We start from the raw sequence: 444,875 nt of genomic DNA, 5'->3' as shown, positions 1-444,875 counted from the left end.
GCGCCGCGCGGTCCGCTGCCGGTGCTGCTGTATTTCCACGGCGGCGCCTGGATGAACGGCTACAAGGAATGGATGGGCTACCTGGCGCCGTCGGTGCTGGCGATGCCTGCGGTGTTCGTCTCCGCGTCGTACCGGCTGGCGCCGTCCGTGGGCATGGCGCAGATCGTGGGCGACTGCGTGGCCGCGCTGCGCTGGGTCCATCGCCACGTCGCCGCGCTGGGCGGCGAACCCGGCCGCATCGCCGTGGGCGGACATTCGGCCGGCGGCCACCTGGCCGCGGTGCTGGCCCTGCGCCCGGATCTGTGCCGCGACGCGGGGCTGCCCGGCGACGTGGTCAAGGCCTGCCTGCCCTCCAGCGCGCCGCTGGACCTGGGCTTCCTGCAACGGCCCGCGGCCGAGGCCGACCGCAGGATGCGGGAAGCGCTGGGCGGCGACCTGGATGCCTGGGACCCGGCACGGCATGTGACCGGCAGCGTCGTGCCTTTTCACCTGGCTTGGGGTGAACACGATTTCCCCCGCACGCGCGAACAGAATCCGGCATTCGTTCGCGCCCTGGCCGCGCAGCCTGGCGCCCGCGTGACCTGGCAGGTGTTGCCGGGCGATCACTTCACCTCGCACGAAGCGTGCGCCGACCCCGCGGGCGAGTGGTCGCGCGCGGCCGGCCGCCTGCTTTCGACCCTCACCACAGGAAAACCACAATGAACCAGGGAGCCATCTTCCAACCCCGACGCCTGGGGCACGTGAATCTCGTCGTGGCCGATCTGCAGCGGTCCATCGACTTTTACCGCGACGTCTGTGGCCTGAACCTGGAGTTCACCGAAAGCGGCCTGCGCGCCGCCTTCATGGGTACCGGCCATACGCCCCACGACGTCGGCATGATGGAACGCACGACCCAGGCGCGCCAGGGCCGCGACGGCCACACCCAGATCGCCAGGGGCGCGGCGCGGGCGGTCAACCTGAACCACATCGCCTGGGAGATGGACACCGAGGCCGAGCTGGTGCGTGCCTACGAACGCGCGCGCGCCGCCGGCATCGCGGTGCCGCGCACGCTCGACCACCAGATCGCCCACAGCGTCTACCTGAAGGATCCCGACGGCAACACCAACGAGTTCTACGCCGACACCATCAAGGACTGGCGCGCCGTCCTGCATGGCGACGTGGCATTGATCACCTCGACCTGGAAACCGGGGGGCGAGGCGCCCGCGACCGACCGGCGCTGGAGCGCCGAGGCCGACCGCCGGCCGGTGCCCGGCGCGGTCATGCAGCCCCTGCGGCTGTCGCACGTGGTGCTGACGACGAGGTCGCTGGCGCCCATGGCGGCTTTCTATACCGAGGTGGCGGGGCTGGAGACCGTGGCGCGCACCCCGGGCGGCATCCTGCTGCGCGCCTCGGGGCACCCGACCGCCTATCAGCTGGCGATCGTCCAGGGCGACGCAGCCGGCATGCATCACTACGGCTTCGACGTGGGCGGCGGCGCGGACTTGGACGCGGCCGCGGGGCGGCTCCGGTCGCTGGGATGCCTGGCGGAGGCGCCGGCCGCGCGGCGCCTGACGGCCGTCGATCCCGATGGATTCCTGGTGGAGTTCGCCCAGGCGGGCGACGCCGACCTGGCCATGCTGGAAGACGCGTTGAGCGCGGCCTAGGCGGCCGGCGGCGTTCCGCCTGGGCACGCGGGTCCGGGCGGAGCGCCCAGTTGCCGGATGCCCGGGCCGACCGGCGGCCGGCGGTTGCCGGGGTGGCGCGGGTCGGCGCCCCAGATCGCCTGGTAGGTATCGATGCACCAGCCCCGGCATTGCAACCACGCGAACGCGCCGGCCCATGCCAGGCTCCAGGCGCCGATCAGCACTGGCATCCAGCGCGGCGCATTGACGTGCAGCAGTCCGGTAACGATCGCCACGGCCGCCACGGCCAGCGCCAGATAGCCCGCCAGCTTGTGCGCCGCCTCGAACACGATGCGCCGGCCGGTCATGTCGTAGTGGTCGCCCGATTCGTCCGGGCTTCCCTTCGAGCCGCGCAGCACGCCGCCCAGCACCTGCAAGGCCGCCAGCGCACAGGTGGCCCAGGCCGAGACGCGGTGCAGGCGGGCCAGCCCGGTGTCCGACCCCGACACTTGCCAGACCAGCGCCACCGCGCCCGCGGTCAGCAGCACGCCGCCGATCTGGAGAGCGAGATGGCCGTGCCACCACCACTTGTTATCCAGCGCCGCCGGCCACGCCTGTCGCGGCGTGACCTTGAAGAAGCGCGCGGCCAGGATGCCCAGCGGGATCATGACCGCCCAGGCCAGCACCATCGCGCGCGCATGCCAGGCCTGGACCATGTCGATGCGATGCGGCCGGCCGTCCACCATCGGCTGTTGCAGCCACGCCAGCGCGTCGGCGCCGGCTACCCAGGCCACCAGCGCCAGCGCTACCAGGACCACCGCGCCGGCCCCGGCCAGCACGCCGGGACCGGGCAGCAGCGGGCCGCGTCCGAGCGGGTCATTGTTCATTGAGCAGCTTGACCTCTTCGCCCGGAATGGGGGTGTAGCTGCTGCCGCCCCGCTTGAGGATGCGCTCGGTGCCGCCATGTTGGGCGATCAGCGCGGCCTGGTCCCGCTTGGCCTGCCGGTCCACGGCCTCGGGATCGAGCAGGCCGCGCAGGTGCGACTCGAACCCGGCCAGCAGCGGCGCGCTTTCGGGCTTGCCCGCCAGGTCGTGCAATTCCTCGGGGTCCTGCGCCAGGTCGAACAGCTCGGGCGCGTAGCCGGTGTAGTGGATGTACTTGTGGTGGCCGCGGCGCAGCATGTAGGCGGCGCTGACCGATCCGGCCGCGTGGTATTCGCTCAGGATGGTGCGGTGGGCGTCGTCCGGCTCGGCGGCGATCTCCAGCAGCGACTTGCCGGGCAGTTCCGTGGGGCAGTCCAGGCCGGCGGCCTGCATGACGGTGGGATACATGTCCACGTGCGAGACCGGCGTGCGCACCTTGCGGCCGGCCTCGAAGCCGGGGCCGCTGGCCAGCATGGGGATGCCCGCCGATTCCTCGTACATCGTCGACTTGCCCCACAGCGAGCGCGAGCCGAGGTTGTCGCCGTGGTCGGACAGGAAGATGACGCGGGTGTCGGCGGCCAGTCCGCTGGTCTCCAGCGCGTGCAATATGCGCCCGACGTTGTGGTCCAGGAACGAGCACAGTCCGAAATACGAGGCGATGGCGATGCGCCGCTGCTCGTCGCTTTCGAAGTGCGAGTCGAAGCGGTAGCAGTCGTTCCAGGCCTGTATCCACGGATGCAGCGCGCCCGAGGCGCGCTTGGGTAGCGGAATGGCCTGGGGGTCGTACATCGCGTAGAACTCGGGCGGCGCGATCAGCGGCGAATGGGGCGCGATATAGGACGTGAACAGCGTCCACGGCTGGTCCTGGCGCTGCCGGCCGCGGGCCTGCAGCCACTCGACGGTCTTGTCGGTGATGTCGCGGTCGTATCGGGTGTAGCTGCTTTCGCCGGGGCCGATGCTCTTGGCCAGGTCGGCCGACTGATGGCGGATGGGCAGCGGGTCGCGTATCAGGCCGTACAGGTCGCCGACCCCGGCCTCGATGTGCATGGGGATGATCTGCTCGGTGAAGCCGCCATCGATGTCGTCGCCGGTGTAGTGCAGCTTGCCGATGGACACCGCCAGCCGGCCGGCGTCGCGCAGCGCGTGGGCCCAGCTGGGGACGCGTCCGTCGTAGGCGATGGCGTTGTCCCAGTAGCCTGTTTCGTGCACGTGGCGGCCGGTGGCGAAGGCCGCCCGCGCCGGCACGCAGATGGGGGAGCTGGAATAGGCGGCTTCGAACGAGGTGCTGCGCGCCGCCAGCCGGTCCAGGTTGGGGGTGCGGACCATGGGATGGCCGTTGTAGCCGAGCACTTTCTTGTTGTGCTCGTCGTCCATGATGATCAGCAGGTTGGAGGGTTTCATCTACTGTGCCTTGATGCCGTTGTCGTCGACGATTTTCGTCCAGCGCGCGGTTTCCGCGGTGACTTTCTCGGCCAGCTCCTTGCCGGTGCTGCCGGTGGGCGCGGCGCCCAGCGATTCGAACTGCTTCTTCACCTCGGGAGACTGCAAGGCCTTGTTGACCGCCGCCTCCAGCGCGGCGCGCACCGGCGCGGGCAGGCCGGCCGGCGCGAACAGCGCGTGCCAGTTGTCCACGTCCAGTTCGGGCAGGCCGGCTTCCGGCGCGGATGGCACGTTAGGGAACTGCGGGAAGCGCTGGCCGGCGGTCACGAACAGGGGCGTCACGCGCTTGGCCTGCACCAGCCCGATGGCGGCGGCGATGCCGGCGAAGCCGACCTGGGTCTCGCCGCCCGCCACCGCGGTCAGCGCCGCGCCGCCGCTCTTGTACGGGACGTGCAGCAGTTCCGTGCCCATCTGCTTGCCCAGCAGCACGCCGGCCAGGTGCTGGGGGCCGCCCACACCGGGCGAGGAATAGCTGTACGAGCCCTTGGGCGCCTGCTTGAGCTTGGCGCGCAGCTGCTCGACGCTGGCGATGCCGGTGGCCGGGGACGCCACCAGCACCAGCGGCACCGAGGCGACCATGCTGATGGGGGTGAAGCTTTCGGTGGGCTTGTACTTGATGGGGTAGAAGGACGGGGCCAGCGCGATGTTGGACACCGTGCCCATCAGCAGCGTGTAGCCGTCGGGCGCGGCCGAGGCCACCGCGTTGGCGCCTATGGTGCCGGTGGCGCCGGCGCGGTTCTCGACGATGATGGCCTGCCCCAGCCCCGCGGACAGTTCCTTGCCCAGCACGCGGGCCAGCACGTCCGGCGCGCTGCCGGGCTCCGAGCCGACGATGATCCTGACCGGCTGGCTGGGAAAGTTGCCCTGGGCCTGGACGGCGGGCGCGGCAAACAGTGTGCAGGCGGCGGCCAGGGCCAGCTTGCGTGGGGTGGGGAAGTGCATGTTCGTCTCCTGGATGGTTTTCAGCTTGCGATGTAGGCGGTCTTGACCGTGGTGTAGAACTCGGCCGCGTGGCGGCCCTGCTCGCGCGGGCCGTAGGACGAAGCCTTGGTGCCGCCGAAGGGCACGTGATAGTCGACCCCGGCCGTGGGCAGGTTTACCATCACCATGCCCGCCTGCGCGTGCTGCCGGAAATGCGTGGCGTGCTTGAGCGAGGTCGTGCAGATGCCGGAGGCCAGGCCGAACTCGGTGTCGTTGGCCAGGTGCAGGGCCTCGTCGTAGTCGCGGGCGCGCAGCACGCTGGCGACGGGGCCGAAGACTTCCTCGCGATTGATGCGCATGCCGGGCTCGGTGCCCGTTACCAGCGCGGGCGCCTGGAAATGGCCGACGGTGTCGCGCTCCAGCGTTTCGCCGCCGATGACGGCCTGCGCGCCCTCGCGGCGGGCGATGTCCAGGTAGGACAGGTTCTGCGCCAGCTGGCGCTCGTCCACCACGGGTCCGATGTCCACGCCGGCGCGCAGCGCGTGGCCGACGTTCAGCTTCGCCATGCGCTCCCGCATCGCCTGCACGAAGCGGTCATGGATGCCGGCGGTCACGATCAGCTTGCTCGACGCCGTGCACCGCTGGCCGGTGGAAAAATACGAACCCTGCACCGCGGTTTCCACGGCCTGCTCCAGGTTGGCGTCGTCCAGCACCACCAGCGGGTTCTTGCCGCCCATCTCGCATTGCACCTTGGCGCCGCGCGCGGTGGCGCCGGCGATGATGCGGCGGCCGGTGGCCACCGAGCCGGTGAAGCTGATGGCCTGGACCTCGGGGGAATCGACGAAGGCCTGGCCGACGGCCGAGCCCGCGCCCATGACGAGGTTGAACGCGCCCTTGGGCAGCGCGGTGCGCGACAGGATCTCGGCCAGCAGCCAGGCCGAGCCCGGCACCAGTTCGGCGGGTTTGAAGACCACGGTGTTGCCGTAAGTCAGCGCCGGCGCGATCTTCCACGCGGGGATGGCAATGGGGAAGTTCCACGGCGTGATCAGGCCGACCGTGCCCACGGGCTGGCGGAACACTTCCACGCCGACGTTGGGCCGCACCGACGGCAGCAGGTCGCCCGGCGTGCGCAGCGCCTCGCCGGCGAAGAACTTGAAGATCATGGCGGCGCGCGCGACCTCGCCCATGCCCTCGGGCAGGGTCTTGCCTTCCTCGCGCGACAGCATGCGGCCGATTTCTTCCTTGCGCGCCAGCAGTTCGTTGCCGACCGCGTCCAGCACGTCGAAGCGCTGCTGGGGCGTGGACGCGCCCCAGGCCGGCCGGGCCTGTGCCGCCGCGGCGATGGCGCGGCGCGCCAGCTCGGCGTCGGCCTGCGCGTACAGGCCGATCACGTCGCTGGTGTCCGAGGGGTTGACGTTGGGGCGGGCGGAAACGCCCGGCACCCATTCGCCGGCTATGTAAAGATGGTATTCCGGTGTATTCATGTCGGTTCTACAGGGACGTGACGCCGACCATGGCCGGGGCGGGTTCGAAGCGGACCGCGTTGCGCAGGGGGCGGCCGAAGCCGTCCAGCGAGATCTCGAAGCGGTCGCCGTCCACGGTGCGGATCTGGTCGGAGAAGCTCAGCGTGGCCGTGCCGAAATAGTGCACGTGCAGGTCGCCGGGACGGCGGAACTGCGGGTACTTGAAGTGGTGGTGTTCCAGGTTGGCCAGGGTGTGGCTCATGTTGGCCTCGCCGGTGACGAAGGGCTTCTCCCACAGGACTTCGCCGCCGCGCACGATGCGGCTGGCGCCCCGCAGGTCGGCGGGCAGTTCGCCCAGCAGCAGCTCCGGCCCGAAGGCGCACGGCCGCAGCTTGGAATGCGCCAGCCACAGGTAGTTGAAGCGCTCGGTCAGGTGGTCCGAGAATTCGTTGCCCACGGCGAAGCCGATGCGGCGCGGCGCGCCCTGGTCGTCCACCAGGTAGACGCCCACCAGCTCGGGTTCCTCGCCCGCGTCCAGCGCGAAGCCGGGCACGGGGAAGTCGCATTCCGGTGCCACCAGCAGGCTGCCGTCGCCCTTGTAGAACCATTCGGGCTGCGCCCCCGCCTGGCCCGCCGCCGGCTTGCCGCCCTCGACGCCCAGCTTGAACATCTTCATGGAGTCGGTCAGGTTGGTGTCTTCCTGCAGCTTGGCGTGCATGGCATCGCGCGAGGCCGCGCTGCCCAGGTGGGTCAGGCCGGTGCCCGAGATCAGCATGCGGGCGGCGTCGGGATGAGTGACCGGCGGCAGCAGGCGCCGCTCGTCCACCAGCGACTGGTAGCGGACACGGCGGCTGGAGGCCTGGCGCCGGATCAGCGCTTCCAGCGGCACGCCTTCGCGCGCCGCCTGCAAGGCCAGGCCGTAGACGCCCTCGCGGGCGGAACTGACTTCGATCTCGTCGTCGCCGGCCACGACGCCCACGCAAAGCTGGCCGTCTTCGATGAATTGGATGACGCGCATGGTGTTTACTCGCTGATCTGGAATTGATCGAGATAATCGGTGTTCAGGGTCAGGCCCAGGCCCGGCAGCGTGTCGTCCAGCTGCAGGAAGCCGTCCTTGGCGACGGGTTCGCCCTTGAAGATGTAGTAGAAGAGCTCGTTGCCCACTTCCACGTCGAACTGCGGGAAGTACTCGCTCATGGGCGAGGCCAGCGTGCTCATGGTCAGGTGGTAGTTGTGCATCTGGCCGGCGTGCGGGATCACGGGTATCGAATGCGCCTCGCACAGCGCGTTGATCTTGTGGGCCGCGGTGATGCCGCCGACGCGGTTGGTGTCGTACTGCACGACCGATACCGCCTTCTTGTCCAGCAACTGGCGGAAGCCGTGCAGCGTGAATTCGTGTTCCCCGCCCGAGATGGGAATGGCGCTCAGGCGCGACAGTTCGGCATAGCCGTCGACGTCGTCGGCGATGACGGGCTCTTCCAGCCAGCGCGGCTCGAACTTCTCCAGCCTGGGCAGCATGCGGCGCGCGTAGTCCAGGTCCCAGCCCATGTAGCACTCCAGCATCAGGTCGGACTCGTAGCCGATGACCTCGCGCACGGCCTCCACCGATTTCAGGTTCTCGGCCACGCCGCGCGTGCCATGGTTGGGGCCGTAGCCGAAGCGCATCTTGAACGCGGTGAAGCCCTGGTCCAGGAAGGTCTGCGCCTCTTCCTGCATGGCCTTCAGGTCGCCCCGGTACAGCTTGGAGTAGTAGCAGGGAATGCGTTCCTTGGTGCGGCCGCCCAGCAGCTTGAACACCGGCTTGTTCACCGACTTGCCCAGGATGTCCCAGATCGCCAGGTCCACCGCCGAGATGGCCGCCATGGCCACGCCCTTGCGGCCCCAGGCCAGCGTGGAGCGGTACATGCGCTGCCACAGGTATTCATAGTCCCAGGGGTCCTGGCCGACGACCAGCGGGGCCAGGTACTGATCGATGATGGCCTTGGCGATGTGGGGCGCCAGCGCGACGTTGCCCAGGCCGACGATGCCGTCGTCGGTCTCGATCTCGACCACGGTCCAGCCGTGGAAGCGGAAAGTCTTCATGGAATCGCCGCGGTCGTACAGGGCATCCATGGCGTTGGAGCAGAAGTTGGCCTGGGGCGGAACGGTCTTGCCCTTCCATTCGAAGACGCGGGCGCGGACGGATTTGATTTTCATGATGGTTCGCAAGAAGGAAAGTTATCGGGTGGCGCCCTGGCGCTGGGCGAGGCCCATGCGGCAGGCGATGGCGTAGGCGTTGGCGATGGCGTTGTCGTTGGCCCGGCCCTGGCCGGCAATGTCGTAGGCCGTGCCGTGGGCGGGCGTGGTGATGGGAATGGGCAGGCCGCCCTGGACCGTCACGCCCTTCGAGAATCCCAGCAGCTTGATGGCGATCTGGCCCTGGTCGTGATACATGGTGACGACGGCGTCGACCTGGCCGTCGCGGGCCTTCAGGAAGATGGTGTCGGCCGGGTACGGGCCTTCGATGGGCAGGCCCTCGGCCACCAGTTCGCGCACGGCGGGTTCGATGATCTCGACTTCCTCGCGTCCGCAGGTGCCGCCATCGCCGCCGTGCGGGTTGAGCGCGGCCACCGCGACGCGCGGGGCCGCGATGCCGTTGGCCAGCAGGGAACGGTGGATCAGGCGCGTGGCGTCCTTGATGCGGTCCTTGTCGATGTAGCGCGGCACGTCCTTGATGGGGATGTGCGACGAGATGCGCGAGGTCCACAGCGCATCCATGGTGTTGAATTCGCAGAAATAGGTCGTCACGCCCAGGTACTCGGCGAAGTGATGCAGCTCGTCCTCGTGGCGCAGGCCGCCCAGCTTCATCGCGTGCTTGTTCAGCGGCGCGAAGCAGATGGCGTCGATCTGGCCGTCCATGGCCGCGGTCATGCAGCGGTCCAGCACTTGCAGCACGGACTTGCCGCCCGCCGCCCGCGCCGTGCCAACGATCACATCGACCGGGTCCACGGTGTTCATCGGCAGGAAAGCGGGTACGTCGGCGTCCGGACGCGCGCGGACTTCGGCGAAGTCCTCGACCGCGCGGGTCGCGACCCGTACGCCGGCCACGCGCTGGCCCTCCTCCCACAGCCAGGGGTCGCCGACCAGCACGACATTGGCCTGGCGCGGGACGTCCGGCCGCGACAGCAGCCGCGCGACGAGTTCGGGACCGATGCCCGCCGGATCGCCCAGGGTAAGCGCGACGACGGGACGAAGAGGGGTAGTCATGGAGTGTCAGCCATCAAGAGGGTGAAGGGGTCAGATCCGGACGATCCGGGAGACGTCGGGTTCGCGCTGCGTGGCGATGAAGCGCGTGAAACGCAGCGATTGCAGGTCCAGCACGCCGACGCGGTCGTCGTCCTGCGAGATGTAGGCCAGCGGCCGGGTGGGATCGAGCGACAGCGCGATGGCGCGCGCATCCATCTTCACGTAGCCCGTTTCCCGCAGCGTGGAGGGGTCGACCACCGAAACGCTGCGGTCGCCGTAGTTCGTCACCAGGAGGCGGTTGCCGGCGCGATAGATGCGGGTCGCGTCCTCGCGCGAGGGCACCGTCAGGCGCACCTCCATGGTCTCGGTGTCGATGGCCGACAGCGTGTTGCTCCAGCGGTTGCTGACGAACAGCGTGCGCTCGTCCTCGCTCAGGCAGCAGCCCTCGGGCTTGAGTCCCGGATGGCAGGCCACGGGCTGGGACAGTGGTTCCCAGGGGCGCAGCTTCGTCACCGTGTGGCTGAGCAGGTTCATGCTGAAGGCGGTCTGGCCGTCGCGCGTCAGCACGAACAGATGGCTTTTCACGCCGCCCGAGGGCATCGCGCGCTTGGGCGCCGTGTCGGTGTCGGGCTGGTCCAGCACCAGCAGCATGGCCTTTTCCTCGCTCAGCGCGTAGAGCCGGTCGTGCTGGTCCATCTGCATGCCGTGGATGCGGTTGAACGGGAACAGGTCTATAGACCTTACCAGTTGGGCCGAACGAATATCGATCTGCAGGATCGCGGATCCCCCCGGGCCGACGTGGCCGGAGGTCTCGACGCCGTAGTGCCCCACGTAGACGTAGCGCTGCGCCGAGTCGATCACGAACTCATGCGGGAAATCAGGAAGGGGCAGGCTGCGCAGCCGCTCGCCCGACTCGGGGTCGTACCAGCTGATGCAGTGTGAACATTTTTCTACCAGCAGAAGGGTGTCTTGGCTCATGGCGGGATCTCAGGAATGGCCGTTCGTGTTCAGGCGGATGCGATACAGCGACGTCGACGCGCAGATGTAGAGTTCGTCGCGCGCGGCGCCGCCGAAAGTCAGGTTGCCGACCTTCTCGGGGACGGGGATGCGGGCCAGGCGGGTGCCGTCGGGGTGGTAGACCTGGACGCTGTCCTCGCTGCTGGTGTAGACCCAGCCGCGTTCGTCCACCCGTATGCCGTCGGCCAGCCCGGGCTCGACCACGGCGAACACGCGGGGGCGGGCCAGCGTGCGCCCGCCGGTCACGTCGAAGGCCAGGATGTGGTGGTTGCCGCCGCCGTCCTGGCGCAGCGCGGCCGAGGTGTCGGTCACGTACAGCACGCTTTCGTCGGGCGAGAACGCCAGGCCGTTGGGTTCCTCGGGAAAGTCGCTGGCGACGTCCAGCGCGCCGGTGGCCGGGTCGTAGCGGAACACGTAGTTGGCGCGCAGCTCGGACGGTGCCTGGTGGCCTTCGCGGTCGGACAGGATGCCGTAGGGCGGATCGGTGAACCAGATGCTGCCGTCGCGTTTCTCGACCAGGTCGTTGGGTGAATTCAGGCGGCGGCCCTGGTAGCGGTCGACCAGCACCTCGGCCGTGCCGGGCCGGCCGGCGCTGTCGAAGCGCGTGCGCAGGATGGCGCGCATGCCGTGCGAACACTGCAGCAGCGAGCCGTCCGCCGAGGCGGTGTGGCCGTTGGTGAACTCGACCCGGTCGCGCCAGACCCGTCCGCCCTCGCGTTCGTCCCAGGCCAGGATGCGGTTGTTGGGGATGTCGCTCCACAGCACCATGCGCTGCGCGGCCAGCCACACGGGGCCTTCGCTCCAGGTGGCGCCGGTGTACAGGCGTTCGAGCCGGCTGTCGGGCCCGAACAGGCTCTCGGCCCGCGGGTCCAGGGAAGTGGGGGTGCTCATGAGTGATCGAGTTCCTGTTGCGTGGTGCGATGGACCTGGTCCAGGTGCCGCTGCATGGCGGCCACGGCGGTTTCCGGGTCGCCGCTCTTGAGCGCGGCGACGATGGCGCGGTGGTCGGTCACGCTATGCGCGATGGCGCCCGACCGCTGCAAGGCGCGGCGCCGGTGTTCCAGCGCATAGCCGTAGAAGTCGAACACCACGTCGGCCAGCAGGCCGTTGCCGCAGGCGCGGTACAGCACCTCGTGGAACTCCTGGTCCGAGATCTGGAAGCGGACGGGATCGTCCATCATCGTTTCCTGGTCCGCCACCAGGCGGTCCAGCCGGTTCAACTGCGCGGGCGTGATGCGGCGCGTGGCCAGGCGGATCACCTGGATCTCCACGGCGGCGCGCGCCTCGGCCACTTCCTCCAGCGACCGGTCGCCCAGGTCGCGCAACGTGCTGACCGAATCCTGCACCGCCACCGCGCCCGGTCCCAGCACCCGGGTGCGCGCGCCCTGGCTGACTTCCAGCATGCGCCATGCCTGGAGCACGCCGATGGCGGCGCGGACGGTCTCGCGCGAGACGCCCAGCGTGGTCGCCAGTTCGCGCTCGGACGGCAATTCGTCGCCCGGCCGCAGCAGGCCCGAGTGAATCATGTAGGCGAGCTTGTCGCTGATCTGGTCGCGGATGGTCCGGCGCGTGATGTTCGGGGTATCGCCGGGGATACGGGAGATGAGCTGCATGCGTGTGATCCCTGTCACTTTGGCCACTGGTTCGGTAAGCATACCTGTCTCCTCAGGCCATCCGCGCCGGCAGCGGGCATTCGTCCGCGTGCCGTGCCATGGCGCGCACCAGTTCCAGCGTCAGTTCGGCCCGGACCGTGGCGCAGGCGGGATCGTCCCAGCGGTTCACGGATTCGTCCGGATCCTCGCGCAGATCGTAGAGTTCCCCCCATTCCTCGAAGGCGTGGACCGACAGGCGCCAGTGTCCGGTGACCAGCGTGCGCACCTTGGGCAGGCCGCTGCCGGGCATGGGGCGGTGGCCTTCCTCCTCGACCAGGACCGAGGCGCGGGGCGTGGCCGGCGTGGAGGCTGGCGCGAGATCCCGCCCCTGCGTTCCATGCGGCGCGGCCAGCCCCGCGCGCGCCAGGATGCTGGGACCGATGTCGATCGCGCTGGCCAGATCGGTGCGCCGGCCGCCCGCGCCGGCCTGGGGGTCGGCCCAGATCAGCGGCATGCGAATCACGCTCCGGTAGTGCAGCGGGCCCTTGAACAGCAGGCCGTGGTCGCCCATGAAGTCGCCGTGGTCGCTCAGGAACAGCACCACGGTGTCGCGCGCCAGGTCCAGGGCTTCCAGCTTCGCGAGGATGGCGCCGACCATGTCGTCGATGCAGGTGATGGCGCCGTAGTTCAGCGCGATGGCCGCGCGGGCCTCGTCCTGCGTGACGGCGATGACCCGGCTGCCGGCCGTGGAGCGCCGGCCGGCGGCGAGTTCCTCGTGCAGCGCGCGCTTGAGCGGCGTATCCGCCGGCGTGGCCGGTCCGCAGGTCGGGGGCAGTTCGATGTCCTCGGGCCGGTACATGTCCCAGTAGCGGCCGGGCGGCGTGAAGGGGTGGTGCGGGTCGGGGAAGGAGCAGGCCAGCAGGAAGGGCTGGTCGCCTCGCGCCGCATGGTCTTCCAGCCAGTCGATGGCGCGGTCCCGGACGAAGGCGCTGGGATACAGGTCCTCGGGCAGTGCGGTGCGCCACGCCTGCGGCGCCGCCGTCTCGCCGCCGGGCAGGGCGTGGTCCGGGCCGCGCAGCGTTTCGGCTTCGGGGCAGCGGGCCAGCAGCCAGCGGTCGTAGGCGCCGCCAACCTCGTCGCCGTGCTCCAGGCACAGCTCGGCGTGATCGAAGCCGTAGTAGGGCAGGCGCACGGCATGGTCCGGATCCCGCCAGCGCACCATCGACTCCTGCTCGTAGGCGGGGCTGTCGCGGTCCTCGCGCCGCGCCTGCGGCCGGTCGGCGGCCTCGCCCTTGCGCCAGGACGGCTGGACGTCCGTCATGTTCTGCAGATGGCTCTTGCCGATCAGCGCCGTGCGCCAGCCGGCCTCGCGCAGCGCGTCGGCGAAGGTGCGGCTGTCCAGCGGCAGCGGCACGCCGTTCATGCGCGCCCCCGCCGCGCCGGGCATGCGCCCGGTCATGATCGCGGCGCGGTTGGGCATGCAGGCCGGCGAGGCCACGTAGCACTGCTCGAACACCGTGCCGCGCGCGGCGATGTCGTCGATGTGCGGCGTGCGCACCTGCGTGTTGCCGTAGCAGCCGAGATGGTCCGCGCGCTGCTGGTCGGTCACGAAGATCAGGAAGTTGGGGCGCCGGGTGGACATCTCAGTTTGCTTCTAATTTGATCGCGTCGGCCAGTTGGCGATAGCGGCGGATGTCTTCTTCCGTCATGGCCGCCAGCGTGGCGGGCGAACCGGCCTCGGCCACCATGCCTTGCGCGGCGATGCGGTCCTTCACCGCCGGATCGGCCAGCACGCGGCGCAGTTCCCGATTCAGGCGCTCGACCACGGCCGCCGGCAGTCCGGCCGGACCGTACAGGCCGAACCACGTGCGCGTCGAGAAGCCCGGAATGGACTCGGCCACCGCGGGCGTGCCGGGCAGCATCTTCGAGCGCGCGGCCTGCGGTACCGCCACGGCCACCAGCTTGCCGCCCTGGATGTGCGGCAGCGCGGGCGAAAGCCCGACCAGCATCACGTCGATCTGGCCGCCCAGCAGATCCTGCATCGCGGCCGGCCCGCCCTTGTAGGGCACGTGCGAAAGCGGAATGCCGGCGGCCTGCATCAGTTGCTCCATGAACAGGTGGTTGGGCGAACCCACGCCCGCCGACCCGTACGTGGCCTTGCCCTGCTTGCCGCGCGCATAGGCCACGAATTCGGCGAAGGTCTTGACCTTCAGGGCGGAATTGGCCGCCAACACGAACTCGTTGAAGCCCAGCAGCGAGACCGGCGTGAAATCCTGCAAGGGCCGGTAGGGCAGTTGCTTGTAGACGATGGTGTTGATCGCCATGTTGCCGTCGTGGGCGATCGCCAGCGTGTAGCCGTTCGGCTCCGCCTTGGTCAGCGTTTCCATGGCGATCAGCCCGCCCGCGCCGGGCTTGTTCTCGACCACGACCTTCTGCCCCAGCCCGCTGGACAGGGGTTCCGCCAGGATCCGGGCGAAGGCGTCGGGCGCGCTGCCCGGCACCGACGGCACCAAGAGCTTGATGGGCTGGCGCGGATAGTCCTGGGCGGCGGCGGTGCCGGCCGTGGCCAGCAGCAGGCCGGCGGCCAGCGCGGCCAGCGACTGGCGGCGCGGAAGATGGGGAAGGCGGGGGCTCATGAGCGGGGTGGTCCTTGCGGGTGGGGTCGAGTAACTGGTCTGCTGGTACGGATAGTAGACCAGTTGAAGCAAGCTCACTATTTAGGGTTAACCCGCGATCGATGAGGTCATGCACCAGCTAGCGGCGAAGCTGGCGCTTGTCCAACTGGTCGTACACGGCCGACGCCACCCGCGACAGCTCATCCTTGGACACCCCGGCCGACAAGGCATAGCCGAAGGGCCCGTCTATCCAGTAGAAGACATTGATGCCGCCCTCGCGCGCGAAGCGGAAGGCCGTGTCCGGATTGCCGTCGCGCTCGGTGCTGACGTAAAGGGTCAGGCGCTGCCCGGCGGCGTCCTGGTACATGAACTGGGCCACCGGCCCTTCGCTGCCCGGCAGCAGGCGGCCGCCGACCAGTTCAAAGCCCAGCCCGCCCAGCTTGGGCGCCCGCACGTCCTGGCCCAGCCGCCGCGACAGCCAGGTGACGAGCTGCGTTTCCTGGTCCGCGCCGATCTCGACCGGTCGGCGCACGTCCGGACTGTAGACGGCATGGGCGATGGCGGCCTGCTGGGGCAATGACGGCCGCGCGTCGGCGACGGCCGACGCCTGGTAGCGGCCATGACCCCACCAGCCGGCCAGGCCGCCCAGCAGGGTCAGCATGACGCCGGCGGCGATGCGCAGGGCGGGCCGAGCCGACCCGCGTTGCCGGGCGCCCGGGGGAACCGCCGCGGCTTCCAGCGCGGGCGGGATCGGTTCGTCCAGTACGGGTTCGAACAGCCGTTGCAGCGCGCGCTTCTGTTCCTGCCAGGCGCGTACGCGCACGGCGGCGTCCGGATGGCCGGCAAGATGGGCCTCCACGTCGGCCCGCCGCGCGGGCGACAGCGCGCCATCGACGTAGGCATGCAGATCGGCTTCGGTGATGGGCATCATGGTTTCACTTGATCATCCGCAGTGTTCCGGCGGCGGGCGGCTGTCCGTCCAGGATCAGCCGCAGGCGCTCCCGCCCCCGCGACAGCCGGGACATGACGGTGCCCAGCGGGATGCCCAGGGTGTCCGCCACCTCCGTGTAGCGCATCCCTTCCAGCGCGACCAGCAGCAGGACCGCCCGCTGCTCTTCCGGCAACTGCGCCAGCGCGCTTTCCAGATCCTGGAGTTCGATGCCGTCCGCCTGCGTGGGCCGCGACGGCATATCGTCCAGGGTTTCGTTCCACGGCACCGTATTCAACCGCTGCCCCCGCAACTGGTCCACGCGCAGGTTGTGCATGATGGACAGCAGCCACGCGCCCAGGTCGCGCCCGGTGTGCCACGTGTGCAGGCGCGCCCACGCGCGTTCCAGGGTGTCCTGCACCAGATCGTCGGCCGCCGCGCGATCGCCCGCCAGCGCGCGGGCATAGCGCCGCAGACGCGGAAGCAGGGCGGTCACCGCGCGGCTGTCCATGGGCCGGTCAGGGCTTGGCGGTGTGCCACACGTTGTTGACGCCGTCGCCGGTCTTGTCGCCCGGCTTCTGGTCCTTGACCCAGAAGTACAGCGGCTTGCCCTTGTACGCCCACTGGGCCTTGCCGTCGTCGCGGGTGATGACCGTGTAGTCGCCCTCGGCCTTGTCCGAGGCCGCCGCCATCAGCGGCGGCCAGTTGGTCGCGCACGGGCCGTTGCACACGCTCTTGCCGCTGCCGGCGACGTCCTTGTCGAACACATAGAGCGTCATGCCGTTGCCGCCGGCCAGCACGCCGTCCTTTGCCTGGGCGGGGGCCGCCTGCACGGCCGACGAGCCGAACAGGGCCGCCGATGCCAGCAGCAGAGAGGGCAGAAGCGATGTTTTCCTGGCTACCATGGGATGCTCCTTGGTGGTTGATGAAGGGTGCTTGAACGGTATACGGGGGCGGGCCGTCCGGTATTCCCTTCGGAGGAAAAAATCTGCCCTGATTGTCCTCCTATTGCAGGCTGACGTTCGCCGATTGCACCGTGGCCTGCCACCGCCGCCCTTCGGTGTCCATGAAGGCGGCCATGTCCTCGGGCGTGCCGGGGCTGGGCGCCACGCCCAGTTCCTGCATGCGCCGCTTGGTGGCCGCTTCGCCCAGGACCGCGTTGATCTGCTCGTTCAAGGTGGCGATCACGCTGGCCGGGGTTCCCGCCGGCGCGAGCATACCGTACCAGGCGGGCGCGTCGAAGGCGGGCAGGCCGGCCTCGGCGAAGGTGGGGACGTCGGGCAGGTCGGCCAGGCGCGACTTGCCCGTGACCGCCAGCGCGCGGACCTTGCGGCCCTTGATCTGCGGCAGCGCCGACGGCGCCGTATCGAACATCATCTGCAGGCGCCCGCCTATCAGGTCGGTCATGGCGGGGCTGCTGCCCTTGTACGGAACGTGCTGCATGTCGCCGTGGATCAGGGACTTGAACAGTTCGCCCGACAGGTGCACCGAGGTTCCCGCGCCGCCGGAGCCGAAGTTGACGGTGCCGGGCTTGCCGCGGATCAGGTCAATGGCTTCCTTCAGCGTGCGCGCGGGGAACTGGTCCGCCACGATCAGCACGGTGGGCGACGTGGCGATCATGCCGACCGGCACGAAGTTCTTCTTCACGTCGTAGCCCAGGTCTTTGTACAGGTAGGGGTTGATGGACAGCGTGACCTGGCCGAACAGCAGCGTGTAGCCGTCGGCCGTCGCGCGCGCGGCGAGCTGGTTGCCGATGTTGGTGCCGGCGCCGGGCTTGTTCTCGATCACGAAGGTGCCGCCGGTGCGTTCGGACAGGCGCGAGGCGACATAGCGGGCGATGTTGTCGCTGCCTCCGCCGGGGGCGAAAGGCACGATGATCGTGACGGGCTTGTCGGGATAGGCGGCCTGGGCCGGGATGGTGGCGGTACCCAGGGCCGTGGTCAGGGCCGCGGCGAAAAGCGATGCGATCTTCATGGTGTCTCCTGCGTGTTCTTGGAATCGGGCAAGAGGCGAGGCGGCAGGGACCGCCACGCCGGGGTCAATGTTCGAGCTGCCTTGCGACGGCTTCGCCGAAGGCGCGGCATCCCAGCGTGCCGCCCAGGTCGGCCGTGCGGGTGGAGGGATCGGCCAGCACGGCGTCCACCGCCTGTTCGATGGCGGCGCCCGCCCGGGCGCAGGCCGCCGCGTCGCGATGTTCGCCCAGCCAGTTCAGCAGCATGGCCACGGACAGGATCATCGACGTCGGATTGGCCTTGTCCTGGCCCTGGATGTCGGGCGCCGAACCATGCTGGGCCTGCGCGCAGCAGAGCGTGTCGCCGGCCATCACGGACCCGGCCAGGCCCAGGCTGCCGGACAGCTCGCTGGCCAGGTCGGACAGGATGTCGCCGTAGAAATTGGTGGCGACGATGACGTCGAAGCGCGCGGGGTCGCGCACCAGGTAGGCGGTCGAGGCATCGACCAGCAGGTCGTCCAGCACGACGTCGGGGAAGTCCGCCGCGACCTTGCGCACTTCGCGCAGGAACAGGCCGTCGGTCATATGGAAGCTGTTGGCCTTGTGGATGGCGGTGACGCGCCCGCGCCGCTTGCGCGCCAGCTCGAAGGACCGGCGAGCGATGCGTTCGCTGCAATGGGCGGTGATCTTGCGCACTGAGATCGCCATGTCCGGCGAGGGCATCATCTCGCCCCAGCCCTGGTGCATGTTGCGGTCGGGATAGAAGCCTTCGGTGGCTTCGCGCATGATGACCAGGTCCATGCCGTGCGCGCCGCGGCCCAGGAAGGGCCGCGAGCGCGCGGGGCGCACGTTGGCGTAGAGGTCGAGGTCGCAGCGAAAGGCGGCCGAGATGTTGCGGCCGCCTTGCTCGGGCGCGGGATAGTCGGCATGGGACTGGGTGCCCAGGATGATGCCGTCGTAGCCGCGCGCCTGTTCGAGCACCGATTCGCGCAGCGTGGTGCCGTGTTTCTCCAGGCTGGCGAAGCCGACGTCTTCGTAGTCGAAGGCGAGGTCCAGGCCGTAGGCGCGATCGGCCTGCCGCAGGACGTCGATGGCGGAGGCGACGATCTCGGGGCCGATGCCGTCGCCGGGAAGTACGAGGAAACGCATGATGGTTGGCCTTGTTCGGGAAGATTATTGGTGTTCGGCCGACACGGGGCGGGTCTCGCCCGAGTCGGCCAGCGTGCGGGTGGCATCCAGCGCCGCGTAGATCCACAGGATGCGCATGGGCTGGGTGGCCGAGAGGTTGCGGAAGCGGTGTGGCACGTTGGGCGGGATGAAGGTCGCGTCCAGCGGCTTGAGCCGGTGTTCCTGGCCGTCGATGTCGAGCACGGCCTCGCCTTCGATCAGCACCACGCTTTCCTGGCAGTTGTGGCTGTGGAAGGGAATCTGCGCGCCGGGGCCGAAGCTCGTGTAGCCGGTGATGAAGCTGTCCGAGCCGACGGCGCGGCCGACCAGGGGTGTGGTCGAGGCGCCGCCGCCGCGGTCGTAGGTGGGCAGGGTGTCCAGCGCGAGCAGGGCCGCGCCGGAGGGAGTCTTGATGGTCATGGTTGTCGTCCTGGTGAGATTCAGGTGGCAGGGCCCACCCAGTAGGTCTTGATGTTGGTGAACTCGCGGATGCCGGCCGCGCCCAGTTCGCGGCCATAGCCCGATTGCTTGATGCCGCCGAACGGTAGCCGCGCGTCCGAGGCGACGATGCCGTTGACGAACACCGCGCCCGCGTCGATGCCTCGGGCCAGTTCGCGCGCGCCGTCCACGTTTCCCGTCCACAGTGCCGCGCCCAGGCCGAACTCGGTCGCGTTGGCCAGGGCGATGGCCGCCTCGGTATCGCGCACCCGCATGACGGCGGCCACGGGGCCGAAGGTTTCCTCGCAGCCCGCGGCCATGGCGGGAGTGACGTGGTCTAGGACGGTGGCCGGATAGAAGAACCCGGGGCCGTCGGGCATGCGGCCGCCCAGCTTCAGTTCGGCGCCCTGGGCGAGCGAGCGCTCGACCTGGTCGTGCAGCGCCGTGCGCAGGTTGGCGCGCGCCATGGGGCCCAGCCCGGTGCCGGCTTGCAGCGGATCGCCCATGGCCAGCGCGCCGGCATGCGCGCACAGCCGGGCCGAGAACTCGTCGGCCACGCGGCCGTCGACGATGAAGCGTTTGGCGGAAATGCAGCTCTGGCCCGTGTTCGAGAAGCGCGCCTTGGCCGCCGCGGCGGCGGCGCGCTCGACGTCGGCATCGGCCAGCACGATGAAGGGGTCCGAGCCGCCCAGTTCCAGCACCTGCTTCTTCATGGCGCGTCCGGCCTGCGCGGCCACCAGTTTGCCGACGGCGGTCGAGCCGGTCAGCGTGACGGCGGCGATGCGCGAGTCGTCGATCAGCGCGGCGACGCGTTCCGGTTCGATGAATACATTGCCGACCAGGCCGGGCATGTCGATGGCGTCGCGGAACAGTTCCTCCAGGGCCAGCGCGCACTGCGGCACGTTGCCCGCGTGCTTGAGCACCGCGCCGTTGCCGGCGCACAGCGTGGGCGCGGCGAAGCGCACGAACTGCCAGAACGGATAGTTCCACGGCATGATCGCCAGTACGACGCCCAGCGGATCGTAGGTGACCGCGCTGTAGCTGCCGTTGGCCGGAACGGGTTCGTCGGCCAGGAGGCGCGGTGCGTGGTCCGCGTAATGGTCGCAGGTCCACGCGGATTTCTCGATCTCGGCCAATGCTTCGGACAGGGGCTTGCCCATCTCCAGCGTGATCAGCCGCGCGTAGGCCTTTTTGCGCTGACGCAGCAATTCGCCCGCGCGGCGCATGCCCGCGCAGCGCGCCTCGATGGGCAGGGCGCGCCAGCGCGCCTGGGCCCGGGCCGCGGCATCCAGCACGGTATCGACGTGCGCCGGATCGTGCAGCGGGTACTGGGCGATGGCCTCGCCGGTGGCGGGGTTGATGGAAATCAGCATGTCGGGTCCTGTCTAGGAAGGCGAAGGGGCCGGCGCGCCGGGCACCGGGAATGCGTAAAGCCGGGCGGGGTTATCCACCAGAATGCGTTGCCAGTCGGCCGGATCCGGCAGCCAGCCGCGCAGGCGATCGAGCGCGGCGCCGGCGTTCTCGGACCGGAAGGGTTCGATGCGGTCGAGCCCGCCTTGCCGGACGCCGTGGCCGCCGGTATGGGGCCAGTCCGACGCCCACAGCAACCGGTCGGGGGCGGCGTCGGCCAAGCGGCGGGTGAACGCCGCCAGTTCGTCCAGGTGCGTGCCGTCCGGCGCGGCGCGATAGGGGGCCGACAGCTTTACGTACAGGGGAATGGCGCTCGCCAGGGCCACCACGGTGTCGGCCGGCTGGGCGGTCGCGGCGCCGGGATGCGCGCGCAAGCCGGCGAAATGATCCAGCACCACGGGAATTTCCAGCGCCGCCAGTGTTTCGGCCAGGGCGGCCACCCGGACGATGTCCGCATGCAATTGCAGGTGCCATCCCAGCGGCGCGATCCGGTCCCGGGCGCGCAGCAACTGGCTGGCGGCATCCGGTTCGTCGCCGCCCCGCACCGCCAGGTTCAGGCGCACGCCGCGCACGCCCTGTTCGTGCAAGGCCGTCAGGTCGAGCGGGAGGCCGGCGGGACCATCCAGCACCGCGACACCGCGCGCGCGGTCCGGCCCCAGCGTGCGCAGGCCTTCCAGCAGCGCGGCATGGTCCGAGGCATAGACGCTGGGCTGTACCAGCACCACGCGCGCCATGCCCAGCCGCGCCAGGAAGGCATTCAGGTCGCCGGTCCCCGCCGCGCCGGGGGTGTAGGCGCGATCCGCCGCATAGGGGTGGCGGCCGGGCGCGAACACGTGGACGTGGCAGTCGCAGGCCCCGCGGGGCGGCGGCACCGTGGGTGCCTCGACCGCCGCCAGCGAGACCCGGCCCGTGCCGGTGTCCATGCGCGTTTCGTTCATGCCTGGTCTTCCTGTTGTTTGGTATTTTATCGAATCATAGTACCAAAATAAAAAGGAAAACCAGATTTAAAAAGCTATTAATAGGTTCTTTTTGATTGTCAAATTCCAACTCGGGAAGGCGGTGGGCCGGCGTGTATGATTGCCGGAGCCTTCCCTTTCCCGCCCCTTCGTGACTCGACCCCTTACCGATACGCTCGCGGCTGACATCCACCGCTACATCGCCACCCAGGGCCTGGGAGCCGGGCAGCGCCTGCCCGAGCGCGCGCTGGCCGAACAATTCCGCGTGTCGCGCTCGCCCATACGCCGCGCGCTGGAGCGCCTGGCGGCCGAGCGGGTGGTCGAGGCGCGGCCCGAAGGCGGCTACGTGGTCACCGAGACGGCGCTACGGCTGCCCCGGGAACAGGCCGAAGAGGCCTATGGCGCCGCCGGCGAGGACGACGTCTATTTCCGCATCGCGCGCGAGCGGCTGGCGGGCCTCCTGCCCGACCGCTTCACCGAAAGCGAATTCATGCGCCGCTACGGCGTGACCCGGGGGGAACTGGCGGCCATCCTGCGGCGCATGGCGCAAGAGGGCTGGGCGGAACGGCTACCCGGCCACGGCTGGGCTTTCCTGCCCACGCTGGCCTCGGCCGAGGCCTATGGGCAGGGCTATCGGTTCAGGCTGATGCTGGAATCGGGCGGGATACTGGAACCCAGCTTCAAGCTCGATCGCGAAACGCTGCTGCAATGCCGCGCGGAACAGGAGGCGCTGGTCGCGGGCGCGGTCCACACCGCGTCGCCGGCCTATCTGTTCGATGCCAACAGCCGCCTGCACGAAACCATCGCGGCCTGTTCCGGCAATGCTTTCATCCTGGATTCGCTGAAGCGGCTGGACCGCCTGCGCCGCCTCATGGAATACCAGAAGGCGGTGGACCGCCAGCAGGCCGAGCGCCGCTGCCGGGAGCACCTGGTGTTGATCGACCTGTTGCTGTCGGGGCAGCGCGAGGCCGCCGCCGATTTCATGCGGGTGCACCTGCGGCAGGCGGCCATCGAGAAGCAGGCGGGGCCGGAGGAGATGGGCGGGGCCGGGGATTAGGGCCGGGCGATTCCCTGCAGCGCCTGGGTGGCCAGCTGCCCCGCCACGCGTTCCTTGAAATTCGCCGCTTCCGTCTCGCGCGGCCGGTACCAGACCGTGATCCAGTTGAGCATGCCCAGGATGCCCTTGGCGGCGATGGAGTCGTCGATCTGGGCAAACTGCCCGCTGGCGATGCCCGCGCGCACGGTCTGGCTGAACAGCCGTTCGTAAGCGTCGCGCATGGTGATGACCTCGGCCAGGGCCTCGCGCTCCATGGGGGTGGTGCTGACGGACTGGTGCAGTTCCACGCCCTGCACGGTTACCCGCTGGTAGTACAGCGCATCCATCATCAGGTGGGCGTGCAGGTAGGCCATGCGGTAGAGCTGCTGCGCCGGCTCCAGCGTGTCGTCGAAGGCCACGGGCGCCTGGGCCTTCAGGTTCATGATCATCGCCCGCTTGTGGACGGCGAAGAACAGCTCGGCCTTGCTGCGATAGTAGTAGTAGACGCTGCCCTTGGTGGCGCCGATCTGGTTGGCGATCACGTCGATGGAGGCAGCGGCGAAACCGTAGGCGGTGAATGCCCTGGCCGCGGCGTCGAGCACCTTGAGCTGGATGGGCGGCAGGGCCTCGTAGTCGATACCTACCCAGTTTTCAAGTTCGGGAGGAAGAGTCACTGTAGTCGCGGATTCCGCTGGCTGGACGAAGACCATGAATATAACGGCGTGGAGCGCTGCGTGTCCGGTCAGCCGAAGGCGGCGTCGTTGGCCGCGGGCCAGGGCGTGCTGCCCAATGCCGGCGCGGGCAGGCGGATGCTGGCCGGGGTGTCGGACAGCTTGATGGGAACGCCCGGCCCCGTGTAGCCGGGCGTGCGCACGACCATCTGGCGAAAGCGCGCGTGCTCCGACCGGGCCACGGTCTCGATGTCCAGGATGGGAGCCGCCGGCACGCCATCGGCCAGCAGGGCGGGCCCGAGTTCGTCGCCGTCCGCCTGGGCGAACGCCCGGGCCAGTTCGGTCTCCAGCGCCTCGCGATGCTCCACCCGCGCCCGGTTGGTGGCGAAACGCGGATCGGCCGGCAGGCCGGGAACGCCCAGCTTCGCGCATAGCCGGGCAAACAGCCGGTCGTTGGCCACCGCGATGAACAGCGGCGCGGTGCGTGTCCGGTAGACGTTGTAGGGGACGATGTTGGCGTGCCGGTTCCCCGACGGGCCGGGAACCTTGCCCGAGTGCAGGTAGTTGGTCAGGAAGGGGTGGGCCACCGCGACGGCGCTGTCGTACAGGCTGATGTCCGCCATCTGGCCGCGTCCGGTCCGGTGCCTGGCCTGCAAGGCCAGCAGCGCGGCCATGGCCGCGTTCATGCCGGTCGTCAGGTCCACCACCGGAACGCCGATGCGCACGGGTTCGCCGCCCAGGTCGCCGTTGATGGACAACAGGCCGGCCATGGCCTGGACCGCGGCATCGTAGCCGGGCAGTCCGCCGTAGGGGCCGTCGTCGCCGAAGCCGGTGATGCGGCAATGGACCAGGCGGGGATACCGCTGCGTGAACCACTGGGCATGGGGAATGCCCCAGGCGCGCAGCGTGCTCAACTTGAAGTTCTCGATCAGGACGTCGGCGGTTTCCAGCAGTTCGAACAGCTTTTCACGCTGCTCGGGCTGCCCGAGGTCCAGCACGCAGCTGCGCTTGTTGCGGTTGACGGCGTTGAAGTAGGCCGAGCTGCCGTCGACGAAGGGCGGCCCGAAGCCGCGGCACTCGTCGCCGTCCGGGCTCTCGATCTTGATGACGTCGGCGCCGTGGTCGCCCAGTATCTGCGCGGCATAGGGGCCCGCCAGCACGCGGGCGGCATCGACCACTTTCAGGCCGGCCAGGGCGCCGGAGGGAACTTGCTTCATCGTCTCGTCCGTCATGGGGTCAGCGTATCGTCCACGCCAGCGAATGGCCGCCGCTTTCGTTTCTACCCGAATGGAAATCCAGTTCCAGGCGGCGGTTGTGGGCCTGCATGCATCCTTCCAGCAGCCCGTTCCAGGCCGGCCCCAGCGCCGGATGGCATTCCTCCAGTCCTGCCAGGAAGGTCCAGCCGTCCTGGTGGACGTCGAGCGCGCCGTCGGCACGCCGTTCGACGCGGCTGTCGTCGCCATGGGCGGCCCCCAGGTCGGCGACGAAGCGCGCGAAACCCGCGGCGTCGGGCGTGTAGTCGCCACCCAGGTCGCGGGCGGTTTGATGATGGAACTGCATGCCTATCATGCGTCCCGCCATGCGCAGCCGGTGCGCGGCCTCGTCGGGGCCCCACAATTGCAGCGCGGTGGGAAAGGCCGAACGCACGTATTCCATCGCGTAGTTCCGATGGGCCTTGGCCAGCCGCGCCGCCGGCCATTCGCGGGTGGGCAGGCGCGGAGCCTGTTCGGGATCGAAGTCGGGCGCATCCTCGTGGCGGGCGAACCGCAGCCGTTCATGGGGCAGCAGGTCGTGGTCGTATTCGTAGTAATAGCCTTCCAGCCCGGACTGGCCGTCCGCGGTCTGCTTGGTGCAGACGAAGCCCAGGCGCGGGTTGCGTAGCATGACGCCGTTCTGCGCGTGCCAGCCCATCAGCATGGCGCGGGAGACTTCCGGCGCAATGCCGCACAAGGCCGTGCCCGCCCAGATCCAGCGCGGCGCCGCGTAGCGTATCCACGCCTTGCGATCGGATTCGTACATGTATTCCACCGACACGCCGCCGATGTGATTGGACAGGTAGTGGTACTGCGCCGCCGCGACCGCATGGGGCAGGCCATCCAGTCCGAGTTTCTTCAATCCCGGCAGGAAGCGTTCCCGGCGCTGGCGGCAGAAGACCTCGTAGACGAATTCCGTGGCGCTGGCCGTGCCGTGCCGCGACGACACATACAGGACGATGCCGGTGAAGTAGGCGTGGTACAGCTCGGCCACGGCGCGCCAGGCTGCCGTCCGGGCGCCGCCGGTGGGGTCGTTTGTCATGGTTCTTCCTTCAGGCCTGGAGAAGGACGGTGGCCGGCACGGCTGCGCGCAGCCGGCCCTCGGCTTCGCGCTTGACCGCGCGCGCGATCACCAGCCGCTGGATTTCCGAGGTGCCCTCGTAGATTTCGGTAATGCGCTGGTCGCGGTAGCAGCGTTCGACGACGCTGGGCTTGACGTAGCCGCGCCCGCCCAGGATCTGCATGGCATCGTCGCAGATCGTGTGCGAGGCTTCGCTGGCGAAGAGCTTGGCCATCGCGCCCAGGGTGCTGATGTCCTGTCCCGCGTCGTAGGCCTTGGCCGCCTCGAACGTCATCATGCGCGCGGCCGAGAGCTGCGTGGCGGCATTGGCCAGCATGAAGCCGATACCCTGGTGATCCACGACCGCCCTCCCGAAAGTCCTGCGCGTGACGGCGAAGTCGCTGGCGGCGCGATAGCTGCAAAGCGCGATGCCCAGCGCCTGGGCCGCCACCACGACCCGGCCCACGTTCAGCGTCGACAGGGCGAGCTTCAGGCCCTGCCCCTCGTGGCCGATGATACTCGCGTGGGGAACCCAGCTGTCGACCTTGAAGTTGGTCGTGGTGGTGCCGCGTATGCCCATCTTGTCTTCATGGAAGTCCACCGTGGCGCCTTCGGTGTCGCGCGGGACCCAGAATGCGGTGATGTTGTTCCGGCTGCCCGGTTCGCCGGTCAGCGCGAACACGATGAAGTGCCTGGAGTGGCCGCCGTTGCCCAGCCAGCATTTTTCTCCCCGTATCCGCCAGCCCGCACCGTCGCGCACCGCCGTGGTCTGGATGGCCGCGGCGTCCGACCCGGCTCCCCGTTCGCTCAAGGCGAAGTTGACGGCCTCGCCCCGCCGGGCCAGGCCGCCCAGCAGTTCCTGCTTCTGTTCCTCGGTGCCGCCCAGCAGCACGGGAAAGGCGCCCAACGACAGCGCCGCCATGATGGCCGCGGTCGAGGCGCAACCTTCCGCGATGGCTTCGACCACGGCCACGAGCGCGGTCAGCGTGGCGCCGCCGCCCCCGTACTGCTCGGGAATGAACAGGCCCGACACCCCCGATTCGCGCAAGGGGGGCAGATGTTCCACCGGGTAGCGCTGGTCCCGGTCGATGGCGGCCGCCACGGGTTCGAAATGGCTGGCCGTCAGGTTCCGGGCAATCCGCTGCCAGTCTTGCTCCGTATCGCCCAGGGCGGGGCGCCAGATCGTTGTCATGTTGCTCTCCAGACGTATCATTTTTAACATACTACCAAGTATTATTTTTTCTGGCGAGATGGGTTTAAGCGGATATATCGGCATATGAACGCGATTTTTCGTCTTGCAAAGACCGATCTCCATGTTCATACTACTCAGTATCTAAAAGCTTGAAACGATGGGAAAAATGGTGGCGAGCCCATGAATGGACCGTTGAAGGATGTACGGGTGCTGGACATGACGGGCGCCCTGTCGGGCCCCGTGGCCACCCAGATCCTGGGCGACATGGGCGCCGACATCATCAAGATCGAACCGCCCGAGGGGGACAGCATCCGCGACCTGGGGCCATCCCGCCATGGCGGGATGGCCGCCATGTTCCTGCATACCAACCGCAGCAAGCGCAGCGTGGTGCTGGACCTGAAGGCCGAGGCCGGACGCCAGGCCTTCATGCGCCTGGCCGCGCAGGTCGACGTCGTCGTCTGCAACACCCGACCCAAGGCCATGGCGCGGCTGGGCCTGGCCTACGAGCACGTCGCGGCGGTCAATCCGCGCATCGTCTACGTGAACATCGTCGGCTACGGCCAGGGCGGCCCGTGCTCGGACAAGCCGGCGTACGACGACCTGATCCAGGCGGCGGCGGGGATCGCCTCGCTGCACGCGCCGCAGGATCCGCCGCGCTATGCGCCGGTCGCCTTCGCGGACCGCGTCTCCGGCCTGTTCGCCGCCAACGCGGTGCTGGGCGCGCTCTACCATCGTGCGATCACGGGGGAAGGGCAGCACATCGAAGTCCCCATGTTCGAATCGATCGCCTCGCTGGTGCTGGCCGACCACATGGGCGGCCTGACGTTCGAGCCACCCATCGGCCCGCCGGTGTTCGAGCGCTACGCGTCGATCCGACGGCCCTTTCCCACGCGCGACGGATCGCTGTGCATGATGGTGCTGACCGATCGCCAGTGGCGTGCCTTCTTCGCGGCGGTCGGACGCGGGGAAGTCATGGACGACCCGCGCTTCAGCCGCATGGCCGCGCGCACCGGCAATCTCGATGCCCTGTACGCCATCGTGGGCGAGATCCTGGCCGCGCGCGGCACCGACGAATGGGTCGACCTGCTGGAGGCGGCCGACATCCCCGTCACGCGCATAGAAAGCATCGAGTCGCTGCTCGACCACGCGCACCTGCGGGCGACCGGCTTCTTCGAGACGGCCGACCACCCCACCGAGGGACGGATACGAAGCATGGTCCGGACCAGCACCTGGTCGGCCACCCAGCCGGCGCCGACGCGCCCCGCGCCTCGCCTGGGCGAACACAGCCGCGAGGTCCTGCTGGAAGCCGGCTATGCACAAGAGGAGGTCGATGCCATGTTCGCCGCCGGAGCGGCGCGGGGGTGCGAAGCATGAAGGCAGTCGTTTGCAGACAGTACGGAGGCCCGGGCACGGCGGCGCTCGAAGACGTGGCGCCGCCCGGGATCCGACCGGGCGCGGTTCGCATCCGCGTGGAGGCCTGCGCCGCCAGTTTCGCCAGCCTGCTGGTGATGGAAGGCAAACACCAGAACCGCGCGCCGCTGCCGCTGATCCCGGGAACCGAGGTGGCGGGAGTGGTTACCGAACTCGGTGGCGGCACTTCGCACTTCCGCTTGGGAGACCGCGTGATCGCCGGTGTCCAGTCGGGCGGGTACGCGCAGGAAGTCGTGGTACCCGAGCAGACCGTCTTCCACTTGCCGCCGGCCATGGACTTTACCGTCGGCGCGCAGTTTCCCACGATATACGGCACGGCCTACGGCGCCTTGAAGTGGCGCGCGGCCCTCGCGCCCGGCGAGATCGTGCTGGTGCACGGCGCCGCCGGCGGCAGCGGGCTGGCGGCCGTGGAAGTGGCCAAGGCCCTGGGCGCCACCGTCATCGCGACCGCCGGCTCCCAGGCCAAGCGCGACATGGTCCTGCGACACGGCGCCGACCACGCCATCGACTATCGCGGCACGGACTGGCGCGAGCAGGTGCTGGCGCTGACCGGTGGGCGGGGCGCCGATGTCATCTACGATCCCGTGGGCGGCGAAACATTCGACACCTCGCTGCGCTGCATCGCGCCCGACGGCCGGATCGTCGTCATGGGATTCGCCAGCGGCACCATTCCCAGCATCCCGGCCAACATCGTCCTGGTCAAGAACATCAGCATCCTGGGCGTCTACTGGGGCTACTACTTCGGCTGGGGCCGGCATGCCGTGCCGCCGTCGAACGATACCCGGCTACGGCGGGCCTACGAGCAGCTCTTCGCCTGGACGCTGGAAGGAAAACTCAATCCGCGCGCGCATGCGGTACTGCCGCTGTCGCGCTTCGAAACCGCCCTCGAAATGATTGCCAGCCGGCAGGTCATGGGAAGGGTCATCATGCGGCCGCAGGAATAGCGGGACCTCCCGCCTGCAGCCACCTCCACAGCGCGCATCAGGAGACAACCATGCACAGACGCGTAACCATGATCGTCGCAGCGGCCCTCGCCGCCGCCAGCGTCGGCGCCCAGGCCCAGGACAAGTATCCCAGCCGTTCCATCGTGCTGATCTCGCCCTACCAGGCGGGCGGCACGACCGAGACGTTCGCCCGGCTCATCATGGACGACGTGGCCGCCATCCTGGGGCAGCCCATCGTCATCGAACAGAAGCCGGGCGCCGCCGGCACCATCGGCGCGCGGCTCGTGGCCAACGCCAAGGGCGACGGCTACACCCTGCTGGCCAACACCTCGCAGCACGTCATGTACGAAGGCATGTTCGCGAACCTGCCGTTCCAGCCGATGAAGGACTTCCGCCCGGTGGGCGTGCTCGGTTCGGCTCCCATCATCGTGGTCACGCGCGAAGGGTCGCCGTACAAGACCTTCCGCGACGTGCTGGAAGCGGCCAAGACCAAGGACATCACGTTCGCGTCCGGCGCGCAGGGTTCGCTGCCCCATCTGACCGGAGAGCGCGTCGCGGTCCAGGGCAATTTCCGCATGTCGCACGTGCCCTTCAGCGGGACCGCGCCGGCCTTGACCAACGTGCTGGGTGGCCACGTCGACCTGCTCTACTCGACGGCCGCCAGCGTCATGCCCCAGATCCGCGGGGGCAAGCTGCGCGCGTTGGCCGTTTCCACCAAGGACCGCATGAGCGAGCTGCCCGACGTGCCCACGATCGCCGAGTCCGGCATGCCGGGCTTCGACGTGACCGCCTGGTACGGCGTGTGGGCGCCCAAGGACACCAGCCAGGAGATCGTGGATGCCTTCAACAAGGCGATGCGCGAGGCCTCCACGCGGCCCGACGTGCTCAAGCGCATGGAAGCGGTAAGCGTGACGCCCAGCAGCCTGACCGCGCAGCAGTTCGCGGCATTTGCCGAAAGCGAGCGCAAGACCTGGCTGGAAGTCATGAAACGCGCCAACATGAAGCCGAGCAACTGACATGGCGCAGCCCGACGAAATCATCGTTCGCGTCGAGGACGCCGTGGCGTGGATCACCATCAACCGGCCGGAGCGCTTGAACGCGCTGGCCCGATCCACCTTCGCTCGACTGGTCGAGGTCTCGCTCGAGCTGGACCGGGACGCCGCCGTGCGGGTGGTGGTCTACACCGGCGCCGGCGAGCGTGCCTTCAGCGCCGGCGTAGATCTGAAGGAGCTGGATGGCGCCGGCAGGATGGAGCATCCGATGGGGGGGCCGGGCCGCAACCTGAACGAGGTCCTGCTCGAAATGTCCAAGCCGACGATCGCCGCGATCAACGGCGTGGCGGCGGGAGGCGGATGCGAACTGGCCCTGGCCTGCGACATCCGGCTGGCCGCCGACGGCGCGCGGATGGGATTGCCGGAGGCGCGCGTGGGCCTGGGCGCGAATTTCGGCAGCGTGGTGCTGCCCCGGCTCGTGCCGCGCGGCGCCGCGCTGGAACTGCTGTTCACCGGTGAACTCATCGGCATGGACGAGGCCCTGCGCCTGGGATTGGTCAATCGTGTCTGCGCGGCGGCCGAACTGGCCGAGCGGACTCGCGCGCTGGCGCGCCGGATTGCCGACAACGCGCCGCTGTCGGTTCAGCGCATGAAGGCCATGGCCTCGAAAAGCCAGGGCCTGCCCATTGCCGCCGGCCTGCGGCTGTCCGCCGGTCCCAATCCCTACGACAGCGAGGATCGGCGGGAAGGCGCGCGCGCCTTCGTGGAAAAGCGCAAGCCCGTGTTCCTGGGGCGCTGAACGCCTCCAGGTGCGCCCCGGGTCCGCTACTTCTTGTCGGCCTTCACCGCCGCATGGTCCGCGGCGATGTCCTTCTTCAGTGCCTGGATGTCCTGCCTGTCGTTGGTGACGCGCATCCTGCTGGAGCTGGATCCCTGATCCGCCGGCCGATCTGTGCGAGCATGGTGCCTGGACGACACACGCCAAGGAGGCACCACGGGTGGATGCACTGAGCCCTTCTCTCTGGATCGCCGTGGCGGCGATCATTCTTGCCGTTCCCGGACTCGGCATGGCTTTCGGGTCGCGCGGGCTGCGGCCATTGAGGCGCCTGCTGGGGCTGGCGCTGGTTGCCCTGAGCCTGGTGTCCGGGCTGCTGGCCTTCACGGTGTACCGCTACCTGCAATTGTTCGAAGACCGGCAGGTGGCCATCATCGAACTCAAACAGGAAGGCCCGCAGCGCTTCCGCGCCACCGTCGTGCTGCCGCCCGGACCGGCGGGCGCGCCCCAGGGCGAGCGCCAGTTCGTGCTGTCGGGCGATGCGTGGCAGATCGATGCGCGCGTGCTGCGCTGGCGGTTGCCGGCGGCACTGGCCGGGGTGCCTTCGTTGTATCGCCTGGACCGCATCGGCGGACGCTACGACGACATCGAGCGTGAACGCAGCGTCCTGCGCACCGTGTACGCGCTGGACGACGACCCGCGCCTGCCCGACCTGTGGGTGCTGAAGCGCGAGTTCTCGCGCTGGCTGCCCTACGTCGACGCCCAGTACGGCAGCGCCACCTTCATGCCCATGTTCGACGGCGCGCGCTACGAAGTGTTGTTCAACGACCGCGGCGGCCTGCTGGCCAAGCCGGCGGACGAGGCCACGGCGGCGCGCCTGCGGCAGGGCTGAGCACCGGGGGGAGGGCCGGACATCCGAGCGATCGGATGTGTTCGTCAAATGGTTGACTCATACAACTCGTGTCAATAAACTACTATCAAGCCCGGGATGCCGGGACGAGTCGTCGCCTATCGCCCACGCAGGAGCCACCATGTCCTCCCTATTCCGGTCCAGGCTTTACCTCTGCGGCCGCCGCCGTATGCTCCGCCTAGGAATGGCGGCGCTCCTGCCGTCCTGTCTGCTGCTGACCGCGCCTAGCGCGCGGGCCCAGGATGCCGACCGGTATCCGTCCCATCCGGTCCGCATCGTCGTCGGTTTTCCCGCCGGCGGCTCATCCGACATGGCGGCGCGCATCGTGGCCGAGGGCATGAACGCCGAATGGAACACGCCGGTCTTCGTCGACAACCGGCCGGGCGCCGGCAGCACCATCGGGGCGGCCTACGTCGCGGCGGCGCAGCCCGACGGCTACACGCTGCTGTTGATCGGCCCCGGCACGCACGCCGTGACCTCGGCCATGTATCCCAACCTGTCCTACGACGCCATCAAGAGCTTCGCCAGCGTCATCCAGATCGCCAAGGGACCGTACTTCGTGCTGGTCAACGCCACGTCCGGCATCAAGACGATGGACGAGCTGGTCCAGCGCGCCCGGGCGTCGGCGCGGCCCATCAGCTATGCCTCCACCGGCAAGGGGTCGGGGTCGCATTTCGTGGCCGAGTCGCTGTCCAAGGCCATCGGCGCGCGCCTGCTGCACGTGCCCTACGCCGGCGCCGCGCCCGCCACGCTGGCCCTGCTGGCGGGTCAGGTGGATTTCGCGATCAGCGACATGTCGGCCATGACCCACATGCAGAGCGGCAAGCTGCGCGCGCTGGCCGTCACGACGCCCGAACGGCTGCCCTTGTTCCGCAACATTCCCACGCTGGCCGAAGCCGGCGTGCAAGGCGTCAGCTACACGTTGTCGGTCGGCCTGGTCGCGCCCGCCGGCACGCCCGCCGGCGTCATCCGCAAGATCAACGCCACGGTCGAGCGCGTGCTGCGCAAGGACGAGGCACGCAGGAAGCTCGAGGCGCTGGGATTCGAACCCGCCCCGACCACGCCCGAAGCCTTCGCGGCCAGCATCGCCAGCGACGTGTCGCGCTTCTCGGCGTTCGTCGAACAGGCCGGGCTCAGGCTACAGCAATGACAACGGGCGGCCAGGGCGCCGCCCCGAACAGAGAAAGCGAGGAGAACATGGCCACCGCCAACAACGTGGAACCTTTGCGCGCCAGGAAGGCGAATCGCATCGACTGCGCGCCCACCGGACCGGGTACGCCGGCCGGCAACTATCTGCGCAGCTTCTGGCAGCCGGTCTATCACGGCGCCGACCTGGCGCCGGGCCAGGCGGTGCCGCTGCGCATCATGAGCGTGGACTACACGCTCTACCGCTCGGCCGGCGGACAGGTGCACCTGACCCAGGGCCGCTGCCCGCACCGGGGCACGCAATTGTCCACCGGCTGGGTGGAAGGCGATGAACTGCGCTGCTTCTACCATGGCTGGAAATTCGATGCCGCTGGCAAATGCGTCGAGCAGCCGGCCGAGCAATCCGCGTTCATCGACCGGATCTCGCTCCAGACCTGGCCCACGCGCGAGTACCTGGGACTGGTCTTCGCCTACCTGGGCACGGGCGAGGCGCCCGACTTCCCCCGCTACCCGCAGTTCGAGCAGTTCCGCGGCCTGCTGGAAATCGACTCGTACTCGCGCGACTGCAACTACTTCCAGAACCTGGAGAACGCGCTCGACATGGCCCACGTGGGGTTCGTGCACGGCGACAACCGGGCCTCGTTCGAGGGCATCGGGCTGGGCAAGCAGCTCCAGGCCATCGAATCGGACTGGGGCATCACCTACACCTTCCTGCGCGGCGACGGCGCGCGGCGCGTGCAGCAGTTCGGCATGCCCAACATCTTCTACATGACCGCGCTGCCGAACGAACCCGACGTGGACTGGCAGGAGTCGCTGTTCTGGTGGGTGCCCATCGACGATGCGCGCCACATGCAGTTCAGCCTGCACCGCGTGCCCATCCGCGACGAAGCCATGATCCGCTTCAAGCAGCGCCGCGAACAGCGCCGGTCCGAGATCGACATCGCCCACCAGGACCTGTGCGAGGACATCCTGGATGGCGTCGCCCGCCTGCAGGACGCCGATTCCCGCCGCGTGGACATGGTCCGTCTGCAGGACGACATCGCCCAGATCGGCCAGGGGCGGCTGGCCGACCGCGACGACGAACGGCTGGGCCGTTCCGACATCGGCGTGGCCGTGACGCGGCGGATCTGGGCGCGCGAGATGACGGCCTTCCTGGAAGGGCAGCCGCTCAAGGCCTGGACCCAGACCGCCGACATCGTGCCGCGGGTGTGGGGTCTGTCTCAAGACGGCGAGAAGGCCATGGGCCGCGCCGAACCGGGCCACGAGGCCGAGATCATCGACATCCGGCCCTTCGTCGAGATCCAGGTCCAACTGAAGGCGCTGCACGGCGCCGCCACCCGCCGCTGACGCGCGGACAGGAGCACGCCATGACGCAAGCGGATGCGGCCACGCCGCCGACCCTGACGCTGAAGGAGCGCGACCGCCGCTGGAGCGGGCTGCGCGCGCGGATGCGGGAACGCGGAATCGACGCCATCGTGGTGGGAAGCTTCCAGGGGCGCGAGCGCCTGGAGAGCTATCTGATCGACGATTTCCTCGACTCGGTCGTCGTGCTGACCCACGACGACGATGCCATCGTGATGACCTTCGGCCCGGGCCGCGTGTCGCGCGCCTTCGAAAGCCAGCGGCGCGGCATCCCGCTGTGGACCACCGACTTCCGCATCGGCATGGGCGGCGCCAAGACGGCCGAAGCCCTGCTCGACAAGGGGTTGGGCAAGGGCGTGATCGGCCTGGTGGGCCTGGGGCCCACCGCGCCCGGCGAAGCCGAGGGCCTGATGCCGCTGGGTTTTCACACCAACCTGCTGCGCGCGCTGCCCCAGGCGCAATTCCGCGATTTCACGCGCGACTTCACCGACTTCATGCTGGTCAAGAGCGAGGACGAACTGCGCCTGCTGCGCCACGCCGCCCAGGTCAGCGAAAAGGCCTGCGTCGCGATGGCGCAGGCGTGCCGGCCGGGTGTCAGCGAGGCCGAGGTCTATGCCGAGATCCTGCGCGAAATCCACCGCAACGGCTGCGACGTGCGCTACCCCTTCCTGAGCCTGCAATCGGGCGTCGACAACATCGGCTGGGGCGCGCCGCGCTGGACGCTGCGGGCCGAACCGCCCCGCGTGCTGCGCACCGGCGACGTCGTCCAGGCCGAGATCCACACGACCTACGGCGGCCAGGAGGCCCAGGTCCAGATGTGCGTCGCGCTCGATCCCATCGACGCGGAACTGCAACGCTGCGAATCGGTGGCGCGGCGGGCCTACGAAGCGGGACTGCGCGCGGTCCGGCCCGGCGTCACCTTCGGCGAAGTCGTCGCCGCGATGGAACAGCCGATCGCCGCCAGCGGCTGCTGGAGCAAGACGCCGCTGCTGCACACGCTGACCTTCGGCTCCACCGGCTTCACCCCCGTCAACCGCGCCCAACTGGCCGGCACCTTCGAGGAACGGATAGAAGGGTGGGCGACCCCGGGCGTGCGCCGGGCGGACCTGGTGATGGAAGAAGGCATGAGCCTGGAGCTGGAACCCAACGCCTGCATCGGCCTGCGCCGCGTCAACATCGGCGCTGGCGTCGTGGTGGGCCGCTCCGGTCCGGAGGAACTCAACGACGTGCCGACCCGCGTCTGGCACGTCGCCGCCTGAGGCGCGCGCGGCCGTCAGCCGCGCCGCTTCACCCGGCCGCGCCGAAGCGCCGGCGCAACTGGGCTTCCATGTGCGAGAAGGCGTCGAACATGTCGCGCACCTTCTCCTGCGGCAGGCCGTCCAGCACCGAGGCCTGCAGCCGCTGGATGCTTTCCGCCATGCGCCGGTAGCTGTCGCGCCCCTTGCGCGTGGGCAGGATCTCGGAGAAGCGCGCGTCGCTGTCGCTCAGCCGCCGCTCGATCAGCCCCGCCGTATGCAGCTTGCGCACCGCGCGTGAAATGGCCGACTTGTCCAGGGTTACCCACTGCATGATGCCCGAGGCGGGCATGGGCGCGTAGCTGCAGATCACGCTCAGCACCTTCCACTGGTGCGTGGTCAGGTCCTCGGCGCCATAGACCTCGGCCGTGGCCTTGCCGAGCAGGAAGCTCAGGATGGACAGGTGGTACGACAGGTTGCCCTCGAAGGCGGAGGCCGGTTCGGCCTGGGGCTGCGGGGATGCCGGCTTCGCCGGGGCCGCCTTGGACTTGGGTTGTGCCATGCGATGTGAAAAAAAACAACTGGTTGTCGAATGATACCGTTTCACGCCGGCAGCGGCAGCTTGCTCGAGAACTTCACTTCCCTTAGCGACAGGCTGGTGCGCACCGTGGCCACGTTGGGCAGCGTGCGCAGCACCTTGTCGATGAAGTCGCGCACCGAATCCAGGTCCTCGGCCACCACCATCATCACGAAATCGGCCTCGCCCGTGACGCGGTGGCAGGTCAGCACCTGGTCGTTCGCCGCCACCAGTTGCTCCAGCGCCTCGAAGGCCTTGGCCGTATGCGGCGAGAAATTCAGGCTGATGAAGGCTAGCTCGCCCAGCCCCAGCTTGCGGCGGTCCAGCATGGCCTGGTAGCCCTGGATATAGCCTTCGGACTCCAGCTTGCGTAGCCGGTGCCAGCAGGGGGTTTCGCTTAGCGCCACGCGCTGGGCCAGCTTGGCGTTGGACAGGCGGCCGTCTTCCTGCAGGTGACGCATCAATTGCAGGTCGGTCTGGTCCAGGGATTCGGTCGGAGCATTCTTTTTCATTGATTCATCGTAGAAAAAGAATCTTCTTCTGTAAAGGCGGTCAATGGCGGTAACGCCCCGAATTCGGCCGCTTCGTTCAGGGGGACTTCCTTGCCGATGCGATTGCGGCCCTGGCGCTTGGCGTGCGCCAGCAGCCGGTCGACATGGGCATAGGCGTCTTCGAAAGACACCTCGCGTCCGAAACTGCCTATGCCGAAACTGGCCGTGCAGCGCAGGCCGGGCACGATGGATGAGAAATCGTGCTGCGCCAAGGCCGCCTGCAAGCGCGCTGCGGCCTGCTCGGTTTCCCCCAGTGTCGCCCCCGGCAGGACCAGCATGAATTCCTCGCCGCCTATGCGGCCCAGGGCGTCCATCTTGCGCACGTGCTGCGCCAGGACGCCCGCCATGGCCTGCAGCACCGCGTCGCCCACCGGGTGGCCGTAGCGGTCGTTGATCTGCTTGAAGTGGTCGGCGTCCAGGATGACGAGCCCGTAGTGCTCCGTGGCCCTGCGGCTCCTGGCCAGGAAATCGAGCAGGCTGTTGCGGTTGCGCAGCCCGGTCAGCGCATCGCGTTCGGACACCAGGCTGAAATGGGCGATGGTGCGGAACGCCGTCAACAGCACCAGCAGCACCGCCGCGCCCACGCTGAAAAGATAGAAGCTGAGCTGGGTCAGCACCCAGTACATGCCGCCGTCGTACCCATAGGTCAGGGTCTTGGCGTTCATGGTCAGCAGCACGCGCGGCAGCAGGCTGACGGTGCCCAGCAGCAGGAAACCGAACAGCAGCCGCTCCAGCGCCGTACCCCGCGCAAGATGCCGGATCCGCCACAAGGCCAGCAGGAACAGCAGGGTCACCGCCATGTACAGCGTGCCTATCCGCAGGCCGGACCAGGCCGGATCGCGGACGCTCCACAGGCGCACGGCCAGCATGGCGACCACGATCAACGCCGATGGCCAGGGCGGCAGGCGCTTGCGTTCCAGCTGCGCGATGCCGCTGGCGAACAGGAAGGCGCCAACGCCGTACAGCACGCCCGTCGCGGCGATGTTGGCCATCAGGTTGGCGGGCCAGAGCGTGATCTGCAGGATCAGCCCCGTGCCGTAGCCTGTGAAGGCACCGATGAAATACCGCAGGTGCGGAGGGCGCCCCATGAAACGCCATGCGCCGCCCAGCAGCGCGGCGATCAGCAGCGCCACGAGAGGGTGGGAAAGCGCGAGTAGCGTGTCGGTATGGGACATGGGAGGGGTCTGTCCCCGCCAGTGTAGCCCTGATGGGGTTTTTGGGGCCTTTTCGGGTGTCCGGGTAGTCGTATAGGGATTTCTTTCTTCTTAAACCTTAAAAAAGGGAGAATCTTCTTTCCGAGGCGGTGGAATGCCCAAAAAAAGCAAGGCTATTTCCGCCCGCCTGGAAGATACTATCGGTCGTATCCGTATCAGCATCACCACACTCAGGAGCGGCTCATGGGGCGGCAAGACGACAACAAATCCAAAGTGGCGATCATCGGCTCGGGCAACATCGGCACCGACCTGATGATCAAGATCATGCGCCATGGCAAGGCCCTGCAAATGGGCGCCATGGTCGGCATCGACCCGAAATCGGACGGCCTGGCCCGCGCCGAGCGCCTGGGCGTGCCCATTACCGCGGGCGGCATCGACGGCCTGCTGGCCATGCCCAACTTCGACGAGATCCGCATCGCCTTCGACGCGACCTCGGCCGGCGCCCACAAGCGCCACAATGAACTGCTGCAGGCCAAGGGCGTGCAGGTCATCGACCTGACTCCCGCCGCCATCGGCCCGTATGTGATCCCCGCGATCAACATCGACGAGCACCTCGACTCGCCCAACATCAACATGGTCACCTGCGGCGGCCAGGCCACGATCCCGATGGTCAACGCCGTGTCGCGCGTGGCCAAGGTGCACTACGGCGAAATCATCGCCTCGATCTCCAGCAAGTCGGCCGGCCCCGGCACGCGCGCCAACATCGACGAGTTCACCGAGACCACCTCCAAGGCCATTGAAGTGATCGGCGGCGCCGCCCGCGGCAAGGCCATCATCATCCTGAACCCGGCCGAGCCCCCGCTCATCATGCGCGACACCGTGTTCACGCTGTCCGAAATGGCCGACACCAAGGCCATCGAGGAAAGCATCGCCGAGATGGTCGCCAAGGTGCAGAGCTACGTGCCGGGCTACCGCCTGAAGCAGCGCGTGCAGTTCGACGAAATCCCCGCCAGCGCGCCGCTGAACGTCCCCGGCCTGGGCAAGCTGTCCGGCCTGAAGACCTCGGTGTTCCTGGAAGTGGAAGGCGCCGCGCACTACCTGCCCGCCTACGCCGGCAACCTGGACATCATGACCTCGGCCGCCCTGGCGTGCGCCGAGCGCTTCGCGCAGACCCACCTGGTCGAAGCCGCCTGAGGATCGAACTATGAGCAACAAGAAACTCTACATCTCCGACGTCACGCTGCGCGACGGCAGCCACGCCATCCGCCACCAGTACAGCATCAAGAACGTCCGCGACATCGCCAAGGCGCTGGATGAAGCCAAGGTCGACAGCCTGGAAGTCGCCCACGGCGACGGCCTGTCGGGCTCCAGCTTCAACTACGGCTTCGGCGCGCACACCGACCTGGAATGGATCGAGGCCGTGGCCGACACGGTCAAGCACGCCAAGGTCGCCACCCTGCTGATCCCCGGCGTGGGCACCGTGCACGACCTGCGCAACGCCTACGACGCCGGCGCGCGCGTGGTGCGCGTGGCCACCCACTGCACCGAGGCCGACGTCTCCAAGCAGCACATCGAATACGCCCGCAACCTGGGCATGGACTCGGTGGGCTTCCTGATGATGAGCCACATGACCACGCCCCAGGCGCTGGCGCAGCAGGCCAAGCTGATGGAAAGCTACGGCGCCTCGTGCGTGTACGTGGTCGATTCGGGCGGCGCCCTGAACATGAACGACGTGCGCGACCGCTTCCGCGCCTTCAAGGACGTGCTCAAGCCTGAAACGCAAACCGGCATGCACGCCCACCACAACCTGAGCCTGGGCGTGGCCAACTCCATCGTCGCGGTGGAAGAAGGCTGCGACCGCATCGACGCCAGCCTGGCCGGCATGGGCGCCGGCGCCGGCAACGCGCCGCTGGAAGTGTTCATCGCCGCCGCCGAGCGCATGGGCTGGAACCACGGCTGCGACCTGTACACCCTGATGGACGCCGCCGACGACATCGTCCGGCCGCTGCAAGACCGCCCGGTGCGCGTCGACCGCGAAACCCTGGCCCTGGGCTACGCCGGCGTGTACTCCAGCTTCCTGCGCCACGCGGAAACCGCCGCCGCCAAGTACGACCTGAAGACCGTGGACATCCTGGTCGAGCTGGGCCGCCGGAAAATGGTGGGCGGCCAGGAAGACATGATCGTCGACGTGGCGCTGGACCTGAAGAAGTAATCGGCAGGCCGTTGCGACGGCCGCCGCGGTGTTTGAGTAGTAGTTAGCACGTGGCGCCGAAGGGCGCTTTGGTAGCCCGGAATGGTTTTCCATTCCGGGCTTTTTTACGTAGTATCGGCAATATCGATATTTCGGGATTATCGGTATTATCGATTTCTTGGCATTACAAACCAAGATTTGTTATTGCGCTGTATCGAGAAGAGCGATAAATTGGTTTTATCGATATAGCCGATGAAAAGCCATGTTCCGAATTTCCATGCCTTCTCAAATTGGAACCATATTGGTCAGTCGCCGCAAGTCCATGGGCCTTTCCCAGGCCGTGGTTGCCTCACGTCTCGGTATCAGCCAGAACCGTCTGTCGGAACTCGAAAAGAACCCTGCTCATCTGACGCTGGATCGCTTGTTGGCGTTGACGGCGATATTGGGTTTGGACCTGGTGCTGCAGGAGAAGGGGAAACCGTCGACGGCCGGCGGCGAGTGGTGACCATGGGCCGTCCTTCCCAAACCCGGGCTCTGGACGTATGGGCCAATGGCATTCGAGTTGGGCAATGGCGCCTTCCCGCCCGGGGCGCGGACGAATTCCTCTACGACGACGCTTGGGCGGTTTCGCCGGTCGGACGCCCGCTTTCCCTGTCCTTGCCTGTGCCATTGGATCCGATTCCGCTGCGCGGTGCGGCGGTCCGCAGTTTTTTCGACAATCTGCTGCCTGACAGCGATCGGATACGCCAACGTATTCAGACTCGTTTCCGGACCGCGGGAACCGGCGCTTTCGACCTGCTGGCGGCGATAGGCAGAGACTGCGTCGGGGCGGTGCAGTTGCTACCCGAGGGAGAAGACTGCCCCGACATACGGCGCATCCTGGCCGAACCGCTGGGCGACGCCGATGTCGAGCGCATTCTGCGAGGAGCCGCTGGTTCGCCGCGAGGAGTCGGCCAACTCGATGACGATGACGAAGAACTCAGGATCTCGATCGCCGGCGCCCAGGAGAAGACCGCGTTGCTGTGGCATGAGGGTCGGTGGTGTCGGCCGCTAGGTGCGACGCCCACGACGCATATCTTCAAGCTGCCGCTCGGGTTGGTTGGGAACCGGCAAGCCGACATGCGCACCTCCGTAGAAAACGAATGGCTGTGCGCGCAAATACTGTCAGCGTTCGGCGTGCCTGCGGCATCGTGCCGGATCGGGGAGTTTGGCGAGCAGAAAGTATTGATCGTCGAGCGCTTTGATCGACGGCTTGCCGACGGTGGCTATTGGTTGCGCCTGCCTCAGGAGGACTTCTGCCAAGCCTGCGGCGTATGGGCGGACGTCAAATACGAAGCGGATGGAGGCCCGGGTTTGAAAGAGATTGCCGCCATCCTGGCCAACTCCGACCGCCGCGACACGGACTTGCGCACACTGTTGCAGGCCCAATTGCTGTTCTGGCTGCTGGCGGCCACGGACGGGCATGCCAAGAATTTCTCCATTCATCTGTTGCCTCAGGCGCATTACCAACTGACGCCGCTCTACGATGTGCTATCGGCATGGCCCGTGATCGGCAAGGGTGCCAATCGGCTCGATTACAAGAAGTTGAAACTGGCGATGGCGCTGCCCGGCAAGAACAAGCACTACAAGCTGGCCGAGGTGCAACGCCGGCATTTCAACAACACCGCGCGCTTGTGCGGCTATGGGCCGGATATGGAGCAGATCATCGGGGAAACGCTGGCGAACGTCGATGGTGCGCTGGAAGATGTGGGTAACAAGCTTCCAGCGGGCTTTCCTGCCGATGTCTTCGAGTCGATTGCCTCGGGAATGCGCCAGTCCGCCGCCAGATTGGCGGCCATGCCGAGTTAGCTGCCAGCAAACCGGGCCATGGGGCGCAGGGGGGCGCACCCACGCGCCCCAGGCTCGGAGTGCGAGACCGCTACTGCCGCGCGATCGCCGCGGCGGCATCGGCCTTCATCTTGTCCAGCGCCGCGCTGGAAAGATACCGGCCCTTCAGCACCACGGCCCGGATCCTGCCCAGGTTCGCCACGTCGGCCACCGGGTTGGCGTCCAGCACCACCAGGTCGGCGTCCTTGCCTTCCTCCACCGAGCCCAGGCTGGACTGGCGCCCCAGGAACTCCGCCGGATCCCGCGTCGCCATCTGCAGGACTTCCAGCGGCGAAAAACCCGCCGACGCCAGCTCGCGGAACTCCTGGTGCAGGCTGACGCCCGGCACCAGCCAGATGCTCATGTCGCCGCTGAAGTCCGAACCGGCCATGATCCTGACACCGTTCTGCTTCATGAGTTTGGACACCCGCTTCTGCAACTCGTAGAACTGCTGCAGCGTAGTAACCGCGCTCGCGGGCAGCTTGGCGAACTGGTCACCCACCTGCTGCCAGATCGCGCGCGTGGACTTGTCGATATAGACCAGGTTGGGGTCATTGCGGTACTGCGCATCGTTGCCGTAATCCTGCGTGCGCAGCCGGATCAGCGTCAGCGTCTGCCAGGTGCCGTTCTTCGCGAACACCTTGCTCAGCTCGACGCACTTGGCTTCATCGTAGGTGTCCAGGATGCGCTGGTAGAACGGCGCGTTCTGGGCGCCATCGTAGGCACGTGGATTGGTGACGAAGGTAGGCGGGAAGGGCGGCTTCAGCGACCCGGCCAGCGCCGCCGGGCGCAGCGTCTGTTCCTCGCTCGAGCAGTCCATCAGCAACCCCCAGCCGGCGCCCAGGTGATCGAAGGACGGCGCGCCCGCGTTGCTCGCGTCCCGCGCGCTGATGGCGGGGTTCAGGTGCGCCTCGCCGCCATGGAAAATGACCTCCGGCGCCAGCACCCGCCCCGCGGCGCTGTCCTGGTTCAGCACCTTGCCGCGTTCCATGTTGGCCGGGGAATCGGATTCCTCGCGGAACCCCGTGATGCCGCTGGCGATCATCAGCGGCCAATAGGGCGGATCGCGGTCGGCACTTTCCACGGCATGCGCGTGCATATCCAGGTAGCCGGGCACGACGTATTTACCCGAGACGTCGATGGCCTGCGCGCCGCTCGTGGCGCGCAGCGGCTGCGAGGTGATGCGCCGGATCTTCCCGCCTTCCACGTGGACGTTCATGCCGGCCGCGAGCGAGCCGTCGCGCGTGTTCACCACGGTCGCGTTCTGCAGGACCGTTCCACCGGCCACGTCGATGCCGCCGTCACCGCCGCCGCCACAGGCGGCAAGGATGGGCAGCAGGGCCGAGAGGGCGCCAAGAATGGCGTGCTTGCGTCGTGTCATTGCCTGTCTCCGTTTGGTGTCGTTATCCGCGTCGGATCTTAGGAGGCCCAGGCTCGGCCGAGGAGATGGCGGCTTTGCCGCGACGATACCCACGAGGTATCGGTAATGGGGCGCACCACCTGTTGCACCCCGTTGCCGCTTGTTCCAGGATAGTTGGGAATACTGGAGGCGAACCCATCCAACCCCCACAGGAGCACAGCATGGTCTCGGATCGCAACGTGGAAAAAGCCAAGGATGCCCTGGAAGACGGCGCGGACGCCGTCGACAAGGCCGCCCACGCCACCGCCGACAAGGTGACCCGCGCCACCCGGCGCGCCAAGGACGCCGCCTCGGACGCCCTGGACCAGGGCAACGACACGCTGGAGGAAGCGCTGCTGTGCGCCAAGGACGTCATCCGCCAGCACCCCATTACGTCGGTGGCGGTGGTGGCGGCGGTGGCGTATCTGTGGGGGCGGATCCGGGGATGACATAGATCAAGGGGCTTCGCGCCCGTCTCCCTTATCCTGCTCGTGAATGCCGGATGCGCGCCCCCGCGCGGGGTGCGAGAATACGGCATAACACCACGGCATAGCCCGGCAGGAGACGATTTTGCAGAGCCCCCTGTCCTCCCTCAAATTCAACACCGCCTCCGGCCACATCTGGCTGGACGAAGAGCGCATGCTGCTCCTGCACGCGCGCGCCCTGGGCGCCTTGCGCAAGGAACTGTTCGATTCGCTGGGCGTGGAACGCACCCGCGGCCTGCTGGTCCGCATGGGCTACGCCTCCGGCATGCGCGACGGCGCCTACGCCGTCAAACGCCGCCGCGCCGGCATGCAGACCAACGAAGCCTTCCTGCTCGGCCCCAAACTGCACGCCGTCGAAGGCGTCGTCCAGGTCGAACCCATAGAACTCAGCATCGACCTCGCCAGGAACCACTTCTACGGCGAATTCCTGTGGCGCAACTCCTGGGAATGCGAAGCCGACGTCCAGGAATACGGCCACGGCGAAGACCCGGCATGCTGGACCCAGATCGGCTACGCGTCCGGCTACTCCAGCGCCTTCATGGGTACGCCCATCGTCTACAAGGAAATCGAGTGCCGCGCTCAGGGCGACACCCACTGCCGCATCGTCGGCCAGCCCGCCGACGCGTGGCAGGACGAGGCCTACCTGAACTACTTCGCGCCCCATCCCTTCGCCGGCCAGTTGATCGAATACTCCATCGGCCTGGAACACCTGCGCTCGTCCTCCACCCGCAAGCCGGCGAACCAGCCCCTGGCCGGTGCCTCGGCTGCTTTCCAAGGTGCTTTTGAACTGCTGCGCAGCGCCGCCGGCAGCCCCATCACCGTCCTGCTGCAAGGCGAGACCGGCGTCGGCAAGGAAGTGTTCGCCCGCTGGCTGCACGACAACGGCGAGCGGGCCAAGGGACCCTTCATCGCCGTCAACTGCGGCGCGATTCCCGCCGACCTGATCGAGGCCGAACTGTTCGGTGTGGAAAAGGGCGCCTACACCGGCGCGCATCTGGCCCGCTCCGGCCGCTTCGAGCGCGCCAACGGCGGCACCCTGTTCCTGGACGAAATCGGTGACCTGCCCCTGGCCATCCAGGTCAAGCTGCTGCGGGCGCTGCAAAGTGGCGAGATCGAACGCCTGGGCAGCGAAAAATCGCAACGTGTCGATGTCCGCATCGTTGCCGCTACCAACGTCGATTTGCAGAAGGCCATGCAGGAAGGGCGCTTCAGGCCAGATCTGTACTACCGGCTGAATACCTTTCCCATCACCATTCCACCGCTGCGCGAGCGGCGGGCAGATATTCCGGTGCTGGCCAGCCGCTTCCTGCAGAAGTACGGCGGGCTATACGGCAAGAAGCCGGGCGGGCTGACGGATCGGGCGATGCAGGAGCTGCTGAACCACCATTGGCCGGGAAACGTACGCGAGCTGGAGAACGTGATCGAACGCGCGGTGTTGCTGAGTCCGGATGGAGAGCCGATCGAGGCGACGCATTTGTTCGGGCAGCGGCTGCCGGGCGGGGATTGCGCGGGGCGTGTGGCGGATGGTGGGGAGGTGGTGGAAGGGGAAGGCGGGGAGATCGATCTGGTTTGTGGGGATCTGATCGAGAGGAATGTGCCGCTGGGGACGCTGGAGCAGGGGATGATGCGGGTGGCGATGCAGCGGGCGGGGGGAAATTTGAGTAAGGCGGCTCGGTTGTTGGGGATTACCAGGGCGCAGTTGGCTTATCGGTTGAAGAGGGAGGGGATACCGGTTTAGGGGGGCCGACGGCCGGGCCCTTTCATAGCCTGGGTCCGATTGCTTGCGGATTGTCGTTCGAGTATTTAAAATGAGATTAATTCTCATTTTGACTTGCTCCCTTTCGCCCTGATGCCCGCTCCGGATTTACCGCTTGCTGATGATTTGACCGGCCTGTATGCCGAGCACAGCACTTGGCTTCAGGGCTGGCTGCGCAGGCGCATCGGCGACACATTTACGGCGGCTGATGTGGCGCAGGATACTTTCCTAAGCCTGCTGGACCGCAAAACTGCGACCGAGGAGATTCGTGAGCCGCGGCCGTTCCTGGCGACGATCGCCAATCGGCTGCTTGCGCACCGGCATCGTCGGCAACTGCTCGAAACCGCCTATTTCGAAGCCATCGCGAGCCTGCCCGAAGAGGTGGCCCCTTCGCCAGAGACGCGACTTATCGCGGTCCAGAGTCTTCAGGAGATTGACCGCGTGCTTGATGGATTGCCTCCCAGGGTGCGCGAAGCTTTTCTGTTGGCACACTTGGCCGAACTGAGCTACGCCGAAATCGCCAAGCGGCTGGCAGTCTCGGCCAGCTCGGTCAAGCAGTATCTCGCCAGGGCCAACCGCGAATGCCTGTTCGCAATGACGTTCTGACGCCATGGCCACCCCTAGCGACACCTTGACCCTGCCCAATGGTCGGGTGATCAGCCGGGCCGCTGCGGATGCTGCCGCGGACTGGCTCACGCTGTTGATGTCCGGTGAGGCGGGTGAGGAGCAGCAAAGACAGTGGCGCCAGTGGCGCCTGGCGCATGCCGACCATGAAGCTGCCTGGCAGCACGTCGAGTCCGTCACGGGCCGAATGAAATCGTTGGGACCCAGTCCGGCATACACGGCTCTGTCATCCTATGGCGCGAGCCGCCGGCCATCCTCCGTTGCTCGTCGACGGACCACGCAGGTACTCGTGTGGGGCGGTCTAGCCGCCGGCGCCGGGCTTCTCGTTTCACGTACCGGTCCCTGGCAGGCCAGTATGGCCGACTGCCGGAGTGCTACAGGCGAGCAGCGCAGCTTTGCACTGGAGGACGGCACGCAGCTCATGCTCAACACGGGCAGCGCAGTGAATCTTCGATTCGATGCCAGTGAGCGTCGCATCCTGCTGGTGGCGGGCGAAATCATGGTTGCGACTCGCCATGGCCCGAGTTTGTCCGCCGATCCCCGGCCGCTGCTGGTGGAGACCGCCGAAGGCACCATCCGCTCGCTGGGCACCCGTTTCACCGTACGCCAGCGCCCCGAACGCACCAGCGTGGCGGTTCTGGAGAGCGCCGTTGAGATCTCTTCCCGGGGAGCGCCACGCAGCACGCGTGTGCTGCACGCTGGCGAGCAGACGCAGTTCAGCCGCGAGACGATCGAGGCATCCGGTCTGGCCGATGAGCACACGGACGCGTGGACTCGGGGCCAACTCCTGGCTGACGAGCAGCGCCTCGACGACTTCCTGGCCGAGTTGGATCGCTACCGGCCGGGCATGCTGCGTGTCGATCCCCAGGTCGCGGGTCTGCGCCTGTCAGGCGTCTTTCCGTTGGCGGACACCGATCGCATCCTGGCCACGCTGCCCAGCGTGCTGCCGGTACGCGTGCAGTGGCGTACCCGTTACTGGGCGACGGTTGTCCCTGCGGATCGGCGCCTCTGAAATATTTTTTCCGCTTTGACTGCCCGATTGGCGTTCTCGCGGCACCTACCTCATGAGGGACCGGAATTTCCGGGGGTCCGATCACGAGGAACGACATGTCGAATTTGCAGCGGGGCCGCCATTCGGGGGGGCCACATCCATCTCCCGTCGCGCTCGCCGTCCTGGCACTGGCCCTGAGCGTTACGGCCGTCGCACCGTCTCTCGCGAGGGCGCAGGGCGCTGCGCACGCGTCCGGTACGTCCGTCACCGACTTCCGCATACCCGCCGGGCCGTTGGCCCCGGCGTTGCGTGCTCTGGCAAGCACCGCCAACATCATGTTGAGCTTCACGGCTGAGCAGAGCGAGGGCAAGCGCACGACCGGCGTGAACGGGCGTTACCCAGTCGCTAGCGCCTTGGGCCTGCTGCTGGACGGAACCGGCCTTCGGGCTGTGCAATTGGACAACGGCGCATTCGTGCTGCGGGCCGACAGCACTCCCGCAGCCTCGCCACCGGCTTCGGCTGCCGAAGCGCCCGCAGCCGGCATGCTGCCATTAGTCACTGTGATCGGCACGGCTGCTGCCGACAGCACCACCGAAGGTACGCACTCGTATACCACGGGCAGCATGAGCACGGCCACCCGGCTCAACCTGTCGATGCGCGATACGCCGCAGGCCGTCACCGTCATCACCCGCGAGCGCATCGAGGACCAAGGCCTGGCGACGGTCAACGACGTGGTGCAGACCGCCCCCGGCCTGACCTTTCGGCGGTTCGGGCCGGAGCGCGCATCCTTCTATTCGCGCGGCATGTACGTAGACAACATCATGTACGACGGCCTGCCGGTGAGCCTGGACAGCTCCAACCTGTCGCAGGACCTGCTGGCCACCGACATGGCCATCTACGACCGCGTGGAGATCGTGCGTGGCGCCACCGGCCTGGCGCAGGGCGCGGGCAACCCGTCAGCCGCCATCAACCTGGTACGCAAGCGACCGACCAAGGTGCCGCAAATGTCCGCCGGCGTGAGCGCTGGAAGCTGGGACCGCTATAGGGCAGAGTTGGACGCCTCCGGTCCGCTGTCGGAGGACGGCAGTCTGCGCGGTCGCACGGTGATCGCCACTCAAGACTACGGAAGCTACAAGCGCGGCGAAAGCAGCAAGGGCCAGACGCTCTATGGGATCCTGGAGAAGGATCTGGATGCCTCCACCACGGTCACGCTCAGCGCGCTGCACCAGGAGAGCCGGCTGCACGGCAACGGCTTTACCGGCCTTCCTGTGGCTAGCGACGGCAGCGACCTGGGACTGCCCCGGTCCACGTCCTACGCCAGTAACTGGGAACATTGGAACAAGACCACCGACTCCGCCTTCGTGGGGCTGGACCACCGATTCGACAACGGCTGGCGTATGCACCTCTCTGCCTACTACGCGCAGGCCGATGTCGACATGCAGGGCCATTACCTCAGCCACAGCGTTACCACCGGCAACTACAGCCAGCTCGGTGCGCGCAACGCCCACCAGGAAAAGCAGAGCAGCGTGAACCTGTATGCCAACGGCCCCTTCGAACTGTTGGGCCGCAAGCACGAGCTCGTACTGGGCGCCAGCTACCGCAACATCGATTTCGACGGCAACAGCCGCCAAGGCCTGGTGCTCAACAGCAGCCTCGACCCGTACAACTTCGATCCCGGCGCCGTGGCCGACCCGAACATCCCTTTGCGCGACTGGATGGACGCGAAGATCACCCAGCAAAGCGTGTACGCCACGACGCGCCTGAATCTGGCCGACCGGCTGAAGCTGATACTGGGCGGGCGGGTGGACTGGTTCGACTACAACGACACCGTCAACACGTATCCGAACTTCACCTCCAACACGCCTTCCGTCAGCGCGCACAACCGCTACAGCGTCAACAACCATCTGACGAAATACGCCGGCCTGGTCTACGACCTGAACGATCAGCATGCGATCTATGCGAGCTATACCGACGTCTTCAAACCCCAGAACTACCGGGATGCCAGCAACAAGCTGCTCGATCCGGTGGTGGGCCGCAATTACGAAATCGGTATCAAGGGAGAATACTTCGATGGCGCACTGAATGCCTCCGCAGCGGTGTTCCGCATGGACCAGAAAAACCGCGCGTTCCGCAGCACCGACCAGACTCAGTGCGCAAACTACCCGACCGTCACGTGCTATTCCGCCGCTGGAGAGGTTCGCAGCCAGGGCGTGGAGTTTGAGGTGCAGGGCGCCATCACGCCCAACTGGCAGGTGGGTGCCGGCTACACGGTGGCCATCGCGCGCTATCGCAAGGATGCGACCGCCAGCAACGTGGGCGCGCTCTTCGACACCGATACGCCACGGCACCTGTTCAAGCTGTCGACCATGTACCGGCTGTCCGGTGACCTGCAGGGCTGGCGCATCGGTGGCTCGGTTTATCGCCAGGGTTTCATCTACAACAAGGGCACCACGAGCGGCATCCCATTCAACATTACTCAAAGCGCCTACGTCGTAGTCGACCTGGTGGTGGGCTGGCAGGCCGCACAAAATCTGGACCTGCGGCTCAACATCAACAATGTATTCGACAAGAAGTACTACAACGCGTTGTCCGGCAGCGCGAGTTTCCCCAGCAACGTCTATGGCGAGCCGCGCAACGTGATGCTGTCCGCGCGCTACCGGTTTTGAAGCGCGGCGGCATGCGCGGCGCGCTGGTAGTGCTGCACCGCTGGTGCGGCCTGTTCATCGCCGGTTTCCTGTTCATCGCCGGCTTGACAGGCGCGGTGATCGCCTGGGACCACGAACTCGACGAGTGGGCCAATCCCCGACTGTTCCGGGCTGACTCCGGTGCGACGGATACCCCGCTTGCACCGCTGGAACTGGCGCGCCGGGCCGAGGCGGCCGATCCGCGCCTGCGGGTCAGCTTCCTGCCGCTGACGCTGGAACCCGGCCACACGGCGATGCTGGGCGTGGCCGCGCGCATCGATCCCGACACCGGCGCACCATACGCCCTCGGCTTCAACCAGTTGGCCCTGGACCCGGCCACCGGCCAGGCCCAGGGCCACAGGCAGTGGGGACGAATATCGCTGTCGCGCGAGAACCTGCTGCCCTTCCTCTATAAGCTGCACTACACCATGCACATTCCCAAAGGCTGGGGCATCGAATTCGGAGTGTGGCTGATGGGGGTTGTGTCGGCGGTGTGGATCGTCGATTGTTTTCTTGCGCTCTGGATTTCCTTTCCCAGCGCGCGCACCTGGCGCAAGTCGTTGAGCTTCCGGCTGCGCCAGGGCGGCGCCAAGCTCAATTTCGATCTCCACCGCTCCGGCGGCGTGTGGGTATGGGGTCTGCTGCTGATGCTGGCCGTGACCTCGGTGTCGCTGAACCTTGGGACTCAGGTGATGCGGCCGCTGGTGTCGATGCTATCGCCTTTGACGCCCTCGCCATTCCAGTCGCGCCAGGGCAGTCGCGAGCGGGAACTGGCCGACCCGCTGCTGAACCGAGAGCGGGCTATCGAAGTGGCCGAGGCCGAGGGTCGCCGCCGCGGCTGGACCGCTCCCCCCGGATCCATCTTCTATGCCCAGCGCTTCGGCATCTACGGCGTGGCGTTTTTCACGCCCGAAAACGACCGGGATGACGGCGGCATGGGCAACGAGGTTCTCTACCTGGACGGGGACTCGGGGGCGGTCGTTGGCGAAACGGTGCCGGGTCAAGGCACCGCGGGCGACGTCTTCATGCAGGCCCAGCTGCCGCTTCACTCCGGCCGGCTGCTGGGCATGCCGGGGCGCGTGCTGATGTCGTTCATGGGGGTGTTTGTCGCCGTGCTGAGCGTGACAGGCCTGGTGATATGGGTGCGCAAGCGCCGAGGCCGGATAGCGAACAAATTGCGCTCGCAATCGTAGGCGGCGTGGCGTTTCGTCCATCGCCGCCTTGTTCCACACATAGAAGAGCACGCCAAGGCGTTTTTCAGACGTCCACCAGGGCGTTGTTGAAACCGGAAAAAACCTCCTTCACACACTCCCCCATCCGCCGCGCCAATGCTCCAACCGGAAAATTCTCCGACGTAACCGCATAACTATAAAGCTCCACCTTCTCAGAAAACCCCACCTCACAAACCCCCGGAATCCGCAGCGCCCTCGCCACGACCGGATTCACAATCGATACCCCCAATCCCTTCGCCACCATGGTGCATATCGTCGTCGCATAAGGCGTCTCTATCGACAGCACCCGCTTGTCTCGAACGAAGTGCCGATCAATCGCCGCCCGATTGAAACTCCCCGCCGGCAGCGAAATGAAATCCTCCCCATCGAAGTCCGAAGGCTTGAGCACCTTCTTCCTGGCAAGCCTGTGCTTCTTCGGCACGACCCCCACGCCGTAGGCGGTGTTGATCCGCTCATACTGCAAGCTGGGCAGATCGGTGTGTATCGAGCAAAACCCGATATCGCAGTATCCCGTCGCCACCCACTTCGCCACGACGTCCGAGCCGCCTGTGTTGACCACCACCGGAATGTCCGAGACCTTCTCCCGGAAGATCCGCAGGGCATCCGGCATCACGCACTGCGTGATCAATCCCACCGCCCCCACGCGCAGTAGTCCCTTGCCGCGCAGCCGGATCGAGTTGGCGCTGTCGTTCAACGACTCCAGTCCGATGAACGCGCGCTCCACGTCCGCATAGAACGCCTCCGCTTCTGGCGTGGGAATCAGGCGCGTCCCCGATCGCTGGAACAGCACGAAGCCCAGCGTCTTCTCCAGCAGCGCGATCCACCGGCTGACGTTCGGTTGCGAGGTATGCAGCAGCCCCGCCGCGGTGGTCATCGACCGCGTCATCATCACCGCGCGAAAGGCTTCGACCTGCTTGAAGTTCATGGGCTGATTCCATTCCGATGCATGCGCGTCGAGCATATCATTTTTGTATTTGAAGCCGTCAATCTGTGATTTGACGTATGGGTTGGCCGAGATGGAGACTGCATTCCTGCATTCATCACCGGCCCCCAACATGGAATCCAAAGTCAGTGCCCGCCTGAAGCAACCCCTCGCGCAGGAGGTGATCGAGTTCATCTTCCTGCCGCGTTTGAACCGGGAGTTCTTCGCCAATTTCGAGTTGCTGCACCAGATCAATCTTGCCCATCTGCTGATGCTGGACGAGCAGGGAATCCTGGACCAAGGCACGTCCATCCAGCTCGCCAAGGCACTGCTGAAAATGCAGGCCGACGGTCCCGAGGTCGTGGAGCTCGACCCGGCGCGGGAAGAAGCCTATTTCAACTACGAGGCCCATCTGATCAAGCTGGTGGGCCAGGACGTGGGCGGCCGGCTGCATACGGCGCGCAGCCGCAACGACATGGGCGCGACCATCGATCGCATCCGGGCGCGGGATTTCGGGATGCGCATCGGCACGGCGTTGATCGGCCTGGCGCAAGCCGCGCTGGACCAGGCCGAGCGGTACGCCGATTGCGTGATGCCCGGCTACACGCACATGCAGGCCGCGCAGCCGATCACCTATGGCTATTACCTGTCGGCACTGGTGGATGCGTGGTCGCGCGACATCGACCGCGTGCTGCATACGCTGGATACGGCGGATGCGTCGCCCTTGGGTTCGTGCGCGCTGGCCGGTACGTCCTTCCCCATCGACCGCACGCTGACCAGCTCCATGCTGGGCTTCAGTCAGCCGCTGGCCAATGCGCTGGACGGCGTGGCCTCGCGGGATTTCGCGCTGGAGCTGAGCGCGGCGCTGTCCATCATGATGATCACGTGCAGCCGTCTGGTGCAGGACTTCTACATCTGGTCCACGCCCGAGTTCGGTTTCCTGTCCTTCCCGGACAGCATCGCCAGCACGTCCAGCATCATGCCTCAGAAGAAGAACCCGGCGGTGCTGGAGAACCTGCGGGGCAAGGCGGGCCACCTGATCGGCCTGACGACGGCGGCCTTCTCCACGGTGAAGTCCACGCACTTCACCCACTCGGGCGACAGCAGCCGCGAAAGCACCCGGACCTGCTGGGAGGCCTGCGAGGAAGCGCTGAAGGCCCTGACCCTGATGAAGCTGCTGGTGGAGCGGGTCGAGCCCAACCGCGAGCGCATGGCCTTGCGCGCGGCGGAGGACTTCTCCACGGTAACCGACTTGGCCGACCTGCTGGTCCGCAAGGCCGACACCTCGTTCCGCGATGCGCACCACATCATCGGCGCCGTCGTGCGCCAGGCGCTGGACCAGGGCTTGTCGGCCAGGCAGATCACCCCCGCGATGATCGCCACGGCAGCCAGCGAACAACTGGGGCGCCGCATCGCGCTGCACGAGGACGACCTGGCCGGCTGCCTGGACCCGCATCGCAACGTGGCCGCCCGTCAGTCGCTGGGCGGCCCGGCGCCGCAACGCGTGCTCGAGCGCCTGGGCGAGCAGCGCGCACGCCTGGACAAGCAAAGAACCGTCATCGACCGGACGGCCGGGCGCATCCACGACGCCCGGGAGTCGTTGCAGGAACGCATCCGCGCGCTGGTCGCCGCCGAAGCGAAGTAAGCACGGATTCCTTCATTCATCTAATAATCATGTGCAGGAGACAAACCATGTTCAAGCCCATCGCCTTATTTGCGATCGCCCTGGGTGTCTGCCCGGGGGCACAGGCCCAGACTTATCCCAACAAGCCCGTTACGCTGGTCGTGCCCTTCGCCCCCGGCGGCACGGTCAACCTGATGGGCCGCATCCTGGCCAACCGCATGTCGGAAGTGCTGGACCAGCCCGTCATCGTCGAGAACAAGGGCGGCGCGGGCGGCAGCATCGGCGCGGGCATCGTCGCCAAGGCGGCGCCCGATGGCTATACGCTGCTGTTGGCCACCATGGGCCAGCAGTCCATCCAGCCGCTGCTGTCCAAGGACCTGCCCTATGACGCGGAGAAGGATTTCGCGCCCATCGCCTTGTTCTCCACCGTGCCGAACGCGCTGGCGGTATCGACCAACGTGCCGGTGAAGACGGTCCAGGAACTGATCGCCTATGCCAACAAGAATCCCGGGAAGCTGAACATGGCTTCCGCCGGCATTGCGTCGGTCAACCATCTGACCGGCGAACTCTTCATGCTGCGCTCGGGCGCGAAGTTCACGCATGTGCCCTACCGGGGCGCGGGTCCCGCCACTGCCGATCTGCTGGCCGGACAGGTACATGTGATGTTCGCCAACCTGCCGAATGTCTTGCCTTACATCAAGCCGGGCAAGCTGCGCGTGCTGGCGATGGCCAGCGAGAAACGCAGCCCCGCCGCGCCCGACGTGCCCACACTGGCTGAAGCCGGCGTGAAGGATGCCGTGGTCGAGTCCTGGTACGGCCTGATGGCGCCCGCCGGCACCGATCCGAAGATCATCAAGAAACTGGAAGCCACGATCATCGGCATCGCCAAGGAAAAGGCCATGGCCGCGCAACTGGCCGAGCAGGGCGCCTTGCCGTTCCCCGGGACCAGCGAGGATCTGGCCAAGCTCTCCAACGAAGAGACGCGGCGGTGGAAAGACATCATCTCGCGCGCCAACATCCAGTTGAACTGAGCGCGCGGCGTACAGGACAGACGGACGTGGTTCCAGTCGGCATCATCGGAGGCATGGGCCCGTTCGCGGGGGCGCACTATGTCGGTTTGTTCCTGGAGGAATGCGCGCGGCTGATCGAAGACGGCGGAGCAAGCGTGACCGACCAGCGCTTCCCGCCTCACTACCTGTTCCAGTTACCGGTGCCCGACAGGACGTCGGCGCTGCTGGGGGCACATGGCGAATATGGGCAGGTCTTGCAGGCGTTGTCCGAGCAGATGGACGGGATGAAGGCGTTGGGGGCGAGGGTGGTCGCCATGTCGTGCAATACGGCGCATGCGTGGCATGCCGAATTGCAGGGCAGGCATCCGGGCATGGCGCTGCTTCATATCGGCGACGCCACGGCCGACTACCTGCTTGGACAGGGCGAGACGGAAGTCGGGTTGTTGTCCACGACCGGGACAGTGAAGTCGGGCATCTATGCCGAGGCGCTGGCTCGGGTGGGTATCGCCTGCCGCGAGCCGAACGAGGAAGAGCTCGATCTGGTCATGCGAGGTATCTACGACGGGGTGAAGGCGGGAGACAGCGAGCTGGGGCGAGCCTGCTTCGCCAGCGCGTTGCTGCGGATGCGCAGGCGCACCGGCGTGACGGGCTTTCTGATGGCGTGCACGGAGATCCCGCTTGCATTGCGCACGGCGGATGTGCCGGCTGAATGCCGGTTGTATGACCCGGGGCGGTTGTCCGCCCGCGAGTTGGCCTGGCGGGCATTGGCATGATGGCTACCGGCCCGGTCCTGTAGTTGAGGCACAATTCCGGCTGGGATTCGTACGATTCAGCCGAGACGTGAACCTTCCAGCCCGCCCTTCGTCACTGCGCCTGAGCGCGCTCGACGCTCATCTGCTGCTCGGCCACGACCGGCCCGGCCTGTCGGGCATTTCCCGTTTCCTGCTGGAATTCCTGTACTTCGGCCTGAAGGAAGCCCGCGCCTGCCTGTTCGTCGGACTCTTCTTCGGCGCGGTCTTCCTGGTGCCGCGTTCAGGCCTGTGGGGCATTCCCCGCTACGACGCCCTGCTGGCCATCGCGCTGGCGATCCAGGCCTGGATGGTCTGGGCCAAGCTCGAAACCCTGGACGAACTCAAGGCGATCACCGTCTTTCACCTGGTCGGCTTTGCGCTGGAGGCATTCAAGACCTCCAGCGGAATCCAGTCCTGGTCTTATCCGGATTTCGCCTATACCAAGGTCCTGGGCGTACCGCTCTTTGCCGGGTTCATGTATGCCGCGGTGGGAAGCTACGTCATCCAGGCCTGGCGGTTGTTCGAATTGCGCGTGGTGCATCACCCTCCGTACTGGATGGCCTGGCTCGTTGCATTGCTGATCTACGCCAACTTCTTCACGCACCATTTCATCGGTGACTATCGCTGGTACATCGCGGCATGCGCGCTGGGCCTTTATGCCCGGACGACCGTGATCTTCCGTCCCCTGGACCGGGACCGACGGATGCCGCTGCTGCTGGCTTTCGTACTAATCGGCTTCTTCATCTGGCTGGCCGAGAACATCAGCACGTTCTTTGGCGTCTGGGCCTATCCCAACCAGCTTGGCGCGTGGTCCACGGTGCATCTGGGCAAATGGAGTTCCTGGTCGCTGCTGGTCATCATGACCTTCACGATCGTGGCGAATCTGAAGCACATCAAGGCGCGCATTCACGTGCCCGATTGAGCCGCACAAGGCCGAATATGGCAGACTCGCCGTCCCAGCCGCAATGTCGAGGATCCAGTGGAAATTCGCAGATTCAGGTCCGGCGATGAAGCCGCGTTATTTCGCGTATTCTTCACCTCCATCCGCGAGGTCGCCTCCAAGGATTATTCACCCGAGCAAGTCGAGGCATGGGCGCCTTCGGACTTCGACATGGTTGCCTGGGCAGATCAGGTGCGGAAAAACCAGCCCTTTATTGCCGAGATCGATGGCGAAGTCGTGGGCTATGCGGACGTTCAATCAGACGGCTACATCGACCAATTCTATGTGTCCGGCTTGCATCCGGGTCAAGGAATAGGGACGCGGCTGATGGCCCGCATTCATGCCGAGGCAAAATCCCTGGGCCTGGCGGCGTTGACTTCCAATGTGAGCAAGACCGCCGAGCCCTTTTTCGCTCTGCACGGTTTTCACGTCGTCGAACGACGTTTTCCGGTCCGCCGAGGGGTGATGCTAGAGAACGCGCTGATGCGCAAAGCGCTGCCTGTTGCAGGCTGAGCCTCTAGAATGGTCCACTGTGGTCGGGCGGCGGCGCCGCGATCGAAGTCAGTGCAGTCATCCATAAGGCCGATCCATGAAACGACTTGCCACCCTGTTGTTCCTGTCTTGCAGTGTTCCGTTGGCTGTCGCGGCAACGACCGATGCGGTGAATGACGCCAACCCCTGCTTGCAGAAACGCGCGGAGATACTCAAGGAGATCGAGCAGGCCAGGCAACATGGCAACGACAGGCGGGTTGCCGGACTGAACCGGGCATTGCGCGAGCAAGAGGCGCACTGCACGCCCGAGTCGATACGCAAGGCGCGCGCACAGGACGTCGCAAAAGCGCGGCAGAAGGTGGCCGAGCGGGAGCGCGAATTGCAGGAAACCCGAAGCGAAGGCAAAGACGCCGACAAGCTTGCCAAGCGCGAGGCCAAACTGAAAGAGGCGCGGGATGATCTGGCGCGAGCGCAGCAGGCGCTGGGCAATTGACTTGCAAGTGCCTCATCGGCTTGGCGGGCAATACGCCGGATCAGTGAGCCCTTCTTGCCAGCACCTGGTCGCGCGGGCCGGCATCGACCACCTTGCCGGCCTCCATCACGACGATGGTGTCGAACCGTTCGAGCAGACTGGGCCGGTGTACCGAGGCCACGATGCACGCCGACGGGAACGCAGCGACCATGCGGTCGAACACCCGGCCTTCGGCTTGCGGGTCGAGTGCGCTGGTTGGCTCATCGAGCAACAGCAACGAACTTCCCTGTGCCGCCAGTGCGCCGCGGGACAGGGCCAGCCGCTGCCGCTGACCACCGGAGAGATTGCCGCCCCGCTCGTTCAGCGGACTGGCCAAGCCCTCGGGCAGGCGTTGTAGTACCTCGTCGAACACCCCTGCATGCACGGCGGACTCCAGCGCCTCCGCGTCGGCAGGTTCGCCGAAGGTCAGGTTCTCTTCCACAGTGGCTTCGAACACCTCGGCCTCTTGCGGGATCAGCGTGGCCAGCGTGCGTAGTTCGGACCAGTCCACCGTTATGCCATCACGCAACAATTCGCCCTGCTGCGGAGGGTAGAGGCCCGCCAGCATGCGCAGCAGCGTACTCTTGCCACCCCCGCTCGGGCCGATCAGCGCCACCCGCGCTCCGCGCTTCAGTTCCAGATCGATCCCATGCAATCCGCCGCGCGCGTCGTCGGCATAGCGCCACCTGGCATTGCGCAGTTCCAGCGTCCGCCACGGCGCATCGGGCACCACGGCCGGAACAGCGGCGTCGGGATCGCTGGGCGCTTCCCAGATCGGTTCGGCGCTGCCGTAGTCCGTGTGCATGCGCGCGAAACTCTGGAAGTTCGAGGCCATCGCGCCGACCACCGTCGCGGCCTGCTGGGCGTACTGGTAGATCATGAAGACCGTACCCAGCATCACCGCCTGCCCGGGCTGCCGCGATTGCAGCACGTAGACCACCACCAGTATCCACGTGAGCCCCATGCCGAGGATGTCCACGGTGAACCACTTGCCTTCCGTGACCATGACCGCGCGGCGCAGCGGCGCCATCACCGCTTCCATGCGGCGGCCGAGCACCTTGCGCGAGGCCGATTGCAAGCGCAAGCCGATCACCGTGCCGGCGTTGCCGACGAAGTCCAGCAGCGCGGCGGCATAGCGGCGTTCCGCGTCGTTCTCGGCGCGGGCAAGTTGCATCAGCGCGCGGTCGAAGCGCATGATGATCAGCGCGATGATGACGTAGCCGGTGATGGCAATGGTGCCGCTGGTGCGCGAGAGCAGAGCCAGGGCGGCCAGCGGGCCGACGAAGTTGAAGGCGCTTTGCAGGTAGCCGAATTGGTTTTGCGCGAAGTCGGACAGGGCGCGACTGGATTGGACGATGCGGTGCTGGAGTTCGCCGGAGTGCCGGCCGTCGCGCCAGGCGAGCGGGGCGGCGGCGATGCGGGCGTAGAGTTGATCGGCCAGGCGTTCGCGGACTCGGACACCGACGTTGCGTTCCAGGATGCGGCCGGGGCCGTGGAGGAGCCAGGAGAGGAGGTAGACGCCGACCAGGTAGGCGATCCAACGGCCGGCTGTTGCCATGTCGCCTTGCTGTAGGGCGTTGATGGCTTGGGCGGCCAGCCAGGGCATGGTCAGGCGGAGTAGCTGGGCTGCTGAGAGCAGGCCGGCGGCGCCGAGCAGGTGGGGGCGGACGCCGGCTGCGTGGCGCCAGAGGGCGCGGTAGAGATCGCGGGCGGCGGTGCCTAGGCTGATGGCGGGTGTGCGAGAGGGCGGCTCGGATGTCGCCATGCAGTGTCATTCCCTATATACCGTGCAGTACACGGATCGTGTACTGCTTTTGAAAGCGTCCTATTGTGCCCTGGTAGCGGAGGCCAACTTCACCATTTCATAAAGCTGCACCGCAGCATTTCCCCTTTTCCGCATCCAGGAAACCCCGCACCCCTGGCCTCGCGTAAAAAAATCCCCCACTAAATCAATCACTTGCCGCCGCTGGCACGCCCGTTGCACTTCTCATGACACCACCGCAGTCCCCGCTGCGCCAAGTCATGAAATCAACGAGGGCATCACGCCCCATGGAGACACGCCCATGGATGCAACCGCCGCCGGCATCCCACCGCATCCCTCCCGCTATGTCCGCGTCCTGGGTCTGCTGGAAAGCCGCTACGTCGAGTTCGAGTTCTCGATAGGCGATCCGGAGCTGGCCGTGGAGCTGGTGCTGGAGTTTCCCCAATTCCAGGAGTTCTGCCGCCGCAACCGCGTGCGGATGGTGGGCGCGGAAGAAGCGGCCCGCCTGGACCTGGAGCGCATGAAGTGGCGCTACGGATCGCCCGGCGTGGCCGAGTAGCCGCCTTCCCTTTTTCCCTTCCGACGAGACCCAGCCATGCAAGTCGATATCAAGACTTCCGACATCCGTCCGATTCGCCAGACGTTTTCCCATATCGCGCGCCGCTTCGGCGCGGATAAGCCGGCGTCGCGCTATCAGGAGGCGACCTATGACCTGCAGCCGGAGGTGAATTTCCACTACCGGCCGTTGTGGGAGCCGGGGTTCGAGCTATACGACACGCGCCGCACGGCGGTGGTGATGCGGGATTGGTACGCGTTCAAGGATCCGCGCCATTACTACTACGGCACGTACACGCAGGCCCGCGCGCGGCAGCAGGAGGCGCAGGAAAGCGCGCTGGAGTTCGTGGACAGGCGCGGCCTGCTGCGCGAGGCGCCGGGCGAGGTGCGGCAGCGTATCGAGGAGCTGGTGCTGCCGCTGCGTCACTACGAGTGGGGCGCGAATATGAACAACTGTTATGTGACGGCCTATGGGTATGGCGCGGCGATCACGCAGGCGGCGCAGTACCAGAGCATGGACCGGCTGGGGCTGGCGCAGTACCTGAGCCGCATCGGGCTGTTGCTGGATGGCAATCAGGGCGCGTCGCTGGCGCGGGCGAAGCAGCATTGGCTGGGCTCACCGGAGTGGCAGGGGCTGCGGCGCGAGATGGAGAACCTGTTCGTGACGAAGGACTGGTTCGAGGTGTTCGTGGCGCAGGACCTGGTGCTGGACGGGCTGGTGTATCCGCTGGTGTTCCAGGCGCTGGAGCGGGAGTTGTCGGCGGCCACGGGCAATGGTTTCGGGATGAGCGTGGAGTTCATGCGCGACTGGCATGGCGAGAACCTGCGCTGGGTGGATGCCTGCATGAAGACGGCGGCCGAGGAATCCCCGGAGAACGCGGCGTTGTTGTCCGGGTGGGTGAAGGACTGGGTGGCGCGGAGCAAGGAGGCGCTGGCGCCGTGGGCGGCCGTTGCCTTCGGCGCGCAAGGTGCCGCGCAGTTGGACGAGGCGGTGTCGGTGCTGCGCCAGCGCGCCGCGAAGTGCCAGGTCGCCGTGTGACCCGAACCTTTATCAAGCAAGGAACCGCCATGTCTCAAAACGTATTCATCGCCTTCCAGGCCAATGACGACACCCGCAGCATCATCGACGCGATCCTGGAGGACAACCCGCGCGCGCAGCGCCAGGACTTCCCGGCCATGGTGAAGATCGACGCGCCGGATTCGCTGGTGATCCGGCGCGCCTCGGTGGAAGAGCGGCTGGGCCGCGACTGGGACCCGCAGGAGCTGCACGTGAACCTGATTTCGCTGTCGGGAAACGTCGACGAGACGGACGACGAGTTCACGCTGGCCTGGCATCGCTAGGCCCCTGGATGCCATTCCCCATCAAGCAAGAAACGGAGACGCACATGACCACATCGACGCCCGCGCGCAAGCTGGGCCTGAAGGAGCGCTACGCGCTGTTGACCCGCGACCTGGGCTGGGAAACCAGCTACCAGCCGATGGACAAGGTGTTCCCCTACGACAGGTTCGAGGGCATCAAGGTGCACGACTGGGACAAGTGGGAGGACCCGTTCCGCCTGACGATGGATGCGTACTGGAAGTTCCAGGGCGAGAAGGAGCGCAAGCTCTACGCCATTATCGATGCCTTCGCGCAGAACAACGGTCAGTTCAACGTGACCGACGCGCGCTACATCAATGCGATCAAGCTGTTCCTGCAAGGGGTGAGCCCGCTGGAGTACGCGGCGCACCGGGGCTATGCGATGGCGGGACGCAATTTCCGCGGGGTGGGGGCGCGCATCGCGTGCCAGATGCAGTCGATCGACGAGCTGCGGCATTCGCAGACGCAGATCCACACGATCAGCCACTACAACAAGTATTTCAACGGGCTGCATGACTTCAAGCACATGCACGACCGGGTCTGGTATCTGTCGGTGCCGAAGTCGTATTTCGACGATGCGATGTCGGCGGGGCCGTTCGAGTTCGTGACGGCGATTTCGTTCTCGTTCGAGTACGTGCTGACGAATCTGCTGTTCATGCCGTTCATGAGCGGCGCGGCGTTCAACGGCGACATGGCCACGGTCACGTTCGGTTTCTCGGCGCAAAGCGACGAGTCGCGTCACATGACGCTGGGGCTGGAGATCGTGAAGTTCCTGCTGGAACAGGATCCGGACAACCTGCCCATCGTGCAGAAGTGGATAGACAAGTGGTTCTGGCGCGGCTATCGGCTGTTGACGCTGGTGGCGATGATGATGGACTACATGCTGCCCAAGCGCGTGATGTCGTGGTCGGAAGCCTGGGAGATCTATTTCGAGAAAAACGGCGGCGCGCTGTTCCAGGACCTGGCGCGCTATGGCATCCGCATGCCCAAGTACCACGAGCAGGCGCGCAAGGAGAAGGACCACATCTCGCACCAGGCCTGGGGCATTTTCTACAACTACACCCACGCGGCGGCGATCCACACCTGGATTCCGCGGCCGGACGAGATGGCCTGGCTGTCGGAGAAGTACCCGGCCAGCTTCGACCGCCTGTACCGCCCGCGCCTGGAGCATTGGGACCGCGAAGCGCAGGACGGCAAGCGCTTCTACAACAACGCGCTGCCCATGCTGTGCCAGATCTGCCAGATCCCCATGGCCTTCACTGAGCCGGACGATCCGACGCGCATCTGCATGCGCGAGACCACCTATCACGGCATGAAGTACCACTTTTGCTCGGACGGCTGCAAGGACGTGTTCGAGGGCGAACCCGAGAAGTACGTGCAGGCCTGGCTGCCGGTGCACCAGATCTTCCAGGGCAACTGCGGCGGCGCCACGGTGCCCGAGGTGCTGGACTGGTACCACCTGAAGGCGGGCGAGGACAACGGCGATTTCGACACCTCGGCCGACCGGCGCAACTGGGACCGCTGGACCGGCGGCGACACGCCGGAAAAGCAGGTCGCGTAAGCAAACTCTAGGAGACGAACATGCCTGTCATCGCGCTCGAACCCGGCTATGCCGGCCCCGTCCAGGATACCGAGGACAAGTTCGGCGGCAACCGGCTGCTGTACATCAACTGGGACGGCCACATGATGTTCTGCTCGCCGGTGTGCCTGCCGGTGCCGCCGGACATGCCTTTCGCGGCGCTGGTCGACGAGGTGCTGCCCGGTATTTATGGCGCCCATCCCGATTTCGCCCGCATCGATTGGTCGGCGGCGCGGTGGGAGCACGGCGGCCAGCCGTGGAAGCCGGATCCGGCCAGGAGCCTGGCCGACAACGGCCTGGTGCACAAGTCCGCCATACGCCTGCGCACGCCAGGCCTGGACGGCATAGGCGGCAGCCATTCGTAGGATACGTAGGAGCAGCATATGAGTTACCAACTCACCATCGAGCCGCTGGGCCAGACCATAGACATCGAGCCCGGCCAGACCGTGCTGGACGCCTGCCTGCGTAACGGCATCTGGCTGCCGCATGCCTGCGGCCACGGTCTGTGCGGCACGTGCAAGGTGCAAGTGCGGGACGGCGAGGTGGACCACGGCGCGGCCAGCAGTTTCGCGCTGATGGATTTCGAGCGCGACGAGGGGCATTGCCTGGCGTGCTGCGCCATGCCCGAGGCCGACCTGATGATCGAGGCCGATGTCGACGAGGAGCCCGACGCGCAGTACCTGCCGCTGGAGGACTACGTGGGCGAGGTGGTGGCGCTGCGCGATCTGACGCCCACCATCAAGGGGGTGTGGCTGCGCACCGACCGGCCGGTGCGCTTCCAGGCCGGGCAGTACGCCAACCTGGCGGTGCCCGGCGTGGAAGGCCGGCGCGCGTTCTCGCTGGCCAACGCGCCGGGCGAGAACGTGGTGGAGTTGCACGTGCGCAAGGTCGAGGGCGGCGCGGCCACGGGCTACATCCACGAGCACCTGCGCGAGGGCGAGTACCTGCCTCTGTCGGCGCCGTTCGGGCGCTTCTACGTGCGCAAGTCGGCGCAGGTGCCGATGATCTTCCTGGCCGGCGGCTCGGGGCTGTCCAGTCCCAAGTCGATGATTGCCGAGCTGCTGGCCGAGGGCTGCGAACAGCCCATCACGCTGATCCACGGCGCGCGCCACGCGGGCGAGCTGTATTGCTCGGACTGGTTCGAGGAATTGGCCGCGAAGCACGCCAATTTCCGCTACGTGCCGGCGCTGTCCGATGCGCACGACGGGGCAGGGCGGTGCGAGACCGGTTTCGTGCACGAGGTGCTGGCGCGGCTGTACGCGGGCCAGGACGGGCGCGCGGATTTCCGTGGCCACAAGGCCTACCTGTGCGGGCCGCCGCCCATGATCGAGGCCTGCATCGCGACGCTGATGCAGGGCCGGCTGTTCGAGCGCGACATCCACGTCGAGAAATTCCTGACCGCGGCGCAAGCGCAGGAAGGCCGCCGCAGTCCGTTGTTCAAGGCGATCTGAATCCCGTGGACGCGGACACCCACGAGGTCCACATCCTGGATACCGGCGAGCGCTACCGCTGCGCGCCGTCGCAGACCCTGCTGGCCGGCATGGAGGCATTGGGCCGCAAGGGCATTCCGGTGGGCTGCCGCGGCGGCGGCTGCGGCGTCTGCAAGAGCCGCATCGTGCGCGGCGCCTACCTGGCCGCCAAGATGAGCCGCGGCTGCGTCAGCGCCGAGGAAGAAGCGGCGGGCGTGGTGCTGGCCTGCCGCGTCATGCCGCGCGGCGACATCGAGATCCAGGCGCTGGACCGCATGCGCCGCTGCATGACCCGGCATCTTTCCCGGGACGTCCTGGAGGAGGGGCGTCCCATTTCAACCTCCGACGAGCAACCATAACGATGAAAACCGCGAGACTCCTGCTTCCCCTGGCACTGACCTGCGCCACCCCGGTCATGGCGCAAAGCACCACCACGCTGTACGGCATCGTCGACGCCGGCGTGAACTACCTGTCCAACCACGGCGGACACAATTCCTGGTCCATGGACACGGGCCTGCTGTCGCCCAACCTGTTCGGCCTGCGCGGCAGCGAGGCGCTGGGCGGCGACATGAAGGCGGTGTTCATGCTGGAAGGCCAGTTCGCCGCCGACAACGGCGCCAGCGTCGGACCGTTGTTCGGCCGCCAGGCCTACGTCGGCCTGAGTTCGCCGTCCTGGGGCACGTTGACCCTGGGCAAGCAGTACGACTTCAGCTTCGACATGCTGGGGCCGGGCCGCTACGGGCCGTCCTTCCCGATGATCGGCCTCTACAACTTGCGGCTGGGACCCTTCGGCGGACTGGGCGTGCCCGGCATGCCGGGCGGGGCGATGGACTTCGACGGCGTGGCCGGCGCCAAGCGGGTCGACAATTCGGTGAAGTTCACCAGCGCCAACTACAGCGGCTTCACTTTCGGCGCGCTGTACGGCTTCGGCGAACAACCGGGCAGCATGGGGCAGGGCCGCACCTACAGCGCCGGCCTGTCCTATGCGCGCGGCCCCTTCGCGTTGACGGCCGCCATTACCGATGCGCGCAATCCGGCCATCAACAACGGCAACGACGGCATCCGCACCTGGGGCCTGGGCGGCCGGTACCAGCTCGGCGCCGCCGTGTTGAACGCGCTGTACACCAACACGCGCAACACCTTCACCGGCGGGTCGGTGCAGGTGGCGCAGGTCGGCACGACCCTGCCGGTGGCGGCCAGCACCACGCTGCTGCTGGATTACCAATACCAGTGGGCCAACGCCACCCTGAACAAGGTGCATGCCCACCAGGCCAGCGCCACGCTGGGCTACGCGCTGTCCAAGCGCACCGATGCCTACGCGGCCCTGGTCTACCAGCGCGCCGGAGGCGCGCCCGGCGCCACTGCCTGGATCGCCGGCATGAACGGCCCGTCCGACGGCAAGACCCAGACCCTGGTGCGCGTGGGCATGCGCCACATGTTCTGACCCCGACCATCTTTTGCACACCCGAAGGAGACTCACATGGCAATAACCGGAGTGCTGCGTCCCGGACATGTCTGCATACGCGTGCTCGAACTCGAGCCGGCTGTGCGGCATTACGTGGACACCATAGGCTTGACGGAAGTCATGCGCGATCAGGCCGCCGACGGCAGCCCGCGCGTGTTCCTGAAAGGCTGGGACGAATCGGATCATCACAGCATCGTGCTGCGCGAGGCCGACGAGTCCGGCATGGACTACATGGGCTGGAAGGTCGATTCGGAAGCGACGCTGGAGAAACTGTCGGCCGATGTGCAGGCCAGCGGACTGGCCACCGACATGAGCTGGATCGAGGCCGGCGACCATCCCAAGACCGGCAAGCGTTTCCGCTTCACCATCCCCACCGGCCACGTGATGGAGCTGTATGCCTATCGCGAAGCCACGGGCTGCGCCACCGGCTACCAGAATCCGGACCCATGGCCGGACGACTTGAAAGGCATGGCGCCGCGTTCATTCGACCATTGCCTGCTGTATGGCGACGACCTGGACGGCACCTACAAGTTGTTCACCGAAGTGCTGGGCTTCGGCCTGTCGGAGCAGGTGGTGGCCGACGGCGGCAAGCTGATGATCGGCGCTTTCCTGAGCTGCGCCAACAAGGCGCACGACGTGGCCTTCATCCGCCAGCCGGTCAAGAACAAGCTGCACCATGTGTCCTTCCTGCTGGACAACTGGGGCGAAGTGCTGAAGGCGGCCGACATCATTTCCAAGCGCCGGGTGTCGCTGGACATCGGCCCGACGCGGCACGGCATCACGCGGGGCGAGACGGTGTATTTCTTCGATCCCAGCGGCAACCGCAACGAGGTATTCTCGGGCGGCTACACCTGGTACCCGGACAAGCCGGTCATTACCTGGACCGACGACCAGCTGGGCACGGGCATCTTCTATCACGATCGCAAGCTGAACGAGAAATTCCTGAGCGTATTTACCTGAGGAACGCATCGCCACATAGGGACTGGACAACTGGGCATGCGGCTGGCGTGCACTTATAATGTATAAGGTATATAAGTGTCTGCCAGGCGTACGGCCCTTTCCGTGGCGGACGCGTGCCGTTTCTCCGTCCTTCCCTTTCCCTAGCCATGTCCAGTGCAACTGACGAATTGTTCTCCTCGCACCTGCCGCGAGACATCCCTTCGGCCGTCCAGCGAGTCCTCAAGGAAGCGATTCTCAAAGGCGAATTGGCTGCTGGTAGCCGGATCAAGATCGACGAGCTTGCGGCGCGGTTCGGGGTCAGCAAGATTCCGGTCCGCGAGGCTTTGCGCATGCTGGAAAGCGATGGCTGGGTGACCTCGCAGCCGCACAAGGGCACCTATGTGCGGTCGCTCACGCAGCAGGAGCTGTCCGAGATTTTCGAGATGCGCAAGCTGATGGAGCCGCGTTCGGCCAAACTGGCCGCGGCGCGCCGCACGCCGGAACAGCTCGCCAAGCTCGAGAGCCTGATCGGCGAAAGCAAGAAGGCGATCGAGAAGGCCGATCTCGATGCGATCACGGACCTGAACAAGCGCCTGCACATGGCCATTGCCGAGGCGGCCGGGAACAGCCTGCTGACGGAATCGCTCGAGAAGCTGGACCTGCTGATGCGGCGCTACTTCATGCCCGTCAGCTGGGACCAGCGGCGCGACTCCATGAAGCAGCACGAGGCGATCGTCCAGGCCATCGTCGACCAGGACGAAGGCCTTGCGGAAAAGCTCACGATGGACCACGTCTGCCATACGGAAGCGCTGGCCAGCACCCCCATGACGAACGCGGTGGCACTGACCGCCTGAATCGAGGCCAGACGATCCTCGCTATGTGTCTATATGGGCGGGAATGGCCAGGTCCAGCATGATCTGGCCATGCCGTTCGGTCACGGCGAAGATCGGCACGGGCGCGGTGGCGGGCCCGCAGGTGGGCCGGCCGGTGCGTACGTCGAAGGCCGCCTGGTGCAGCGGGCATTCCACGCATCCGTCCTCGTACCAACCGTCGGTGAGCAAGGCATAGGCATGCGAGCAGACGTTGCCCATCGCATACACCGCACCTTCGTGCCGCACCAGGAGGACTTCCTGGCCATCGAGGGTAAGCGGACGCGGTTCGCCTTCCGGCAGGTCGCCGCTGGACATGATGGGTCGGTAGGCCATCGTGTGTTCATTCCTTGGGGATCTTGGCCATGGACGCGACCTGGGCCCAGCGGTCGGACTCGTTAGCGAGCCAGGCCTGCACCGATTGCGCATCCATGGGCGGATAGAGTTCCATGGCCGACTTCTTCAGCGTTTCCTGGACCTCGGGCCGCTTCAGCGCGATCTGGACTTCGCCGTTGAGAAAATCGACGATCTGGCGCGGCGTTCCCGCCGGTGCAATCAGCGCGGTGAAGCCCACGGCGCTGATATCCACGCCGCTTTCCTTGAGCGTTGGCACGTCGGGCAGCGCGTAGTAGCGCGCCGGGCCGGACGTCGCCAGCGCGCGGACCTTGCCGGTCTCGACGAAGGTATAGGCGGAGTTGGCTGCTTCGAACATCATGTCGCCGCTGCCGCCGATGATGTCGGTCAGTGCCTGCATGCTGCCCTTGTAGGGCACTTCCACCACGTCCGTCCCGGTTTTCTGCAGCAGCAGCTTGGTGGTGAGGTTGTGGATCGTACCCACGCCCGGATGCGCATAGGTGTATTTGCCGGGGTGGCGCTTTACCTCTTCCACCCACTGCGCCATGGTCTTGGCGGGGAAACGATTGCTGACGAGCAGGATCACCGGTACCGAGTTGATCAGGCTGACCCCTGTGAAATCCTTCTTGACGTCGTAAGGGACGTTTTTCATTACCGAGGCGTTGACGATGAACGAGGTCGACGTCATCAGCAGCGTGTAGCCATCGGCTGGCGCCTGCTGCACGGCGGTGGCGGCGATGATGCCGGAGGCTCCGGGGCGGTTCTCCACGACTACCGGCTGGCCCCAGCGCTTGGACAATTGATCGCCGAGGATGCGAGCCACGATGTCCGAGGCATTCCCGGGAGGAAAGGCACAGACGATGCGTACCGGCTTGCTCGGGTACGAGGGTTGCGCGTGGGCGGGAACGAACCCCGCCGAGGCCGCCAGGGTGGTGGCGGACATCATCAACATGCTGCGGCGGGAAACACGGCTGTTCGGCTTCTTCATGGGAGACTCCGCGCGGGGAAGGGGTAAGGGAAAGCCAGCTAGAGGGCCGCGACGGCTTCGACCTCGAGCATGAACTCGGGCTTGACCAGGCGGCTGATGATCAGCAGCGTGTTGGGCGGATACACGCCGTCGGGAAACAGGGTAGGGAACAATTCCGCACGCAGTCGCATGAACTCGGGGATGGAGTCGGCGCTGGTCAGGAACGTGGTCATCTTGGCGATGGAATGGCAGCCGCCGCCAGCGGCCTCGAGGGTGCTTTTCAGGTTATGGAAGACACGGGCGAACTGCGCGGCGAAGTCATTCACGCCTACGACTTCGCCCGCGTCGCCGACGGCCAGTTGTCCGGCCACCAGGCAGGGCGTGCCCTGGCGGATCAGGCCGAGTTGGGAATAGAGGCCCTGGGCGGGGGCAAGTCCGGGAGGGTTGACGTATTCGACGGTGGTGGTCATGGTTGTTCTCGTGGTGGGATGGCCAGCGGTCAATCCATCCAGTCGGGTTCGGGAATGTTCAGCACCTGGTAGAACGGCTTGGGCGTATCCAACACCTTGAACCAGGCCTGTTCGTCGCGGCGGAAATTGACCACTTTCTGGAACAGCTCTTCTTCCCGTTCCAGCGGGACGACGACCACGCCGTCTTCATCGGCCAGGATGAGGTCGCCCGGATGGACGGGTTGTCCGCCGCACGCGATGGGCACGTCCAGCGCGCCGCCGAAAGCCTTGTGCGGTCCGCGCGGCGTGATGCCGCGGCAGAAGATCGGAAAGCCGATGTCGCGCGATTCGCGCAGATCGCGCACCGAGCCGTCCAGGACCAGGCCGGCCACGCCGCGCCGGTAGGATTCCAGCGTGGTGATGCCGCCCCACAGGGCATGGTCGGTGATGCCGCCCGAATCGCCGACGATGACTTCGCCCGGTTCGGCGGTGGACGAGATGTAGTGCAGGATGCTGTTGTCCGCCATCGTGCACTGCACGGTGCGTGCCTGGCCGACGATGCGGGCGGCGGTGGTCACGGCCTTGATGTCGGGATGCATCGAGCCGTGGCGGTTCATCATGTCCGAGGCGCTGGCTGTCGCCACGTTCTTCCAGGCCGCGATGCGGTCTTCGGGAATGCGGCGGAAACTGACACGCTTGCGAAGAAAGGCCATGGGGGTTTCCTTGGGGATCAGAGGGGAGTCGCCAGACAGTTGGAGACCGTGAAGGTGTCCAGCACGACCAGCCGTTTGCGCAGCCTGGGCTCGGCGCCGACTTCGATTTCGTCTTCGTACGAACCAGAACAGAACAGCGACGAAGTGCCGTTGAGCTGTGTCTGGACGACCATGAAGGCGGTGCTCGTGCTGACGACGCCGTCCTGCGGGGCCGACGTGATGGCCGTGCCGCTCAGGATGTGCCGGTCCCAATGCGGGTTGAATTTGCTGGCGTGGCGCAGCACCGCGACGCGGTCCTGCAGCTGGGCCTTGCTGTCGCAACGCATCAGGCCGATGCCGTAGCCCGCCTCGAGGTTCTCGCGAGGGACCACCATGTAGCTGGAGTTTTCGTGGAAGCAGTCCAGCCAGGTCTCGAGTTCGTCGCCGTCCACCAGCACGGCCGTGCGCAGCACGAAGGCGGAGACTTGGGCCTGTAGTTCCAGGTTCATCGTTGCGCTCCCGCGGGCTCCAGGCCCATCAGTTGGCTGTAGTACGCCCAGAAGCCACGGATGGTGACTTCCTGGGCCCGGGTGTCCAGGCTGCGGATCTCGCCGATGCCGCCCATTTCGACGACGCCCGCCTTGTCGGTATCGGGCTGGGTCGAGCGCTGGACCATCTCCAGCGCTTCGCCGTCCTCCATCGAGATCAGGCCGGCCGGGCCGACCATGTTGGCCTGGTTCAGGCGGTGCTGCGTCAGTTCCGGCGTGTCGTCCTCGTAGCCGAACAGCGTCCACACCAGTTCGAATTCGCCGGGCCCGAGCGTGCGCAGCTGGCGCATCGCCAGCGTGTTGTAGATCTGGTGAAAGAATATGTTGGGGAAGACCGAGATGATGCGCGTGCTGATGCCGAGCTTGTTCTCGACGAAGTGGCGCGTGATGCCGTAGTCGTTGAGCGTCATGTAGTCGCCGCGTTGCACGCCGTTCTCGGCGTAGGCCGCGCGGGCGACTTCGTCGCTGTCCGAGCCGGCGTACTGGAACAGGATGCTGTGGCGGTGCTTGTCGTCCATGTAGCCGCCTGCGACCTGGGTCAGGCGGCTCATGCCGAAGGTGCGGTTGAACTCGTGCAGCAGGCTGCCGTGGTACGCGTCCCGGATGTTTTCGTGATAGAGCTTCCAGTTGGCGGCGACGCGCTGGCGCTGGTAGCCCAGGATCTTGATGGGCTTGCGCATCAGGTCGCCCACGTGTTCGCACATGAGGGGGCCGAGATAGGTTTCCAGGTCCTCGACTTCGCCTTCCGCGGCATAGGTGCCGAACACGATCCCCTTCCAGATCCGGACACGGATCTTGGTGAGGTTGTGGTCCTTCAGGTTGAATTCCTTGGGCATGCCGCCGGCGCCGTTCGCGCCGCGCCGAAACGGGACGCCGACCAGATCGCCGTCCAGCTTGTAGCACCACGCGTGATAGATGCAGGTGAAGTCCTTGGCATTGCCGGAGGGGTAGCGCACCACTTCGGCGCCGCGGTGGGCGCAGCGGTTGACGAACGCACGGACCGTGCCATCTTCATTGCGACTGAAGACCACCGGGGTGTCTCCGATCTGCGTGGCGCGGTAATCGCCGACGTTAGGGACCTCGGCCTCGAAACCGAGGACGAACCAGACCGGCCCCCGAAAGATCTTCTTCTGCTCTTCTTCATAGAGCGCCGCGTCGTGGTACAGCCGGTACGGGACGCGCGAATAGTCCCTGGCCGGCCAGATTTCGGGGCTGATGGGTGATGGCATGGTTTCCTCCATGGATGGTGGGTTCGCCGCAGCGAAAAACCGCGTTGGAAAAAAGTATACGATATAAGATATACAGTATCAATATCAAAAAAGACCTGGAGCGAATCCATGAAAGACATCCCTGGGCAGGCAAGAGCCGGTGCCGAGCCGGTACGCATCCTTGTGATCGGCGCCGGCCACGCGGGCGCGGTGGCGGCGTTCGCCGCACGCCGGGCCGATCGCACGGCCGAGATCGAGTTAGTGGGAGAAGAGGCGCATTTACCGTACGAACGGCCACCCTTATCCAAAGAGGCCTTGTCGGGCTCGGCGGCGATCGCCCCCAAGTTCGCTGCCGCGGCCTATGCCGAAGCGCGGATCGCTGTCGCGACCGGGGTTCGGGCGACCGTGATCGACCGGGCCCGCAAGACGGTCCAGGCGACTGACGGCCAGGTTCGCCCCTACGACCGATTGGTGCTGGCGTCCGGCTCGCGCGTGCGGCGATGGCCGGGCGGGGAGGCGCTTGGACGGCGGCTGTGCTACCTGCGGACCGTCGAAGATGCCGCCGCGCTGAGGGGGCGCCTGCGGCCCGGCATGCGCGTGGCCGTCATCGGCGCGGGCTTCATCGGCCTTGAGGTGGCGGCATCCGCGCGGCTGGTGGGGGCGGAGGTGGCGGTGTTCGACCGGGCGCCCACGGTCCTGGCCCGCGTCCTTCCGCCCGCGGCGGCGGCTGTGGTGGAGGCGCGCCATCGCGCGCAAGGCGTGGCCTTGCATCTCGGCGCCGCTATCGCGGATCTGGGGCCCGATGGTGACGGCATCGTCGTTGCGACGGATCGAGGCACGGTGCAGGCTGACTTCGCCGTCGTCGGAATCGGCGTTGTTCCCAATACGGAACTGGCGGCCGAGGCCGGGCTGGAGGTGGACGACGGGCTGGTCGTGGACGAATGCGGCCACAGCAGCGATCCGCACATCTTCGGCGCGGGCGAGGTCACCCGCCATCCGGTGGGACGCACGGGAGTCCGGCAACGGATCGAGTCCTGGCAAGTGGCGGAAAGCCAGGCTGCCGCGGCGGGCGCCAGCGCGGCGGGCTGCCCGGCGGTGTATGACGCGGTGCCGTGGTTCTGGTCCGATCAGTACGGCATGAACATTCAGTCCGCCGGCGACCTTCGGGGGCCGGGGGAATGGATCGTGCGCGGCGAGCCGGCGGGCTCTCATTCGTGCTATCGGCTCGATGAAGAGGGCCGCATCCTCGGGGCGGCAACCTTCGACGCCGCCAAGGACATGGCGGCGATCCGGCGGCTGATGCAGCGGGAGACCCGGGTGGCGGCGGCGCTGCTTCGCGATCCCGGTGTGCCGATGCGCCAACTCTTGGCGATACCTTGATGGACGCCCACACCAAGTGTGCCGGCCGCGCACCGGCGCCGGCCGCCGATGTGGACGGACCGTTCTGGCGCGACCGGAATTACTGGCAAGGCGTGCGGGACTATCTGCCCATGGCCATAGGCATCGCGGCCTGGGGCACGGTTGCCGGCGTGGCCATGCTGCGCAGCGGCCTGCCGATTCCGGTCGCTGTCCTGATGTCGCTGCTGGTTTTTGCCGGCTCGGCGCAATTGGCGGTCCTGCCGCTCATCGCCATCGGGTCGCCGCTGTGGGTCATCTGGGCTACGGCCTTGTGCGTGAACCTGCGCTTCGTCGTCTTCAGCGTGCAATGGCGTCCCTATTTCGGCCATTTACCGCGAGCCAGGCGGCTGTCGCTCGGCTACTTTTCGGGCGACACGCTCTATGTCATCTTCATGCGCAAGTTTCCCGTGGCGGCGCCGGGTCCCGGGCAGGTGCGCTATTTCTGGGGAGCCGCGTTGACCAACTGGGCAACGTGGCAGGTGTCGTCCATTGCCGGCATTCTGATCGGCGAAGCCGTGCCCGAGTCGTGGGGCGTGGGGTTCGCGGGGACAATGGCGCTGCTCGGACTCGCATGTCCGTTGCTGCGCGGGCCGTCTACCTACGTTGCGGCGGTGGTCGCGGGGGGCGCCGCGGTGGCCGCCTACGGATTGCCGATGAAGTTGAACATACTCGTCGCCATCGGGGCGGCGGTCACGGCCGGCGTGCTCATGGACGCGGCCAGGCCAAGGGGCCGGAAATGAGTTTTCACGAGAGCCTGATCGCCATCCTGGGCCTGGCGGCCGTGACGCTGGTCTGTCGCGGCCTGTTCCTCTGGCCCGCGCGCGACATCCCCATGCCGGGTTGGCTGCGGGAAGGCTTGCGCTATGCACCGCTGGCCGCGCTGATGGCGGTGGTGGTACCCGAGGTGCTGATGACCCATGGCCAACTCGTGGCGTCGGTCCCGGATGCCAAGCTGCTGGGGGCGGCCGTGGGCCTGCTCAGTTATCTGTGGCGCAGGAACATACTGACGACCATCGCCTGCGGGACTGGCGCCATGGTGGCGGCGCGCATGCTGCTGGGCTGGTAGCGCGTCAGGCTGCCCGGCCCTGCGCGCGCAGCGAGGCCAGCAGCCGGTCCCGTGTGTGGTAGCAGTGGGCGGCGCTCAGCGCCCCGACCAGACCGCTGTTCCGGGCTACGAAAGCCGTGGCGATCTGGTTGTGTTCGCGGTCGGCCGCGGCGTCGCTGGTTGACATGGTCGTGTCCAGCCGGATGTAGGGTTCGATGATGTCGCGCAATTGCAGCGCCATGCGGATGACGTGCCGCTGACGGCAGGCCTGGATGATGGCGCCGTGGAAGTCCCGGTTCAATTGGCACCACCGGCTGTGATAGTCGGCGGCGTTTCGATCCAGCGCCATCATGTCGCCGGCCAGCCGGGTTACCCGTCCGGCGTCTTCTTCCTGGTGGTGTTCGGCCGCCAGGCGCGCCGCATGGGTCTCGATCAATGCCCGCAATTCGAAGATCTCGACGATCTCCGCCTGATCCAGCGATGCCACCGCATAGCCGCGGCGCGGGCGCAGGACCAGCATGCCCTCGCTCTCCAGCCTGGAGAAGGCCTCCCGCAGGGGGATCTTGCTCACGCCGAAGCGGGCGGCCAGATCGTCCTGGCGCAGAACGTCGCCGGGCAGGTATTTGCCGCCGAGGATCTCGTGCCGCACAAGTTCATGGATCCGATCGCTGACGGAGCGGGGGGCGAGCGGAAGCTTGGACATGAGCGGCAGGATGGCGTAGAGTGATAGAAAGTATATTATATACTTTATCAAGTATCCTCTCATAAACAGCCTAGGGGGCTTTCATGAACAGCAGCGTGGACACGCGTTATCACAATCCCTTGCGCCAGCTCTGGCGGGAGAACCGCGGCGCCTATGGCCTGTGGGTCACTCTGCCCACGCCCGCGGTGACCGAGATCGCCGCCGAGCTTGGCCTGGACTGGGTTTGCCTTGATCTCGAACACAGCGCCCTGGATTACAAGGATGTGGCCAACCACGCCAGGGCCGCGAAGGGCAGCGGCACCGCGGTGCTGGCGCGGGTGCCCGCCACCACGCCGGACTACCTGAAGCGTTGCCTGGACATGGGGGTGGACGGCGTGCTGCTGCCGCTGGTGAACTCGGCCGAGGAAATGCGCACCGGACTGCGCTATGGCAAATATCCGCCTCAGGGCATACGCGGCATCGGCGGCGAACGTGCGCTGCGCTGGGGTTTGAGGATGGACGAATACCTGGCCACGGCCAACGAAGAAACGATGGTGATCCCGCTGATCGAGACGGTGCATGCCATCGAGGCTGCCGCCGACATCCTCGCGGTGCCCGACCTGCCCGCGATCTTTTTCGGCCCGGCGGATCTGTCGGCCAGCCACGGCTGCCTCGGGCAGTGGGAATCTCCGGGGGTGGCCGAAGAAATCCTGAAAGTCAGGGAAATGGCTCAGGCCAGGGGCATCGTCAGCGGCATCATGGCCATGGACGATGCGGATGCGCTCAAGCGGCGCGATCAGGGGTTCGGCATGATCGGGCTGGGTTCGGACTTCGGCCTGTTGATCCGCTCGGTCAAGCCGGTGCTGAAAGAACTCAAAGGCACGACCTTCATGCGGCGGTGGTTCTGATCCCCGGGTTCCGACGCAGATGCAGGGCACTCAGCGGCGCGTGGCGCCGCTATGTTTTTGCCATCAGGCTTGTGACGAACGATTTTCCAGCGCGATCACCCGCGCCTCCAACCCTTGCACCTGCGCTTCCAGCGCATCCACCTTGGCCCGCGTACGCGCCAGCAATTCGGTCTGGATGTCGAATTCCTCGCGGGTGATCAGATCCAGCTTGGTGAAGGTCTGACCCAGAAATCCCTTGACGTTGCGCTCGATGTCGGCCGCCGGGCTGCGGGCGATCAGGTCGGAGATGTTCTTCTGCAGGTCTTCGAACCAGTCGGTGCGATTGATCATGGTGTCTGTCCTTTAAGTCGGCTGCCGGCCTCCAGTGTAGTCCGGCACGGGAACGAACGCCTGCGCCACGACATGGTGCGGCCGCCGGGGATGCGCACCCCATGTGCACCAACTTGGGTCGCCGGAAGGGGCGAGGGTGGTGCGTTCCATGGGGAAAGCAAGCTGGCACGGGAAATGCTCAGTAACAGTCAACCGGGGTCCGCCTGACCGCGCAGGCCCCGTGACCACGCCAGTTGCGCCACCCACGCACTGGACCGCCTGGCTGACAACCCGCCCTGGAACGACAGATGAAAAAGACCCTGCTTGCGACCGCCCTGGCCCTGTGCGCCACCTCGACCGCCTACGCCGCCGACCCGGAGCCCGACTTCACCTTCACGGGCAATGCCGGCCTGTTCAGCGACTACCGTTTCCGCGGCTTCAGCCAGACCAACCTCAAGCCGGCCATGCAAGGCGGCTTCGATTTCGCCCACAAGTCCGGCTTCTACCTGGGCAACTGGAACTCCAACGTCGCCAGCGAGCTGTTCAGCGGCGGCAACCTGGAGATGGATTTCTACGGCGGCTACAAGTTCAAGTACGAGGACTTCGCCTTCGACGTGGGCGGCCTGTATTACTACTACCCCGGTTCCAAGCTGAACGGCAGCACGATCGACAACTTCGAGCTGTACGGCGCGGTGGGCTGGGGCCCGTTCACGCTGAAGTATTCGCACGGCATGACCGATTTCTTCGGCGCGCCCAACAGCAAGAACAACTACTACCTGGACCTGGGCGCCGCCTTCGACCTGGGCGACGGCTGGGGCGCGAATGCCCACGTCGGCTACCAGAAGCTGAAGAACGACGCGACCGGCCTGGACCACTACGTCGACTACAAGGCGGGCGTGACCAAGGACCTGAACGGCTGGATCCTGGGGCTTTCGCTGGTGACCACCAGCAAGAAGGACTGGGTCATCACCAACAAGGGCAAGAACGCCGGCCGCTTCGGCGCGGTGCTCGGCCTGAGCAAGGCGTTCTGACCCCGCGCGGCCGGGAGGCCGCGCCGGTCAGCCATTTCGATTCATCACCATGTGGGGTTCGTCATGAAACTCATCACTGCAATCATCAAGCCCTTCAAGCTTGACGAGGTACGCGAAGCCCTCTCCGGCATCGGAGTCCAGGGCATCACCGTTACCGAGATCAAGGGTTTCGGCCGCCAGAAGGGCCATACCGAGCTGTATCGCGGCGCCGAATACGTCGTCGATTTCCTGCCCAAGGTCAAGATCGAGATCGCCCTGGCGGACGATCTGGTGGACCGTGCCATCGAGGCCATCGAGACCTCGGCGCGCACCGGCAAGATCGGCGACGGCAAGGTCTTCGTCTTTCCGCTGGAACAGGTCATCCGGATTCGTACCGGGGAAACCGGCAAGGACGCCCTCTGATAGGACGATTCAAAAAATGAAAACAACGCATGCTTCATCGATGAAAGCCCTTGGGGCGGGACTGGCGCTGGCACTGGCGCTGTTCGCCGCGCCCGCGCTGGCGGAGGATGCCGCCCCCACGCTGGTCGGGGCCGATCTGGCCTGGCTCAGCACGTCCACCATCCTGGTGCTGATGATGGTGGTGCCCGGCCTGGCGCTGTTCTACGGCGGCCTGGTGCGCAGCAAGAACATGTTGTCGGTCCTGATGCAGGTCCTGGTCACGTTCTCGCTGATCGTCGTGCTGTGGTTCATCTACGGCTATTCGCTGGCCTTCACCGAAGGCAATGCCTTCTTCGGCGGGCTTGACCGGCTGTTCCTGAAGGGGCTGTTCGATGCCGAGACCGGGACCTTCCCGTTGTCGGGCACCGTGCCCGAGCTCAGCTTCGCGGCCTTCCAGGCGACGTTCGCCGGCATCACCTGCGCGCTGATCGTGGGCGCCTTCGCCGAACGCGCGCGCTTCTCGGCCATCCTGCTGTTCATGGTGCTGTGGTTCACCTTCGCCTACATTCCCATCGCGCACATGGTGTGGTTCGGCGGCGAGGTCAAGGGCTTCCTGTTCGAGCGCGGCGCGCTGGACTTCGCGGGCGGCACCGTGGTGCACATCAACGCCGGCGTGGCGGGCCTGATCGGCGCCTATGTCATCGGCAAGCGCATCGGCTTCGGCAAGGAAGCCTTGTCGCCGCACAACCTGCCCATGACCATGATCGGCGCCTCGCTGCTGTGGGTGGGCTGGTTCGGCTTCAACGCGGGTTCGGCGCTGGCCGCCAACAACGTCGCCTCGCTGGCCTTCATGAACACGCTGATCGCCACGGCCGCCGCGGTGCTGGCGTGGGTCTTCACGGAATGGGCGGTACGCGGCCATCCCTCGATGCTGGGCGGCGCGTCCGGCGCGGTGGCGGGCCTGGTGGGCGTGACGCCGGCGGCCGGCGTGGTCGGCCCGGTGGGCGCGCTGGTGATCGGCCTGGCCGCGGGCGTGATCTGCGTCTGGGGCGTGACCAGCCTGAAGCGCATGCTGAAGGTGGACGATTCGCTGGACGTGTTCGGCGTGCACGGCGTGGGCGGCATCGTCGGCGCGCTGCTGACCGGCATCTTCAACGCCAAGGTGCTGGGCGGCCCGGGCGTGGACGGCATGACCATCCTCAGCCAGCTGTGGGTGCAGGTCGAGGCAGTGGTCATCACCATCGTCTGGACCACCATCGTCGCGCTGATCGCCTACAAGATCGCCGATGCGCTGCTGGGGCTGCGCGTGACCGAAGAGGAAGAACGCGAGGGCCTGGACATCACGACCCACGGGGAAAGCGCCTATCACTCGTAGTTCGTGCGCCCCCCAGGGGGCGATGCGAGCGGACCGGCAAAGCCGGATCCGCCGCATCCTGGCAACTTCGGGAGTGGGTTCACAGAGGCGGCGTCCAGAATCGGGCGCCGCTTTTTTTCGGGGTTGTATACGGGCTTGGCGTTTTCCCTAGGCAGGGTACAAAGTTCTTGTTATTTAACGGGATCTCTGTATACAGTCTGTATCCAGTAAAGCGGTAAAGAGCTGTAACGGAGACATGACTACCCCCCGCCGTATTCCGGGCGCCAACGGCGCCTTGCCTGTCCGGACTTCCTGTCCGCGATCCGCTTTCCCGATGCGAGGCCCGCATGACTGAGCGGGCTTCCGCGCGCGACCGGGCCGAGGGCAAGGCCAAGTCGGGCGGTGCGCAAACGACCGCGGCCGAACTGGGCTTGCGGGAATTGATCCTGTCGGGCGAGCTGACGCCCGGGGCGCGGCTGTCCGAGCCCAGCGTGGCCGAGCGCCTGGGCATCTCGCGCACGCCCATCCGAGCCGCGATGGCCAGGCTGGAAGACGAAGGCCTGCTGGAGGTGATTCCCTCCGGCGGCTATGCGGTCAAGGCCTTCACCGAATCCGAGATACGCGATTCCATCGAGGTGCGCGGCACGCTGGAAGGACTGGCCGCGCGCATGGCCGCCGAGCGCGGCGTGTCGGCCGCCGACCTGGACGCGATGCGCGACTGCCTGACCGAGATCGACCGCATCCTGACGGGCCGTGACAAGGGCGTCGCGGACCTGTCCAGCTACATCGAACTGAATCGCCGCTTCCACCAGATGCTGCACTACCTGCCGGGCAGCTCGGTGCTCGAACGCCAGATCGCGCGCGCGACCAATCTGCCGTTCGCCTCGCCCAATGGTTTCCTGCAGGCCCAGGCCGACGACGAGGAAGCCTGGCTGAGCCTGATCGTGGCGCAGGACCAGCACTGGATGGTGCTGGCCGCCATCGAGAACCGCGAAGGCGCGCGTGCCGAAGCCATCATGCGCGAACACGCGCGCATCGCTTTCCGCAACATGCAGTCGGTGCTGCGCAACCAGGACATGTTCTCGCAGATTCCGGGAGCCCGACTGATACGCAGACGCATACCGCGATAACGTTTTGCGCCTGCGGAATACCCGCAAGCGTCACTTTTGCCGTTTACAAGCTGATACGCTATGCCGCGCTTTTCGGCGGCCCCTGGCCTCTGATTTCCCTCGTCGTCCCATCTGGTGAGTAAGCAAGGAGACACCATGAACAACAAACGCAATCTGCTCAAGATCGCAGCCGCGCTGATGCTGGCGGGCACGGCCGCCGTGCCCGCCTACGCGCAGGACGTGGTCAAGGTCGGCCTCATTCTGCCGATGACGGGCCCGTTCGCGTCCACCGGCCGCCAGATCGAAGCCGCCGTCCGCCTGTACATGGCCGAACACGGCACCACCGTGGCCGGCAAGAAGATCGAGCTGATCATCAAGGACGATGCCAACGTCGCCGATACCACCAAGCGCCTGGCGCAGGAACTGGTGATCAATGACCGCGTCGCCGTGCTGGCCGGCTTCGGCCTGACGCCGCTGGCGCTGTCGACCACGCCCATCGCCACCCAGGCCAAGACGCCGATGGTCGTGATGGCTGCCGCGACCGCGATGATCACCGAACAGTCGCCCTATGTGGTGCGTACCGGCTTCACGCTGCCGCAGGTCACCCTGGGTATCGCCCAGTGGGCGCCCAAGAATGGCATCAAGAAGGTCGTGACCCTGGTCGCCGACTACGGCCCCGGCATCGATGCCCAGAATTCGTTCAAGAAGGTCTTCACCGCCAACGGCGGCCAAGTGCTGCAGGAACTGCGCGTGCCGGTGAACAACCCCGACTTCGCCCCCTTCCTGCAGCGTGTGAGCGATGCCAAGCCGGACGCCGTGTTCGTGTTCGTGCCCTCGGGCATGGGCTCGGTGGTCATGAAGCAGTTCGCCGAGCGCGGCCTGGACAAGGCCGGCATCAAGATGATCGGCACCGGCGACGTGGTCGACGACGACCTGCTGAACGACATGGGCAACGTGGCGCTGGGCGTGGTGACGTCCATGCACTACTCCGCCGCGCTGGACAATCCGGCCAACAAGTCCTACGTGGCCGGCATCGCCAAGGCCAACAAGGGCATGCGCCCGAACTTCCACAGCGTGGGCGGCTATGACGGCATGCACCTGATCTACAAGGCCATCGAAGCCACCAAGGGCGACACCAACGGCGACAAGCTGCTGGCCGCCATGAAGGGCCAGAAGTGGGACAGCCCGCGCGGTCCGGTCATGCTGGATCCGCAAACGCGCGAGATGGTGCAGAACGTCTACATCACCAAGGTGGAACGGGTGAACGGTGGCCTGTACAACGTCCCCTTCGACAAGATCGAAGCGGTAAAAGATCCAGCAAAGATTAAGTAACCCCCCCTACGCGCTTCGCGCGCCCCCCCAGGGGGGCGGCACTGGCGGACCGGCGGAGCCGGATCCGCTGTGCCCTGGGGTACTACCGGGCTGGCCGGGGGTGGCGTTCTGTAGTGACGTCATGCGGGCTTGGGGTGTTGCCGTGTTTTAAGCACGGTTTAGATTGCGGTGTTTCATGCTGACGATACTGTTTGACGGCATTGCCTACGGGATGCTGTTGTTCGTGCTGGCTTGCGGGCTGTCCGTGACGTTGGGGTTGATGAATTTCATCAACCTGGCGCACGGGGCGTTCGCGATGGTGGGCGGTTATGTGACCGTGCTGGCCATGCAGCGCCTGAACGTGCCTTTCCTCTTGTGTCTGCCGCTGGCCTTCATCGTGTCGGCGGTCATGGGGGCGATCCTGGAACGCACGCTGTACAAGCGGGTGTACGGGCAATCGCACCTGAACCAGGTGTTGTTCTCGATCGGCCTGACCTTCATGGCCATGGCCATGGTCGACTACTTCATGGGATCGCAGCAACAGCTGCTGCATCTGCCGGAATGGCTGAGCGGCCGTTCGGTGGTCGGCGGCGTCGGCATCGGACACTACCGGCTGTTCGTGATCGTGATCTGCGTGGCGCTGGTGATCGGGCTGCAATTGATCCTGAGCAAGACGCGGTTCGGCAGCCGCCTGCGCGCGTCGGTGGACGATCCGCGCGCGGCCAGCGGGCTGGGCATCAACATCAACCTGGTGTTCCTGTCGACCTTCGCCTTCGGCTCCGGCCTGGCCGGCCTGGGAGGCGCGCTGGGCGCCGACCTGCTCGGCATGGACCCGACCTTCCCGATCAAGTACATGATCTATTTCCTGATCGTGGTGGCCGTGGGCGGCACGTCTTCCCTGACGGGGCCGCTGGTGGCTTCGCTGCTGCTGGGCGTGGCCGACGTGGCCGGCAAGTACTACATCCCCACTGTCGGGGCATTCATCATCTATTGCGTCATGATCATCATGCTGATGTGGCGCCCGCAAGGCCTGTTCGCCCGGGCGGGGGGTAAGTAATGAAAGCCACGATCGCACCCCAGGCCGCCACCTCGGCGGCCCCTGATTCGCTGCGCGCCGTCGGCGCGCGCTGGTCCCGCATCCGCTGGTTCGAAATCGTTTTCTGGGTGGTCGCCATCGGCGCCGCCTTCGTGCTGCCCAGGGGATTCCTGCTGTTGAACGAGCTGGCCATCCTGGCCTTGTTCGCGGTTTCGCTGGACCTGATCCTGGGCTACGCCGGCATCGTCTCGCTGGGCCACGCGGCCTTCTTCGGGCTGGGCGCCTATTGCGCGGCGCTGCTGGCCAAGCATTTCGGCATCGATCCCATCCTGGGGCTGGCCATCTCGGCGGCCCTGAGCGCGCTGCTGGGGCTGGTGACCAGCGTGCTGGTAATGCGCGGCTCGGACCTGACGCGGCTGATGGTGACGCTGGGCGTCGCGCTGATCCTGTACGAGATCGCCAACAAGATGGGCTGGCTGACGGGCGGCGCGGATGGCCTGACCGGCGTGACCATGGTGCCCTTGTTCGGCACCTTCGAGTTCGACCTGTTCGGCCGCACGGCCTATACCTACTCGGTCATCGTGCTGGCGATACTGTTCTTCATCGCCCGGGCCATCGTGCATTCGCCGTTCGGCATGTCGCTGCAGGTGGTGCGCCAGAATCCGCTGCGCGCCGCCGCCATGGGCGTGGCGGTCAACCGCCGCCGCGCCGCCGTCTACACGCTGGCGGCGGCCTATGCGGGCGTGGCCGGCGCGCTGCTGGCGCAGACCACGGGCTTCGCCTCGCTGGACGTGCTGGCCTTCCACCGCTCGGCCGACGTGATGCTGATGCTGGTGATCGGCGGTGCCGGCTACCTGTACGGCGGCATCATCGGCGCCGTCATCTTCAAGTTCATGCAGGACTGGCTGTCGGGCATCACGCCCCAGTACTGGCAATTCTGGATCGGCCTGCTGCTGGTCGTCATCGTGGTCGTCGGCCACGACAAGCTGGTGCGTCCCTGGACCTGGTTCCGCCGCGGCCATGGAGGCAAGCAATGACCACCGTATTGCAGACCTTCAACCTGACCAAGCGCTTCGGCGGGCTGGTCGCCACCAACGACGTGTCGATCAAGGTCGAGCGGGGCGCCCGCCAGGCGCTGATCGGCCCCAACGGCGCGGGCAAGACCACGCTGATCAACCTGTTGACCGGCGTGCTGGCCTCCACCTCCGGCCGTATCGAACTGGAAGGCGAGGACGTCACGCGCCTGCCGGTGCATGCACGCGCGCGCCGCGGCCTGGTGCGCACTTTCCAGATCAACCAGCTGTTCGCTGAAATGACCCCGGCGGAGTCGCTGGCGGTGGCCATTTCCGAACGCGAAGGCAAGGGCTGGCGCTGCCTGCGCCCGCTGGGCAAGCGCGGCGAGATCATGGACGAATGCGCGGCCCTGATGGAGCAGTGCAACCTGCTCGACGTGAAGGACCGCAAGACGGCGGTGCTGCCCTACGGCAAGCAGCGCCTGCTGGAGATCGCGCTGGCGCTGGCCGCCAAGCCTCGCGTGCTGCTGCTGGACGAACCCGTGGCCGGCGTGCCCGACGGCGAGCGCCGCGAAATCCTCAACACGGTCGGCGCCCTGCCCGAGGACGTGACCATCCTGCTGATCGAACACGACATGGACCTGGTCTTTTCCTTCGCCAACCGTATCTCGGTCCTGGTCAACGGCGGCTTGTTCGTCGAAGGGACCAATGCCGAGATCGCCCGCGACCCGCGCGTCAAGGCGGTGTACCTGGGTGAGGAAGTGGTGGAGGGCTACCATGACTGAGCTGCTCAAGCTGGAAGGCATCGTTGCCGGCTACGGCGAGGCCAAGGTCCTGATGGGCATAGACCTGAGCCTGGGCGAAGGCCAGGCGCTGGCCTTGCTGGGCCGCAACGGTACCGGCAAGACCACGCTGATCAACACCATCGTCGGCCACACGCGGCGCTTCTCCGGCCGCCTGCACCTGGCGGGCCGGGACATCACCGGACTGCGCCCGGACCAGCGCGCGCTGGCGGGCATCGGCTGGGTGCCGCAGGAACGCAACATCTTCAAGTCGCTGACCGTCGAGGAAAACCTGACCGCCGTGGCCGTGCCCGGACCGTGGAACCTCAAGCGCATCTACGAGATGTTCCCGCGCCTGCACGAACGCAAGGCCAACATGGGTAACCAGCTCTCGGGCGGCGAACAGCAGATGCTGGCCATCGGCCGTGCGTTGATGCTGAACCCGCGCGTACTGCTGCTGGACGAGCCGCTGGAAGGGCTCGCGCCCATCATCGTGCAGGAACTGATGAGCGCCTTGCAGCGGATCATCCGCGACGAAGGCATGTCGGTGATCCTGGTCGAGCAGAACGCCCGCAAGGCGCTCAGCATCACCGACACCGCCATCGTGCTGGAACGCGGCAGCGTGGTGCACGCCAGCTCCGCGCAGGATTTGCTGGCCGATGGCGCGACGCTGGACGGCCTGTTGGGCGTGGCCAAGCACTAAGGGTGGACGGCGTCGGCCTGCCCGTGCTGCCTGGGCAGGGCCGGCACCGCGGCGCGGCGATAGTCGCGCGGCGTGAAACCCTGCTGGTCGACGAAGAACTTCGAGAAATGGCTTTGCGCGCCGAAGCCGCAGCGCTGCGACAGCTCGGCGATGGGACCCGGGTCGTCGGCCAGGTATTCCACCGCGGCGTGCAGCCGCAGCATGTTGACGTAGTGCTTGGGCGACAGGCCCGTGCAGGCGGTGAACAGCTCGAAGAAGCGCGAACGGGACAGGCCCACGCGCGCGGCGATCTCCTGGGTGGGCAGCGGTTCTTCCAGGTGTTCCTGCATCAACGCGATGGCCCGCCGGATGCGATAGTCGTTGCTGCGGGCGGGGCGTTCGCGGTTCGGATAGGTGGGGCCGTACTGGTGGCACAGGTGTTCGGCCAGTTCGCCGAACAGGGCCTGGACGTCAGCGGTGTTGATTTCGGCCGCCTCGAGCATGCGCCGGGCCAGATGCTGGGCGAGTTCGACCGTATCGGCCCCCAGTTGCACGCTGCCGTGCCGGAAGAACCTGACGTATGCGGGCAGGCCCGGGAATTGTTCCTCTATCCACAGCGGCGAGAAATACAGCATCAGGATCGTGCTCTTGCCCTGGCCGACCGAAAGGTTGGCGTGCAGCTCGTGGCTGTTGACGAGGACGGCGCGGCGGGGGGCCAGCACGGCCGATGCCTCGCCCACCTGATATTCATGGCAGGGGCCGTCCAGTTCGATCATGGCGTGGTGGACGGGGTGGGCATGCGCGCCGGCGGGACGCACCTTGTCGAGCAGGCAGGCCCGGCCGATGTGGCCCTGGGTAACGGCTAGGACTCTGGACACGTGGCACTTCCTTCGCCCCGCGGGCGATGAGACGGCGATGTTGCGTGTGTGCGCACAGTATATCCAAGGCCCTGGCGAACGCCATCGGGCGTCCAGACAAAATCGGATGAATTCATAAATCGGCAGACGAGGACGTAATGGCCGCCCGGGCCCGCGTTCCTACACTCCTTGGCACCCAGGACACATTGCCAAGAAAAGGAGAGACGGAATGGCCCAGGATCTGATCGTCGGCGGCGCCATGCTGCCGCATGCCCCGCAGTTCTTCACGATGCCCGATACCGAGGACAAGGACACGGTCCAGCGCGTCCGGGACGTGGCCGCGTCGATCGGGGAGCGCCTGCAGGCGCTCGAGCCCGATCTGTGGATCATGATCGCCAACGACCATGCCCAGCAGTTCTTCCACCAGTGCGCGCCGCCGTTCACGCTGCACGTCGGCGGCGTGGCCAGGGGCGAGTTCGCCGGCCGGGGTTTTCGCTACCAGGTGCCCAGCGACATTTCCTTCGCGATCGTCGAGGACCTGTACCGGTCGGGCTTCGATCCCGCCTTCACCAGCAGCGCCGAGATCGACTACGCGCTGGGCATCCCGCTGACGCATCTGGGCGTTTCGGCGCCCGTGCTGCCGGTCTACGTCAACGCCTACTTGCCGCCGCAGCCGACCACCGAGCGATGCTATGCCTTCGGCGTGGCGCTGGCCAACGCGGTGCGCCGCCTGGGGCTGCGCACGGTGGTCGTGGCCAGCGGCGGCATGTCGCATTTTCCCGGCACGGACCGCTACAGCCAGCCCGACCTGGACTTCGACAACCGGGTGCTGGATACGCTGCGGACCGGCAACCTGAAGTCGCTGATCGGGTACGGCGAATCGAAGCTGGACGATACCGGCAACATCGAATTGCGCTGCTGGGCGCTGGCGGCGGGGGCGCTGGGCGAGCGCGTGCCCGACGTGGTGCAGATGGACCCGAGCTGGCACCACAACTATGCCTCGGTGGGGTTCTTCTCTCCCCCCCAACCAGCGCCTCGCCCGCACTATCCGCGCATCGCGCCCGAATTGGCGGAGCTGACGCGCGCCCTGCACGGCCTGGCCTACGACCGGGCCAACCAGCATGCCTTCGTGGCGGATCCCCAGGCCTACGCCGCCCGCTTCGAGCTGAGCGAGGGCCATCGCGGGGCGCTGCTGGCCATGGATCAACTGAAATTCGCCGAGATGGGACTGCATCCGCTGATCGGGTTCCTGGCCAACATGAACATCCGGCACCTGCGCGCCGAGTCGGGAGGCGGGCGATGAAGAACGCGCTGGCTGGAGAGGTGCAGTCCTCGTTCATCGACGGGGTTCTGGTGGCGCCGGGGGCGGCGCGCATGTCGTGGCGCCAGGCCGGCAGCGGCGGCATGCTGGCCATCGCCGAGGCGGACGAGGATGTCGTGGCGCGGGCGGTCGCCAGCGCGCGGCGCGCGTTCCTGGCGCAGCGGCCGTCGCCGGTGACCGTGCGCCTGCGGCACCTGCAATGTCTGCGCGATGCCTTGTCCCGCGAGGCCGCGGCCCTGGCGCGTCTTATCAGCGAGGACGTCGGCAAGCCGATACGCGTGGCCCGGGGCGAGGTGGCGCGCGGCCTGCAGTTCGTCGAGGCCTGCATGTCGGAGCTGTCGCATCTGGGCGGCGAGGTCCTGCCCCTGGATGCCGTGTCGGCCGGCGTGGGGCGCATCGGCTACACCCGCCGCTTTCCCTATGGGGTCGTGGGTGCGATCACGCCGTTCAACGCGCCGGTGAACCTGCTCGTGCAAAAGCTGGCCCCCGCGCTCGCGGCCGGCAACGCGTGCGTGGCCAAGCCCGCGCCGGCGTCGCTGCGCGCGGCCCTGCACCTGGCCGCCGCGGCGGTCGAGGCCGGCCTGCCGCCGGGCATGATGAACGTGCTGGCCGGAGACAAGGCGGCGGCGCTGGCCCTGGCGGGCCATCCCGACGTCGGCGTGGTGTCGTTCACGGGCGGGGTGCAGGCCGGGGAAGCGCTGGCCAGGGCGACCGGCGTGCGCCGCTTCGTGTCGGAACTCGGGTCGAGCGCCGCCAACGTCGTGCTGGCCGACGCGGACCTGGAGTCGGCCGCCGCCAAGATCGCCGCGGCCGCGTTCGAGGCCAGCGGGCAGCAATGCATCTCGGCGCAGCGCGTCATCGTCGAGGCGGGCGTCTACGACGCATTCGCGGCGCGGTTCGCCGCCGCCGCCGAGCGGATGCGCGTCGGGCCCGCGGACGATGAGCGGACCGACATCGGCCCGCTGGTGTCCCAGGCTTCGGCCGACCGCATCATGGGCTTGTGCGAGGACGCGATCGCGCACGGCGCGCGCTACCGGCTGGCGCCCCGGCGCGAGGGCCTGATCCTGTCCCCGGTCATCGTCGAGGCGCTGACGCCTGCCGCGCGGCTGTGGTACGAGGAAGTCTTCGGGCCGGTGGCCGTGCTGATCCGGGCCGACGACGCCGACCATGCGCTGGCGCTGGCCAACGATTCCCCGTTCGGCCTCCAGGGGGCGGTGTTCACCCGCAGCCTGGGCCACGCGTTCCGGTTCGCCGAGTCCTTCGAGGTGGGGGCGCTGTGGGTGAACGAGGCCAGCCGCTTCCGGCTGGACATGTATCCCTTCGGCGGCATGAAGTTGAGCGGCACCGGGCGGGAAGGGGTGCGCTATGCCATCGAGGAACTGTCGCAGCTCAAGTTCACGGGCATGGCCTGGCAGTAGCCGCCAGGCGTGCCGCCCGGCCCGGGCGGCACGCCGGCCCATCAGTTCATCAGGGGCAGGCCCTGGTCGGCCACGACACGCTTCCACTTGGCGACTTCGCCCTGGAAGAATTTGCCGAACTGGGTGGGAGAGCCCGGCATCCCTTCCGCGCCCAGTTGTTCCAGCCGGCCCTTGAATTCGCTGGAAGCCAGGGCCTTGCCCAGCATCTCGTTAAGCTGGGCCACGCGTGCGGCATCCATGCCGGCGGGGCCGAAGATGCCGAACCACGAGACGAAGGAATACTTGGGGTAGCCCGATTCGGCCACCGTGGGCAGATCGGGCAGCGCTTCCGAGCGCGCGGCGCCGGTGACGGCGATACCGCGCAACTTGCCGCTGCGCACGTGTCCGACCACGGCGGGCATCAGTTCGAACACCAGGTCCAGGTTGCCCGCCATCACGTCGGCCATCGCCGGACCGCCGCTCTTGTACGGCACGTGCAGCAGGTCCACGCCGACCTCGCCCTTGAACAGCTCGACCGACAGATGGCTGGACGTGCCGATGCCCGCGGTGCCGAACGTCAGCTTGCCGGGATGCTTCCTGGCCTCGGCGACGAGATCGGCCACGCTGCGCAGCCGCGAGGACGGGTTGACGGCGATGACGTTCTGCAGCGAAGCCACGCCGCCGATGGCGACCAGATCCTTGAGCGGATCGACGGGCATGCTGCGCATCAGGCTGGGATTGCTGGCCAGGCTCGTGGCGCCGAGCAGCAGCGTGTGCCCATCCTTGTCCTGGGCCCGCGCGACCAGCTCGGCGCCGATGTTGCCGCCCGCGCCGGGCTTGTTCTCGACAACCACGGGCTTGCCCGCGATGCCCGCCAGTTCCTTGGCGACCGAGCGTCCGAGTATGTCGCCGGCGCCGCCCGGCGCATAGGGAACGACCAGCGTGATGGGGCGCGTGGGAAAGGTTTCGGCGGCAAGCACGGCCGTATGGGCTCCGATGGCCAGGACGAGCATGGCGGCCTGTTTCAGGGCATGTGGCGGACGACGATGCATGGGGACTCCTGAAGGTTGAAAAGGGCACCGGCGAGTGTAGGAGCGGCCCCGCTCTTCCTTCTTATCCCGCTGTCTTCCCATTTACGTATTGATCGCATTTTTTTGCCCGGCACGCCGCGCTTGGAGGCCGCCCGCAATTAATCGGACACCCGCGTAAATGCGGCGACGAAACAGTAATGGCCGGCCTCGGCCCCATTCCTATAATCCGCCTCAGTTCCCGGGTACGCCCGTGTCACCCGTTCGCAAGGAGGCAGCATGAACCGGCAGTCGAGTCTTTGCGCGGCGATTCTCGTCGCGCTGTTGGGAGCCGGCACGGCAAGCGCCGCCGGCTATCCCGATCGTCCCATCAAGATGGTGGTGCCGTTCGCGGTGGGCGGGTTGAACGACGTGCTTGCCCGCATCATCGCGCCGCGGCTGACGGCCGAGCTGGGGCAGGCCGTGGTGGTGGAGAACAAGGGCGGCGCCGGCAGCGTCGTGGGGACCGAGCAGGCCGCGCGCGCCAGGCCGGATGGCTACACCCTGTTGCTGACCAGCGCCGCGCTGGCCATCAATCCCTCGCTGTACAAGAAGCTTCCCTACGACGTGCAGCGCGACTTCGTGCCCATCATCCAGATCTCCAGCACCCAGATGGTGCTGCTGCGTTCTCCCAAGTTCGAGCCGGATTCCGCGCCCGCGCTGATCGACTACCTACGCAAGCATCCGGGCAAGGTGAACTATGCGTCGTCGGGCGTGGGGTCGCCCAGCCACCTGGCCTCGGAGCTGTTCGTGCGCACGTACAAGCTGGACACGGTGCACGTGCCCTACAAGGGGGCGGGCCCCGCGCTGGCGGCGATCGCGGCGGGCGAGGCGGAGTTCTGCGTGGACGTGCTGCCCACCGCGATGACGATGCACAAGTCGGGCCTGCTGAAGATCCTCGCGCTGGTCGGCGACAAGCGCTCGCCGCTGCTGCCGGACGTGCCGACGCTGGCCGAGGTGGGGTTTCCCGAGTATTCCGCCAGCTCGTGGAACGTCATCATGGCGCCGGCGAACACGCCCGCCGACGTATTGGACAAGCTGCGCACGACGCTCAGGAAGATCATGGAGTCCGATAGCATGCGCGAGCGGATGCAGCAACTGGCGGTGGAGCCCCGGTCGGTAACCGGGGACGCGCTGACCGCGTTCATCTCCAGCGAAACGGGCAAATGGGGCAACTTGATTCAATCGGCGTCGATCACGGCCGATTAGCGCGAACCGACATTTGAGGAGTGTAGAAAAAAATGCGAGACGGATACCATGTCGTGGACCTGCGGGCCCGGCCGCCTACCAAGGAGATCCTGACCTATTTCACGCCGGATCACCTGAAGTTCTTCGGTGGCCATCTGGGCATGAAGACGATCCCGCCGTCCTATCTGAACGCCTCGGTGGAGCTGTTCTTCCAGGAGGCTGACCGCGCCGGCGTGGACCGGATGCTGTGCGTGCACCGGGTGGTGCCGGCCGCGGGAGGATCGCCGCGCAGCGACGTGTCCAACGACCATATCGCCGAGGTGGTCCATGCCCATCCCGATCGGCTGTCGGGCGTCGCGGGCATCGACGTCGGCGGGGATTTCGGCGACCCCCTGGAGGAAACCCGGCGGGCCATCGACGAACTGGGCCTGCGCGGCATCCACATCGCGCCCACGCGCAGCGCGCTCGCCACGCACTGGGACGACCGGCGCCTGTATCCGCTGTACGAGCTGTGCGACGACCGCAAGGTACCGGTGGTACTGATGTCGGGGCCGTTCGCCGGACCCGAGATCGAGGACACCCATCCGCGCTACATCCAGGGCGTGGCGCGGGATTTTCCCAACCTGTCCATCGTCGCCGGACACGCCTGCTGGCCCTTCTTCGCGGAACTGCTGGGCGTGGCCTATCGCCACGAGAACGTGTACGTGTCGGCCGATGCCTATCTCTTCATGCCGGGGGGAGACCTGCTGGTCCAGGCGGCCAACGGCTTCCTGCAGGACCAGATGATGTACGGATCGGGGTATCCGGTGCGGGAGATCGATGCCTGCCTGGATGCGTACATGCAGCTGCCGCTGTCGGACACGAGTTTCCGCAAGACGCTGGGCGAGAACGCGGTGCGGGTGTTCGGCCTGCCCGGCCCCGGCCAGGAGGGGCAAGGTGGCCGCGCCAGCCGGTGACGGCGTGACGGTGATCACCGGGGCCAGCGGCGGGATAGGCGCGGCCCTGGCCCGGCGCGTGCTGGCCGAGGGCGGCAGGGTGGTCAACCTGTCCGACCGGCCGTCCGCGGCGCCGCTGGGCGCCATCGACCGGATCGTCGACCTGACGGACGCCCGGGCCACGCGCGAGGCATTCGAGGCCGTCCTGGGCCAGCACCGCGTGACGGGCTTCGTGCATTGCGCGGGAATCCCGCACATGGCGCCGGTCGAGGACTTCGACGCCCAGGGTTTCGACCGCATCGTGCATCTGCACCTGCGCGCGGCCATGCAATGCATCGGCCTCGTGGTCCCGGTCATGAAGGCACGGCGGCACGGCCACATCGTGCTGCTGGGCAGCCGGGTCAGCCTGGGACGCGCGCGCAGTTCGCTCTACGGCGCGGTGAAGTCCGGCATCCTGGGCATGGCCCGGGCTCTGGCGGTCGAGCTGGCGCCGCACGGCATCAACGTCAATGTCGTCAGCCCGGGGCCGGTGGATACGCCCATGCTGCGGGTCTATCATCCCGCCGGCTCGCCACAGGCCCAGGCGCTGGAGGCCTCGATTCCCATGGGGCGGGTGGCGCGGCCCGAGGACGTGGCCAACGCCGCCATGTTCTTCCTGCGGGACGAGACGTCTTACGTCACCGGGCAGAACCTGTTCGTGTGCGGCGGACGGGACATCGCGGCGGCCGAGGGGAACTGACGGCGGCGTCAGTCCGCATCCATGATGGACCCGCAGGTCAGGTTGACGATGGCGCCCGTCATCGCGCCCGCGCGGTCGGATGCCGCGAAGGCCGCCGCATCCGCCACCTCGGCGATCCGCGGCAGGCGCCCCAGCGCCGTTCCGGCGTCCATGTAGTCCCGGGTCTCGCGATATTCGACCTGGGCTTCGGGTGGCCAGGTCTCGGGCAGCGCGTCCGACCGCAGACAGACGACGCGCACGCCGTGCCGTCCCAGTTCACCGGCGAAGGTCCGGACCATGGCTTCGATGGCCGTGCAGGCAACGGCGAATCCGCCCGTCTTGTGATAGACCCGGTCCCGGCCCGACAGGCCGGCCGACGTCGCCGACAGCGCCAGGATGACGCCCCGCCCCTGCCGGACCATATGCCGGGCCGCGCCGCGCATCGTCAGGAAATGGGCGCGCACGCCCGTTTCCACCGGGGCCATGAAATCGGCCAGGGGCATGTCCAGTAGCGGCGTGCCCTGCAGGTCGCCACGGATGCTGGCGGCGTTCAGGCTGATGTCGATGCGGCCGGCCTTCGCCGCGACCTCGGCGGCGTGGCGATCGACCGCGGCCTCGTCCAGCACGTCCAGCGTCGCCCAGTCCGCGCCGAGTTCGCGTGCCAGTGCCCGCAGCCCGTCGGGCGTGCGGCCGGCAAGAAATAGCCGCGCGCCTTCCCGGGCGAAGGTGCGGGCGACCTGGCTGCCGATGTGGCCGGCGGCGCCGTAGACGATGGCGGTCTTGTCCTGAAGCAGCATGGGGTGTCTCCCTGGAGCGGGCCGTGGGCGGCCGTGCATGGATCTTCCGATCATAATCCGGGGGGAGGCGCGAATTCTTTGGCGCCGAGGCCATGCGCCGTCAGCCCGGGACGAGCTGATCGGCGCTTTCCACCAGGCAACGCGCCAGGCTGTCGCGTATCGCGTCGGCCGGCAGGTCTCGGCCGATGAAGACCAGCCTGCTGCGCCGGGGCATCGTGCCCCACGGCGCGCCCCGATCGACGGCGATCGTCAGCTGGACCGCCTGCACGACGACCTGGCGCGCTTCGCCTTCCACCCACAGCACGCCCTTGCAACGGTAGAGGTCGACGCCCAGCCCCTCCGCGAGGGCGGACAGCAGCTGTTCCAGGCGGTCCGCGTCGAAAGGACGATCGGTGGTGAAGGCGAAGGAGGCGACGTCGGGTGTGTGTTCGCCGTTGCGCACGTGCGCGGCCTCGTGCCCATGATGGTGGCAATCGCCGGGATCATGGCCAGGGTTCTTGCCATGCGCGTCCCGCTCGGCGGTGTGCTCGCGCAATACCGAGGCCGCATCGAACGCGCCCACGTCCAGCAGTTCGTCGAGATTGGCCCGGCCTTGCCGCATCCATAAGATGGGCGCGCGCGGATTGATGCGCGCCAGCGCATCGGCCAGTTCCGGCAGGTCGGCAGCCTGGACCAGGTCCGTCTTGGAGACCAGGAGGCGGTCGGCATAGCCGACCTGCGCGCGCGCTTCGGGATGGGCGGCGAGCGTGGGAAGGCCGTGGCAGGCGTCGATCACGGTCAGTATGGCGTCCAGGCGGTAGGCGGCGGCCACGCCGGGTTCGAGAAAGATGGTCTGCGCCACGGGCCCGGGGTCGGCCATGCCCGTGGTCTCGATGACTACCCGGTCGAAGCGCAGTTCGTCCCGCGCGCGGCGCAGGGCGAGGTCTTCCAGCACGCGCGCGAGGTCGCCGCGCACCGAGCAGCACAGGCAGCCGTTGCTCATCTCGACGATTTCTTCGCTGGCTTCCCGCACGAGCAGGTCGGTGTCTATGCTCTCCGGCCCGAACTCGTTTTCGATGACCGCGATGCGCTGGCCGTGACGCTCGGTCAGGATGCGATTGAGCAGCGTGGTCTTGCCCGATCCGAGGAATCCCGTCAGCACGGTGACGGGAGTGCGCGGGGCGGCGTTCTCCCTATGGAGCGGCGCGGGCGAGTTCATGCCGCTTCCGGGCGCACCGGCGGACCGAGCGGTGACCGGTCCTGCCCGAGTGCCGCGAGTTCGGTGGGGTTGTCGCGCATCATGCGGTAGATGTCGGCCAAGGGCACGTCATAGCCCTGCAGGCGCTGGCCGAACATGCGGAACTGTTCGTCCGGAAACAGGCCCGAGATCATGCCGCCGCCGTCGGTCGACATGACGCAGCGCGCGGCGCCCACGCGCTTGATGGTCTCGGCCATCAGCTCGTAGTCGTAGCGCAGCTCCTTGCGGTGCCGCGAGGGTATGAGCAAGGTCGAGCACAGTTCGATGCAGGCGCCACGGCGGGTGATGTCCTCGGCGTAATCGATGTCGACGCGGGGAAAGTAGTAGATATGGTTGACCAGCACGCGCGCGCCGATCTGCGCGCAACGGTCGACGATGAGCGAGATTTCCTCGGGGCTGAGGTGGGCAGTGCAGAACAGCGCGTCGTACTGCTTGACCAGGTCCAGGATCTCTAGGATTTCCGGCGTGAGCCGGCCGTCGGCATCGAGCACGGTGACACCACCGCGTTCGCTGCCGGGAAGCACCATGCCGGGTACGCCCCATTTGCCGAATTCGCCGGTAATGGTGCCGTGGTAGCAGGCGTGCCCGGTCGGCCCCCAGACGATGCGGCCGCCCAGCATGAAGGCGGCTTCGACGGCCGCGGGGTTGACGCCGCCCACGCATTGGTTGAGCGTGACTCCGCCGATGACCTGCAGGCCGGGCACCACCGTCTGCGCATGATAGGCGCGAGAAACCGTGTTTTCGTGATGACTCTTGAGCGCAATGGCGCGCATGCCGGCGTCGCGCGCCCGCCGCGCCATGTCGAGGTCGTCTCCCAGGCGGGGAAACAGGCAGGGCGCCGAATGCACGTGCAGGTCCACGCAGTCGGTCAGATCGAAAGGGCCTTGCACGTAGCGCTCGTGCAGGGTGGAAGCGTCGGTCATGCTTGTCTCCTGTCGTGGTTGGGGCGAGGCGGCGGGGCCGTTTCCCTTGTGTCGTCAGTTCTGCGCGGGGATGGCGAGCCGTTTGACCAGCGCGCCTTTTTCCTCGTAATCGCGCATCACGCTGGCCGTGAAGGCCTTGCGGTCCTTGTAGACGATCTCGTCGCGCAGCATCTTGACCGCGGCCTGCATGACGTCGGTTTTCACCGCGTTCTTGCACGCGCGTTCGAGTTTCGCCAGCACGGGGGCAGGCGTGGCCCTGGGAGCCATCAGTCCGACCAGCGCCGGCTGCAGCGATGGCAGTCCCAGTTCCTTCAGTGTGGGTACGTCGGGTATCTCGGGATGGCGGCGGTCGCTGATGATGGCCAGCATGCGCACCGGACGGGAGGTCGCCAGCGTGCTGCCCACGGTGACGACCCCGAAGTCCAGCCTCGCGGTCTGCAGGTCGAGGAACATTGGGGTTTCGCCGCGGTAGGGAACGCCGGTGACGGAGAAGCCGCGGCCCTGGATCGCGGTCTCCAGGGACAGGTGCGTGATGCTACCCACGCCCAGATGGCCGTAGCTCAGCTTGCCAGGCGAGGCCTGGATGGCGGCGTACAGATCCTGCAGCGTCTTGTAGGGCGAGTTCTGCGGGACCGCGATCGCGAAGCGGTTCTCGAAGACCTGGCAGACGTATTCGAGCGAATCCACGCCGTAGGCCGGCTTGCTCATCAGGTGCAGGGCATTGGTGATGGGCGTGATCGGGCCGAAGTTCAGTACATAGCCGTCCGGCGGGGCGGATACGGTGGCGGCCGTGCCTCTCATGCCTGACGCGCCGTCGCGGTTCTCGACCACGACGGGTTGGCCAAGCTCCTGGCTCATGGCGCGGGCGAAGCCTCGCGCCATGGTGTCGATGCTGCCGCCGGCCGCCCACGAGACGATGATCTGTACCGGCTTGGCCGGATAGGAGTCCTGGGCGAAGGCCGCGATGGGCAGCAGGAAGGCGGCGAGCAGTCGTGCGGCATGTCGCGGCATGAAAGATCGGTGGGTAGAGGGCATGGTGTCTCCGGTGGATAGTCGAGCGGGGGAATGAAGCGCGGCGGTCAGGCCTCCAGTCGGGCTTCGATCAGGAATGGGCCGCGGCATGTCAGGGCCGATCGCAGCGCGGCCGCGAACGATTCGACCGTTTGCACCGCCACGCCTTCCACCCCCATGCCGCGGGCCAGGTCGACCCAGTCCAGCGCGGGGTCGTCCAGGTCCAGCATGCGGCGGGCGTTTTCGCCCGCCGTGCCGGCGCCGACGTGCCTGAGTTCGGCATGAAGAATGGCGTAGCGGCGGTTGGACAGGATGATGGTGACGACATCCAGGCGCTCGCGCGCCTGGGTCCACAGGGCCTGCAACGTGTACATGCCGCTGCCGTCGGCCTGCAGGCAGACGACGCGGCGGCCGGGGCACGCGATGGCCGCGCCGGTTGCCATGGGCAGCCCGGAACCGATGGCGCCGCCGGTGATCTGGAGGTAGTCGTGGGGCGCGGCGCCGCGGGTCTGTTCGAACAGGTCGCGCCCCGACGACACGGATTCGTCGCACAGGATCGCGTGTTCAGGCAGCAGGCGCCCCAGGGCGGTGATGAGGGCGGCGGGCGTCAGGCCACCCGATGGCATGGGGCCGGCGCCCGGCGCTTCCAGCAGGGGATGCGGCGCGACGCCCAAGCCCAGTTCATCGGCCAGCCAGTCGAGCGTTGCCACGGGGTCCTGTTCGTCGGTCGCCAGTCCGATGACTTCGCAGCCGGCGGGAAGCAGGCTGCTGGGCTTGCCTGGATAGGCGAAGAAGGCCACCGGGGAGCGTGCGCCGATCAGGATGATCTGCTCGGCGTCGGCCAAGATCCGAAGCGCCGAATCGACGCCGAACGGCACTCTGTCCAGCGTTACCCGGCCGGCGCCGCGTTCGACGCGGCCGTTGGACTGCGGTGCGAGCAGGCGGGCGCCGCAGCCCTGGGCAATGCGGCTGGCGGTGGCGAGCGGCGCGGCGCGCAGCGCCCGGCCTCCCAGCATCAGCAGGGTGCGCTTGCCGTTGCGCAACCGCTCGACCGCCTCCCGCATGGTCTCGGGCGCGGGCAGGCACGGCGTGTCGGGGGATGCGGCCACGGTTTGGCTGGCGGCGGCATCGGACCAGGCGATGTCGGCGGGCAGGATCAGTGTCGCGATGCGCCCCGGCGCATGGCGTGCGGCCGCGATGGCCGTGGCGGTATCGGAGTGGACCCGGGCGGGGTCGGAGATGGTGCGGACCCAGGCCGACATGGGGCGCGCCAGCGTCTCGATGTCCGACGTGAGCGGCGCGTCGTAGGGCAGATGGTGGCGTGCGTGGTCGCCGACGATGTTGACGACAGGGGAGCCGGCCCGCCGCGCGTTGTGCAAGTTGGCCAGGCCGTTCGCCAGCCCCGGCCCCAGGTGGAGCAAGGTGGCCGCCGGCTTGTCGGCCATGCGGGCGTATCCGTCGGCGGCGCCGGTGACGACGCCCTCGAACAGGCCCAGCACGCAACGCATGGCCGGCTTGCGGTCGAGCGCGGCGACGAAATGCATTTCGGATGTGCCGGGATTGGCGAAGCAGGTGTCGATGTCGTGGTCGAGCAGGGTGTCGCACAGGACATCGGCGCCGGAAGGGACGGGATGGTTGGTCATGATCGGGCGGTCGGGCTGTCGAGATCGGGACTGTAGATCGCGAGCCGCCGCCGCGGACGGGTTTGATGCCAGGCATCGGACGAAATCACATATGTGATTTCGAGGCCGGCGGGGTGGTTTTTCGTTGTCCTCCCGCCCAGCGGGTTCTTATGATCCGCTCCACGCAGCGGCGGTGCATGGCCGCGACGAAACCAGGCGAAAGGAGACACCGATGCCGATACGAATGCTGGGCGCCATGCTGGCGGGACTCTCGATCACCCTTGGAAGCGCGGCGACGGCGGCCGATACGGCGGCGGATTTCCCGTCGCGGCCGCTGCGCCTGCTGGTCGGCTCGCCGCCTGGGGGGTCGACCGACACCTATGCGCGCATCATTGCCGAGCCCTTGGGCAAGGTGCTTGGCCAGAACGTGGTGGTCGAGAACCGCACCGGGGCCAGCGGCATCGTGGCCACCAGCGCCATGCTCAATTCAGCCGCCGATGGCTACACGCTGCAGTTCGTCTATACGTCGTATACGCTGGCTCCCAGCCTTTACAAGGATCTGCCCTATGATGCCGGGAAGGATGTGGCCGGCGTCTCCATGGTGGTGACCTCGCCGCTGACCCTGGTGGTGGGTGCCTCCTCTTCCCTGGCGAGCCTGGACGACGTGGTCAAGCTTTCCCGCAAGCGTTCGCTGAACTACGGTTCCGCCGGCGTGGGTAGCGGGGGACACCTGACCGCCGAGATGTTGCGCCTGTCGACCGGCATGCCGGCCGTGCACGTGCCCTATCGCGGCGCGGCGCCCGCCGCGGCGGCGGTGGCGGCGGGCGACGTCGATTTCGCCTTCGTGGCCCAGGTCACCGCCAAGGAACTGATGCAGGCCGGCAAGCTGCGTCCGCTCGCCGTGACCAGCACGCGGCGCACACTCATGCTGCCCGAGGTACCCACCATGCTGGAGCTGGGCGTCAAGGACTACGAGTTCTTCAATTGGTTCGGGGTGGTTGCCCCGGCCAGGACTTCGCCCGCCATCGTCGAGAAAATCAGCCGCGGCATCGCCCAGGTGCTCAAGAATCCCGACGTGCGCGCACGGCTGACCTCCGATGGATCCGACGTGGTGGGCAATACGCCGGCCGAATTCAGCCGTTTTCTCCAGGACGACATCCGGAAATCGGGCGAACTGGTACGCCAGATCGGCATCAAGCAGGAATAGGAAATCATGGAAGCAACAAGAGCCGCGGAACAGGGGCCGCTCGCCGGCGTGCGGGTGGTCGACCTGTCGACAGTCGTGGTGGGGCCGGCCTGCACGCTGGCGCTGGCCGATCACGGCGCGGAGGTCATCAAGATCGAGGCGCCGGATGGCGACCTGATGCGCCAGCTCGGCGGCGGCGCGCGCCACCGCGGCATGACCGGCAAGTTCATGAACTTCAACCGCAACAAGCGTTCGGTCTGCATCGACCTGAAGACGGACGGCGGCCGGGCGGTATTGCGGCGCCTGCTGGAAAGCGCGGATGTCTTCGTCACCAACATGAGAACGAGCGCGCTGGACAAGCTGGGGCTGGACTGGGAGTCGCTGCGCGCGGTCAACCCCAGGCTCATCCACTGCCTGGTGCTGGCCTTCGGCCGCAAGGGCCGTTATGCGGGCCGCCCCGCCTACGACACGGTCATCCAGAGCGTCTCCGGCGTGGCCGGCGCATTCGAGGCGTCGAGCGGGGAACCCCGCTTCGTGCCTTTCGTCATGACCGATCACATCACCGGCCAGATCGCCGCGCAGGCCATCGGGTTCGCGCTTTACCGGCGCACCCGGACGGGCGTGGGCGAGTCCATCGAAGTGCCTATGTTCGAGACCATGGCGGCCTTCGTCATGCGCGAGCACATGGGCAACCTGACCTTCGATCCGCCCATCGGGCCGGTTGGCGATGCGCGTATTCTCAACGCCGACAATCGTCCGGTGCCGACCAAGGACGGCTACATCGCCATTTCCCCGAACACCGATGCCCAGGCTTTCGCGTTCTTCGATGCCATCGGACAGCCGGAGTTGAAAACGGACCCGCGCTTTCGCAGCGTGGCGGCGCGCACCGCCAACAGCCTGGACTATTACGCCCTGCGTGCCAGCGCCCTGAAAGGCAGGACGTCGGCCGAGTGGCTGGAGATTCTCGAGCGTGCCGACGTGCCGGCCATGCGCTACAACACGCTGGAAAGCCTGCTCGATGATCCGCATCTGGAGGATGCGGGTTTCGTCCAGCGCGTGGATCACCCCAGCGAAGGGAAAATCCGGCAGATCGGTCTGCCCAATGCCTTTTCCGGAGGCAATCGGGCACAGGCGCGGCCCGCGCCTCGGTTGGGCGAAGATACCGTGGCCGTGCTGGGCGAGTGCGGCTTCGGCCAGGATGAAATCGATGCCGCGCTGCGCGACCGCCTGGTCTACGGCATCAAGTCGGAGGAATGATCATGGACGAGGCCCGCACCGTCGAGGCGGAACTGGTGGTATCGACCGACAATCACGTACGGCTGCTGAGATTGAACCGTCCCGAGCGCCGCAACGCCTTGTCGCGCTCGCTGATGGTGGCGATTGTCGAAGCGATACTGGATGCCGAGGAAGACGACGACGTGCGCGTCATCGTGCTGACCGGCACGGGTGACGCGGCGTTCTGCGCCGGCGGCGATCTCAAGGAGATGCGCGGCAACGACGAGGCCGGCGCGCGCTTTCGCTCACCCATGAACCGCCTGGAGCGCAATGTGTTCGAAGTGGTGCTGGAGGCGAAGAAACCCACCATCGCGGCGCTCAACGCCAGCGCGGTCGCCGGCGGCTTCGAACTGGCGCTGGCCTGCGATCTGCGCGTCTCCCATGCCGAGGCACGCTTCGGCCTGCCCGAGACCAAGATAGGCATGGGGGCGAATTTCGGCTCGGTGCTGTTGCCGCGGCGGGTGGCGCCGGGCATCGCGCTGGAGATGCTGTTCACCGGCGAGTACATCGATGCGGCCGAGGCCTACCGGATCGGATTGCTCAACCGCGTGGTGGGCGCGAACGAGGTTTTGCCGGTGGCGCTGGAGCTGGCGCGCAGGATTGCCGACAACGCCCCCATTTCCGTCCGGCGCGTCAAGGCGGTGGCCTTGCGCGGACTGGAACTGCCGGTGGCGGCGGCGCTGCGCCAGGATCCAGGCGCCAATCCCTACCTGAGCGAGGATCGCAAGGAGGGCATACGCGCGCGCCTGGAGAAACGCAAGCCGGTATGGCGCAACCGATAGGAGCAGGAAGATGAAGACCGCATGGCCCAAGGTATTGATCACCGACGAGACTTTGCGCGACGGATTGCAGATCGAGCGCGAAGGCGTGACCGTGGACGAGAAGCTGGAGATACTGCGGATGCTGGTGGATGCCGGCATACGGCGTCTCGTCGTGGGGGCTTTCGTCAATCCCAAGTGGAGTCCCCAGATGGGCGACACGCTGCGCCTGGTCGAGCGGCTGCGGCCGGTGCCGGGCGTGGAGTTCTTCGCGCTGGCGCTGAACGAACGTGGGCGCGAGGACCGCAAGCGGCATGCCCCGCCGCTGAGCCTGGAACCGCTGCCGGCCACCCATCTGCACATGTGCGAGACGTTCCTGCAGCGCAATACCAACCAGACCATGGAAGGGCAGGAGCGGATATGGCGCACACCGGTCGAGAAGGGCCGCGCGGCCGGCGCGACGCAGGCCGCGGTGGGCTTGAGCGCCGGCTGGGGCTCGAACTGGAGCGGCAAGTTCACGCAAGCCGCGCGCCTGGATGCGCTACAGCGCCAGGTCGATGCCTGGAACGGCGCTGGTATCGAGGTCAAGCGCGTGGACCTGGCCGATCCCATGGCATGGAACACCCCGCTGGAAGTGGCCAGCGATCTGGAGGCGATCAAGCGGCGCTTTCCGTCCATCGACGTTTTCCATCTCCACCTGCACAACGCCCGCGGCATGGCGATGCTGTCCATGTACGAAGCACTCAAGCTGTTGGAGGCCAGCGATACGCTGGTGGCCGACACGGCGCTGGGTGGCATAGGCGGATGCCCATACTGCGGCAACGGCCAGGCTACCGGCATGATCCCTACCGAGGACTTCGTCCAGTTGCTGCAGACGCTTGGCGTGGACCCGGGCGTGAACCTGGACCGCCTGGTCGAGGCCTCGGTGCGCTTGTCCGAGATCCTTGGCCGGCCGCTGCATTCGCAGGTGGCACGCAACGGTCCGTTGCCGGCGGCGGGCCGCCTATACAGTCCGGACGTGCCGGTGGTCTACACTTTCCATGAGGCCCAGCATTTCCGGCTGGGGCCCTCGGTTTACGAAGGCAAGGCGCGGCCCTGGATCAAGCCGGCCGCGCCGGCCGGCAAATAGCGGGACCCGGCCGCCGCGCTGGACGGTACGAGGCGTGGAGATATGGAAGGGACGATCAAGTCGGCGCGGCGGGTACTGGAGATCTTCGAGTTCTTCGCCCAAACCCATGCGGCCACGACGGTCAAGGAACTGTCGCAGTGCCTGGGCTATCCGCAATCCAGTACCTCGCTGCTGCTCAAGAGCCTGCTGGCGCAAGGCTATCTGCGCTACGATCCGCCCACCCGTACCTACTACCCGACCTTGCGCGTGATGCTGCTCGGGTCGTGGGTGCACGACGAGATCTTCGGCAACGGCAGCCTTATTTCATTGCTGGAAGGGTTGCGGCGCGAGTTCGGGCATTCGGTGCTGCTCGGCATGCGGCAGGGCATCCATGTGCGCTACATCGTGACTCTGTGTGCCGAAACCACTGGCTTGCCGCCATACGCCACCGGCATCCTGCGGCCGGTGTGCCGGGCGGCGGTCGGCAAGATACTGCTGGCTGGACTGCGCAACACCGAGATCTCGCTGATCGCCCGGCGCGCGAACGCGCAGGAAACCGATCCCGCCTGCAAGGTCGCGGTGCCCGAGTTGCTGGCGGACATCGAGGCCTGCCGCGAACGAGGCTGGGCCGAAAGCCGGGGGCGGGTGGTGGCGGGGCGCAACGTCATCGCCATGGCGCTTCCGCCCGTGCCGGGCCAGATGGACCTGGCCATCGGCCTGGGCGGCCCCGAAGATGCCATTGCCCGCCAGCGCGACGAGGTGGTGGACCGCCTGCGGCAGATAGGCGTGGCGTTGCAGGGCCAGGCGGCCATGCGGGCCGGGGTGCCTACGCGGGGCCAAGATCCCGGCTGGCCGCAATGGCCAGACTCCTGAACCATCGATGTGCGGGGTCGGTGTGGCTACGTTCGTGCCAGTAGCCCATCATCCTGACCCTGGGCAGGCGCAGCGGCGGTTCGGTGATTTCCAGGTGCGAGGCGTGAGCGACGACATCCCGCGCAAGGCGCTGGGGAATGGTCACTACGAAATCGGTGCCTTCCACCATGCGGGGAACGGATAGATAGTCCTGCACCAGAAGCGCGATCGAAAGCGTCGTTCCATATTGGGCAACGGCGCTGTCGACCGCCTTGCCCGTGGTGGTGCGCTCCGCGCCTTGGGCGCGGATGTGGGATGCGGCCAGATATTCCGCGATGCTCAAGGGGCCTCCCTTGCCGTTGCGCCGCTTGTCCGACACGCAGACGATCCTGTCATGGAAGAGCAGGACTGATCGTAAGGATAAGGGAGGCGGCCCCTGCCCCCAGGCCAGCCGCAGGTCGACTTCTCCGCTTTCGAGCTGTTCGTGCGCATGGCCGTAATGGGGCGGCTTGAGCTCCATCCTGACTCCCGGCGCATGTTCGCGTACCCGGCGGACCAGTCCGGGCAGCAGGACGTGCTCGGTATAGGGAGCCGACGTCACGACGAATCGGCGCCGGGAGGTGGCGGGGTCGAATTTCTCTTCGTGGGCCATCAGTCGATCGAATCTCTCGAGCAAGTCTCGCACCATGGGCTCGATTTCCTTGGCGCGTTGGGTATGGATCATGCCGTTGCGGCTGCGCGTCAGGAGCGGATCGGCGAACAGGCGGCGCAGCCGGTTCAGGACATGGCTCATGGCGGGTTGGCTCATGTCGAGTTTCTGGGCCGAGCGCGACACGCTTCTTTCGGAAAGAAGAACAAGGAGGATGCGCAGCAGGCGCACGTCGACGTTCTCGAGAGCAGGGTTGTCCATGAAATTCCTTGTCCGCAGCACCGAATAACGGTTATTCATCATGGATCATAGTTAGCCATGGGCTGGCTGGCTAGAATGCCTTTTGTCCTGCCTGCCTCAGGCTGGGGTGCCCGGTCAGTCCTGAAAGGAGATTCCAGTGGCCAGCCCGTCCGCATTCGAACTCGCGACCAGCCGGATAGCGAAGCCGCCGGCAGATCACGTATCCCAGGTGATTCCGATATTCGATTTCGCCGGGCCCGGGGACGCAGTCATCGCCGGACGGCACAGTTTTCGGCTTAGCCTGTGCCAGGTCGGACCAGGCGAAGGCCTGGACATCGCGCCGAGCGATGCGGACCAGGCTCTTTTCTGTTTGCAGGGCGAAGCCGCCGTCCAGCAAGATGGCGGCACGGTGAGTGCGAAACGCTGGGACTGCGTGGCGCTGGCTTCCGGCAAACCCACGCAGGTGCGCAACTCAGGTACGGCTCCGGCCCGACTGTTGCTGCTTGCTGCCGATCCCCAGGCCTATCGCGACACTGGACGCACGCCGACGGTGGATGGTCCGTTCGAAGGCCGGCGCATCGCACGCTGGGGCGAGGTGAAAGGCTACGACGATGCCTTCGCCACCAGCAATACGCCCGGTCTGGAGAAACGTGTTTTCAAGCTGGTCAACCGCGGCATCAGCGTCGGGGCGCATCATTTGCCCGCGCTGCCCTTCGAGTTTCCGTTCTCGATGAGCATCATCGAGATGGAGGCAGGCAAGGGCGCCTCGCTGCATGCCCACGCGACCGAGGAGATCTTCGTTCCGCTGGATGGTGACCTGGATTTGTTTTGGGGTGACGAGGCCGAGAGCCGGATAAGGCTGGCGCCGCACGAGATCGTATCGATGCCGATCGGGCTGATGCGAGGATTCACGAACGGGAATGCCCGCCAGTTCCACATGCTGGCGCTGGTCGGAGGCTGGAACCGGCAATCCGTGGACAGCGTGACCTACCGGTCTCCCGATTTCTCTACGGTCGCTTGATCCGGGCGGCGGATCGCAGTTTGCTGGAGAGTCCGATGCGGAACCTTGCTGGATGGAAGATCCTGGTGGCGGCTGGCTTGTGGTGTTGCAGCGCGTCGCTCGCGCTGGCGGACGGCTGGCCGGAGAGGCCGCTGCGCCTGGTGGTGCCGTTCGCGCCCGGAGGACTGACTGACGTGGTGGCTCGGGCGGTTGCCGAGCGCATGTCGGACGAACTGGGGCAGCCCATCGCGGTGGAGAATCGACCCGGGGCGGGCGGCAACATCGGCGCGTCGGCGGCTGCCCGGGCGCCGCGGGACGGCTACACGCTGCTGATGGTGTCGCATCTGCTGGCCTTGAACAAGACAGCCTATCGCCAGATCGACTATGACCTCGAGAAGGATTTCGCCCCGGTGGGCGAAGTCGGTCGAAGCGCGAATTTCCTGGTCGTGCGTCCCGATTTCCCCGCCAAGGATCTCGCGGAAATGGTTGCCTACATGCGGCGGCATCCGGGCAAGGTCAATTTCGCCGTGGCCGGTGCCGGGCCTACCGCCGCATACTTCGCGATGACCAGCCGCACCGATTTCGCGACCATATCGTACAAGGGGAACGCCCCGGCGCTGACGGACCTCGTGGCTGGCAGGATCGACGCCATGATGGTGGCGGCGGAGACGGTGCTTCCGTACGTGGCCGACGGTAGGGTGAGGGTGGTGGCGCTGACCAGTTCCGGTGAGCGGTCGCCATATTTTCCCGAAATTCCGGCCGCGGCCGAGACCGTGCCGGAATTCATCGCCCCCGGATTTCTTGGGCTGGTGACGACGAAAGACACCGATCCCGCTATCGTGCAGCGACTTTCCCAGGCCCTGCGAGCGGCGTTGCGCAGTGACCGGATCCAGGCCCAGTTCAAGAAACTGGGGATCGCGGTGGCGGAGAGTTCGCCGGATCAGTTCGGGATGAAAATCGGCGAGGAAGTCCAGCGGTGGGCCGTCGTGGTCAAGGCCACCAACGGGTTCATCAACTGACCCGGATCGGCAGGCGATCATGCTCGAACGCTATGGTTTCGCTCACGATGGCGCCTCGATTCCGGCTGCGTTATGGACGCCCGAAAAACGGCCCAGTGCCATCGTCCAAGCCTGCCACGGGGGCAGCGGCCACAAGGAAGCCGACGCGGTCCTTGCCATCGTCGACCGGCTCGTGCCTCGGGGGATGGCCGTGCTGGCTATAGACGGCCCGGTGCACGGGGAACGCAGCCCCGACGGAAGCCGGGATCCGGAGGCCGCCCGGCGGTATTTCCGCGCGGCTTGGCGGACTGGGCTGGGCAGGACGAGCATGGCGCGGGAAATGACTGCCGCGCTCGACCATCTGACGGCAACGCGCGGGTGGGAGGGCTTGCCGGTCGGCTATATCGGCGTTTCGATGGGTACGGCCTACGGCATTCCCTACCTGGCGTCGGATCGCCGCGTGCAAGCGGCGGCCATCGGTCTGTGGAGCGCCAATTACGCGGCCAGCGACCATCTTGCCGGGTTCGCCGCGCGGATCGAATGTCCGATCTGGTTCACCCAGCAATGGGACGACGAGTTCTTCGATCGGGAAGGTACGGCGCGGCTGTTCGACGCCCTGGGCTCGCGGGACAAGCGGCTGGTCGCGTACCCGGGACCGCATCGCGCGCTGGAAGGCGAGCGCCTGGGCGATGCCATCGATTTCCTGGCCGGCCGACTGCTGAGCAAGGCAAGGCCGTAGGCACGCGGACGGGCGTGGCGGGCGGCCGGTGCCGCCGGGCCGTGGCGGTTTTCATGGCTGGACGCAGGTATGCTTCGGGTTGGCACGGATTTCGCCCTTGATGCCGCTCCGGGGACCTGCATGTACCTCCTGTGGACCTACCTCAAGCCCCACCGCTCCCTGGCCTTCGTCGCGCTGCTGCTGGCCGGCGCCTCGCAGGTCCTGGCCCTGGTCGATCCCATCATCTTCGGGCGCATCATCGACGAGTACGCGATCAATCGCGCCGGCAAGACCGAACACGAGCTGGTCAGCGGCGTGCTGGGGCTGCTGGCCCTGGCGGTGGGGATCGCCATCCTGTCCCGGCTGGCCCGCGCCCTGCAGGAATACACCACCCGGCTGGTGGTGCAGAAGCTGGGCACGCATCTTTTCAATGACGGCCTGCGGCAGGTGCTGCGCCTGCGCTTCCAGGAGTTCGAGGACCTGCGCAGCGGCGAGATCCTGTCCCTGTTGCAGAAGGTCCGGGCCGACAGCGAGCGTTTCATCAACACCTTCATCAACACGGTGTTCGCGGCGGTGGTGGGGGTGGGGTTCCTGACCTGGTATTCGGTCACGAAGAACTGGCTGCTGGTGCCGGTGTTCCTGGTCGGCGTGCTGCTGCTGGGCGGCCTGACCGGTTTGCTCAGCCGCGAGATCAAGACCCAGCAGCGTTCCATCGTGCGCGAGACGAACCGCAATTCGGGCTTCATCACGGAGTCCCTGCGCAATGTGGAGCTGATCAAGAGTCTGGGGCTGACTTATCCGGAAATCCGCCGCCTGCAGGCGCAGACGGCGGCGATCTTCGCGCTCGAAATGGAGAAGGTCAAGCGGATACGGGTGCTGTCCTTCCTGCAGGGCATGACGCTGAGCCTGTTGCGGCTGTCCATCCTGTTCGCGCTGCTGTGGCTGATCTTCCGCGAAGTGCTGAGCCCTGGCGAGCTGATCGCGATGCAGTTCATTTCGGTGGCGATCTTCGCGCCTTTGCAGGAACTGGGGAACATCATCCTGGCCTATCGCGAGGTGGACGCCTCGCTGCTGAACTTCGGCGCGCTGATGAAAAAGCCCGTGGAGCGGCGGCCGCCCGGCGCGGTGGACGTGGGGCCGGTGCGGGACGTGCGTTTCGAGCAGGTCTGCTTTCGCCACAAGGGAGCGCCGGACTACGCGCTGGAGCACGTGTCGTTCGAGGCGCAACTGGGCGACACGATCGCGTTCGTGGGGCCGTCGGGCTCGGGCAAGTCGACCCTGGTGAAGCTGCTGGTGGGGCTGTATCCGCCGGCCAGCGGGACGGTGTCGTACAACGGCCAGCCCACGACGGCACTGCGCTTCAACCGCGTCCGGAGGCAGATCGGATTCGTGACACAGGAAGCGCACATGTTCGCCGGCACGATCCGCGAGAACCTGCGGCTGGTCAAGCCCGACGCCACCGACGAGGAAATGGTGGCGGCGATGGAACAGGCCTCCTGCGCCTATCTGCTGACCAAGTCGCCGGACGGGCTGGACACGGCCATAGGCGAGATGGGCATGAAGCTGTCGGGTGGCGAGAAGCAGCGCCTGTCGATCGCCCGCGCGTTGATCCGCCAGCCCCGGCTGCTGATCTTCGACGAGGCGACCTCGGCGCTGGATTCGCTGACCGAGGAACAGATCAACGAGACGGTGCGGCGCATCTGCGCGCGCCGCACGCAGATCACGATCCTGATCGCGCACCGGCTGTCGACGGTGATGCAGGCCGACACCATCTTCGTGCTGGAAAAAGGGCGTATCGTGGAGCACGGCAGCCACGCCCGGTTGCTGGAAGGCAAGGGCCTTTACTATGCGATGTGGCGGCAGCAGATAGGCGAACGACCCGCCGCGCCGACATCCGGGGACCTGCCCGCCGACGAACCCGAGGATGCCTATGACCCGCTCCCGCCCGGGCCCTGACGCCCCCGACTCCCGCTTCGGCCCCGGCCGCCACGCCCTGCGCGGTGCCACGCTGAGTTTCCATGCCGACCCTTTCCTGTCGGATCCGCACGCTTCGTACACCCACCTGCCCGATGCGCTGGTGGTGATCGAGGACGGCCGCATCGCGGAAGCCGGCCCCTACGACCGGCTGCGCGCCTCGGTCGAAGGCTCCATGCCGGTGGCGCACTATCCGGACGCGCTGATCCTGCCCGGCTTCGTCGATACCCATATCCATTACCCGCAGACCCAGATGATCGGCGCCTTCGGCGAGCAATTGCTGGAGTGGCTGAACAAGTACACCTTCGTGACCGAGCAGCAGTTCGCCGACCCGGCGCACGCCGCGATGGTCAGCGAGCTGTTCCTGCGCGAGCTGCTGCGAGCGGGCACGACGACGGCGGCGGTGTACTGCACGGTGCATCCCGGGTCGGTGGACGCGTTCTTCCAGGCCTCGCAGCGATTCGACACGCGCATGATCGCCGGCAAGGTGCTGATGGACCGCAACGCGCCGGAGGCGCTGCGGGACACGGTGCAAGGCGGGTACGAGGACTCCCGGGGCCTGATCGGCAGGTGGCACGGCAACGGGCGCCAGCTGTACTGCATTACCCCGCGCTTCGCGGCGACCTCGTCCCAGGCGCAGCTGGAGTCGGCGGCCCGCCTGTGGCGCGAGCACCCCGGCACCTACATGCAGACCCACCTGAGCGAGAACCTGGGCGAGGTGGGCTGGGTCGCCGAGCTGTTCCCGGACTGCTGCGACTACTTCGAGGTTTACCGGCGCGCCGGTCTGGCGGGGCCGCGGGCCATCTTCGCGCACGCGGTGCACGTGTCGGAAGACGAATTGTGCGCCTGCCATCGGTCCGGGTCGGCGCTGGCGCACTGTCCGACCTCCAACCTGTTCCTGGGCAGCGGCCTGTTCCGGGTGTTCGACGCCAAGCGGGCCGACCGGCCGGTGCGGGTGGGGCTGGGCACGGACATAGGCGGGGGCACGGCCTTCTCGCAGTTGCAGACGCTGAACGAGGCCTACAAGGTGGCGGCCCTGAACCAGACGCGGCTGACCGCCGCCCACGCGTTCTACCTGGCGACCCGGGGCGGCGCGCACGCGCTGTACCTGGACGACCGCCTGGGGGCCATCGAGCCGGGCTACGAGGCCGACCTGGCGGTGCTGGATCTGAAATCCACGCCCTTGATGGACTTCCGGATGCGCTATTGCACCGACCTGATGGAGCGCCTGTTCGTGCTGATGACACTGGGCGACGACCGGGCGGTGCGCGCCACCTACGTGGCGGGGCGGCCGGTATATGACCGGTCGCGCCAGCCGGCGCCTTTCCGGTACGCGGACGGTTCGGCGGCGCCCGCGCCGGCTTGCTAGAATCAGTATTCGTTTCCGCGCCCGCGTCCGGCGGGCATTCAAGGCCATCCATGCACGTACTTTTCATTATTGACCCGCTTCCCGCGCTCAAGGCCTACAAGGACACCTCCGTGGCGATGATGCGAGCCCTCGTGGCCCGCGGCCATAGGCTGAGCGTGGCGATGCAGGGCGATCTCTACGTCATCGACGGCGTGGTGCGCACGGCGTCCCGGCCCCTCGAACTGGTGCCGGATGCCGACCTGCACGCACATGACTGGTGGAAGGAAGGCCCCGAGGGCGACCAGCCGCTGACCGCCTTCGACGCGGTGCTGATGCGCAAAGACCCGCCTTTCGACATGGAATACGTGTATTCCACCCACCTGATGGAGCGGGCCGAGGCCCAGGGCGCGCGGGTGTTCAATTCCGGCGCGGCGATCCGTAACCACCCCGAGAAGCTGGCCATCGCCGAATTCCCGCACCTGACGGTGCCGACGCTGGTGACGCGCGACATGGCCCGCCTGCGGGCTTTTCACAACGAATACCACGACGTCATCGTCAAGCCGCTGGACGGCATGGGCGGCACCGGGATCTTCCGGCTGGCGCCCCGGGAAGCCAACCTGAACGCCATCCTCGAGACGCTGACCGACAATGGCCAGCGCAGCATCATGGCGCAGCGCTACATTCCCGAGATCCTGCAGGGCGACAAGCGGGTGCTGCTGATCGGCGGCGAACCCGTGCCGTATTGCCTGGCGCGCATCCCGCAGGCGGGCGAGACCCGCGGCAACCTGGCCGCCGGCGGCCGGGGCGTGGCGCAGCCGCTGTCCGACCGCGACCTGGCCATCGCCCGCGAACTGGGGCCGAAACTGGCCGCGCGGGGCCTGCTGCTGGTGGGCCTGGACGTGATCGGCGACTACGTCACCGAGATCAACGTGACCAGCCCGACCACGTTCTGCGAAATCACCGAGCAGACCGGCTTCGACGTCGGCGCGATGTTCGCGCGCGCGCTCGAGGACGCCGTCGCCGCGAAGCCGGAGGCGAGATCGGCATGACCGGCGTCGTCATCGTCGCGCACGAACCGCTGGCTTCGTCGCTCCTTTCCTGCGCTTCGCACATCTTCGGCGAACTGTCCGGCGTGCTGGCCTACGATGCCGGCAACGACGAGGATCCCGACCAGATGTTCCGCGCGGTGCTCGAGCGCATCGAATCCGCGGCGGCCGGCGAGGGCGTGCTGGTACTGACCGACGTGGTGGGCGCCACGCCCGCCAACCAGACCGACCGGGCGGCGCGCGAGGCGTCGCGGCTGGGGACGCCCACCACCGTGCTGGCCGGCGTCAACATACCGATGTTGCTGCGCACCTTGCCTTACCGCCACCTTTCCCTTGATGATCTGGCGCAGCGCGCCCTGGCTGGCGGCACGCAAGGCGTCTTGCGCGTCGACGGCGAACCTGAAGACCATTGACCATGCTGAGCATCGACATCGCCGTTATCAACAAGCTGGGCCTGCACGCGCGGGCATCCGCCAAGCTGACCCAGCTCGCCAGCCGGTTCCGCAGCGAAATCCATATCGCGCGCGGCTCGCGCCGCGTCAATGCCAAGAGCATCATGGGCGTCATGATGCTGGCGGCGGGCATCGGCACCAAGGTGACCGTCGATGCCGAGGGCGAGGACGCTCAGGAGGCCCTGGACCAGATCCAGGCGCTGTTCGCGCAGAAGTTCGGCGAGGCCGAGTAGCCTATGGAAACCTCGATGCTGGCCTTGCACGGACTGGGGGTGTCGCGCGGCTATGCCATCGGCCGCGCCGTGGTCATCGGCGCGGCCGCCCTAGAGGTATCCCACTATCGTATCGATGAAGAGGAGGTGGAGGCCGAGTGCGCACGCCTGGCCGCCGCCATCCGCGCCGCTTCCGACGAACTGGCCCAGCTGGCCGACCATCTTCCCCCCGACGTACCCCGCGAACTGGGCGCCATCCTCCAGGTGCACAGCATGATCCTGGCCGACGCGATGATCTCGCTCGAGCCGCTGGAGATCATCCGTTCCCGCCACTACAACGCCGAATGGGCGCTGACCGCCCAGGGCCAGGCCCTGGCCGAGCAGTTCGCGCAGATGGAAGACGAGTACATGCGCGAGCGGGGCGGCGACGTGCGCCAGGTGATCGAGCGCATCCTGCATGCGCTGGCCGAGGCCAACGGGCGGCCGCGCGGCTTGAAGGGTTCGGCCATCGACGACCATGGCGATCCGCTCGTCGTCGTGGCCCACGACATCGCGCCCGCCGACATGCTCAAGCTGCGGGGCGCGCGCTTCGCGGCCTTCACCACCGACCTGGGCGGCGCGACCTCGCACACGGCCATCGTCGCCCGCAGCATGGGCGTGCCGGCCGTGGTGGCGCTGGGCGCGGCGCGCACGCTGCTGCGCGACGGCGACATGGTCATCGTCGATGGCGAGGCCGGCGTGCTGCTGGTCAATCCGCCGCCGCGCGTCGTGGCCGAGTACCGCGCCCGCCAGGCCGACTACGCCCGCGAGCGGGCCACGCTGGCGACGCTGCGCGACGTGCCGGCCATCACGCTGGACGGCGTGGTCGTGTCCATGCTGGCCAACATCGAGCTGCCCGAAGAGGCGCAGGCGGCGGTGGATGCCGGCGCCGAGGGCATCGGGCTGTTCCGCAGCGAATTCCTGTTCATGGGGCGTGACGACCTGCCCGGCGAAGACGAACAGTACGAGGCCTATGCCTCGGTGGTACGCACGATGGCGGGACGTCCGGTCACCATCCGGACGCTGGACATCGGCGCCGACAAGACGCTGGACGGCGAGGCCACCGTGGCCACCAATCCGGCGCTGGGCCTGCGGGCGATCCGCTACTGCCTGGCCCACCCCGAACTGTTCGCCACGCAGTTGCGCGCGATCCTGCGCGCCTCGGCCCACGGGCCGGTGCGGATACTGATCCCCATGGTGGCCCACCTGCGCGAGGCGCGCGCGTCCTATGCCGCCATCGCCGCCGCCAGGCACGAACTCGACGCGCGCGGCCAGGCCTACGGCCAGAACATCCTGGTGGGGGCGATGGTCGAGATCCCTGCCGTGGCGATCGCCATCGAGCCCTTCGTCGAGGCCTTCGACTTCCTGTCCATCGGCACCAACGATCTGATCCAGTACACCTTGGCCATCGACCGGGCGGACCCCGACGTGGCGGGGCTGTACGACTCGCTGCACCCGGCGGTGCTGCGGCTGGTGGCCAACACCATCAACGCGGGCTCGCGCGCCGGCAAATCGGTATCGGTGTGCGGCGAGATGGCGGGCGACACCGAGCTGACGCGGCTGCTGCTGGGCCTGGGGCTGACGCAGTTCTCCATGCATCCGCAGCAGTTGCTGGACGTCAAGCGCGAGATCCTGCACGCCCATTCGAATGCGCTGCGGACCAAGGTGGCCGCGGTCCTGAACCGCGCGTCGGAAATGGACCTGTCGCTGCTGAATCAGTAGCGGCACGCCTTTCCAGGCGTTTTGCCGCTGCACGGGCCGATTCACAAGGCCGTCAGTTCATCATAGAATGTTACCAAATGTGACATTCACGATGGAATGACGAGACCCGCATTCGTGACATCGGAAGCGCCGCAGGGTCCCGAGGCCCGGGGCGTGGAAGGCAACGAGACCACGACCCGCGTGTTGCGGTCGCTGCGTCCGCTGATCGGGGCCTCCAGCGAGAGGGACATCGGCAGGGTCGCCCGCGAGTTCGCCAACGGGCTGGGCGCGGCGCATCATGCGTTCGGCATCGTCCAGCGCACGCCCGACGGCAACGTCCTGCGCTGGCTGGCCGAGGATGCCCGGCGGTGGTGGGAAGGGTTCCGCCCCGAGTTTCCGCCCCTGATCCAATCCGCCGGCTGGCCTGCCGGCCAGTTGCGCGCCTGCCGGCGGGCGCTGGACGACGGCCAGGCATCGCCTTCCCACGACGAATTGCGGCGCCTGGAGGCCCACAGCGCGCTGTTCCTGGTGGCCGAAGGGCTGCGCCCCGGCGATACGGTCGCCTGTCTTGCCCTGCTGTTCGGCTCCGCCGACGCGGCCGCCGGGCGCTATACCCGGGCACAGCTGGCGGACCTGGGCAATCATGCCGCGTCGCTGCTGCTGGACGCCTATCTGCGGCTTCCTTGCCAGGACCGGGCGCCGGTGCCCATCCGGCTTTCCGGGCGCGAGCAGGAATGCCTGCGCTGGGCCTCGGTGGGCAAGACCGGCGGCGAGACCGCCCAGATCCTGGGGCTGAGCGAGCGCACCGTGAACTTCCACCTGGGCAACGCCTTCGCCAAGCTCAAGGTCAACAACAAGCAGGCGGCGGTGGCCCAGGCCATCCTGCAAGGCCTGCTGTAGGGCCGTCCGCGGCAGGCCGCGCCGGGTCGGATGCTACAATCCCCCGTAACTTTCATTGGCGCCGATTTGCCTGGTCCGCTTGCGGGCGCCTGATAAATCCAGCTAAAGAGCTCCGTCCATCGTGTCTTCCGATTCGCATCTCGAAGAGGCGTTGACCGCCTTTCTCGACACCCCCGCATCTCCTCCCATCGGTCCCGATTCCGTCGGTGTCGTCCAGGCGCAGGCCATGACGTTCGACGAGCCGCTGCAATTGGCCAGCGGCACGGCCTTCGGTCCGTATTCGCTCACCATCGAGACCTACGGCCGCCTGAACGCCGATCGCTCCAACGCGGTGCTGGTCTGCCATGCGCTGAACGCCTCGCACCACGTGGCCGGCGTGTCGGCCGACGATCCGTCCGACGTCGGCTGGTGGGACAACATGGTGGGGCCGGGCAAGCCGCTGGACACCGATCGCTACTTCGTGATCGGGATCAACAACCTGGGTTCCTGCTTCGGATCCACCGGGCCCGCCAGCATCGATCCCCGCACCGGACGACCCTACGGCGCCTCGTTCCCCGTGGTCACGGTCGAGGACTGGGTCCATGCGCAGGCCCGCGTGGCCGACCGGCTGGGTATTGCCCGCTTCGCCGCGGTCATGGGCGGATCGCTGGGCGGCATGCAGGCGCTGAGCTGGGCCATCACCTATCCCGAGCGCGTGGCGCATTGCGTGGTCATCGCCAGCACGCCCCGGCTGTCGGCGCAGAACATCGCCTTCAACGAAGTGGCGCGGCGCGCCATCATCACCGATCCCGAGTTCCACGGCGGGGATTTCTATGCCCATGGCACGGTGCCGCGCAACGGCCTGTCGGTGGCGCGGATGATCGGCCACATCACCTACCTGTCGGGCGAAGACATGGCCGAGAAGTTCGGGCGCGCGCAGCGTTCGCCCGGCGCCGACGGCGCGTTCCGCTACGGCTACGACGTGGAATTCGAGGTGGAGTCCTACCTGCGCTACCAGGGCGAGAAGTTCTCGAAGTACTTCGATGCCAACACCTATCTGCTGATCACGCGGGCGCTGGACTATTTCGATCCGGCCAAGCAGGCTGGCGGCGACCTGGCGCGGTCGCTCGCGCCGGCGCAGGCCGAGTTCCTGCTGACCTCGTTCACCACCGACTGGCGTTTCCCGCCCTCGTGTTCGCGCGAGATCGTGCAGGCGCTGCTGCGCAACGGCCGTCCGGTCACCTACGCCGAGATCGAGGCGCCGCACGGCCACGATGCCTTCCTGCTGGACGACGCCCGCTACCACTCGGTGGTGCGGGGCTATTTCGACCGCGTGGCCCGCCAACTGGGGCTGGGCGCGGCGGGAGGCGCGCGATGAACCGCAACGCCGCTTCCCTGCGCCCCGACCTGGCCCGCATCGCGGGCTGGATCGCCGACGGCTCGCGCGTGCTGGACCTGGGCTGCGGCGACGGCACGCTGCTCGCCCACCTGCGCGACGCGCAGCGGGCCCGCATCGTCGGGGTCGAGATCAGCGACCAGCACGTGATCGAATGCGCGCGCAAGGGCGTCAACGTCATCCAGCAGAACCTGGAGGACGGCCTCGCGCTGTTCGAGGACGGCCGCTTCGACACGGTGGTGCTGTCGCAGACCTTGCAGGCCGTGCACAACACCGAGCGCATCCTGCTCGAGATGGCGCGCGTGGCAAGCGAGGGCATCGTCTCCTTCCCCAATTTCGGCCATTGGACCCACGGCCTGTCCATCCTGCGCGGGCACATGCCCGTGACCGGCCAGATGCCCTACCAGTGGTACAACACGCCCAACATCCACCTGTGCACGCTGAAGGACTTCGAGGCGCTGGCCGCCAAGCTGGGCCTGCGCATCCTGGCCCGTGCGACCTTCGCCGACGCCCACGAGATCTCGTGGCTGCCGGGCTGGCGCAGCACGCTGGCCGTGTATCGCTTCGCCTCGCCGGCGCGGCGCGGGACGGCGGCGGCGTGACACGCGGGCGCGCCCGCAAGCCCGTGGCATGAGCCAGCGGCGCGCCCTGCACAGGTTTTACTTCTTCGGCCTGATCGGCCTGGTGCACGCCTACGTATGGCTGCGCCTCGTGCCCGACCTGGGCGCGGTGCCGGGCCTGGCGCCGGCGCTGAGCGTCGTGCTGGCATTGTCCGCCGTGCTGATTCCCACCAGCATGCTCGCGCGGCGCCGCTCGGCCGGCCGCCTGCTGCTGGGCGCGATCTGGCTGGGGCTGCTGTGCATGGGCCTGTTCTCGTCGTTGTTCGTGCTGACGCTGCTGCGCGACCTGGTATTGGCCGGCGCGTCCGCGCTGGCGTGGTTCGGCGCCGGAGGCGGGCACGCGGTGCTGGAGGCGCCGTCGGCCCTGTTCGTGGTGGCGGCTTCGCTGCTGATGTCGGTGGCCGGCTTCGTCGGTGCCCGCCGCGTGGCGCGCGTGGTGCGCGTCGACATTCCGCTGCGGGGGCTGCCCGCCGGGCTGGACGGATTCACCATCGCACAGATCAGCGACATCCATGTCGGGCCCACCATCCGCGCGCCCTACGTGCGGCGCATCGTCGACGCGGTCAACCAGCTGCGGCCGGACATGGTGGCGATCACCGGCGACCTGGTCGACGGCAGCGTGGCCGATCTCGCGCCGCACGCGCGGCCCCTGGCGGAGCTGGCGTCGCGCCACGGAACCTTCTTCGTGACCGGCAACCACGAATACTACTCGGGCGCGCACGCCTGGGTGGAGGCGCTGCGCGACATGGGCATGCGGGTGCTGCTGAACGAGCACGCGGTGCTGCGCCATGCGGGCCAGGAACTGGTGGTGGCCGGCATTACCGATTACAGCGCCCACCAGTTCGATCCGGCGCACCGCAGCGATCCGCAACGTGCGATCGACGGCGCGCCGGCCGATGCCGGCGCCCGCGTGGTGCTGGCCCACCAGCCGCGCAGCGCGGCGGCCACCGCCGCGGCGGGATTCGATCTCCAGTTGTCGGGCCATACGCACGGCGGGCAGTTCCTGCCCTGGAATTTCCTCGTGCCGCTGCAGCAGCCGTTCGTGACGGGGCTGCATCGCCAGGACGGCATGTGGGTGTATGTGAACCGCGGCACGGGCTATTGGGGTCCGCCCATGCGCTTCGGCGTGCCGTCCGAGATCACGTTGCTGCGCCTGGTGCGGGCCCGGGACGGCGACGCCTGACCCGGCCGCCTCAGCGCGCCAGCGATGTCCGCACGGCGAACAGCGGCCGCTGCACGGTCTGCGCGATCAGCACGCCGGCCAGGCTGATGCCGCCGCCGATCACGTGGTAGGCGCGCATGGGTTCGTCCAGCAGGGCGATAGCCAGGCCCGCGGTCAGCACCGGCAGCAGGTTGATGAAGATCGCGCAGCGGTTGGGGCCCAGCAGCTTCACGCCCTGTATCCAGAAGAAGGTCAGGATGATGGACGAGAAGATGCCGGCGTAGGCGATCAGCGGCACGGTCCTGGCGTCCAGCATGGCGGTGCCGGCGGGCAGGGCCAGGAACAGCGGGAACATGAACACCAGCGCGAAGGCCGCCTGCATGTAGGTCGATTGCCAGGCGGGGATGGCCATCCGCCAGCGCTTGAGCAGCACGCCGTACAGCGAGTAGGCCAGCGCGGCGAACAGCATCAGCACGTCGCCCAGGTGGGCGCCCTGCGCCAGCACCGCGCCGATGTCGCCATGGCCGACCAGGTACAGGATGCCGCCGAACGACAGCACGCCGCCCACCGCCATGCCCAGGGTGACGGGATCGCCCAGCAGCGCCGCGCTCAGGATCGCCGTCAACAGCGGGATCAGCGCCGTGACGATGGCCATGTTGGTGGCCGTGGTGCTTTCCGCGGCGCGGTAGGACAAGGCCTGGAACAGCGCCATGGACAACAGGCCGCCTATGGCCAGTTGCCACCAGTGGCGCCGGATGGCGTCGCGGTTGCGCCAGATGGGGCGCACGAGAAAGGGGCTGAGCAGCGCGATGGCCAGCACCAGCCGGTAGAACGTGATGGCGGTGGGCGCGATGGCCGAGGCCGCCATCTTGGACACGATCACGTTGCCGGCCCAGAAGACGATGGCCAGGAAGGGGAAGAGATACGCGGCGGGGGACATCGAAAAGGCTCCGGAAAGAGAGGGAGCTTCATGCTCCGCGCTACCCGGTCGGCTGTCTCACGCTAATATGAAGTCAGTTATCTAAAAAGTGACATTCCATGGATGTCGATGCCCATCTGCGTGATTCGGCTCGGGCCGGCGTGCCCGTCACCGCCATTGCCGCGGACTATCCCCACGGGCACGTGATCGCCCCGCACAGCCATGCCCACGGCCAGTTGCTCTATGCGATCGAAGGCGTGATGTGCATCGACGCCCAGGGCGGCCGCTGGGTGGTGCCGCCCACGCGCGGCGTGTGGCTGGAGGCCGGGATCGCGCACCAGGTGCGCATGAGCGGCGACGTGAAGATGCGGACCGTGTTCGTCGCGGCCGATGCGGGAGCGCAGTTGCCGCAGGGCAGCTGCGTGCTGGGCATCCCGCCGCTGCTGCGCGAACTGATCCTGGCCGCCATCGACCTGTCGCCGGGCGACGGGCCGGCGTCGCGGGCCAGTTGCCTGAGGGGGCTGCTGCTGCATGAACTGCGGGCGCTGCCGGTGTTGCCGCTGCACCTGCCGCTGCCCTCGGACCCGCGCCTGCGCGCGGTGTGCCAGCGGCTGACCGAGGCGCCGGACGACGGCCGCACGGTCGATGCCTGGGCCGCCGGCGCCGGCATGTCGGCCCGCACGCTGCACCGCCTGTTCCAGCAGCAGACGGGCATGCGCTTCGGCTACTGGCGCCAGCAGGTGCGCTTGCTGGCCGCGCTGGAGCGCCTGGCGCGGGGTGATAAAGTGGTCGACGTCGCGCTCGATCACGGCTACCAGAGCCAGAGCGCCTTCGCAGCGATGTTCCGCCGGCATTTCGGGATGCCGCCCACGCTGTTCTATCGATGACCCCCCACAAGGAGAACCCATGATCCGGAGCGCCTTTGCCATTGCCACGCTGGCCTTTGCCGCCGGCTGCGCCGCCCCCGCGCCCGCCTCCGACTCCCAGCCCGCGGCGCAGGCGCCGCAGGGACAGTGCCAGGCCGACGCGGCCCAGTCCCTGGTCGGCCAGCAACTCAGCTCGGTACTGATCGAGGAGGCCCGCAAGGCCTCCGGCGCCGGCAGCGCGCGCGTGCTGCGTCCGGGGCAGGCCATCACCATGGAGTTCAATCCGTTCCGGGTGAACGTCGAGGTCAATCGGCGCGAGGCCGTGACGGCGATACGCTGCGGCTGAGGACGGCCTTTTTCAGTCCGGCGTGGGCTTGCCCAGCGGCGCGTGCCCGCGCAGCGCCGAGGCCGCTTCCTCGATATAGGTGGCCAGCGCCCGCGCCTCGGGACTGAGCGGCCGGATGGACGAATAGTAGATCTCGGTCCACAGTTCGATGCGGGGCCGGAACGGCCGGGTGACGACGTCGGGGAAGATGCCGGTGGACAGCAGCATGGGATTGATCAGGCCGATGCCCACGTCCTGCTGCACCAGCGCGCATACGCCCATGGACGTGCTGGCGAAGATGGTCTTGGGCACGCTGACGCCCGCTTCCTGCAAGGTGGCGCGCACCAGGATGGAAGTGGGCGATTCCTCGGGCAGGGCGATGACGGTGGCGCCCACCAGGTCTTCCGGACGAACCACGGACTTGGCCACCAGCGGATGGCGCCGATGCAGGGCGGCCACCAGCAAGTCCTCGGAGATCGTGTGGCGTTCGCACAGGTCGACGCTGCTGGCCGTGTTGGGCGCGGGCGGATTGGTCACGCCCAGGTCCACCTCGTGGTGGGCCACCGACTCCAGCACCTTGGGCGGGCCTTCCACGCGCAGGTGCACGTTGACGTCGGGATGGCTTTCCTTGAAGCGCTGGATGGCGCTGGGCAGGATGGCGATCAGCGGCGGGGCGTGCGCCGCGACGATGACGGTACGCACCGACCCCTGGTCCAGCGCATAGGCCTCGTCCAGCGCCCATTCCAGGTGCTTGGCCGCCTGCTCGGCGCGTGGCAGCAGCCGGCGCGCCGCGGCCGTGGGCTCGAGGCGTCCGTGCGCCAGCGTGAACAGCGCGACGCCGGTTTCCCGCTCCATCAGCCGCAGGGTCTTGCTGACCGCTGCCTTGGATATGCCCAGCCGCAGCGCGGCCTCGCCCATGCCGCGGCTGCGCATGAGGGTGGCGAAGATCTGGAAATGGCGGCTGTTCAGGAGGCGTGACACGGTGTGGAAGCGGTTCGTGGCCCGGCAACGGGCAGGTGGGAAATTGTTAACCTCTGGTTAACAAGAAATGCCATTGTCACACATCGCCGCTGCCTACAATTTCAGCATGGACGAGCCGGAACGCCCAGACTTGGCAGGCCGGCCGTCGCTGTCCAACCCTTTACGAGATCGATGTGATGATGCGCAAGCTGTTTTCCGTGGTGGCCGTGTCGGCCCTGGTTCCCGTGGCCGCGATGGCCGACACCTTCCCGTCCAAGCCCGTGACCATCGTGGTGTCGGTGCCGGCCGGCGGCACCATCGACGCGATCGCGCGCATGGTCGCCAAGGACATGGGCGAGTCGCTGGGCAAGCAATTCGTGGTCGAGAACCGGCCGGGCGCCAACGGCAACATCGCCGCCGACTACGTGCGCCGCGCTCCGGCGGACGGCTACACGCTGCTGATGCTGGCGTCGAGCACGCTGGCCCTGGGCCCGTACGTGATGCAGAACGTGCCGTTCGACCCGATCAAGGATTTCGCCCCGGTGGCGATGACGGCGGGCCTGAACATGGCGCTGCTGGTCAACCCCAAGGTGGGCGTCTCGGACGTCAAGGGCCTGATCGAGAAGATGAAGGCCAACCCGGGCAAGCTGAACTACTCGTCCACCGGCAACGGCTCGTTCCCGCACGTGGCCGGCGCGCTGCTGAACCTAGAAACCCATACCGACGCGACCCACGTGCCCTACAAGGGCCTGGCGCCTTCCATCCAGGACCTGCTGGCGGGCCAGGTGGACTTCACCTTCGATTCGGGCAGCGCCGTGCACGTCAAGTCGGGCAAGCTCAAGGCCCTGGCGGTGATCGGACCCAAGCGCGCCGCCGCCCTGCCCGACGTGCCCACCTTCCGCGAAGCCGGCCTGCCCGAGCTGGAGAAGGTCAGCGGCTGGCACGGCGTGTTCGCCCCGGCCGGCACCCCGGCCGACGTGATCAAGCGCTTGAACGCCGAGATCAACAAGAGCCTGAAGAAGCCCGCTTCGATCGAGCGCATCCAGGCGATGGGCTTCGAAAGCGTGGCGACCACGCCCGAAGAACTCGGCAACGCGCTGCGCACCGAATACAAGAACTTCGGCGACCTGATCGCCAAGACCAAGATCTCGGCGTACTGATCCGCGTCCCGGCCGGCGCGCCGCGCGCCGGCCGTCCCTTCTTCCTGCTTTCCGCATCACCGCGCATGGGGTGAGGGCCGTGCTCACCCCGGCCGCCCCGCGCGGACCGGACGGAGCCGATGTCCATGCCCAGCTTCCATTTCGAAACCACGCCTCGCATCGTCTGCGAGCGCGGGGCCGCCCTCCGGCTGGCCCAGATCCTCCAGGCCGGCGGCCACCGCCGCGCGTTTCTCGTTACCGATCCCGGACTGGTCGCGGCCGGGCTGATCGATGCGCCCGCCGCGGCCCTGCGCGCCGCGGGCCTGCACGTGGCCGTGTACGACCGCGTGCAGGCGGACCCGCCCGAGCACGTGGTGCTGGAGGCGGCGCAGGCCGCCCGCGACGACCGCGCCGACTGCGTGATCGGCCTGGGCGGCGGCAGTTCGCTCGACACCGCCAAGCTGGTGGCCCTGCTGGCGGCCAATCCGCAGCCGCTGGCCGACATCTACGGCCCGCAGCGCGCCCGCGGGCCGCGCCTGCCGCTGATCCAGGTGCCGACCACCGCGGGCACCGGGTCCGAAGTCACGCCCACCTCGGTCGTCTCCACGCCCGACCACCAGAAGCGCGGCGTGATCAGTTCGCTGCTGTTTCCCGACGTGGCGGTGCTGGATGCCGCGCTGACGGCGGCGCTGCCGCCCGGGCCCACGGCGATGACCGGCATCGACGCCATGGTCCACGCCATCGAGGCCTATACGACCCGGCACAAGAAGAACCCCATGTCGGACATGCTGGCGATGCGCGCGCTGCAACTGCTGCACGGCCACCTGGGCGGCGCGGTGCGGCAGGGCGGCGATCTGGAAAGCCGGGAAGCCATGCTGCTGGGATCGCTGCTGGCGGGCATGGCCTTCGCCAACGCCCCGGTGGCCGCGATCCATGCGCTGGCCCATCCGCTGGGCAGCCACTTCCACGTGCCGCACGGACTGGCCAATTCGCTGGTCATGGTCCCCATCCTGCGGTTCAACCTGCCGGTGGCCGAAGCGGCGTATGCCGAACTGGCGCGCGCGCTGGATCCGGGCGTGCGCGACGCGGCCGATGCCGAGGCGGCGCTGGCCTTCATCGCCGCCATGCAGGCCCACGTGACGGCGTCGCCCATTCCGCAGCGGCTGCGCGACGTGGGGGTCGGCGAATCCGATCTGCCGGCGCTGGCCGAGGCGGCGATGACCGTGGACCGCCTGTTGATGAACAACCCCCGCGACCTGACCCGCGACGACGCGCTCGCGATCTATACCCAGGCCTTCTAGCGCCCGGCCTTTCATGGAACCCTGACATGACCGAACACATCCAGACCCTGATCGCCGGCTCCTGGCGCGACGCCTCGGGCCCCCGTTACGTGACCGAATACCCCGCCGACGGCAGCGAGGTCGCCACGCTGCACGCGGCCAACGCCGACGACGTGGACCAGGCCGTGCGCGCCGCCGAGGCCGCGCGCCTGCGCCCCGAGTGGGCCGGCCTGAAGCCGCACGAGCGCGGCGCCATCCTGTCCCGCATCGCCGCCGGCATCCGGGCCCGGGCCGAGGAACTGGCGCAGCTGCAGCGCCTGGACAATGGCAAGCCCATCAACGAGACGCGCGCGCTGGTGGCCAGCGCGGCCGGCACCTTCCAGTTCTTCGCCGCGGCTTGCGAGACGTTGGAAGATACCATCACCCCGTCCCGCGGCGACTACGTCAGCATGAGCGTGCACGAGCCGCTGGGCGTGGTGGGCGCCATCACCCCGTGGAACTCGCCCATCGCCAGCGAGGCGCAGAAGCTGGCGCCCGCCCTGGCGGCCGGCTGCGCGGTCGTGTTCAAGCCCGCCGAGATCACGCCGCGCATGGCCATCGAACTGGCCCGCATCGCGCAGCAGGCGGGCGTGCCCGACGGCATCCTGAGCGTGGTGCCCGGCAAGGGCTCGGTGGTCGGCGACGCGCTGGTGCGCCATCCGCTGATCCGCCGCATCGCCTTCACCGGCGGCACCACCGTCGGCCTGGGTATCGCCCGGCTGGCGGCCGAGCGCCTGATGCCGACGTCGCTGGAACTGGGCGGCAAGTCGCCCACCATCGTCTGCGCCGACGCCGACCTGGACCACGCGGTGGCCGGCGTGCTGTACGGCATCTTCAGTTCGTCGGGCGAATCGTGCATTGCCGGGTCGCGCGCCTTCGTGCACGCCAGCGTGTATGAAGCCTTCAAGGAACGCCTGCTGGCGGGCGTGCGGGCGCTGCGCGTAGGGGACCCGGCCAGCGAGCAGACCCAGATGGGGCCGCTGGTCAGCCGCGCCCATCGCGAATCGGTGGAACGCTATGTGCAACTGGGTGTGGACGAGGGCGGCAGGGTGCTGGCCGGCGGCCAGCGGCCCGCGGGCGCCGGCTACGAGCGCGGCAGCTACTACCTGCCCACCGTGATCGAAGGCCTGCCCAACGAGGCCCGCATGTGCCAGGAGGAAATCTTCGGCCCGGTGCTGGCGCTGCTGCCGTGGACCGACGAGGCCGACCTGATCGCCCAGTGCAACGACAGCGTGTTCGGCCTCGCCTCGGGCATCTGGACGGGAGACTACAAGACGGCCTGGCGCCTGGGCGCCGCGCTGCAGACGGGCACCGTCTGGGTCAACACCTACAAGCTGTTCTCGGTCAGCACGCCCTTCGGCGGCGTGAAAATGAGCGGTACGGGGCGCGAGAAGGGCCGGCTGGGGATCCTGGAATACACCAACCAGAAAAGCTACTACTGGGGCATGAACGCGGCGCCGCTGCCATGGAGCCGGTAACACGTAACCTCGTCTATCTGAGCATTTGCAAGAGATGTATGTATTGTTAACGTAGTGAGTGCATCTCACATTCCCTCTGTAGACTTTCGCCGCTAGTAAACGCTTACAACAAAAATTGGCCTGGCCGACCGTCAGGCCAGCGGATTCTAAACAGGGGGAATCATGAAACACGAATCTACGCTGGGCGAGAGCCCCGCGGGCGGCCGCGCGCGCGTCGGCCAGTCCCGGCTGCCGGCCCTGCTGGCGGCGCTTGGCGCGTCGCTGGTGCTGGCCGCATGCGGCGGCGGCGATGGCTCGTCGAACGCCAATCCGGGGCAGCCGACCAATCCCGAACCGCCCACCAACCCCGAGCCGCCGGCCACGGCCACCGGCAAGGTAACCGGAAAGGTCATCAACAGCCTGACCGGCGAGGCCATCCAGAACGCCCGCGTCACCAATGGCTCGGCCAGCGCCACGTCCAATGCCCAGGGCGAGTTCGAACTGGCCGGTGTCGCGCCCGCCAGCCGGACGGTGATCCGCGTCAACGCCACCGGCTATGGCGAGGGCCTGCCCACCGCCGCCGTGGTCGCCAACCAGACCACCAGCATGGCTTCGGTCGAACTGCAGCCGGTGGACGTGACGGGCGGCGGCGACGCCGCCACGGCCATTACCGTGACCGCGCCCAACACACCGGCATCGGTCTCGCTGCCTGCCAACGGACTGGTCCGTCCCAACGGCACGCCCGCCACGGGCAGGGTCTCGGTCGCGCTGAACGCGGTGAACCCGGCCCTGAACGTCAACGCCATGCCCGGCCAGTACCTGGTCGCGACCGCCGGCGGTGGCACCGGCGTCATGGAAAGCTGGGGCGCGATCAACGTGACCCTGCAGAACGCCGCGGGTGAACGCCTGAACCTGGCGCCCGGCAAGACCGCGACCATCCGCATTCCGGTCGCTACCCGCAGCGCCAGCAACCCCGCCACGATTCCGCTGTTCTACTTCGACGAGGCGACCGGCTTCTGGAAGCAGGAAGGCTCGGCCACGCTGGCAGGTTCGGGCGCCGACCAGTACTACGAGGGCACCGTCAGCCACTTCACGTACTGGAATGCCGACCAGCTGATGAACACGGTCTACGTGAACGGCTGCGTGGCCGACGACGCGGGCGCATCGTCGCTGGCGAACATTCTGGTGACCTCGGACGGCATCGATTACTCCAGCTCGTCGTCCGTGCGTACCGATGCCCAGGGCAAGTTCCGCATCGCGATGAAGAAGGGCGGCAAGGCCACGCTGTTCGCGCAACAGGGCGTCAAACTGTCCAATACCGTGTCGGTGGGGCCGTTCGCCGCGGACACCACGCTGACAGAATGCCTGTCGTTGACGACGCTGACCGACGCCATCAGCATCAAGCTGACCTGGGGCGCCCGGCCCCTGGACGTGGATTCGCACCTGTTCACGCCGGATGGCACCGAGATCTACTTCTCCAACAAGGGCAGCCTGGGCACCGACCCCTTCGTCAATCTGGACGTCGATGACACCACTGGCTTCGGCCCCGAGGTGGTGACCATCCGCAAGCTGATGGTGGGCACTTACACCTACGCGCTCTACAACTACTCGGGCACCTATGATCCCGGCATGACCGGCTCCCCGGTTCGTGTCGAGCTCAACAACAAGGGTTCGCTGTCGGTGTTCGGTCCGACTTCGGGAGAAGTCTCCGGTTCGACCCGGTGGTGGACTGTGTTCAAGCTGAACGTGGATGCAAGCTGCCGGGTAACCGTCAACCGTGTCGGCGCGTGGTCCAGCGCCGAGCCGGAGCCCGCGGTCGTGACTCGCCGCTACTGCGCGGCACCTTGAGGAATGGGATGGGCGGCGGTTTTCCCGTGAGGTCCGCCGCCTGATCCCGTCATTCCTGCCTGGGGGCGGGCGCCGCCTGCGGCGTGCGCGCCATCCAGGCGATCAGCGACGAGCGCATCGCCTCTTCCACCGTCATGTCGATGGGCGTGACCCACGAAAGCGGCACGAACACGGTATAGCCGCCGATCATGTAGCCCATCGGCAGGTAGACGGCCACCCGCTCGCCGGGCAGGAAGCCCTCGGGCAGGCCGGCCGTGCTGCGCCGGGTGACCAGCCCCACCAGTTCGAATTCCTGGCCAGGCATGCGCAGGATGACGACCTGCTGCCCGCCCTGGCTGGTGCTGGGCGTGAAATAGTCGGCGAAGCTCTTGAGCGAGGAATAGATGCTCTTGACCACCGGGATGCTGGTGAACGGCCATTCGACGTAGGACAGCAGGCGGCGCACCCGGTGCTTGGACACCAGCATGCCGACGGCGACGATGCCGAGCACGCCCAGGATCAGGCCCATGCCGGGAAAGTAGAAGCCGCCGACGAAGGGGCGGAGCACCGCCAGCGCGAGCGCCTCCATCCAGGCTACGCACACGTACAGCAGGTACAGCGTCAACGCCAGCGGCAGGATGGTGATCAGGCCACGGAAAAAATACTTGTAGACGTTTTTCATCTCGGACTCCTGCGGCACCAGGGAAGCCGCCCCGCGCGGCGGTGGCCGGGGCGCCAAGCATAGCAGCAGAATGCGCGCGGCCAGGGGCCGCGCGGAGACCAGGGGAAACAGGCCCTAAGCGGGAACGCGGTAGCGGACTATGCCGTCGTCGCCGCTCTCGCGGGCGATCACGCCCTGGTAATACAGCATGTGCAGGTGGGCGATGGCCTCGCCCAGCGCGAAGGTCATCTGGTGCAGGTCCAGCTTGCGCTTGAACAGCACGGGCACGACGTCGTAGGCCGACGCGGCCTGGCCGGTACAGGCTTGCTTGACCCGTGCCAGGTGGTCGGCGTGGTGGGCGTGCTGCTGCGCGATGCGCGTATGGATGCCGACGAAGGGCCGTCCGTGCGAGGGCAGCACCAGCGCGTCGGCCGGCACGTGGGCATAGCCGCTGAGCGAATCCAGGTAGAGCTGGAGCGGATTGCTTTCGGGGTCGATGTCCGTGACGCTGACGTTGGTCGAGATGCGCGGCAGCACCATGTCGCCGGAAATGACGATGTTCAGTTCCTTGCAATACAGCGAGATGTGCTCGGGCGCGTGCCCGTAGCCGGCGATGGCATGCCACTCGTGGCCGCCGATGCGCAATACGTCGCGGTCCATGATGCGGTTGAACTGGGCGGGGACCTGGGGCACCAGCTGCGGGTAGTAGCGGGTACGGGCGCGCACGCCGTCCAGCGAGGCCGGGTCGGTCATGCCGTTGCGGGCGAAGTGGGCGGCCATGCGTTCGCCCCCCGAGATGGCCTTGCCTTCGATGAACAGGTGGGCGGTCAGGAAGTCGGTGGCGCTCATCTGCAGGGGAACGCCCCATTTCTCGGTCAGCCAGTGGGCCAGGCCGATGTGGTCGGGGTGCATGTGGGTGACGATGACCCGCACTACCGGCAGCCCGTCGAGCTGGGAGGCGAAGACCTGTTCCCACAGCGCCTTGACCTCGTCGCGGGCGACGCCGCAGTCGACGATGGTCCAGCCGTCGCGCCCCTCGAAGCGGTCGCGCAGCAGCCACAGGTTGATGTGATCCAGCGCGAAGGGCAGGGGCATGCGGATCCAGCGGATGCCGGGCGCGACCTCGATGGCGGCGCCGGCCTCGGGCAGGGTATCGCCCAGCGGATACTTCAGTTCGTGTTCGAGAGGATTCATGGCGGGTGGGCCTGGCCGGTTCGTGCGGCGCTGCCGGGGCAGGTCTAAAATGGGCAGGCCACTTGTTGGTAAATTACAGCTAGTGTACCTAGGTGCCGGCGGATGCCTTCCCGGAGCGCAGCCGCCGCCCTTGCCCGTGGCGCCCGCCGCTTTTCAGAGTCAGGAGTCGAAGATGTCGGATCCCGTTGTTATCGTATCGGCCGCCCGTACCCCCATGGGCGCCATGTTGGGCGAGCTTTCAGGGCTTTCCGCCAACCAGTTGGGCGCAGTCGCGATCAAGGCGGCCATCGAGCGTTCGGGTCTGAAGCCCGAACAGATCCAGGAAGTGCTGATGGGCAACGTGCTGCAAGCCGGCCAGGGCCAGGCTCCGGCCCGCCAGGCCGCGCTGGGCGCGGGCCTGCCGCTCGGCACCAGTTGTTCCACCATCAACAAGATCTGCGGGTCGGGCATGAAGGCCACGATGCTGGCGCACGACCTGCTGCTGGCCGGCAGCGCCCAGGTCGCGCTGGCGGGCGGCATGGAAAGCATGAGCAACGCCCCCTATCTGCTGCCCAAGGCGCGCCAGGGCTACCGCTACGGCCACGCCACCATGTACGACCACATGGCGATGGACGGCCTGGAAGACGCCTATGACAAGGGCCGCGCCATGGGCGTGTTCGCCGAGGACTGCGCCGCCAAGTACAGCTTCACCCGCGAGCAGCAGGACGCCTATTCGCTCGAGTCGCTGCGCCGCGCCAAGGCCGCCAGCGAGGACGGCAGCTTCGAATGGGAAATCGCGCCGGTCACCGTGGCCGACCGCAAGGGCGAGAAGATCATCGCGCGCGACGAGGCCCCGTACAAGGCCATGCCCGAGAAGGTCCCCACCCTCAAGCCGGCGTTCAAGAAGGATGGCACCGTCACCGCCGCCAACTCCTCGTCGATCTCGGACGGCGCCGCCGCCCTGGTGCTGATGCGTGCCTCCACCGCCGAAAAGCTGGGCGTCGCGCCGCTGGCCCGCGTGGTTGCCCATGCGCAGCATTCGCAGGAGCCGCAATGGTTCACCACCGCACCCGTGGGCGCGCTGGCCACGCTGTTCGCCAAGACCGGCTGGAAGCCGGGCGACGTCGACCTGTACGAGATCAACGAAGCCTTCGCCGTGGTGACCATGGCCGCGATGGCCGAGCACAAGCTGCCGCACGAGAAGGTCAACGTGCACGGCGGCGCCACCGCTCTGGGCCACCCCATCGGCGCCAGCGGCGCGCGGCTGATCGCCACCCTGCTGGGGGCGATGCGCCAGCGCAATGCCAAGCGCGGCGTGGCCTCGCTGTGCATAGGCGGCGGCGAAGCCACGGCCATGGCTTTCGAACTGATCTGATCGCCAGGGCTGCATGACGCAACACCCATCGGCCGGCGGCAAGCCGGCCGGCATCGGCGCGGGCAGCCCTGGGGCCGCCCGCGCGTCCGCGGGCGCCGAGGGCGACGCGGTCAAGCCCAGCGATGCCTACGTGCAGTCCTTCGCGCGCGGATTGGCCGTCATCCGGGCCTTCAACGCCGAACGGCCCGCCATGACCCTGACCGAGGTGGCCGAGGCCGCCGGGCTGACGCGGGCGGGCGCGCGCCGCATCCTGCTGACGCTGGTGCAACTGGGCTACGTGGCCACGGAAGGCCGGCAGTTCCGGCTCACGCCCCGCATCCTGGAACTGGGCTTCGCCTACCTGACCTCCATGCCGTTCTGGGACCTGGCCGAGCCCATCATGGAGCAACTGACCAACGAGGCGCACCAGTCCTGCTCGGCCACCGTGCTGGACGGGACCGACATCGTCTACGTGCTGCGCATCCCGACCGGGCGCATCATGTCCATCAACCTCGGGATAGGCAGCCGCCTGCCCGCCTACTGCTCGGCCATGGGGCGCGTGCTGCTGGCCGGCCTGGCCGACGCCGAGATCGACGCGGCGCTGGCCAGGTCCGACCTGCGGGCCCATACGCCGTTGACGGTGACCGACCCGGCGCAGCTCAAGGCCGCCATCCTGAAGGTGCGCGAGCAGGGCTGGTCGCTGGTGGATCGCGAGCTCGAGACCGGACTGGTCGCCATCGCCGCGCCCATCCGCGATCGCAGCGGCCGCACCGTGGCCGCCCTGAACCTGAGCGGCCAGGCGCACCTCGTGACCGCGCGGCAGATGCAGGACGAACTGTTGCCGCTGCTGTGCCGAGCCGCCGAACGCATCAACGACCTGATGAAGCGCGTGTAATGGAGCACCCATGACCGAACCCTATGCATGCGCGCCGCTGATCCGCGAGATCGGCCGCGGCAAGGACGGTTCGCGCGCACTGGCGCGCGAGCAGGCCGGCGCATTGATGGGCGCCATCCTGGATGGCCGGGTCTCCGAACTGGAGCTGGGCGCGGTGCTGCTGGCCCTGCGCATGAAGGGCGAGTCCGTGTCCGAGGTGGCCGGTTTCCTGGACGCGGCCGAGGCGCGGATGGCGCGCGTCCAGGCGCCGGCCGGCCGGCCCGTGGTGGTCCTGCCCACCTACAACGGCTCGCGCCATGCGCCCAATCTCGTGCCGCTGCTGGCCTGGAGCGTGGCGCAGGCCGGCCTGCCGGTGTTGCTGCACGGGCAGGCCTCCGATCCGGCCCGGCCGGGCGCGGGTTCGAATGCCGCGCGGGTGCCCACCATCGACATCCTGGAGCAACTCGGCATCGGGGCCTCGCCCGATGCCGCGGCCGCCTCGCGGGCGCTGAGCGACCGCGGGCTGGCCTATCTGCCGCTGGCCGTCGCCAGTCCGGGGCTGGCCCGGGTCGTGGGCCTGCGCCGCATCCTGGGCGTGCGCAACGTCGCGCACACGCTGGCCAAGCTGCTGCGCCCGGTGCAAGGCCCCAGCCTGCTGCTGTCCGCCTATACCCATCCCGAATTCGGCGCCATGCTGGCCGAGCTGTTCGCGCTGCGGCGCGAGGCGGCGTTGCTGATGCGCGCCACCGAGGGCGAGGCGGTCGCCAATACCCGCCGCGCGCAGCGCATCGCAAGCTGGCTGGATGGCGCCGAGACCACTGTCGTGGAAGGCGCCGAGCGCGCCGAGGCCGAGCTGCCGGCCCTGCCCGCGCGCGAGGCGGCCCCCACGGCGGCCTGGGTGCGGGCGATCCAGCAGGGACAGGCGCCGCTGCCGGCCGCCATCGCGGCCCAGCGCGACGCCATCGTCGATGCCGCGGCGCGCATGGGGCGGGCCGCATGACGCCGCGCCGGGGCATCGTCCTGTTCGCGCACGGCTCGCGCGATCCGCAATGGGCCCGGCCCATGGACGGGCTGGCCCAGGCGCTGCGCGCGCGCGATCCCGGCACGCCGGTCGAGATCGCCTTCCTGGAATTGATGCCGCCCACCCTGCCCGAGGCCATCGCTGTCCTGGCCGGCCGGGGAGTGGCCGAGATCGCCGTCCTGCCGGTATTCTGGGCGGCGGGCGCGCACGTGACGCGTGACCTGGCGCGCCTGCTGGACGAGGCGCGTGCGGCGCATCCCGCGCTGCGGTTCGCGTCGCTGCCGGTATTGTCCGAACTACCCGGCGTGCTGGATGCCGTGGCCGAGGCGGCTCTGCGCCCGGCCACGGATCCGGGTTCGCCGGCCTAGCGTTCTTTCCTCGTTCGAATCCTTGCACCCGTACACGGAGATTTCCACCATGATGACCATCTGGGGCCGCCTGACTTCCATCAACGTTTCCAAGGCGGTGTGGGCCGCGCGCGAACTGGGCCTGCAGTTCGACCGCATCGACGTGGGCGGTCCCTACGGCGGGCTGGACAAGCCCGAGTACGTGGCCCTGAACCCCAACAGCAAGATCCCCACGCTGGACGACAACGGCTACATCCTGTGGGAATCGAATTCCATCGTGCGCTACCTGGCCGCCCAGTACGGCGCCGGCACGCTGTGGCCCACCGATCCGCGCGAGCGCGGTCTGAGCGACCGCTGGCTGGACTGGCAGGCCACCGAGTTCGGACCCGCCATGGGACCGGCCTTCATCGGCCTGATCCGCACGCCGGAAGACAAGCGCAATCCTCAGGCCATCGCCGAGTCCGTGGCGCGCGGCAACAAGCTGATCCTGCTGCTGGAGAAATTCCTGTCCGACGGCCGCCAGTACCTGGCGGGCGACCGCTTCACCATCGGCGACATCGCCGTCGGCTGCGCCATCGACCGCTGGTTCCTGCTGCCCATCGAGCGCCCGGCCACGCCGCTGCTGGCGCAATGGCACAAGCGCGTCAGCAGCCGGCCGTCGGCGCAGGGCGTGCTCGGGCAGGAATTGAAGTAACGGCACGCCGCGGGCAGGTGCCGCAGTAATACCTGCGGCATTGGATTTGCGCCGCGAATTTGTATTAGACACACCGTCGCCCCGCATCCAGAATTTCCTCTCCCTCGGGGGCATGAAGCTCCGTGTTCCCCGGGGCCTTGCCGAGAGGTGAACGATGCCTGCGTTGCGATTCCGTCTGCTGCCCGTATTCACGTGGGCCATTGCTTCGATGGCCTGTACCGGATTTGCCGCCGCGGCGCAGACCTACCCTGCCCGCATGGTGAAGCTGGTGGTGCCGTTTCCCCCGGCGGGCAGCGGCGACGTTGCCGCCCGCCTGCTGGCCGAGCGGCTCGGTCCCGTCTGGGGCGTACCCATCGTGGTCGAGAACAAGCCCGGCGCCGCGGCGATGATAGGCGCCGATGCCGTGGCCAAGGCCGCGCCTGACGGCTATACCTTGCTGGTCGCGCCGAACAATCTGCAGACCATGAACCCGGCGATGTACAAGTCGATGCCGTTCGACGCCGAGAAAGCGTTCCGGTCGGTGGCGTTGATCGGGACCACGCCCTTCGCCCTGGTGGCCGGCCCCGGCATCGACGCCGGATCGGTTTCCGAACTCGTGGCGTTGGCGAAGTCCCGGCCGGGCGGGCTCTCTTATGCCTCGTCCGGCGTGGGCAGCGTCCAGCACCTGGCCGGCGAACTGTTCCGCTCGATGGCGGGCGTCCCCTTGACCCACATTCCCTACAAGGGCGGCGCGCCGGCCGTGGTCGGCTTGTTGTCCGGCCAGGTCGATCTCTATTTCGGCGCGGCCACGGCTGTCCTGCCCCAGGTCAAGGCCGGCAAGCTCAAGCCCCTGGCGGTCACGGGTTCCGCGCGCACCGCGCTGCTTCCCGGTGTGCCGACCATGGACGAGGCGGGTGTGAAGGGCTATGTCAGCGAGCCCTGGATCGGACTGCTTGCTCCGGCCGGCACGCCCGATGCCGTGGTGGCCCGGATCAACCGCGATCTGCGGACCGTGATGGCCGATCCCGATCTGGTAACCAAGCTGGCCGAACAGGGGATCGACGCCGCGCCCGGCACGCCCGAGGCGCTCGACCGGCGCATCGCGACCGAGCGCCGGCTTTGGTCCCGGGTCATCGCCGAAGCGCGCATCAGCGCCGATTGACCGCATCGCTTCTTTCATGCGGCGCATGGGCGCCGCCGCAAAACCGGAGATTCGCCATGACGGCAGCCGTCCAGCCCGGTGACACGGGCCCCAAGCATCTGCTCAATTCGATCCAGGACTACGTGGATGCGTTCCACGCGCTTTACCAGGAAGGGAAACCCTCGTTCTTCGAGGTCTCGGGACCGCTGCCGGCCACGGGCCGGACGGACACCGCGCTGGCCGCCACGCCCAATCTTACGGTGATCCTGAAGTGCTACGAGGCATGCGGCGAGAACACCCTGCACGCGCATACGACCGAGGACCACGTATTCATCGTATTGAAGGGCGAGGTCAATTTCTACGGGCCCGGCGGCGAGGTGCGGACCTTCGGGCCGCTGCACGGCGTGATGTTGCCGCGCGGCACCTTCTACCGCTTCCGCGCCTCGGAAGGCGAACCGCTGGTCATGCTGCGCATAGGCTGCTCGGCGCAGCAGGGCGGCGACATGTTTGCGCGCATAGGCGCGGATGGCAGACAGATGGACGGCAACTCCGCGCAGAACGGCCACGTCGAACCGGTGCTGTCGGGCATGTACTTCGGGCCCGGGCATGATGGCCATTGAAGCGGCGCGGGCGCTGCCGGCTTCCCGCCGGCCCACGGTCTTCATCGTGCGCGATCATACGATGGAGGAACTGCTGGACAGGCTTGCGGCCCAGTTGCGCGGACGCGGGATCGAGGTGGCCCGCGGGCCGGCCAATACTCCCGGCGTGGTCGTGCCCACGCCGGCCGGCGTGGGCCTGGAGCATGCCGACATCGCGGTATTCAGCTCCCGCTGGCAGTGCAACCGCCAGACCCTGGCGCAGGCCGTTCGCCTGAGGGCGGTGGTCAACGCCACCATAGGCCTGGAAACCGTGGACCTGCAGGCCGCCGCCGACCTGGGCATCATCGTCGGCCATGGCGGCGCGCCCGAACACATCACCAGCATGGCCGAGGCCTCGATCATGCTGATGCTGAACCTGCTGTACGGCCTGCGCCGGTCGGAGTCCTGGATGTCCGGCTGGCGGCCGCGGCCCTACGATGGCAAGGCCCATGCGAGCATGATGTGCGGCGCGACCATAGGCCTGGTCGGCCTGGGGCGTATCGGCCGTGCGGTGATGGAGCGCCTGCAGGCGTTCGGCGCCCGGATAGTGGCCTACAGCCCCCGCGCGGATCGCAGCCAGATTCCCGATGGCGTGCGGCTGACCGACCTGGACACCGTGATGCGCGAATCCGACCTGGTCGGTGTGTTCGTCGCGGTGCGTCCCGACAACCGGGGATTGATCGGCGCCCGCCAGATCGCGCTGATGAAGCCGACGGCCTACCTGGTGAACGTGGCGCGCGGCGATGCGCTGGACGAGGAGGCGCTGGCGCGGGCACTGCGGGCTGGAGAGATCGCGGGCGCGGCGCTGGACACCTTCGCGGTCGAACCCCTGCCGCAGGACAGTCCGTTGCGCGGCCTTCCCAACGTCATCCTGACGCCGCACGTGGTCGGCCATACGCGCCAAAGCATGGACTCCGTGCTGCGGGTCGCCGTCGACAACATCACGAGCGTGCTGCGCGGCGATCTGCCCACGGTGTGCAAAAATCCCGAGATCGAGCCCGCCTGGCGCGGGAGACTTGCCGCGCTTGCCTGAACCGGTACCGGTAGGCGTCCTCTGGAGGAGGGGTTTCCGGGCATGATCGAGCTACGGCATCTGCGGTATTTCGTCGTCGTCGCGGAGGAGCTGCATTTCAGCCGCGCCGCCGCGCGCCTGAACATGTCGCAGCCTCCGCTAAGCCAGCAGATCAAGATGCTGGAGGCCATGATCGGCGCGCGGCTGTTCGTGCGCACCAAGCGATCTGTCGTGCTGACGAACGCGGGCAGGGATTTGTACGAGCAGGTCGTGCCCTGGCTGCGCCGCCTGCCGGAGATTTCCGAGCAGGCCCGCCGCATCGGCGACGGCGAACAGGGCAATCTGGTCGTCGCGTGCAGCTTCACGACCTGCCGGGGAACGTTGCCGAAGATCATCCGGACGTTCACCGCCCGCTATCCCTCTATCTCCGTGCGATTGCAGGAAACGCCCAATGACGCCCAGATCGACGAGTTGATGCGCGGCCTGGTCGACGTGGCGGTGATGCGCCTGCCGGTTTCCCATGCCGAGCTCGAGGCCGCGCCGCTCTACGACGAAGCGCTGGTCGTGGCGCTGCCGCGGGGCCACGCGCTGGCGGGGCGGCACCGCCTCCGGCTGGGGGACCTGGAGGGGCAGACCTTCGTCAACGCGAGCCGGCGGCCGGTCGGGCTTTTCCAGTCGGTGACCGCGCTGTGCCGCAAGGCGGGGTTCGAGGCTCGGGTCCTGAACATATCGGCGAATGCGAATACGGCGGTGGGACTGGTCGGCGTGGGGATGGGGATCGCCCTGGTTCCCGAATCCATGCGCCACGTGGCGGCCCAGGACGTGGTGTTCCGGCCCCTGGCCGATTCGCCCCGGTCCACGGTCGCTGCCGTGCGCCGGCGCGATCATGCGTCGGCGGCGACTCAGCTGTTCATGGATATCGTCGCGGATGAACTGGCGGGCCGGTAAGGCCGGCGTGCCCGCCTAGAACTCCAGCCGGGCGTGGGGCCAGTTCCCCGCGCGCACCTGGTCGGCGATGACCTGCTGCAGGGAGGCGATCAGCACCTCCGTGGCGCGCGAGGGCGGGCGGTCCGCCGCGCGGGCCAGGATGCGGCGCAGCCGCAACCCCTCGACCGGGATCGCGGCAAGCTGGCCCGCATCGATCTCGGACTTCACGACGGCGGCGAAGTGCACGGTCATGCCCAGGCCTTCGCGGACCAGCCGCGAGGCGACCGTGATGGTCTCCACCTCCACCACGCTTTCCAGCTCGACGCCCGCGTGCGCGGCGGCGGCTTCCAGTTCCAGGCGGACTCCCGACTTGGGGACGCCCGTCATCACCAGCGGCACGCCCGCCAGGCGCTGGAGCGGCAGGCTCTTGCCGCGCAGGCGCGCATCGTTGGCCGGTCCGATCAGACAGAGCGCCTCGGTCATCAGCGGCGTGGCATGCAGGTTGGCGAGCTGCATGGGACCGTTCAGGATCGCGACGTCCACCGAGCCCTGGCCCAGCATGTCGTGCAGCGATTGCGAGAACCCTTCGATGATGCGCAGCCGCACGTCCGGATAGCGGGCCCGCATGGCTTGGGTGAGCGGCGCCGCCAGCAGCAGGGCCAGCGCGGGCGACAGGCCGATCGCCACCGGTCCGCGCGGATCGCGCTGGCGCGCGATCAGGTCCTGTTTGACCTGTTCGGCGTAGCGCAGCAGGAAGGAGGCGCGTTCCAGCAGGAACAGCGCCTCGGCGGTGGGCGCCGCCCCGCGCGGATGGCGTTCGAACAATTGCACCCCCAGTTCGTCTTCCAGCAGCTTGATCTGGCGGCTGAGCGCCGGCTGCGCCACGTGCAGGATGCTGGATGCCCGGCCGTAGTGCTGCTGCGTGGCCAGCACCACGAAATACCGGAGTTGTCTCAGGTCCATGCGGGCTCTCCCGGGGTGTCGAGCTTCATATCATTTTGTTATCAGGATGGTCGAAAAATGGTAATGGACGCATGGGAAAGGTGTCCATAGAGTGCTTCCTACAGAACGAAATAGCTCTGTTTTCCTTCCACGAACATCGATCGCATAAAGGAATCGACATGGACATCACTCCGGAAGAAATGGAATCGACGCGGATCGCGCGCTGGGGCAAGGTCAAGCCGTACGGCGAAACCTTCATCGAAAGCCGGCTGCCCGGCATGACCAAGCGCCTCTACAAGCTGATCAACCGCGGCGTGCTCGAGAACAAGGGGGTGCAGCCGGCCATCCACGGCAGCCACCGGTTCGGCGTCACGCTGATCGAGGTGCCGGTGGGGCAAGGCGCCAGCCTGCACTCGCACAAGACCGAAGAGGTGTTCTTCCCCCTGAACGGCCGCATGATCGTGTATTGGGGCGACAAAGGCGAACACTCGGTGGAGCTGAACCAGTGGGACTGCATTTCCATGCCGGTGGGCGTGATGCGCGGTTTCCGCAACCCCAATGACCACGATCTGGTGATCTACTCTGTGGTGGGCGGCAACGACGAAGAGGTCGGCCGCATCGCCTGGCATCCCGACGTGCTGAAGGCGGCCGAGGGAACGGGGCTCGAATACGACACCACGGGCTACCTGAAGACGTCGGCCTGACGCGGATCACGCTTCGAGGGCAAGGAGACAGCCATGCAGACCAGAATGCGCAATGAAGACCCGGGGCTTGCCGATCCCGGCCGACGCCGGGCCGTGGGCCTGATCGCGGCGGGCGGGGCGGCGCTGGGCGTGCCGCTGGCGGCCCGCGCGGCCGAGACGGAATGGGCGCCGCGCAGCGCCGTCCGCATCGTCGTGCCGTTCGCGCCGGGGGGGACCTCGGACATCGTCGCGCGCCTGGTGGCCCAGCATCTGTCGCAATCGCTGGGCAAGCCGGTGGTGGTGGACAACCGCTCGGGTGCCAATGGCAACATCGGCATCGCCGCGGTCGCCAATGCCGCGCCCGACGGGCATACGCTGCTGTTCGTGTCCTCGGCCTTCCTGACCAACCCCGCCGTGGCGCCGGACAAGCCACCCTACGATCCGGTGCGGCAGTTCACGCCGGTCTGTCTGGCCGTGACCTCGCCCGACGTGATCGTGGTCAACGCGTCCAGCAGCCTGCGCACCCTGGCCGACCTGATCGAAGCGGCCCGCCGGCAGCCCGGCGCGCTGAACTACTCCAGCCCGGGCAACGGCAACAGCGTGCACCTGGGCGGCGAGCTGCTCTGGCGGCGCGCGGGCGTCACGCTGACGCACGTGCCCTATCGGGGCGCCGCGCCGGCCGTGCAGGCGGCCCTGAGCGGCGAAGTGCAGTGCGCGCTGACCGCGCTGCCGGCCGCGCGCGGCCACCTGGCGGCGGGTACCCTGCGCGCGCTCGCTGTCGGCGGCGAGGCGCGCTGGCCGGACCTGCCCGCCGTGCCCACGGTGGCCGAGTCCGGTTATCCCGGCTATCGCTCCGAGACCATGCAGGCGCTGTTCGCGCCGGCCGGCACGCCTGCCGCCGCGGTGCGCCGGTTCGGCAGCGAAGTGCGCCGCATCCTGGCCCTGCCGGCCGTCCGCAAGCAGGCCGCCGACCAGGGCTTCGAGGTCGTCGCCAGTACGCCCGAGGCCCTGGCCGCCCGCGTGGCCGACGAGGCACCGCGCTGGGCCGAGGTGGCCGCGGCCGCCCATATCCGCGTCGACTGACAGCTTCCACGACGGTCGCCACCGCCGCGGCATGCCGCGGGCGGCCGCCCCCACTCGTTCACAGGTTTCCGCCATGACATCCGATCAGGCTCAGCTTTCCTCGTCCGCGCCAGCCGGCGAGCCCCGGTCCAAGACCATTCCCGCCACTCCGGCCGCGCTGCTGCAGGCCGTGCTGGAAGCCAACGCCGGCACGCGCGATCCGCGCCTGCGCACCGTGCTGGCGTCGCTGATCACGCACCTGCACGCCTTCGCCGCCGACGTGCAGCTGACCTACGGCGAACTGCAGCAGGGCCTGGACTTCGGCGTGCGTGTCGGCCAGGCCACTCACGACAAGCGCCACGAGGGCATCCTGCTGGCCGACATCCTGGGGCTCGCGACCCTGGTCCTGCTGATGGACGCCAAGGCCGTGCTGGCGGCGGGCGGCACCGAGCCGGCCCTGATCGGTCCGTTCTGGCGCGCCAGCCAGCCCGTGCGGCCCAACGGCAGCCGCATCGCCAGCGCGGATACCAGCGGCGTTCCGCTGCACGTGCGGGGCCGGGTCGTGTCGCTGGACGGACGTCCGCTGGCCGGCGCGCGGATCGAGACCTGGCAGGCGGCTCCCAGCGGGCTGTACGAGAACCAGGACCCCGACCAGGAGGACATGAACCTGCGCGCGGTGTTCGAGACCGACGCCGATGGGCACTTCTGGTTCGACAGCGTGAAGCCCTCGGGCTATGGCGTGCCCATAGACGGTCCGTGCGGCGAACTGCTGGCCCTGCAGGGGCGCGGCCACATGCGGCCGGCCCACCTGCATTTCATCGCGGCGGCGCCGGGCCACAAGGTGCTGACCACGCAGATCTTCGACGCCCTGGACCCCTATGCCTACGAGGACGCCGCTTTCGGCGCGGTGGGGTCGCTGCTGAGAGATTTCATGCCCGACGGCGCCGGCGGCTACCGGCTGGACGTGGAACTCAAGCTCGAACCGGGCGAGACGCACATGCCGGTCCCGCCGCTGCGCTAAGGCCCACATCATGGAGAACGCAATCATGCAGATCGAAACCCGAGCCCTGCGCCTGCTGGCGCGCGGCGATACGCCCGAGTCGCTGTCGCTGGACATCGCCCGCGGCGCCCTGTCGGCGCCGCCTCCCGGCCACGCCATCGTGGAAGTCCGGGCGGCGGCCATCAACCCCAGCGACGTGAAGGCGGCCATGGGCATGATGCCCTACGCCGTCTGGCCCCGCACGCCCGGCCGCGACTACGCGGGCAGGGTGGTGGCCGGGCCGGGCGAGTGGCTGGGCGTGGAGGTCTGGGGCACCGGAGGCGACCTGGGCATCACCCGGGACGGCACCCACGCCAGCCACCTGGTGCTGCCGGTGGCGGCGCTGGTGCGCAAGCCCGACGCCATCCCCATGGCCTCGGCGGCCACCGCCGGCGTGCCCTTCGTCACCGCCCACGAGGGATGGCGGTGGGCGGGGCTGCGCGGACCGGGACAGACGGTGCTGGTGCTGGGCGCCCACGGCAAGGTCGGCCAGGCCGCGATACAGCTGGCCTCGCGCCTGGGCGCATCGGTGATAGGCGTGGAACGCCATGCCGGCCGCTACGAAGGCCACGCGTCCGGCCCCGTCGAGCTGCTGGACGGCACCCGGCCCGACCTGGCCGCGCGCATCCTGGCGCTTACCGACGGGCAGGGGGTGGACATCGCCTACAACACCGTCGGGTCGCCGTACTTCGCCGCGACGCTCGAGGCGCTGCGCACAGGCGGCAGCCAGATCCTGATCTCGTCGCCGGAACGCGTGGTGCCCTTCGACATCATGGCTTTCTACCGGCGCAACCTGCAGATGCTGGGCGTGGACAGCCTGAAGCTCGACGCCAGCCGCAGCGCCGGCGTCCTGCGCGAACTGCTGCCGGATTTCGAGTCGGGGGCGCTGCGCGCCTTCCCGGTCGAAGACGCTTGCGTGCTGCCGCTGGAGCGCGCGGTCGAGGCCTATCGCCGGACGCTGGACGGTTCGCCCCAGCGCCTGGTGCTGGCGGCCTGAACCGACGCATGATTTTCAACAGATACGAGAGGAGACAAGACATGAACCCCCAACGCCGAGACTTGTTCAAATGGGCGGCCCTGGCCGGCGCCGCCACCGTGCTGCCGGGCCGCGTGCTGGCCGAGGCCGCCTATCCGGCCCGGCCGGTGCGGCTGGTCATCCCGTTCACCGCCGGTTCCACCACCGACGTCATCGGGCGCCTGCTGTCCGACCGCTTGCAGCAATCGCTGGGCCAGCCCGTCATCGTCGACAACCGGCCCGGGGCGGGCGGCACCATAGGCGCCACGCAGGTGGCCGCGGCGCAGCCCGACGGCTACACCGCGCTCATCCACTCCGCCGGCCACGTGGCCAACGCCGCGCTGTATCCGGGCCTGAAATACGACACCATCAAGGACTTCATCCCGGTGACCATGCTGGCGTCCATGCCCAACGTCATCGTGGTGGCGCCCGACAAGGGCTTCCGGTCGCTGCGCGACCTGGTCGACAAGGCGCGCGCCGCGCCGGGCAAGTTCATGTACGGGTCCTCGGGCAACGGCAGCGCCTCGCACATCGCCGGCGAGAAATTCCGCATCGCCACCGGCATCACCGTCACCCACGTGCCCTACAAGGGCACGCCGCAGGCCCTGACGGACGTCATGAGCGGGCTGCTCGACTGGTTCGTTGCGCCGCTGGCCGTGGCGGTGCCGTTCATCCGCGACAAGCGCCTGGCCCCGCTGGCCATAGGCGCGCCGCGCCGCTCGCCCGTGCTGCCCGACGTGCCCACGACGACCGAGGCCGGTTTCGCCGATGCCGACCACCGCTTCTGGGTGGGGCTGTTCCTGCCCGCGCGCACGCCCGGGCCCGTGGTCGCGCGGCTGCACGACGATACGGTCAGGTCGCTGGGGGCCGACGACGTACGCGGCCGGATCGAGGCCCTGGGCGCCGAGCCCGCTCCCATGGCGCAGGCGCAGTTCGCGGGTTTCGTCCAGGACGAGGCGGTCGCCACCACGCAATTGATCCGGCAGGCCGGCATCAAGGCCGACGCCTGAGTGCCCGCCCGCCGCCGTGGCAGGCCGGCGGCGGGCGTCGCGGCAGTGCCGATCTGGCACAATCTGGATAGGCGTCACCCGGGCAAGGGGCCCGGCAAGGCCGTTCCAGGGCAGTTCCATGATCCGCGAAATACTCAAGATGGGCGACGAACGCCTGCTGCGTGTCGCCCAGCCGGTTCAGGAGACCGGCACTCCGGCGCTCGACGCGCTGATCCAGGACATGTTCGATACGATGGAGGCCGCCGGCGGCGTGGGGCTGGCGGCGCCGCAGATCGGCGTCGACCTGCAGGTGGTGATCTTCGGCTTCGACAGCAGCGAGCGCTATCCCGATGCGCCCGCCGTGCCGCGCACCATCCTCATCAATCCCGTCATCACCCCCCTGTCCGACGAAAGGGAAGAGGGATGGGAGGGCTGTCTTTCGGTGCCGGGGCTGCGCGGCGCGGTGCCGCGCCACGTCGCCATCCGCTATACCGGCGTCGACCCCGCCGGCGTCCCTATCGATCGCGTGGCCGACGGCTTTCACGCACGCGTGGTCCAGCATGAATGCGACCATCTGATCGGACGCCTGTACCCGTCGCGCATCGAGGATTTCTCGAAGTTCGGCTTCACCGAAGTGTTGTTCCCCGGTCTCGACCCGAACCGCGACGACTGATACCGGGAGGTCGCCAACATGGCGGAAAGTCTGCTGTCGATCGGTCTGGAGGTCGCCACCCTTCACGTGCTGGGCGTCATCGCCGCGTGCCATGCGATCATGAACACCCGCACCTCGCAGGGCGCGGTGGCCTGGGCCGTGGCGCTGGTTTCCGTCCCTTACCTGACGCTGATTCCCTATCTGTTCCTGGGCCGCAGCCGCTTCGCCGGCTACGTGGACGAACACCGCTTCAACAGCGCGCGGGCCCGCGCGCGCACCGAGGCCGACGTCAACCAGTCGCAACTGACCGTGGCCGCGCGCCGCGACGCCGCGACGGAGCCGGCGCTGCGGCGCTTCCTGGCGCTGGACCGATTGATGGGGCGCCGCTTCCTGGTCGGCAACCAGGTCGGCCTGCTGGAGAACGGCCAGCAGACCTTCGATGCGATCTTCGAGGCCATCGACCGGGCGCGGCGCTACGTCCTGGTGCAGTTCTTCATCGTGCGCGACGATCCGCTGGGGCGCGAGCTGCACCGGCGCCTGCTTGAACGCGCCGCCGCCGGCGTCAAGGTCCATTTCCTGTACGACGGCATCGGCAGCCACGCGCTGGCGCGCCGCTACGTCGAGTCGCTGCGTGCGGGCGGGGTGCAGATCCACGCGTTCTCGGTGCGCCGTGTCAGCAACCGCTTCCAGCTGAATTTCCGCAACCACCGCAAGATCGTCGTGGTCGACGGGCAGGTGGCCTTCGTCGGCGGCCACAACGTGGGCGAGGACTACCTGGGCGGCAATGCGCGGCTGTCGCCGTGGCGGGACACCCACATCCGCCTGGCCGGACCCATCGTGGCGCAGATCCAGCGCACGTTCAGCGAAGACTGGTACTGGGTCACGCAGACCCTGCCCGAACTGGCCATGCCCGAGGAAGCGCCCGGCGACATGACCTGCCTGACCATCGCCAGCGGTCCGGCCGACCACCAGGAAACCGGCTCGCTGTTCATGGCCCAGGCCATCCAGGCGGCGCGGCGGCGCATCTGGCTGACCTCGCCTTACTTCGTGCCCGATTCGGCCGTGCAGTCGGCGCTGCGGCTGGCGGTGCTGCGCGGCGTGGACGTGCGGGTACTGCTGCCGTGCCGGCCCGATCACTTCATGGTCTATCAGGCGTCGCTGTTCCACACCTACGAGGCGGTGCGCGCCGGTGTGCGGATCTACCGCTACCAGCCGGGGTTCCTGCACCAGAAGGTCATGCTGATCGACGACGACACGGTGGCGGTGGGCAGCGCCAACCTGGACAACCGCTCATTCCGGCTCAACTTCGAACTGAGCGTGCTGACCGTCAGCCCTGCTTTCGCGGCCCAGGCGCAAGCCATGCTGCTGGCCGATTTCGCGCAGGCCAAGGAGGTGGGGCAGGGCGAATGGGATGCCGTGCCCCTGCTGCCGCGCGTCGTCATGCATGTGGCGCGGCTGTTCGCGCCGGTGCTCTGAGGCCGGGGCGCCGCGACTAGCGCTTGTCGAACAGTTCGGCGCAGCGCGAGAAGCTGAACCCGGCGCCCGACGATTCGCGCGTGGTCTGGATGGCGGTGATGCTGCCATTGGCGCTGGCGTTGATCTGCAGTTCGCAGAACAGCTCTTCGGTACGGGCCGGCGAAACCATCACGCGGTCGGTCTTCTTGGAATCCTTGTCGCGCGGCACGTCGCGGTACTGCGCGGCGTACTGGATGCTTTTCTCGCCGCCCCGCCAGTTGTAGACCGAGCTGCCGTCGTTGAGTTTGTACGAGCGCTGCGGCGGACCGTATTGGGAAAAGAATGCGTCGGTGGACTGGCCTATCCAGCGCGCCCGTATGGCCGAATTGGTTTCCTCGGTGGTGGCGCAGCCGGACACCAGGAGCAGGGCGGCCGCCAGGCCGGGCAACAGGACCTTCATGGGATTCTCCAGGACGGGTGGGTGGGGGAGGGGTCTCGTCAGGGGCGGATCAGGATGTTGGGGCCGATCTCGTCTATGGTGCGCGTGCCGGTCAGGGCCATGCTGACGTCCAGTTCGCGCTGGATGATACCAAGCGCGGCATCGACGCCCGGACGCCCCATGGCGCCCAGTCCGTACAGGAAGGCGCGGCCTATCATCGCCCCGCGCGCGCCCAGGGCCAGGGCCTTGAGCACGTCCTGCCCGCTGCGCACGCCGCCGTCGAACAGGACCTCGGTGCGGTCGCCGACCGCCTCGACGATCGCCGGCAGCGCGGCAATGGACGACAGCGCGCCGTCGAGCTGGCGGCCGCCGTGGTTGCTGACCACGATGGCATCCGCGCCGCACGAGGCGGCGATGCGCGCATCCTCGGGGTCCAGGATGCCTTTCATGATGAGCTTGCCGCCCCATTGCTGCTTGATCCACTCCACGTCCTTCCAGGACAGGGTGGGGTCGAACTGGCGGGCGGTCCAGCGGGCCAGGCTGTTGATGCCGTTGGCGTCCTTGACGTGGCCGGCCAGGTTGCCGAAGGTCTTGCGCCGGGCGCCCAGCATGCGCAGCGCCCAGGCGGGCTTGCTGGCCAGGTCCAGCAGGTTGGCCAGCGTGGGGCGCAGCGGCACCGTCATGCCGTTCTTCAGGTCCTTGTGGCGCTGGCCGAGTATCTGCAGGTCCAGGGTCAGCACCAGGGCCGAGCACCGGGCCGCCTTGGCGCGCTGGATCAGGTCGGCGATGAACTCGCGGTCGCGCATCACGTAGAGCTGGAACCAGAAGGGCTGCGTGGTGGCGGCGGCCACGTCCTCGATCGAGCAGATGCTCATCGTGGACAGCGTGAACGGAATGCCGAACTGTTCGGCGGCCTGCGCGCCCAGGATTTCCCCGTCGGCCCATTGCATGCCCGCGAGCCCGGTCGGGGCGATAGCCACCGGCATGCTGACCTCCTGGCCGAGCAGGGTGCTGCGGGTGGAGCGGTTGTCGACGTTGACCGCGACGCGCTGGCGCAGCTTGATGGCAGCCAGGTCGTCGGCATTGGCTCGGTAGGTGCACTCGGTGTAGGAACCGCTATCGGCATAGTCGTAGAAGGCGCGCGGGACGCGCTTTCGGGCGAGCTGACGCAGGTCTTCGATGCAGGTGATGACGGGCATGGGGAAATCCGGGTGTTCGAGAGGCGCGGCGCGCGGCCGCATGGACGCTATTTTGCTACAGATGAGCAAGGCGGCCCATCATGGCGGGCACGAATGCTGCTGCCCGGACGCCATCCAAGCAGGAGCCGACCATGAAAACCCCTCCCGATCCCAATGCCGGCGCGCCGCGCCCGAAACATGTCTCGTCCGAGGACGCGCAGCGTCCGGACATGGATCATCCGCCTGGTCCCGAAGGGGCGACGACGGAATTCGACCAGGGGACGGCACAAGCCAGCACGGAGGCCAGGACCGGGACGCTGCCCGGGTCCGACGATTTCACCCCGGCACAACGCGGCCAGCAGGGGGCCGACGTGGAGGTGCGCAGCGACGGCGCGGCGGGCAACGAGCGGCGCGGCGGGAAAGACGAGGAAGACTGACGAGGCTTCAGGCCAGGTCGGGATCGCGACCCCGACGCGACGGCGGCTTGCCCGGTGCGGACGGGACCTCCCCCGGCATCTTCCGGCCGACGTCGGCGGGTTCCGAGCCGGTCTGCGGCTCGACCGGCTCGCGCGGGCGTCCTTCTCCTTCGGAACCGACGCCGAGCCAGTTGGGATCGGTCGGCCGTTGGCGTATGACAGTGGAGGGCTTGGCGGGCGTGTGGGACGAGCGGTCTTTCATGGGAGGTCTCCTGAAAGCACGTCCCGCAGCAAGCGGCGTGCCGCGCACCGCCGCCGGATCGGCTAGCGGCGGAACAGCCGCAGCACATCGGGCGATGCCGTCTGGCCCGGCGTGGGCGCGACGTTCCGATCCAGCTGTACCTGCTGCGGCAGGTATGGCGCTTCCAGCCGTTCCAGTTCCTGGGCGTCGAGCGCGATGTCCAGCGCCGCCACGGCATCGTCCAGGTGGCCCGCGCGCGTGGCGCCGACGATGGGCGCGGTCACCGCCGGATTGTGCAGCAGCCAGGCCAGCGCGATCTGCGCCGGCTTGACGCCGCGCTCGGCGGCGACCTGGATGACGCGGTCCACCACCTGTTCGTCCTCGGGCCGCGCGAAGTCGCGCACCACGCGCGACCGTTCGGTGTCGTGCCTGCGGCTGCCCGCCAGCAGGCCGCGCGCCAGCGGACTGTAGGGCAGCACCGCCACGTTCTGGTGCAGGCACAGCGGCAAGGTCTCGCGCTCTTCTTCCCGATACAGCAGGTTGTACTTGTTCTGCATGGTCGAGAACCGCGTCAATCCGTCGCGCCCGGCCAGTTGCTGCAAGGTCGCGAACTGCCAGGCGTGCATGCTGCTGGCGCCGATGTAGAGCGCCTTGCCTGCGCGCACCACGTCGTCCAGCGCCAGCATCACTTCCTCCAGCGGCGTGTGGGGATCGAGCCGGTGGATCTGGTAGAGGTCGACGTAGTCCGTGCCCAGGCGCCGCAGGCTGTCGTCGATGGCGTGGCGGATGCGCTTGCGCGACAGGCCGTGGCTGATGCCTTCGCCCTTGGCCAGGCCCACCTTGGTGGCGATGACGACCTGGTCGCGGCCCGTGCCGTAGCGCTTGATGGCGCGGCCCAGGATTTCCTCGCTCAGGCCGCTGGAATAGGACTCGGCGGTGTCGAACAGGTTGAAGCCGTGCTCGAACGCCGCGCGGTAGTGGGGCTGGGCGTCGTCCTCGGACAGGGCCCAGGGCATCCAGTCCCTGGAGCCGTAGCTGGAGGCGCCGAATGCCAGCCGCGATACGCGCAGGCCGGTGGTTCCCAGATCGATGTAGCGCATGAATGATCCCACGGGCGAAGAGTGCCGAAACCGGCAATCTAGCAACCGGGGTGGCGCGGGGGAAATGCGATTTACGGCATTGCATATGCGGACAAATTCCTTCGGCGCCGGCCGGCGGCGGCATAGAGTGGCCCTCCGATGTCCCGCCGCCGTGCCGCCATGTCCAGCCTTCCAACGCATCTTCATGCCGTACCCGCCCCTTCCCTGGCGGCCCGCGAACCCCGGCCGCGCAAACGCGTGCCCGCCGCGCTGCTGATCGTGGCCGGACAGGTCCTGCTGCTGGCCGCCGTCCTGTTCTCCATCCAGTTCCTGGTGGACAGCGGCGCGGTCAAGCCCATCTACCTGGCATCGCCCACGCAGGTCCTGGAAGCCTTTCCCCGCCTGGTGACGCAGGACGGCCTGCTGCGCCACCTGCTGGTGACCTTGTCCGAGGCGCTGCTGGGCGTGGCCATCGCGTTCGTGGCCGGCGTCTCGACCGGGGTGGTGATGGGCCTGCTGCCGGCGGTCCACCGTTTCCTGAATCCGTTCCTGGTCGCGCTGATGGCCGTCCCCAAGGTCGCGATCATTCCGCTGCTTACGCTGTACCTGGGCATCGGCTATGCGCACAAGGTCTTCATCGTTTTCCTGTTCGGCTATTTCATTTTCGTGTTCAACACGATCGCGGGTATCCGCCAGGTGCAGGAGAACCATCTGAAGGTAGCGCAGGTGCTGGGTGCGACGCCCGCGCAGCGCATCTTCAAGGTGGTCCTGCCGTCGGCCATCCCCTCGATCATGGCGGCGGTGCGTGTCGAGGCGGTGATGTGCGTGGTGGCCGCGCTGCTGGCCGAGATCGTCGCGTCCAAGGCCGGCATCGGCAATCTGCTGAACCGGGCCACCGGCGTCTACGACACCGCCGCCGTCTTCGCGCTGGTGGCCACCATCACCGTGTTCGCGCTGCTCATCATCTTCGCGGTCGAGCAACTGGAGAAACGGGTGTTGCTCCGCTGGAAGCATGCGTGATCGCCGCGCAGTCATTTTCCTGTTTCGATTTCCTGTGGATTCCATCATGAACAAGAACCGACGCGACACGCTGTCGCGCCTTGCCGCCCTGGCGGCTCTTTCCGCCTCCGTTCCCGGCCTGTCGTCCGCGCAGGGCGCCGCGACGAAGAAGCTCAAGCTGGTTGCCACCAACAGCTATACCCAGCAGCCCATCGCCTTCGGCGTCCAGAAGGGCTTCTTCCGCGAAGAAGGCCTGGAGGTGGAGTTCGTGGACGTACAGGATGCCGTGACCGGTGTCGCCACCGGCGAGCTGTCGTTCGCGTTCGGGCCGACCAGCGTCTACCTGCGCGCCGCCGCCCTGGGAGCGCCGATCAAGATCGTGTCGTCGGGCTTTCGCAGCAAGGGACCGTACTTCCTGATCGCGCGTCCGGGCATCCAGGACATTGCCGGCCTGAAGGGCAAGACCGTGGGCAACGCCCACGCGGGTTCGAACCTGGATACGGTGCTGCGCACGATACTGGTTCGCAACGGTCTCGATCCGCGCCGCGACGTGACGCTGTTCGGCAATGGCTCGACCCAGCAGGCCTACGGCACGCTGATTTCCGGCCAGGTCGATGCGACCATCATCCACCAGCCCTTCGCGGCGCTGGGCGAACTGGAGAAGACCAGCCGCACGCTGGCCCGGGGCTGGGACTACCTGCCAACCTATCACACCGGCGTGCTGATCGCGGGCGACCGCTTGATCGCGAACGATCCCGACCTGCTGCGCCGCGGACTGCGGGCCTATTTCAAGTCCTACACCTACGCCAAGGCGAACTACCCGGAGTACCTGCCGTGGCTGCAGGCGCGGCTCAAGCTCAATCCGCGCGCCGTCGAACTGGCGCTACGGCAGGAAGACGACGTCTGGGACAACAACCCCGACGTCGATCCGGTCGCCATCCAGGATACGCAGCGCATCGAGATCGAGCAGCAGAACCAGAAGGCGCCATATGACGCGAAGAAGTACATCGACCTGCGCTTCGTTCCCCGGGAATACATCAAGCCGTTCCAGTATCCCGATAAATCGGCGGCCCTGAAAGGCTGATCGCAAGGAGTCGCCCCGTGTCCATCTTCTCGATCCGCAAGCTGAACCAGGTCTATGGCGGCACCCGGCCCGTGCATGCCCTGGCCGATATCGACCTCGAGATAGACGAGGGGGAGTTCGTCGTGCTGTTGGGTCCCAGCGGGTGCGGCAAGAGCACCCTGCTGGAGATCCTGGCCGGCCTCCAGCGTCCCACCACCGGGCAGGCCCTGTTCGACGGCCGGCCCATTGCCGGGCCGTTTCCCTCGGTGGGCGTGGTGTTCCAGGACGCCTCGCTGATGCCGTGGCGCACGGTGGCGCGCAACGTCCAGCTGGGCCTGGAGATCCGGGGGCGCGACAAGGCGCTGCGGCGCCGGACCGCCGATGCCTACCTGGAGCTGGTGGGCCTGGCCGGCTTCGGCGACAAATATCCGCACCAGCTGTCGGGCGGCATGCGCCAGCGGGCCGGCATCGCCCGCGCGCTGGCCAACGAGCCCAGCGTGCTGCTGATGGACGAGCCCTTCGGCGCGGTGGATCACATCACCCGCATCAGGCTGCAGGAGGACCTGGTGCGCATCTGGCAGGCGCACCGGCGCACCGTGGTGTTCGTCACGCACGACGTGGGCGAGGCCGTGTTCCTGGCCAACCGCATCGTGTTGCTGTCGCCTCGGCCCGGTCGGATCCACGACACCTTCCGCGTGGCCGTCCCGCGACCGCGCCGGCGCGGCGACCTGGCGCTGCTGAAGCTGGAGGCGTCGATCTACGACGCCCTGCATGCGATGGACGCGGGCGCTTCGCCGGCCCGCGTCCCCCTGCGCGCGCTGGCCACGGCGCGCTGACCTTCACCCTCGGTACCCTCATGTCCTCCACATCCGCACCCCTTTCGCGCGCCGGCGGCCTGCTGCTGGCCTACGTGCATCGCGGCGCCGAGCCCTCGAGCGAGACGGCGTTCGCCGGGTCGCTGCTGAGCAGCCTCGCGCGGGAAATCGAGCGCGCCGGCTTCGATCTGCTGGTGCTCGACGACGAGCCCCGGGTGGCAGGCGCCGCACCGCGCGTGCGCATCGATCCGTTCACCGCCGCCTCCTTCGTCGCGACGCGCACCCGTCATCTGGGCCTGGCCGTGACGGCCGACGCCGCCTACTACGAACCGTTCAACCTGGCCCGCCTGACGGCTTCGCTGGACCACATTACCCACGGACGCGCCGCGCTCAACCTGGTGCACGACCCGGCGCGCGCGGCGGCGGTCAATTTCGGCGTGCGCGATCGCGCCGCGCCGGCGGATCCCGCGCGGCATGCCCGGGAGTTCCTGCACGTGGTGCGCGCGCTGTGGGACAGCTGGGAGGACGATGCCTTCCTGCGCGACAAGGCCAGCGGCCGCTTCGTGGACGGCGACAAGGTCCATGCCATCGCGCACCGGGGCGAGCATTTCCAGGTCCAGGGGCCGCTGAACGTCGCGCGGCCGCCGCAGGGCCAGTTGCCGTTGGTCCATGTCGAACGCTCGCCTGCGTCGCGCCCGTGGGCCGCGGCAGAGGCCGATGTCGTGGTGGTGGCCGCCGGGGACGAGGGCGGTGTGCGCGAGGCGGCCCAGTCGCTGCGCGCGCTGGCCGTGCGCGAGGGGCGCGCGGCGAACCCGCCGCTGGCGCTCGCGCCCATCGTGCCCTGGGTGGCCGATACGCCCGACGAAGCGCAACGGCTGCGCGCCCGCGTGTCCGCTCGTCCCGACGCCGTCGCGGTGATCGGCACGCCGGACGAAATCGCCGCCACCTTGCAGGCCTGGGTGGTACACGGCGTGGTGGACGGTTTCGCGGTGCTGCCCGCGCCCGAGGCCGGCCAGGGGCCCCGCTTCGCGGAACAGGTGGTGCCGGCGCTGGTCCGGCGCGGCGCGATCGGGCCTGCGGCCGCGGCCGCCGCGTTCACGCTGCGCGGGCGGCTGGGCCTGGCTCGTCCCGCCAATCGCCATGCTTCCCTTCCGCAACCCGTCAACGGATGACCGCCATGAGCCACCCCACCCGCCGCCTGCACCTGGGCCTGATGTTCTGGGCCACCGGCACCCACGCCGCCGGCTGGCGCCTGCCGGACGCCAGGGAAGACGCGGCGTTCGACATCGAGTTCCTGCAGCACGTGACGCAAGTCGCCGAGCGGGCCCGGTTCGACTTCCTGTTCCTGGGCGACCGGCTGGCCACGGATCCGCGGCTGCAACGCACCAATCCCGCGCAGATGTCGCGGCTGGAGCCGTTCACGACGGCCGCCAGCCTGGCCGCCGCCACGTCGCGGATCGGCATCGTCGTCACCGCCAATCCCACCTACTACGACCCCTATTCGGTGGCGCGCCTGATGGGGTCGCTGGACCACGTCAGCGCGGGCCGCGCGTCCTGGAACATCGTGACCGGCGCCGACGACATCGCCGCCGCCAACTTCAGCCGCACCGAGCATTGGGAAACGGGCAAGCGCTACGACTGGGCCGACGAGTTCGTCGACGTGGTGAAGGCATTGTGGGACGGCGCGCCGTCGGCCGAGGCTCCCGCGGGCGTTCCGCTGGATCACGACGGACGGCACTTCCGCATCGCTGGTCCGCTGGACGTTCCACGCCTGCCGCAGCGCCATGCGGTGATCCTGCACGCCGGTACCTCTGACCGGTCGCGCGAACTGGGCGCGCGCGAGGCGGACGTCATCTTCGCCGGCCAGCCCGACATTCCGTCGGCCCAGGCCTATTATGCCGACATCAAGCAGCGCGCCGCCCGCTACGGACGCGGCGAACACGAGATCGCCATCCTGCCGGGCCTCACGCCCATCGTCGCGCCCACGACCGAGGAAGCCGTGGCGATCTACGACCGGTTGAACGGCTTCCTGCCGCTGGATCCGGAGGAGGAGGCGGGCGAGGTGCGCAAGGGTGGATTGGGGCGCGGCCGCCGGCGCAACCTGAGCGCCTTGTCCGAGACCCTGGGCGTGGACGTGCGCGGCAACGACCCAGGCGCCGCCGTGGCGCCCGCGCTTTACGAGCAGGCGTCCGAAGCGGGGCGCAGGCTGATCGACGAGACCACCCGCCGTACCCGCCGGTCGCTGGCGGGGCCGGCGCGTATTTCCTATCGTGACCTGATCGACACGGCGGGGGCCATGGGGGCCATCGTGGTGGGCAACCCCGAGGAGGTCGCCGATTTCATCCAGGCCTGGTTCGACCAGCGGGCGGCGGACGGTTTCAACATATTTCCCGCCTACGTGCCTGGGGCCGTCGAGGCATTCGCGGAACGGGTCGTGCCGGTGCTGCAGCGGCGCGGCCTGTTCCGCCTGGACTACGAAGGCCCGACCTTCAGGGATCACCTGGGGCTGGGCCTGCCCGGTTCCCGCCGGGACCGGGATCAACTGGTGCGCTTGTAGGTATAGGTGTAGTCGAACCGGGTCGTGGTGGGCGGGATCGTGATGCCGTTGGCGGTGCCCGAGACCGACACCGAGCCCTTGCTCTTGAGCACGATGGTGCTGCCGACGCCGCAGCCGCCGCAGCCCTCGTAGCTGGTGGACAGGTCGCTGTAGCTGTAGCTCAGGCTGACGCCGGGGCCGGACACGCCGCCCGAGATGTCGCCGTACTGCTGCACCACCTGCCGGGCGCCGTCGGCGGAGGCCGGCACGGCGCCGAATTCGATGTTGCCGATGGTCTGCTCGAAAGGCACGCCGTTGGCCGAGCCCCGCACGTTCAGTTCCCACTTCGAGCCGGCCGGGATGGTGCTGCTCGTGCCGCCGCCGCTGAACGAGATGCCGGCCACGCTGATCGAGAAATCATAGGTGATGACGCTTTCGCCGACCTTGATCGTTTCCGAGCAGGACGTGGTGGAGCAACTGAGCGAAATCGATATGCCGTCCAGCACCGCGTCGAAGCCCTTGCCGTCGGCGGCGAAGCCGCGGCTGAAGAAGTCGAAGGTCTTGGGATCCACGCCCTTGGCCGTATAAAGCGCGGCGAAGTTGGCGTTCACACGCTTGGCGGCGGCCGTGATCGCGTCGCCTGCCAGGCGAGTGGTCTTCCAGCCCTCGAACAGCGCGGCCAGCGGCTTCCTGCCGCCGGCGTCATGCAGCGCCAGCGTGGTCAGCGGGGTGATGTTGGCGGTGCCCGCCGCTGCCGCGAACGAGTACAGCAGCGTGCCCGATCCGGTCGAGACCTTGAGCAGGTAGGGCGGCGCCGATTCGATGGTGACGCTGTAGCGGCCGTCGGCGCCGCTCTTGCCGGTGGCGGTGGCGCCCGCCGCGTTCACGACGGTGACGGTGGCGTTGGCCACGGCGGCGCCGGTGGCCGCCGTGCCCGACAGCGTGTCCGTCTTCGGTGTCGGGGGACTCGCGCCGCCGGAGGAAGAGCCGCCGTCGCCGCCGCAGGCGCCCAGGGCAAGTGCGAGGCAGGCGCACGCGGCAAGGCGCGCGGCGCGTGGCGGGAAGAACGGTAGCTTCATCATGGAATACCCTCGTGGCGTGGTTGGGACCCGCCGCGTTCGCGGCCGGCCGGGTGGTGTCCGGCGATTCTTCCCATGTGGGGCGCGGCGGACAATCCCGCGAACACGGGGTTGCCGGCAGGCGACGAATGGCTTGTACTGGCCGGGGTCTTTCTTCATCATCAGCGTGCCGCTCCCGTTCGCGTCCCGATCGCCGCTGGAATCCCGACATGTCCATCCATTCGTTCCTGGCCGTGCCTGCCCGCATCCTGCTGGCGGTGCTGGCGCTGTGCGCGGCCGCCGCCACGGCGGCCACCTGGGGGGCGTTGCAGACGCCCTGGCTGGGCATCGCATTCACCGTGGGCGAAGCCGGCAACGTGCGCGCGCGCGGGCTGCCCGGCGGTCCCGCCCAGGGCATGGAGGAGGGCGCGTCGCGCCTGGCTCTCTCGCGTCCGGGAGAACGCGCCGGCCTGGACGTGGAATCCGACGACCTGATCGAAGAGCCCGATTTCTTCGACGAGTACGCGCGCATGAACCGGTTCTTCGACAGGCAGGGAAAGTTCCGCGCGCTGCTGGACGGACCCGTGCAGGCCGAATGGACGAAGGCCGACGGCTCGCGCGCGACGCAGGTGTGGACGCCCGCGGCCCGCCCCTTGGGATTGCTGCCGGCGACGTTCTGGTTCCAGCTCGCCGTCAGTTTCGCCGGGTGCCTGATCGCATGCTGGGTATGGGCCTTGCGGCCGACGGACCTGGGTGCGGGCATGTTCGCGCTGACCGGCCTGGCCTTCCCCGCGTTCGCGGTGCCGGCGGCGATCTACAGCAGCCGCGAGCTGGCGCTGGGCGGGGAAATGTTCCACGCGCTGTCCGCCGCCAATCATGCGGGCGCCTTCATGTTCGGATGCGCGCTGCTGGCGGTGTTCCTGTGTTATCCGAGGCGGCTGGTGCCGGTGGGCGCGCTGTGGGCGCTGCCCGTGGTGTATGGGGGCTGGTGGCTGGCCGACACGATGCAGTGGCTGCCCAGCCAGAACTGGACCCGCATGGGCATCATGTCCGAGATGCTGGGCGCGATCGCGCTGGCCGGCGTGCAGTGGAGAATGAGCCGCGGCCGTCCGCTGGACCGGGCCGCGTTGCGCTGGCTGGCCCTGTCCATGCTGGTGGGCAGCGGCCTGTTCGTCTTTTCCACGACCGGGTCCAAGGTGCTGGGCTTCTTTCCGCCCATCTCCCAGGGCTACGCCTTCGGCTACTTCCTGATCATCTACGTCGGGCTTGCGTTCGGCCTGCGCCGGTACCGGCTGTTCGACCTGGACCGCTGGGCCTACCGGATCCTGCTGTGGCTGGCCGGAGCGCTGGCGGTGGTGCTGATGGACGCGGCCCTGATCGTCTGGCTGCGCTGGAACCCGATGTTCTCGATGGGCGTGTCGCTGCTGCTGTGCGGCTGGCTGTATTTCCCGTTCCGCCAGTGGCTGTGGCGCCGGCTGACCGGTGCCCGGGGGGCGCGCGTCGACTCCGCCTTCCCCGACCTGATCCGCATCGCGTTCTCGCCCTCGCGCGGGGAACAGGAGCGCAGGTGGGACGCGCTGCTGGGGCAGTTGTTCGATCCGCTGGACATCCGCCGCCTTTCCCATGCCGAGGCCGAGGATCCCCGTTCGGCCACCTTGCTGGAGTCGGGGCAGGCGCTGTGGGTGCCGTCCTGCGGCGGCCTGGAGGCGCGGGTGCTGCGACTGGCCGATCGCGGCCGCCGGCTGTTCGCGCCGCACGACGCCGAGCTGGCGGCATCGCTGTCCAGCCTGGTGCAGAAGGCGGGCGAGGGGCGCGATTCCTACGAGCGGGGCGTGCGCGAAGAACGCCATCGCATCGCGCAGGACATGCACGACGACATCGGCGCGCGGCTGCTGATGCTGATCCACCAGGCGTCGCGCGCGGGCGACGGCGTGGCGGCCGATGTCGCGCGCGCGGCGATGAGCGACCTGCGCACCACGCTGTCGGCCCTGGAGGGCCACAGCCTGCCGCTGGCCGATGCCCTGGCCGACTGGCGCGCGGAGATGGCGACCCGCTGCGACGCGGCGGGCGTGGACTTCGTCTGGAACGAGTTCGTGCCGGCCATGCCGCTGCCCGACATGCAGTCGGCCCTGCCGGCCCGGATGAAGGCCACCCTGGAACGCGCCCTGCGCGAGGGCCTGTCGAACGCGCTCAAGCACGGCGGCCCGACCCGTATCGAAGTGGAGGTGCGGGCGGGCAACGGCCGGCTGGACATCGTCATGGTGGACGACGGCATGCGCGGCGCGGGCCATGGCGCGTCCGTCCTGGGGCCGGCCAGCATAGGCCTGGGCCTGGCCGGCATGCGGCGGCGCCTGGCCGAGTACCAGGGCGTCGTCGGGCTGGAACGCGGCGAGGACGGCTGCATCCTGAGGATCTTCCTGCCGCTGGGGGCCGGGCCCGTGGCCGGAGCGTCCGTGGAGCCGGCGGCGCCGGCGGAGGTGCGGGCATGAACGACATCCTGATCGTCGAGGACCTGCCGGAAGCGGCGGCCATGCTGAACGAGGCCGTGATGCTGGCCTTTCCGGAGGCGCACGTGCGCTGCGGCCAGGACCTGGCGCAGGCGGGCGCGGCCATCGCCGAGCGGGTGCCGGACCTGGCCCTGGTGGACCTGGGCCTGCCCGATGGCGACGGCACCGAGCTGATCGCCACCCTGACGCTGCGCCATCCGCGCTGCACCGTGGTGGTGTCCAGCATCACGGGCGAGGACAGCAAGCTGTTCGCGGCCTTGCAGGCCGGCGCGCAGGGCTATGTGCTGAAGGAGCATCCGCCGGCCCAGCTCGCGGCCATGCTGACCGGCATCGCCCAGGGCCAGCCGCCGCTGTCCCCCGCCATCGCGCGCCGGCTGCTGGATCATTTCCGCCTGCGGCCGGCCACGGTCATCAGCCCGCTGTCGGCCAGGGAGAACGAAGTGCTGGTGCTGCTGGCGCGCGGCCTGCGGCTGGGCGAGATCGCCACCGCGCTGGGCATCTCGCGCCATACCGTGGGCGACCACGTCAAGCACATCTACGAGAAGCTCAACATCGCCTCGCGCGCCGAGGCGGCGCTGCGCGCCAAGTCCTTCGGCCTGGTCTGACGGCGGCGGATCAGCGCCGCAGCCGGTCCAGCGCCTCGTCCATGGCGGGCGGCCGGGGGGCATCCTTGTAGACGTCCAGCCGCCGGAAGATGTCCGCCGCCGCGAGGTGAAAACCCGAAGGCAGTCCGGCGGCATGGAAGGTGGAGGCGATCTCTTCCATCTCGCCCACCCAGCGCCAGGCTTTTTCGGCCTTCTGCGCGACCTCTTCGGACCGCGCCGGCGTCTGCGGGCTGGACCGCTGCCATTCGGCCAGCAGGGCCGGCTCCACGCCTTCGTGGCGGGCCAGCGCGCGTATGCCGGCCAGCAGGGCGGTGGCGCCCTTGCTCCAGGCGGCATAGCAGATCTTCAGCGCCGAGGCGCTGCCGGCCGGGGAGTCCAGCGCGATGGCCTCGAGCGCGCTGCCTGCGAACAGCGCGGCGATGTCCGAAGCGCCGTCGCCGGCCAGGTAGAGGCGGGTGCTGCCCGCCGCGCGCGGCGGCTGGCCGATGATGCCGCCGTCGACGAAGCGCGCGCCGCCGGCGCGCACGGCTTCCTCGATCTGCCCGAGGGTGGCCGGCGAGACCGCGTTGGCATCGACGAACACGCCGCCGTATCCGTGGTGCGCGACGTCGCGGGCCAGATCGAGCGCGTTGTCCGGCGGGCAGACCGAGATGGCGATGTCGGCGGCCCGCAGCGTGTCGGCCAGGGGGCCGGCGTCTTCCAGGCCGGCCTTGCGCGCCCGTTCGGCCGTGGCGGCGCTGCGCCCGGCGGAACTCCAGAGCACGCGGTGGCCGGTGGAGACCAGGCAGGCGCCAAGGGCCGCGCCCATGGCGCCGGGATGCAGGAGGGCGATGGCGGGACGGGGCATGATGGCGTCTCCCGGAGGCGGATGATGGCGGGCGTCCATGTTAACGCCGCCGCGCGGGCCGCGTACGCGCTGGCTACAATGGCGCTGCTCCCTATTCGCGCAGAAGGTTCGCCATGAACGATTCCCAGCACAAGCTTTCCATGACGATCCTGATGACGCCCGACATGGCGAACTTCTCGGGCAACGTCCATGGCGGCACCATCCTCAAGTATCTCGACCAGGTCGCCTACGCCTGTGCCAGCCGCTACGCGGGGCGCTACGTGGTCACGCTGTCGGTCGACCAGGTCGTGTTCCGCCAGCCCATCCACGTGGGCGAACTGGTCACCTTCTACGCCGCGGTCAACTACACCGGGCGCACGTCCATGGAGATCGGCATCAAGGTCGTGACCGAGGACATCCGCAGCAAGACCGTGCGCCATGCCAACAGCTGCTATTTCACGATGGTCGCGGTGGGCGACGACGGCGTGCCGGTACCGGTGCCCCCGCTCGTGCCGCAGGACGAGGAAGAACGCCAGCGCTGCGAGGCGGCGCTGCTGCGGCGCGAGCTGCGGCAGGAAATGGAAAGGCGGCACCAACTGATCAAGGAACGCACCACGCACGCGGGCGGCGCGACCTGAGTACATCGCTCATGCATGGCGGCCATTTGGACGGGCGGCAGGAATCTCCTACTATTTTCGATTCCGTTTCCTTCCGTACGAGGCAGCCATGACCTATCGACCGCTCGGCACCACCGGCCTGCAGGTATTCCCCATCACTTTCGGCGGCAACGTGTTCGGCTGGACCCTGGACGAGGCCGCGTCGTTCGGCATCCTGGATGCGCTGGCCGACCGGGGCATGAACTTCATCGATACCGCCGACGCCTATTCGCGCTGGGTGCCGGGCAACCAGGGCGGCGAATCGGAAACCATCATCGGCAACTGGTTCAAGCGCACCGGCAAGCGCGACCGCGTGATCCTGGCCACCAAGGTGGGCAAGCCCGCGCTGGGCAACCCGGGGGGACTGTCGGCCGCGTACATAGAAAAGGCGGTGGAAGGTTCGCTGCGCCGCCTGCGGACGGACTACATCGATCTGTACCAGGCCCATGACGACGATGCCTCGACGCCGCTCGAGGAAAGCCTGGCGGCCTTCGACCGGCTGGTGAAGGCCGGCAAGGTCCGCGCGATCGGCGCGTCCAACTACACCGCCGCCCGCTTCCAGGAGGCCCTGGACGTGAGCCGGGCCAACGGCCTTGCCGCCTATGCCACGCTGCAGCCCGAGTACAACCTGATCGAGCGCCAGGCGTTCGAGACCGAACTGGAGCCGGTGGCGCTGCGCAACCAGGTGGCCGTCATCAACTACTATGCGCTGGCCAGCGGCTTCCTGAGCGGCAAGTACCGCACCGCTGCCGATCTCGAAGGCAAGGCGCGCGGCAGCCGGGTGGGCACGTACCTGAACGAGCGCGGCCTGCGCATCCTCGACGCCCTGGACCAGGTGGCCCAGCGGCACGGCTCGACCCCGGCGGCCGTGGCCCTGGCCTGGCTGCTGCACCAGCCCGCGGTAACGGCGCCCATCGCCAGCGCCACCTCGGCCGCTCAGCTCGATTCGCTGCAGGCCGCCGCCACGCTGGCGCTGGACGCGGAATCGCTGGACCTGCTTGCCAAGGCTAGCGCCTACTAGCGGCAGATGCCCAGGCCGGCGCGGCTCGCGCCGGTCCATGCGTTGCGCATTGTTTGCAGTGCGATGGAAGGCTCGTCCGTAGACTCGCCCCAGGCTTGTCTTAGTGAGCACTTCCATGACCGAACTTACCGGCGAGCTGTCCGAGCGCCGCGCGGCGGGACCGCTGTGCGACCTGGGCTCCCTGATCCTGTCAGCCGTGGAGGACTACGACCTTTCGCCGGACGGCAACGTCCGCTATGTCGAGGCCGACGTGCCGGGCCACCCGCTGCTGGTGGCCGGCGCCGTTGAACACGTCTGTGCGCTGATCGATTCGGCCATCGCCTGCGTCGCCAGCCGTCCGGGCATCAACCGGCGCATCGTGGTCGGCGCCCGGCTGGACCTGGACCGCGTACAACTGCGCGTCGGCCATGGCAACGGCGCCGGCGGCCACACGTCCGTGCCGGTCTCGCTGGACGAACTCCAGCCCTGGGGGCCGACGCGGGTCCGCGCCACGTTCGCCAAGGAACGGGCGCGCATGCTGCGATTGCTGGAGGTGCTGGACGCGACGCTGGTAATAGGCGTGGACGTCACCCTGGACGCCGTGGTCCTGTCCATCGTTTTTCCCGCCATCGGCGGCGGGCCGCGGCGCCGGCGGCCCTATACCGTGGCCGTCAAGACAGGCCAGGCGAACTCGTAGCCGCGGCGGGCTGCATGCGGGCCCGCGCCGCCCTGGCCGAGGCCATCCGGCCCTTGCGCTTCTTCGCCCAGATCACGACGCCCGTCACGCTCAGGATGGCCACCGACAGTCCCAGCAGGGAAACGAAGATGCGGCCCGGAATGCCCAGGATGCGGCCGGAATGCAGCGGGAACTGGGCCTGCATGAAGACGTCGCCCGCGCTGCCGGTGCCGGGAATGTGCTTGCCCAGCAGTGCGCCGTTCTTTTCGTCGAAATACAGCCAGCTGTTGCCGAGCCCGCCGTCGCCGTGGTCGTTGCCGGGTTCGTAGAAGCCCACGCCATAGATGCCCTGCAACGCGCCGTAGAACACGGCGCCGGCCGGTTCGGCGATGCCCAGGCGCTCGGCCTCGGCCCTGCCCAGTTCGACGATCCGCGTCCGGGTCAGCGTCGGCATGATGGGCTGGTCCAGCGGGCGCAAGGGGCGCGTCTCGAACGGCGTGGGCGTCAGCGGCGAGATCTGGTTGACCACCGGGCGCACGACCTCGTTGCCGAGGTTGAGCGAGATCGAGGTCACCGCCAGCAGGAGCAGCAGCGCCCACAGCCAGACGCCGCCGGAGCGATGCACGTCGAAATTGAGCGCGTAGCCGCCCTTGCCGACCCGGAACGCGAACGACTTGCGCCAGGCGCGCCACGAGGGGAAGGACAGGTAGAGCGCGACGAAGCAGTCCAGGAACCAGGCGATGCTGACCAGCCCCATGAACCACATGCCCAGCTCCACGCCCTTCACGTCGGGCAGGTGCATGGTGTAGTGCAGCTTGTACAGGAAAGGCAGCAGGTTCTCGCGGCTGAGCGAAATAGCGCCCCACTCGCGCCGGCCCTGGACGTCGCCGGTGACCGGATCGAGCGCGACCTGGTTGAAGTCCAGCGGGAAGGCCTTGCCGGTGGCCGGGTCGATGCGGCCGGTGACCGAGACCAGCAGGGCATGGCCGGGTTCGACCTCCAGCGGGCTGAAGGTGACCATCAGGCGCGGGTCCTCGGCTTCCAGCCGGGCGATCAGGGTCTCGACCGGCAGCGGCTCGCCCTGCGTGGCGGGCTCGAACAACTGCGGGTTCAGCCAGGCGTCGAGCTCGTGGTCCCACGAAATGAAGGCGCCGGTCAGGCCGGCGATGAACAGGAAGGCGGCGACGCCCAGGCCCAACCAGCGGTGTAGCAGGACTCCGAATTTGCGCAACATGAGGCTAAGGTCGCGCCTTTGGAGAGGCCGCGATTCCCGGAAGGTTGAAAATTCCGGGAATGATAACGCGAATTAGTATTATTTAATTAATCGGCCGCCGATCGGTTACACCACCGGATTCAGGCAGGTCGCCACGCGCCAGCCGTACAGCCACTGCATCGCGTCGTAATACTGTTCCTGCGTGCGGCCCACCCACAGCGAATTGCGCACCAGGCGCTCGACGCCCTTGGCGTGGTAGAGCGTGCCCATGGCCCGGGTGGACAGCACCACGCGCGCCGTGCGGGTGATGCGCGAGTTCTCGTACAGCCGGAACGCGGCTTCCAGGTCGCCCCGGGCGTGGCGTACCGCCGCGCCCAGCGTGGCGGCGTCTTCCAGCGCCATGCAGGCGCCCTGCGCCAGGTACTGGGTCATCGGGTGGGCGGCGTCGCCCAGCACGGTGGCGCGGCCCTGGCCCCAGCGCGGCTGGGGGTCGCGGTCGGCGGTGGCCCAGCGCTTCCAGGACGTGGGACGGTGCAGCATCTGGTGCGGGCGGGGGTGGATGCCCTCGAAGTAGGACAGCACTTCTTCCTTGCTGCCCTCGCGCACGCCCCAGACCTCGGGTTCGCGGCTGTGGAAGGTGACCACCAGGTTGTACTGGTGCCCGTTGCGCAGCGGATAGTGGACGAGGTGGCAGTTGGGGCCGGCCCAGACCACCGGGGCATTGATCTTGAGGTCGTCGGGCATGTCGGCCTCGTCCACCACGGCGCGGTAGACCACGTGGCCCGTTACCCTGGCCTCGTCGCCGATCAGCGTGTCGCGTATCACCGATTTCACGCCGTCGGCGCCGACCACCGCATCGGCCGTGTGGCGGCCGCCCTGGTCGTCCACCACCGTGGCCTTGCCGTCGCCCAGCTCCAGGGCCTGCACGCGGGTGGAGGTCTTGAAGCGGATCAGCGGATGGACCTGCACCGCTTCCAGGATGGACAGGTGGATGTCGGCGCGGTGAATGACGGCGTAGGGATTGCCGAAGCGCTTGCGGAACGCCTCGCCCACGTCGAAGCCGCCGACCTCGGTGGCATCGACCGCGTCCATCATGATCAGGCGTTCGGTGAAGACGGCGCGGCGCCGCGCGGCCTCGCCCACGCCCAGCGCGTCCAGCGCGGCGAAGGCGTTGGGGCCGAGCTGGATCCCGGCGCCGATCTCGCCGATGGTGGGGCTTTGTTCCAGCAGCTCGACCGCCACGCCTTCCCGGGCCAGCGCCAGCGCGGCCGCCAGGCCGCCGATGCCGCCGCCCACCACGATGGCGGTTGCTTGGGTTCCGGTAGTCATGATGTCTCCTCGGGTGAAATCTGGCGCCATGTTAGTGAGCGGGCGCGCTTGACTCCATGGAGCGGTATCGATAGGCTGAATCGAAATATTCGATACGGTTCGTCAAAAGACTTGGAAAATATCGATACGAAGCTGCTGCGGGTATTCGACGAGATCCGCCGCACCGGCAGCGTCTCGGCCGCGGCCGAACGCATGGGCATGAGCCAGTCCACGATGAGCTTCTTCCTGGCCAAGCTGCGCGAGCTGTTCGACGACCCGCTGTTCGTGCGCACCACCACGGGCATGGAGCCCACCGCCCGGGCGCTGGAACTCGAAGGCCGGGTGGCCGCCGCGCTGGCCGCGGTGCAGGCGCTGCTCGAACCTCCGGTCTTCCTGCCGGCGGCGTCCGACCGCGTCTTCCGGCTGTGCATGACCGACATCAGCCACATCGTGCTGCTGCCGCGCATCGTGAATCGCCTGCGCGACGCGGCGCCCGCGGTGCGCATCGAGATCTTCCGCATCGGACCCGACACGCCGGGCCGCATGGAAAGCGGCGAGGCGGACCTGTCCATCGGTTTCATGCCGCAGCTGGATGCCGGCTTCTATCGCCAGCGGCTGTTCGAGCAGGACTTCGTGTGCGTGGCCGGGCCGCGCCATCCGCGCATACGCCGCACGTTCACGCGCGTCGATTTCGCCCGCGAGGGCCACGTCGACGTCTCGCCCTCGACCACCAGCCAGCTGATCGTGGAGCAGGCCATCCGTCGTGCCGGGCTGGAGCGGCAGGTGGTGCTGCGGCTACCCAGCTACCTGGGCCTGGCGGCGATCATCGCGCAGACCGATTTCGTCGCCACGGTGCCGAGCCTGTTGGGCGAGATCGTGGCGCGGCAGGAAGGCCTGCGGGTGCATGCGCCGCCCATCGCGATCGAGCGCTACGCGGTCAACCAGTACTGGCACGCGCGCTTCCACCGGGATCCCGGCCACGCCTGGCTGCGCCAGACCCTGGCCGAGCTGTTCATGGACACGGGCGTCGCCGTCAGCCCGCCGCGTCGGCGGTCTTCTCGGCGTGCGGATTGACCATGACGATGGGCGCGGTGGCCACGGCCACGCAGGGCAGGATGAAGCCCTCCTGTTTTTCCTGCGCGCTCAGGCCCGGCCACTCGACCACGTAGCGGACGCTGCCGCTTTCCATGCGCGAGAAGCAGGTCCGGCAGGTGCCGTTGCGGCAGATGGTGGGCAGCCGTATGCCGGCGCGCCGCGCGGCCTGGAACAGGTTCTCGTCCTTGCCGGCGGCGAAGGTCCATTGCTGGGGATCGAGAGTGACGGGGTAGGTATCGGCGGAAGCGTTCACGGCGGACAGGTCAGGCGGGGCAGGGCGAGGCCCGATGGGCGGGATGCTAGCATCCCCCGCCCGGCCGCGGGGGTCACAAGGGTCATGCCTTGAAACACATGCTCCCGGAGGTGGCCACGGAGGCGCGGGTACACTTCGCCATCGACGGGCAACCAGCGGAGCGGCGACGCGTATGCAGCCGTGGGATATCGCATCCTACAGGTTCAGGGGCCAGCGACGCCTGGATGATCAGGCCGCCGCCGACGCCTTGCGACGCAGCGAGGACCGCTACCGGCAGTTGTTCGAATCCATCGACCAGGGGTTCTGCGTCCTGCAGATGCTCTTCGAAAGCGGCAAGCCGGTCGATTATCGCTTCCTCGAGATCAATCCCGCCTTCGAGGCCCATACCGGCTTGCGCCACGCGCTGGGCAAGCGCATGCGCGAGCTGTCTCCCGACCACGAGGAACACTGGTACCAGATCTACGGCGACGTCGCGCTGACCGGACAGCCGGCCCGCTTCGAGCACCATGCCGAAACGCTGGGGCGCTGGTTCGACGTCTACGCCTTCCGCCTGGGCGAGCCCGACGAGGCCACCGTTGCCGTGCTGTTCAGCGACATCACCGAACGCTACCTGATGGAGGCGCAGCGCGAGCAACTGCTGGCTGCCGAGCGCGCCGCCCGGCACGACGCCGAGACCGCCACCCGCATGAAGGACGAGTTCCTGGCCACGCTGTCGCACGAGCTGCGCACGCCGTTGTCCGTCATCATCGGCTGGAGCCAGTTGCTGCTCAAGCGTGCGGCGGACAACGAGCAACTGAGCAAGGGGCTCTCGACCATATTGCAGAGCGCCCGCACCCAGGCCACGCTGATCTCCGACATGCTGGACATGAGCGCGATCTTCCTGGGCAAGATCAAGCTCGACCTGGAACCGCTGGACGGTTTCGAGCACGTCGCACGCGTCGTGCAATCGAGCGAGCCGTCCATGCAGAGCAAGGGAATACGGCTGGAGTTCCAGCACAGCTTCGAGGTCTGCCTGGTGCTGGCCGACCCCGCGCGATTGCAACAAATCTTGTGGAACCTGCTGTCCAACGCGATCAAGTTCACGCCGCCCAACGGCCGTATCAGCATCGCCGCGCGCCGCACCGACACGCGTTTCGAAATCGCGGTGGCAGACAGCGGCGTGGGCATCGAGCCCGATTTCCTTCCTCATCTGTTCGACCGCTTCCGCCAGGCGGACGGCTCGACGTCGCGGCGCTACGGCGGCCTGGGGCTGGGCCTGTCCATCGTCAAGCAACTGGTCGAGATGCATGGCGGCGAGGTCTGGGCCGAGAGCGAAGGGATGAACCGAGGCGCCTGTTTCACGGTCAGCCTGCCGGTGTACCGGTCGCCGCTTGTCGCTTCCGAGACCGGCGACGTCCAGGGCGAGAAGGGGGACCTGCTGCATGCCGACAGCCTGGCGGGCCAGCTCATCCTGGCGGTGGAAGACCAGCCCGACATGCTCGAGTACCTGACCCACCTGCTGCGCGAATACGGCGCCGAAGTCACGGGTGTGACCTCGGCCTACGCGGCGTTGGAGGAACTGGCCGGGCGCGGCGCCGGCTTCTATTCCGCGCTGGTGGCCGACATCGGCATGCCGGGCATGGACGGCTACCAGTTGATCGAGACGGTGCGCAAGGGCATGGGCCTGGATGGCACGGCCCTGCGCGCGGTGGCGGTCACCGCCCTGGCGCGCGAGGACGATCGCCGGCGCGCGCTGGAGAGCGGTTTCCAGGCCCACGTGACCAAGCCCTACCGGGCCGCGACGCTGATCGCGGCGATACGCGGCCTGAATGAGGACGCGGGCTAGGGCCTAGACGGCGTCGCAGGCCTGGGCGAAGTCGCCCAGCAGGTCCTCGGGGTCCTCGATGCCGACCGAGACGCGTATCAGCGAATCGGCGATGTCCATCTCGCGCCGCCGCTCGGGGCCCATTTCCCAATAGATGGTCTGCGCCACCGGGATGGCCAGCGTGCGGTTGTCGCCCAGGTGGGTGGCGGAAATGACCACGCGCAGCTGGTTCTGGAAATGCACCGGATCGAGCCCGTCCTGCAATTCGAACGCGAGCAGGGCGCCGCCCCGCTTGAACAGGGCGCGGGCGCGCTCGTGCTGCGGATGGTCGGGCAGGCTGGGGTGATAGACGCGCTTGACCTTGGGATGGGCGGCCAGTTGCGCGGCCAGCGCGGCGGCGGTCGCGCAGGCGCGCTCCATGCGCAGGCTTAGTGTTTCGGCGCCAGCGGCGATGCGGTGCGCAGCCTCGGAACCCAGGGTCGCGCCCATGTCGCGCAGGCCCTTCTTCTTGATCTGCTGCAGGCCCTGCATGGCCGGCTTGGTGCTGCGGTACGACGGGCTGATGTTGGGATAGGCGGTCCAGTCGAACAGGCCGGTGTCGGTGATCGCGCCGCCCAGCGCGTTGCCGTGGCCGCAGATGTACTTGGTGAGCGAGTTGATGCTCAGGTCGGCCTGCACCGTCTTGGGACGGAACAGGTAGGGCGAGGTCATGGTGTTGTCGACCACGTACAGCACGCCGCGGGCCTTGCACAGCGCGCCGATCTCGGCCAGCGCGGCGACCTGCGTGCGGGGATTGGCGATGGTTTCGACGAACACCAGGCGGGTGTCGGGGCGCAGCGCGCGCTCGACGTTGGCCGCGTCGGTGGCGTCGACGAAATCCACCTCCACGCCCAGGCCCTTCATCGTGGCGAACAGACTGTTGGTATTGCCGAACAGGAAGCCGCTGGAGACCACGTGGTCGCCTTCGCGCAGCAGGGTGGTCAGCACCGCGGCGATGGCCGCCATGCCGGTCGAGAACGAGACGGTGCCGATGCCGTCCTCCATCTCGGTGAGCTTGGCTTCGAGCGCCGCGGTGGTGGGGTTGCCCTGGCGGCCGTACGAGTATCCCGGATTGCGGCCCTGGAACACGTCGACCAGGGTTTGCGCGTCGCCGTAGCCGAAGGCGGAGGCGGTGTGCATGGGTTTGTGCAGCGCTCCATGCTCGACCGAGCCGCGGCGGTCGCTGTGCAGGATGCGGGTGGTGAAGCCTTCGGACATGATCTGGACTGGACTATCTAGGGAGGGTGGCCGGTATTTTAATCCTTGCCCGTCCGCGGGGTCCGGGCGCCCAGTTCCCCCAGTTTGTCGTCCACCACGCGCCTGAGCGCCCGGGTCAGCGCGGCCGCGGCATCCGGCCTGGGCACGTTGCGCCGGTAGACGGCCGAGAAATCCAGCGATATGGCCGGCGTGAAGGGTCGGATGGCGACCTTGGGGGTGCGATGGCCGATGATGGCGATGGGGTCGATGACCGCGATTCCTATCCCGCGGCTGACGTAGCCGATGGCCGAGGACGAGTGCATGGTCTCGACGCGGATGTTGGGCCGCACGCCGGCCGTCAGCATCGCGTTGTTGAGCTGCATGCGCTGGCGGCTGGCCTGGCCCAGCGCGACGAAGTCCTGGCCGTCCAGGTCGTTGACCGAGATCCGCTTCTTGCGCGCGAGCGGATGGGCGGCGGGCATGACGCAGACTGCCTGGGTCGAGGGAAAGGGGTCGTGCTCCAGGCCGTCCGGATCCGGCGGCATCGTGCCGAACACGATGTCCAGCTGCGCGTGGAGCAGCATGGAGACGAGGTTGATCGAGCTGTCGGGATGGACGGAGACGATGATGTCGGGATGGTCCCGCAGCAGTAGTCCGATGGCTTCCGGCAGGCAGTGCGAGGCGAGATTGGGCATGGTTCCCACGTGCAGGTAGCCCGCCGTCGACAGCCGGATCGCGCGCGCCGCCTCGCGGATCCGGTCGGCGCCGGTGAAGTGCCGCTCCACTTCGCTGTACAGCCGGACCGCCGCTTCGGTCGCGATGATCTGCACGCCCTGGCGCTGGAACAGCACCAGCTTCAACTCGTGCTCCAGATCGTGGATCAGCCGCGAGACCGCCGGCTGGGAAATGGACATCGCATGGCCGGCGCCCGTCATGCTGCCGGTCAGCATGACGGCGCGGAATGCTTCGAGTTGGCGGAAGTTCAGCGGACGTGCCAAGGTGGCAAGGCGGTTATCGAAGCTCGGACGAGGCCGATCATACTTCGAAGGCGGCGTCGTCGATAGGCGCGAGGCACGTCTCGAGCAGCCTGCCATGGCCCCCGATCGTGTCGTTCAGGCCCAGGCGGCGCAGACATGCCCAGAAGCACGCCTGGTTGCTGGTGATGACCGGCTTGCCCAGATCCCGCTCCAGCGCCGCGACCACGCCCAGCGACGCCAGGTTGGTGCAGGAAATGAACACTGCGTCGGCCTCCGGGCGGTCGGCCTGGCGCGCCAGCCGGTACAGGGCCTCGGGCGGAACCCGGCCGATGGCGCGGCGTTCCTCCTGGGTTTCGCCAAGCTCCAGGCCGTGCAGCGACGTCACGCCGAACCCGTATTCCTCCAGGAATTCCCGCTCGCGCCGGTTGACGAGCTGCACATAGGGCGTGGCCACGGCCACGTTGCGCACGCCCAGCGCTCGCAGCGCCGCGACCACGGCCCCCGAGGCGGCCAGCGCCGGCGCGCCCGCCCGCTTGCCGATGTCCGCCACGATCTCGGACATGGGGCACATGAACGAGCCCGAGGTGCAGCCGTAGGCGACGATGTCGACCTCGGCGGTGGCCAGCTGGTCGGCGGCCGAGCGGGTCGCCTCGGCCATCGCGACGTAGGATTCCCGGGTCATGCTGCCCAGCAGCATGGCGCGGGCTGTGAACACGCCCACGCCCTCGGGAGCCATGCGCCAGAACTCGGGCTCGTTGATGGTGTTGGTGGAGGGAACGATCAGGCCGATCTTCGCCTTCCAGCCATAGGGTGCGTACAGGGAAACGGCCTTCATGGACTTGCTCCTTCCTGGTTCCCGGGTCATTCGAGCCGTATCCCCATGCTGCGGATCAGTTCGCCGTATTTCTTTTCCTCGGCTACCAGGATCTGGCCCAGTTCGGCGGGCGTGCTGCCGACCACTTGCGCGCCGGCGTCCTCGAGGCGCTTGCGGACCTCCGGCAGCTTCAGGGTCGCCACGATCTCGCGATTGAGCTGGTCGATGCGGGCGGCCGGAGTGCCGGCCGGCGCCAGCACCGCACCCCAGGATTCGGCGCGGAATCCCGGATAGCCGGCCTCGGCCACCGTGGGGATGTCCGGATACCGAGGGAGCCGGTCGGCGCCCGCGGCCAGGATCTTGAGGTTGCCCGCGGCCACGTGCGGCTGCACGGCGCCCAGCGTGTCGAACACGATCTGCGTGCGGCCCGCGATGAGGTCCATGTGCGCCGCCGCGCTGCCCTTGTAGGGAACGTGGGTCATCTTGAGTCCGGCCAGGTCGGCGAACCACTGGCCGAAGACGTGGACGTTGCTGCCGTTGCCGGCCGAGGCGAAGGCGAGCTGGTTCGGCCGGGCGCGCACGTAGGCCACCAGTTCAGGCACGTTGTTCACCGGCAGCGAAGGCGAGGCCACCAGCACCATCGCCGTGCGCGTCGCCAGCGTGACGGGCGCGAAGTCCTTGATGGGGTCGAAGGGCAGGTCGGGGACGAGCGCGCGGCCGAAGACGTGCGAGCTGACGACGTACACCAGCGTATTGCCGTCGGGCGCGGCCTTGGCGACCTGCGCCGTGCCGATCGCGCCATTGGCGCCCGGTTTGTTTTCCACCACCACGGGCTGGTGCAGCCGCGCGGTCAGGTGTTCGGACAGCAGCCGCGCCGTGATGTCGGCCAGGCCGCCCGAGGCGTAGGGAACGACGATGCGCAGCGGACGGCCGGAGGCGGGCGTCTGGGCGTGGGCGGTGCCCAGTGCGCCCAGCGTGAGGGACAGGCAGGCGGCGATGCGCCTGAACGAAGCAGACATGTCGGATTCTCCCGAGGTAGAAATCTAGCGGTCGAGCGTGCCGTGGGACAGGCCGCGGTCGGGCGGCGCGATGTTGACGCGCACCATGTCGCGCAGAAGCTGGATGATCGCCATCGAGCTTTCGCCTTCGGTGCCATCGACGATGAAGCGCGAGGTGCAATAGCGCATCTCCCAGCCGCCCGCGTCCAGGCAGGCGCGCAGCACGTCGCGCTCGATGGCGGGCGTGTACAGGACGTCGAGCCGGCGGCACAGGAAGGCCAGCATGGCGCACAGCCCGTAGGCGCCCCAGTTGGAAATCGAGGCCGGCAGGAAGATGTCGGTCGCGACCGTGGTCGGCACACCTACCCCGCCTTCGTACTGGCAGCGCCGGCCGTAGGGGTGGAAGGATTTCATGAAGTCGAAGATCCGGCCGAAGCCGATCTCGTTGCCGTTGTCGCCGATGCCGATGGACAGGATTTCGCGCTCCGCGGCCTGCGCGAAGAGCGGCGAAAGGTCGACGCACGACTGGGGCCGCACCCCCGTGGAATAGTGGATCAGCCCGTGCTCGTTGGGCCCCAGGCGTTCGATCGACACGATGGCCCGGGGCCGGTAGTCGTCCAGCAGGCCGGCGGCCCAGGCCTGCACCTCGTCCTGGCTCTGGGGCGAGGTCGCCAGCGCGGCGCCCATCCGGCGGTCGCGGCATAGCGCAAAGTCGCGCACCATGATGCCGGCGGCCTGGCTGCTGGCCACGACCGGCGGGGCGTGGCAGGGTTCGGTCACGAACACCGGCACCGCCTGCAGGCCCCAGAACAGGGCATGGGCCAGGGCCGCCGCGCCGGGCGGGCCGTCGCTCTCGCCGTTGGGCGCCTCGGGCGCGTAGCCGGCGCCGGTCACGATCAGGACGCGGTCGCCGGGGCGCACGGCATCGAACAGGGCCTGCGCGGCGCGCGCGCTGATCGGCCGGCCGCCGCCTTCGGCGCGCGCCCGGTCGTAGATCGGGCCGATGATGTTGTGGTTCATTGCGCGGTTGCGCATTTCGACCGTGACGAGACGGTCGACGTATTCGCCGATGATGTCCGGCATCGGAGGCTCCCGGATGGCTCTGGATTAGACTGGAGCCATTCTGGGTCGTAGCGCGTCGGACGGCATAATCGAATTCTCGGCGCTATCGATAAGCAAATATTATGCAGCGCCGCCAACGTCCTTCATCATGAACATTCCTTCCGTACCGGTGCTGCGCGCCTTCATCGAGGTCGCCCGCTGCAACAGCTTCACCCGCGCGGCCGATACGCTGTGCCTGACCCAGAGCGCCGTCAGCAAGCAGGTGCAGGCGCTGGAGGAGCAGCTGGGATGCCGGTTGTTCGTGCGTTCCGGCAAGCTGCTGGCGTTGACGCCCGCCGGCCATGCCTACCTCGCGCACGCCAGCGATGCGCTGGCCATGCTGCAGGACGGCATGGCGATCGCGCAGGAGGTGGCCGGCGAGAAAACGCCCGCCGCCGCGGTGGAGATTTCCGCGTCGCCGGCGTTCGCCTCGTACTGGCTGATTCCCCGCCTGCCGGGTTTCCGCGAGCGGGCGCCCGGCACCCGTCTGGTGGTCCGTCCGCGCCTGCCGGATTTCTCGCCGGTAACCGAGCGCTTCGACCTGGAGGTGCGGGTCGGGGCCGGACGATGGCCCGACGCCCGGGCGATCCGGCTGCTGGGACGCGAAATGGCGCTGGTGGCCAGTCCCGATCTGCTGGGGGACACGCGCGCCACGCTGCGGCAGATCCAGGCCCTGCCCGTGCTGCACCGCGCGCAGCGGGGTTATGACTGGAAGGAATGGAGCGCGAGCGTGGCGCCGGCCTGGACGCCGCGCGTCGGCAGCGGCCTCTTGTTCGAAGGGTTCTCGGTGCTGATCCCGGCGGTGGTGGCCGGGCTGGGCGTGGCGATATGCCCGCTGTTCCTGGTGCTGGACCAGCTCGAAAGCGGCCGCCTGGTGCGCCCGTTGGGCGAGTGCGTGCGGACGCGGCATGCCTATCACGCCGTGCTGCCCACGGGCGCCGGCCATGGCGCGGCCAGGGAACGGTTTCTGGACTGGATGCTGCCCGAGGCCGAAGCGACGCAGATGCGCATACAGAAGCATCTGGATTCGGGGTATTCCATGGCGGAATGAGGGTTCCGAAGTTTTCGTTTGACCCTCCATGGAGCGGAACTTAATGTGGCGCCTCTCATTTTTCCAGGCGTCCGTGACATGCGTGCCCTTTCCATTCTCCGTCTTTGCATCGCGAGCGCGGCAGGCGCCTTGGCCGCCGCCCCCGCCGTGGCCGATTCCTATCCGTCCCGGCCCATCGAGTTCGTCGTGCCCTACGCTCCGGGCGGCGCCTCCGACATCGTCGTCAGGGCGCTGGCGCCGCAGTTGCAGAAGGAGCTGGGCGTATCGGTCGTCGTCATCAACCGCGCCGGCGCGAACACGGCGATCGCCGCCACGCAGCTGGCGCGGTCCGCGCCGGACGGCTACACGATCATGCTGGCCGACGTGGCGCTGGTGCTCAACGCCGCGGTGCGTCATACGTCGCCCGGCTACGACGTGGCCAAGGATTTCTCCGCCATCGCCCAGGTGGGGTCCGCGCCGCTGGTGCTGTTCGTACCCGCCTCGGGCGCGGCCGACCTGCCGTCGTTTCTCAAGCAGGCGCACGATCGCCCCGTGAACATCGCCAACGCCGGCCCCGGCTCGCTGGGCCACCTGGCCGCCGAACTGCTCCAGCTGCGCACCAAGACCACGCTGGTCAGCGTGCCGTACCGCGGGTCGGGGCCCGCCATGAACGAGACGATCGCCGGGCAGGTGGACGCCATTTTCACCAGCACCGCTTCCGGCATGCCGCTGGTCAAGAACGGGCGCCTGCGGCCGCTGGCCGTCGCGTCGCCCGAGCCGCTGAAGGATTTTCCCGAGATCCCCACGTTCGACCGGCTGGGGGTGCAGGGCGTGCACGTCCTGAACTGGTGGGGGGTGATCGCGCCGGCGGGGTTGCCCGCCGACATCTCGGCCCGCATCGCGAAGGCGGTGGCGGCGGCCGTGCGCGATCCCGCCATCGTGAAACGCTTCGCGGCGCTGGGCGTCTCGCCGTCGACGCGCGACGGGGCGGCCTTCGCCGGCCTGATGAGCAAGGAATTCGCCGCCTGGCGCGACGTGGCCAGCCAGGCCGGTATCAAAGTGGATTGATGGACGGCACCGACAGGTGTTCGTGCTAACAAGGAGGATAGGCAAGATGAGCGGTGAACGAATACGCCTGACCGCGGCGGACGGTTTCGAATTCGACGGCTACGTGGCCCGGCCGGCGGGCGCGCCCCGCGCGGGCGTGGTCATCCTGCCCGAGATTTTCGGCGTGAACAGCCACATGCGCAGCGTGGCCGACCGGTACGCCGGCTGGGGCTATCTGGCGATCGCGCCCAGCGTCTTCGATCGCGTGGAGCCGGGGCTGGACCTGGGATATGGCGACGACGACGTCCGCAAGGGGCAGGCCCTGATGAAGCTGATCGACTGGGACGACGCGGTCAAGGACATCGAGGCTGCCGGCGCGTTCGCGGCCCAGGCCGGCAAGGTGGGCATCGTCGGCTTCTGCTGGGGCGGCACGGCGGCCTGGGTGACAGCCGCGCGCGGCACGGGATTCGCGTGCGCGGTCTCGTACTACGGCAACGCCATCCCCACCGTGCTCGAGCCGACGCCGCGCATTCCCATGATGCTGCATTGGGGCGAGCGCGACCATCTGGTCTCCAAGGAAAAGATGATGGAGCCGGGCCGCGCCGCGCCCGAGGTGGCCGTGCACTTCTACGCCACCGGACATGGCTTCAATTGCGACCAGCGCGACCTTTACCACGCGGAATCGGCGGCCCTGGCGCAGCAGCGCACGCTGGACTTCCTCGACGAGCACCTGGCATGACGCGGGACGACACCGGCGCATGGGCCGCCCAACAGGCGGCCTTCGGCGAAATGGCCACGCGCCTTCGGCGGGACGACGCGTTGTGGACCGATTTCGAGGCCTTGTGCCGGCACGGCGGGCGCATGGCGGGTACCGCCAGCGAACGCGCCGCGCAGGACTGGTGCGAAGGTCAGCTGGCGGCCTTCGGACCCGTCGCGCGCGAGTCCACGCCTTACGCCGGATGGCGGTGCGACCATGCGGTCCTGACGCACCTGTCCGATGGCCGGCAACTGGAGGCCGTTCCGCTGCTGGGGACGGCCTTTACGCCGGACGCGGGCATCGAGCTGCCCGTGCTGGACCTGGGGCGAGGAACGCCCGAGATGATCGCCGCCGCGGGCGAGGGCGTACGCGGACACGCGGTGATGGTGCGGCACGAGTATCCCTTCTCGACCCAGACCGTCCATCGCCGCGTCAAGCTGGCCGCGGCCCAGCGGGCAGGCGCCGCCGCGCTGCTGGTGGTCCAGCCCGAAGCGGGGATCGGTCCGGTGTCGGGGTCCTCGGGGCGCGCGGGCGGGCCGGGCATCCCGGCCATGGGGATCTCGGCCGAGGCAGGGCGGGCGTTGCGCCAGCCCGGGGCGCGCGTGCGCCTGCGCATCGTCGGCGAAGACCTGCCGCAGTCGCGCACCGATACGCTGGTGCTCGACCTGCCGGCCGGGCAGGCCGCGCGGCCGGACGAGCGCGTCGTGCTGTCCGCCCATATCGACGGGCATCCCCTGGCGGAGAGCGCCCTGGACAATGCGACCGGCGTGGCGGCGGCCATCGCGCTGGCTCGCGCCTTCGCGCCCCGGATGCATGCCATGCGCCGGGGGCTGACCGTGTGCCTGTTCAGCGCTGAGGAATGGGCACTGAACGGTTCGCGCGAATGGCTGGCGGCGCTGCCGGAAGCGCGGCGCGCGGCGATGGCGCTCAATGTCAACCTCGATTCGCTGGCGGGATCGCCGCGCCTGACCGCGCTGACCTCGGGCTTCGAGCGGCTGGGCGAGTTCGCCCGGTCGGGGGCGTTGTTGGCCGGCGGCACGCTGGGGGTGCATCTGCCGCTGATGTCTAATAGCGACCATGCGAATTTCGCGGCCTGCGGCATTCCCGCGCTGCGCCTGATCGCCGGTTTCGACGAACCCGACAGCGCGCTGCGCCTGCTGCTGACGCCGGCCGATACGCGGGCCCTGGTGGACGAGAACCATCTGCGCACCGCCACCGCGTTGGCCGCCGGTGTGCTGTGGCATGCGCTGAGCGCGGACAGCCTGGCCGGCCTGCGCAACGAGGCCAGGTCGGAGGTTCGGGCATGAGCGCGCCCGCCCCCGGGGAGGATGTCGCGCAGCGACAGGAGGGTAGTCCAGTGAGCGGTTCGGTCGTCGTGCTGGGCGCGGGGCTGGTGGGCCTGGCCTGCGCCCATGCCTTGCAGCGGGACGGATACGCCGTGACGGTCATCGACCGTGGCGGCGTGGGCGAAGGGGCGAGCTTCGGCAATGCGGCCCACATCGCTGTCGCTTCCATCTTCCCGCAGGCCACGCCCGGCATACTGGGGCAGACGGTCCGGATGCTGCGCGATCCCCAGGGCCCGCTGATCGTGCGGCCCGGCTATGCCGTCCGGCATCTGCCGTGGTTCGCCCGCTTCGTGGCGCAGGGCACCGCCGAGCGCGCGCGCGTCGGGACCCACGCCATGGCGGCGATGATGGCGCAGGCCTGGGAGGCCTGGCAGCCCGTGCTGGACGACATCGGTGGCAACGATCTGGTGCGCCGGTCCGGCGCCCTGCACGTGTTCGGGTCGCAGGCGGCGCTGCGCGCGGCGCATAGGGCCTATGAGCTGCGGCGCAGCCTGGGGGTGGCGTGCACGCCGCTCGACGTGGACCAGGCGCGGGCGATGGAGCCCGCGCTGACCGATCGCATCGGCGGCGCGATGTCGATACCGGGCATGGGATACGTTACCGATACGCTGATGCTGGCGCGGCGCCTGGCCGCCCGCGTCGAGGAACTCGGCGGCCGCATCCTGCGGGCGGAGGCCACCGGCATCGATGCCGGCGGCGTGCGGACGAAGGACGGGCGCCTGCGCGCCGATCGCGTGGTACTGGCCGCCGGCGCCTGGTCCCACCGGCTGGCCCGGGGGCTGGGGGTGGACATCCCGCTGGTGGCCGAGCGCGGTTATCACGTCATGCTGGCGCCGGGCAGCAGCCCGCTGCGCATGCCGGTGCTGATGGTGGAACGCAAGGTGGCGCTGACGCCCATGGCGGCGGGCATCCGGATGGCCAGCGTCGCGGAGTTCACGCCGGCCGACGCGCCGGCCGACCATGCGCGCGCGGCGCCGGTATTCGGCGGACTGGAGCGGTTCGTCCAGGGCGTGGATGCCGAACCGGTATCGAAATGGGTGGGGCCGCGTCCCTCCGTGCCCGACAGCCGTCCCATCCTGGGGCAGGCCCCGGCCGCGCCCCACGTCCTGCTGGCCTATGGCCACGGCCACCTGGGCGTGACGCTGGCCGCGCTGACGGGAAGTATCATCGCCGACGTGGCGGGCGGCCGCGATCCGCGCGTGGACCTGCGCGCCGTCGCGCCGCTGCGGAGCCAACGGCTCAGGTGATGGGGGACTCATGTCGGACCTGCTTTTGTTGGCGGCCGCCTTTGGCGCCGGCATGCTCAACGCCGCGGCGGGCGGAGGAAGCTTCCTCACGCTGCCCGCCCTGGTCGCCGTGGGCATGCCCGCGGCGGTGGCCAATGCCACCGGTACGCTGGCGCTGCTGCCCGGCTATCTGACCGGCGCCTGGGCGCTGCGGCGCGATATCGCGCAGTCGGAGCCGGGCTCGCTCGCGGGCCTGTCGGGCATCGCGCTGGCGGGCGGGACCGCGGGGGCGCTGCTGCTGCTTTGGACGTCGGGCGCCGTTTTCCGGAACGTGGCGCCCTGGCTGCTGCTGTTCGCCACCGCGCTGTTCCTGTTCGCGCCCCTCATGCTGCGGATGGCGCGCGGGCGGATGCTGTCACCCGGCGCCGCGGCGGCCGGCCTGTTCGCCGTGAGCCTGTACGGCGGCTATTTCAACGGCGGCATGGGCATCATGCTGCTGGCCTTGTTCGGCATGTCCCAGCGCGGCGACTTCAGCGCCATCAACGGACTGAAGAACCTGTTGTCGGGCGTGTTGACCGTCGTGGCCGTCGTGGTCTACGTGGCGGGCGGGCTGGTGGAGTGGCGCGAGGCGGGTGTGATGGCCGTGGGCGCGACGGTGGGCGGGTTTGCCGGCGCACGCCTGGCGCGCTGCGTGCCGGTCGTCGTGATGCGGGCCATCGTGGTGCTGGTGGGCGTCTCGATGAGCGTCTTCATGTTCCTGAAGGTATGAGCCCAGGGCTGCCGAGGCGCGCCTCGGCCTCCCGCAGCCGGGCCTCGCGCTCGCCCACGTAGTCGCGCGTCAGCGGCACGCTTTCCTGGCGCCGCGCCAGCTGCACCTGGAAGATGGCGATGTCCTGATAGCGGAACGCCGTCTCCGACATCGACAGGTAGTACTCCCACATGCGGGCGAAGCGTTCGTCGTACAGCGCGACGGCCTCGGCCCGCCGCGCCAGGAAGCGGTCGCGCCATATGCGCAGCGTGCTGGCGTAGTGCAGGCGCAGCACCTCGATGTCGGTGACGACCAGCCCCGAGCGTTCGATGGCGGGCGTGAATTCCGACAGCGAAGGGATGTGGCCGCCGGGGAAGATGTATTTCTCTATCCACGGATTGTTGAAGTCCGGGACGTCGGAGTTGCCGATGAAATGCAGCAGCATCACGCCGTCGTCGGTCAGCAGTTCATGGCATTTCCGGAAGAAGGCGTCGTGGTAGCCCGTGCCCACGTGCTCGAACATGCCCACCGACACGATCCGGTCGAAGCGGCCGGGGGTCGCGCGGTAGTCTTCCAGGCGGTAGTCGTAGGCCTGGGGATGGGCGGCGCGGGCGGCCAGTTCGCGCGCGCCTTTCAGTTGTTCCTCGGACAGCGTGATGCCCGTGGCGCGGCCGGCCCCGGCGACCTCGACCAGGTAGCGCGTCAGGCCGCCCCAGCCGCAGCCGATGTCGAGCACGCGGTGGCCGGGCTCGACCAGCAGCTTGGCGGCGATGTGGCGCTGCTTGGCCCGCTGGGCCGACTCCAGGTCTTGCCCGGGGTGTTCGAAATAGGCGCAGGAATACTGCCGCTGGTCGTCCAGGAACAGGGCGTACAGGCGGTCGTCCAGGTCGTAGTGGTGCGCGACGTTGGCGCGCGCGCGGCCGGGCCGGTTGTTCTGCAGGAAGCGCCGGATCGACATGCGCACCGCGTCCAGCATCCGTACCGCGGCGCCGGGCTTGACCGCGTCGGCATCGCGCAGCAGCAGCTCCAGCACGTCGTAGATGCTGCCTTCGTCGACCACGAGCCTTTCGTCCATGAACAGTTCGCCCATGCGCAGGTCGGGGTCCATCAGCAGCGCCAGCACGGCGCGGGTGTCGGTGAAGCGGATGGCGGCGCGCGGCGGGGTGCCGTCGCCGAAGGCGCGCCTGCGGCCGCCGGGCAGGGTGACGTCCAGCGTGCCGCGCCGGACCAGGTCTTTCAGGGTGTTGGCAAGCAGGCGTTCCGCGTACGTTTGAAGCATCGTGGTTTCCGCGATGGGTCGACAGGACAGGGGCTGCTACGCGGCCAGTGTAATGAATCCCCCGCGATGCGGCTCGGTTGATTTTTCTCCGGACGGCTAGAAGAATGCGCCATGACCTCGCCCGACACCGCCTTTTCGCTGCTGCTCGAGCGCCTGTCCGATGCGCAGGCGCGGGCCGTGCGCGGCCGCATGACGGCGCGCGAGCTGGCGCGCGGCCAGCCCTTGTTCGCGCAGGGAGAGCCCAGTCCACGCCTGTGGGTGATACGCGCGGGCCGGCTGCGCACCTATCACCTGGCGCCGTCGGGCGAGGAGTTCACCACGGCCGTGTGGACGTCCGGCCAGACCCTGGGGCTGCTGAGCACGCTGCTGGACCAGCCCCGCGCGATATCGTGCGAGGCGCTGGAGCCGGCGTCGCTGCTGGCCATGGAGCGGGCCGACCTGCTGGCGCTGATGGAAACGGTGCCGGCCTTCGCCATCAACGTGGCGCGCGTGGCCGCCATGCTGGCGACCAACAGCATCGCGCGGTCCGGCCCCAGGGTGCTGGATTCGGCCACGGCGAAACTGGCGCGCGTCCTGCACGATCTCGCGCTGGCCGCGCCCGGCTACGACGGGCAGGGTGCCGTGATCGCGGGCGTGACCCGCGCGGACCTGGCCAAGATGGCCGGCATCAGCCGTACCTGGACCAGCCTGAGGCTGGCCGCCCTGGAGCGCGCCGGGCTGGTCCTGCGCACGCGGAACGGGCTGGGCGTGCCCGACGTGGCGCGGCTGACGCAGCTTTATTCGGACGGATACTGAGGCGGCAGCAGCGCCAGGCACTCGACCTCCAGCAGCAGGTCGGGCTTGGCCAGCGCGGCCACGCCCACCAGCGTGCTGGCCGGGGGCTGGCCGGCGTCCAGGTACGGCGCGCGCACGCGCCGGATGGTCGCCACGGCTTCCTCGGTCAGGTCGCGCACGAAGTAGTTGAGCTTGACCGCGTAGGTCAGCGCCGAGCCGGCCGCCTCGAGCGCCGTCGCCAGGTTCTCGAACACCTGCCGGGTCTGGGCGGCCAGGTCGCCCTTGCCGACGATGCTGCCGTCCGGCGCGTAGGCCACCTGCCCCGAGACCATGATCAGCCGGTCCACCGGGGCGACGGCGACGTGGGTGAAGCCGTTGGGGGCGGGCAGGCGGGTGGGATTGATGAAGGAGACGTAGGGGTGCATGGCGGCCGTCAGTTGAGCGTGATCCGGGTACGTTCGATGATACGGGCATACAGCTCGCGCTGCCGGGTGGCGAACTCGGCGAACTGGGCCGGCGTCGAGCCCGAGGGTTCGATGGCGGCCTGCTTCAGGGCGGCCGCGACGCCGGGGTCGGCCAGCGCCGCGCGCACGGCGGCGTTCAGGCGGTCGATGACCGGACCGGGCGTGCCGGCGGGAGCGACGATGCCGAACCACGAGTACAGGTCGACCTCGCCCGCACCCTGTTCCTGCGCGGTGCCGATCTCGGGCGCCAGCGGCGAGCGCCTGGCGCTCAGGATGGCCAGGGCCTTGAGCTTGCCGGCCCGCACCTGCGGCAGCGTGGCGGCCAGCGTGTCCACCACCACGTCGACGTTGCCGCCTATCAGGTCCACCAGCGCGGGCGCGCTGCCCTTGTAGGGGACGTGCAGCAGGGTGGCCGACCGTTGCAGGCCCACCAGTTCCATGCCGATCTGGTTCGACGTGCCGGCGCCCATCGAGCCGTAGGCCAGTCCCTTGGGGCGCTCGCGCGCCTGGTCCAGCGCCTGCACCAGGGTGGTCCACGGGGCGTCGGGCCGGGCGACGACCACGTTGGGCACGCTGCCCAGCAGCGAGACGTAGCCGAAGGAATCGGTGGGCGAATAACCCACGTCCTTCATCAACAGGGGGTTGATGGCCAGGGTGGCGTTGCTGGCGACCAGCAGAGTGTGGCCGTCGGCCGGCGCCTTGGCCACCGACTGCGCGGCCACCACCGTGCCGGCGCCCGGACGGTTGATGACGACTACCGCCTGGCCCAGTTGGCGGCTCATGCCGCCGGCAACCGTGCGGGCCAGCAGGTCGGTCGTACCGCCCGCGGCGAAAGGCACGACGAGATTGATGGGGTGGGTCGGGAAATCGGCCGCCGCAGGGGCGGTTGCGGCGCAGGCCAGTACCGCCGCCAGCGCGAATCGTAGGGATGCCATCGCGGGTCTCCATGGGGAAGCGGCCATTCTGCGCGCATGGCGCGGGACTGTCCGTTAACTGGTTAACGCCGGCCCCGGCCCCCCGGAACGCCCGTGGTAGAGTCCAGGCCCGGGGGCCGGCCTGCATGCGCCGGGACGGAGTTTCAACGCTGAAAATGGGCATTCATCATGCTGGGTCTGGCATTGTTCTTCATCGGGGCCGTTCTGATCGTCAACGGAGTGGGGCTGACCGGCCGTATCGACGGCAGGGATTCCGCCCCCTTCAATCTGCTGGTGGGCCTGTTGGCATTGTTCATCAACGGCCTGGGACTCTACCGGGCCGTCTCGACGGCGGATTTGTTTGCCGTGGCCGGCGGCCTCCTGTTCGCCTTCACCTACCTGTACCTGGCCGTAGTGCAGTGGCGGTCGTTGAAAGGTGTCGGGCTGGGCTGGTACTGCCTGTTCGTGGCGATCAGCGCGCTGGCCTTCGCGCCCGTCGCCGGCGACGGGCGCCTGATCGCCATGTGGCTGCTATGGGCCAGCCTGTGGTTTTTCTTTTTCCTTGCCCTGGGATTGGGCAAGCCCTTGCGCTTCCTGGGGGCGTACACGATATTGATCGGTGTCGCGACGTGCTGGGTACCGGGGTTGCTGATGCTGATGGGGAAATGGTAAGGCCGGGGGCGTCCGGTACCGAAGTCATGGTGAAATAAAAAAGCAGGCAGGCGATACCCGCCGCGCGCGCTTCGAGCGCGCGCATGCATCTTCAACGGGGAGTCCTCATGAAAACAACGATAGATCGCCCAGTGTTCTTCACCGCGGCCGCTTTCATCCTGGCGCTTGTGGTCTGCGCCGTCTCCGCCCCGCGTGCCGTCGGAGACGTCTTCGACGCGATACAAAGCTGGATCCTGGCGAACGCGAGCTGGTTCTACATCCTGGCGGTGGCCGTCATCCTGCTGTCGGTCGTGTACATGGCCATGAGCCGCTACGGCAACATCAAGCTCGGCCCCGATCACAGCGAACCCGACTACCGGAATTTCACCTGGTTCGCGATGCTGTTCTCGGCCGGCATGGGGATCGGCCTGATGTTCTTCGGCGTGGCCGAGCCCGTCATGCATCTGGTGGCGCCGCCGGTGGGCGAGGCGGGCACCGTGGCCGCGGCCCGCGAGGCGATGAAGATCACCTTCTTCCACTGGGGACTGCACGCCTGGTCGCTGTACGCGGTCGTGGCGCTGATCCTGGCCTATTTCAGCTACCGCCACAACCTGCCGCTCACGCTGCGGTCCGCGCTGTACCCCTTCATCGGCGACCGCATCCACGGCCCGCTGGGCAGCGCGGTGGACATCTTCGCCATCATCAGCACCGTGTTCGGCGTCGCCACGTCGCTGGGACTGGGCGTGGCGCAGATCAACAGCGGCCTGCACCACCTGTTCGGCACGCCCGTCGGCACGGCCACCCAGATCATCCTGATCGCCATCGCGTGCGGGCTGGCGACGCTGTCGGTGGCGAGCGGGCTGGACCGCGGCATCCGCATCCTGTCCGAGCTCAACCTGTACTTGGCCGTGATCCTGCTGCTGTTCGTGCTGGCGGTCGGGCCGACCATCTTCCTGCTCCAGAGCTTCCTGCAGAACACCGGCGCCTATCTGTCGGACATCGTCGCCAAGACCTTCAACCTCTACGCCTACCGCCCCACGGACTGGATAGGCGGCTGGACGCTGTTCTACTGGGGCTGGTGGATCGCCTGGTCGCCGTTCGTGGGGCTGTTCATCGCCCGCATCTCGCGCGGCAGGACCATACGCGAATTCGTGCTGGGCGTGCTGCTGGTGCCCACGGGCTTCACCTTCCTGTGGATGACGGTGTTCGGCGGCTCGGCCATTCACCTGGTGTTGTTCGAGCACCTGGACAGCCTGGCCGGCACGGTCAAGGCCGACAGTTCGCTGGCGCTGTTCGCCTTTCTCGAACACTACCCGTGGGGGCACGCGATTTCCATGGTGGCCATCGCGATGGTGGTGGTGTTCTTCGTGACCTCGGCCGATTCGGGCGCGCTGGTGGTGGACCTGCTGGCCTCGGGCGGCGCCGAGTCCACGCCGGTATGGCAGCGCATTTTCTGGTCGGTGCTGACCGGCGTGGTGGCGGTGGCGCTGTTGCTGGCCGACGGGCTGCAGGCCTTGCAGACCGCGACCATCGCCAGCGCGCTGCCGTTCTCCATCGTGCTGCTGGCCTCGGTATGGGGGTTGTTCAAGGCATTGAAGCTGGACGCCACCAAGCGCCGCATCCACTATCAGTCGTTGGCGCTTTCACGGCCGGCCGGAGGCGGGGAGCCCTGGGAATCGCGGCTGCGCAACATGGTCATGATGCCGCGCCGCGCCCACGTGCTGCGCTTCACCGCCGACGTGGTGCGGCCGGCCATGGAGGCCGTGGTGGAAGAGTTGCAGAAGCTGGGCTACGAAGCGCGGGTGCGCGACGGCGAGGAAGGCGAGGTGGCGCTGGAGGTGGTGCACCAGGAGGCCCTGGATTTTTCCTACGCCGTGCGGCCGGAGTCCTTCGTGCGCCCCGGCCTGACCGCCGACGAGGTGCGCAACGAAGAGGGGCGCAAGTACTTCCGGGCCGAGGTCCACCTGCGCGAGGGCGGCCAGGACTATGACATCATGGGTTGGAGCCGCGACGCGGTCATCGGCGACATCCTGGACCAGTACGAGCGCCACCGGCATTTCCTGCACGTGGCGCGATAGGCCGCGTCAGCCGGCCTTGCCCGCCTTCAGGGCCGCGCCCAGTTCGTCGTCGATCCGCTGGGCGCGGGCCGCCGCCGGGCGGCTGGTCAGGCGCTGCACGTAGCGCTGGTAGGCCGGCCGCTTCTCTATCGTGCCGAACATCATGCCCCAGGCCAGCTGCGAGCCCACGTAGACGTCGGCCGCGGTAAAGGCGTCGCCCGCCACGTAGCCTTCGCCGGACACGGCCGTCTCCAGCACGTCCAGCACCTCGGCCAGCGTGCCGTAGCCCACCATGCGCCGCCTGTCTTCCGGCACGCTGATGCCCAGCGCCTGGTTGGTGACCGCCGCTTCCACGGGGCCGGCACAGAAGAACAGCCAGCGGTAGTAGGGACCGCGCAGCGGGCTTTGCGGCGGCGGAGCAAGCTGCGCCTGGGGGAAGGCGTCGGCCAGGTAGGCGCAGATCGCCGCCGATTCGGTCACCACGGTGCCGCCGTGGCGGATGGCGGGGACCTTGCCCATGGGATTGATGGCCAGGTATTCGGGGCCCTTCATGGACGTGGCGAAGTCCAGCACCTCGGTGCGGTAGGGCTGGCCGACCTCTTCGAGCATCCAGCGCGCGATGCGGCCGCGGGACATGGGATGGGTGTAGAAGACAAGTTCATCGTTCATCGTGGGGGCCTGCGTCGTCGGAGTCGTTCCAGGGAGCGTCGAATGGTACGGCAGGCTCGGCCCCGTCGACAATGGGGCCGAGCTGGGAGACGTCCAGCGGCTTGACCAGGTGCAGGTCGAAGCCCGCCTGCGCCGTGCGCTGGCGGTCGTCCTCCTGTCCGTAGCCGGTCATGGCGATGAAGATGGTGCGCGCCATTTGCGGGATGGCCTTGAAGGCCCGCAGGGCCGCGAAGCCATCCATGGTGGGCATGGCCAGGTCGATGAAGACGAGGTGCGGCTGGAAGCTGGGCGCCATGCGCAGGGCCGCTTCCGCGGTGTACAGCGGCCGCGCCTGATGGCCGTTGATCTCGAGCAGCATGGCCAGGCTGTCGGCCGAGTCGCGGTTGTCGTCCAGCACGAGGATGCGTTTGGCGGCCGAGGTCCGGCGCGAGATCGCGGACATGGGACGCACGGGCAGAGCCGGTTCGGCCAGGGGCAGGCGGATCGTGAATGTGCTGCCGTGGCCGGGGCCCGCGCTGGATGCCGAGATGGCGCCGCCGTGCATGCGCACCAGCGAGCGGCACAGCGTCAGCCCTATGCCCAGCCCGCTGTCGGTCGGGTTGGTGTCGCGGTCTTCCTGCACGAACAGCTGGAAGACCGCCTCCAGGGCCTGCTCCGGCATGCCGCGGCCCTGGTCGCGCACCTCGATCAACGCCGACCGGCTTTGCCGCGTGGCGCGGATGGCGATGGCCGTTCCCGGCGGCGAGAACTTCGAGGCGTTGTGCAGCAGGTTGTGGACCACCTGCACCAGCCGCGTCATGTCGCCTTTCACCGTCAGCGGTTCGGCGGGAAGGTCCACGTCTATGCGCTGCTCGCGGGCATCGGTGTGGAAGCGCGAGGATTCGATGCTGCGTTCGATGATGGTGCGCATGTCCACCGGCGCCAGGCGCAGCTCGATCTTGCCGGAGGTGATGCGGCCGATGTCCAGCAGGTCGTCGACCAGCCGCGACAGGTGCGTGATCTGGCGATCGATCATGTCGCGGCAGCGGGCCGCGGTGGGGCCGATGTCCGGGTCCTTCTGCAGGATGCCGATGGCGTTGCGCACCGGCGCCAGCGGGTTGCGCAGTTCGTGGCCCAGCGGGGCCAGGAATTCGCTCATGCGCCGGTTGGCCAGCTCCAGTTCCTCCAGGCGCTTGCGCTCGCTCATGTCGCGCATGATCTTGGCGTAGCCCCGCAACTGCCCGGTCTCGTCGTAGACGGCGGTGGTGGTCACGTTGGCCCAGAACAATGTGGCGTCCTTGCGCTGGCGCCAGCCTTCTTCCTCGTAGCGACCCCCTGCCTGCGCGATGCGCAGTACCCGGTCGGGGCCTTCGGAGGACGCGTCGTCGGCGGGATGGAACATCGAGAAGTGCCGGCCGATGACCTCGTCCCGCCGGTAGCCGGTAATTTGTGTGGCGCCGGTGTTCCAGCTCGTGATCGTGCCTTCGGCGTCGAGCATGTAGATGGCGTAGCCCTCCACGCCCTCGAGCAACAGGCGGAACCGCTCCTCGCTCTGCCGCAGCGCCTCGGTCTGGCGGCGGCGCTCGTTCAGGTTGCGGGTGATCTTGACATAGCCCTTGAGCGTGCCGGACGCATCCCGCAGCGCGGTGATGACGACGTTGGCCCAGAAGGTCGAGCCGTCCTTGCGCACGCGCCAGCCTTCGTCCTCGAAACGGCCGTGCAGCGCGGCCTCTTCCAGTTCGTAGCGGGGCCAGCCGCGCGCCACGGCCTCGGCCGAGTAGAAGACGGAAAAATGCTTGCCCAGGATCTCGTCGGCCGCATAGCCCTTGATCTTGGCGGCACCGGCGTTCCAGGTCCTGACGCGGCCGTCGGGGGACAGCATGAAGATGGCGTAGTCCTCGATGGCGTCCACGAGCATGCGGAAGCCGATGTCCGTATCGCTTCCGGGCCCCGTCGTCGCTACGCCGGGAGTGGGTTCCCTTTCCCCGGCCTGGAGGCGGGCCGAGTCCATGGCTGAGAAGCTCAAGGCGTCACCTCGTCGTGCTCGAACAGCGAGTCTATACATGCTCTTTCAAGGGGCCTGTAACAAGGTGAATCGCCCTCCGATGGAAATAATTGACATGATGTCAAATAAAGCATAATTTAATTGATAGGGTGATATTTAATTCGAGGAGACTCCCTTGGCCACTACCGACAAGCCGGTCGTCACGGCCGGCATGAGAGGCGCGTCGTGGGACCCCCGGCTGATGAGCCGGCCGTACCAGGTGGTGCCCTATGCGCTGGGCACGGCCGACGGCCAGCGCACGCTGGGTTTTCTGTTCACCACGGCCGAGTCGGGCAAGACGGTCGTGTCGCTGATGCATCCGCGGGAAATGGCGGTCACGCACTACATGGTGCCTCATGTGCTGGAGGCCGGCTGCGCCTGCTGGGTGCAGGGGTCGAGATCCATCGGCAATGACCTGCGGCTCGAGCACGAGGTGGCCCTGTTCGACGTGGCGGCCGGCATGGCGCACCTGCGGTCGCTGGGCTACGAGAACATCGTACTGTTGGGCAACTCGGGCGGCGCCGGCCTGTACACGCTCTACAACCAGCAGTCGTCGCTGCCGGCCGCGCAGCGCATCGCCCGCACGCCCGGCGGCCGGCCCACCGCCCTGGCCGAGCTGGAAATGCCGCGCGCCGACGGCATGATCCTCTTGTCTCCGCATCCCGGGCAGGGCCGGCTGCTGATGGCCGGCATCGATCCTTCGGTGGTATCCGAGGACGACCCGCTGGAAACCGATCCCGCGCTGGATCCCTTCTCGAAAGACAACGGCTACGATGCCGAGACGGGCGCCGCGTCCTACGATCCGGCATTCGTCCAGCGCTACCGTGCCGCCCAGGCCGAGCGGGTGGCGCGCATCGACGCCCGCGCGCGCGAACTGCTGCGGCGCAAGGCCGAGGCCCGGGCGAAGGTCAAGGCGGGCGGGGCGTCGATGGCCGAGCAGCGGATCGCGGCGCATGCGCCCATCTTCCAGGTATGGCGCACTGATGCGGATCTGCGTTCATGGGACATCTCCATCGATCCGTCGGACCGCAGGACGGGATCGCTGTGGGGCAGGAACCCGCTGGTCTCGAACTGGGGCAGCGTGGGGTTCGGCCGGGTCGTCACGCCCGAGTCCTGGCTGTCCACCTGGTCGGGGCTGTCGTCCAACGCCGCGCTGAAGAAGACCGCGGGCGCCATCACCCAGCCCACGCTGCTGGTGGAGTACACCGGGGACCAATGCACCTTTCCGGCCGACATCCGGACGATCCACGAGCAGATCGGCGCCGCCGACAAGCGCCACCTGCGCGTGCGCGGCAATCACCATGGCCTGGCGCTGGCGCCGGGCGAGGAGCCCGGCCAGCGCATCGCCGGGCGCGCGGCCGGCGAGTGGCTGCGCGAGAAGATGGCCTAGCGGAAGAATGAAATGGATGGAGACATGATGGACGTGGAACCAAGGGTCCGGCTCGAGGGCGTGCGCTATCCCGACGCCGGCCGCCTGCGCCGCTACGCGGAGCTGGGGCTGCTGGGCGGCGAGACGCTGGCCGGCGCGTTCGCCCGCTCGTTCGCGCTGCACGCCGACCGGCTGGCGCTGGTCGGTCCGCAGCTACGGATGAGCTACCGCGAACTGGATCGCGACAGCGACCGGCTGGGCGCGGCCATGCTGGCGCTGGGACTGGTCCGGCATGATCGCGTGCTGCTGCAGAGCGGCAATTGCGCCGAACTGCTGGTGGCCTTCCTGGCCTGCCTGAAGGCGGGCCTGATCCCGATCTGCGCGCTGCAGGCCTTCCGCAAGCTGGAAGTGGGTTATCTGGCGAAGCTGGCCGATGCCCGCCTGCACCTCGTCCAGGGCGACGACGCCCGGTTCGACGACGTGGCCTTCGCGCGCGAGATGCAGGAGGCCGTGCCCACGCTGCGCCACATCGTGCAGGCACGGGGCGAGCCGCGCGCCGGCGCGCACGGGCTGCGCCAGCTGATCGACGGCATGCCCTGGGAGCGCGCCAGGACCATGCTGGCGGATGTGGAGCACGACCCGTGGCAGGTGGCGGTGTTCCAGTTGTCCGGCGGCACGACCGGAGTGCCCAAGATCATTCCCCGCTTCCAGAGCGAGTACCTGTACAACATGCGCGAGGTCGCCGCCTGCAACGGCTACACCCGCGACGACGTGCTGTTCTTTCCCACGCCGTACATGCACAACCTCAACATGGGATGCTGCTTCGGCCCCTTCCTGCTGTGCGGCGGCGCGATCACGGTGGCGCCCGACCTGGCCGAGGAAACGCTGTGCGCGCTGGTCCGCGAGCACCGCCCCACCTGGTTCGGCGCGCCCGGCCCCATCCTGACGCGCATCGTGCCCGAGCTGGCCCGCGCCGACGCCGGCGAGAAGGCGCGCCGGCGTTTCATCACCTCGAAGAACGCGGGCGGCATGGCGCGGCTCACGGGGTCGCCCGCGCGGCACATCTTCGGCATGACCGAGGGCGTGATCATGTTCACGCGGGAAGACGACCCGCGCCACCTGAACGACGGCTCGGTCGGCCGGCCGGTGTCCGTGCACGACGAAGTGAAGATCGTGCGCCCGGGTACGGAAGAGCCGGTGGCCGACGGCGAGGTCGGCGAGGCGCTGTTCCGCGGCCCGTACACCATCCAGGGCTACTACAAGTCCGCCGCCGAGGACGCGCACCGCTTCACGGCGGACGGCCACTACCGCTCGGGCGACCTGATGTCCAGCCGGGTCGAGGGCGGCCGTCGCTACTACTTCTTCCAGGGCCGCATCAAGGATGTGATCGACCGCGGCGGCGAGAAGATCAACGCCGAGGAGGTCGAGGGCGTGGTCAGCCGCCACCCCGCCATCCTGAACTGCGCGCTGGTCGGCATGCCCGATCCCGTCTATGGCGAAAAGGCCTGCCTGTTCGCCACGCTGCGGCCGTCGGCGCGCGCGCCGGACGTCGAGGAACTGGGCCGCTTCCTGCACGGCGAAGGGCTGGCCAAGTTCAAGTGGCCCGAACGCATCGAGGTCCTGGCGGATTTTCCGCTCTCGGCCTCCGGCAAGCTCAGCAAGCAGATCCTGCGGGAACGGATCGCGGCCATCCTGGCGCGGCCAAACGAGGAACTTCCGACATGAACAACGAAGCGCTTTCCCCCCTGCGATTGCACGGCGTGCACCACACCGCGCGCCCCACCTGGAAACTGTCCGAGACGGTGCGCTTCTATCGCGACCAGCTCGGCCTGCCGCTGGTGCACGCGATTTCCGCGCGCGGCTGGGGCCAGGACGACCATGCCGATTTCCTGCATTTCTTTTTCGACAGCGGCAACGGCAGCACCATCGCGTTCTTCTACTACATCGGCACGCAGCGCCCGGAGAAGCTGCGCGTGAGCGACCATTACCAGGAACGCGCGACCCACACCGCGTGGCTGGTGCCGGACGAGGCCGCGCTGCTGCGATGGCGCGCGCGCGTGGAGGCCGCCGGCATTCCGCTGCGCTACCAGATCCGCCACGAGGTGATCGAGTCGATCTACTTCAACGATCCCAACGGCTACCCCATCGAGATCACGACCCAGTTGCGGCCCTTCAACCAGGCCGACGCGGACGACGCGGCCCGCACGCTGGAAGCCGCGATGGCGCTGGAGGCGGGGCAGGGCGAGCGCCTGGACGGCATCGAGCCGGTATGGCGCCGCAAGGCGGCGGCGCTGGACGATGCCGACCGGCCGGCGGGCGCGGCCTCGGTGTACGTGCTGGACGTGCCCGAGTTCGCCCCGCTGCTGGACGATGCGCGTGCCCGCGGCTATGCGGTGCGCCGCGGCGCGGCCGGCTATGCCCGCATCGACGGCACGCCCGGCCTGCGCTTTCGCCGCAAGGAGCTGGGCTTCAAGCCCGCGCTCTGGTACGGCGCGCTGACGGGCGGCCTGGCGGGAAGCATCGCCACGTTCGACATGGACACCCTTGCCATCGATCCGACGGAGTCGCCATGAAGGTCACCATCGTCGGCGGGGGCCCGTCGGGATTGTTCCTGTCCATCCTGCTCAAGCAGCGCCTGCCACACGTCCAGGTCGACGTGCACGAGCAGAATCCTGCGGGCGCGACCTTCGGCTTCGGCGTGGTGCTGGCCGATACCGGCCTGGCTTCGCTGCGCGAGGCGGCGCCCGAGGTGGTCGAGGACCTGATGGGCGCCATGCGCTTCAACGACCGCCAGACCATCGTCATGCGCGAGCGGCCCATCGTCGTGCGCCGGCCGGGAGCAGGCGGCGGCGCCATCCCGCGCATCGACCTGCTGCGCATCCTGCAGGACCATGCCCGCCGCCTGGACGTGGACGTGCGCCACGAGCACCGGCTGGCCGACGTCCACGCGCTGGACGCCGAGCTGGTGGTGGGCGCGGACGGCGTGAACTCGACGCTGCGCGCGGCCGACGAAGCCGCCTTCGGCACGACGCACGGCCGGCTGACCAACCACTTCGCGTGGTACGGCGTGGACAAGGCCTTCGAGACGCCGGCGCTGGTGTTCCGCGAATGGCGGGGCGGCTGCTTCGTCGCGCACTACTACCCGTATTCGGCGGCCATGAGCACCTTCGTGGCCGAGTGCGACGACCGGACCTGGGTCGAGTTCGGCATGGAGGCGATGGACGCGCGGGCGCGGCAAGCCCTGTTCGAGGAAGTGTTCGCGCCGGAGCTGGGCGGGCATGGGCTGGTGTCCAACCATTCCAGCTGGCGCCAATTCCCGGTGGTCCGCAATCGCGCCTGGCACGCGGGCAACCGCGTGCTGCTGGGCGACGCGCTGGCCAGCGCGCATTTCTCCATCGGCTCGGGCACCCGCATCGCGATGGAGGACGCCATCGCGCTGGCCGAGGCGCTGCGCCAGCGTCCGAGCGACATCGGCGGCGCGCTGGAGCTGTACGTGGCGTCGCGCAAGCCCGCCAAGCAGCGGCTCATCCGCGCCTCGGAAGCGTCCTACAACTGGTACGAGCGCGTGCGCGAGTGGATGCGGATCGAATCGCCGCACGAATTCGTCTACCACTTCATGACCCGCACCGGGCGGGTCGATCGCGACCGCCTGAAGCTCCAGTATCCGGACCTGGTCCGCGAGATGGAGGAGGCCGGGGTGGCGGCGCTGGCCGGATAGGCCGGGCGGCGTGGAACGGCGCGTAAATTGCCCCCCTGGCAATAATTTTCTACGATAGTGCCGTTTTCATCCGCCCCGCCCGCCATGTCCGCCTCCAAGAAGGCCGTTGCCCAGGCCGCCGCGCCCCGCCGCCGCGGCCGGCCTCCCAAGGTCGAATCGCCGATCACCGCCGAGCCGCTGCTGAGCCGGTGGGCCATCCTCCAGCGCGCGATAGACCTGGCCAAGAGCATGCCGCTGGACCAGATATCGATGGTGCAGCTGGCGCGGGACTTCGGCGTGGCGCCCGGCCTCATCCACTACTACATGGGCGGACGCGACAAGCTGGTGTCGGGCGTCCTGAACGACTATTACCGCCAGCGGGTCGAGAAGCTGCCCGCGCTGACCGGCGACTGGCGCTCCGACGTCGAGACCATCGCGCGGCTGAGCTTCGCCGTCGCCATCGCCAACCCCGGCGCCAGCATGTACGTGGCCTCGCACAACCGCTATCGCCTGTTCCAGGACGTCGAGCCGGACGAGACCGACTACGGCATGGTGTTCTTCAACCACATGGCCTCGGCCATCATGCAGGGCGGCTTCACGCATGACCAGGTGGCGCTGGCCTATCACCTGATCGCCCAGTACCTGGTGGGCGCCAGCATGGCCGAAGCCTCGCGGCAGATGCCGGCCTACCACGAGGATTTCATCCGGGCCCGCCTGGAGTCGGCGGACCCGTACCCCGCCGCGCGCGCCATCGGCCGCTCGTTCGCCCGCCTGAGTTCGGCCACCGCCTTCGACGAAGGGCTGCGCATCACGCTGGACGGCATCGCCGCCTGGCGCGCGAGCGCTTCCACGACCCGGCGCCCGCGCAAGCCGGCCTGAGGGTTCCTCCCTTCTCCGTTTTTTCTTCCTGGATGCCGGTTGGCAGGGGTCTTCACGGCCGCATAATTGGTATACCATTCACTAAAAAAATATCCATTTAATGGAATGTGTATCCTTTTAGGAAAACAAGTATTCAAAAGGAGGAAGCATGGAGGAGACGTTTTTTCCAGGCCGCCGGCGGTTCTGGCAGGCTGGCGCGGGACTGGCGGCCTGGGCGGGCAGCGGAGCGGGCGTCATCGCCGCGCCCGCGGCCGGAAGATCGCCGCCGGCGCGCGGCGAATTCGTGATCGACGGCGCGCACGTCCTGACCATGGATGCCCGGCTGGGCGAATTCGTGGGCGGGCAGGTGCACGTGAAGGACGGCGCCATCGTCGCGGTCGGGCCGCGCGTGGATGCGCCGGGGGCGCGGCGGATAGACGCGGCCGGCATGATCTGCCTGCCCGGCCTGGTCGATACCCACTGGCACCTGTGGAACTGCGCGTGCCGCATGTTCCACCAGATCGACGTGCCCAGGAATACCTACTTTCCGCTGACCTCGCGGCTCGGCCCGCACATGACCCCCGCCGACACCTACCACTCCGTATGCCTGGGGCTGGCCGAGGGCCTGGCCTCGGGCATCACGACGGTGCACAACTGGTCGCACAACACGCGCACGCCGGCCCATGCCGACGCGGAGTTGTCGGCCATGCGGGACCTGGGGGTACGGGGCCGTTTCTCGTACGGCGGGCCGCAGGGCGGGCCGACCGACCAGCCCATGGACAGCAAGGACCTCGCCCGGGTCCAGCGCGAATGGATAGGGCCCCACAATCCGCTGCTGTCGCTGGGCATCGTCTCGCGCAACCTGGTGGCCGGCCAGAGCCTGCGAGGCACCATCGACTACGACATGGCCCGGCGCGACTGGGGCGCCGCCCGTGCCCTGGGCCTGCCCATCACCCTGCATGCCTCGCCCAGGGGCCTGGTGCGGCGGCTGGAGGATGAAAAGCTGCTGGGACCCGACGTGCAGCTCGTCCACCCCATGTTCACCACGGCCGAGGAACGCGCCATCCTGAAAGCGCGCGGCACCAGCTTCAGCACCTCGGCCACGGCCGAGGCGGCGCGCCCGCCCGACGGCGGCGAGATCCAGCTGGGCGAGCTGCTGCGCGACGGCGTGCTGGTGGGCTTGTCGCTGGACGAGACCGTCTCGGGCAACGCCGACTACTTCGACATGATGCGCATCGCGTACAAGTACCACAAGCATCGGCTGGGCGAGACCGTGCCGCTGACGGCGCGCAGGATGCTGGAGCTGGCGACCGTGGACGGCGCCCGTGCGCTGGGCCTGGACGGGCAGATCGGCACGCTGGCGCCGGGCAAGCGCGCCGACCTCATCCTGGTCGGCACCGGCGGCCTGAACATCGCGCCTTGCCGCGATCCCTACGATGCGCTCCTGAACCGCGCGTCGCCGGCCAACGTCGATACCGTCATCGTCGACGGCCGCATCCTGCGCCAGCGCGGGCGCTTCACCTTTACCGACGAGACGGCCATCGTCCGCGCCGCGACCGCGTCCATGCAGCGGCTGGCACCGAAAGCCTGAGCGCCGCGTTGTCCCGCCGCGCCCGCCGCCCTTGCCGGCGCCGGGCGCGGCGCTTTCCTGCCTCCGTACAAACCATTATTTGATAGACAGTCAATTATTCGTACATTAATTGAATGCATATCAAATATGGTCGCGGACCGGACATCGCCCAAGCTGTCCGCGCGTACCGGAGGAGACACGAGATGGATCGCAAACTGGCCTGCGCCGCCGCGCTGGCGGGCATCCTGGCCACGGTGCCGGCGCTTGCCGCCGAGACCTATCCGGCCCGCATGGTGAAGATGGTGGTGCCGTCCATCGCCGGCAGCGCCCCGGACATCATCGCGCGGCTGGTGGCCGAACGGCTGACCGCGGCCTGGGGCCAGCAGGTGGTGGTGGAGAACCGCCCCGCCGGCAACGGCATCGCCGCCATGCAGGAACTGGCCCAGGCCGCGCCCGACGGCTATACGCTGGGCCTTTTCCACGCCGCGGCGGCCGTGACCACGCCGGTCATGTACAAGGAAGCCCGCTTCGACGTCGAGCGCGACGCCGAGACCGTGGCCACCATCGCCTATACGCCGATGCTGTTCGTCGCCAATGCCCAGGCGCCCTACCGGAACGTGGCCGAGATCCTGGCCGCCGCGAAGGCCAAACCCGACGACGTGGTCATCGGCAGCCCTCGCCGCGGGTCCGTTCCGCATCTGACGTCCGAGATGATGGGCCAGTACGGCCACGTCCGCTTCCGGCAGATCGGCTTCAGCGGAACGACCCAGGCGATCCAGGCGCTGATCAAGGGCGACATCCCGCTGTACGTCGACGGCACCGCGCCGCTGCTCCCGCTGGTGCGCAGCGGCCGCATCAAGGCCATCGCCGTCACGGCCGACGAAGCGCTGCCCGGCCTGGAGGGCATCGCGCTGGCCAAGGATGCCGTGCCCGGCACCGTCGCCTCCGGATGGTTCGCCATGTTCGCCCCCAAGGGCACCCCCCAGGCCGTGATCGACCGGACCAGCGCCGACGTAAACGCGGCGCTGCGCCAGGGCCCCTTCGTGGCGCGCCTGGCGGAGCTGGGCACCTATCCGATGATCAAGTCCCACGCCCAGGCCCGCGACTTCATCCGCCGCGAAAAGAAACGCTGGGAAGAAGTCATCGCCGAAGCCGGAGTAAAACCCGAGTAGCGAAGAGCAGACCCAGGCAAACCCAGGCAAACCCAGGATGCGGCGGATCCGGCTCCGCCGGTCAGGGAAGCCCACCCCCTACCCGCTTGCGCGGGCCCCCTCAAGGGGGCGAAACCGGCGGACTGGCAAAGCCAGATCCGCGGTTTCCTGGGTCTAGGGAAACTATCTTGGACTGAAGCACGGTTGCTACCGCTGGCAGCCAGCGATAGCACCGGTGCTGCAACCCAAGAAACAGGCACTAGACCCAGGATGCGGTGGATCCGGCTCCGCCGGTCCACCCGCATCGCCCCCTGGGGGGCGCGCGTCAGCGCGCAGGGGGGGATCTCTTCGGAAGCCACCGCCAAAGGACGGCGGCGGCGGCCAGGCCCAAGGTGCCCACCGACGCCACCCCTATCGTCAACGACGCCACGGCCGTAATGGCCGACAGGATGACCGGCCCCAGGCTGTTGCCCACGTCGGCGATCAGGCGCCAGATGCCCAGGAATTCCGTGCGGCCGTGGGCGGGCGAGGAATCGGCCCCCAGCGTCATGACGATGCCCGAACTGATGCCGTTGCCGAAGCCCAGGATCAGCGACACGATCAGGAAGGACACGACGCCGGTCGTCAGCGAGGTGGCCATCAGCGCGCCGCCCATCAGCAGCACGGACGGCAGCGCGACCCACAGGCGGCCGCGCCGGTCCATGATCGTGCCGGCCGGATAGAACACCGACATGTCGATGGCGGCGACCAGGCCGTAGATGATCGAGGCGGCGGTCGGGGCGAGCCCCAGGTGGTCGGCCCACAGCGGGATCACGACCTGGCGCGACGAGCGCAGCGCGCTGACCAGCAGGATGCCCAGGCCCAGGGTCAGGAAGACCTTGGCATGGTCGCGCGCGATGTCCTGGACCCGCGGCTTGGCGCGCGCCGTGCCGACGTGGGCTTCGCCGGCCATCTCGGGCGCCAGCCAGGCGATCAGTCCGGCGCCCGAGATGCCGACGGCCGCCACCCAGTACGCGCCGTCCAGGCCGACGAAGTGGATCATGGCCGCCCCGGCGAAGGGACCGATGAACACGCCGATCCGGTTGGTGCCGCCCAGGGTCGAAAGCGCCCGCGCCCGCATGTAGGGCGGCACGGCATCGATCAGGTAGGTCTGGCGGGCCAGCATGAATACCGACGCGGCCATGCCCACCAGGAAGACGCCCAGGCCCAGCATCCAGGCGTGGGTGGCGAAGATGCACAGCAGCAGCGCCAGCACGCTGAACGCGGCCGCCCCCGCCATGGACCGCCGTTCCCCGTAGCGGGACGTGATCATGGCGGCCGGGATGTTGCTGACCAGCGAACCTATGCCCATCAGCGACACGATCAGTCCCGCCACGGCCACCGAGGCGCCGAGTTCGCGGGCGCTGAGCGCGATGACCGGGAGGATGGCGCCGTTGCCGATGCCGTAGAGGACTGATGGACCGAATGCCGGGACGGCGATTTGCTTGAGGCTGAAGGGGGTGTCGCTGCGCGGCGCTGTCATTGCGGGGGGACGGGGCTGGAGCGGGGCCGGCGGGCGCCGCGTGTGATCGATGCCGCAATTGTCGCGCAAATCGGCGCCGGCGGCCCGCCCCCCGTTCGTGCCGCTAGACGATGTCGTCCCGGCTCCGGCCGCCCACGGTGGCCATCCAGCTCGCCACGAAGGCGCCGATCAGCATGGACGCGAAAGCCCACAGGGCGAAGGCGGCGGCCGCCTTGCGCGCCGTGTCCGCCGCCTGCCGCGCGGTTTGTTCCGCCTGCTGGGCGGCCTGCCGGGCGCGGGTGACGATGTCGTCCACCCGCTTCTCGGCGGTGGCCTGGTCGGCGCCGGTCTGCGCCGCGACGACACGCGCCAGGTAGCCCCGGTCCTCGGCGTTCAATTCCCCGCGGGCCACGCTGGCGGCGACGATGCGGCCGACTTCCGCCCGCGCCGCGCCCGGATCGCCGGCCGGGTTGGGCTGGTCGCCCCGCAGCAACAGATCGGCCACGTAGTCGGTCGGCATGCCGCCCGCATCCGTCCGCGCCGCCTGTCCGGCGGCGGCCGTGGCCGCGGCACCGGTACCCGCCGCGATCGTGGCGCCCGCCTTCGCGGTGCCGGCCGCGGCCGACATCAGCGCCGAGCCGACCACCATGGCGCTGACGACGGCGCTCAGCGCCCATACCAGGAAGCCGTGCGCGGTGTCGCGGAAGTAGGTCTCGTCGGTATGGATGCCGACCCACTTCGTGCGCAGCCGTCCGGCCAGGTAGCCGCCCAGGCCGTACGCGATGATGTGGGTCAGGATCATCCATACGACGGCGCCTATGCCCAGCGTGGTGGCCGAGGCGCCTTCGCCGGACCAGGGCGACATCGAGACGAAGCCCAGTCCCGCGCCGCCGGCCAGCAGCATGAAGGAGACCGCCGAGGCGATGACGGCGCCGGCGATGATGGCGGCCCACGAGACCGCCGAGGCGGGGGACTCGTTCGCGCGCGCCAGGGCGGGGCTGGTGACGTAAGAATTACCTGCGGATGTAGCGTTTTCCATGAGTGGCCTTTTCTTGTGGTTGGAAGGAGGCGTGGACCGCGAAGCGGCGCGGGCGCTAGTGCCAGAACAGGGCGAGCAGGATGATGATGGGAATGGGGACGCCCAGGAGCCAGAGCAGGATGGCGCGCATTGAAGATCTCCGAACAAGAGGGTGGATGGACGGCGGAGGCATGAACGCCCGCCGCGGGCGTTCCGATTGCGCAAGCGCCGTGCCCGGTCGAGCCGGAAAGGCTCGCTCGTGGCCGGATCGCGGCGGGCGCCGCGGCCGCCAGCGTTCTCCGTTGTGCATGGGCGTGCATGACGAGGTCGGCTTCCCGGCGTTTCCACCCGGGCGCCCACCGGGCCGGCAGTGATAAAATCCCACTCCGCATTGTGAAAGCCGCGGTTCCGGGGCCGGGAGGCCCGGGCCGCCACGGCATTCGCGAGGACGCGATTCTTCAGGCAATCGAAACCGGCGCGCGGGTGCCAGGGCGCACGCGCGACGTCCCCCTGCATGGCCGCCCGCGCCATGCCCGGCCCCCTCGGGGGGTTGTCCGAGAATCTCCGCTACTTCCGTAATCGAGTGAGATTCAATAAAGAATGTCTACCACGTCGAAGATCATCTACACCCTCACTGACGAAGCGCCTGCACTGGCGACGTACTCGCTGCTGCCCATCGTCCAGGCTTTCACCCGTTCCGCCGGCGTAGACGTCGAAACGCGGGACATCTCCCTCTCCGGCCGCATCATCGCCGTGTTCCCCGAGTACCTGACCGACGCGCAGAAGATCTCGGACGACCTGGCCTACCTGGGCCAGCTGGCGACCACGCCCGAAGCCAACATCATCAAGCTGCCCAACATCAGCGCCTCGATCCCGCAGCTCAAGGCCGCGATCAAGGAACTGCAGCAGAAGGGCTACAAGCTTCCCGACTATCCGGACGAGGTCAAGAACGACACCGACAAGGACGTCAAGGCCCGTTACGACAAGGTCAAGGGCAGCGCCGTGAACCCGGTCCTGCGCGAAGGCAACTCCGACCGCCGCGCGCCGCTGTCGGTCAAGAACTACGCCCGCAAGCACCCCCACAAGATGGGCGCCTGGAGCGCCGATTCGAAGTCGCACGTGTCCCACATGGACAGCGGCGACTTCTACGGCAGCGAAAAGTCGGCCGTGGTCCAGAATGCCGGTAACGTCCGCATCGAGCTGGTCGGCAAGGACGGCGCCACCAAGGTCCTGAAGGAAAAGACCGCGGTCAAGGCGGGCGAGATCATCGACGCCTCGACCATGAGCAAGAAGGCGCTGGGCAGCTTCATCGAAGCCCAGATCGAAGACGCCAAGAAGCAGGGCGTGCTGTTCTCGGTGCACCTGAAGGCCACCATGATGAAGGTCTCGGACCCCATCCTGTTCGGCCAGGTGGTTTCCGTGTTCTTCAAGGACGTGCTGGCCAAGCACGCCGACGCGCTCAGGCAGGTGGGCTTCGATCCCAACAACGGCCTGGGCGACCTGTACGCCAAGATCAAGGACCTGCCGGCCGACAAGCAGGCCGAGATCGAAGCCGACATCAAGGCCGAATACGCCAGGCGGCCCGAGCTGGCCATGGTGAACTCCGACAAGGGCATCACCAACCTGCACGTGCCCAGCGACGTCATCATCGACGCCTCGATGCCCGCCATGATCCGCGAATCGGGCAAGATGTGGGGCCCGGACGGCCAGTTGCATGACGCCAAGGCCGTCGTGCCCGATCGCTGCTACGCCGACGTCTACCAGGTCGTGATCGAGGACTGCAAGAAGAACGGCCCGTTCGACCCGGTCACGATGGGCACCGTGCCCAACGTCGGCCTGATGGCGCAGGCCGCCGAGGAATACGGTTCGCACGACAAGACCTTCCAGCTCCCGGCCGACGGCACGGTGCGCGTGGTCGACGAAGCGGGCAAGGTGCTGCTGGAGCAGCCGGTCGAAGCCGGCGACATCTTCCGCATGTGCCAGACCAAGGACGCCCCGGTGCAGGACTGGGTCAAGCTGGCCGTCAGCCGCGCCCGCGCCACCGGCGTGCCGGCCGTGTTCTGGCTGGACAAGAACCGCGCCCACGACGCCCAGGTCATCGCCAAGGTCGAGAAGTACCTGAAGGACCACGACACCAGCGGCCTGGACATCCGGATCCTGTCGCCGGTCGAGGCCACCAAGCTGTCGGTCGAGCGCATCCGCAAGGGCCAGGACACCATCTCGGTCACCGGCAACGTGCTGCGCGACTACCTGACCGACCTGTTCCCCATCATGGAACTGGGCACCAGCGCCAAGATGCTGTCCATCGTTCCGCTGATGGCCGGCGGCGGCCTGTTCGAGACCGGTGCCGGCGGTTCGGCGCCCAAGCACGTGCAGCAGTTCCTGGAAGAGGGCTTCCTGCGCTGGGATTCGCTGGGCGAGTTCCTGGCCCTGGCCGCGTCCATCGAACACCTGGCCGACACGTACAAGAACGCCAAGGCCAAGGTGCTGGCCACGACCCTGGACCAGGCCACCGGCAAGTTCCTGGACGAGGACAAGTCGCCCGCCCGCAAGGTCGGCGGCCTGGACAACCGCGGCAGCCACTTCTACCTGGCGCTGTACTGGGCCCAGGCCCTGGCCGCCCAGACCGAGGACAAGGAACTGCAGGCCGCGTTCGCGCCCATCGCCAAGGAACTGGCCGACAACGAAGCCAAGATCGTGGCCGAGTTGGGCGCGGTGCAGGGCAAGCCGAACGACATCGGCGGCTACTACCGCCCCAGCGCCGAGCTGGCCAGCAAGGCCATGCGTCCCAGCGCCACGCTGAACGCGGCTCTGGCCAAGCTGGGCTAGAGGGCCCCCTGCGCGCTGACGCGCGCCCCCCAGGGGGCGGCACTGGCGGACCGGCGGAGCCGGATCCGCTGTGCCCTGGGGTGAACGGATGTTCGCTGCGATCTGAATGAAAAACGCCCTCACGGGCGTTTTTCATTTGCGGATCAAGTGCGGCTGTGGGGGACTAATAGGTGGCGCGCCCGCCGGACAGGTCGAAGACCGCGCCCGTGCTGAAGCTGCACGCCCGCGACGACAGCCAGGCCAGCATGGCGGCCAGCTCTTCCACTTCGCCGAAGCGGCCCATGGGAATCTTTTCCAGCAGCCGCTGCGTGCGTTCCGGCGCGATCTCGACGTTGCGGCGGGTCATGGGCGTGTTCAGCACGGTAGGCGCGACGCAGTTGACCAGCACGCCGCTGGCGGCGAATTCCTTGCCCAGGCTTTTGGTCAGCGCGATGACGCCCGCCTTGGCCGCGGAATAGGAGGGCGTGTAGGGATTGCCTTCCTTGCCGGAGGTCGAGCCGACGTTGACCACGCGTCCGTATCCCGCCTGCGCCATGATGGGCATCACGCTCCGGCAGCAATGGAAGGTGCCGGTCAGGTTGACTGCCAGGACGTCGTCCCAGTCGGCCAGCGACGACGAGGCCAGCGGGCCGGGCGGGCGGATGATGCCCGCATTGTTGATCAATATGTCGATCCGCCCCCAGCGGGCAAGGACGGCCTGGGCCGCATGTTCCACCTGCTCGTGGCGCCGCACATCGACCGTGCGTTGATCGATGCCGTCGGCCGTGGCCAGGGCAGCGGCCGCCGCCCGCAGCGCCTCGGCGCCCACATCCCACATTGACACCCGGGCGCCGGCACCCAGCAGGTCCTGCGCGATGCGCAGCCCTACGCCGCTGGCTGCGCCGGTCACGACGGCTACCTGTCCGGAAAAATCGTATTTGACCACCTGTCTCTCCATGTCCATGCCGGACGCTGCTAGTAATCCGCCTTGATGCCCGCGGACTCGGCGAGTTTGCGATAGAGCCGCGTTTCCTTTTCGAGGAAGGCGCGGAAGTGCGCCGGCGACGTGTCCGCCGGCACGCCGGCGTTCTCGAGCACCCGGTCGCGCACCGCCGGGTCGCGCAGGCTGCGGTCAATGGCCGAGGCCAGTACGTCGATGCGCGCGGCCGGCGTCCGTGCGGGCACCAGATAGCCTTGCCAGGCGGCGATGTCCATGCCGGCGATGCCGGATTCCTTCATCGTCGGTATGTCGGGCGCCAGCGCGGGCCGCGCGTCTCCGGTCACCGCCAGGATCTTCATCTCGCCGCTGCGGTGCCGGGGAAAGACCGAGTTCATGTCCGAGAACACCAGTTGCACCTGGTCGCCCAGCACGCCCACGATGGCGGGCCCCAGGCCCTTGTAAGGAATGTGCAGGAGCCGGGTCCCGGTGGCGGACTGGAACAGCTCGCCAGCGAAATGGGGCTGGCTACCCATGCCGGACGAGGCATAGGTGAGCTCGCCCGGGCGCCGCCGGGCCTGCGTCAGCACGTCCCGGATCGAGTCCAGGCCCGAACCGCGACGCGCGGCGATGCAATAGGGCGCGGTGAACATCAGGCTGACCGGCGCGAGCGCATCCAGCAGGCCCCGGCCCGAACGCTGCAGCGCCGCGCCGCGTTCGCGCAACAAGACGGCGCTCGTGACGTAGCTGCCCGTGGCCACGTACATCGTGTAGCCATCGGGCTCGGCGCGGGCGGTGCCTTCCGCCGCCAGCGTGGTGCCGGCGCCGGGCCGGTTCTCGAGCACGATGGGCTGGTGAAGCTCCGCCTCCATGCTGCGGAAGAGAATGCGGGCCAGCAGGTCCGCGCCGCCGCCGGGGCTCAGGCCCAGCAGGGCCTTGACCGGCCGGGAAGGAAAGGTTTCCCCGAAAGCGGGCCGGACGGTGATGGCGGCGCCGGCGGCGATGCCCAGGAAGGTCCGTCGTGTCAGCATGATGTCTCCTTGTTCGCGCCTGTCGCGCGGGTGTCTTTTTTCATCGATTCAGGAACATGGCCGAGATCTTCTCCGCGGCCATCATGACCGGAAGATTGGTGTTGGCGCGCGGCACCGCGGGCAGCAGGGACGCGTCGGCGATCGTCAGCCCCGCCACGCCGTGGACCTGGCCGTCGGGCGATGCCACCGACAGCCTCGATGCCGCCGGGCCCATCGCGCAGGTGCCGACCTGGTGGTACTGGAGCACGATCGACGCCCGCAGCGCCGCCTGCATGGCCTGCAGGTCGGCGGGGCCCAGCAGCGGATCAGGCAGCGGCTTTACCGCCAGCGCATACAGGGGTGACAGGAGTCCGGGCCAGAGGCCGCTGGCGGCGGTCATGGCGCGGCTCGCCAGGCGCGTCGCGGACGTGCGAAAGCCCATCCACGCGGCGGCCTTGCCCAGCTTGACCAGTCCGGTGCCGCGGCCGATGGCGCGTACGCGCGGGCTTTCCAGGAACTCCATCGCAGCCCGCACGCCCATCGACAGGCGCTCGATGTCCGATCGGTGGTCGAGCATGTTGAAGTCGATGGCGGGCGCGATCCGGCTGTCGCCGGAGCGCAGGGTGACCGATCCGCTCGACGCGGGGCGGTGGAGCACCACGTTCAGTACACCCACGTGGCTTCCCGCGGCATGCCACGCGGCCCGGTCCCAGACCGACAGGTAGACGTCGCCGCTGGAGCGATGCGCGCCCGAGGACAGCCGCAGGGCCGCGTGTGCAGTCGGCAGGCCGGGCGGCAGCCCCTTCCTGCCTTTCAGGATGATGCCCAGGGGCAGGGCGCAATGGTTTTGCAGGTTGCGGCCGACGCCGGGCAGGTCCGCCACCGTCCGGATGCCCAGCGCTTCGAGCGCGGCGGCATCGCCGATGCCGGAACGCAGCAGCAGGGTGGGCGTCTGCAACGCGCCGGCGCACAGAAAGACGCGGGGGGCCAGGAAGACCCGCGGCGTGCCGGCCGACTCGGTTTCGACGCCGCACACGCGTCCTTGTGCTATCCGCAGCCGCAGGCAGCGCGTGTCGGCCAGGATGTCCAGGTTGGCCCGGGCCCGCGTGGCCGTGCCCAGGTAGGCGCGGTTCGCCGAGCATCGGCCGCCCCGGTCGGTCGAGACCGGTTGCACGAAGCAGCCATCGCGAAAGTCGGTGTTGGGATCCGCGATACGCGGATAACCCGCGTCTTCCCACGTATGGAGCAGCGCGTTGCTGAGCCGCCGGTGCGGCGAGGCCGCCTGCCGCGCGATGGCGATGGCGGCGGCATCGTCGCAGTCCCGGTGCGGGTCGGCGGATTCGAGCCGGCGGAAGTAGGGCTCCACGTCGCGCCAGCTCCAGCCCTGCGCGCCGGCTTCGCACCATTCGTCGAAGTCCGCCGCGATCCCGCGCATCGCCACCATGGCGTTGATGGAGGACGAACCGCCCACGAGCCGGCCCTGCGGGACGCGGGCCATGCGGCGGTCGGCGCCGCCCACGATCTGTCCTGTCAGCCCGGGCCATTGCAGCGCCGCGTCGTAGGCCGAGAGCGGATAGGGGTGGCGGATGGCCGGCGTTTCCAGGGGGCCGGGGTCCCGGCCCGCCTCGAGCAGCAGCACCCGGCACTGGCCGTCCTCCGACAGGCGGCGGGCGACGATGCAGCCGGCGGATCCGGCGCCTATCACGATTGCGTCATAGCTTTTTTCCATGCCGTCACGATAGTCCCGGGATGTGGAGATGGATCCCTGTTTTAAAGATTGGATCAATCTTTTTCATGGATATCAGAAAGTGCCATCCTGCTATGCTGGAACGATGAACGCGCCGCTGCTCGACATCGAATCCGCCCGCTACTTCCTGGCCGTGGCGCAAGCCCAGAGCATTTCCGGGGCGGCCGTGTCGCTCGGCACCGTGCAGTCCAACGTCTCCACCCGCCTCGCCCAGTTGGAAGCCAGCGTCGGCGTGGCGCTGCTGCGCCGGCACAACCGGGGCGTCAACCTGACCAGCGCGGGCGAGGCGCTGCTGCCGCATTGCCGCGAACTGCTGCGGCTATCGGCCAGCGCCATCGCGTCGGTGCAGCAGGGTGCCGGCGGGCGCCCCGAACTGCGCATCGGCGCCTTCCACACGGCCACGGCCAGCCTGGTGCCCAGGGTGCTGTCCGGCTTCATCCGCGAAAACCGGGGCGTGCGGCTGACCGTGCGCGCGGGAACCTCCGAGGAAATCCGCGCCTGCCTGGCCGAAGGGGATATCGATTGCGCCTTCCTGCCTGGCGCGGCGGTGGACGGCACCATGACGGTCCAGGCCCGCTTCAACGAGCAACTGGGCTGGGTGGCGAAGGCGGGAACGGTGCGCCCCGGCGGGCGACCGCTGATGCAGGTGCTGGCCGGACTGCCGCTGTATTCCGTGCGTCGCGGCACGTTGTACGAAGCGTCGGTCCGGCTGCTGTTCCAGGACGCGGGAGTCACCCCCGCGATGCCGCTTTTCCAGGAGGCGGGCTCGGCCGAGATACTGCGCGAGATGCTGGCGCTGGGGGGCTGCTTCACCCTGGCTGGCCGCAGCGTCTTCGCGGCGGAGGTGCAGGCGGGCGTGCTGGAGTTCCATGCCGTGCCGGGGCAGTCGCCCAGGCTGCAACCGGTGCTGGTCGGCATGCGGGGCCGGACCCTGCCGGAGATTCCCGCCTTGTTCATCCGCTATGCCAAGGCGCGGGCCGCGCAGGCGTCCTGAACTACAGGCGGGCCGCCGGCGCCGACGGATAGCCCGGATCGCCGTAGGCCTGCCGCAGGTGGTCGATGAACACCCGCACCCGCGACGGCATGTGCCGGCGCTGGGGTACCACCGCGTAGATGCCCACGGTCGCGACCGCGTAGTCGTCCAGCACCGAGCGCAACTGGCCGTGGCGCAGGTCGTCCTCGACCTCCCACAGCGCGCGCCAGGCCAGGCCCATGCCGGCCAGCGCCCATTGGTGCAGCGTCGAGCCGTCCGAGCAGCGTAGCGTGCCGGACACCGGCTGCTGCAGCAGGCGCCCATCCACGCGGAACTGCCAATGCCGGGCCTGCATCTGGCTTTCGCCGTGGAAGCACAGGCAGTTGTGGCGGGCAAGGTCGGCGGGGCGCGCCGGTATGCCCGCGCGCTCCAGGTAGGCGGGACTGCCGACCACCACGCGCCGCGTCCCGCCCAGCGGAATGGCGACCTGGCTGCTGTCGGGCGGATCGCCGATGAAGAACGCGCAATCGAAGTCGCCGGTGGGCAGGCTGGCGTAGTGGTCGTGCAGGTCCAGCGTGATGTCGAGCGAGGGGTGGCGCGCCACCAGCGCCGGGATCAGCGGCGCGATGTGGCGCCGCCCGAAGCCCGCGGGCGCGGTGACGCGCAGGTGGCCGTGCGCACCCGAGGCGCGTGCGGACACGGCCGCCTCGGCCTGTTCCAGGTTGGCGAGCAGGGCGCGCGCGGCGTCCAGGAAGCCGGCGCCGGCTTCGGTCAGCGACAGTCCGCGCGGGCTGCGATGTACCAGCCTGGCGGCCAGGCGCTGCTCCAGCGCGTCGATGCGTTCGCGCATCACGTTGGGCGCCACGCCTTCGCTGCGGGCCGCGGCGGAAAAGCTGCCGTGCAGCGCCACGGAAACGAAGGATTCGAGCTGTTTGTAATGGTCCATGGCGCGATCCCGGAGGCCGGACGGAACGGGTCGAGTGTGCCATGGCTCTATCGCCACACCTAGCGCTGCGCGTTCGATTGCATCGTATTTACCTACAACTGTATTGACCGTGGCCGGCTTCCCCGGCCGCGGGCCGGCCGGGACAATGCGCTGATCCCCACACCGACGAGGCCCGAGATGGCGCAGGATGTCCGCAACGCAACCCGACCCTACGGCGGCTACGATCGCCGGCCCTCCACGACGCCCGACCGCGAGCTGGCCGAGGTCGGCCGCGGCACGCCCGCCGGCGAGTACCTGCGCCGCTTCTGGCAGCCGGTGGCGCTGGCCGCCGACATCAAGGACCTGCCCGTGCCCATTACCATCCTGGGCGAGGAGCTGGTGGTGTTCCGCGACCGCTCCGGCGATCTCGGCCTGCTGGAGCGCCATTGCAGCCACCGCCGCACCTCGCTGGAGTTCGCGCTGATCGTGGACCATGGGCTGCGCTGCGCCTACCATGGCTGGCACTACGGCGTGGATGGCGCGCTGCTGGACGTGCCGGGCGAGAAGGTGCCCGGCTCGCTGGCGTCCCGCATGTACCATGGCGCCTATCCGGTGCGGGAGTTCCGCGGGCTGGTGTTCGCGTACATGGGGCCGCCCGACCAGCGGCCGCCGTTTCCCGACTACGACTTCATGCACAACGACGAGGAAGAATATCTGCCATTCTGTTGGCATAACCCATGCAACTGGGTGCAATTGCGCGAGAACACGCAGGATCCCATCCATCTGACCTTCCTGCATTCGATGTTCGACGTGCAGCAATTCGGCGACTACGCCTACGATCTACCCGTCATCCAGGCCTGCGAGACGCCCATCGGGCAGATCACCACCAGCGTGCGGCGCGTGCACGACCTGTACTACTGCCGCGTCAACGAGCTGATCCTGCCCAACATCGCCCGCGTGCCCGACGGCATCCGCCTGGGGGACGCCATTCCCGAGAACATGGCCGGCGAGCCGGGCAGGCGGCAGGCGATCGAGCTGCGCTACCGGCGCCAGCTGCCTTCCAGCCACGGCCTGGGTCTGTCGACCTGGATCGTGCCCAACGACGATTTCAACGCGATGCACATGGGATGGCTGCATTTGTCGCCCAAATGGAGCGAGAAGGCGCGCGCCGACTACCTGGCCACGATCACCTTCGGCCAGACGGGCGAGCGCAGCTACGAGGAACGGCACCGCAATCCGGGCGACTGGGACGCCTGGGTCGCGCAGGGCAGGATGGCGATCCAGGCCAACGAGAACCTGACCGCCGCCGATGCCGGCATCGCCCTGTTCCGCCGCCAGTTGCGGGCGGGCATCCGCGCCGTGCAGGCCGGCGAGCGGCCCAAGGGCATGCGCGCCGAAGGCGAGGGCGTGTGCCCGACCTATGGCTATGCCCTGACGCGGCCCGCCCCCAGCCTGCCGGACGAAGGCGCGGAGTGGGCGGCCAAGCAGGACTATGCCCACGAGATGCAGCAGGACATCCTGGCCCGCCGCGCGCCCGCGCTGGACCGGATGCTGGAACCCGCCTGAACCCCGAAGCCGGCCGCCTTCGTGCGGCCAGGAGAGCGCCGTGAGAATCCTGATCTGCCTGTTGCTGTCCTGTTGTTCCCTCGCGCAGGCCCAGCCCGCGCCTGACGCCGGCTACCCCGCGCGGCCCGTGACCATCGTGGTCGGCTATCCGCCCGGCGCCGGCACCGACGTGCTGGCCAGGCTGGTGGCCCAGCGCCTGGCCAAGCGGCTGGGGCAGCCCTTCGTGGTCGAGAACCTGCCGGGCGCCAGCGGCATGATCGGCGCCAGCCACGTCGCCAAGGCCGCGCCCGACGGCTACACGCTGCTGGTGGCGCCGAATACCCTGTTTCTGGCGGCCCACCTGCTGCCCAAGGCCTCCACGCCGGACGTGGTGCGCGCCTTCGCGCCGGTCATCCAGCTGTCGCAGGGCATGCTGCTGCTGGCCGCGCGGCCGGGCCTGGGTGTATCGGACGCGGCGGGGCTGGTCGCGCTGGCGAAGAAGCGCCCGGGCCTGAGCTACGGCAGCCCGGGCAGCGGTTCGCCCATGCACATCGCCGGGGAACTGTTCAACCGCGCGGCGGGCGTGTCGATCACCCACGTGCCCTACAAGGGCACGGCGCCCGCCATCACCGACCTGCTGGGCGGCCACATCGACCTGATCTATGGCGTGCCCGGTTCGCTCTGGCCCCATGTCCAGGCCGGCAAGATGGTGGCGCTGGGCGTCGTGCAGCCCACCCGCTCCACGCTGCTGCCCCAGGTGCCGACGCTGGAGGAGCAGGGCGTGAAGGGGCTGGACGTGACGACCTGGTACGGCATGCTGGCGCCCGCCGGCACGCCCGCTCCGGTGGTCGCGCGGCTCAACCGCGAGGTCGCGGCCATCCTGGCCGAACCCGACGTGCAGAAGGAGTTCCGCGCGCAGTGGGAAGTGCCGGTGGGGGGCTCGGCGCAAGACTTCACGCGCCGCACGCGCGAGGACTACACGCGGGCGGGAGCGATCGTCGCCGAGTTCGGCATCCGCCTGGATTGACGCCGGCGGGGCGGCTTTCACGTCAAGAAGACTCGTGATGGCCGAAGTTGTGCATGCTCAGGGTTGTCCCTGATCCATTCCCCGGGGCGCGCGCCGAGATCCTGTTATTCAAAGGAGGTCGGCATGTCGGGAACCGCAAGTCGCTTGGCGCGCGTATTGGAATTCCGTTCGGATCGTTCCACCCAGGTGCTGGAGCAGGCCGTCGACGCGGTGGTCAGCATCGACCAGCACAACAACGTGACCTTCTACAACGCCGCGGCGGAGCGGCTGTGGGGCTACGAGCGGTCCGAGGTGATCGGGCGCAACGTGAAGATGCTGGTGCCGCAGGCCATCCAGGCCGCGCACGACGGCTACGTCGACGCCCACCGCGAGACCGGACAGAACAAGATCGTCGGCACCAGCCGCAAGGTGCAGATCGACCGCAAGGACGGCCGCAAGGTCTGGGTCAGCCTGTCGCTGTCGCGGGTCAACATCGGCCGGCACATCACCTATACCGCCTTCGTGCGCGACATCACCGCGCAGCACGAAGAACGCGAGACCATCAACCAGACGCTGGAGCAGGCGCTGGACGCGGTGGTGTCCATCGACGAGAAGAACAACGTTACCTTCTTCAACGCCGCCGCCGAGCGTTTCTGGGGCTACGACCGCTCGGAAGTGATCGGCCGCAACGTGAAGATGCTGGTGCCCCGCGGCCTCCAGGCCGACCACGACCGGCTGGTCGAGGCCAACCGCGAAACGGGCCAGGACAAGATCGTGGGCACCAGCCGCGAGGTGCAGGTCGAGCGCAAGGACGGCTCCCAGGTCTGGGGCGCGCTGTCCCTGTCCAAGATCCGGGTCGGCGGCCGCATCCTGTACACCGCGTTCGTCAAGGACATCTCGCGCGAACGCGCGGTGCGCGAGGTCATCAACCAGACGCTGGAGCAGGCCATCGATGCCGTGGTCTCCATCGACGGCGAGAACAACGTCACGTTCTTCAACTCGGCCGCCGAACGGCTGTGGGGCTACGAGCGGTCCGAGGTGATCGGGCGCAACGTGAAGATGCTGGTGCCGCAGGCCATCCAGGCCGTGCACGACAGCTACGTGAACGCCAACCGCAGCACCGGCGTGGACAAGATCGTGGGCACCAGCCGCGACGTGCGGCTCGAACGCAAGGACGGGGCCAAGGTGTGGGCCTGTCTGTCGCTGTCGCGCGTGAAGGTGGGCGACCGCATCACCTACACGGCCTTCGTCAAGGACATCACGGGCGAGCACAACGCGCGCGAGATGATGAACCAGACGCTGGAGCAGGCGCTGGACGCGGTGGTCACCATCGACGAGCAGAACAACGTCACCTTCTTCAACGCCGCCGCCGAGCGGCTGTGGGGCTACGGCCGCGACGAGGTCCTGGGCAGGAACGTCAAGATGCTGGTGCCCCACGCCATCCAGGCCGGCCACGACCGGCTGGTCGAGGCCAACCGCGAGACGGGCAAGGACAAGATCGTGGGCACCAGCCGCGAGGTGCCCATCGAGCGCAAGGACGGCACGCGCATATGGGGCCTCTTGTCGCTGTCGAAGATACGGCTCGAAGGCAAGATCGCCTACACCGCCTTCCTGAAGAACGTGCAGGCCGAGCACACGGAACGCGAGACCACGCACAGTGCCATGAATTCCGTGCTGGCCTCCAGTGAGCAGATCGGCCAGATCGTCGCGGTCATCAACGAGATCGCCGCCCAGACCAACCTGCTGTCGCTGAACGCGGCCATCGAGGCGGCCCGCGCGGGCGACGCCGGGCGCGGATTCGCGGTGGTGGCCGACGAAGTGCGCAAGCTCGCCATGCGTTCGTCCACGTCTGCCAGCGAGATCGGCACGCTGGTCGAAGAGACCAAGGAGCGGATCAACGAGCTGGCCCGCTCGCTGCGCCTGGACGAGAACGAGGCGCCGTAGGGGCCGGCCCGGCCGCCGGCGTCAGGCCGGCGCCGCGTCGGCGCGGTCGACCTCGGCGGCCAGCCTGGCCGCCGCTTCCACCAGCATCCCGCCGATCTCCCGCACGCGCGGCTTCGCGCGTTCCAGCGGCGCCCCCACGGTCAGCGCATAGGGCGTGCCGTACAGGACGACCGGGGCGGCCACCGACAAGGTGTCCGCCTGGTGCTCGCCCAGGTTCACGTGATAGCCCCGCCGGTCTCCTTCTTCCAGCATTTTTTCCAGCGCGTCCCGCGTCGTCGGCGTCTGGTCGGTGAAGCGCGGCAGCGGCATGCGCGCGAGCAGCGCCTCGCGCTCGGCCGGCGCCATGGCGGCCAGCAGCGCGCGCCCCGACGCGGCGGCGTGTAGCGGCTTGAGTTCACCGGTGCGGGCGGTGAAGCGGACGATGCGCTCGGGTTCGGCCACGTCCAGGTAGAGCGCCTGGCTGCCCGAGCGCTGGGCCAGGATCAGTGTCTCGCGCAGCTTGTCGCGCAGGTCTTCCAGCACCGGCCGGATGCGGGCGGCCAGCTGGTCGTGCTCGGCGATGGCGCGCGCTTCGTTGAACCACCGGCGCGTCAGGTAGTAGCGGCCGCCCGTCTGGTGGGCGTAGCCTTCCCCTTCCAGGGTATCCAGCAGCGCCAGGCAACTGGACTTGGGAAAGCCCAGCGCCGCCGAGATCTGCGTGAGCGAGGCCGGCGCCCGGGTCTGGGCGAAATATTGCAGGATGGTCAGCACCCGCTTGGCGCTTTTCACGTCGTTCGTATTCATGGGCAAAAGTCTATAGGCATGAACGCGAGGGTGCCACTTTCCGGCGCCTGCGCCCGGCCAGGCTTGAATATTGATGTTCAAGTATATAAACTTTTATTCATAAACAAGAACGACGACCAGGAGACGACGATGGCCGGACTGTATTTCGAGCAGTTCTCCCCCGGGCAGGAGTTCGCCCACGACTGGACCCGCACGGTCACGGAAATGGACAACGTGCTGTTCAGCTCCCTGACCATGAACGTGCAGCCGCTGCACATCGATGCGCACTTCGCGGCCCGGACCGAATTCAAGCGTCCGCTGGTGAACAGCCTCTTCACGCTGGGGCTGATGATAGGGATGACGGTGAACGACACCACGCTGGGCACCACGGTGGCCAACCTGGGCATGAGCGAGGTCGCCTTTCCCAAGCCGGTGTTCGCCGGCGACACGCTGCACGTGCGCACGCGCGTGCTGTCGGTGCGCGAAAGCCGTTCGCGCCCCAACGCCGGCATCGTCGAGTTCGAACACCTCGCGCTGAACCAGGACGACGACATCGTCGCCCGCTGCAAGCGCTCGGCCCTGATGCACAAGGCTCCGGCCTAGAGGAGACCGCCATGGTCCGCTCGATGCTGTTCGTTCCGGGCGATGCGCCGCGCAAGTTCGACAAGGCCGCGGCCAGCGTCGCCGACGCGCTGATCCTCGACCTGGAAGACTCGGTCGCGCCCGACCGCAAGGCGGCGGCGCGCGATGCCGTGCGCGCCATGCTCGGCCAGGCGCCGGCCGGCAAGCAGGTGTGGGTGCGCACCAATGCGCTGGACAGCGGCGAGGCGCTGGCCGACCTGGCCGCCGTCGTGCCCGGGCGGCCGTTCGGCATCGTGCTGCCCAAGTGCGCCCGGCGCGCCGACCTGGAACGGGCGGCCCACTACCTGGATGCCTGCGAGGCCATGGCCGGCCTGCCCGAAGGCGGCATCCGCATCCTGGCCATCGTTACCGAGACCGCGCGTTCGCTGTTCGGTCTGCACGACTACGCCGGCGCCACGCCGCGGCTGTGGGGGCTGTCGTGGGGCGCGGAGGACCTGGCCGCGGACCTGGGCGCGCGGGGCAACCGCGAGGCCGGCCGCTACACCGAGCCGTTCCGGCTGGCGCGTTCCCTGTGCCTGGCGGCCGCGGCCGCCGCCGGCGTGCGCGCGGTGGACACCGTGTGCGTGGACCTGGACGCGCCCGACATCCTGGAGGGAGAAACGCGCGAGGCGGTACGCGACGGCTTCGTCGCCAAGCTGGCCATCCACCCCCGCCACGTGGAGCCGATCAACCGGCTGCTGACGCCCGACGAGGCCCAGTTGCGGTGGGCGCGGGCGGTGGTCCGGGCGTTCGACGCCCATCCCGGCGCCGGCACGCTGAACCTGGACGGCAAGATGGTCGACCGGCCGCACCTGCGGCTGGCGCGCCGGCTGCTGGGAGGGGAATGAACATGGCCGGTCCGCTGGACGGGGTGCGCATCCTGGACATGAGCACGGTCGGCATGGGGCCCATGGCGACGCAGATGCTGGGGGACATGGGCGCCGACGTGATCAAGGTCGAGCCGCCGGCGGGCGACGTGTTCCGCCACGTCACGCCGCAACGCCATGCCGGCATGAGCCATGCCCACCTGAACCTGAACCGCAACAAACGCAGCGTGGTGCTCGACGCCAAGACGCCGCGGGGCCTCGAAGCGCTGCTGGAACTGATCGCCGGCGCCGACGTGTTCGTCTCCAACATGCGCGCGCCGGCGCTGCGGCGCCTGGGGCTGGACCACGAATCGCTGGCGCCGCGCTTTCCCCGGCTCATCCATTGCGTCTGCTATGGCTATTCCGAGCGCGGCCCCTACGCGGGCCGGCCGGCCATCGACGATACGATACAGGCGGCCTCCGGCCTGGCCTGGCTGCAAGGGGCGGCCGGAGCCGAGGCGCCGCGCTACGTGAACTCGGTCGTGGCCGACAAGACCGTCGCGCTGTACGTCTCGAACGCCATCGCCTGCGCCTTGTACGCGCGCGAGCGCACCGGCGCCGGGCAGTCCATAGAAGTGCCCATGTTCGAATGCATGGTGGCCTTCCTGGCGCCGGAACACCTGGCCGGCCGCAGTTTCGTGCCGGCCGAGGGCGAGGCCGGCTATGCCCGGCTGCTGAACGAATACCGCCGGCCCTTCGCCACCCGCGACGGCTACCTGAGCGTGGTGCCCTACACCGACGCCCAATGGCGGCGTTTCTTCGCGCTGGCCGGCGATCCGGGCATGGCGGACGACCCGCGCTATTGCACGGCCCGCGACCGCAGCCGGCATTTCCCCGAACTGTACCGCTACGTCGAGGACACCCTGCGCGCGCGCACCACCGCGCAATGGCTGGAGGCGCTGGAGACCGCCGACATCCCGTTCGCGCCCGTGCACAGCTTCGACGACCTGCTGGCCGACCCGCACCTGGCGGCGCTGGGTTTCTGGCGCGAATGCGAACACCCCACCGAAGGCCGCCTGCGCCAGGCCGGCATTCCCGTGCATTTCGGCGCGACCCCGGGCGACGTGCGCCGGCACGCGCCGAGTCTGGGCGAACACACCGAAGAAGTGCTGGGCGGCCGGACCTGGTCCGTGCCGCGCTGACGACAACCACGACAAGGAAAGAGGAGACTTCTATGCGGAAGGTGATCGTGCTGGGCCTGGCGGCGGCCGCCCTGCAAGCGGGAATGCCGGCGCATGCCCAGGGCTATCCCGAGGCGGGCAGGACCGTGCGCTTCGTGATCGGCTTTCCGGCCGGCAGCTCCATCGACAACGTGTCGCGCATCGTGACCGACGACATACGCGCCCGCACGGGCGCCGTGATCGTCGTCGAGAACCGGGCCGGGGCGCTGGGGGCGCTGGGCGTGGACGCGGTGGCGCGCGCCGCTCCCGACGGCTACACCATGATGCCCAGCTCCAGCGCCACCAGTTCGTCGGGCCCGTTCCTGTCCAAGGCCATCCAGAAGCACGATGCGCTGGCGGACTTCACCCAGGTGGCCCGCATGGTGCGCTTCGACGTGGTGGTCGTGACCCGCGCCGCGGGCGGATACGCCGACGCCAAGAGCCTGATCGCCGCCGGCCGCGCCAAGCCGAAATCGCTGGCCACCGGATACGGATCGGGCACCGGCCAGGTGGCCTCGGCCGCCTTCAGCCGCGCCGCCGGCATGGAGGTGCTGAGCGTGCCCTACAAGGGCCAGCCCGCGGCCGTGACCGACCTGCTGGGCGGGCGCGTCGATTTCGTTTCCTCCGACCTGGGCGCCGTGCTGCCGCAGATCGGCGCGCACAACCTGAATGCCGTCGCGCTGGTGTCCAACAAGCGTTCCACCATCCTGCCCGATGTCCCCACTGCCGCCGAACTCGGCCTGTCCGGACTGGACCTGACCGGCTGGATAGGCGTGGCGGGGCCGGCGCGGCTGCCGGCACCGGTGGTGCAGTGGTGGCAGGAGCAATTGAAACTGTCGCTGAACAAGCCCGAGGTCAAGGAGCGCCTGCGCGGCATGGGCATGGAGACCGATTTCCTGGCCGGCGACGATTTCCAGCGCTTCGTGCGCGCCCAGCACGAGGAATGGGGCGCGCAGATCCGGCACGCGGGGATCCAGGCGGAGTAGCGGCGGCGGCGGTTGCGCCGCCGCACATATCAGCTTTGCCTTCCCCGGTCCTGGGACGGGGAAGGGCGCGCTTCTATAGTGGGTCGCAGCGCCATGGCCGGATACGGCCGGATGGCGGATAACCATAAGCCATGGAGACGACCTTGAAACGCGCACTCGCCATCCTGCTCGGCGGCCTGGCGGCCACGGCCCTGCTGCTGCCCGCCGCCCACGCCCAGTCCGGCTATCCCAGCCGGCCGGTCACCCTGATCAACCCTTACGCGCCCGGCGGCCCCGCCGACACCCTGGCCCGGGAGCTGGCGTCCCGGTTGAAGGACCGCCTGGGCCAGCCCGTGGTGGTCGAGAACAAGGCCGGCAGCGGCGCCATGGTCGGCACCGGCTACGTGGCGCGGGCCAAGCCCGACGGCTACACCCTGCTGATGGGCACCTCGCCCGGCATGGTGGTCGGTCCGCTGATCGAGCGCGCGACCTACGACGGCCTGAAGGATTTCGACCTGATCGGGCTGGTCGCCAACCAGCCCGTGGTCCTGGTGGCCAACGCCAAGCTCGGCATCAACACCCTGCAGGACCTGCTCGACCGCGCGCGCAAGCAGCCCGGCAAGCTCAACTTCGCGTCGGCCGGCACCGGCGGCCCGACCCACCTGGCCGGCGAACTGCTGCGCCGGCGCGCCAACATAGAAATCACCCACGTTCCCTACAAGGGCGCCGCCCCGGCCCTGCAGGACCTGATCGGCGGCCAGGTCGAGCTGGGCATGCTGAGCGCCTCGCCCGTGCTGCCCTTCGTCAAGGACGGCCGCCTCAAGGCCATCGCCTATAGCGGGGCCAAGCGGTCCTCGCTGCTGCCCGAGGTGCCCACCATGGCCGAGGCCGGCGTCAAGAACTGGAACGAAGTCTCCACCTGGTACGCCCTGGCCGCCCCGCGCGGCACGCCCCCGGCTATCATCGAGAAACTCAGCGCGGCGCTGACGGCGATCAACGCCGAGCCGGAACACCAGCGCTTCCTGGCGCAGCAGGACGGCAGCATCGACAACATGACGCCGAGCGAAGTCACCGCCTTCGCCCGGAAGGACAAGACGGCGATGACCGAGCTGCTGGGCGCGCTGGACATGCTGGCGAAATGAATCGGAACCGGAGAACATGAAGGAATTCATACGTGTCGACGGCCAGGGCCTGGACCCGGCCGATGCCTATCGCCTCGTCGTCGGCTGCGTGGTGCCGCGCCCCGTGGCCTGGATCACCACGCAGGACCGCAACGGCCGCGTCAACGCCGCGCCATTCAGCTCCTACAACTACGTCGCCACCCGCCCGCCCATGCTGGCGGTCAACATCTCGACGCTGGACGGCGACCTGAAGGACACCGCGCGCAACATCGTCGAAACGGGCGAATTCGTCGTCAACGTCTCGACCGAGGCCGACCTGGAGACCATGCACGCCAGCGCCGCCGAGTACCCGCCCGAGATCAGCGAACCCGAGGCCCTGGGCATCCCGCTCTTGCCCAGCCACCACGTCCAGCCGCCCCGCATCGCCTCGACCCCCGTGCAGATGGAATGCCGCCTGGACCAGGCCATCACGCTGGGCGAGGGCTACAACACCCTGTACATCGGCCAGGTCGTCGCCTTCCACCTGTCCCCTGACATCTACGACGGCCGTCGCGTCAACAGCGCCGCGATGCGCCCCGTCGCCCGCCTGGGCGGGCCCTTCTATGCCGCGCTGGGCGAGATCTTTCACCGGCCCATGCTTCAGCGCCAGCCTGGCGCGGAACCCGGCCCCAGCTCCAAACCTTAGAACTCAACCCTGCGCGGAACTCCGCCGCTCATCCAGGCGGGCAAGTATCTCGGGCAACCGCTCCCGAGCCGTCTCCGCCAGATCGCCGTAAAGGCTGTTGCCTTGCGCATCGATCCCGACCGTGGCGGGGCCCAGCCCGTCCACCCGCAGCTTCACCAGCCGGTAGTGGTGCACCAGATCGTTCCAGTGCACCGCCACCACCTCCCGTATCGCCTCGGAAAGCAGCGTGCATCCACCCCCCAGGAACGACAGGTAGACGCACCCCTCCTCGCGCATCGCTTCGACGCTGCGGGCGTCCAGTCCACCCTTGCCCCCCGCCACCCGCAGCCCCAGCCCACGTATCAGCCCGGGCATGAACCCGTTGAATCGCGTACTGGTCGTGGGGTTCAGGTACAGCACCTCGAACCGGCCATCGACCTCCCGGCTATAGCTGCCCAGATGCAGCAGCGCGGCACCCTTCAGGTCGATGGGCGGCGCCTCGCCACGGTCGAGCAGGGCGGTCAGCCGTTCATGCGTGGTCATGCCCGCGCACAGCACGACCTCGCCATGCAGCCGGACCTGGTCGCCCACGCGCAGCGACCGGACCGCCTCCTCGCTCAGCGGCAATTCAAGTTCGTGTACGGTGCTCACGATGTCGCGTCCTCGTCATGGCGGCGGGTCATTCGATGATCTCCACCCGGCCCGAATCATGGATGCGGGCGCGGGTGCGCCGGTTGATCCAGCAGTTGAAGCACACCGCCACCGGCGTGAAGCCGTGGCCCGAGGCGTAGTCCACGTGCACGGCCATCGCCGTGCTGTCGCCGCCCGTGCCCATGGGACCGAAACCCGTCGCGTTGGCGGCTTCCTTCAAGCGGCCTTCCATCGCGGCCAGCGTGGGTTCGGGATTGACCGTGCCGATGGGCCGCAGCGTCGCCTGCTTGGCCAGCTTGGCGGCATAGTCGAAGGTGCCGCCTATGCCCACGCCGATCACCACGGGCGGGCAATGCTGCGATCCCGCCTTCAGGATGACCTCCATCACGTAGCGCTCGATGGTCTCCAGGCTGGGGAAGGTGAAGATCTCCAGCGCGGCCCAGCGGCCCGAGCCCAGCGCCTTCGGCGAACAGGTGATGTCCACGTAGTCGGCGCCGTCGATCAGGTCGAAGGTCACGATGGGCATGTCCTTGCCCTTGTAGCCGCGCTCGTTGGTAAGCGGATTGGTCACGTGGGCCAGCAGCGGCGGCTGGATGGTGGCGACCAGGTCGTCGAAGCCGTCGGCGAAGGCGCGCTTGATGTCGCCCTCCAGCCGGGCGCCGGTGCCGATGCCGACGAAATACACCGGCACGCCGGAGTCGGAACAGACGAAGTGCTGGCGGGCCTCGGCGGCGTCGGCGCTTTGCAGCATGATGCGCAGCGTGCCGCGCGCGACCTCGTTGTGTTCGCCGCGCTCGGCCGCGCGCAGCGCTTCCTTGGTGTCCTCGGGTATCTTCTTCAGCGCGCGTTCGTAGAGCTGGGCGCTGACCGACCGCACGAGGTCGTAGCTGATGGCCATCTGTCTCCCCTGTGGCGCGTCCGGGCGCGCGCGTTCCTAGGCATCCATGGACTATAGCGACGCGGCCCGTCCGCTGCTATCACCCGGCCGTCACAGCTGCTTTGCGGACGCTCGCCCACGCCCGGGTGGATATACTGGCCGCCATATGGAATGTTTCGACGGAAAGCGCGCATGAAGCTGCATTGGTCCACCCGCTCGCCCTACGTGCGCAAGGTCATGGCCGCGGCCATCGAGACCGGACTGGACGCGTCCATCCAGACCCGGTTGTCCACCGTTTCGCTGTCGACCGTGAACGCCGACGTGGAGCGGGACAACCCGCTGGGCAAGATCCCCACCCTGGTGACGGACGAGGGCGTGGCCCTGTACGACTCGCTGGTCATCTGCGAATACCTGGACCACCACAGCCGCAAGGGGCGGCTGTTTCCCCAGGGGTTCGACCAGCGCCTGGAAGCGCTGCGCTGGCACGCGCTGGGCAACGGACTGACCGACATCCTGATCCTGTGGAACAACGAGCGCGGCCGCGACCCGGCGCTCCAGTCGCCGGCGCACCTGTCCTCGTACCACGCCAAGACCCTGGCCACGCTGGACGCGCTCGAAGCCACGGTGGACGAGCTGGACCGCCGCGAGTTCGACATCGGCCACCTGGGCGTGGCGGTCGGGGTCGGCCATGCCGATTTCCGCTTCGCCGACCTGCAATGGCGCACCACGCGGCCGCGTCTGTCGGCCTGGGCCGACCGCATGGCCGAGCGCGAATCGCTGCGCCGGACCGTGCAGTTCGATCCGCGCCTGCAAAAACCCGCCTAGGTCCGGGCCGCCGCGAACTCGCCCGCCAGCGCGTTGATCAGTCCGCCGTTTTCCCAGATCCGCACCATCTGCGGCGAGAACGGCGGCGACGGGAGGACGCGGCCATCGGCCAGTTCGATCGCGCCGGTGGCCGGCGTGACGCCGATCACGTCGCCATCGGCCACGGCCCGCGTGATGCCGGGAACGAGCAGTATCGGCAGCCCCTGGCTGAGCGCCCGCCGGATGAAGCCCGATTCGCAGGACTCCACCAGCACCGCCGCGATGCCCGAGGCCTTGATGGCGACGCTGACTTCCACGTGGTTGTGATGCGCGAAGTTCCTGCCACCCACCACGATGTCGCCCGGCTGGACTTCCGACGGGAACTCGGGCCGCACCTGGCGAAAGCACATCTGCCGCAGCGCGTCCAGGTCGAACGGCTTGCCGAAGCCGTCCCGCACCGCGGCGAATTCGATGATGCCGTCGTCGCCGCAGACCTGGTCGCCGAATTTCCAGACCCGGCCCCGCAGGGTGCGCACGGAGGATGCTTCGTTCATGTCGTGCCGCTCCTCAAAGCCTGCCCGCCAGCAGCGGGCGGGGGTCCGCGATCTCGCCGGCCACGGCCGAGGCCGCCACCGTATAGGGCGAGGCGAGGTGGACCGCGGCCTGGGTGCTGCCGTTGCGGCCCTGGTAGTTGAACTGGTGGGTGGTGATGGAGACGTCCTCGCCGCTCAGCACGCCCAGGTAGCCCCAACAGGTATTGCAGCCGGGCGACAGCACGGTGGCGCCGGCTTCGGCGAACACCTCCAGCAAACCTTCGCGCGCCGCCGCGGCGTAGACGTTCTGGCTGCCCGGCGAGATGTACATCGTGACGTGCGGGGCGATCCGGCGGCCGCGCAGCACGGCGGCCGCCGCCCGCATGTCTTCCAGCCGATTGTTGGCGCAGGATCCGACGGCGGCCTGGTCGATGCGCCGGCCCGCCACCCGCGCGACGTCGACCGCGCCGCTTTGCGTGGGCGGCACGGTCACCATGGGCGTCAACCGCGACAGGTCGTAGGTCAGCACCGCCGCGTAGTCGGCGTCCGGATCGCTGCGCACCACCTGGTAGGGCCGGCCGTCCGCGTGTTCGTCCACATACTCGAGCGCGCGCGCATCGACGTCCATGATGGCGGTGTCCGATCCCGTGTGGAAGGTCGAGGCCAGGATGGCCTGCCTGTCGTCCAGGCTCAGCTCCGCCAGCGCCGGCCCGCCGTACTCCACGCAGCATTGCAGGAAGGTGCCCTGTTCCTCGTGGTCGCGGATGATGGCCTGGACCAGGTCGCGTCCGGTCACGCCGAAGGGCAGGCTGCCCACCAGTTCGATGCGCACCGTGCGCGGCACGCACACCCAGTGCCGGTCGTTCAGCAGCGGCGCCAGCACGTCGGTGGACATGGGGATGTTCAGCGCGCCCACCGCGCCGATCGAGGCGATGTTGCCTTCGTCCGAGAACACCAGGGACCCGGGCCGGGCAAAGCCGCGTTCGACCAGCACCAGGTGGCGCAGCCCGGTGTTGGGGCCGTAGAAGTTGTCGATGCCGAAGTCGCGCGTCAGCTGCTTGAGCATGTGGTGCGTCGCGGCGTGCGGCGAACCGGTGGCGGCCGCCGGCGTATGGTCGATGACGATGATGGCCTTCTCGGGCCGGGCGAACGCGGTCGCGCCGATCTTCTCCAGGTTGCGCTTGTGCATGGGCCAGACCATCTCCTGGGTGACGACGTGGTCCGGCACGCAGTTGACGTACTCGCCCGGCGCCACGGTCTCGCGGCCCGCGGTGCGGGCCAGGATTTTCTGGGCGATGGTCTGGCCGCTGGAGGCAGGCATGGCAGGGTTTCCCGTGGTTTGGATCAATTCAGCGAAATGCCGGTTTCCTTGATGAACTGGCCCCAGAATTCATAGCTGCCGAGAACGTTCTTGCGATATTGCTCGGGCGAGCTGGAGACGGCAAGCGAGCCCATCTGCTCGTAGGCCTTGCGCACCTCGGGGGTGGCCAGGATGGTGGCCAGTTCGCGCTGGACGCGGTTGACGATGGCGGCGGGCGTGCCGGCCGGCATGATGACGCCGTACTCGGTCGCCTGTACGACCTTGGGATAGCCCAGCTCGACCAGGGTGGGCGCATCGGGCAGCAGCGGGGTGCGCTTCTCGGTGGTCACCGCCAGGACCCGGACCGTGCCCGCCTGCACATGGGGCAGGATGGGCGTCAGGTCCGAGACCATGGACTCGACCTGTCCGCCCAGGAGGTCGGTGATGGCGGGGGCCGCGCCGGCATAGGGAACGTGGACGATGTCGATGCCGGCTTCGCGCTTGAATCGTTCGCCGGCCAGGTGGACCATGGTGCCGGTGCCCGCGCTGGCGTAGTTCATCTTGCCGGGATGGCTGCGGGCACGCTCCAGGAATTGCGCCATGTTGGTGATGCCGGACTTGGCGTTGACCGCGATGACGGCGGGCACCTGCGCCAGGCTGGAGACGTAGGTCAGGTCCTGCGTGACCGAGTAGGGGACCTTCATCAGGTGAGGCATGACCATCAGCGCGCCGCCGGCGCCCAGGCCCATGGTGTAGCCGTCCGGCGCCGCCTTGGCCACGGCGGCCGTGCCGATCGAGCCGCCCGCGCCCGCGCGGTTCTCGACGACGATGGTCTGCTTGAGCGCCTCGCCCAGGGGGCCGGCGATGGTGCGCACATAGGTGTCGGTCGGGCCGCCGGGCGGGAAGGGCACGATGAAGCGGATCGGCCGCGTGGGCCACGAGGCGCCCTGCGCCATGGCCGGCGCCGTGAAGAGTCCCAGGGTGCAGCTCGCGATCAGGCATGCCGCAAGGCGTCTGGCGTGCATGGCAGTCTCCTCCGTGGCGGACGTGGCCGCCTGTTTTGTCGATGTCCGGGCATGGTATCGGGCCGGCTTCGCCGCCGGATAGGCGCCGCCGTGCAAAGCTGCTATGGCGTGGGCGTTAACGGCGGGGCGTACAGGCCCAGCCGCTCGGCGCGCACCCGCGCCAGCGCGTAGACGGTGTCGAGCAGCGGCGCCGGCACGCCCAGTTCGCCGGCGATCTCGACGGCGGCACCCAGGATGCTGTCCAGTTCCACCGCGCGGCCCGCTTCCACGTCCTGCAGCATGGAGGTCTTGATGTGGCCCAGCTTGCGCGTGACCGCCAGCCGCGCCGGGGGCTCGATGGCCAGCGGCAGGCCCAGCGCGTCGCCCACGGCCAGGAGTTCGCGCATCATGGCCTGGAACAGGCGGTTGACGCGTTCGTCGTCGATCAGGAGGTCGGTGTGCGAGCCCGTCAGCAGGCTGACCGGGTTGAAGCAGGCATTGCCCAGCAGTTTTTCCCAGACAATGCGGCGGATGTCGGGGCTGGCGGAGGCCTCGAAGCCGGCACCGGCCAGGCTGTCGGCCGCGCGCCGCGCGCGCGGGCTGGCGCCGCCTGCCGGTTCGCCCACCACCAGCCGCGACCCCGAGGCGTGGGCGACCACGCCGGGCTCGGGGCTGGAGCTGGACGGGAACACCACGAAACCCAGGACGCGGTCCGCGGGAATGGCGCGTTCGAGCCGGCCGTCGGGATCCACGGCGCGCAGCCGGTGGCCCGCCAGGGGGCCGTCGCCCGATTGGAAGAACCACCACGGCACGCCGTTCAACGCGGGCAGCACCAGGGTGTCCGGCCCGATCATGGGGCCCAGGCGGTCGGCCAGCCCGGGCAGCGACGGCGACTTGACCGCCAGGATCAGCAGGTCCTGCGGGCCCAGCCGTCCGGGATCGTCGCTGGCGCGGACGCGGGCGGCCGAGCGCGTGCCGCCACTGTCCAGCCGGATGCCGTATTCGTCCAGCGCGCGCAGCGTGGCGCCGCGCGCCAGCACGCTGACGTCGTTGCCCGCCAGGGCCAGGCGCGCGGCCAGGAAGCCGCCTATCGCGCCCGCGCCCGCGACGCCTATCCTCATGCGGCCAGGGTCGGACGGGGTCCGGTCGTGCGCGTCGTCCATCGGTGGTGTCTCCGGAATGCGTTGGCGATGCGGTCCATTATTCCGGCCCGCGCCGCCCGCGCGGTGTACCCGCGCGGCATTTCTGCCTGCGCGCCGGGGATATAGCGCCCACGTTATGCGCATGGACGCATTGCAGTCTTGCCGGCGCAGGCAGTAGGCAAGCCCGCGCCGCGCCCCTAGAGTCCGGACAGCGGCGACAGGCGCGGACGGACGAGACGCGTCCGGCCATCGGCGCGCACGCGGAGGAATGTATGCATCGATCGACGGGCCCGTTGTCGCACGTCAAAGTCCTGGACCTGAGCCGCATCCTGGCCGCCCCCTGGGCCAGCCAGACCCTGGCCGACCTGGGGGCCGACGTCATCAAGGTGGAGCGCCCGGGCAGCGGCGACGACACGCGCGCCTGGGGACCGCCCTTCCTGAAGGACGGCCGCGGCGAGGACACCGAGGAGGCCGGCTATTACCTCGCGGTCAACCGCGGCAAGCGGTCGATCACCATCGGGCTGGATACGCCCGAGGGCCAGCGCGTCGTGCGCGAGCTGGCCCTGCGCGCCGACATCCTGCTGGAGAACTACAAGGTCGGCACGCTGGCGCGCTACGGCCTGGACGAGGCGTCGCTGCGGGCGCTGAACCCCCGGCTGATCTATTGCTCGGTCACCGGCTTCGGGCAGACCGGCCCGCGCCGCGACCAGCCCGCGTACGACTTCCTGATACAGGCCATGGGCGGCCTGATGAGCGTGACCGGCGAACGCGACGGCCGTCCCGGCGGCGGTCCGCAGAAGGTGGGCGTGCCCATCGTCGACCTGATGACCGGCATGTACACGGCCGTGGCCGTGCTGGCCGCGCTGGCCCGGCGCAACGAGACGGGGCAGGGCGAATATATCGACATCGGCATGTTCGACGTGCAGGTGGCCACCCTGGCCAACCAGGCCATGAACTATCTCGTGTCCGGCAAGCCGCCGCGTCGCAACGGCAACGCCCATCCCAACATCCAGCCGCAGGACGTCTACCGCTGCGCCGACGGCGACATCATCCTGGTGGTCGGCAACGACGGCCAGTTCCGCAAGCTGTGCGAGGCCCTGGGCCACGCGCAATGGGCGGCGGACGAACGCTATGCCACCAATGCGCAGCGCGTGCGCAACATCGAACAGTTGTCGGCCATGCTGCGCGAGGATCTCGCCCGCCGCGACCGCGCGAGCCTGCTGGCCCTGCTGGATGGCGCGGGTGTGCCCTGCGGGCCGATCAATTCGGTGGCCGAGGTGTTCGAGGAACCGCAGGCGATCGCGCGCGGCCTCCTGCGTCATATCGAGCATCCCAGCGGAGGGCAGGTCCCGCAGGTCGCCAGTCCCATGCGCTTCGCCGATGCCGCGCTGCCGGGCCTGGCGGCGCCGCCCACGCTGGGCCAGCACAGCGCCGAGATCCTGGCCGAACTGGGCTACGACGCCGCCGGCATCGAGGCCCTGCGCGCCGCCGGCGCCATCTGAAGGAGACACGCATGAAGCTGCACTGGTCGCCCAAGTCGCCCTATGTGCGCAAGGTCATGGTGTGCCTGCACGAACTCCGGCTGGAGGACCGCGTGGAGCTGGTGCGGTCGGTGGCGGCCATGCTGCGGCCGAATCCGCAGATCATGCGGGACAATCCGCTCAGCAAGATCCCCACGCTGGTGCTGGACGACGGGTCCGCCCTGTTCGATTCGGCGGTCATCTGCGAATACCTGGACGACCTGGCCGGCGTCCGCCTTTTCCCCGCCCGGGGGCCGGAGAAATGGCGGACGCTGCGCTGGCACGCCTTCGCCGACGGCTTGCTGGACGTGCTGATCCTCTGGCGCAACGAAGCCGACCGGGACGGCGCGCAGCGTTCGGACGCGCTCATCGACGCCTTCCGGATCAAGACCGAGGCGTCGTTGCAAAGGCTGGAAGGCGAGGCGCGCGAACTGGCGGCGGCGCCGTTCGGCATCGGCCACATCGGCATGGGCTGCGCGCTGGGCTACCTGGATTTCCGCTTCGGCGCGTTGCAATGGCGCGAACGGGCGCCCTATCTGGCCGCGTGGTACGACGAGGTCGCGGCGCGGCCGTCCTTCCGGCGCACGGAGCCCGTGCTGGAAGGATGAGCCGCCCTACGCGTAGAGCCGGGTCGGGTTGTCGATCAGGATCCGGCGCGCCAGCGGTTCGCTGCCGGTCCAGGCAAGGAAGGCATCGAACAGCCGGCGCGTGCCGGGCCACGGATCGATGCGGATGTGGGGCCAGTCGCTGCCCCAGACGAGCTGGTCGGGATTGGCCTGGACCAGCGCGCGATGGAAGGGGCGGCCGGGCTCCAGGTCCGGTGCCTTCAGCAGGCTGCGGTAGGCCGACAGCTTGACCCAGGCCTTGCCTTCGCCCAGCAGCCGGACCAGTTGCTGGAAACCCGCGTCGTTCGTGCCCGCGTCCACGTCGAAGCTGCCCATGTGGTCGATCACGACCGGGCAGGGCAGGCTTGCCAGCAGGGGGGCGATGCCGGGCAGCGCCTGGCAGTCGGTCCAGAGCTCGACGTGCAGGCCGGCATCGGCCACCGCGTGCGCCATTTGCCGCAGGTCGTCGATCGAGGCGCTGCCGGCGAAATTCCCGGCCGTGCCGCCGCGGTGGCTGTAGCGCAGCGCGCGCACGCCACGTTCGCGCAACGTGCCCAGATCCAGCGGCGTGCCGGGCCGCGCGACGATGACGCCGCGCAGGTGGTCGTGCGCCGACAGCGCGTGGAACAGCAGCGCATAGTCTTCCCCATACGCGCTGGGATGCACCAGCACCGCATGCGACAGCCCCTGGCTGGCCAGCATGGCCGAGTGGTCCGCGATCAGCGCCTCGGGCGGGGTGTAGCTGCGTTCAGCCGCCAGCGGAAAGCGGTCGTAGGGGCCCAGCAGGTGGTTGTGGCAATCCCAGCCCGTGATCGGGGTAACCTGTCGCGCGGTGTCGCTCATCGGGCCTTGCCCCATACCGCCGGGTCGTCCTGGGGCAGCGGAAAGGCGGCGACGACGCCGGGTTCCAGCGGGATCTGGTGCGCGTTCAGCGTCATCGCCACCAGCGTGTAGTAGCCGACCAGCGCGGTCAGTTCCACCAGGGTGCGCGCGCCGAAGCGGGCCAGCGCGGCGGCATAGGTGGCGTCGGACACCGACCGGTGGGCGTTCAGCTCGCTGGCGTAGCGCACCACCAGCGCGTCGTCCGGCGTCAGTTCAACGGGGATGCGGCGCTCGCGCAGCGCCTCGATGACCCAGGCTTCCACGCCCGCCTTCTCGGCCTCGGTCTTGTGGGCGGCCCACTCGAAAGGCGAACTGCAGGCCCGCGCGGTGACCAGGATGGCCAGTTCCGACAGCCGGGGCGGCAGCGTGGTGTCGTAGCGCAGCAGCTCGCCCATGGCCGACCAGCGGTCGGCCAGCTCGGGGTTGTACAGCGCGGCGCGCAGCGGGCCCCGCAGCCGGCCACGCTTGCCGGCGATGACTTTGTCGTGCACCCGGCGCTGTTCCGGGCTCATGGTTTCGGGCGTGGGCAGGTCGATTCTCGGCATGGACTCCTCTCGTCTTCGCCGCATTATCGGGCGCGGCGCCCGCGCGCGCTATGGCGCGGGGCGCATAGCAGCCTTGACCGCGCCCGCCTTTGCGCGGGTTGCGCGCGCGCCTAGACTCGCTGCGTACCCTGCCCACGACCACGATCTTTTCCATGAACGAATTCAAGCAACTGCAACTGCGGGTGGATGGCCACATCGCGCTGGTGACCCTGGACAGCCCGCCGGTCAACGCCCTGACCCGCGTGCTGAACGACGAACTGACCGCCGCGCTGGACTGGATATCCGAGACGCCCGACATTCGGGTGGTCGTGCTGACGGGGGCGGGCAAGGTGTTCTGCGCCGGCGCCGACCTGAAGGGCCGGGCCGACGTGATCAAGGGGCCGGGCGACCTGCCCGCGCACCTGCGCCGCACCCGCGAGTGCTTCCACGCCATCCGCGAATGCGCCAAGCCCGTGGTGGCGGCGATCAACGGTCCGGCGCTGGGATCGGGGCTGGCCATGGTGGCCTCGGCCGACGTGCTGATCGCCTCCGAGCGCGCCACGCTGGGCCTGCCCGAAGTGGACGTGGGCCTGCTGGGCGGATGCCGCCACGCAATGCGCCTGTTCCCCCATTCGCTGCTGCGGCGCATGATGCTGACCGGCTACCGGGTGCCGGCGGCAGAACTCTACCGGCTTGGCATCGTCGAGGCCTGCACGGCGCCGGAAGACCTGCTGCCCGCCGCCATGGAAATGGCCGGCGTGATCGCCGCCAAGAGCCCCGTCTCCACGCGCATGGGCAAGCACACGCTGAACACCATCGAGGACATGAGCCTGCGCGACGGCTATCGCTACGAACAGGACATGACCGCGATCATCGCCACCACCGAGGATGCCGCCGAGGCGCAGGCCGCGTTCCGCGAGAAGCGGGCGCCGGTGTTCAAGGGGCGGTAGGAGCCTGGCGCGGGGCGCGGCGTCCCGCGATGCGCGGGCGGGTATAAACTCGTCTTCTTTTCCTGGACGAGCGCCGCTTGCGATGCAGCATCCCAAAGCCACCAGCATCCAACTGGACGTCACCGCCAGCCTGCAGAAATGGCGAGCCTTCCTGGCGATCGGTGAACTGGGCAGCCTGACGCGCGCGGCGCTGTTCCTGAACAGCAATCAATCCTTGCTCAGCCGGCAGTTGAACGCGCTCGAACGCGAGTGCGGCACGCGGCTGTTCGTGCGCACCGGCCGGGGCGTGGAGCTGTCGGACGTGGGGCAGCGCATTTTCCCCCAGGTGCGGGCGCTGCTGGCCGACGCCGAGCAACTGGAAAACGAGATCCGCGAGCAGGCGCGCGACGCCAGCGGCCGCGTCACGCTGGGCACGCTGCCGTCCATCGGCCACCATCTGGTCGGTCAGCTCTTCACCGAGGTGCGGGCCCGCTATCCCGGCGTCAACCTGAAGGTGCTGGAAGGGTCGAGCGGCCAGGTCGAGGAATGGCTGGTCGACGCGCGCGTGGACATCGGCATCCTGTACCGCTACGGCGGCACGCTGCCCGAGCACGAGCAGTGCCTGGCCACCGTGGACAGCTACCTGATCGGACCCGCGGGCGATCGCCTGACCGCGCAGGAGGAAGTGCCCTTTCGCAGCCTGCACGAGCTGCCCTTCATCCTGCCCAGCGCGCCCAACGGGCTGCGCACGGCGCTCGATTCCATGGCGCGCCAGGAACACATCACGCTGGCCCCGGTGATCGAGGCCGATTCGTTGCCGCTCCAGGCCTCGCTGGTCGCGCGCGAGCGGCTGTACACGGTGCTGCCGCTGCACGCGGTGTGGACCGAGGTCGGCAAGGGCGAGGTGCAGGCCGCGCGCATCGTCGACCCACCGTTCCAGCGCGCCGTCGCGCTGGTCTTCGCCAAGACCAAGGGGCCGGCCAAGGCCGTCTCGGCCATCGCGGGCCTGATCGGCGAGATCGTGGACAGGATGGCGCGCGACGGCATGTGGCGCACCGATCGCTAGGAGGAACCCGATGCCGTCCCAACCCGGCAAGCTCTATCTCGTCAGCCTGGGCACGGGGGATCCCGACCTCCTGACGCTGCGGGCCGACCGCATCATGCGCGAGGCCGACCTGGTGCTGGGCCAGGCCGATGCGCCCGCCCGTTACCCCGAGCAACTGGCCGGCAAGCGGTTCATGGAAGCCGGCCACGGCCTGTTCACGCCCATGGCGAGGCGCCGCGCCTCGCGGGAAGAGGTCGAGGCCGAAGAGTCGCCGCGCCGGCAGGCCATCCGCGATTGCGTCGCGGCGGGCGGCACCGTGGCGGTCCTCACGCAGGGCGACCCGACGCTGTACGGACCGCAGGTCGGCTACCTGGATGCGTTCCGCGACCTGGCGCCCGAGGTCGTGCCGGGCGTCTCCAGCTTCGCTGCGGGCAACGCGGCGCTGGGCTGTGCCGTGACGGGCGGCGGCACCAGCCAGTCGGTGATCCTGAGCCTGGGCAAGAACGCCAACGAAGGCTATGGCGGCAGCGACCGCCTGTCGGTGCTGGCGCAAAGCCGCAGCGCGCTGGTCCTGTTCACGATGCGGACCGACCTGGCCCGGGTGGTGGAGGAACTGCGCGCCGGTTATCCGGGCGACACGCCCGTGGCCATCGTCTGCCATGCCGGACGCGCGGCGCGGCAGCAGGTGCTGCGCGCCACGCTGGATACGCTGGTGGACGTGGCGGGCCGGCATGAACTGCCGTTCGAGCACCTCGTCTACGTCGGCGATTTCCTGGAGCGCCCCGCGGGCGACTACCAGGACGGCTGATGGGCCAGCGGGACGTCCTGGCCGTCCCGGGACGATTGCAGCATGGCCAGGCAGATCTCCAGCGTGGCCCGGGCCCAGCGGCCGTCGTGCCGGGGCGGCAGCCCCTGCCGCACGGCGGCCACCAGTTCGTCGATCACTTCATGGCGCGGCACGGCCGGGCTGTCCAGCGGCACCCATCGTTTCGCTTCGTCGGCGTGGATCGCGATGCCGTCGGGAAGCGGCCGCAGGTCGGCATGGTCGCAGGACACGATGATGGGGCCGAAGTGCTGGTAGGCGCGGGCCGCGTCGTTGTCGGCCGGCGGCTTGTAGGCCGATCCGCCATAGGTGCCGGCGGCCTTGGCGCGGGCCTCTTCCTCCGGCGAGGCGACGGCGGCCAGCTTGCGCCGCGCGGCGCCGTAATCGTCGGGCGACTTGCGGTTGCCCATCTCGCCTATCCAGCCCGTCCATTCGTCGGAATCGAAATGCGCATAGCCGTTGTAGGACAGCGAGGCGTAGGCGCCCGACTCGAACCACAGCATGGCCGAGTAGGCGCCTTCGGTGACGCGGCGCGGATCCCAGTTGCCGACCGCGGCGCGCAGGCGCGTGGGCGGCGAGCCCGCCAGCAGCCGCACGATGTCCACCTGGTGCGCGGCCTGGCTGAAGATGGCGCCGCCGCCTTCGGCCGTGACCAGTTCCTCCGGCCGGCGCGGACGGTAGAGATAGTCGGTGTAGTTCAGCGCATGGATCATGCGCACCTGGCCGAACTCGCCGCTGGCGATCAGCTCGCGGGTCTTCAGGTAGGGGGTGTCGAAGCTGTGGCAATGGCCCACGATCAGGTGCACGCCGGCGCGCTCGCAGGCCGCGATCATGCGATCGCATTCGTCCATGGCCAGCGCCATGGGTTTTTCCACCAGCACGTGCTTGTCGTGCGCCGCGGCGATCTCGGCATGGCGGGCGTGGAACTGGTGGGGGCTGGCGACGTAGATCGCGTCCAGCGACGGATCGGCCGCCAGCGCGTCGATGTCGCCGTGCACCGGCACGCCGAAGTCGCGCGCGAACTGCGCGCGCGCGGCCTCGCGCGGATCGCAGGCCGCCGCCAGCACGATGCGCGCATCGCCCAGGAAGGTCGGCAGCATCAGCGAAAAGGCGCGTCCCAGGCCGGCTACGCCCAGCCGCAATGGAGCAATTGACATCCGTCTTCCTTCGAAAATCCGTGGCCTGACCCAGGGCACAGCGGATCCGGCTTTGCCGGTCCGCCAGTGCCGCCCCCTGGGGGGCGCGCGTAAGCGCGTAGGGGGGGGCTATACCTCGTAGTTGGAGTCGAGTCGTTGGGCGGCGGGCACGTCGTCCCACACGTGGGACACCTTGTACTCGCGCCAGTCGACCGACTTCGGCACGATGGCCTGGAACGAACAGATTTCCCCGGGAATGGCGTTCTCGCCCAGCGCGATGGGCGCTTCGCCCGCCGCGAACTCGTCCAGCGCGGTCAGCATCCGGCGGCGGAACTCGACGATGGCCAGGTCGCTGGTGCCCAGCCTTTCCTCGGACCGGTCGGCCAGGGCGCCCATGGTTACCCACATAGCGATGTCCTGGTTGGGGAAGCCGGTGATGCCGGTGAAGTTGCCCGCCTTCATCGCCTGGCGGTCCTGCCAGAAGCGGTTGTCGTGGTTGCGGTGCGGCCGGTAGCGGTCGTCCACGTCCGGGCCGATCTGCGCGCGCAGGAACTTGCGCCAGGTCTCGGTATCGGGCGTCTTGGCCGGATGGCCCCAGGCCAGGAAGTAGAACGCCGTGTTCGTGTCGTCCATGGGCACGTTCACGTTGGCGACGTTGTACAGGTTATTGGGCGGCACCAGCACGGTGAAGGGCGCGACGAACACGGTCGAGCGCACGTAGTCCTGCGTGTCGGCCTCGAAGATCGGCCGGCGGATGGCGGCGTAGCGAAAGCCATAGGGCGTGCGCTCGACCTGCAGGCGCGGCGCCTTGTCGGTGGACGGACGCAGCCAGTTCTTGTCGGTGGCTTCGGCGCCGCTGACCTTGGCCGGCACGAAGTCCGACGAGTGCAGGCTGGAGCTGTGGGCCGAATCGATCGCGCCTTCCAGGACCTGCGCCCAGTTGCAGGGCAGGATGACCTTGGCGATGCTGACCTTGGCGTCGCGGGTCGGCGCCCAGGGCGGGGGAACGAACTCGGGCGCGTCTTCCTCCTTGCCCAGGAACACCCAGACCATGCCGCCCCACTCGCGCGTGGGATAGGCCTTGGTGCGTACCTTCGAGGCCATGGGGCTGGTCTCGGGCTCGGAGGCCATGTCCAGCACCTGTCCGGTCACGTCCATCTTCCAGCCGTGGTACAGGCAGCGCAGCCCGCCTTCCTCGTTGCGGCCGTAGACCAGCGAGACCCGGCGGTGCGGGCATTTCTCGTCCAGCGCGCCGATGCGGCCCTGGGTGTCGCGGAACACGACCAGGTCCAGGCCCAGCAGACGGGCGTGCACCGGCGCGCCGTCCGGCTCGGCCACTTCCTCGACCAGGCACAGCGGCAGCCAGTGGCGGCGCATCAGCGCGCCCATCGGGGCATCGCCCTCCACGCGGCACAGCCGCTCGTTTTTTTCATGCGACAACATGCTGTTTCTCCTTCAATTCTCTGGCTTGATGCCCGCGGCCTTGATGGGGCCGGCGTAGCGGCGGGCTTCCTCATCGATGGCTTGCGCGTATTCGGACGGCGTTCCGCCCACGGGTTCGATGCCCAGCCCCTGCAATTGCTTGATGACCTCGGGCTGCTTGACCACCTTGGCGACCTCGGCGCTGAGCTTCTGCACGATGGCCGGGGGAGTGCCGGTGGGCGCCAGCACCCCGACGGTGACGGCGAAATTGAAATCGGGAACGATCTCGGAGATGGCCGGGACGTCGGGCGCCAGGGTCGAGCGCTTGAGCGAGTTCGTGGCCAGGATCTTGGCCTGCCCCTTTTGCGCGAACCCGGACAACGAGGGCAGCGCGGCCACCACCAGGTCCACCTGCTTGCCCACCAGCGCGGGCACGGCCTGGCCCGATCCCCGGAACGGGACATGGTCCAGCCGCAGGTTCAGCGCGCTTTTCAAGGCTTCCATCGTCAGGTGGTGGCTGCTGCCCACGCCCGAGGAACCGTAGGTGATGCCGGTGGGGCTTTTCTTGGCCAGCTCGACGAATTCCTGCAGCGTGCTGGCGGGGAAGTCGGGGCGGGCGGCGATGAACAGCGGCGAGGTCGCCACCAGCGAGACCGGCACGAAATCGCGCTTGGGCTGATAGGCGAGATCCTTGTACAGCGACGGATTGATGGACATCATCGAGCCGTCGGTCACCAGGAAGGTATAGCCGTCGTGCGGGCTGTTCATCAGCGTTTGCGCGGCCACCACGCCGTTGGCGCCGGGCTTGTTCTCGACCACGAAGGACTTGCCCATGTGCTCGGTCAGGCGCTGGCCGATGATGCGGGCCACCGTGTCGGGCAGGCCGCCGGTGGCGTAGGGCACGATGAAGCGGACGGGACGCGAGGGGTAGTCGGCCGCGTCGTCGGCGCTGGCCAGCGCCGGCGCACAGCCCAGCAGCGCGGCCAGGCCCAGGCGGGTGGCCGCCGTGGCGGCATCTCGGACGAAACGGTGTACGGAATGGGTCATGGAGGTCTCCTGGGGGTGGATGTCCCGGTCATCCGGGTACACTGGTTTTATTAGAGCTATAAGAATAATATTAAAGCTCTAAGTATTTTTCAAGCCCCCGTTTCGGCGGTACCGGACGGGTATCATTTGCGCGAGCACAGCCCCCCCGGAAGACCATGAGTTCCGCCGAAGACACCCGCAAGATCCTGGAGCACTGGCAAAGCGCGGCGCCCAACGACCGCCTGGCCCACCTCGTCAAGGACGCCACGCGCGCCTTCGTCCGCGCGTTGCAGATGAGGCTGAACGAGCATCACGTCTCGTTCGGGCACTGGGCCTTCCTGCGCATCCTGTGGGTACAGGACGGCCTGACCCAGCGCGAACTGAGCGACGAGGCGGGAGTGATGGAGCCCACCACCTACAGCGCGCTCAAGGCCATGGAGGCCCTGGGCTACGTCGAGCGCAAGCACCTGCCCGGCAACAAGAAGAATATGTACGTGTACCTGACGGACCGGGGCCGCGAGCTCGAGCGCAAGCTGATCCCGCTGGCCGAGGACGTCAACCGCATCGGCATCCGGGGGCTGACGGCGGACGAGATAGGCGTGGCGCGCAAGGTGCTGCTGGGCATCATCGCCAACCTGGCCGAGGACGAGGAAAAGGCCGAGGAGCGCAGCCTGCGCATCCCGTCCACCCGTGAGTTGTCGCGCCGGGTGTCCGAACGCGTGGAGCGCCAGCGTGCCCGCGCGCCCCGGCGCGAGACCGAGGTCCGGACGCAGGCCGCCGGACCGCGCCAGAAGCGGGCCGTCGCCCATGACGAATGAGGCGCGGGCCGGGGCCGCCCTGGTGTGGTTCCGGCGCGACCTGCGCAGTTTCGATCACGCCGCGCTGTACCAGGCGCTGATGCGTCACCAGAAGGTGTATTGCGCCTTCGTCTTCGATACCAACATCCTCGATGCCCTGCCCGACCGCGCCGACCGTCGCGTGGAATTCATCCACGCCAGCGTGCTGGAGCTGGACCAGGCGCTGGATCGCCTGGCGCGCGAGGCGGGCGCCGCGGGCAGCGGCCTGATCGTCCGGCACGGCGGCGCGCCGACGTGCATCGTCCGCCTGGCGCGGGAGCTGGGCGTGCGGGAGGTCCTGGCCAACCGCGACTACGAGCCCGACGCCATCGCGCGCGACCAGCGGGTGGCGCGGGAGCTGGCGGACTGCGGCATCGTGTTCAGCGACTACAAGGACCAGGTGGTGCTGGACCGGGACGAGGTGCTGACGCAGCAGGGCCGGCCCTGCAGCGTGTTCACGCCGTACAAGCGCGCCTGGCTGCAGCGGGCCGACGGCTTCCAGCTCAAGTCCTATCCGGTCGAGCGCCATGCCGCGCGCCTGGCGCCCAAGCCCGCCGGCGAGCATCCGCCCGCCCTGGAGTCGCTGGGCTTCCTGCCCACCAATCTTTCCGCGCTGGCGCTGCCTACCGGCATGCGGGGCGGCCGCGAGCTGTTGCGGGATTTCGGGCGCCGCCTGGCGCGCTATCACGAGACGCGGGACTATCCCGCGCGCAAGGGCGTCTCGTACCTGTCCACGCATCTGCGCTTCGGCACCGTGTCCATCCGCCAACTGGCCGCGCTGGCGCGCCGCCATGGCGGCGAGGGAGCGCAGGCCTGGCTGTCGGAACTGGTCTGGCGCGAGTTCTACCAGATGATCCTGTGGCACCACCCGCACGTGGTGCAGGGCTGCTTCAAACCGGCCTTCGACCGCCTGTCCTGGGACGACGCGCCCGAGCTGTGGCAGGCCTGGTGCGAGGCCCGCACGGGCTACCCGCTGGTGGATGCCGCGATGCGCCAGCTGCACCAGACCGGCTACATGCACAATCGCCTGCGCATGGTGGCGGCTTCGTTCCTGACCAAGGACCTGGGCATCGACTGGCGCCGGGGCGAGCGGCACTTCGCCCGGCACCTGAACGATTATGACCTGGCGGCCAACAACGGCGGCTGGCAGTGGGCGGCTTCCACGGGCTGCGACGCGCAGCCGTGGTTCCGCATCTTCAATCCGGTCACCCAGTCCGAGAAGTTCGACCCCGACGGGAGTTTCATCCGGCGCTACGTGCCCGAGCTGGCGCGCGTACCCGACCGGCACATCCATTTCCCCGCCGCGATGCGGCCGGTGGATGCCGAGGCGTGCGGCCTGCGGCTGGGGCGGGACTACCCGCTGCCCGTGGTGGACCATGCGCGGGCGCGTACCCGCACGCTGATGCGCTTCGAGGCGGTGAAGGAGACGCCGGGCGGCCCGTGACGCCACGGGCCGCCCGCCGTCCGCTTTACTTCAGCTTCGCCAGCAGGTCGGCGAACTTCGCCTCTACCTTCTGCCGCAGCTCGGGCGTGGCGCAGGCCACCGGCGGAAAGTCCTTCAGCATTTCGAAGGGCCGGCAGGCATCGATCACCGCGCGCGAGTTGGTGGCGGTCCCGCGCGGAATGCGTGGATCCAGGGGCCCGCTCCAGGCCTTGCGGATGAATTCGATGTCCTCCACCGGATCGCAGCGGGTTGACATCGCCCAGACGACGTCGAACAGATTGGTGGGGTCGACGTCCTCGTCGACGACCACGACGAAGCGTCCAAGGTAGGACCCGGACTGACAGTTCGCCGCCAGCATCGCGGCCTGCCGGGCATGCCCCGCGTACGCCTGCTTGATCGAAATGATGTTGAACAGGCGCGCCGCGCCGGCTTCGTGGCACCAGACGCCCTTGACGCCGCTCAGCCCCGCGCGCTCGACCTCGTCCCAGATCATGCCGGCCTTCATGACGCACTTGGAGAACGAGAAGTCCGATGGCGGCCGCAGCGGCGTGGCCATGGTCAGGATGGGATCGTTGCGGTAGTAGACCCGCTGGATGCGCACCACCGGCTGGTTGCTCTTGCCGCCCGCGTAGTAGCCGGTGAACTCGCCGAAGGGCCCCTCGGGCAGCGTGTCGTCCGGATACATCTCGCCTTCCAGCACGATCTCGCTGTGGGCCGGCATGGGCAGCTTGTGCACTTCGCTCAGCACCACGTCGAAGGGCAGGCCGCGATGGCCGCCGGAGTAGTCGTACTCCGACAGGCCGAAGCGCAGTTCGTTGCCACCGGCCAGGAACAGCATGGGATCGTGGCCGCAGGAAATCAGGACCGGGCAGGGCTTGCCCTGCTTGAAATACTTGTCGCGGATCTGCCGCCCCTGTTTGCCGGGCGAGGTCCACAGGCCGACCTGGTTGCGGCTGTGCGCCATCGACCGGTAGGTGCCGATGTTGATCCAGTCCAGTTCGGGATCCCGCATGATGACCAGGTCATCCGTGCCGATGTAGCGGCCGCCGTCCAGCTCGTGCAGGAAGGGGACGGGGAACTTGAAGATGTCGACGTCGTCGTCGCGGTCGATGTTCTCCAGGATAGGACCGGTTTCCACGACGCGCGGCGGAATGGGTTCGTGGCGCTGCATGCGGTCGCGATACGACTGGACCACGTCCATCGGCCCACGGGGAACGGGGAAGCCCAGCGTCAGGGCCAGCCGCGCCGACGAGTTCGATGCGCCCGACAGCAACCGGAAGCCGGCCGGGTAGCCCGGGATGTTGTCGAACAGAATGGCGGGGGCTTCACCGTGCTGGGAGCCGTGGATGATCTCCGCCAGGGTGCCGACTTCCAGGTTCCAGTCGGCGCCCGAGACGCGCAGCAGTTCGCCTGCCTTGTCGACGCGCTCCAGCAGTTCCCGCAGGTCCTGGTGGGGACGGTCGTAGTCGTTCCATGTCTTCTGCATTCTTGTGTTCCTAGTCTGCCGTGATGTTTGCCGCGCGTACGACGGGGGGCCAGCGTTTGAGCTCCAGGCCCAGCGTGTCGGCCATGCGGGCGGGCGTACCGCCGGCCGGTTCGATGCCCACCTTGGCCAGGCTGGCCACCACGTCCTTGTTCTTCAATGCCTCGTTCGCTTCCGCGTTCAGCTTGCGGACCACCGCGTCGGGCGTGCCGGCGGGCGCCAGCAAGCCGTACCAGACGTCGACCTGCACCTGGTCGTAGCCTTCCTCGCGGAAGGTCGGCACCTGGGGCAGCGATGGCGCGCGCTGGGCGCTCATGACGGCCAGGACGCGCAGCTTGCCTCCCTGGACCAGGGGCTGAATGGTGTGCAGCGGAACGATCATGGCCGAGACGTGCCCGCCAGCGAGATCGTTGACCGCGCCGCCCGCCGACTTGAAGGGGACGTGGAACAGGTCGATGTGCGCTTCCTGCTTGAACAGCTCCATGGCCAGGTGCTGCGGGGTGCCGTTGCCGGGCGAGCCATAGTTGATCGTGCCGGGCGCGGCCTTGGCCTTGGCGACGAACTGCTTGAGCGTCTCGGCGGGGAACGAGGGGGGCACGGCCAGTGCCAGCGTGCCGGTTCCCAGCAGCGCGATGGGGGCGAAGTCCTTGACCGGATCGTAGGGCAGCGTGCGGTTGACCGCCGCGTTGGTGGCGAAGGTCGTCGCCGCCACCAGCAGCGTCGAGCCGTCGGGCCGCGAACGGGCGACGTGGTCGGCGCCGATGTTGCCGCTGGCGCCGGGGCGGTTGTCGACCACCGCGGCGGTGCCGGATTTCGCCGCCCATTGCTGGCTGACGGTGCGGGCCAGGATGTCCGGCCCGGTGCCGGGCGAAGAGGCGACCACGATCGTGATCGTGTTCTGCGCGGCGGTGGCCGCGGCCGGCAGCGTCGCCACCGTCCAGGCCGCCAGGGCCGCAAGCGGCGCCGCCCACCGGCGGCGTAACGACCGTATCCCAGTCTCCATGGCGCTTGTCTCCTCTTATCGTGCATTTTTCTGGAGGGAGCATTACAGCGCCAGACGATTTATTATTCCAGAGAGTTATTCTCATTCATTGATGAGGTTGACCAATGAGTTTCCACGCCTCGCTGGGGAATCTGTCCCTGAAGCAGCTGCGGGCCTTCGTCTGCGTGGCCGAATCGCGCAGCTTCACCTCGGCCGCCACCCTGCTCAACCTGTCCCAGTCCGCGGTCAGCCTGCTGGTACGCGAGCTTGAGTCGGAGCTTGGGCTCAAACTGCTCGACCGGACCACGAGGTCGGTGCGCATGACCGAAGCGGGAGCCGAACTGCATCCCGTCGCCGCCCGCGTCCTGCAGGACCTGGGCGCGGCCATCGCCGGTTCGCGCGAACTGGCCGACCGCCGCCGGGGACGCGTGCGCTTCGCCTGCTCGCCGCTGCAATCCTCGCTGCTGGTGCCGCGCCTGATCGGCACGTTCAAGGCGCGGTATCCGCACATCACCATCGTCCTGCGCGATACGCCGGGCGGCGAAATCATCGATCTTGTCGCCAGCGGCGAGGTCGATCTCGCGCTGGGCGTGCTGCCGGCCGATACGCCCTTCGTCGCCGCGGAACCCCTGCTGACCGACGATCTGCTGCTGATCCATCCCCGCAGCTACGGCTGGGGGCCCCGGCGCCGTCCAACGTGGAAGGACATCGCCGCCCATCCCTTCATCGCGCTGGGGGAACACAACTCCACCCGCTACCTGGTCGACTACCATGCCGCGCAGGTCGGCGTGCGGCTTACGCCCGCGTGCGAAGTCGCGTTCGTCTGGACCGCCATCGGCATGGTGGATGCCGGGCTGGGGCTGTCACTGATTCCCGGCCATGCGCGGCCCATCGTCCAGAAGTTCGCCGACGTGGCGATGCAGCCGTTCGAGCCGCAGCGGATCAAGCGTCCGATCGCGCTGATGCGGCATCGGCAGCGGACCTTGTCGCCGGCGGCGGAAGCGTTCGCCGATTTCCTGCGCGAGAACTTCCCGCGCCACGACCGCAGGACGCCGGCCGCGCGGTCCTAGCTCCAGTCCTTGCCCGCGGTGCGGTAGATCCGGTCGCGGCGTTCCTCGATCACTTCGAGCAGGGTGCGGGTGAATGCCTCCAGCACGGCGGGCTGCTCGCGGCCGCGCTTGATGATCAGATGGAAGTCCAGCGTCAGGACGGGATCGGTCAGCAGCGCGGTCGACACCTGGAACTCCGTGCCGATCGGGGCGGCGAACGTCGGGATGATGGTCGGCCCCACGCCGGCCGCCGCCATGCCGATCAGGGATTCGAGCCGGTTCATGCGGATGCCGTCGGTGCGCGCCATGCCGCGGGCGGCGCGGCACTTGTTGATCTGCTGCTGCAGGTCCTGCGCCGGATGGAGTTCGACGAAAGGCACCGCCGGCAGTTCGTCCCAGCGTATCCGCTTGGCGTTCCTGCCTTTCGCCCTGGAGCGGAAGGGCGCCGCGCGGGATTCCAGGTACACGAAATCGAATTCGAACAACGGCCGGCGCGAGACCTCCAGGACCCGCTTGGGGAAGACGCCCAGCCCGCAGTCGAGTTCGCCGTTCTGCACCTGGCGTTCGACCTCGGGTTTGGGCAGGTCCAGGATGTGGAGATCGAGCGTGGGCTGGGTCTTGCGCAGGCGCATGTAGACGTGGGGCATGACGCTGGCCGAGAAGATGGGCGGCACGCCCACGCGCAGCGTGCGGCGGCGCGTCTCGGAAAGCTGGCTCAGGACGGGCGCGATGGTCTCGACCTCGTCCACGACCTGCTGCGCGACTGGCAGCAGCCGTTGCCCCGCCGCCGTCAGGCGGACCGATCGCGTCGTGCGTTCGAACAGGCGGCACGAGAGCTGGCCTTCGACGTCCTGCATCATCAGGCTGAGCCCCGGCTGGCTGATGTGCAGCTGTTCCGCGGCGCGCGTGAAGCTTCGTGTCTGCACGATGCAGAGGAACGCCTTGAAGTGCCGGATACTCAGATTCATAAGGTCAGAAAATCAATAGATATAAGAGATATATTAGACAAATTAACATGCGGTTCCTAGAATCTGCCGCATACACAAAACGCCCGGAACATGCGCCGTTCCAGGCCCTTTCCCATCTCCCCCTCCGCTCCGGCAGGAGCGTCGCGGTTCGGCTTCGAAGCGACAAGCCGAAGGGACCCGGCTTGTCCGGCGCAAGGCTGGGCCATCGATCACGAGCAGAGGAGACGACATGAGCGACGCCTGGAACGACGAGCGGGAAATCCGGCAGTTGGTGGAACGATGGGCGGTGTGGCGCGATGCCGGGGACTGGGAACGGTTCGCCACCGTCTGGCATCCGGAGGGCGTCATGATGGCCACCTGGTTCCAGGGGCCTTACGCCGATTTCATCCGCGTCACGCGCGAAGGGTGGGACAAGGGCGTAAGCATTCTTCACTTCCTGGGCGGCTCGGCGGTCGAGGTCCAGGGCGACCGCGCCATCGCCCAGACCAAGATGACCATCTCGCAGCGCGGCCCCATCGATGGCGTGCCGTGCGACGTGGTGTGCACGGGCCGCTTCTACGACTTCCTGGTCAGGCACGAGGGCCGGTGGCAGTTGCTGCATCGCCAGCCCATTTACGAGAAGGACCGCGTCGATCCGGTGGATCCCGGCGCCAAGCTGACGCTGGGCCAGGACGAGCTGGCGCGGATGCCCGAGGGGTATCGGCACCTGGCCTACATCCAGACCCGCATCGGCTACCGGGTCAAGATGGACATGCCCATGCTCAAGGGCGAGGCAGTGGAGACGCTGTACCGGCGCGGCGCGAGCTGGCTGGCCGGCGGTCCGCTGGAGCGGTGACGCAAGGAGACAGCAAATGACCAACTCAATGTTCCCGCGCCGTACCTTGCTGGCGGTGTCGCTCGCCGCCGCGCTGCTGCCCTGGACGGGCGCGGCACGGGCCGCGTGGCCCGAACGGCCGATCACCATCGTCGTGCCCTACACGCCGGGCACCAGCATGGACACCCTGGCGCGCACGATCAGTCCCAGGCTCGCGCAGCGGCTGGGGCAGCCCGTCATCGTCGAGAACCGCCCCGGCGCCAGCGGCAACATCGGCACGGGATACGTCGCCAATGCCGCCGCGGACGGGCACACGCTGCTGATGACGGTCAGCACCTTCGTGATGAACCCCAGCCTTTTCAAAAGCGTGCCCTACGACCCGCTGACCAGCTTCGTCCCGGTCGGGCAGGTGGCGGTCGGCGCGCTGGTGTTCGCGGTGAATCCGGCCTTCCCGGCCGCCACGTTGGACGAGGCGGTCAAGGCCTTCCGGTCCAGGCCGGGGCAGTACGCCTACGCCTCGCCGGGCAAGGGCACGCCGCAGCACCTGGCGATGGAATTGTTCAAGCTGCATGCCGGCGTGGACATCATGCACGTGCCCTACAGCGGATCGGCCGGCGCCGTCACGGACCTGCTGGGCGGGCAGGTGCAGGCCATGATCCTGCCGGCCAATACCGCGCTGGGACTCAAGCAGTCCGGCAAGCTGCGCGTGCTGGCCGCCACCCAGCCGCGCCGCATCCAGGTGATGCCCGACGTGCCCACGCTGGCCGAACAGGGCGTGCGCGGCGCCGACGTCGACCTGTGGTTCGGCATGCTGGCCCCCGCCAGGACGCCCCAGGCCATCGTGACGGCCCTGAACCGCGAGATCAACCAGGTACTGGCCACGCCGGACATCCAGCAAAGCCTGGACAAGCAGGGGCTGACCGTCGCGTCCGGCACGCCCGAGGCTTTCGGCCAGCTGGTTTCCACCGAACACGCCCGTTGGGCGGATGTGATCAGGAAGGCCCGCATCAGCGCGGATTGAACGACATGAAGAAAGACCAGAAACCCCGAATCATCATCGTCGGCGCCGGCATCGGCGGCCTGACCGCCGCCGCCAGCCTGCTCAAGCGCGGATTTCCCGTGCGCGTGTACGAACAGGCGCCCGCTCTGGGCGAGATCGGCGCCGGCATCCAGTCCAGCGCCAACGCGGTCAAGGTGTTGTACGACCTCGGGCTGCGTGAGGAGCTCGAGAAGACCGTGGTGCGGCCGCTGGCGTTCGAGTTCCGGCGCTTCGACACGGCCGAGATGATGCATCGCATCCCGCTCGGCGCGCAGCATGAACAGGCGAACGGCGCGCCGTACTTCCACATCCATCGCGCCGACCTGCACGAGCTGCTGGCGAAGGCGGTGCTGGCGCTGGACCCGGAATGCATCGCGCTGAACGCGCGGGCGGAAGGCTTCGACGAGACCGCCGACGGCGTCACGCTGCGGCTGGCCGACGGCACGCGCGCCACGGGCGAGGTCCTGGTGGGCGCGGACGGCATCAAGTCGGCCATACGCGCGCAGATCCTGGGGGCCACCCCGGTCAGCTACACCGGCGACATCGCCTGGCGCGCGGTGATTCCGACGGACCGCCTGCCCGCCGGCATCATGGATACCGTGTCCACGGTCTGGTGCGGGCCGAAGAAGCACGCCGTGATGTATTACCTGCGCGCCGGCAAGCTGATGAACTTCGTCGGGCTGGTCGAGCATGCGCAGCCCGAGAACGAATCGTGGACGCAGCGGCGGCCCTGGGCCGATCTAAAGGCGGACTTCGAAGGCTGGCATCCCACCATACAGACGGTGATCGACGCCATCGACCGCGATGGCTGCTACCGCTATGCCTTGAACGACCGCACGCCGGTGGACAACTGGAGCACCGGCAGGGCGACGCTGCTGGGCGATGCCGCGCATCCCACCTTGCCTTACCTGGCCTCGGGGGCGGCCATGGCCATCGAGGACGGCGCGGTGCTGGCGCGCTGCCTGGACGAGCATGGCAGCGTCGCCGGCGCGCTGCGCAGCTACCAGAACAGCCGCATGGACCGCACCGCGGCCGTGGTGCGCGAATCGGCCGAGAACCGCGATCTCTACCGCATCGAGGACGAGAACGAGATGCGGCAGGCCTTCCAGCGCAAGGACATGAACAAGAGCCGCGCGCAGTGGCTGTATTCCTACGATCCGCTGACGGTAGCGCTGGCGGGAGACTGAGGAGCCGACATGCGATACCTGTACCTGACGTTCGCCGCCGCGTGCTGCGCGGCCAGCCTGCCCGCGCAGGCACAATCCGGCCCGCCGACCACCATTGTCGTCGCGACGTCGGCGGGAACGGGCGTGGACGTGATCGCCCGTGTGCTGGGGCGGCAGCTGGCGGCGCAGATGGGGACGCCGGTCATCGTCGAGAACCGGCCGGGCGCCAGCGGCAACATCGGCGCCGACCACGTCGCGCGCGCCGCGCCCGACGGCCGCACGCTGCTCCTGGCCGCCACCACCTTCGCCACCAACGCGGCGGTCAACCGCACGCTGCCCTACGATCCGGTCAAGAGCTTCGCGCCCATCGGCCTGCTCAGCACCGGCGCGATGACCCTGGCGGTGGCGCCGACGCTCAAGGCCGCGTCGGTGCCGGAACTGATCAAGCTCGCCAAGGCGACGCCCGGCGCCATCAACTATGCGTCTCCCGGCAATGGCACGCCGCAGCACCTGGCCATGGAGCTGTTCAAGCTGGAGGCCGGCGTCGATCTGTTCCACGTGCCCTACAAGAGCACCGCAGGCGCCGTGACCGACCTGGCCGGCGGCCACATCTCGGCCATGGTCGTGCCGATAGACACCGTGCTGCCGCTGGCCACGGGCGGCAAGGTCAAGGTGCTGGGGGTGATGAGCGCCGGGCGTTTCCCCGGCCTGCCGGACGTGCCCACCCTGCGCGAGCAGGGCCTGCCCAAGGTGGAGGTCGGTGTCTGGTACGGACTGCTGGCGCCCGCCGGCACCCCCCGGAGCGCCGTGGACCGGCTCAATCGCGAGGTCAACGAGGCGCTGGCCCGTCCCGAGGTCGTGGCCACCCTGCGGCAGCAGGGCATCGATCCGGCCGGGGGTTCGCCCGAGCGGCTGGCCGCGCACCTGCGCGCGGAACTGGCGCGCTGGCAGGCGGTGGTGAAGGCGGCCCGCATCAGCGTGGACTGAGAACAATCCGAGAAAGGAGCGCCGCATGTACGGCATCAGCCAGGAAATCATCGATCGTGTGGTGGCCCGCCGCGGCCGCCTGCATGCCTACGAGAGCATCGCCGCGGCCAACACGGCCCTGGTGGTCATCGATCTGCAGAATTACTTCATGAAGCCGGAGTATCCCAGCTCCGTGCCCGCCGCCCGCGAGATCGTGCCCAAGGTCAACGAGGCCGCGCGCGTGGTGCGCAGCCGCGGCGGCACGGTGGTCTGGGTCTCGACCTCGTCCGACGGGGCGGAAAAGTTCTGGTCCGTCATGCACGACCACCTGCTGACGCCGCAGCAGGAGCGTGGCCGCAGGGCCGGGCTCAAGCCGGGCAGCGACGGCTTCGCCCTGTGGAGCGGCCTGGAGGTGGAGCCGCAGGACCTGCAGGTCACCAAACGCACCTTCAGCGCCCTGGTCCACGGTTCGTCGCCGCTGGAGTCCGACCTGCGCGGACGTGGCATCGATACGGTGCTGATCGCCGGCACGGTCACCAACGTGTGCTGCGAGTCCACCGGACGCGACGCCATGATGCTGAACTTCAAGACCATCATGCTGGCCGATGCGCTGGCGGGAAAACTGGCGTCCGCGCACGTGGCCGCGCTGTCGGGATTCATCGAGAACTTCGGCGACGTGATGCGGGTGGAAGAAATGGCGGCGCGCCTCGCGTAGCGGCCAGGGAGACGGAAAACCATGAGAAAGATCGACATCTACAGCCACATCATGCCGCGGCGCTACCTGGACCTGATGAAGGAGCATGCCAAGGATCCGGGCCTTATCAAGCGCATGAGCAACCTGCGCATGCTGTGGGACATGGACGCCCGGATGGAGATGCTGTCGCAGTGGCCGGAAGTGCAGCAGGTGCTGACCCTGGCGCTGCCGCCGCCCGAGGCCCTGGGCAATGCCGACCAGTCGCCCGGCTTCGCCCGCGTGGCCAACGACGACATGGCGGCCATCGTGGCGCGTTCGCCCCAGGTATTTCCCGCGTTCGTGGCGGCCCTGCCCATGAACAACGTGCCCGCCGCGCTCGAGGAAATGGATCGGGCCGTGACGACGTTGGGCGCGCGCGGCATCCAGGTCACCACCAGCGTCAACGGCCGTCCGCTGGACGATCCGGAGTTCTTCCCCGTGTTCGAGCGGGCGACCAGGGTCCACGGCATTCCGGTCTGGATGCATCCGTTCCGCCCGGCGTCGCAGGCCGACTATCCCGCCGAGGACAAGTCCCGGTTCGAGATCTGGCAGGTCCTGGGCTGGCCGTACGCGACCAGCGTGGCCATGGCGCGCATGGTGTTCTCGCAGATGTTCGACCGCCTGCCGGAGCTGCGCATCATCACGCACCACTGCGGCGCGATGATTCCCTACTTCGGCGGCCGCGCCGAGACGCTGTGGGCCCAGCTGGGAAGCCGCAGCGTCGAGGACGACTACAACGGCCTGCTCGATCGCATGGCGAAGAAGCCCATCGACTACTTCAAGATGTTTTACGCCGACACCGTGCTGGGCGGCTCGGCCTCGGCCCTGCGCTGCGGGCTGGACTTCTTCGGCAGCGACAAGGTGGTGTTCGCCAGCGACTGCCCGTTCGATCCCGAGGAAGGACCGATGTTCATCCGCGAGGGCATACGCTCGATCGAGTCGCTGGATCTTGCCGAAGACGACAAGAAGAAGATCTACCTGCTGAACGCGCTCAAGCTGCTGGGGCTGGAGGAGGACTTGAAGTAGGGAGGGGAGCCGGCGAAAGGGCCGGCTCCCAGCTAGTCGACCGACGCGGCGTAGGCGGCCAGGTCCTTCAACAGGACCGACAGGCTGCGGCTGCCGACTTCCTTGACCATCTCTTCCTGGGCCACCGCCACGGCCCGCCCGAAATCATCCAGCCACGCCAGCCCCGCGGGCGTGAAGCGCACGATGCGGGCCCGCTTGTCCGCCGGATCGGCCACGCGTTCCACCAGGCCCAGTTCCTCGCATTGTCCTATCAATTCGTTCATCGCCGCGTTGGTCATGGCCGAGCGCCGGGCCAGATCGGTGATGCGCGTGCCCTCCAGGTCCAGGTGGCGCGTCAGGTTCACGTGCCAGCGGCGCGTTTCGGCGTGTCCCGCCTCGGTCATCAGGTCCATGACGCGCTGCTCGAAGCGGCGCAAGGCACTGTTGAGCACGCGGCCGGGATTGTGGGTGCGCCAGCGGTAGGCGTTGCTATCAAGGGTTTTCACGGGATCGAATCGGATTGTGCGGGGTTATTTGCTTTGGTAACCTAAATAAATCGAACCGGGCCACCCGAAGAAGGATACATACGATGCTTGACGGCGCACAGTCTACTGTCCGGGGGCCGGCCCGGCTCGAGGTCGATGTGCTGGTCGCCGGGGGCGGCCCGTGCGGACTGATGCTGGCGAACGAATTGGGGCCGCGCGGCGTGCGCTGCCTGGTCGTGGACGCCAAGCCCGGCACGGCCTTCAATCCGCAGGCCAATGCCACCCAGGCCCGCACCATGGAGCACTTCCGCCGGCTGGGTTTCGCGCACGAGATCCGGGCGTTGGGACTGCCGGCCGACCATCCCACGGACATCGCCTACTTCACGCGCTACGCGGGCCACGAGCTCGCGCGCATCAAGCTGCCCACCGCCGCCGAGGCCGCGGTGCGGATCAAGACGATGACGGGCTCCTGGAGCGCCGCCGAACTGCCGCACCGCGTGTCGCAGAAATTCGTCGAATCGGCGCTTCGGCGGCATGCGCAGGCCTGGCCGTCGATCGACCTGCGCTATGGGTGGGCCTTGAAGCAATTCCGTGAAGAGGACGATGGCATCGCCGCGCGGGTGCAGCCCATGGAGGGCGGCGAACCCGTGGAGGTGAAAGCGAAGTTCCTGGTGGGCGCCGACGGCGCGCGCAGCTTCGTCAGGGGGCAACTGGGGGTGGAGTGGGGGGGAGAGACGGGCATCCAGCGCGAGTTCATGGGCGGCAAGATGTTCGCCATCTACCTGCGCTCGCCCGACTTCCTGTCCAGGCTGCCCCATCCCAAGGCCTGGATGTACGTCGCGGTCAACCATCAGCGGCGCGCCTTCATGGCGTCGGTGGACGGCGTGGCCGAGTTCGCCTTCCATGCGGCGGTCCACCCCGGAGAGAACCCGGAAAGCTGGACCGAGGCGGACGCCCGCCGCATCTTCGCCGAAGCGGTGGGGATGGACGTGCCGATGGAGATCCTGTCCATGGGCACCTGGCTGGCCGGCCACGCGCTGGTCGCCCGGCGCTTTCGCCGCGGCCGCGTGTTCATCGCCGGCGACGCGGCGCATCTGTTCACGCCCACCGGCGGCCTGGGCTACAACACGGCGGTCGAGGATGCGGTGAACCTGGCCTGGAAGCTTGCCAGCGTGCTGAAGGGGCAGGCACCGCCAGCGCTGCTGGACAGCTACGAGGCCGAGCGCAGGCCGCTGGCCGAGCGCAATACCGGCTTTGCCCGGCGCTTCGCCGATTCGGTGGGCCTGTTCCAGGCCAGGGCCGTGCTGGAAGCGGACACGCCGCAAGGCGAGGCCGAGCGCGCGGCGGCCGCGCGCCACCTGGACGAGCATGCGCGGCTGGAGTTCAACATTCCCGGCGTCACGTTCGGCGGCCGCTACGACGGCTCGCCCATCATCGTGGGCGACGGCGTGCCGCCGCCGCCGGACGAGCCCAACCAGTACATTCCTACCGCCAGTCCCGGCGGCCGCCCGCCGCACATGTGGCTGGAGGACGGCCGGTCGCTGTTCGACCTGTTCCACCGCGAATGGACGCTGCTGGTGCTGGGCGAGGACGAGGCGCCGCACGCCGGCTTCGAGGCCGCCGCGCATGAACTGGCCATCGACCTGACGCCCGTCCGGCTGGCCTCACCCGCGCTGCGCGCGTTGTACGAAGCGCCGCTGGTGCTCATCCGGCCCGACCAGATCGTCGCCTGGCGGGGGGGCAGCGCCGACGAGGCGCGCGCCGTCCTGGAAAGGGTGACCGGCCGCCGGGCTTAGATCGGCGCGCATCGCGACGATGTGCCCGTGCAGGAGATACGGCAATTTCCCTTGTGCGAGCAGGCGTGCCAAGCGGCGGCCCCCGCCGGGATCAGGCCGCCGCCATCTGCCTAGGCGTAGCGGGGCCGTATCGCCGGCCCCGTGGCATCACTCCACCGTCACGCTCTTGGCCAGGTTGCGCGGCTTGTCCACGTCGGTGCCGCGCGCGCAGGCCGTGTGATAGGCCAGCAACTGCATCGGCACCACGTGCAGGATGGGCGACAGCCAGCCGTAGTGTTCGGGCATGCGGATCACGTGCACGCCGGTTTCCGAACGGATGTTGCTGCCCGCGTCGGCGAACACGTACAGATGGCCGCCGCGCGCGCGCACTTCCTGCATGTTCGATTGCAGCTTCTTGAGCAGGGCGTCCTGCGGCGCCACGGTGATCACGGGCATCTGGTCGGTGACCAGGGCCAGCGGACCGTGCTTGAGTTCGCCGGCCGGATAGGCCTCGGCGTGGATGTAGCTGATTTCCTTGAGCTTGAGCGCGCCTTCGAGCGCGATCGGGTAGTGCATGCCGCGGCCCAGGAACAGCGCGTTTTCCTTGCGCACGAACTCCTCGGCCCACGAGATGATCTGCGGCTCCAGGGCCAGCACCGCCTGGATGGCGACCGGCAGGTGGCGCAGCGAGCGGATGTGGTCCGCTTCCTGTTCCTCGGACAGGCGGCCCTTGCTCTTGGCCAGCGCCAGCGTTAGCAGGAACAGGCCCACGAGCTGGGTGGTGAAGGCCTTGGTGGACGCGACGCCGATCTCCACGCCCGCGCGGGTCAGGAAGTTCAGCGTGCATTCGCGCACCATGGCGCTGGTGGCCACGTTGCAGATGGTCAGGGTGTGCTTCATGCCCTGCTGCTGCGCGTGCTTGAGCGCGGCCAGGGTGTCGGCGGTTTCGCCCGACTGCGAGATGGTGACGACCAGGCTGCGCGGATTGGGCACGCTGGTGCGGTAGCGGTATTCGCTGGCGATCTCGACGGCGACGGGCACCTGGGCGATGGCCTCGATCCAGTACTTGGCGGTCAGGCCGGCGTAATAGCTGGTGCCGCAAGCCAGGATCAGCACCGAGTCGATCTGGTCGAAGACGCTGGCGGCGGTGTCGCCGAACAGCTCGGGCGTGACGGTCTCGATGTCCTGCAGGGTGTCGCCGATGGCGCGCGGCTGCTCGAAGATTTCCTTCTGCATGTAGTGCCGGTAGGGGCCCAGGTCGGCCGCCGCGGTGTGCGCGATCACGGCGCGGGCCGGGCGCTCGACCGGCTGGCCGTTCTCGTCGACGATCCAGACGCGCGCGAGTTGCAGGTCGACGACGTCGCCGTCTTCCAGGTAGATGATGTTGTTGGTGGTGCCGGCCAGGGCCAGCGCGTCGGAGGCCAGGAAGTTCTCGTTCTCGCCCAGGCCGACGATAAGCGGCGAGCCGTGGCGGGCGCCGACCACGCGGTGCGGTTCGTCGCGGCAGAACGCGGCGATGGCGTAGGCGCCCTGCAGGCGCTTGACCGTCTGCTGCATGGCGGCGAACAGGTCGCCGTCGTACAGGTGGTTGAGCAGGTGGGCGATGACCTCGGTGTCGGTCTGGCTTTCGAACTCATAGCCGTAGCCTTGCAGTTCGGTGCGCAGTTCCTCGTAGTTCTCGATGATGCCGTTGTGCACCAGCGCGACGCGGCTGCGGCCGTTGCGGTCGGCCGAGAAGTGCGGATGCGCGTTGTTGGTGGCCGGGGCGCCATGGGTGGCCCAGCGGGTATGGGCGATGCCGGTGAAGCCGGCCACCTTCTCGCCCGCGATCAGCGATTCGAGTTCGGCCACGCGCGAGGTGCTGCGGGTGCGCCGCAGTTCGCCCTCGAGGTGGACGGCCACGCCGCAGGAATCATAGCCGCGGTACTCCAGGCGCTTCAGGCCTTCGATCAGAACGGGAACGATGTCGCGTTGGGCGACGGCGCCGACGATGCCACACATGGTGCTTGTGTCCTTGATGAACGGGTTCGGCGCAATTCTGGTCTTTTCGCGGAGAAATGTAATTACTATTTTTAGGTATTTTTTCGTGAAAATTTCGTCTTTTCAGGTGGAAGAATTTTTATGAAAAAATTAGCATAATAGTTATGGAAAATTTCATCTCTTAGGCTGCCATGAGCGCGACCGTGGATCTCGACGACGTCGACCGGCGCATTCTGTCGGTTTTGCAGAACGATGCGACGCTGACCAACCAGGAGCTGGCCGCGCGCGTGCACGTGTCGGCGCCGACCTGCCTGCGCCGCGTCCGCCGCCTGATCGAGCAGGGGGTGATCGAGAAACAGGTGGCTATCGTCTCGCCCGAGAAGGTGGGCGCGGGCCTGACCGGTATCGTCGAGATCACGCTGGACGTGCAGGCGGCCGAGCGCATGGCCGAATTCGAGGCCGCCATGGCGCAAGAAACCGCCGTGACCCAATGCTACCGGGTCTCGACGGGGCCGGATTTCGTGCTGGTGGTGCAGGTTCCCGACATGGCCGCCTACCATGCGCTGGCGCACCGGGCGTTCACGGCCCAGGGCAACGTGCGCAACGTGCGCACGTTCTTTTCGGTGCACCGGAGCAAGTTCGATACGCGGGTCGCGATCTGAGGCCTTACTTCTTCTTGACCGGCCGCTTCCAGCTTTCCACCGTCGTCTGCGGGGCGCGGGTCAGCGTGAGCTTGTCCGCGGGCGCATCCTTGGTCAGCGTGGTGCCGGCGCCCAGCGTGGCGCCCCGGCCCACCGTGACGGGGGCGACCAGCTGGGTGTCCGAGCCGATGAAGACGTCGTCCTCGATCACGGTGCGCGACTTGTTGACGCCGTCGTAGTTGCAGGTGATGGTGCCGGCGCCGATGTTCACCCGCGCGCCCACGGTCGCGTCGCCGACGTAGCTGAGGTGGTTGGCCTTGGAACCGGCATCGAAGCTGCTGTTCTTGATTTCGACGAAGTTGCCCACGTGCGTCTGGTCGCCCAGTTGCGTGCCGGGGCGCAGCCGCGCGTAGGGGCCGATGCGGGCGTCGGCGCCCACGGCGGCGCCGTCCAGGTGGCTGAAGGCCGCCACGCGGGTGCCCGCGCCGATGCGCACGTCGCGCAGCACGCAGTTCGGCCCGACCGAGACGCCGTCGGCCAGTTCGACGCTGCCCTCGAAAACGCAGCCCACGTCGATGAAGACGTCGCGGCCGCAGTGGAGGCTGCCGCGCACGTCGAAGCGGGCCGGGTCGGCCAGCGTGACGCCCGCTTCCAGCTGGCGCTCGGCCTGGGCGCGCTGGTAGATGCGTTCCAGTTCGGCCTGCTGCACGCGGCTGTTCACGCCCAATGTTTCCCAATCGTGGCCGGGGGCGGCGGACAGCACCGGCACGCCGTCCGCCACGGCCATCGCGATGATGTCGGTCAGGTAGTATTCGCCCTGGGCGTTGTCGTTCTTCAGCGCGGCCAGCCAGCGCTTGAGCGCGGCGGTGGGCGCGGCCAGGATGCCGGTGTTGATCTCGCGTATGGCCCGTTCCTCGGGCGAGGCGTCCTTGTGCTCGACCACCCGGTCGATGGAGCCGGCGCCGTTGCGCACGATGCGGCCGTAGCCGGTGGCATCGTCCAGCTCCACCGTCAGCACGGCCACCGCGCCGGGCTTCGAGGCCTGGGCATCCAGCAGCCGTTTCAGGGTGTCGCTGTTCACCAGCGGCACGTCGCCATACAGCACCAGGGTGACGTCGCCCGGGGCGTCGCTGCCGGCCAGCTCGGGTACCGCTTGTTGCACGGCGTGCCCCGTGCCCAGCTGCGGTTGTTGTAAAACGAATCCGAGGTCCGTGTCCTGTTCGTAGTGGCGCTTGACCGTGTCGGCGCCGTGGCCGACCACCAGGACGATGCGGGAGGGGTCCAGTGCCCGCGCGGCGCCGAGCACGTGGGTCAGCATGGGGCGGCCCGCCAGCCCGTGGAGTACCTTGGGCAGGTCGGACTTCATGCGCTTGCCCATGCCGGCGGCCAGGATCACGATGTTGAGCATTTGCAGCACTACTCCGGTTGGAGATGGGTGAAAGCGTGGCAGTTTAAGGCAGCTTCGAGACGAACATATGATCAGAAGTGTATTGATCGTTGTCTTCCTGGCCCTGGTGGCCGCATGCAGCGGCGTGAAGCTGGGCTACAACAGCGCGGACAAGGTCCTGGCCTGGCGCATGGACGACTGGTTCGACCTGTCGGACGGCCTGCGCCAGCCGGCCCGCGACCGCCTGCACCGGGTGCTGGCCTGGCACCGGCGCGAGGAATTGCCGCGCTATGCCGACATTCTGCGCTCGGCCGAGCGCAGGTTGGCGGATCCGGCGCCGCTGCGCGCGGCTGAACTGCTGGCTTTGCAACAACAGGTGACAGGCCGCCTCCAGATTCTGGGCGGGCGGGTGGCCGACGAGTTCGCCAACGTGCTGGTCCAGTTCGGCCCCGCGCAGCGCCGCCGGCTGCTGGCGCGCCTGGACGAGAACAACGACGAGTTCCGCCAGGACTACGTGGATGCCGACGCGGGCGCGGTGCGCAAGCGCCGCATCGACCAGATGGTGGACCGCTACCAGTTCTGGCTGGGGCGGCTGTCTCCCGAGCAGCGCACCCATCTCGAGCAATGGGTGGATGCGCGTGGCACGGACGCGGCATGGCGCCTGTCGCTGCGGCAGGACAGGCAGCGGGCGTTCGTCGGCATCGTGGACGAGGCGGCCCGCGGCAAGTCGCCGCCGCAGACGGCCTCGCGTCTGCGGGCGTTCTTCTCGGACCTGGAAACGCCGTCCGCGCCACCGGTGCGGGCGCGCCATGACGAGGGCGAACGGGCCCGCGCGCAACTGACCGCCGATCTTTTCAACATGGCCACGCCGGCCCAGCGCGACAAGGCGCGCGAGCGGCTGCTGCGGCTGGCCGAGGACTGCCTGGCGCTGGCCGGGCAGGGCGCGGCGTCGTAGATCAGCCCGCCAGCAGTTTTTCGATTTCGCGGGTCATGCGCGCGTCGGTAGGTTCGACGGCGCTGGGGAAGGCGGCCACGGGCTTGCCGTCGCGGCCCACGAGGTACTTGTGGAAATTCCACTTGGGCTGCTGGCCGGTCGTCCTGGCCAGCGAGGCGAACAACGGGTTGGCATCCTTGCCCGACACCACCGACTTCGAAAAGATCGGGAACTTGACGCCGTAGGTGTTGAAGCACAGGTCGGCGATCTGTTCCTTGGAGCCGGTTTCCTGCGCGAAGTCGTTGGACGGGAAGGCCAGCACCACCAGCCCGCGGTCGCGGTACTTGGCGTAGACGCGCTCCAGGCCTTCGTATTGGTAGGTGTAGCCGCAATAGCTGGCGGTGTTGACCACCAGCAGCACCTTGCCCCGGTACTGGCACAGGTTCTGCGGCGATTCGTCCTGGAGCTTGGGGAAGGTCACGTCCAGCAGGGCGGGGCAGGCTCCGGCGGCCGCGGGCGCGGCCGGCGTATCGGCCCGGGCGGCGCGGGGCATTGCGGCCATCGCCGCTGCCGCCAGCAGTACGGCGGCCAGCACGATGGCGCCACGGCGCAGCGGGTGCGGCGCGGCGGCCGCGCGGGGGAGTGGGGATGGCTTCATGATGCGGCTCCCGGCGGGTGCGCCGTCAGAGGAAGACGGCCAGTACGCCCGCATACCAATATAGCCGGTCTTTGAAGATCTCGCCGTTGGCGTACAGGCCGATCAGCGGCAGGTCGCCCAGTTGCTGCTGGACCAGCTGCATCTCGGCCGAGGGGCCGCCGAACAGGGTGCCGGTGCGGCCCAGGCAGGAGATGTAGAGGGCGCCGCGCACGCGGCCCATGCCGCCGTGCCCGGACTCGATCTGTTCGCGCAGCGAGGTGCAGGCACGGATCAGGTCGGCCTGCGCGGCCGCGCGGTCGCGGCGGCAGAACACGACGTGGTCGGCGGCTTCCAGGTCGGTGCCCAGGGCCAGCGCGCGCTCGTGCGGATCGACGCCGATCAGCGGCCGGACCTGGTAGTCGCCATGCATGAAGGCGTCGCCGCTGCCCATGCCGACGAAGGTGCCCTGCAGCATCTGCACCGCCGCCGGCGTGGGCGATGCGCCGGCCGGCGTGCCGCGCCGTTGCAGGATGTCCGGCGCGCCCATGTCCCGCAGCAGCACGTCCAGCGCGGGCACGCCGTCCAGGCGGTTGAGCCGGTGGCCGGCGGATTCGGTTACCCGGTGGACGGGCCCGATGGGTTGGCAGCTCTGGCTGACCCGGCTGGCGACGGCGATGTTCTCGGACAGCACCACGCCCGACAGGCCGCCGGACAGGACGCGGTCGGCAATGGTGGTCTGCGGATGGCGGCTGCTGGAGACGCCGCCGAAAACGGTCGCCCCGGCCAGCTTGCCGCGCATGTCATGGACCAGATCGGCCAGGTCGGGCGTGGCGGCGTCGGCATGGACCAGAGCGGTCCAGGCGGCGCGGCGGCCGTCGGGCGTGCGCGCCAGCCGCTCGGGCGGCGGGGTGGCGCCCGAGAAGACCTGGAAGTCGTCGGGCGCGAAGTCCGCCAGCATCAGCGCGATGGCGGGTTCGTCGATGTATTCGGCGGTGCCGGCCGCGATGCCCACGCCTATCGCGCCGGTCCAGTGCGTCACGCCCGTGCGCTCGCGCAGGAAGGCCAGGATGTCGGCGGCCTCGGCGGCGTGGTGGTCGGTCAGGTACAGGAAGCCCAGCGTCGCGCCGGCGCCCGCGCCGGTGCGGCTGGCCCGTTCGATCTGCGCCAGGCACAGCGAGGCCGACATGCGCCAGTCGGGGTGCGTGGCGTGGGCCCAGGGGAACTGCGAACTCACGATGCCGCCCCGCTGTCGCCGCGCGGCGCCCCGCCCGTGACGGGGCGGGCGGCTGCCGCGTTCGGCCGGGCGGGCCGGGTCATGGCCGGGCCTTGGGCTTGCGGGCCCGGGAGGCCGTGCTGGTGCGCTTGGCGGCGGGTTGGGCGGTGGGCTTCCTGGGCGCCGCGTTCGCCGTGCCGTTGCCCGCCTTGGCAGCGGTTGCGGGCGGCGTGGGCATGGACGCGGCGGCGGCGGTCGCCATGCGATTGAACTGGTCCTGCAGCATGTTCCACCAGGGGTTCGCGGCGGGCGCCTCGGCCGGCTTGGCCGAGGCCTGCGGCGCCTGTTCCTCGGCCTTTGGAGCCGCGTCCGGCTTGTCCCGGGCGGCGGGCTTCGCGGCGGGCTTGGCCGGCGCGGGCCGCAGTCCCAGCGCGACCTCCAGCGGCGAAGGCGGCGCATCGGCGCTGCCGCCGCCGTAGGCCTGGCCGGCGGTCTGCGCGAACGAACGCAGGGTGGAGATGGTGGCGCGCTGCACCTCCAGGCCCTGGATGGTTCCGCGCAGCATGGTCAGGTTCAGGTTCAGCCAGTTCTCGACGGCGCGCAAGTCGTTGATGCGGCGGTCCAGGTCGTCCAGCCCCATCGCGGGCGAGATCGGCGCTGCCTGCGGCAGGGCGCCCAGGCTGCCCCAGACCTGGCGCAGCATTTCCATGCTTTGCAGTACCGGGTTGGCGATGTTGCCGTCGCTGCCCGGAAGCTGGAGGCCCGGGATGCCGAAAGGGTTGCCGGGACCGGCGGTATGGGAGGCCATGGCGGTTTCCTTGCTGGGAAGGCGCTACTGCTGCTGCTCGGGCGCGGCGACGACCTGGTCGATGGCGCCGAACAGGCTGGCGCCCGCTTCGTCGAACATCTCGATGCGTATAGTGTCGCCGAATTTCATGAACTCGGTGGTGGCTGAGCCGTCGGCGATGACTTCCAGGCAGCGCTTCTCGGCGATGCAGGCGTAGCCGACCGACGCGTCCTTGTTCGAAATGGTGCCCGAGCCCACGATGCTGCCCGCGCGGCAGTTGCGCGTCTTGCAGATGTGGGAGATCAGGCGCGGGAAGCTGAACACCATGTCGGTGCCGGCGTGCGGCCGGCCGACGACCTTGCCGTTCCAGGTCACCGTGAGCGGCAGGTGCACCATGCCGTCGCGCCAGGCGGAGCCTAGTTCATCGGGCGTGATGGCCACGGGCGAGAAGGCGGTGGCGGGCTTGCTCTGGAAGAAGCCGAAGCCCTTGGCCAGCTCGTTGGGGATCAGGTTGCGCAGCGAGACGTCGTTGGCCAGCATGATGAGCCGGATGGCGTCCGCCGACTCGGCGGGCGTGGCGCCCATGGCGATGTCGCCGGTGATGACCGCCACCTCGCCCTCGAAGTCGATGCCGAAGGCTTCCGCGCCGCAGACGATGTCGTCGGTGGGGCCCAGGAAGTCGTCGCTGCCGCCCTGGTACATCAGCGGGTCGGTCCAGAACGTCTCGGGCATTTCGGCGTTGCGGGCCTTGCGCACCAGCTCGACGTGATTGACGTAGGCCGAGCCGTCGGCCCACTGGAAGGCGCGCGGCAGCGGCGCCGTGCACTGTCCGGCCGAGAACTCGAACGGCCGCGTGGCGCGTCCGGCGTTCAGCGCGTCGTACAGGTCCTGCAATTGCGGGGCGATGAAGTTCCAGTCGTCCAGCGCGCGTTGCAGCGTGGGCGCGATCTCGGTGGCGAAATGGGCGGTGCGCAGGTCGCGGGAAACGACGATCAACTGGCCGTCGCGCGAGCCGTCGCGATAGGAAGCGAGTTTCATGGCTGCCTGGAAGGAATGCGATGGGGGGACAAGATGCCGAACAGTAACACGAGGCGGACAGGGGGCCGCCGTGGCACGGTAGCAGTCGCTAACAGCCTGGCTGCGGGTGTCCGGTACGATAGAGGCATCACCGTATCAAGGGCCGCTCGAGCGTGGCCCGGACCCGCCATGCCTTTCGACTTTCGCCCCGCCCGCCGACATTTCGCCCGCGCCTGCGCGGCCCTCGCGCTGGCCGCCGCGGCGCCCGCGCTGCAGGCGGCCGAGCGCTACGCGCCGCCCGCCTCGGCCCTCCTGACCTACAAGCTCAACGCCTCGGCCAAGGGCTTCAAGATCAACGTCGACAGCACGCTGGAATGGCAGCGCAACGGCAGCGACTACCGGCTGGTGAACCGCGGCAGCTTCCTTTTCTTCAGCTTCGTCTGGGAAAGCACCGGCAAGGTCGGCGACGGCGGCCTGCAGCCCGCGCGCTACCAGGAAACGCGCAACAAGCGCGTCAAGACGGCCGAGTTCGACGCCGCCGCGGGCCGCCTGCGCCTGCCCAGCGGCAACGAGGAGCCGCTCAAGCCCGGCACGCAGGACCGCATGTCGGTGCTGCTGCAACTGGCGTCCATCGGCCGTGCCGACAGCGGCGCCTTCGCCGACGGCAAGGTCGTGCCTTTCCGTGTCGCCGGTTCCAGCCAGTCGGACAACTGGCGCTTCCGGGTGGTGGGCCGCGACAAGCTGTCCACGCCCATGGGCAGCATCGACGCGGTGCACCTGAGGCGCGAACGCGACCACGACGACGGCCAGAAGATCGAGGTCTGGCTGTCGCCCGCGCACGACTGGCTGCCGGTACGGGTGCTGTCGAACGAAGCCGACGGCGACTTCCTGGACCAGGTGGTGCAGAAGATCGAACGGCCGTAGCCCCGAGCCCCCCGAGCGCGGCGCATATCAGGCGCCTACAAATTTGAAATTGGACGGGGTTTTCCCCCCTGCCTAGACTGGTTCACACCAGATGACCGGGGGAAACAGCCTTGAAGGGAATCATTGCTTATCTTCTGACGCCTTGCGATAGCGAGGGTCGGGTCGATCATGCCGTGCTGGCCAGCCATGTAGAACGGCTGATCGAAGAGGGCGTGCACGGGTTGGCTCCGCTCGGCAGCACCGGCTGCCTGCCATACCTGACGGACGAGGAGCGCGAGGGAGTCATCCGGACGGTGGTCCGGGCGGCGGCGGGCCGCGTTCCCGTCGTGGCGGGCGTATCGAGCCTGACCACAGCCAGCACGGTACGGCATGCCCGCTACGCCGAGCAGGCCGGCGCCTCGGCCATCCAGGTCCTGCCCAGCACCTACTGGAAGCTGACCGAAGACGAGATCTTCGCCTACTACCGGGCGGTGTGCGAAGCGGTCTCCCTTCCCGTGATGGCGTACAACAATCCGTTCACCACGGGCATGGACATGCCGGTTGGATTCATCCGCCGGCTGGCGGATCTGCCCAATATCACGATGATCAAGGAAGCCAGTCCGGACGAGACGAAGATCGCCCGCATTCATGAGGCATGTGGCGACCGGCTGTCGATCTACGTCGGCCTGAACAGCATGGCGCTGCGCGGCTTCAATGACGGCGCCGTCGGTTGGTGCACCTGCGCGCCGAATTTGTGCGCGCCGTTCATGCTGAATTTTTATCGCTGCGTGGCCGATGGAGACCGGGCCGGCGCCGAAAGCTGGTTCGCCAGACAATCGGAGCTGCTCGATTTCCTGATGGCCCACGGGTTGCCCCGGGTGGTGGTGGCCGGGCTCCAGTTGCTGGGCGTGCCCGGCGGGTATCTGCGTGCTCCGCTGGCGCAGCTCGGCCCGGAGCCGCAGCGCGAACTTCTCTCGATCATGATGAAGATGGGGATCAAGCCATGAAGAAAACATTGTTGCGCCCGATGCTTTGCCTGCTGGCGGCGGGCCTGCCGTTCTCCCTTTCCTGGGCGCAGGGCTACCCGACGCAGCCGATACGGATGGTCGTTCCCTTCGCCGCGGGGGGTATCACCGACATCACGGCGCGGATGTTCGCCGAAGGGCTGGCCAAGGAGCTGGGGCAAACGGTGGTGGTGGAGAACCGCACGGGCGCGGGGGGATCCGTCGCCGCCGGCGCTGTGGCGAACGCCAAGCCCGATGGCTACACCTTGCTGGTGATCACCAACGGCATGTACGCGGTGAACCCGCTCATCTACAAGAAGCTGCCCTACGATCCCAAGCGGGACTTCACGTACGTGGCGTTGCTGGCGAATACCCCGACGATACTGGCGGTCGCGGGGGGAAGCTCTTCGAGTTCGTTGAAGGAGTTGTTGGAGAAAGCGGCGGCTCAACCGGACAAGGTTTCCTTCGCCACGGCGGGGGAGGGCTCCGACAGCTACCAGGTCCTGCAGCTCTTGCAGCAGATCGGCGGGGTGAAGATGCTTCACGTTCCCTACAAGGGAGGCTCCGAGTCCATGACCTCGCTGCTGAGCGGCAACGTGGACATGACGGCTGTGTCGGCCGTGCCCGCCGTCAGTTTCGTGAAGTCGGGCCAGATTCGTCCCCTGGCTGTCACGTCTTCCCGCCGCTTGCCGAATCTGCCCGAGATTCCGACGGTCGGGGAAGTGCTGGGCAAGCCTCTCGAAGGCGGGTCGCTTTCGGGGATCGCCGTGCCCGCCGGCACGCCCGCGGAGATCGTCAAGCGCCTGAACGCGGCCATCGCGGCCGTCGCCAAGGGCGACGCGGTGCGGCAGAACATCTACGCCCGGGGCAGCGAGCCGGTGGATGGGACGCAGGAAGCGTTCGTCGCCCGCGTGGCGGCCGAGCAGAAGAAGTGGGAAGGGATCCTGGGTTCACCCGCCCACTGACCGGCCAGGTTACGCCAGGGTTTCCCGGACGATGTCGATGAGCGGCCGCAACGCGGGGTTGGACGAGTTGGCTTGCACCGCCAGCGATATCGGGTAGGTCAACGGCCGCCTCCTGGCGTCGCAGACGTCCAGGTAGGCGACGTTCTCGATGCTGATTCTCCGGTGGGCCTCGGGAACGATGGCTATGCCCAGGCCGGCGGCCACCAGGGGCAGGCTGATCAGGGCATGGGAGGATTCCTGCAAGGTGCGCGGATGGAACCCTGCCTCCCGGCAGGTGGCGGCGATGTTGCCGGCGAAACCCGGGCTGTCCGAATGGGCCAGCGTCACCAGCGTTTCGTCGCCCAGTTCCGACAGCGAGATGGCGGGCTTGCCGGCCGCCCAGTGGTCCGCCGGAACGGCCAGGATCAGGCGCTGCGGCGCCAGCGCGATCATGTCCGCGCCGGGCACCCGGGAGGCGGGCGGCACCAGGAAGGCGGCATCCAGTTCGTCGCGCTGCAACTCCGCCAGGATGCCCACGGTGCTGCCGCTGGTCAGCCGCAGCCGGATCTGCGGGTAGCGCCGGGCAAAGACGGGCAGTACCTTGGGAAGCAGGTTCAGCGACGCGCTGGGCACGGCGCAGACCCGCAGGGTGCCGATGCGGCCCTGGGCGGCATCGCGCGTGATCGCCAGCGCCGACTCCGCGCCGTCCAGCAGGCGCCGCGCCTCGCCCAGGAAGGCGCCGCCGGCCACGGTCAACCGCACGCCCAGGCGGTCGCGTTCGAACAGCGGGGTGCCGATCTCGGCCTCCAGCTTCTTGATGGCGATGCTCAAGGGGGGCTGCGTCATGTTCAGCCGTTCCGCCGCCTTGCGGTAGTTCAACTCGGTCGCGAGCACCACGAATTGCTTGAGTTGGCGAAGATCCATGACAGCGGGGAAAGCCGGGGGTGGACGCATTCTCGAGTAAAAGCCGGGGCCTCGCAAGCCGGCGCCCGGGCGCGGCCTGCGTTGCTCGCCCAGCAACGCAATGTTCCGCCCACGGTGATTGTCCGCGCCGGTAGCGGCCGCGAGAATGGGCGCCTGGTATTTCCCGGGCGGTTTCGTGTCTTCTTCCTTCGTTTCCTCCGTGCTGCGGGACGGCATCGCCATCCTGTGGATCGATCATCCTCCGGTCAACGCCATCGGGGCGGACGTGCGCGCCGCGCTGGCCGAGGCGCTGGCCGGCATCGAGCATGACCGCGCCCTGCGCGGCGTGGTCGTGGCCGGCACGGGCCGCATGTTCTCGGGCGGCGGCGACCTGCGCGAGGTCGGTCGGCCCGATGCGCCGGGCACGGTCCGCATGGCCGACCTGGCCCGGCGCATCGAGACGTTTCCCAAACCCGTCGTGGCCGCGGTGCGCGGCAAATGCATAGGCGGCGGCACGCTGCTGTCGCTGGCCTGCCATGCGCGGGTCGGCGCCGACGACGCGCTGCTGATGCTGCCCGAGCTGAACCTGGGCCTGGTGCCTGGCGCCGGCGGGACCCAGCGCCTGCCGCGCCTGGTGGGCCTGGAGGCGGCGCTGGACATGGTGGCGCGGGCCCGGGGCGTGGACGCCGCGGCGGCGCTGGCCCAGGGCCTGCTGGACGAGGTGGCGGACGATCCGGTGGCCGCCGCCGTGCGCCGCGCGAACGACATCGCCTCGGGCCGCCTGCCGTGGCGGCGTACCGCCGAGCTGGCCGTTCCTGACGGCGCCAAGGCCGACATGCTGCGGGCGCGCTACCTGGACGTGGCCGAGCAGGCCTTTCCCGGCCGCGAGGCCGGTCCGCAGGCGGTCGAGCTGATCCTGGCCGCCGCAACCGTGCCCTTCGAGCAGGGCTGCGAGGCCGAGCGCGAGCGTTTCGCGCAACTGGCCGCGGGCCCGCAGGCCCGGGCCCTGCTGCATCTGTTCTTCGCCGAGCGCGCGCTGGCCAAGGCCGCCGACGCGCCCGACGCCGCCACGCGCACCCGCATCGCCCGCCGGCTGCGCGCGGCGGGCGAGCCCGTGCCGCCCTACGCCGCGTGGATACAGGCGGCGCGCGCCTGCCTGGCCGAGGGCCTGGCGCCCCGCGCCGAATTCATCGATGTCATCGCCGTCAAGGACTGCGGCTTTCCCGCCCTGTCCGGAGGACCCCTGCACCATGCTGGACCGCATTGAATCTCCCGCCCGCGAGCACGCGGCCGGTTCCCTCGACCCGTTGTTTTCCCCGGCTTCGATCGCCGTGCTGGGGGCCTCGGCCGATCCGCTGAAGATAGGCGGGCGCCCCATCAAGTTTCTGAAGGCGCACGGCTATGGCGGCACCATACTGCCCGTGAACCCGCGCGGCGGCGAGGTGCAGGGGCTACCGGCCCTGCGCGGCGTGGCCGAGCTGCCGTGGGGCGTGGACCACGCGGTCGTGGCGCTGCCGGCCTCGGCGGTGCTGGAGGCGGCGCAGGCCTGCGCCGACCGCGGGGTGAAGGCGATGACGGTGTTCAGCGCCGGCTTCGCGGAAGTCGGCCCCGAAGGCGCCGCCATGCAGGCCCGGCTGTCGGCGCTGGCGCGCGAGAGCGGCATGCGCATCATCGGCCCGAACTGCATGGGCGTGATGAATTTCCGCATCGGCATGATCGCCAGCTTCGCCTTCATGGTGGACCTGGGCCTGCCGCGCCTGGGCCGCACCGCGCTGGTCAGCCAGAGCGGCGCGTTCGGCGGCCAGGCGCTGGTGATGGCTCGCCGCCGCGGCTTGCCGCTGGGCGCGTGGGTGACCACCGGCAACGAATGCGACGTCGAGATGGCCGACTGCCTGGCGCATTTCGCGCGCGACGACGAAACCGACGTCATCATGGGCTACATGGAAGGCTGCCGCAGCCCCGATCGGCTGGTGCACGCGCTGGCGCTGGCGCGCGAGCGCGGCAAGCGCGTGGTCATGGTCAAGGCGGGCAGCTCGGACGTGGGAAGGGCGGCGGCGCAGTCGCACACGGGCGCGCTGGCCGGCAACGACCGCGTGTTCGATAGCCTGTTCCGCCAGTACGGCGTGCATCGCGCCGACTCCATCGAGTCCTTCTTCGACGCCGCCTACGCGGCGGGCAGCGGCAAGCGCATCACTGAAGGCCGGGTGGGCGTGTTCACCGTGTCGGGGGGCGTGGGCGTGCTGATGGCCGACGTCGCCGAGCACGAGAAGCTGGACATGGCCCCGCTGCCGCAGCCGGCGCAGGACGAGCTGCGCGCCATGCTGCCGCTGGCCGCCGTGCGCAATCCGGTGGACGGCACGGCGCAGATCTGGAGCGACATGGAGTTGTTCCGGCGTTTCCTGCGCACGATGCTGCGCGAGGGGCGCTACGAGGCGGTGGTGTTCTTCCTGACGGCGATGCCGTATTCGCCGCCGCTGCAGCAGCCGCTGGCCGAGATCTTCGCGGACCTGCGCCGCGAATTCCCCGAGCCGGCCCTGGTGCTGTCCATGCTGGCGCCGCAGGCGCTGCAGGACGAACTGGCCGACCACGGGTACCTGTTGATCGAGGATGCCTCGCGCGCGATCCGGGCGCTGTCCGCGCTGCGCGCGCTGTCGCGGCCCAGCCCCGGGCCGGCCGACCCGGCCAGCCTGCCGCGCGTGCCGCATTTCGCGGCGCTGGAGGCGGCCAACGAGCATGCGGCCAAGGAAATCCTGGCCCGGGTGGGCATTCCCGTGCTGCCCGAGCGCGCGGTGGCGGATCTCGACGCCGCCTGCGCGGCCGCCCGGGAACTGGGCTATCCCGTGGCGCTGAAGGTGCTGTCGTCCGACATCGTGCACAAGAGCGAGGCGGGAGGCGTGGCGCTGGACATCGCCGACGAGGCGGGGCTGCGCCAGGCCTGGGCCGCCATGCGCGAACGTGTCGCGCGGGCCGCGCCGCGGGCGCGCATCGAGGGCATGCTGGTCGCGCCCATGGCCCCCGCCGGCGTGGAAATGATCCTGGGCGTGCAGCGCGATCCGGTGTTCGGCCCGGTGGTGATGGTGGGCATGGGCGGCATCTACGCCGAACTGCTGGACGACGTATCGCTGCGCATCGCGCCGGTCGATGCCGAGGGCGCGATGCGGATGGTGCGCGAACTCAAGGCCTTCCCGCTGCTGGACGGCGCGCGCGGCCGGCCCCGCGCCGACCTGGACGCGCTGGTCCGCGCCATCGTGCGCCTGTCGGTGTTCGCGCACCAGCACGCGGACCGCATCGCCTCCATCGACATCAATCCTTTCCGGGTGTTCGAGACCGGGCGCGGCGCCGCCGCGCTCGATGCCGTGCTGCTGACCCGCGAGCCGGAAGACGGAGGCCGCGCGTGAAGACCCTGACCTTCTATTTCTCGCTGCTGTCGCCCTGGGTCTACATGGCCGGGCCGAGGCTGCACGAACTGGCCGCCGAAACGGGCACCCGCATCGTCTACCGCCCCATCGACCTCCTGCGCGTGTTCCGCGAAACCGGCGGCGCGCCGCTGGCGGGCCTGCATCCCTCGCGCCGGGCCTATCGCGGTATCGAACGCACGCGCTGGGCCCGGCACCTGGGCATGCCGATCAACGACCAGCCGCGCCATCATCCCGTGGACGAGTCGCTGGCGGCGTGTGTTGTCCTGGCCGCCGAGCGCGCCGGGCTGCCCGTCTGGCCGCTGGCCCAGGCCATCCTGGCCGGGGTGTGGGTGCGCGATCTGGACATCTCCGACCGGGAGACGCTGGTCCGGATCGCCGACGAGGCCGGCTATCCCGGCCGCGAGCTGGTGGCCGAGGGGGATGCTCCGTCCTGCCGCGGCCTGTTCGAGGACCATACCCGCGAGGCGCTGGCCAACGGGATATTCGGCGTACCGAGCTTCGTCATCGACGGTGAACTGTTCTTCGGACAGGATCGCCTGGATTTCGTGCGGCGGGCGCTTGTTTGACCAAGGAACCCATCATGAATCCTGCAAGGAAACTCTCCGCTTTCATCCTGCTCGCGGCCGGCCTGCTAGGCTGGCAGGGCGCCGGCGCCCAGTCCTATCCGGCCAAGCCCATCCAGTGGATATCGCCGTGGACCGCGGGCGGCGGCAACGACATCCTGTCGCGCGCGCTGGCCGAGCAACTGGCCAGCCGCCTGGGGCAACCGGTGGTCGTGGAGAACCGGCCCGGCGCCACCGGCACCATCGGCACTTCCCAGGTCGCGCGGGCCGCGCCCGACGGCTATACGCTGACGCTGGCCAGCGCCGCCACGCACGCGACGGCCCCGGCCATCTACAGCAAGCTGACCTACGATCCGGTCAAGGACTTCACTCCCATCACGCTGGTGGCGACCGTGGCCAACGTGCTGGTCATCCATCCCTCGGTGCCGGCGCACAACCTGAAGGAACTGATCGCCTACGCCAAGGCCAACCCGAACAAGCTGAACTTCTCGTCGGTGGGCGCCGGCTCCATCCAGCACCTGTCGGGCGTGATGTTCAACCAGCTGGCCGGCGTGCAGACGGCCCACGTGCCGTACAAGGGCACGGCGCCCGCGGTGGTGGACCTGCTGGCGGGCCGCGTGCAGATGGCTTTCGAGAGCCTGCCCACCATGCTGCCCCATATCCGCAGCGGTGCGCTGCGCGCCATCGGCGTGACCACGCCCAAGCGCTCCGCGGTGCTGCCCGAACTGCCCACGCTGGCCGAGGCGGGCCTGCAGGGCTTCGATGCCTCGCTGTGGTACGCGGTGATGGGGCCGGCCGGCATCCCCCAGCCGGTGGTCAAGGTCCTGCACGACACCGTGGTCGCCAGCCTGCAATCGCCGGAAATCATGCGCCGCCTGTCCGAGCAGGGCGCGGAACTGGCGACCAGCTCGCCGCAGGAACTGGCCGAGTTCGTCCGCAAGGACACCGAGAAGTGGAGCGGCTTCATCAAGCGCGCCGGCGTGTCGCTGGACTAGCGGCCGCCCTCGACGTGGGCGCGCAGATGGCGCAGGTAGGCGTTGACCGCCGGCGTTAGCCGGCGCCTGCCCAGCACGCAGATCTCGAGCGCGGTGCGGCCCAGCAGCGGGTCGGACAGGGGCACGCCCACCACCTGGCCGCCGGGACCCTGCGGGTGCAGGGACACGCCCAGCAGGATGGCGACGCCGCCCTGGTCGCGCACGAAGGCCTGCATCGCGGCGATGGAACTGGTGACCAGGGCCGGTGCCAGTTCCAGCTTGTCGACCCGGGCCACCGCGTCCAGCAGATGTCGGATGCCGGTGTCCGGCGGCGGCAGCGCCAGCGGATAGGCCAGCAGTTCGGCCATCGACACCGAGGCGCGTCCGGCCAGGGGATGGCCGGGCCAGACCACCGCGCACAGCGGCGCCGGCAGGCGGACGGCGCATTCGATCGCGCTGGCCGCGCGCGGCGACAGCGCGATGCCGATATCCGCCCGCCCCGCCTCGATGGCCGCCATGATCTGGTCGCTGCCGTCCATGGCGAGCTCGAAGGTGATGCCGGGGTACTGCCGCCGGAAGGTCGCGATGGTGGAGGCCGCCAGTTCGGCGGCGTAGCCTTCGATCGTGCGCAGCTTCACATGGCCGGTGCGCAGCCCCTTGAGCGCGTCCAGTTCCTCCAGCACCAGCTTGCGGTTCTGGCGCAGGCTCTCGACGTAGTTCAGGTAGACCTGGCCCGCGGGCGTCAGGGTCATGTTGCGGCTGTTGCGGTCGAACAGCTTGATCTGCAGTTCCGATTCCAGGCGGCCGATCTGCCGGCTCACGACCGAGGGCGCGAGGTCCAACCGCTCCGAGGCCTTGCGTATGCCGCCGCACAAGGCGACCTGGTAGAAACAATCGAGTTCGTCGCTATGCATGGCCGGTCCGCGCCGGAACGCCGCGCGGCTCAGGGCAGCACATGGACCTGGTCGACGATGTCGGTGGTGAACGCCGACCGGTAATCGACCTTGGGACTCAGCAGTTTCTCGCGCACCATGAAGTCGTAGGTCTTCTTCCAGCGCACGTCGGTCATGGTCAGCAGGCCCTGCGTCCGGGCATCGCCGCCGTCGACCAGCCGCGCGTCGCGCAGCGCCTTGACGCCGTAGTCCAGCAGCGCCGGCGTCATCTGCGGATTGTCCTTCAGGATCAGGGCGTTGCCGGGGGCGGGGTTCTTCAGGTAGCTTTTCCAGCCCTCGGCGCTGGCCTCGACGAAGCGGCGGATCGCGTCCTTCTTCGCGTCCAGCCCCGACCTGGTGGCGACGATGGTCTGCGCATACGGGGGATAGCCGTAGGCGCCCAGCAGGAACACCGTGGGCTTGAAGCGGCCCTGGGTCTCGATGGTGTAGGGCTCGGACGCCAGGTAGCCCTGCACGGCGGAGTTCTTGTCCACCAGGAAGGGCTGGACCGAGAAGGTGTACGGCTTTTTCTGCGCCTCGGTGAAACCGTACTTGGTCTTGAGCCAGGGCCAGTAGGTGGTTTCGCTGGCCTGGCCGATGTACAGGGTCTTGCCCTTGAGGTCGCCCAGGGTCTTGGGGCCGGGGTGGGAGACCAGGACGGTGGGCGACTGCTGGAAGGTGGTGGCCACGGTGACCAGCGGCAGGCCCTGTTCCACGGCCTTGTAGGTCTGCAGGTCGTCGCCCATGGCGACGTCGTACTGGCCGGCCAGCAGCAGCTGCAGCACGTTGATCTGCGGGCCGCCCATCTTGATGGCGACGTCCAGCCCGTGCTTCTTGTAGGTGCCTTCGGCCAGGGCCTGGTAGAAGCCGCCGTGCTCGGCCTGGGCGTACCAGTTCGAGCCGAAGACGAGCTTGTCGGCGGGCGCCGGGGCCTGGGCGTGGGCCTGGAAGGCCAGGGCAAGGGGCAGGGCGGCCAGGAGGCTCGCCATGGGGGTATTTTTCATATGCCTCACTCCTTGGATGGTGGCCATTGCCGGGCTGCGTGCAGTACACGCAGTACACGTATTTTCTCGCCGGTCATGTCATAAACCAGCACATAGTGCCTGTGTACGACGAGTTCCCGGGTACCGGCGACACGGCCAGGCCGGCCCATGTCCGGGTGGTCGATCAGGCGGCCGGATTTTTCTTCAAACAGTTCGTCGAGGGCGAGTGCGGCGACAGGGTTGTCGGTCTCGATGTAGTCATAGATCGATTCACGGTCGCCAATGGCCTCGAACGTCCAATACAGTTGGATCATTCTGACTGTTCAAGCCGGCGGCGCGTGGCAGCCCGACGGGCTGCGAATCGGGTTTCGACCTCGGCGGCCGGTGCCAGACGGCCGCCATTCGCGGAGTCCTGCCCGGCTTTCACTTCGCGGCGGAACCAGGTGTCATGTTCGGCCGCTTCATGTTGTTGCTGCACGAATTCGCGCATGAAGTCGCGTAGAAGTTGGGCGCCGGTCCGGTCGCGAGCCTTGGCCGCGGTGGCGAAAGCGGTCTTCAGCGACTCATCGACCCTGAATGTAAAGGTTGCCTCGCTCATGGCGTTGCTCCCCGATGTGTTACATGATAAGTACAGGGTAGCACATGAGGCGTGGTGAAAACAGGACAGGCAGGTCCTGGATGGCTTACCGCATCTCGTGCCAGCCCCGCAGCACGACGCGCGACAACAGCGTCATCGCCGCGAACAGCACCACGCCGGCCACGGTGATGAGCAGCAGCGCGGCGAACAGGCGGGGGATGTTGATCTGGTAGCCGGCCTGCAGGATCTGGTAGGCCAGGCCGGTTTGCGAGCCGCCGGTGCCGGCGACGAACTCGGCCACGACGGCGCCGATCAGGGCCAGGCCGCAGGCGATGCGCAGGCCGCCGAAGAAGGCCGGCAGGGCCGACGGCAGGCGCAGCCGCCACAGGATCTGCCAGCGGCTGGCCCGCTTCAGGCGGAAGAAGTCGAGCAGGCCCGGGTCGATGCTGCGCAGCCCCAGCACGGTGTTGCTGATGATGGGGAAGATCGCGACGATGGTGGCGCACAGGGTCAGCGCCACCAGGGTGTGCTTGACCCAGATGATGATGAGCGGCGCGACCGCCACGATGGGCGTGACCTGGAGCAGCACCGCGTAGGGGAACAGGCTGGCCTCGATGACGCGGCTCTGCACGAACAGGAAGGCCAGCAGCACGCCCAGCACGGTAGCCGCCAGCAGCGCCAGGCCGGTGATCTCCAGCGTGACCCACAGCGAGCCGGACAGGAGCTCCCAGTCCCGCACCAGGGCCTGGGCCACGTCCGTCGGCGCGGGCACCAGGTAGATGGGGACGTCGAACGCGCGCACCAGGGCCTGCCAAAGCCCGATCACGACCAGCGCGACCACCGCGGGCGCGCCCAGGCGCAGCCAGGCGTTCATCGCTGCCCCTCCAGCAGCGCCGCCTGCAGGCGCGCGGCCTGCATGGCGAAGGCGGGCGAGACGCGGAAGGCGGCGTCGCGGACGGGGGCTTCGATGGGAATGTCGGCCACGATGCGGCCGGGCCGGCGCGACAGGACGACGACGCGGCTCGACAGGTAGACGGCCTCGAAGATGCTGTGGGTCACGAACACCACGGTCAGGTCCTGCCGGGCGGCCAGTCCCAGCAGTTCATCGTCCAGGTGCTGGCGGGTGATGTCGTCCAGCGCGCCGAAGGGTTCGTCCATCAGCAGCAGGCTGGGCCTGGTCGCCAGCGCGCGGGCAATGGATACGCGCATGCGCATGCCGCCGGACAGTTCGCTGGGGCGCGCGGTATCGAAGTCGGCCAGCCCCACCCGTTCCAGCGCCTCGCGCACCCTGCCGCGCCGGGCCTCCATGGGCAGCCGGCGCGGGCCGCGCTCCAGGTCCAGCGGCAGCCGCACGTTGGTCGCCACCGAGGCCCAGGGCATCAGGGTGGCGTCCTGGAATACGTAAGACAGGTCGTCGACGTCGCCATGCCGCCGCAGGGTGCCGGCGGTGGGCGTGTCCAGTCCGGCGAAGATGCGCAGCAGGGTCGTCTTGCCGCACCCGGACGGGCCCAGCAGGGTGACGAACTCGCCCGCGCGCACGGTCAGGTCGATCGGCGACAGGGCATCCACGCCGTTGGGAAAGCGGCGGGCGACGCCTCGGGCTTCCAGGACCGGCGTGGCGTTCAATGCGCGGGGCCGTCGCGGAAGAAGCGTACGGTGCGTTCGGCCAGGGGCTCGTCGGCCTCGTCGCCGCACGGGCTGGCCGCGGAGGGCTGCGGATCGACGTGGTCGAAGGCGGTGTCGCCGTCCGGGTCGGGCACGCCCGTGGGCCGCAGGTTGGCGAAGTCGAACAGGCCGCGGTCGAGCAGGTGCGAGGGCGTCACGCGCGACAGGGCGTTGAAGATGTTCTCGATCCGTCCCGGGAAGGCGCGTTCCCATTCGTCGATCAGGCGCCCGGCTTCCTTGCGCTTGAGGTTTTCCTGCGAGCCGCACAGGTTGCAGGGGATGATGGGGAAGCCCTTCCACTGCGCGTAGGCGATCAGGTCGTCTTCCTTGATGTAGGCCAGCGGCCGGATCACCGTGTGGCGGCCGTCGTCGGACACCAGCTTGGGCGGCATGCTTTTCAGCTGCCCGCCATAGAACATGTTCATGAAGAACGTGGCGAGGATGTCGTCGCGGTGGTGGCCCAGCGCGATCTTGGTCGCCTTCAGCTCGTCGGCGACGCGGTACAGGATGCCGCGCCGCAGCCGCGAACAGAGCGAGCACATCGTCTTGCCTTCGGGAATGACGCGGGTGACGATGGAGTAGGTGTCCTGGGTCTCGATGTGGAAGGGCACGCCCAGCTCGGTCAGGTAGCACGGCAGCACGTCGTCGGGGAAGCCGGGCTGTTTCTGGTCGAGGTTGACGGCGATGAGGTCGAAGTCGATGGGAGCCCGCTCGCGCAGCTTGAGCAGGATGTCGAGCATCCCGTAGGAGTCCTTGCCGCCCGACAGGCACACCATCACGCGGTCGCCCGCCTCGATCATGTTGAAGTCGCCGATGGCGCGGCCGGCCTCGCGCATCAGGCGCTTTTCCAGCTTGTTGCGCTCGCGTTCCAGCTTGAGCCGCGCGCGGCCCGCGTCCGCGGCCGGCGTGGCGGGGATGACGATGGCGTCCATGTCAGATCCCCCGGCCCCGGCTGGCCGTGACCTCGATGCCCACGGCGGCGCAGTCGGCGAAGGCCTGGGGCTTGGCCACGCGCAGGCGCACGTCGCGGATCTCGGGGAACTGGGCCAGCAGCCGCGCGGCCAGGCGGTCGCACAGGGTCTCGATCAGGTTGACGTGGGTGCGCGTGCATTCGTCGATGATGCACTCGCGCAGGCGCCGGTAGTCCAGCACTTCCTGGATGCCGTCATGGGCCGGCATGTCCACGCCTTCCAGGTCGATCTCGGCGTCCACGTGCAGGGGCTGGGTGGCGCCGCGTTCGTGGTCCAGTATGCCTATCTGCGCATCGATGGCCAGGCGGTTGAAGAAAATGCGGCGTGTGCCCATGGTTCCACTCAAGTCTGGCCGGCGGCGGCGCCCGCCGGCGGGTTCATCATGCTGAAGTCGCGGTCGAAACTGACCAGGTGCTGTCCGCCGTCCACCAGCAGCGTCGTGCCGGTGATCGAACGGTTCTGCGCCGCGAACAGGACCGCCTGGGCGATGTCCTCGGGATGGCTGGCATGGCCCAGCGGCGACATCGCATGGGTTTGCGCGAACTGCTGGGGCGTTTGCAGATGGCTGATCATGGTCAGCCCGGGCGCCACGCCCACCACCCGCACCGCTGGCGCCAGCGCCTGGGCCAGCATGGTCGTGGCGGCTTCCAGGGCGGCCTTGCTCAGCGTGTAGGAGAAGAAGTCCGGGTTGTAGTTCCAGAGCTTCTGGTCCAGCAGGTTGACCACCGCCCCGCGGGCGTCCGGGCCGCGCCGCGCCACGTCCGCCGCCAGCGCGCGCGCCAGTACCACGGGCGCGACCAGGTTGGGCAGCAGATGGGTCTGCAGCATCCGGGCGTCGAACGAGGCGACGTCGTCGTATTCGAAGGTGGAGGCGTTGTTGACCAGCGCGTCCACGCGGCCGAATCCGGCCTGGACGGCGGGGACCAGCGTTTCGGCGGCGGCCGGGTCGGCCAGGTCGCAGGCATGGGCCTCGGCGCGGGCGCCCAGGGCCCGCAGGGCGTCGCAGGTTTCCAGCGCGGCGTCGCGCGAGGTCGCATAGTGCACGGCCACGTCCCAGCCCGCGCGGGCGAAGGCCAGCGCGATTTCCCGGCCGATGCGGCGGGCGGCGCCGGTGACCAGGACGACGGGACGGGGGGAGGAAGGGCGCGCTTCGCGCATGGCGAGTCGGGTCCGGAAAGGCGGCAAAGCGGGGATTTTAGCAAGGAGCCGCCCGGCTGCGCCCCTCGCCCGGCCAGGGCCGGGGGGAGAAGGCGGGTGGATTACAGGTTCAGATCGTCGGCCGCCTGATAGACGGACCAGGGCAGGTACCTGGCCAGGGTTTCCTGCGGTATGTCGGCCACGGGGAAGAAATAGTATTCACCGCCCAACAGCTGGCCGCCGTCCGGCTGGGCATAGGCCGTCCTTTTGTAGGAGGCCAGCTTGCCCAGGTCGTACAGGCTCAGCCGGAAGCCCCTGCCGCCGTCGATGGGCCGGCGGCCCGCGCCCTCGATGGGGTCGCGCAGCACGACGGCGTCGATGGGTACGGCGGGCTTGGTTACGCGGCAAAAGCCGGTGCTGTCGGACAGGTTGAACTCGTCGGCGAAAGTCTGGAAGTTGAACGCCTTGCCGTAGCGGTCGCGGATGACGGTGGCGAACGAGCTGTTGAGCTCGGCCGCGCTGGGCAGCCGCCACGAGAACTGGGCGATCAGGTCTTCGCCGATGGCCGCGGACCATCCGGGCGGCATGTCGTCGGGCGAGCACGGATCGACGTAGGTATTGCGCATCTCCCTGGGCAGGTCCAGATGGCCGGGCAGCCGGAACGCCTGGCTTTGCGCCGCGGGCATCATGGCATCCACCTGGTCGGTGGCCGTGCAGCGGCCAACCCAGGTAAGGCCGTAGCGCAGGTCGATGAACTGGCGGCGGCTGCCCAGGTAGCGCGGGCGCAGCTTTTCCAGATTGGTGGCGGTGGCTTCCAGCAACTGGTTCAGCCGCAGCACCGTCGCGGCGTTGACCTTCTTGCCGGTAAGCTTCTCGATCGACTCATGGGCATTGATCAGGTAGGCGTAGCACAGGGTGTTCCACTGCTGGAAGTAATCGAGCAGGTCGGTGTATTGCTTCTGCACCAGGGCGGAGTAATAGTGGCCCTTGCCCATGTATTCCATCCAGCGGGTAAGCACGCCGGCACCGAGGAATGAACGCAGGCCGACGAATCGGTTGTAGGCTTCGACCAGTTGCGCGTCCCGGGCCACCAGGTCGTTGCAGTGCCTGAGCATGTCGGCCGAGTAGTCTTCCAGCGAAATCGCGCCGCGCTCGTAGTTGTCGGAGGTGCGGTTTATCGAGACGGCGATCGCGTCGAAGGCGTTGAATACGCTGCGCACTTCGTCGAAGCTGCGGTTGAACTCGGCCTTGTCCAGCCGTTGCAGGAGCTGCTGGATGTTGGCGGACAGGTCGCGCAGCTGCGCCTTGATTTCCGCCAGGGCTTCCTTGACGGGATCGGAAGAAGGGAACAGCATCGCCAGGATCAGGTCGCCCACGGTGCCGATGATGGGCACGCCGATGGCGCTCGCGCCTTTCTTGACGGCGAAGCCGAGGGCCCACTTGGCGGCCTGGGTCCAGTAGCGGTTGACCAGATCCTTCAACTCGTCGGGAATGTTTTCATCGATGAGATCGTCGTACCGGGGCGTGCCGCCGCACTCGTCCGGCGCCTTGGCCGCCGATTGCACGGAACGCCGGGAGCCGGAGCCGGCCAGCGTCTCGTAGTTCGTGGCGAAGCCGTCGGCGATGCCTTGGGCCATGCCATCGACCAGCGCGTCGAGGTAGCCTTGCAGCCCCAGGCCCGAGGCCTGGGCGCGCTGCGCGAGCCGGGCCTGGTCCAGCGCGCTGCCCGTCGGGCCGAGGTCCGACAGCAGGATCCAGGCGTCGACGCCGAAGAACTTCTTCATCACGAAATCGATGCCGGCCGGAGACAGGCGGGTGCGATCGTACAGCCTGGCCAGGACGGTCGGCAGCAGGTTGACGTCGATCACCGGCTGGATCTTCGTCCCGAAGTTGTATTCGAACCCGTACAGCCGACCCTGGGCCGTATCGGCCACGGCCACCAGGAAATTCCGGCCTTCCGCGGTGGAAACGAATGCGCCGGCGGCATCGGTGGTGCCGCTGTCCACCAGGATGTCGTGGATGTCGTAGACCTGTACCTGCACGCCGGCTTGCGGGGTATCGCCGATCATGACCGATACCGAGAAGCTCTGGCCCGGCGTGGGCGCTGACAGCAGGGCGGGGTCGATGGCCGGGGATTCGGGCAGCATGTCGAGGCCGTAGCGGTACTCGATCTCGTCGGACACGATGGCGCCGCTGCCTCCGCAGCCGGACAGCCACGCCAGCATGCCGCTCGCGGCGGCGGTGTTCAGGAAATCACGTCTATCCATGGGATCCGGTTCGCATGAAGGACGGATCAGCCTATCAGCGCCGCCGGCGGGGCGGGATCCCTATAAGTGGGTATTCGCAAGGCCGTCCGCCGGTTGCGGCGCGAGGTCATGGGAAAATGGCGGCATGAACAAGCTTCCCGATCTCGACCCCGCGTCCAGCGCCCATTCCCGTCTGGTTGCCGACCATCTTGCCGCGCAGATACGCGGCGCTGCGGGCTGGCTGCCGTTCGATCGCTGGATGGAGCAGGCCCTTTATGCGCCCGGCCTGGGCTACTACGCCGCCGGCAGCGCCAAGCTGGCCGAAGGGGGACGGCATCCGTCCGGCGATTTCGTGACCGCGCCCGAACTCACGCCGCTGTTTGCGCAGACCATGGCGCGCCAGGTGGCCGAGGTGCTCGAGGCCTGCGGCGGCATCGAGGTATTGGAGTTCGGCGCCGGCACCGGCGCCTTGGCGGCGGGGATGCTGGCGGCGCTGGACGAACTGGGCGTGGCGGCGCGCTACCGCATCGTGGAGGTTTCGGCCGACTTGCGCGATCGCCAGCGCGCCCGGCTGGCGGCTTACGGCGACCGGGTGGAATGGCTCGATGCCCTGCCGGCTGCCTTTACCGGCTGCGTGGTGGCCAACGAGGTGCTCGACGCCATGCCCGTGCGGCTGTTCCGCTGGACCGAAGGCGGCCTGGCGGAGCGCGGCGTGGCCTTGGACGAGAACGCGCGCTTCGTCTGGCGGGAACGCGCCGCTCCGGCCGACCTGGTCGAGGCCGTTTCATCGAGAATGCCGCCGTTGCCGGGTTACCTGTCCGAGATCAACCTGCGGGGCGAGGCTTTCGTGCGCGGCATGGGCGCATGGCTGAAGGCGGGCGCGGCGCTGCTGGTCGACTATGGATTCGCGCGGGCCGAGTACTACCATCCGCAGCGCGCGGAAGGCACGCTGATGTGCCACCTGCGGCACGTGGCGCACGCCGATCCGCTCGTCGCCGTGGGCGTGCAGGACATCACCGCCCACGTCGATTTCACGGCCATGGCCGAGGCGGCGGTCGAGGGCGGGCTGGAGGTGCTGGGTTATGCCTCGCAGGCCAGCTTCCTGATGAACGCCGGGCTGATGGACCTGTTGTCGCGCGTGGATCCGGCCGACGTGGCCGCTTATGCGCAGGCGGTGGCGCCGGTGCAGAAACTGCTGTCGCCGGCCGAGATGGGCGAGCTGTTCAAGGTGCTGGCGGTGGGCCGCGGCCTGGACCGGCCGCTGTCGGGCTTCGGCCGGGGCGACCGCAGCCACACGCTGTAGCCGTTGGGGAACGCGATGGACATACTCCTGGCCATGAGCGGGATCGACCACGGCCGCTGGCTGGCGGCGCTGCGCGCGGCGCTGCCGTCGGCGCGGGTGCGCAGCTGGCAACCCGGCGACGACGGACCCGCCGACTACCTGTTGTACTGGATGGCGCCGGCGCCGTCCCTGGCCGAGCGCCCCGGCCTGAAGGCCGTCTTCAACCTGGGCGCGGGCGTGGACGCCCTGTTGGCCATCATGCGCGCCCACCCCGAAGCCGTGACGCATCGCGTGCCGCTGCTGCGCCTGGAGGATGCCGGCATGGCGCGGCAGATGGTCGAGTACGCGCTGTACTGCGCGCTGCGCTACCAGCGGCGTTTCGACGCCTACGAGGAACAGGCGCGCGAGGGCGTATGGCAACCGCTGGAGCCTCATCGCACCGAGGCGTTCACGGTAGGCGTGCTCGGCGCCGGCCAGCTCGGCCTGCCGGTGGCGCGCGCGCTGGCGGCCCAGGGCTATCCGGTGCGGCTTTATAGCCGCACGCCGCGAACGGTCCCGGGCATCGAGACGCATGCCGGCCCCGACGCCTTGATCCGCTTCGCGTCCGGCGCGCGCATGCTGCTCAACCTCCTGCCCGACACGCCGGCCACCCGGGGCATCCTGTCGGCCCGGGTGTTCGATGTCATGGCCGAGGGCGGCCATGTGGTGAACCTGGGCCGCGGCAGCCACGTCGTCGAGGCGGACCTCCTGCGCGCGTTGGACAGCGGCCGGCTCAGCCGCGCGGCGCTCGACGTGTTCCACCAGGAACCGCTGCCGCCGGACCATCCCTTCTGGCGCCATCCCCGCATCGAGGTCACGCCGCACGTCTCGGCGCTGTCCATGGTCGAGGAAAGCGTGGCGCAGATCGCCGCCCGCATCGCCCGCCACGAGGCCGGTGAACCGCTCCAGGGCCTGGACCCGCGGCGGGGATACTAGGGCCCGTTCCCGGCCTGTGCGAGCCTCCTTTTAGCGTGAGCAGGCCCTAGACCGCCAGCCCCAGGCGGCGCGCCGTTTCCACGATGGCGCGGGCCCGGCGGATGAAGGGCGCGTCCACCATGCGGCCGTCCACGGTGAAGGCGCCCAGGCCGGCGCGCGCCGCTTCCTGCTCGGCTTGCAGCACCCGTGCCGCGTGCCGGATTTCCTCGTCGGTGGGCCGGAAGGCCTCGTTGGCCGCCGCCACCTGGCTGGGGTGGATACAGCTCTTGCCCACGTAGCCCAGCCGCCGGGCCATGTGCGCCTCGGCCACGTAGCCCGCGCGATCGGCGATGTCGGCGTAGGCGCCGTCGCAGGCCCAGACGCCCGCGCGGCCGGCGGCCAGCCGTATGGCCAGCAGGACGTGGTGGACGGCGGCGGCGTCGCGCCGGTCCACGCCCAGGTCTTCGAACAGGTCGCCCAGCCCGACTTGCAGGCCCGCCACGCGCGGATGGGCGCCCGCCAGTTCCGCGGCCCGCGCCAGGGCCTCGGGCGTCTCGATGTTGACCAGGATGCCGATCGGCCGGACGATGCCCCGCGCCCGTTCGATCTCGTCCAGCCGCAGCGCCGTGGCCTGGATGGCGCGCGGGGATTCGGCCTTGGGCAGGTTGACCAGGTCCAGCGCCGGCAGCGCCACCGCGTCCAGGTCGGCGCCGAAATGCGGCGTGTCCCAGGCGTTGATGCGCACGACCATGCGCTTGCCCGCGTCGGCGGTCCGCTGCGCGAGGCAGGCCGCGACGGCCTGGCGCGCCTCGTTCTTGCGGTCGGGCGGTACCGAATCCTCCAGATCGAAGGACAGTGCGTCGGCCTCGCCGGCCAGGGCCTTGGCGAAGAGTTCGGGGCGGGAGCCGGGAACGAAGAGTTTGCTGCGCATGGGAAATCTCTTGGCGGTGGGAACCTTCAGCGGTCCTCGTTTTCCTGGTGTACGGCGCCGTCCCGCAGCAGTTCGCGATAGCGGCCGTCGTCCACGCCCAGCCCCGCCAGCAGCTCGCGGTTGTGCTGGCCGATGGCCGGGGCCGGGGTGCGGATCGCGCCGGGCGTGCCGCTCATGCGCGGCACCACGTGATGCATGGGAAAGGCGCCCATGTCGGGATCGGGGTAGTCGGCCAGGATCTCGCGGTCGAGGAAGTGCGGGTCGTCGACGATCTGCGAGATGTCGTAGATGGGGCCGATGGTGACCTGGGCCTGCTCGAAGAAGCGGACGTTCTCGGCCTGCGTGCGCTGGGCGATGAAGGCGGCGATGATGGCGTCGAGTTCCTCGGCATGGCGCACGCGGTCGGCGTTGGTGCGGTAGCGGGGATCGGCGGCCAGGTCGGGCCGGCCGATGGAAACGAACAGGCGCTCGGCCATCTTCTGGGTCGAGGCCGACAGGCCCACGTACAGGCCGTCCTTGCAGCGATAGGCGTTGCGCGGACCGGAGTTGGTCGAACGGCTGCCGGTGCGCGGCTTGATGCGTCCGGTCAGCCGGTAGTTGGCGGCTTGCGGGCCGAGCACCGCGAACAGCGGGTCGAGCAGGGGCAGGTCGATCACCTGCCCCTGGCCGCCGTTGACCTCGACCTCGCGCAGCGCGATCAGCAGGCCCGCCACGCCGTACAGCCCGGCCACCGTGTCGGCCAGGTACATGGGTGGCAGCACCGGTTCGCGGTCGGCGAAGCCGTTCATGGCGGCGAAGCCCGAGATGCCTTCGACCAGCGTGCCGAAGCCGGGCCGGCCGCGATAGGGCCCGGTCTGGCCCCAGCCCGAGATGCGCACCACGACCAGGCGGGGATTGCGCGCCAGCAGCACGTCGGGCGCGAGGCCCATGGCTTCCAGCACGCCCGGCTTGAAACTCTCGACCAGCACCGCGGCCGATGCCGCCAACTCCAGCAGCAGTTCGCGCGCCGCGGGTTGGCGCAAGTCCAGGCCCAGGCTTTTCTTGTTGCGCGCGTACAGCTTCCAGTTGGTGTCCACGTCCTGGGTGCGCCAGGCGCGCAGGGTGTCGCCGTCCGGGCTTTCCACCTTGACCACGTCGGCGCCGAAGTCCGCCAGCACCTGGGTGAGCGTGTTGCCCGCCACCAGCCGCGACAGGTCCAGGATGCGCACGTCCGACAGCGGGCCGCCCGCGCCGGGTTCGTAACCGCGTTGCTTCAACGATGCCATCACTCCGCCTTGATGTTCGCCTGCTGGGCGATGCGGCGCCATTGCTCGATGTCGCCCCGCAGCTGAGCGCCGAACGCGTCCGCCGTCTTGGGGTCGGGCTCGGCGCCTTCGCGCAGCAGCAGGTCCTTGATCTCGTCCTGGCCCAGGATACGATTGATCTCGGTGTTCAGGCGAGCCACGACCGGGGCCGGCGTGCCCGCGGGTGCCAGGATGCCCCACCACAGTCCCGACTCGTAGCCCGGCGCGCCGGTGGCGGCCAGCGGCGCCAGCCCGGGCGCCACCGCCGAGGGCGTGGCGCTGGTTACGCCCAGCGCGCGCACCTTGCCCGCCTTCACGGTGGGCAGGATGGACGGGCCGCTGGCGATCAGCACCTGGATGTGCCCGCCGATCAGGTCGTTGATGGCCGGCGCCATGCCCTTGTACGGGACGTGCGTCATCTGCACGCCCGCCACCTGGGCATACTGGTGGGTGGCGAAGTGGTTGATGCTGCCCACCCCCGAACTGGCGTAGTTCAGCTTGCCCGGCTGGCTTTTCGCCAGCGCGAGCAGCTCCTGCGGCGTCTTGGCCGGCAGGTCGTTGTTCACCGTCAGGATCATCGGTCCCTTGGCCACCATGGCGACCGGCGTGAACGCGTGCACCGGATCGAACGGCAGGCCGGTCTGGATGGCGGCGTTGGTGGTGTAGGTGGACGACACGAACAGCAGCGTGTAGCCGTCCGGCTGCGCGCGCGCAGCCAGCCCCGCGCCCACACTGCCGCCCGCGCCGGCCTTGTTGTCCACCACCACCGGCTGGCCCAGCGCGTCGCCCAGGCGCTTGCCGATCGCGCGGGCGAACACGTCGTTGGAGCCGCCGGGCGGATTGGGCACGATCAGCGTGACCGGCCGGGCGGGAAAGGCTTCCAGGGCCAGCACCTGCGCCGGTCCGGCGCAGGCAAGCGCCGCGGCCAGGCAGGCCGCGCGGCGGCCGGGACGGAAAAGGGGCAGATCAGGGGTGGGCGGGACGGTCTTCACGGGTGTCTCCTGTCATGATTATCCGGAGGATTCTAGACACTCGATAAACTACGAAAAGCGATTTTTCGTGATACGTCAGTTTAGGAAATCTAATGAAACTGGAATTCCTGCAGACCCTTTGCGCCGTCCTGCGCCGAGGCACTTTCGCGGCCGCTGCCGAAGAGGTGAACCTGACCCCCGGGGCGGTCAGCCAGCACATCAAGTACCTGGAGCAGCATTTCGGTCAGCCCCTGTTCGACCGCGCGGCGCGCCGGGCGCGCCCCACGCCGTTCGCCCACGAACTCGCGGCGCTGGTCCAGGGCACGCTGGAATCGCTGGAGACCCTGCGCGCGCGGCGCCAGACCCGGGTGTCCGGCAAGGTCGCGCTGGGCACCATCGATTCCATCCAGGCCACGCTGCTGCCCATGGCGATGAAGGTGCTGCAATCGGACTATCCCGAACTGGACGTGCACCTGGCCCGGGGCCGCTCGGAGCGGCTGCTGGGCGAGCTGCGCGACGGCGCCATCGACGCCGCGGTGCTGGTGCGGCCGCAATCGGGCGGATCGAGCCGGCTGCACTGGCAGACGCTGATGCACGAAACCATGGTGCTGGTGGCGCCGCCCGACGCGCGGGGCGACACGGTCGAGCAACTGCTGCGCGGCCATGACTGGATACGCTTCGACAAGACCTCCACCGGCGGCCGCATCGCCGCGCAATACGTGCACCGCCTGCATCCGCGCATGAAGAGCCGCATCGATCTCCTGTCCAGCCACGCCATCATCGCGATGGTCTCGGCGGGACTGGGGGTCTCCATCATTCCGCAGCCCTACGACCCGTTGCGCAAGGCCTACCGCTTCCGCGAACTGTCGCTGGGGCGCGGCGGGCCCCGCCGCCAGATCGCCTTCGTCTGCCGCCGCGCGGACGTCGACAAGCCGGCGCTGGCCGTGCTGCGGGCGGCGTTCGAGCGGGTGGCGGCCCAGGCCAGGGACGCGGCCGCCTAAGCGGGCTGCGGCAGCGTTTCGTCCGCCGGCAGGTAGCGCGGTTCGTCCCCCGCCGCGTGCACCGGCCGGTAGCGCAGATGCCGGCCATGCCAGCGCGCGACCGTGCTGCGGTGGGCGATGCTGACGATGGCCGCGCGCGGCAGGCGTTCGACCAGCAGGGCATACATGGCGGCCTCGGTTTCCTCGTCCAGCGCCGAGGTCGCCTCGTCCAGGAACAGGAAGTCGGGCTGCTGCAGGATGGCGCGGGCGAAGGCCAGGCGCTGCTGCTCGCCCGGCGACAGCCGCATCCCCCAGTTGTCGCGCCGCTGCAGCAGGCCGGCCAGCCGCTCCAGCCGGCAGTCGCGCAGCAGGGCGGCCAGGGTAGCGTCGTCGTGGGTGCCCGGCGGCGAGGGGTAGTCGAGCGCGGCGGCAAGCGTGCCGGAGGGGACGTAGCTGCGCTGCGGCAGGAACAGGGTGCGCGCATCGGCGGGGCGTTCGATGGTGCCGCGGCCGTAGGGCCAGATGCCGGCCATGGCGCGGAACAGCACGCTCTTGCCCGCGCCCGATGGACCGGTCACCAGCACCCGTTCGCCCGGCCGCACGGTCATCGAGAACGGATCGGTCAACGGCCGCCGTTCGTTCCGGCCGGGAAGGGCCAGCACCAGTCCGGCGGCGGTGATGGCGCCAAGCGCTGGCGCGCGGTCCCGTTCGACCAGCGCGATGCCGAGCAGGCCGTCGCGCGCCGCCTGCTCGGCCTCGGCCGCGCCCAGCGCCGACTGGAAATCCAGCAGGCGGTTGGCGGCGGCCTGCCAGCCCACCAGCGAGGCATAGCCGTCCACGAACCACGACAGCGCGCCCTGCACCTGGCCGAAGGCCGAGGCGATCTGCATCAGGACGCCCAGCGTGATCGCGCCGGAGAAATAATGCGGCGCGGCCACGATCAGCGGAAAGACGATCGCCACCTGCCCATAGCCGGAGTTCACGAATACCAGCCGGCGCGTGTAGATCATCAACCCGCGCCAGTTTTCGCGGATGTGATCGAAGGATCCGCGCAGCCCCGCGCGTTCGGCGGGTTCGCCGCCGTACAGCGCGACGCCCTCGGCATTCTCGCGCAGCCGCATCAGGGCGTAGCGGAAGTCGGCCTCGGTCTGTTCCTGGCGGAAGCTCAGGCCGATCAGCGGTTTGCCTATCCTGTGGGTCAGCCAGGATCCCGCGACGGCATACAGCACGGCGAACCACACCATGTAGCCGGGAATGGAAACGGTCCTGCCGCCCAGCGCGAACACGAGCGGTCCGGATATGGTCCACAGCAGCGTGACGAAGGACAGCAGCGTCACCACCGAATTGAGCAGCCCCAGCGACAGCGTCAGGCTGGTGCTGGCCACGGTGCGCAGGTCTTCGGCCAGGCGCTGGTCCGGGTTGTCGGCGCCGTGAGCCTGCTCGACCCGGTAGTACGCCTGGCCGGAGGTCCAGCGCTGCAGCCATTCGCCGGTCAGCCAGGTGCGCCAGCGCATCTCCAGCATCATGGTGTAGAACTGCTTCATGATGGCGATGACGATGAACGCCGCCGCGATCACGCAGAAGTGCGCCAGTTGCAGCTTGAAGGCCGCGAAGTCGCGCGCTTCCAGGGCGTTGTAGAAGACGCGGTTCCAGTTGGTCAGCCAGACGTTGGCGGCCACCAGGGCCAGGTTCAGGCCGACGACCAGCGCCAGCATGCCGAGCGCCGCCCTGCGGTCGCCGGACACCCAGTAGGGCTTGAGCAGCCGCCACGTGGCGCCCAGGCGCAACTGCCCGCGGATGTCGCGGGGCGCCGGGCCGGTGTCGGCGGCCGGGGCGTCGGGGCGGGGCATGGCGAGGGACATGGCTTGTACTCGGTCGAAGGGACTCCCGAGCATCCTAGCCAGGCAGGCTTAAGGACGCCTTAAAGGGGGGCGCCCGGCGCCGGAGGCGTGAGCAGGTCGGCGGCCGATTGCCGGACGTAGCGCAGCCAGGTCTGCACGGCGGGCGCCACCGGTCGCTGGGCCACCCGGACGATGCCGACCGGCGGCAGGCGCAGTTCCAGATTGAGCGGAAGCCAGCGAATGAACCCGTCGCGCACGTCGTCGCGCAACGTGACCTCCGGCAGCAGCACCACCATGTTCGTGGTGCGCAGCAGCCCGCGCACTACGCCATAGGCGGTCGTCTCGACGATGTGCGCGGGCGGGCGCACGCGCCGGTACCGGAAGAAGTCGTCGATGGCTACTCGGAAGTGATCGCTCGGCGGGGGAAGAATCCAGGGGTAGGTCAACAGGTCGTCGAGCGTGAGGCCGGCGTGCGCCGCCAACGGATGGTGCGCGCCGGCCGCGATGCGAAACTCCGAATCGAACAGCGGTTCGTTGACGAGACCCGACTGTTCGCCCAGCCAGAAGCGGCCGATCAGCACGTCGAGGTCGCCCTGCATGAGGCGGGGGAACAGCGATTCGGAACTGCCTTCGAACACCCGCAGGGCGATGCCGGGATGATCCTGGTTCAGCCGGGAGACGGCCTGGGGTACGAGCGAGGTCGTTGCGACTGGTAGCGATCCGACGATGACCTGGCCGACGTGGCCCTCGTGGAACAGCTCGATGTCGTGCTCGGCATCGCGCAGTTCGGCCAACACCTGCCGGGCCCGGTGGCACAGCAAGTGTCCCACCGGTGTGAGGGCGCTGCCCGTCGCCGTGCGAGTGACCAGGGTTTCTCCCAGCCCCGCTTCCATCTGCTTGAGGGCCTTGGTGGCCGCCGGCTGGCTCATGTGCAGCAGCTGGGCAGCGGCCAGCAGCGAGCCGGAGTCCGCGATGGCGACGAGCAGGCGCAGGTGGGTCAGGCGGACCCGGTTCAGCAAGGGGTGAAGGCTGCTCATGAGGACGTTCGCGGGAACCGGCACGGCGAGATCATATAACCAAAGGATATACGGTTGCCCAGAAAATTCAATACTAAAGTAATAGCTGTGTTTCTACAGTGACGGTTCCGGTCGATGGGGGCCCCAGACACCGTACCTACTACCCGTACAGGAGACACACCGTGGATGCGTCCACCCGCTTTTTTCCCATGTTGATTGACGGCAAGGCGGTCGAAGCCCGAACCGGCCGCAGCTTCGAGACTCTGGACCCCTATACCTGCAAACCCTGGGCCAGCGTTCCGGACGGTGGGACTGCCGACGTCGACGCCGCGGTGGCCGCGGCGCGGCGGGCGTTGCAGGGGCCGTGGGGCGGCATGACGGGCTTCGACCGCGCCCGGCTCATGCATGCCCTCGCGGACAGGCTGGAGACACAGGCCGAGAGTCTGGCTCGCACGGAAGTCCAGGACTCGGGCAAGCTGTACCGCGAAATGATCTTCCAGCTCCGCTACCTGCCGGTGTGGTTCCGTTACTTCGCCGGTCTGGCCGATAAGCTGGAGGGCCGGTGCATTCCGACGGACAAGCGCAACTTTCTCGTCTACACCACGCGCGAGCCCGCGGGGGTCGTGGCGGCGATCACGCCGTGGAACGCCCCGCTGATGCTGATGGCGTTCAAGCTGGCGCCCGCGCTGGCGGCCGGCTGCACCTTCGTCGTCAAGCCGTCCGAACATGCGCCTGCCTCGACGCTGGCGTTTGGGAGACTGCTGGAGGAAGCGGGTTTTCCGCCCGGAGTATTCAATGCCGTGACGGGAAGTTCGCCGGAGCTGGGTGCCTACCTGGCCGCGCATCCCGGGGTGGACCGGGTACTGTTCACCGGCTCGTCGGCGACCGGGCGCAAGGTGGCCCAGGCTGCGGGCGGCAACCTGAACGGCGTCGTACTGGAACTGGGGGGGAAGTCGCCCCAGGTAGTGTTCGAAGACGCCGACGTCGAAGCGGCCGCCAATGGCGTGATTGCCGGCATCTTCGCTGCGGCGGGCCAGACGTGCATGGCGGGTTCCCGCCTGGTCATCCATCGCGACATCCACGACGCCGTGATCGAGCGCGTGCTGGCGCGGGCCCGGACCATACGCCTGGGCGATCCGCAGGACGAGGCGACGGAGCTGGGGCCGATCTCCAACGCTCCGCAGTACGAGCGCATCCTGTCGCATCTTCGGACTGCCCGCGACGAGGGCGCCACGTGCGTGTACGGCGGCCCCGATGAAGAGCTTGGCGGATGGTTCATCAAACCCACCGTGTTCACCAGGGTGAAGGCCGGCATGCACATCGCGCGCGACGAGGTGTTCGGACCGGTGCTCTGCACGCAGACCTTCGAGACCGAGGAGGAGGCCCTGCGCATCGCGAACGATACGGAGTACGGGCTGGCCGGATCCGTATGGACCAACGACGTGCGCCGCGCGCATCGCGCGGCGGCCCGACTGCGCGCTGGCACAGTGTGGATCAATTCCTACCGGGCGGTGGCGCCTAGCGCTCCGTTCGGCGGCTTCGGGGCGAGCGGCATGGGGCGGGAGAACGGCCTGGATTCCATCAACGACTTTCTGGAGTCCAAGTCGATCTGGGTCGAGCTGGCGGGGGCGACCCGCGATCCTTTCCGCATGGCCTGAACCCGAGGAGAATCCGCATGAGCATCGAACAGTCTTCTACCGTCCGTGGCGTTCTGGCGGGCAAGATCATCGTCGTGACCGGCGCCGGCCAGGGCATAGGCACGGCCTACGCCAGGCGGCTGGCGCGCGATGGCGCCACCGTCGTTCTGACCGATATCAACGAGCAGGGATTGGCCGACGCGGTCCGGAGACTGGCCTCGGAAGGCCTGGCCGTCGGCCAGTTCGCCATGAACGTGGCCGACGCCCGCGACGTGGGCGCCTTCGCCGACTGGATAGGCGAGCAGTACGGTCGCCTGGACGGACTGATCAATAACGCGGCGATTTTCTCCGCCCTGACCCTGAAACCGTTCTGGGAAATCGAGGAGCAGGAATGGGACCGCGTCATGGCCGTCAATGTGAAAGGGCCGTGGCTGCTGGTGAAGGCCTTGCTGCCGCACCTGCGGCGTTCTCCGGGCGCCAGCCTGGTCAACATCGGGTCGGACGCCGCCTGGATGGGCAAGACGGGATACCTGCACTACGTCGCCAGCAAGGGGGGCATCTTTGGCATGACCAATGCGATGTCGCGCGAGCTCGGGGCGTACAACATCCGCGTGAACTCCTTGTCCCCGGGTTTCATCGAGACCGCAGTGCCCCGCGCCACGTTCACCCAGGAGCAATTGGCGGCCATCCTGAAGTCCCAGGCGCTGGCGCGGACCGCTGATACCGGCGACATGGTGGGGGTGGCGAGCTTCCTGATGAGCGACGACAGCCGTTGGATCACGGGCCAGACCCTGCACATCAACGGCGGCATGATGAATCATTGACCGCGAGGCGGCGGGCGCGATCCGCGTCCGCCGACAAGAACCTGCTCGAGAAGTGGGAGGAGACCCCATGTTGACTACATCGCTGATCCGTTCCCTGCGGCGCCTGGCCGTGGCCACGGCCGTTGCGGCATCGCTGGCATCCCCGGCCTGGGCGTCCGATGCCGGCCTTCTGCCGGCGGCTGGCCCGGTCAGGATCATCGTTCCCCTGACGGCCGGCGGCGTGGCCGATACCAGTAGCCGCAACCTGGCGGGCGAACTTGGCAAGATCCTCAACCGTCCAGTCATCGTCGAGAACAAGCCAGGCGGCCTGTTCACCATCGGCATGCGCGCCCTGCATGCTGCCCCGCCCGACGGGTTGACGCTGCTCTATCTCTACAACAGCCTGGCATCCGTGCAGGTCGTGCAGAAGCAGTTCGACCTGACCCGCGACCTGCTGCCCCTTACCCAGACGACCGTGACGCCCATGGTGCTGCTCGTGCCGGGCAATTCGCCCTTCAGGTCGCTCAAGGACCTGGTGGCGTTCGCGCGGCAGCATCCCGGCAAGCTGAACTATTCGTCCCTGGGCGTCGGCAGCACCGAGCACCTGAAAGCGGTGCAGTTCGGCCGGATCGCAGGGTTCGACGCAGCCAACGTTCCCTATAAATCGGGGCCTGACATGATGACGGACCTGATCGCCGGCCGCGTCGATTTCACCATGACCGCGGCGACCTTCGCGTCCATGTATGTGCCCAAGGGACAGGTGCGCGCGCTGGCGGTGGTCGACGACAAACGGATGCCGGACATGCCGGATGTTCCCACCGTGGCGGAAGCCGGCTACCGGGTGCCGCCGCTCGTGCTCTGGGGAGGCTACGGCATCCGGGCCGACACGCCGCCGGCCGTTGCGCAGGCCATGAGGCAGGCCGTCGCGAAGGCCGCCATGGCGCCGCAGGTTCGCGAGAGTCTGGCGACTTTCAGCATTCATCCGGCAATCAGCTCCAGCAGCCGAGACTTCAAGCAACTGATCGAAGCGGACCTGGTCTGGATGGGCGAAGCGGCCAAGGGGTTGAAGCTGGACGCGAACTGAGCGACCGGAAGGACGGTCAGGCGCCCGTGTCGGTGGCGGGGGCGAGGGCCGCCAGCCGGGCGGCCCGCACGGCCTCGCGTATGCCGCCGGGCTGATCGGCATGCCGGGCGGCGATGGCGCCCGCGTCGACCGCCCTGACCGTGTCCCGCCACGCCGTCCACTGCGCCACGTCCACCGGCATCCGCCGCTGCGCGGCGGCCAGCAGTTGTTCGAAACGCTCGGGCTTGCGCAGGGCGTCGGCGCGTTCCAGCAAGGCCAGCACGCGTTCGGGATCCCGGCCCGCGCGCGGCAGTTCGGCCAGGGCCCGTTGCAGCAGGCGCGCCATGTCGTTGCAGTCGTTCGAGGCGCGCAGCCGCTTGCCCAATCCGGCCGGGTCGGCGCTGTCGGAGCACAGCAGCGCGTAGCGCGAGGCCAGCGGCAGTCCCGCATCGGCGGCCAGGTCCAGAATGGCCAGCAACGGGCCGTCCACCGCCAGGCCGGGCGCGACGCGCGGCAGCGCGTCGGTGTCGGCCAGCACCTGCAGCATGCGGGAAGGCCGCTCCTGCATCAGGCCGCGCGACAGTTCGCGCCAGACGCGTTCGGGCACCAGGGCGTCGACCTCGCCGTCGGCCGCCATGCGGCGGCACAGCGCCAGGGTTTCCGGCACCACCTCGAAGTCGTGGAAGCGGGCCGCGAAGCGCGCCAGCCGCAGGATGCGCACCGGGTCTTCGGCGAAGGCCGGGCCGACGTGGCGAAAGCGTCGGGCGCGCAGGTCGTCCTGGCCGCCGTAGGGGTCGATCAGGCGGCCGTCGGGCGCCTGGGCGATGGCGTTGATCGTCAGGTCGCGTCGGCCCAGGTCGTCTTCCAGCGTGACCTCGGGGCCGGTGTGGAAGGTGAAGCCCTTGTAGCCGCGTCCCGATTTGCGTTCGGTGCGGGCCAGCGCGTATTCCTCGCGGGTGGCCGGGTGCAGGAAGACGGGAAAGTCGCCGCCCACGGGCACGAAGCCGCGGGCCGACATCTGTTCCGGCGTGGCGCCCACCACCACCCAGTCGCGGTCGCCCGCGGGCAGGCCCAGCAGGGCGTCGCGCACGGCGCCGCCCACGACGAAGACCTCCAGTCCGTCGGTGGCCGGGTCGGGACCCGGCGCCGGCCGGGCGAGGTCAGCGTCGGCCATGGCGCATGCGGAACATGTCGAAGCGCGTGTGTTCGGCCTGTCCGAGATAGTCGGGCGCCAGCGCTTCCAGCGAGCTGGGATGGATGCCCAGCTCCGGCGCCAGCGGCCCGTCCAGGACTGCATCCCGCGTCAGCGTATCGAGGTTGTCGCGCGTGATCAGCGGCGCGCCGGGCAGCATTGCCATGGCGGCCGCCTGGAGCTTGCCCAAGCCCATGGGCAGCGGCAGCACGCGGCGGGGATGGCCGCTCCAGGCGGCGGCCTTCTCGACCAGTTCCCGCAGCGTATAGGCCTGCGGCCCGGCCACGGCATAGGTCTTGCCGTAGGTGCGGTGGTCGTCCAGCGCGTTGGTCATGGCCTCGGTCAGGTCGCCCACGTAGATGGGCTGCAGGCGCGCCGATCCGCCCGCCACCGGCAGCACCGGGAAGCAGCGCGCCAGCGCGGCGAAGGTATTCAGGAAGCGGTCGTCGGGGCCGAATACCACCGACGGCCGGAAGATGGTCAGCGCGCCCTCGGGCCAGGCATCGAACACGCCGCGCACGGCGGTTTCGCCGTCGCCCTTGGAGCGCTGGTACATGCTGGCGCCGTGGGAATCCGCGCCCAGCGCGCTCATGTGCAGCATGCGGGTCACGCCATGCGCCACGCAGGCCCGGGCCAGGCGCTCGGGCAGCTCGACGTGCAGCTTGCGGAAGGTCTTGCTGTAGGGCGTGCCGCGGTCGCCGTGCAGCGTGCCGATCAGGTTGATGACCGCGTCGCATCCCTGGACCAGGCGGTTCAGGGTGGCGTCGTCGGACAGGTCGGCCTGGGCGATGTCCACCGTGGGCAGCGGCAGCAGGTGGCGGGCGCTCATGTAGCGGCGGGTCGGGACCAGCAGCTTGCGGCCCTGGGCCGCCAGGCGTGCGACCAGGTGGCTGCCGATGAAGCCCGAACCGCCCAGCACGAGTATGCGTGGATAGATCATGGTCATGGCGTGCGCTTCCTCAGGGTATGGCGGTGGTCTCCACCGTTTGCGGGGCGACCGTTCCCAGCCGGGCCTTGAGCGACTGCGGCTGGCCCGTGAACAGGGCCGCGTAGTACGTGGCGTTGGACAGCACCTTCTTGACGTAGTCGCGGGTCTCGGTGAAGGGAATGGTCTCGGCGAAGATCGCCCCTTCCACCGGGCCCGGCAGGGTCGAGCGCCAGGTATGGGGCCGGCGGGGACCGGCGTTGTAGCCCGCCGAGGCCAGCAGGGGCGAACCCCCCAGGTCGTCCAGCACGATGCGCAGATAGCTGGTGCCCAGGGTCAGGTTGGTGTCCATGTCGTTGACGCGGTGCTGCGCGTAGTCGCTCATGCCGATGCGGCGCGCCACCCACTTGGCGGTGGCCGGCATCAGCTGCATCAGGCCGGAGGCGCCGACGCTGGAGCGGGCATCCATGACGAAGCGCGATTCCTGGCGGATCAGGCCATACACCCAGGTCGCGTCCACGCCGATCTCGCGCGACTTGTCCACCAGCTGGTCGCGGAAGGGCGTCAGGAAACGCAGGTTGAAATCGTGCTGGTCGCGCGTGCGCTCGGCGGTGTTCACCGCGCGGTCGTACAGGTTCTCGCGGTGGGCGAGCTGGGCGGCGGCCAGCAGTTGCCGGTCGTTCATGCCGCGCAGCGCGTAGTTCCATTCGCGCACCCCCTCCGTGCGCCAGCCCAGCCGGAACAGCGCGACCGCGCGTTGCAGGCCGGGGTTGTACTGCGCCTTGGCCAGTTCATCCGGAGTGATCGGCGCGGTGGAGGTCGGGATGGTGGTGGCAATGCCCAGTTCCTCGGCGGCCAGCTGGCCGTAGAAGTTGAACTGCCCGGCGATGCTGCGGTAGCCCGCCTGGCCTTCCTGCACGGCGCCCTGCGCGACCAGGCCGCGCGAGTGCCAGTAGACCCAGGTGGGGTCCTCGCGCATGGCCGGCGGCATCTGCTCGATGTAGCGGTTCAGCGTGCGCCAGTCCACGGGCTGCTGGCGCAGCACCATGCGGGCGCGCCAGCCCTGGTTGTATTCGGTCAGCCTGCCGCCTTCGCCCGCGCGGTACCAGGCGACCGCGACCGGATCGAGCTTGAACGAGGCGTGCAGCGCGAACTGGTTGCGCACCCAGCTGGCATCGTCGGCCGGCAACTGCCGTGCCCAGCTGCGTTCGAAATAGTCGTAGCCCACCTGCAGGTCGTTGCGCGCCAGGCGGCTTAGCGCGGTCACCACCAGTTCGCGGCCGGCCCGGTCTCGCGGCAGGGTGTTCTGCCGCACCAGCCAGATCATGGGCTGGTCCAGCAGGCCGTTCAGCGTTTTCTGCTGGGCGGGGTCGAACACGTAGCGCGCCATGCGCCTGGCATGGGCCAGCGAGTTGGTCTCGAACAGGTTGCGCATCTGCGTGGCGAAGTCGTCCCACTGCATGACGCCGTCGGCCTGGAGCCGGTCGTACAGCGACCAGCAACTGTCGCCGGGCTCGAACTTGGACATGGCCAGTTGGGCCGTGACCCGTTCGCCGCGCGCATGCATGGCCAGCAGCACCGCACAGTCCACCTGCGGCGTGTTGACCGTGGTGTCGGCCAGCGTGCGCACCGTGGCGTAGTCGGCCTGCTTGGCGGCGGCCAGCAGCCATTCGCCGCGCAGCCGCTCGGCCAGGTAGGTGCCGCGATGGGCGTTCACGAATTCGTTCAGCTCGGACTCGGGCAGCGGCTTGCGCGGATCGTTCAACTGCTGCCGCAGCACCCAGTACTGCGGATAGGCCGCCAGTACATGGCCTTCCAGCCGCGGGATCAGCGATTGGACGATGTCCCAGTTGCCGGTCTGCACCGCGGTGCGCGCCGCCAGCAGGGCGTCGTCGGACCCGGGCGCCGAGACCTGCGCGCAGGCGGAGCCCACGGCGGCGCTTGCCAGCACGGCGGCAAGTGCTGTAATGCGGATTCTGTTGAAGAGAGCTGAATAGGCCATGGCAGCAAGAATAGCATCGGGTAAACCCAGGGAGGCCACCGCCGCGGCCCTGCGTCCACGCCTGCGCGCCCTGCGCGCGGCCATGAGCGCCACCGAGCGCGCCGCGGCCGACGCCCGCATCGCCGGCCTCCTGCAAGGCAGGATACACGACTACCTGGCCGTGGCCCCTGGGGGCGGCAGGCGCGTGGTGCTGTCGGCTTTCTGGCCCATCGGCGACGAACCCGACCTGCGCCCCGCCTTGCAGGCCTGGGCCCGCGACGACCGGCTGGAACTGACCCTACCCGTGATCTTGACCAAGGCCGCCCCCCTGGAGTTCCGCGCCTGGACTCCCGACACCCCCATGGCCCCCGGCGCCTACGGCATCCCCGAACCCCGGTCCACCGAGCCCCGTACCCCCGACATCGTCCTCGTCCCCACCCTGGGCTACACCGTCGACGGCGACCGCATCGGCTACGGCGGCGGCTACTACGACCGCACCCTGGCCGCCCTGCGCCAGGGCGGCCACGAGACCCTGGCCCTGGGCATCGCCTACGCCTGCGGCCGCCTGGCTCCCGACGTGCACGTACCCGAGCCGCACGACATGCGGCTCGACGCCATCATCACCGAAGAAGGATGCATGCCCGGTCCCCACACCACCGACCAAGGCCGGAAACAACCGTCTAAAGAACCCTAACGTCCAAGAGACGTCACCGCTCCAATTCCTTCCAGACAGCCTGGGTAGCGTCCGCCTGGTTCATCGTATAGAAATGCAGCCCCGGCGCGCCCCCGTCCAGCAAGGTCTGGCAAAGCTCCACCACCACGTCGTGCCCGAACGCCCGGATGGAAGCCCGATCATCCCCGTACGACGCCAGCCGCAACCGTATCCATCGAGGAATCTCCGCCCCGCACATATCCGAGAACCGCGCCAGCTGCGTGTAATTCGTGATCGGCATGATCCCCGGCACGATGGGCGCCAACACGCCCTTCGCCGTCGCCCGGTCCACGAAATCGAAGTACGCATCAGCATTGAAGAAATACTGCGTGATCGCGCTGTCCGCGCCCGCCCGCATCTTCTCCACGAACCGGTCCAGATCCGCCTCCGGCCCCTGGGCCTGCGGATGCATCTCCGGATACGCCGCCACCTCGATATGGAACCAGTCCCCCGTTTCCTGGCGGATGAACTCCACCAGGTCCCGCGCATAGCGCAGCTCGCCCATGTCGCCCATGCCCGACGGCATGTCCCCGCGCAGGGCCACCAGGCGTCGGATCCCGGCCTGACGGTAGGTATAGAGAATGTCGCGCAGGCTTTCGGGGGTCGAACCTATGCACGACAGATGCGGCGCGGCCTCGTAGCCCAGCTTCTGCAGCATCGACACCGCCAGCATCGTGCCGTCGCGGGTCGAACCGCCCGCGCCGAACGTCACGCTGGCGAAATGGGGATGCAGGCCCTGCAACTGCTTGGCCGTGCGTACCAGCCGTTCCTGCGCCGCGATGTCGCGCGGCGGAAAGAACTCCAGGCTGAAGACCGGCGCGGCGTCAGCCGGCGCCGGGTCGGGAGATAAGGATGAACTCACTTGCGGGCAACCTGTAGGTAAAGGGTCAGTTCGGCACGATGGCCGACAACAGGCCCGAGATCAGACTGTAGAGCAGCGCCCCGATCACGGCCCACCAGAAACCGCTGACCTGGAAACCCTTCAGGATCGAACCCGCGAACCAGAACAGCAGCGCGTTCAGCACGATCAGGAACAGGCCCAGCGTGACCACGGTGATCGGCAGCGTCAGCAGCACCAGCACCGGCTTGACCAGCGAATTGAGCAGGCCCAGCACCAGCGCCGCGATCAGCGCCGAACCGAAGCTCGCCACGGTGATGCCGGGCAGCAGATAGGCCACGACCAGCAGTGCCACGGCGTTGAGCAACCAGACGAGTAACAGGGTCATCGCGAACTCCTTGCCAGAGGGAAAAGGGGGGCGTTCCGGGGCGCGGGGCCCCGGAAGGGAACGATCAATAGCGGTAGTGCTCGGGCTTGTAGGGGCCTTCGACCGCCACGTTGATGTAGGCGGCCTGGTCGGCGCGCAGCTGGGTCAGCTGGACGCCCAGCTTCTTCAGGTGCAGGCGCGCGACCTTCTCGTCCAGCTGCTTGGGCAGCACGTAGACCTGGCCCTTGGCGTAGTTCTCGTTGCGGGTCCACAGCTCGATCTGCGCGATGGTCTGGTTGGCGAACGAGGACGACATCACGAACGAGGGGTGGCCGGTGGCGCAGCCCAGGTTCACCAGCCGGCCCTGCGCCAGCAGGATGATGCGCTTGCCCGAGGGCAGGACGATGTGGTCGACCTGCGGCTTGATCTCTTCCCACTTGTACTGCTTGAGCGAGGCGACGTCGATCTCGTTGTCGAAGTGGCCGATGTTGCAGACGATGGCCTCGTCCTTCATCGCCACCAGGTGCTCGTGCGTGATGACGTGGTAGTTGCCGGTGGCGGTGACGAAGATGTCGGCCTTGTCGGCCGCGTAGTCCATGGTCACGACCTTGTAGCCTTCCATCGCGGCCTGCAGCGCGCAGATGGGATCGACTTCAGTCACCCAGACCTGGGCGCGCAGCGCGGCCAGCGCCTGGGCGCAGCCCTTGCCCACGTCGCCGTAGCCGCACACGACCGCGACCTTGCCCGCGACCATGACGTCGGTGGCGCGCTTGATGCCGTCCACCAGCGATTCGCGGCAGCCGTACAGGTTGTCGAACTTGGACTTGGTGACCGAGTCGTTGACGTTGATCGCGGCGAAGGCCAGCTCGCCCTTCTTGGACATCTGGTAGAGGCGGTGCACGCCGGTCGTGGTTTCCTCGGTCACGCCCTTGATCTGGGCGAGGCGGGTGGAGTACCACTTCGGATCGCGCTTGAGGGTGCTGCGGATCGAATCGAACAGCGCCACTTCCTCTTCGCTGCCGGGCTTGGCCAGCACGGTGGCGTCCTGCTCGGCGCGGGTGCCCAGATGCAGCAGCAGGGTGGCGTCGCCGCCGTCGTCCAGGATCATGTTGGCATGGGCGCCGGCCGGCCATTCGAAGATCTGGTGGGTGTATTCCCAATAGTCGGCCAGCGACTCGCCCTTGATCGCGAACACCGGCGTGCCCGAGGCGGCGATGGCCGCCGCGGCGTGGTCCTGGGTCGAGAAGATGTTGCACGAAGCCCAGCGCACGTCGGCGCCCAGGGCCTTGAGCGTCTCGATCAGCACGGCGGTCTGGATGGTCATGTGCAGGCTGCCGGCGATGCGGGCGCCCTTGAGCGGCTGGGTGGCGGCGAATTCCTCGCGGATCGCCATCAGGCCGGGCATCTCGGTCTCGGCGATGCTGATCTCGCGGCGGCCCCAGTTGGCCAGTGCGATGTCGGCGATGCGGTGGTCGGGGGTCTGGGCGTTGGGTACAGCGTTCATGAGGACTCCAAAGTGCTTGCCCTTTGACGCCGCGGCGTGAGCCGGGAAGGCTCGCCGCATGGCCTGCAAGGGGCAGGATGTGGGGCGAGCGCCGTTGCCGTGGACCGGTGCCGCCCAGGCGGGCCGCGGCCGATCCGTTACCTGAGCCTGGCGGCCTGGCGGGGATGCCGGTCGTCGCAACGCTCCTCAGGTGGCTGGCATTGTAGCGGGTTCCCGCGTCGCCGGCATGACAGGAGAGGGCGCGCGGCGCGGGATTCGGGCATCAGAATGTTGCGGGAACCAGGTCCGGATTGCGCTTGAGTTCGGCCAGCAGATAGTCGGCCAGCGCCCGGCAGCGCAAGGGGATGTGGTCGCGCTGGGGCAGGTAGAGATGGACGTCGACCTGGCGCGAGACGTAGCCGATGGACAGCGGGCGCAGCCTGCCCGCGCGAATGTGCGGCGCCGCGTAGTAGCTGGCGATCTGGCCGATGCCCGCGCCGTGCAGCACCGCGCGGTGCTGGCTTTCGGCGTCCTGCACCGACAGCGCGCCTTCGGGATTGAGCGTGACGATGTCGCCGCCCGACTGGAAGGTCCAGGGCCAGAGCCTTCCCGTGCGGGGGTGGCGCAGCAGCACGCAGCGATGGTCGCGCAACGCGTCCACGTGGTCCGGCACGCCCCGTTCGTCCAGGTAGTCCGGCGAGGCGCACAGCACGTGGTTGAAGGCCCCGGCCTTGCGGGCGACCAGCGAGCTGCTGGGAAGCTCGCCGCCGATGATGCCCACGTCCACGCCGTGCTCGACCACGTCCGGCAACTGGTTCAGGGTCAGCATGTCGACCCGGACCTGGGGATAGCGGTCCATGAAGCGCCCCATCAGCGGCGCGACCAGTTCATAGCTGATGGCATAGGGCAGCGCCAGCCTGACCGTGCCCACCATTTGCTCGGTGCGGTCGCGCAGGACGTCGAGCCCGCCCTGGATGGTTTCCATGCCGGCGCGGCAGCGTTCGTGGAAGGCCCGGCCTTCCTCGGTCAGGTTGATGCTGCGGGTGGTGCGGTAGAACAGGCGCACGCCGACCTGTTGTTCGAGCTGCCGGATCTGGGCGCTGACGGCCTGCGGCGTGACGCCCAGCGTGCGGGCCGCCTTGCTGAAGCTGCCCGCTTCCGCCGCCCGGGCGAACGTGACGATGAGCCGCAGGTGGTCCATGGATTTACAAATACAGATTGAAAGTGATTCAAGCGATTATCCACTACACGATAAATATCGACCACCCTAGACTGCGTTTGCATCGAACGCCTTTGGGAGAGCAAGCATGGATGGCAAGCGCAAGGACGGCATGCGGCCCGGCCGGCGAGCGGGGCTGCGCGCGGGCGCCGGGCTGGGGGCCTGCTGGCTCGCGGGCGGGGGGCTGCTGCCGCGGCCCGCGATGGCCCAGGGATTTCCCGCCAGGGCGGTGACGCTGGTCGTGCCGTTCCCGCCAGGGGGCGGGGTGGACCCCATCGCCCGGCTGCTGAGCGAGAAGCTGGGCAAGGCCTGGGGCCAGCCGGTGGTGGTCAGCAACCGTCCCGGCGGGGGCAGCAGCATAGGCACCGGCATCGTGGCGCGTGCAGAACCCGACGGCTACACCCTGCTGGTCACGGCCAACACCTTCGCCATGGCGCCCCACGTCCTGCCCCGGAACCTGGGCTATACCTTCGACGTGCAGCGGGACTTCACGCCCATCGCGATGATTTCCTCCACGCCCATGCTGCTGCTGGCGCATCCCGGCCTGGGCGTGAAGAACGCCCGCGAACTGGCCGGACTTGCCCGGACCGGACCGCCGCTGGCCTATGCGACCTCCGGCAACGGGTCGCCCATGCACATCGCCGGCGAACTGTTCAACCGCGCCGCCGGGCTGTCGCTGCTGCATTCTCCGTACCGTGGCGTGGGGCCGGCGCTGAACGACGCGCTGGGCGGACAGGTCAAGCTCATCTATCTCGGCTACGGCGGCGCCAAGCCCTACATCGAGAGCGGACGGCTGGTGCCGCTCGCCGTGGTGGACGAACGCCGCAGCCCGCTGATCCCCGACCTGCCCACGATGGCGGAGCAGGGCTTCCCCGGTGTGTTCGTGAACATCTGGTTCGGCGTCTACGGTCCGGCGGGGATGGCGCCCGCGCTGGCCGACTCGTTGAACGCGCAGATCAACGCGGCCCTGCGCGAGCCGGATGCCGTGGAGCATTTCAAGCAGCGCGGCGAACTGGTGGTGGGCGGCCCGCGCGAGGTGCTGGCCAAGGCCACCCGCGACGACTACGAGCGTTACGGCGAGATCGTGAAACGCTTCAAGATCCAGGCGGACTGAGCCATGGCCGCGCCTAACATCCTGATCTTCATCACCGACCAGCACCGGGCCGACCATCTGGGCTGCTACGGCAACCCCGTGCTGCGCACGCCCCACATCGACGCGCTGGCGTCGGCGGGCGTCCGCGCCGAGCGTTTCTACGCCGCCAGCACGACCTGCATGTCCAACCGCGCGACGCTGATGACGGGACGCCTGCCATCGGTGCACGGAGTCGTCCACAACGGCATCAACCTGTCGCTGGACCAGACCACCTTCGTGGAACTGCTGCGGGATGCGGGCTATGCCACCGCGCTGATCGGCAAGTCGCACCTGCAATGCTTCGGCTACGACCATCCCGACAAGCGCGCCTGGCGGCCCGTCGAGGGGCGCCGGTCGCCCGCCGAGGGCCTGCGCGACGCCACCAAGCGGCCGCGCATGGGGGACGGCTACGGCAACGAATGGACGCCGGACTGGAAGGCGGGGCGGCGCCAGCGCGTCGACACGCCCTACTACGGCTTCGATCACGTCGAACTGTGCACGCTGCATGGCGACCAGGTGCAGGGCGACTACGCCCGCTGGCTGGCCGAGCGCCATCCGGATCCCGACAGCCTGCGCGGGCGGGACCATGCCTTGTCCGCCGAAGGGTACGGGGCGCCGCAGGCCTGGCGCACGCGCCTGCCGGAGTCGCTCTATCCCTCGTCCTACATCGGCGAGCGGGCCTGCGGCTGGCTGGAGTCCCGGGCCGCCGAAGCGGGACCGGCATCGCCGTTCTTCCTGATGTGCTCCTTTCCCGACCCGCACCACCCCTTCACGCCGCCGGGCCGGTTCTGGGACATGTACGATCCGGCGGACGTGCCGCTGCCGGCATCGTTCCGCGCGCCCGGCAGCTCGCCGCTGGTTCGGGGCGTGCACGACTACGGCCGTGACGGCGGCACGCGCGAGGGCTATACGGCCTTCCCCGTCTCGGAGCGCGAGTGCCGCGAGATCACGGCCCTGACCTACGGCATGATCGGCCTGATCGACGAGCAGGTCGGCCGCGTGATGGCGACGCTGGACCGCCTGGGCATGCGCGAGAACACCATCGTCGTCTTCACCAGCGACCACGGCGACATGATGGGAGACCACGGCGTCATGCTGAAGGGACCCATGCATTACCAGGGCGTGGTCAGGGTGCCGTTCATCTGGAGCGATCCCGCGTTGCCGGCAACCCGGCGCGGAACGGCCTGCGGGGCGCCGGCCGGGACCCTGGACATCGCCGGGACCGTGCTCGACCGGGCGGGCATCGCCGCCTACAACGGCATGCAGGGCCTGAGCCTGCGCCGGATGCTGGAGCACGGCGCCCCGCTGCCGCGGCCGGGCGTGCTGGTGGAGAACGAGCCGGTCATGTTCCAGTTCGGACGTCCGCGGCGCTTCCGCCTGCGTACGCTGTTGACCGGACGGTGGCGGATCACGCAGTCGGACGACCGGGCGCTGTGCGAACTCTATGACCTGGAGCAGGATCCGCTGGAGCAGCGTAATCTCTGGGACGATCCGGCCGCGGCAGGCCGCCGCGCCGAGCTGACCGATCTCCTGCTGGCGTCCATGATCGAGCATGCCGACGCATCGCCGCTGCCCGCCGGGGTTGCCTGAGGCGTCAGCGGTGGCCGTGCGGCGGATGCAGGTCCGGGTAGGCCAGGGATAGTAGCGCCAGGTCGCGCAGGTCTTCCGTGGACAGCGCGGTCGGCTCCAGCGTGTTCAAGGCCCGCATGCCCTTGCGCAGCCAGGCCCGCGATTCGCGGCTGTCGGCGAAATAGCTGCCGGCGAAGATCAGCGCCTTGGCGATGTCCGGGCGCGAACCGTCGCGCCAGTGGCGCGAGAAGAAGTGGCGCAGGTAGCGGACCTGGACGACGAGGCTGCGGCGGGTGGTCTCGCTGGCCAGTCCGCCGCCGCGCAGGTCCCATTTGATCCAGTTGACGATGCGGGGCGCCAGGCTGGGCGCCTCCCATCCGGGGCCGCGGCCCGGGCCGTTGGAGACGGCCCAGTTCAGGACCAGCGCCCGGTGCCAGTCCCGCCGCTGCTCGGCGTCGGCGGCATTCAGGTCGTCGAAGCGGTGCAGTTGGGCGATCCAGTCCTGGCCCCAGGGCTGGTGATGCCAGCCGCGCGAATCCGGCAGGACGCGTTCGATGCCCTGGAAGGAGAAGGCCCGGGGCGCGGTCATGGAGCGGGGGCCGCCGCCGGCCGGCCAGCGCCGAGCGGCGGGCCGCAGCGCCGGGGACCGGCCGTGCACGGGGTCCATGAGATAGCGCTCGTGACGCTTCATGCCGTGGACGTAGTTGCGGACGAGCCTGGACAGGAGGCGGCGCAATCCGGTCGGGGAGCGCCGGTCGCCCCGGACGTGGCCTGCCCCGCCGGTGGCGCCGGCGGCCTGCCGGGTCACAGGAAGTGGCGCAGATCCGTCAGGCATGGGGACTTGAGTAGACGGGCTAGGCATGGCGTCTTGGGCGGAACGGACAAGGTGAAGGGGACGCCGGGCTCGAGCAGCAGGACGATCTGGAAGTCCCGCGGCAAGTGGGTGTACAGCGGCGTCAGTTCTCCCAGGTCGAGGCTGGGCAGGGAGACGTTCAGGAACAGTGTCGTCGGCTGCCATTCGGCCAGGGTCTGGAGGAGGTGCCGCCGGTCGTGCACGGCACGCGCATGGCAGCCCTGCTGGCTGAGGAAGTCGCAGACGTCGGCGCAGAACCGCTTGCCCATGTCGGCCACCAGCACGCGCTTGTTGGTGCGCGCGGGCGGCGAAGAGGGGGTGGCGATGGCCAGGGCGAAATCGTTGCGGGAGATGCGCTTGGCGCTGCGGCGCGGCGTCTTGCGCGCGGGGCGGGCCTTGGCGGCGGGGTCGGCTTGTTCGTTCCGGGCGGGGGCGGTGGTCATGGAGGCGGGTCCGGTCAGTGGCGTTCGCCGGCGCAGGCCGCCAGGCGCCAGGGGCTGTGCCGCAGCCAGGGAGCATGCAGCGCCGGAAGGCCCGCCATGACACCCTGGATCCATACGCCGGCCTCGCGCGGCAGGCGCAGCAGGTCGGCGGGATCGTCCACGCCCTGGATGACGATCGCCGGCGCCAGCCGGCGGCACAGCCGGATCAGGCCGGAGGTGCCGCCGACGCCATGCAGGCGCCGCGCGCGATGCAGGTACGCCGGGGCGATCCTGACGATGTCGGGACGGGCATCCAGCAGGAAGTCCACGGTGCCGCCGGCCGCGCCGAAGTCGTCGATGGCCAGCAGGCAGCCCAGTCGCCGCAGCCGGCCGGCAAGGCCGAGGGCTTGCCGCGTTTCCAGCCGGTCGCCACCTTGTGCCAGTTCGATCACCAGCCGCCGGGCGAGCCGGTTGTCGGCGCGGAGTTCGCCCAGCAGGGGAGCCCAGCCGGCCTCGTCGGCCAGCATGTCGGGCGAGACCGCGCAGCCCAGCGTGATCCAGGGGTGGTCGCGCAGGACCGCCATCACGGCCTGGACGAGCGGGAGGCCGGGCGCGTCCGGCACGTCGTCATCCGGCGCCGCCAGCAGGCGGGCCGTGACGCTCTGGTAGAGATTGCACGTGCCGTCCAGCAGCGACGAGATGGGCTGGAAAGCCAAGGCCCGGACATCGGGGCCGGGCATGGCGGGCGTGACGGCGTAAACGGGGGGAGGGAGGGGGAAGGAGAGAGGGAGGGCCGGCTGCGCTGGCGATGGATGGGTAACCTGCATGGGATGCTGCCTTCGACGTCAGTTCTCTCGACCTGCCGCCCATGCCCATGGACCGATAGTCAAGGATGCAAAGGATAAGGGGGGCATCGCATCCTTATCTGAGCAAATCTGAGCATCGGTCCCGATTCCCCGATTCAGACCGTGGCGGCCATGGTGCGGCTGCAGTCCAGGACCCGTTCCAGCATGGCCTGGGACGCCGGGCTCAGGCTGGCGTCGCGCTGCGTGATCAGGTCCAGGCTGCGGGTCGCGCCATGGTCGGCCAGCGGCAGCAGGCGGACCGTCCGGCTGGCCGTGACGGCCATGGTGGGCAGCAGCGTGACGCCGAACCCCTGGGCCACGAAGGTCAGCAGCGACGTGGTGTTGTGCAGATTCAGCGGCGCCTGTTCCACCAGGCGCGACAGCTCGGGCGAGGAAAAGCGCGAACACAGGCCGTTGGCGATGAACTCCGCCGGATCGATGTCGCGCCAGCGGACCGGCCGTTTCAGTGCGTTCAGGCGGTGGCCGGCGGGGCAGACCAGTACGAAGGGATCCTTCAGCAGCGGTTCGGCATTCAGGTCCGGATGGGCACTGGATGCGGGCGCCGTGGCGATGCCGAAGTCGACGACGCCGGCGGAAACGGCCTGGATGACCGCCGCCGAATCGATGTCCCGCAGGTCGATGCGCACGCCGGGGTGGGTGGCCCGCATGCGCGCGATCGCGGCCGGCAGCAGGCGAGTGGCCGCCGACGGCACGGCCGCGATCCGCGCGATACCCTGGCCGCCGCGGGCGTAGCCGCGCATCTGGGCCAGCGCGGCATCGAAGGCATGCAGGGCCCGCTGCGCCTGGAGATGCACGTGCCGGCCCAGCGGTGTCAGCCGGTTCTTGCGTTCACCCTCGAACAGCGCGCCGCCCAGTTCCGATTCGATCTGCTTCAGGGTCATCGACAGCGCGGCGGGCGTGCGGCCCATCCGGTCGCCCGCCTCGACCAGCGCGCCCGTGTCCACCACCGCGACGAAAGTCCGTAGTTGGTCGATCTTCATTTAAGAAAAATTTGAATTTATTGAATATCTTTTAGTTTGACTGAATTTGCCCCGGATCTCTACAGTTTCGCCATCCATATCGCAGGAGCTGGAACCGGGAATGGGCAACGACAGGACGCAACCCTTTCGCATCGACGGGCTGCAATACAACAACTGGTCCGAGAAGATCTTCCGCCAATGGCGCGAGGGCGGCCTGGACGCCGTGCACGTCACCATCGCGTACCACGAGAACTTCCGGGAGATGGTGCAGGTCATCGAACGCTGGAACCGCTGGTTCGAGACTTTCCCCGAACTCATCGTCCTGGCCCGCGGCGCCGACGACGTGCGCCGGGCGCGCGGCGAAGGGCGCACGGCGGTCGTGTTCGGATGCCAGAATCCCTCGCCCATCGAGGACGACATCGGTCTGGTGGAAGTGCTGCATACGCTGGGCGTGCGCTTCATGCAGCTGACCTACAACAACCAGTCCCTGCTGGCCAGCGGCTGCTATGAAGCGAACGACGGCGGCGTCACCCGCATGGGGCGCGAGGTCATACGCGAGATGAACCGCGTCGGCCTGGTAATCGACATGAGCCACTCGGGCGAGCGTTCGACGCTCGAGGCGATCGAGCTGTCGCAGCGCCCCATCGTCGTCAGCCACGCCAACCCGCATGCCTGGGCGCCCGCGCTGCGCAACAAGTCGGACACGGTCATCAAGGCGCTGGCCGCGTCCGGCGGCATGCTGGGTTTTTCCCTGTATCCCCATCACCTGAAGGACAAGTCGGCCTGCCGCCTGGAAACTTTCTGCGAGATGGTGGCGCGGACCGCCGAGCTGGCGGGGGTCGAGGCATTGGGCATAGGCTCGGATCTGTGCCAGGACCAGCCGGACTCCGTCGTGCAGTGGATGCGGATGGGGCGTTACACCAAGCGCATGGACTATGGTGAAGGATCGGCCGCGCAGCCGGGGTTCCCGCCGCAGCCGGACTGGTTCCGGGACAGCCGCGACATGGCGCGGATCGAGGCCGGGCTGCGCGCCGTGGGCTTCTCCGACCGGGACACCGCGATGGTGCTGGGCGAGAACTGGCTGCGCTTCTTCGAAGCGGGTTTCGGACCCATGCCAGCCGATGCGCGGGAGGCCGCGTGATGAGCATCCAGAGAATCGGACCCGGCAAGCGCATGTCGGAAATCTCGGTCTTCAACGGCGTCCTGTACCTGGCGGGCCAGGTACCCCGGGAGACCCGCGGGCGCGACATCCGCGAACAGACGGCGGAAGTGCTGGCCATGATCGACGGGCTGCTGGAAGGCGTGGGCAGCAACCGGTCCCGGCTGCTGTCCTGCCAGATATTCCTGCGGGACATGGCGCTGTTCGCGTCCATGAACGAAGTCTGGGATGCCTGGGTCGCCGCCGGCCAGGCCCCGGCCCGCGCCACGGTGCAGGCCGCGCTGGCTTCGCCCGGGTGCGACATAGAAATCGTCGCGATCGCCGCGGCCTGAACCATCAAGAAGGAGACCTCTCATGTCCATGCATCGTATCGCCGCCGCCGTCCTGGCGCTGTCGTGTGCCGCGGGCGCCCACGCGGCGTCCTTTCCCAGCAAGATGATCCACCTCGTCGTGCCCTTTCCCCCCGGCGGCGTGGCCGACCTCGTGACGCGCACGGTGGGCCAGAAGGTGGCCCAGGACATCGGCCAGCCCGTGGTGGTCGACAACAAGCCGGGCGCCAGCGGCATCATCGGCGCGGAACACGTGGCGCGAGCCGCGCCCGATGGCTATACGCTGCTGGTGGCGAACCTGCCGGTCCTGTCCATCAACGAGCTGCAATACTCGGACCTGCCTTACTCCGCGAGCCGCGATTTCACGCCCGTCGTCATGCTGGCGGACCAGCCGTACATCATCGCCGCCAAGCCCGGCCTGCCGGTCGCCGACCTGGCCGCGTTCACCCGGCTGGCCAAGCAGAAGCCCGGCGCGCTGACGTTCGGCTCGGCGTCCAGCTCGACCTACCTGGCGGGCGAGCTTTTCAACGCGCGGGCCGGTACGCGGATGACACACGTGCCCTACAAGGGCAGCGCCCCCGCCATCAACGACCTGCTGGGCGGACACATCGACCTGTTGCTCGATCCCGTCATCACGCTGCTGCCGCATGCGCGGGCCGGGAAGATCCAGGCCCTGGCGGTGACCTCGCCCACGCGCATCGACATCGCGCCCGAGATCCCTACCTACAAGGAAGCCGGCCTGGAGGGGCTGGACATCACGTCCTGGCAAGGCATCGTGGCGCCGGCCGCCACCCCGCGCGAGGTGGTCGAGACCTTGAACGCGGCGTTCAACCGCGCGCTCAAATCGCCCGAGGTCGCGGCGCGCCTGAAGGAGCAGGGGGTATCGGTGAAAGGAGGCTCCGCCGCCCAGTTCGCCGCCTTCGTCGAGGGCGAGAACCAGCGGTGGGCCAAGCTGGCCCGGGAAGTGGGCTTCCAGCCCACTAAGCGCTAGGAGGGCCGCCCATGTCGAATGCCGATGAACGCCTGCGCGCACTGGGGCTTGCGCTGCCGCCGCCCACGCCCACGCTGTTCTCCTACGCGCCGGCGATCCGGCACCGAGATACCATCCACGTCGCCGGACAGATCCCCAAGACCGGGGCCGATACGCTCCTGGCGCAGGGAGTCGTGGGCGAATCGGTGGACGCCGGCGTGGGCCGCGAGGCCGTCAGGCTGTGCGTGCTGCATGCCCTGGCGTGGGTGCAGCACCTGGCCGGCGGCACGCTTGCCGGTGTCGACCGCGTGCTGCGCGTGAACTACTTCTTCCAGGTCGGGCGCGAGCGCGGCCGGTGGTCGGAGCTGGCCGACGAAGGGTCCGAGCTGCTGGTGGCGCTGTTCGGCGACCGGGGGCGCCATCCGCGTTCCGTCATCGGCGTGAGCGAGCTGCCGCGCAATGCGCCGGTGCTGGTCGATCTGGACGTCGCGCTCAGGGAAGGTACGCCCGGCGCCTGAGCGCGGGACCGCTACACCGCGCCCTGGGGATACCAGTCCAGGTCGGCCTTCTCGCGTTTCGGATCGGCCGGCACCTGCAACTCCAGCAGGCGCGAGGCGATGGCGGTCCAGCTGTGCTCCAGCGCATGCTGCCGGATGTCGGTGCCCGACAGTTCCAGCGCCCCCATGCAGGCCGCGCGCAGGTCGTCGTGCAGGACGCCGGTGCGCCCTTCGCTCACGACCGCCATCGGCGCCTCGCTGCGATAGGCGGCCACCGGCGTGCCGCAGGCGATCGCCTCCAGCATGACCAGGCCGAACGTATCGGTCTGGCTGGGGAAGACGAACACGTCGGCGCCCGCGTAGTAGCGCGCCAGTTCGCTGTGCGGCTTCATGCCAAGGAAGACCGCGCCGGGGAACTTGCGCCGCAGCCGGGGCTCGTCCGGGCCGCCGCCCACGACCACCTTGGTGCCCGGCAGGTCCAGGGACAGGAAGGCATCGAGGTTCTTTTCCCTGGCCAGGCGGCCCACGCTCAGGAAGATGGGGCCGGGGTAGGGCAGCGCGTTGCCGGCCTCGGGCCGGAAGCGCTCGGTGTCCACGCCGCGCGCCCAGATGTGGAGGTTGCCCAGCCCCTTGGCCGCGAGCGTGTCGCGCACGGTGGGGGTCGGTACCAGCACCCGCTGCGAAGGCCGGTGGAACCAGCGCATGAAGCGCCACGTCCAGTTCGCCGGGATGCCTATCCGGGCCTGGAGATAATCCGGGAACATGGTGTGGAAGGACGTGGTGTAGCGCCAGCCCCGCTGCCGCGCCAGCCGCCGCGCCGCCAGGCCCAGCGGCCCTTCGGTGGCGATGTGCAGGGTGTCGGGTTCGCGGTCCGCCAGCGTGCGCAGCAGGTGCCGGCGTGGCTCCACGCACAGCCGCACGTCGGGCTCGGTAGGGGTGGGGATGGTGCGGCTGCCGACGGGACTGACGATGATGAGTTCGTGGCCCCAGGAGGTCAGCGTTTTCTGCATGTACGTCCAGGTGTGGACGACGCCGTTGATTTGCGGATGCCAGGCATCCGTGACGAGGACGATGCGCATGGGCGGTAGAGGTCGGTGCGATGGCGCCCATTTAGCCTGCGGCATGTGACAGGCCGAAGACTGTCATGAAGCGGGCCGCGGCCCCGCGCGGCCGGTCAGCCCTTGCGCCGGGGGTAGCCCTGGGCCCGGATCCGCTGCCACACGACCTGTTTTTCCTCGGGACTCATCTGCACCCAGTTGGCGACTTCCATCGCGGTACGGCCGCATCCGCGGCAGATTTCGTCGAACAGGGTGGAGCACACCGCCACGCAGGGCGAATCGGGAAGGGAGGCGGAGGGTGGGGGATCGGAAACGGGTAACTTGGCGGTCATATGAAGGCAGTGTAACGCCAACCGCGGCCCCTTCCGGCAGCGCGCGCCAGGCCTGCATATCCTTACTTCCAGGGAATGGTTCCAGGAAGCGCCGGGGTGTTCTAGCATAGGTGGTTCCTTCCATTCCTACCGACGCATCCACCATGACCTTGGCCACCACCCGCCTGGGCCGCACCGGCCTGACCGTCAGCCGCCTCGCGCTCGGCACCATGACCTTCGGCCTGCAGACCGAGGAATCCGTCGCCCGCCAGATCCTGGACAAGGCCGCCCACGGCGGCATCAACTTCCTGGACACCGCCGACGTCTATCCGCTGGGCGGCGGCTTGAAGACGATAGGCGCCACCGAGGAAATCCTGGGCCGCTGGCTGCGCGAGGCGCCGGGCCGGCGCGCCGGTTTCGTCGTGGCGACCAAGGCCTTCGGCCGGACCGGTCCCCACCCCTGGGACCAGGGCTCGTCGCGCAAGCATCTGCTGGATGCGATCGACGCCTCGCTGGCACGGCTGCAGACGGACTACGTCGATCTCTACCAGCTGCATGGCGACGACACGCGCACGCCGCTGGACGAGACCCTGGAGGTCCTGGACACCATCGTGCGGTCCGGTCGCGCCCGCTACGTGGGCGTGTCCAATTTCCTGGCGTACCGCCTGGCCCGCGCGCTGGGCAAGTCCGAGCTGCACGGCCTCGTGCGCTTCGTCTCGGTGCAGCCCCGCTACAGCCTGTTGTTCCGCGAGATCGAGCGTGAACTGCTGCCGCTGGCGCAGGAAGAGGGCCTGGGCGTGATTCCGTACAACCCGCTGGCCGGCGGGCTGCTGACCGGCAAGCATCGCCGCGGCGCGCCCACCGAAGGCACCCGCTTCACGCTGGGCACCGCGGCCGAGCGCTACCAGGAGCGTTACTGGGCCGACCGGTATTTCGACACGGTGGACGCGCTGCAGGCGCTGGCGAAGGAAGCGGGGGTATCGCTGACGACGCTGTCGGTGGCCTGGGTGCTGGCCAATCCGCTCGTTACCGCGCCGCTGCTGGGCGCGAGCCGGCCCGACCAACTCGACGATACGCTGGCGGCGGCCGACTACGTGCTGGACGCGGGACTGAAGCAGCGGCTGGACGAGCTGACGCAGGTCTACCGCTGGGGCGACTCGGCGCGTTGAACCTGCCGGACGCGGTCGATCACGAGAAATAGAAGCGCAGCGCGTTGCCGCCGAAGATGCGGCGCCGGTCGGCCGCGTCCGGAATCGTTTCCTCCAGCCACGTGATGGCGGCCTCGTAGGTCATGGTCGATTCCGCGCCCACGAAGGGGCAGTCGCTGGCCCACATCAGCCTGTCCACGTCCACTTCGCGGTACAGCGCCTGCGCGCATTCGCGGGCATTGGCTCCCAGCCGGTACGCGCCCGACATCTTCACCCAGGTGCGGCCCTTGCGGACCGATCGCAGCATGGCCTGAAAACCTTCGCTGGCCGTTCCCGAGACCGGATCGGGCCGGCCGATGTGATCGATGACGATCTTCACGCCCGATTGCTCGAGCAAGGGCAGCACCGCCGGCAGCCGGGGCCCCTCGATGTGCACGTGCACGTGCCAGTCCAGGTCCACCAGCCGGCGCAGGAACTTGCGATAGTTCCACGAGTCCAGGTCGGGCAGTTCCGGCAGGCCGATGAAGGGCAGCCGCACGCCCCGCATGCCGGCGGCGTGCATGGCGTCCAGCGAGACCTTCTCCACGGCGGGGTCGGCGATGATGGTGCCGCGCAGCCGCGCCGACTTGCCCAGGGATTCGAGCACGTAGTCGTTGTAGTCCCCCCAGGGGCTGGCGGCGGCGATGACGGCGTAGTGCACGCCGTGCCGGTCCATGGTGTCGAGCAGTTGCTCCACCGTGAAACTGTAGTCCGGACTGTGCCGGGGATTGGGCACGAGCGGCATGTCGCGCGTGAAGACGTGGACGTGGGCATCGACCAGCACGGCGTCGGCCATGGAAATCGCGAAGGTCACGGAAAAACTCCTGCTAGTTCTGCTGCATGGGGATGCCCGCCTTGCGGATGACGTCGGCCCACTTGGCGATGTCGCGCTTGAACACGTCGGCGAGTTCCCCGCGCGTGCTGCCCTGGGCCTGCGTGCCGAGTTCCTCCAGGCGCTGGCGGATGGCGGGCTCGCGCAGCACTTCGTTCAACGCGGCGTTCAGGCGGTCCAGCCTGCGGGGCGGCGTGCCGGCCGGCGCGAACAGGGCGTTCCAGCCCGCGACTTCATAGCCGGGCACGCCGCTCTCGGCCACGGTGGGCACCTTGGGCAACCAGCTCGAGCGGTGGCTGCCGGTGGCCGCGATCGGCGTTGCCTGGCCCGACGTGATGGCGCCCCTGAGCGCGGCATACGACTCGAACATCACGTCGACGTCGCCGCGCAGCAAGGCGGTCAGCACTTCGGGCGTGCTCTTGAAAGGCACGATCATGGCGTCGACGCCGGCCATGGACTTGAACAGTTCAGCCGACAGGTTCTGCGTGCTGCCCGGGTTGATGGTGCCCAGCACCAACTGGCGTTTCTTGCCCTCGGCCAGCAGCGCGGGCAGGGATTGCAGCTTGCCCTTGGCGTTGGTCAGCAGCACCAGGTCGAAGTAGGCGACGGTGGAGATGGGCTCGAAATCGGCGACGGGATCGTAGGGCAGCTTGAAAAGCGTCTTGCTGATCGCCGTGCCGTTGGCGAATACCGCCAGCGTGTAGCCGTCGTGCGGCGCGCCCAGCACGGCGTTGGCGGCCACCACGCCGCCCGCGCCGGGCTTGTTCTCGACCACGACCTGCTGGCCCAGGCGTTCGGACAGGCGCTGCGTGACCAGGCGCAGCGAGATGTCGGCCAGCCCGCCGACGCCGAAGGGCACGACCACGCGGATGGGCTGCTCGGGGTAGCGGTCGTCCTGCGCGTGGAGCGGGGCGATGGCGGCGAACATCAGCGCGGCGGCAATGGGCCGCGCGGCGCGGTGGAACATGGCGGTCTCCTCGTGGCGCGGTCCGGGCCCGCGCCGGGAGCATGCGGGAGGACCGTCGATTCGCCGCCAGTCTAGGCAGTCGGGGTGGCGCGGACAAATGAATTGTTTGGCGGATTCATGCGCGCCGTTCATGGACCGCCGCCAGGCGGCCCCGGATCTCGGCCACGAGCAGGTCGCGCATGGCCTGCGCGGCCGGGGCAAGCACGGCGCCGTGGCGCGTCACCACCGCCAGATGTCGCGCCACCGCGGGGCCGGCCAGCGGACGCGTGACCACGCCGGGAGCCTTGGTGGCCGACAGCGCCGGCACCACGGTCAGTCCCAGTCCGTTGGCGACGAAGTCCAGCGCGATCGACGTGTGCTGGGCCTCGTAGGCCCAGCGGAACCGCAGGCGGCGATCGCCCAGCGCGTCGTCGATGGTGGCCGCGTTGCCGGCGGGCAGGCTGATGCGGATCAGGGGTTCGCCGCGCAGGCGTTCCCAATCCACTTCCCTGGCCCGCGCCAGGCGATGGCGGGGCGGGCAGGCCAACACGAACGGTTCTTCGGCGAACACGTCCATGTCCAGGCCGAACCGGTTCGAGCTGGCCAGCGACACGCCGAAGGCCGCGGTGCCGTTGTGCACGTGCTCGGCGATCTCGCCGATGGAGTCGTCCAGCACGCGCACCGAGATGTCCGGATGCCGCGTCGCGAAGCGCAGCAGCGCCGGCGACAACTGGGTGATCGCCAGGGTCGGCAGGCAGCCGAACACCAGCCAGCGCGGCGCGGTGCCGGCGTGCTGGCGCACCGTGTCGTAGGACAGTTCCAGTTCCTGCATGGCCTTGCGCACGCGCGGCAGCAAGGCGCGGCCGGCGTCGGTCAGTGTGATCGCGCGCGTGGTGCGGGTCAGCAGCTTCATGCCCAGGCTGTCCTCCAGCTTGCGCAGGCGGTGGCTGACCGCCGTCTGGGACAGATTCAGGTGGGTGGCGGCCGGCAGGAAGCCGCCTTGCTCGACGATGCAGAGAAAGGCCTGCATGCCGAGGAAATCGATTTGCATGGATGCCTCGTCGGGGGAGAAACGGCACAGCGACATCATCATCACGCGGGGGGCGGCATGCAAGGAATTCATGGAGAGGTGCAAAACAATCATTTGAAGCGGGCCCGGCGGGACCTCTAAGCTCAGCGTCCCGCAAACCAGGAGGCGAGACCCGATGCCGTGCCCATACCCTGTCCGTCGCGCGTGGCTGCATGCCGCCGCCTGCCTTGCCGCGAGTGTGGCGCTGGCCGCTCCGGCGCAGGCTGCCCGCTATCCGTCCCGGCCGGTCACGCTGGTGGTGCCGTTCTCGGCCGGCGGATCGGTGGACGCCGTGGCGCGCATGCTGGCCGCGCAGCTCGGCCGGCGGCTCGACGCGCAGTTCGTGGTCGAGAACGTTCCCGGCGCCGGCGGCGTGATCTCCACCCAGCGCGTCGCGCGCGCGGCGCCCGACGGCTACACGCTGCTGTTCACGACGCCCAACCACACCATCAATCCGGCGATCACGCCGCGCCTGTCCTTCGATACGGAAAAGGACTTCGCGCCCATCGGACTCGTCGCGCAGATTCCCGAGCTGCTGGTGGCCAGCGGCAACCAGCCCTTCGACGATTTCAAGGGCTTCGTCGATTTCGCCCGCAAGAACCCGGGCAAGCTGACCTACGGATCGGCGGGCAACGGCACGCTGCCCCACGTCACGACGGAACTCCTGCTGGAGCGGCTCGGCATCCAGGTCGTGCACGTGCCGTACAAAGGTGCGGCGCCGGCGCTCAACGACCTGCTGGGCGGCCAGATCGCGGTCAAGATGGACACGGTCACCACCTCGCAGCCGCATTTCGCCGGCGGCAGGATCAAGCCGCTGGCCATCGCCAGCGCGAAGCGCTCGGCGTTGCTGCCCGACGTGCCGACCATTGCCGAGTCCGGCGTGCCGGGCTACGAAGGCCTCCTGTGGCTGGGCGTGCTGGCGCCGGCGGGTACGCCGCGCGAGGTGATCGACGTGCTGAACCGGACGATGGCGGATATCGGCAAGGACCCCGTCTGGAACAGCCAGTTGCAGGCGGCGGGCGTGGAGCCCAGGACCAGCACGCCCGAAGATTTCGCCGCGATGATCTCGGCCGAGATCCGGCAATGGAAGGACGTGGTGCGGCGTGCCCGCATCACCGCGAACTGATGGAGAACCCCATGTCCGGCCAGAACGCGCTTCCGCTGACGCCGCCGCCCGATCCGCATCCGCGCAAGCCCCGGCTGGCCGCGCCGGCGGGCGCCATCGATTGCCACGTGCACCTGTTCGGACCCGCCAGCCGCTATCCGTTCCACCCGGGCAGCAAGTACCGCTCGGCGGACGCGCTGCCCGAGACCAACATCGCCTTGCAGGACACCTTGGGATTGTCCGGCGCGGTGGTGGTCAGCGGCGCCGGCTACGGCCAGAATCCGGACCACCTGGCCGAGGTGCTGCGGCGTTTCCCGGATCGTTTTCGCGGCGTGGCGCTGCTGCCCGACGACGTGGACCGCGCCCGCGTGGCCGAGCTCGACGCGCTGGGCGTGCGCGGCGCCCGCTTCGTCAGCCATGGCCACCGCGGCGCCTTGCCCCGGTTGTCGTCGCCGCGCATTCCCGAACTGATCGCGGAGTTCGGCTGGCACGTACAGTTCTATCCCCACGGCACCGATCTGGTCGAGCATGCCGATGCGTTGCTGCGCCTGCCCAACCGCATCGTGCTGGATCACTTCGCCTGCATCCCCGCCGCGGGCGGAGTGGACCAGCCGGCCTTCCGGCGGCTGCTGGAGCTGCTGGATACCGGGCGCGTGTGGGTGAAAATTTCGGGTCCGATGCGCAGCACGGCGCAGGACTACCCCTATTCCGAGGTCACTCCCCTGGCACGCGCCCTGGTGCGTCATGCGCCCGAACGCCTGCTGTGGGGCAGCGACTGGCCGCACACGAACATGCAGGGCAGGGGCATGCCCAACGACGGCGACCTGTTCGACCTGCTGGCCGAGTGGGTGGAGGACCGTTCGGTGCTCGAACGGATCCTGGTCCGCAACCCGCGCGAAGTCTACGGCGAGTTCAGCGGGTAGCGGGGAGTTAACGCGCCGACCGCAGCGCCGCCGCCTTGTCGGTGGCTTCCCAGCTGAACTCCGGCTCCGAGCGGCCGAAGTGGCCGTAGGCGGCCGACTTCTGGTAGATCGGGCGCAGCAGGTCCAGCATGTTGACGATGCCCTTCGGACGCAGGTCGAAGTGCTCGCGTACCAGCTTGGCGATCTGGTCGTCGGGGATGACGCCGGTACCGTAGGTGTCGACCGTGATGTTGATGGGCTCGGCCACACCGATGGCGTAGCTGACCTGGATCTGCGCGCGCGTGGCCAGGCCCGCGGCGACGATGTTCTTGGCCACGTAGCGGGCGGCATAGGCGGCCGAGCGGTCGACCTTGGACGGATCCTTGCCCGAGAACGCGCCGCCGCCGTGCGGGCATGCGCCGCCGTAGGTGTCGACGATGATCTTGCGGCCGGTCAGGCCGCAGTCGCCCTGCGGGCCGCCGATGACGAAGCGGCCGGTCGGGTTGACCAGGTAGCGGGTTTTGTCGGTGATCAGGCCGTCGGTGAAGGTCTTCTTGATGATCTCTTCGATGACGGCTTCGCGGATGGTGTCCTGGCTGACGTCGGGCGAGTGCTGGGTGGACAGCACCACGGTGTCGACCTCGACCGGCTTGCCGTCGACGTAGCGGAAGGTGACCTGGGACTTGGCGTCCGGGCGCAGCCACGGCAGGCGGCCGTCCTTGCGCAGCTCGCTCTGGCGCTGGACCAGGCGGTGCGCGTACCAGATCGGCGCGGGCATCAGGTCGGGCGTTTCGGTGCAGGCGTAGCCGAACATCAGGCCCTGGTCGCCGGCGCCCTGGTTCAGGTAGTCGTCCGAGGCGCGGTCCACGCCCTGGGCGATGTCGGGCGACTGCTTGTCGTAGGCGACCAGCACCGCGCAGCCCTTGTAGTCGATGCCGTAGTCGGTGTTGTCGTAGCCGATGCGCTTGATGGTGTCGCGCGCGACCTGGATGTAGTCGACGTTGGCGCGCGTGGTGATCTCGCCCGCCAGCACGACCAGGCCGGTGTTGCACAGCGTTTCCGCGGCCACGCGCGAGGTCGGGTCCTGCGCGAGGATGGCGTCCAGGATGGCATCCGAGACCTGGTCGGCGACTTTGTCGGGGTGTCCTTCGGAGACGGATTCCGAAGTGAAGAGGTAGGAATTGGCCACTCGATAGTCCTTTGAAAGCTGACCGGCGCGCACGCCGGCTATCGGTTCCGCGGCGTGTTGCACGTTGCTGGGTCTTGGACCTGTGGCGAGCAGCGACGCTTTAGCGGCATTTATGCGCGCACCGGACGGACCGGCGCCGCGATCGCCCCGCAAGTTGTCTGTTAACTCGGCGATCTTTTCCATTTTAGGGGAAAATCCGGATGGAGCCCACCCCCCCTGCCGGCATGGTGGCCGCGGGGCTTGTTCTTCGAGGTTCGGATCGTTCGATGCTGCTGACTTTCTATCGTTTGCTCGCGCGGCTGCCGCTGGGCTGGCTGCACCGCCTGGGGCGCTGCCTGGGATTGCTGGTGTATCGCAGTTCCGCCGACTATGCCGCGCGCCTGCGCGCCAACGCCGCCCTGGGCGGCTATCGGGGCGAGGACTTCGCGCGCCGTTCGGCCGCCGCCGCCGGCGAGGGCGCGCTGGAGATCCCGCGCGTCTGGTTCAGGCCCGACCGGGCGCTGGCCGAGTGCCGCACCGATGACTGGGATGCCGTGCAGGGCGCGCTGGACGAGGGCAAGGGCATCCTGTTCCTGACGCCGCACCTGGGCTGCTTCGAAGTCGCGGCGCGCTACTACGCCCACCGGGGCGGCCCCATCACGGTGCTGTACCGGCCGCCGCGCAAGGCCTGGGTATCGCAACTGGTCGAGGGCGGCCGGCGCGGGCCCAACCTGGATACCGCACCCGCCAATCTGCAGGGCGTGCGCCAGCTGGTGCGGGCCCTGCGCCGCGGCGAGGCGATCGGCATCCTGCCGGACCAGGTCCCCGGCAACGGCGAAGGTGTGTGGGCGCCGTTCTTCGGCAAGCCCGCGTTCAGCATGGTGCTGCCCGGCCGGCTGGCGGCGCAGACCGGCGCCGCCGTGGTGCTGGCGGCGGGCGAACGCCTGCCCGGCGGGCAGGGCTGGAAGGTCCATTTCGTGCGGCTGCCCGGCCCGGTGCCCGAGACGGCGGAGGACCAGGCCGCCTGGGTCAACGCCGGCATGGAGGCCATGATCCGCCGTTGTCCCGAGCAGTACCTGTGGGGCTACAACCGCTACAAGGCGCCACGCGGCGAGACCCCGCCCGCGGCATGACGCGCGCTTCAGTCGGTGAAGAACTTCGCTCCGCCGAAGAAGCGGTTGGGCTTCATGAAGACCGACAGGAAGGTCGCGCCTTCCGGGGCGCGGGCGATGTGGATGTTGCCGCCCGGCCGCCAGACGAATCCCCCCGGTCCTACTTCGCCCTCGTCGTCCACCAGGCGTCCGGACAGGATGTAGGTCTGCTCCAGCGCCGTGTGTTCGTGCAGGGGCACGACCGAGCCGGGCGCCATCCGGAACAGGATGGTCGACATGCCGCTGTCGGCATCGGCGTAAAGGATTTTCATGTCGATGCCGGGAAAGTCGGTCGGATGCCAGGCCATGGCGGCTGCGTCGACGTAGCGCGAGCGAAGGTTCGAAGGCTGGCTCGGCCGGGCGGGCGAGCGCTGTTCATGCGGTTGTGTCATGAGGCATTCCGTCGGAAGGGACAAAGGGTGAAGGGCCGGCCAGCCGCAGGCTGAACGCGCGTTCGTGGGACAGGCCGGGCAGTTCCGCGCGGACCCGGGCCACGGCGGCCAGGTCCAGCGGAACGACCAGGCAGCCGGGTTCGTCGTCCAGTTCGCCCAGCGTGTCGCCCCAGGGTCCCAGCGCCAGGCTGTGGCCGTAGCTGGCCCGGCCGCCGGGGCTGTCGCCGCAGGTGGCGGGGGCCAGCACGAAGGCACCGTTCTCGATCGCGCGGGCGCGCAGCAGCGCATGCCAGTGGGCGGCGCCGGTGGCGCGGGCGAAGGCGGCGGGGACCACGAGGATCTGCGCGCCGGCCAGCGCCAGCGCCCGGTACAGGCCGGGAAAGCGCAGGTCGTAGCAGATGGAAAGTCCCACGCGCCCCCAGGGGGTATCGACCGCGACGGCCTCGTCGCCCGCGGTATAGGCGGACGATTCGCGTATCGTCCGGCCATCGGGCAGCGTGGCGTCGAACAGGTGAAGCTTGTCGTAGCGGGCGGCCAGGCGGCCTTCGGCGTCGAACAGCAGGCTGCGGTTGAACATGCGCTGCGGGCCGTCGGGCACCACCATCGAGCCCAGCAGCACCCACATGCCCAGGTCCCGCGCCAGGCTGCGCACGGCGGCCTCGACGTCGTCGGCGCGGTCGGCCGCGGCCCGCATGGCCTGCCGGCTGCTGTGCAGCATGGCGGCGTACTCGGGCAGCAGCAGCCACTGCGCGCCCTTGCGGCGCGCCTGCAGGGCCATGGCCGCCAGCTCGTCCAGGTTGCGGTCCAGGTCCGGGCCCGGCCGCACCTGCGCCAGCGCGACGCGCAGCGGGTCTTCCGTGGTCATCGCGGCCGCAGTCCGATCATGCGCCGAGCCTGGTCGGGCGTGGCGGGTTCCATGTCGAGCGCATGCAGGATCTCCACCGCGCGGCCGACCAGTTCCGCGTTGCTGCGGGCCTGCACGCCCTGTTTCAGGTACAGGTTGTCCTCCAGCCCCACGCGCACGTGGCCGCCCAGCAGCGCGGCCTGCGCCAGCATGCAGAACTCCTGGCGGCCGATGCCGAATGCCGCCCAGCGGGAGCCCGTCGGCAGCTGGCCGCGCAGGTGCATCATGGTCTCGCTGTTGGCGGGCGCGCCCCACGGCACGCCCAGCACCAACTGCCACAAGGGCTCGGGTTCGATCACGCCGCGGTCGATCAGGTGCCGCGCCAGCGCGATGTGGCCGGTGTCGAAGATTTCCAGTTCGGTCTTGGAGCCGGCCTTCCGGATCACGGCGGCGATGGCCTCGATGTGGTCCGGCACGTTGATGAGCGCCCCCTTGCCGAAGTTGAGCGATCCCATGTCCAGCGTGCAGATCTCCGGCCGCAGTTCCAGGATGTGGGCGCAGCGCTCGGCCGGCGGGCGCAGGTTGGAGCCCGCCGCCGCGGTGTTCGGCGCGGACGCATCGGGCAGGAAGCGCGCGCCGGCGCCGGTGGTCAGGTTCAGGATGACGGGCGAGCCGCTGTCGCGCACGCGTTCCACCACTTCCCGGTACAGCGCGGGGTCCAGCGACGGCTTGCCGGTGGCCGGGTCGCGCACGTGGATATGGGCGATGGCCGCGCCCGCGCGGCAGGCCTCGATGGCCGATTCCGCGATCTGCCGCGGCGTGACCGGAACGGCCGGGAATCGCCCGGCCGTGTCGTCCCCGCCCGTGATGGCGCAGGTCAGGATGGGGGTGGGCACCATCTCCTCCTTAAATACATACGTTTGTTTAAATTATAGGCGAGGCAAAATAAGGCGGTCAACGCTTCCGACGTACAATCGGGACTCGTTCCCGCTACGGCCTTCCATCCATGACCCGTAAATCCGCTTCCGCCGTGTCAGCCCCGCCCGCCACGCGAGTCCGGCCCCGTGGCTCGCAGAACGCGGCGGGAGAGGAAACGCGCACCACCATCCTCGACGTGGCCGAGCGCATCTGCGCGGCGGAAGGGTTCGAAGCCTTGTCGGTGCGTGCCATCAGCGATGCGGCCGGCGTCAACCTGGCCGCCATCACCTACCACTTCGGCGGCAAGTCCCAGTTGTTCGAGGAAATGTTCCGGCGCCGCGTCGTGCCGCTGAACGATGAACGGCTGGCGCTGCTGGATGCGGCGCTGGCCAGCGGCGCCCCCACGCTGGAAGCGGTGGTGCGGGCCTTCGTCGAGCCGCCCATGAAGCTGACCGCGGCGATCAACGCCCGCAGCAACAACTCGGCGCTGGTGGTCATGCAGTTCCTGTCGCGCGCCTTCGCCATGCCGGGCGAGAACGAATTCCTGCAGACCTACTACGAGCCCGTGCGCAGCCGTTTCATCCTGGCGCTCAAGCACTTCCTGCCCAAGCTGCCGCTGGAGGAAGTGATCTGGCGCTACAACCTGATGGTGGGCGGCATCATCTACGCCATGGGCGGCTGGGAGCGCATGGAGCGCCCGCCCGCGGCCTTCGCGTCCGCGCCGTTGCCGCACGTCCACCACCGGCCCGACGACATGGTCGACCGCATGGTGCGCTTCTTCCTGGCCGGCCTGCTGGCCGACTAGCTTTCCGGCGCGGTCCCGCGCCGCAGCTTCCCTTTTCGCGTTTTCCGTACGCCTCCCTGCGCACGCCGCCCGGTGGCGCGTTCGTCGTGCCGGGCGCATGCTTTTCGATCCGTCCATGCCAGGGTTAACCCCGGTGGCGAGGGGTCGATGACGGCCTATAATCGGCATTAATAATTCAAACGTTGGTTTAATAAATGCCGGAGACAAGCATGGCTCGACACTTTTTGGCGGCTTTGGCCGCCTTGGCGCTGGCGGGATCCGCGCACGCGGCCGCCGGATCCTGGCCGACACATCCGGTCACCATCGTCGTGCCCTATGCGCCGGGAGGCGCGACCGACGCGGTCGCGCGGCTGGTGGGGCAGCGCATGGCGGAAAAACTCGGGCAGCCGTTCATCGTCGAGAACAAGCCCGGCGGCAGTTCCAACATCGGGATGCAGGCCGTGGCGCGCGCGGCGGCCGATGGCTACACCCTGCTGTTGGTGGCCAACTCCATCGCCACCAACAACAGCCTGTTCGCCGACCTGCCGTTCGACGGTCAGCGCGACTTCGCGCCGGTGGGCATGATCGCCTCCGCGCCGCTGGTGGTGGCGGTGCCGGCGGGCTCGCCCTTCAAGACGCTGGGCGACCTGCTGGCCCGCGCCCGCGCCAAGCCGGGGGAACTGACCTACGCGTCGCCGGGCATAGGCAGCTCCGCCCACCTGGCGGGCGAGTCGCTGAAGCAGGCGGCGGGCATCGAGGTCCTGCACGTGCCCTACAAGGGCGCCGCGCCCGCGCTGGCGGACATGCTGGGCGGGCGCATCTCGTTCATGCCGCTGAACACGGTCGAATCCATGTCGCACATCAAGGGCGGCAAGTTGCGCGCGCTGGCGATCGCGCGCGCCAGCCGCATGGACCTGCTGCCCGACGTGCCGACTGCGGCCGAGGCGGGCGTGCCCGGTTACGAGGAATCGGTGTGGTACGGGCTGGCCGCGCCCGCGGCCACGCCGCCGGCGGTGCTGGACAGGCTGAACGCGGTGCTGCGCGAAGTCGTGGACGAGGCGGGGGTGAAACAGCGGCTGGTAGACCTGGGCGCGACGCCGTCGCCAGGGACGCGCCAGCAGTTCGCCGACTTCATCGCCCGCGAGCGCGTCCGCGTCGCCAAGGTCGTGAAGACCGCCAACATCCAGGCCGAGTGACGCCATGCCCTCCAACGAGCCGGCACGCGGGGCGCCGACGGTCACGATAGGCGCCGTGGGCGACCTCTACATCGGCAAGCCGCTGCGTGGCGAGACAGACCCGGGCTTCGCCGCGGCGGTCCGGGCCTTGCGCGAATGCGACGTACGCTTCGCCAATCTCGAAGTCCAGTTGCTGAGCCACCCGACGGTGGCCGCGGCCCAGGCGCCGGGCGCCTGGGCCGGCGCACCCGCGGCGCTGGCCGGGGACGTGGCCTGGCTGGGTGTCAACGTGGCGTCCACGGCCAACAACCATGCCGGCGACTATGGCGTCGACGGCCTGCGCCAGACCGAGGCCACGCTTCGTGACCTGGGCATTCCCCATGCCGGCACCGGCGCCGACCTAGAGCAGGCCCTGCGCCCCGCCGTGGTCGATACGCCGGGCGGCCGCGTGGCCGTGCTGGCCGTTTCCTCCAGCCATCTCGACCACGCGCGGGCAGGGCGGTCGCGAGACGACACGCCGGGCCGGCCGGGCGTCGCGCCGCTGCGCTTCGGCACGCGCTACCGCGTCGATGCCGAGGCCTATGCCGCGCTCGAACGCATCCTGGAACGACTGCCCGCGGGCCATCATCGCGAACATCCGCTGACGCGCGCCTATGACGACGAACGCGGACCGGCGCTGTCGCTGCTGGGCGCGCGCTTCGTGCGCGGCAAGGATTTCGGCGTGGAGTCCTGGGCCGCGCCCGATGACGCGGCCGACATCGAGGCGGCGGTGCGCGCGGCGCGCCGCGACGCCGACTGGGTGCTGCTGAGCATGCACACGCACGAGTACGACGCGCGGCCCGACATGCCGCCGGACTTCGCGGTGGAGATGGCCCGCCGCGCCATCGACGCCGGGGCCGATGCCGTCATCGGGCACGGCGCGCACGGCGTACGGGGCGTGGAGCTGCATCGCGGCCGGCCCATCTTCCATGGCATCGGCGCCTTCGTGTTCCAGCCCTATCTGTTTCCCACCCAGCCCGCGGACTTCTTCGATGCCTACGCGATGCGCGACCGGCCTCTGGCCGACGTCTACCAGGCGCGGCGCGACAACGCCGGTTTCTACCGCAGACGTTCGGCCTGGGAAGCCCTGTTCATCCGCCTGACCTGTGGCCGCGACGGTCCGCCCGCGTTCACGCTGCAGCCGCTGACCTTGTGGGCCGAGGGAGAAGGGCCCGACGGCCTGCCCAGGCTGGCGCGCAACGGCCAGGGCCTGAAGCTGCTCGAGAAGGTGCGGGACCTGAGCCGGGAACTGGGTACCGACCTGCGGCTGGACGCCGCGCAACATCTTTTGCATGGGCATGGCGCAGCCGTGCCCGCCCAACCAAGGAGGCTGTAATGCGTATCTGGTATCAGCTCGTCTCGTCCGAGACCGGCATGGCGAATTTCCTGCGTGCCACCCAGGCGCTGTGCGACGGCGCCGCGCTGCCGGGGACCAAGGTGGAAGTGCGCGGCACCCAGCAGGGCGCGCTGGGCGACCAGTTCCGCCTGTTCTGGAACTACGACGTGCGCGAGATCATCGACAACGCGCTGGCCATCCGCCAGCAGGGCGGCTACGACGCGTTCGTGCTGGCCAACTCGCTGGACCCCGCGCTGGTCGAATTGCGCGAGATCCTCGACATCCCCGTGGTGTCTTTCATGGAGGTCTGCTGCTTCCATGCCTGCACCATGGGCGAGCGCTTCGGCCTGGTCGTGCCCAACGAGAAGATGGTGCCGCGCTATCGCGAGATCCCCATCGGCTACGGGTTGCGCGACCGGCTGGCCTCGGTCGAGTACATCGAGTTCTCGAATATCCGCGGCTTCGATGCCGTGTTCACAGATACCCGCGCCGGCGACGATTGCGTGGAGCAGATCCTGGCCGCGTCCCGCAAGTCCATCGAGCGCGGTGCCGAAGTGGTGATCCCCGCCGGGCCGTCGTCCACGCTGCTGGCCCAGCGCGGCATCTTCGAGGTCGACGGCGTGCCGCTGCTGGACTGCTACCGGCTGCTGCTCAAGGCGACGGAAATGGTCGTGGCCATGAAGGAGATGACCGGCGTGCACGTCAGCCGCAAGCTGCTGTACCAGGCCCCGCCCGAGGAATACGTGCGCAAGGTGGCCGAGGTGCGCAACATCGACGCCCTGCGGTCGCGGTAATGGCGCGCCGCACCGGCGGGAGACGCGCATGATGCGGGAGCGTCTGGCCATCAACCAGATCACCACGCCCGCCTGGTCGCTGGAGGAGGCCATTGCCGGCTACGTGCGCCACGGCGTGCGCGGCGTGGGCGTGTGGCGCGACAAGCTGGCCGAATGCGGCGTGGCGCGGGCCCGCCGGCTGCTGCGGGACGCGGACGCCTGGGTGCCGTCGCTGTGCAAGGCGGGTGACCTGGCGCTGCTGCGCGCACGCGGGCCGGGCGCTGCGTTGGCCGATTGCCGGCAGGCCATCGACGAGGCGGCCGAAATCGGCGCGGGGGCCGTCGTGTTCGTCTGTGGAGGCGGCGCGGCGGCGGGCCTGGCGCGGGCGCGCGGGGAAGTGCGGGACCTGTTGTGCGAGGCCGCGCCGCTGGCGGCCCAGGCGGGCGTGACGCTGGGCATCGAACCCTTTCACCCCATGCACGCGGCCGAGCGGGGCTGCGTGAACACGCTGGCGCAGGCCCTGCGCCTGTGCCAGGAAGCCGGGCCGGGCTGCGGCGTCGTGCTCGACGTTTTTCACACCTGGTGGGATCCCGACCTGTACGACAGCCTCGCGCCGCGGCACCTGCCCTACATCGCCACCGTGCAGTTGTGCGACTGGCGCGTGCCCACCCGCCATCCGGTCAACGACCGCGCCATGATGGGAGACGGCGCGGCCGACCTGGCGGGGCTGCTGGCCTGCCTGGCGCGCAACGGCTACGCCGGTCCGTACGAAGTCGAGATCTTCTCCACCGATTGGTGGGCACGCGATCCGGACGAGGTGGTGCGCATCGCCATCGATCGCTGCCGGACCCTTCTTTCAAACCCATGCAACGGAAACACACCATGCAAGCCATATCGCTGATCGTCGAGTTCTCCATCAAGCCCGAACACCGCGAGGAATTCCTCGCGGTCATGCAGACGCACGCCGCCAACTCGCTCAAGGAAGAAGGCTGCCTGCAGTTCAAGATCGTCACGCCGTCGGCGCCGATGGACGACCGCGTCTTCCTGTTCGAGGAATGGAAGGACCAGGCCGCGCTGGACTGGCACCTGGCGCATTCCGCGCTCAACGACACGCGCAAGCGCTACGACACCTGGATCTTCAACCGCCACATCACCCACGGCCGCGTGGTCGCGCCCGCCGCCTAGGCCGGGCGCCGCCCTTTCGACAACGAGGAGACCCCCATGCATGCCTTGCTGCGCTTCATCGTGTTCACGTCGGCCGTCGCGCTTGCCGGACCGGCGCCGGCCCAGAACGGCTATCCCGCCAAACCCGTGCGCATCGTCGTCGGCGCCGCGCCTGGCGGACCCACCGACCTCGTCGCGCGGCTGCTGGGGGACAAGCTGTCGCAAAGCATGGGGGTGCCCTTCATCGTCGAGAACCGCGGCGGGGGCGGCGGCGTCATCGCCGCCGAGACCGTGGCGCGGGCGGATCCCGACGGCTATACGCTGCTGATGGGCACGGTCAGCACGCACGGCATCAATCCGACGCTGTACCGCAAGCTCGGCTACGACGCGGTCAAGGACTTCACGCCGATTTCCCTGGCCGTTACCTATCCGCTGGTACTGGCCATCAATCCCGCCACCGTCCCCGTTGCCAACATGACGGAGTTCCTGGCCTATGTCCGCCAGCATCCGGGCAAGGTGAACCGCGGCTCCGCCGGCAACGGCACCTCGATGCACATCGCGGGCGAGCTGTTCAACAGCCTGGCGGGCACCCGCATGACCCACGTTCCCTATCGCGGCAGCGCCCCGGCCGTGGCGGCCCTGCTGGCCGGCCAGGTCGGCGTGGACTTCGAGAGCATTCCCGTGGTCATGCCGCACGTGGAGTCGGGCAAGCTGCGAGCCCTGGCGGTTACCAGCGCCAAGCGCTTCGAGTCGCTGCCGGACGTTCCCACCGTGGCCGAGACGCTGCCGGGCTACGAGTTCGTCGGCTGGCTGGGGCTGGTCGCGCCGGCGGGAACGCCGCAACCCATCGTCGAGACGCTGTCGCGCAAGATCGCCCTGGCCCTGCGGGACAAGGAGGTCAAGGCCAGGCTGCTGGCCCAGGTCATGCAGCCGGTGGGCGATACGCCCGAGGAGTTCGGGCGCTTCATCCGCAGCGAGATCGCCAAGCTGGGCGCGGTGGTGCGAGAGTCGGGCGCGACGGTGGACTAGCCATCGACAGGCCTCAGGCCGTGCTTTCCAGTATCGCGGCCAGCCCGTGCTCCATCGCGTGCCGCGACACCACCAGTTCCAGCCGCAGCATGGCACGCGTGGCGCCCACGAAGAGCTTGCGCGCCGTCCGCTCGTCCAGGTGGTCGAAGTCGACCTCGGTGAACACGACGGCGGGCGCGGCCTGGCCCTTGAAGCGGTAGACCGATTCCATCAGCACTTCGCCTTCCGAGAATTCGGGCTTGCCGAACAGGTCGTAGCGCCCGGTGAAGGTGCGCATGGCATGCGGGCCGAGCTGGGTCTGGCCCAGCACGGCCGAGCTTTCGCGGCCCCGGAAGCTGACCACCGCGATGTCGGCGCGCTTGAAGCCGGCGGCCAGGCATTGCGAGATGGCCTTCTTGGTGTGCGCCAGCAGGTCCGCCTCATTGTCGTAGACCAGCACGCCCAGCCCGCCGGCGGCGATGGGGCCGCGCGGCTCGATGTGCTGGTCGTCGGGCAACAGGCGGTCCAGCAGCTTCACGATGCTGCGCGGGCTGCGGTAGTTGCTTTGCGCGCGCAGCGTGACCCAGTCCGGCAGGTGCACGGCCGGCTTGCCGTACAGGTTCTGCATCGGGTCTTCCAGCCAGACCATGCGCGCGTGCTCGCGCGCATGGCGCAGGATCTGGTCGCGCCATTCATCGGAGAAGTCCTGGCCTTCGTCGATGATGATGGTGTCGAAGCGCAGGTGGTCGGGCACGGCTTCGCGCGCGGCGCGCGACACCAGGCTGGTGAAGGCGTCGGGGCCCGAGAAGTCCACCGGCTGCCCGGCGGCGTGCAGCACCTTGTCGCACAGGGTGTGGAAGGTGCACGCCAGCCCGCCTTCGGGCGCGATGCCGTTGAAGTGGTCCGCCAGCGGCCGGTTGAAGCAGACGTACAACGGCCGGCGGCCGGCATCGATGGCGGCGCGGAACTCGGCGTGGGCGAGCTGGGTCTTGCCCGACCCGGCGGTGCCGATCACCCGCAGGCGGAACGGGTCGAACTCCAGCCGCCGCGCCCAGTGCGCCAGGCCGCCCGAGATGCGGGTGACCAGCGCCCGCGCCTGCCCCACCAGGGCGTTGGCGTCGGGTTCGAGCTGGATGATGTCGTCCAGGAAGCGGCGCACGGCTGGCGCGGCCTGGGTGGCGGGCGCCTGCGGCAGCGCCAGCTGGATGACCGCGCACAGGCGGTCGCGCTCGGCGGCGTCGACGATGCGCTCGGCCGACAGCCCGGCGGTCTCGGGATGGCGCACCGAGTAGTCCGGGCAATACAGCAGGTACTCGACGCGGATGGCGTCCAGGTGGGGGCGCCGGGCCAGCCGGCCGCGCAGCACCGCCAGCTGGCGCGCGATCTGTATCGGCACGTTGGTGCTGTGGCTGGGGTATTTCTTGCAGAGCCCGTCGGCGGTTTCCTCCAGGAACCCGCTGACCTGCTCGATCAGCAGCAGGTCGCCGGCGGCGTTGACGACGGCGAAGTCGATGTCGCCATAGACCGAGAAGCCATGTTCCACGTTGGTCCAGTGGACGGCATGGTAGACGGTGTAGGAATCGGGCAGGCCGCGTTCGAGCGTGGCCAGGGTTTCGATTTCCCGGCGGGCGGCGCCGGTGGCGTTGATTTCCCGCCAGCCGTCGGGGACGATACGAGCCATTGCAAGTTCCAGTAGACCGGCCAATCGCCAGAATACCAAGCTCCGACCCCGGCGGCGCGCGGTGCTTGGCGCGGACTATAATTCCGGCATGACCTGGCACTTCACCAAAATGCATGGCGCGGGCAATGATTTCGTCGTCTTGGACGGCGTGCGCCAAGATATCCGGCTCACCCCCGAGCGGGCGCGCAAGCTCGCCCATCGGCAGTTCGGGATCGGCGCCGACCAGATCCTGCTGGTCGAGCGGCCCACCCGCTCCGACGCCGACTTCCGCTACCGCATCTTCAACGCCGACGGCGGCGAGGTCGAGCATTGCGGCAACGGCGCCCGCTGCTTCGTGCGCTTCGTCCACGAGCAGGGCCTGACCGACCGCAATCCCGTGCGCGCCGAGATCTGCACCGGCATCATCGTGCTGAACGAACAGGACGACGGCGAGGTCAGCGTCGACATGGGGCGCACCAGCTTCGATCCGGCCGCCGTGCCGTTCGACCCGGCGGGCCTGACGCCCCGGCGCGAAGGCCAGGACGACGTCTGGCCGCTGGACGTGTCGGCGCCAGGCGAGGCCGAGCGCGTCGTCTGGGTGTCGGCCGTCGGCATTTCCAATCCGCACGCGGTGCAGGTGGTCGACGACGTCGACCTCGCGCCGGTGGCGTCGGTCGGCCCGCGGGTCGAGAGCCATCCGCGCTTTCCCCGCCGGGTCAATGCCGGCTTCATGCAGATCGTCGGTCGCCACGACATCCGGCTGCGCGTCTACGAGCGCGGCGCGGGCGAGACGCTGGCCTGCGGCACGGGCGCCTGCGCGGCGGTGGCCGCGGGCATCCGCCGCGGGTTGCTGGAGTCGCCGGTGCGCGTGCAGACGCGAGGCGGGGTGCTGACCATCTCCTGGGACGGCGAGCAACTGCTGATGACCGGCCCGGCCGTGACCGTGTTCGAAGGCACCGTCGACGTCGACCGCCTCCTGGGTTAGAGGGGGAGGGGAATCCACCTCCTACGCGCTTCGCGCGCCCTTGCCTTATATCAACAATGAATTCCGGAACGTACATGGACGCCAACGAAGTCGCGCAATACCTCAAGGACAACACCGATTTCTTCGAACGGCACGCCGAGCTGTTCTCCACCATGAAGGTGCCCCATCCCCACGAGGGCAAGGCCGTCTCGCTGGCCGAGCGCCAGGTGCTGGCGCTGCGCGAGCGCGTGCGCGGCATGGAACTGCGGGTGTCGGAGCTGGTGCGCGCCGCGGCCGAAAACGAACACATTTCCGACCGGCTGCTGCTGTGGAGCCGCGGCCTGCTCAAGGAACGCGACCCGCAGGCGCTGCCCGCCGCCGTGGCCGGCGGCCTGGGCGAGATCTTCAGCGTGCCCGACGTGGCGCTGCGCCTCTGGGCCGACACCGCCCCGGGCGATGCCGAGGCCCCCTGGCGCGGCGAAGTCTCGGCCGATGCCCGCACCTTCGCCAATGGGCTGATGTCGCCGTACTGCGGCCCGAATTCGGGCTTCGAGGCCGCCGCCTGGCTCGACCGCGAAGTGCGTTCGCTGGCCCTGATCCCGCTGCGCGTGGGCATCGCGCCCGAGGCCTTCGGGCTGCTGGTGCTGGCATCGCCCGACGCCGAGCGTTTCACGCCCTCGATGGGCACGACCTTTCTGACGCGTATCGGTGAACTGGCCAGCGCATCGCTGTCGCGCCTCCTGACCGAGGCGCCGCGCGCCTGACACGTACCGTGGCCGACGATCCCCATCCCGGTTCCGAGGCCACGGGGCCGGCGCTGGCCCGGCCCATGCTGGAATGGCTCGAACACCTGGGCTCGGGCCGCCGCTATTCCCCCCACACCCTGGCCGCCTACCGGCGGGACCTCGCCCATCTGGTCGAACTGGCGGATGACGTGCCGCTGGAACGCGTGTCGCAGGGGCACGTGCGCCGCTACCTGGGACAACTGCACGCGCAGGGCCTGAGCCCGCGCAGCCTGGCCCGGCTGCTGGCCAGCTGGCGCGGCTTCTACCAATGGTGGGCGCCGCGCGTGGGCATGCCCGGCAACCCGGCCGCGGGCGTGCGCGGCCCCAAGGCGCCGCGCGGCCTGCCCAAGGCCTTGTCGGTCGACCAGACGCAGGCCCTGCTCGACCACGCCCCGCCCGTCGCGGCCGAAGTCACCGGCCAGAGCGCCGAGCAGCGCCATGCCGTCGAAGTGCGCGACACCGCCATGTTCGAGCTGTTCTATTCCAGCGGCCTGCGCCTGTCCGAACTGGTGGGCCTGGACACGGCCTATGCGCGCGAACCCGGCTACGAATCGTCCAGCTGGCTGGACCTGGCCGAGGCCGAGGTCAGCGTGCTGGGCAAGGGCAGCAAGCGCCGCATCGTGCCGGTCGGCAGCCAGGCCTGCGAGGCGCTGCGCGCCTGGCTGGCGGCGCGCCCCACCCTGGTGGCGGGGGGCGGCGACGTCCATGCGCTGTTCGTCGGACTGCGCGGCCGCCGCATCTCGGCCCGCGTGGTCCAGGCGCAGCTGGCCAGGCGAGGCCAGGCCGCGGGCGTGCCCACCCACGTCCATCCGCACGTGCTGCGGCACAGCTTCGCCAGCCACGTGCTGCAATCGGCCGAGGACCTGCGCGCGGTGCAGGAAATGCTGGGCCACGCCAGCATCTCGACCACCCAGATCTACACCCGGCTGGATTTCCAGCACCTGGCCAAGGTGTACGACAAGGCGCATCCCCGGGCGGGCCGCAAGGAGCCCGGGAAGAAGGAATAGGGCGGGCTATTTCAGGTAGCTTTCGCCCAGTTGCGCCGAGACGTTCTGCACGCAGTCCATGAACAGTTTGTCGCGGGCGTGCAGGGCGCGGTCGCGCAGATGCAGCAGCGAGATGCGGCCGAACACCGGGGGCAGCGTCACCGGCACGATGGACAACTGCCCCGAGGACGCGAACAGCGTGGCGGTGGGCAGGGCCGCCACCGCCAGGGCGCGGCTGTTCTGCATGATGACCATGTTGGCCAGCACCGAGGCGCACTCGACGCCGAAGCGCGGGGGCGCGCCGCCCGCCTCCATGAAGATCAGTTCCAGGCCCCGGCGGGTGATGCCGTCGCCGGGCGGCAGTATCCACGGCCATTGCGCGAGCTGGGCGAGCGTGGCGCGCCGCCGCTTCAGGATGGGATGGCCGTTGGCGCAGACGGCGACCATGCGGATGTTGAAGAGTCCGATGTTCTCGACGTTGTCCAGGTGCTCGGCGGCGTGGAAGCGGCCGAGCAGGAAATCGAGCCGGTTGGCGCGCAGGCCGGCCATCAGGTCTTCGAAGGCGCCATCGTGCACCCGCACGGTCACGCCGGGCAGCAGCGACTTGATCCGCAGGATGATGTGCGGCAGCAGCAGGGCGGTGGCGGAGGTGTTCGCCCCGACGTTGATCACCCCGTCCGCGCCCGCGTCGACTGCATCCAGGTCCTCGCGCATCCGGCCCAGCGAGCCCAGCACTTCCCGGGCGCGTTCGACGATGCCCAGGCAGTGCGCCGTCGGGGCCAGGCCCTTGGGCAGGCGTTCGAACAGGCTCACGCCCAGCATCTTTTCCAGTTCGCCCAGGGCCTTGGACAGCGCGGGCTGCGTGGTGTGCAGCAGCCGGGCCGCCTGGCTCAGGTTGCGCACCGACGCGAGCGTTACCAGGATCTGGAGATGCCGCAGCTTCAGGCGGTCGCGAAGATACCAGTCCTCTCTGAGCATGTGCGTGTCTTCCCTTGCGTGTCCCGGTGCCATATCCGGATGAATATGGCCCGCGGCGAATTCGCGATTGGCCTGCCGCCCGGGAAGCGGCCATCATTCCTGGCAAAGGACTTCAATCAGATCCCCGGGAGGCACGGCGATGAATGCGCCCATGGTATCCAAGTTGGCAGGCGCCTGGTTTCTCTGCCTGGCGTGTTCCGCGCCACAGGCGTCGACCTATCCCTCGCGCTCGATCACGATCGTCGTGTCCTCGGCGCCGGGCGGCGCGCTGGACACGGTGTCGCGCATCGTCGGCAATCAACTGGCCAAGGGGCTCGATACCCCGGTCGTGATCGAGAACCGGCCTGGGGCCAATGCCAGCATAGGCGCGAGCGCGGTCGCGCGGGCCAGGCCGGACGGCTATACCTTGCTGGCGACCAGCGAGAACGCCCTGACCATCGTGCCCGCGCTGATGCCGGACCTGCCCTACGACGTGCGGCGGGACTTCACGCCCATCTCCCTGCTCGCGACCCTGCCGATGGTCGTGGTGGCCAGCCCGGCGTCGGGACTGCGGTCGCTGGAGGGCCTGCTCGATGCCGCCAGGCGCAGCCCGGGCAAGCTGCGCTTCGGATCGGCCGGCGATGCCTCCGTCCACTACGTCGGCATGGCGCTGATGCAGAAGGCGGCCGGCATCAGCATGATGCATGTCCCCTACCGGGCGGGTCCGCAGGCCATGAACGACGTCATGGCCGGCAACATCGACACCATGCTGCTCGCCCCGGGGCCGGCCGACCAGCAGCGCAAGGCCGGCCGGATGCAGGCCCTGGGCGTGACCTCGGCCCGGCGGCTGGACTTCATGCCCGACGTGCCGGCCGTGGCCGAGACCTTGCCCGGCTATACGTTCGAGGCCTGGTTCGGCCTGCTGGCCCCGGCCGGCCTGCCGGCGGATGTCCTGGTCAAACTCCATGCCGAGGTCGCGCGGGTGCTGGCGCTGCCCGAGGTATCGCGGCAACTGGCCGAGGCGGGGATCGTCGCGACGTCGTGCTCGCCGGCCGAGTTCGCGCGGCGCATCGCGTCCGAACGGGACCAGGTCCTGAATACCCTGAGGAAATGAGCGGATACCAGCGCATGAACATCATCTTCATCACGTCGGACCAGCACCGTGGAGACTGCTACGGCTTCGAGGGCCGGCACGTCAGCACGCCCCACCTGGACGACATGGCGCGGCACGGGACCCGCTTCGCCCACTGCGTGACGCCCAGCGTGGTCTGCCAGCCGGCGCGCGCCTCGATCCTGACGGGCCTGCTGCCGATGACGCATGGCGTGAGCGACAACGGCATCGACCTGCCGGCGGCAATGGGGGAACGCGGATTCGCCGCGGCGCTGTCGAACGCCGGCTATCGCACCGGATTCATCGGCAAGGCCCACTTCGCCTCGCACCTCACCTTCGAGCCCACGGGCAGCCCGGAGTGCCGCCACAGCCAGGCGAACTTCGGCGCCGACTGGAACGGTCCCTACATGGGGTTCCAGCATGTGGAGCTGATCGTCGAGGGGCACAACAACCATCCCCCCTTCGAACCGCCCGCCGGGCAGCACTACTCGCGCTGGTACTACGGCGATGGCCGGGGGGCGGAGCGCAACGCGCTGTATTCCCGGGACCTGGGCCCCTCGACCGGCGGCGCCTGGGAAACGCATTACTCCGCCCTGCCGGTGGCATGGCACAACTCGACCTGGATCGGCGACCGGACCCTGGAGTTCATACGACGCAACCACGACCGCCCGTTCGTCGTCTGGGCATCGTTCCCGGATCCCCATCATCCCTTCGACTGTCCCGAGCCCTGGTCCAGGCTGCACGCGCCGTCGGACATCGACCTGCCACGGGTGCGGACGCGCCGCCTGGAGGACAAGCCGTGGTGGCACCGAGCCTATCTGGAGGGCGTGTCGACCGTGGGCCGCGAGGACCTGCGGAGCCTGCGCATCCGGCCGGCGAACGAGCCGCCGTCCGATGCCCAGCTTCGGCACATCATCGCCAACTACTACGGCATGATCTCGCTCATCGACCACCAGGTGGGCCGCATCGAGGCGCTCGTCTCCGAACTGGGCCTGGCCGGCGACACCCTGGTCGTCTTCACCTCCGACCATGGCGAATGGCTGGGGGACCACGGCCTGCTGCAGAAGGGACCGATGCTGTACGACGGATTGATGCGCGTCGGCATGATCGCCAAGGGGCCCGGCATCCCGCCGGGCAAGATCGTGGCCGATCCGGTATCCACGCTGGACGTGGCCGCCACGCTGCTCGACTACGGTGGCGTGCCGGCCCCCGCGCCCATGCACGGCGCGACGCTGCGCGGCCTGATCGAAGGGCGCGACCGCCGCGAGCATGCCCTGTGCGAATGGGACCTGGGCGCCGGCCGCAGGGGGGTGCCGCTGCAGCTGCGGGCCGTGCGCACGGCGACCGCCAAGCTGACGGTGGAGATGGGCAGCGGAGACGGCGAGATGTACGACCTGCAAGCGGATCCGCAGGAGACGCGCAACGTCTTCCACGAACCCGGATATGCCGGCCTGCGCGCGCGGCTGGAGGCCATGCTGGCAGCGCGGCCCGACGACGTGTATGCCAGCAAGCCGGCGTATGCCGGCCTGGCCTGAGCCGGCTACCGGACGGGCAGGATTTGGGCCTCGGGCCCGGCGGCGGTACCATGGCGGCCTGCCATCCGGCCCCATCCCGCTTTGAAGAAGTCCCGATGAACGACGTCGTTCTCAAGCCCGGCAAGGAAAAATCCCTGCTGCGGCGCCATCCCTGGGTCTACGCCACCGCCGTGGCGCAGGCCGTTGGCCGGCCGCAGGCCGGCGATACCGTGCGCGTGGTCGACGGCCGCGGCAATTTCCTGGCCTGGGGCGCTTACAGCCCCGATTCGCAGATACGCGTGCGCTGCTGGACCTTCCGCGAGGACGAACCGGTCGACGCCGGCTGGATGGCCGCCCGGGTGGCCGACGCCGTGGCCCGCCGCGCCGCGCTGGCCGGCCGTACCGACGCGGTCCGGCTGGTGTTCGGCGAGGCCGATGCGCTGCCGGGCTTCGTGGCGGACCGCTACGCCGGCCAGTTGGTGGTCCAGTTCCTGGCCGCCGGGGTCGAGCGCTGGCGCGACGTCCTGATCGACGCGCTGGTGGCCGCCACCGGCTGCGCCGACGTGTACGAGCGCTCCGATGCCGCGGCGCGGGAGCGCGAGGGCCTGGCGCCCCGCACCGGCGTGCTGCGGGGGGCGGAGCCGCCCGCCGAGGTCGAGATCGTCGAGGACGGCGTGCGCTACGGCGTGGACGTGGTCCACGGCCACAAGACCGGCTTCTACCTGGACCAGCGCGAGAGCCGGCGCCGGGTGGCGGAACTGGCCGCGCTGGCCGGACCCGGCGCCACGGTGCTGAACTGCTTCTCGTACACGGGCGGTTTTTCGCTGGCGGCCATGCGCGCCGGCGCGGCCCGCGCCGTGTCGGTGGATTCGTCGGCCGACGCGCTGGCGATGGCCGCCCGCAACGCGGCCCGCAACGGCCTGGACGAAGCCGCCTTCGAGTGCCGGGTGTCCAAGGTGGCCGAGGCGCAGAAGGCGCTGGCCGCCGAAGGGCAGTTGTTCGACATCGTGGTGCTGGACCCGCCCAAGTTCGCCCCCTCGGCGCACCACGTGGACAAGGCGGCGCGCGCCTACAAGGACGTCAACCTGAAGGGCATGAAGCTGGTCAAGCCGGGCGGCTACCTGCTGACCTTCTCGTGTTCGGGCGCCATCGGCGTGGACCTGTTCCAGAAGATCGTGGCCGGCGCCGCGGTGGACGCGCGCCAGGACTTCGTGCTGCTGGAGCGGCTGGCGGCCGGGATCGACCATCCCATGCGCATGACCCACCCCGAAGGCGAGTACCTGAAAGGGCTGCTGTTGCAGCGGGTCTAGGGCGTATTCGTCCGCTTTCGTCGCAAACGGTTACCAAAATCGGCCGAAAGGCTTGAATTCCCCCAAAGCGCCCCCATATCTCGCCTCTGCCGGCGGCGATTCGTGGTACACCGTCCGGTGCTTTTTGCCTGGGGCGGTTTCCCCGGGGGAGAAGCAGTTTGCGCCGCAGGGCGGACCGGGGGTTAGTCCGGGTTTGCCCTGGCAAAGCGGCTTGTGCTGTAATCCGGCCCCGCTTGGCGGGCCGAACGGAAGGAGCGACGCGTGGAGGATCTGGCCCGCGAGGCGATACGTGCCCAAGGCGCACGAGTCACCGCAACCCGGGTGCATGTCTTGGCGACCCTGATGGAGGTGGCGAGCGCGCTGTCGCACCAGGAACTGTTCGACCGCATCGGGTCGTCGGTGTCGGTCGACCGGGTCACCGTGTACCGCGTGCTGGAGTGGCTGGTGCAGACCGGCCTCGCGCACCGCATCGCCGGGGAAGACCGCGTCTGGCGCTTCAGCGTCGCCCGGCCCGGCGACGATGCGGGAACGCCCCACGCGCATCACCACCACGGCGAGCCGCATGGGCACTTTCAATGCGATGTCTGCCGGCGCATGTTCTGTATCGATGCACCGGTGGGTATCCAGCAGAATCTCGATCGCCTGCCCGACGGTTTCGAAGGGCGCGATGTGGAAATGGTCGTGCGCGGGCGCTGTCCCGCCTGCGTCCAGGCCGGCCGCGAAGCCGGCGACGAACGCAAAACGCATTGACGCGTCCCTGGACGCATGTGCAAGGAGCTGTATAGATGAAGGCTGCGGACAAAACACCGAAGCAGATTCCGGTCACTGTCCTGACGGGGTTCCTGGGCGCGGGCAAGACCACGCTGCTCAACCGGATTCTGACTGAGCACCATGGCCGCCGGATCGCGGTGATCGAGAACGAGTTCGGGCCCGAAGGCGTGGACAACGATCTCCTGATCCAGGACCGCGACGAACAGATCATCGAGATGAACAACGGCTGCGTGTGCTGCACCGTGCGTGGCGATCTGGTGCGCATCCTGATCGACCTGAAGGACAAGCAGCGCGCCGGCGCGCTGAAGTACGAGCGGGTCATCATCGAGACCACCGGCATGGCCAACCCCGGCCCGGTGTGCCAGACCTTCTTCATGGAAGACGAGGTGGCCAGCTACTTCAGGCTGGATGCCGTCATCACCGTGGTGGACGCCAAGCACGGCATGCAGACGCTGGACGAGCAGCCCGAGGCGCTCAACCAGGTGGGCTTCGCCGACCGCCTGCTGGTTTCCAAGGTGGACCTGGTCGACGACGCCGACTACCAGGCCCTGCGTTCGCGCCTGGTCCACATCAACCCGCGCGCCACGATCACGCCGGTCAACTTCGGCGAAGTCGACCTGAAGGAAATCCTGGACATCAATGGCTTCAACCTGAACGCCATCCTGGACATCGATCCGGAGTTCCTGGCCGACGAACATCCCGATGCCGCGGCGCATGACCACGGCCATGACCATGATCACGGGCACGATCATGGCCACGACCACGGTCACGAACATGGCGAGCAGTGCGCGGTCGACGGCTGCAACGACCCCGGCCATCATCATGCGCACGGCCATCACCACCACCATCACGACGACGCCATCGGCGCCTTCGTGTTCAAGTCGGACAAGCCGTTCGACCCCATGCGCCTGGAGGAATTCCTGGGTGGCGTGGTGCAGGTGTACGGAACCGATTTATTGAGGTACAAGGGTATTCTGTACATGAGTGGCGTGAACCGCCGGATGCTGTTCCAGGGCGTGCACATGCTGATGGGCGCCGATGCCGGCCGGGCCTGGGCGCCGGGCGAAAAACGCGGCAGCAAACTGGTCTTCATCGGCCGCAACCTGCCCCGCGATGTCTTCATGCACGGCCTGGAGCAATGTCTGGTGGAGTAGAGGCCCCCCCCTACGCGCTTGCGCGCGCCCCCCAGGGGGCGATGCGGGTGGACCGGCAAAGCCGGATCCACCGCATCCTGGAAATTACCCGGCTTGCCGGGAGCGATTGGAATATGCGGTGCTGTGTGGGAATTGGAAAGCCTTATTGATTCGCGCGGAGCATTTTCATGGCAACGAAAGCGTCGAGCAAAACCTTAAAAGTCACTCAGGAGGACGCGTTGGAAAACGTGATGACCAAGCCGGCCGAGGCCGTGCTCTCTGAAAAAGAGTTGTTGGCCATGCCCGAGGCCGACTATATGAACGAAGCGCAGCTTGCCTTTTTCAAGAGCCGGCTCCAGGAAATCGAACGCGAGCTGCTGCAGAACGCCGGTGAAACCACCGAGCACCTGCGCGAGACGCCTTTCGTGCCGGATCCAGCCGATCGCGCCACGATCGAGGAAGAGCATGCGCTGGAACTGCGCACCCGCGACCGCGAGCGCAAGCTGCTGAAGAAGGTCCAGCAGGCCCTGGGCCGCATCGAGTCGGGCGAGTACGGCTGGTGCGAGGAAACCGGCGAGCCCATCGGCGTCGCCCGGTTGCTGGCGCGGCCCACGGCCACGCTGTCGCTGGAGGCGCAGCAACGCCGCGAACTGCGGCAGAAGCTGTACGGCGACTGACGCGATCGTCCGCGCGATCCGTATGAACGGCGCCTCTGGCGCCGTTTTTTTGCCCGGTCGGCCTTGAATCGGGACTTTCGCGCCCCCACCTACCGTAGCAGTCGTTTTCGCTCGTCGGCCCGGCGCGCCAGCGCGGGGCCACGGGCCCATCAGGAAGAGCAAATGGAACAATTCCACGGCACGACCATCATCAGCGTGCGCCGCGGCAACCGCGTTGCCCTGGGCGGCGACGGGCAGGTCACCCTGGGAAACATCGTCATGAAGGGCAGCGCCCGCAAGGTGCGCCGCCTGTACAAGGATTCGGTGCTGGCGGGTTTCGCCGGCGCCACGGCCGATGCCTTCACGCTGATCGAGCGTTTCGAGGGCAAGCTGGAAAAACACCAGGGCCACCTGCTGCGCGCGGCGGTGGACCTGACGCGTGACTGGCGTACCGACCGCGTGCTGCGCCGGCTGGAAGCCATGCTGATCGTGGCCGACCGGGAATCGACGCTGGTGCTGACCGGCAACGGCGACGTGCTGGAACCCGAGCACGGCCTGGCGGCCATCGGCTCGGGCGGCGCCTATGCGCAGTCCGCCGGTCTGGCGCTGCTGCAGAACACCGACATGGCGCCCGAGGACATCGTCAGGAAGTCGCTGTCGATCGCGGGCGATCTCTGCATTTACACCAACCAGCATCACACCGTCGAGGTACTGGAATGAACATGATGACCCCCGGTGAGATCGTCTCCGAACTGGACAAGTACATCGTCGGCCAGGACCGCGCCAAGCGTTCAGTGGCCATTGCGCTGCGCAACCGCTGGCGCCGCCAGCAGGTGGCCGAGCCGCTGCGCCACGAGATCCATCCCAAGAACATCCTGATGATAGGGCCGACGGGCGTGGGCAAGACCGAAATCGCGCGCCGCCTGGCCAAGCTGGCCGATGCGCCCTTCGTGAAGGTCGAGGCTACCAAGTTCACCGAGGTGGGCTACGTGGGCCGCGACGTCGACACCATCATCCGCGACCTGGCCGAGGTGGCCGTCAAGCAGGTGCGCGAGGCGGAGATGCGCCGGGTGCGCACGCAGGCCGAGGACGCCGCCGAGGACCGCATCCTGGACGTGCTGGTCCCGCCCGCGCGCGACGCGATGGGCAATCCCCAGCGTGACGACAATGCCGCGCGCCAGACTTTCCGCAAGCGCCTGCGCGAAGGGCAGCTGGACGACAAGGAGATCGAGATCGAAGTGGCCCAGTCCGTGCCGCAGATGGAGATCATGTCGCCGCCGGGCATGGAGGAAATGACCGAGCAGATCCGCGGCATGTTCGCCGGCATGGCCCAGGGCAAGAAAAAGGTCCGCAAGCTGAGCATCAAGGAAGCCTTCAAGCTGCTGGTGGACGAGGAAGCGGGCCGCCGCGTGAACGAGGAAGAGCTGCGTACCAAGGCGCTGGCCAGCGTCGAGCAGAACGGCATCGTGTTCCTGGACGAAGTCGACAAGATCGCCACCCGCCAGGAAACCAGCGGCTCGGACGTCTCGCGCCAGGGTGTGCAGCGCGACCTGCTGCCGCTGGTCGAGGGCACGACCGTCAACACCAAGTACGGCATGGTGCGCACCGATCACATCCTGTTCATCGCGTCGGGGGCCTTCCACCTGTCGCGGCCGTCGGACCTGATCCCCGAGTTGCAAGGGCGCTTCCCGATCCGGGTCGAGCTCGATTCGCTGTCGGCCAAGGATTTCGTGCGCATCCTGTCCGAGACCGACGCCTCGCTGGTCAAGCAATATACGGCGCTGCTCGAGACCGAAGGCGTCAGGCTGGAGTTCACCGACGAGGGCATCGAGCGCCTGGCCGAATTGGCCTTCGCGGTGAACGAGAAGACCGAGAACATCGGCGCGCGCCGGCTGTACACGGTGATGGAAAAGCTGCTGGAAGAGCTGTCGTTCGATGCGACCCGCAAGAGCGGGGAAGTGGTGCGCATCGACACCGAATACGTCAACCGGCAGCTGGAAGAGGCCGCGGCGCACCAGGACCTGGCGCGCTACGTGCTGTAGGCCTTACTTCGGCTGGATGGCCGTGATCGTGTACTGGCCGTTGATCTTGTCGGCGGCGAAGCGCACGTTGTCGCCGGCCTTGATCTGGTTCAGCATCGAGGGGTCCGCCACCTTGAAGACCAGCGTCATGGCCGGCAGCTGAAGGTTCGAAATGGGGCCGTGCTTGAGGGTGACCTTGCCGTTCGCCGCGTCGATGCGGCGCACCTCGCCTTCGGCATTGAGCGCCTGCGCAAGCGCGGCGCCCGCGGTCAGCGCGAGGGCGGCGACCGTGGCGATCAGGGCGAGTAGACGTTTCACTGCGTTCTCCTTCTGGCGATAGACGCGGCGGGCTGGCCGCCGATACCTGAAATGCTAACAGGGTCCACCAGCGCGCCGCCCGGGCATGGGGATTGGTTTCATCCGTTGCAGGTGTGCTCGGCCAGGCCGCGCGTGCCCATGCCGGGGGTGGCTAGGCCGCTCAGGATGGGGCACTCCGGACGGTGGTCGCCGTGGCAATGGGAGGCTAGCTGCTCCAGCGTGGCCTTCATGGCTTGTAGACCGCGGATCTTCTCGTCCAGTTCATCGATGTGCGCGCAGGCCAGGCGCTTGACCTCGGCGCTGGGGCGGCCGCGGTCGTTCCACAATTCCAGCAGCGTCCCGATCTGGGGAATGGAAAAGCCCAGGTCGCGCGCGTTGCGGATGAACTGCAGCATATGGACGTCGCTTTCGCCGTAGAGCCGATAGCCGGACTCGGTGCGGTGGGCGGGCGGTATCAGTCCTATGGATTCGTAATGCCGGATCATCTTGGCCGAAACGCCCGAGGCGTCGGAAGCCTGTCCTATGTTCAGCGCTTGCATGGCAATCTCCTTGGCAGATGGAGCGGATTCTAGACCTTGCCATCATGTCAAGGTAAATACGGCCGTTAGCCGGTATTTCAAGCCGTGCCGGCTGCGGTGGAAAACCCTGGGGACAAGGCTGTGGAAAGCCGTTGGAAACCCATGTGGAAAACTTGTGGGCAACGGTGTGGAAAGGCTGTGGGCAAGCTGTGGGTTTCCTGGGGAAATCAGGTGGACAACCGGGGGCAGCCATGTGGAAAAGCTGTGTGGAACCCTGTGGGAAAGCCGTGGACAGCCCTGCGGACAAGCCTGGGGAAAAGGCCGGGACAAGCCCGGGATAACGGCGGGATATCCTGTGGACGGAATCCGGCGGGCGCAGTGGCTACAATTGAGCCTGTTTGCCATTCCTTCCCTCAGGCGCGCCGCCATGACCGACACCAACCAAGCAGATTCCTCGTCTTCCGAACACGGGCCGCTGGCTACGCTCACGCCACGGATCAAGGCCGGCGTGCTGGCCGAAGCCCTGCCGTACATCCGCCGTTTCCATGGCAAGACGATCGTGGTCAAGTACGGCGGCAACGCCATGACGGAAGAGCGCCTGCAGCGCAGCTTCGCGCATGACGTGGTGCTGCTCAAGCTGGTGGGCCTCAATCCCATCGTGGTGCACGGCGGCGGCCCGCAGATCGACGATGCGCTCAAGCGCGTCGGCAAGCAGGGCACCTTCGTGCAGGGCATGCGCGTGACCGACGCCGAGACCATGGAAGTGGTGGAGTGGGTGCTGGGCGGCCAGGTCCAGCAGGACATCGTGATGATGATCAACGAGTTCGGCGGCAAGGCCGTGGGCCTGACCGGCAAGGACGGCGGCCTGATCCGCGCCCGCAAGATGCTGATGCCGGACAAGAACAACCCCGGCGCGCAGCTGGACCTTGGCTTCGTGGGCGAGATCGCGTCGGTCGATCCGTCGGTGGTGAAGGCCCTGCAGGACGACCAGTTCATTCCTGTCATCTCGCCCATCGGCTTCGGCGAGGACGGCATGGCCTACAACATCAACGCCGACCTGGTGGCCGGCAAGATCGCCGAGGTATTGCACGCCGAGAAGCTGATCATGATGACCAACACCCCGGGCGTGCTGGACAAGAACGGCAACCTGCTGACCGGCCTGACCGCCAGCAAGATCGACGAGCTGTTCGCCGACGGCACCATCTCGGGCGGCATGCTGCCCAAGATCTCGTCGGCCCTGGAAGCCGCCAAGAGCGGCGTGAATTCCGTGCACATCGTCGACGGCCGCGTCGAACACTGTCTGCTGCTGGAAATCCTGACCGCGCAAGGCGTGGGAACCATGATCAAAAGCCACTAGTAGAAGGCCCCCCCGTACGCGCTTACGCGCGCCCCCCAGGGGGCGGCACTGGCGGACCGGCAGAGCCGGATCCGCTGTGCCCTGGCAACTCATCGGTTGGTCGAGGGTAGTTTTCGTTCATGAGTCAGGATATTTCCCCGCAAGCTCCCGCATCATTTTCTTCGGACCCAGGATGCGGCGGATCCGGCTTCGCCGGTCCGCTCGCATCGCCCCCTGGGGGGCGCGCGCAGCGCGTAGGGGGGGACCTCTACCTAAGTGAAGTGGCGGCGGCGGTGACCGGCGTGCCTTCGGTGGCGTCGGCGCCGCGGCGGCAGGTGCGGCGGCCGCTGAGCCGGGTGCGGGTGACGCGGCGGCCGGTGGGAGCGGGGAAGGGGCAGCCGGTCTGGTTCTTCGACCTGGACAACACGCTGCACGATGCCTCGCACGCCATTTTCTCGCACATCGATTTGTCCATGACCCAGGCGGTCATGGAGACGCTGAACGTGTCCGAGGAAGAGGCCCATGTGCTGCGCAAGCGCTATTGGCAGCGCTATGGCGCGACGCTGATCGGCATGGTCCGGCACCACGGCGTGTCGCCGGCGGAGTTCCTGCACCGCAGCCACAGCTTCGACATCCGTCCGCTGGTGCGCGCCGACAAGGATTTGCGTAACCGGTTGTCACGGCTGCCCGGACGCAAGATCCTGTTGACGAACGCGCCACATAATTACGCCCGCACCATTCTCCGCCACCTGGGCATCCTGCACTGCTTCGACAGTCTCTGGGCGGTCGAGGACATGCGGTTCCACGGCGAATTCCGGGTCAAGCCTTCACCGGCTCTGATGCGCCATGTCATGGCGATGGAGGGAGTAAGCGCTAACAATTCCGTGCTGGTCGAGGACACGTCCGCCAACCTGCGCGGTGCCCGCAAGGCCGGCATGCGCACGGTCTACGTGCGGCATCCGGGCACGCCGTTCGCCAAGACGCATCGAGGACGTCCGCTTTTCATCGACCTTCAAGTAAACTCCGTCAGTCACTTGTTGTTACAGCGTCGCGCCCTGCGCCGCAGCTAGCCGTTTCCGCTGGAGTCGGCTCTTCGAAGCGGGCGATTTTTCCTCCTTTGCACGGAAACCCACCGCGACATGGCCTCTAGCAAGACGGGCGAGCGCAAGACCCAGATCCTTCAGATGCTGGCCGAGATGCTCGAGCACCCCAAGGGCGAACGCATCACCACCGCGGCGCTGGCCGCGCGTCTCCAGGTTTCCGAAGCCGCGCTGTACCGGCATTTCGCCAGCAAGGCCCAGATGTTCGAGGGCCTGATCGAGTTCATCGAGACCTCGGTGTTCGGCCTGTTCAACGTCATTTCCGAATCCGAGACCAGCGGCCTCGCCCAGGCGCGCAAGGCGATCCTGATGCTGCTGACCTTCGCCGAGCGCAACAAGGGCATGACGCGGGTGCTGATCGGCGATGCGCTGGTGTCCGAGGACGAGCGGCTGCAGGAACGCATGAACCAGTTCCTGGACCGCATCGAGGCCTCGCTGCGGCAGTGCCTGCGCAACGCGCTGGCCTTGAACGAGCTGCCTCCCACCGACGACATCCACGCGCGCGCCAGCCTGATCCTGCATTTCATCCTGGGGCGCTGGCAGCGCTATGCCAAGAGCGGCTGGAAGAAGTCGCCGTCGGAGTTCCTGGACGTGCAGATCCAGATCATGCTGGCCTGATCGCCGCTGCCCGGCGGTCAGTCGCGGCTGGTGCCTTCCCAGCCGCTTTTCGAGATGTCGAACACCACGCCGAAGGGGTCCTTGAACTTCTTCTCGAAGTTCTTCTTTTCCGGATCGTTGCCAAGCGAAAAGAAGAACTTGCCGCCCGCAGCCTCGATCCGGCGCTCGGCCTCGGCCAGGTCGTCGACCTGGAAGCCGAAGTGGTGCACGCCGGCAAAACCGCTGGACGGCGCCAGCGGATGGCCTTCCTTGTACTGCAGCAGCGCCAGGTTGGTGCTGCCGTCCGACAGGTAGATGCCCGAGCCCATTTCCAGGTCGTCGCGCCCGACGCGCTTCATGTCGAAGGCGGTTTCGTAGAAGGTGGCGGCGGCCTCGAGATCGGGGACGACCAGCGCGATGTGCTTGATTTTCATGGGGACCTCCCGGGACGCTGGCCGCATACCGGGCAGCCCGCGTCCCGGCCCACCCGCACTTCGTGCCACTTCATCGCCAGCGCGTCCAGCATCAGCAGGCGCCCCGACAGGCTGGTGCCGATGCCCGCCACCAGCTTGATCGCCTCGGCCGCCTCGGTCGAGCCGACGATGCCCACCAGCGGCGCGAATACGCCCATGGTGGCGCAATTGACTTCGTCCACGTCCTCGCCATCGGGAAACAGGCAGTGATAGCACGGCGCGTCGTCCCGCCGCAGGTCGAACACGCCGACCTGGCCGTCGAACCGGATGGCCGCGCCCGATACCAGCGGCTTGCGGTGCCGGACACAGGCGCGGTTGATGGCGTGGCGGGTCGCGAAGTTGTCGGTGCAGTCCAGCACGATGTCGACGGCGGCCACCTGGGCGTCAAGCGCCTCGTCCATCAGCCGCTGGGTCAGGGCGTGGACGGCGACCTCGGGGTTGATGGCGGCCAGCGTCTGCTTGCCGGACTCCGCCTTGTAGCGGCCCACGCGGTCGGTGGTGTGCAGGATCTGGCGTTGCAGGTTGGTCAGGTCGACGGTGTCGTCGTCGGCCAGCACCAGATTGCCCACGCCCGCCGAGGCCAGGTAGAAGGCGGCGGGCGACCCCAGGCCGCCCGCCCCGACGATCAGGGCACGCGCCTCCAGGAGGCGCTGCTGCCCTTCGATGCCGATTTCGTCCAGCAGCACATGCCGCGAATAGCGCAGTAGCTGCTCGTCGTTCACTTGGCCGGCGCGGGAACGGGTTGCTCGGGCGGCGCGGGGACGGGCGCGGCGGGCTTCTCGTCCTTCGTGGCGTCCTTGGCCTTTTCGGCGGGGGTCTTGTTGCGCTCGGCCAGTTCGGCGGCGGCCTTGGCCACGTCTTCCGCCTTGGCCAGTTGCACCGGCTTGCCGGCCAGCAGGTTCATCGCCTGCGCGAGCTGGAAATCGTCGGCGCTGCCGAATTCGATCGGCTTGATGGCCTTGCGCTCGGCGGCCTTGGCCGGATCCTGCGCCGCCGACTTGATCTCGCCGTTGGGATCCTTGTCGTTCAGCAGGTGCTTGGCCAGGTCGGCTTCGCGCGGCCGCTCGTACAGATCGCCCTCGGGCGTATCGGTGACCGGGTAGTCGGGCACGATGCCCTTGGCCTGGATGGAGCGTCCGTTGGGCGTGTAGTAGCGCGAGGTGGTCAGCTTGATGGCCGAATCGCGCGAAATCGGCAGGATGACCTGCACCGAGCCCTTGCCGAAGGTCTGGGCGCCCAGCACCCGCGCGCGCTTCTGGTCCTGCAGCGCGCCGGCCACGATTTCCGAGGCCGAGGCCGAGCCGGCGTTCACCAGCACCACCATGGGCACGGTCTTGGTCCAGGCCGGCAGGCGCTTGATGTAGTCGTCGCTGCTGCGCAGGTAGTCGGCCGGGTTGGTCTGGTACTTGCGCTTGGCGTCGGCGGTGCGGCCGTCGGTGGAGACCACCAGGGTGTTCTGCGGCAGGAAGGCGGCCGAGACCGCGATCGCGCTGTGCAGCAGGCCGCCCGGGTCGTTGCGCAGATCCAGCACCAGCGCCTTCGGCACGCCGCTCTTGCCCAGGCGTTCGAGGTGCGTGGCGAGGTCGGCGCCCGTCTGTTCCTGGAACTGGGCGATCCGCACGTAGGCGGTATTGCCGTCCAGCGTCTTGCTGCGCACGCTCTGGACCTTGATGATGTCGCGCTCGATCTTGACGACGATGGGCTGCGCCTCGTTCTTGCGCACCAGCGTCAGGGTGATCGAGGTCTTGGGCTTGCCGCGCATCAGCTTGACCGCGTCGTTCAGCAGCAGGCCCTTGGTGGACTTGTCGTCGATCTTGATGATGAGGTCGCCCGCCTTGACGCCCGCGCGCGCGGCGGGGGTGTCCTCGATGGGCGAGATGACCTTGACGAAGCCGTCCTCGGTGCCGACCTCGATGCCCAGGCCGCCGAACTCGCCTTGCGTGGCGGTCTGCATTTCGCGGTAGGCATCGGCGTCCAGGTAGGCCGAGTGGGGGTCGAGGTCGGACAGCATGCCGGCGATGGCGCCGTCGATCAGCTTCTTGTCCTCGACCGGCTCGACGTAGTTGTTCTTGATGGTGGCGAAGACATTCGAGAACTGCCGGAGTTCTTCCAGCGGCAAGGGGCCGCGGGTTTCCCGTTGGGCCACGGCGGTGATGCCCAGGCTGACCAGGACGCCGGCGACCACGCCCAAGCTGACCAGGCCGATACTGCGAACTTTACTCTTGCTGCCCATGTATTCCTCCGGGCCCCGGTTGGGGACGTCCAACGTTTGACATCCCAGGGGCCTCGCGGGTTCTCGTCGATAGGTTGAATGTGCTGGGGAAGGCGCGCAAATGCGCGTGCAATCAGGATATCCGGGTAGGGGGGTCAGCGCAACGAGGCCCACCGCAGCGGGTCGAACGGCGCGCCTTTGTGCCGCAGTTCAAAGTATAGGCCCGATTCTGCCTGTCCTCCGGTGGCGCCCACGTTGGCCACGATGTCGCCGCTCTTGACGTCGTCGCCGACGTGGCGAAGCACCGACTGGTTGTTGCCGTAAATCGACAGGTACTGGCTGCCGTGGTCGATGATCAGGAGGTTGCCGAAGCCCCGCAGCCAGTCCGCGAAGACCACCTTGCCGGCTGCCACGGCCCGCACCTCGGTGCCTTCGCTGGCGCGGATGAAGACGCCCTTCCAGGTGCCGCCCTCGCCGCGGGCGGCGCCGAAGCGGCCGACGATGTCGCCCCGCACGGGCAGGCGCAGGCGGCCGCGCAGCTTTTCGAACTGGCCGGACAGCGAGGCGTCGGGCAGGGTGTCGTTGCGTGCGACGGCCCGCTCCGGCGGCGGCTCGGGTGGCGGCGGCGGGGGAGGCTTGCCCGCTTCGCGCGCGGCCTGTTCGGCGGCGCGCTGGGCGGCGGCGCGCCTGGCGGCCTCCTCGGCCCGGCGGGCGAGTTCCGCCTTGCGCGCCTGCTCGGCCTTGCGGCGGGCTTCCTCGGCGCGTTTGGCCAGCATGCGGGTCAGGTCCTCGATCACGCGCGACAGGCGCCGCTCGTCGCGCGCCAGGCTGGCGGCCTGGCGGCGCTGGCTGCTCAGCTTGGACGAGATGTCGGCCAGTACCTTGCGGCGCTGGTCGGACTGCTTGAGCAGTTCCTGGCGCTGGTTGTTTTCCTCGGAAGCCAGTTGTTCGAGCTCGCCGCGCTTGGTGTCGGCCTGGGCGCGCAACTGGGCCAGCTCGTCCAGCTCGCCCTGCAGTTCGGTCACGGTGGTGGCCCGGGCCTGGGCGATGTAGCCCAGGTAGGCCAGATTGCGGTTGAGCCGCTGCGGGTCGTCGCCCGACAGCAGCGCGCCCCAGGGCGTGAGCCCGCCCACCGCGTACTGACGGCGTAGCAGGTCGGCCAGGTGCGCCTGGCGCTGGGCCAGGTTCTTTTCCTTCTCGGCGATGGCCTGCTTCTGGCGCTCCAGCTCGGCGTTGGCGCGGCGCTGGGCGTTGCTCAGCTCGACCAGCCGGCGGTTGACCTTGGAGATGGTCTGTTCCGACTCCTTCAAGGCGTCGGCGGCGTCGGCGTGTTCTTCCTCGCCCTCGGCGATGTCCTTCTTGAGCGCCTCCAGCCGCTTGCGCAGGGCTTCGCGCTCGCGCGCCACGGCGGCCGGGTCGGAGGACGCCTTGCCCGCGTCGGCGGCGGCCGCGGCAAGCGGCCAGCCCGACGCCGCGGACAGCGCGATCAGCAGTATCGCCGCGAGCCGTTTCACTTGGCCTTGGCCTTTCCTTGCGCGGCCACGGCGGCCATGGCCGCGGCGATCTCGTCCGCGTTGCCCAGGTAGTAGTGGCGGATGGGCTTGAGGTCGTCGTCGAGTTCGTAGACCAGCGGCTGGGCCGTGGGGATGTTCAGGCCCACGATGTCGTCGTCGGAAATGCCGTCCAGGTGCTTGATCAGCGCGCGCAGGCTGTTGCCGTGGGCGGCGATCAGCACGCGCTTGCCGGCCTTCAGCGAGGGCGCGATGGTTTCGTTCCAGTAGGGAACGACCCGGGCCACGGTGTCCTTCAGGCACTCGGTGGCCGGCAGCTCGCTGGCGGCCAGGCCGGCGTAGCGGGGGTCGAAGCGCGGATGGCGCTCGTCGTCGGCCGCCAGGGGATTGGGCGGGATGGCGTAGGCGCGGCGCCACACCAGGACCTGCTCTTCGCCGAACCGGGCGGCGGTCTCGGCCTTGTTCAGGCCCTGCAGGGCGCCGTAGTGGCGCTCGTTCAGGCGCCAGCTGTGCTCGATCGGCAAGTACATGTGATCCATGGCGTCCAGGGCGATCCACAGGGTGCGGATCGCGCGGCGCAGGACCGAGGTGTAGGCGAGGTCGAAATCGTAGCCTTCCTGCTTGAGCAGTTCGCCCGCCTTGCGGGCCTCTTCGCGGCCTTTGTCCGTCAGGTCGACGTCGGTCCAGCCGGTGAAGCGGTTTTCAAGGTTCCATTGGCTTTCGCCGTGACGCATCAGTACGAGTTTGACCATGTCCCAGGAGCGCAGGGGCGCTGCGCGTAAAGGTTGAATACAATTCGGCTGCCCGCCCGGAAAACGGCGGGGACGGACGGCAGCCCGTTGAAAAAACGGCTGCCTATCCCGACATTTTATAATCCTGCGGCATTGTCTTTGCCGTGGGACCGGAATCGGGCCGCCGCAATGGCAAAAAACCGGCGGATCATGTGGTTTTCCCGCCGTTTTGCGAATTCGTAAGCGCGCGTAACGCCAGGCTGTCCGGCCGGCGGCACGTGTGTTCCTCTCACCAGGTTTCCCAGGGTCCGCTCGTGAAATTCATCCTCGACAACATTCTCCTGATCGCATTGGCTCTCGTCTCGGGCGGCCTGCTGCTGTGGCAATCGCTGCGCGGCGGCCAGTCCGGCGGCGCCATGAGCGCGGCCGAGGCCACGGCCGCGGCGAACCAGCGCCAGGCGGTGTTCGTCGATGTGCGCCCGGCGGCCGACTTCTCGGCTGGCCACATCGCCCAGTCGCGCAGCGTGCCGCTGGCCGACCTGGCGCAGAAGGCGGCCGGCCTGCCCAAGAACAAGCCGCTCATCCTGGTGGGCAGCAACGGCCGCGACGCGGCCAAGGCGGTGGCTCAGTTCAAGGCCCAGGGCTTCGCCGAAGTCAGCAGCCTGTCGGGCGGCCTGTCCGGCTGGGTGCAGGCGGGCATGCCCATTGCGAAGGGATAGCGCCATGCAGAAAGTCCTGATGTATTCGACGGGGTATTGCCCCTTTTGCATGCGCGCCGAGATGCTGCTCAAGCAGCGCGGCGTGCAGGAGATCGAGAAGGTGCGCATCGACGCCGAGCCCGAGCGCCGGGCCGAGATGATCGAGCGTACCGGCCGGCGCACGGTGCCGCAGATCTACATCGGCGATACGCACGTGGGCGGTTTCGACGAACTCGCCGCGCTCGACCGCGCGGGCGGGCTGCAACCGCTGCTTGCCGGCCCGGCGAAGCAGGACCATTGATTTCGTTGTGGCCGGGGCGTGTCCCCGGCATGTTCTTTTGGTGCATACGTTTCGGCCCCGCGCGTACCGGGGGCCGGGTTCAGCCAGCAGGCTTTCCGTTTCCAGACTTTCTCCCATGTCCGACAATCAAGAGCAGCAAGCCCCCGTGTTCAACATCCAGCGCGTCTACCTGAAAGACCTGTCGCTGGAGTTGCCCAACGCGCCCCAGATCTTCCTGGAAACCGAGCAGCCCGGGGTCGAGGTCGCCATCGACGTCGGCGCCCAGGCGCTGGCCGAGACCGTCTTCGAAGTGACCGTGACCGCCACCGTGACCACCAAGGTCGGCGACAAGGTCCTGTACCTGGTCGAAGGCAAGCAGTCCGGCATCTTCGAACTGGCCAACATCCCCCTGGAACAGCTCGACCCCATCCTGGGCATCGCCTGCCCCGGCATCATCTACCCCTACCTGCGCAGCAACATCGCCGACGCCATCACCCGCGCGTCGATGGCCCCGCTGCACCTGGCCGAGGTCAACTTCCAGGCCATCTACGAGCAGCGCGTGGCCCAGGCCGCCGCCGAGCAGCAGGTGGCCCAGGCCGGCAACGACGCCGGCCTGATCCTGCCGCCGGGCACCAAGCACTGAGCGGCGCCAGCACCGTGGCGGACATGGCGCCGGGCCTGCGCGTCGCCGTCCTGGGGGCGGGCAGCTGGGGCACGGCCCTGGCCGCCGCCTGCGCCCGGGGCCATGCCACCATGCTGTGGGCCCGCCGGCCCGAGCTGGCGCGCCGCATCGCCGATACCCACGAGAACGCCGACTACCTGCCCGGGGTCGCGCTGCCGCAGGACCTGCGCTGCACCAGCGACCTCGATGACCTGTTCGAGCACCTGCGCGGCGCCCCGCGCCCGCTGCTGATCCTGGGCGTGCCGGTGGCCGGCATGGAGCAGGCCTGCCGCGAGGTGGCGGCGGGCGTGGCCCGCCACGGCCTGAACGACCTGGCGGTGGCCTGGACCTGCAAGGGCCTGGACGCGGACACCGGCCGCCTGCCGCACGCCATCGCCGAGGCCGCGTTCGCCGGTGCGGCGGGGCTGTCCACCGGTGTCCTGTCGGGGCCGTCTTTCGCCAAGGAAGTGGCGCGGGGCCTGCCGGTGGCGCTGACCATCGCCAGCGCCAGCGCGGAACTGCGCGGCCGCGTCACCGATGCGCTGCACGGCGGCGCGATCCGCGTCTACGGCAGCGAGGACATCGTCGGCGTCGAGGTGGGGGGGGCCGTCAAGAACATCATGGCCATCGCCTGCGGCATCGGCGATGGCCTGGGCATGGGCGCCAACGCCCGTGCCGCCCTCATCACCCGCGGCCTGGCCGAGATGACGCGCCTGGGCGTGGCCCTGGGCGCGCAGGCAGACACCTTCTCCGGCCTGACCGGACTGGGCGACCTGATCCTGACCGCCACCGGGGACCTGTCCCGCAACCGCCACGTCGGCCTGGAGATCGGCCGCGGCCGGTCGCTGGACGAGATCCTGGGCGACATGACCCAGGTGGCCGAGGGCGTGCGCTGCGCGCCGGCCGTGCGCGACCTGGCTCGCCGCCGCGGGGTCGAGATGCCGATCACCGAGGCCGTCTGCGCGGTGCTGTTCGACCGCGTGCCGCCGGCGCAGGCAGTGTCGCGCCTGCTGGCCAGGGATCCAAAAGTCGAGGGAATTTAGATGGATGCGGTTTGTGTGTATTGCGGCGCCAGTGCCGGGAACGATCCTTTCTTTGCCGACGTGGCGCGCGACTTCGGGCGCGCGGTGGCGGGGCGGGGAATGCGGCTGGTATATGGCGGCGGCAGTGTCGGGCTGATGGGGCACGTGGCCAATGCCGCGCTCGAGGCGGGCGGGCAGGTGACCGGCGTCATCCCCGAACGGCTGTGGGAAAAAGAGGTCGGCCACAAGGGCCTGACCGACATGTACGTCGTGCCGACCATGCATGCCCGCAAGGCCCGCATGGTCGAACTCTCGGACGCCTTCGTCGCGCTGCCCGGCGGTTTCGGCACGCTGGACGAACTTTTCGAGGTGCTGACCTGGCAACAGATCGGCTACCACTCCAAGCCGGTGGGGTTGCTCAACGCCAACGGCTATTACGATGCCTTGCTTGCCTTCGCTCGCCATGCCCATGAACAGGGTTTCGTGCGCGCGGTGCATCTCGAGGCGCTGATCGTCGACACGGATATCGACCGCCTGCTGGACCGCCTGGCCAGCGCGCAGCCGGTACATGTGGGCCGATGGGTCAAGAACAGCGACGCGGTCTGAAGCAGCCCCGCCCGCCAGTCCAACACCAAATAACGGAGATATCCATGCATTCTTCCGCTTCTTCCGCGTCGGCCCTGCGCCGCGGCCTTCTGGGCGCGGCCGTGGCCGCCGGCCTCATGGCCGCCACCCCCGCCTTCGCCCAGCATGACTGGCCCAGCCGGCCCATCAAGCTGGTCGTGCCGTTCCCGGCCGGCTCGTCGCCCGACATCATCGCGCGCGTGATCTCGCAGCCGCTCGCCAAGCAGCTCGGCCAGGCGATCGTGATCGACAACAAGCCCGGCGCTGGCGGCAACATCGGTACCGGCACGGTGGCCCATGCCACGCCGGACGGCTACACCATGCTGTTCACCATCAACGGACCGCTGGCCACCGCCCCCGCGCTCTACTCCAAGCTCAACTACGACCCGCTGAAGGACCTCGCGCCCGTCACGCTGGTCGCCACCAGCCCCAACGTGCTGGTCGTGCCGCCCTCGCTGAACGTCGACTCGGTCGGCGCCTTCACCTCGCTGGTGAAGAAAGAGCCCGGCAAGCTGAACTTCGGCACCGTCGGCGCCGGCAGCTCCGCCCACCTGGCGATGGAACTGCTCAAGGGCAAGGAGAACCTGGACATCCTGCACGTGCCGTACGCCGGCTTCCCGCAGGTCGTGACCGCCATGCTGGGCGGCCAGGTGCAGGCCGGTTTCATGGTGCCCGCCATCGCCATGCCGCAGGTGCGCGACGGCAAGCTCAAGGCCCTGGCCGTGACCAGCGCCAAGCGCAGCCCGGCGCTGCCCGACCTGCCGACCATGGCGGAGCAGGGTGTGCCCGACTTCGAGGTGATCTCCTGGCAAGCCATCCTGGTGCCCGCCGGCACGCCGCAGCCCATCGTCGACCGGCTGAACAAGGAACTGGTGCAGATCATCAAGAGCGAGGAAGTGCAGAAGCAGCTGACCGCCCAGTACTTCACCGCCGCGCCGTCCACCCCGGCCGAGCTGACCGCGCTGATCAAGAAGGAACAGCGGACGCTGGGCGCGGTGATCAAGCGCCTGAACCTGACGCTGGATTGAGCCGGGCGGCATCTGTTCCCCGCAAAAACGGCGCCCCTCGGGGCGCCGTTTTTTTCTGGTGCTTCAGGCCGAATGCGCCGCCCGCGCCAGCATGAACATGCCGGCGGCGGCCAGGACCAGCCCGGCGATGCGCGCCACCCGCAGGCCGCCGGGCGCGAGGCGTTCGCCCGCCGTGGCCGCCGCGGTGATCGCCATGGCCCGCCAGTCCATCATGCCGACGGCAAGCAGGCTGGCGGTCAGGCCGGCGCAGGACACGCCGCAGCGCAGGCCCAGCCGCAGTCCGTGGCGCCAGGCCGCGCCGCGGCGCGCGCACGGGATGGCCTCGCAGGCATCCAGGCGGCAACCGGCCAGGTAGCGGGCCTTGAACGCGGTGAGCTGGAACAGGCCGCCCGCCAGGACGGCCAGGCCCGCCGCCGCGGGACCGAGGCGCGCCAGCGCGGGGGCCTGCGCCTCCAGCACGGCCACGATGGCGCCCAGCGGAAACACCAGCAGGCCGATCAGCGCCCACGTGCAGAAGTAGCCCAGGGCGGCCGTCGCGGCCAGTCCGTCCGCGCGGCGCGAGCCCGATGCATGCAGCCGGCGGCGATAGCGCCACAGCGCGGGCGCGACGGCAGGCAGCATCATCGCCACCGCCATGGCCGTCCACATGCCCAGGAAGGCCGCCAGCACGCCGAGCCACGTCCCGCCCGGTGGGGGTAGCCAGGACATCGCCATGTCCCCGCACAGGACGGCCATGCCGGCCATGATCCGCATGGCGGTGGCCCAGGCGAGGAGGGCGGCGGCCATCGCCAGTGCCAGCATGCCGAAAAAGCGCAGGCCGGCGCGCCGTTCCGCCGGCGCGGGCGACGCGGCTGTCGGCTCAACGCCTGCCGTACTCATCGCGCCGCCGCCACCACACGCCCTGCTCGTTGCGCCCCAACGGCGCCCGGTCCAGCCACTGGTACATGCCCCAGAGCCCGTCCAGGCCGCGCGCGTAGGTGGAGTAGGTGTGATAGACGGTGCCGTCCTGGATGGCGAAGGCGCTCATGCCGGGGCGTTCGCGCAGGTAGGTGTTCGTGTCGGTGCTGCACATCGCGGCCAGGCGGCCCTCGGGGCTCTGGCCGCTGTCGGCGGGGGCCGGGTGGCACCCGCAGGCGGGTTCGCGCCGGTAGTTGTAGGCTATGCCTTGCTCGAACTGCTGGGCTTCGGTGTGCGAGACGCTGAAGTCGAAGTTGAAGTCGGCGTCCTGGGACGAGGCCCAGGGGAAGCGCCAGCCCATGCGCTGCTTGTATTCCCGCAGCCTGGCCAGCGGGGCGCGCGAGACCGCCATGAGCATGACGTCGTGATTGGCCAGGTGGACCGCGAAGCCGTCGAAGCCGTCGGCGATCGACGAGCAGGACGGACAGCCGGCCTGGTAGTCGGGGCCGAACATGAAGTGATAGACGAGCAGTTGCGAGCGTCCCTGGAAGAGGTCGGCCAGCGAGGCGCGGCCCTGGTCGATGTCGAAGCGGTAGTCCTTGTCGACCACCACCCAGGGCAGCGCCTGGCGCCGCCGCGCCAGTTCGTCCGACTGGCGCGTCAAGGCCTTTTCGGCTTCCAGCAGGTCCAGCCGCGCGGCCAGCCATTCTTCCCGTGTGCCTGTCGTATGTCGCATCGTTTTCTCCTTGGATGTCCCGTCGACCGCGCCCGGCTGGCGCGACGTATCTGCGGGGGGCGTGTGCTAGATTAGGTTCGGGCCGCCGGACGGCGGGAGTGACAAGTGTGGCGGGATCCGGATGGATGCATTGATAGCCGAGGCCGCCCAGGCGCTGGCCGCGGGTGATCCCTTCGGGGCCTTGAATCGCGTGGCGCTGCGCGACGATCCGCCGGCGCTGGCGCTGCGCGGCATCGCGATGGCCCAGCTTGGCGAGTTCGCGCGTGCCCGGATGCTGGTGCGGCGAGCGGCCAGCGCGTTCGGCACGAGGCAGGCCCTGGCCCGCGCGCGCTGCATCGTGGCCGAGGCCGAGATCGCGCTCGCCTCGCGCGAGCTGGCCTGGCCCGACAAGGCGCTGGCCGCCGCGCGCGCCACGCTCGAGTCGCATGGCGATCTGGCCAATGTCGCGCACGTGCGCCAGCTGGAAATCCGGCGCTGCCTGCTTATCGGCCGGCTGGACGAGGCCGAGCACTTGCTGGCCGGGGTCGATGCCCGTCCCCTCACGGTCGCGGCGGTGGCCATCCATGAGTTGCTGGCGGCGGGGATCGCGATGCGGCGCCTGCGCACGGCCGCCGCCCGCGCCGCGCTGGCGCGCGCGGAACAGGCCGCGAACCGCGCCGGCATCCCCGCGCTGCAAGCCGAGGTCCGGCAGGCGGCTTCCGTGCTGGACATGCCCGCGGCGCGGCTGGCGTGGCGGGGAGAAGAGCGCCTGATTGCGCTGGCCGAGGTGGAAACGCTGCTGGCCTCGGATGCGCTGGTGATCGATGCCTGCCGCCACGCGGTGCGCGAGGCGGGACAGGTGGTCCCGCTGGCGCGGCGGCCGGTGCTGTTCGCGCTCGCGCGTGCGCTGGGCGAAGCCTGGCCCGCCGACGTGGCGCGCGAGACGTTGATCGAACGTGCTTTCCGTACCCGGCATCCCGACGAGACGCATCGCGCGCGGCTGCGCGTGGAAATCGGTCGCTTGCGCAAGGCGCTGGCGGGGCTGGCCGACGTGGCGGCGACCCGGCGCGGCTTCGCGCTGGCGCCGCGCCGGGCGCTCGACGTCGCGGTGCTGACGCGGCCGGTCGAGGGGCCGCATGCGCCGGTGCTGGCCCTGCTGGCGGACGGCGAATCATGGTCGAGCTCGGCGCTGTCGCTGGCACTGGGAGCCAGCCAGCGCACCGTGCAGCGGGCCCTGGATGAGCTGGCCGAGGCGGGCCGGGTGCAGGCCACCGGGCGGGGGCCGGCCCGCCGCTGGCTGATGCCGCCGGTGCCGGGGTTCGCGACAACCTTGTTACTCCCGGCCGCGTTGCCGGAGGGCTAGGATGCCTCCATGGACATCCTCTTCGTCAACTTTTGCAGCGAGCAGACGCCATGAAGACATCGACAGCCCACATCCTTCGTGAATATGGTCCTTTCCCCGAGGCCGACGGCGTGCACGGCGTGACCTATGACGGCAAGAACGTCTGGTTCGCCATCGGCGACCGGCTCTGTGCCATGGATCCGGCCAGCGGCGAGGTGCAGCGCTCGATCCAGACGCCGGCAAACGCGGGCACCGCGTTCGATGGCCGGCACCTGTACCAGATCGCCGATGGCCAGATCCGCAAGATCGACCCGGACTCCGGCCGTGTGCTGGCCACCATCCCGTCGCCGGCCGGCGGCGAGGACTCGGGGCTGGCATGGGCCGAGGGATCCCTGTGGGTCGGGCACTACCGCGCGCGCAAAATCCACCAGATCGATCCCGAGACCGGGAAGATCCTGCGCTCGATCACCTCCGAGCGCTTCGTCACCGGCGTGACCTGGGTGGACGGCGAGCTTTGGCACGGCACCTGGGAAGGCGATGCCAGCGACCTGCGGCGCATCGATGCGCAAAGCGGCGAGGTTCTGGCCAGGCTGGAGATGCCGCCCGGCACGGGGGTCTCGGGACTGGAATCCGATGGCGGCGACCGCTTCTTCTGCGGCGGCGGCAAGAGCGGGACGCTCAGGTCGGTACGGCGGCCGGCGCGCGCCTGAGCGTTCGCCCGGGCCGGAGCGTCAGATCCGGCCCAGCAGATTGGTCCGCGCGTGCACGATGTGTTCGAAGATTTCCCGCCGCGCGGTGTCCGCGTCGCGATGCTTCAAGGCTTCCACGATGCGGCGGTGTTCCGCCTCGTATTCCCTGCGCCGCTCGGGCGTCACGATCTTTTTCTTCAGGAAGCCCCATTCCCCGCTGTTGCGCACCTCCGCCAGCAGCCTGAACACGCTCACGAACAGCGCGTTGTGCGTGGCCAGCGCCAGGTGCTCGTGCAGCGCGTTGTCCCAGTGCTCGAATTCCTCCAGCGTGTCGGCGGTCTCGGACCGGGCGCAGCAGGCCTCGAGCCGTTCGAAGTCGGCCAGGGTCGCGTTGCTGACGATGAGCTCGACGATCATGGGCTCGAGCAGCAGCCGGGCTTCCATGATTTCGGCCGGGCTGGCCGAGGGAATCGTGAGCAGCTTGCCCGCCGCCGCCACGATGTCCGGCGCGGTGCCGGACGGCGTGTCCGACACATAGGTTCCACTTCCCACCTTCTGCACGATCAGGCCCTGGTCCCGTAGCTCCTGCAGCACGCGGCGCAGGGCCGACCGGCTGACGCCGAAGTCCGCGCACAGGCTGCGTTCGGTCGGCAGCCGGCTGCCGGGCGCCCACTTGCCGGTGCGCAGGCCATCGAGCAGTTCCGTGCGCAGCGCCTGGACGGGGTCGGTGCGGACCTGGAGGCTGGGAGACGGGTACATGGTTGCGCTGGCCCTTGATTGGTTCAAATTGGTTTTATTGTAAAGCGCAAATTCGCCGTGAATCTAGGTGAAAACCCCGTATATTTGGTGAGAGAATGGCTTTATAGTTCGACAAATCAATACCATTTAAAACCAAATTAAACCAATTGGTCGGGCCAGATAGCGAATCCGACCATCCAGCAAGGACTGCCATGCGACTCGCCACTTTCATGCTCGACGGCCAACGCCATGTGGGAATGGTTTCCGACGACGCCCGCCATGTCACGCTGCTCGACCTGCCCGACGGCGCGGCGGACCGGGGCGTGCTGCCGCTGGTCGAGATGGCCGCGCGAGGCGTCGACATCGGGACGCTGCGCGGCAGGACCGTGCCCTTCGACGGCGTACGCCTGGAAGCACCCATTCCCGTTCCCCGCCGCAACGTGTTCTGCGTCGGCCGGAACTACCACGCCCATGCCAAGGAACTGTCGGGCTCGGTCTTCAAGGCCAGCAACACCGACCCGGCCGCGTGGCCCATCGTGTTCACCAAGGTGCCGGAATGCGTCGTCGGCCCGGCGGACGACGTCGTGCTGCCGGGCGAGGTCTCGACCCAGATCGACTACGAGGCCGAACTGGCCGTGGTGATCGGCAAGGGCGGCAAGAACATCTCGCGCGACGAGGCCCTGGGCCACGTCTATGGCTACACCATCGTCAACGACGTGACCGCCCGCGATGTGCAGATGCGGCATCAGCAGTGGGACCTGGGCAAGTCCTTCGATACCTTCTGCCCCATGGGGCCGTGGGTGGTGACCGCCGACGCGCTGGACGGGACCGACACGCGCGTGCGCTGCTGGGTCAACGGCGAGCTCAGGCAGGACGCCGGCACCCGCGATTTCATCTTCGACATTCCGACGCTGATCGAGACCTGCTCGCGGGGCATCACGCTGCACCCCGGGGACATCATCGCGACGGGCACGCCCGCTGGCGTCGGCATGGGGCTGACGCCGCCGCGCTACCTGGCCGCGGGCGACGTCGTCCGCATCGAGATCGACGGGCTGGGCGTGATCGAAAACCGGTTCGTCGCGCCGCGATGACCGTCATGCGGCCCGGATGCCGGGCCGTCCGCAAGGCGCCGCCAGAGCGCGACAAGACCACCTTCTCATGGAGACAGACCATCATGAAAACCACGCTGTGGGCCGCGGCGTTCACCGCCCTGTCGCTGGTCGCCGCGCCGGGCGCGCGGGCGGAGTATCCCGACCGGCCGATCAACCTGATCGTTCCCTTCCCGCCGGGCGGCACGGCGGACAACATGGCTCGCGCGTTGCAGCCCGCCCTCCAGCGCGCGCTCAAGCAGACCGTGGTCGTCATCAATCGCCCGGGGGCGGGCGGCGCGATCGGCGTGAGCCAGGTCGCCAACGCGCCGGCGGACGGCTACTCGATCCTGTGCTCGCTGCTGAGCGTGGCCAGCCTGCCCGAGCAGGCGGTGGTCAACAAGCAGAAACCGCCGTTCACGCTGGAGCAGCTCACGCCCGTCGCGATGCTGAGCGCCGAGCCGGTGGCCATGGTGGTGCCCGAGGCCAGTCCCTACAAGACTTTTCCCGAACTGATCGCGGCAGCCAAGGCCAGGCCCGATGCCCTGACCTACGGATCGACCGGCTTCTTTGGCGAGGTGCACGTGCGCACCGCGGCGTTCGCGGACACGGCGCACATCAAGGTGCGGCACATTCCCTACCAGGGGGGTGGTCCGCTGGTGACCGCGCTGGTGGCCGGCGAGGTCGATTTCGCGCTGCTGTCGCGGTCGCTGTCGCTGACCCAGGTCAAGGCCGGACGGCTGAAGTACCTGGCCACGGCCGGCGACGAACCCTGGGCCGATCCCGCGGGCCTGCCGCGGATGAAGGACGGCGGCGTGGACTTCGACTCGGTCGCGGGCACGGCCCTGTTCATTTCCTCCGGCACGCCGGAGGCCGTGGAGCGGAAGATCCGGCAGGCGGTGGAGGCCGCGGCCCGCGATCCCGAGTTCAAGAAGATCGTGTCCAGCGCGGGCGGCGAGGTCAAGTATTCCGCCGGAACCAAGTTCGCGACGTTCTGGGCATCCTACGTGAAGTCGATCGCGGCCATCACGCACCGGATCGCCGCGACCGAGACGCGGGAGGTGGCCAAATGAGCGGCACGGCGCCGGTCTTCATCGGCACCGACGCGGTCGAGCGGGTGCTGACCTGGGACGCGCTGGTGGCCGCGCTGCGCGATGCCTATGCCCAGCGCCACGACGAGCACATCAGCCCGCCCCGCACCTTCGCCCGGGGCGACGGCGCGTCGCTGCGCGCCCTGGCCAGCGTGCCGCCCGGCAAGCGCTTCATGGGCGCCAAGGTGTTCGGCCGCGGCCGCAATCGCGGCATGAACTACCTGATCTCGCTGGCGGACCAGGACACGGGCGAGATCCGCGCGCTGCTCGATGCCAACAAGATCACCGCCTACCGCACCGCGGCCACCTCGGCGCTGGCGGTCGACTGCCTGGCGCCCCGGCGGCCGGTGCGGCTGGGCGTGCTGGGCAGCGGCGCCGAGGCGCGCGCCCACGTCCAGGCCATCGCCTCGCTGCGGCAGGTCGAGAGCTTGCGGATCTACAGTCCGACGCCGGCCAACCGCGAGCAGTTCGCGCGTGATTTCGAGGCGATGCTGGGCGTGCCCTGCCGGCCGGCCGCGACCGCCGCGCAGGCCATGGAAGGGGCCGACATCGGCATCGCCGCCGCCCGGTCGCGCGACGAGACCCCCATCCTGCATGCCGACGCGCTGCGCGACGGCATGGTGCTGGTGTCGGTCGGCTCCACGCTGCCGCAACAGCGCGAGATCGACGCCTCGGTGGTGGAGCGCTGCGATCTCATCGTCTGCGACATGCCCGACGAGGTCAGCGCCGAGTCCGGCGACATGCTGGAGGCGCGGGCGCGCGGTATCGATTTCGCGCCCAGGCTGCGCTCGCTCAACCAGCTGGTGCGCGGCGAGATCGCGGCCGGCGCCCGGCTGCCGATGTTCAAGTCGGTGGGCTCGGCCTTGCAGGACATCGTCGCGGCCGAGCTCGTCTTCGACCTGGCCACCGACGCGGGGCTGGCCGTCGAGCTGCCCATTGCCTTTACCTACAAACAATAGATTTCTTCGACCAGGAACTGGAACATGGCCTCCTACAAACGACACGAAGCCCGCGACTGGGCGCACGAACACCTGCGCGGCGTCGCCAACGTCGTGATCCCCTCGTTCACCGCCGACCTCAAGGGCCTGAACGAGCAGGGCATCCGCCACGACATTCGCCACGAGATCGAGCTGGGCTTCTCCGGCACGCTGATGGTCTCGGAAGTGGCCATCACGCTGCCCGAGTACGAGCAGTTCTTCGCCTGGGCGAACGACGAATCGCGCGGGCGGCTGAAACTCATTCACCACGCCAGTTTCAACACGCTGGAAGAGAACATCGAGGCGGCGAAGATTGCCGAGCGCAACGGTGCCGAACTCATCCTGCTGTCGTACCCGGCCAACTTCTACGCCCGCACGTCGCAGGACATCTACGACTACACCAAGGCCTTCTGCGACGCGACGGACCTGGGCGTGATGCTGTTCCAGGTGCCGCACTGGGGCTTCGAGCGCGTGCACCCGTCCGACCTCGAGGCGCCGCTGATCCGGCGCCTGCTGGACGACTGCCCGAACATCGCCGCGCTGAAGGCCGAGGGCGGCATGCCCAGTATCATGGGCTGGGTGGAGGCCTATCGCCTGTTCAGCAAGGACGTGGTCGTGACCATGCCGCTCGAACAGTACGCCCTGGCGCTGGCCCAGCTCGTGCCCATCCAGTTCATCGGCACCAGCGACACCGAATACTACGGCGGCATGATCCCGCGCATCTTCAACCTGATCCAGGAGAAGAAGTACGACGAGGCCACCCGGCTCTACTGGCAGTTGACGCCGGCGCGCAAGGCCCGCGCCGCGGCCAACTCGTATTCCTCGCAGACCCAGTTCCTGAACCGCATGCTGTGGAAGTTCGAGGGCTGGCTCAACGGCTTCAACGGCGGCCCGGTGCGCCAGCCGACCATGCGCATCAACGAGAACACCATGAACAGCCTGCGGCAGGCGCTGGTCAAGTCGGGCCTGACGCCCACCGACTCGCCCAACGGCGATTTCTTCGTCGGCCGGCATCCCATGGATACCGCGGCCTGAGCCCATGCGCGAGACCCCCATGCTATCCATCGCCAATCTGCCCACCGATCTCTACATAGACGGCAACTGGGCCAAGCCGGCCCAGCCGCGTTCGTTCACGGTCTCGGACCCGGCCACGGGCGAGCGGGTCGCCCAGGTGGCCGATGCCGGCCTGGACGACGCGCGCGCGGCCGTCGACGCGGCGGCGGCGGCCCTGCCCGCGTGGCGCGACACGCCGCCCCGCACCCGGGCCGAGGTGCTGCGCAAGGTCCACCTGCTGATGCTGGAACGGCTGGAGGAGCTGGCGCGCATCATCACGCTGGAGAACGGCAAGCCGCTGGCCGACAGCCGGGCCGAGACCCGCTACGCCGCGGAGTTCTTCCGCTGGTATTCGGAAGAGGCCTGCCGCAACCTGGGATCGGTCAGCCACGCGCCGGCCGGCGGCTACCGGATCCTGGTCCAGCACCAGCCCATAGGCGTCGTGGCGCTGGTCACGCCCTGGAATTTTCCCTCGGCCATGGGGGCGCGCAAGATCGCGCCCGCGCTGGCGGCCGGCTGCACGGTGCTGGTCAAGCCGGCCTCGCTGACGCCGCTCAGCATGCTGGCGCTGGCCGACATCCTGGCCGAGGCGGGCGTGCCGGACGGCGTGGTCAACATCGTGCCGACGTCGCGCTCGGGTCCGCTGGTGGATCTTTGGCTGCACGATCCGCGCGTGCGGCTGGTGTCCTTCACCGGCTCGACCGAGGTGGGGCGCATCCTGCTGAAGGCCGCCGCCGACCAGGTCTTGAAGACGCCGATGGAGCTGGGCGGCAACGCGCCGTTCCTGGTGCTGGACGACGCCGACGTGCAAGCCGCGGTCGACGGCGCGATGATCGCCAAGATGCGCAACATGGGCGAGGCCTGCACGGCGGCCAACCGCTTCTACGTCGGGGCGGGCGTCTACGACGCCTTCGTCCGCGCTTTCGCAGAACGGATGCGCGCCCAGAAGATCGGCCACGGCCTGGACGAGGCCAACCAGGTCGGCAGCCTGATCGACGCCGCGACCCGCGACAAGGTCGAGGAACTGGTCGAGGACGCCGTCTCGCGCGGGGCGAAAGTGCTGTGCGGCGGGGAAAGGCTGTCCGGTCCCGGCTATTTCTATCCGCCCACCGTCCTGGGTGATGTCCCTGCCGACAGCCGCGTGCTGAGCGAGGAGATCTTCGGCCCCGTCGCGCCCATCGTGCGCGTGGCGTCCGAGGACGAGATGGTGGAACTGGCCAACGGCACGGAATACGGCCTGGCCGCGTACCTCTATACGCGCGATCTGGCCAAGGGCCTGAAGCTGGCCGAGCGGCTGGAGTTCGGCATGGTGGCGCTGAACCGGGGGCTGGTCTCGGACCCGGCGGCGCCGTTCGGCGGCGTCAAGCAGAGCGGCCTGGGCCGGGAAGGCAGCTGGGAAGGCATGCAGGAATACATGGAGACGAAGTACGTGGCGGTGGAGTGGTAGGCGGCGGCCCGCGGGCGCGGGCCGCCGCCTCCGTGTCCGCCTATCGGGCCGCGCTGGCCCGGTCGGCGCCGTCGCGCAGCGCCGACAGCTTCATCCAGGTCACGGCCGGATCGATCTTGCCGTAGTTCGCGAAGGTGCCGAAGCCGCAGTCGGTGCTTGCCACCACCCGGTCTTCGCCCATGAACGAGACGTAGCGCTCCAGCCGCTGGCGGATCAGTTCCGGATGCTCGACGTAGTTCGAGCAGCTGTCGATCAGCCCGGGTGCCAGGATCTTGTTCTCGGGCCTGGCCGCGCGCCAGATCTCCCATTCGTGTTCGTGGCGCGGATTGGCCGCTTCGAACAGCACGGTGGCCGGCCGGGCGGCCAGGATCAGGTCGATGATTTTTTCCAGCGCGATGTCGCAGTGGTGCGGACCTTCGTAGTTGCCCCAGCAGATGTGCATGCGCAGCTTCTCGGGCAGGATGTTGCTCGTGGCCGCGTTCAGCGCCTCGACGTTCTGCCACGCCCGCTGCACGAATTCGGCTTCGCTCAGGTTCTGGTAGCCGGTGTGCGCGGCCATGGCCAGGTCCGGGCAGTCCAGTTGCAGGTCGAAGCCCGCCGCCACGATGGCCTCGTATTCAGGACGCATGGCCTCGACCAGGTCCGCCAGGTAGGCCTCGTGCGTCGGGTAGTGCTTGTTGGGCTGGAACGCGGTCACCAGCCCCGGCGAGGCGGCGTTCATGAAGGCCCGGCGGCCCTGGCCGTGCCGCTCGACCGCGGACTTGAAGCGGCGGATGTCGGCATGGCAGGGCTCCATGGTGCGCAGCTTGACCGGGCCGACGCAGGCGGCGCGCACGAATTCCTGGGACCCCATGATCGCGGCCAGCTTCTTGCGCAGGTCGGGGAAGTCGGCCAGATCCTTGGCGGGCTGCCGGTCGATGTGGCCGCCGAAGCCTTCCAGCCGTTCGGTGATGTAGGTGGCGTAGCCGACCTTGCCGAGTTCGCCGTCGCTCATGATGTCGACGCCGGCCCGGACCTGCTTCTGCACCGCGCCGTCGATGGCCGCCTGCACGGTCCGCTCGAATTGATCGGGGTCGACCTCCTGGCCATGGTCGCGCGCGAGCAGCAGCTGCGCCAGCTCGTCACCGCGGGGAAGACTGCCGACGTGGGTGGTCAGTATGGGCATCGCGTTCCTCCTTTTTTCGTATCTTACAGGCCGCCTTCGTAGCCGGATTGCCGCCAGGCCTCGAACACCGTTACCGCCACGGAGTTGGACAGGTTCAGGCTGCGCTGGCCCGGCCGCATCGGCAGGCGCAGCCGCTGTTCCTCGGGAAAGCCGTCGCGGATGGCGGCGGGCAGGCCGGCCGTTTCGCTGCCGAACACGAAGGCGTCGCCGGGCTGGAAACGGACCGCGCCGAACAGCCGGGACCCACGCGTCGTGAAGGCGAACACGCGGTCCGCCGCCGCGCCGGTGGCGGCGATGGCGGCGGCGAAATCGTCATGCACCTGGACCGAGGCCCATTCGTGATAGTCCAGCCCCGCGCGCCGCAGCTTGGCGTCCTCGAGCTCGAAGCCCAGCGGGCGCACCAGGTGCAGTTGCACGCCGGTATTGGCGGCGAGCCGGATGGCGTTGCCGGTGTTGGGCGGTATTTCGGGGTGGACGAGGATGACGTGGAACACGGTGCGGGACGGAGCGGGACTGGGTGGGCCGATGGTACCGCATCCCGCCCGGCAGGCGCGCTACAGCTCCAGCACCAGTTTCCCGGCGCACGCCCGCGAACAGCAGGTCATCATCCGGTCGTTCGCCTCGCGCTCGGCCTTGGTCAGCACCATGTCGCGATGGTCGACCTGGCCGGCCAGCACGCGCACCTCGCACGAACCGCACAGGCCTTCCTCGCAGTCGCTGGGCACGTCGATGTTGGCGGCGCGCAGCGAGGCCAGCACGGTGCGATCCGCCGGGACCGTCACGGTGATGCCGGAATCCTTCAGTTCCACCTCGAAGGCGTGTTCCCTGGCCGGGTCGAGCTGGGCGAGATTGGACTCGAAGTGCTCGATGCGCAGCGCATCGTCCGGCCAGGCCGCGCAGTGCGCTTCCAGGGCTTGGAGCATGCGCTTGGGGCCGCAGGCGCAGATCTTCCAGCCTTCCCGGGGCTGGCCCAGCAGCGCGGCCAGGTCGTTGCGCTGGCCTTCTTCCGAGACGTACACGTGCAGGCGCTCGCCATGCAGGGTGGCCAGTTCGTCCAGGAAGGCCATGCCGGCGCGACTGCGGCCGCTGTAGTGCAGCTCGTAGTCCATGCCCAGTTCGCGGGCGCGGCGGGCCATGGCGGCGATGGGCGTGATGCCGATGCCGCCGGCGACCAGTATCAGTTTCTCCGCCGTCTCGTCCAGGCGGAAGTGGTTGCGCGGGCCGCGTATGCGCAGCTTGTCGCCCACGCGCACGCGGCCGTGTATCCAGGATGATCCGCCGCGCCCCTCGGGTTCATGCAGGACAGCGATCTCCAGAGCGCCCGCGTCGGCGGGGTCTCCGCACAGCGAGTATTGGCGCGAGCGTTCGGGTTCGCCGCACTCGACGTCGATGTGCGAGCCGGGGGCCCAGCGCGGCAGCGCGCGGCCGTCGGGCGACACCAGGCGCAGCTTGACGATGCCGTCGGCCACCGGGGTGGCGCTTTCCACCACCACGCTGCGCGCGATGGCGTGGCGCGAGGGTTCGCCTATGCGCACCGGCGGCTGGATTTGCAGCAGCGTGGCATCCTGGCGCTCGGGGTTCCGTGCCGGGTCCCACTCCACCCACAGGTGCTCCGGCCCGCGGAACGAGGTATTGGGCACGTAGCTGAAACGCTGGTCGGCCAGGCGCATGTGAGGCAGGCGGCGCGTCAGCTCCTGCAGGAAAATCTGCATTTCCATGCGGGCCAGGTTCTTGCCCATGCATTGGTGCGAGCCATAGCCGAAGGTCAGGTGATCGCTGGCATTCTCGCGGCGGATGTCGAAGAAATCGGCGTCGGCGAAGTGGCGGTCGTCGTGGTTGGCCGACGAGGTCACGATCAGCAGCTTCGATCCGGCGGGGATATCCACGCCCTCGATGCGCGTGTCGCGGGTCACCAGGCGGCGCCATGCCGCCACCGAGCCGTTGTGGCGCAGGCATTCCTCGACCGCGCTGGGGATCAGGCCCGGGTCCTCGCAGATTTCGCGCCAGGCGTCGGGATGCTGCAACAGCAGCTTGATCGCATTGGCCGTGGCGTTGGCGGTGGTCTCGTGGGCGGCGACGATGCCGGCCATCATCATCGAATGCAGGTAGGAGTCGGTCACCACCTCCGGGTGCTCCTGCTGCTTGCGGATGCCGTAGCGCATCCAGCCGGGCTGGTCCGGGGCCTGGCGCATCTTTTCCAGCACCTTGCCGGCGTATTGCCAGAAGTTGCCGACGGCATGGGCCACCGCCACCTGTTCCTCGGGTTCGGGACGGCCCCAGGTGTTGACGGTGTGGGCGATGGAATAGCGCCGCAGCGTGTCCATGTCTTCCTCGGGCACGCCCAGGAAATGCAGCGCCACGGTCAGCGGCACTTCCCACAGCATCTGGTCGACCAGGTCGGCGCGGCCGTCATCGACGAAGCGGTCCACGTATTCGCGCGCCAGCCGCCGCACCATGGGTTCGTGGTGCTTGAGGTGTTCGGGCGTGAAGGGCTCCATCAGGACGCGCCGGCGCGGCATGTGCGCCGGCTCGTCCTCGTTGACCAGGGTGCGGTTCATCGCGTAGCCGTACTGTTCGAGCACCGCGTTGGCCTCGGGGCCGGTGGGGGTGATCTTCTCCAGCGCGATCGAGGGGCTGAAGGTGATGTTGTCGCGGAAGATGGCCTTGATGGCCTCGTAGCGCGTGACCACCCAGTAGCCCAGCCGGGGGCTGTAGAAAATGGGTTCCTGTTCGCGCGCCCAGCGCACGTACTCGGGCGGATCCTGCTGGTAGCCGTCTTCGAACGGGTCGAAACCGGCGGCGCGCGCGCTGACGGGGCAGCCGGTGGGGCCGACGCCGGCGGACGCGGCGTCGTGATGGATCGGGCAGCCTCCGGCCCGGGGCGGGGGTGCGGACATGGCGTGTCTCCTGTTGCCGGATCCCGAGGGGAGGGGTCCATTTGCGTAATTATTATACGCAATGCGTAAAATTAAATCGGGAGAATCACCACCCCCCCATGACCGAGCCGCTTGCTGACCGCGGCCGCTGCCTGTCGTACCGCTCCAGCGATTTCGCCGCCGGGGGAGGGGTCGAACGCGCCGGATGGCCCCAGCGCGGTGATCACCACGGGCACCGCGCCATCGGCGTTGCGCACCGGGGCGGCGACCGCGCTGATGCCGTTCAGGTACAGGTCGCTGACCGGCGCGCAGCCCCGCGCGCGGATTTCCTCGAACAAGTGATCCGCTGCGCGGCGATCGGCCAGCAGTGCGCGCTGCCGGGGCGTGGCGATTTCCAGTTCGTGCGCGATCAGCGCCTCGAGTTGCGCGGTCGAACGCGAGAAGGCGCCGAATGCGCGGCCGGTGGCCGACCACAATACCGGCATCACCGAGCCGATCCTTACGTTCACGGCGACCGGCTGCGTCGGTTCGCTCCAGCGCACGATGGTCGGACCGCAGTTGCCGAGCACCGATACGAAGCAGGACAGGTTGCGGGACTCGCCCAGCTGCACCAGCTCGGCCGCCGCCAGGGTCAGGGGGTCGGACTGCCGCATCGCGGCCAGTCCGATGGCCAGCGATTCCGGGCCCAGCACGTAGTGTGAACTGGAGATGTCCTGCACGACCAGGTCGGCCTCCACCAGGCTGGCCAGATAGCGGTGCACCTTGGACGGGTTCTCGTCCACCCGGGCGGCCAGCGCGGTCAGCGAGGCCGCGCCGCCCATGCCGGCCAGGGCTTTCAGTATGGACATGCCCATGCCGGCCGACTGCACCTTGCTGCGCCGGTCCGGCGCGGCGGTTTTCGTGGCGGCGGGGGCGGGGCGTTTGCTGTTGGGCATGGGCGGGAGCTCCTGCGCGGGCGCGCGGCGGTGTCAGTGCGGTGAGACGAATAGTACGCAAAAGCGGATCCGCGGCGCAGACGAGCCTAGGGTGTACCCGGACGTTGCGTTGTATAGAACAATCTTCCACTGCACTCCTACACTGCGTCCCGCAAGCGGCACCACGTGAAGATGCCGCGAGGAGACCCAGATGGACCATGCTCATCCGCTCGGCGCATCGCAGCTGTTTATCGACGGGCAGCGCCGGCCTGCGGCCGATGGCAGGACGTACCCTCTTTACAACCCCGCCCGGCCCGGCGAACTGGTCGGCCATGCGGCCCGGGCGGGTGTCGCCGACGTGGAGGCGGCGTTCGATGCCGCGCAGCGGGCGTTCCCCGCCTGGCGCGATCTGTCGTGTGCCGAACGCGCCGAATACCTGCAGCGCATCGCCGTGCACCTGACCTCGGACGAGGCCGATTTCGAGGCGCGCATCCGGCTGTTCACACGGGAACACGGCAAGGTGCTGAAGGAGTCGCGCATCGAGATGGGCCGGCTGGGGGGCCGCTTCGTGCAAGTGGCTTCGTATGCGCAGCGGCTCGACACGCAGGACGTCATGAAGGGCCCGCCGTTCGATACCGTGGTGGAGCACCAGCCGCGCGGAGTCGCCCTGCTGGTCGTGCCCTGGAACTGGCCGCTGTCCATCCTCGGGGCGAAGCTGCCGCAGGCGCTGCTGGCGGGCAACACCGTCGTCATCAAGCTTCCCGAGAATTCGTCGATGGCGCCGGCCATGACCGTGGCCCGCATCGCCGAGGCCCTGCCGCCCGGCGTGGTCAACCTGATCACCGGTTCGTCGTCCGAGATCGGCGACGCGATGCTGACGCACCCGGCGGTCCGCATGATCAATTTCACCGGCAGCATTCCGGTGGGTCGGCACGTGATGAAGATGGCTGCCGGGCAACTGGTGCCGGTCACCCTGGAACTGGGCGGTAACGATGCGGCCCTGGTGCTGGAGGATGCCGTGCTGGACCAGGCTGCCTTCCAGCGCATGTACCTGGGCGCGTTCATGACCTCGGGCCAGATCTGCATGGCGCTCAAGCGGCTGTACGTGCATCGTTCGCGCTACGACGAAGTGGTGGACGGTCTGTCTGCCATGGCCGCGGCCCAGGTGGTCGGCGACGGCCTGCTGCCGGAAACCACCATGGGCCCGGTGAACAATCGCCGCCAGTTGAAGGTCGTCACCGACATGCTGGCGCAGGCCCGCGCCGCGGGCGCCGAAGTCCGGGAGTGCGGTACGGTGCCCGACGAGGCGCTCTATCGAGCGGGCTTCTTCCAGAAGCCCGCGCTGGTGCTCGATCCCGAACCACACCTGGACATCGTGCGCGAAGAGCAATTCGGGCCGGCCCTGCCCATCATTCCGATCGACGACGAAGCGCAGGGCATGGCGATGGCCAACGACACGCGCTTTGGCCTGTGCTCGTCGGTATGGACCAGCGACATGGCGCGCGCGTGGCGGCTCGCCCGGCAGTTCGAGGCCGGCTACACCTACATCAATACGCACGGGCCGCTGGGCCAGGATGACCGCGGACCGTTCGGCGGTTTCAAGCAGAGCGGCGTCGGTCGCAATCTCGGCTTCGAAGGGGTGCTGTCGTTTCGCGGCTATCACACCATTACCGGTCCGCAAGGGAGTCTCGCGTGAGCATGGAACCCATCCTGACCGAAGATCGTCTTCCTTCCGCTGCCGAGCAGTTGCTGCGCGTCTGTTCCAGCCTGGGGGTCGAATACCTGTTCACCAACCTGGGCAGCGACCATCCGGCGTTCATCGACGCCTTCGCCAGGCTGGAGCAGGAAGGCCGCCCCATGCCGCGCATCATCGTCTGTCCGCACGAGATGACCACGCTCAGCGCGGCCCACGGCTATGCGATGGTGACGCGTCGGCCGCAACTGGTGCTGGTGCACGTGGACGTCGGCACCCAGAACCTGGGCGCGAGCGTGCACAACGCGGCCAGGGGCCGGGTGCCCGCGATCGTGGTGGCGGGCCTGTCTCCCGTTTCCACCCATGCGGGCACCGTGGGCCACCGCAACGAATACATCCACTACACGCAGGATGCACCGCGCCAGGCTGGTATCGTCGATCAGTACATGAAGTGGTGCTACGAACTGCGCAGTGCCGAGATGACCGACAAGGTGGTGCGCCGCGCCCACCAGCTGGCGTGCTCCATGCCCCAGGGACCGGTGTACCTGACGGGCGCGCGCGAGACGTGGGAAGCCACGGCGTCGCCGCCGGAAGACGCGGCAGGGAATTGGGCGGTCTCGAAGTTCGCGGGACTGGCGCCGGACGATCTGCTCGAGTTGCATCGTGCGCTGGCGCAGGCGCGCCGGCCGCTGGTCGTGACCACGTATCTGGGATACCAGCAGGAAAGCGTGGGGCGGCTGGTGGAGCTGTCCGAGCGCTTCGGCATCGGCGTATGCGAACTGGGACCGCATTACCTGAATTTCCCGGGCGATCATCCCCACCATCTCGGTTATCAGCGAAATACCCTGATTGCCGAGGCCGACCTGATCCTGATGGTGGACGTCGACGTGCCCTGGATCGAGTCCCGGGTCACGCCTGCCAAGGGAGCCAGGGTATTTCATGTCGACCTGGATCCGCTCAAGCCCGGCCTGGGCTACTGGCATTTCCCCGCCCAGCGCAGCTACCAGGCCGACAGCCGTCAGGTGCTCGAGCAATTGCTCGGCTTGCCGGCCAAGGATGCGGACCGGCTGCGGGCGGAGAGGCTTGCCTGGATCACCGAAGCCCGCCGCGCCCATGCGCCGGCATTCGGACCGGACGGCGGCGACGGCGCCATTACGCCGGTGGAACTGACGCGGGCCGTGCGCGAACTCGTCAACGAGCGGTCGATCGTGCTGGTGGAGGCGCCGTCAGCGTCGCAGATGATCCCCGCGATCCTGCGCATGAACCGGCCCGGAAGCTACTACGGCAATCACGGCGCGGGGCTGGGTTGGGGCGCGAATGCCGCGATCGGCGTGAAGCTGGCGAATCCTGATGCCGAAGTCATCACCCTGCTCGGCGACGGTTGTTTCATGTTCGGCGTGCCGAGCAGCGCGTACTGGGTCGCGGGCGCGTACCGCGCGCCTCACTTGACCATCGTCTACAACAATGGCGGCTGGAAGTCGCCGCGGATGTCGACGGTCTACGTCCATCCCGAAGGGCCCGCGCAGCGCAACGATACCTATTGGGTGGCGGCCGGTGCGGGCACGCAGTTCTCGGCGGTGGCCGAGGCAACAGGTGGCGCGGTCGGGTATCGCGTCGACGGCCGTGAACAACTGCAAGCCACGCTGCGCCAGGCGCTCGCCACGGTACGCAGCGGCAAGGCGGCGGTCGTGGACGTGAGGCTGGCGTCCGTGACCGGCCAGGTGCTCGCCAGGTAGCCATACGGGCCGTGGCCGCCCGGTATCTCGGCCGCAACGTTCCTGGAGAAGGAAAATGCAAGCATCGTTCGTTCGCGCCCGCCGCGCGCTGGGGCAGGGACTGTTGTTGTCGCCGCTGGCCTGGGCCCTGGGCACACCGGCCTGGGCAGATGCCTGGCCCACGGGTCCGATCCGGATCGTCGTCAACAATCCCGCGGGAGGCGCGGTCGACGTGGTGGCCCGCCTGGTCGCCACGCCGCTGGCTCAGGTCCTGCACCAGCCCGTCATCATCGAGAACCGCGGCGGTGCGAACGGCAATATCGGCGCCGAGGCGGTGGCCCGCGCCGCGCCGGACGGCTATACCCTGCTGGCCAGCGCGGGCGGCGTGTTCGCGGTCAACACTGCCCTGTATCCCAATATGTCCTTCAGCGTCGACCGGGACTTGCAGCCGGTGGCGGGCATCATGCGGGTTTCGGTATTCCTGACCGCCAATGCGTCGCTGCCGGTTTCGAACGTGCGCGAGTTCATCGAATGGGGACGCACGCATCCTGGCAAGCTGTCGTACGGTTCGGCCGGCACCGGCAGCCTGCCGCACCTGGCGGGGGAAATGTTCAACGAAGCGGCGGGTATCCGCTCCCTGCACGTACCGTACCGAGGCGCCGCCCCGGCATTGGCGGACCTGTTGGGCGGGCAGGTGCAGTACATGTTCGATCCCGGCATCGGCCTGGCCCAGGTGCGCGCGGGCAAGCTCAAGCGGCTGGCCATTGCCGACCTGAAGCGTTCGCCGCTGTTTCCCGAACTGCCGACCTTGGCCGAATCGGGGCTGCCAGGGTTCGAGGCGAACTCGTGGTACGGCATCTATGCCCCGGCCGGCGTACCGGCCGACATCGTCGATCGCCTCAACACGGAGATCAACCGTATCCTCGAACGGCCGGAAGTCAGGGAAGGGCTGGCGACCCTGGGCGGGCAGCCATTGGCGGTCACGCCCGCGGAGCTGATGCAGAAGGCGCGTTCCGACACCGAACGTTTCGGCGCCGTGATCCGGGCCCGCAGCCTGCGCATCGACTGAGCCGGGCCAATGGGGCTCAAGCCAGCGCGCGCAGGCTGGCGCGCAGCCGATCCGCGTCCTGGTCCGGCAATCCGGCCTCGACGTCCGCGTGCGTGGCCCGCCAGATCGGCAGGGCGCGGGCCAGCGCAAGATGGCCCGCGTCGGTCAGGACCAGCAACCGGCTGCGGCGGTCGTCGGGATCGATCTCGATCCGCACCATGCCGTCGCGCTCGAGCGGCTTGAGCGCGGCCGTCAGCGTGGTGCGGTCCATCGCCAGCAGCGTCGCCACCGGTGCGATGGAGGGCGGTTGCGGACGGTTCAACGCCATCAGCAGCGAGAACTGCCCATTGGTCAGGCCCGCGGGCCGCAGGGCATCGTCGAAGCGCTTGGCCAGCGCCCGCGCCGCGCGCTGCACGTGCAGGCACAGGCAGGTGTCGCGCACTTCCTGCGTGGCGTCGAACGGAATTTTCTTTGACATGATGAAGCTATTATGTTGATATCAACATAAATGTCAAATTGGCGAGGCATGATCGCCAATGAAGGCCGGTCCGCCGCGGGGGCGGACCGCCACACCCGCAAAGGAGATCGACGATGGCGATGAAATATGTGGAGGGTTTCCTCGTGGCCGTGCCGGCCGCCAACAAGGAGCAGTACATCAAGCACGCCGCCGACGCGGCGCCGCTGTTCAAGGAATTCGGCGTCACGCGCATGGTCGAGTGCTGGGGCGACGACGTGCCCGACGGCAAGCTGACCGATTTCCGCCGGGCCGTGCAGGCCAAGGAAGACGAAGTGGTCGTCTTCAGCTGGTTCGAGTATCCGTCCAAGGAAGTGCGGGATGCCGCCAACCAGAAGATGATGTCCGATCCGCGCATGAAGGCCATGGGCGAGACCATGCCTTTCGATGGCAAGCGCATGATATTCGGCGGCTTTGTTCCCGTCGTGGACGTCTGACGCACGCCGGGCCGGCCGTCACCGCGTGGACGAATCCGCCTGAGCGCCGTCCCGCGTGGACGCCAGGGCGTCCGCATGCCAGCCTCCGCCCAGCGCGGCGATCAGGTTCACGCTGGCGGTCAGGCGATTGCCCAGCAATGACAGCGCGGTGCGCTCGTTGCTGAGCGCCGAGGTCTGCACGGTGACCACGCTCAGGTAGTCGATCAGGCCGGATTCGAACTGGTTGGTGGTGAGCCGCAGCGATTCGCGCGCCGCATCCAGGGCGCGCTGCTGCACGACCTGTTCCTCTTCCATCACGCGTAGTTGCGACAGGTAGTTCTCCACCTCGCCCAGCGCGGACAGCACGGTCTGCCGGTAGGCGGCCACCTGCTGGTCGTAGGTGGCTTCGGCCTGGCGGGTCTGCGCGCGGCGCAGGCCGGCGTCGAACAGCGGCGCGGCCAGCGAGGGGCCCAGCGACCAGAAGCGCGCCGGCGCGGTCAGCCAGTCCGAGAACTGCGAGCTGCGATAGCCCATCGAGGCGGACAGGGTCAACGAGGGGAAGTAGGCCGCCTTGGCGACGCCGATGCGCGCGTTGGCCGCCTGGACCTGGCGTTCGGCCGCGGCGATGTCGGGCCGGCGCTCCAGCAGTTCCGAGGGCAGGCCCACCGGGACCGCCGGCAGCATGGCCTGGAAAGTCGTGGGGGCAAGGCTGAACTCGGACGGTGGCTGGCCGGCCAGGATGGCGATGGCGTGCTCGAGCTGGGCGCGCTGCCAGCGCAGGTCCACGGCCTGGGCCCGGGTCGATTCCAGTTGGGTGCGGGCCTGGGCGATCTCGGCCTTGGCCGAGACGCCCACCGCATAGCGGTTCTCGTTCAGGCGCAGCGAGCGTTCATAGACCTTGATGGTGGCTTCCAGCAGGCGCTGCTGCTCGTCCATGATGCGCAACTGGAAGTAGTTGCGCGCCAGTTCGGCCTGCGCGCTCAGGTGGGCGTTGGCCAGGTTGGCCGCGCTGGCCTGCGCGCTGGCGGTGTCGGCCTCGATGCTGCGGCGGATGCGGCCCCACAAGTCGGCTTCCCAGCTGGCCGTGGCGCTCATGCTGTACTGGTTGCGGATGCTTTGCGAGCCGCCCTGGCTGATGACGACGCCGCTGCTGTTGGTGGTGGTGCTGCTGCTCGTGCCGGTACCGCTGCGCGTGGCCGAGGCGCTGCCGCTCAGCGTGGGGAACTGCCCGGCGCGCGTGGCCTGCACGGTGGCCAGCGCCTGCCGGTACTGCGCCTCGGCCTGCGCGATGGTCTGGTTGGCGGTCTCGACCTGCGCCATCAGGCGCGACAGCTCGGGGTCGCCGTAGACCTCCCACCACGGGCCGCGGCCCACGTCGTCGCGAGGCTCGGCGGCCTTCCAGCCGGCGGCTTCCTTGAACTGGACGCCGCTGTTCACGGTCGGCCGCACGTAATCGGGCCCCATGGCGCATCCGGCCAGCAGGGCGGCCAGCGCGGCACATGCGGCCAGGCGCGCGCCGCCGGCCCGCGGCGGGCGGCGATCGGCAAGCGGGGAAGGGCAGGGCGTGCCCGCCACGGCAGGCCACGTCTTGGTCATAGATTGTCTCCGGGTAGCGCGAGGCCCGCCGATCGCGGCCGGCCCCAGCGCCGTTGCGCCCGCCAGTGCAGGCGGTCGAGGTACAGATAGACCACCGGGGTGGTGAACAGCGTCAGCAGCTGGCTGACGACCAGCCCGCCGACGATGGTGATGCCCAGCGGCTGGCGCAGCTCGGCGCCGGCGCCGGTGCTGATCACCAGCGGCACGGCGCCCAGGATGGCCGCCATGGTGGTCATCAGGATGGGACGGAAGCGCATCAGGCAGGCTTCGTGGATGGCCTCGCGCGAACTCAGGCCGCGCCGCCGTTCGGCATCCAGCGCGAAGTCCACCATCATGATGGCGTTCTTCTTGACGATGCCGATCAGCAGGAACACCCCGATCAGCGCGATCAGCGAGAACTCCCGGCCCAGCATCATCAGCGCCAGCAGGGCGCCCAGCCCGGCCGAGGGCAGGGTGGACAGGATGGTCAGCGGATGGATGTAGCTCTCGTACAGCATGCCCAGCACCAGGTACATGGTGACCAGGGCGGCCAGGATCAGCCAGGGCTGGGCGCTCAGCGACGATTGCAGCGCCTTGGCGCTGCCGGCGAAGCCCGCCTGGATCTCGGTGGTCGGCAGGCTGATGCGGGCCACCGCCTCGTTGACCGCGCGGGTGGCCTGTTCCAGCGATACGCCCGGGGCCAGGTTGAAGGCGATGGTGTCGGCGGCGAACTGGCTCTCGTGCGAGACGCTCAGCGGCGCGTTGGTGGTGCGCCACTTCGCGAAGGCCGACAGCGGCACGCGGGCGCCGGTCGAGGTGATGACGGTGACCTGCTGCAGCGCGTCGGCGTTCTGGGCGAAGCGCTGGTCCACCTCCATGACCACGCGGTACTGGTTGAGCGGGTTGTAGATGACCGAGACCTGCCGCTGGCTGAACGAGTTGTTCAGCACCGCGGCGATCATGGACATGTTCACCCCCAGCCGCGTCGCGGTCTCGCGGTCGATCTCCAGCGAGATCTGCCGGCCCTTGTCCTCGACGTCCACGTCGATGTCGGTCAGTTCGGGCAGGGCCGCCAGCGCCCGCTGGACGCGCGGCATCCAGGTCCGCAGCGTCGACAGCTCCGATGCCTTCAGCGAATACTGGTAGCTGGAGTTGGACATGCGCGCCCCGATGCGTATGTCCTGGTTGGGCATCAGGAACATGCGCGCGCCGGGCACGTTGCCCAGCTTGCCGCGCAGCCGGTTCATCACGTCGTCCACGGATACCTTGCGTTGGGCCAGGGGCTTGAGCTGGATCATCATGAAACTGGTGTTGCTGCCGCCGCGCCCACCGCTGTAGCCGACCATGCTCTCGACCGCCGGATCGGCCAGCACCACCTTGCGGAAGTACTCCAGCTTGGGGCGCATGGCCTGGAAGGACGTGCCCTGGTCGGCGCGGATGAAGCCCATGAGCTGGCCCGTGTCCTGCTGCGGGAAGAAGCCCTTGGGCACCTTCACGTACAGGTACACGTTGAGCCCGACCACCACGCCCAGCACGATCAGGGTCAGCAGCGAATGGCGCAGCACCCAGTGCAGCGCCCGGCCGTAGCCCCGCGCCATGCCGGCGAAGCCGGCTTCCATCAGGCGGGAGATCCGCCCCGGGGGCCGCGCTTCGCGCACGGGGCGCAGCATGCGGGCGCACATCATGGGCGTCAGCGTGACCGACACGATCAGCGACATCAGGATGGCGGCGGACAGCGTGACGGAGAATTCGCGGAACAGCCGGCCGACGATGTCGCCCATCAGCAGGATGGGGATGAACACCGCGATCAGCGACAGGCTCATCGACAGCACCGTGAAACCGACCTCGCGGGAGCCCACGAGGGCGGCTCGCAGCGGCGACATGCCGGCCTCCAGGTGCCGCGAGATGTTCTCCAGCACGACGATGGCGTCGTCCACCACAAAGCCGGTGGCGACGATCAGCGCCATCAGCGACATGGTGTTGAGCGAATAGCCGCACAGGTACATGACGGCGAAGGTGGCGATGAGCGAGACCGGGACCGCCACGCTGGGAATGATGGCGGCGCGGACGTTGCGCAGGAACAGCAGCACCACCAGGATGACCAGGATGACGGCGATGACGAGCGTGTGCTCGGCCTCGGCCAGCGAGGCGCGGATGCTGGGCGTGCGGTCCTGCGCCACCGTGAGCGCGACGTCGCCCGGCAACAGCGCCCGCATCTGCGGCAGCGCCTCGCGGATGCGGTCCACGGTCTCGATGATGTTGGCGGCGGGTTGGCGGCCCACCACCAGCAGGATGGCGGGGCTGTTGTTCAGGAACCCCATGTTGAAGAGGTCTTCCACCGAGTCCTCGACCCGCGCCACGTCGCTCAGCACCACCGGCGAGCCGTTGCGGTAGGCCACGATCAGCTGGCGATATTCGGAGGCTTTGCGCAACTGGTCGTTGGTGGCGACCTGCCAGCTCGTGTCGCTGTTCTCGAGCACGCCCTTGGGTCCGCGCGCGTTGGCGTTGTTCAACGCGGTGCGCACCTCGTCCAGCGCGATGCCGTACTGGTTGAGCGCGGTCGGGTTCAGTTCCACCCGCACCGCCGGCAGCGAGCTGCCGCCGACCTGGACGTCGCTGACGCCCTTGATCTGCGCGATGCGCTGCGCCAGGATGGTCGAGCCCACGTCGTAGAGCTGACCCTGGTCCAGCGTGGGCGAGGTCAGCGCCAGCACCATGATGGGCGCGGAAGCGGGGTTGCGCTTGGTGTAGGTCGGGTTGCTGCGCAGCGAGCTGGGCAGCATGGTGCGCGCAGCATTGATGGCGCCCTGCACGTCGCGCGCGGCGCCGTCGATGTCGCGGCTCAGGTCGAACTGCAAGGTGACGCTGGTCGAACCCTGGGTGCTGCGCGAGGTCATCTCGCTGATGCCGGCGATGCTGCCCAGCGAGCGCTCCAGCGGCGTGGCGACGCTGGAGGCCATGGTCTCGGGGCTGGCGCCGGGCAGGCTGGCGCGCACCGATATCGTGGGGAAGTCCACCTGCGGCAGTGGCGCGACAGGCAGCTTGACGAAGGCCAGGGCGCCGGCCAGCACCACCGCGATGGCCAGCAGCACCGTGGCCACCGGCCGCATAATGAACGGCGCGGAGATGTTCATGCCGTGCCGCCCGGCTGGCCCACCGAGACCGTGCGCCGCTCGCGCCTGCGGTTCATCGCATGACCCAGGCGGTCGAACATCAGGTAGATGACCGGCGTCGTGAACAGCGTCAGCAGCTGGCTGAACAGCAGGCCGCCCACCATCACGATGCCCAGCGGCTGGCGCAGTTCGGCGCCGCTACCGGTACTGAGCATCAGCGGCACCGCGCCGAACAGCGCGGCGAAGGTGGTCATCAGGATCGGCCGGAAGCGCAGCAGCGCCGCCTGGTGGATGGCGTCGCGCGGCGCCATGCCCTGCTTGCGCTCGGCCTCGAGCGCGAAGTCGATCATCATGATGGCGTTCTTCTTCACGATGCCGATCAGCAGGATGATCCCGATGATGCCGATCATGTCCAGATCGCTGCCCGCGATCATCAGCGCCAGCAGCGCGCCCACGCCGGCCGAGGGCAGGGTGGACAGGATGGTGATGGGGTGGATGTAGCTTTCGTACAGCACGCCCAGCACGATGTACATCGTGGCGATGGCGGCCAGGATCAGCAGCAGGGTGCTGTTCAGCGAGGCCTGGAAAGCCTGGGCCGCGCCCTGGAAGCTGGTCTGGATGCCCAGCGGCATGCCGATCTCGTGCTCGGCCTGGAGGATGGCGTCGACCGCGCCGCTGAGCGAGGCGCCATGGGCCAGGTTGAACGACACCGTGGCCGACGGGAATTGCCCCAGGTGGCTGATCGACAGCGCCGTGGTGCGCTCGGACACCCGCACGATGTTGGTCAGCGGCACCTGCTTGCCGTCGCTGGTGGCCACGTAGATCTGCGACAGCGACGACGGATCCTGCCGGAACTGCGGCGCGACCTCCAGCACCACGCGGTACTGGTTGGCCTGGGTGAAGATGGTCGATATCAGCCGCTGGCCCAGCGCGTCGTACAGCGCGTTGTTGATGTCGGCCGCCGTCACGCCCAGCCGCGAGGCGGCGTTGCGGTCGATCTCGACGTAGGTCTGCAGGCCGCGGTCCTGCAGGTCGTGAGTCACGTCGGCCAGTTGCGGCAGCTGCTTGAGCCGCTCGACCAGCTTGCGCGTCCAGGTGCCCAGCGTGTCCAGATCGGGGTCTTGCAGCGTGAACTGGTACTGGGTGCGGCTGACGCTGTCCTCGATGGTCAGGTCCTGCACCGGCTGCATGTACAGCCGCAGGTCCTCCAGCTTGTCCAGCTGCGGCTGCAGGCGGGCGATCACCTGCGCCGCCGACGCGCTGCGTTCGCCGTGCGGCTTCAGGTTGATCTGCAGGCGGCCGGCATTGAGCGTGGCGTTGGTGCCGTCCACGCCGATGAAGGACGACAGGCTGGCCACGTCCGGATCGCGCAGGATGACCTCGGCCGCCGCCTGCTGGCGCCGCGCCATGGCGGCGAAGGACACCGACGGCGAGCTTTCGCTGATGGCCTGGATGACGCCCGTGTCCTGCTGGGGGAAGAAGCCCTTGGGAATGACGGCGTACAGCAGCACGGTCAGCAGCAGCGTGCCCAGCGCGACCAGCAGCGTCAGCGGCTGGTGCGACAGCACCCAGCGCAGCATGCGGTCGTAGCCGGCGATGATGCGGTCGAACCATTCGCCGCTCTTGCGGTAGAACCGGCCCTGCTCCTCGTCGGGGATGTGGCGCAGGTACTTCGAGCACATCATGGGGGTCAGGCTGAGCGAGATCACCAGCGAGATCAGGATGGAGACCGCCAGGGTGATGGCGAATTCGCGGAACAGCCTGCCGATCACGTCGCCCATGAACAGCAGCGGAATCAGCACGGCGATCAGCGAGAACGTCAGCGAGATCAGCGTGAAGCCGATCTGCGCCGCGCCCTTCAGGGCGGCCTGCACCGGCGTCTCGCCCTGTTCCAGGTAGCGGGCGATGTTCTCGATCATGACGATGGCGTCGTCCACCACGAAGCCGGTGGCGATGGTCAGCGCCATCAGCGTGAGGTTGTTGACGCTGAAGCCGGCCAGGTACATGACGCCGAAGGTGCCGATCAGCGACAACGGGACGACCACGCTGGGAATGATGGTGGCCGTGAGATTGCGCAGGAACACGAAGGTGACCATGACCACCAGCGCGACCGCCAGCAGCAGCTCGAACTGCACGTCCTTGACGGACGAGCGGATGGATTCGGTGCGGTCCGACAGCACGGCCACGTCCAGCGTGCTGGGCAGCGCCGCCTGCAGGTCGGGCAGCAGCTTGCGGATGTTGTCCACCACCTGGATCACGTTGGCGCCGGGCTGGCGCTGCACGTTCAAAAGGATGGCCGGCTGGCCGTCGGCCCAGGCGGCCTGGCGGGTGTTCTCGGCGTCGCGTTCGATCTCGGCCACGTCCGACAGCCGCACCGGCGCGTTGTTGGCGTAGGCGATGATCAGGTCGCGGTACTGCTCGATGGTCTTCAACTGGTCGTTGGCGTCGAGCGTGGTGGCGCGGCTGGGGCCGTCGAAGTTGCCCTTGGGCTGGTTGACGTTGGCGCCGGTGATGGCGGTGCGCACGTTGCCGAGGTTCAGCCCCACCGAGGCCAGGGCGCGCGGGTTCGCGCGGATGCGCACGGCCGGTCGCTGGCCGCCGGCGATGCTGACCAGGCCCACGCCCGAGACCTGCGAGATCTTCTGCGCCATGCGCGTGTCCACCAGGTCGCGCACCTGGTAGAGCGGCAGCGTGGGCGAGCTGATCGCCAGCGTCAGGACCGGCGTGTCGGCGGGATTGACCTTGTTGTAGATGGGCGGCGCGGGCAGATCGTTGGGCAGCAGGTTCGAGCCGGCGTTGATGGCCGCCTGGACCTCCTGCTCGGCCACGTCCAGCGGCAGGTCGAGGTTGAACTTCAGGGTGATGACCGAGGCCCCGCCCGAACTGATGGACGACATCTGGTTCAGGCCGGGCATCTGGCCGAACTGGCGTTCCAGCGGCGCCGTCACCAGCGAGGTCATGACGTCGGGGCTGGCGCCGGGATACTGCGTCACCACCTGGATGGTCGGATAGTCGACCTCGGGCAGCGCCGAGACCGGCAGCATCTTGTAGGCGATCAGGCCCGACAGCAGGATCGCCAGCATCGCCAGCGACGTGGCGATCGGGCGCAGGATGAACAGCCGCGACGGATTCATGGCGCCGCGCGTCCGTTGCCGCGGCGGCGCGCGCCCTGGCCGGCACCGCGCTGCAACTGCGAGCCGGCCGCCTCGGGCACGGCCTCGCCGCCGGTCACGACCTGCACCGGTGCGCCGTCGCGCAGGCGGTCCACGCCCTCGACCACGATGCGGTCGCCGGGCTTGAGGCCTTCCTGCACCGATACCCGCTCGCCGTCGCTCGGGCCGAGCTTGATCACGCGCAGCGAGACGGTGTTGTCGTCGTTGACCACATAGACGAAGGTGCCCGGCGTGCCGCGCTGCACCGCGCCGGCGGGAATGACCGTGGCGCCGGCCAGCGTGCGCACGTGCAGCCGGGCGTTGACGAATTGGTTGGGGAACAGGCTCTCGTCCTTGTTCTCGAAGCGGGCCTTGAGCTTGACGGTGCCGGTGGTCGTGTCGATCTGGTTGTCCACCGTGGTCAGCACGCCGTCGGCGAGGTGGCGCACGTCGGCCCGGTCATAGGCCTGGACGGCCAGCGTCTTGCCCGCCCGCAGCTGGGCCAGCACGTCGGGCAGATCGCCCTCGGCAATGGTGAACAGCAGCGAGATGGGCTGGGTCTGGGTGATGATGACCAGGCCGTTGGTATCGCTGCTGCGCACGAGGTTGCCCAGGTCGACCTGGCGCAGGCCCAGGCGGCCGGAGATCGGCGCGGCGACGCGGGTGTAGTCGAGCTGCAGCTTGGCGTTGTCCACCGCCGCCTGGTTGGTCTTGAGCGTGCCTTCGTACTGGCGCACCAGGGCCACCTGCGTGTCCACCTGCTGGCGCGCGATGGAATCCTGCGCGTACAGGGTCTGGTAGCGTTCCAGGTCGCGCCGCGCGTTGTCGAGCTGCGCGCGGTTCTGTTCCAGCGTGCCCTGGGCCTGGGCCAGCGCCACCTGGTAGGGGCGGGGGTCGATCTGCACCAGCAGGTCGCCGGCCTTGACGAACTGGCCTTCCTGGAAAAGGATCTTCTGCAGTTCACCGTCCACCTTGCTGCGCACCGTGGCCGTGTTGTACGCGGTGACCGTGCCCAGCGCCTTCAGGTAGACCTTCATGTCCTCGGCCCGGGCGGGCGAGACCCGGACCGGCGTGGCGGCCTGGAAGCCGCCCGGCCCGCCTGGTCCACCCGGCCCGCGCGGCGCGCCGACGCCTGGCTTGCCCGCTTCGGGCGCCGCCTGCTGGCGCGCGTGCCACCACCAGTATCCGCCGCCGGCCAGGGCGACCACGACCGCCAGCCAGAGCCAGCGCTGTTTTTTCTTGCCGTTCGACGGGGAAGACGACGGAGCCCGTTCGGGCTGGGGGGGAATGTCGGCCATGGAGTTCCAGATAAGGCTTGCCTGATTCGCGCCGCGGGGAAAATGCCCCGGATCGCGGCGCCCTCTAAGGTATTCCAGTTGCGGCGCAATGTGTTGACAAGAAGCCCGGGTTTGAAATCGATCGAAATCGTTTGTTGCCTCAGTCCCGACATTCTGCCCGCGGCCTGGCACGCAAACCGGCGGGAAATTGCCCCGGGGTGCGCGCCACGGCCAGTGCGACCACCGAGGCGGCCCCGGCCATCCGCAGCGCGGCCGCCGCCGCGTGCAGGGTGCTGCCCGTGGTCATGACGTCGTCCACCAGCCCGACGCACAGCCCCCGGGCCTGCGGCGCGCAAGCATACAGCCCCCGCACCGCCTCGCGCCTGCCCAGGCGCCCCAGGCCGCTCTGCTTGGCCTGTTCGCGGCGGCGGCGCAGCAGGTCGTGGCGCACCGGCAGCGCCAGGTCGCGGCCCAGGGCGCGGGCGATCTCGGCGGCGGGATTGAAGCCGCGTCGCCGCAACGACGCGAACGAGGCGGGAATGGGAACCAATACGGTCCCGGACTCCAGGGGTTGCGGCTGGTGGCGCACGGCCTCGGCCAGCAGGTTGCCCAGCAGGTCGGCGCGGCCGTAGCGGCGGCCGTTCTTCAATTGCAGCACCAGGGCGTCGGCCGGCGGCGCGTAGTCGAAGGCGATGATGGTGCGCGAGAACGCCGGCACGAGGTCCGCGCAGTCGGGGCAGGCGGTGTCGTGCTCCGGCAGGGGCAGCGCGCAGCGGGCGCAGCGCCACGGCAAACCCAGGCCCGGTAGGGTGCGGGCGGTCCGGCAGGCGGCGTCCTCGCAGGCGGCGCACAGCATGCCGCCGCGGCCGCGGCTGGCGCACAGGGGGCAGTCGGACGGCACGAGCGCGCGCAGGCGCGCCGCCAGGTGCCGCCAGCGCGGCAGGGGGAAGGGTGTGGGCATGAAAAACCTGTCGGTGGCATCATGGAGGGTGGACGCGGCTACCGCGTCCGGGCGCTTTTGCGCCGCAGTTTAGGAATTCCTTGGATTTTCGTGCGTGTTGCAATGACAGAAAGCTCCCATCCAGAACGCCTGCCGACGCTGCCCCTGGCGCGCGAGCACGTGGCGCTGCAGTTCGGGCGCCGGGGCGACCTGGAGGCGGCGCAGTTCCTGTACGGCGAGATCGGCGCCCGTATGTTCGAGCGCCTGGAATACATCCGGCTGGCGCCGAAAGCCATGCTGGACGCGGGTTGCGGCGCCGGCGCGGCGCTGGAGCGGCTCCAGGCGCGCTATCCCGGGGCCGCCTATACCGGCGTGGACCTGAGCGCGGCCGTGCTGGCCCATGCGCGCCGGCTGCACCTTCCTGCGTCGATGGGCGCGCGCCTGCGCCATTCCGCGCTCAAGCTGGCCGGCCGCGGCGCGCCGCCGCTGCCGGCGTTCGTCCAGGCCGACATGGCCGCCACGGGCCTGCCGCCCGAGTCGCTCGATCTCGTCTGGTCCAACATGGCCCTGCACTGGCACCCCGAGCCGCACGCGGTGCTGGCCGAATGGCGCCGCCTGCTGCGCGTGGGCGGGCTGGCGATGTTCAGCTGCCTGGGGCCCGCGACGTTCCGCGAGCTGCGCGAGGCGGTGGCGCGGGCCGGCCTGGATACGGTCACGCCCGAGTTCGTCGACATGCACGATTTCGGCGATCTGCTGATCGAGAACGGCTTCGCGGATCCGGTCATGGACCAGGAGGTGCTTACCTTCACCTACCGGCACGCCGACAGCCTGCTCGACGACGTGCGGCGGCTGGGCGGCAATCCCGCGCGCGGCCGCAGGAGGGGGCTGGCCACGCCCGCGTGGCGCGCGCGGCTGGTCGAGGCCATCGAGGCGGGACGCGGGCCGGACGGCCTGATCCGCCTGACCGCCGAAGTCGCGTACGGCCATGCGTGGCGTGCCGCGTCATACCGGTCGGCGCCCGGCGAGACGCATGTTCCGGTCTCGTCCATAGGGCGCGGCGGGGTGCGCTGAGCCTGCTCAAAGTGGCTCGGGTTGCTGGTCCCGTCTGGCACCCCGTATAATCTTGCGATTCTATGCGCTAGCAACATAATTATTTTCCACGGCGCATGGTGAGGAGTTTTGTGGCGGTGGGGGCCCGCGCAAGCTGCGCACGGTGTCGGCTGCCTGAATAACACTAAACGCTGTTCTTCGAGGTCGGACATGAAGAAGTGGTTGGGTGGGTCGTTGGGGGCGTTGATGGTCAGCATGCTGGCCGGCAACGCAGCATTTGCCGTCAACGACAGCGTGGGCGGCCCGAAAGTCAATCAGCTCAATCTGCACGAGCCTGTCACCAGCATCGCCGCGCAGATCGAGTGGCTGCACTGGATGATGCTGGCCATCTGTATGGTCATTTTCATCGCGGTGTTCGCGGTGATGTTCTATTCCATCTGGGCGCACCGGAAGTCGCGCGGGGCCAAGCCCGCGTCGTTCCACGAGAGCATAGGCGTCGAAGTCGCCTGGACCGTGATTCCGTTCCTGATCGTCATCGGCATGGCCCTGCCGGCCACCAAGACCGTGGTCGCGATGAAGGACACGTCCAATGCCGACGTGACGGTGAAGGCCACCGGCTACCAGTGGAAATGGGGCTACGACTACCTTAACGGCGAAGGCGAGGGCATCTCCTTCCTGTCCAACCTGTCCACCCCGATCGAGCAGCGCAACGGTACCGAGCCCAAGGGCGACAACTACCTGATCGAGGTCGACAATCCCCTGGTCGTGCCGGTCAACAAGAAGGTCCGCGTCATCACCACCGCCAACGACGTCATCCACGCCTGGATGGTGCCGGCCTTCGGCGTCAAGCAGGATGCCATTCCCGGCTTCGTGCGCGACACCTGGTTCCGTGCCGAGAAAACCGGTGAATTCCGCGGCCAGTGCGCGGAACTGTGCGGCAAGGACCACGCCTTCATGCCCATCGTCGTGAAGGTCGTGTCCCAGGAAGACTATAGTAAGTGGGTCGAGGAGCAGAAGGCCAAGCTGGCCGCGCAAGCCGACGACCCCAACAAGACCTGGACGGCCGACGAACTGAAAACCCGCGGCGAAAAGGTGTTCGCGTCCAACTGCGTGGCCTGTCACCAGGCCAACGGCAAGGGCGTGCCGGGCACCTTCCCCGCGCTGGACGCCGACCCGACCGTACTGGGCCCCAAGGACAAGCAGATCGAAACCTTGCTGAAGGGCCGTCCCGGCACCGCCATGGCCTCGTTCGCGCACTTGTCCGACGTCGAGATCGCCGCGGCCATCACCTACACCCGCAATGCCTGGAGCAACGCGGGCAAGGGCCAGGATCCCGTCGTGCAGCCCGCCGATGTGAAGTCGGCCCGCTAAGGACGCGCCGCCGCCCCGAGGGGGCGGCCATGCAGTACCGGTTCAGTTTTCACATATTGAGCGCCTTCGTCACGATAGCGAAGACAGCAGTACGGAGCAGCAAGGAGCCATCATGAGCAGCACCGCGATCGATCACGCCCACGGGCACGATCATGACGACCACGCCCACGGTCATCCGACTGGCTGGCGGCGTTGGCTGTTCGCCACGAACCACAAAGATATCGGTACGATGTACCTGATCTTTTCCTTCACGATGCTACTGGAAGGCGGACTGCTGGCGCTGCTGCTGCGCACGGAGCTGTTCGAGCCGGGCATCCAGTTCTTCCAGCCCGAACTGTTCAACCAGTTCACCACCATGCACGGCCTGATCATGGTGTTCGGCGCGATCATGCCGGCCTTCGTGGGCTTCGCGAACTGGATGATCCCGCTGCAGATCGGCGCCTCGGACATGGCCTTCGCGCGGATGAACAACTTCAGCTTCTGGCTGCTGCCCGTGGCCGCCATCCTGCTGACGGTTTCGTTCTTCGTGCCCGGCGGCGCCACCGCCGCGGGCTGGACGCTGTATGCGCCGCTGTCGGTCCAGATGGGACCGGGCATGGACTTCGCGATCTTCGCGGTCCACATCATGGGCGCCTCGTCCATCATGGGCTCGATCAACATTATCGTGACCATCCTGAACATGCGCGCGCCCGGCATGACGCTGATGAAGATGCCGCTGTTCTGCTGGACCTGGCTCATCACCGCCTACCTGCTGATCGCCGTGATGCCCGTGCTGGCCGGCGCCATCACCATGGTGCTGACCGACCGCCACTTCGGCACCTCGTTCTTCAACGCGGCCGGCGGCGGCGACCCGGTCATGTACCAGCACATCTTCTGGTTCTTCGGGCACCCCGAGGTCTACATCATGATCTTGCCGGCGTTCGGCATCGTGTCGGCCATCGTCCCGGTGTTCGCCCGCAAGCGCCTGTTCGGCTATGCCTCCATGGTGTATGCCACGGCCTCGATCGCCATCCTGTCGTTCATCGTGTGGGCCCACCACATGTTCACGACCGGCATGCCCGTTACCGGCCAGCTCTTCTTCATGTACGCGACCATGCTGATCGCGGTGCCCACGGGCGTGAAGATCTTCAACTGGCTGGCCACCATGTGGCGCGGTTCCATGACCTTCGAGACGCCGATGCTGTTCGCGATCGGCTTCATCTTCGTGTTCACGATGGGCGGCTTCACCGGCCTGATCCTGGCCGTCGCGCCCATCGACATCCAGGTGCAGGACACCTACTACGTGGTGGCGCACTTCCACTACGTGCTGGTGGCCGGTTCGCTGTTCGCGCTGTTCGGCGGCACCTACTACTGGCTGCCCAAGTGGACGGGCGTGATGTACGACGAGAAGCTGGGCAAGATCCACTTCTGGTCCTCGCTGATCTCGTTCAACATCACGTTCTTCCCGATGCACTTCCTGGGCCTGGCCGGCATGCCCCGCCGCTACGCGGACTACGCCGCCCAGTTCACCGACTTCCACCAGATCGCCACCATTGGCGCCTTCTGGTTCGGTCTGTCGCAACTGCTGTTCCTGTACGTCGTGCTGAAGGCCTACCGGGGCCATGGCGAGCCCGCTCCCGCCAATCCCTGGGGCGCCGAGGACGGCGGCCTGGAATGGACCCTTCCTTCGCCGGCGCCGTACCATTCGTTCGAAACGCCGCCCCAGGTCAAGTAGATGGTCACGTCCGAGCAGCGCCGCCGCAACCGGCGCACGGGCCTTGCACTCGCAGCTCTGGTCGCCGCGTTTTTCCTGGCGGTGATCCTGCGCAAGGTCTTCCTCGGCTGACCCGATACGTGTCGCAGGTGCCCCCATGACGCCTCCCGACTCCAGGCAACCCGCCAAACCCGCATCCGAGAACAGCCGGATGCTGGGCAAGCTGGCCGTCATCATCGCGATGATGTTCGGCTTCGGCTATGCACTGGTTCCGATGTACCGCGCCATTTGCGAGGTGACCGGCATCAACGTGTTGACCAAGGTCGACGCCGATGCCGCCGCCTTCGCGCGCAATACGCAGGTCGATACCAGCCGTACCGTCAAGATCGTGTTCGATGCGAACATCCACGGTCCGTGGCGGTTCCGTCCGGTGCAGTCGTCCATGGACGTCAATCCGGGCGAACTGGCGACCATCGTCTACGAGATCGCCAACCAGCAGGACCGCGAAATGGCGGGGCAGGCCATCCCCAGCTATGCACCCATGCTGGCCGGCCAGTATTTCAAGAAGCTGGAATGCTTCTGCTTTTCCCAGCAGGACCTGAAAGCGCGCGAGACGCGCCAGTTCCCGGTGGTGTTCGTGGTGGACCCCAAGCTGCCGAAGGATGTGAATACGATCACGCTGTCGTACACGTTCTTCGAGGTGGGCGCGCCGGCAGCCGACGCGCGGCCCGCCGAGTCCGGAGGCAAGAGTTGAGCGACGATCTGAAATCGGCGGCCGGCCGCAAGCTCAATTTCTTCCAGACCCTGGGTGCGGTGCTGTGGTCCTTCACGGGCTTGCGGCGGGGGGCGGACTACCGCAACGACGCCGCCAAGCTCAATCCGATCTACGTCATCATCGCCGGTGTCGTGATGGCGGTGGTGTTTGTGGTAGTGCTGCTGTTGATCGTCAGGACGGTCGTCGGCTAGAACAACAAGGATGGCCGGGACGGCCGTCTCCGAATCATGTGCGGTTTTGTGGAATTCGCGAAGGAGAGTTGAGATGAGTGCAAGTCACTCGGTTTCGGGCAAGGAGGCGCCGTACTATTTCGTGCCGGCTCCATCCGTGCATCCCGCCACGGCCAGCCTGGCACTGCTGTTCTTCCTGCTGGGCATGGCCCTGTGGGTCAACAGCGTGAGCGTCGGCCCATGGTTCGTGCTGGCCGGCGTACTCGGCTTCCTCTTCGTGCTCTACCGCTGGTTCGGCGACGCCATCGCCGAGTCCACCGGCGGGCTCTACAGCAAGCGCGTCGACGTCTCGTACCGCTGGAGCATGAGCTGGTTCATCTTCTCCGAGGTCATGTTCTTCGCGGCCTTCTTCGGCGCGTTGTTCTATGCCCGCGCGATCACGACGCCCTGGCTGTCCGACCTGGACACCCGCATGGTGCTGTGGCCCGATTTCGCCGGCGCCTGGCCCAATACCGGCCCGGCCGGGACCATCGAGCCCTTCACCGCGATGGGACCCTTCTGGATCCCCACCATCAATACGGCCCTGCTGCTGACCTCGGGCGTGACGCTGACCATCTCGCACCACGCGCTGCTGGCCAGCAACCGCACGAAGGCCGCGTTCTGGCTGTTCGTCACCATCCTGCTGGGCGCGACCTTCATGGGCTTCCAGGCCTATGAGTACTTCCACGCCTACACCGAGCTGAACCTCAAGCTGACCTCGGGCGCCTTCGGCTCCACCTTCTACATGCTGACGGGCTTTCACGGCTTCCACGTCACCATGGGGGCGTTGATGCTGGCGGTGATGCTGCGCCGCCTGATCCGGGGCGATTTCACGGCTACCCACCATTTCGGTTTCGAAGGCGCCGCCTGGTACTGGCACTTCGTCGACGTGGTCTGGCTGGGCCTGTACCTCTTCGTCTACTGGTTCTAGAAGGGATCCCCCCTACGCGCTGACGCGCGCCCAGCATGGTGAGCCCCCAGCCGCTACGCGGCAGCCCCCCGAGGGGGCCGGGACCCGCCTTGGGGCGGCCCGGCGCCGGGCCCCGTAGGGGCGGCACCAGCGGACCGGCAAAGCCGGATCCGCAGTGCCCTGGAGTGGGGGGCGGGTGTGTGAGGGAGCGTTGATCTGCCCTCGCGCCGCCTGCGACAGTTGGCCGCTTCCGGGGTGGGTGGGGCGCTGGCACACTAGCAGGCTAGGGCCTTCCGGTGGGCCGGACAGGGGCCTGCCCGTCAGGGCCGCCGCGGCCGTCCAGATGTCGCGCCGCCTGGCGCGGACCGGTCAACGCAGGCCGGTGCTCTGGATCCAGCCCATCCAATGGGCGAACAGCACGAACAGGAACAACAGCACCGACAGGCCGATCCGGGCCGTCAGCGCGTAGACCATGCGCTTGCTATTGCCGGTATCCCTCATCAGGTAGATCAGGGCGGAAGCCAAGCTGTACAGAATGCCGACGAAGGCTATGCCTACTATGATGCGCATCGAATCTCTCCTCCAGCCCGCGATTATGGCAGTCCACGCGGTGCCGTGCGCTTCTTCCGCCGCATGAAACGCCCGGCGTCCGATCTTGCCGGCATGCCGGCGCCAGTTCCGGCGGCTGTCCGCCGGCATGCCGGCGGTGGTTCCGTCCCGCTGGCCCTGGTGCTGCTGGCAGCCACGGTCGTGGTGACGGTCGCGCTGGGCCGCTGGCAGCTCGGGCGGGCCGACGAGAAAGCGGCCACGCTGGCCGCCCTCGAGGCGGGCCGCACCCTGGCGCCGCTGGCGCTGGGGCCGGACCGCGCGGGCGAGGACCTGATTCCCTGGCGTTCGGCCCAGGCGTCCGGCCACTGGCTGGCCGACCGGACGGTGCTGCTGGACAATCGCATGGCCGACGGCCGGCCGGGGTTCTGGGTCGTGACGCCCCTGGCGTTCGACGACGAAGGCCGGCAGGCCGTGGCCGTGCTGCGGGGCTGGCTGCCGCGTCCGGTGCCGGATGCCCCGGTCACCATACGTACGCCGACCGGTCCGGTTACCGTGCGGGGCGAACTCGTCCCGCGCGTGCCGCGCCTGTTCGAACTGCCCGCCCTGAGCGGACGCAAGCGCGACGAGCTGGCATCGAGCCTGCCCGGCTGGCCCGGCGCGCCCCCCCGGGTACAGAACCTGGAACTGGGCACCTACGCCAAGGCCGCGGGCGTGGCCCTGCTGCCCGCCGTGCTGGAACAGACCGGCGATGCGCCGGACGGGCTGGTCCGTGACTGGGCCGGTCCGCCCACCAATATAGACACGCACCGCGGCTATGCGTTGCAGTGGTTTTCGTTCGCGGCCATTGCCGCCATCGCCTTTGGAGTCATCCTTGTCCGAGTCCTCCGCCCGAAACGCTAGCGGCGCCGCCGCCCGGCCCCGGCGCTCGCTGTTCGCCCTGTACGCGGTGCTGGCGGTCTGCGCCGCGCCCGTGCTGGCGGCCGCGCTGGTCTATTTCCTGGAATGGCGCCCGGGCAGCGCCGGCACCAACTACGGCGACCTGGTCGAGCCGCAGCGCGCCGTTCCGCCGGCCGAGCAGTTGCAACTGACGAATCTGGATGGCACCCCGTTCGACTTGCGCAGCCTGAACGGCAAGTGGGTCATGGTGGCTGCGCACGGCGGCGATTGCGGCGACGAATGCGCCAAGAAGCTCTACATCATGCGGCAGACGCATGCCAGCACGGGCAAGAACGTGGGCCGTATCGAGCGCGTCTGGCTGATCCTGGACGACGAGCCCGTGCCGACCGTGGTCATCCGCGCCTATGAAGGCACCCACATGGTCCGGGCCCGGAGCGAGCAGGTGGGGAACTTCCTCGCGCTGCCGTCCGGTGTCGACGCCACGCCTGCCGCGCTCGGCCAGCACATCTGGCTGATCGACCCCCGCAACAACCTGATGCTGCGCTTCCCCGAGAATCCCGATCCCTTGCGCCTGCGCGACGACATCGGCAAGCTGCTGCACGCTTCGCGCATCGGCTAGGGCGGGACCATGGACACGCAACGCCCCGAACAGGGGACCTCCCGGATCCGCGCCCGCTATGCCAGGCTGGTGGCGATCACCATGTTCCTGACCTTCGACCTGATCATGTTCGGCGCCTTCGTGCGGCTGACCGATTCCGGCCTGGGTTGTCCCGACTGGCCGGGATGCTACGGCAATGCGTCTCCCATCGGGGCGCGGCACGACATCCACGCCGCCGCGACGGCCATGCCCGAGGGACCGGTTACACTATCCAAGGCCTGGATAGAGATGATCCACCGCTACGCGGGCACCCTGCTGGGCATCCTGATCATCGGCATCGTGTTCATGGCCTGGCGCCACCGCAAGGCGCTGGCGCAGTCGCCCCGGCTGGCCACGGTGATCCTGCCGGCGGTCTGCCTGCAGGGGGCCTTCGGCGCCTGGACCGTCACGCACCAACTGATGCCGGCCGTGGTCACCGCCCACCTGCTGGGCGGGATCAGCCTGCTGGCGCTGCTGACCTGGCTGTCGGCCAGGCAGACGGTGCTGCCGGATATCGTGCCGGAAGCCGGACGTTGGCGGAAGTACGTCGCGGTCGGCCTGGTGCTGCTGTATACGCAGCTGGCGCTGGGGGGCTGGGTCAGCACGAACTACGCGGCGCTGGCCTGCATGGATTTCCCGACCTGCCATGGGCAGTGGCTGCCGGACATGGATTTCCATGGCGGCTATTCGATCGTGCGCGGGCTGGGCGAGCTGCCCTCGGGCGAGATCATCTCGCAAAGCGCGCTCACCGCCATCCACTGGACGCACCGCAATTTTGCGTTCGTGGTCCTGATCTACCTGGGCGCATTGGCGTTCAGGCTGCGCCGCTACGAAGGCCTGCAGGGGCCGTCGCGAGCGTTGCTGGCCATGCTCGTGGTGCAACTGCTGACCGGGCTGACCAGCATTTTCCTGCAATGGCCTATAGTGATCGCCGTGTTGCATAACGGCGGGGCCGCCGTCCTGACCATCCTGTGCGTGACGCTGCTGGTCAGGCTGGGCCGGGCCCGCCACGCGCCGGATAACGGCGCGAGGGCCTACTGAAGTTCGGGAATCCTCATGGAAAGCATTACTGTGTCTACCGTCAGTCTGCGTCTTCGGCAATATTGGGTGCTGACCAAGCCTCGCGTCAGCCAGCTTGCCGTTTTCTGCGCGGTCATCGGTATGTTCCTCGCGACCCCCGCGGTGCCGCCGTGGCAGACCGTGATCGCGGCGACGATAGGCATCTGGCTGCTGGCGGCGGCCGCCTTCGCCATCAACTGCCTGATCGAAGAGCAGGTCGATGCGCGCATGGCCCGCACCGCCCACCGGCCCACCGCCCGGGGCGACATCGGCGCGCTGCAGATCATCGCCATGTCGGGCGTGGTCGGCGGCCTGGGCATGACGGTGCTCTACACCCTGGTCAATCCGCTGACCATGTGGCTGACCTTCGCCACCTTCGTCGGCTACGCCATCATCTATACCGTCATCCTGAAACCGCGTACGCCCCAGAACATCGTGATCGGCGGCCTGTCCGGCGCCATGCCCCCCGCGCTGGGCTGGGCCGCCGTGGCCGACAGCGTCCCGGCCGAGGCCTGGCTGCTGGTGCTGATCATCTTCATCTGGACGCCGCCCCATTTCTGGGCCCTGGCGCTGTACCGCACCAAGGATTACGAGAACGCCGGCCTGCCCATGCTGCCCGTCACGCACGGCCAGAAGCTTACGCGGCTGCACATCCTGCTGTATTCCGTGGCGCTGTTCGCCACCACGCTGCTGCCCTATGTCATCCGCATGAGCGGCCTGGTCTACCTGGCCAGCGCCGTGGCCCTGGGCGTGGTGTTCGTTGGCTACGCCTGGAAGCTCTACCGCCACTACAGCGACGAGCTGGCGCGGCGCCTGTTCCGCTATTCGATCCTGTATTTGTCGCTGCTGTTCGCGGCGCTGCTTGTCGACCACTGGATGTGAGGTAGTCATGGCCGAGTTTGCTGTTTCCCGCCGTTTTGTCCTGCGCGCCGGCGCTGCCGCCGTGGCGGCGGCAATGCTAGCGGCTTGCGAGAAGAAGCCTTCGTTCAACAGCACGGATGTAAGCGGGTCGGACCTGGGCACCGATCTGTCGCTGACGGACTCCAACGGCCAGGCCCGCACGCTGCAGGATTTCAAGGGCAAGGTCCTGGTCGTGTTCTTCGGCTTCGTGCAGTGCCCCGACGTCTGCCCGACCACGCTGGCCGAGTTCGTGCAGGTCAAGAACAGCCTGGGCAAGGACGGCGACAAGGTCCAGGTGGCGTTCGTGACCGTGGACCCCGAGCGTGACACGCCCGAGATCCTGCGCGCCTACGTGACCCAGTTCGATCCCAGCTTCCTGGGGCTGCGCGGCGACGCCGATGCCACCGCCCGCGTGGCCAAGTCCTTCAAGGTGTTCTACGCCAAGGTTCCCGGCAAGGAACCCGGTTCCTACACCATGGACCACACGGCCGGCGTCTACATCTACGACCCCGAGGGGCACCTGCGCCTGTTCGCCCGCCACAATGCCGGCGTCGACGCCCTGGCCAGCGATATTCGTCAGCTGTTGTAGCGCTTGCGGCGGTTTCCCTAGCGTTTCGGCCCGCCTTGCCCGCGGGCCGTTTCACTTTTGGCAAACGGTCAACGCAGTTGTGACCGGAATGCAGATTGTCTTGGCCATCCGTTCGACACACCATGGCGAACACTGATCGCCAAGGAGATCCGATGGCAACATTCCAGGCAGCCCGTTTCATCGCGCTGGGCCTCGCCGCCTTAGGGCCGGCGCTCGCGGCCGCGCAGCCCTATCCCACGGGGCCGGTGACCATCGTCGTGCCCTACGCGGCCGGCGGTCTGGCAGACAACATCGCGAGGCCGATCGCCGACGCCCTGGGGCGCGAATTGAAGCAGCCGTTCATCGTCGAGAACAAGGGCGGGGCGGGTGGGGTGATAGGCATGGGGGCCGTCGCCCGAGCCAAGCCGAACGGCTACACCTTGCTGCTCTCGCTGTCGGGAATCTCGGGCTTGCCCGAGGCGGACCGCCTGCTGGGCCGCAAGCCGGCATTCCAACTGGACCAGTTCGCGCCCATCGCCCGCATTACCGCCGATCCCAACCTGCTGGTGGTCCGGGCGGATGCGCCCTGGCGTTCGGCGGCCGAGCTGGTGGCCGCCAGCAAGGCCGATCCGCAGGCGCTGAACTACGGGTCGTCCGGCGTCTACGGCGCGATGCACCTGCCCATGGAAATGTTCAAGGCCGCCAGCGGGGCCCGGATCACGCACGTGCCGTTCTCGGGCGGTAGCCCGGCGCTCGTATCGCTGATGAGCGGCCAGATCCAGACCGCGGCGGCCGGCGTCGCCAACGCGACCACCTTCCTGAAATCCGGCAAGATGCGCGCGCTCGCGCACTGGGGCAGCGCTCCGCTTGCGGCGCTGCCCGATGTCCCGAGCTTGAAATCGCTGGGCTACGACGTGGAGTTCACACAGTGGTCGGCCCTGTTCGTCCCCGCCGGCGCCCCCGACGAGGTCACGACGCGCCTGCGCGCAGCCATGAAGAAGATCGCCGCCCAGCCCGCCCTCCAGCAGACCTTCGCCTCCTTGGGCAGTCCCATCGACTACATGGACGCCCCCGACTTCGCCCGCTATTGGCAAGCCGACGCCCAGCGCGTCCAAGCCGCTGTCCGCCGCATAGGGAGAGTGGACTGACCCCCTACGCGCTTCGGGCGCCCAGAATGGTGGGCCCCCAGCCGCTACGCGGCAGCCCCCCAAGGGGGCCGGGACCCGCCTTGGGGCGGCCCGGCGCCGGGTCCCGAGGGGCGAAACCGGCGGACTGGCAAGGCCAGATCCGCGGTTTCCTGGGTCCAGGGAAACTATCTTGGACTGAATCACTGTTGCTACCGCTGGCAGCCAGCGATAGCACCGGTGCCACAACCCAAGAAACGGGCACTAGACCCAGGATGCGGTGGATCCGGCTCCGCCGGTCCACCCGCATCGCCCCCTTGAGGGGGCCCGCGTAAGCGGGTAGGGGGTGGGCTCCCCCTAAAAAAAACGGGACACCGAAGTGTCCCGTGAATATCCGCCTCAAGTGGGGGGGAGGGAGGAGAAAAGCAGAGGCGGACGTATCGGCTGGTACCGGCAGACTGCACCGGAAGAAACGTCGAGCGGGGGGAAGCCCGACATTCCGACACGAGGGCGTTGCACCCAAAGCGTGTCCCACCTGACGGTTAGTCCTCTCCCCAGCGGGGAAGTTCACCCGCCACCCGTGTTTCCACGTAAATTTCCGCCAATTCTGTAACCTGATGTGACATATGCCGCGGGCAAGCAAAAAGGGCGGATCCGGTGGTCCCGGAATCCGCCCTTGGGGCCCATGCCGATGAAGCGGCCGTGGCGGTCGGGTCAGGCGTACTCGGCCAGCGCGCCGCGCATCTTGGTCATGGCGCGCGCCTCGATCTGGCGGATGCGCTCGGCGGACACGCCGAACTCGTCCGCGAGCTCCTGCAGCGTGGCGCCGCCTTCGTCCTTCAGCCAGCGCGCTTCGATGATGCGGCGCGACCGTTCGTCCAGGCTTTCCAGGGCCTGAAGGAGTCCGCTGCCGTGCAGTTCGTCGCGGCGGCGTTCCTCGAGGATGGCGCTGGGCTCCTGCTGGCCTTCGTCCGAGAGGTACGCGATGGGGGCGAAATCGTTTTCGCCGTCATCGGTGCCACGGCCTTCCAGGGCCATGTCCTGTCCGTACAGGCGCACTTCCATCTCGGTCACGTCCTGCGGACGCACGTTCAGGCTGGCGGCGATTTCCTCGACCTGGTCCGGCGTGAGCGCGTGCGAGTCCGGCTTCAGGCTGCGCAGGTTGAAGAACAGCTTGCGCTGGGCTTTGGTGGTGGCCACCTTGACCAGGCGCCAGTTCTTCAGGATGTACTCGTGGATCTCGGCCTTGACCCAATGGATGGCGAAGGACACCAGCCGCACGCCGCGGTTGGGGTCGAAGCGCTTGACGGCCTTCATCAGGCCGACGTTGCCTTCCTGGATCAGGTCGGCATGCGGCAGCCCATAGCCCAGGTACTGGCGGGCGATGGCGACCACCAGGCGCAGGTGCGACAGCACCAGTTCGCGGGCGGCGTTGAGGTCCTGCTTTTCCTGGTAGCGCTGGGCCAGCTCGTGTTCCTGCTCGGCCGTCAGCACCGGCAGGCGGTTGACGGCGCCGATATAGGCTTCGATCGTGCCAAGGGCGCCCGGGTTGGCGATGGCCAGGGCCAGCGCGCCCGGACCGCTCGTGGCGGGTGCGAGGACGTTGGACTGATTCGACGAACGTTTCATAAACGGCTTACCTCCATGTCTGAAGGTTAGCACTCTCGAACAAAGAGTGCTAATGGGTGTTTTTGATGGGTGCGATAAAGCGAATCGATCGCTGTGCGATGCAGCACGGCGGGCGAATCCGGCCAGGTCGGCGCCAGGGCGTCCGGTAGAAGGCCAGAGGTGGGCAGGCGATCAGGGTTTCATACTGCATAGACCATGAAATCGGCGTATCGTTCGCGGAAACCTGCATTTTCCGACCTTCGATATTGATGCGTCCCTAAAAATGGCCCGTTTGCCCCGCCTGTATGCCCCGGATCTCCCCCATCTTGCCCAGGCCCGTTTCACGGTGCCCTTGTCGGCCGGCGGAGACGGCGGCGCCATGCTGGACCAGGTCGCCGCCTGGCTGGAGGCAGACGCCAGGCAGCACGGGGTGGCAGTGCATGGGTGGGCGCTTACTTTCGACCAGTTGCTGCTGCTGGCCACTCCCACCGGCCCGGGAGGAATCTCGGCCGTGATCCAGTCCCTGGGGCGCCGCCTGGCCGCCCGGCTGCATATAGGAAGGGTCTTCGCCGGCCGGTTCCGGTCCACCCTGGTCGAACCGGGCGCCTGGGTGCTGCCCGGCCTGATCTGGCTCGAAACCGTCCCGCTGCGCCAGGGGCTGGCGGGGGATGCGGAGCTGTGGCGATGGTCCTCGGCCCCGGCGCACATGGGAGCCGCGTCGGCCGGCATGCTGCACGACCATGCCGATTACTGGGCATGCGGCAACACGCCGTTCGACCGCCAGGCCAACTACCGCGCCAGGATGGCCGAAGGCGTGGCCCAGTCTGTGGCACAGCGCATCGAGCAGGCGCTGTACGGCCAGTGGGCACTGGGTGGACCGGCCTTCGTGCAGTCACTGGAGGGCACCAGCAGCCGGCGGGCCACCGCCAGCAAGCGGGGGAGGCCGCGCAAGCAGCCCAAGGTCCAGGAAGAAAACGCACGATAATGGTGCGTCCCTTATTTAATTTCCACGATTTGTAGCCTGGATAATAATTAGGGACGTTCCCCGTTTTATTTTTCTTGCAGCCCCTGGTGCGCCGCAGTATCGTCGATTCCCCTCGGCGCCGCACGCCTGCGCGCGCCGTGTTCGGAATCCCGATGTCCAGTACCCCGGATTCGTGCCCGGCACACGGATCCCCCAGCGGAGCGCACCATGCCCCTATCCAGCCAGGACCACCTCTCGGCCCCGTCGTCCCGGACGGCCGTCATCGACGCCTCCCGCATCGGCCTGCCCGCGCCGCGCCAGCCGGACGCCCAGGGCCTGTACGACCCGTCCAACGAACACGACGCCTGTGGCGTGGGCTTCGTGGCCCACATCAAGGGCCAGAAAAGCCATTCCATCATCCAGCAGGGCCTGAAGATTCTCGAGAATATCGACCACCGCGGCGCGGTGGGGGCCGATGCGCTCATGGGCGATGGCGCGGGCATCCTGATCCAGATCCCGGACGCGCTGTATCGCGAGGAAATGGCCGGCCAGGGCGTGGCCCTGCCCGCTCCCGGCGAGTACGGGGTGGCAATGGTGTTCCTGCCCCAGGAAATGGGGTCGCGCCTGGCCTGTGAGGCCGAACTCGAGCGTGCCGTGCGCGCCGAGGGCCAGGTGGTACTGGGTTGGCGCGACGTGCCCATCGACAAGGACATGCCGATGTCGCCCAACGTGAAGGTCATGGAGCCGGTGATCCGGCAGCTCTTCATCGGCCGCGGCGGCGACGTCATGGTGCCCGATGCGCTCGAGCGCAAGCTGTACGTGATCCGCAAGATGGCCTCGCACGCCATCCAGAAGATGCATCTGAAGCACGGCAAGGAATATTTCGTGCCGTCCATCTCCAGCCGGACCGTGGTCTACAAAGGCCTGCTGCTGGCCGACCAGGTGGGCCGCTACTATCGCGACCTGGCCGACTCGCGCGCCGTCACGGCGCTGGCCCTGGTGCACCAGCGTTTCTCGACCAACACCTTCCCGGCCTGGCCGCTGGCCCACCCCTACCGCCTGATCGCCCACAACGGCGAGATCAACACGGTCAAGGGCAACTTCAACTGGCTGCGCGCGCGCGAAGGCGTGATGCAATCGCCGGTGCTGGGCGACGACCTGAAGAAGCTCTATCCCATCGTCTACGAAGGCCAGTCCGATACCGCCACGTTCGACAATTGCCTCGAACTGCTGGTCATGTCCGGCTATTCCATCTCGCACGCGATGATGATGATGATCCCCGAGGCCTGGGAACAGCATGCCGAGATGGACGAGGCGCGCCGCGCCTTCTATGAATACCACGCTGCGATGATGGAGCCCTGGGACGGCCCGGCCGCCATCGCCTTCACCGACGGCCGCCAGATCGGTGCGACGCTGGATCGCAACGGCCTGCGCCCGGCGCGCTACATCGTCACCGACGACGACCTGGTCATCATGGCATCGGAATCCGGCGTGCTGCCGGTCCCGCAAAGCAAGATCGTCAAGAAGTGGCGCCTGCAGCCGGGCAAGATGTTCCTGATCGACCTGGAACTGGGTCGCATCATCGACGACAAGGAACTGAAGGACCAGCTCGCCAACAGCAAGCCCTATCGCCAGTGGATCGAGCGCATCCGCATCAAGCTCGACACGCTGCCCGAGCCCGTCCGTGAAGAGATCGAGGAAGGCCGGTCGGCGGTGCCCATGCTCGACCGGCAGCAGGCTTTCGGCTGGACGCAGGAAGACTACAAGTTCATCCTGCGCCCCATGGCCGCGCTGGGCGAGGAAAGCACGGGCTCCATGGGCAACGACGCGCCGCTGGCCGTGCTGTCCGGCAAGAACAAGAGCCTCTACAACTACTTCCGCCAACTGTTCGCGCAGGTCACCAACCCGCCCATCGACCCCATCCGCGAAAACCTGGTGATGTCGCTGGTGTCGTTCATCGGGCCCAAGCCCAACGTGCTCGACATCAACAACGTGAACCCGCCGCTGCGCCTGGAAGTGGCGCAGCCGGTGCTGGACTTCGCCGACATGGCGCAGATCCGCCACATCGAGCGGGTCACCAACGGCAAGTTCAAGAGCTTCGAGCTGGACATCACCTATCCGGCCGCCTGGGGCAAGGAAGGCATCCAGGCCCGCGTGGCGGCGCTGTGCGCCCAGGCCGTGGACGCAGTCAAGAGCGGCTACAACATCCTGATCGTGTCCGACCGCCTGGTCGACAGCGGCCGCGTGGCCATACCCGCGCTGCTGGCCACCTCGGCCGTGCACCAGCACCTGATCCGCGCCGGCCTGCGCACCAGCACCGGCCTGGTGGTGGAAACCGGCTCGGCCCGCGAGGTGCACCACTTCGCGCTGCTGGGCGGCTACGGCGCCGAGGCCGTGCACCCCTACCTGGCGATGGAAGCGCTGGCGCACGAGCATGAGCACGACGCCAAGGTGCCGGTGGACAAGGCCATCTACAACTACGTCAAGGCCATCGGCAAGGGCCTGCAGAAGGTCATGTCCAAGATGGGCATCTCGACCTATATGTCGTACACCGGCGCCCAGATCTTCGAGGCCGTGGGCCTGAACCGCCCGCTGGTCGAGCAGTATTTCCCGGGTACCGCCAGCAACATCGAGGGCATCGGCATCTTCGAGGTGGCCGAGGAATCCCTGCGCATGCACAAGGCGGCCTTCGGCAACGATCCGCTGCTGGAAGGCGCGCTGGACGAGGGCGGCGAGTACGCCTTCCGGATCCGCGGCGAAGAGCACATGTGGACGCCCGACGCCATCGCCAAGCTGCAGCATTCCACCCGTGCGGACAACTACCGCACCTACAAGGAATACGCGCAGATCATCAACGACCAGAGCAAGCGCCACATGACGCTGCGCGGCCTGTTCGAGTTCAAGTTCGATCCGGCCCACGCCATTGCGCTGGCCGAGGTCGAACCGGCCAAGGACATCGTCAAGCGCTTCGCCACCGGCGCGATGTCGCTCGGGTCGATCTCGACCGAGGCCCATTCGGTGCTGGCGATCGCCATGAACCGCATCGGCGGCAAGTCCAACACCGGCGAGGGCGGCGAGGACGAGCTGCGCTATCGCACCGAACTGCAGCACGGCAAGGCCGGCATCAAGGACGGCGACACCCTGGCTTCGGTGCTGGGCGCCGATCGCGTGGTGGCCGACGTGCCGCTGAAGGCGGGCGATTCGCTGCGTTCGCGCATCAAGCAGGTGGCCTCGGGACGCTTCGGCGTGTCGGCCGAATACCTGGCCAGCGCCGACCAGATCCAGATCAAGATGGCGCAGGGCGCCAAGCCCGGCGAAGGCGGCCAGCTGCCCGGCCACAAGGTGTCCGAATACATCGCCAAGCTGCGCTTCTCGGTGCCCGGTGTGGGCCTGATCTCGCCCCCGCCGCACCACGACATCTATTCCATCGAGGACCTGGCCCAGCTCATCCATGACCTGAAGAACGCCAATCCCCAGGCGTCGATCTCGGTCAAGCTGGTGTCCGAGGTCGGCGTCGGCACGGTGGCCGCGGGCGTGGCCAAGGCCAAGTCCGACCACGTGGTGATCGCCGGCCACGACGGCGGCACCGGCGCTTCGCCCGTGTCGTCGATCAAGCATGCCGGCACGCCCTGGGAGCTGGGCCTGGCCGAGACGCAGCAGACCCTGGTGCTGAACCACCTGCGCGGCCGCATCCGCGTGCAGGCCGACGGCCAGATGAAGACCGGCCGCGACGTCGTGATCGGCGCGCTGCTGGGCGCCGACGAGTTCGGCTTCGCCACCGCGCCGCTGGTGGTCGAAGGCTGCATCATGATGCGCAAGTGCCACCTGAATACCTGCCCGGTGGGCGTGGCTACGCAGGATCCGGTCCTGCGCGCCAAGTTCCAGGGCAAGCCCGAGCACGTCGTCAACTTCTTCTTCTTCATCGCCGAGGAAGTGCGCGAACTCATGGCCCAGCTGGGCATCCGCAGGTTCGACGAGCTGATCGGCCGTTCCGACCTGCTCGACATGCGCGCCGGCATCGAGCACTGGAAGGCGCGCGGCCTGGACTTCAGCCGTGTGTTCCATCAGCCTCGCGTGGCGGCCGAGGTGGCCCGCCTGCACGTGGACGAGCAGGACCATGGGCTGGCCAAGGCGCTGGACCACCAGTTGATCGAGCGCGCGCGCCCCGCCATCGAGCGCGGCGAGAAAGTCTCGTTCATCACGACGGTGCGCAACGTGAACCGCACCATCGGCGCCATGCTGTCCGGCATGGTGGCGCGCAAGTACGGCTACGAGGGCCTGCCCGACGACACCATCCACATCCAGTGCAACGGCACGGCGGGCCAGAGCTTCGGCGCCTTCCTGGCCCACGGCGTGACGCTGGACCTGGTGGGCGACGGCAACGACTACGTCGGCAAGGGCCTGTCGGGCGGCCGCATCATCGTGCGCTCGCCCAATGATTTCCGCGGCCATGGCCCCGAGCACATCATCGTCGGCAACACCGTGCTGTACGGCTCGCTGTCGGGCGAGGCCTATTTCAACGGCGTGGCGGGCGAACGCTTCGCGGTGCGCAACTCGGGCGCCGCGGCGGTGGTGGAAGGCGTGGGCGACCACGGCTGCGAATACATGACCGGCGGTACCGTGGTGGTGCTGGGCGAGACCGGCCGCAACTTCGCCGCCGGCATGTCGGGCGGCGTGGCCTACGTCTACGACCCGGACGGCTCCTTCCGCCTGCGCGCCAACCTGGCCATGGTCGAGCTGGAAGAGGTCGTGCCCGCGGCGGTCCAGGAGAAGGAAGGTTCGCAGCGCCTGTGGCACAGCATGGTGCGAGGCGGCGAACGGGATACCGACGAGGCCATCCTGCGCCGCCTGGTCGAGAACCATTTCCGCTACACCGGCAGCTTCCGCGCCCGCGACATCATGGATGCCTGGGAAACCGCCCGCACCCGGTTCGTCAAGGTCATGCCGACGGAATACCGGCGCGCGCTGGGCGAAATGTGGGATGCCCGGAATCCGCAGAAGCTGGCCGCCTAGGCACGCCTTGCCGCCGGGAGGCGGCGCGAACCGTAACGAAATCGGAGCCGGCGCGGCGTACGCGCCGGCTCCAAACAGGATAGTCAGGAAAGAGCCATGGGTAAGGTCACCGGATTTCTGGAATACCAGCGTCTGCAGGAAGCGGCGCAAGCGCCCGAGCAGCGCGTCAAGCACTGGAAGGAATTCGTCCTTCATCTGAACACCGAGCAGGCCAAGCAGCAGGGCGCCCGGTGCATGGACTGCGGCATCCCGTTCTGCACGAACGGCTGTCCGGTCAACAACATCATTCCCGACTGGAATGACCTGGTGTATCGCCAGAACTGGAAGCAGGCCCTGGCGGTGCTGCATTCCACCAACAATTTCCCCGAGTTCACTGGGCGCATCTGCCCGGCGCCCTGCGAAGCGGCGTGTACGCTCAACATCAACAGCGACGCCGTCGGCATCAAGTCGATCGAGCACGCCATCATCGACCATGGTTGGGAGCACGGCTGGGTCGTTCCCGTGTCGCCCAAGGCCAGGACGGGCAAGAAGGTGGCGGTGGTCGGCTCCGGCCCCGCCGGGCTGGCCTGCGCCCAGCAACTGGCGCGCGCCGGGCATGAAGTGACGGTGTTCGAGAAGAGCGACCGCATCGGCGGGCTGCTGCGCTACGGCATCCCCGACTTCAAGCTGGAGAAGTGGCAGATCGACCGCCGCATGGCGCAGATGGAGCAGGAAGGGGTCGTGTTCCGTCCCTCGACCTTCGTCGGCCGGGCCGAGGACGCCAAGGCCCTGGGCATTTCCGCCTCGGTGAAGACCCCGCAGGAGCTGCAGGCCGAGTTCGACGCCATCGTCGTGTCGGGCGGCTCGGAAACCCCGCGCGACCTGCCCGTGCCGGGCCGCGAGCTCCAGGGCGTGCATTTCGCCATGGACTTCCTGCGCCAGCAGAACAAGGTGGTGGCGGGCGACAAGCTCAAGGACCAGATCATGGCCACGGGCAAGCACGTCATCGTGATCGGCGGCGGCGACACCGGTTCGGACTGCGTGGGCACCAGCAATCGCCACGGCGCGGCCTCCGTCACGCAGTTCGAGGTCATGCCCCAGCCGCCGGTTGCCGAGAACAAGGACCTGACCTGGCCGTACTGGCCGCTGAAGCTGCGGACCTCCTCGTCCCACGAGGAAGGCGTGGACCGCGACTGGGCGGTGTCGACCAAGACCTTCAAGGGCAAGGGCGGCAAGGTGACGTCGCTCGTGGCCTGCCGCGTCGAATGGGTACGCGGCGACAACGGCCAGATGAAGATGGCCGAGGTCGAGGGCTCCGAATTCGAGCTGCCCGCCGACCTGGTGCTGTTCGCCATGGGCTTCGTGTCGCCGGTGCAGCAGGTGCTGGAAGCCTTCGGCGTCGAGCGCGACGCCCGGGGCAACGCGCGGGCCAACACCGACGACTACCGCACCAACGTCGACAAGGTCTTCGCGGCCGGCGACATGCGGCGCGGCCAGTCGCTGGTGGTCTGGGCCATCCGCGAAGGCCGCCAGTGCGCGGCCTCGGTCGATACCTTCCTGATGGGGGCGACCGAGCTGCCTCGCTGAATTAATGATCGCTTAAAAGCATCGTGCCACCATGCCCCGAGTCGTCCGGCCGGACCTCGGGGTTTTTTCATGGGGATATACGGGCCAGCCGGGCGTTTGTTGTAAAAAACGTAAACCGGCGCGAGGCGCCGTGGTTCATAATCTTCACTCTTCCATGGGCCATGCTGGCCGGGATCCGGCGCGCCATGGACAGGACGATCATGCGCCGCCGGCAAATCGCGGTACATGAGCCGGGGACAAAACCCGCTGCTGCCTAAGGGTTAGCACGGTGCCCAGGCGTGCTGCTGTTAGAATCCCTCGCTGGATTCCTCTCGAACCCACCGGTTTTTTGCAAGCAACGCCCATCTTTTCAACTCTTCTTGCCTCTACATGCCTGATTCGGCACGATCTACGCATTCCCCTACCGATGTGGCGCTAGCCTTCGACGGCCTGTCGGTGGGCTATGGCGACCGTGTCATCCTGCGGGACGTCGACATGCAGGTCCGCCGCGGGCAGGTGGTGGCCATCATGGGCGGCTCGGGGTCGGGCAAGACCACGCTGCTGCGCGCCGCCACGGGCCAGTTGCCGCCCCAGGCCGGCAAGGCGCTGGTGCTGGGCGAAGACATCGGCCAGTCGTCGGGCGACCGCCTGTTCGACCTGCGCAAGCGCATGGGCGTGCTGTTCCAGCAGGGCGCGCTATTCACGGATCTGGACGTCTATGAAAACGTGGCGTTTCCGCTGCGCGAGCATACGTCCATGACCGAGCAGGAAGTCCTGGAGCGGGTGTTGTCCAAGCTGGACGCCGTGGGCCTGAAGGCGGCCGCCTTCCTGCGCACCTCGGAAATCTCGGGCGGCATGGCGCGCCGGGTCGCGCTGGCGCGGGCCGTGGTGCTGGAGCCCGAGTTGATCCTGTATGACGAGCCCTTCGCCGGCCTGGATCCCATTTCCATGGGCGTGACCGCCCAGCTGATCCGGACCATGACCGACCGGCTGGGCTGCGCCTCGGTGCTGATCACGCACGACGTGCAGGAATCCTTCCACATCACCGACCAGGTCTATCTGCTGGGGCGCGGCACCATCGTCGCCTCCGGCACGCCGGCCGAGCTGTCCGCGTCGCAGGATCCGTTCGTGCACCAGTTCCTCCACGGCGAGCCCGACGGTCCGGTGGCTTTCCAGTATCCCGAGACGCCTGCCTACCAGGCCTGGCTCGAGCGCCAGCGGAGGGTGCGCTGATGGCCCTGACCCGTTTCCTGATCTCGGTGGGCGCCGGTACGCGCGCATCGCTGGTCGGCCTGGGCACCTTTGCCCGGTTTTTCGTCGAATTGCTGTTCAAGAGCGGCACCGCGCTGCGCCGTCCGCGGCTGGTGGTGCAGCAAATCCACTTCATCGGCAACTATTCGCTGGTGATCATCGCCGTATCGGGCCTGTTCGTCGGCTTCGTATTGGGGTTGCAGGGCTACTACACCCTGAATCGCTACGGCTCCGAACAGGCGCTGGGCCTGCTGGTCGCGCTCAGCCTGGTGCGTGAATTGGGGCCGGTCGTGACCGCGCTGCTGTTCGCCGGCCGGGCCGGGACCTCGCTTACCGCCGAGATCGGCCTGATGAAGGCAGGCGAGCAACTGTCGGCCATGGAAGTCATGGCCGTGGATCCCGTGCGCCGGGTGCTGGCGCCGCGCTTCTGGGGCGGCGTGATCGCCATGCCGCTGCTGGCCGCGGTGTTCTCGGCGGTCGGTATCCTGGGTGGCTGGGGCGTGGGCGTGCTGCTCATCGGCGTGGACGACGGCGCTTTCTGGTCGCAGATGCAGAACGGCGTCGACGTCTGGAAGGACGTGGGCAACGGCGTGCTCAAGAGCGTCGTCTTCGGCGTGGCGGTTACGCTGATTGCGCTCTACCAGGGCTATTACGCCAAGGCCACGCCCGAGGGCGTGTCGCGCGCGACCACGCGTACCGTGGTCGCCGGGTCGCTGGCGGTGCTGGGCCTGGACTTCCTGCTGACGGCCTGGATGTTCGGCAACTGAAAACGTGACGCGGCGCCCGCCGGGCGGCCGCTGCAAGCAATTGGCTAGGGACCCGCCGTGGGCGAGGTACCGGAGGAATACGAGATGTCGCGAGAAAAAGTCGATCTCTGGGTGGGAATATTCGTGCTGGTGGGCGCGCTCGCCCTGGTCTTCCTGGCGCTGAAGGCAGGCAACCTGCTAAGCGTGCTGTCGGTGGGCAAGACCTATGCGGTAACGGCCAATTTCGACAACATCGGGGGGCTCAAGCCCCGCGCGGCGGTCAAGAGCGCCGGCGTGGTCGTGGGGCGGGTGTCCAGCATCGCGTTCGACGACAAGATGTTCCAGGGAGTGGTGACGCTGGACCTGGATGCGCGCTACCTGTTTCCCACCGATTCGTCCGCCAAGATCCTGACCTCGGGCCTCTTGGGCGAGCAGTACATTGGCATCGAGCCGGGTGGCGACGACAAGAATTTCACCGCCGGCGACAAGATCCGCTATACCCAGAGCGCGGTCGTGCTGGAGAATCTGATCAGCCAGTTCCTCTACAGCAAGGCTGCCGAGGGCGGTAACAGCAAGCCGGCGGAAGGCGGTTCCGCGGGCTCGGCAGAACCCGCCGCGAAATGACGACGAGTGTAAGAAAATGAATAAGAAAATCCTGGCAGTGATGCTGGCCGCAGGGCTGGCGGGCTGTGCCACCGCACCGGAAGGGCGGCCGGCCGACCCGCGGGATCCCCTGGAGGGATTCAACCGCAGCATGTACAAGTTCAACGATACGGTCGACCGTGCCGTGCTCAAGCCGGTGGCTCAGGGCTACGTGGACGTGGTGCCGTCGCCGGTGCGCAGCTGCGTGCGCAACATGTTCGCCAACGTGGGCGACGTGATGTCGGCCATCAACAGCTTCCTGCAGAACCGGGCACCGGATGGCATCAACACTTCCTTCCGCGTGTTGCTGAACACCACCATGGGCGTGTTCGGCTGTTTCGATCTCGCCACGCAGAACGGCCTGCCTCGCAACAAGGCCGATTTCGGCCAGACCCTGGGTGTCTGGGGCGTCGGTTCCGGCCCGTACCTGGTGCTGCCGCTGCTGGGCCCCAGCACCGTCCGCGACGCGGGCGGCACGGCGGTGGACTTCCTGGCCGATCCGGTCGCGGTCAGCAACATCGACAACGTGCCCGTGCGCAATAGCGTCTATGGCCTGCGGGTCGTGAACGCGCGCGCCAACCTGCTCGAGGTGGGCAACCTGCTCGACCAGGTCGCGCTGGATCCGTATACCTTCACCCGGGATGCCTACCTGCAGCGACGCGCCAGCCTGATCCGCGGCGCCAATGGCGCGGAAGGCGCCCTGCCGGATTACTCGCTGCCCAACTACGACGACGATGACGATGCCGCGGCGCCCGCCCCGGCGTCGGGTACGCAGAAAAAGTAAGGATTTCCATGATTTCGCAAGACATGACGATGCCGGCGGCGGCCACGCCCCGGATCCTGAACTGGCTGGCGGCGCTGGCCGCCGGCATGGTGCTGGCCATCGGCGGCATGCAGGCTGCCCGGGCGCAGGGCGCCGGCTCGCCCGAATCGCTGATCCAGCAGGTCACGGGCGAAGTCCTGACCGCCATCAAGGCTGATCCCTCGGTGCAGTCCGGCAGCCCGCAGCGCCTGCTGCAACTGGTGGACCAGAAGATCCTGCCCTACGTCGACTTCGAGAAGACGACGCGGCTGGCCGCCGGCCGCTACTGGCGCCAGGCGACGCCCGAGCAGCAGAAGGCGCTGGTCAAGGAATTCCGCACCACGCTGGTGCGCACCTATAGCGGCGCGGTCTCGTCCGTGAAGCAGCAGACCGCCGTGGAGTTGCGTCCCTCGCACTATCCGGCCGACGCTACCGACGTGGTGGTGAAGACCGTGATCAAGCAGCCGGTCGGCGATCCCATTCCCGTCGACTATCGCATGGAGAAGGCGGGCCAGGGCTGGAAGATCTACGACGTCAACGTCCTGGGCGTGTGGCTGATCGAGAACTATCGCAACCAGTTCTCGCAGCAGATCGGCCAGAACGGCGTCGATGGGCTGATCAAGTCCCTGGCTGAGCGGAACGCAGCGTTTAGGTGACCCCCCCTACGCCCTTCGGGCGCCCCCCAGGGGGCGATGCGGGGGGACCGGCGGAGCCGGATCCACCGCATCCTGGGGGGCGCTACAGGATGGAGGGAGGGGTGTTCGTGCCCGTCTTGCCCATCCTCTATAATGAGGGATTGCCCGGCGTTTGCCGGGATTTGCGCTTTTTGGGGGCTGCGAGGCCCTTCCGGCGCGGTAGTGTTTTCTGATCAAGCCATGTCATCCGCCGTTCGCATCGAGCATGTTTCCAAGGTGTACCCCAGGCAGACCCGCCTGTGGCGGCGCATGGGCGCTGGCCAGGCGGTGGATGGGTTCCAGGCGCTGAACGATGTCAGCCTGGACATTGCCCAGGGCGAATTCTTCGGGTTGCTGGGGCCGAACGGCGCGGGCAAGACCTCGCTGATCGCGATCCTGGCGGGGCTGTCGCGCGCGACCACGGGCCAGGTGTCCATCTGCGGCTACGACGTCGTGTCGCAGTTCCGTGCCTCCCGGCGGGCGCTGGGCGTGGTGCCGCAGGAACTGGTGTTCGACCCGTTCTTCACCGTGCGCGAGACGCTGCGTATCCAGTCGGGCTATTTCGGGCTGCGCAACAATGACGCCTGGATCGACGAGATCCTGGAAAACCTGGGCCTGACCTCCAAGGCCGACGACAACATGCGCGCCCTGTCGGGCGGCATGAAACGGCGGGTGCTGGTGGCGCAGGCGCTGGTGCACCGGCCGCCGGTGATCGTGCTGGACGAGCCCACCGCCGGCGTGGACGTGGACCTGCGGCGCACGCTGTGGCAGTTCATCTCGCGCCTGAACCGCATGGGCCACACCATCCTGCTCACCACCCACTATCTGGAAGAGGCCGAGGAGCTGTGCGGCCGCATCGCCATGCTCAAGGCCGGCCGCATCGTCGCGCTGGACACCACGCGAGCGCTGCTGGCCAAGGTTGGCGGCTCGCGCCTGGTCCTGCACATGGGGGCATCGGGCTGGCCCGCGGGCAAGAGCCGCGCGCTGGACGAGCGGCTGGTGCAGCGCCAGGGTAACCGGGTGGTGCTGCGCCTGGACACCAGCACGGAGCTGGAGTCCCTGCTGGCGCAGGTGCGCACGGCGGGCGGCGCCATCGAGGGTATCGAAGTGCTGCCGGCAGACCTCGAAGATGCTTTCCTGAACATCATGCACGGGGGCTCCTCCTCGGCGTCGCTGGAGAAGGCGGCATGAGCGTTGTCGCACGGCCGCCCGAGGGCGCGACCACGAGTACCGGTTCCGAGACCGCCAAGCCGTCGGGTTTCGTCGGCTTGCAACCCAACCTGAACGCGGGCTCCGGCTTCCTGACGCTGTTCTGCAAGGAAATGCTGCGCTTCTGGAAGGTGGGGTTCCAGACCGTGGGCGCGCCGGTGATGACGGCGGTGCTGTACCTGCTGATCTTCGCCCACGTGCTGGAAGGCCGCGTCACGGTCTACGACACCGTGCCCTACACGGCCTTCCTGATCCCCGGGCTCATGATGATGAGCATGTTGCAGAACGCGTTCGCCAATTCCTCGTCGTCGCTGATGCAAAGCCGCGTCACCGGTAACCTGGTCTTCATGCTGCTGCCGCCGCTGACTCACTGGGAAGTCTTCTGTGCCTACGTGCTGGCGGCCATCGTGCGCGCCCTGTTCGTCGGACTGGGAATCTACGCGGTGTCGCTGTTCTTCGCCGCGCCGCATTTCGCCGAACCGCTGTGGATGCTGGTGTTCGCCGTGCTGGGTAGCGGCATCATGGGGGTGCTGGGGCTGATCGCCGGGATCTGGGCCGAGAAGTTCGACCAGATGGCGGCCTTCCAGAACTTCCTGATCATGCCGGCAACCTTTCTGTCCGGGGTATTCTATTCCGTGCATTCGCTGCCGCCGTTCTGGCAGGCGGTATCGCACTGGAACCCGATCTTCTACACCATAGACGGCTTCCGCTACGGATTTTTCGGAGTCTCCGACGTCACCCCCTGGCATAGCCTGGCGGTGGTCGCGGGGACGTTCCTGGTGGTGGCCGGGTTCGCGCTGCGCCTGTTGTCCACCGGCTACAAACTGCGTTACTGAAAGCATGACTCTTCCGACTCCGGAGCAGGTCCGGCAATACATCGTCGACGGACTGCCCTGTGAACATGTCGACGTGCAGGGCGACGGCCAGCACTTCGAGGCGGTCATCGTCAGCGCCGAATTCGCGGGCAAGCGCCCCATCGCGCGGCACCAGCTGGTCTATGCCGCGCTGGGCGAACGCATGCGGGAAGAAATCCATGCCTTGTCGATGCGCACCCTCACTCCCCAGGAATTCAAGGCGGGCAATTGATGGATAAGCTGCAGATCACCGGCGGCCGCCCCCTGCGCGGCGAAGTCGAGGTGTCGGGCGCGAAGAACGCCGCGCTGCCTTGCCTGTGCGCCGCGCTGCTGACCGCCGATCCGGTCACGCTCGAGAACGTGCCCCAGCTCAACGACATCGGCACCACGCTGCGCCTGCTGCGCCAACTGGGCGCGAAGGCCGAGCGCGCCAGCCAGCCGGGCGACCGGGTGGTGCTGGACGCCAGCCGCGTCGAGTCGCTGGAAGCGCCGTACGAACTGGTCAAGACCATGCGCGCGTCGATCCTGGTGCTGGGCCCGCTGGTCGCGCGCTTCGGCGAGGCCCGGGTCAGCCTGCCCGGCGGCTGCGCCATCGGCCAGCGTCCCATCGACCAGCACATCAAGGGGCTGGCGGCCATGGGGGCCGAGATCAGCATCGAGCACGGCTTCGTCGTGGCGCGGGCCAAGCGCCTGAAGGGCGCCACCATCCGCACCGACATGATCACGGTGACCGGCACCGAGAACCTGATGATGGCGGCCGTGCTGGCCGACGGGTTGACGGTGCTCGAGAACGCGGCGCGCGAGCCCGAGATCGTCGACCTGGCGGAATTGCTGATCAAGATGGGCGCTCGCATCAGCGGCCATGGCACGGACCGGATCGTGATCGAGGGCGTGTCCCGGCTGCACGGCGCCACCCACCGCGTCATGCCGGACCGCATCGAAGCCGGCACCTTCCTGTGCGCGGTGGGCGCGGCGGGCGGAAAGGTCGTGCTGCGCAACGCCGATCCGGCCAGCATGGGCGCCACGCTGGACAAGCTGGCCGAGGCCGGACTGGCCATCGAGTGCGGCCCCGACTGGATCGAGGCGGGCATGAATGGCCGGCCGCGCGCGGTGGGCTTCCGCACCCTGGAATATCCCGGCTTCGCGACCGACATGCAGGCTCAGCTGATGGCCCTGAATGCCATCGCGGAAGGAACCGCGGTCATCACCGAGACCATCTTCGAGAACCGCTACATGCACGTGCAGGAACTGCGCCGGCTGGGAGCGGACATCGAGATCGACGGCCACACCGCCGTGGTCAAGGGCGTGGCGGGGCTGTCGGGCGCCACCGTCATGGCGACCGACCTGCGCGCCTCGGCCAGCCTGGTCATCGCCGGCCTGGTCGCCGACGGCCAGACCACGATCGACCGCATCTATCACCTGGACCGCGGCTACGAGCAGATGGAGCGCAAGCTGCTGCAGCTGGGCGCCGATATCCGCCGCGTGGGCGGGTCCGGAGGGCAGGCACGATGAGCGCCTTCGCCCCGGCCGACCCGAACACGCCTATCACGCTGGCGCTGTCCAAGGGCCGCATCTTCACCGAGACCATGCCCCTGCTGGCCGAGGCCGGCATCACGGTGGTCGAGGACCCGGAGAAGTCCCGCAAGCTCATCCTGCCGACCAGCGACCCCGGCGTGCGCATCATCATTGTGCGTGCCTCGGATGTCCCCACCTATGTCCAGTACGGCGCCGCCGACCTGGGGGTGGCCGGCAAGGACGTGTTGATCGAGCATGCGGCCCAGCATCCGGGCGGCCTGTACCAGCCCGTGGACCTGCGCATCGGCAAGTGCCGGCTGTGCGTGGCCGTGCCCGAGGGCTTCGACTACGCCAGCGCGGTGCGCCAGGGCGCCCGCCTGCGCGTGGCGACCAAGTACGTGCAGGCCGCGCGCGAGCATTTCGCCGCGAAAGGGGTGCACGTCGACCTGATCAAGCTGTACGGGTCGATGGAGCTCGCGCCGCTGGTGGGGCTGGCCGACGTGATCGTCGACCTGGTGTCCACCGGTGGGACATTGCGGGCCAACAACCTGGTCGCGGTCGAAGATATCATGGACATATCGTCTCGCCTGGTGGTCAACCAGGCGGCCCTGAAGACCCGGCGACACCGGTTGCAGCCTCTGATCGACGCCTTCGCGCGCGCCAGCCTGGCCATGCCGGCCTGACCTGGCGGCATCCGCGGAGCGCTCGCCGCGCGGCCAGCCCGCCGCGCCATGCAGAGGCTGCATCGTCCATCGCCACGCGCCGCCGGCGCGGGGCAGGGCTGCCTTCCGGAAACCGATTTTGCAGAGCTAGCGTATGTCCCTCATCAACCGACTCGATACCCGTAGCGACGACTTCCGAACCCGCCTGCACGCGCTGCTGGCCTTCGAAGCGTCCGAGGACGCGTCCATCGAACGCGCCGTGGCCGACATCCTGCTGGACGTCCGCACCCGCGGCGACGGCGCGGTGCTGGAATACACCCGCCGCTTCGACCGCGTCCAGGCCGCGTCCATCCGCGAACTGGACATCCCCCGCGCCGACTGGGTCGCGGCCCTGGAGGCGCTGCCGCGCGAGCAGCGCGCCGCGCTGGAAGCCGCCGCCGACCGCATCCGGGTCTACCACGAGCGCCAGCGGGCCGAGACCTGGACCTATACCGAGCCCGACGGCACCGTGCTGGGGCAGAAGGTCACCCCGCTCGACCGCGTGGGCCTGTACGTGCCCGGCGGCAAGGCGGCCTACCCGTCGTCGCTGCTGATGAATGCCATCCCGGCCAAGGTGGCCGGCGTGGCCGAAGTCGTCATGGTCACGCCCACGCCCGACGGCGTGCGCAATCCCATGGTGCTGGCCGCCGCCGCCATCGCCGGCGTCGACCGCGCGATCGCCATCGGCGGCGCGCAGGCGGTGGGCGCGCTGGCCTACGGCACGCCGTCCATCGCTCCGGTCGACAAGATCGTCGGGCCCGGCAACGCCTATGTCGCCGCCGCCAAGCGGCGCGTGTACGGCACGGTGGGCATAGACATGATCGCCGGCCCCAGCGAGATCCTGGTCATCTGCGACGGCAGGACGCCGGCCGACTGGATCGCCATGGATCTCTTCTCGCAGGCCGAGCACGACGAGCTGGCCCAGGCCATCCTGCTGTGCCCCGACGCCGGCTACATCGAGCAGGTCGAGGCCGCCATCGCCCGGCTGCTGCCCACGATGCCGCGCGCGGACATCATCCGCACCAGCCTGGCCAACCGCGGCGCGCTGATCCTGGTGCGCGACCTGGAAGAGGCCTGCGCCATCGCCAACGACATCGCGCCCGAGCACCTGGAAATCTCCACCGCCGAGCCCGAGCGCTGGGCCGACCTGATCCGCCACGCCGGCGCGATCTTCATGGGCACGCACAGCTCGGAGTCGCTGGGCGACTACTGCGCCGGCCCCAACCACGTGCTGCCGACCTCGCGCACCGCGCGGTTCTCGTCGCCGCTGGGCGTGTACGATTTCCAGAAGCGATCGAGCCTGATCAAGGTCTCGGGCGCCGGCGCGCGTACCCTGGGCCGCGTCGCCGCCACCCTGGCCTACGGCGAAGGGCTGCAGGCGCACGCGCGCAGCGCCGAATACCGCCTGGACGACGGCAGCGCCTCGTGACGCCGCCGCCCATTCAACCCGACCATCCGGAACCGATCATGCGTACCGCCGAGATCACCCGCAACACCAACGAAACGCGCATCCGCGCGGTCGTCAACCTCGACGGCACCGGCAAGCAGAACCTGCAGACCGGCGTGCCGTTCCTGGACCACATGCTCGACCAGATCGTGCGCCATGGCCTGATCGACATCGACGTCGTGGCCGACGGCGATCTGCACATCGACGCCCACCACACGGTCGAGGACGTCGGCATCACGCTCGGCCAGGCGGTGGCCAAGGCGGCCGGCAACAAGGCCGGCATCCGCCGCTACGGCCATGCCTATGTGCCGCTGGACGAGGCGCTCTCGCGCGTGGTGGTGGATTTCTCGGGCCGTCCGGGCCTGGAATTCCACGTTCCCTTCACCCGGGCCATGATCGGCCAGTTCGATGTCGACCTGACGCGCGAATTCTTCCAGGGCTTCGTCAACCATGCCCTGGTGACGCTGCACATCGACAATCTGCGGGGCGCCAACGCCCACCACCAGTGCGAGACGGTGTTCAAGGCCTTCGGCCGGGCGCTGCGCATGGCGCTGGAAGTCGACCCGCGCGCCGGCGGCACTGTGCCGTCGACCAAGGGAGTGCTCTAGATGACGCGCATTGCCATCGTCGACTACGGCATGGGCAACCTGCGCTCGGTCGCCCGGGCGCTCGAACACGTCGCGCCCGAGGCCGAGGTGCGCATCTGCAGCGATGCGGCCGGCGTGCGAGCGGCCGACCGGGTCGTGTTCCCGGGGCAGGGCGCCATGCCCGACTGCATGCGCTACCTCGAGGAAACCGGCCTGCGCGAGGCGGTAGTCGAAGCTTCCCGCAGCAAGCCCCTGCTGGGCGTGTGCGTGGGCGAGCAGATGCTGTTCCAGCGCAGCGAGGAAGGGCCGGCCGACGGCCTGGGCATCTTCGACGGACAGGTCGTGCGCTTCGCCGGCCCGGCCTTCGAGGGGCCCGAGCGGCTGAAGGTGCCCCACATGGGCTGGAACCGCGTGCGGCAGACCTTGTCCCATCCCTTATGGGACGGCGTGGCCGATGATACCTATTTCTACTTCGTGCACAGCTACTATGTGGCGCCTGCCGATCTAGGGGTAATTGCCGGTCAATCCGATTACGGGGTCGCCTTTACCTGCGCGGTAGCCAGAGATAACATCTTCGCAACTCAGTTTCACCCTGAGAAAAGCGCGGGGGCGGGCCTGCGTATCTACCAGAATTTCGTGCGGTGGAACCCGTGAGTCCCTTTAGCCGACAAGGCCCCCTTTTTCCGTCCCGCAGCCCAGTTAGCGCCACTGATTCGAACGACATCCTGATTCGCCATGCTCCTCATTCCCGCGATTGATCTCAAAGACGGTCGTTGTGTCCGCCTGCGCCAGGGCGATCTCGACGATGCCACCGTATTTTCCGAAGAACCCGCCGCCATGGCCACGCACTGGCTGGAGCAGGGCGCGCGCCGGCTCCACCTGGTGGACCTGAACGGCGCCGTGGCCGGAAAACCCAAGAACGAAGCCTCCATCAAGGCCATCCTCGACGCCGTGGGCGATGACATCCCGGTGCAGATCGGCGGCGGCATCCGCGACCTCGACACCATCGAGCGCTACCTGGACAACGGCATTTCCTACGTCATCATCGGCACCGCGGCGGTCAAGAACCCCGGGTTCCTGCACGACGCCTGCAGCGCTTTCCCCGGCCAGATCATCGTCGGCCTGGACGCCAAGGACGGCAAGGTGGCCACCGACGGCTGGAGCAAGCTGACCGGCCACGACGTGACCGACCTCGCCAAGAAATTCGAGGACTACGGCTGCTCGTCCATCATCTACACCGACATTGGCCGCGACGGCATGCTGTCGGGTGTCAATGTCGAGGCCACGGTCAAACTGGCCCAGCACGTGCGCATCCCGGTCATCGCCTCGGGCGGCATCGCCAACCTGACCGACATCGAGCAGCTCTGCGCCGTCGAGGACGAAGGCGTGGAAGGCGCCATCCTGGGCCGCAGCATCTACGAGGGCACGCTGGATTTCCAGGCAGCGCAGGCCCGCGCCGATGCATTGAGCTCCCCCCCTACGCCCTGACGGGCGCCCCCCCAGGGGGGCGATGCGGGTGGACCGGCGGAGCCGGATCCATCGCATCCTGGGGGAACAACCGCGCTGATCCGCGGGGCCCAAGGTGGGCTGCTCTCTTGGGAATGGGCGTATCGTAGTGGTTGGGCGGAGGGATTCTGCGCCCGGCAACGTGTGTTTTTGGAATTCTGTGATGTTGACGCGTCGTATTATCCCTTGTCTGGACGTGACCGCTGGTCGCGTGGTCAAGGGAATCAATTTCGTGAATCTGGTCGATGCCGGGGATCCGGTGGAGATCGCGCGCCGCTATGACGACCAGGGCGCGGACGAGATCACGTTCCTGGACATCACGGCGTCGAGCGACCAGCGCGACATCATCCTGTCCGTGATCGAGCAGGTGGCCTCGCAGGTGTTCATTCCGCTGACCGTGGGCGGCGGCGTGCGGCAGGTGGCGGATGTGCGCCGGCTGTTGAACGCGGGCGCCGACAAGGTGGGCATCAACACCTCGGCCGTGACCAATCCCGACCTGGTGCGCGAGGCCTCCGGCCGCTACGGCGCCCAGTGCATCGTGGTCGCCATCGATGCCAAGCGGGTGTCGGGCGAAGGCGAGGCGCCGCGCTGGGAGGTCTTCACGCATGGCGGGCGCAACGCCACCGGGCTGGATGCGGTCCAATGGGCGCGCAAGATGGCCGAGTACGGGGCGGGCGAGATCCTGCTGACCAGCATGGACCGCGACGGCACCCGTTCGGGCTTCGACCTCGCGCTCACGCGTGCGGTGTCCGACGCGGTGGCCATCCCCGTCATCGCTTCCGGCGGCGTCGGTTCGCTCAAGGACCTGGCGGACGGCATCACCGAAGGCCATGCCGATGCGGTGCTGGCCGCCAGCATCTTCCACTACGGGCAGCACACGGTGCAGGAGGCCAAGCGCTTCATGGCAGACCGCGGCATACGCATGAGGCTGGACGACTGATGGATACCGCACCCCAGACCCTGTCCGCCGACCAGGAAGCCTGGCTGGAAGCCATCGTCTACGACGATAACGGCCTGGTGCCCGGCATCGCGCAGGACGTCACGACCGACAAGGTCATCATGTTCGCCTTCCTGAACCGGGAATCGCTGCGCGAGACCCTGCGCACCGGCAACGCCACCTACTGGTCGCGCTCGCGCAACCGCCTGTGGCGCAAGGGCGAGGAATCCGGCCACGTCCAGCGCGTGCGCGAGATCCGGCTCGATTGCGACGGCGACGTGGTGCTGCTGCGGGTCGAGCAGGTGGGCGGGATCGCCTGCCATACCGGCCGCGAACGCTGCTTCTACCGCCGCCTGGAAACCGAGGGCGGCGCGCACTGGGTCGAGACCGACCCGGTCCTGAAGGACCCGGAGAGCATCTACAAATGAACGATTTCCTGGCGCAACTGGCCGACACCATCGCCAGCCGCCGGCCCGACCGGGGCGGCTCGCCCGAGACGTCCTACGTGGCCCGGCTGCTCAGCAAGGGGCCCGACGGGATCCTGAAGAAGATCGGCGAGGAAGCCACCGAGACCGTGATGGCGGCCAAGGACGGCGTGCCGGAAAAGATAATTTACGAGACAGCCGATCTCTGGTTTCATTGCCTCGTCATGCTGGAGTATTACGGTTTGCGTCCCGAACAGGTCGTCGCCGAGCTCGCGCGGCGCGAAGGCCTGTCGGGTTTGGATGAAAAAGCCGCCCGAGCCGGCAATGCCCCGAAACAATGAGATGAGTGACAACTGTATTTTCTGCAAGATCGCGCGCGGGGAAATCCCCTCGCGCAAGGTCTACGAAGACGACGAAATCTTCGCCTTCCACGACATCAATCCCATCGCGCCGGTACACTTCCTGGTCATTCCCAAGCGGCACGTTCCGTCGCTGCAGGACGTGGCCGCGAGCGACGTACCGCTGTTGGGTAGAATGCAGGTTCTGATCCCCCGCCTGGCGCTCGAGCAGGGCTGCCGCCCCGGTCCGGAAGGCGGATTCCGTCTGATGGCCAATAACGGCGCGGACGGTGGACAGGAAGTGCCGCACCTGCACTACCACGTGATAGGCGGTCCCCGCCCCTGGAAGCGCGACTAAGCCGGGCGATTTCCGCCCCTATTGACTGGACGATTTTCCGCCGCAAGGCGTGGAGCATGTAATGGGTAGCTTTAGCATTTGGCACTGGCTGGTTGTCCTGGTGATCGTGGTTCTGATCTTCGGCACCAAGAAACTGAAGAACCTCGGGCAAGACCTGGGCGGCGCCGTGAAGGGATTCAAGGAAGGCATGAAGGAAGGCGGCGACGCCGCGGCTTCCAACTCGGAAACCACTTCCGCCGACCCCAAGCGCGTCTCCGCCGACACCATCGACGTGGAAGCCAAAGAAAAAGAACGGACCTGACAGGGGTTTCCCCTCCAGATCCATCATCAACACGAAGGCGCCCCGCGCCAAGATAACCGACCCACTCCAGGGCACCGCGGATCCGGCTCTGCCGGTCCGCTAGTGCCGCCCCCTTGAGGGGGCGCCCGTCAGGGCGTAGGGGGTGTTCCCATAGGCGCTGAATGTTCGACGTCAGCTTTACCGAGCTTCTCACCATAGGCGTGGTGGCGCTCATCGTCATCGGGCCCGAGCGGCTGCCCAAGGTGGCGCGTACCATCGGCCACCTGCTGGGCCGGGCGCAGCGCTACGTCAACGACGTCAAGAGCGATATCCGCCGCGAGGTGGAGCTTGACGAATTGCGCAACCTGCGCAAGGAAATGGAAGACGCCGCCCGTTCGCTCGAGACCACGGTCAAGACCAACGTGGACGAGTTGCACAAAGGCCTCAACGAGGTCCAGCAGACTGTCGAGGGGGCCGCCCGCGACGTCAAGGACGCGGCCAGCGGAACGCCGGAACCGGCTGCCGAGGCTCCCGCGCTGGATGCGCCGGCCGCCGAAGGGACAGCAACTGCGCCGGTTGACGCGCCCTCCGCGGGGCAGGCCATCGAGCCGGCCGTTGCCCACGAGGCGCCGTCCGAACAGGATCTCGCCCAGGGCTCGCTGTTTCCGACGGACCCGCTGCCGCCGTCCGCCAATCAACCCGCCGCCGGCCAGCCGGCCGAGGCTTCGACGGTACGCGAAAGAACGTGACTGACAAAGACGTATCGCAGGAAGACAGCTTCATCTCCCACCTGGTGGAGCTGCGCGACCGCCTGCTGAAGGCCATCGTCGCGGTCGTGGCCGTTTTCATCGTGCTGTTCCTCTATCCCGGCGCCTCGGCCATCTACGACGTGCTGGCCCAGCCCATGCTGGCGACCCTGCCGGCGGGCACGCGCATGATCGCCACCGGCGTGATCACCCCCTTCATGGTGCCGGTCAAGGTCACGCTGCTGGCGTCCTTCATTGTCGCGCTGCCCTTCGTGCTGTACCAGGCCTGGGCCTTCGTCGCGCCCGGCCTCTACCAGCACGAGAAGCGGCTGGCCCTGCCGCTCATCATGTCCAGCACCGTGCTGTTCCTGTCCGGCATGGCGTTCTGCTACTTCGTGGTCTTCAAGACCGTCTTCCACTTCATCGCCACCTTCGCGCCGCAGTCCATCACGCCGGCGCCGGATATCGAGGCCTACCTGAACTTCGTCATGACGATGTTCCTGGCCTTCGGCCTGACCTTCGAGGTGCCGGTGGCGGTGGTGCTGCTGGTCAAGACCGGGGTGACCACCGTGGCCAAGCTGTCCGCGGCGCGCGGCTACGTCGTCGTCGGCGCGTTCGTGCTGGCGGCCGTCGTCACGCCGCCGGATGTTGTCAGCCAGTTCCTGTTGGCGGTACCTTTATGCGTGCTCTACGAACTGGGCCTGGTGGCGGCCCGTTTCGTCAAGAGCCGGGAATCGGATTCGACCGAGATCGAGAAAGTCTGAACCCGCCATGCTCCGGCGCCGTCCGCGCGGCCGGGGCAGGGGTTCGGTTCCAGAACAAGCACAAGTGGGGACCTTCATGTTTTCCTTGAACAAACTGGCCCTGGCCGTGGGCCTCGGCGTTTTCGCGGCCGCCGCGCATGCCGACATCACCGTGGGCGTCAACGTGTCCGCCACGGGGCCGGCCGCCTCGCTCGGCATCCCCGAGAAGAACACCTTCGCCCTGATGCCCAAGACCATCGCGGGCCAGAAGGTCAACTACATCGTGCTGGACGACGCCAGCGACACCACGACGGCGGTCAAGAACGCCCGCCGTTTCGTGACCGAGGACAAGGTCGACGTGATGGTCGGTTCCACCATCACGCCGAACTCGCTCGCCATGGTCGACGTCGCCGCCGAAACCGGGACCCCGGTGGTCTCCATGGCGGCCTCGGCCGCCATCGTCGAGCCCCAGGACGCCAAGAAGCGCTGGGCCTTCAAGACGCCCCAGAACGATGCCGAGATGGCCAAGGCCATCGTCGAGCACATGCAGGGCCAGAAGATCAAGTCGGTGGCCTTCATCGGCTTCGCCGACGCCTACGGCGAGGGCTGGTACCAGGAGTTCTCGAAGGCGGCCCAGGCGGCCGGCATCAAGGTGCTGACCAACGAGCGCTACAACCGCACCGATACGTCGGTGACCGGCCAGGTGCTGAAGATGATCGCCGCCAAGCCCGACGCCGTGCTGGTCGCCGGCGCCGGCACTCCCGCCGCGCTGCCCCAGAAGACGCTGAAGGAGCGCGGCTATCGCGGCAAGTACTACCAGACCCACGGCGTCGCCAACAACGACTTCCTGCGCGTGGGCGGCAAGGACATCGAAGGCACTTTCCTGCCGGCCGGCCCGGTGCTGGTGTCGGCCCAGTTGCCGGCCGACAATCCGGTCAAGGCCTCGGCTACCGAGTACGTGCAGAAGTACGAGGCGACCTACGGCAAGGGTTCGGTGTCCACTTTCGGCGCCCATGCCTGGGATGCCGGCAAGCTGATCGAAGCGGCCGCTCCGGCCGCCCTGAAGAAGGCGCAGCCGGGCACGCCTGAGTTCCGCGCCGCCCTGCGCGACGCGCTGGAAAACGTCAAGAACGTGGCGGGCGCGCACGGGGTGTTCAACATGAGCCCCACGGACCACGTCGGCCTGGACAACCGTTCCCGCGTGATGGTCGTCATCGAAAACGGTGCCTGGAAGCTGATCAAGTAATTTTCTGGTGGACCAGGGCGGATCTCCGGCCCTGCCGGAGCTGACATGGATCTACAGATCGCCCTTTTCCTGATCCAGGACGGCGTCGTCAACGGCGCCATTTATGCGTTGCTGGGGATGGCGCTGGTGCTGGCCTTCACGGTCACGCGCGTGATCTTCATTCCCCAGGGCGAGTTCGTCGCCTGGGGCGCCCTGACCCTGGCGGGCTTGCAGGCCGGCCAGTTGCCGGGAACGGTCTGGCTGCTGGCCATGGGCGGCAGCGCCGTCATGCTGGTGGAGCTGTGGACCGCGTGGCGGCGCCAGGACTGGCGCGCCATTCCACGCGCCGCCGGCTGGAACCTGCTGTATCCCGCGTTGATCTTCGCCGCGGCGCGTTTCGTCGATTTCCAGCAGATGCCGCTGGTCGCGCAGATCCTGTTCGCGTTGCTGGTCGTGGTGCCGATAGGGCCCATGGTCTGGCGCCTGGCCTTCCAGCCAGTGGCCGAGAGCAGCGTGCTGGTGCTGCTGATCGTCTCGGTGGCGGTGCACGTGGCCATGGTGGGGCTGGGGCTGCTGTTCTTCGGCGCCGAGGGAGCGCGCACCTCGCCCTTCACCGACGGCGGCATCGAGCTGGGCGGCATTCCGGTCTCGGCCCAGACGCTGTGGGTGGTCGGTTCCTCCATCGCCCTCATCCTGGCGCTGACGGTGCTGTTCGGCCGGACGTTGTACGGCAAGGCCCTGCGCGCCACGGCGGTGAACCGGGTCGGCGCCCGCCTGATGGGCATCCCGACCAGCCTCGCCGGCAAGCTGAGCTTCACGCTGTGCGCGCTGATCGGGGCGTTCTCGGGCATCCTCATCGCGCCCATCACGACCATCTACTACGACACGGGCTTCCTGATCGGCCTGAAGGGCTTCGTCGCCGCCATCATCGCCGGCCTGGGCAGTTATCCCCTGGCCGCCGCCGGCGCGGTGCTGGTGGGCCTGCTGGAGGCCTTCTCGTCGTTCGCGGCCAGCGCCTACAAGGAAGTCATCGTGTTCACGCTGATCATTCCGGTGCTGATCTGGCGCTCGCTCGCCTCGCGCCACGTGGAGGAAGAATGATGCGGCTGCGTCCCATCTGGTTCGTCGGCGCCGGCCTCGTCCTGCTCGTCGCCGCCGTGTTCGGGATGTCCGAGTTCACCGTCACGCTGCTGAACTACATCGGCCTGTACGCGCTGGTGGCGCTGGGGCTGGTGCTGCTGACCGGCGTGGGCGGAGTGACCTCGTTCGGCCAGGCGGCCTTCGTGGGCCTGGGCGCCTACACCAGCGCCTGGCTGTCCATCGCCGCGCTGCCGCCCGCCTTCGCGTGGCTGGGCGGCTCGCCCTGGCTGGGGCTGCTGGCCGGCCTGGTGGTCACGGCGGCGGCGGCCTGGGTGCTGGGCGCGATCGCGCTGCGCCTGTCCGGGCACTACCTGCCGCTGGGCACCATCGCCTGGGGCCTGAGCCTGTACTTCCTGTTCGGGACGCTGGATTTCCTGGGGGGCCATACCGGACTGTCCGGCCTGCCGCCGATCTCGATCTTCGGGCTGGACCTGTCCAAGGGCCGGCAACTGTTCTGGCTGATCTGGGCGATCCTGCTGCTGGCCATGCTGCTGGTCAGCAACCTGCTGGACTCGCGCGAGGGCCGGGCCATCCGGGCGCTAAAGGGCGGCATGGTGATGGCCGAGTCCATGGGGGTGGATACCGCCCGCTCGCGCATCGCGATCTTCATGATCGCGGCCCTGCTGGCATGCGTGTCGGGCTGGCTGTACGCCCACATGCAGCGATTCGTGAACCCCACGCCCTTCGGCCTGCACATCGGCATCGAATACCTGTTCATGGCCGTCATCGGCGGGGCGGGGCAGGTCTGGGGTGCGCTGGTCGGCGCCGGCCTGGTCACGATGCTCAAGCAGTGGCTGCAGGACCTGCTGCCCAGCCTCCTGGGCGCTTCGGGCAACTTCGAGAGCATCTTCTTCGGCATCCTGCTCGTGGTCGCCCTGCAACGCGCGCCGGACGGGCTTTGGCCGGTGATCGTCCGCCTGGCCCGGCGCTGGCTGCCGTTGGCCCAGTCCCAGCGGGCCGTCGACGAAGGGGCGCAGCCGCTGGCACGGCGCGCCCAGCCGGCGCATGGCGAGGTCGTGCTGGAAGCCCGGGGCCTGACCAAGCGGTTCGGCGGGCTGGTGGCGAACAACAACATCAGTTTCACCGTCCCCGCGGGCGGGGTGCTGGCGCTGATCGGCCCCAACGGCGCGGGCAAGAGCACCATGTTCAACCTGCTGTCCGGCGTGGACGATCCTTCTTTGGGGAAGGTGGTCTTCCGCGGGCGGGACGTGACCGGCCGGCCGTCGCGCGAAATCGCGGCGCTGGGCATGGGCCGCACGTTCCAGCACGTGCGCCTGCTGCCGCAGATGACGGTGATCGAGAACATCGCGCTGGGCGCCCACCTGCGCGAGCGCCCGGGGCTGCTGTCGGGCCTGGTGCTGGGCAGCCTGCACCTGGATCGCCATGAAGAGGCGCGTCTCCTGGCCGAGGCGGCGCGGCAGGCGCGGCGCGTGGGGCTGGGCGACTCTTTGCACGTGGCGGCGGGCTCGCTGCCGCTGGGCAAGCAGCGCATGCTGGAAATCGCCCGCGCGCTGTGCGCCGACCCCTGCCTGCTGCTGCTGGACGAGCCGGCGGCCGGCCTGCGCTACCTCGAGAAGCAGGCCCTGTCGGACACCCTGAAGGCGCTGCGCGCCGAGGGCATGGCCATCCTGCTGGTCGAGCACGACATGGATTTCGTCATGGGCCTGGCCGACCGCGTGGTGGTGATGGAATTCGGAGAGAAGATCGCCGAGGGCTTGCCCGAGGACGTGCAGCGCGATCCGCGCGTGCTGGAAGCGTATCTGGGAGGTGTGGAATGACGGGTCCGGCGGCAATGGCCGCGTCGCTGCTCGAGGTTTCCGGCCTGTCCGTGTCCTACGGCAAGGTCGAGGCGCTGCATGGCATAGACCTGGCGGTGCCGGCGGGCACCATCGTGACCGTGATCGGCCCCAACGGCGCGGGCAAGACCACGCTGTTGTCGGCCATCATGGGGCTGCTGCCGGCGCGGGGCGCCATCAGCCTGGAGGGGCGGCTCCAGCGGCGCGTCGACATCGAGCAGATGGTCGCCGCGGGCCTGAACCTCGTGCCCGAGAAACGCGAACTGTTCGGCGAGATGAGCGTCGAGGACAACCTGCTGTTGGGCGCTTTTCAGCGCTATCGCTCGGGCCACCGCGACCAGGCCGCGTCGATGGAGGAGGTCTACGGGCTGTTCCCCCGGCTCAAGGAGCGCCGCCAGCAACTGGCCGCCACCCTGTCGGGCGGCGAGCGCCAGATGCTGGCCCTGGGGCGCGCCCTGATGGCCAAGCCCCGCCTGCTGCTGCTGGACGAGCCCTCGCTGGGGCTGGCGCCGCGCATCGTCAAGGAAATCTTCCTGATCATCGCCGAACTGCGGCGCCGGGGCGTGGCCATCCTGCTGGTCGAACAGAACGCCCGCGCGGCCCTGCAGACGGCCGACTACGCTTATGTGCTGGAGACCGGCCAGGTGGTGCTGGCCGGCCCGGCCCGCGAACTGGCGGACGATCCGCGCGTGGTCGAGAGCTACCTGGGCCTGGGCCGCAACAGGTAGGGCCCGGCCCGGCATCAGGGCTGCTGGACTTCGCGCTTGGGCTTGGGTCGCGTGCCTATGGTCACGCTGGTTTCCATTTCCTGCCCGCCGCGGACGATCTTGATGGCCACCTTCTCGCCCGGCGGCAACTGGGCGATGGCGTTGAGCATGGTGGTGGTGTCCAGGATGGCCTTGTCCGCGACCGATACGACGATGTCGCCCGTGCGGATCCCGGCCTTGGCCGCCGGCCCGCCGCGCACCACGCCGGCGATGATGACCCCTTCCTTGCGCGACAGCTTGAAGGCGTCGGCCAGCTCGGCCGTCAGGTCCTGCGGCTCGACGCCGATGTAGCCCCGCGTGACCGTGCCGGTCGTGATCAACTGCTCCATCACCTGGCGCGCCGTGCTGACCGGAATCGCGAAGCCTATGCCCAGCGAACCGCCCGAGCGCGAATAGATGGCGGTATTGATGCCGACCAGGTTGCCCTGGGCGTCGATCAGCGCGCCCCCGGAGTTGCCGGGGTTGATGGCGGCATCGGTCTGGATGAAGTTTTCGAAGGTATTGATGCCCAGGTGGGTGCGGCCCAGGGCCGAGACGATGCCCATGGTCGTGGTCTGGCCCACGCCGAACGGATTGCCGATGGCCAGCACCACGTCGCCCACCTGAAGGTCCTCGGCCCGGCCGAAGGTGACCGAGGGCAGGTTGGGCAGCGCCAGTTTCAGCACCGCCAGGTCGGTTTCGGGGTCGGATCCGACCAGCGTGGCCTTGCCCTTGCGGCCGTCGGCCAGCGCCACTTCGATCTCGTCCGCGGCCTCGATCACGTGGTTGTTGGTCAGGATGTAGCCTTCGGGGCTGACGATGACGCCCGATCCCAGGCTGGAGACGGGCTCCGGGTTGGTGTCGGGTTCGCCGAAGAAGCGCCGGAACACCGGATCGTCGGAGAACGGATAGGCGGGCTGCTGGGGCGTGTCCTTGCTGGTGAAGATGTTCACCACGGCCGGTGCCGCCTTGTGGGTGGCCGCCGCATAGGACGCGGTGGCGCCGCCTTCGCCGGTCGGCGAGGGCGAGGCCTCGAAGAACGGGACGACGATGGCGTTATTGCTGCCCGGGCCCCCGCGGCGTGGCAGCCATTCGGGTCGCAGGGTGGCGACGATGAATAAAATGGCCAGACAGACGGTGGTGGTCTGGGCAAAGATCAGCCATAGTCGGCGCATGTGCAAAATACTTTTCCCTAGCTTAGGAGATTGACAATGATCGCAGGCGAGCAGGCCTCAGCGCAAACCCATGCACCAGCGGGGGGCGCGGGTGGCGTCAGCGCCGAGGAACTCGCATCCTGGCTGGCCGCCGAACTGCAGGTTGCCCGGTTCCGCGACTACTGCCCGAACGGCCTGCAGGTCGAGGGCCGGCCCGTGGTCCGGCATATTATCGCCGCCGTGACCGCGTCCGAGGCCGCCATCCGGCACGCCATCGACGCCGGGGCGGACGGCCTGCTGGTCCACCACGGCTGGTTCTGGAAGAACGAGGACCCGCGCGTGCGGGGCACCCGGCGCACCCGCCTGTCGCTGGTCCTGGGCCATGACCTGAACCTGTTCGCCTACCACCTTCCCCTGGATGCCCACCCCCGGTGGGGCAACAACGCACAACTGGCCGAGGTGCTGGGCCTGGCCCCCCATCTGGTGGAGGGCGTGCCCCAGACCACCGGCCACGACGGCCTGATCTGGCTGGGCCAGGCCCCGGGCCTGGCCACGGTAGGCGACCTGGCGGCCCGCATCGCCCAGCGCCTGCGGCGCGAGCCCATGCTGATCGGCGACCCCTCCGGCCCCGTGGGCCGCATCGCCTGGTGTACCGGCGCGGCTCAGGGCATGCTCCAGGACGCCATCGACGCCGACGCCCAGACCTACATCACCGGCGAGATCTCCGAACCCACCGTCCATCTCGCCCGCGAAACCGGCACCGCCTTTCTGGCCGCCGGCCACCACGCCACCGAACGCTACGGCGTCCAGGCCCTGGGCCAGGCCATCGCCGCCCGCTTCGGCATCCGGGTGGATTTCATCGACATCGACAACCCCGTCTGAGGGGGGGGGGGGTGGAGCCCACCCCCTACCCGCTTACGCGGGCCCCCTCAAGGGGGCGAAACCGGCGGACTGGCAAAGCCAGATCCGCGGTTTCCTGGGTCTAGGGAAACTATCTTGGACTGAAGCACGGTTGCTACCGCTGGCAGCCAGCGATAGCAACGGAGCCACACCCCAAGATAACGGTACTAGACCCAGGATGCGGTGGATCCGGCTCCGCCGGTCCACCCGCATCGCCCCCTGGGGGGCGCCCGAAGGGCGTAGGGGGGGGGCCTACCTACCTCTTGAGCAGATCGCGGATTTCGCGCAGCAGTTCGACGTCTTCCGGGGTCGGCGCGGGCGCGGGGGGCGGGGCTTCCTTGGTGAAGCGGGCCTGGGCGCGGTTCATGGCCTTGACCATCCAGAAGATGACGAAGGCCAGCAGCACGAAGTTGATCAGAATCGTCAGGAAATTGCCCCATCCGAGCAGGGTGGCGCCGGCCTTGCTGAGGGCGTCGTAAGTCTGCGGGCCGGCGTAGTCGGCCGGCGCCCGGAGTACGATGAATTTGTTGCTGAAATCGACGTTGCCGCCCAGGATGACGTTGACGATCGGCATGACGATGTCTTTGACCAGGGAATCGACGATCTTGCCGAACGCCGCACCGATGATCACGCCGACCGCGAGGTCGACGACATTGCCGCGCATCGCGAAATCGCGGAATTCCTTCATGATGCTCATGGACCACCTCCCGTTTGTTGTTGCGCGAAAGTATCCCTTATTTCCTTGCGCCGCGGGAAGCTCGACCGTAATAGTGCGAGTGCGAATGTGCTACGAAGTCTGTCGGGGCCTGTAGGCATTGCGTTATACTCGAAGGTTACTATAAGGCGCCGGTCCGCCAAGAGCGCCAATCTGCTTTCAAGTGCTAAGAGAAGAAGTAATCTTGAGGGTCAATCAATGAGTCAGGACAAAGTGGTAGACGCCGACCGCCGGTTTTGGGTCGGAACCACCTGTGCTGTCGGGGGAGTCGCGGCTGTAGGCGTGGCCGTTCCTTTCGTCAGCACGTTCGCCCCGTCCGAACGGGCGAAGGCGGCGGGTGCTCCGGTGGAAGTCGAAATTGGAGACATGCAGCCGGGTGAAATGCGCACCGTCGAGTGGCGCGGCAAACCGGTCTGGATCATCCGCCGTACGCCCGAGCAGCTTGCCACGCTGAAGGAAGTCGACGCCCAGCTCGCCGACCCGAATTCCGAGCGCAATCCGAACGAAATCACGCCCGAGTACGCGCGCAACGAGTACCGCTCGATCAAGCCCGAGTACCTCGTCGCCGTCGGCATCTGCCCGCACCTCGGGTGCTCGCCCACCGCCCGGTTCGCCACCGGGCCCCAGCCCAGCCTGCCGGCCGATTGGCACGGCGGCTTCCTGTGCCCCTGCCACGGGTCGACCTTCGACATGGCCGGACGGGTGTACAAGAACAAGCCGTCGCCCGACAACCTGACGATTCCTCCCTACGAGTTCCTGTCCGACACCAAGATCGTGGTCGGTGTCGACAAGAACAACAAGGCCTGACCGTCAGTCATTCGCAGCGGGGGAGGCGATAGCCGCGTCCTCCTGTCAAACGTAGCCATAGAAACACGTCGGCGTTGCGGCACCAAGCAGCGCAGCGCCGAACCCGCCGAGCAAAAGGAGCAGCAGCCATGGCTGGCGAGAAGAATGTCGAGACAACTGGCCTTCTGGGCTGGATCGACGCCCGCTTTCCGCTCACCTCGACCTGGAAAGCGCACCTGTCCGAGTACTACGCACCGAAGAACTTCAATTTCTGGTATTTCTTCGGCTCGCTGGCGCTCCTGGTGCTGGTCATCCAGATCGTGACCGGGATTTTCCTGGTCATGCACTACAAGCCCGACGCCGAACGCGCGTTCCAGTCGGTCGAATACATCATGCGGGAAGTGCCGTGGGGCTGGCTCGTCCGGTACATGCACTCCACCGGCGCCTCGATGTTCTTCGTCGTGGTGTACCTGCACATGCTGCGCGGGCTGTTCTACGGCTCGTACCGCAAGCCGCGCGAACTGGTCTGGATCTTCGGCGTGGCGATTTTCCTGTGCCTGATGGCCGAAGCCTTCATGGGCTACCTGCTGCCCTGGGGCCAGATGTCCTACTGGGGCGCCCAGGTCATCGTGAACCTGTTCTCGGCCATCCCGTTCGTCGGCCCCGACCTGGCGATCCTGATCCGCGGCGACTACGTCGTCTCGGACGCGACCCTGAACCGCTTCTTCTCGTTCCACGTCATCGCCGTACCGCTGGTGCTGCTGGGCCTGGTCGTCGCGCACGTCATCGCGCTGCACGAAGTCGGCTCCAACAACCCCGACGGCGTCGAGATCAAGGCCAAGAAGGACGCCAACGGCATCCCGCTCGACGGCATTCCGTTCCATCCCTACTACTCCGTGCATGACCTGTTCGGCGTGGCCATCTTCCTGATGATCTTCAGCGCGATCGTGTTCTTCGCGCCGGAGATGGGCGGCTACTTCCTGGAATACAACAACTTCATCCCGGCCGACCCGCTGAAGACCCCGCCGCACATCGCGCCGGTCTGGTACTTCACGCCGTTCTACTCGATGCTGCGTGCCTGCACCGACGACTTCACCTGGGTGCTGGCGTTCGCCGCGGTCGCGGCGGCGGTGTGGTTCCTGCTCAAGAGCCGTGTCAGTGGCGTCGCCAAGATCGCCATCGTCGTGGTGCTGCTGGCCATTGCCGTCCTGCTGCGCGTCTGGGACGCCAAGTTCTGGGGCGTGCTGACGATGGGCGGCGCGGTGGTCATCCTGTTCTTCCTGCCCTGGCTCGACCATTCGCCCGTCAAGTCCATCCGCTATCGTCCGGGCTGGCACAAGTGGATCTACGGCATCTTCATCGTCAACTTCCTGGTGCTGGGCTACCTGGGCACGCAGGCGCCCACCGAGGTCTTCAACCTGATGTCGCAGATCGGTACGGTCCTCTACCTGGGCTTCTTCCTGTTGATGCCGTTCTGGAGCCGGCTCGGCACGTTCAAGCCTGTGCCCGAACGCGTCACTTTCTCCGCCCACTGAGGATGTTCACCGGGCCGGCGGCGGTTGCGCCGGCCTGACAGACTACGGATATCACGATGAAGAAGCTGCTCGGTCTACTGATTCTGATGCTGGCCTGCACTGGGGTGCAGGCAGCCGAAGGCGGGTATCACCTGGAGAAGGCGCCTACGCGCCTGAACGACCTGCCTGCCCTGCAAAACGGGGCCAAACTGTTCGTCAACTATTGCCTCAACTGCCATGCCGCTTCGGCCATGCGGTACAATCGGCTCAAGGACATCGGCCTGACCGACGAACAGATCAAGGACAACCTCCTGTTCTCGGACGGTAAAGTCGGCGACATGATGACCGTTGCCATGAGCGCCAAAGAGGCGAAGGAATGGTTCGGCGCCGCGCCTCCCGACCTGTCGGTCATTGCCCGGGCGAAATCCGTCAACGCCGGACCGTCGGGCGCCGATTACCTCTACACCTACCTGCGTACGTTCTACCGCGACGATACCCGGCCCACGGGCTGGAACAACCTGGTCTTTCCCAGTGTGGGCATGCCCCATGTGCTGTGGGAGCGCCAGGGTCCGCGCGAACTCACCACCGTCGCCATGCACCGGGGCGAAGGCGAACACGGTTGGGAGCGTGTCACGACGACTTACGACGTGAACGGCGCTGCTACCGTCAAGCATGAGCCGGTCGCCGACTACCACGGCCACGAAACGATGGAAACGCGTTTCACGGCCAAGGATCCGGCCCGGGTGCAGGCGTACGACAACGACGTGGCCGATCTGGTCGCGTTCATGTCGTGGATGGCCGAGCCCGTGCAGCAGCATCGCGTGCGACTGGGGGTGTGGGTGCTGATTTTCCTGGCTTTCTTCACGGTCATCACCTGGCGCCTGAACGCCGTGTACTGGAAGGACGTCAAGTAGTTCTCGAACTACCTGTCCGGGGCCAGCATCCTTTTGGATGGCTGGCCCTTTAACGTTTTTACATACCCTCTCGGAGGCCCCGCCATGATGGTGCTTTACTCCGGAACCACGTGTCCGTTCTCCCAACGCTGCCGTTTCGTGTTGTTCGAAAAGGGCATGGATTTCGAAATCCGCGACGTCGACCTCTACAACAAACCCGAGGACATCGCCGTCATGAACCCGTACGGCCAGGTGCCCATCCTGGTCGAGCGCGATCTGGTGCTGTACGAGTCGAACATCATCAACGAGTACATCGACGAGCGCTTCCCGCATCCGCAGCTGATGCCCGCCGATCCGGTGATGCGCGCCCGTGCGCGGCTGTTCCTGTTCAATTTCGAGAAGGAACTGTTCTTGCACGTCGGCACGCTGGAGGCCCGGGAAAGCCGCGCCGACGAGAAGGCGCTCGAGCAGGCGCGCCAGCAGATCCGCGACCGCCTTTCGCAGCTCGCGCCTATCTTCCTGAAAAACAAGTTTATGCTTGGCGAAGAGTTCTCGATGCTGGACGTGGCGATCGCACCGCTGCTCTGGCGCCTGGACCACTATGGCATCGAGCTGCCGAAGAACGCCGCCCCGTTGCAGAAGTATGCCGAGCGCATCTTCTCGCGGCCGGCGTACATCGAGGCGCTGACGCCGTCCGAAAAGGTCATGCGCCGCTGATGCGCAGCGCACGGATCATCCGCCGGCCCCGTGGGGCGGCCCTTATTGTCCGGGCCGCCCGCCAGCCGCGGCATGCCGCGCGAGGGATGCAACCATGAGTGAAATCTCCACCAAGCCTTACCTGATCCGCGCACTGCACGAGTGGTGCACCGACAACGGCTATACGCCCCACCTGGCGGTAACCGTCGACGAGCGGGTGGTGGTGCCGCGCGAGCATGTCAAGAACGGCGAGATCGTCCTGAACGTCGGCAGGCTGGCTACCCACAAGCTGCAACTGGGCAACGAGTTCATCGAGTTCCAGGCGCGCTTCGGCGGCGTGGCGCGGCAGATTTCCGTTCCGGTGGATGCGGTCACGGCCATCTACGCGCGCGAGACCGGACATGGCATGGCTTTCGAGGCCGGACCGTCCGCGGCGGCGGGCACGGGCGTCGCGCCAGACAGCCCGGTGGTCGACGATGCGGCCGCCGCCGAGCCGCAAGAGAACGTGTCGGCGCCTCGTCCGCAACTGTCCGCCGTGCCGGCGGGCGAAACGCCGTCGGCCTCGTCCGACGAGGGTCCGGAGGATACGGATCCCGCGCCTTCGGGCGGCCCCGATCGCGGCCGGCCGAAGCTGACCGTCATCAAGTAAGTCCTTCCCCGAGCCGGCGGGGCAACTGCCCCGCCCGCGCTCTCCCGCTTTCACGCGACGCATAACGAAACTCGGAAACATTCGTTAGCGGGCGCGGCGGCCGTCGTTATTCTGGTTCTCTTTCGCGAGACGAATGACGATGAACGCATTGCTCAAACCGCTGCATCGGCCCGCGGACACCGAGCTGCACCAGCCCCGCATCCTCGACCCCGAGCTTTATCGCTACGACGAGACGCGCCTGGGCGAAATCCGCATCCAGCCCTATTCCCCCATCGTGGGCGGCCTGGTCCAGGGATTCCGCTTCCAGCCCGAGGTCCGGACACCGGACGAAATCCAGGCCTTCCTTTACCGCTCCCTGCTGGAGTACGGTTTCCTGTCGTTCGAGCCGGGATCGGTCGCGGCGGGTGACTTCGAACAGTTCGCGGCACTGTTCGGCGCGCCCCGGTTCGCCGGCAATCCGCAGGCGCCGCGCGTGGGCGGCGAGGCCAACGCCATCGACTCGGCGCGCAAGAAGACGCGCACCAACTACATCTGGCACATCGACCAGGCCTATCGCGAGCGTCCGCAGAAATTCACGGCCCTGTACGCCGTGCAAGCGCCTCGGCACGGGGGCGGGACGCTGTTCTCGAATGCCACGGCGGCCTACCGGCTGCTCGACCCGCGCTTCGCGGCCTATCTGGACACGCTGACCATTCTGCACAACGCCGACCAGATGGGGCTGGTGTCCATGTCCTACGGCGATCCGGAGCGGCTGGCCCAGGCGCGGCTCGACACGCCGCCGCTGGAGGTACCGCTGGTGCGGGTGCATCCGGAAACCGGCGCCCGCCAGCTTTTCGCCTGCGAACTCTATGCGCAGCGGGTGCTGGGCGTGCCCCGGCTGGTCAGCGACCATCTGCTGGGCATCGTGTTCGAGTTCATCAAGTCGCCCGAAGTCTGCACCGAGTATCGCTGGGAGACCGGCGCGGCGCTGATCTGGGACAACCGCATCGTCCAGCATCGGGGCATCTTCAACTACGCGGGACAAGGCCGCGTGCTGCATCGCGCGGTGCTGGATTGATAGCCATGAAAAACCTGAAAGAGCTGTTCCGCAGGGCCGGCACCACGCTGGCCGTGGGGCTGGCGTTGAACGCCACGGTATCCGCCGCCCAGGCGGCCGAGCCGCTGCCCAAGCTGGCGGTCACGGTGTTTTCGCCGCCTTCGCAAAGCATATGGATACCGGTGCTGATCCAGCGGCTGGGGCTGGACCGCAAGCACGGGTTCGAACTGACCGTTACGCCCAAGCCTTCCAACGTAGCCTATACCGATTTCGCCACGGGCCGGGACCCGGTCTGCTTCTGCGCCGCGATCGCCGCGGTCAGCCGCTTCAAGCAGCAGGGCGCCGATTTCACGTTGTTGTGGAATATCTTCAACTTCGAGTCCGACATCGTCATCCGCGATCCCGCGATCACGGACGTCAAGCAGCTCCAGGGCAAGGTGGTGCAAACCGACACCATCACGGGAAGCTGGGCGTTGTCGAAGTGGTTCCTGCAGGCCCGGGGCGTGGACCTGGGCAAGGTCACGATCAAGTCCTCGAGCGCGCGCGGCGCAGCCGGGCTGGCCGAGTTGCAGCTCGGGCGCGTCGACGCGCTGCTGGTCAATCCCACCGAGGGCGCCGCCGCGGTCGCGCAGGGCAAGGGGGCGCTGCACGCACTGCCGGTGTTCGACAAGGCCGTCTGGCAGAAGGCATCGGGCACGGATTTCGTGCCGTCCATCACGCTGGGCGTGGCGTCGCCGTGGATCGCCCAGGCCTCCAACCAGGCGTTGATCCGCAAGTTCTACGCGGCCAACCGGGAAGCGGCGGAGTTCATCCGGCAAAAGCCGGCCGAAGCCGCCCGCCTCGTGTCCAAGGACGCGCAGGTCGAGGTGGGCGCGCTGCAAGGCGTGCTGGAGCGTTATCGCGACCTGACCCGTATCGAGCCCCTGCGCCGGCACATCAAGACGGTGGCGTTGCTGACCCAGAAGCTGCTGCCCGAGGGCGGCCAGTTGCCGCGCCCGCTGACGGATGCGGAACTCGATTCGCTGGTGTCGGCCTTCGACGTGGAAGGAAGGAATGAATAGCCTCGCGGATCCTGACACGGCGGCGCGGCGGCGCGGCGCGGGACTGCCGTCCTGGCCGGCCGTGCCGTGGGAAGGTGCGCTGGCCATTGCATTGATGCTGGGGGCGTGGGAATGGGCGTCGCATCATTCGACCCCCATGTTCTTTCCCTCGCTGTCGCAAATAGCGGCCACCGCGGGCGACCTGTTGGCCTCGCCCGAAGGCTGGTCCGCCATCGCCATCACCTACGGGCGCATCTGGGCGTACCTGCTGGCGTCGTTCCTGGTGTCGTCCCTGCTTGGCGCGGCCGTGGCCGGCAACGTCCACGTCGAGCGCTTCCTGGTGCCGCTGGTCGAGCTCAAGCAGGGCATTCCGTCCCTGTGCTGGGTCATCTTCGCCATCCTCTGGTTCCGCGACGCCGAGGCGCGCATCGCCTTCGTCGTGGTCACGTCGGCGCTGCCCGCGTTCTTCTACCAGGCCCGCGACGCCCTGCGCGGCATCCCACGCGACTGGGTGGACCTGGTGCAGTCCATGCGGCCCACGCCGTGGCAGCGGGCGCGCATCCTGTGGTGGCCGGCGGTCCTGCCGTCGCTGCTGACGGTGTGGCGGATCAATATCGGCAATGCCACTCGCGTCACCATCATGGCCGAGCTGCTGGGCGGAATCACCGGCATCGGCCACCAGTTGCGCGTGTCGCAGGAGATGTTCCGCATGGACCAGACCATCGTCTGGACGGCCGTGCTGGTGGCTTTCGTCATCCTGAGCAATCAGGCGCTGAGCGGCTTCGAACGCCGTTTCCTGTCGTATCGCGGCCATGACGGAGTACGCAGCCATGCCTGACGCCATCGCATTCGCCCAGGTCGAGAAACGGTTCGGCAAGGGCCACGCGCCGGCCATCGCCGACCTGAGTTTTTCCGTGTCCCCCGGCGAACACGTCTGCATCGTTGGCCGCACGGGCTGCGGCAAGTCGACCGCGGTCAACCTGATCCTGGGTCTGTCTCAGGCCTCGGGCGGCCGGGTGCGGGTGCTGGGGGTCGATCCCCTGCGCGACTTCACCCGCCTGCGTGGCCGGATAGGCTGCGTGTTCCAGACCGATCGCCTGCTGCCGTGGCGCACGGCGCTCGACAACGTGCTGGTGCCGCTGGAGATCCTGCGCACCCGTTCGCCGGACACCGAGGCGCAGGCCATCGAACTGCTGCACAAGGTCGGCCTGGCCGGCCACGAGCAGGCCTATCCCCAGCAACTGTCGGGCGGCATGCGCCAGCGGGTGGCGCTGGCGCGGGCGCTGATCACCCAGCCCGAGGTCATGATCGCCGACGAGGCCTTCGGCGCGCTGGACGAGGTAACCGCCGCCGCACTGCGCGGCGACTTCCAGCGCATCGCCAAGGCGCATGGGCAGACCGTGCTGCAGATCACGCATTCGCTGGACGAGGCGTTGTCCATGGCCGACCGGGTGCTGGTGTTCGACCGACCGGGACGGGTGGTGGGTGAATTCCCGCGCGCGCAATGGGAAACGCCAGCGCAGCGGCAGGCGGTCCGGCAGGCGCTGCGCGCGCTGATCGCGGGCGAGGCCGAGGCGGATGCCGATGCGGCCGGCGTACGCCGGGCGGCCTGATGCCTCCCGCAGCCACCGCGGCGGCCGCGCCGCCCGAGCGCCTGTCGCCGCAGACCCGGCGCACCGCATGGATCGTCTCGTCCATCTTCTTCGTCGAACAGCTCGACGCCACCAGCGTGGCGTCGGCGCTGCCCGCCATGGCGGCGGACCTGGGCTCGGATACGGTCACGCTCAGTGCGACCATTACCGCCTATCTGCTTGGGCTGACCGTCCTGATTCCGCTCAGCGGCAGGCTGGCCGAACGCCACGGCGACAAGCGGGTGTTCGCCGGCGCGATCTGGCTGTTCCTGGCCAGTTCCATCGCCTGCGGCTTCGCGCCCAACGCCCTGGTCCTGATCGCGCTGCGCTTCGTGCAAGGCATGGCGGGCGCCCTGATGGCGCCCGTGGGCCGGCTGATCGTGCTGCGCACCGCCGCTAGGCACGAACTGGTCGAGGCGATGGCGCTGGTGATCCTGCTGGCCATGATCGCACCCATGGTCGGACCGTTCCTGGGCGGCCTGCTGACGACCTACGTGGGATGGCGCTGGATCTTCTGGATCAACGTGCCGCTGTGCCTGGGCGCGCTATGGCTGGTCCGGCGCTTCCTGCCCGCCACCGAAGGCCGGGGTGGGGGCGCGTTCGACCTGCGCGGCACCCTGCTGAGCGGCATCGGCTTCGCCTGCCTGATGTGGGGGCTGATGGCGCTGGCCGAGGCCCAGGTCCGGACCGGGCCGGCCGTGGCGGCGCTGGCGGCCGGCGTGCTGCTGGTGGCGGCCTATGTGCGGCACGCGCGGCGCACGGCCGAACCCGTGCTGGCCCTGGACCTGCTGGCGCTGCGCAGCTTTCGCGATGCGATGGCGGGCGGCTCGGTGTTTCGCATCGCTGTGGGCGGCGTGCCCTTCCTGCTGCCCGTGACCTTGCAGCAGCGCGACGGCTACAGCCCGCTCGAGGCGGGGCTGGTCGTGCTGATCCCGGCCGTGGGAGGCTTCGCGATGAAGTTCTTCAGCGGCAAGATCCTGCGCCGGACCGGATATCGCAAGGGGTTGTTCCTGCATGGCGCGCTGGCGGCGGGCTGCCTGGCGGCCGCGGGGTGGGTGCCGCCGCGCGAGGCCATGGCCGTGTACGCGGCGATGCTATTCGGCTTCGGCTGGGCGCGCTCGTTGCAGATGAACGCCTACGGCACGCTAGCCTATGCCGACGTGGCGCGGCCTCGGCTGGCCGCCGCCACCAGCTTCTTTTTGGCCATCCAGAACCTGACCGTGGCCATGGGCGTGGCCGCGGCCGCGCTGCTGCTCAAAAGCGGAGCCGCGGCCGGCTTGGGCGATACCACCTATTCCTGGGTCTACCTCGGCCTGGGCGCCGTCGCCCTGGCCAGCGCGGCCATGACGCTAGCGATGCCGCCGTCGGCCGGCCGGGACCTTCTCCAAACCAAACGCTGATCCTTCACAAGGAACCCTCATGAGCGCGATTCTTCCTGCTTCCGGTACGCATTCCCCCTTCATTTCCGCCGAAAATCTGGCGGCGGCCCTGGCTTCCGGAAACGTGGCCGTGGTCTATGTCGCACCCGATGCGGGCCCGGCGCCGGCCGAACTCGTTCCAGGATCCATCGAGACCGCGCTGCCCACGCACTACGCCGAGCCCGGCGATCCCGGCCTCGGCCGCCTGCCGTTGCCGACACCGGAAGCGGTCCGCCGCTGGACAGCCGAGGCCGGCCTGAGTGCGGATGGCGACATCGTCGTCTATGACGCCGCCAACGGCTCGGCCGCCGCGCGCGCGTGGTGGGTGCTGACCTGGGCCGGACTGCCTCGTGTCCGCATCCTGGATGGCGGCCTGGCAGGCTGGGCCGCCCGTGGCGGCGACGCGGCGCCGTCGCCCGGGCAGGTGACCCCGCCTGAGCTGTCTCCCATCGAAACCGACGCTATCGTCGCCGATCTTCCGGGATATCGCCTGTTTGATGCCCGAACAGCCGCGGCCTATGCGGGCGACGGCAAGCAGCAGTCCCACCTGCCTGGCGCGATCAGCAGCCCCGCCGGCATCTGGCAGGATGCGAACGGCCGCCTGCTGCCCTTCGCCCAGCGCCAGGCCCTGGCGCGCAAGCTCGGCCTGCTCGACGACGACGAGCGGCCGGTGGTGGCCTATTGCGGGTCGGGCGTGGCGGCGGCGTACTGGATCGCCGCCGTGCAGGACCTGGGCGTGAAGGCGTCTCTGTACGCGGGCTCGTGGAGCGCCTGGTCCAGCGATCCGGCGCGGCTGGCCGTCGCGGCCCCGGCGTGACGGACATCGATTTCCATTACAATCCCGCCTTCTGCCGGTGTAGCTCAGTTGGTAGAGCAGCTCACTTGTAATGAGAAGGTCGAGGGTTCGATTCCTTTCACCGGCACCAGAGATATCAAGCGCTTAGGCCGATTCCTGTGGGGTCGGCCTTTTGCTTTTGTGTAGTTTCCGTGTAATCGTGCCAGAGATGCGGCTTTCCAGCTTGTCCATTGCGGACTGTATGTGGTCGCCGTCTTGGTGGGCATAGTGAGCCACCATGGCGAGTGTTTTGTGGCCGCTCACGCGCTGCACGGTGGGAAGGTCTACGCCGGCCTGAACGAGATGGGAGACCGCGGTATGGCGGAGGGTGTGCCGGACTACTTGCCGGGGGTCCAGGCCTGCCCTAGCTACCGACTCGCGAAAGGGCTTCTCGATGGCCACCGTATGGCCTGATTTCGAGCCCCTGGGGCTAGGAAAGAGCCATGGGGTGTCACTTGGCACCGACTGCTCCAGGTAGGTGCGTAGAAACGCGGTCAGGGCGGCCGTAATGGGCTGCTCCCGCGCCCCGGCCTTCGCCTTGGGGATGAAGATCATGCGGCGGTCTAAGTCGATGTGTTCCTTCCGGATCCGCAGGATCTCGCCCTTACGCATGCTGGTTGAAACCGCGATCAGGACGAACGGGTAGAGCTGGGGGTTATCCGAATCCTTTGCGGCATCAAGAAATTTCCGAGCTTGGGGGACGGTCAGGTAAACAATGCGCCTCCCGCCGGCATTGATCTTCTCGATCTTGGGCCGCGCCGTCGTGATCCACCCTTGCTCCGTTGCGATCGAGAACAGGTGAGAAAGCGTGGCCAGCTCCCGGTTTACCGTCCCCGGTGACGTGGTCCGGCCTTCGGTGCGCGGCTTCCGGTCCTTGCTGCGTTGATCGCCCCCGGCCTGCACAACCTCCTGGAGCCGCTGAGCCTTATAGCGCCCAATATCGTCGCTCGTGATCTTGGACAGTGGTCTGTCGCCAAAGAACGGCGTTAGATGCAGTAGCAGCGCGCTTTTCTTGGCCGGGACGTCCTTGCCTCCAGACGCTCTCAGCACCTCGATGTATTTGCCGGCCGCAGCATGGAAGGAAAGGGCCACCTTGCGCCCCTTGGGCAGCGCCAGACGGTCATGGCGGGCGTCTGTCCGGGCCTTCTCGATGAACTGTTCGGCTTGGGTGCGGGTAACACCGTCTGACTCGCGTCCAAGCACCCGATGGATGCGCTGGCCGTCCACCATGATGTTGACGCTATAGACCCCATCTCCATTGGCCAGCCGTTGGAACTCGATGCCGTGTTCCATGACCTTCTTGCCGGGCGCCAGCTCTCGGAGCCTGCGGCGGTCCAGCTTGGTGAAGGTCTTAACCATCCTTCTTGGCCGCTTCTAGCTCGGCCTTCAATTTCTTCAGGTTATCGATGATCTCCTGAAATTTCGCGATGCGGCGCTCTATGTTGGACGACGTGGGAGGGTTCTCGAGAAAAACTTCCATGACGACATCTGGATCGATGTTCTCTTCGATAGCCCGGGTGAAGATGTCCCAATTTTCGTCTACGAAATCACTTTGCTGACCACTTTGCTGTGCGGCGTTAGTTCCGAGCCCCGCTGCTGCAAGCGCCTTGTTGATCAAGTCGATGAGCCGTTGCTCATCGTAGGTCAAAAGGGCCGGGTAGAGCTGGACTAGCTTTGCCAGGCGGTCCCCTGGGCGAATCTTCCATAGCAGGCCGGCTTCTTCAGCAACCGTCGTTTTATCGGAGATGTGGACTTGTTTGAAGGATTCTTCGACCGCCCATTCGACGAAATTGGTAACTGTGCGGCGTTGAATCCGTGCGCACAAGTCCAGCAGGTACTTCGTTTTTGGGTCAAAACGGATCGCCACCTGCTCGGTACGGGCCATGCCTTTTCCACCCTTCTTCCGCTCCGTTGCCATTGCATTCCTTTGATATGGTCAAGCAAATGGTACCAAAAAAAGACGATGCTAGACATTGACCGCGATCGTTGGCGTAGATAGAATGCTTATCGCTATGTTTTGCTACCGTTTCACATTTATCTATCGGAAGGCCAATGATCGATACTCCTGAAGTCATCGTGCACCCAAACGGGTGCCTCAATCGGCGCAATGCTGCGAAGTATCTGGGCCTCACGGCCGGAACATTATCCCGCTGGGCCAGCGAAGGGACAGGTCCCAAATTCATAAAGAGGGGCCGAGCCTGGTACCGCAAGGAGGATCTGGACGCCTGGCTGGACGCCGGCGAAGTGACGAGTGCGGCGCAGGCTCGCGCACGCGGGGCGCGGTAATGGCGCCCCAAAAGGAAAGCCCCACCCAGCGCTGGAACGCTGATGGGGCCGAAAACGCAGTGTCCCCTACGAAAGGAACCTACGCCGTGAATCCTATCACACCTTCCCCCAATCAAGCCTATAACGCGCCTGATCCTGACTTTGAAGCAGGGCGCGCAGCTGCCTTGGTCTGGTTCGGCCAAGCCTTCAAATCGATGGGTGCGTACCGCGATGCCGCTCGCTGCGCGCTGGTGCGCAACATCGAGAACGAATCGGAAGCGGCCGCGGCTTCCTGCCTCTTCAACGAAGGCTTTGCCAAAGGCATTGCCGACGCGATTGCGGGGGTGCGTCATGGCTAAGGTTGAGGTGTCTTCCTCCAGCGATCGATCGAAGATTCAAGCCAAGGCGGCGCAGCTCTCGGCGCTCATGTCGTTGATTCACGATGCATCCTTGGAAGATTTCGTGAGCTTGGCTGAAAGCGATCGGGTCAATATTCTGTGGCTGGCTTCTGACCTCGCTTGGGAGATCAACCAGCAGATCAACGACCTGGAGAAAGACCATGTGGATTGACGCTAAGACGATTACTGCGCCCGATAGGGGGCCGACGTTGAACGAGACCATTGCCCGCTTGGCATGGGAGATTGAACAGCCCAACGGCCATCCGCTAGTGCTGTACATGCCCCTTATTCGGGCCATTGGGCGCCGGCTGTACGGGCCCCATAGCGGCCCCCAAGAGGAGCGGGTCATGCGTCTTCTCTCGGAGGCTGGCGGGGAAGGTGGTATGGGCATGGAGGTGCGCCATGGGTAACACTGCACAGATCCGCCTTTCTGACAGAGAGGACTCATCGCATCCGATCGCGCTCACGACGCCCGACGAGCTGGTCATTTGCATCAATCCCCATCGAACGGGCTTCGCGGAATTCGTTGGCACCCGTGCCATGCTGGAGGCCGAAGGCGTTCTGCCGGAAAAAGTCATCTGGCCAGATGGCTTCGATGGCAAGTGCTGGAATGACGGTCAGTTTCGGTACTGGCTGCGGCGGCAACGCCCGAAGGGCGCCAAAGGGCCTCGAAAGGCTTTCCAGGGCGTCGACTGGTGGATGTTGAGATGGGAACCAGTTAACGGTCCGGATTTTCGCGAGCGAGAGCTGGCCGAGAAGAAAAAAGAGCTGGAAGACATGATTTACCTGAGGAGTCCGGCGGGCATTCGGGAAAGCGGCATTGCGTCGGAGCGGTACTGGGCAGCCGTCGATGACAAAAAATTCCAGGCGTTCAAGACCTGCATTCCTGGGTGGGTGAAGCCACGTCGCGGCCGGAACACCCCGAGTTCTGACGGCGGCGATAGCGAAGGAGTGACGGGTGGCGAAGTCGCATTCAAAGCGCCCCGCTGACCCGCGAGGAGGGCACGCCAGGATCTACTGGGAGCTGATTGACTCCCACGCCTGGCGTGCCCTCGCGCACTCCTCCCAGGCCCTGTACCTGCTCCTACGGAGGAAGCTCCAGGCCACCAACAACGGCAATATCAGTGCGACGCTGGGTGACCTGCGCCACTACGGATGGACGGCTTCGGCGACGTTGGCCAAGGCCCTGCGCGAGTTGCAGGCCGCCGGCTTCATCTCCGTGACACGCCAGGGAGGCATAGCCTGGGGCAAGCAGGTGTGCAGCCTGTATCGGTTCACAGACGAACCCGTGTTCGAGCAGCCGGCCATAGGCATCCAGAAGATGGGCGCAACGAACGAATGGCGTCGGTTCGAGAAGTTGGTGGAGGCCTCCCAGGCGATAGAAAACGCACATGAAGCTGCCAGGGCTCAGGCCGGAAAAAACAAGTCAGGCCTTCAGAAGTTGAAGCACCCCGCTTCAGAAATTGAAGCGCAAACCGGATTTAACGCTTCAGAAATTGAAGTAGATGGCCCCCAGCTACTTCAGAAATTGAAGCAGGGGAAAAACATCAAATCGACCGGAGAGGCGCATGGTTATTAGCTTTCCCACCATTGGTGGAAAATTCCGCCAATGTGCCTCACTGCTTCAATTTCTGAAGTCCTTTACATACTGCCATCCCTGCCGCGTTCTGGGGGTGGGTTGCAGCCTGCCATTTGAGGGCAAATCCATGGTCCAGGGAGGATGGGACCCCGGGCGCCGCTCGCGCGCACTTGGCGCTTGGCGCCGGTCCTGCGCTTGGCGCAGTGGTGCGGGTGGTGCGCATGGCTGAATCCCATTCGCCATGTAGAGGGCTTCCGATCGCTGGCGCGGCCTCTGCGCTGGGTGTTCGCCAGGGGACACTGCGGAGATGGGTAAGGGAGGGCTGCCCGACAGTTCGCCGGGGGCGTCGAGGTCGCGGGTGCTCGGTCCTTGTCGATGTCGATGTTGTTCGGCGGTGGAGGCAGGCCAACGCGCACGATGCCATCATCCTGGATCTCGCGAACGCGCTCCCCGGCGTATTGGCAGAAGCTGCCCGGGAGGCATGGTGCCAAGTCGAAGGCAGCGACAAGCGTCGGATGGCTGGCGCTATGGCTGCCACGTGGTACGTGATGTCGTGTCATGTGCTGGATCACCTGAGAGCTAAGTGCCCGACGGTTCCAGAAATTTCCGGGGGCCTCCCCGAATCAATTGAGCGGCTTCGGAAAATCGCACGAGATTGATCGATTTTTGTGGGTTTTGCCATGATGGTTCGACTTGTTTAGAAAAGGAACCATCGCCATGGACGCTCTTGAATTTGCAGCCCTGAGTAGAGCACGCTCAGCTCTGGACACGATGGCCCAGTCCTTCGTTGGCCGCGATATCAATCAACAGTCCAAAGCCTTTGTGGACATGGCTATGGCCATGTTTCTGAATAATGACCGAGCTTCCTCGGTCGCAGCGTTGAAACAGCACGTCAATAGCTTGGTTAGCAAGGCAGCGGCCCACGCCGTTCTCGAACCGGACCTATGGAACGGTGAGGATGTCGCCCAGCTGATGGCTTCCTACCTGGCCAGCATTGCCGAGATTTCGATACTGGATCAACTGAAGAAATATGCCCGTGTCCTACCGCGCTACGTTTCTCGCGTGATGTCCGCTTCGGATGCGGTGGGCAATGTCGTGGCGGAGGGTGATCCGAAACCTGTTAGGAACCTGAATTTGTCGCTGGGAAACATGACGACGACAAAATCCGCCGCGGTTCTCGTCATGACGCAAGAGCTGGCAATGGCTGGTGGTGCAGAGGCGCGTCGCATGTTTGAAGCGGAATTGTCCAAGGCTGTCTCCCGGGCAACAAACCGGGCACTGCTGAGCAATCTGGTCGACTCGAACGCGGTGACTATTGGTGGTACCGGTGACCCGTTGGACGACCTGCGGGCAGGGTTGCGAGCCGCCGAGCCGTCCTATGGGTACGTGGTCTCTATGCCCGCGGGTGATGTGTTGGATCTGTCCACCCGCGTGGAGAATCGTGGCGGCATGGGGGTGCGTGGCGGCACATTTGTTCCGGGAGTGGAAGTGGTCGCCATCGACGACGCCACAGCAATGCAGATTATTCCGGCATCGCGAATAGCACTGCTGGATTACGGCCTCCAGCTTCGATCCGCTGAGCACGCAACGCTAGACATGCGTGACACCCCGGAATCTCCTGCGGAGGCGGTCAGCCTATGGCAAACCAACAGCTTGGGTTTGCTGATCGAGCGCGAGTGGCATATCGCCTCCGCAGTGGATGTGGTGCTTGTGGAGAGCGGGAGCTGATATGTTGACCGGTCATCAAACGTATCTCGCCATAAAAGCACTTCAACGGGAGGACGGCCGTTGGATCGAAGGATGGGCGACCACAGGTAGAGAAGATCGCGTGGGCGACGTGGTTGTGCCGGATGGTGCCCTCTATTCCTTGCCGTTGCCGCTGCTTTTCGCCCACAAACACGATCAGCCCATTGGATCGGTCGTCCGCGCGGAGGTTACCAAGGCCGGGATCCGCATCCGAGCAAAGCTGACCGAGGGAGTCGCGCGGGCCGAGGAGGTCTGGAAGTTGCTCCAGGACGGTGCTCTGACTGCGGTTTCTATCGGGTTCCAGGCCCTCAAGTATTCGGCATTGCCCAATGGAGGCACTCGCTTTGACAAATGGGAATGGCATGAGCTGTCCGTGGTGTCTGTGCCTGCGAACCCAGACGCTCGCGTTTCGGTCGCAAAGTGCGTGGTGGTGCCGGCGGGATCTCCTCGGATTGAGGAAATTCCCACGGCAACCCGACTGGCGAGCGGAAGTATCAAGCTGCTGGACCATCGTGCAGAGATTAAGCGTGTCACGACAACGCAGGGTGCCATTGACGTCAAGCTCTTCGCCGGGATGCTGGCCGATGTCGTTTTCAGTCATACCGAGCCGCTAAGGAAGCGCATAGCAGAGTTGGAGGCAAGACCAGCTCTTTCGTTTCAAGGCGAATGGCAATCGGCCCTTCCCTATAAGCCTGGTGCAATCGTTCGCCATGGTCGAGGTGCGTATGTGGCGCTGCGTGCTATCGAGCCTGGTAAGTGTCCGCCCGCTAGAAATGGCGGCGGCTGGGAAAGAATCTTCAGGGAAGAAGAGAAATGAGCACTGTTGCACTTAGCGCAAGCTTCATCCGTGAAGCCTCGGAACAAATCGTTCTGCACCAATGGCAAGCCCATGCACTTCCAGCCCTCGCGCAGATATTTAGCCCCATGCGTGAGAAAGATATCAACAAGATGACCGAGATCTTTGTTAGATCGGAAGCGTTCAGACTGGCTGTCGATGCGGTCATGCAGCAGATCGAGGCTCATTCATCCGGCCGTGTGCATTGAAGTGCAGAAGGAGGCGATATGACTAGATCCTTGGGGACTCTAACGCTGAACTTGATCGCAAAGACAGGCGGATTTTCGCGGGGAATGACCGAGGCCGAACGCATCGCTGATCGGAAGTCGCGTGAAATTGCTAAGAAGCAGAAGCAACGCGCCAAAGAGATCGAAGATGCATGGAAGGGAATCAGCCGGGCGCTCTCATTGGCGTTTGCTGGATTCACTGCGGGAGCTGCGATACAGAAGGTCGTCCAAGAGACCCGCAACTTCCAGAATGAGCAAGCTCAGCTCGCAGCAGTGTTGCGGTCCACGGGAAATGCCGCGGGATTCACCCAGCGAGAATTGAACAAGATGGCCTCCGAAATGGAGGGGAAGAGCATCTTCAGTGCTGGGGAGGTCAACCAAGCCCAGGCTCGCCTTCTGTCATACAGCAACATTGTCGGCGAGCAATTCCCGCAAGCCATGCAAGCGGCCATCGATATGGCGGCGCGCCTGGGAATGGATGTCAGTTCCGCGGCAGAGACTGTTGGACGTGCGCTCGACTCTCCTAAGGAAGGTCTCACTGCGCTTCAGCGTCAGGGGTTTCGCTTTTCTAAAGATCAGGAGGCGCTTGTTGAGCGGTTACAGGAAACAGGCAAGACCGCCGAAGCGCAGGCGATTGTCCTGCAAGCGCTGGAGTCATCATATGGTGGTGCAGCGGCCGCCGCACGCGATACGCTTGGTGGAGCGATCACCGGATTGCAGAACCAACTGAACTCGTTGCTGACCGGTGAGGGCGGAAGCTTTGATGAGGCAACCCGCGCGATCAATCGGCTGACTGCACAACTTGGTTCTCCCGAAGTGCAGGCAGTCTTCGCGGAATTTACAGGCTGGGTCGCGGGCTTGGCCGCAAGCTTCGTTCACCTGATCGCGAACATGGCCGAGTTCAAGGCATCATCCAACAAGCTTGGGATTGTCCTGGGAACCGACGCACTATCAAAGCAGCAGGAGCAGGTTAAGTCGTTTGGCCGTGAGCTGGAGAACCTCACCAATCGTGCGGTGACGATGGCCAGTGACCTGGAACATGTCCAGAAAGGGCTTTCCACGATTTCCCTCGATCAGATTACGGATCCCGACTTGCGGCGCATGCGTGAGGGATACGACAGGATCCGAGGGATGATCACGGATGTGCAGCGGCGCGCCAAGGCAGCGAACACCGATTTGAGAAAGATGATTGGTGCTGTGGTTGAAGGCGATACTGACCCTGCTTCCTTCTATCAGATGGACTCCAGAATCGACAAGCGCTCGGGCAATGCAATCGACGCCGCTGGAGAGGCTGAGAGGAAAAGAAGGGCAGAGGAAGCGGCCAAGCTAGCGAAACAGCAACAGGCGCAAGCTCAGCAGTACCTCAAGAATCTTGAGGAGCAGGTTGTAAAGGCACAAAATTTGACAGCCTATGAAAGGCTGGCTTACGACATCAAGCAAATGAATGTGTCCCTTACTGGTGAGCAACTTGATAAGGCCCAAGGGCTTGCCACCGCCATTGATATGGCTGCTGAAAGGGACGAGGCAAGACGACTCGTACTGAACTTGCAGAACGCCGAGCTGTCGGCCCAACGAGATTTGTTGTTGCAGATGACTGGCTATCAGCAGGCGCTGGCCGCCTATGGCATGAGCGACCGGGCCGCGGCGGATATGCAGGGGCGGCTGCAAATCATGCAGCACTACGCCGCCCGCATCCAGGAGCTTGAAGACCAGCAACGCCAGACGCTCTCACTGAACAATGATCCGAGCAAGATAGAAGGAATCCGCAAGCAGTACGAAGATCAGATCGCCATCCAGCAGGAGTACCAGGCGAGGGCACTAGAGGAGTACGACCGGTACATCCAGGCTCGCAACCAGAAGGAGGGGAGTTGGCAGGATGGGGCAATTAAAGGATTGCAGAACTATCTGGCTGAGTCACAGAATGTTTATAGCCAGACCCGACAAATGGTCGACCGTGCCTTTGGCGGCATGGAGGATGCGCTGGTGGACTTGGTAATGACCGGCAAGGCCGACTTCAAATCGCTGGCCGCTTCTATCATCAGCGATCTCGTCCGCATGGCGATTCAAGCCACCATTACAAAAGCTGTGATGGCGTTTCTTGGGTTCTCCGAGGGTGGCCCTGTGCCGTCGACATCAGGCGGCCCGCTGTCCTGGTTTGGATTCGCTGAAGGCGGCTACACAGGCGCTGGTGGCAAGCAGGAGCCCGCAGGCATCGTTCACGCTGGTGAATACGTTATTAATGCGGACGCCACCCGGAAGCTAGGTCTTGGCTACCTAAATGCGCTGAATAGCTATACGGGCGCCGGAGCGGTAGGTGGCTTGCCGCCTGCCGCTACCAGGAGGCCCCCGGAGGTCGAGCCCGGCGTGATTGTGAACATCCACAATGCGCCGCCAGGGACCACGGCTAGCAGCAGACTGGAAGATGAATCCTTCGTGATCGACGTGGTGGTGTCCGACATCGCAAGTGAAGGCCGAATCTCGAAGTCTGGGAAGCAGGCGTTTGGCTGGAAGAGGCACGGAAGATGAGTATGGGGGGTAGGAAAAAAATCCGATCCCCTCTTCTCCCGGAAACCGCGCCCCACCTCACGCGCAGAAAATTTCCTCTTTTAACAGGCTTGTTAAATCGGCTTGTTAAAGGGTTGACCCCCACCGCTGGTGGAAGTGACTCTCACCCCTGCTCGTTCCGCTCGAGCCATGTGCCCACCATAGATCACTTATAAATCAAGCACTTAGAAGGAAATCCAGCCCTGCAAGGCCCACCCAAAATTCCGCCCAAACAGGCATCGAGGAGGGGGTAGCGTTTCGCGACCCCCTCTGAAAAATTGACCGGCGCAGGTTGTTAAATTTAACAAGGTGCCGCCGCATTTCTTGCAGGATGTGGAGGCGGTTCTCCAAGGGCATGCCCAGAACTGGGCACACCCCCCCCAGTGGCCGCCCTGGGTAGTGCGAGATCCGCATCAGTCCGGATGGTTCATCTCTGATCCATCCACCAACGGTGGTGGGAGGGTCGATACAGGAATTCCTATATCGGTTCACGCCGACACGTAAGGCCACCGTGAACCACGGTGGCCTGCGGTGCGGGGTGGCGTGTAATTCCTGTGTAATCGTGCCGTTAAAACAAGTAAAAATTCAGCATCAAATGGCTGTTGTTGCAATCCCGCGAACGGCTGGAAATCCGCATGATTGCTAGGTTTGATATAGAACGCGGAAGTTCAACAACTGTGGCGCAGCGTTCTTGTAATGAGAAGGTCGAGGGTTCGATTCCTTTCACCGGCACCAGTTTTTAGTCTCAGGTCGTATCCGGAAGTCTACGAAACCCGCACTAGCGTTGGGCGCTGATCCAGGCTGCTACTCTGCCAAAGGGAGCATGCAGGGTGGAAGACAAGCAGGGCGAGCTCGAGAGGCTGCAAGCTGAAGCCCTGGCGCTGGAGTACGCCGAAGAAGAGGAAATCGAGCGACTGGAAACTATGGGAGAAGCTGTATATCGACGAGCGGATATGGACCCGCGAGCGATTCTCGGGTTCTCCGCCTGATCTGGTGGCACGACAGTCTGCGATTTGTTCGCTGTCGTGCACTATGCTTGCTCGCGGTAGGTGAGTGGACAGCCCGTTGGTCATTTGACGACGGGCTTTTGTTCCGTTGGGCTATCCCTTCAGAGATCTATTGAAAAGATCTCTGACTTCCGATTCGAATACGTCCGAGTTTATTTGCGCGCCGTCGAACGTACTGAATAGGCCGCCTAGTGGCCCAACCAAAGTGGGACCTATCGACTCGAGTGCGGTGTCGATGGGGACGGTAAGTTGAGTCATATGGACATCGTCTATAGCAGTGCCGCCTGGTGGTAGAAAGCGCCAAGGGTTGGCCCAGGCAGTAAGCTCCCGTCCACGTAATCCGCTCCATTGAAACGCGAAATGCAGCTTCGTGTTTTCACGCCTGTACTGCATTGCTTTAGCGAAGGCAAGTCCGACTGCGATGGCCTCCGCGCAGCGAATTATCGGCAATGCAAAATCAAAGATTGTGCCTGGCTTTACACGATCAGGGGCTCGGTCTTCTTGTAGCGCCCGTCGCTGGAAGAACTGTCCGGTCGGATCGTAAATCATGAAGTCTGATGCATCGCCTTGACCAAAACCGCCATATAAACCCTCGTAACGGTTGTTGACGACGTGCGGTCGATGAGGGCTGACTAGCGGAACGACCCATACAGGCCATCCCGTATAGTCCGGATTCTGCGATTCGATAAGACGAAGGAATTCTGTAGTGGAGTGCCATTCCTTAGCTCTTTCGCCTTCGATAATGAGCGCAGTATCCCACCAACCGTGGTTGGTTATGTCTATGCCGCGCTCATCAATTAATGCGGCAAATCGCTTGGCGCCTTTCTCGAGTAACTCAATTAGTTGTTTCCGGTAATCCACGGCTGGCGTCGGCTTAGCGCTCGCGAGCAGGGGCGCGAGAGCTGATAGGTCT

441 protein-coding genes, 1 tRNA gene and 2 riboswitches (2 of these 444 cut by a window edge) are annotated in these 444,875 nt (G+C 68.1%); of the genes, 279 read left to right on the top strand and 163 right to left on the bottom strand.

All coding sequences use genetic code 11. The features are described from left to right. Both EGT29_RS26845 and EGT29_RS26840 read left to right on the top strand, forming a co-directional pair. On the top strand, positions 1–702 hold the 3' portion of the coding sequence (locus EGT29_RS26845) for an alpha/beta hydrolase (RefSeq protein ID WP_124691868.1). Its footprint begins 171 nt before the window's first position; only the last 702 of its 873 coding nucleotides appear in the window; its start codon lies beyond the left edge, outside the window; it ends in the stop codon at positions 700–702. Continuing rightward, positions 699–1,643, top strand: coding sequence for a VOC family protein (locus tag EGT29_RS26840; RefSeq protein WP_124691867.1), 945 nt, complete (start codon positions 699–701; stop codon positions 1,641–1,643). The genes EGT29_RS26845 and EGT29_RS26840 overlap by 4 nt, the downstream gene beginning before the upstream one ends. Here the strand turns inward: EGT29_RS26840 and EGT29_RS26835 are convergent. The 20 genes from EGT29_RS26835 to EGT29_RS26740 form a co-directional block, all read right to left on the bottom strand. Beyond that, positions 1,640–2,488, bottom strand: coding sequence for a cytochrome b561 domain-containing protein (locus EGT29_RS26835; RefSeq protein ID WP_238160222.1), 849 nt, complete (start codon positions 2,486–2,488; stop codon positions 1,640–1,642). The two genes, EGT29_RS26840 and EGT29_RS26835, sit on opposite strands and share 4 nt — an antisense overlap. Further along, the gene (locus EGT29_RS26830; RefSeq protein ID WP_124691866.1) at positions 2,478–3,926 is read right to left on the bottom strand and encodes a sulfatase-like hydrolase/transferase; all 1,449 of its coding nucleotides are present in this window, start codon (positions 3,924–3,926) and stop codon (positions 2,478–2,480) included. Before EGT29_RS26830 ends, EGT29_RS26835 begins: the two co-directional genes overlap by 11 nt. Beyond that, positions 3,927–4,907 (bottom strand): tripartite tricarboxylate transporter substrate binding protein, encoded by a 981-nt coding sequence (locus EGT29_RS26825; protein WP_238160221.1) that lies wholly within the window; start codon positions 4,905–4,907, stop codon positions 3,927–3,929. Positions 4,908–4,927: 20 nt separating this feature from the next. Further along, the gene (locus EGT29_RS26820; RefSeq protein WP_124691865.1) at positions 4,928–6,370 is read right to left on the bottom strand and encodes an aldehyde dehydrogenase family protein; all 1,443 of its coding nucleotides are present in this window, start codon (positions 6,368–6,370) and stop codon (positions 4,928–4,930) included. A gap of 7 nt (positions 6,371–6,377) precedes the next feature. After that, positions 6,378–7,367 carry an AraD1 family protein gene (gene araD1, locus EGT29_RS26815; RefSeq protein ID WP_124691864.1) on the bottom strand — a complete coding sequence of 330 codons (990 nt, stop codon included), beginning with the start codon at positions 7,365–7,367 and terminating at the stop codon, positions 6,378–6,380. A gap of 5 nt (positions 7,368–7,372) precedes the next feature. Continuing rightward, complete coding sequence (locus EGT29_RS26810; protein WP_124691863.1) at positions 7,373–8,545, bottom strand: L-rhamnonate dehydratase; 1,173 nt, start codon at positions 8,543–8,545, stop codon at positions 7,373–7,375. Between the two features lie 21 nt (positions 8,546–8,566). Further along, the gene (locus tag EGT29_RS26805; protein ID WP_124691862.1) at positions 8,567–9,595 is read right to left on the bottom strand and encodes a 4-hydroxythreonine-4-phosphate dehydrogenase PdxA; all 1,029 of its coding nucleotides are present in this window, start codon (positions 9,593–9,595) and stop codon (positions 8,567–8,569) included. A gap of 30 nt (positions 9,596–9,625) precedes the next feature. Continuing rightward, the gene (locus EGT29_RS26800) at positions 9,626–10,552 is read right to left on the bottom strand and encodes a YncE family protein (protein ID WP_124691861.1); all 927 of its coding nucleotides are present in this window, start codon (positions 10,550–10,552) and stop codon (positions 9,626–9,628) included. 9 nt (positions 10,553–10,561) lie between these two features. After that, positions 10,562–11,482 carry an SMP-30/gluconolactonase/LRE family protein gene (locus EGT29_RS26795; protein ID WP_124691860.1) on the bottom strand — a complete coding sequence of 307 codons (921 nt, stop codon included), beginning with the start codon at positions 11,480–11,482 and terminating at the stop codon, positions 10,562–10,564. After that, positions 11,479–12,204: a FadR/GntR family transcriptional regulator gene (locus EGT29_RS26790; protein ID WP_161567996.1), complete on the bottom strand. Its 726-nt coding sequence runs from the start codon at positions 12,202–12,204 to the stop codon at positions 11,479–11,481. The genes EGT29_RS26795 and EGT29_RS26790 overlap by 4 nt, the downstream gene beginning before the upstream one ends. 52 nt (positions 12,205–12,256) lie before the next feature. Next, a complete protein-coding gene (locus EGT29_RS26785; protein ID WP_124691858.1) occupies positions 12,257–13,825 on the bottom strand; it encodes a sulfatase in 1,569 nt (522 codons plus the stop codon). A 1-nt stretch (position 13,826) separates the two neighbouring features. Continuing rightward, a complete protein-coding gene (locus tag EGT29_RS26780; RefSeq protein WP_124691857.1) occupies positions 13,827–14,819 on the bottom strand; it encodes a tripartite tricarboxylate transporter substrate binding protein in 993 nt (330 codons plus the stop codon). 118 nt (positions 14,820–14,937) lie between these two features. Further along, positions 14,938–15,729, bottom strand: coding sequence for an anti-sigma factor (locus tag EGT29_RS26775; RefSeq protein ID WP_124691856.1), 792 nt, complete (start codon positions 15,727–15,729; stop codon positions 14,938–14,940). A 4-nt stretch (positions 15,730–15,733) separates the two neighbouring features. Beyond that, positions 15,734–16,237, bottom strand: coding sequence for a sigma-70 family RNA polymerase sigma factor (locus EGT29_RS26770; protein WP_124691855.1), 504 nt, complete (start codon positions 16,235–16,237; stop codon positions 15,734–15,736). 7 nt (positions 16,238–16,244) lie between these two features. After that, positions 16,245–16,631 carry a hypothetical protein gene (locus EGT29_RS26765; protein ID WP_124691854.1) on the bottom strand — a complete coding sequence of 129 codons (387 nt, stop codon included), beginning with the start codon at positions 16,629–16,631 and terminating at the stop codon, positions 16,245–16,247. A 100-nt stretch (positions 16,632–16,731) separates the two neighbouring features. Next, the gene (locus EGT29_RS26760) at positions 16,732–17,700 is read right to left on the bottom strand and encodes a tripartite tricarboxylate transporter substrate binding protein (RefSeq protein ID WP_124691853.1); all 969 of its coding nucleotides are present in this window, start codon (positions 17,698–17,700) and stop codon (positions 16,732–16,734) included. 64 nt (positions 17,701–17,764) lie between these two features. Beyond that, positions 17,765–18,826 carry an isocitrate/isopropylmalate dehydrogenase family protein gene (locus tag EGT29_RS26755; protein WP_124691852.1) on the bottom strand — a complete coding sequence of 354 codons (1,062 nt, stop codon included), beginning with the start codon at positions 18,824–18,826 and terminating at the stop codon, positions 17,765–17,767. A gap of 24 nt (positions 18,827–18,850) precedes the next feature. After that, positions 18,851–19,264: a cupin domain-containing protein gene (locus EGT29_RS26750; RefSeq protein ID WP_124691851.1), complete on the bottom strand. Its 414-nt coding sequence runs from the start codon at positions 19,262–19,264 to the stop codon at positions 18,851–18,853. A gap of 20 nt (positions 19,265–19,284) precedes the next feature. Further along, on the bottom strand, positions 19,285–20,655 hold the full coding sequence (locus EGT29_RS26745) for an NAD-dependent succinate-semialdehyde dehydrogenase (RefSeq protein WP_124691850.1): 1,371 nt from the start codon (positions 20,653–20,655) through the stop codon (positions 19,285–19,287). 12 nt (positions 20,656–20,667) lie between these two features. After that, on the bottom strand, positions 20,668–21,630 hold the full coding sequence (locus EGT29_RS26740) for an amidohydrolase (protein WP_124691849.1): 963 nt from the start codon (positions 21,628–21,630) through the stop codon (positions 20,668–20,670). Positions 21,631–21,799: 169 nt separating this feature from the next. Between EGT29_RS26740 and EGT29_RS26735 the strand changes: the two genes are divergently transcribed. Continuing rightward, positions 21,800–22,705 carry a GntR family transcriptional regulator gene (locus EGT29_RS26735; protein WP_124691848.1) on the top strand — a complete coding sequence of 302 codons (906 nt, stop codon included), beginning with the start codon at positions 21,800–21,802 and terminating at the stop codon, positions 22,703–22,705. Here the strand turns inward: EGT29_RS26735 and EGT29_RS26730 are convergent. Genes EGT29_RS26730 through EGT29_RS26715 form a run of 4 tightly spaced genes read right to left on the bottom strand, consistent with a single transcriptional unit; the run spans position 22,702 to position 26,860 of the window. Further along, positions 22,702–23,394 carry a TetR/AcrR family transcriptional regulator gene (locus EGT29_RS26730; protein WP_192901779.1) on the bottom strand — a complete coding sequence of 231 codons (693 nt, stop codon included), beginning with the start codon at positions 23,392–23,394 and terminating at the stop codon, positions 22,702–22,704. The two genes, EGT29_RS26735 and EGT29_RS26730, sit on opposite strands and share 4 nt — an antisense overlap. Positions 23,395–23,426: 32 nt before the next feature. Continuing rightward, entirely contained in the window at positions 23,427–24,572 is a 1,146-nt protein-coding gene (locus EGT29_RS26725) for a CaiB/BaiF CoA-transferase family protein (RefSeq protein WP_124691846.1), read from the bottom strand. Positions 24,573–24,591: 19 nt separating this feature from the next. After that, on the bottom strand, positions 24,592–25,650 hold the full coding sequence (locus tag EGT29_RS26720; RefSeq protein ID WP_124691845.1) for a hypothetical protein: 1,059 nt from the start codon (positions 25,648–25,650) through the stop codon (positions 24,592–24,594). Positions 25,651–25,660: 10 nt separating this feature from the next. Then, complete coding sequence (locus tag EGT29_RS26715; protein ID WP_124691844.1) at positions 25,661–26,860, bottom strand: acyl-CoA dehydrogenase family protein; 1,200 nt, start codon at positions 26,858–26,860, stop codon at positions 25,661–25,663. A gap of 180 nt (positions 26,861–27,040) precedes the next feature. On the opposite strand from EGT29_RS26715, the gene EGT29_RS26710 reads away from it, so the two are divergent. The 8 genes from EGT29_RS26710 (at position 27,041) to EGT29_RS28555 (ending at position 35,679) form a co-directional block, all read left to right on the top strand. Further along, positions 27,041–28,234, top strand: coding sequence for a CaiB/BaiF CoA-transferase family protein (locus tag EGT29_RS26710; RefSeq protein WP_124691843.1), 1,194 nt, complete (start codon positions 27,041–27,043; stop codon positions 28,232–28,234). Then, positions 28,231–29,235, top strand: a complete 1,005-nt coding sequence (locus EGT29_RS26705; RefSeq protein WP_124691842.1) for an NADPH:quinone oxidoreductase family protein — start codon at positions 28,231–28,233, stop codon at positions 29,233–29,235. The genes EGT29_RS26710 and EGT29_RS26705 overlap by 4 nt, the downstream gene beginning before the upstream one ends. A 50-nt stretch (positions 29,236–29,285) precedes the next feature. Further along, a complete protein-coding gene (locus EGT29_RS26700; RefSeq protein ID WP_124691841.1) occupies positions 29,286–30,251 on the top strand; it encodes a tripartite tricarboxylate transporter substrate binding protein in 966 nt (321 codons plus the stop codon). 1 nt (position 30,252) lies between these two features. Beyond that, positions 30,253–31,026 carry an enoyl-CoA hydratase/isomerase family protein gene (locus tag EGT29_RS26695; RefSeq protein WP_124691840.1) on the top strand — a complete coding sequence of 258 codons (774 nt, stop codon included), beginning with the start codon at positions 30,253–30,255 and terminating at the stop codon, positions 31,024–31,026. 268 nt (positions 31,027–31,294) lie between these two features. Further along, on the top strand, positions 31,295–31,894 hold the full coding sequence (locus EGT29_RS26690; RefSeq protein WP_370283074.1) for a hypothetical protein: 600 nt from the start codon (positions 31,295–31,297) through the stop codon (positions 31,892–31,894). Positions 31,895–32,081: 187 nt separating this feature from the next. Beyond that, entirely contained in the window at positions 32,082–33,062 is a 981-nt protein-coding gene (locus EGT29_RS26685; RefSeq protein WP_161567995.1) for a tripartite tricarboxylate transporter substrate binding protein, read from the top strand. Between the two features lie 47 nt (positions 33,063–33,109). Then, positions 33,110–34,405 (top strand): Rieske 2Fe-2S domain-containing protein, encoded by a 1,296-nt coding sequence (locus EGT29_RS26680; RefSeq protein WP_161567994.1) that lies wholly within the window; start codon positions 33,110–33,112, stop codon positions 34,403–34,405. A gap of 20 nt (positions 34,406–34,425) precedes the next feature. Next, a complete protein-coding gene (locus EGT29_RS28555; RefSeq protein WP_161567993.1) occupies positions 34,426–35,679 on the top strand; it encodes a M24 family metallopeptidase in 1,254 nt (417 codons plus the stop codon). Between the two features lie 28 nt (positions 35,680–35,707). On the opposite strand, the gene EGT29_RS26670 is transcribed toward EGT29_RS28555, so the two are convergent. From EGT29_RS26670 to EGT29_RS28905, 3 genes are read right to left on the bottom strand one after another with little or no spacing between them, the layout of a single operon-like run. Beyond that, complete coding sequence (locus EGT29_RS26670; protein WP_124691836.1) at positions 35,708–36,217, bottom strand: MarR family winged helix-turn-helix transcriptional regulator; 510 nt, start codon at positions 36,215–36,217, stop codon at positions 35,708–35,710. A 41-nt stretch (positions 36,218–36,258) separates the two neighbouring features. Next, positions 36,259–36,744: an Lrp/AsnC family transcriptional regulator gene (locus EGT29_RS26665; RefSeq protein ID WP_124691835.1), complete on the bottom strand. Its 486-nt coding sequence runs from the start codon at positions 36,742–36,744 to the stop codon at positions 36,259–36,261. Further along, positions 36,741–37,958, bottom strand: coding sequence for a diguanylate cyclase (locus EGT29_RS28905; protein WP_124691834.1), 1,218 nt, complete (start codon positions 37,956–37,958; stop codon positions 36,741–36,743). The genes EGT29_RS26665 and EGT29_RS28905 overlap by 4 nt, the downstream gene beginning before the upstream one ends. Positions 37,959–38,180: 222 nt before the next feature. On the opposite strand from EGT29_RS28905, the gene EGT29_RS26655 reads away from it, so the two are divergent. The 4 genes from EGT29_RS26655 (at position 38,181) to EGT29_RS26640 (ending at position 41,976) form a co-directional block, all read left to right on the top strand. Continuing rightward, a complete protein-coding gene (locus EGT29_RS26655; RefSeq protein WP_124691833.1) occupies positions 38,181–39,131 on the top strand; it encodes an acetaldehyde dehydrogenase (acetylating) in 951 nt (316 codons plus the stop codon). A gap of 10 nt (positions 39,132–39,141) precedes the next feature. Continuing rightward, positions 39,142–40,149: a 4-hydroxy-2-oxovalerate aldolase gene (gene dmpG, locus EGT29_RS26650; RefSeq protein ID WP_124691832.1), complete on the top strand. Its 1,008-nt coding sequence runs from the start codon at positions 39,142–39,144 to the stop codon at positions 40,147–40,149. A gap of 241 nt (positions 40,150–40,390) precedes the next feature. Beyond that, entirely contained in the window at positions 40,391–40,633 is a 243-nt protein-coding gene (locus tag EGT29_RS26645; RefSeq protein WP_124691831.1) for a helix-turn-helix domain-containing protein, read from the top strand. 2 nt (positions 40,634–40,635) lie between these two features. Beyond that, positions 40,636–41,976 carry a type II toxin-antitoxin system HipA family toxin gene (locus EGT29_RS26640; protein WP_124691830.1) on the top strand — a complete coding sequence of 447 codons (1,341 nt, stop codon included), beginning with the start codon at positions 40,636–40,638 and terminating at the stop codon, positions 41,974–41,976. 70 nt (positions 41,977–42,046) lie between these two features. Here EGT29_RS26640 and EGT29_RS26635 read toward each other — a convergent pair whose 3' ends face one another. Beyond that, entirely contained in the window at positions 42,047–43,375 is a 1,329-nt protein-coding gene (locus tag EGT29_RS26635) for an amidohydrolase family protein (protein WP_124691829.1), read from the bottom strand. Positions 43,376–43,575: 200 nt separating this feature from the next. Here EGT29_RS26635 and EGT29_RS26630 point away from each other — a divergent pair, with 200 nt between their 5' ends. The 6 genes from EGT29_RS26630 to EGT29_RS26605 all read left to right on the top strand — a co-directional run bounded on the left by EGT29_RS26630 (position 43,576) and on the right by EGT29_RS26605 (position 51,126). Continuing rightward, positions 43,576–43,842: a hypothetical protein gene (locus EGT29_RS26630; RefSeq protein WP_124691828.1), complete on the top strand. Its 267-nt coding sequence runs from the start codon at positions 43,576–43,578 to the stop codon at positions 43,840–43,842. 121 nt (positions 43,843–43,963) lie between these two features. Further along, positions 43,964–45,616: a sigma-54-dependent Fis family transcriptional regulator gene (locus EGT29_RS26625; RefSeq protein WP_124691827.1), complete on the top strand. Its 1,653-nt coding sequence runs from the start codon at positions 43,964–43,966 to the stop codon at positions 45,614–45,616. A gap of 111 nt (positions 45,617–45,727) precedes the next feature. Further along, complete coding sequence (locus tag EGT29_RS26620) at positions 45,728–46,240, top strand: sigma-70 family RNA polymerase sigma factor (protein ID WP_192901850.1); 513 nt, start codon at positions 45,728–45,730, stop codon at positions 46,238–46,240. A 25-nt stretch (positions 46,241–46,265) separates the two neighbouring features. Beyond that, positions 46,266–47,270, top strand: coding sequence for a FecR domain-containing protein (locus tag EGT29_RS26615; RefSeq protein ID WP_238160219.1), 1,005 nt, complete (start codon positions 46,266–46,268; stop codon positions 47,268–47,270). Positions 47,271–47,365: 95 nt separating this feature from the next. Then, the gene (locus EGT29_RS26610) at positions 47,366–49,915 is read left to right on the top strand and encodes a TonB-dependent siderophore receptor (RefSeq protein ID WP_124691825.1); all 2,550 of its coding nucleotides are present in this window, start codon (positions 47,366–47,368) and stop codon (positions 49,913–49,915) included. An 11-nt stretch (positions 49,916–49,926) separates the two neighbouring features. Beyond that, positions 49,927–51,126: a PepSY domain-containing protein gene (locus tag EGT29_RS26605; protein ID WP_124691824.1), complete on the top strand. Its 1,200-nt coding sequence runs from the start codon at positions 49,927–49,929 to the stop codon at positions 51,124–51,126. A gap of 64 nt (positions 51,127–51,190) precedes the next feature. On the opposite strand, the gene EGT29_RS26600 is transcribed toward EGT29_RS26605, so the two are convergent. After that, positions 51,191–52,090 (bottom strand): LysR substrate-binding domain-containing protein, encoded by a 900-nt coding sequence (locus tag EGT29_RS26600; protein ID WP_124691823.1) that lies wholly within the window; start codon positions 52,088–52,090, stop codon positions 51,191–51,193. Positions 52,091–52,220: 130 nt separating this feature from the next. Here EGT29_RS26600 and argH point away from each other — a divergent pair, with 130 nt between their 5' ends. From argH to EGT29_RS26570, 6 genes are all read left to right on the top strand, one after another. Beyond that, positions 52,221–53,732, top strand: a complete 1,512-nt coding sequence (gene argH / locus EGT29_RS26595; protein WP_124691822.1) for an argininosuccinate lyase — start codon at positions 52,221–52,223, stop codon at positions 53,730–53,732. Positions 53,733–53,779: 47 nt separating this feature from the next. Next, the gene (locus tag EGT29_RS26590) at positions 53,780–54,742 is read left to right on the top strand and encodes a tripartite tricarboxylate transporter substrate binding protein (RefSeq protein ID WP_124691821.1); all 963 of its coding nucleotides are present in this window, start codon (positions 53,780–53,782) and stop codon (positions 54,740–54,742) included. Positions 54,743–54,768: 26 nt separating this feature from the next. Further along, complete coding sequence (locus EGT29_RS26585) at positions 54,769–55,494, top strand: aspartate/glutamate racemase family protein (protein WP_238160217.1); 726 nt, start codon at positions 54,769–54,771, stop codon at positions 55,492–55,494. Between the two features lie 100 nt (positions 55,495–55,594). Beyond that, positions 55,595–56,434 carry a DUF817 domain-containing protein gene (locus EGT29_RS26580; protein WP_370283073.1) on the top strand — a complete coding sequence of 280 codons (840 nt, stop codon included), beginning with the start codon at positions 55,595–55,597 and terminating at the stop codon, positions 56,432–56,434. 57 nt (positions 56,435–56,491) lie between these two features. Continuing rightward, the gene (locus EGT29_RS26575; protein WP_124691819.1) at positions 56,492–56,965 is read left to right on the top strand and encodes a GNAT family N-acetyltransferase; all 474 of its coding nucleotides are present in this window, start codon (positions 56,492–56,494) and stop codon (positions 56,963–56,965) included. A gap of 76 nt (positions 56,966–57,041) precedes the next feature. After that, positions 57,042–57,437, top strand: coding sequence for a DUF1090 domain-containing protein (locus EGT29_RS26570; RefSeq protein WP_124691818.1), 396 nt, complete (start codon positions 57,042–57,044; stop codon positions 57,435–57,437). A gap of 40 nt (positions 57,438–57,477) precedes the next feature. Here the strand turns inward: EGT29_RS26570 and EGT29_RS26565 are convergent, their stop codons facing one another. After that, the gene (locus EGT29_RS26565) at positions 57,478–59,220 is read right to left on the bottom strand and encodes an ABC transporter ATP-binding protein (RefSeq protein WP_124691817.1); all 1,743 of its coding nucleotides are present in this window, start codon (positions 59,218–59,220) and stop codon (positions 57,478–57,480) included. Between the two features lie 298 nt (positions 59,221–59,518). Here EGT29_RS26565 and EGT29_RS26560 point away from each other — a divergent pair, with 298 nt between their 5' ends. The 10 genes from EGT29_RS26560 (at position 59,519) to EGT29_RS26515 (ending at position 67,435) form a co-directional block, all read left to right on the top strand. Then, positions 59,519–59,776 (top strand): phenol hydroxylase subunit, encoded by a 258-nt coding sequence (locus tag EGT29_RS26560; protein WP_124691816.1) that lies wholly within the window; start codon positions 59,519–59,521, stop codon positions 59,774–59,776. Between the two features lie 36 nt (positions 59,777–59,812). Then, a complete protein-coding gene (locus EGT29_RS26555; RefSeq protein ID WP_124691815.1) occupies positions 59,813–60,811 on the top strand; it encodes an aromatic/alkene monooxygenase hydroxylase subunit beta in 999 nt (332 codons plus the stop codon). A gap of 29 nt (positions 60,812–60,840) precedes the next feature. Further along, entirely contained in the window at positions 60,841–61,113 is a 273-nt protein-coding gene (locus EGT29_RS26550) for an MmoB/DmpM family protein (protein ID WP_124691814.1), read from the top strand. Positions 61,114–61,157: 44 nt separating this feature from the next. Then, on the top strand, positions 61,158–62,690 hold the full coding sequence (locus tag EGT29_RS26545) for an aromatic/alkene/methane monooxygenase hydroxylase/oxygenase subunit alpha (RefSeq protein ID WP_124691813.1): 1,533 nt from the start codon (positions 61,158–61,160) through the stop codon (positions 62,688–62,690). 20 nt (positions 62,691–62,710) lie between these two features. Beyond that, the gene (locus EGT29_RS26540; protein ID WP_124691812.1) at positions 62,711–63,073 is read left to right on the top strand and encodes a phenol hydroxylase subunit P4; all 363 of its coding nucleotides are present in this window, start codon (positions 62,711–62,713) and stop codon (positions 63,071–63,073) included. An 18-nt stretch (positions 63,074–63,091) separates the two neighbouring features. Next, entirely contained in the window at positions 63,092–64,159 is a 1,068-nt protein-coding gene (locus tag EGT29_RS26535; RefSeq protein WP_124691811.1) for an NADH:ubiquinone reductase (Na(+)-transporting) subunit F, read from the top strand. 5 nt (positions 64,160–64,164) lie between these two features. After that, complete coding sequence (locus tag EGT29_RS26530; protein ID WP_192901778.1) at positions 64,165–64,536, top strand: 2Fe-2S iron-sulfur cluster-binding protein; 372 nt, start codon at positions 64,165–64,167, stop codon at positions 64,534–64,536. A 2-nt stretch (positions 64,537–64,538) separates the two neighbouring features. Then, positions 64,539–65,621 (top strand): porin, encoded by a 1,083-nt coding sequence (locus EGT29_RS26525; protein ID WP_124691810.1) that lies wholly within the window; start codon positions 64,539–64,541, stop codon positions 65,619–65,621. 36 nt (positions 65,622–65,657) lie between these two features. Continuing rightward, positions 65,658–66,602, top strand: coding sequence for a catechol 2,3-dioxygenase (locus EGT29_RS26520; RefSeq protein ID WP_124691809.1), 945 nt, complete (start codon positions 65,658–65,660; stop codon positions 66,600–66,602). Between the two features lie 146 nt (positions 66,603–66,748). Then, positions 66,749–67,435 carry a GntR family transcriptional regulator gene (locus EGT29_RS26515; RefSeq protein ID WP_124691808.1) on the top strand — a complete coding sequence of 229 codons (687 nt, stop codon included), beginning with the start codon at positions 66,749–66,751 and terminating at the stop codon, positions 67,433–67,435. Positions 67,436–67,456: 21 nt separating this feature from the next. Here EGT29_RS26515 and EGT29_RS26510 read toward each other — a convergent pair whose 3' ends face one another. Genes EGT29_RS26510 through EGT29_RS26485 form a run of 6 tightly spaced genes read right to left on the bottom strand, consistent with a single transcriptional unit; the run spans position 67,457 to position 71,689 of the window. After that, complete coding sequence (locus tag EGT29_RS26510) at positions 67,457–67,786, bottom strand: non-heme iron oxygenase ferredoxin subunit (RefSeq protein WP_124691807.1); 330 nt, start codon at positions 67,784–67,786, stop codon at positions 67,457–67,459. A gap of 7 nt (positions 67,787–67,793) precedes the next feature. After that, complete coding sequence (locus EGT29_RS26505) at positions 67,794–68,792, bottom strand: tripartite tricarboxylate transporter substrate binding protein (protein WP_124691806.1); 999 nt, start codon at positions 68,790–68,792, stop codon at positions 67,794–67,796. Positions 68,793–68,830: 38 nt separating this feature from the next. Continuing rightward, positions 68,831–69,241 (bottom strand): RidA family protein, encoded by a 411-nt coding sequence (locus EGT29_RS26500; RefSeq protein WP_124691805.1) that lies wholly within the window; start codon positions 69,239–69,241, stop codon positions 68,831–68,833. Between the two features lie 29 nt (positions 69,242–69,270). Then, a complete protein-coding gene (locus tag EGT29_RS26495; protein ID WP_124691804.1) occupies positions 69,271–69,933 on the bottom strand; it encodes an RraA family protein in 663 nt (220 codons plus the stop codon). 17 nt (positions 69,934–69,950) lie between these two features. Next, a complete protein-coding gene (locus EGT29_RS26490) occupies positions 69,951–70,421 on the bottom strand; it encodes an aromatic-ring-hydroxylating dioxygenase subunit beta (RefSeq protein WP_124691803.1) in 471 nt (156 codons plus the stop codon). Continuing rightward, on the bottom strand, positions 70,418–71,689 hold the full coding sequence (locus tag EGT29_RS26485; RefSeq protein WP_161567992.1) for a Rieske 2Fe-2S domain-containing protein: 1,272 nt from the start codon (positions 71,687–71,689) through the stop codon (positions 70,418–70,420). The genes EGT29_RS26490 and EGT29_RS26485 overlap by 4 nt, the downstream gene beginning before the upstream one ends. A 108-nt stretch (positions 71,690–71,797) precedes the next feature. On the opposite strand from EGT29_RS26485, the gene EGT29_RS26480 reads away from it, so the two are divergent. The 3 genes from EGT29_RS26480 to EGT29_RS26470 all read left to right on the top strand — a co-directional run bounded on the left by EGT29_RS26480 (position 71,798) and on the right by EGT29_RS26470 (position 74,132). Further along, entirely contained in the window at positions 71,798–73,048 is a 1,251-nt protein-coding gene (locus EGT29_RS26480) for an NAD(P)/FAD-dependent oxidoreductase (RefSeq protein WP_124691801.1), read from the top strand. Positions 73,049–73,158: 110 nt separating this feature from the next. Next, on the top strand, positions 73,159–73,806 hold the full coding sequence (locus tag EGT29_RS26475; protein ID WP_124692526.1) for an AzlC family ABC transporter permease: 648 nt from the start codon (positions 73,159–73,161) through the stop codon (positions 73,804–73,806). Next, positions 73,803–74,132, top strand: coding sequence for an AzlD domain-containing protein (locus tag EGT29_RS26470; protein WP_124691800.1), 330 nt, complete (start codon positions 73,803–73,805; stop codon positions 74,130–74,132). The genes EGT29_RS26475 and EGT29_RS26470 overlap by 4 nt, the downstream gene beginning before the upstream one ends. Before the next feature lie 4 nt (positions 74,133–74,136). Here EGT29_RS26470 and EGT29_RS26465 read toward each other — a convergent pair whose 3' ends face one another. Then, a complete protein-coding gene (locus EGT29_RS26465) occupies positions 74,137–74,814 on the bottom strand; it encodes a GntR family transcriptional regulator (protein ID WP_255465715.1) in 678 nt (225 codons plus the stop codon). 83 nt (positions 74,815–74,897) lie between these two features. Between EGT29_RS26465 and EGT29_RS26460 the strand changes: the two genes are divergently transcribed. Beyond that, positions 74,898–75,701, top strand: coding sequence for an HpcH/HpaI aldolase/citrate lyase family protein (locus EGT29_RS26460; RefSeq protein ID WP_124691798.1), 804 nt, complete (start codon positions 74,898–74,900; stop codon positions 75,699–75,701). 63 nt (positions 75,702–75,764) lie between these two features. Here EGT29_RS26460 and EGT29_RS26455 read toward each other — a convergent pair whose 3' ends face one another. Next, entirely contained in the window at positions 75,765–76,031 is a 267-nt protein-coding gene (locus EGT29_RS26455) for an accessory factor UbiK family protein (protein WP_124691797.1), read from the bottom strand. Positions 76,032–76,318: 287 nt separating this feature from the next. Here EGT29_RS26455 and EGT29_RS26450 point away from each other — a divergent pair, with 287 nt between their 5' ends. The 9 genes from EGT29_RS26450 (at position 76,319) to EGT29_RS26410 (ending at position 84,730) form a co-directional block, all read left to right on the top strand. After that, positions 76,319–77,041: a TorF family putative porin gene (locus EGT29_RS26450; RefSeq protein WP_124691796.1), complete on the top strand. Its 723-nt coding sequence runs from the start codon at positions 76,319–76,321 to the stop codon at positions 77,039–77,041. A gap of 63 nt (positions 77,042–77,104) precedes the next feature. After that, positions 77,105–77,443: a P-II family nitrogen regulator gene (glnK, locus tag EGT29_RS26445; protein WP_124691795.1), complete on the top strand. Its 339-nt coding sequence runs from the start codon at positions 77,105–77,107 to the stop codon at positions 77,441–77,443. Positions 77,444–77,459: 16 nt separating this feature from the next. Continuing rightward, a complete protein-coding gene (gene amt / locus EGT29_RS26440) occupies positions 77,460–78,797 on the top strand; it encodes an ammonium transporter (RefSeq protein WP_370282653.1) in 1,338 nt (445 codons plus the stop codon). A gap of 326 nt (positions 78,798–79,123) precedes the next feature. After that, complete coding sequence (locus EGT29_RS26435; RefSeq protein ID WP_124691794.1) at positions 79,124–79,906, top strand: GntR family transcriptional regulator; 783 nt, start codon at positions 79,124–79,126, stop codon at positions 79,904–79,906. A 135-nt stretch (positions 79,907–80,041) separates the two neighbouring features. Next, positions 80,042–81,217: an ABC transporter substrate-binding protein gene (locus EGT29_RS26430; RefSeq protein ID WP_124691793.1), complete on the top strand. Its 1,176-nt coding sequence runs from the start codon at positions 80,042–80,044 to the stop codon at positions 81,215–81,217. 175 nt (positions 81,218–81,392) lie between these two features. Then, complete coding sequence (locus EGT29_RS26425) at positions 81,393–82,253, top strand: branched-chain amino acid ABC transporter permease (protein ID WP_124691792.1); 861 nt, start codon at positions 81,393–81,395, stop codon at positions 82,251–82,253. After that, positions 82,253–83,269, top strand: coding sequence for a branched-chain amino acid ABC transporter permease (locus tag EGT29_RS26420; RefSeq protein ID WP_124691791.1), 1,017 nt, complete (start codon positions 82,253–82,255; stop codon positions 83,267–83,269). The genes EGT29_RS26425 and EGT29_RS26420 overlap by 1 nt, the downstream gene beginning before the upstream one ends. Next, the gene (locus EGT29_RS26415; RefSeq protein WP_124691790.1) at positions 83,266–84,030 is read left to right on the top strand and encodes an ABC transporter ATP-binding protein; all 765 of its coding nucleotides are present in this window, start codon (positions 83,266–83,268) and stop codon (positions 84,028–84,030) included. Before EGT29_RS26420 ends, EGT29_RS26415 begins: the two co-directional genes overlap by 4 nt. Then, a complete protein-coding gene (locus EGT29_RS26410; RefSeq protein WP_124691789.1) occupies positions 84,023–84,730 on the top strand; it encodes an ABC transporter ATP-binding protein in 708 nt (235 codons plus the stop codon). The genes EGT29_RS26415 and EGT29_RS26410 overlap by 8 nt, the downstream gene beginning before the upstream one ends. Here the strand turns inward: EGT29_RS26410 and EGT29_RS26405 are convergent. Continuing rightward, positions 84,727–85,587, bottom strand: a complete 861-nt coding sequence (locus EGT29_RS26405) for a helix-turn-helix domain-containing protein (protein WP_124691788.1) — start codon at positions 85,585–85,587, stop codon at positions 84,727–84,729. The two genes, EGT29_RS26410 and EGT29_RS26405, sit on opposite strands and share 4 nt — an antisense overlap. A gap of 208 nt (positions 85,588–85,795) precedes the next feature. On the opposite strand from EGT29_RS26405, the gene EGT29_RS26400 reads away from it, so the two are divergent. Next, positions 85,796–86,869: a hypothetical protein gene (locus tag EGT29_RS26400; RefSeq protein WP_124691787.1), complete on the top strand. Its 1,074-nt coding sequence runs from the start codon at positions 85,796–85,798 to the stop codon at positions 86,867–86,869. Then, a complete protein-coding gene (locus tag EGT29_RS26395) occupies positions 86,866–88,305 on the top strand; it encodes an aldehyde dehydrogenase family protein (RefSeq protein ID WP_124691786.1) in 1,440 nt (479 codons plus the stop codon). The genes EGT29_RS26400 and EGT29_RS26395 overlap by 4 nt, the downstream gene beginning before the upstream one ends. Before the next feature lie 41 nt (positions 88,306–88,346). Here the strand turns inward: EGT29_RS26395 and EGT29_RS26390 are convergent, their stop codons facing one another. Continuing rightward, a complete protein-coding gene (locus tag EGT29_RS26390; RefSeq protein ID WP_161567990.1) occupies positions 88,347–89,336 on the bottom strand; it encodes a tripartite tricarboxylate transporter substrate binding protein in 990 nt (329 codons plus the stop codon). Positions 89,337–89,591: 255 nt separating this feature from the next. Between EGT29_RS26390 and EGT29_RS26385 the strand changes: the two genes are divergently transcribed. The 3 genes from EGT29_RS26385 to EGT29_RS26375 are packed head-to-tail and all read left to right on the top strand — an operon-like array spanning position 89,592 to position 92,213. Then, on the top strand, positions 89,592–90,560 hold the full coding sequence (locus EGT29_RS26385; RefSeq protein ID WP_124691784.1) for a tripartite tricarboxylate transporter substrate binding protein: 969 nt from the start codon (positions 89,592–89,594) through the stop codon (positions 90,558–90,560). 32 nt (positions 90,561–90,592) lie between these two features. Continuing rightward, complete coding sequence (locus EGT29_RS26380; protein WP_124691783.1) at positions 90,593–91,495, top strand: amidohydrolase family protein; 903 nt, start codon at positions 90,593–90,595, stop codon at positions 91,493–91,495. Continuing rightward, positions 91,476–92,213: an SDR family NAD(P)-dependent oxidoreductase gene (locus tag EGT29_RS26375; protein WP_161567989.1), complete on the top strand. Its 738-nt coding sequence runs from the start codon at positions 91,476–91,478 to the stop codon at positions 92,211–92,213. Before EGT29_RS26380 ends, EGT29_RS26375 begins: the two co-directional genes overlap by 20 nt. Before the next feature lie 8 nt (positions 92,214–92,221). Here the strand turns inward: EGT29_RS26375 and EGT29_RS26370 are convergent, their stop codons facing one another. The 5 genes from EGT29_RS26370 to EGT29_RS26350 form a co-directional block, all read right to left on the bottom strand. Beyond that, the gene (locus tag EGT29_RS26370) at positions 92,222–92,989 is read right to left on the bottom strand and encodes an SDR family oxidoreductase (RefSeq protein ID WP_124691781.1); all 768 of its coding nucleotides are present in this window, start codon (positions 92,987–92,989) and stop codon (positions 92,222–92,224) included. A 100-nt stretch (positions 92,990–93,089) separates the two neighbouring features. Further along, positions 93,090–94,187, bottom strand: a complete 1,098-nt coding sequence (locus EGT29_RS26365; RefSeq protein ID WP_124691780.1) for a GTP-binding protein — start codon at positions 94,185–94,187, stop codon at positions 93,090–93,092. After that, positions 94,184–95,149: a DUF6282 family protein gene (locus EGT29_RS26360; RefSeq protein WP_124691779.1), complete on the bottom strand. Its 966-nt coding sequence runs from the start codon at positions 95,147–95,149 to the stop codon at positions 94,184–94,186. Before EGT29_RS26360 ends, EGT29_RS26365 begins: the two co-directional genes overlap by 4 nt. Positions 95,150–95,203: 54 nt before the next feature. Next, entirely contained in the window at positions 95,204–96,160 is a 957-nt protein-coding gene (locus tag EGT29_RS26355) for a tripartite tricarboxylate transporter substrate binding protein (protein WP_161567988.1), read from the bottom strand. Between the two features lie 68 nt (positions 96,161–96,228). Further along, positions 96,229–97,803, bottom strand: a complete 1,575-nt coding sequence (locus tag EGT29_RS26350; protein ID WP_124691777.1) for an acetolactate synthase large subunit — start codon at positions 97,801–97,803, stop codon at positions 96,229–96,231. A 211-nt stretch (positions 97,804–98,014) separates the two neighbouring features. On the opposite strand from EGT29_RS26350, the gene EGT29_RS26345 reads away from it, so the two are divergent. The 5 genes from EGT29_RS26345 to EGT29_RS26325 are packed head-to-tail and all read left to right on the top strand — an operon-like array spanning position 98,015 to position 102,982. Next, a complete protein-coding gene (locus EGT29_RS26345; RefSeq protein WP_124691776.1) occupies positions 98,015–98,989 on the top strand; it encodes a tripartite tricarboxylate transporter substrate binding protein in 975 nt (324 codons plus the stop codon). Positions 98,990–98,995: 6 nt separating this feature from the next. Then, entirely contained in the window at positions 98,996–100,225 is a 1,230-nt protein-coding gene (locus EGT29_RS26340) for a CaiB/BaiF CoA-transferase family protein (RefSeq protein WP_124691775.1), read from the top strand. 2 nt (positions 100,226–100,227) lie between these two features. Continuing rightward, positions 100,228–101,025 carry an enoyl-CoA hydratase/isomerase family protein gene (locus EGT29_RS26335; RefSeq protein ID WP_124691774.1) on the top strand — a complete coding sequence of 266 codons (798 nt, stop codon included), beginning with the start codon at positions 100,228–100,230 and terminating at the stop codon, positions 101,023–101,025. 10 nt (positions 101,026–101,035) lie between these two features. Next, positions 101,036–102,130, top strand: coding sequence for a citramalate synthase (locus tag EGT29_RS26330; RefSeq protein ID WP_124691773.1), 1,095 nt, complete (start codon positions 101,036–101,038; stop codon positions 102,128–102,130). Positions 102,131–102,172: 42 nt separating this feature from the next. After that, positions 102,173–102,982: an IclR family transcriptional regulator gene (locus EGT29_RS26325; RefSeq protein WP_124691772.1), complete on the top strand. Its 810-nt coding sequence runs from the start codon at positions 102,173–102,175 to the stop codon at positions 102,980–102,982. Here the strand turns inward: EGT29_RS26325 and EGT29_RS26320 are convergent. Next, on the bottom strand, positions 102,936–103,871 hold the full coding sequence (locus EGT29_RS26320) for a LysR family transcriptional regulator (protein WP_161567987.1): 936 nt from the start codon (positions 103,869–103,871) through the stop codon (positions 102,936–102,938). The two genes, EGT29_RS26325 and EGT29_RS26320, sit on opposite strands and share 47 nt — an antisense overlap. A 136-nt stretch (positions 103,872–104,007) precedes the next feature. Here EGT29_RS26320 and EGT29_RS26315 point away from each other — a divergent pair, with 136 nt between their 5' ends. The 13 genes from EGT29_RS26315 (at position 104,008) to EGT29_RS26255 (ending at position 117,416) form a co-directional block, all read left to right on the top strand. Next, positions 104,008–104,871, top strand: a complete 864-nt coding sequence (locus EGT29_RS26315) for a hypothetical protein (RefSeq protein WP_124691770.1) — start codon at positions 104,008–104,010, stop codon at positions 104,869–104,871. 35 nt (positions 104,872–104,906) lie between these two features. Continuing rightward, on the top strand, positions 104,907–105,869 hold the full coding sequence (locus tag EGT29_RS26310) for a tripartite tricarboxylate transporter substrate binding protein (protein ID WP_124691769.1): 963 nt from the start codon (positions 104,907–104,909) through the stop codon (positions 105,867–105,869). Positions 105,870–105,888: 19 nt separating this feature from the next. Next, positions 105,889–106,587 (top strand): alpha/beta hydrolase, encoded by a 699-nt coding sequence (locus EGT29_RS26305; RefSeq protein WP_124691768.1) that lies wholly within the window; start codon positions 105,889–105,891, stop codon positions 106,585–106,587. A gap of 120 nt (positions 106,588–106,707) precedes the next feature. Beyond that, a complete protein-coding gene (locus tag EGT29_RS26300; protein ID WP_124691767.1) occupies positions 106,708–108,522 on the top strand; it encodes an ABC transporter ATP-binding protein in 1,815 nt (604 codons plus the stop codon). Continuing rightward, the gene (guaD, locus tag EGT29_RS26295; RefSeq protein WP_124691766.1) at positions 108,497–109,909 is read left to right on the top strand and encodes a guanine deaminase; all 1,413 of its coding nucleotides are present in this window, start codon (positions 108,497–108,499) and stop codon (positions 109,907–109,909) included. Before EGT29_RS26300 ends, guaD begins: the two co-directional genes overlap by 26 nt. Before the next feature lie 50 nt (positions 109,910–109,959). Then, positions 109,960–110,937 carry a glutathione synthase gene (gshB, locus tag EGT29_RS26290; protein ID WP_124691765.1) on the top strand — a complete coding sequence of 326 codons (978 nt, stop codon included), beginning with the start codon at positions 109,960–109,962 and terminating at the stop codon, positions 110,935–110,937. Continuing rightward, positions 110,934–111,347 carry a PTS sugar transporter subunit IIA gene (locus tag EGT29_RS26285; protein WP_087838113.1) on the top strand — a complete coding sequence of 138 codons (414 nt, stop codon included), beginning with the start codon at positions 110,934–110,936 and terminating at the stop codon, positions 111,345–111,347. Before gshB ends, EGT29_RS26285 begins: the two co-directional genes overlap by 4 nt. 2 nt (positions 111,348–111,349) lie before the next feature. After that, positions 111,350–111,619, top strand: a complete 270-nt coding sequence (locus tag EGT29_RS26280; RefSeq protein ID WP_124691764.1) for an HPr family phosphocarrier protein — start codon at positions 111,350–111,352, stop codon at positions 111,617–111,619. Between the two features lie 3 nt (positions 111,620–111,622). Next, positions 111,623–113,359, top strand: coding sequence for a phosphoenolpyruvate--protein phosphotransferase (gene ptsP, locus EGT29_RS26275; protein WP_255465714.1), 1,737 nt, complete (start codon positions 111,623–111,625; stop codon positions 113,357–113,359). A gap of 114 nt (positions 113,360–113,473) precedes the next feature. After that, positions 113,474–114,238 carry a helix-turn-helix transcriptional regulator gene (locus EGT29_RS26270; RefSeq protein WP_238160216.1) on the top strand — a complete coding sequence of 255 codons (765 nt, stop codon included), beginning with the start codon at positions 113,474–113,476 and terminating at the stop codon, positions 114,236–114,238. A gap of 48 nt (positions 114,239–114,286) precedes the next feature. Continuing rightward, positions 114,287–114,365, top strand: a riboswitch (SAM riboswitch). Between the two features lie 60 nt (positions 114,366–114,425). Further along, entirely contained in the window at positions 114,426–115,595 is a 1,170-nt protein-coding gene (locus tag EGT29_RS26265) for a homoserine O-acetyltransferase (protein WP_238160500.1), read from the top strand. Next, positions 115,592–116,215, top strand: coding sequence for a methionine biosynthesis protein MetW (metW, locus tag EGT29_RS26260; protein WP_124691762.1), 624 nt, complete (start codon positions 115,592–115,594; stop codon positions 116,213–116,215). Before EGT29_RS26265 ends, metW begins: the two co-directional genes overlap by 4 nt. 28 nt (positions 116,216–116,243) lie before the next feature. Further along, positions 116,244–117,416, top strand: a complete 1,173-nt coding sequence (locus EGT29_RS26255; RefSeq protein ID WP_124691761.1) for a metallophosphoesterase — start codon at positions 116,244–116,246, stop codon at positions 117,414–117,416. Between the two features lie 10 nt (positions 117,417–117,426). On the opposite strand, the gene EGT29_RS26250 is transcribed toward EGT29_RS26255, so the two are convergent. After that, on the bottom strand, positions 117,427–118,335 hold the full coding sequence (locus EGT29_RS26250; RefSeq protein WP_124691760.1) for a DMT family transporter: 909 nt from the start codon (positions 118,333–118,335) through the stop codon (positions 117,427–117,429). 98 nt (positions 118,336–118,433) lie between these two features. Here EGT29_RS26250 and EGT29_RS26245 point away from each other — a divergent pair, with 98 nt between their 5' ends. Beyond that, positions 118,434–119,201, top strand: coding sequence for a helix-turn-helix transcriptional regulator (locus tag EGT29_RS26245; protein ID WP_124691759.1), 768 nt, complete (start codon positions 118,434–118,436; stop codon positions 119,199–119,201). Between the two features lie 19 nt (positions 119,202–119,220). Then, on the top strand, positions 119,221–119,526 hold the full coding sequence (locus EGT29_RS26240; protein ID WP_124691758.1) for an I78 family peptidase inhibitor: 306 nt from the start codon (positions 119,221–119,223) through the stop codon (positions 119,524–119,526). A 12-nt stretch (positions 119,527–119,538) separates the two neighbouring features. On the opposite strand, the gene EGT29_RS26235 is transcribed toward EGT29_RS26240, so the two are convergent. Beyond that, a complete protein-coding gene (locus EGT29_RS26235) occupies positions 119,539–120,486 on the bottom strand; it encodes a LysR family transcriptional regulator (protein WP_124691757.1) in 948 nt (315 codons plus the stop codon). 176 nt (positions 120,487–120,662) lie between these two features. Here EGT29_RS26235 and EGT29_RS26230 point away from each other — a divergent pair, with 176 nt between their 5' ends. From EGT29_RS26230 to EGT29_RS26215, 4 genes are all read left to right on the top strand, one after another. Continuing rightward, the gene (locus EGT29_RS26230; protein WP_124691756.1) at positions 120,663–121,625 is read left to right on the top strand and encodes a tripartite tricarboxylate transporter substrate binding protein; all 963 of its coding nucleotides are present in this window, start codon (positions 120,663–120,665) and stop codon (positions 121,623–121,625) included. A gap of 125 nt (positions 121,626–121,750) precedes the next feature. Next, positions 121,751–122,905, top strand: coding sequence for an iron-containing alcohol dehydrogenase (locus EGT29_RS26225; RefSeq protein WP_124691755.1), 1,155 nt, complete (start codon positions 121,751–121,753; stop codon positions 122,903–122,905). Positions 122,906–122,931: 26 nt separating this feature from the next. Continuing rightward, positions 122,932–124,401 carry an aldehyde dehydrogenase gene (locus tag EGT29_RS26220; protein ID WP_124691754.1) on the top strand — a complete coding sequence of 490 codons (1,470 nt, stop codon included), beginning with the start codon at positions 122,932–122,934 and terminating at the stop codon, positions 124,399–124,401. A gap of 162 nt (positions 124,402–124,563) precedes the next feature. Further along, a complete protein-coding gene (locus tag EGT29_RS26215) occupies positions 124,564–126,228 on the top strand; it encodes a carboxypeptidase regulatory-like domain-containing protein (RefSeq protein WP_124691753.1) in 1,665 nt (554 codons plus the stop codon). A gap of 49 nt (positions 126,229–126,277) precedes the next feature. Here the strand turns inward: EGT29_RS26215 and EGT29_RS26210 are convergent, their stop codons facing one another. Together EGT29_RS26210 and EGT29_RS26205 are read right to left on the bottom strand one after the other, a co-directional pair. Further along, positions 126,278–126,889, bottom strand: a complete 612-nt coding sequence (locus tag EGT29_RS26210) for a DUF502 domain-containing protein (RefSeq protein ID WP_124691752.1) — start codon at positions 126,887–126,889, stop codon at positions 126,278–126,280. 114 nt (positions 126,890–127,003) lie between these two features. Then, positions 127,004–128,062: an MBL fold metallo-hydrolase gene (locus EGT29_RS26205; protein ID WP_124691751.1), complete on the bottom strand. Its 1,059-nt coding sequence runs from the start codon at positions 128,060–128,062 to the stop codon at positions 127,004–127,006. 172 nt (positions 128,063–128,234) lie between these two features. Here EGT29_RS26205 and EGT29_RS26200 point away from each other — a divergent pair, with 172 nt between their 5' ends. The 9 genes from EGT29_RS26200 to EGT29_RS26160 all read left to right on the top strand — a co-directional run bounded on the left by EGT29_RS26200 (position 128,235) and on the right by EGT29_RS26160 (position 136,049). Continuing rightward, positions 128,235–129,416 carry an acetyl-CoA C-acetyltransferase gene (locus EGT29_RS26200; RefSeq protein ID WP_124691750.1) on the top strand — a complete coding sequence of 394 codons (1,182 nt, stop codon included), beginning with the start codon at positions 128,235–128,237 and terminating at the stop codon, positions 129,414–129,416. Positions 129,417–129,429: 13 nt separating this feature from the next. Beyond that, entirely contained in the window at positions 129,430–130,290 is an 861-nt protein-coding gene (locus EGT29_RS26195; RefSeq protein ID WP_124691749.1) for an IclR family transcriptional regulator, read from the top strand. A 10-nt stretch (positions 130,291–130,300) separates the two neighbouring features. Further along, positions 130,301–131,269 carry a DNA-binding protein YbiB gene (gene ybiB / locus EGT29_RS26190; protein ID WP_124691748.1) on the top strand — a complete coding sequence of 323 codons (969 nt, stop codon included), beginning with the start codon at positions 130,301–130,303 and terminating at the stop codon, positions 131,267–131,269. Beyond that, on the top strand, positions 131,266–131,658 hold the full coding sequence (locus tag EGT29_RS26185) for a sirohydrochlorin chelatase (RefSeq protein ID WP_124691747.1): 393 nt from the start codon (positions 131,266–131,268) through the stop codon (positions 131,656–131,658). The genes ybiB and EGT29_RS26185 overlap by 4 nt, the downstream gene beginning before the upstream one ends. Before the next feature lie 49 nt (positions 131,659–131,707). After that, positions 131,708–132,331 carry a glutathione S-transferase family protein gene (locus tag EGT29_RS26180; RefSeq protein ID WP_124691746.1) on the top strand — a complete coding sequence of 208 codons (624 nt, stop codon included), beginning with the start codon at positions 131,708–131,710 and terminating at the stop codon, positions 132,329–132,331. A 154-nt stretch (positions 132,332–132,485) separates the two neighbouring features. Then, on the top strand, positions 132,486–133,472 hold the full coding sequence (locus tag EGT29_RS26175) for a tripartite tricarboxylate transporter substrate binding protein (protein ID WP_238160215.1): 987 nt from the start codon (positions 132,486–132,488) through the stop codon (positions 133,470–133,472). A gap of 56 nt (positions 133,473–133,528) precedes the next feature. Further along, complete coding sequence (locus EGT29_RS26170) at positions 133,529–134,071, top strand: cupin domain-containing protein (protein WP_124691745.1); 543 nt, start codon at positions 133,529–133,531, stop codon at positions 134,069–134,071. Beyond that, positions 134,058–135,122, top strand: coding sequence for an NAD(P)-dependent oxidoreductase (locus EGT29_RS26165; RefSeq protein ID WP_161567986.1), 1,065 nt, complete (start codon positions 134,058–134,060; stop codon positions 135,120–135,122). Before EGT29_RS26170 ends, EGT29_RS26165 begins: the two co-directional genes overlap by 14 nt. A gap of 42 nt (positions 135,123–135,164) precedes the next feature. Beyond that, positions 135,165–136,049, top strand: a complete 885-nt coding sequence (locus EGT29_RS26160) for a LysR family transcriptional regulator (protein WP_124691743.1) — start codon at positions 135,165–135,167, stop codon at positions 136,047–136,049. Positions 136,050–136,064: 15 nt separating this feature from the next. Here the strand turns inward: EGT29_RS26160 and EGT29_RS26155 are convergent, their stop codons facing one another. After that, positions 136,065–136,991: a LysR family transcriptional regulator gene (locus EGT29_RS26155; RefSeq protein ID WP_124691742.1), complete on the bottom strand. Its 927-nt coding sequence runs from the start codon at positions 136,989–136,991 to the stop codon at positions 136,065–136,067. Positions 136,992–137,149: 158 nt separating this feature from the next. Between EGT29_RS26155 and EGT29_RS26150 the strand changes: the two genes are divergently transcribed. From EGT29_RS26150 to cls, 7 genes are all read left to right on the top strand, one after another. Further along, complete coding sequence (locus EGT29_RS26150; RefSeq protein ID WP_124691741.1) at positions 137,150–137,674, top strand: cupin domain-containing protein; 525 nt, start codon at positions 137,150–137,152, stop codon at positions 137,672–137,674. Between the two features lie 33 nt (positions 137,675–137,707). Then, a complete protein-coding gene (locus EGT29_RS26145) occupies positions 137,708–138,736 on the top strand; it encodes a tripartite tricarboxylate transporter substrate binding protein (RefSeq protein ID WP_124691740.1) in 1,029 nt (342 codons plus the stop codon). 73 nt (positions 138,737–138,809) lie between these two features. Further along, on the top strand, positions 138,810–139,736 hold the full coding sequence (locus tag EGT29_RS26140; protein ID WP_124691739.1) for a dioxygenase: 927 nt from the start codon (positions 138,810–138,812) through the stop codon (positions 139,734–139,736). 25 nt (positions 139,737–139,761) lie between these two features. Further along, a complete protein-coding gene (locus tag EGT29_RS26135; RefSeq protein ID WP_124691738.1) occupies positions 139,762–140,751 on the top strand; it encodes a zinc-binding alcohol dehydrogenase family protein in 990 nt (329 codons plus the stop codon). A 41-nt stretch (positions 140,752–140,792) separates the two neighbouring features. Next, a complete protein-coding gene (locus EGT29_RS26130) occupies positions 140,793–141,779 on the top strand; it encodes a tripartite tricarboxylate transporter substrate binding protein (RefSeq protein WP_124691737.1) in 987 nt (328 codons plus the stop codon). A gap of 118 nt (positions 141,780–141,897) precedes the next feature. After that, positions 141,898–142,431, top strand: a complete 534-nt coding sequence (def, locus tag EGT29_RS26125; RefSeq protein WP_124691736.1) for a peptide deformylase — start codon at positions 141,898–141,900, stop codon at positions 142,429–142,431. Positions 142,432–142,449: 18 nt separating this feature from the next. Beyond that, complete coding sequence (gene cls / locus EGT29_RS26120) at positions 142,450–143,886, top strand: cardiolipin synthase (protein WP_124691735.1); 1,437 nt, start codon at positions 142,450–142,452, stop codon at positions 143,884–143,886. A gap of 16 nt (positions 143,887–143,902) precedes the next feature. Here the strand turns inward: cls and EGT29_RS26115 are convergent, their stop codons facing one another. Both EGT29_RS26115 and EGT29_RS26110 read right to left on the bottom strand, forming a co-directional pair. Then, entirely contained in the window at positions 143,903–144,325 is a 423-nt protein-coding gene (locus EGT29_RS26115; RefSeq protein WP_124691734.1) for a hypothetical protein, read from the bottom strand. 38 nt (positions 144,326–144,363) lie between these two features. Next, positions 144,364–145,503: an alpha-hydroxy acid oxidase gene (locus EGT29_RS26110; RefSeq protein ID WP_124691733.1), complete on the bottom strand. Its 1,140-nt coding sequence runs from the start codon at positions 145,501–145,503 to the stop codon at positions 144,364–144,366. A gap of 131 nt (positions 145,504–145,634) precedes the next feature. Here EGT29_RS26110 and EGT29_RS26105 point away from each other — a divergent pair, with 131 nt between their 5' ends. Next, entirely contained in the window at positions 145,635–145,919 is a 285-nt protein-coding gene (locus EGT29_RS26105) for a hypothetical protein (protein WP_124691732.1), read from the top strand. Between the two features lie 7 nt (positions 145,920–145,926). On the opposite strand, the gene EGT29_RS26100 is transcribed toward EGT29_RS26105, so the two are convergent. Together EGT29_RS26100 and EGT29_RS26095 are read right to left on the bottom strand one after the other, a co-directional pair. Further along, positions 145,927–146,160 carry a hypothetical protein gene (locus tag EGT29_RS26100; protein ID WP_124691731.1) on the bottom strand — a complete coding sequence of 78 codons (234 nt, stop codon included), beginning with the start codon at positions 146,158–146,160 and terminating at the stop codon, positions 145,927–145,929. A 62-nt stretch (positions 146,161–146,222) separates the two neighbouring features. Next, the gene (locus tag EGT29_RS26095; protein WP_124691730.1) at positions 146,223–147,239 is read right to left on the bottom strand and encodes an aldo/keto reductase; all 1,017 of its coding nucleotides are present in this window, start codon (positions 147,237–147,239) and stop codon (positions 146,223–146,225) included. A 159-nt stretch (positions 147,240–147,398) separates the two neighbouring features. Between EGT29_RS26095 and EGT29_RS26090 the strand changes: the two genes are divergently transcribed. Genes EGT29_RS26090 through EGT29_RS26070 form a run of 5 tightly spaced genes read left to right on the top strand, consistent with a single transcriptional unit; the run spans position 147,399 to position 152,652 of the window. Continuing rightward, positions 147,399–148,238, top strand: a complete 840-nt coding sequence (locus tag EGT29_RS26090; protein ID WP_202865572.1) for an ABC transporter permease — start codon at positions 147,399–147,401, stop codon at positions 148,236–148,238. A gap of 46 nt (positions 148,239–148,284) precedes the next feature. Next, positions 148,285–149,301, top strand: a complete 1,017-nt coding sequence (locus tag EGT29_RS26085) for an ABC transporter substrate-binding protein (RefSeq protein ID WP_161567985.1) — start codon at positions 148,285–148,287, stop codon at positions 149,299–149,301. A 17-nt stretch (positions 149,302–149,318) separates the two neighbouring features. Then, complete coding sequence (locus EGT29_RS26080; RefSeq protein ID WP_124691727.1) at positions 149,319–150,116, top strand: ABC transporter ATP-binding protein; 798 nt, start codon at positions 149,319–149,321, stop codon at positions 150,114–150,116. A 20-nt stretch (positions 150,117–150,136) separates the two neighbouring features. Further along, positions 150,137–151,267 (top strand): LLM class flavin-dependent oxidoreductase, encoded by a 1,131-nt coding sequence (locus EGT29_RS26075; RefSeq protein ID WP_124691726.1) that lies wholly within the window; start codon positions 150,137–150,139, stop codon positions 151,265–151,267. Positions 151,268–151,272: 5 nt separating this feature from the next. Further along, the gene (locus tag EGT29_RS26070; RefSeq protein ID WP_124691725.1) at positions 151,273–152,652 is read left to right on the top strand and encodes an NtaA/DmoA family FMN-dependent monooxygenase; all 1,380 of its coding nucleotides are present in this window, start codon (positions 151,273–151,275) and stop codon (positions 152,650–152,652) included. On the opposite strand, the gene EGT29_RS26065 is transcribed toward EGT29_RS26070, so the two are convergent. After that, positions 152,634–153,713: a hypothetical protein gene (locus tag EGT29_RS26065; protein WP_124691724.1), complete on the bottom strand. Its 1,080-nt coding sequence runs from the start codon at positions 153,711–153,713 to the stop codon at positions 152,634–152,636. The two genes, EGT29_RS26070 and EGT29_RS26065, sit on opposite strands and share 19 nt — an antisense overlap. Positions 153,714–153,919: 206 nt before the next feature. Between EGT29_RS26065 and EGT29_RS26060 the strand changes: the two genes are divergently transcribed. Beyond that, positions 153,920–156,178 carry an ATP-binding protein gene (locus tag EGT29_RS26060; RefSeq protein ID WP_124691723.1) on the top strand — a complete coding sequence of 753 codons (2,259 nt, stop codon included), beginning with the start codon at positions 153,920–153,922 and terminating at the stop codon, positions 156,176–156,178. After that, the gene (locus EGT29_RS26055; protein ID WP_124691722.1) at positions 156,175–156,801 is read left to right on the top strand and encodes a response regulator transcription factor; all 627 of its coding nucleotides are present in this window, start codon (positions 156,175–156,177) and stop codon (positions 156,799–156,801) included. Before EGT29_RS26060 ends, EGT29_RS26055 begins: the two co-directional genes overlap by 4 nt. A gap of 10 nt (positions 156,802–156,811) precedes the next feature. Here the strand turns inward: EGT29_RS26055 and EGT29_RS26050 are convergent, their stop codons facing one another. Then, positions 156,812–157,648 carry an NAD(P)-dependent oxidoreductase gene (locus tag EGT29_RS26050; protein WP_124691721.1) on the bottom strand — a complete coding sequence of 279 codons (837 nt, stop codon included), beginning with the start codon at positions 157,646–157,648 and terminating at the stop codon, positions 156,812–156,814. Between the two features lie 113 nt (positions 157,649–157,761). Here EGT29_RS26050 and EGT29_RS26045 point away from each other — a divergent pair, with 113 nt between their 5' ends. The 3 genes from EGT29_RS26045 (at position 157,762) to EGT29_RS26035 (ending at position 159,980) form a co-directional block, all read left to right on the top strand. After that, positions 157,762–158,265 (top strand): acyl-CoA thioesterase, encoded by a 504-nt coding sequence (locus tag EGT29_RS26045; protein WP_124691720.1) that lies wholly within the window; start codon positions 157,762–157,764, stop codon positions 158,263–158,265. An 88-nt stretch (positions 158,266–158,353) separates the two neighbouring features. Then, on the top strand, positions 158,354–159,304 hold the full coding sequence (locus EGT29_RS26040) for an aldo/keto reductase (protein WP_124691719.1): 951 nt from the start codon (positions 158,354–158,356) through the stop codon (positions 159,302–159,304). A gap of 115 nt (positions 159,305–159,419) precedes the next feature. Further along, positions 159,420–159,980 carry a hypothetical protein gene (locus EGT29_RS26035; RefSeq protein WP_124691718.1) on the top strand — a complete coding sequence of 187 codons (561 nt, stop codon included), beginning with the start codon at positions 159,420–159,422 and terminating at the stop codon, positions 159,978–159,980. Here EGT29_RS26035 and EGT29_RS26030 read toward each other — a convergent pair. Then, the gene (locus EGT29_RS26030) at positions 159,955–161,190 is read right to left on the bottom strand and encodes a PepSY domain-containing protein (RefSeq protein ID WP_124692521.1); all 1,236 of its coding nucleotides are present in this window, start codon (positions 161,188–161,190) and stop codon (positions 159,955–159,957) included. The two genes, EGT29_RS26035 and EGT29_RS26030, sit on opposite strands and share 26 nt — an antisense overlap. Positions 161,191–161,298: 108 nt before the next feature. Then, on the bottom strand, positions 161,299–162,501 hold the full coding sequence (locus tag EGT29_RS26025) for a 3-hydroxybenzoate 6-monooxygenase (protein WP_124691717.1): 1,203 nt from the start codon (positions 162,499–162,501) through the stop codon (positions 161,299–161,301). Positions 162,502–162,612: 111 nt separating this feature from the next. Between EGT29_RS26025 and EGT29_RS26020 the strand changes: the two genes are divergently transcribed. After that, entirely contained in the window at positions 162,613–163,554 is a 942-nt protein-coding gene (locus EGT29_RS26020; protein ID WP_161567984.1) for a LysR family transcriptional regulator, read from the top strand. Here the strand turns inward: EGT29_RS26020 and EGT29_RS26015 are convergent. After that, on the bottom strand, positions 163,514–163,828 hold the full coding sequence (locus EGT29_RS26015) for a 2Fe-2S iron-sulfur cluster-binding protein (RefSeq protein ID WP_124691715.1): 315 nt from the start codon (positions 163,826–163,828) through the stop codon (positions 163,514–163,516). The genes EGT29_RS26020 and EGT29_RS26015 overlap by 41 nt on opposite strands. A 172-nt stretch (positions 163,829–164,000) precedes the next feature. Here EGT29_RS26015 and EGT29_RS26010 point away from each other — a divergent pair, with 172 nt between their 5' ends. Next, the gene (locus EGT29_RS26010; RefSeq protein ID WP_124691714.1) at positions 164,001–165,653 is read left to right on the top strand and encodes an ATP-binding protein; all 1,653 of its coding nucleotides are present in this window, start codon (positions 164,001–164,003) and stop codon (positions 165,651–165,653) included. Between the two features lie 3 nt (positions 165,654–165,656). On the opposite strand, the gene EGT29_RS26005 is transcribed toward EGT29_RS26010, so the two are convergent. From EGT29_RS26005 to EGT29_RS25985, 5 genes are read right to left on the bottom strand one after another with little or no spacing between them, the layout of a single operon-like run. After that, a complete protein-coding gene (locus EGT29_RS26005) occupies positions 165,657–166,889 on the bottom strand; it encodes a cystathionine gamma-synthase family protein (protein WP_124691713.1) in 1,233 nt (410 codons plus the stop codon). Between the two features lie 38 nt (positions 166,890–166,927). Next, a complete protein-coding gene (locus EGT29_RS26000) occupies positions 166,928–167,866 on the bottom strand; it encodes a LysR family transcriptional regulator (protein ID WP_161567983.1) in 939 nt (312 codons plus the stop codon). A gap of 37 nt (positions 167,867–167,903) precedes the next feature. After that, on the bottom strand, positions 167,904–168,680 hold the full coding sequence (locus EGT29_RS25995) for an aspartate/glutamate racemase family protein (protein WP_238160214.1): 777 nt from the start codon (positions 168,678–168,680) through the stop codon (positions 167,904–167,906). 26 nt (positions 168,681–168,706) lie between these two features. After that, the gene (locus tag EGT29_RS25990) at positions 168,707–169,678 is read right to left on the bottom strand and encodes a tripartite tricarboxylate transporter substrate binding protein (protein WP_124691710.1); all 972 of its coding nucleotides are present in this window, start codon (positions 169,676–169,678) and stop codon (positions 168,707–168,709) included. A 24-nt stretch (positions 169,679–169,702) separates the two neighbouring features. Then, positions 169,703–170,740, bottom strand: a complete 1,038-nt coding sequence (locus tag EGT29_RS25985) for a glutamate cyclase domain-containing protein (protein ID WP_124691709.1) — start codon at positions 170,738–170,740, stop codon at positions 169,703–169,705. A gap of 127 nt (positions 170,741–170,867) precedes the next feature. Between EGT29_RS25985 and EGT29_RS25980 the strand changes: the two genes are divergently transcribed. From EGT29_RS25980 to EGT29_RS25955, 6 genes are all read left to right on the top strand, one after another. Continuing rightward, positions 170,868–171,809 carry a LysR substrate-binding domain-containing protein gene (locus EGT29_RS25980; RefSeq protein ID WP_124691708.1) on the top strand — a complete coding sequence of 314 codons (942 nt, stop codon included), beginning with the start codon at positions 170,868–170,870 and terminating at the stop codon, positions 171,807–171,809. Between the two features lie 78 nt (positions 171,810–171,887). Further along, on the top strand, positions 171,888–172,856 hold the full coding sequence (locus tag EGT29_RS25975; RefSeq protein WP_124691707.1) for a tripartite tricarboxylate transporter substrate binding protein: 969 nt from the start codon (positions 171,888–171,890) through the stop codon (positions 172,854–172,856). 46 nt (positions 172,857–172,902) lie between these two features. Then, on the top strand, positions 172,903–173,574 hold the full coding sequence (locus EGT29_RS25970; RefSeq protein ID WP_124691706.1) for a dienelactone hydrolase family protein: 672 nt from the start codon (positions 172,903–172,905) through the stop codon (positions 173,572–173,574). Then, positions 173,571–174,899, top strand: a complete 1,329-nt coding sequence (locus EGT29_RS25965; RefSeq protein WP_124691705.1) for a M28 family peptidase — start codon at positions 173,571–173,573, stop codon at positions 174,897–174,899. Before EGT29_RS25970 ends, EGT29_RS25965 begins: the two co-directional genes overlap by 4 nt. A 50-nt stretch (positions 174,900–174,949) precedes the next feature. Then, a complete protein-coding gene (locus EGT29_RS25960; protein WP_161567982.1) occupies positions 174,950–176,185 on the top strand; it encodes an FAD-binding oxidoreductase in 1,236 nt (411 codons plus the stop codon). Positions 176,186–176,195: 10 nt separating this feature from the next. Continuing rightward, a complete protein-coding gene (locus tag EGT29_RS25955) occupies positions 176,196–176,933 on the top strand; it encodes a sulfite exporter TauE/SafE family protein (RefSeq protein ID WP_124691703.1) in 738 nt (245 codons plus the stop codon). Here EGT29_RS25955 and EGT29_RS25950 read toward each other — a convergent pair. After that, complete coding sequence (locus EGT29_RS25950; protein WP_124691702.1) at positions 176,914–178,191, bottom strand: cyclopropane-fatty-acyl-phospholipid synthase family protein; 1,278 nt, start codon at positions 178,189–178,191, stop codon at positions 176,914–176,916. The two genes, EGT29_RS25955 and EGT29_RS25950, sit on opposite strands and share 20 nt — an antisense overlap. A gap of 111 nt (positions 178,192–178,302) precedes the next feature. On the opposite strand from EGT29_RS25950, the gene EGT29_RS25945 reads away from it, so the two are divergent. Further along, positions 178,303–178,986 carry a Crp/Fnr family transcriptional regulator gene (locus tag EGT29_RS25945; RefSeq protein WP_124691701.1) on the top strand — a complete coding sequence of 228 codons (684 nt, stop codon included), beginning with the start codon at positions 178,303–178,305 and terminating at the stop codon, positions 178,984–178,986. Here the strand turns inward: EGT29_RS25945 and EGT29_RS25940 are convergent. Together EGT29_RS25940 and EGT29_RS25935 are read right to left on the bottom strand one after the other, a co-directional pair. Beyond that, positions 178,968–179,390, bottom strand: a complete 423-nt coding sequence (locus tag EGT29_RS25940; protein WP_124691700.1) for a RidA family protein — start codon at positions 179,388–179,390, stop codon at positions 178,968–178,970. The two genes, EGT29_RS25945 and EGT29_RS25940, sit on opposite strands and share 19 nt — an antisense overlap. An 8-nt stretch (positions 179,391–179,398) precedes the next feature. Then, on the bottom strand, positions 179,399–180,364 hold the full coding sequence (locus tag EGT29_RS25935) for a tripartite tricarboxylate transporter substrate binding protein (RefSeq protein WP_161567981.1): 966 nt from the start codon (positions 180,362–180,364) through the stop codon (positions 179,399–179,401). Between the two features lie 168 nt (positions 180,365–180,532). Here EGT29_RS25935 and EGT29_RS25930 point away from each other — a divergent pair, with 168 nt between their 5' ends. Further along, complete coding sequence (locus tag EGT29_RS25930) at positions 180,533–181,015, top strand: AmiS/UreI family transporter (RefSeq protein ID WP_124691698.1); 483 nt, start codon at positions 180,533–180,535, stop codon at positions 181,013–181,015. A gap of 107 nt (positions 181,016–181,122) precedes the next feature. After that, positions 181,123–183,072: a choline BCCT transporter BetT gene (locus tag EGT29_RS25925; protein ID WP_124691697.1), complete on the top strand. Its 1,950-nt coding sequence runs from the start codon at positions 181,123–181,125 to the stop codon at positions 183,070–183,072. A 6-nt stretch (positions 183,073–183,078) separates the two neighbouring features. Here the strand turns inward: EGT29_RS25925 and EGT29_RS25920 are convergent, their stop codons facing one another. Then, the gene (locus EGT29_RS25920) at positions 183,079–183,720 is read right to left on the bottom strand and encodes a glutathione S-transferase family protein (RefSeq protein ID WP_124691696.1); all 642 of its coding nucleotides are present in this window, start codon (positions 183,718–183,720) and stop codon (positions 183,079–183,081) included. Beyond that, on the bottom strand, positions 183,710–185,725 hold the full coding sequence (locus tag EGT29_RS25915) for a PAS domain S-box protein (protein ID WP_161567980.1): 2,016 nt from the start codon (positions 185,723–185,725) through the stop codon (positions 183,710–183,712). Before EGT29_RS25915 ends, EGT29_RS25920 begins: the two co-directional genes overlap by 11 nt. Positions 185,726–185,945: 220 nt before the next feature. Here EGT29_RS25915 and EGT29_RS25910 point away from each other — a divergent pair, with 220 nt between their 5' ends. The 7 genes from EGT29_RS25910 (at position 185,946) to EGT29_RS25880 (ending at position 194,409) form a co-directional block, all read left to right on the top strand. Continuing rightward, positions 185,946–187,133: an alpha/beta hydrolase gene (locus EGT29_RS25910; protein WP_124692520.1), complete on the top strand. Its 1,188-nt coding sequence runs from the start codon at positions 185,946–185,948 to the stop codon at positions 187,131–187,133. 33 nt (positions 187,134–187,166) lie between these two features. Beyond that, on the top strand, positions 187,167–188,837 hold the full coding sequence (locus EGT29_RS25905; protein ID WP_370282646.1) for an AMP-binding protein: 1,671 nt from the start codon (positions 187,167–187,169) through the stop codon (positions 188,835–188,837). Further along, positions 188,834–189,685 (top strand): VOC family protein, encoded by an 852-nt coding sequence (locus tag EGT29_RS25900; protein ID WP_124691693.1) that lies wholly within the window; start codon positions 188,834–188,836, stop codon positions 189,683–189,685. Before EGT29_RS25905 ends, EGT29_RS25900 begins: the two co-directional genes overlap by 4 nt. Further along, positions 189,682–190,830 (top strand): FAD-dependent monooxygenase, encoded by a 1,149-nt coding sequence (locus EGT29_RS25895; RefSeq protein WP_124691692.1) that lies wholly within the window; start codon positions 189,682–189,684, stop codon positions 190,828–190,830. Before EGT29_RS25900 ends, EGT29_RS25895 begins: the two co-directional genes overlap by 4 nt. Before the next feature lie 84 nt (positions 190,831–190,914). Then, positions 190,915–191,688: a TetR/AcrR family transcriptional regulator gene (locus tag EGT29_RS25890; RefSeq protein ID WP_124691691.1), complete on the top strand. Its 774-nt coding sequence runs from the start codon at positions 190,915–190,917 to the stop codon at positions 191,686–191,688. 148 nt (positions 191,689–191,836) lie between these two features. Next, the gene (locus EGT29_RS25885; RefSeq protein WP_124691690.1) at positions 191,837–193,258 is read left to right on the top strand and encodes an amidohydrolase family protein; all 1,422 of its coding nucleotides are present in this window, start codon (positions 191,837–191,839) and stop codon (positions 193,256–193,258) included. A gap of 182 nt (positions 193,259–193,440) precedes the next feature. Next, a complete protein-coding gene (locus tag EGT29_RS25880) occupies positions 193,441–194,409 on the top strand; it encodes a tripartite tricarboxylate transporter substrate binding protein (protein WP_124691689.1) in 969 nt (322 codons plus the stop codon). A gap of 304 nt (positions 194,410–194,713) precedes the next feature. Here the strand turns inward: EGT29_RS25880 and EGT29_RS25875 are convergent, their stop codons facing one another. Both EGT29_RS25875 and EGT29_RS25870 read right to left on the bottom strand, forming a co-directional pair. Beyond that, entirely contained in the window at positions 194,714–195,910 is a 1,197-nt protein-coding gene (locus tag EGT29_RS25875) for an MFS transporter (protein WP_124691688.1), read from the bottom strand. 103 nt (positions 195,911–196,013) lie between these two features. Next, positions 196,014–196,928, bottom strand: coding sequence for a hypothetical protein (locus EGT29_RS25870; protein WP_202865571.1), 915 nt, complete (start codon positions 196,926–196,928; stop codon positions 196,014–196,016). A 579-nt stretch (positions 196,929–197,507) separates the two neighbouring features. On the opposite strand from EGT29_RS25870, the gene EGT29_RS25865 reads away from it, so the two are divergent. After that, positions 197,508–199,736 carry an NADP-dependent isocitrate dehydrogenase gene (locus EGT29_RS25865; protein WP_124691687.1) on the top strand — a complete coding sequence of 743 codons (2,229 nt, stop codon included), beginning with the start codon at positions 197,508–197,510 and terminating at the stop codon, positions 199,734–199,736. 163 nt (positions 199,737–199,899) lie between these two features. On the opposite strand, the gene EGT29_RS25860 is transcribed toward EGT29_RS25865, so the two are convergent. From EGT29_RS25860 to EGT29_RS25850, 3 genes are read right to left on the bottom strand one after another with little or no spacing between them, the layout of a single operon-like run. Continuing rightward, entirely contained in the window at positions 199,900–200,679 is a 780-nt protein-coding gene (locus EGT29_RS25860) for an SDR family NAD(P)-dependent oxidoreductase (protein WP_238160212.1), read from the bottom strand. Positions 200,680–200,690: 11 nt separating this feature from the next. Beyond that, on the bottom strand, positions 200,691–201,683 hold the full coding sequence (locus EGT29_RS25855; protein WP_124691686.1) for a tripartite tricarboxylate transporter substrate binding protein: 993 nt from the start codon (positions 201,681–201,683) through the stop codon (positions 200,691–200,693). Positions 201,684–201,723: 40 nt separating this feature from the next. Then, the gene (locus EGT29_RS25850) at positions 201,724–203,391 is read right to left on the bottom strand and encodes a GMC family oxidoreductase (protein WP_124691685.1); all 1,668 of its coding nucleotides are present in this window, start codon (positions 203,389–203,391) and stop codon (positions 201,724–201,726) included. A 79-nt stretch (positions 203,392–203,470) separates the two neighbouring features. Here EGT29_RS25850 and EGT29_RS25845 point away from each other — a divergent pair, with 79 nt between their 5' ends. Next, positions 203,471–204,403 carry a LysR family transcriptional regulator gene (locus EGT29_RS25845; RefSeq protein WP_161567979.1) on the top strand — a complete coding sequence of 311 codons (933 nt, stop codon included), beginning with the start codon at positions 203,471–203,473 and terminating at the stop codon, positions 204,401–204,403. Position 204,404: 1 nt separating this feature from the next. Here EGT29_RS25845 and EGT29_RS25840 read toward each other — a convergent pair whose 3' ends face one another. Next, complete coding sequence (locus EGT29_RS25840) at positions 204,405–205,328, bottom strand: LysR family transcriptional regulator (protein WP_124691683.1); 924 nt, start codon at positions 205,326–205,328, stop codon at positions 204,405–204,407. Positions 205,329–205,505: 177 nt separating this feature from the next. On the opposite strand from EGT29_RS25840, the gene EGT29_RS25835 reads away from it, so the two are divergent. The 3 genes from EGT29_RS25835 (at position 205,506) to EGT29_RS28835 (ending at position 209,802) form a co-directional block, all read left to right on the top strand. Beyond that, entirely contained in the window at positions 205,506–206,873 is a 1,368-nt protein-coding gene (locus EGT29_RS25835; RefSeq protein WP_124691682.1) for a Rieske 2Fe-2S domain-containing protein, read from the top strand. 40 nt (positions 206,874–206,913) lie between these two features. Next, positions 206,914–207,879: a tripartite tricarboxylate transporter substrate binding protein gene (locus EGT29_RS25830; RefSeq protein WP_161567978.1), complete on the top strand. Its 966-nt coding sequence runs from the start codon at positions 206,914–206,916 to the stop codon at positions 207,877–207,879. Positions 207,880–208,002: 123 nt separating this feature from the next. After that, entirely contained in the window at positions 208,003–209,802 is a 1,800-nt protein-coding gene (locus EGT29_RS28835) for a PAS domain S-box protein (RefSeq protein WP_124691680.1), read from the top strand. Between the two features lie 21 nt (positions 209,803–209,823). Here the strand turns inward: EGT29_RS28835 and EGT29_RS25820 are convergent, their stop codons facing one another. Beyond that, on the bottom strand, positions 209,824–210,585 hold the full coding sequence (locus EGT29_RS25820) for an IclR family transcriptional regulator (protein ID WP_124691679.1): 762 nt from the start codon (positions 210,583–210,585) through the stop codon (positions 209,824–209,826). Positions 210,586–210,603: 18 nt separating this feature from the next. Here EGT29_RS25820 and EGT29_RS25815 point away from each other — a divergent pair, with 18 nt between their 5' ends. From EGT29_RS25815 to EGT29_RS25790, 6 genes are all read left to right on the top strand, one after another. Next, entirely contained in the window at positions 210,604–211,167 is a 564-nt protein-coding gene (locus EGT29_RS25815) for a MaoC family dehydratase (protein WP_341431917.1), read from the top strand. An 11-nt stretch (positions 211,168–211,178) separates the two neighbouring features. Then, a complete protein-coding gene (locus EGT29_RS25810) occupies positions 211,179–212,033 on the top strand; it encodes a CoA ester lyase (RefSeq protein WP_124691677.1) in 855 nt (284 codons plus the stop codon). 2 nt (positions 212,034–212,035) lie between these two features. Beyond that, positions 212,036–213,193 carry a CaiB/BaiF CoA-transferase family protein gene (locus tag EGT29_RS25805; protein WP_124691676.1) on the top strand — a complete coding sequence of 386 codons (1,158 nt, stop codon included), beginning with the start codon at positions 212,036–212,038 and terminating at the stop codon, positions 213,191–213,193. A gap of 32 nt (positions 213,194–213,225) precedes the next feature. Then, entirely contained in the window at positions 213,226–214,197 is a 972-nt protein-coding gene (locus tag EGT29_RS25800; RefSeq protein ID WP_161567977.1) for a tripartite tricarboxylate transporter substrate binding protein, read from the top strand. A 143-nt stretch (positions 214,198–214,340) separates the two neighbouring features. Next, a complete protein-coding gene (locus EGT29_RS25795) occupies positions 214,341–215,318 on the top strand; it encodes a tripartite tricarboxylate transporter substrate binding protein (RefSeq protein WP_238160210.1) in 978 nt (325 codons plus the stop codon). 16 nt (positions 215,319–215,334) lie between these two features. Then, entirely contained in the window at positions 215,335–215,982 is a 648-nt protein-coding gene (locus tag EGT29_RS25790; protein WP_124691673.1) for a flavin reductase family protein, read from the top strand. A 3-nt stretch (positions 215,983–215,985) separates the two neighbouring features. Here the strand turns inward: EGT29_RS25790 and EGT29_RS25785 are convergent, their stop codons facing one another. Then, entirely contained in the window at positions 215,986–216,612 is a 627-nt protein-coding gene (locus EGT29_RS25785) for a fumarate hydratase C-terminal domain-containing protein (protein WP_202865570.1), read from the bottom strand. Between the two features lie 28 nt (positions 216,613–216,640). Then, entirely contained in the window at positions 216,641–217,510 is an 870-nt protein-coding gene (locus EGT29_RS25780) for a fumarate hydratase (RefSeq protein WP_124691671.1), read from the bottom strand. Between the two features lie 171 nt (positions 217,511–217,681). Here EGT29_RS25780 and EGT29_RS25775 point away from each other — a divergent pair, with 171 nt between their 5' ends. Continuing rightward, positions 217,682–218,314, top strand: a complete 633-nt coding sequence (locus tag EGT29_RS25775; RefSeq protein WP_161567976.1) for a glutathione S-transferase family protein — start codon at positions 217,682–217,684, stop codon at positions 218,312–218,314. On the opposite strand, the gene EGT29_RS25770 is transcribed toward EGT29_RS25775, so the two are convergent. The 4 genes from EGT29_RS25770 to EGT29_RS25755 form a co-directional block, all read right to left on the bottom strand. Continuing rightward, a complete protein-coding gene (locus EGT29_RS25770) occupies positions 218,311–218,847 on the bottom strand; it encodes a 3-isopropylmalate dehydratase (RefSeq protein ID WP_124691669.1) in 537 nt (178 codons plus the stop codon). The genes EGT29_RS25775 and EGT29_RS25770 overlap by 4 nt on opposite strands. A gap of 13 nt (positions 218,848–218,860) precedes the next feature. Continuing rightward, entirely contained in the window at positions 218,861–220,147 is a 1,287-nt protein-coding gene (locus EGT29_RS25765; RefSeq protein WP_124691668.1) for an aconitase family protein, read from the bottom strand. A gap of 23 nt (positions 220,148–220,170) precedes the next feature. After that, positions 220,171–221,151: a tripartite tricarboxylate transporter substrate binding protein gene (locus tag EGT29_RS25760; RefSeq protein ID WP_124691667.1), complete on the bottom strand. Its 981-nt coding sequence runs from the start codon at positions 221,149–221,151 to the stop codon at positions 220,171–220,173. A gap of 101 nt (positions 221,152–221,252) precedes the next feature. Further along, positions 221,253–222,293 carry a ketopantoate reductase family protein gene (locus EGT29_RS25755; protein ID WP_238160209.1) on the bottom strand — a complete coding sequence of 347 codons (1,041 nt, stop codon included), beginning with the start codon at positions 222,291–222,293 and terminating at the stop codon, positions 221,253–221,255. A 251-nt stretch (positions 222,294–222,544) separates the two neighbouring features. Between EGT29_RS25755 and EGT29_RS25750 the strand changes: the two genes are divergently transcribed. Continuing rightward, the gene (locus tag EGT29_RS25750) at positions 222,545–223,774 is read left to right on the top strand and encodes a CaiB/BaiF CoA-transferase family protein (protein WP_124691666.1); all 1,230 of its coding nucleotides are present in this window, start codon (positions 222,545–222,547) and stop codon (positions 223,772–223,774) included. Positions 223,775–223,785: 11 nt separating this feature from the next. Continuing rightward, complete coding sequence (locus tag EGT29_RS25745) at positions 223,786–224,400, top strand: glutathione S-transferase family protein (RefSeq protein WP_124691665.1); 615 nt, start codon at positions 223,786–223,788, stop codon at positions 224,398–224,400. 6 nt (positions 224,401–224,406) lie between these two features. Here the strand turns inward: EGT29_RS25745 and EGT29_RS25740 are convergent, their stop codons facing one another. After that, positions 224,407–225,240, bottom strand: coding sequence for an amidohydrolase (locus tag EGT29_RS25740; protein WP_124691664.1), 834 nt, complete (start codon positions 225,238–225,240; stop codon positions 224,407–224,409). Further along, positions 225,237–225,824: a carboxymuconolactone decarboxylase family protein gene (locus EGT29_RS25735; protein ID WP_124691663.1), complete on the bottom strand. Its 588-nt coding sequence runs from the start codon at positions 225,822–225,824 to the stop codon at positions 225,237–225,239. Before EGT29_RS25735 ends, EGT29_RS25740 begins: the two co-directional genes overlap by 4 nt. Before the next feature lie 152 nt (positions 225,825–225,976). On the opposite strand from EGT29_RS25735, the gene EGT29_RS25730 reads away from it, so the two are divergent. From EGT29_RS25730 to EGT29_RS25720, 3 genes are all read left to right on the top strand, one after another. Beyond that, the gene (locus EGT29_RS25730) at positions 225,977–226,753 is read left to right on the top strand and encodes an enoyl-CoA hydratase/isomerase family protein (protein WP_124691662.1); all 777 of its coding nucleotides are present in this window, start codon (positions 225,977–225,979) and stop codon (positions 226,751–226,753) included. Positions 226,754–226,835: 82 nt separating this feature from the next. Further along, a complete protein-coding gene (locus tag EGT29_RS25725; protein WP_124691661.1) occupies positions 226,836–227,798 on the top strand; it encodes a LysR family transcriptional regulator in 963 nt (320 codons plus the stop codon). Between the two features lie 10 nt (positions 227,799–227,808). Further along, the gene (locus tag EGT29_RS25720) at positions 227,809–228,585 is read left to right on the top strand and encodes an SAM-dependent methyltransferase (protein WP_124691660.1); all 777 of its coding nucleotides are present in this window, start codon (positions 227,809–227,811) and stop codon (positions 228,583–228,585) included. Here the strand turns inward: EGT29_RS25720 and EGT29_RS25715 are convergent. The 3 genes from EGT29_RS25715 to EGT29_RS25705 form a co-directional block, all read right to left on the bottom strand. After that, positions 228,570–229,757, bottom strand: a complete 1,188-nt coding sequence (locus EGT29_RS25715; protein ID WP_124691659.1) for a Gfo/Idh/MocA family protein — start codon at positions 229,755–229,757, stop codon at positions 228,570–228,572. The genes EGT29_RS25720 and EGT29_RS25715 overlap by 16 nt on opposite strands. A 108-nt stretch (positions 229,758–229,865) precedes the next feature. Then, positions 229,866–231,179 (bottom strand): Rieske 2Fe-2S domain-containing protein, encoded by a 1,314-nt coding sequence (locus EGT29_RS25710; protein WP_124691658.1) that lies wholly within the window; start codon positions 231,177–231,179, stop codon positions 229,866–229,868. A 12-nt stretch (positions 231,180–231,191) separates the two neighbouring features. Continuing rightward, positions 231,192–232,205: a tripartite tricarboxylate transporter substrate binding protein gene (locus EGT29_RS25705; RefSeq protein ID WP_124691657.1), complete on the bottom strand. Its 1,014-nt coding sequence runs from the start codon at positions 232,203–232,205 to the stop codon at positions 231,192–231,194. Positions 232,206–232,360: 155 nt separating this feature from the next. Between EGT29_RS25705 and EGT29_RS25700 the strand changes: the two genes are divergently transcribed. Continuing rightward, positions 232,361–233,002: a MarR family winged helix-turn-helix transcriptional regulator gene (locus EGT29_RS25700; protein WP_124691656.1), complete on the top strand. Its 642-nt coding sequence runs from the start codon at positions 232,361–232,363 to the stop codon at positions 233,000–233,002. Further along, a complete protein-coding gene (locus EGT29_RS25695; RefSeq protein ID WP_124691655.1) occupies positions 232,992–234,464 on the top strand; it encodes a deoxyribodipyrimidine photo-lyase in 1,473 nt (490 codons plus the stop codon). Before EGT29_RS25700 ends, EGT29_RS25695 begins: the two co-directional genes overlap by 11 nt. A 25-nt stretch (positions 234,465–234,489) precedes the next feature. Here EGT29_RS25695 and EGT29_RS25690 read toward each other — a convergent pair whose 3' ends face one another. Then, positions 234,490–235,950 (bottom strand): UbiD family decarboxylase, encoded by a 1,461-nt coding sequence (locus tag EGT29_RS25690; protein WP_124691654.1) that lies wholly within the window; start codon positions 235,948–235,950, stop codon positions 234,490–234,492. 10 nt (positions 235,951–235,960) lie between these two features. Next, on the bottom strand, positions 235,961–236,950 hold the full coding sequence (locus EGT29_RS25685; RefSeq protein ID WP_124691653.1) for a tripartite tricarboxylate transporter substrate binding protein: 990 nt from the start codon (positions 236,948–236,950) through the stop codon (positions 235,961–235,963). Between the two features lie 104 nt (positions 236,951–237,054). Here EGT29_RS25685 and EGT29_RS25680 point away from each other — a divergent pair, with 104 nt between their 5' ends. After that, positions 237,055–237,999: a LysR family transcriptional regulator gene (locus EGT29_RS25680; RefSeq protein WP_124691652.1), complete on the top strand. Its 945-nt coding sequence runs from the start codon at positions 237,055–237,057 to the stop codon at positions 237,997–237,999. Here the strand turns inward: EGT29_RS25680 and EGT29_RS25675 are convergent. Next, positions 237,996–238,946, bottom strand: coding sequence for a LysR family transcriptional regulator (locus tag EGT29_RS25675; RefSeq protein WP_124691651.1), 951 nt, complete (start codon positions 238,944–238,946; stop codon positions 237,996–237,998). The genes EGT29_RS25680 and EGT29_RS25675 overlap by 4 nt on opposite strands. Positions 238,947–239,175: 229 nt before the next feature. Between EGT29_RS25675 and EGT29_RS25670 the strand changes: the two genes are divergently transcribed. From EGT29_RS25670 to EGT29_RS25645, 6 genes are read left to right on the top strand one after another with little or no spacing between them, the layout of a single operon-like run. After that, a complete protein-coding gene (locus tag EGT29_RS25670; RefSeq protein ID WP_124691650.1) occupies positions 239,176–239,781 on the top strand; it encodes a nuclear transport factor 2 family protein in 606 nt (201 codons plus the stop codon). A gap of 16 nt (positions 239,782–239,797) precedes the next feature. Next, positions 239,798–240,781, top strand: a complete 984-nt coding sequence (locus EGT29_RS25665) for a tripartite tricarboxylate transporter substrate binding protein (RefSeq protein ID WP_238160208.1) — start codon at positions 239,798–239,800, stop codon at positions 240,779–240,781. 5 nt (positions 240,782–240,786) lie between these two features. Continuing rightward, complete coding sequence (locus EGT29_RS25660) at positions 240,787–241,986, top strand: FAD-dependent monooxygenase (protein WP_124691649.1); 1,200 nt, start codon at positions 240,787–240,789, stop codon at positions 241,984–241,986. Between the two features lie 9 nt (positions 241,987–241,995). Continuing rightward, positions 241,996–242,952 carry a tripartite tricarboxylate transporter substrate binding protein gene (locus tag EGT29_RS25655; protein ID WP_124691648.1) on the top strand — a complete coding sequence of 319 codons (957 nt, stop codon included), beginning with the start codon at positions 241,996–241,998 and terminating at the stop codon, positions 242,950–242,952. Between the two features lie 25 nt (positions 242,953–242,977). Further along, positions 242,978–243,646 carry a cysteine hydrolase gene (locus EGT29_RS25650; protein WP_124691647.1) on the top strand — a complete coding sequence of 223 codons (669 nt, stop codon included), beginning with the start codon at positions 242,978–242,980 and terminating at the stop codon, positions 243,644–243,646. 21 nt (positions 243,647–243,667) lie between these two features. After that, positions 243,668–244,690 (top strand): amidohydrolase family protein, encoded by a 1,023-nt coding sequence (locus EGT29_RS25645; protein ID WP_124691646.1) that lies wholly within the window; start codon positions 243,668–243,670, stop codon positions 244,688–244,690. Positions 244,691–244,722: 32 nt separating this feature from the next. Here EGT29_RS25645 and EGT29_RS25640 read toward each other — a convergent pair whose 3' ends face one another. Then, a complete protein-coding gene (locus EGT29_RS25640) occupies positions 244,723–245,175 on the bottom strand; it encodes a MarR family winged helix-turn-helix transcriptional regulator (RefSeq protein WP_238160207.1) in 453 nt (150 codons plus the stop codon). Between the two features lie 83 nt (positions 245,176–245,258). Here EGT29_RS25640 and EGT29_RS25635 point away from each other — a divergent pair, with 83 nt between their 5' ends. Beyond that, positions 245,259–246,950: an FAD-dependent oxidoreductase gene (locus EGT29_RS25635; protein ID WP_124691645.1), complete on the top strand. Its 1,692-nt coding sequence runs from the start codon at positions 245,259–245,261 to the stop codon at positions 246,948–246,950. Between the two features lie 147 nt (positions 246,951–247,097). On the opposite strand, the gene glmS is transcribed toward EGT29_RS25635, so the two are convergent. Next, positions 247,098–248,930 carry a glutamine--fructose-6-phosphate transaminase (isomerizing) gene (gene glmS, locus EGT29_RS25630; protein WP_124691644.1) on the bottom strand — a complete coding sequence of 611 codons (1,833 nt, stop codon included), beginning with the start codon at positions 248,928–248,930 and terminating at the stop codon, positions 247,098–247,100. 170 nt (positions 248,931–249,100) lie between these two features. On the opposite strand from glmS, the gene EGT29_RS25625 reads away from it, so the two are divergent. Then, a complete protein-coding gene (locus EGT29_RS25625) occupies positions 249,101–249,571 on the top strand; it encodes an Lrp/AsnC family transcriptional regulator (RefSeq protein WP_124691643.1) in 471 nt (156 codons plus the stop codon). Between the two features lie 4 nt (positions 249,572–249,575). Here EGT29_RS25625 and glmU read toward each other — a convergent pair whose 3' ends face one another. Beyond that, complete coding sequence (glmU, locus tag EGT29_RS25620) at positions 249,576–250,958, bottom strand: bifunctional UDP-N-acetylglucosamine diphosphorylase/glucosamine-1-phosphate N-acetyltransferase GlmU (RefSeq protein WP_124691642.1); 1,383 nt, start codon at positions 250,956–250,958, stop codon at positions 249,576–249,578. A gap of 67 nt (positions 250,959–251,025) precedes the next feature. Here glmU and EGT29_RS25615 point away from each other — a divergent pair, with 67 nt between their 5' ends. Next, positions 251,026–251,892, top strand: a complete 867-nt coding sequence (locus tag EGT29_RS25615) for a DUF6279 family lipoprotein (RefSeq protein ID WP_124691641.1) — start codon at positions 251,026–251,028, stop codon at positions 251,890–251,892. A 1-nt stretch (position 251,893) separates the two neighbouring features. Here the strand turns inward: EGT29_RS25615 and EGT29_RS25610 are convergent, their stop codons facing one another. From EGT29_RS25610 to EGT29_RS25595, 4 genes are all read right to left on the bottom strand, one after another. Then, entirely contained in the window at positions 251,894–252,529 is a 636-nt protein-coding gene (locus EGT29_RS25610; RefSeq protein WP_124691640.1) for a glutathione peroxidase, read from the bottom strand. A 25-nt stretch (positions 252,530–252,554) separates the two neighbouring features. Further along, the gene (locus EGT29_RS25605) at positions 252,555–253,742 is read right to left on the bottom strand and encodes an FIST N-terminal domain-containing protein (protein WP_124691639.1); all 1,188 of its coding nucleotides are present in this window, start codon (positions 253,740–253,742) and stop codon (positions 252,555–252,557) included. 79 nt (positions 253,743–253,821) lie between these two features. After that, positions 253,822–254,529 (bottom strand): PhaM family polyhydroxyalkanoate granule multifunctional regulatory protein, encoded by a 708-nt coding sequence (locus EGT29_RS25600; protein ID WP_124691638.1) that lies wholly within the window; start codon positions 254,527–254,529, stop codon positions 253,822–253,824. A 24-nt stretch (positions 254,530–254,553) separates the two neighbouring features. Further along, the gene (locus EGT29_RS25595; protein ID WP_124691637.1) at positions 254,554–255,546 is read right to left on the bottom strand and encodes a fumarylacetoacetate hydrolase family protein; all 993 of its coding nucleotides are present in this window, start codon (positions 255,544–255,546) and stop codon (positions 254,554–254,556) included. A 168-nt stretch (positions 255,547–255,714) separates the two neighbouring features. On the opposite strand from EGT29_RS25595, the gene EGT29_RS25590 reads away from it, so the two are divergent. From EGT29_RS25590 to EGT29_RS25580, 3 genes are all read left to right on the top strand, one after another. Continuing rightward, complete coding sequence (locus EGT29_RS25590) at positions 255,715–256,449, top strand: DUF3108 domain-containing protein (RefSeq protein ID WP_161567975.1); 735 nt, start codon at positions 255,715–255,717, stop codon at positions 256,447–256,449. Positions 256,450–256,559: 110 nt separating this feature from the next. After that, complete coding sequence (locus EGT29_RS25585; RefSeq protein ID WP_124691635.1) at positions 256,560–257,435, top strand: dihydrodipicolinate synthase family protein; 876 nt, start codon at positions 256,560–256,562, stop codon at positions 257,433–257,435. Next, positions 257,432–258,397 carry a tripartite tricarboxylate transporter substrate binding protein gene (locus EGT29_RS25580; protein ID WP_124691634.1) on the top strand — a complete coding sequence of 322 codons (966 nt, stop codon included), beginning with the start codon at positions 257,432–257,434 and terminating at the stop codon, positions 258,395–258,397. Before EGT29_RS25585 ends, EGT29_RS25580 begins: the two co-directional genes overlap by 4 nt. Positions 258,398–258,406: 9 nt before the next feature. On the opposite strand, the gene EGT29_RS25575 is transcribed toward EGT29_RS25580, so the two are convergent. Then, complete coding sequence (locus EGT29_RS25575) at positions 258,407–259,300, bottom strand: LysR family transcriptional regulator (protein ID WP_124691633.1); 894 nt, start codon at positions 259,298–259,300, stop codon at positions 258,407–258,409. A gap of 175 nt (positions 259,301–259,475) precedes the next feature. Here EGT29_RS25575 and EGT29_RS25570 point away from each other — a divergent pair, with 175 nt between their 5' ends. The 4 genes from EGT29_RS25570 to EGT29_RS25555 are packed head-to-tail and all read left to right on the top strand — an operon-like array spanning position 259,476 to position 264,256. Then, positions 259,476–260,546 carry an enoyl-CoA hydratase/isomerase family protein gene (locus tag EGT29_RS25570; protein WP_161567974.1) on the top strand — a complete coding sequence of 357 codons (1,071 nt, stop codon included), beginning with the start codon at positions 259,476–259,478 and terminating at the stop codon, positions 260,544–260,546. Beyond that, a complete protein-coding gene (locus tag EGT29_RS25565; protein ID WP_161567973.1) occupies positions 260,530–262,677 on the top strand; it encodes an acetate--CoA ligase family protein in 2,148 nt (715 codons plus the stop codon). Before EGT29_RS25570 ends, EGT29_RS25565 begins: the two co-directional genes overlap by 17 nt. Beyond that, complete coding sequence (locus EGT29_RS25560; protein WP_124691630.1) at positions 262,674–263,264, top strand: 2-hydroxychromene-2-carboxylate isomerase; 591 nt, start codon at positions 262,674–262,676, stop codon at positions 263,262–263,264. Before EGT29_RS25565 ends, EGT29_RS25560 begins: the two co-directional genes overlap by 4 nt. A gap of 14 nt (positions 263,265–263,278) precedes the next feature. Next, positions 263,279–264,256, top strand: a complete 978-nt coding sequence (locus EGT29_RS25555) for a tripartite tricarboxylate transporter substrate binding protein (RefSeq protein ID WP_124691629.1) — start codon at positions 263,279–263,281, stop codon at positions 264,254–264,256. Here the strand turns inward: EGT29_RS25555 and EGT29_RS25550 are convergent. The 10 genes from EGT29_RS25550 to EGT29_RS25505 all read right to left on the bottom strand — a co-directional run bounded on the left by EGT29_RS25550 (position 264,253) and on the right by EGT29_RS25505 (position 272,767). Beyond that, the gene (locus EGT29_RS25550; protein ID WP_124691628.1) at positions 264,253–265,149 is read right to left on the bottom strand and encodes a LysR substrate-binding domain-containing protein; all 897 of its coding nucleotides are present in this window, start codon (positions 265,147–265,149) and stop codon (positions 264,253–264,255) included. The genes EGT29_RS25555 and EGT29_RS25550 overlap by 4 nt on opposite strands. A 29-nt stretch (positions 265,150–265,178) precedes the next feature. Next, a complete protein-coding gene (locus EGT29_RS25545) occupies positions 265,179–266,171 on the bottom strand; it encodes an ABC transporter substrate-binding protein (RefSeq protein WP_124691627.1) in 993 nt (330 codons plus the stop codon). A gap of 5 nt (positions 266,172–266,176) precedes the next feature. Beyond that, on the bottom strand, positions 266,177–266,464 hold the full coding sequence (locus EGT29_RS25540; protein ID WP_202865569.1) for a type II toxin-antitoxin system RelE/ParE family toxin: 288 nt from the start codon (positions 266,462–266,464) through the stop codon (positions 266,177–266,179). After that, positions 266,461–266,748 carry a CopG family ribbon-helix-helix protein gene (locus EGT29_RS25535; protein WP_124691626.1) on the bottom strand — a complete coding sequence of 96 codons (288 nt, stop codon included), beginning with the start codon at positions 266,746–266,748 and terminating at the stop codon, positions 266,461–266,463. The genes EGT29_RS25540 and EGT29_RS25535 overlap by 4 nt, the downstream gene beginning before the upstream one ends. A gap of 85 nt (positions 266,749–266,833) precedes the next feature. Further along, a complete protein-coding gene (locus EGT29_RS25530; protein ID WP_124691625.1) occupies positions 266,834–267,601 on the bottom strand; it encodes an ABC transporter permease in 768 nt (255 codons plus the stop codon). Next, a complete protein-coding gene (locus EGT29_RS25525; RefSeq protein ID WP_124691624.1) occupies positions 267,598–268,353 on the bottom strand; it encodes an ABC transporter ATP-binding protein in 756 nt (251 codons plus the stop codon). The genes EGT29_RS25530 and EGT29_RS25525 overlap by 4 nt, the downstream gene beginning before the upstream one ends. Then, a complete protein-coding gene (gene ttcA / locus EGT29_RS25520; RefSeq protein ID WP_370283071.1) occupies positions 268,350–269,315 on the bottom strand; it encodes a tRNA 2-thiocytidine(32) synthetase TtcA in 966 nt (321 codons plus the stop codon). Before ttcA ends, EGT29_RS25525 begins: the two co-directional genes overlap by 4 nt. A 10-nt stretch (positions 269,316–269,325) precedes the next feature. Further along, the gene (gene folB, locus EGT29_RS25515; RefSeq protein WP_124691622.1) at positions 269,326–269,697 is read right to left on the bottom strand and encodes a dihydroneopterin aldolase; all 372 of its coding nucleotides are present in this window, start codon (positions 269,695–269,697) and stop codon (positions 269,326–269,328) included. An 8-nt stretch (positions 269,698–269,705) separates the two neighbouring features. After that, positions 269,706–270,521, bottom strand: coding sequence for an SDR family oxidoreductase (locus EGT29_RS25510; protein WP_124691621.1), 816 nt, complete (start codon positions 270,519–270,521; stop codon positions 269,706–269,708). A 101-nt stretch (positions 270,522–270,622) separates the two neighbouring features. Then, complete coding sequence (locus tag EGT29_RS25505) at positions 270,623–272,767, bottom strand: hypothetical protein (RefSeq protein WP_124691620.1); 2,145 nt, start codon at positions 272,765–272,767, stop codon at positions 270,623–270,625. 124 nt (positions 272,768–272,891) lie between these two features. On the opposite strand from EGT29_RS25505, the gene EGT29_RS25500 reads away from it, so the two are divergent. Together EGT29_RS25500 and EGT29_RS25495 are read left to right on the top strand one after the other, a co-directional pair. Next, positions 272,892–274,049 carry a class I SAM-dependent methyltransferase gene (locus EGT29_RS25500; protein WP_124691619.1) on the top strand — a complete coding sequence of 386 codons (1,158 nt, stop codon included), beginning with the start codon at positions 272,892–272,894 and terminating at the stop codon, positions 274,047–274,049. Positions 274,050–274,064: 15 nt separating this feature from the next. Continuing rightward, positions 274,065–275,003: a glyoxylate/hydroxypyruvate reductase A gene (locus EGT29_RS25495; RefSeq protein ID WP_124691618.1), complete on the top strand. Its 939-nt coding sequence runs from the start codon at positions 274,065–274,067 to the stop codon at positions 275,001–275,003. 46 nt (positions 275,004–275,049) lie between these two features. Here EGT29_RS25495 and EGT29_RS25490 read toward each other — a convergent pair whose 3' ends face one another. Genes EGT29_RS25490 through EGT29_RS25480 form a run of 3 tightly spaced genes read right to left on the bottom strand, consistent with a single transcriptional unit; the run spans position 275,050 to position 278,188 of the window. After that, positions 275,050–275,913 carry a CoA ester lyase gene (locus EGT29_RS25490; protein WP_124691617.1) on the bottom strand — a complete coding sequence of 288 codons (864 nt, stop codon included), beginning with the start codon at positions 275,911–275,913 and terminating at the stop codon, positions 275,050–275,052. Positions 275,914–275,939: 26 nt separating this feature from the next. Then, positions 275,940–277,178 carry a CaiB/BaiF CoA-transferase family protein gene (locus tag EGT29_RS25485; RefSeq protein WP_238160206.1) on the bottom strand — a complete coding sequence of 413 codons (1,239 nt, stop codon included), beginning with the start codon at positions 277,176–277,178 and terminating at the stop codon, positions 275,940–275,942. Further along, positions 277,178–278,188 (bottom strand): tripartite tricarboxylate transporter substrate binding protein, encoded by a 1,011-nt coding sequence (locus EGT29_RS25480; RefSeq protein WP_238160205.1) that lies wholly within the window; start codon positions 278,186–278,188, stop codon positions 277,178–277,180. Before EGT29_RS25480 ends, EGT29_RS25485 begins: the two co-directional genes overlap by 1 nt. A gap of 92 nt (positions 278,189–278,280) precedes the next feature. Between EGT29_RS25480 and EGT29_RS25475 the strand changes: the two genes are divergently transcribed. Further along, on the top strand, positions 278,281–279,168 hold the full coding sequence (locus EGT29_RS25475) for a LysR family transcriptional regulator (RefSeq protein WP_124691615.1): 888 nt from the start codon (positions 278,281–278,283) through the stop codon (positions 279,166–279,168). Here EGT29_RS25475 and EGT29_RS25470 read toward each other — a convergent pair. Both EGT29_RS25470 and EGT29_RS25465 read right to left on the bottom strand, forming a co-directional pair. Further along, a complete protein-coding gene (locus EGT29_RS25470; protein ID WP_238160496.1) occupies positions 279,165–280,997 on the bottom strand; it encodes an ABC transporter ATP-binding protein/permease in 1,833 nt (610 codons plus the stop codon). The two genes, EGT29_RS25475 and EGT29_RS25470, sit on opposite strands and share 4 nt — an antisense overlap. 71 nt (positions 280,998–281,068) lie before the next feature. Then, on the bottom strand, positions 281,069–282,025 hold the full coding sequence (locus tag EGT29_RS25465; protein WP_124691613.1) for a LysR family transcriptional regulator: 957 nt from the start codon (positions 282,023–282,025) through the stop codon (positions 281,069–281,071). Between the two features lie 161 nt (positions 282,026–282,186). Here EGT29_RS25465 and EGT29_RS25460 point away from each other — a divergent pair, with 161 nt between their 5' ends. The 3 genes from EGT29_RS25460 (at position 282,187) to EGT29_RS25450 (ending at position 285,528) form a co-directional block, all read left to right on the top strand. After that, complete coding sequence (locus EGT29_RS25460; RefSeq protein ID WP_341431863.1) at positions 282,187–283,662, top strand: aldehyde dehydrogenase; 1,476 nt, start codon at positions 282,187–282,189, stop codon at positions 283,660–283,662. Positions 283,663–283,679: 17 nt separating this feature from the next. Further along, positions 283,680–284,465, top strand: coding sequence for an SDR family NAD(P)-dependent oxidoreductase (locus EGT29_RS25455; protein ID WP_124691612.1), 786 nt, complete (start codon positions 283,680–283,682; stop codon positions 284,463–284,465). A gap of 67 nt (positions 284,466–284,532) precedes the next feature. Next, positions 284,533–285,528: a tripartite tricarboxylate transporter substrate binding protein gene (locus EGT29_RS25450; RefSeq protein WP_124691611.1), complete on the top strand. Its 996-nt coding sequence runs from the start codon at positions 284,533–284,535 to the stop codon at positions 285,526–285,528. Between the two features lie 16 nt (positions 285,529–285,544). Here EGT29_RS25450 and EGT29_RS25445 read toward each other — a convergent pair whose 3' ends face one another. Genes EGT29_RS25445 through EGT29_RS25435 form a run of 3 tightly spaced genes read right to left on the bottom strand, consistent with a single transcriptional unit; the run spans position 285,545 to position 289,575 of the window. Further along, positions 285,545–286,681, bottom strand: coding sequence for a CCA tRNA nucleotidyltransferase (locus EGT29_RS25445; RefSeq protein WP_124691610.1), 1,137 nt, complete (start codon positions 286,679–286,681; stop codon positions 285,545–285,547). Continuing rightward, on the bottom strand, positions 286,668–287,645 hold the full coding sequence (locus EGT29_RS25440; protein WP_238160204.1) for a complex I NDUFA9 subunit family protein: 978 nt from the start codon (positions 287,643–287,645) through the stop codon (positions 286,668–286,670). The genes EGT29_RS25445 and EGT29_RS25440 overlap by 14 nt, the downstream gene beginning before the upstream one ends. Positions 287,646–287,658: 13 nt before the next feature. Next, the gene (locus EGT29_RS25435; protein ID WP_238160203.1) at positions 287,659–289,575 is read right to left on the bottom strand and encodes a lytic transglycosylase domain-containing protein; all 1,917 of its coding nucleotides are present in this window, start codon (positions 289,573–289,575) and stop codon (positions 287,659–287,661) included. A 49-nt stretch (positions 289,576–289,624) separates the two neighbouring features. Between EGT29_RS25435 and EGT29_RS25430 the strand changes: the two genes are divergently transcribed. Further along, positions 289,625–290,299, top strand: coding sequence for a 5-formyltetrahydrofolate cyclo-ligase (locus tag EGT29_RS25430; RefSeq protein ID WP_124691608.1), 675 nt, complete (start codon positions 289,625–289,627; stop codon positions 290,297–290,299). 13 nt (positions 290,300–290,312) lie between these two features. On the opposite strand, the gene metF is transcribed toward EGT29_RS25430, so the two are convergent. The 4 genes from metF to EGT29_RS25410 all read right to left on the bottom strand — a co-directional run bounded on the left by metF (position 290,313) and on the right by EGT29_RS25410 (position 294,206). After that, on the bottom strand, positions 290,313–291,179 hold the full coding sequence (metF, locus tag EGT29_RS25425) for a methylenetetrahydrofolate reductase [NAD(P)H] (protein WP_124691607.1): 867 nt from the start codon (positions 291,177–291,179) through the stop codon (positions 290,313–290,315). A gap of 25 nt (positions 291,180–291,204) precedes the next feature. Continuing rightward, a complete protein-coding gene (locus EGT29_RS25420) occupies positions 291,205–291,543 on the bottom strand; it encodes a phage holin family protein (RefSeq protein WP_124691606.1) in 339 nt (112 codons plus the stop codon). Positions 291,544–291,607: 64 nt separating this feature from the next. Further along, complete coding sequence (gene ahcY / locus EGT29_RS25415; protein ID WP_124691605.1) at positions 291,608–293,026, bottom strand: adenosylhomocysteinase; 1,419 nt, start codon at positions 293,024–293,026, stop codon at positions 291,608–291,610. A 79-nt stretch (positions 293,027–293,105) separates the two neighbouring features. Beyond that, positions 293,106–293,220: riboswitch (S-adenosyl-L-homocysteine riboswitch) on the bottom strand. A gap of 68 nt (positions 293,221–293,288) precedes the next feature. Further along, a complete protein-coding gene (locus EGT29_RS25410; protein ID WP_124691604.1) occupies positions 293,289–294,206 on the bottom strand; it encodes a LysR family transcriptional regulator in 918 nt (305 codons plus the stop codon). 106 nt (positions 294,207–294,312) lie between these two features. On the opposite strand from EGT29_RS25410, the gene EGT29_RS25405 reads away from it, so the two are divergent. Beyond that, a complete protein-coding gene (locus tag EGT29_RS25405; RefSeq protein WP_238160202.1) occupies positions 294,313–295,338 on the top strand; it encodes a tripartite tricarboxylate transporter substrate binding protein in 1,026 nt (341 codons plus the stop codon). Positions 295,339–295,341: 3 nt separating this feature from the next. Next, entirely contained in the window at positions 295,342–296,946 is a 1,605-nt protein-coding gene (locus tag EGT29_RS25400) for a sulfatase (RefSeq protein WP_124691603.1), read from the top strand. A gap of 4 nt (positions 296,947–296,950) precedes the next feature. On the opposite strand, the gene EGT29_RS25395 is transcribed toward EGT29_RS25400, so the two are convergent. The 4 genes from EGT29_RS25395 to EGT29_RS25380 form a co-directional block, all read right to left on the bottom strand. Beyond that, entirely contained in the window at positions 296,951–297,733 is a 783-nt protein-coding gene (locus EGT29_RS25395; protein WP_124691602.1) for a hypothetical protein, read from the bottom strand. Beyond that, complete coding sequence (locus EGT29_RS28900; RefSeq protein ID WP_124691601.1) at positions 297,730–298,221, bottom strand: hypothetical protein; 492 nt, start codon at positions 298,219–298,221, stop codon at positions 297,730–297,732. Before EGT29_RS28900 ends, EGT29_RS25395 begins: the two co-directional genes overlap by 4 nt. A 14-nt stretch (positions 298,222–298,235) precedes the next feature. Further along, positions 298,236–298,940 (bottom strand): EAL domain-containing protein, encoded by a 705-nt coding sequence (locus EGT29_RS25385; protein ID WP_161567972.1) that lies wholly within the window; start codon positions 298,938–298,940, stop codon positions 298,236–298,238. A 221-nt stretch (positions 298,941–299,161) separates the two neighbouring features. Continuing rightward, the gene (locus EGT29_RS25380; protein ID WP_124691599.1) at positions 299,162–300,046 is read right to left on the bottom strand and encodes a LysR family transcriptional regulator; all 885 of its coding nucleotides are present in this window, start codon (positions 300,044–300,046) and stop codon (positions 299,162–299,164) included. Positions 300,047–300,146: 100 nt separating this feature from the next. Between EGT29_RS25380 and EGT29_RS25375 the strand changes: the two genes are divergently transcribed. Genes EGT29_RS25375 through EGT29_RS25360 form a run of 4 tightly spaced genes read left to right on the top strand, consistent with a single transcriptional unit; the run spans position 300,147 to position 303,001 of the window. Next, a complete protein-coding gene (locus tag EGT29_RS25375) occupies positions 300,147–301,166 on the top strand; it encodes a membrane dipeptidase (RefSeq protein WP_124691598.1) in 1,020 nt (339 codons plus the stop codon). After that, on the top strand, positions 301,166–301,516 hold the full coding sequence (locus EGT29_RS25370; RefSeq protein WP_124691597.1) for a RidA family protein: 351 nt from the start codon (positions 301,166–301,168) through the stop codon (positions 301,514–301,516). Before EGT29_RS25375 ends, EGT29_RS25370 begins: the two co-directional genes overlap by 1 nt. Before the next feature lie 22 nt (positions 301,517–301,538). Further along, entirely contained in the window at positions 301,539–302,504 is a 966-nt protein-coding gene (locus tag EGT29_RS25365; protein WP_124691596.1) for a tripartite tricarboxylate transporter substrate binding protein, read from the top strand. Positions 302,505–302,515: 11 nt separating this feature from the next. After that, on the top strand, positions 302,516–303,001 hold the full coding sequence (locus tag EGT29_RS25360) for a RidA family protein (RefSeq protein ID WP_124691595.1): 486 nt from the start codon (positions 302,516–302,518) through the stop codon (positions 302,999–303,001). Positions 303,002–303,012: 11 nt separating this feature from the next. Here EGT29_RS25360 and EGT29_RS25355 read toward each other — a convergent pair whose 3' ends face one another. Both EGT29_RS25355 and EGT29_RS25350 read right to left on the bottom strand, forming a co-directional pair. Then, the gene (locus tag EGT29_RS25355) at positions 303,013–304,059 is read right to left on the bottom strand and encodes a glycosyltransferase family 1 protein (protein ID WP_124691594.1); all 1,047 of its coding nucleotides are present in this window, start codon (positions 304,057–304,059) and stop codon (positions 303,013–303,015) included. Positions 304,060–304,154: 95 nt separating this feature from the next. After that, on the bottom strand, positions 304,155–304,370 hold the full coding sequence (locus EGT29_RS25350; protein ID WP_124691593.1) for a DUF1289 domain-containing protein: 216 nt from the start codon (positions 304,368–304,370) through the stop codon (positions 304,155–304,157). Between the two features lie 143 nt (positions 304,371–304,513). Between EGT29_RS25350 and EGT29_RS25345 the strand changes: the two genes are divergently transcribed. Next, positions 304,514–305,518: an aldo/keto reductase gene (locus tag EGT29_RS25345; protein WP_124691592.1), complete on the top strand. Its 1,005-nt coding sequence runs from the start codon at positions 304,514–304,516 to the stop codon at positions 305,516–305,518. A 19-nt stretch (positions 305,519–305,537) separates the two neighbouring features. On the opposite strand, the gene EGT29_RS25340 is transcribed toward EGT29_RS25345, so the two are convergent. The 3 genes from EGT29_RS25340 to EGT29_RS25330 all read right to left on the bottom strand — a co-directional run bounded on the left by EGT29_RS25340 (position 305,538) and on the right by EGT29_RS25330 (position 308,365). Next, positions 305,538–306,350, bottom strand: coding sequence for an amidohydrolase (locus tag EGT29_RS25340; protein ID WP_238160200.1), 813 nt, complete (start codon positions 306,348–306,350; stop codon positions 305,538–305,540). A gap of 13 nt (positions 306,351–306,363) precedes the next feature. Next, the gene (locus EGT29_RS25335; RefSeq protein ID WP_161567971.1) at positions 306,364–307,335 is read right to left on the bottom strand and encodes a tripartite tricarboxylate transporter substrate binding protein; all 972 of its coding nucleotides are present in this window, start codon (positions 307,333–307,335) and stop codon (positions 306,364–306,366) included. Positions 307,336–307,450: 115 nt separating this feature from the next. Continuing rightward, a complete protein-coding gene (locus EGT29_RS25330; protein ID WP_124691590.1) occupies positions 307,451–308,365 on the bottom strand; it encodes a LysR family transcriptional regulator in 915 nt (304 codons plus the stop codon). 154 nt (positions 308,366–308,519) lie between these two features. Here EGT29_RS25330 and EGT29_RS25325 point away from each other — a divergent pair, with 154 nt between their 5' ends. Next, a complete protein-coding gene (locus tag EGT29_RS25325) occupies positions 308,520–309,509 on the top strand; it encodes a tripartite tricarboxylate transporter substrate binding protein (protein ID WP_124691589.1) in 990 nt (329 codons plus the stop codon). 11 nt (positions 309,510–309,520) lie between these two features. After that, a complete protein-coding gene (locus tag EGT29_RS25320; RefSeq protein WP_124691588.1) occupies positions 309,521–310,411 on the top strand; it encodes an amidohydrolase in 891 nt (296 codons plus the stop codon). A gap of 7 nt (positions 310,412–310,418) precedes the next feature. Here the strand turns inward: EGT29_RS25320 and metK are convergent, their stop codons facing one another. Continuing rightward, the gene (gene metK / locus EGT29_RS25315; RefSeq protein ID WP_124691587.1) at positions 310,419–311,579 is read right to left on the bottom strand and encodes a methionine adenosyltransferase; all 1,161 of its coding nucleotides are present in this window, start codon (positions 311,577–311,579) and stop codon (positions 310,419–310,421) included. Positions 311,580–311,845: 266 nt separating this feature from the next. On the opposite strand from metK, the gene EGT29_RS25310 reads away from it, so the two are divergent. Continuing rightward, positions 311,846–312,691 (top strand): lysophospholipid acyltransferase family protein, encoded by an 846-nt coding sequence (locus tag EGT29_RS25310; RefSeq protein ID WP_124691586.1) that lies wholly within the window; start codon positions 311,846–311,848, stop codon positions 312,689–312,691. A gap of 8 nt (positions 312,692–312,699) precedes the next feature. Here EGT29_RS25310 and EGT29_RS25305 read toward each other — a convergent pair whose 3' ends face one another. From EGT29_RS25305 to EGT29_RS25295, 3 genes are read right to left on the bottom strand one after another with little or no spacing between them, the layout of a single operon-like run. Next, positions 312,700–313,101, bottom strand: coding sequence for a cupin domain-containing protein (locus EGT29_RS25305; RefSeq protein ID WP_124691585.1), 402 nt, complete (start codon positions 313,099–313,101; stop codon positions 312,700–312,702). Beyond that, on the bottom strand, positions 313,085–313,966 hold the full coding sequence (locus EGT29_RS25300) for a carbon-nitrogen hydrolase family protein (protein ID WP_202865568.1): 882 nt from the start codon (positions 313,964–313,966) through the stop codon (positions 313,085–313,087). The genes EGT29_RS25305 and EGT29_RS25300 overlap by 17 nt, the downstream gene beginning before the upstream one ends. Continuing rightward, complete coding sequence (locus EGT29_RS25295; protein WP_124691584.1) at positions 313,963–314,844, bottom strand: 3-keto-5-aminohexanoate cleavage protein; 882 nt, start codon at positions 314,842–314,844, stop codon at positions 313,963–313,965. The genes EGT29_RS25300 and EGT29_RS25295 overlap by 4 nt, the downstream gene beginning before the upstream one ends. Positions 314,845–314,951: 107 nt before the next feature. Here EGT29_RS25295 and EGT29_RS25290 point away from each other — a divergent pair, with 107 nt between their 5' ends. From EGT29_RS25290 to EGT29_RS25260, 7 genes are all read left to right on the top strand, one after another. Continuing rightward, positions 314,952–315,668, top strand: coding sequence for a TetR/AcrR family transcriptional regulator (locus EGT29_RS25290; protein ID WP_124691583.1), 717 nt, complete (start codon positions 314,952–314,954; stop codon positions 315,666–315,668). A 209-nt stretch (positions 315,669–315,877) separates the two neighbouring features. Beyond that, positions 315,878–316,843 carry a tripartite tricarboxylate transporter substrate binding protein gene (locus EGT29_RS25285; RefSeq protein WP_238160198.1) on the top strand — a complete coding sequence of 322 codons (966 nt, stop codon included), beginning with the start codon at positions 315,878–315,880 and terminating at the stop codon, positions 316,841–316,843. A gap of 4 nt (positions 316,844–316,847) precedes the next feature. Continuing rightward, positions 316,848–318,197: a CapA family protein gene (locus EGT29_RS25280; protein WP_124691581.1), complete on the top strand. Its 1,350-nt coding sequence runs from the start codon at positions 316,848–316,850 to the stop codon at positions 318,195–318,197. Next, complete coding sequence (locus EGT29_RS25275; RefSeq protein ID WP_124691580.1) at positions 318,197–318,991, top strand: aspartate/glutamate racemase family protein; 795 nt, start codon at positions 318,197–318,199, stop codon at positions 318,989–318,991. Before EGT29_RS25280 ends, EGT29_RS25275 begins: the two co-directional genes overlap by 1 nt. A 28-nt stretch (positions 318,992–319,019) precedes the next feature. Further along, on the top strand, positions 319,020–319,871 hold the full coding sequence (locus EGT29_RS25270; protein WP_124691579.1) for a sugar phosphate isomerase/epimerase: 852 nt from the start codon (positions 319,020–319,022) through the stop codon (positions 319,869–319,871). Then, positions 319,853–320,155: a putative quinol monooxygenase gene (locus EGT29_RS25265; RefSeq protein WP_161567970.1), complete on the top strand. Its 303-nt coding sequence runs from the start codon at positions 319,853–319,855 to the stop codon at positions 320,153–320,155. Before EGT29_RS25270 ends, EGT29_RS25265 begins: the two co-directional genes overlap by 19 nt. A 36-nt stretch (positions 320,156–320,191) precedes the next feature. Then, positions 320,192–321,163 (top strand): tripartite tricarboxylate transporter substrate binding protein, encoded by a 972-nt coding sequence (locus EGT29_RS25260; protein ID WP_124691577.1) that lies wholly within the window; start codon positions 320,192–320,194, stop codon positions 321,161–321,163. A 13-nt stretch (positions 321,164–321,176) separates the two neighbouring features. Here the strand turns inward: EGT29_RS25260 and EGT29_RS25255 are convergent, their stop codons facing one another. Continuing rightward, a complete protein-coding gene (locus tag EGT29_RS25255; protein ID WP_124691576.1) occupies positions 321,177–322,823 on the bottom strand; it encodes a DEAD/DEAH box helicase in 1,647 nt (548 codons plus the stop codon). An 88-nt stretch (positions 322,824–322,911) separates the two neighbouring features. Here EGT29_RS25255 and dapF point away from each other — a divergent pair, with 88 nt between their 5' ends. The 3 genes from dapF (at position 322,912) to xerC (ending at position 325,558) form a co-directional block, all read left to right on the top strand. Further along, entirely contained in the window at positions 322,912–323,787 is an 876-nt protein-coding gene (gene dapF, locus EGT29_RS25250) for a diaminopimelate epimerase (RefSeq protein ID WP_124691575.1), read from the top strand. Between the two features lie 74 nt (positions 323,788–323,861). Further along, entirely contained in the window at positions 323,862–324,530 is a 669-nt protein-coding gene (locus EGT29_RS25245; RefSeq protein ID WP_238160197.1) for a DUF484 family protein, read from the top strand. Positions 324,531–324,595: 65 nt separating this feature from the next. Then, complete coding sequence (gene xerC, locus EGT29_RS25240; RefSeq protein WP_124692507.1) at positions 324,596–325,558, top strand: tyrosine recombinase XerC; 963 nt, start codon at positions 324,596–324,598, stop codon at positions 325,556–325,558. 6 nt (positions 325,559–325,564) lie between these two features. On the opposite strand, the gene EGT29_RS25235 is transcribed toward xerC, so the two are convergent. Beyond that, positions 325,565–326,515, bottom strand: coding sequence for a LysR substrate-binding domain-containing protein (locus EGT29_RS25235; protein WP_161567969.1), 951 nt, complete (start codon positions 326,513–326,515; stop codon positions 325,565–325,567). Between the two features lie 151 nt (positions 326,516–326,666). Between EGT29_RS25235 and EGT29_RS25230 the strand changes: the two genes are divergently transcribed. The 8 genes from EGT29_RS25230 to hslU all read left to right on the top strand — a co-directional run bounded on the left by EGT29_RS25230 (position 326,667) and on the right by hslU (position 335,031). Continuing rightward, positions 326,667–327,608, top strand: a complete 942-nt coding sequence (locus EGT29_RS25230) for a tripartite tricarboxylate transporter substrate binding protein (protein ID WP_161567968.1) — start codon at positions 326,667–326,669, stop codon at positions 327,606–327,608. A gap of 14 nt (positions 327,609–327,622) precedes the next feature. Further along, entirely contained in the window at positions 327,623–329,140 is a 1,518-nt protein-coding gene (locus EGT29_RS25225; protein ID WP_238160196.1) for a sulfatase-like hydrolase/transferase, read from the top strand. Between the two features lie 95 nt (positions 329,141–329,235). Beyond that, positions 329,236–330,429 (top strand): class I SAM-dependent rRNA methyltransferase, encoded by a 1,194-nt coding sequence (locus EGT29_RS25220; RefSeq protein WP_124691570.1) that lies wholly within the window; start codon positions 329,236–329,238, stop codon positions 330,427–330,429. Between the two features lie 261 nt (positions 330,430–330,690). Then, positions 330,691–331,179, top strand: a complete 489-nt coding sequence (locus EGT29_RS25215; RefSeq protein WP_124691569.1) for a Fur family transcriptional regulator — start codon at positions 330,691–330,693, stop codon at positions 331,177–331,179. Between the two features lie 35 nt (positions 331,180–331,214). Further along, entirely contained in the window at positions 331,215–332,354 is a 1,140-nt protein-coding gene (locus EGT29_RS25210) for a GTP-binding protein (RefSeq protein WP_124691568.1), read from the top strand. A 230-nt stretch (positions 332,355–332,584) separates the two neighbouring features. After that, a complete protein-coding gene (gene dksA, locus EGT29_RS25205; RefSeq protein ID WP_370282629.1) occupies positions 332,585–333,010 on the top strand; it encodes an RNA polymerase-binding protein DksA in 426 nt (141 codons plus the stop codon). Positions 333,011–333,172: 162 nt separating this feature from the next. Continuing rightward, positions 333,173–333,709: an ATP-dependent protease subunit HslV gene (gene hslV / locus EGT29_RS25200; protein WP_124691567.1), complete on the top strand. Its 537-nt coding sequence runs from the start codon at positions 333,173–333,175 to the stop codon at positions 333,707–333,709. A 5-nt stretch (positions 333,710–333,714) separates the two neighbouring features. Then, positions 333,715–335,031: an ATP-dependent protease ATPase subunit HslU gene (gene hslU / locus EGT29_RS25195; protein WP_124692506.1), complete on the top strand. Its 1,317-nt coding sequence runs from the start codon at positions 333,715–333,717 to the stop codon at positions 335,029–335,031. 3 nt (positions 335,032–335,034) lie between these two features. On the opposite strand, the gene EGT29_RS25190 is transcribed toward hslU, so the two are convergent. Both EGT29_RS25190 and cueR read right to left on the bottom strand, forming a co-directional pair. Beyond that, entirely contained in the window at positions 335,035–335,328 is a 294-nt protein-coding gene (locus EGT29_RS25190) for a copper-binding protein (protein ID WP_124691566.1), read from the bottom strand. A gap of 98 nt (positions 335,329–335,426) precedes the next feature. Continuing rightward, positions 335,427–335,858 carry a Cu(I)-responsive transcriptional regulator gene (gene cueR / locus EGT29_RS25185; protein WP_124692505.1) on the bottom strand — a complete coding sequence of 144 codons (432 nt, stop codon included), beginning with the start codon at positions 335,856–335,858 and terminating at the stop codon, positions 335,427–335,429. Positions 335,859–336,273: 415 nt separating this feature from the next. On the opposite strand from cueR, the gene argB reads away from it, so the two are divergent. The 3 genes from argB (at position 336,274) to slmA (ending at position 338,900) form a co-directional block, all read left to right on the top strand. Beyond that, positions 336,274–337,203 (top strand): acetylglutamate kinase, encoded by a 930-nt coding sequence (gene argB, locus EGT29_RS25180; RefSeq protein WP_124691565.1) that lies wholly within the window; start codon positions 336,274–336,276, stop codon positions 337,201–337,203. Positions 337,204–337,484: 281 nt separating this feature from the next. Beyond that, positions 337,485–338,252: a pyrimidine 5'-nucleotidase gene (locus tag EGT29_RS25175; protein ID WP_238160495.1), complete on the top strand. Its 768-nt coding sequence runs from the start codon at positions 337,485–337,487 to the stop codon at positions 338,250–338,252. 69 nt (positions 338,253–338,321) lie between these two features. Then, positions 338,322–338,900 carry a nucleoid occlusion factor SlmA gene (gene slmA, locus EGT29_RS25170; RefSeq protein WP_124691563.1) on the top strand — a complete coding sequence of 193 codons (579 nt, stop codon included), beginning with the start codon at positions 338,322–338,324 and terminating at the stop codon, positions 338,898–338,900. A 17-nt stretch (positions 338,901–338,917) separates the two neighbouring features. Here slmA and EGT29_RS25165 read toward each other — a convergent pair whose 3' ends face one another. From EGT29_RS25165 to gpmA, 5 genes are all read right to left on the bottom strand, one after another. Continuing rightward, positions 338,918–339,313: a VOC family protein gene (locus tag EGT29_RS25165; RefSeq protein WP_161567967.1), complete on the bottom strand. Its 396-nt coding sequence runs from the start codon at positions 339,311–339,313 to the stop codon at positions 338,918–338,920. Next, positions 339,310–340,074 carry a molybdopterin-synthase adenylyltransferase MoeB gene (locus tag EGT29_RS25160; protein WP_124691561.1) on the bottom strand — a complete coding sequence of 255 codons (765 nt, stop codon included), beginning with the start codon at positions 340,072–340,074 and terminating at the stop codon, positions 339,310–339,312. The genes EGT29_RS25165 and EGT29_RS25160 overlap by 4 nt, the downstream gene beginning before the upstream one ends. Beyond that, on the bottom strand, positions 340,071–341,585 hold the full coding sequence (locus tag EGT29_RS25155; RefSeq protein ID WP_124691560.1) for a S41 family peptidase: 1,515 nt from the start codon (positions 341,583–341,585) through the stop codon (positions 340,071–340,073). Before EGT29_RS25155 ends, EGT29_RS25160 begins: the two co-directional genes overlap by 4 nt. Positions 341,586–341,719: 134 nt before the next feature. After that, positions 341,720–343,078: a murein hydrolase activator EnvC gene (locus tag EGT29_RS25150; RefSeq protein WP_124691559.1), complete on the bottom strand. Its 1,359-nt coding sequence runs from the start codon at positions 343,076–343,078 to the stop codon at positions 341,720–341,722. Continuing rightward, positions 343,075–343,827, bottom strand: a complete 753-nt coding sequence (gene gpmA, locus EGT29_RS25145) for a 2,3-diphosphoglycerate-dependent phosphoglycerate mutase (protein WP_124691558.1) — start codon at positions 343,825–343,827, stop codon at positions 343,075–343,077. The genes EGT29_RS25150 and gpmA overlap by 4 nt, the downstream gene beginning before the upstream one ends. 293 nt (positions 343,828–344,120) lie before the next feature. Between gpmA and EGT29_RS25140 the strand changes: the two genes are divergently transcribed. The 6 genes from EGT29_RS25140 (at position 344,121) to EGT29_RS25120 (ending at position 348,119) form a co-directional block, all read left to right on the top strand. Beyond that, on the top strand, positions 344,121–344,525 hold the full coding sequence (locus tag EGT29_RS25140) for a rhodanese-like domain-containing protein (RefSeq protein WP_238160195.1): 405 nt from the start codon (positions 344,121–344,123) through the stop codon (positions 344,523–344,525). 4 nt (positions 344,526–344,529) lie between these two features. Continuing rightward, positions 344,530–344,805, top strand: coding sequence for a glutaredoxin 3 (gene grxC / locus EGT29_RS25135; RefSeq protein ID WP_124691557.1), 276 nt, complete (start codon positions 344,530–344,532; stop codon positions 344,803–344,805). Positions 344,806–344,920: 115 nt separating this feature from the next. Then, positions 344,921–345,427 carry a protein-export chaperone SecB gene (gene secB, locus EGT29_RS25130; RefSeq protein WP_124691556.1) on the top strand — a complete coding sequence of 169 codons (507 nt, stop codon included), beginning with the start codon at positions 344,921–344,923 and terminating at the stop codon, positions 345,425–345,427. A gap of 23 nt (positions 345,428–345,450) precedes the next feature. Next, positions 345,451–346,488 carry an NAD(P)H-dependent glycerol-3-phosphate dehydrogenase gene (locus EGT29_RS28615; protein ID WP_192901848.1) on the top strand — a complete coding sequence of 346 codons (1,038 nt, stop codon included), beginning with the start codon at positions 345,451–345,453 and terminating at the stop codon, positions 346,486–346,488. Further along, the gene (locus EGT29_RS28610; protein WP_192901777.1) at positions 346,489–347,073 is read left to right on the top strand and encodes a TIGR00730 family Rossman fold protein; all 585 of its coding nucleotides are present in this window, start codon (positions 346,489–346,491) and stop codon (positions 347,071–347,073) included. Between the two features lie 44 nt (positions 347,074–347,117). Next, positions 347,118–348,119 (top strand): Bug family tripartite tricarboxylate transporter substrate binding protein, encoded by a 1,002-nt coding sequence (locus tag EGT29_RS25120; protein ID WP_370282626.1) that lies wholly within the window; start codon positions 347,118–347,120, stop codon positions 348,117–348,119. Positions 348,120–348,182: 63 nt separating this feature from the next. Here EGT29_RS25120 and EGT29_RS25115 read toward each other — a convergent pair whose 3' ends face one another. Further along, positions 348,183–348,998: a DUF2182 domain-containing protein gene (locus EGT29_RS25115; RefSeq protein WP_124691555.1), complete on the bottom strand. Its 816-nt coding sequence runs from the start codon at positions 348,996–348,998 to the stop codon at positions 348,183–348,185. After that, a complete protein-coding gene (locus tag EGT29_RS25110; RefSeq protein ID WP_124691554.1) occupies positions 348,979–349,752 on the bottom strand; it encodes a DUF899 domain-containing protein in 774 nt (257 codons plus the stop codon). Before EGT29_RS25110 ends, EGT29_RS25115 begins: the two co-directional genes overlap by 20 nt. 121 nt (positions 349,753–349,873) lie before the next feature. Here EGT29_RS25110 and EGT29_RS25105 point away from each other — a divergent pair, with 121 nt between their 5' ends. After that, complete coding sequence (locus EGT29_RS25105) at positions 349,874–351,094, top strand: helix-turn-helix domain-containing protein (protein ID WP_124691553.1); 1,221 nt, start codon at positions 349,874–349,876, stop codon at positions 351,092–351,094. Between the two features lie 50 nt (positions 351,095–351,144). Beyond that, positions 351,145–351,783, top strand: a complete 639-nt coding sequence (locus EGT29_RS25100; protein ID WP_124691552.1) for a PQQ-binding-like beta-propeller repeat protein — start codon at positions 351,145–351,147, stop codon at positions 351,781–351,783. Between the two features lie 21 nt (positions 351,784–351,804). Here EGT29_RS25100 and EGT29_RS25095 read toward each other — a convergent pair whose 3' ends face one another. Continuing rightward, the gene (locus tag EGT29_RS25095; protein WP_124691551.1) at positions 351,805–352,521 is read right to left on the bottom strand and encodes a FadR/GntR family transcriptional regulator; all 717 of its coding nucleotides are present in this window, start codon (positions 352,519–352,521) and stop codon (positions 351,805–351,807) included. 191 nt (positions 352,522–352,712) lie between these two features. Here EGT29_RS25095 and EGT29_RS25090 point away from each other — a divergent pair, with 191 nt between their 5' ends. The 5 genes from EGT29_RS25090 (at position 352,713) to EGT29_RS25070 (ending at position 358,156) form a co-directional block, all read left to right on the top strand. Further along, entirely contained in the window at positions 352,713–353,591 is an 879-nt protein-coding gene (locus EGT29_RS25090) for a fumarylacetoacetate hydrolase family protein (RefSeq protein WP_124691550.1), read from the top strand. 83 nt (positions 353,592–353,674) lie between these two features. Beyond that, on the top strand, positions 353,675–354,661 hold the full coding sequence (locus EGT29_RS25085; protein WP_161567966.1) for a tripartite tricarboxylate transporter substrate binding protein: 987 nt from the start codon (positions 353,675–353,677) through the stop codon (positions 354,659–354,661). After that, positions 354,658–355,638, top strand: a complete 981-nt coding sequence (locus EGT29_RS25080; protein WP_124691548.1) for an ornithine cyclodeaminase family protein — start codon at positions 354,658–354,660, stop codon at positions 355,636–355,638. Before EGT29_RS25085 ends, EGT29_RS25080 begins: the two co-directional genes overlap by 4 nt. A 24-nt stretch (positions 355,639–355,662) precedes the next feature. After that, entirely contained in the window at positions 355,663–356,691 is a 1,029-nt protein-coding gene (locus tag EGT29_RS25075; RefSeq protein ID WP_124691547.1) for a dihydrodipicolinate synthase family protein, read from the top strand. A 19-nt stretch (positions 356,692–356,710) separates the two neighbouring features. Continuing rightward, entirely contained in the window at positions 356,711–358,156 is a 1,446-nt protein-coding gene (locus EGT29_RS25070; protein ID WP_124691546.1) for an NAD-dependent succinate-semialdehyde dehydrogenase, read from the top strand. Between the two features lie 40 nt (positions 358,157–358,196). On the opposite strand, the gene EGT29_RS25065 is transcribed toward EGT29_RS25070, so the two are convergent. The 4 genes from EGT29_RS25065 to EGT29_RS25050 all read right to left on the bottom strand — a co-directional run bounded on the left by EGT29_RS25065 (position 358,197) and on the right by EGT29_RS25050 (position 363,132). Further along, entirely contained in the window at positions 358,197–359,321 is a 1,125-nt protein-coding gene (locus tag EGT29_RS25065; RefSeq protein WP_124691545.1) for a cobalamin-independent methionine synthase II family protein, read from the bottom strand. A gap of 23 nt (positions 359,322–359,344) precedes the next feature. Then, a complete protein-coding gene (locus EGT29_RS25060; RefSeq protein WP_124691544.1) occupies positions 359,345–359,815 on the bottom strand; it encodes a tRNA (cytidine(34)-2'-O)-methyltransferase in 471 nt (156 codons plus the stop codon). Between the two features lie 60 nt (positions 359,816–359,875). Beyond that, positions 359,876–362,218 carry a cytochrome P450/oxidoreductase gene (locus EGT29_RS25055; RefSeq protein ID WP_124691543.1) on the bottom strand — a complete coding sequence of 781 codons (2,343 nt, stop codon included), beginning with the start codon at positions 362,216–362,218 and terminating at the stop codon, positions 359,876–359,878. A gap of 71 nt (positions 362,219–362,289) precedes the next feature. Continuing rightward, positions 362,290–363,132: an IclR family transcriptional regulator gene (locus EGT29_RS25050; RefSeq protein ID WP_124691542.1), complete on the bottom strand. Its 843-nt coding sequence runs from the start codon at positions 363,130–363,132 to the stop codon at positions 362,290–362,292. 190 nt (positions 363,133–363,322) lie between these two features. On the opposite strand from EGT29_RS25050, the gene EGT29_RS25045 reads away from it, so the two are divergent. From EGT29_RS25045 to EGT29_RS25035, 3 genes are read left to right on the top strand one after another with little or no spacing between them, the layout of a single operon-like run. Next, the gene (locus EGT29_RS25045; RefSeq protein ID WP_124691541.1) at positions 363,323–364,807 is read left to right on the top strand and encodes an aldehyde dehydrogenase family protein; all 1,485 of its coding nucleotides are present in this window, start codon (positions 363,323–363,325) and stop codon (positions 364,805–364,807) included. Positions 364,808–364,809: 2 nt separating this feature from the next. Further along, on the top strand, positions 364,810–366,540 hold the full coding sequence (locus tag EGT29_RS25040) for a thiamine pyrophosphate-requiring protein (RefSeq protein ID WP_238160494.1): 1,731 nt from the start codon (positions 364,810–364,812) through the stop codon (positions 366,538–366,540). Between the two features lie 55 nt (positions 366,541–366,595). Then, entirely contained in the window at positions 366,596–367,588 is a 993-nt protein-coding gene (locus EGT29_RS25035; protein ID WP_124691539.1) for a tripartite tricarboxylate transporter substrate binding protein, read from the top strand. 16 nt (positions 367,589–367,604) lie between these two features. Here EGT29_RS25035 and EGT29_RS25030 read toward each other — a convergent pair whose 3' ends face one another. Beyond that, entirely contained in the window at positions 367,605–368,045 is a 441-nt protein-coding gene (locus tag EGT29_RS25030; protein WP_124691538.1) for a MarR family winged helix-turn-helix transcriptional regulator, read from the bottom strand. 119 nt (positions 368,046–368,164) lie between these two features. Here EGT29_RS25030 and EGT29_RS25025 point away from each other — a divergent pair, with 119 nt between their 5' ends. Then, a complete protein-coding gene (locus EGT29_RS25025) occupies positions 368,165–368,518 on the top strand; it encodes a DUF1428 domain-containing protein (protein WP_124692502.1) in 354 nt (117 codons plus the stop codon). An 18-nt stretch (positions 368,519–368,536) separates the two neighbouring features. Here the strand turns inward: EGT29_RS25025 and EGT29_RS25020 are convergent, their stop codons facing one another. The 5 genes from EGT29_RS25020 to EGT29_RS25000 all read right to left on the bottom strand — a co-directional run bounded on the left by EGT29_RS25020 (position 368,537) and on the right by EGT29_RS25000 (position 378,575). Continuing rightward, entirely contained in the window at positions 368,537–370,093 is a 1,557-nt protein-coding gene (locus EGT29_RS25020; protein WP_124691537.1) for an efflux transporter outer membrane subunit, read from the bottom strand. Beyond that, positions 370,090–373,206 carry a multidrug efflux RND transporter permease subunit gene (locus EGT29_RS25015; RefSeq protein ID WP_124691536.1) on the bottom strand — a complete coding sequence of 1,039 codons (3,117 nt, stop codon included), beginning with the start codon at positions 373,204–373,206 and terminating at the stop codon, positions 370,090–370,092. The genes EGT29_RS25020 and EGT29_RS25015 overlap by 4 nt, the downstream gene beginning before the upstream one ends. After that, on the bottom strand, positions 373,203–376,319 hold the full coding sequence (locus tag EGT29_RS25010; RefSeq protein ID WP_124691535.1) for an MdtB/MuxB family multidrug efflux RND transporter permease subunit: 3,117 nt from the start codon (positions 376,317–376,319) through the stop codon (positions 373,203–373,205). Before EGT29_RS25010 ends, EGT29_RS25015 begins: the two co-directional genes overlap by 4 nt. Continuing rightward, on the bottom strand, positions 376,316–377,635 hold the full coding sequence (locus EGT29_RS25005; RefSeq protein WP_124691534.1) for an MdtA/MuxA family multidrug efflux RND transporter periplasmic adaptor subunit: 1,320 nt from the start codon (positions 377,633–377,635) through the stop codon (positions 376,316–376,318). The genes EGT29_RS25010 and EGT29_RS25005 overlap by 4 nt, the downstream gene beginning before the upstream one ends. Before the next feature lie 139 nt (positions 377,636–377,774). Then, positions 377,775–378,575, bottom strand: a complete 801-nt coding sequence (locus EGT29_RS25000) for a ComF family protein (RefSeq protein ID WP_124691533.1) — start codon at positions 378,573–378,575, stop codon at positions 377,775–377,777. A gap of 102 nt (positions 378,576–378,677) precedes the next feature. Here EGT29_RS25000 and EGT29_RS24995 point away from each other — a divergent pair, with 102 nt between their 5' ends. The 7 genes from EGT29_RS24995 to EGT29_RS24970 all read left to right on the top strand — a co-directional run bounded on the left by EGT29_RS24995 (position 378,678) and on the right by EGT29_RS24970 (position 384,583). Then, positions 378,678–379,625, top strand: a complete 948-nt coding sequence (locus EGT29_RS24995) for a methyltransferase domain-containing protein (RefSeq protein ID WP_124691532.1) — start codon at positions 378,678–378,680, stop codon at positions 379,623–379,625. Between the two features lie 189 nt (positions 379,626–379,814). After that, on the top strand, positions 379,815–380,975 hold the full coding sequence (gene coxB, locus EGT29_RS24990; protein WP_124691531.1) for a cytochrome c oxidase subunit II: 1,161 nt from the start codon (positions 379,815–379,817) through the stop codon (positions 380,973–380,975). 112 nt (positions 380,976–381,087) lie between these two features. After that, positions 381,088–382,689, top strand: coding sequence for a cytochrome c oxidase subunit I (ctaD, locus tag EGT29_RS24985; RefSeq protein WP_124691530.1), 1,602 nt, complete (start codon positions 381,088–381,090; stop codon positions 382,687–382,689). After that, entirely contained in the window at positions 382,690–382,800 is a 111-nt protein-coding gene (locus tag EGT29_RS28820) for a cytochrome oxidase small assembly protein (protein WP_238160194.1), read from the top strand. Between the two features lie 25 nt (positions 382,801–382,825). Next, complete coding sequence (locus EGT29_RS24980; protein ID WP_124691529.1) at positions 382,826–383,422, top strand: cytochrome c oxidase assembly protein; 597 nt, start codon at positions 382,826–382,828, stop codon at positions 383,420–383,422. Further along, positions 383,419–383,634 carry a DUF2970 domain-containing protein gene (locus EGT29_RS24975; protein WP_087838631.1) on the top strand — a complete coding sequence of 72 codons (216 nt, stop codon included), beginning with the start codon at positions 383,419–383,421 and terminating at the stop codon, positions 383,632–383,634. Before EGT29_RS24980 ends, EGT29_RS24975 begins: the two co-directional genes overlap by 4 nt. A gap of 73 nt (positions 383,635–383,707) precedes the next feature. After that, positions 383,708–384,583: a cytochrome c oxidase subunit 3 gene (locus EGT29_RS24970; RefSeq protein WP_124691528.1), complete on the top strand. Its 876-nt coding sequence runs from the start codon at positions 383,708–383,710 to the stop codon at positions 384,581–384,583. A gap of 348 nt (positions 384,584–384,931) precedes the next feature. Here EGT29_RS24970 and EGT29_RS24965 read toward each other — a convergent pair whose 3' ends face one another. After that, positions 384,932–385,132, bottom strand: coding sequence for a twin transmembrane helix small protein (locus tag EGT29_RS24965; protein ID WP_124691527.1), 201 nt, complete (start codon positions 385,130–385,132; stop codon positions 384,932–384,934). A 93-nt stretch (positions 385,133–385,225) separates the two neighbouring features. Between EGT29_RS24965 and EGT29_RS24960 the strand changes: the two genes are divergently transcribed. The 6 genes from EGT29_RS24960 (at position 385,226) to EGT29_RS24935 (ending at position 390,320) form a co-directional block, all read left to right on the top strand. After that, complete coding sequence (locus EGT29_RS24960) at positions 385,226–386,011, top strand: SURF1 family protein (RefSeq protein ID WP_124691526.1); 786 nt, start codon at positions 385,226–385,228, stop codon at positions 386,009–386,011. Next, the gene (locus EGT29_RS24955) at positions 385,983–386,627 is read left to right on the top strand and encodes a hypothetical protein (protein WP_238160192.1); all 645 of its coding nucleotides are present in this window, start codon (positions 385,983–385,985) and stop codon (positions 386,625–386,627) included. The genes EGT29_RS24960 and EGT29_RS24955 overlap by 29 nt, the downstream gene beginning before the upstream one ends. A gap of 9 nt (positions 386,628–386,636) precedes the next feature. Continuing rightward, a complete protein-coding gene (locus EGT29_RS24950) occupies positions 386,637–387,686 on the top strand; it encodes a heme A synthase (protein ID WP_124691525.1) in 1,050 nt (349 codons plus the stop codon). A 15-nt stretch (positions 387,687–387,701) separates the two neighbouring features. Then, entirely contained in the window at positions 387,702–388,586 is an 885-nt protein-coding gene (gene cyoE / locus EGT29_RS24945) for a heme o synthase (protein WP_124691524.1), read from the top strand. A gap of 7 nt (positions 388,587–388,593) precedes the next feature. Continuing rightward, entirely contained in the window at positions 388,594–389,193 is a 600-nt protein-coding gene (locus tag EGT29_RS24940; protein WP_124691523.1) for an SCO family protein, read from the top strand. A gap of 152 nt (positions 389,194–389,345) precedes the next feature. Then, the gene (locus EGT29_RS24935) at positions 389,346–390,320 is read left to right on the top strand and encodes a tripartite tricarboxylate transporter substrate binding protein (RefSeq protein WP_124691522.1); all 975 of its coding nucleotides are present in this window, start codon (positions 389,346–389,348) and stop codon (positions 390,318–390,320) included. Positions 390,321–391,010: 690 nt separating this feature from the next. On the opposite strand, the gene rpoH is transcribed toward EGT29_RS24935, so the two are convergent. Then, positions 391,011–391,925 carry an RNA polymerase sigma factor RpoH gene (rpoH, locus tag EGT29_RS24930; RefSeq protein WP_124691521.1) on the bottom strand — a complete coding sequence of 305 codons (915 nt, stop codon included), beginning with the start codon at positions 391,923–391,925 and terminating at the stop codon, positions 391,011–391,013. A 262-nt stretch (positions 391,926–392,187) separates the two neighbouring features. Between rpoH and EGT29_RS24925 the strand changes: the two genes are divergently transcribed. The 28 genes from EGT29_RS24925 to EGT29_RS24790 all read left to right on the top strand — a co-directional run bounded on the left by EGT29_RS24925 (position 392,188) and on the right by EGT29_RS24790 (position 420,076). Beyond that, a complete protein-coding gene (locus EGT29_RS24925; protein ID WP_124691520.1) occupies positions 392,188–392,889 on the top strand; it encodes a hypothetical protein in 702 nt (233 codons plus the stop codon). 207 nt (positions 392,890–393,096) lie between these two features. Further along, positions 393,097–397,881, top strand: a complete 4,785-nt coding sequence (locus EGT29_RS24920; RefSeq protein WP_124691519.1) for a glutamate synthase-related protein — start codon at positions 393,097–393,099, stop codon at positions 397,879–397,881. Positions 397,882–397,977: 96 nt separating this feature from the next. Next, complete coding sequence (locus tag EGT29_RS24915) at positions 397,978–399,447, top strand: glutamate synthase subunit beta (RefSeq protein WP_124691518.1); 1,470 nt, start codon at positions 397,978–397,980, stop codon at positions 399,445–399,447. Positions 399,448–399,816: 369 nt separating this feature from the next. Further along, positions 399,817–400,659, top strand: coding sequence for an ABC transporter ATP-binding protein (locus EGT29_RS24910; protein ID WP_124691517.1), 843 nt, complete (start codon positions 399,817–399,819; stop codon positions 400,657–400,659). Beyond that, positions 400,659–401,444, top strand: a complete 786-nt coding sequence (gene mlaE, locus EGT29_RS24905) for a lipid asymmetry maintenance ABC transporter permease subunit MlaE (protein WP_124691516.1) — start codon at positions 400,659–400,661, stop codon at positions 401,442–401,444. The genes EGT29_RS24910 and mlaE overlap by 1 nt, the downstream gene beginning before the upstream one ends. Before the next feature lie 84 nt (positions 401,445–401,528). Beyond that, positions 401,529–402,047 (top strand): outer membrane lipid asymmetry maintenance protein MlaD, encoded by a 519-nt coding sequence (gene mlaD, locus EGT29_RS24900; RefSeq protein ID WP_124691515.1) that lies wholly within the window; start codon positions 401,529–401,531, stop codon positions 402,045–402,047. A 16-nt stretch (positions 402,048–402,063) separates the two neighbouring features. After that, on the top strand, positions 402,064–402,849 hold the full coding sequence (locus EGT29_RS24895; protein WP_124691514.1) for a VacJ family lipoprotein: 786 nt from the start codon (positions 402,064–402,066) through the stop codon (positions 402,847–402,849). Between the two features lie 8 nt (positions 402,850–402,857). After that, on the top strand, positions 402,858–403,523 hold the full coding sequence (locus EGT29_RS24890; protein WP_238160191.1) for a phospholipid-binding protein MlaC: 666 nt from the start codon (positions 402,858–402,860) through the stop codon (positions 403,521–403,523). Positions 403,524–403,742: 219 nt separating this feature from the next. Beyond that, positions 403,743–404,732, top strand: coding sequence for an ABC transporter ATP-binding protein (locus tag EGT29_RS24885; RefSeq protein WP_124691513.1), 990 nt, complete (start codon positions 403,743–403,745; stop codon positions 404,730–404,732). Continuing rightward, positions 404,729–405,586, top strand: coding sequence for an ABC transporter permease (locus EGT29_RS24880; protein WP_124691512.1), 858 nt, complete (start codon positions 404,729–404,731; stop codon positions 405,584–405,586). Before EGT29_RS24885 ends, EGT29_RS24880 begins: the two co-directional genes overlap by 4 nt. A gap of 4 nt (positions 405,587–405,590) precedes the next feature. Continuing rightward, positions 405,591–405,836 carry a BolA family protein gene (locus EGT29_RS24875; RefSeq protein ID WP_124691511.1) on the top strand — a complete coding sequence of 82 codons (246 nt, stop codon included), beginning with the start codon at positions 405,591–405,593 and terminating at the stop codon, positions 405,834–405,836. Next, positions 405,836–407,116 (top strand): UDP-N-acetylglucosamine 1-carboxyvinyltransferase, encoded by a 1,281-nt coding sequence (gene murA, locus EGT29_RS24870; protein ID WP_124691510.1) that lies wholly within the window; start codon positions 405,836–405,838, stop codon positions 407,114–407,116. Before EGT29_RS24875 ends, murA begins: the two co-directional genes overlap by 1 nt. Continuing rightward, positions 407,113–407,802 carry an ATP phosphoribosyltransferase gene (hisG, locus tag EGT29_RS24865; protein WP_124691509.1) on the top strand — a complete coding sequence of 230 codons (690 nt, stop codon included), beginning with the start codon at positions 407,113–407,115 and terminating at the stop codon, positions 407,800–407,802. Before murA ends, hisG begins: the two co-directional genes overlap by 4 nt. A gap of 133 nt (positions 407,803–407,935) precedes the next feature. Further along, positions 407,936–409,249 (top strand): histidinol dehydrogenase, encoded by a 1,314-nt coding sequence (hisD, locus tag EGT29_RS24860; protein ID WP_124691508.1) that lies wholly within the window; start codon positions 407,936–407,938, stop codon positions 409,247–409,249. A 38-nt stretch (positions 409,250–409,287) separates the two neighbouring features. Beyond that, a complete protein-coding gene (hisB, locus tag EGT29_RS24855; RefSeq protein ID WP_124691507.1) occupies positions 409,288–409,875 on the top strand; it encodes an imidazoleglycerol-phosphate dehydratase HisB in 588 nt (195 codons plus the stop codon). After that, entirely contained in the window at positions 409,876–410,508 is a 633-nt protein-coding gene (gene hisH / locus EGT29_RS24850; protein ID WP_124691506.1) for an imidazole glycerol phosphate synthase subunit HisH, read from the top strand. Between the two features lie 81 nt (positions 410,509–410,589). Continuing rightward, on the top strand, positions 410,590–411,342 hold the full coding sequence (gene hisA / locus EGT29_RS24845; protein ID WP_124691505.1) for a 1-(5-phosphoribosyl)-5-[(5-phosphoribosylamino)methylideneamino]imidazole-4-carboxamide isomerase: 753 nt from the start codon (positions 410,590–410,592) through the stop codon (positions 411,340–411,342). Between the two features lie 178 nt (positions 411,343–411,520). Further along, positions 411,521–412,300 (top strand): imidazole glycerol phosphate synthase subunit HisF, encoded by a 780-nt coding sequence (gene hisF, locus EGT29_RS24840; RefSeq protein WP_124691504.1) that lies wholly within the window; start codon positions 411,521–411,523, stop codon positions 412,298–412,300. Next, entirely contained in the window at positions 412,300–412,725 is a 426-nt protein-coding gene (gene hisI, locus EGT29_RS24835) for a phosphoribosyl-AMP cyclohydrolase (protein ID WP_124691503.1), read from the top strand. The genes hisF and hisI overlap by 1 nt, the downstream gene beginning before the upstream one ends. Continuing rightward, positions 412,722–413,063: a phosphoribosyl-ATP diphosphatase gene (locus EGT29_RS24830; RefSeq protein WP_124691502.1), complete on the top strand. Its 342-nt coding sequence runs from the start codon at positions 412,722–412,724 to the stop codon at positions 413,061–413,063. The genes hisI and EGT29_RS24830 overlap by 4 nt, the downstream gene beginning before the upstream one ends. 1 nt (position 413,064) lies before the next feature. Next, a complete protein-coding gene (locus EGT29_RS24825; protein ID WP_087838605.1) occupies positions 413,065–413,418 on the top strand; it encodes a histidine triad nucleotide-binding protein in 354 nt (117 codons plus the stop codon). A gap of 61 nt (positions 413,419–413,479) precedes the next feature. Then, positions 413,480–413,719, top strand: coding sequence for a Sec-independent protein translocase subunit TatA (gene tatA / locus EGT29_RS24820; RefSeq protein WP_124691501.1), 240 nt, complete (start codon positions 413,480–413,482; stop codon positions 413,717–413,719). Positions 413,720–413,880: 161 nt separating this feature from the next. Then, positions 413,881–414,447 carry a Sec-independent protein translocase protein TatB gene (gene tatB / locus EGT29_RS24815; protein WP_124691500.1) on the top strand — a complete coding sequence of 189 codons (567 nt, stop codon included), beginning with the start codon at positions 413,881–413,883 and terminating at the stop codon, positions 414,445–414,447. After that, entirely contained in the window at positions 414,444–415,208 is a 765-nt protein-coding gene (tatC, locus tag EGT29_RS24810; RefSeq protein ID WP_124691499.1) for a twin-arginine translocase subunit TatC, read from the top strand. The genes tatB and tatC overlap by 4 nt, the downstream gene beginning before the upstream one ends. 76 nt (positions 415,209–415,284) lie before the next feature. Next, the gene (locus tag EGT29_RS24805; protein ID WP_124691498.1) at positions 415,285–416,433 is read left to right on the top strand and encodes an ABC transporter substrate-binding protein; all 1,149 of its coding nucleotides are present in this window, start codon (positions 415,285–415,287) and stop codon (positions 416,431–416,433) included. A gap of 45 nt (positions 416,434–416,478) precedes the next feature. Further along, entirely contained in the window at positions 416,479–417,513 is a 1,035-nt protein-coding gene (locus tag EGT29_RS24800; RefSeq protein WP_124691497.1) for a branched-chain amino acid ABC transporter permease, read from the top strand. Continuing rightward, positions 417,510–419,330 (top strand): ATP-binding cassette domain-containing protein, encoded by a 1,821-nt coding sequence (locus EGT29_RS24795; protein ID WP_124691496.1) that lies wholly within the window; start codon positions 417,510–417,512, stop codon positions 419,328–419,330. Before EGT29_RS24800 ends, EGT29_RS24795 begins: the two co-directional genes overlap by 4 nt. Before the next feature lie 14 nt (positions 419,331–419,344). Continuing rightward, a complete protein-coding gene (locus EGT29_RS24790; RefSeq protein WP_124692499.1) occupies positions 419,345–420,076 on the top strand; it encodes an ABC transporter ATP-binding protein in 732 nt (243 codons plus the stop codon). A gap of 14 nt (positions 420,077–420,090) precedes the next feature. Here EGT29_RS24790 and EGT29_RS24785 read toward each other — a convergent pair whose 3' ends face one another. Further along, on the bottom strand, positions 420,091–421,269 hold the full coding sequence (locus EGT29_RS24785) for a S1C family serine protease (RefSeq protein ID WP_124691495.1): 1,179 nt from the start codon (positions 421,267–421,269) through the stop codon (positions 420,091–420,093). Between the two features lie 36 nt (positions 421,270–421,305). Here EGT29_RS24785 and EGT29_RS24780 point away from each other — a divergent pair, with 36 nt between their 5' ends. Then, the gene (locus EGT29_RS24780; protein WP_124691494.1) at positions 421,306–422,130 is read left to right on the top strand and encodes a Nif3-like dinuclear metal center hexameric protein; all 825 of its coding nucleotides are present in this window, start codon (positions 421,306–421,308) and stop codon (positions 422,128–422,130) included. 274 nt (positions 422,131–422,404) lie between these two features. Here the strand turns inward: EGT29_RS24780 and mscL are convergent, their stop codons facing one another. Next, positions 422,405–422,845 carry a large conductance mechanosensitive channel protein MscL gene (gene mscL, locus EGT29_RS24775; RefSeq protein ID WP_124691493.1) on the bottom strand — a complete coding sequence of 147 codons (441 nt, stop codon included), beginning with the start codon at positions 422,843–422,845 and terminating at the stop codon, positions 422,405–422,407. Positions 422,846–423,061: 216 nt separating this feature from the next. Here mscL and petA point away from each other — a divergent pair, with 216 nt between their 5' ends. The 12 genes from petA (at position 423,062) to EGT29_RS24715 (ending at position 433,452) form a co-directional block, all read left to right on the top strand. Beyond that, a complete protein-coding gene (petA, locus tag EGT29_RS24770; protein WP_124691492.1) occupies positions 423,062–423,670 on the top strand; it encodes a ubiquinol-cytochrome c reductase iron-sulfur subunit in 609 nt (202 codons plus the stop codon). 128 nt (positions 423,671–423,798) lie between these two features. Next, positions 423,799–425,184, top strand: coding sequence for a cytochrome bc complex cytochrome b subunit (locus tag EGT29_RS24765; protein ID WP_124691491.1), 1,386 nt, complete (start codon positions 423,799–423,801; stop codon positions 425,182–425,184). Positions 425,185–425,234: 50 nt separating this feature from the next. After that, the gene (locus EGT29_RS24760) at positions 425,235–426,077 is read left to right on the top strand and encodes a cytochrome c1 (RefSeq protein ID WP_192901847.1); all 843 of its coding nucleotides are present in this window, start codon (positions 425,235–425,237) and stop codon (positions 426,075–426,077) included. An 84-nt stretch (positions 426,078–426,161) separates the two neighbouring features. Then, positions 426,162–426,773, top strand: a complete 612-nt coding sequence (locus EGT29_RS24755; protein WP_124691489.1) for a glutathione S-transferase N-terminal domain-containing protein — start codon at positions 426,162–426,164, stop codon at positions 426,771–426,773. 94 nt (positions 426,774–426,867) lie between these two features. Next, the gene (locus tag EGT29_RS24750) at positions 426,868–427,401 is read left to right on the top strand and encodes a ClpXP protease specificity-enhancing factor (RefSeq protein WP_124691488.1); all 534 of its coding nucleotides are present in this window, start codon (positions 426,868–426,870) and stop codon (positions 427,399–427,401) included. A gap of 139 nt (positions 427,402–427,540) precedes the next feature. Next, a complete protein-coding gene (locus tag EGT29_RS24745) occupies positions 427,541–428,458 on the top strand; it encodes a TauD/TfdA family dioxygenase (RefSeq protein WP_161567965.1) in 918 nt (305 codons plus the stop codon). Between the two features lie 5 nt (positions 428,459–428,463). Further along, positions 428,464–429,498, top strand: coding sequence for an ABC transporter substrate-binding protein (locus EGT29_RS24740; protein ID WP_124691486.1), 1,035 nt, complete (start codon positions 428,464–428,466; stop codon positions 429,496–429,498). Beyond that, complete coding sequence (locus tag EGT29_RS24735; protein WP_161567964.1) at positions 429,491–430,315, top strand: ABC transporter permease; 825 nt, start codon at positions 429,491–429,493, stop codon at positions 430,313–430,315. The genes EGT29_RS24740 and EGT29_RS24735 overlap by 8 nt, the downstream gene beginning before the upstream one ends. Continuing rightward, positions 430,308–431,090, top strand: coding sequence for an ABC transporter ATP-binding protein (locus EGT29_RS24730; protein ID WP_161567963.1), 783 nt, complete (start codon positions 430,308–430,310; stop codon positions 431,088–431,090). Before EGT29_RS24735 ends, EGT29_RS24730 begins: the two co-directional genes overlap by 8 nt. Further along, positions 431,090–432,508, top strand: a complete 1,419-nt coding sequence (locus EGT29_RS24725) for an MFS transporter (RefSeq protein WP_161567962.1) — start codon at positions 431,090–431,092, stop codon at positions 432,506–432,508. The genes EGT29_RS24730 and EGT29_RS24725 overlap by 1 nt, the downstream gene beginning before the upstream one ends. A gap of 19 nt (positions 432,509–432,527) precedes the next feature. Further along, a complete protein-coding gene (locus tag EGT29_RS24720; protein WP_124691482.1) occupies positions 432,528–433,343 on the top strand; it encodes a sulfurtransferase in 816 nt (271 codons plus the stop codon). Positions 433,344–433,376: 33 nt separating this feature from the next. After that, a tRNA-Thr gene (locus EGT29_RS24715) sits at positions 433,377–433,452 on the top strand. Between the two features lie 14 nt (positions 433,453–433,466). Here EGT29_RS24715 and EGT29_RS24710 read toward each other — a convergent pair. Together EGT29_RS24710 and EGT29_RS24705 are read right to left on the bottom strand one after the other, a co-directional pair. Next, positions 433,467–434,720, bottom strand: coding sequence for a site-specific integrase (locus EGT29_RS24710; protein ID WP_124691481.1), 1,254 nt, complete (start codon positions 434,718–434,720; stop codon positions 433,467–433,469). Beyond that, positions 434,713–435,246, bottom strand: coding sequence for a hypothetical protein (locus EGT29_RS24705; RefSeq protein WP_124691480.1), 534 nt, complete (start codon positions 435,244–435,246; stop codon positions 434,713–434,715). Before EGT29_RS24705 ends, EGT29_RS24710 begins: the two co-directional genes overlap by 8 nt. A 167-nt stretch (positions 435,247–435,413) precedes the next feature. Between EGT29_RS24705 and EGT29_RS28955 the strand changes: the two genes are divergently transcribed. The 10 genes from EGT29_RS28955 (at position 435,414) to EGT29_RS28550 (ending at position 443,944) form a co-directional block, all read left to right on the top strand. Further along, a complete protein-coding gene (locus EGT29_RS28955; protein WP_124691479.1) occupies positions 435,414–435,647 on the top strand; it encodes an AlpA family transcriptional regulator in 234 nt (77 codons plus the stop codon). Between the two features lie 86 nt (positions 435,648–435,733). Then, on the top strand, positions 435,734–435,985 hold the full coding sequence (locus EGT29_RS24695; RefSeq protein WP_124691478.1) for a hypothetical protein: 252 nt from the start codon (positions 435,734–435,736) through the stop codon (positions 435,983–435,985). Then, complete coding sequence (locus EGT29_RS24690; RefSeq protein WP_124691477.1) at positions 435,978–436,196, top strand: hypothetical protein; 219 nt, start codon at positions 435,978–435,980, stop codon at positions 436,194–436,196. The genes EGT29_RS24695 and EGT29_RS24690 overlap by 8 nt, the downstream gene beginning before the upstream one ends. A gap of 230 nt (positions 436,197–436,426) precedes the next feature. Next, positions 436,427–437,014, top strand: a complete 588-nt coding sequence (locus EGT29_RS24685; protein ID WP_124691476.1) for a hypothetical protein — start codon at positions 436,427–436,429, stop codon at positions 437,012–437,014. After that, the gene (locus EGT29_RS28605) at positions 436,983–437,603 is read left to right on the top strand and encodes a hypothetical protein (protein ID WP_192901776.1); all 621 of its coding nucleotides are present in this window, start codon (positions 436,983–436,985) and stop codon (positions 437,601–437,603) included. The genes EGT29_RS24685 and EGT29_RS28605 overlap by 32 nt, the downstream gene beginning before the upstream one ends. A gap of 717 nt (positions 437,604–438,320) precedes the next feature. Then, positions 438,321–439,331, top strand: a complete 1,011-nt coding sequence (locus tag EGT29_RS24675; protein WP_124691475.1) for a hypothetical protein — start codon at positions 438,321–438,323, stop codon at positions 439,329–439,331. A gap of 1 nt (position 439,332) precedes the next feature. Then, positions 439,333–440,166 carry an HK97 family phage prohead protease gene (locus EGT29_RS24670; RefSeq protein ID WP_161567961.1) on the top strand — a complete coding sequence of 278 codons (834 nt, stop codon included), beginning with the start codon at positions 439,333–439,335 and terminating at the stop codon, positions 440,164–440,166. Next, positions 440,163–440,393 (top strand): hypothetical protein, encoded by a 231-nt coding sequence (locus EGT29_RS24665; RefSeq protein WP_124691473.1) that lies wholly within the window; start codon positions 440,163–440,165, stop codon positions 440,391–440,393. Before EGT29_RS24670 ends, EGT29_RS24665 begins: the two co-directional genes overlap by 4 nt. An 84-nt stretch (positions 440,394–440,477) precedes the next feature. Then, positions 440,478–442,937 carry a phage tail tape measure protein gene (locus EGT29_RS24660; protein WP_161567960.1) on the top strand — a complete coding sequence of 820 codons (2,460 nt, stop codon included), beginning with the start codon at positions 440,478–440,480 and terminating at the stop codon, positions 442,935–442,937. A gap of 848 nt (positions 442,938–443,785) precedes the next feature. Then, a complete protein-coding gene (locus EGT29_RS28550; RefSeq protein WP_161567959.1) occupies positions 443,786–443,944 on the top strand; it encodes a hypothetical protein in 159 nt (52 codons plus the stop codon). A 111-nt stretch (positions 443,945–444,055) separates the two neighbouring features. Here EGT29_RS28550 and EGT29_RS24655 read toward each other — a convergent pair whose 3' ends face one another. Next, positions 444,056–444,875, bottom strand: partial view of a helix-turn-helix domain-containing protein gene (locus EGT29_RS24655; protein WP_124691471.1) — the 3' portion only. Its footprint extends 581 nt past the window's final position; 820 of the gene's 1,401 nt are visible here — the last part of the coding sequence; its start codon lies off the right edge, out of view; the stop codon is at positions 444,056–444,058.

The sequence above is a fragment of the Pigmentiphaga sp. H8 genome (assembly GCF_003854895.1).
Lineage (GTDB): Bacteria > Pseudomonadota > Gammaproteobacteria > Burkholderiales > Burkholderiaceae_B > Pigmentiphaga.
The sequence above is the reverse complement of the archived record's forward strand: the minus strand, read 5'-3'. Positions and strand labels throughout refer to the sequence as shown.

Excerpts from the sequence above, each read along its gene's own strand:
- EGT29_RS26840 (WP_124691867.1), top strand. The coding sequence starts at position 699 with ATGAACCAGGGAGCCATCTTCCAACCCCGACGCCTGGGGCACGTGAAT.
- EGT29_RS26835 (WP_238160222.1), bottom strand. The coding sequence starts at position 2,488 with ATGAACAATGACCCGCTCGGACGCGGCCCGCTGCTGCCCGGTCCCGGC.
- EGT29_RS26830 (WP_124691866.1), bottom strand. The coding sequence starts at position 3,926 with ATGAAACCCTCCAACCTGCTGATCATCATGGACGACGAGCACAACAAG.
- EGT29_RS26825 (WP_238160221.1), bottom strand. The coding sequence starts at position 4,907 with ATGCACTTCCCCACCCCACGCAAGCTGGCCCTGGCCGCCGCCTGCACA.
- EGT29_RS26820 (WP_124691865.1), bottom strand. The coding sequence starts at position 6,370 with ATGAATACACCGGAATACCATCTTTACATAGCCGGCGAATGGGTGCCG.
- araD1 (WP_124691864.1), bottom strand. The coding sequence starts at position 7,367 with ATGCGCGTCATCCAATTCATCGAAGACGGCCAGCTTTGCGTGGGCGTC.
- EGT29_RS26810 (WP_124691863.1), bottom strand. The coding sequence starts at position 8,545 with ATGAAAATCAAATCCGTCCGCGCCCGCGTCTTCGAATGGAAGGGCAAG.
- EGT29_RS26805 (WP_124691862.1), bottom strand. The coding sequence starts at position 9,595 with ATGACTACCCCTCTTCGTCCCGTCGTCGCGCTTACCCTGGGCGATCCG.
- EGT29_RS26800 (WP_124691861.1), bottom strand. The coding sequence starts at position 10,552 with ATGAGCCAAGACACCCTTCTGCTGGTAGAAAAATGTTCACACTGCATC.
- EGT29_RS26795 (WP_124691860.1), bottom strand. The coding sequence starts at position 11,482 with ATGAGCACCCCCACTTCCCTGGACCCGCGGGCCGAGAGCCTGTTCGGG.
- EGT29_RS26790 (WP_161567996.1), bottom strand. The coding sequence starts at position 12,204 with ATGCAGCTCATCTCCCGTATCCCCGGCGATACCCCGAACATCACGCGC.
- EGT29_RS26785 (WP_124691858.1), bottom strand. The coding sequence starts at position 13,825 with ATGTCCACCCGGCGCCCCAACTTCCTGATCTTCGTGACCGACCAGCAG.
- EGT29_RS26780 (WP_124691857.1), bottom strand. The coding sequence starts at position 14,819 with ATGAGCCCCCGCCTTCCCCATCTTCCGCGCCGCCAGTCGCTGGCCGCG.
- EGT29_RS26775 (WP_124691856.1), bottom strand. The coding sequence starts at position 15,729 with ATGATGCCCATCACCGAAGCCGATCTGCATGCCTACGTCGATGGCGCG.
- EGT29_RS26770 (WP_124691855.1), bottom strand. The coding sequence starts at position 16,237 with ATGGACAGCCGCGCGGTGACCGCCCTGCTTCCGCGTCTGCGGCGCTAT.
- EGT29_RS26765 (WP_124691854.1), bottom strand. The coding sequence starts at position 16,631 with ATGGTAGCCAGGAAAACATCGCTTCTGCCCTCTCTGCTGCTGGCATCG.
- EGT29_RS26760 (WP_124691853.1), bottom strand. The coding sequence starts at position 17,700 with ATGAAGATCGCATCGCTTTTCGCCGCGGCCCTGACCACGGCCCTGGGT.
- EGT29_RS26755 (WP_124691852.1), bottom strand. The coding sequence starts at position 18,826 with ATGCGTTTCCTCGTACTTCCCGGCGACGGCATCGGCCCCGAGATCGTC.
- EGT29_RS26750 (WP_124691851.1), bottom strand. The coding sequence starts at position 19,264 with ATGACCATCAAGACTCCCTCCGGCGCGGCCCTGCTCGCGCTGGACACC.
- EGT29_RS26745 (WP_124691850.1), bottom strand. The coding sequence starts at position 20,655 with ATGCTGATTTCCATCAACCCCGCCACCGGCGAGGCCATCGCCCAGTAC.
- EGT29_RS26740 (WP_124691849.1), bottom strand. The coding sequence starts at position 21,630 with ATGAACGAAACGCGCATGGACACCGGCACGGGCCGGGTCTCGCTGGCG.
- EGT29_RS26730 (WP_192901779.1), bottom strand. The coding sequence starts at position 23,394 with ATGGTCTTCGTCCAGCCAGCGGAATCCGCGACTACAGTGACTCTTCCT.
- EGT29_RS26725 (WP_124691846.1), bottom strand. The coding sequence starts at position 24,572 with ATGAAGCAAGTTCCCTCCGGCGCCCTGGCCGGCCTGAAAGTGGTCGAT.
- EGT29_RS26720 (WP_124691845.1), bottom strand. The coding sequence starts at position 25,650 with ATGACAAACGACCCCACCGGCGGCGCCCGGACGGCAGCCTGGCGCGCC.
- EGT29_RS26715 (WP_124691844.1), bottom strand. The coding sequence starts at position 26,860 with ATGACAACGATCTGGCGCCCCGCCCTGGGCGATACGGAGCAAGACTGG.
- EGT29_RS26710 (WP_124691843.1), top strand. The coding sequence starts at position 27,041 with ATGAATGGACCGTTGAAGGATGTACGGGTGCTGGACATGACGGGCGCC.
- EGT29_RS26705 (WP_124691842.1), top strand. The coding sequence starts at position 28,231 with ATGAAGGCAGTCGTTTGCAGACAGTACGGAGGCCCGGGCACGGCGGCG.
- EGT29_RS26700 (WP_124691841.1), top strand. The coding sequence starts at position 29,286 with ATGCACAGACGCGTAACCATGATCGTCGCAGCGGCCCTCGCCGCCGCC.
- EGT29_RS26695 (WP_124691840.1), top strand. The coding sequence starts at position 30,253 with ATGGCGCAGCCCGACGAAATCATCGTTCGCGTCGAGGACGCCGTGGCG.
- EGT29_RS26690 (WP_370283074.1), top strand. The coding sequence starts at position 31,295 with ATGGCTTTCGGGTCGCGCGGGCTGCGGCCATTGAGGCGCCTGCTGGGG.
- EGT29_RS26685 (WP_161567995.1), top strand. The coding sequence starts at position 32,082 with ATGCTCCGCCTAGGAATGGCGGCGCTCCTGCCGTCCTGTCTGCTGCTG.
- EGT29_RS26680 (WP_161567994.1), top strand. The coding sequence starts at position 33,110 with ATGGCCACCGCCAACAACGTGGAACCTTTGCGCGCCAGGAAGGCGAAT.
- EGT29_RS28555 (WP_161567993.1), top strand. The coding sequence starts at position 34,426 with ATGACGCAAGCGGATGCGGCCACGCCGCCGACCCTGACGCTGAAGGAG.
- EGT29_RS26670 (WP_124691836.1), bottom strand. The coding sequence starts at position 36,217 with ATGGCACAACCCAAGTCCAAGGCGGCCCCGGCGAAGCCGGCATCCCCG.
- EGT29_RS26665 (WP_124691835.1), bottom strand. The coding sequence starts at position 36,744 with ATGAAAAAGAATGCTCCGACCGAATCCCTGGACCAGACCGACCTGCAA.
- EGT29_RS28905 (WP_124691834.1), bottom strand. The coding sequence starts at position 37,958 with ATGTCCCATACCGACACGCTACTCGCGCTTTCCCACCCTCTCGTGGCG.
- EGT29_RS26655 (WP_124691833.1), top strand. The coding sequence starts at position 38,181 with ATGGGGCGGCAAGACGACAACAAATCCAAAGTGGCGATCATCGGCTCG.
- dmpG (WP_124691832.1), top strand. The coding sequence starts at position 39,142 with ATGAGCAACAAGAAACTCTACATCTCCGACGTCACGCTGCGCGACGGC.
- EGT29_RS26645 (WP_124691831.1), top strand. The coding sequence starts at position 40,391 with ATGTTCCGAATTTCCATGCCTTCTCAAATTGGAACCATATTGGTCAGT.
- EGT29_RS26640 (WP_124691830.1), top strand. The coding sequence starts at position 40,636 with ATGGGCCGTCCTTCCCAAACCCGGGCTCTGGACGTATGGGCCAATGGC.
- EGT29_RS26635 (WP_124691829.1), bottom strand. The coding sequence starts at position 43,375 with ATGACACGACGCAAGCACGCCATTCTTGGCGCCCTCTCGGCCCTGCTG.
- EGT29_RS26630 (WP_124691828.1), top strand. The coding sequence starts at position 43,576 with ATGGTCTCGGATCGCAACGTGGAAAAAGCCAAGGATGCCCTGGAAGAC.
- EGT29_RS26620 (WP_192901850.1), top strand. The coding sequence starts at position 45,728 with ATGCCCGCTCCGGATTTACCGCTTGCTGATGATTTGACCGGCCTGTAT.
- EGT29_RS26610 (WP_124691825.1), top strand. The coding sequence starts at position 47,366 with ATGTCGAATTTGCAGCGGGGCCGCCATTCGGGGGGGCCACATCCATCT.
- EGT29_RS26605 (WP_124691824.1), top strand. The coding sequence starts at position 49,927 with ATGCGCGGCGCGCTGGTAGTGCTGCACCGCTGGTGCGGCCTGTTCATC.
- EGT29_RS26600 (WP_124691823.1), bottom strand. The coding sequence starts at position 52,090 with ATGAACTTCAAGCAGGTCGAAGCCTTTCGCGCGGTGATGATGACGCGG.
- argH (WP_124691822.1), top strand. The coding sequence starts at position 52,221 with ATGGAATCCAAAGTCAGTGCCCGCCTGAAGCAACCCCTCGCGCAGGAG.
- EGT29_RS26590 (WP_124691821.1), top strand. The coding sequence starts at position 53,780 with ATGTTCAAGCCCATCGCCTTATTTGCGATCGCCCTGGGTGTCTGCCCG.
- EGT29_RS26570 (WP_124691818.1), top strand. The coding sequence starts at position 57,042 with ATGAAACGACTTGCCACCCTGTTGTTCCTGTCTTGCAGTGTTCCGTTG.
- EGT29_RS26565 (WP_124691817.1), bottom strand. The coding sequence starts at position 59,220 with ATGGCGACATCCGAGCCGCCCTCTCGCACACCCGCCATCAGCCTAGGC.
- EGT29_RS26560 (WP_124691816.1), top strand. The coding sequence starts at position 59,519 with ATGGATGCAACCGCCGCCGGCATCCCACCGCATCCCTCCCGCTATGTC.
- EGT29_RS26555 (WP_124691815.1), top strand. The coding sequence starts at position 59,813 with ATGCAAGTCGATATCAAGACTTCCGACATCCGTCCGATTCGCCAGACG.
- EGT29_RS26550 (WP_124691814.1), top strand. The coding sequence starts at position 60,841 with ATGTCTCAAAACGTATTCATCGCCTTCCAGGCCAATGACGACACCCGC.
- EGT29_RS26545 (WP_124691813.1), top strand. The coding sequence starts at position 61,158 with ATGACCACATCGACGCCCGCGCGCAAGCTGGGCCTGAAGGAGCGCTAC.
- EGT29_RS26540 (WP_124691812.1), top strand. The coding sequence starts at position 62,711 with ATGCCTGTCATCGCGCTCGAACCCGGCTATGCCGGCCCCGTCCAGGAT.
- EGT29_RS26535 (WP_124691811.1), top strand. The coding sequence starts at position 63,092 with ATGAGTTACCAACTCACCATCGAGCCGCTGGGCCAGACCATAGACATC.
- EGT29_RS26525 (WP_124691810.1), top strand. The coding sequence starts at position 64,539 with ATGAAAACCGCGAGACTCCTGCTTCCCCTGGCACTGACCTGCGCCACC.
- EGT29_RS26520 (WP_124691809.1), top strand. The coding sequence starts at position 65,658 with ATGGCAATAACCGGAGTGCTGCGTCCCGGACATGTCTGCATACGCGTG.
- EGT29_RS26515 (WP_124691808.1), top strand. The coding sequence starts at position 66,749 with ATGTCCAGTGCAACTGACGAATTGTTCTCCTCGCACCTGCCGCGAGAC.
- EGT29_RS26510 (WP_124691807.1), bottom strand. The coding sequence starts at position 67,786 with ATGGCCTACCGACCCATCATGTCCAGCGGCGACCTGCCGGAAGGCGAA.
- EGT29_RS26505 (WP_124691806.1), bottom strand. The coding sequence starts at position 68,792 with ATGAAGAAGCCGAACAGCCGTGTTTCCCGCCGCAGCATGTTGATGATG.
- EGT29_RS26500 (WP_124691805.1), bottom strand. The coding sequence starts at position 69,241 with ATGACCACCACCGTCGAATACGTCAACCCTCCCGGACTTGCCCCCGCC.
- EGT29_RS26495 (WP_124691804.1), bottom strand. The coding sequence starts at position 69,933 with ATGGCCTTTCTTCGCAAGCGTGTCAGTTTCCGCCGCATTCCCGAAGAC.
- EGT29_RS26490 (WP_124691803.1), bottom strand. The coding sequence starts at position 70,421 with ATGAACCTGGAACTACAGGCCCAAGTCTCCGCCTTCGTGCTGCGCACG.
- EGT29_RS26485 (WP_161567992.1), bottom strand. The coding sequence starts at position 71,689 with ATGCCATCACCCATCAGCCCCGAAATCTGGCCGGCCAGGGACTATTCG.
- EGT29_RS26480 (WP_124691801.1), top strand. The coding sequence starts at position 71,798 with ATGAAAGACATCCCTGGGCAGGCAAGAGCCGGTGCCGAGCCGGTACGC.
- EGT29_RS26475 (WP_124692526.1), top strand. The coding sequence starts at position 73,159 with ATGGCCATAGGCATCGCGGCCTGGGGCACGGTTGCCGGCGTGGCCATG.
- EGT29_RS26470 (WP_124691800.1), top strand. The coding sequence starts at position 73,803 with ATGAGTTTTCACGAGAGCCTGATCGCCATCCTGGGCCTGGCGGCCGTG.
- EGT29_RS26465 (WP_255465715.1), bottom strand. The coding sequence starts at position 74,814 with ATGTCCAAGCTTCCGCTCGCCCCCCGCTCCGTCAGCGATCGGATCCAT.
- EGT29_RS26460 (WP_124691798.1), top strand. The coding sequence starts at position 74,898 with ATGAACAGCAGCGTGGACACGCGTTATCACAATCCCTTGCGCCAGCTC.
- EGT29_RS26455 (WP_124691797.1), bottom strand. The coding sequence starts at position 76,031 with ATGATCAATCGCACCGACTGGTTCGAAGACCTGCAGAAGAACATCTCC.
- EGT29_RS26450 (WP_124691796.1), top strand. The coding sequence starts at position 76,319 with ATGAAAAAGACCCTGCTTGCGACCGCCCTGGCCCTGTGCGCCACCTCG.
- glnK (WP_124691795.1), top strand. The coding sequence starts at position 77,105 with ATGAAACTCATCACTGCAATCATCAAGCCCTTCAAGCTTGACGAGGTA.
- amt (WP_370282653.1), top strand. The coding sequence starts at position 77,460 with ATGAAAACAACGCATGCTTCATCGATGAAAGCCCTTGGGGCGGGACTG.
- EGT29_RS26435 (WP_124691794.1), top strand. The coding sequence starts at position 79,124 with ATGACTGAGCGGGCTTCCGCGCGCGACCGGGCCGAGGGCAAGGCCAAG.
- EGT29_RS26430 (WP_124691793.1), top strand. The coding sequence starts at position 80,042 with ATGAACAACAAACGCAATCTGCTCAAGATCGCAGCCGCGCTGATGCTG.
- EGT29_RS26425 (WP_124691792.1), top strand. The coding sequence starts at position 81,393 with ATGCTGACGATACTGTTTGACGGCATTGCCTACGGGATGCTGTTGTTC.
- EGT29_RS26420 (WP_124691791.1), top strand. The coding sequence starts at position 82,253 with ATGAAAGCCACGATCGCACCCCAGGCCGCCACCTCGGCGGCCCCTGAT.
- EGT29_RS26415 (WP_124691790.1), top strand. The coding sequence starts at position 83,266 with ATGACCACCGTATTGCAGACCTTCAACCTGACCAAGCGCTTCGGCGGG.
- EGT29_RS26410 (WP_124691789.1), top strand. The coding sequence starts at position 84,023 with ATGACTGAGCTGCTCAAGCTGGAAGGCATCGTTGCCGGCTACGGCGAG.
- EGT29_RS26400 (WP_124691787.1), top strand. The coding sequence starts at position 85,796 with ATGGCCCAGGATCTGATCGTCGGCGGCGCCATGCTGCCGCATGCCCCG.
- EGT29_RS26395 (WP_124691786.1), top strand. The coding sequence starts at position 86,866 with ATGAAGAACGCGCTGGCTGGAGAGGTGCAGTCCTCGTTCATCGACGGG.
- EGT29_RS26390 (WP_161567990.1), bottom strand. The coding sequence starts at position 89,336 with ATGCATCGTCGTCCGCCACATGCCCTGAAACAGGCCGCCATGCTCGTC.
- EGT29_RS26385 (WP_124691784.1), top strand. The coding sequence starts at position 89,592 with ATGAACCGGCAGTCGAGTCTTTGCGCGGCGATTCTCGTCGCGCTGTTG.
- EGT29_RS26380 (WP_124691783.1), top strand. The coding sequence starts at position 90,593 with ATGCGAGACGGATACCATGTCGTGGACCTGCGGGCCCGGCCGCCTACC.
- EGT29_RS26370 (WP_124691781.1), bottom strand. The coding sequence starts at position 92,989 with ATGCTGCTTCAGGACAAGACCGCCATCGTCTACGGCGCCGCCGGCCAC.
- EGT29_RS26365 (WP_124691780.1), bottom strand. The coding sequence starts at position 94,187 with ATGAACTCGCCCGCGCCGCTCCATAGGGAGAACGCCGCCCCGCGCACT.
- EGT29_RS26360 (WP_124691779.1), bottom strand. The coding sequence starts at position 95,149 with ATGACCGACGCTTCCACCCTGCACGAGCGCTACGTGCAAGGCCCTTTC.
- EGT29_RS26355 (WP_161567988.1), bottom strand. The coding sequence starts at position 96,160 with ATGCCGCGACATGCCGCACGACTGCTCGCCGCCTTCCTGCTGCCCATC.
- EGT29_RS26350 (WP_124691777.1), bottom strand. The coding sequence starts at position 97,803 with ATGACCAACCATCCCGTCCCTTCCGGCGCCGATGTCCTGTGCGACACC.
- EGT29_RS26345 (WP_124691776.1), top strand. The coding sequence starts at position 98,015 with ATGCCGATACGAATGCTGGGCGCCATGCTGGCGGGACTCTCGATCACC.
- EGT29_RS26340 (WP_124691775.1), top strand. The coding sequence starts at position 98,996 with ATGGAAGCAACAAGAGCCGCGGAACAGGGGCCGCTCGCCGGCGTGCGG.
- EGT29_RS26335 (WP_124691774.1), top strand. The coding sequence starts at position 100,228 with ATGGACGAGGCCCGCACCGTCGAGGCGGAACTGGTGGTATCGACCGAC.
- EGT29_RS26330 (WP_124691773.1), top strand. The coding sequence starts at position 101,036 with ATGAAGACCGCATGGCCCAAGGTATTGATCACCGACGAGACTTTGCGC.
- EGT29_RS26325 (WP_124691772.1), top strand. The coding sequence starts at position 102,173 with ATGGAAGGGACGATCAAGTCGGCGCGGCGGGTACTGGAGATCTTCGAG.
- EGT29_RS26320 (WP_161567987.1), bottom strand. The coding sequence starts at position 103,871 with ATGGACAACCCTGCTCTCGAGAACGTCGACGTGCGCCTGCTGCGCATC.
- EGT29_RS26310 (WP_124691769.1), top strand. The coding sequence starts at position 104,907 with ATGCGGAACCTTGCTGGATGGAAGATCCTGGTGGCGGCTGGCTTGTGG.
- EGT29_RS26305 (WP_124691768.1), top strand. The coding sequence starts at position 105,889 with ATGCTCGAACGCTATGGTTTCGCTCACGATGGCGCCTCGATTCCGGCT.
- EGT29_RS26300 (WP_124691767.1), top strand. The coding sequence starts at position 106,708 with ATGTACCTCCTGTGGACCTACCTCAAGCCCCACCGCTCCCTGGCCTTC.
- guaD (WP_124691766.1), top strand. The coding sequence starts at position 108,497 with ATGACCCGCTCCCGCCCGGGCCCTGACGCCCCCGACTCCCGCTTCGGC.
- gshB (WP_124691765.1), top strand. The coding sequence starts at position 109,960 with ATGCACGTACTTTTCATTATTGACCCGCTTCCCGCGCTCAAGGCCTAC.
- EGT29_RS26285 (WP_087838113.1), top strand. The coding sequence starts at position 110,934 with ATGACCGGCGTCGTCATCGTCGCGCACGAACCGCTGGCTTCGTCGCTC.
- EGT29_RS26280 (WP_124691764.1), top strand. The coding sequence starts at position 111,350 with ATGCTGAGCATCGACATCGCCGTTATCAACAAGCTGGGCCTGCACGCG.
- ptsP (WP_255465714.1), top strand. The coding sequence starts at position 111,623 with ATGGAAACCTCGATGCTGGCCTTGCACGGACTGGGGGTGTCGCGCGGC.
- metW (WP_124691762.1), top strand. The coding sequence starts at position 115,592 with ATGAACCGCAACGCCGCTTCCCTGCGCCCCGACCTGGCCCGCATCGCG.
- EGT29_RS26255 (WP_124691761.1), top strand. The coding sequence starts at position 116,244 with ATGAGCCAGCGGCGCGCCCTGCACAGGTTTTACTTCTTCGGCCTGATC.
- EGT29_RS26250 (WP_124691760.1), bottom strand. The coding sequence starts at position 118,335 with ATGTCCCCCGCCGCGTATCTCTTCCCCTTCCTGGCCATCGTCTTCTGG.
- EGT29_RS26245 (WP_124691759.1), top strand. The coding sequence starts at position 118,434 with ATGGATGTCGATGCCCATCTGCGTGATTCGGCTCGGGCCGGCGTGCCC.
- EGT29_RS26240 (WP_124691758.1), top strand. The coding sequence starts at position 119,221 with ATGATCCGGAGCGCCTTTGCCATTGCCACGCTGGCCTTTGCCGCCGGC.
- EGT29_RS26230 (WP_124691756.1), top strand. The coding sequence starts at position 120,663 with ATGATGCGCAAGCTGTTTTCCGTGGTGGCCGTGTCGGCCCTGGTTCCC.
- EGT29_RS26225 (WP_124691755.1), top strand. The coding sequence starts at position 121,751 with ATGCCCAGCTTCCATTTCGAAACCACGCCTCGCATCGTCTGCGAGCGC.
- EGT29_RS26220 (WP_124691754.1), top strand. The coding sequence starts at position 122,932 with ATGACCGAACACATCCAGACCCTGATCGCCGGCTCCTGGCGCGACGCC.
- EGT29_RS26215 (WP_124691753.1), top strand. The coding sequence starts at position 124,564 with ATGAAACACGAATCTACGCTGGGCGAGAGCCCCGCGGGCGGCCGCGCG.
- EGT29_RS26210 (WP_124691752.1), bottom strand. The coding sequence starts at position 126,889 with ATGAAAAACGTCTACAAGTATTTTTTCCGTGGCCTGATCACCATCCTG.
- EGT29_RS26205 (WP_124691751.1), bottom strand. The coding sequence starts at position 128,062 with ATGAATCCTCTCGAACACGAACTGAAGTATCCGCTGGGCGATACCCTG.
- EGT29_RS26200 (WP_124691750.1), top strand. The coding sequence starts at position 128,235 with ATGTCGGATCCCGTTGTTATCGTATCGGCCGCCCGTACCCCCATGGGC.
- EGT29_RS26195 (WP_124691749.1), top strand. The coding sequence starts at position 129,430 with ATGACGCAACACCCATCGGCCGGCGGCAAGCCGGCCGGCATCGGCGCG.
- ybiB (WP_124691748.1), top strand. The coding sequence starts at position 130,301 with ATGACCGAACCCTATGCATGCGCGCCGCTGATCCGCGAGATCGGCCGC.
- EGT29_RS26185 (WP_124691747.1), top strand. The coding sequence starts at position 131,266 with ATGACGCCGCGCCGGGGCATCGTCCTGTTCGCGCACGGCTCGCGCGAT.
- EGT29_RS26180 (WP_124691746.1), top strand. The coding sequence starts at position 131,708 with ATGATGACCATCTGGGGCCGCCTGACTTCCATCAACGTTTCCAAGGCG.
- EGT29_RS26175 (WP_238160215.1), top strand. The coding sequence starts at position 132,486 with ATGCCTGCGTTGCGATTCCGTCTGCTGCCCGTATTCACGTGGGCCATT.
- EGT29_RS26170 (WP_124691745.1), top strand. The coding sequence starts at position 133,529 with ATGACGGCAGCCGTCCAGCCCGGTGACACGGGCCCCAAGCATCTGCTC.
- EGT29_RS26165 (WP_161567986.1), top strand. The coding sequence starts at position 134,058 with ATGATGGCCATTGAAGCGGCGCGGGCGCTGCCGGCTTCCCGCCGGCCC.
- EGT29_RS26160 (WP_124691743.1), top strand. The coding sequence starts at position 135,165 with ATGATCGAGCTACGGCATCTGCGGTATTTCGTCGTCGTCGCGGAGGAG.
- EGT29_RS26155 (WP_124691742.1), bottom strand. The coding sequence starts at position 136,991 with ATGGACCTGAGACAACTCCGGTATTTCGTGGTGCTGGCCACGCAGCAG.
- EGT29_RS26150 (WP_124691741.1), top strand. The coding sequence starts at position 137,150 with ATGGACATCACTCCGGAAGAAATGGAATCGACGCGGATCGCGCGCTGG.
- EGT29_RS26145 (WP_124691740.1), top strand. The coding sequence starts at position 137,708 with ATGCAGACCAGAATGCGCAATGAAGACCCGGGGCTTGCCGATCCCGGC.
- EGT29_RS26140 (WP_124691739.1), top strand. The coding sequence starts at position 138,810 with ATGACATCCGATCAGGCTCAGCTTTCCTCGTCCGCGCCAGCCGGCGAG.
- EGT29_RS26135 (WP_124691738.1), top strand. The coding sequence starts at position 139,762 with ATGCAGATCGAAACCCGAGCCCTGCGCCTGCTGGCGCGCGGCGATACG.
- EGT29_RS26130 (WP_124691737.1), top strand. The coding sequence starts at position 140,793 with ATGAACCCCCAACGCCGAGACTTGTTCAAATGGGCGGCCCTGGCCGGC.
- def (WP_124691736.1), top strand. The coding sequence starts at position 141,898 with ATGATCCGCGAAATACTCAAGATGGGCGACGAACGCCTGCTGCGTGTC.
- cls (WP_124691735.1), top strand. The coding sequence starts at position 142,450 with ATGGCGGAAAGTCTGCTGTCGATCGGTCTGGAGGTCGCCACCCTTCAC.
- EGT29_RS26115 (WP_124691734.1), bottom strand. The coding sequence starts at position 144,325 with ATGAAGGTCCTGTTGCCCGGCCTGGCGGCCGCCCTGCTCCTGGTGTCC.
- EGT29_RS26110 (WP_124691733.1), bottom strand. The coding sequence starts at position 145,503 with ATGCCCGTCATCACCTGCATCGAAGACCTGCGTCAGCTCGCCCGAAAG.
- EGT29_RS26105 (WP_124691732.1), top strand. The coding sequence starts at position 145,635 with ATGAAAACCCCTCCCGATCCCAATGCCGGCGCGCCGCGCCCGAAACAT.
- EGT29_RS26100 (WP_124691731.1), bottom strand. The coding sequence starts at position 146,160 with ATGAAAGACCGCTCGTCCCACACGCCCGCCAAGCCCTCCACTGTCATA.
- EGT29_RS26095 (WP_124691730.1), bottom strand. The coding sequence starts at position 147,239 with ATGCGCTACATCGATCTGGGAACCACCGGCCTGCGCGTATCGCGGCTG.
- EGT29_RS26090 (WP_202865572.1), top strand. The coding sequence starts at position 147,399 with ATGTCCAGCCTTCCAACGCATCTTCATGCCGTACCCGCCCCTTCCCTG.
- EGT29_RS26085 (WP_161567985.1), top strand. The coding sequence starts at position 148,285 with ATGAACAAGAACCGACGCGACACGCTGTCGCGCCTTGCCGCCCTGGCG.
- EGT29_RS26075 (WP_124691726.1), top strand. The coding sequence starts at position 150,137 with ATGTCCTCCACATCCGCACCCCTTTCGCGCGCCGGCGGCCTGCTGCTG.
- EGT29_RS26070 (WP_124691725.1), top strand. The coding sequence starts at position 151,273 with ATGAGCCACCCCACCCGCCGCCTGCACCTGGGCCTGATGTTCTGGGCC.
- EGT29_RS26065 (WP_124691724.1), bottom strand. The coding sequence starts at position 153,713 with ATGATGAAGCTACCGTTCTTCCCGCCACGCGCCGCGCGCCTTGCCGCG.
- EGT29_RS26060 (WP_124691723.1), top strand. The coding sequence starts at position 153,920 with ATGTCCATCCATTCGTTCCTGGCCGTGCCTGCCCGCATCCTGCTGGCG.
- EGT29_RS26055 (WP_124691722.1), top strand. The coding sequence starts at position 156,175 with ATGAACGACATCCTGATCGTCGAGGACCTGCCGGAAGCGGCGGCCATG.
- EGT29_RS26050 (WP_124691721.1), bottom strand. The coding sequence starts at position 157,648 with ATGCCCCGTCCCGCCATCGCCCTCCTGCATCCCGGCGCCATGGGCGCG.
- EGT29_RS26045 (WP_124691720.1), top strand. The coding sequence starts at position 157,762 with ATGAACGATTCCCAGCACAAGCTTTCCATGACGATCCTGATGACGCCC.
- EGT29_RS26040 (WP_124691719.1), top strand. The coding sequence starts at position 158,354 with ATGACCTATCGACCGCTCGGCACCACCGGCCTGCAGGTATTCCCCATC.
- EGT29_RS26035 (WP_124691718.1), top strand. The coding sequence starts at position 159,420 with ATGACCGAACTTACCGGCGAGCTGTCCGAGCGCCGCGCGGCGGGACCG.
- EGT29_RS26025 (WP_124691717.1), bottom strand. The coding sequence starts at position 162,501 with ATGACTACCGGAACCCAAGCAACCGCCATCGTGGTGGGCGGCGGCATC.
- EGT29_RS26010 (WP_124691714.1), top strand. The coding sequence starts at position 164,001 with ATGCAGCCGTGGGATATCGCATCCTACAGGTTCAGGGGCCAGCGACGC.
- EGT29_RS26005 (WP_124691713.1), bottom strand. The coding sequence starts at position 166,889 with ATGTCCGAAGGCTTCACCACCCGCATCCTGCACAGCGACCGCCGCGGC.
- EGT29_RS25995 (WP_238160214.1), bottom strand. The coding sequence starts at position 168,680 with ATGAAGGCCGTTTCCCTGTACGCACCCTATGGCTGGAAGGCGAAGATC.
- EGT29_RS25990 (WP_124691710.1), bottom strand. The coding sequence starts at position 169,678 with ATGTCTGCTTCGTTCAGGCGCATCGCCGCCTGCCTGTCCCTCACGCTG.
- EGT29_RS25985 (WP_124691709.1), bottom strand. The coding sequence starts at position 170,740 with ATGCCGGACATCATCGGCGAATACGTCGACCGTCTCGTCACGGTCGAA.
- EGT29_RS25980 (WP_124691708.1), top strand. The coding sequence starts at position 170,868 with ATGAACATTCCTTCCGTACCGGTGCTGCGCGCCTTCATCGAGGTCGCC.
- EGT29_RS25975 (WP_124691707.1), top strand. The coding sequence starts at position 171,888 with ATGCGTGCCCTTTCCATTCTCCGTCTTTGCATCGCGAGCGCGGCAGGC.
- EGT29_RS25970 (WP_124691706.1), top strand. The coding sequence starts at position 172,903 with ATGAGCGGTGAACGAATACGCCTGACCGCGGCGGACGGTTTCGAATTC.
- EGT29_RS25965 (WP_124691705.1), top strand. The coding sequence starts at position 173,571 with ATGACGCGGGACGACACCGGCGCATGGGCCGCCCAACAGGCGGCCTTC.
- EGT29_RS25955 (WP_124691703.1), top strand. The coding sequence starts at position 176,196 with ATGTCGGACCTGCTTTTGTTGGCGGCCGCCTTTGGCGCCGGCATGCTC.
- EGT29_RS25950 (WP_124691702.1), bottom strand. The coding sequence starts at position 178,191 with ATGCTTCAAACGTACGCGGAACGCCTGCTTGCCAACACCCTGAAAGAC.
- EGT29_RS25945 (WP_124691701.1), top strand. The coding sequence starts at position 178,303 with ATGACCTCGCCCGACACCGCCTTTTCGCTGCTGCTCGAGCGCCTGTCC.
- EGT29_RS25940 (WP_124691700.1), bottom strand. The coding sequence starts at position 179,390 with ATGCACCCCTACGTCTCCTTCATCAATCCCACCCGCCTGCCCGCCCCC.
- EGT29_RS25935 (WP_161567981.1), bottom strand. The coding sequence starts at position 180,364 with ATGGCATCCCTACGATTCGCGCTGGCGGCGGTACTGGCCTGCGCCGCA.
- EGT29_RS25930 (WP_124691698.1), top strand. The coding sequence starts at position 180,533 with ATGCTGGGTCTGGCATTGTTCTTCATCGGGGCCGTTCTGATCGTCAAC.
- EGT29_RS25925 (WP_124691697.1), top strand. The coding sequence starts at position 181,123 with ATGAAAACAACGATAGATCGCCCAGTGTTCTTCACCGCGGCCGCTTTC.
- EGT29_RS25920 (WP_124691696.1), bottom strand. The coding sequence starts at position 183,720 with ATGAACGATGAACTTGTCTTCTACACCCATCCCATGTCCCGCGGCCGC.
- EGT29_RS25910 (WP_124692520.1), top strand. The coding sequence starts at position 185,946 with ATGAGCCGGCCGTACCAGGTGGTGCCCTATGCGCTGGGCACGGCCGAC.
- EGT29_RS25900 (WP_124691693.1), top strand. The coding sequence starts at position 188,834 with ATGAACAACGAAGCGCTTTCCCCCCTGCGATTGCACGGCGTGCACCAC.
- EGT29_RS25895 (WP_124691692.1), top strand. The coding sequence starts at position 189,682 with ATGAAGGTCACCATCGTCGGCGGGGGCCCGTCGGGATTGTTCCTGTCC.
- EGT29_RS25890 (WP_124691691.1), top strand. The coding sequence starts at position 190,915 with ATGTCCGCCTCCAAGAAGGCCGTTGCCCAGGCCGCCGCGCCCCGCCGC.
- EGT29_RS25885 (WP_124691690.1), top strand. The coding sequence starts at position 191,837 with ATGGAGGAGACGTTTTTTCCAGGCCGCCGGCGGTTCTGGCAGGCTGGC.
- EGT29_RS25880 (WP_124691689.1), top strand. The coding sequence starts at position 193,441 with ATGGATCGCAAACTGGCCTGCGCCGCCGCGCTGGCGGGCATCCTGGCC.
- EGT29_RS25875 (WP_124691688.1), bottom strand. The coding sequence starts at position 195,910 with ATGACAGCGCCGCGCAGCGACACCCCCTTCAGCCTCAAGCAAATCGCC.
- EGT29_RS25870 (WP_202865571.1), bottom strand. The coding sequence starts at position 196,928 with ATGGAAAACGCTACATCCGCAGGTAATTCTTACGTCACCAGCCCCGCC.
- EGT29_RS25865 (WP_124691687.1), top strand. The coding sequence starts at position 197,508 with ATGTCTACCACGTCGAAGATCATCTACACCCTCACTGACGAAGCGCCT.
- EGT29_RS25860 (WP_238160212.1), bottom strand. The coding sequence starts at position 200,679 with ATGGACATGGAGAGACAGGTGGTCAAATACGATTTTTCCGGACAGGTA.
- EGT29_RS25855 (WP_124691686.1), bottom strand. The coding sequence starts at position 201,683 with ATGCTGACACGACGGACCTTCCTGGGCATCGCCGCCGGCGCCGCCATC.
- EGT29_RS25850 (WP_124691685.1), bottom strand. The coding sequence starts at position 203,391 with ATGGAAAAAAGCTATGACGCAATCGTGATAGGCGCCGGATCCGCCGGC.
- EGT29_RS25840 (WP_124691683.1), bottom strand. The coding sequence starts at position 205,328 with ATGGACCATTACAAACAGCTCGAATCCTTCGTTTCCGTGGCGCTGCAC.
- EGT29_RS25835 (WP_124691682.1), top strand. The coding sequence starts at position 205,506 with ATGGCGCAGGATGTCCGCAACGCAACCCGACCCTACGGCGGCTACGAT.
- EGT29_RS28835 (WP_124691680.1), top strand. The coding sequence starts at position 208,003 with ATGTCGGGAACCGCAAGTCGCTTGGCGCGCGTATTGGAATTCCGTTCG.
- EGT29_RS25820 (WP_124691679.1), bottom strand. The coding sequence starts at position 210,585 with ATGAATACGAACGACGTGAAAAGCGCCAAGCGGGTGCTGACCATCCTG.
- EGT29_RS25815 (WP_341431917.1), top strand. The coding sequence starts at position 210,604 with ATGAACGCGAGGGTGCCACTTTCCGGCGCCTGCGCCCGGCCAGGCTTG.
- EGT29_RS25810 (WP_124691677.1), top strand. The coding sequence starts at position 211,179 with ATGGTCCGCTCGATGCTGTTCGTTCCGGGCGATGCGCCGCGCAAGTTC.
- EGT29_RS25805 (WP_124691676.1), top strand. The coding sequence starts at position 212,036 with ATGGCCGGTCCGCTGGACGGGGTGCGCATCCTGGACATGAGCACGGTC.
- EGT29_RS25800 (WP_161567977.1), top strand. The coding sequence starts at position 213,226 with ATGCGGAAGGTGATCGTGCTGGGCCTGGCGGCGGCCGCCCTGCAAGCG.
- EGT29_RS25790 (WP_124691673.1), top strand. The coding sequence starts at position 215,335 with ATGAAGGAATTCATACGTGTCGACGGCCAGGGCCTGGACCCGGCCGAT.
- EGT29_RS25780 (WP_124691671.1), bottom strand. The coding sequence starts at position 217,510 with ATGGCCATCAGCTACGACCTCGTGCGGTCGGTCAGCGCCCAGCTCTAC.
- EGT29_RS25775 (WP_161567976.1), top strand. The coding sequence starts at position 217,682 with ATGAAGCTGCATTGGTCCACCCGCTCGCCCTACGTGCGCAAGGTCATG.
- EGT29_RS25770 (WP_124691669.1), bottom strand. The coding sequence starts at position 218,847 with ATGAACGAAGCATCCTCCGTGCGCACCCTGCGGGGCCGGGTCTGGAAA.
- EGT29_RS25765 (WP_124691668.1), bottom strand. The coding sequence starts at position 220,147 with ATGCCTGCCTCCAGCGGCCAGACCATCGCCCAGAAAATCCTGGCCCGC.
- EGT29_RS25760 (WP_124691667.1), bottom strand. The coding sequence starts at position 221,151 with ATGCACGCCAGACGCCTTGCGGCATGCCTGATCGCGAGCTGCACCCTG.
- EGT29_RS25755 (WP_238160209.1), bottom strand. The coding sequence starts at position 222,293 with ATGGACGACGCGCACGACCGGACCCCGTCCGACCCTGGCCGCATGAGG.
- EGT29_RS25750 (WP_124691666.1), top strand. The coding sequence starts at position 222,545 with ATGCATCGATCGACGGGCCCGTTGTCGCACGTCAAAGTCCTGGACCTG.
- EGT29_RS25745 (WP_124691665.1), top strand. The coding sequence starts at position 223,786 with ATGAAGCTGCACTGGTCGCCCAAGTCGCCCTATGTGCGCAAGGTCATG.
- EGT29_RS25740 (WP_124691664.1), bottom strand. The coding sequence starts at position 225,240 with ATGAGCGACACCGCGCGACAGGTTACCCCGATCACGGGCTGGGATTGC.
- EGT29_RS25735 (WP_124691663.1), bottom strand. The coding sequence starts at position 225,824 with ATGCCGAGAATCGACCTGCCCACGCCCGAAACCATGAGCCCGGAACAG.
- EGT29_RS25730 (WP_124691662.1), top strand. The coding sequence starts at position 225,977 with ATGAACGAATTCAAGCAACTGCAACTGCGGGTGGATGGCCACATCGCG.
- EGT29_RS25725 (WP_124691661.1), top strand. The coding sequence starts at position 226,836 with ATGCAGCATCCCAAAGCCACCAGCATCCAACTGGACGTCACCGCCAGC.
- EGT29_RS25720 (WP_124691660.1), top strand. The coding sequence starts at position 227,809 with ATGCCGTCCCAACCCGGCAAGCTCTATCTCGTCAGCCTGGGCACGGGG.
- EGT29_RS25715 (WP_124691659.1), bottom strand. The coding sequence starts at position 229,757 with ATGTCAATTGCTCCATTGCGGCTGGGCGTAGCCGGCCTGGGACGCGCC.
- EGT29_RS25710 (WP_124691658.1), bottom strand. The coding sequence starts at position 231,179 with ATGTTGTCGCATGAAAAAAACGAGCGGCTGTGCCGCGTGGAGGGCGAT.
- EGT29_RS25705 (WP_124691657.1), bottom strand. The coding sequence starts at position 232,205 with ATGACCCATTCCGTACACCGTTTCGTCCGAGATGCCGCCACGGCGGCC.
- EGT29_RS25700 (WP_124691656.1), top strand. The coding sequence starts at position 232,361 with ATGAGTTCCGCCGAAGACACCCGCAAGATCCTGGAGCACTGGCAAAGC.
- EGT29_RS25695 (WP_124691655.1), top strand. The coding sequence starts at position 232,992 with ATGACGAATGAGGCGCGGGCCGGGGCCGCCCTGGTGTGGTTCCGGCGC.
- EGT29_RS25690 (WP_124691654.1), bottom strand. The coding sequence starts at position 235,950 with ATGCAGAAGACATGGAACGACTACGACCGTCCCCACCAGGACCTGCGG.
- EGT29_RS25685 (WP_124691653.1), bottom strand. The coding sequence starts at position 236,950 with ATGGAGACTGGGATACGGTCGTTACGCCGCCGGTGGGCGGCGCCGCTT.
- EGT29_RS25680 (WP_124691652.1), top strand. The coding sequence starts at position 237,055 with ATGAGTTTCCACGCCTCGCTGGGGAATCTGTCCCTGAAGCAGCTGCGG.
- EGT29_RS25675 (WP_124691651.1), bottom strand. The coding sequence starts at position 238,946 with ATGAATCTGAGTATCCGGCACTTCAAGGCGTTCCTCTGCATCGTGCAG.
- EGT29_RS25670 (WP_124691650.1), top strand. The coding sequence starts at position 239,176 with ATGAGCGACGCCTGGAACGACGAGCGGGAAATCCGGCAGTTGGTGGAA.
- EGT29_RS25665 (WP_238160208.1), top strand. The coding sequence starts at position 239,798 with ATGACCAACTCAATGTTCCCGCGCCGTACCTTGCTGGCGGTGTCGCTC.
- EGT29_RS25660 (WP_124691649.1), top strand. The coding sequence starts at position 240,787 with ATGAAGAAAGACCAGAAACCCCGAATCATCATCGTCGGCGCCGGCATC.
- EGT29_RS25655 (WP_124691648.1), top strand. The coding sequence starts at position 241,996 with ATGCGATACCTGTACCTGACGTTCGCCGCCGCGTGCTGCGCGGCCAGC.
- EGT29_RS25650 (WP_124691647.1), top strand. The coding sequence starts at position 242,978 with ATGTACGGCATCAGCCAGGAAATCATCGATCGTGTGGTGGCCCGCCGC.
- EGT29_RS25645 (WP_124691646.1), top strand. The coding sequence starts at position 243,668 with ATGAGAAAGATCGACATCTACAGCCACATCATGCCGCGGCGCTACCTG.
- EGT29_RS25635 (WP_124691645.1), top strand. The coding sequence starts at position 245,259 with ATGCTTGACGGCGCACAGTCTACTGTCCGGGGGCCGGCCCGGCTCGAG.
- glmS (WP_124691644.1), bottom strand. The coding sequence starts at position 248,930 with ATGTGTGGCATCGTCGGCGCCGTCGCCCAACGCGACATCGTTCCCGTT.
- EGT29_RS25625 (WP_124691643.1), top strand. The coding sequence starts at position 249,101 with ATGAGCGCGACCGTGGATCTCGACGACGTCGACCGGCGCATTCTGTCG.
- glmU (WP_124691642.1), bottom strand. The coding sequence starts at position 250,958 with ATGCTCAACATCGTGATCCTGGCCGCCGGCATGGGCAAGCGCATGAAG.
- EGT29_RS25615 (WP_124691641.1), top strand. The coding sequence starts at position 251,026 with ATGATCAGAAGTGTATTGATCGTTGTCTTCCTGGCCCTGGTGGCCGCA.
- EGT29_RS25610 (WP_124691640.1), bottom strand. The coding sequence starts at position 252,529 with ATGAAGCCATCCCCACTCCCCCGCGCGGCCGCCGCGCCGCACCCGCTG.
- EGT29_RS25600 (WP_124691638.1), bottom strand. The coding sequence starts at position 254,529 with ATGGCCTCCCATACCGCCGGTCCCGGCAACCCTTTCGGCATCCCGGGC.
- EGT29_RS25595 (WP_124691637.1), bottom strand. The coding sequence starts at position 255,546 with ATGAAACTCGCTTCCTATCGCGACGGCTCGCGCGACGGCCAGTTGATC.
- EGT29_RS25590 (WP_161567975.1), top strand. The coding sequence starts at position 255,715 with ATGCCTTTCGACTTTCGCCCCGCCCGCCGACATTTCGCCCGCGCCTGC.
- EGT29_RS25580 (WP_124691634.1), top strand. The coding sequence starts at position 257,432 with ATGAAGAAAACATTGTTGCGCCCGATGCTTTGCCTGCTGGCGGCGGGC.
- EGT29_RS25575 (WP_124691633.1), bottom strand. The coding sequence starts at position 259,300 with ATGGATCTTCGCCAACTCAAGCAATTCGTGGTGCTCGCGACCGAGTTG.
- EGT29_RS25565 (WP_161567973.1), top strand. The coding sequence starts at position 260,530 with ATGCTGGACCGCATTGAATCTCCCGCCCGCGAGCACGCGGCCGGTTCC.
- EGT29_RS25555 (WP_124691629.1), top strand. The coding sequence starts at position 263,279 with ATGAATCCTGCAAGGAAACTCTCCGCTTTCATCCTGCTCGCGGCCGGC.
- EGT29_RS25550 (WP_124691628.1), bottom strand. The coding sequence starts at position 265,149 with ATGCATAGCGACGAACTCGATTGTTTCTACCAGGTCGCCTTGTGCGGC.
- EGT29_RS25545 (WP_124691627.1), bottom strand. The coding sequence starts at position 266,171 with ATGAAAAATACCCCCATGGCGAGCCTCCTGGCCGCCCTGCCCCTTGCC.
- EGT29_RS25540 (WP_202865569.1), bottom strand. The coding sequence starts at position 266,464 with ATGATCCAACTGTATTGGACGTTCGAGGCCATTGGCGACCGTGAATCG.
- EGT29_RS25535 (WP_124691626.1), bottom strand. The coding sequence starts at position 266,748 with ATGAGCGAGGCAACCTTTACATTCAGGGTCGATGAGTCGCTGAAGACC.
- EGT29_RS25530 (WP_124691625.1), bottom strand. The coding sequence starts at position 267,601 with ATGAACGCCTGGCTGCGCCTGGGCGCGCCCGCGGTGGTCGCGCTGGTC.
- folB (WP_124691622.1), bottom strand. The coding sequence starts at position 269,697 with ATGGGCACACGCCGCATTTTCTTCAACCGCCTGGCCATCGATGCGCAG.
- EGT29_RS25510 (WP_124691621.1), bottom strand. The coding sequence starts at position 270,521 with ATGCGCGAAGCGCGCCCTTCCTCCCCCCGTCCCGTCGTCCTGGTCACC.
- EGT29_RS25505 (WP_124691620.1), bottom strand. The coding sequence starts at position 272,767 with ATGGATAGACGTGATTTCCTGAACACCGCCGCCGCGAGCGGCATGCTG.
- EGT29_RS25500 (WP_124691619.1), top strand. The coding sequence starts at position 272,892 with ATGAACAAGCTTCCCGATCTCGACCCCGCGTCCAGCGCCCATTCCCGT.
- EGT29_RS25495 (WP_124691618.1), top strand. The coding sequence starts at position 274,065 with ATGGACATACTCCTGGCCATGAGCGGGATCGACCACGGCCGCTGGCTG.
- EGT29_RS25490 (WP_124691617.1), bottom strand. The coding sequence starts at position 275,913 with ATGCGCAGCAAACTCTTCGTTCCCGGCTCCCGCCCCGAACTCTTCGCC.
- EGT29_RS25485 (WP_238160206.1), bottom strand. The coding sequence starts at position 277,178 with ATGGCATCGTTGAAGCAACGCGGTTACGAACCCGGCGCGGGCGGCCCG.
- EGT29_RS25475 (WP_124691615.1), top strand. The coding sequence starts at position 278,281 with ATGAAACTGGAATTCCTGCAGACCCTTTGCGCCGTCCTGCGCCGAGGC.
- EGT29_RS25470 (WP_238160496.1), bottom strand. The coding sequence starts at position 280,997 with ATGCCCCGCCCCGACGCCCCGGCCGCCGACACCGGCCCGGCGCCCCGC.
- EGT29_RS25465 (WP_124691613.1), bottom strand. The coding sequence starts at position 282,025 with ATGAGCAGCCTTCACCCCTTGCTGAACCGGGTCCGCCTGACCCACCTG.
- EGT29_RS25455 (WP_124691612.1), top strand. The coding sequence starts at position 283,680 with ATGAGCATCGAACAGTCTTCTACCGTCCGTGGCGTTCTGGCGGGCAAG.
- EGT29_RS25450 (WP_124691611.1), top strand. The coding sequence starts at position 284,533 with ATGTTGACTACATCGCTGATCCGTTCCCTGCGGCGCCTGGCCGTGGCC.
- EGT29_RS25445 (WP_124691610.1), bottom strand. The coding sequence starts at position 286,681 with ATGGCCGACGCTGACCTCGCCCGGCCGGCGCCGGGTCCCGACCCGGCC.
- EGT29_RS25440 (WP_238160204.1), bottom strand. The coding sequence starts at position 287,645 with ATGACCATGATCTATCCACGCATACTCGTGCTGGGCGGTTCGGGCTTC.
- EGT29_RS25430 (WP_124691608.1), top strand. The coding sequence starts at position 289,625 with ATGGCAGCAAGAATAGCATCGGGTAAACCCAGGGAGGCCACCGCCGCG.
- EGT29_RS25420 (WP_124691606.1), bottom strand. The coding sequence starts at position 291,543 with ATGACCCTGTTACTCGTCTGGTTGCTCAACGCCGTGGCACTGCTGGTC.
- ahcY (WP_124691605.1), bottom strand. The coding sequence starts at position 293,026 with ATGAACGCTGTACCCAACGCCCAGACCCCCGACCACCGCATCGCCGAC.
- EGT29_RS25410 (WP_124691604.1), bottom strand. The coding sequence starts at position 294,206 with ATGGACCACCTGCGGCTCATCGTCACGTTCGCCCGGGCGGCGGAAGCG.
- EGT29_RS25405 (WP_238160202.1), top strand. The coding sequence starts at position 294,313 with ATGGATGGCAAGCGCAAGGACGGCATGCGGCCCGGCCGGCGAGCGGGG.
- EGT29_RS25400 (WP_124691603.1), top strand. The coding sequence starts at position 295,342 with ATGGCCGCGCCTAACATCCTGATCTTCATCACCGACCAGCACCGGGCC.
- EGT29_RS28900 (WP_124691601.1), bottom strand. The coding sequence starts at position 298,221 with ATGACCACCGCCCCCGCCCGGAACGAACAAGCCGACCCCGCCGCCAAG.
- EGT29_RS25385 (WP_161567972.1), bottom strand. The coding sequence starts at position 298,940 with ATGCCCGGCCCCGATGTCCGGGCCTTGGCTTTCCAGCCCATCTCGTCG.
- EGT29_RS25380 (WP_124691599.1), bottom strand. The coding sequence starts at position 300,046 with ATGAAGATCGACCAACTACGGACTTTCGTCGCGGTGGTGGACACGGGC.
- EGT29_RS25375 (WP_124691598.1), top strand. The coding sequence starts at position 300,147 with ATGGGCAACGACAGGACGCAACCCTTTCGCATCGACGGGCTGCAATAC.
- EGT29_RS25370 (WP_124691597.1), top strand. The coding sequence starts at position 301,166 with ATGAGCATCCAGAGAATCGGACCCGGCAAGCGCATGTCGGAAATCTCG.
- EGT29_RS25365 (WP_124691596.1), top strand. The coding sequence starts at position 301,539 with ATGTCCATGCATCGTATCGCCGCCGCCGTCCTGGCGCTGTCGTGTGCC.
- EGT29_RS25360 (WP_124691595.1), top strand. The coding sequence starts at position 302,516 with ATGTCGAATGCCGATGAACGCCTGCGCGCACTGGGGCTTGCGCTGCCG.
- EGT29_RS25355 (WP_124691594.1), bottom strand. The coding sequence starts at position 304,059 with ATGCGCATCGTCCTCGTCACGGATGCCTGGCATCCGCAAATCAACGGC.
- EGT29_RS25350 (WP_124691593.1), bottom strand. The coding sequence starts at position 304,370 with ATGACCGCCAAGTTACCCGTTTCCGATCCCCCACCCTCCGCCTCCCTT.
- EGT29_RS25345 (WP_124691592.1), top strand. The coding sequence starts at position 304,514 with ATGACCTTGGCCACCACCCGCCTGGGCCGCACCGGCCTGACCGTCAGC.
- EGT29_RS25335 (WP_161567971.1), bottom strand. The coding sequence starts at position 307,335 with ATGTTCCACCGCGCCGCGCGGCCCATTGCCGCCGCGCTGATGTTCGCC.
- EGT29_RS25330 (WP_124691590.1), bottom strand. The coding sequence starts at position 308,365 with ATGCAAATCGATTTCCTCGGCATGCAGGCCTTTCTCTGCATCGTCGAG.
- EGT29_RS25325 (WP_124691589.1), top strand. The coding sequence starts at position 308,520 with ATGCCGTGCCCATACCCTGTCCGTCGCGCGTGGCTGCATGCCGCCGCC.
- EGT29_RS25320 (WP_124691588.1), top strand. The coding sequence starts at position 309,521 with ATGTCCGGCCAGAACGCGCTTCCGCTGACGCCGCCGCCCGATCCGCAT.
- EGT29_RS25310 (WP_124691586.1), top strand. The coding sequence starts at position 311,846 with ATGCTGCTGACTTTCTATCGTTTGCTCGCGCGGCTGCCGCTGGGCTGG.
- EGT29_RS25305 (WP_124691585.1), bottom strand. The coding sequence starts at position 313,101 with ATGACACAACCGCATGAACAGCGCTCGCCCGCCCGGCCGAGCCAGCCT.
- EGT29_RS25300 (WP_202865568.1), bottom strand. The coding sequence starts at position 313,966 with ATGACCACGGAAGACCCGCTGCGCGTCGCGCTGGCGCAGGTGCGGCCG.
- EGT29_RS25295 (WP_124691584.1), bottom strand. The coding sequence starts at position 314,844 with ATGGTGCCCACCCCCATCCTGACCTGCGCCATCACGGGCGGGGACGAC.
- EGT29_RS25290 (WP_124691583.1), top strand. The coding sequence starts at position 314,952 with ATGACCCGTAAATCCGCTTCCGCCGTGTCAGCCCCGCCCGCCACGCGA.
- EGT29_RS25285 (WP_238160198.1), top strand. The coding sequence starts at position 315,878 with ATGGCTCGACACTTTTTGGCGGCTTTGGCCGCCTTGGCGCTGGCGGGA.
- EGT29_RS25280 (WP_124691581.1), top strand. The coding sequence starts at position 316,848 with ATGCCCTCCAACGAGCCGGCACGCGGGGCGCCGACGGTCACGATAGGC.
- EGT29_RS25275 (WP_124691580.1), top strand. The coding sequence starts at position 318,197 with ATGCGTATCTGGTATCAGCTCGTCTCGTCCGAGACCGGCATGGCGAAT.
- EGT29_RS25270 (WP_124691579.1), top strand. The coding sequence starts at position 319,020 with ATGATGCGGGAGCGTCTGGCCATCAACCAGATCACCACGCCCGCCTGG.
- EGT29_RS25265 (WP_161567970.1), top strand. The coding sequence starts at position 319,853 with ATGCAAGCCATATCGCTGATCGTCGAGTTCTCCATCAAGCCCGAACAC.
- EGT29_RS25260 (WP_124691577.1), top strand. The coding sequence starts at position 320,192 with ATGCATGCCTTGCTGCGCTTCATCGTGTTCACGTCGGCCGTCGCGCTT.
- EGT29_RS25255 (WP_124691576.1), bottom strand. The coding sequence starts at position 322,823 with ATGGCTCGTATCGTCCCCGACGGCTGGCGGGAAATCAACGCCACCGGC.
- dapF (WP_124691575.1), top strand. The coding sequence starts at position 322,912 with ATGACCTGGCACTTCACCAAAATGCATGGCGCGGGCAATGATTTCGTC.
- EGT29_RS25245 (WP_238160197.1), top strand. The coding sequence starts at position 323,862 with ATGGACGCCAACGAAGTCGCGCAATACCTCAAGGACAACACCGATTTC.
- xerC (WP_124692507.1), top strand. The coding sequence starts at position 324,596 with ATGCTGGAATGGCTCGAACACCTGGGCTCGGGCCGCCGCTATTCCCCC.
- EGT29_RS25235 (WP_161567969.1), bottom strand. The coding sequence starts at position 326,515 with ATGCTCAGAGAGGACTGGTATCTTCGCGACCGCCTGAAGCTGCGGCAT.
- EGT29_RS25230 (WP_161567968.1), top strand. The coding sequence starts at position 326,667 with ATGGTATCCAAGTTGGCAGGCGCCTGGTTTCTCTGCCTGGCGTGTTCC.
- EGT29_RS25225 (WP_238160196.1), top strand. The coding sequence starts at position 327,623 with ATGAACATCATCTTCATCACGTCGGACCAGCACCGTGGAGACTGCTAC.
- EGT29_RS25220 (WP_124691570.1), top strand. The coding sequence starts at position 329,236 with ATGAACGACGTCGTTCTCAAGCCCGGCAAGGAAAAATCCCTGCTGCGG.
- EGT29_RS25210 (WP_124691568.1), top strand. The coding sequence starts at position 331,215 with ATGAAGGCTGCGGACAAAACACCGAAGCAGATTCCGGTCACTGTCCTG.
- dksA (WP_370282629.1), top strand. The coding sequence starts at position 332,585 with ATGACCAAGCCGGCCGAGGCCGTGCTCTCTGAAAAAGAGTTGTTGGCC.
- hslV (WP_124691567.1), top strand. The coding sequence starts at position 333,173 with ATGGAACAATTCCACGGCACGACCATCATCAGCGTGCGCCGCGGCAAC.
- hslU (WP_124692506.1), top strand. The coding sequence starts at position 333,715 with ATGACCCCCGGTGAGATCGTCTCCGAACTGGACAAGTACATCGTCGGC.
- argB (WP_124691565.1), top strand. The coding sequence starts at position 336,274 with ATGACCGACACCAACCAAGCAGATTCCTCGTCTTCCGAACACGGGCCG.
- slmA (WP_124691563.1), top strand. The coding sequence starts at position 338,322 with ATGGCCTCTAGCAAGACGGGCGAGCGCAAGACCCAGATCCTTCAGATG.
- EGT29_RS25165 (WP_161567967.1), bottom strand. The coding sequence starts at position 339,313 with ATGAAAATCAAGCACATCGCGCTGGTCGTCCCCGATCTCGAGGCCGCC.
- EGT29_RS25155 (WP_124691560.1), bottom strand. The coding sequence starts at position 341,585 with ATGGGCAGCAAGAGTAAAGTTCGCAGTATCGGCCTGGTCAGCTTGGGC.
- gpmA (WP_124691558.1), bottom strand. The coding sequence starts at position 343,827 with ATGGTCAAACTCGTACTGATGCGTCACGGCGAAAGCCAATGGAACCTT.
- grxC (WP_124691557.1), top strand. The coding sequence starts at position 344,530 with ATGCAGAAAGTCCTGATGTATTCGACGGGGTATTGCCCCTTTTGCATG.
- secB (WP_124691556.1), top strand. The coding sequence starts at position 344,921 with ATGTCCGACAATCAAGAGCAGCAAGCCCCCGTGTTCAACATCCAGCGC.
- EGT29_RS28615 (WP_192901848.1), top strand. The coding sequence starts at position 345,451 with ATGGCGCCGGGCCTGCGCGTCGCCGTCCTGGGGGCGGGCAGCTGGGGC.
- EGT29_RS28610 (WP_192901777.1), top strand. The coding sequence starts at position 346,489 with ATGGATGCGGTTTGTGTGTATTGCGGCGCCAGTGCCGGGAACGATCCT.
- EGT29_RS25120 (WP_370282626.1), top strand. The coding sequence starts at position 347,118 with ATGCATTCTTCCGCTTCTTCCGCGTCGGCCCTGCGCCGCGGCCTTCTG.
- EGT29_RS25115 (WP_124691555.1), bottom strand. The coding sequence starts at position 348,998 with ATGAGTACGGCAGGCGTTGAGCCGACAGCCGCGTCGCCCGCGCCGGCG.
- EGT29_RS25110 (WP_124691554.1), bottom strand. The coding sequence starts at position 349,752 with ATGCGACATACGACAGGCACACGGGAAGAATGGCTGGCCGCGCGGCTG.
- EGT29_RS25105 (WP_124691553.1), top strand. The coding sequence starts at position 349,874 with ATGGATGCATTGATAGCCGAGGCCGCCCAGGCGCTGGCCGCGGGTGAT.
- EGT29_RS25100 (WP_124691552.1), top strand. The coding sequence starts at position 351,145 with ATGAAGACATCGACAGCCCACATCCTTCGTGAATATGGTCCTTTCCCC.
- EGT29_RS25095 (WP_124691551.1), bottom strand. The coding sequence starts at position 352,521 with ATGTACCCGTCTCCCAGCCTCCAGGTCCGCACCGACCCCGTCCAGGCG.
- EGT29_RS25090 (WP_124691550.1), top strand. The coding sequence starts at position 352,713 with ATGCGACTCGCCACTTTCATGCTCGACGGCCAACGCCATGTGGGAATG.
- EGT29_RS25085 (WP_161567966.1), top strand. The coding sequence starts at position 353,675 with ATGAAAACCACGCTGTGGGCCGCGGCGTTCACCGCCCTGTCGCTGGTC.
- EGT29_RS25080 (WP_124691548.1), top strand. The coding sequence starts at position 354,658 with ATGAGCGGCACGGCGCCGGTCTTCATCGGCACCGACGCGGTCGAGCGG.
- EGT29_RS25075 (WP_124691547.1), top strand. The coding sequence starts at position 355,663 with ATGGCCTCCTACAAACGACACGAAGCCCGCGACTGGGCGCACGAACAC.
- EGT29_RS25070 (WP_124691546.1), top strand. The coding sequence starts at position 356,711 with ATGCTATCCATCGCCAATCTGCCCACCGATCTCTACATAGACGGCAAC.
- EGT29_RS25065 (WP_124691545.1), bottom strand. The coding sequence starts at position 359,321 with ATGCCCATACTGACCACCCACGTCGGCAGTCTTCCCCGCGGTGACGAG.
- EGT29_RS25055 (WP_124691543.1), bottom strand. The coding sequence starts at position 362,218 with ATGTCCGCACCCCCGCCCCGGGCCGGAGGCTGCCCGATCCATCACGAC.
- EGT29_RS25050 (WP_124691542.1), bottom strand. The coding sequence starts at position 363,132 with ATGCCCAACAGCAAACGCCCCGCCCCCGCCGCCACGAAAACCGCCGCG.
- EGT29_RS25045 (WP_124691541.1), top strand. The coding sequence starts at position 363,323 with ATGGACCATGCTCATCCGCTCGGCGCATCGCAGCTGTTTATCGACGGG.
- EGT29_RS25040 (WP_238160494.1), top strand. The coding sequence starts at position 364,810 with ATGGAACCCATCCTGACCGAAGATCGTCTTCCTTCCGCTGCCGAGCAG.
- EGT29_RS25035 (WP_124691539.1), top strand. The coding sequence starts at position 366,596 with ATGCAAGCATCGTTCGTTCGCGCCCGCCGCGCGCTGGGGCAGGGACTG.
- EGT29_RS25030 (WP_124691538.1), bottom strand. The coding sequence starts at position 368,045 with ATGTCAAAGAAAATTCCGTTCGACGCCACGCAGGAAGTGCGCGACACC.
- EGT29_RS25025 (WP_124692502.1), top strand. The coding sequence starts at position 368,165 with ATGAAATATGTGGAGGGTTTCCTCGTGGCCGTGCCGGCCGCCAACAAG.
- EGT29_RS25020 (WP_124691537.1), bottom strand. The coding sequence starts at position 370,093 with ATGACCAAGACGTGGCCTGCCGTGGCGGGCACGCCCTGCCCTTCCCCG.
- EGT29_RS25015 (WP_124691536.1), bottom strand. The coding sequence starts at position 373,206 with ATGAACATCTCCGCGCCGTTCATTATGCGGCCGGTGGCCACGGTGCTG.
- EGT29_RS25010 (WP_124691535.1), bottom strand. The coding sequence starts at position 376,319 with ATGAATCCGTCGCGGCTGTTCATCCTGCGCCCGATCGCCACGTCGCTG.
- EGT29_RS25005 (WP_124691534.1), bottom strand. The coding sequence starts at position 377,635 with ATGGCCGACATTCCCCCCCAGCCCGAACGGGCTCCGTCGTCTTCCCCG.
- EGT29_RS25000 (WP_124691533.1), bottom strand. The coding sequence starts at position 378,575 with ATGCCCACACCCTTCCCCCTGCCGCGCTGGCGGCACCTGGCGGCGCGC.
- EGT29_RS24995 (WP_124691532.1), top strand. The coding sequence starts at position 378,678 with ATGACAGAAAGCTCCCATCCAGAACGCCTGCCGACGCTGCCCCTGGCG.
- coxB (WP_124691531.1), top strand. The coding sequence starts at position 379,815 with ATGAAGAAGTGGTTGGGTGGGTCGTTGGGGGCGTTGATGGTCAGCATG.
- ctaD (WP_124691530.1), top strand. The coding sequence starts at position 381,088 with ATGAGCAGCACCGCGATCGATCACGCCCACGGGCACGATCATGACGAC.
- EGT29_RS28820 (WP_238160194.1), top strand. The coding sequence starts at position 382,690 with ATGGTCACGTCCGAGCAGCGCCGCCGCAACCGGCGCACGGGCCTTGCA.
- EGT29_RS24980 (WP_124691529.1), top strand. The coding sequence starts at position 382,826 with ATGACGCCTCCCGACTCCAGGCAACCCGCCAAACCCGCATCCGAGAAC.
- EGT29_RS24970 (WP_124691528.1), top strand. The coding sequence starts at position 383,708 with ATGAGTGCAAGTCACTCGGTTTCGGGCAAGGAGGCGCCGTACTATTTC.
- EGT29_RS24965 (WP_124691527.1), bottom strand. The coding sequence starts at position 385,132 with ATGCGCATCATAGTAGGCATAGCCTTCGTCGGCATTCTGTACAGCTTG.
- EGT29_RS24960 (WP_124691526.1), top strand. The coding sequence starts at position 385,226 with ATGCCGGCGCCAGTTCCGGCGGCTGTCCGCCGGCATGCCGGCGGTGGT.
- EGT29_RS24950 (WP_124691525.1), top strand. The coding sequence starts at position 386,637 with ATGGACACGCAACGCCCCGAACAGGGGACCTCCCGGATCCGCGCCCGC.
- cyoE (WP_124691524.1), top strand. The coding sequence starts at position 387,702 with ATGGAAAGCATTACTGTGTCTACCGTCAGTCTGCGTCTTCGGCAATAT.
- EGT29_RS24940 (WP_124691523.1), top strand. The coding sequence starts at position 388,594 with ATGGCCGAGTTTGCTGTTTCCCGCCGTTTTGTCCTGCGCGCCGGCGCT.
- EGT29_RS24935 (WP_124691522.1), top strand. The coding sequence starts at position 389,346 with ATGGCAACATTCCAGGCAGCCCGTTTCATCGCGCTGGGCCTCGCCGCC.
- rpoH (WP_124691521.1), bottom strand. The coding sequence starts at position 391,925 with ATGAAACGTTCGTCGAATCAGTCCAACGTCCTCGCACCCGCCACGAGC.
- EGT29_RS24925 (WP_124691520.1), top strand. The coding sequence starts at position 392,188 with ATGGCCCGTTTGCCCCGCCTGTATGCCCCGGATCTCCCCCATCTTGCC.
- EGT29_RS24920 (WP_124691519.1), top strand. The coding sequence starts at position 393,097 with ATGCCCCTATCCAGCCAGGACCACCTCTCGGCCCCGTCGTCCCGGACG.
- EGT29_RS24915 (WP_124691518.1), top strand. The coding sequence starts at position 397,978 with ATGGGTAAGGTCACCGGATTTCTGGAATACCAGCGTCTGCAGGAAGCG.
- EGT29_RS24910 (WP_124691517.1), top strand. The coding sequence starts at position 399,817 with ATGCCTGATTCGGCACGATCTACGCATTCCCCTACCGATGTGGCGCTA.
- mlaE (WP_124691516.1), top strand. The coding sequence starts at position 400,659 with ATGGCCCTGACCCGTTTCCTGATCTCGGTGGGCGCCGGTACGCGCGCA.
- mlaD (WP_124691515.1), top strand. The coding sequence starts at position 401,529 with ATGTCGCGAGAAAAAGTCGATCTCTGGGTGGGAATATTCGTGCTGGTG.
- EGT29_RS24895 (WP_124691514.1), top strand. The coding sequence starts at position 402,064 with ATGAATAAGAAAATCCTGGCAGTGATGCTGGCCGCAGGGCTGGCGGGC.
- EGT29_RS24890 (WP_238160191.1), top strand. The coding sequence starts at position 402,858 with ATGATTTCGCAAGACATGACGATGCCGGCGGCGGCCACGCCCCGGATC.
- EGT29_RS24885 (WP_124691513.1), top strand. The coding sequence starts at position 403,743 with ATGTCATCCGCCGTTCGCATCGAGCATGTTTCCAAGGTGTACCCCAGG.
- EGT29_RS24880 (WP_124691512.1), top strand. The coding sequence starts at position 404,729 with ATGAGCGTTGTCGCACGGCCGCCCGAGGGCGCGACCACGAGTACCGGT.
- EGT29_RS24875 (WP_124691511.1), top strand. The coding sequence starts at position 405,591 with ATGACTCTTCCGACTCCGGAGCAGGTCCGGCAATACATCGTCGACGGA.
- murA (WP_124691510.1), top strand. The coding sequence starts at position 405,836 with ATGGATAAGCTGCAGATCACCGGCGGCCGCCCCCTGCGCGGCGAAGTC.
- hisG (WP_124691509.1), top strand. The coding sequence starts at position 407,113 with ATGAGCGCCTTCGCCCCGGCCGACCCGAACACGCCTATCACGCTGGCG.
- hisD (WP_124691508.1), top strand. The coding sequence starts at position 407,936 with ATGTCCCTCATCAACCGACTCGATACCCGTAGCGACGACTTCCGAACC.
- hisB (WP_124691507.1), top strand. The coding sequence starts at position 409,288 with ATGCGTACCGCCGAGATCACCCGCAACACCAACGAAACGCGCATCCGC.
- hisH (WP_124691506.1), top strand. The coding sequence starts at position 409,876 with ATGACGCGCATTGCCATCGTCGACTACGGCATGGGCAACCTGCGCTCG.
- hisA (WP_124691505.1), top strand. The coding sequence starts at position 410,590 with ATGCTCCTCATTCCCGCGATTGATCTCAAAGACGGTCGTTGTGTCCGC.
- hisI (WP_124691503.1), top strand. The coding sequence starts at position 412,300 with ATGGATACCGCACCCCAGACCCTGTCCGCCGACCAGGAAGCCTGGCTG.
- EGT29_RS24830 (WP_124691502.1), top strand. The coding sequence starts at position 412,722 with ATGAACGATTTCCTGGCGCAACTGGCCGACACCATCGCCAGCCGCCGG.
- EGT29_RS24825 (WP_087838605.1), top strand. The coding sequence starts at position 413,065 with ATGAGTGACAACTGTATTTTCTGCAAGATCGCGCGCGGGGAAATCCCC.
- tatA (WP_124691501.1), top strand. The coding sequence starts at position 413,480 with ATGGGTAGCTTTAGCATTTGGCACTGGCTGGTTGTCCTGGTGATCGTG.
- tatB (WP_124691500.1), top strand. The coding sequence starts at position 413,881 with ATGTTCGACGTCAGCTTTACCGAGCTTCTCACCATAGGCGTGGTGGCG.
- EGT29_RS24805 (WP_124691498.1), top strand. The coding sequence starts at position 415,285 with ATGTTTTCCTTGAACAAACTGGCCCTGGCCGTGGGCCTCGGCGTTTTC.
- EGT29_RS24800 (WP_124691497.1), top strand. The coding sequence starts at position 416,479 with ATGGATCTACAGATCGCCCTTTTCCTGATCCAGGACGGCGTCGTCAAC.
- EGT29_RS24795 (WP_124691496.1), top strand. The coding sequence starts at position 417,510 with ATGATGCGGCTGCGTCCCATCTGGTTCGTCGGCGCCGGCCTCGTCCTG.
- EGT29_RS24790 (WP_124692499.1), top strand. The coding sequence starts at position 419,345 with ATGGCCGCGTCGCTGCTCGAGGTTTCCGGCCTGTCCGTGTCCTACGGC.
- EGT29_RS24785 (WP_124691495.1), bottom strand. The coding sequence starts at position 421,269 with ATGCGCCGACTATGGCTGATCTTTGCCCAGACCACCACCGTCTGTCTG.
- EGT29_RS24780 (WP_124691494.1), top strand. The coding sequence starts at position 421,306 with ATGATCGCAGGCGAGCAGGCCTCAGCGCAAACCCATGCACCAGCGGGG.
- mscL (WP_124691493.1), bottom strand. The coding sequence starts at position 422,845 with ATGAGCATCATGAAGGAATTCCGCGATTTCGCGATGCGCGGCAATGTC.
- petA (WP_124691492.1), top strand. The coding sequence starts at position 423,062 with ATGAGTCAGGACAAAGTGGTAGACGCCGACCGCCGGTTTTGGGTCGGA.
- EGT29_RS24765 (WP_124691491.1), top strand. The coding sequence starts at position 423,799 with ATGGCTGGCGAGAAGAATGTCGAGACAACTGGCCTTCTGGGCTGGATC.
- EGT29_RS24755 (WP_124691489.1), top strand. The coding sequence starts at position 426,162 with ATGATGGTGCTTTACTCCGGAACCACGTGTCCGTTCTCCCAACGCTGC.
- EGT29_RS24750 (WP_124691488.1), top strand. The coding sequence starts at position 426,868 with ATGAGTGAAATCTCCACCAAGCCTTACCTGATCCGCGCACTGCACGAG.
- EGT29_RS24745 (WP_161567965.1), top strand. The coding sequence starts at position 427,541 with ATGAACGCATTGCTCAAACCGCTGCATCGGCCCGCGGACACCGAGCTG.
- EGT29_RS24740 (WP_124691486.1), top strand. The coding sequence starts at position 428,464 with ATGAAAAACCTGAAAGAGCTGTTCCGCAGGGCCGGCACCACGCTGGCC.
- EGT29_RS24735 (WP_161567964.1), top strand. The coding sequence starts at position 429,491 with ATGAATAGCCTCGCGGATCCTGACACGGCGGCGCGGCGGCGCGGCGCG.
- EGT29_RS24730 (WP_161567963.1), top strand. The coding sequence starts at position 430,308 with ATGCCTGACGCCATCGCATTCGCCCAGGTCGAGAAACGGTTCGGCAAG.
- EGT29_RS24725 (WP_161567962.1), top strand. The coding sequence starts at position 431,090 with ATGCCTCCCGCAGCCACCGCGGCGGCCGCGCCGCCCGAGCGCCTGTCG.
- EGT29_RS24720 (WP_124691482.1), top strand. The coding sequence starts at position 432,528 with ATGAGCGCGATTCTTCCTGCTTCCGGTACGCATTCCCCCTTCATTTCC.
- EGT29_RS24710 (WP_124691481.1), bottom strand. The coding sequence starts at position 434,720 with ATGGTTAAGACCTTCACCAAGCTGGACCGCCGCAGGCTCCGAGAGCTG.
- EGT29_RS24705 (WP_124691480.1), bottom strand. The coding sequence starts at position 435,246 with ATGGCCCGTACCGAGCAGGTGGCGATCCGTTTTGACCCAAAAACGAAG.
- EGT29_RS28955 (WP_124691479.1), top strand. The coding sequence starts at position 435,414 with ATGATCGATACTCCTGAAGTCATCGTGCACCCAAACGGGTGCCTCAAT.
- EGT29_RS24690 (WP_124691477.1), top strand. The coding sequence starts at position 435,978 with ATGGCTAAGGTTGAGGTGTCTTCCTCCAGCGATCGATCGAAGATTCAA.
- EGT29_RS24685 (WP_124691476.1), top strand. The coding sequence starts at position 436,427 with ATGGGTAACACTGCACAGATCCGCCTTTCTGACAGAGAGGACTCATCG.
- EGT29_RS24675 (WP_124691475.1), top strand. The coding sequence starts at position 438,321 with ATGGACGCTCTTGAATTTGCAGCCCTGAGTAGAGCACGCTCAGCTCTG.
- EGT29_RS24670 (WP_161567961.1), top strand. The coding sequence starts at position 439,333 with ATGTTGACCGGTCATCAAACGTATCTCGCCATAAAAGCACTTCAACGG.
- EGT29_RS24665 (WP_124691473.1), top strand. The coding sequence starts at position 440,163 with ATGAGCACTGTTGCACTTAGCGCAAGCTTCATCCGTGAAGCCTCGGAA.
- EGT29_RS24660 (WP_161567960.1), top strand. The coding sequence starts at position 440,478 with ATGACCGAGGCCGAACGCATCGCTGATCGGAAGTCGCGTGAAATTGCT.